We start from the raw sequence: 461373 nt of genomic DNA on the forward strand, positions 1-461373 counted from the left end.
TCGAATCGCGGCGAAGGCACCACTCCTTTTCATCCCATCTTATCAATATTTCACACTCAAGCGAATTTGAATATTTTTTCTTTAGTTGACTATTTCCTACCGGATTTAATAAAATTAGATTGAAGGATATGTTATAAGCTGGATGAATTGATTTATGAACAAGGAAGAAAAAGTTATAGCATAGAATGAATAATTGGTGAACTCGGAATAATAAGACAGTTAATTGACTAAATAAGTGATTTCCCGTAATTTAGGATGGATATATTGGAGTTTTTCATCTTGGACCAATGAGATTTTTTTTAAAGAAGGAATATTGAGGAGAGAATCAGGGATATGAGTAATAGCAGTGTATTCGAGCTCTATTTCTTCCAAAGTGTGCAATTGATCAATATTATCAGGGAGTTGGGAGAACTTGGGGGATAATTTGATACCGAGATATGTGAGGGAGGGTAAGTACATGAGATCTTGGGGAAGATGAGTAATATTACTTGAACTAATACAAAATTTCTGTAAATTTCTTGAGTTTAATCCTAATCCAATTGGTAACTGAGATAAACGCTTACCTCCAATACAAAGAATTCGTAAATTTGGTAAATTTGATAAATCTAAGGGAATTTTATTAAGAAAATCATATTCAATTTCAAGAATTTCTAATTTTGGGAACAGATTAGTTATTTTTTGAATTTCATCTTCAATTCCAGGAATGGGAGAAGAATGATTTCCAAATAAAAATATTTTAGTAATATTATCAAAACTATCTATAGAGAATTCAAAATCATATTCTTGTTTATTAGCTTCCCACATATCAAATAAATTTTTGAGAAAAATCTGAATTTCGGATGGAAATCCGGAAAAGGGATAGATTTCTTTTGATTCACGGTCATTTTTTTGCAATGTCATATTTTCACCATCAATATTATACTTATTACTAAGATAAAGGGGATTCAGTCATCTATCTTATATTGTTCTATATTTTTAAACATCGTGCTTTTTGTTATATTCTTCTAACCAATTTTTGAAATGCAAATGAATCCATGCAAGGTTTAGTTTTTTATTAATGAATTTTTTATTCATTCTAAGAAAATTAATCCACCAGGTCAACATTTTAGAATTAATAGCTTTTGGATTAATTTTACCATCTGAAGTTATTATTTCTTCAACATATGAATTGTTGACAATTAATCCCAATCTTACTTGAATTTCTTTTGCTCCTTTTTTGCTGTTAAACTTCCATTTTTCATAATAAGATGTATCGGATAAATGTCTCAAAGTATCAATTAATGACATCTGTGAAAGACTTAGAGCAACCAATAATTTTTTAAACTGATATCGACTGAGTAAAGGGGCTTTAATTCCAATATATCGCACATTCTGAACAAATTTCTCATCCTTGGTCTGATTGAAATAAAAACGGCGAGTCGTAGAATCATCATAGGGAATATAAAGCGGGGCAAACCCACAAGCGAGATAGGCCAGCAATTGCAGTTCCTTTTTCAACGCATAAAGTTTGCCCTTGAATTTAGCCTTAAATCCAAGACATTCTAAAAGAAGCCCCCACAACTGCTTTTTGATTTTAAAGGTGGCCCCAATATCCAAGATCGCTTTGCGCGTGGTTTTTCCCTTGCCATCACCTTGATCCATCTGATACTTCACATTAATGGAATCATGGCGGAGGATTTTATTGAAGGTTTCCCGGGCTTGAATGGACCGAAGCGAAGGTTCAATGATCTTGAGATCATCAAGAATATCGCGTTCAAAGAAGGAGTCAGCGATGACTTTGGTCAATTTTCCTTCAATGGTAAAGTATCGAGTAAGGAGAGTGCGGCGATCCAGCTGAGCACTAAGTAGTTCCAATAACTGCGAATAAGTGAGAAAATTACCAGAAAAGGGTTCAATCCCACCTTGATAAAACTGCCGGGTAGCATACCGATGCCAAGTATTGAAGATGGTCCAGTTGCCGCGAAAGAACAGGTGACAAAAAAACTGCAAAAAGACATCCAATGCCAAGGTTTGTTGCGGAACAGGGCATGAAAAATAACGCGGAGAACGGGTTGGTTTGACAAAGAGAGATTGAGTATCCTTCACAGAAAAGAGAGGAGTCGACAAGGAGAGATAGATTTTGAAAAAATCATTAATAATTCCAGTGACAACTGTGGTGGGGCGGTTGGATGTTAAAGATGCAGTTGATGCAGGAAGGAGAGGAAAGAGGGCAGTAGCGGAATTTTTTTTAGTGGTAGTATTTTTGATCAAACTTCCAAAGGCTTCTGGGGTGCCTAGGCGGAATATTTTACGTAAGAGTTCGAAAAACAACAGGAAGGGTTTCCAAAAGGGCAGATGCAAAGGATGACGTAGGTTAGCATATACAGCGGTGGTAATATCGGAGCTCCCATCACCAAGAGTGGTTTGAATGAGGGATTTTTCAGGAGGGGAAAGAACTCGCCATTGGGGACTAAGGGCAACCAGAGTTTCTAAATTAGCAGAAAGCCAATCTTGACGAGTATCTGAACGACCAGGCAGCAAATCGTGAAGGGCAGACGATGTGAAAATTTGTTCAAGGATTTGGGTTCGGGTGACAAAACCATAGTGTTCGAGCAGGAGTCCAGCATGCAGAATGTGATTCACAGCAATCCATAAATCGTGAAGGGGCGGTTTAGTTCGCAATTTAGTGACATAGTTCTGAATGGATTTCACAAGATTCCAACGGGCAAGGGTTTTTAGAGATTTGGTACACCATGCGGTACAGGCAACGTAGGCAATATTCCGAACCATGGTATAGACATCTTGGAACCACCCCATCTGTTGAATTTTATTATGGCGCGACTCCAAGAAGGATTTAAAGGTGAAGCGCGCATCCAGGAGTTCTTTAAGGTATTCAAGATGAGGGAGAGCATTACTTTTAAAAATGGGAGGGTGAGATCCTTGAGATCCGATAGTGACAGATTGGAATGCAACAGTCCCTGCAATGGAAAGAGGAACGGCAAAATCGGGAAGAGGTCCATAAGGAGTGGAACTTGAGAGCCTTATTTTCCCAGTTTTCCATTCGTGTAATAAACGGCAAGCTTCATCATAAGGGAGATGGAGGGATTCCATAAAATAAGTTAAAATGAGAGCTTCATTGGCAGGATAGGATGTTTCATAGAGAATAACAGGTTGACGACTTGATTTCGCTTGTTGAGAAAGATATATATATGGGTGGGAATGACAATAGTGCTGGAAGGCTTTTTGCTTCATGGCTTCAAAATATGCCGAGGGGGAGGTATGAGATTGGGAGCGAAGAGTCTTTTCCATTAAGGAATGAAGAAAAGTGGAAAGATCAAAGGTTTGAACATCTTCCAAGGTGGACACTCTGGCAAAGGGAGATATCAAAGGTCCTTCGAGGGATTCGAGGAGAGTTAGGAGTTCAGGATCAGCGGAGGAAGAATCCAGGCAAGGTTCAGCAGGCAGAGAATCATCGGAGGGTTGGGATGGAGAAGACGCGGAGGTTTTTGAAGGGGAAGGATCGGAAGGGGGAGAAGAGGTGCCAGCGGCAGTGAAATATAAAGATCGAGAAAGAGAAGGAGAACGGGATAACGCAAATGACATCTGGGGTTGGAAGGTCATATAAGGCATAAAGGGGAGATAGGGAGAATAGAAGGCGATTGCTGTGCTTTCCGATGATTCCTGTAATTCTTCCCATTCATCTTCTGGGATGGGAGGTTGATAAGTAATGAAACGCATTTTTTGACGTTGTCGTCGTTTATGGGATTGAAAAATGTGTTTTTGACGGATTTTGTGTAAAAAATGTCGGTAATCGCGCAAAAGGTCCATGAATACTCGAAAGGTGACATGAGTAAGGGTTAATTGGAGGGTGTTAAGAAAAGAAAGTAACTCCTGCGCGGACAAATCTAAGAAGGAGTTGTGAGATGGGAATAGGGTATGTAAAAGAGCATATAATGTGTCAAGGAGTTGTTTGCGGGGGAGATTCAATGAATTGAAAGTCCGAAGATACATTTGAAGACCATGTTGGTCAGAAGGTAATGGGTCAGATGGGGGATGATCAGATGTAGAAACAGGAGGGTCGCAGGTTTCCGCGTTTGATTCGTGGTTCACAGTATTTTCTGTGTATTCTTCTCCATTTCCTTCATTAGTTTTTTTTTCAGATACTTCTTCTGTCTCTTCCTCACACTCTGACGAAGTGAGGACAGGAGATGAGGGTGAAATGTTAGGTTTGGAAGTTTCAGAACACTTATCCCCAAAGAATTCAGTATAGGATTGAGTGGGTGCAGTTGTAGAAGCTTCACTGTCATACAAAGCGGAAAATTGATCGATATCTTCAGAATTTGGAGGATTCAGCAGATGATCCTCTTCCAAGGGAGAATCAATGTCTTCAAATGGTGGCTCTATATCCCGAAGGGATGTTTCATCAATTTCAGGGGAAGTGATTTGCAAATCAGAATCAAGTTCGGAATAAATTTCTTCGGATTGAGTAACGGATGGTGATTCTAAAGAAAGGAAATCTTCATATCCATCACTCGGTCCGTATGTATTCTCAGAAACCCGCTGTTGTCTGCTATCATCTTCAGATTCAACGAATGCATCTGAATCAGAATCCATGTTCGATTCCAATGTGGAAATATCATCTATTTCGAATTCCTCCGGTTCGATAATGACTTCATCATCATGAAGGTCTGAAATAGGGGAAGAGGTAGAATCCTCACAATCTTGCTTATCTCCTTCGTGAAGAGCACTAAGAAAATGGGTTTCGTCTACTGCATTTTCTTTGGGATCAACGAGTTCTGGGATGGAGGATATATCATCGGTCGATAAATTTTCGATTGTGAAGTCTTCTAGAACATCAGACTGATCCTTATCCGTTGTATTTGGGAAAAAAATTTCATCAGAATTAATTTCAATGGGAATTAATGATTCTGAATCGATTTCGGGATTCAGAGGAGGTGGATCAACTAAAATGGGATGCTCATTCAGGGTGGAAGGATCTTCGAGAAATTCGTTGGGGGCAAAATTTTCGTCATTTTTGATCATAGGCTCATCCAATTGAGTTTCATCAAAGGGAAATTCGAAATACTGTTCCAATTCGGGATCAATGATCAAATCATAGGAGTCTACTTCAAGAGGGAGAGACATAGGAGCAAGCGGATCTTCAAGAGCAGAAATTTCTGTGGGGAGATTAGGATCAAGTATCTCCTCTTGTAGGAGATCTTCAAGGGAGACATCACCATGATTTACATTAGGTTCAAGATCATAGAGAATATCGGAGATTTCAGGGAATTCTGGAAAAATATCTTCTTCAATTAAAATTTCAGGAAGGTCACTTGAAGAAGTCATATCCTCAAGGGTTGCTTCCACATCTTCCCATGACATTTGCATTTCTTCTTCCAAGGGATCGAAGGAGGCTTCAGATAATTCACCTTGTAACAAAAGTTCTCCTTCTGGATTATCCGGATCGTCTCCGAAAGAGATCGGAATCCAATCTCCCGATGTGGTGGTGGAATCGGATTCGGAGAGGTTTTCCAAATCTTCGAGAGAAAGGGAATCTAATTCCGGTGGAAGCTGAATCATAACCATACCTTCCTCAGAGTCGAGCAATAGATCTTCACCGGGGAAGAGTTCAGATGAAGGATCATCAGTATCTGCTTCGTGTGGGAAATCATCACCAGCCATCCCCAGGTCTTCAGCAGGGAGAAAATCATTCCATGAATCAGATTCTGCTGAAGTTTCAATGTCGGAAGTGAGTTCAGGATCGTTTGCGGGTAAATATTCTAAGTCAGATGAATCCTCAGGAACAAGAAGGTTTTCATTGTCAGTATTGTCCACACTGTTCTCGACGGAGTCGTCATGGGAAGTCGAATCTTCGAATTCAGCTGGGATCTCCTCGGATTCGGGAATTGATTCTTCCGAAGAATTGAATTGAGAATCGGAATTATCTTCAATTTCATCAGAATCTGATGCAATTGTTTCGTCGGGAAGTAAATTTTCTTCATCCTCAGATTCATTATCTCCATTAGTCACATTTTCAGAATCGCTAATGAGAGAACCTGGTTCAGTAGTGTCTTGAAAATCGTTACCATCTGCAATCTCACTATCGTCCTCGGAAGAAACATCTTCTTGCGCTTCTGATGGATCTGAAGGTTCCGAAGGTTCTAAAAGTTCCAAAGGGCCTTCATTCTTTTCCCCTTCATCATCGGAGGTCTCCTGCGAATCTTCAGAAGAATCAGGAGTTTCGTTAATCTTCTCATCATTGTCTTCTTCGTTATTTTGATCATTTCCTTCTTCAGTGTTTTCATCCCTCTCTTCTTCTACCTTTTCATCCCTTTCTTCTTCTACCTTTTCATCCCTTTCTTCTTCTACCTTTTCATCACTCTCTTCTTCTTCCTTTTCTTCTTCCTTTTCATCGTTTTCTTCTTCGATTTCGTTTTCGATGTCTTGTGTCATGAAAGATTTCCTTCCTCAAGGGGAATGTTCTAGTTGTTGTCCAACCGGTTTCATAAATAAAATAATTGTGATGATTTTTTTCGCGAGGATGTATAATTGATAAACTAATTTGGGGGTGAGTTTGGGATGTCTGTTAGAACAATGGGACCAAAGGCGATTAAACAATGATACATAGCGATCAAATTGTTCCTTTAAAGCAATTTTAGCACCCCATAGGATTGTTATGTTGGGAATCATGTGATTTAAACAAGTGGCACTAATTTTTTGTCCTGAAGATTTCTTTTGAAGATAGAAATGAAGTCGGGTTCCCCATATGGATTGCACTAAGGAAAAAGCTTGAAAAAGGTAATGGTGCTGTAAACAATAGGCAAAGGAATTTTTCAAATGTTTCATAGTATTTTCTTGGAGAAAGCATGGATGATAATAGGGTTGTTGATAAAGGAGCTTTTGATAGTGCCAGAGCCAGAGAGTTCGAGGATGCAGGATTGGAGGAGGATTGGTGATTGAAACACCTTGGTCCGTAATTTTTTTTGTGAACCCAAGAAATCGATCTGCCGCATTGATCAATAGGAAATGACGTTTGGGTAATGTTTGTAGAATTCGAATTTCTTTGGGATCAGTGCTAAAAAGAGTGGGGGATTGTGAGTCATTTAAGTTGAAGAGAATTCTAATTCCGGGAATCATTTGCACATTTGGAATTAACGACGAAGGATTTTGATCTGCAAAAATCATAGCCAAACCTCGGCTGCGATACTCGGTTAGGATTTCGTGCATTAATTGACTCATTTTTTGAGTGGCATTGTTTTCATCCGATTCATGGATCCCTTGGGAATAAGATTTAGAGAAGACACGGTGACATTCATCAATCAGAAGGACATAATGGAGATGGCCTTTTTGTTCAGGAAGATAGGATTGAATCATATTGAGGATGAGAAATACCAAGAATTTTTTAATAGCTTCACTGCAGGGAGTAAGGTCTAAGAATATGGATTTTCCTTGGATCCAGTAATTGAACCAGGCGGGGACAAATGTACGATATGCGGTAGTGCGGATAAATTCTTTAGTAAGTAAGCTATCAATTCGATTTTCGAGCACTCGCAAAATGTTTTTCTGGACATTCGCACCATATTGATGTTTAGCTTCTGTATGATCGGTCACCACCGCATTAAAAAAGAGCCGGAGCGTAGAAGGAATTTGGCGTTTAGCAACAACGCGTTTTAGAACAGTATGAAAGATCGAATTGTAAGGATCACCCCGCCCAACTCCAGCCACTAGCATGTCTGCAGCACTTCGAAGGAGTTGTTCCCTATTTGCAACGGGGGAACGATAATTTTCAATATTAAACTCCCGTTTCTCTATGCCCAGAGTTAAATAAGGGATCAATAACATTTCATCCCCATAGGTAAACACTTGATCTACTACTCCTTGATATTCATTTACCTGCGTAGATTTTCCAATACCAAGAATTAATTTTCCAACGTGGGGTTGTTTCGTCGCGAGTTCATCCATTAAAATACGTAGAAAACTACTTTTTCCAAATCCAGGTTTTCCAGCTACAATCATATGGCGTGGGAGATCATCGATGGGAATTGTAACCGGATTGGAGGTAATTTGGCTATTAGAAACAAAAGTTCCTAGATTTAAACGAGAGGGGATATCTATATGTTCTTCGAGAAAGATATTTTCGAGGGGATATGCGTAACTGGAGCGAATTTTGAGGTTGGAGGGAAAAGAGAAATCAAAATTTCGTTTAGTAACTTCTAAGGATGATTCCAATGATGTCAGATCCTTTAATCCATTGATCAGGTCCCAGTAATAATAGCTGACTGAAGTATCCAAAGTGCTGATAGTAGCAAGATTAGTTTTGGGTGAATTATGTCTACTTTTCAAGCAAGAATTAAATGAATTTCTTAAGGAATTTAGATTTTGAAGGATTTCATCATAGTGATCTTTTGGGGGAGGATGAGCGAGAAAATCACACCAAAAAAAGATGCGAATGGAATATTTCTCATCATAGGGATGACTAGTTGTACCAGTTTTTTGAAACAATAAGGCGCAATGAAAATCCGATGTAGTATTGATGGCCATAGCGACAAAATTTGGAATTAGGGTTAGAGATGTATGAAGAAATAAATGACCTGTAAACTTAAGTTCCCAGATTCGAATGAATTCGTTAAGGGGTTGAATAGGAATTATGGTGACTTCTCCATCGAGGCCAAGAAGGCTTGTTTTGAGCCGATTGAGGATTATTTTAGAATTTTGTTCTTGGAACGCTTGGTTGGAAGTATTTGGAACGAAGAGTTTCATGCTTTTTTTGGTGATATCCACGATATATACTTGGCCATCTCCCAAGTAATCTAGTATCCATGGTGAATCAGTGGAAGATTGGTTGATAGATTTTGCAGAATGGAATTTTTCTTCTGATTCAGAGGCAGATAATGGTTTGGTAACAATATTAATTACAAAATGAGTTGGAAGAGCAGAGGAATCCTGAGAATTGGGACAGGAAGAACCTGATAGAGTTTTTATCACCATGTTTATCGCCAAATGGGTGCTGAGAAGGACAAAAGAAGATCCCTGAGTCCGAATCACCCTCTACAAGTATATAATTTAGATCTTTATAAAATCAAAAAGATGCAGAAGGAAGAAGATAAATGTTATTTGGAGGAAAAAAGGCACCCAGCAACAAGTAAAATTATGATGAGAAGGTCATAAGGTCCAAAAAAGGGGATTGATCGAGTAATCCAAACAAATTTAGAATTAAAATATAAAATACCTATAATAATAACAAAGATAGTGACAATTTTTCCAAGATCAAGTCCCCTTCTCATAAAATCTATTCCATCATATATATTTAAAATCGAAGAATGAATGATGGATTCTGATTTAAGAAATATCTGGAAAAAAAACAAAAGGCAATATAAAAAAAGGCATTGGAAATAATTTTGTAATATTTGTTAATACTACAATATAAGATATTATAATGTTATTAAGTATAATGCAAGGAGAAGAGTATAATAATAATGAAAAAAAAACAAATTACAATCAGCTTGGATGAGGATGTCATAAAAAAAATGGAAGAAGTGAGAAAGATAACCGGACTCCCAATCAGTACCCAAATAGAACTCAAATTGAAAGGATATATTGTGAAGAAAGAAATAGATGAATAAATTAATAGCCAAATAATTTCCTTGAAATAAAATTTCGTTTTTGATATATTTCAAAATTGTGAATAATTTCATCCATTTCTTTTTCAATTCGTTTTACCCAACCTTCATTGGATTCTAACTTCTTTTTTTTGGGGATATGAGTTAGTTTTTTGAGATTGGAATCGAAATTTCCTTTATTTCGGAAATTTATCGCATCATTTTTTACCAGTAAATCTAAAAGATATTGTACACTTGACATCATATCCTCACAGAAATTAAAATCAGGAATTATGGAAGCTTTCATTAGGACATATTCTCGATGTTTCCAAACGTTGATTATTATTTTCAATTGTCCAAAAATATCTTGAATATTTTCATTGTTTGCTTCTTGTTTTTTGAAAACCCGATCAATTACTTTTTTGATTATATACGGGATTATAATAGTGATTAATCCCAAAATATAAGAAAGCAAGTCCATTTGATCTAGTAAGAAAACTTATAGTATATAAACTTTTAAGATAAAACATTTTATTATAATTTAATCTCTTATGTTGCCTTAGAAACTATTATAATATAGGTAATTATAAGGATTTTTAAATACACACACGTATAGTATATTGGAGAAAACAATTTGATCTTTTCTTCAATTAGATAATGTGATGGCAATGACAAAAAAACAAGTCACTATAACTCTAGATCATTCTATTGTACACGAAATGGAGCAGATTCGGGAGGATACAGGTCTCCCAATTAGTACACAAATAGAATTGAAGATGAAAGGATATATTGTCAGAAAAGAACATGAACCAATTGCAAACTAAATTTTAGGAGGTTTTTTTTTACCAAGCTGTTTTTTTTTCTATATTTTGTTGAGATTACTCAAAAAACTTGGAAGTAATAATATTTAAATTGTTTGTGGGAATATGATGGGAATCGAAATCATTTTTTCATTAATGCAGATAAGAATTATAATTTGACCCTACTTGATTGCTAATTCAAATTTCAAGATATTCTAGATTTCCTAGGAATACTGATGGCGAATCTATTTTGAAAAAGATAGTGACAATTTTACCAAAATCAAGTCTCCTTCCCATGAAATATCTTTTTTCCAGATTATTTAAAACCGAAAGAGGATGGATTGAGTAAAAAGCAAAAAAAACTAGAACTAAAATTTTTTGCGAACGAAAAGAAAAAATGTAAGAAGATAATCCTAAACATTAGATACGGAACTTTTCTCGAAGTAGATTTGATGGTTTAGCATATTGATAGGGTCCACAAATTTTTTTGGTGGAGATGGCCGTTGTGGGGCAATGATTGTAACAGAACCAACACCCGAAACATTTTTCCTCATCAAATTGGGGGTTTGGGGATAAAGTAATTGCTCCATAGGGACAACCTTTTTCACAGATACCACATTTGGTGCATTTTTCAAGATCAACATATTTTTCACCCATATCTTTCTTTGCGGTTTCGGTCGACAACCGGAGAATTTTGCTGAGAATGGTAGTTATTAAATTTGTTCTAACTTTCGCTGCTGGAAAATTTTCCATTGTTGGATGGGTGGATAATATTAACTTCAATTCGGAAATAAAGGCGTCAAATTTGGTTAATTCCTGCGAATTTGGAGAATTTTCATAACTTTGACCTCGTTTTATCATTGGAGGGTAATTTTCAGGGAGGTGTAAGGCAAAACTGGCAATCGTACGGAACCCTCGCTTTTTTATGGCTTTTGCCAGTGATTTCAAAGTATTTCCTGAAGTGAATCCATGAGTGCTAAGAATGAAAGCAGGTTTATTTGATTGTTCAGCAATATTTTCCACAAATTGCATGACTAAATGCGAGGGGAGCCAAAAATTAGTAAAAGTTGCAAATCCAATTATTTTGAAATTATCAAGATCAGGAATAGTATCATATTTTGCCATGTTAAAAAGTTCGAAGTCAATTTTTGAATTTAATTTGTGGACAAGATAGTTACAAGCAAGTTTAGTGTTACCAGATCCCGAATAATAGAAGATTATCCCTCTCATTTTTTATCCTAATAACCACATTTGCATAATATCATTAAAAATTTTTGCTTAGGGGTATAATGGACTATTGAACCTCGAGTGCTACTGGAAAATAGGTAGTAAAAAAAGCATCAATGGTCGGATTATTGATATCGCGATTGGCTGATAACATTGACCGTGCGAATAAATTTCTCAGATAACTCGTCGTTTCCGATAATGGTCAAAAGAGAATCAACGATATTACGATCTTCACAGAGAACGGGAATGGCACCGTAGGTTAAGGGAAAAAGTGAAACGAAAGAGATCGGTATTACTATTTCGCTACCAGTATCAGAATCCGCAAATTTCAACTTTCCACTCGGATTACATAAGATACCAAAGAAATTATCTGGATCAAGACCAGAAACGCAAAGATATGACACGATTCCGCCAATATTTAATGTATCAGCTTCTTCAACCATTTTTTGAAATCCAACATTAGCGTTTGCACTGAACGCTTCAACTGTGATGCTAAAATTCGCAGTGCTAACGGCCCGTGCATCAATATTTAATCCACTGGAGTTGACCAAACCATAATAATAGAAAACTGGATTTTGAATAGAATCTAGAATAGTGCTGATATTCTGAACAAGTTCCAATTCTTGATAATTTTCTGAAAAATAAGCACCTTTAGCGATATCAGACCCCATTCCACATAGATAGATAGCACTTCGGACATTATTGCTAAAGAGTTCAACTTCTTGATCTGTGATTTTACCAGAACCAAAATTATCATCAATTTCCTTCCGGAGATGATAAATACTCGATCCAATATTATCAGCATTCAAGGGCCACTCCTGGTTATGATCGTGAACAATAGTCAAAAGCGTTTGTTGGATTCGAATGGTGATTAAACAAATCTTTTCAAAAAATGAAAAAGCAATTATTTGGTCTCGAATTCCTAAATCATTCCAATTTTCTTCACTCGAAGAGAACGCAGCAGATGATATACTTGTAATTGCATTACTATCGAGTTTAAGGTCAGTGTTTCTTCCTGTTTTAGCAATGGATAGTCCATTTTCATCACTTAAAAGAGCCATAATTGTTGCTTTAGATGACCGTAAAATTGAAGAGAGATGTTTTACCAGATTTTCCCGAACGCTCATGATTTTCAACTAATCTATAGATAATTAATATTGTATTGCGCGACCTTATTATTATTTCTATTGGCAGAAGTGAATTTCTTTCAACAAAAAAAAAAGGGAAATGAAGCGAGGGGAGGGGTTTCTGTTTATGATGAAAAAAGAGAACAAGAAAATAATAAGAATCTAGGAAAAAAGTGCGGGGAGAGGGCTTCGAACCCTCGCGCCTCTACAGGACTGGATCCTAAGTCCAGCATCGTGGACCAGACTTGATTATCCCCGCAATCATGAAATTACAAAAAAACCAAATTTCTAAATAAATGGAGTTTTACAAATAATATAAAAATTCTGATAGGATTCATTTCAATGACTGAGAACCAAATAAAACTATATGGAGTGCATTTAAACCAAGATGATCCAAAAAAAAATACGGTATTGAAATTAGCAAAATATAAATTAGTTACTATAAGGAAGAAGATTTATCATTGTCCTCGAAAGGCAATAATTTTAGATCCTTTTTCTCCGATTCAATTTTCATTAAAAGACCGAGATATGGTGGCGAAATATGGAATAATTGTTATAGATTGTTCGTGGGAACAGACGGAATCGATTTTCAAACAAAATTTTCAATTTGGAAGAAGTTTGCCTCATTTATTGGCAGCAAATACGGTCAATTATGGAAAATGGGATCGTCTTAGCTCTGCTGAAGCATTAGCTGCGGCGATGTATCTTTCAGGGTTTCAAGATCAGGCAAAATTCACATTATCAAAATTTTCTTGGGGGAGCGAATTTTTCAAAATAAATAATTTTCAATAAACAAAAACAAAAAACGGAAATAAAAAAAGGAACTACTTTTTACCTGAAGATCGTATGTAATCATCAATACGAATAAATATTATTGCTAATTCCGTTGCAAGAGAAAAAATCTGCTTTTTTATTATCATCGGTTCAATAATGCCGTGATCGACTGCATTAATTATTTCTCCTGTATAAGCATCATAACCCATATATTGATTTTTGCCGTAATTAGTTTGAGATCTAAGTGTAGTAATAATATCCAAGGGATCTTTTCCAGAATTTTCCACAATTATCTTGGGAATAATCTCTAAGGAATCGGCAAATTGTTCAATAGCAATTTGTTCTTTTCCTCCAATTTTTTCACCATAAATAAGAATTCGTTTTCGTAACTCAATTTCTATTGATCCTGCACCACCAACTATTTTGGGTGTTTCGATTAAACTCTTCAATACAGAAAGACCATTTTTGATTGCACGTTCTGCATCATCAACAATAAGTTCAGTTCCCCCGCGAATTAAAAGAGTAACCGACTTGGCTTTATTACATCCTTCAATAAAGATCATATTATCCTGCCCGATTTTCTGCTCTGAAATCATCTGAGCATCCCCTAAATCATCCATGGTGATATTTTTAATTTGTGTAATTATCTTAGCTCCGGATGCACGGGCAATTTTTTTCATATCAGACTGTTTTATCCTTCGAACCGCAATAATACCACTTTTTGCAAGATAATGTTGAGCCATTTCATCTATTCCTTTTTGACAAAAAACAGCGGTTGCACCAGCATCTGAAATAGAATCGACGAGGTCTTTTAGCATAGATTCTTCTTTTTTTAGATATCCATCAATTTCTTCAGGAGAAGTAATCTGAATTTCGGAACTGAAATCGGTTTTAACAATCTCTAAAGCACCATCAATCAAGGCAATTTTAGCATTTTTTACGAGTTTAGGCATCATAGGGTTCACAATTTCTTTATCTACGATGATCCCTTCTATCATTTGGGAATTTATCAATCCTTCTCCTTCTTTTTTCACGATTTGAATATTATCCAAATCAATATAGGATTGATCGCCCCGAGTTTCTCGAATGTGGTCAATAGCATCAGCAATCATATTTGCAAATTCTATTTTTGAATCTTCCATAGATTTACTATTTAATGCTGTTATAGCTGCTTTTTGGAGGATGTTCTTATCAGATGTATTAACTGTAATTGAAATTTGGTCTAAAATATTCTTAGTTTCGTTGATAGCGTGAATGAAACCTTCATATATCAATGTTGGGGAAAGCTCCATTTCGATCATTTCTTGAACTCTAGCCATGAGATCACCAATAAATATTACCGCTGAACTGGCTCCATCCCCTGTATTTTTGTGTATGGTTTTAGATAAATCTACAATCATTTTGGCCGCTGGATTTTCTACACCCAATTCTTCCAAAATCTTAGCACCATCACCTGTCACAGTGACATCTCCGAGAGTATCGACCAACATTTTGTTTAATCCTTTTGGACCAAGAGTAGTCCTAATTGATTCCGCAATGGCTTTAATTGCTTCGATATTTGTAATTAATGCACTTTTTCCCTTAATTTGTTGTGAACCCTCACGTAATATCATTACTGGATTTCCTGATAAATTTGACATTTGAATCACTTTTTTTTTTAATTAGGAAGTCTAAGTCACTAAAAATTTTAAAATTTTTCAATAATTGTGAAAACAAAAATCGGTTTTTTTATAAATTGTTCTAGAGAGAAGAATAGTGTTCATATTGGAGATTATACAATGAATCTTTTCGTAATATTTTCTTCTTTCGAAATGATGCTTTCTTATACAAATATAGTAATAGGAATCATTCTTTTGATTAAACAAATTCATGATATAAGAAGAAATGTAATTTCTCGAATTCTTACATTTACAAAAACATACTTTCTTTTTATTTTGATAAATTGTTGTTTATCGATTTTTGATTCACTAATTTATCCAGAAAGGACGTTATATTATGTTTATATTTTGATATTTCTAGGTATTGGAAATATAATCTTTTATTTTAAGTTAAGACCAAAAAATATTCCAAATTTGCTTTTAAAAAAACCTGAATTGAAATCTTATCCAAGGGGAAAAGTGAGAATTGGAACAATTTTCCATGAACAAAAAATATTGAAGAAATTTAAACTTAACATTGAAGATATAAAGAGACATATTATTATCTATGGTCAAACAGGAACAGGAAAAACATGGTTTTTAAAAAATTTTCTATATCAATTTTCAAAAAATTTTCCAGAAATACCTTTTATGTTATTTGAATTTAAGGGAGAATATTCAGATTTATCAAGCACTATTTCGAATGTAGATATTATTCGTCCTGGAGAAAACTTTAAAATTAATTTATTTGATTGTGATATATTTCAGAAAGAGATATATGTTGAAATATTGTTTGATAGCTTAAAATCTTGTCAAATAATTGAAGGAAATGCGGATTTTTCCCCCCAAATGGAAAAAGTATTAGTCGATGTATTAAAAAAAGTATGTTTCGATTCAAAAAATCAATCATGGAATACATTATTTACTATTATGGACGAATATGCAGTTCAAAATGTACGAAACATCCCAATGTTAAATCAAACAATCATAAGTATAAAGAATAGATTACGTCGATATGCCTCAGGCACACTTTCATCTCTTTTCAATTTCAGTGAAGATTCTGATCATATATCTGATTTATTATCAAAGAATTGCGTTATTGATCTTGGCCATATACTTAAATTGGGAGGATCTAAAGAGGATGTAATTTTTTTTGCAAATCTAATTCTTAAATGGATTTGGGAATTTAATATGAAAAAAAATCCATCAGATAGCCTGAACCACATCACCATTTTTGAAGATGCTTCTTATATTGCTTCAAGAAAGCTTTTAGAAACCTCACACTTATCAACTTATTTAGAGGATATTGCACTACTTTTACGAGGTAAAGGAGAAGCGCTTATAACACTAACAACTACTTTGGATATTAGCAAAAACATCATTTTAAATTCTGGAACGAAATTTTTTTTTAAATTTAATGAAAATCCTGAAGATATTAATTATTTTATTGGATTAAAAAGTCAAGATCATATTGATATTAATGCCCTTAATATTGGTTTTTGTTTAGCAAAAATCGATTCTATTTCAGAGGTTTTTCTATTAAAAGGAGAAACTCTTAGAAATGATAAGAAGAGAATTAAAAGAAAGGAAAAAATAGTGACCCAAAGGAAGAACAATATTTCATGTAAAAAAAATAAAAAAAAAAAAGATTTCTCACAATTGGATGCAAATAACAAAGTTTTGAAATCTAAATCAAGAATTATAAATGAAGAATCTAATCATGAGGGGTGTGCAAATGAAATGCAAATAAATAAGGATGAAACTCACTTTTCACTAACTAAATTGATACAGCAGGCAGAAGAATTGTATTTGATTGAGAATTATAGGCAATCAACAGAAATACTTTCCATTGTACTCCATGATCTAAAAAAAAATTCAAAAAATTTCATAAATATAGACCATAATCCCGATATTATTAACGAAATAAATGATATCATTGATAAGAAAATTGAAAAAACATTGGAAAATGAAGTCCTTAGTTCCAATGAAATTTTAAACGTGTTAAATATAACAAAAAGGATAAATCAGAAATATTTTTTGAATAAAATAGAAGTTTCAAAGCCTTTGGAACAAAATCATCTCCCCTTATTAAACCAAAACCCCATGTTGAAAAAAAAAGTGGACATAATTCAAACAGAAAAGAAAATTAATAACCAGAGTTCTTCAGCTCCAGGAATCATGTTGTTTTATTTCAATATGATCACAGGACCAGAAAAATATTATGAGATCAATAAACTTAAACTGCCAGATCATATAGAACAAAAAATTGCAAAAAGTATGGACACGAATTCAGGAGAATTTTGCTTGGAAATTGAAGGTTACTTTTTTTATATAAATATTTTCAGCATAGAATCAATATGGGCGCGTGGAAAAGAAGAAATAATTCAATTAGTCATTTTTTATAATTTAACTGAATTTAATAAGAATTTTATGTTATCTCGACTAAAAAAAAAAACTCATTCTCTAATTAAAGCCCTAAAACAAAGAAAGACATTATTCTATGCATTTTATTTACTGGATCCCACCAAAATGCTTATTAAAGGTGAGGAAATTAAGAAAGAAAGCATTTTCATTAAGATGGAAGTAAAAAAAATATATAATCATTTCGTGTATCAGAATAATTCGAAACACAAAATTGAAGCCATTTTCAACAAAGAATATAGATTGGACAACATAGATTTCGAGTATTTTAATTCTATCATAGAAGAATTATTATTAATTGAAAAAAGCAACCCATCCTTCAATTCAAAATAATTTTAATCTAAATAATATATATATAACTTATGTTAATTGGAATTGTAGGAAAACCTTCTTCAGGGAAAAGTACCTTCTTAAATGCAGCATGTCTAACCAATGCGAAAACTGCGAATTATCCATTCACTACGATAAAACCTAATGTGGGTAAATCCGCTATTCGTGTGAAATGTGTTTGCAAAGAGTTTTCAGTTGATGATAATCCCAAAAATTCCCAATGCATCAATGGAGAACGTTTTATTCCAATTAAATTATTAGATGTTGCGGGATTGGTTCCAGATGCTCATTTAAATAAAGGAAGAGGAAATCAATTTCTATCCGATCTCTCGAGAGCAGATGTATTGATTCATGTAATTGATATATCTGGAAGTTTAAATGCTGAAGGACAAGATGTCAAAAAAGGAAGCCACAATCCAATGGATGATGTTTTATTTTTAGAAAAAGAAATCAATTATTGGTTTCGGGAGATCATTACTCGAAAAGATTGGGGAAAATTTGTTCGAAAAATCGAGCAAGAAAAATTATCGTTCCTTGAAATGTTATTAGAGAGATTATCAGGAATTTCTATCAAAAAAGAACATATTATCAAAGCTATGCAAGAACTAAACTTGGATTTTGAACATTTAACTATGTGGTCCGACGAAGATATCTTGAATTTTGCATCAAAACTACGGCAAGTATCAAAACCAATTTTGATCGTTGCCAACAAGATAGACACACCATATAGCGCAAAAATTTACGATAATTTAAAAACTCAGTTGAAACAAAGGATAATTCCATGCAGTGCATTGGCAGAATATTGGTTGAGGCAATTCGAACAACGTAATGTAATTGAATATTTGCCAGGAGACAATTCTTTTAAAATAACTAATCCTGATTTAATAACACCCACTGAGATAAAATCTTTGGAAGAAATTCAAAAAAAAATCCTTGACAAGTATGAGGGAACGGGAGTTCAGAAAGTTCTTAATTCTGCAGTTTTAGAAGTGCTAGATAATATTGTTGCTTATCCTGTTTATGATCTTCATAATTTTTCAGACAAAGACGGAAATGTTTTTCCAGATGCATATATTGTGCAAAACGGAACCAAACTAAAAGAGTTTGTGAATGATAAAATCCATTCAGATTTAGCCAAAAATTTTATTTATGGAATAAATGGGCGCACAAAAATGAGATTGGGGGAAAATTATGAATTACAAAATAATGACGTCATTAAAATAGTATCCGCAGCAAAATCAAAATGAAAAAAAATTAGTTGTTTTCTTTGGATGAAAGTCCGACATATACCAGTAAAAGAATGATTAATCCAGCACTGAATAATTGTAATATCAATTTATAATTATCCATAGACCAATTAGATAATTGCATAGGTAAAAAGACCATGAATTAAAAGAAAGATCGAATAAATAAAAAAAAATTGGTACAAAATTAAGCTAACATTCTGTAGAGCTAAAAAACTCGCAATAATAGCCAATAGAAATTTTATTACAAAAAGTTTATTACTAATTTAAAAAAAGAAATTTGAAAAATGCTAAAAGTGGACCTAGGGGAATTTGAATCCCCGACCCCCTGAGTGCAAGTCAGGTGCTCTACCAACTGAGCCATAGGCCCTATTGAAAATAAAATTAAAAATACAAAAATTATTACAGTTCTCTAAAGAGAAAAGTAGGGTCGTTATGACCCTACTTAATGGTGTGGAGGTGATCCAGCCGCAGGTTCCCCTACGGCTACCTTGTTACGACTTCTCCCTCCTCACGCAGCACAATTTTAAATCGACCCTGAGGACCAACTTTCAACTATACTGCACTCGGATGGAGCGACGGGCGGTGTGTGCAAGGAGCAGAGACGTATTCACCGTGCGATGATGACACACGATTACTAGGGATTCCACGTTCATGTCGGCGGGTTACAGCCGACAATCCCAACTGAGATATGGTTTCGAGATTGGCTTCTCTTTTCAGAGTCGCAACCCATTGTCCATACCATTGCAGCCCGCGTGTGGCCCGGGGGATTAGGGGCATACTGACCTGCCGTGGCCCACTCCTTCCTCCACCTATATGATGGCAGTCTGCTTAGTGTTCCCAACAAACCCGTAGGCTCTTGGTGGTAACTAAGCATGTGGGTCTCGTTCGTTGCCTGACTTAACAGGATACCTCACGGCACGAACTGGCGACGGCCATGCACCTCCGCTCAGCTTGTCTGGTAAGGTCGTCAACCTGACCTTCATTCTGCTGTCGCCCCCGGTAAGTTTCCCGGCGTTGAGTCCAATTGAACCGCAGGCTTCACCCCTTGTGGTGCTCCCCCGCCAATTCCTTTAAGTTTCACTCTTGCGAGCGTACTTCCCAGGCGGCGCGCTTAACAGTTTCCCTACGGCACTGAAACGGCTCATAGCCCTTCCAACACCCAGCACGCATCGTTTACGGCCAGGACTACCGGGGTATCTAATCCCGTTCGCTCCCCTGGCTTTCGTCCCTCACCGTCAGGCGTGTTCCAGCTTGGCGCCTTCGCCACTGGTGGTCCCCCGAGGATTATCGCATTTCACCGCTACCCCCGGAGTACCCCAAGCCTTTCCCACCCTCTAGTAAGATAGTATTCCTAGCTGACTGATAGTTAAGCTACCAGATTTAACCAGGAACTGTTCAAACCGGCTACGGACACTTTAAGCCCAATAAAATTCCCGACCACTTGAAGAGCTGGTTTTACCGCGGCGGCTGGCACCAGCCTTGCCCTCTCCTTTCTCATAGGGTTATTTACACACCTATAACAGCTAAAAGTTGTTCTCTTAGCACTCCGGGTAACCTTATCACACTGACGTGCATTGTAAAGGTTTCGCGCCTGCTGCGCCTCGTAAGGCCTGGATCATTGTCTCAGTATCCATCTCAGGGCTACCGCTCTCACGGCCCTTATCGATCATAGGCTTGGTGAGCCATTACCTCACCAACTACCATAATCGAAAGCGATCCTATCCTTCAGCGAACATCCCGCAATTGGGAATATCTTTCGATGGAAAACCCTCTCAGGCAGTTCCAACTATGGAGAATTAGCCTCAGTTTCCCGAGGTTATGCTCCACTGAAGGGTAAGTTGATCACTTGTTACTGAGCAGTTCGCCATGGAACAAGCTGTTCCATTCGACTTGCATGGCTTAGTCTTACCCGGATAGCAGTCGGATCTGGCAGGATCAACCAGAGTTATTAATTCGTTCTCGATCCTTCCAAATGTTAAATTATCTCGCTATCGTTATAAACTTAAGTTTAAGAATTGGCAGGTTAACTCAGAGAGTTTACCTGCCCGTTGCTTCGTTGTAACTACATCGGTCCCCCTACTGTGTAAAAGGACTTCATATGTTTTCCCAAGTCGATGGAAAGGAGTGTTTCATATCAATGGCTATGCCGTGATCCACACTCACGCCGATAAAGACATGGGTTAGGTATAATCAATTAAATCGATTACAAAATATACAATGAAGATGATAATTTAAACATATCGAAACTTCATTCTAAAAATCTGAATTTGAATCTTCCCTAATAAATTTTAACATTTCGAGAAAAAAGGGGATCTCTTCCAGCCTCCACTATTTTATTTAAATTTTTCTGATTGTTATTTTTTTTGGGAAGAGAAAATCAAATATAAATTTAATTCTACTATTTTAATTGAATTGCAATTAACTTTCGATTTTTGTTTTAAAAATTTTTGAAGTATTTTAAAAATAAAAAAGGGGAGTAATAATAAACCAGTATCGGTGATATAAAATAAAGCTCCTTGAACAAGTAAAACTTAACTTAGATAAAATCAAAAACACTAAGGGGGTAGAGAATGTTGTACTAACCCAACGAGATGGCAATCCTATCCAACATTCTGGAATTTGGCTCTCCAAAGATGAAATCTTCAGCATTTCTGCAGCCACTTCAGCAATATTTAATTGTGGAATTCATCTTCATGACGACAATCTGAAATATATTTTAATAGAGGGAAAGAAAGCTAAGGTACTGCTTTCTCCTTTGATGAATTATGGAGGTGAAACATTAAGGAAAATTATTGAAGCTCAAGGACTTCAGGGAAATAATAATGAATTTTTTCTCGCAATTACGACACAACAGATGATAAACCTAGGAAGTATATTTCTAAAAACTCGGAACAACATTATAGACATAAAAAAGTCATTGATTTTATCCGGAGAATCTTTTATCCCCCCTCTTAGACATTTTTCTGAAAAGAAAATTAATGATATGTTTGATTCAATTGATGTTAAGGAAAATTTATCATACAATGATTCAATTGCTTATTTTTCATTCAATATTTCTAAAGAATTGAATCAAAACTTGACTAATGTCTTAAAAGAATTTTCAAATCATACATTGGATCTAATTGATGCATTTATTACTTATGAAGGAGGATTTGTAATTGCTGAAAAAATCAATCCAAATATTATGGAATTGATGGATATTGATGCAAAAGCCACAATGAGTTATTCTTTATTTTCGACGGCAGACAAATGTGCATGGCTTTTGAAAAAAATGCATATAGAATCGATTTTGTTAGAATGCAAGGAATGTTTTCAATTTATAAATAAAGTTGGCAATGGGATCTTTTCTACAACTATTGCTAAAGGTCGACAAAAATTGGGATTACTAAGATTAATCATACCGAGATATTGTAAAAAAATTGTGGGGATTCTCCAAAATATTAATCTCGAAAGTAATTCAGCTAAAATTCCATCATTTCAAGATCTTTTTTCAGAATTAATTATTTAAAAGGAGAGAATATTGATTGAACATAATTGAAATATTGTCATCTTCAAACATTGAAGAGGTGTCCTTAATTTTTCAAAGCTTATTAAATCGCACTCCAATTTTAATAATAGGTTCAGATGAGTTTATCGTAGAAGAACTGATTAATTCCCTAACTAGTTTCATGCCTTTTAGAAATATATTGATATTTTTTGATGATTTTATTCATAATGACGATTATCAGGCACTGATTGAAAATGAAGAAGTTGATATTGAAACAGAAAGAAATCTTTTTATTTCCTTTCCCAATTCTGTTAACAAGGTCATTAATCTCACTGAAATCTTTTTTTCATGGATAGTTGGATGCACTGATAATGAAAGAAATCGAAAAGTAAATGAAATAATATGGAATAAATTCTATATCAATCATGATTTTTTTTTAAAAATAGATATCACAGACAATAAAATAAAGGCAGAAGTGATAGGTAGGAAATTTCACCCATTAGATTTAACATTTGAAAGATGGTTATTTCAGAATGCAATAAATCGAACTGAAATTTCCATAGAAAAAATGAAAAGAGTGATTGCAAAAAGCTATAAAAAAAGCAAGATTTCAGAAGCTGATTTAGAAGAACTTATGGATTTTTCGTTTGAAGAATTAGAGTTAAAAGAAAATATCTTAAAAAAAGAGATCATTAATTTTTTCCAGGCATGTAAAAGAACTTTTAGTGTGCTAAATAGATTAAAAAATATAGAATCTTTCGGTTTCTCTACTAAAATTTCAACAAGGACAATTTATTCAACAATAGCCTATAAGTTTTCTTCTATTGGGAGAATTTTAGAATTTATTGAAAAAAATTGGAAAATAAATTTTTTTACACTTCTTGATGCGAAAAAGACATCAAATTTTACTGATACATTTGAAAGTTTATGGGGATAAAAATGATTGTTAACTATAATGAAAAAAAAATTCAAATCAAAATCGTTTATTATGGCTGTGCCCTCTCAGGAAAAACAACCAGTCTAAAAAGTTTATTTTCAGGCTATGGTAGAAATGATTTGTTAACTTCGATTGAAACTACAACTGGACGTACACTTTTCTTCGATTTTGGAACACTTCAAATTAAAGGAGGAGAATGGACAGTAAAAATTTCACTCTACTCAGCCACAGGTCAAGATTTTTATGCTTCAACTAGACCCGCCACATTATCTGGAGCAGATGGAATAGTATTTATCATAGATTCACAAAAGAAATATCTATCGGATAATATTTCTTCATGGAATGAATTGAACAGATATTATCAAAACAGTCTAAATAATATGCCCTTAATTGTTTGTTTAAATAAGCAGGATCTCCCAGAATTATTGGATACGGATGTAATAATTAAAAATCTTAACCTAAATAGCTACAATAAAGTAGAAATAATTAAAACGATTGCATCAAGGGCAGAAGATGTGCTTCAAGCTTTTAAAAGGATGTTAGCTCAAATATTTCCGAAAATAACTATCAAGAGTTGAACTTCTATTAAAATCCTCACTGATTTTTTTGATTTTTATTCGTTCTCAATTATTTTCTATAATATTGAGATTTCATTTCAAAAAATAATTGTTTATACAATAATTCTTATCCTTTTGTCCTTTCTAATATCAATTACAGAGGGATTTACTGGAAAAGTCGTTATTTTTCTAATTTTTATGGTGTTGGGCAGTTATTTTTTTTTGGAAATCGAAAAAATTAAAAATTTTAGAATTTTCCTAAGGATTTTAACTGAAAATAGCTTCTTTTTTAGTTTTCAAGATTTTTTTTTAATGAGAATGACTATTATTGATTTTTATCTACAATTCACAAAATTTATTGTTCTTTTCTTGTCAATTTTGAATGTCTCTCTCATTTTTTTAGAAATTATTTGAGAATAAGTGATCAACTCCTCAAAACTAATCCCTTAATAAATCAAATTTTCTTGGGTCTTAACACCCATCCAATTGTGCATGAATTAGTGATCTTACGGCTGCTCCATCCCTGGCCTGACCGATTTTGATCTCTAAGCAGATTTCTCTTTCCCTACAGAAAAAGATTCAACCTAATCCATCTCAAAAAGCAAGTGCATCATTGACAAGTAAGATAATCTTTTTTATTAAAGTTATAATTCTTTAAAGTTTTCTAAGTCCGCTATAGGCACGGCTCCACTCAATATAGAGTTTCAAGGAATTGCCTAGATTCCCACGATCTAGTAACAGAATTTATGGATATTAAAAAAATTTTCCAAAAAATTTTTGATTTATCTAATTTTATCCTATTAAGGCGATTTGACTTTGGTAAAATTTCTGAATTAATTTTGTTTCTAATTCAGATTTTGATAATAGTACCATTTTTTTTAACTTAAATAGAACAGTTTTGGTATTCAATTTTTGTATATCACAATTTTTTTCAAGAATGACGATTAGTATCCTCATACGGGAATAAAATTTTATTAAAAAATTTGAAAAATCCTTTAAATTTAGTTTTTCTTGAATTAAAATTACACTTTGAAGGGAAGGAATACAGATTTCTCCATCTCCCTCTTGATTAAATTGAATTTCTTTAGATATCAATATCTTTTTTGTTTTCTCGAGTAATGATTCGTTAATTCTGGAAAGTATTGAACCATCAGTCTGATTTGGGATATATTCAGAATTTATGAAAGAATTCTCGAAATATGATAGAGATTGAAGCATTAAATCACAATTTTCTATTTTTCTAATATGATTGGTTGTATTTTTTATAAGATTTAGGAATGTGCGTATACTCAAGTTCTTTTTTTTTAATTGTATATCAATTTCATGAGATTGAACCATTTGGGTAAATTTTTGAATAGATTCAGGATCAGATGTTTTTAATATCAATATTGGATTAATTTTCGTTTTAATGGTAAATTTGAAAGTTAGAAAAGCATCTATATTTAATGATTCTAGAAGATCCAAGAAAAAAACTAAATTCGAGTTGGAAAAATTTAGTTTAGTAAATTGAAATATTGCAAAAGATATTTTTTTTGAATTTTCTTGATTAAATAATATAAAGGTAGAATCACCGTATGCAATTTTACAATTTCTACTTAATTTCTGAAAATTTTCAATTTGCAAGAAAAAATTCTTTTCCAGTTCCTTATTTTCAAGAATACATAAATCTTTATTTTCAAAGTCGCACTTTAAAAGAGTTTTAATATTTCTATGGGTTTCAAACACTTCTTTTTTATTTTTACCATCAATATGGAAAAATAATACAATTCTTGATGGATTTAAATATAATTTTACCGAGAGAGATGTTTTAACTTGAAATTTCTGAAATGTTTTAAAGATCACTTTCAATCCAGATAAATTTTTAATTATAACCCCTCGATATGAACTTACTCTTTTTGAATATTCATAGTATAAAATATCATTATTAATAAGAAAACTATCAATTGCGATTTTCTCCTTCCTTAATAACACATACTTTAATTTCGAGTTTATTTTTAAATGACTTCAAATTTCTCAATTTTCTTAAAATTTACTTTCACTTTACTCTCAAGCTTCTAGAACCAATCATTCAATCAATAGAATAGTATTATCATTCAAGAAGTTTGAAACTTAGGACAATCCATTAAAAATTACAGAATAATTCATCATTTGAGGATTATTTATGAACAATACATATAAAATTGAGAATTATAAAATCTGTCCTGAATGTCATGGAAGTGTTATTAAAAATCTCCACGAGAATGTTTGTGTCGAATGTGGGTTAATAATAAACGATTTACAATTGATGGATAGTTACCAATATAACGAAATAAAGAATACTGATTTATCTGCAGGAGATCAATTCGTTTCAATAGGAAAGACGATCGACAATGTTTGCACTTTAGGTAGCCATATAGGATATTACTCAAGTAATTCTTTTTTTGATCACAGAAATATGATATTACCTTCTGCTCAACAAAAAAAGTTTCGTAAATTAAAAAAACAATATTCTTTACCGATTAAAATAAAAAATCATGAAACAGATTATAGAATACTTGGCATTTTAAACAGAATAACTCAGTATATGAATTTATCAGATAATGTTAAAAATCGTAGTGCCTATTTTTATCAATCCATAAAAAAAAAAGCAACCAACATTAGAAATCATGTATCATTAATCGCATTTTGTATATATTATTCATCTCGAGAATTTTCACAGAATGCTCCAATCAGTATTAAAGAAATTTGTAAGGTTTTTACAATTATGGGCCATAGAATCAATCCAAAATTAATTATTAGAGATAGCATCACCTATAAATGCTTTATTATGAAAAATGAAAAAATAAATCGACCTCATAAAAGTGAAGACTATATTAATAGGTTTGTAAATTCAATAGTTAATTCTTCTGAAATATGTGTTCGGATGAAGAAAAAAGGGATTTCATGGACAAAGGAAGAATATAAAAGAAAATTAGAAACAAAATGCAACTCAACACTTAAATTACTCGATCTGAATGTTCGAAGAGCAAGAAATCCATTTATTTTAGCGGGAGCAGTAATATATTGTGCTGATAAATTGATTGCAAAAGAAAATAATACAAAAACAATTTTAACCCAAAAATCAGCGTCAAATGCAATGGAAATAGCAGAATATTCAATTAGAGATCATTACGTGAAGATTCTAAAGCCCATTTTTTTCCCTTAACACCCTATCAATGAGTGATTTATAAAATCTATAATTTTTAGAGATTTTTTTTGTCCCAGTTTCGCCTCTTTGCAAAGAACAGGTACGTAATACAGATTTCTTCCCATATATGGATATTTTTGGTCTTTTTTGAATTCATTAACAAAAACTTCACCTTTCCAGTTCAGCCAACTATGATTTTTCTTTTTTGAGTAATTTAAATAAACTTTAGATAAATCTTGAGAGCGTTTTTTTATTATTTGACTAGGTAGCTGCTTTAATTTTTTTGCATCAGTATTAGGTCTAACCGTATATTTTGAAATATTTAAAACTTGAGGTTGCCACTCAGAAATGAATTCTTTTGTTTTTTGATAATCATTTTCTTGTTCAGTAGGATAACCGACAATAATATCTGTTCCGAAAGAAAAGAGTGGATCAAATTTTTGAAATTCTTTAATAATCGAATCTACTTGTTCGATTGAATAATGCCGACGCATATTTGATAAAACCATATTACTTGCAGATTGGATAGGGATATGAAGAAACCGATAAAACCTAGGATCATTAAAAATTTCTTTAAATTCAGTTAAGTTATTTATTAGATAATCAGGATTCAACATACCCAAACGTATCAGAAATTCTCCTTCGATTTTAGTTATGGCATTCAATAAATCATGCAACTTCTTTCCTTCAAACTTGTAATTACCCAAATCTTGACTTGTAAAGAAAAACTCTTTTACTCCAGAAAAAGCTAACTTGGAAACTTGAGCAACAATATTGTCAAAATTGAATGAAACTAAATTGCCTCTTGCGTTGGTTGTGCAACAATAAGTACAATGGTTATTGCATCCTTCAGAAATTTGAATAATTGCGGATTTTTTACCGTAGGATGAAAAATCGATATCGAGACATGATTTATCTCGCATGGGAGTAAATTTTTGGTCGATTTTTTCTGAATTTCCACCATTCTTAATAATATCAACAATATTTCCTATTTTATGCGGATGCAATATGAATCCTTTTGGTTTAATTAATTCAGTTATTAGATTTTCAACTTTTAAATCAATCAAAGGTAAACATCCTGTTATAATAAAACTCTTATCTGGATAAGTAGATACTAATTTTCTTATTTCAGAGATAATTTTTATTTCAGTAGAATGCTTTACGGCGCAAGTATTAATTATCACATAATCAGAATTTTCGAGAGTTTCTTTATAAAAATGATGATCATTCATAATTTGTGCAATTTTTAATGAATCTCCAGCATTAAAAGTACAACCATAAGTATGGATACAATAAGAACTAGTTTGTGTAGAGCTCAAAAGTTTCACTTTCATTTGTAAATTCAATTCAAAATAGATGATAATTTAAAAAACCATTATTAGATAATTAGTGGTGCTTCGACCGGGATTCGAACCCAGGTCTCAAGGGTGAGGGCCTTAAATGCTTGACCAAACTACACTATCGAAGCTTATATATAGTGACTCTAATTTTGGATAATTTAAATCATTTATGTTTCAGAAATCCCTTTTTAAATTTTTAAGGTTTTTTAATTTAGATATTATCTCCAGCGAACTATTAATATTCTTCAGAATTTGGGCGATAGACACATTATCATCTAAATTATCCAGTTTTTTTGATAACTTTAGTATTAAATTTGAAAAAATGTTATTTAAATCATAAAAATAACCTGAATCCTTTGAATTTTCATTTTCTTTACTATGAATTGCAACAGAATTTCGTTCAATATTTGTTGATGATTTAATTGTATCTGAACAATTTGGACAAAAAATTGTACCAGTTTTGAGCCTAAACAAAATTTTACCACATTTCGGGCATTCTTTATCTAGCATCGTTGCTCCATTCCGAAGCAATTTTGCCATATCTTTTACAATTCTATCACTATTCATTTTAATCGAATTTCAATTACTCTTCATTAGCTTTTTGATTTTTCATCAAATGTGAAATATATCCGGCAATTCGGTTTCTTACTAATTTTGATTGAATAACGGTATAACGTGGTAGTAGTTTTTTATTTTCTTCAAAATCTTTCTTAAAAACTTCTGGATATTTTTCAATTAATTCTTTAGAGACTTTTTTAATAAAAACGGGTCTTACTTTCCCCATTTACATCACCTAGTTATTCTAAAATCATAAAAAAATTTGAACTTTGTGATTCACATATTAAAAAGAAGAAAAATAATATTATTAAAAAAACAGTTGCGTTGATGCGCAGCATGAAAAATAAAGAAATATTCCAAAATAAGAAATTCAATGAAATTTTGCACAGTATGATTGAGAGCTTACTTTTTAGAGTTAAAATCAAGTCAAAATTCCCACTTATCCCTCCAAAAAAAAAGGTGTTGTTTTAATAATTACTTTGAAAAAATTTTTGATGAAAAAAAAAATTTTTTTCTACATCTTATTACTCACAATATTAATCAAAAATTTTGAAATGGTAGATGCATGGATATTCCCAGCTCCTCCTGCAATTATGACAGATAAGCCATGTTACTTTCCAGATGAAAATATCAATATCACAGCTGAATGGAATCTTTATTGTGATAATAATTCAATTTTTGAGATAAAAATTTTATTTTTAGAGAACCAGCCAAATAGTTATAGTTCATTAAATACCATGTTTTCAAGTAGCTTGACAACCATACCAATTCCAACCAATGATTCATCGCTACACGATTTTGAACAAGTTTCTTATTTCACAACAGTTCTAAATTCATCAGAATTATTCAATCTTTCATTTGAGAATACAAAAGAAATTTGGGTCACATTAATCTTCTATTTATGGATTGGAGGAGAAATAAATGCTGCTTCATTAATAAAAACATTTTGCGAAATTAGTTTACAAAAATATGAACCATCCTTTCAAAATTCATTGTCCAATTATAGCTTCGAGATAGGGGATAACTATCTATTAAATAATACGATTTTAGCATCTGAAAATAGCAAAAAAATGTATCCTACTAAGGAAGTATTGTGTATTATTACCAATGAAATCACATGTTTATCAAAAAATATGAGTTCATTAATCCAAGATGGCCAATTAACGCTTAATATCTCAAAATTTGGACAATTATCGGTTGGAACTTATAATATTACATTTATTCTAGACTTTACCAAATTCTTTTGTAATTCAAATTTAACATTAATTATGAATATCAAGGCAAAATATGTTGAGATATCTTCCTTAAACAGTACCAATATCCCGATGTCGTATGATATAAAATTTTTCTTTGATTTTCAACTATTAGATCAATGGGGAAAATCGTTTATAATTGAGAATTTCACTTGGTTATTCAATAGTGATTTAAATTGGAGCGAGTGTGAAATATTAGAAGATTTTTATCGTATTTATTTTGAATTTCCAAAAATCGAAGGTGAATATTATATTAATCTAAGTTTAGATAATTTCGAATATAACGTCCAATCTTACAGTAAATATTTCCATTTCTATAAAGAGGAAGTTGATTTAAATTTGTACTTAAGAAATATCACTTTAAATCAAGAAATATCATTTTTAGTTGAGGAAAATTTGGGTTTTTCCTTGGAAAGCATAGAAAAATCCAATTTAAACTTGGAATTCTTTGATGGGGATATTTGGATATCTATCGACTATAATATTATTGAAAAATATCCATCTATTATGAAAATTGTAACTTCATGGTCTATTTTTGAAAATTTTCCTCAGTTTTTACAAAATTCGTATTTTTATTCCCGAATAACGTTTCTTGGTAATGAAGTACTGCTTTCTGCAACTTCTAATATACTTACGATTAACCTCCCAATAATTAATTTTACTGTCAACTCAACATCAATCATTCTGGGACAAAAAATTCAGTTTCTTTTTGAGAATTATAGCATTTACCATCCAGAATCATATTTTTGGGATTTTGGGGATGGAATAGGATATTCCACAGAAATAAATCCTGTTTATCAATATTTATTCCCTGGAAATTACTCAATTACTTTGACAACATTGAATTTTGAGGGTTATAATAATACATTTAATAGAGTTGGTTATATATTGGTAGATGAGGATAGAATACCTTTAGCAAAATTTGAAATCAGTCAAAATTTAACTATTCAAAATGAAACCATTGATTTCATATTTACTGGTGATGAAGGAAATGGACCTTGTACGTATTTATGGGATTTTGGAGATGGTTTTTCTTCAAATGAAAAAAATCCAACGCATAGGTACAATACACAGGGCAATTATTCTATTTCCTTAACTATAATTGACTGTAATCACGATTCAAGCCAAATTATTAAAAATGATCTAGTTGGAATATTATTCGACGAACTGCCAATTGCAAATTTTTGGTTCAAAAATGAAATTTTAATAATTAACCAAGAAATCCTGTTTTTTTATAATGGGACGATTGGTAATGGAAATGAAACATATCTATGGAATTTTGGGGATGGAACATTTTCAATGGAAAAAAATCCAGTTAAAACTTATAATAATACGGGAAGTTATTCAATTAGTGTTGAAGTTACAGATTGTGATGGAGATACAGATCTAATTATTCAAAATGAGATAATTAATATTGAAACAGACATATTTCCTATTGCAGATTTTAATAGTTCAAACCAATCATTTTTGACAAATGAAGAAATCTTCTTTTTTTTTAATGGAACAGAAGGAAATGGTGTGAATTTATTTGAATGGAATATCGGGAATTTAATTTTTCATGAAAGAAATCCGATAGTCGTTTTCAATGCCTCTGGATCTTATTCAATCAGATTAAGTATCATTGATTCCAACGGAGATAAAGATTCTATACAAAAAGACAACTTTATTATTATTTTAGAAGACTTGGTTCCAGAAGTTGATTTTTTTTGTCCAATAAAACAAATAGTTGCAAATGAGGATGTTCAATTTTTTTACAATGGAACAATTGGTAATGGAAATGAAACTTATATGTGGAATTTTGGGGATGGAACATTTTCTACGGAAAAAAATCCTGTAAAATGCTATAATAATATTGGAATTTTTTCAATTAGGGTTGAAATTACAGATTCTGATGGAGATACAATGTTTTTACAAAAAGATGACTTTATAATTATTTTAGAAGACTTTCTTCCAGTAGCGGATTTCTATTGTTTACAAAATAAAATTATAGGTGGAGAAGAAGTTCAATTCTTTTATAATGGGACAATGGGAAATGAAAAAATGACTTACTCTTGGGAATTTGGAGATAATACATCCAGTAATGAAGAAAATCCAAAAAAAAGGTATTCAATTCCTGGAAACTACACAATTAAACTTAAAGTGACTGATTTCGATGGGGATATAAATTTCAAACTATTATCAAATTATATTGAAGTTTTACCAGACTATTTTCCAGAAGCAGAATTTAATTATTCACAAAATACAAGTATCGCTGGAGAAAGTATTCAATTCATGTTTACTGGAAGTTTAGGAAATGGGAATCTTACTTACTATTGGAAATTTGGAGAGCATCTTAGTTCATCCTTATCAAATCCGATTATTTCGTTTGAATATCCAGGGATTTATTCTGTTTTTTTACAAATCATGGATGAAGATGGAGATATTGGAACATTGACAAAAGAAAACGTGGTGAACATTATTCCTGATATTCATCCTAAATCGAATTTTACTTGTTCACAAAATACAAGTATCGCTGGGGAAAGTATTCAATTCACATTTACTGGAAGCTTAGGTAATGGAAATCTTTCCTATTATTGGAAATTTGGAGAACATCTTAATTCGTCCTTACCAAATCCGATTGTTTCTTTTGAATATCCAGGGATTTATTCTGTTTTTTTACAAATCATGGATGAAGATGGAGATATTGGAACATTGACAAAAGAAAACGTGGTGAACATTATTCCTGATATTCATCCTAAATCGAATTTTACTTGTTCACAAAATACAAGTATCGCTGGAGAAAGTATTCAATTCACATTTACTGGAAGCTTAGGTAATGGAAATCTTTCCTATTATTGGAAATTTGGAGAACACCTTAATTCGTCCTTACAAAATCCGATTGTTTCTTTTGAACATCCGGGAGAGTATTCCATATCATTGTTTATTTCTGATATCGATGGAGATATAGATTATTTAACTAAAAAGAATTCTATAAATATTTATCCCGATCTAAAACCTATTGCACACTTCTATTTTAATAGTTCATCATTTGTCACTGGGAAGGGCATCCAGTTTTATTTTAATGGAACAAATGGTAATGGAAATATAACTTGGACCTGGAATTTTGGGGATGGGAGCATTTCTAAAGAAATTAATCCTATTAAACAATATGAAAAACCAGGAAATTATGTTGTTTCTATTATTGTTGTAGATGATGATGGAGACAAAGATATTTTTAGTTTAAATATAGATATCAAAAGAGATAATTGGATTGAAATCTTTCCGTTTTCGATAATAACGAGCGTTATTGGAACAATTTCAATTCTTACCAGAAAATATTGGAAGAAAAAAATTAAATTGGTTGCTCTAAATTCAATTAAGATTTAATTTAGAAAAAAAGAACGTTTATGGACTTTTTACCCGCTTTTTTGTATCATATAGATTGAGATATCCGACTTTTCGGGAGTCTCTTGCAGTTTCTCGACAAACTAAATGCAAATTTTTCCCTTTCTTCAAGGATCTTAGTCGTTTCAATTCAAGGAAAACAAAATCTCAGGAAAATGCACCTTCATCGTTTTGATTACCAAATCCGTTTCTATTCTAAGATTCTGATTTTCATCAATTTCTTACCTTGTTCGAGATTAAGAAGCGAAGTTTCTCATTGTTAAGTAACAATGTAAATCTCAAAATCCTAAACGTAAGTCTAATAATAGATGATGTTTAAAAAATTTCGACATTTTAATATAAAAAAAGATAAAAACAATAATGAAAATTTTGAGAAAAATAAAAAATAAGATTCATTTACTTCTAAAAGATGAAAAAGGAGGGTCAATGCTCGAATCAGGTTTACTGATTGCATTAAGTTTGATTCTATTTCTTATGTTAATAGGAATTGTAGGGAATGTTTATGATTGGATTGAGATTAAATTTTCTGAAGTGCTGAATTTTTTTGACTCTCCAATATGATGATAAATCGAAAAATCATCAGACACATGTTATTTTTGTTGGCTGCCGACAAATTTCATATCAATTACTTTGAGCAATTGGGGAACAACTTTGAACAAAAATTACCTAGAACAACAATTTTATTGCAAGGATTTATTTATTAATGAAGAATATCTCGATATAAATTATCTTCCAGAAGACATCTTGCACAGAGAACAAGAATTAATAATTTTATCAAAAATTTTCATTAAATTAATAGAAAATCCTTTTAAAATAACAAGAAAATTGTTAATTCAAGGGGATGTGGGAATTGGAAAAACAGCGATAGCGCGTACTTTTGGAATAATGTTGAAAAGAAGTGCGAAAAAACGAAATATAAAAATTGAAGTTGTACATATTAATTGCAGAAAAGAAAGAACACATTTTAAAATACTTCAACAAATTTTATTGACACTATCGTATCCAGTTCCTAAAAGAGGTTTCTCTCCTCAAGAATTAATGACTATACTACAAGAATATCTTGAAAAGAATAAAATATATTTATTCTTAGTATTGGATGAAATGAATCATATACAGAGCTCAGATTATGATTTGATATACGCTTTAACTAGATTAAATGATACTACAGGAAAAGATTCTTCGTTTCTCTCTTTATTATATATTGTTCGGGATATCACCCTTTTAAGAAATTTAGACGAATCAACCATCAGCACATTACAAGGAAATATTCTTTCTCTAAAAAAATATAATAAAATGCAAATAAATGATATTTTAGAAGAGAGAATTAATAAATCAATTCAAAAAGGAGTATTTCCATCTAAATTGACTATGATAATATCTGAAAAAATCGAAGATTCAGGAGATATTAGAAAGGGATTAAACATAGTGAGAAATGCAGTTAAAATAGCAGAAATCAAAGATAAAACAATAGTATCTTATGACGAAATTCACCAAGCGATCAAAAATCTAATCCCAAGTCTACAGGATGATGCTTTGGGAATATTAAATATGCATCAAACAATTATACTTTTTTCAATTACTACATACTTCATAGAAAATAAGGAAAAAAGAATTACACTAAATCAACTTAATCCTTATTATTTGAATACTTGTAAAAAATATGACCAATTGCCCAGAAAAAGCACTCAAATATGGCAAAATTTACAACAATTACGAAATTTGAATCTCATCAAAATTGTAACTATTTCTAAAAATATGAAAGGAAGGAAATCTTTTTGTTCAATTAATGATATACCCCTGAACATTTTAAATGAAGAATTGAATCAAAAACTGAAAAATTTTTACTGTGGTAGGTGAAATATGCTGATTGTAAAAAAAATGGTAAATACAGGTTTGTTTGAAGAAATTTTTTCCTCGAAAGGAAGAGCGAAGATAGTTAAGATCTTGGCATTAAGAAATGAAATGAATATTTCAAAAATTATTTCCTTAGCAGGCACAAGCCATTCAAGTGCTGAATACCATCTGAATTTCTTAAAAACAATAGAATTTGTTAGAGAAAAAAAATTTGGAAGAATTCGGATTTTTGAATATCAAAATGATAATTTAGACGCTAGAGCTCTAAAAAATTTAATTCTATTTTGGGAACAAAAAAATGTGGAGTTATGAGAGCGAACAAATTTTATTGTTATCATATTTTCTATTATTAGTAATAATTTCCATAGAAGATTGTGTTTTTGGAAAAATATTTAACTTTACAATTATATGGGGAATTCTCCTTCGAATTTTCTTTTTTTTTTCTTATAATGAAAAAATCACACCTTCAATTGGAAAAATGTTTCAAAATTTTATTATTGTTATTATTTTTTTCATATTGTGGAATAAAAACATAATCGGTGGTGGAGATTTAAAGACGATTTTACTTTTCTTATTTTATATCTCTGCACATTCTAACAAACATACGATAATATTCCCATATCAACTATTTGATAGAGTTCAATTTTTCATTTCTTTTTTTATGATAATATTTTTCTCAAAATTAATTCAAAAAAAAAAAAAACACTCTCCAATTTTCAAATTGGGGCCAATTTTTTTAATTTCAATGTCTATTGCAATTTTATTTTAATCGTTTTTTTTAAAGAATTTTAGAATGTAAGAGTGATGAAAAAATGCAAGAATAATTTAAATTCTTCCTTAAAGAATGAAATGGATCAAAGAATTTTAAGCCTGAATTGCTCTTCTTTTCCCAGTGACGATAAAAAATTGTGTTTAACTTGCATAGTTGATAAGTTACTGGAATTATCTAAAAAATCTTATGATGATATTCAAATAAATTGGAGAGTATTGGATAATTCCGAAACAAAGGTCTTGGTATACTTAAGTAACTTTCTAATTGATCTTCGTAAAAGAGATCTTAGTTCAAATTGTAAAATCGCACTTTTACAATGTCAATACAATAGCAAACTAATTAATCCTTTAGAAAAAATAACAATTCAATCCATTTTCAGATGTTTAAAAAATGAAAACGTGCCAAATTCAAAAGATTTGCATGAAGAAGGATATAATCTTGACAAAATATGTGAATCTTGCATAAAAAAACAATACAAAAAAAACAAATTAATTAATAAAATATATTGCAAATCAAAATTTGCCTCATTACTTGAAAAAAAATATGGATTATTTCATCCTTCCTTAGGAGATATAGTGAGAATATTACCTTCATTTTCTCTTATTAGTGTCGAAAATAACCTTAAGTCAAATTCTCACATTTACAGTGAGATTGAACAATATAGTTTACACAAAAATATATTTTTAGTTAAAATTTTTAAAATTGAAAATGAAATAGAAAACTTATATCAAGTTACAAATTTGATATCACCCTCACTTAGTCAAAAATTAGATTTTTTCAAAAAATTCTTCAAAACGAAGTTATCAAGCCTTAAATTCCAGTATTTCTCGAATTTAGCCGAAAAAATTGATCATATTGAGATCCAATTAAAATCTTCATTCAAGAATTTTTTTCCTGAAATTAGAGTAGATGAAATTACAAAATTAAGTCTGATCCTAGCGTTAAAATACTTGAAAGTTGAAAAATTATTTCCTCTTTTAGTCGACCCGTTTATCGAAGAAATATTTCTTGATTCCGCTGAAGCATTTATTTATTTAAACCATCAAAAATTTGGGAGATGTATTACCAAATTATGTATAAATGAAATTGAGATAGAAGCTTTAAAAACCCATCTTAGGTTTGAAAGTGAAAAAAGATTGGATGAAAAATCCCCCAGCTTAATCCATTCTATAAATAATAAATACTTCCACTGTAGATTTTCAATTGATATATTTCCATCACATTGGAAAAATTTTTCATTTGACATTAGAAAAATGAATAAAAATATTTATTCAATAATCGATCTTATAAGTTTGAACACCTTAAGCGTAAGAATGGCTAGTTTTTTAATTTTTTGTATCATAAATAGAATAAATATCACAATTGCGGGTGAAGTTAACTCAGGGAAGACAACATTACTTAATTCTATTGATCTAATGATTCCGAAAAATTTCCGTAAAATATATGTTGAAGAAACATTGGAGAGCTTAGAAATACCAATAAGTCAAAATCACCAATTAAAATATGTAGTTGAGTCCGATTTAGACGGAATAAACAGAGGAAAAGAAAAAGAAATATATAAATTGCTCCACCGTTCAGGAGATATAATTATTTTGGGAGAGATTCTTAACAAATCAGAATCTGATGCATTATTTCATTGTTTGAGTGCAGGATTGAAAGGTATTCAGACAACTCATGCTTCATCAATTCAAGGATTAATTAATCGATGGATAGTTCATTTTAATATTGATAAAAGTTGTTTTAATGATCTTGGAATAATTGTTTTGATGAAGAAAATAGGACAACAGAGAAAAATCCTGTCCATTTGTGAAACTATATATAACAGAAGAGAAGATTCGCTACACATAAATGACTTCTTTAAATATTTCCCTAATTCTAATAAATGGAAACAAATTATTCCATTCACAGATTCAAATCTTTTCAAGAAATTGAATAGTTATTTAAATCTCACAGATTATAAATACCAGAATATTATCAATACTATCGAAGATGCTCTATATCAATTAATCCAGAAATCTAAAGAAACGAAAAAATCTAAATTTAACTTAGCACAAGGAATTTTAAAATCTTTGAATGAAATTGAACCTATGATTGGAGGTAATTAAGATCAATCAAATTTTGGATAAGATGCTATTAATGGTATTTGGTTTAATTTCCATCCTAGTTTTTGCACCAATATTATTTTTTTTTTTGGAAAATAATTTTTCTACAATATCAGTTGAAAATACAGTAGAATTAGAACAGATTGATTCTGATATATTAAATTTGGCAGAAAATTTTAAAATTTTTCAGGAAGACAATAACGAATCTCAGATATTTTATTTTGAATTCCAAGGAGTGATTACTGTCTTTTACGAAAATTTGAATAATTTAACTACGTTATATTTGAATTTTTATTACAACGAAACAAAATCTCCGATCTTTAGGCATTTAATTTTCAACAACGAACTAAATATTACAATTAATTCATACCAGATTAACCAATATTTCTTCCTTAAAGAAAAAAATGTGATTTCACTAATTTTTTCTTAAGGAGGTGCTAAATCATGAATTTTTCGAAAATAATCAATGACACATATTTTCACTTATGTTCCAAACTCCCAAAAAAAAACAATTTTGAAAGCAAGCAAGAAATAGTTTATGAGGATATTATTAGAGTTGAATATAATTTAACAAAAAGTCAACAGATGCAAGGAGCTTATCTATTATCAATGGGATTTTTTATTGTTTTATGTATAGCACATTATATTTGGCAATTTGACATGATTTATTTAATATTTTTGATATGTATCGGTTTTTTAATCTTCACTTACTTGAAAAACTATTTCAAGAATCAAATAAAGGTGAAGGAATATAGTTTAATAAATCATTTACAATTTTTGGTGGTCCAAATTAAGATATTTTTAAAAAATGTTTCAAAAACTAAAGATAGGGAAATATTAATTTTAGAAATGTTGACTTACGGTCCAAAATTATCCCCAAATATAGATCAAGTTTATTATTCTCTTAGTTTAGGTAAAAATTCAAAAAAAAGTCTGGAAAAATTAATCTTTTACTCTCCTGCTTTTACCAAATTTTTCCAAACGATGATCAAATTCAATTTTGATGAAAAAATTGTATCAAAATTAGATGAATTTAATTCATCTTATGAAAAAAAAATAGAAATGTTTATACAATCTCTCGAGACAAGATTAAGTCTTTTCTTCTTTTTCTCGATTTTTTATCCAATTGGTGTCTTTTATTTTGCAGCAACATACCCAATTTCTTTTAAAACTATGTTAATGCTGGTTTTAATATATTATTTGGCACAAGAAATTATTTTAAAATATGTGCTGGATAATCGAATACATTTGCTAGGCGATGTATCTAATTTGAAAAAAAAAAAAAAAAATGAATTTGAAACATTTTTAGACTTTTTCTTGATTTTAGGAAGAAATTTAATCAATAGTTCTCCTGAAATTGCAATATTTGAAGCTTTTAAAAGCATAGGTCCGAAATCTCAAGAAATTTTAAAATTATCTAATTTTAATTTCTCTCTTGAATTTTTATCTCTTGAACATTTTTTAAATAAAATGTCTCAAACCTTGCAGAACAGTGAAATAAGTCAATTTTTAAATTTCTTGTTAAAACTTTTTAAAAATGATTCTTCACAAGGATATAATTTTTTAATTGATACTTTAATTCAAATTAATTCTCATAAAGTTCAAGTAAACAAGCAAGAAGTTGCTTTCAAAAATGCCTATTCTAAGTCAAATTTATTCAAAATGCTTCTTGCTTTAATACTTGGCATATTAACTCCATTTATCATCAAATTTCAAGCAACGATAGTTGAATTTCAAAAAGTAGTAAACAGCTCACAAGATTTCTATTTTGAATACTCGACTTTAGCAATCAATCAATCGATATCTCTTGTATTAAGAGTAATTTCATTACTATTTCTTATTATAAATATTACTTCTTTTAATCGTTTTTATATTAAACGATCTTTCAAAAAAATAGATTTTCTCGTAATTATTTTATACATTATTTTTAATCTAATTTCGAATATTTTGCTCCAAAATACAATCCTTTGAAAACATTGTCTTTGGAAAAAGATTTTTTGATAGAAAAAATGAAATAAAGTCCACCTTCAGACATCCAATATGATTGAATAGTAGTAAATTACTCATTTATCTGAATAACAATTATGGGTAGGATGCTATACTTGCACAGAATTACACACGTGAGAATTTAATGAACAAATTAAAATAAAAATAAAATAAAAAAAGAAATTTAGAAGATACCTAACTTAATTGCAAGATCTGCTGCCGAATTATTCGGATGAAGTTTTACAAAGGCTTTTTTATTTCCATTTGAATGAATTAAAGTGTTAATTTTTACAACTTTAACATCATATAATTTTTCAATAGCCTCTTTAATTTGGAATTTATTCGCTTTTCGTTCAACTATAAACACCAATTTATTATGATCTTCAATTAAATCGAATGTATTTTCTGTGACTAAAGGTTTCAAAATTATAGAATAATAATTCACTGACATTTTATTAGTTCACCTCATATTTATTCAAAGATTTGAATGCTGATTGAGTCCAAATGACTAAACGTCCAGAATGGGTTCCTGGAGCTAACAGATTGCAATTCAAATTATCAATTTTGACAACTTCAACTCCAGGAATATTCCGTGCAGCTTTATAGATACCAAAATTTTCCTTGATTACAACCAAAGGACCACGTCTTCGTTTATACTTCCGACCACGTCGTTTTCCTTTTCCTGCTCGAATTGTAACACTATTCTTCACTCTTGCCATTTCATCAATTAATCCGATTTTTTCAAAAACATCAATAACTTGAGATGTTTTTTTAAGAGTTTGAAGTTTATCATCAATAACTATCGGTAAAGAAGATATTTTTTCAATAGCATGTCCTCGTTTCTGAACAAGATTCCGTTTCTCGGTGGCAGAAATAGCAGATAATAATGCTAATTGCTTTTCTTTACGATTAATTCGTTTAATTGTTACTTTTTCTGCTCGAGGTGGATGAGCTACACGCCCACCGACAACACCAGGTGCAAAAGCAGCACTCCGCGCACCAGGATACCCAGAACCACGTAATCGAGGAACTCTTGCAGATGCAAAACCAGTCCCCCAACTTAATGCAGTATTTCGCTTTCCAGCTAATGGATTTCGCCCTTGTGGTTGCTTTTGAGCAGCTTCTGTTGAAATAACTGCTCTTTCGATAAGATCTAAACGAGGTGTAATGGAAAATACATCTGGAAGATCAATCGATTCTTTTTCCTTTCCATCTAATCCAAGGATATTAATTTTTTCTTTTTGATTTGCCATATTTTACACCTACTTTCCTTGTTGACTGAGTTTACTAATATAAGTTATCTCAGGTACAGATACTGCATGATGTGCTTTGGGTCTCATAGTTTCTCTTAATCGAATTAATCTTTTCTTTGAACCGGGTACAGAACCGAGTAAAAGTAAATAATCACTTTTAATTAACCCATATCTGATAATTCCACCTTTAGGATTTACTTCATCTCCATCTTCAGATATTTTAACTACACGCTTATGATATTCCACCCGCTGGTGATAACCCATCTGTCCTGAACGCGCAATGGTGTATAAAAGCTTTGGAGGCTTCCATGGTCCAATACATCCGACTCTACGTTTGCCTTTTCGATTCTTTCTTGACATTAATTTAATTCCAAATTTCTTAACAGCACCTTGAAAACCTTTTCCTTTGGAAACGGAAATGGAATCAATTAAAGAGCCTTCTTCGATACAATCTCGAACTCGAAGTTCTTGTCCAAGTAAATCTCTCACATATTCAAATTGTTCTTTAGATTTACCACCAGAAACTTTAATTTCAATTATATCCGGTTTAATTCTTGGAACTGAAGTATTGTATGGCTGTGTATGGAATAAGCCCCGAATTTCAACACCATCAACTATTTTTCCTTCCAATTCTTTTAACTTCTCTTCGAAATTATAGGTCTCAGGATTTGGTAATTGAATTTTTCGACCCAATTCTGGTTTCAACGTTGGTGATAATATTTCCCCAACAGGATTCATACCATATTCATCTCGGAGATATACTTTCATTCCAAATAATACTAATGCGGGTGCTTCAACAATAGTTACTGCTTTCACAAGTTCTTTTCCAAAGAATGGACTAGTCTCTTGATCTTCAATATAGGCAATGTGTGTCATGCCTGCTTTAAATCCTGCAAATCCCAAAAATTTTGGTTTTCCTTCGTAATCTAACCAATTTCTAACACGGCCTTTACCATATCTTGCTCTTTTTCGAGGAAGATAGGCCAGCGAGCCATGCCGGGGTGCAGATTGTCTTCGATGTCCCATGTTTATCACATATTGATTTGTGAGCAAAAATTGCATCACGACTTCTCATGAGATCTTGGGAAACTTTTTTTTCATTTCACCTTGAATGAGAAGTTATTTTAAATAATATGTGATTATTGTTAAATTTTTCGATTTATGTCGATATTAACATGGGATATTTTATGAGAAATCATTAGAATTCATCTGAATGTGAATTTAAATAAAAAAAATAGGTCAGTTTAAAGAAAAACATTAAATTTTTGAGGAAAACTTGAAAATACTTGATTTACTTCAATCTTCATCTTTTGTTGGGATATAGTAATATTCTCCAATTTTTCTTTGATATTTATCCAAGTTCGAATTTATTTTATTAACTCTGGGTCTACCAGTAGATAAATCTCTTCTAAAGGTAATATTCATCATTTTCAAAAACTCATTCATTCCAGATCTCAAATCTTGAGGAACGCTGGAAAAACCCATTACACCAGGAGTACCTTTAAATACGATTAATGAATCAGATATGAAATCTTGCGTTATAATATCATGTTCAACAATAAAAGCAGCTTTTTTTATGCTTTCAATGGATCTTCGTATAATTAATGCCATGGAAAGCCGCATTTCAACGTCAAGAAACGCAGATGGTTCATCGATTAGATATACATCAGCTTCATTAGTTAAACAATCAGCAATTGCAATTCTTTGAAGTTCTCCGCCACTTAACTCTTTAATGGTCCTATTCTCAATATCTTCCAACTTAAATCCTTGAATAATACGCTTTTTATATTGTGAATCGAAATGAGGAGAACCTTTAATCTTTTGGAGAATTCCATAAACAGTTATTTCCGGTTCATAATCAATATATTGAGTTTTTACAGACAATTTCAAATCTTTTTGATCGATAACACCTTTATCGGGATTAATTTTACCAGAAATCAGATTAATGAAGGTAGTTTTTCCACTACCATTTGGACCTAAGATCCCAATAACTTCTCCAGCGTGAATTTCTCCTCCTGGTATTTTCAAATGGAAATCTCCTAGAGTGGTTTCCATATCTCCATACTCAAACAAAATTTTTGAATTTTCATATAGGGATGAAGCGGGAGGTCTTTCATGAAATTGAATTGCTTCTTCACGAAATCGCATATTTTCGTCTTTGATATAACCATTTAAATATATATTAATACCCACTCTAACACCTTGTACATTTGAAATGATTCCATACGCTCCAGGAACCCCATAGAGCAAGCAAATTTGATCACTTAAAAAATCTAATATTGCCAAATCGTGTTCGATCACGATAACTCTTTTTTCAGTATCGGATAACTCCCGAATTAGCTTGGCCATCTTTAACCTTTGACTGACGTCTAAATACGAAGAAGGTTCATCAAATAGGTAACATTCACCTTCTCGAAGCAATGCAGCAGCAATCGAGACGCGTTGTAATTCACCTCCACTCAAAACAGACAAATCTCGATGTAAAATTTTATCCAATGATAGTTCTGATACAATATAGTCCATTTTTTCGGTGGTGTCAATTTTTTTTAGAAGAGATTCTACGGTTCCCTTTACAAATTTTGGAATAGCGGTGATTTCTTGTGGTTTATGAATTAATTTCAACTTCTTTTCTTTCAAACCTTCCAAATATCCTTGCAATATGGATCCTTTAAAGTGATCTATAATTTCAGGCCAATCAGGGCTATCTTCATTAAATAATCCCAAATTCATTTTAAGATGTCCCGATAGAATATTCATTGCTGTTGATTTGCCAATTCCATTTTGTCCAATTACACCTAAAACTCTCCCTTTACTTGGTAACAACATTCTAAATAGGGTAAAACCATCTAAAGCATATTTATGTGTTATTTGGGAATCTAGTTTTTCAGGTACGTTCACAATTTTGTAGCAATTAAATGGACATTTCTTAACACAAATCCCGCAACCTGAACATAGCGATGGTGTTAAATATGGGAATCCATTTTTACCCAGTGTTATTGTTTCCAATCCGGTTCTTACTCCCGGACAATATTTGATGCATGGTTTATTTGAAGATACAGAACAATCCGTTGGCTTGCATGTATCTCTATCAAGGACAGCTATCCGCATTTTTTTTCCCAATTTAAATAAAAATTTATAATTCTTATCTTTTCCGATTCATAAAGTCCTTCATATTAACAAAAAATTCAAAATTTATTCATTCCTACTTACATTTGAACATATATGGAAAATGATAATGATCAAAAATCTCAAGATGAATTTCCAATTCATTGGTTAGAAGGATTAATTCAAAAAATTAATGGACGAAATCTTTCTGAGATTGCTTTATCTACGGGAAAAACACCAAGTGGACATATTCACTTAGGTATCATGAGAGAATTGTTGATATGTGACGCGATTAAGAGAATTTTTGAAGAAAAGGGAAAAATTGTCCATTTCAGATTATTTATAGACAGTTTAGATGCAGCTAAAAGATTTCCTGGATACATCAAAGAGGATTATGCAAAAAAAAATATAGGAAAACCATTTGCTTTAATTCCAAATCCAATAAATCAAAATGATAAAAATTATGCACAATATTTTGGTGAAGAGTTAGAAAGTATCTTTCCTTTATTTGGAATTGGGGCAAAAATCGTCTGGACTCATGAGTTATATAAAACTAAAGAAATGAAAGATATGATTCGGATAGGTTTAAAAAAAAATGAAGAAGTTAAAAGAATTGTTGCAAAATATCTAACAGCCTCTATGTCCGAAGAACAAAAAGACATTTATTTAGAACAACAGAAAACTTGGATGGGGGCCATGGTTATATGTGAAAAATGTCAATGTACTCAGAAAAAACAGAAGGATGGGACAATTTCCCCTAATAGAGTTCTTGAATATGATCAAAAATCCGATTCTTGCTATTATCAATGTCCTGCGTGTGGTTATAAAGGTTCAGTAGGTATAGAGAGCGGACTAGTAAAATTAAATTGGAGACTGGATTGGCCAGCAAAATGGACAATATTCAAAACAACTTGTGAACCGGCAGGAAAAGATCATTGCACTCCAGGTGGATCCTACGATACGGGATTAGATTTATGTAAAAACATCTATGGATATGAGGGCCCAATAAAATTATCCTATGAATGGTTGCGACTCGGAGATCGGGACATGAAAACATCAAAGGGAATCGTTTTCACCCCCGCAAAATTTTTAGAAATGGTTGATCCAAAAATATTAAGGATGTTGATTTTCCAAACTAATCCAAATAAACATATTTCTATTAGAATAGAAGAACTTGAGCAATATTATAATGAATATCAAAGAATTGAAAGAATTTTCTTTGGAAAAGAAGAATCAACTGAAACTGAAAAAAAAGAAGTAGAATTCATCTATCCGTTAATTCAAGTTGATAAAGTTCCCAAAGAATTTCCCGCCCAAATTCCTCTAAAACTTGTGACAGTTTTAGCTCAATTGAAATCAGTTTTAAAAGAGGAGATTATATTTTCAAAAGCAAAAGAATATCTCATTTCAAATGGAAATACTTCAAATCTTTCAATTGAAGAATTTCGGATCATTATAAAGCGAGCTTTAAACTGGATTGATGAAATGCAAAGAATCATTAATACAGAAAAAGATCCAGGAAAAGTTAAAAAATTAAAACAAAAAACAGAAATCTTCACATTTGTGCCCGAGATAACACAAAATATTCGAAAAAATCTTGATCAATCTCAAGTTGATGCTTTAAAAAGCTTTTTAGATCATACTAAAGAAATGGCAGCATTCACAGAGGAAAATGTCAAAAATGTAATGATGAGCATAAGAGAAAAATTAAATATTAAACCGATGAAGATATTTCAAGCATTTTATCGTATATTCTTGGATGCAAAAAAAGGACCTCGTTTAGGACCTTTAATGACGATGTTAGATAAATCTTGGATTGAAAATCGAATAAAAGAAGCAATTCAAGAATAAACTATTTTGAACTTGTAATTGCAATGATAATGAAAACAATGATCATGATAGCGTATGAACCGACCATTATTATCGTTCTTTTTCTTTTACTTTTTTTTTGACCCTGAATTTGTCCAGAACATTCCATTGAACAATATTCATCAAATTCATTCCCTTCTTCTGGAATCATTTTTTTACATACAGAACAATGCTTATGAGGAAAAACTGATTCTAAGTCCTTGTATTGATTATATTTAGATGAAAATTTTGACATAAACTCACAATTCTAAAAGATTGATAAAAAAAAAAGGTAGCTAAAATTTCATGGTTTGGTTCTTTTTGAAAATGTGACTTTTATAATTGATAATTATTATGGACACACCAAGAAGAGCCAAAACAATAATAATTGGCAAAAAGTTGTTTAAGTTTGGAATATCGTAGTAAAGATAAAATAGAAGAAATTCACTGGATGATCCTCCATCCGAATCCCGAACGGTTATCCACAATAAGGTAAAATAATTGATCATATCTGTTTGTAATGATTGATCTCTTATATTACCTGCACGAGAATAATTCAAGCTTTCTGGGAATGAAAAAACACTACGGTGAGAATTATCTTCCGAATTATATTCAAAATTCAATGTTGGAAATTCTTGAGGATTTAATAAATTAATAAAACCATTATAAACCAAGATTGGAACTATTGACGCGACCACTGTCAAATCCTCATTCGAATCTTCAAAAGACACTTTTTCTTCAGTAAATACAGTTAAACTGTAGGGAGTTCCCAACTTTGCTGAAATAGGATAGATTGATCCACCAGATTGTGTTGTAGAAAATTTTACATTGGAAAAAAGAGATTTTCCAAAATCTATTTCAGGAATATAATTTTGAACACTGAAAAGAAATCTATCCGGAGAAAAATCAATACATTGAGTAGAAGAATTATCTTGAGTGAAACAATAAGCATATCCCTCACCGCCCGTAGTGATTTCGGATGAATTTATTTGAATCTTGTAGAAAAAATCAGAGAGATTATGGATACTTACTCTACCTTTCAGTTCGGATAGTCTATTTGATGCCAAATATGAATCTGAATAGATTGAAATATATGATTCCAATTGATTGTTTGACGGGCTATTCACATATAAGGCAGGTTTTGATTCAATAGAGCGATTTATTTCTACATTATCATCTGTAATATTAGAATACCCCTGAATTTGATAAGGATAATAATAGAACTCAAATGAATCTTGGATTATTTCGGAATTTTTTGCAATTTTCGTTACAATCCTAAGTGCTTCTTGACTGGTTGCTTCGTTCTCTAAGAAAAGATTCAGATTAAAATGATTATCAATTTTTTCGATTTGATTTGAAAGAGGACTTTCTGTACCATTTCCATAAATGATTGTGGTGTTAATGCTTTCTCCAGGGATAAATTCATCTTCAAATTTATTAATATAATTATTAAACACGTTGATTGATATATTCAGATAATTTTCTGTTGTATTTTGTCGTTCAAAATCATGAGATATCTCAATTGGATCAAGTGGCATTAAATAATCAACCAAATTTAATAATAATTTAGAATGATTTGAGTAATAAGTTGGATCATTATAATATGAATTACCAAAAGTATGGTAATCTCCAAAAGCAACTATTTTTCCCTTTCCATTTTCAGTCGAATCATAACATGAAACAACACACTTACCATCTATTGAGGCAAGTGCCTCTGCATTTCCAGATGTTTCAAAAGAATTTCCGAACAGAAATTTGAAACTATCAATATTTGAAAAGATTGAATGCTGTTGATCTAAGTTCGATACAACGTAAGGTTGAACACTAGCTCCAATTGAATAATCTCTAAAATTGAAAATATTTTTTTCTGTTATACTTATCCCCGAGTTAAGAGCAGAAAAAAGAGAGTTGATTGAATCAATACACATTTTATTCGATTTTGTACCTAAAAATAAAATTGATCCCCCTCTATTAAAGAAGTTTACAATTGTTGTACGTTCAAATTCAGAGTAAGCTAAGATTGGGGTTTGTAAAACGAGCAGATCAATATCAGCTAACGAGCGAGGTGATAGAATTTCTGCATCCGAACTTGAAAAATATCCTGAAGTCCAATTTTGCATCTTATAAGAAATACTATAGTTTTGATGCGATAAATCATACATCATATTATAGAGTTGGATCTGAGAATAGATCGGAGATTCTGAAGGATAAAGGTCATTAAGACCATGAAAACTTTCAAAATAGATCTTCTGTTTAGGAATTGCAATAGAGATATTAATTAAAACGCTATCTAATATTCTATTTGAAATTCTATCAGTTATATTTACAGTACCAAGTCTATTACCTGCAATGGCAGAATTTTTTATATGTATTTCCAATGGAAAAGATATAATTCCATGATAATCTAGAGAAAATTCATTTTCGGGAGTATTAAATTCAATTCCGACTAAGTTAGGTAATTCTATGGAAATATGACATTCAGAGCCAGAATAGATGGAAAAATTCATTCCTTGATAATCTCCAGGAAATCGTAATAAATCAAATGGAGCATAAGGAATTTGTCTTGGAAAAAGAAGAACTTGATTATTTACACTATCTGCCTGTTTTTTTATATTGCCTAGATAATCCAAAGATTTACTGACATTAATCAACCCAGCACCTTGAGCAGCACCATATCCTTCAGGAGAGGGTCTTTCTATCACTGAAGAGCCCTTGATGAGTGCATTACGAATGGATTCAGGCGTAGATTCTGGAAAAGCTTCAAGAAGGATTGCAACGGCCCCAGCTACCATAGGACATGCCATGCTTGTACCAGAAAGAGGTATATAACCAAATTGATTTTTAGAATTAATTAGTGGGTTAGCATAAGTATAATCCAAGGAAAGAATTGAATCTAAAGAATCGGTGGAAATGATATTTACCCCCGGTGCACAAATATCTGGTCCGATTTGATTTGAAAAGGAAGGACCAACACTACTAAATGAAGCAACATGATTGTTTATATCAGTTGCACCGACAGATATCGAGTATAACCCCGTTCCAGGAGTTCCTGCAGTATAAAAATTTGGGCCGCTATTTCCCGCGGAAGTAACGACAACAATACCCGATTCAACTGCTTTCTGAATGGCCAATGTTTCAACATTCCAAACCTCAGGAATATTCAAGCCAAAACTCATACTAATAATTTGAACTCCTATTTCCATGCACCATTCAATCGCTGCAACTACATCTGATTCTTCTATAGTTCCACTCGAATTTGAGATTTTCGCATTTATAAATTCAACTTCTGGTGCAACTCCACGAAATTTTCCATTTGATGTTATGCCATTACCTCCAGCTATTCCAGCACAATGAGTTCCATGACCATAGCAATCGTAGGTATAATCTTCAATGGAAACGGCTCTTTCGTAGGTAAAATTCTTGCTCGCAAATATTCGAGATTGTGAAGGATTTCCATCTTCAAAAAAATCGGGGTGAACAGATATACCAGTATCCATAATTGCCAATTTAATGCCTTTACCAGTATAATTTACATTTGACATGCCTATGGCATCCAACCACCAGTTTTCGTCACTAAAGGGAGCATTCCACTTAGAATTATCTGAAAAAAGGTTTTGAAATCTTGACGAGGCTAAATTAGTTCGATGATCCTGCGATAAAAAACGAATTGATCTAAAATTTTCAATATTATCAATAACATGGGCTAAATATTGGTTTTCAACTTCAATTGAAGTACAAGGGAGAATATCATAATTATAACCAATCTTAACTTTTGGAAACCAGGTTTTTAATAGTTCTATTCGATTATTTTTTGAAATATGGTCCTGAAAATACACTATAATTTTAACTTCAGTACTTAATGGTAAATTGTTTGAAATTTCAATCAGTTTTGAATCAATTTTATTGCTTAAACTAAAGAAAGAAGATAATTTTGATTTCGGCTCCATGAAAGATGAATCAACATCCTGATTGAATGATTGGAAAATAATATCCTGATTTTTTTTGAATGTATCTAATTCTCTAATTGATATTGCTTTAGAATTTCGAAAATTCAATGTGGAAATAGTAGATATGGGTAATAAAAAGAGAATTATGAATGTTACCAATTTTTGTCTTATTCTTCTTGGAATTTGCATTTTCTTCACATTATTATTTATATTGTAAGATCAATAGAAATGAAAAAATTTTAAATTTATGTCGAACAACTCTCTTTATATCAAAATATATGTGATAATTATGGGATTATATACATTAGTTGAACAATTATTGCCAGAATCATTTTCACTTTATCAATTTATGGCAGTGTTAGATATGGAACAAGATGATGCACGTGAAGCTCGAAATATTTTAAAGCAATTCTATTTACGAGGTTTAGTTAAAAGAAATTCAAAAAATATGTACATTAAGGTAAAGTAAATTTCAAACAATCTTTTTTCTAATTCTCTACTACAACCAATAACACGAAGCTAGATCGTACTTAAAAAGTGATTTAAATTTTTACCCAAAATTCAATAAATTTAATGACTTCATATATAATTATATAAATGAAAATTTGTAAAACATGTGGAATTTGTTGTCAATCAACTGAAATGGAACTAAGCATAAAAGACATTAATAGGATTGAAGAATCAAATAAAACTAAACATACAAAAGACGATTTTTGCTCTTTTGAAAATGGTTATTATTTATTAAAAAACGTCAATAATAGTTGCATTTTTTATGATTTAAAACTAAAACAATGCCAAATTTATTCTGTTCGCCCCGAAGGATGCAGATTTTATCCAATGATCTATAATATAGACCAAGATAAATGTGAGCTAGATTCTGATTGTCCGTATAGGAATCAATTTTACCAACATCCTCCAGTTTTTAAAACCAAATGTAAAGCTTTAAGAAAATGGGTAAATGCAAATCTACTGAAAGATTAGGAACAAATAAATAAATTTTAAAATAAAATCATATTCAATAGTATGGAGCATAAAATGTCAGATATCCCCTTAGAAAAAGAAACAAAAAGACTGTATGTTGAAAGAATTTGTAATGGCACAGTGATTGATCACATCAGAGCAGGTTTTGCGTTTTCTGTACTAAAAATTCTTGGTTTAGAAGGTAGAGACGGCAAGCTAATTACAGTTGGAATTAATGTTAAATCCAATTCATCACAAAGTGGTAAAAAAGATATTGTGAAAGTTGAAAATATTTTATTAGATGAAAAACAAATCCACCAAATAGCCCTTATCTCCCCAATGTGCAAAGTTTCTTTCATTGAAGATTATAAAGTTGTGGAAAAATTAGTAGTCAAAATACCAGAGATGATATTAGGAATAATTAAGTGTCCTAATGAGAAATGCATAACAAATGTAGAACGGGAACCTGTAGCAACAGAATTTAAAGTACTTAAAGAAGAACCTTTGAAAGTAGCGTGTAACTATTGTGAACGAATTGTTTATAAAGAAGAAATGTTACGCACAAGTTTTTCTTGAGAAAAAGTAAAAAACCAAAATTTTTTTGATTACTTTTAATTTTGATCATGTAGTTTTAACAACCAATATAATTATAATGTGAAAAGAAGTGGCTAAGAAAAAAAAGAAAAAAATAATGTACAAGGTAAAAACGAAGGAAAAAGTCGCAGATATTGAGAAAAAAAAAGAGATAACCAAAGAAGAAAAATTCTATTGGGTTAGAGTTGCTGTTGCTGCTGTTTCCGCACTTTTAGGAGTACTGGTCTTTAAACTTGTCGGTTGGTGGATGTTTTTGTATATGATGCTGCTACTTTTGGGATGGCCGTTCATTCAAAGTTTCTTAATATTTAAATTACCCTATCAAAAAGATAAGTGGGATTGGAAACAGATATTAAAAACTGGGATCGGAGGTCATTTCTTTACATTCATGTTCATCTCTACAATTTGTTTTACTCTTGTATCTTATCCTGCTTGGGATGATCAATTAAGTAATCCCGCTGATACCTACGATATCCAAATCGAAGGAAATATGGTGTATATTGCAGATGGTACAAATGGATTTGTTATTTTGGATATCACCAATCCGAATCACAGAGAATTGATGAGTTCTTATAAAATAGATGGGCTTAATGCACAAAAAATTTTTGTTGCCGATGATATTGGCTATTTAGCAGATTCAAATAATTCAATTCTCCTTTTTGATTTAAGCGATGAAACTAATCCAATATTGTTATCTAAATACCAATATTCTAATAGCATTGCAAGTATTTCTGTACAAGGTAATTTAGCATATGTAGCAATAGGAAATGAAGGTTTATCTATTTTAGACGTATCAACTCCATCGAACCCATCTCAAGTAGGAAAAATTGATGGAAGCATAAGTGATGTTGTAGTAATTAATAATACAGCATATTTGACAGATTTTAATGAGGGTTTGAAAATAGTGAATGTATCAGATGCTACCCATCCTATTATTATGTCAACACTCAATTTAGAAGGCCAAATGATGGATTTGGAAATTTCGGATTCCATAATTTTCATTGCTGCTGGTGAAAAAGGAATGCATATTGTTAATTCAAGTGTATTAGACAGCCCCCAATTACTTGGAAGTTATAATTCAACAGCAAATGCAAGTTCTATCGTTGTTAATGGAGAATCAGCATATTTATCAAATGGAGAACAAGGAATTTCATTTATTGATATTTCAGATTTATCGAATCCTGTAAATATAACGGATGATAAACTCTACAATACAATCGGTCCAGCTTATGATTTAGCAATTTACAATGATTATTTGGTTGTAGCTGATGGGACAAAAGGATTAACATTGATCTATCTCCCAGAACCAGCAGCTGAACCAGATGAAATTGTTGCTACTGCAAATAAAACTATCCCCTTTGGATGGACATGGGGAATTATATCGCTGATAACTGTAACAAGTTTAGTTTCCGCAATTAAAAAGAGAGAAAACTAAACAATTTTAATTCTATTTTTTTAAATATTAATTTTAACAATATTCTAAAAGGATTGCAATCAAAATGGCAACCAATATAAATAATCTCAAACTAATCAAGAAATCCATCAGCAATATCGATATTTTTGTCCTTTCTCATGAATTAAATGCAGTTTTGGAAGATGGTTTTATTCAAAACATTTACGAAGTACCAAGTAAAGAAGGGAAAATACTTCTAATCAAATGTAGATCAAAGGATGGAAAAAAAAACATCATCATTGATCCAAAACGAAGAATCAATTTCACTGAATTTACTTATCCTGTTCCCCCTTTTCCATCACAATTTATTACTTCGCTTAGAAAATATATGAAAGGGAGGAGGATTGAACGGGTTTATCAGTATAAACTCGATCGAATACTAATATTTCAATTAAAATCTTCAGAAGGAAAACCATGGAAATTCATAGTCGAGTTTTTTGGAGGGGGAAATTATATTCTGGTAGATGGAGATGATATGACGTACATGGCTAAAAGTTATAAAAAAATGCGAGATCGAGCCATTCTTGCAAAAAAACCTTATTTATATCCCCCTTCAAGGGGTGTGGATTTGTGGGATATTAATGACGATTTATTCATTGATCATTTAAAAGAGTCCACAGGTGAGCTGGTAAGAATTATTGCCCGTTCTTTTAATGTTGGAGGGGCTTTTTCCGAAGAAATTTGTAAAAGGGCAAATATTGATAAAAAATCGGAAGTTACTAACCTATCTAATGATCAAATGTGTCTCATTTATAATACAACGAAAAATATGATAGAATCTCTTCAAAAATCGAAATTTTCTCCTAGACTAATTCTAAATAAAGAAAATATTCCAGTTGGATTTGAACCTATTGAGATGCAATTATATTCGAACTTCGATTCAAAAAAATTAGAAAGTTTTAATCAAGTTGTTGATGAATTTTTCTCTAGATTTGATTCGGATGAAATTTTTGATGGAGAAGTAAAAGAATCTCAAGGAAAATTATCGAAAAACGAGAAAATATTAAAAAAGCAATTAGAAAAAATTGATGAATCAAAAAAAATTCGCGAAAGATCGATAACACAAGGACATTTAATTTATCAATATATACCTCAGATAGACACGTTAATTAATACAATAATGACTCAAAAACGAGAAAAAAAGAGATCTTGGAAAGAAATTACAAATATATTAAAAATGGGAAAAGAAAAACAAATTCCAGAATGTTTAATTTTTGATAAAATTTTTGAAAAAGAAGTGGCTGTTCAAATAAAACTGGAAGAGAATTTGTTTAAACTTGATCTAAAGAAAAGTGCCATTGATAATGCTCAAATAATTTACGATAGAGCAAAAAAAGCGAAGAAAAAGATAATTGGGGCTAAAAAAGCATCAATCGATACAAAAAAGAAAATAGAAAGACAAAAGGAAGTCCATGAAGATGTTGAAGCAAGAAAAGCTATACTCTTAAAACGTCCAAAAATGAAATGGTACGAAAAATTTAGATGGTTCATTTCAAGCGATAATTTTTTAATAGTAGGGGGAAGAGATGCCTCATCAAATGAAGCAATTGTAAAAAAACATATGAGCAAAAACGATCTTTTCTTTCATACTGACGTTAGAGGTGCTTCAGTGTGTATAATAAAGAATGATGATAATCTAAATATTCCAGAACAAACTATTAAAGAGACTGCGAATTTTGCATCTTGTTATTCATCAGCATGGAAACAAGGATGGGGAAACGCCGACATATTTTACGTTCATCCCGAGCAAATATCGAAATCTCCCAAATCAGGGGAATATCTAAAAAAGGGCTCTTTTATTGTAAACGGAACGAAAAATTTCTTAACCAAACCATTTCTTGAAATTGGAATAGGAGTTAAATTAATTTCTGCAAATGATCAAAATGAGGAAGAGGCAGATTCCACAAATGAAAACTCTTCTTTAAATGAAGAGGGAGAGGAAAAACAATTCTATCCAATGGTGTTGGCTGGTCCAATTTCTGCATTAAAATTACAAACTAACAATTTCGTTCGAATAAAACCATCTAAAAGTGGGTTAAAAACGAGTAAACTTGCGAAGAAAATTCTTGGAAAATTTATTTTCAAAGCGAGACCTTCAGAAAAAAAATGGGTCCGATTAACCTCTATCGATGATCTCATCCGTATAATTCCAACCGGTTCAGCTGAAATAGCTCAAAAATAAAATTAATAACTAAGATTCTTTTTTTCTTTCGGTTTCTTCAATTCTTTTTTCCAGATTATGTAATTTCCCTTCTAATCGTTCCACAGTAGATGATAAGGACTGAATTATTTTCTGAAGATTTCCAGCAACAGCTCCAAAGTGATCTAGGCTTTCTGCTAATTGATCTTCTTCAAATACATCCTCTATTGTATTTTCTTCACTGATATTATTAGTTTTGCTTGTTATGGAAGTTTTATTTGAAACCTTTTTTTGCATAAACACCATTTCCGGTATCATCACGATATTGTTCAGGAATAAATAAAAATTTATTTATATATTCTTTGATGAAATTAATTACATTAAATCTTCCGGAACCATATCTTGAGGGACTTGAAAAATTGGTTCAAGAAGAACTCTATCCAAATCGATCTGAAGCAATCAGGCACGCAGTTCGCGATTTAATAAGAAAGGAAAAAGCATTTACTCCATTATAATATTTAAAGAAAAACAAAAAGTGCAAAAAAAGGATGGATATTTGACTTATTCAATATCTAATTCGTTGTTAACTTTCCCTTGAATAAAATACATATATGTTAGGACAATCGCAACTCCGCAAGCACAAATCACAAAAATTAACCCACTTGTAGTTGCTTGAATTAACGTAATTATTAATAGTACCAATAATTCTTTCCAAGACATTAAATATCCAGATAATTCTCGATAATTAGCAACTGAAATTAAAGTAAAGAAGAAGAATGCAATGATTGAAATTGTTTTGATAAGGATATCTGCAATATAAATAAAGGGCATTCCTTCATTATTCTCAACTTTAAGTGCTGCTTCATTAACCAAATCAACCCACCCATTAATAGCTAATCCATTGAATAAAAATGAAATGATCAAAAATATAGCAGCAATGAGATATGTTATGAAAGATGACTTAAACATAGATTGTTTCAATATTGCTTTTTGATTTTCTAAATCACGTAATTTTTCTTGTCGAGTTTTTTTCTTTTTTTCAATTTTTGGCATTTTACTTTCCCCCCTCACGAATTTCTCCAACTTTTGATTTGGAAGACATTAAGACAAGGCCATACACAACAAAAATGCTTGAAACAGAAATCATAACGATTATTATATATTTTTCGACATTTATATCTACCTCTATAACTGTATCATCTGTTGCACTAGATTCTCGTCCAATTTGAATTAATAATGGGTCAGATTCATATATCACTTCATTTGTAAAATTTAATCCAACTTTGATGGCATAAGTACCTCTTCCTACAATTATAGCATCTTGACTTGAATTTGTTGAATTCGATTTAACTTTAAATTCATAATATCTAGTCTCAGGGTTTGTAGTATTGCTATATCTTGCTTTTCCTTCAAATGAGACAGTAGAACTTGCATCAGAATCTGTTACATATTCCCCATCAGATAAAAATAAGTCTTGACTGGTAGAAGTCTCATTCCCCTTTTCATCAGCATTCAACATCGTAATTTGCTTCTTATCATAGAAATTTTCAGATGAATTATCAGAAGAAATTTGAATTGAGAATGTTTCAGAAGATGAGGTACAAATAAAATCTGTTTCAATCAGAAAATATAGATTGTTCTCATCATGTTGTACAAAAAGTTTAAATTGTAAATCTAAATAACATACTGAAGAATTGATACCTTCAGCCAACCATGAATCATCTATATTACCATTAATCTCGGGAGAATTACTAAGATTGTTTGAAATAATCTCCGTACGACTCCAATTACCCGATTGAGCAGAACCCATTAAGATGGATGAAGAGATTATTGAAACGGAGAAAAGTAATAAGATAGATATTGAAATACTTTTTCGCGACATCATTTACACTATATTCTCCAAATTATGAAAATTTTTTAAACTTGTTGTTCAATTATTTTGTCATAATGAAATTGAAAGGTTAATTTTTCAAAATTCAGTTTTAAGACTTAAAATACAAAGATTTGAGTTTTCAATTTATATTCGTTACTTCGATGCAGACAAAATTCGATAAAATATATATCTCTACATAATATGCAATATTAATTAGCTTTATTTCTCCATATTATTTAGATATTATTCACGTATATCGAATAGGATTTGATTTAAAATGAGATTAATAACAGTTCACTTGCCGGAAGCTTATCTTGCTGGAATTGACAAATTAGTTACAAATGAAGCCTACCCCAACCGATCTGAAACCATCAGAGTAGCCGTTCGTGATTTGCTCAAAGCTGAATTAGGTGGATTTATAAGATATGAAACGAAAGAAGTTCCAGATCTTCTGAATTAAGCGTTTTTTTTTCTTTGTTTATTTCTAGATTTAATATGTCTATTACTTGGCAATCTTTATATTTATCTAGAACATTATACAAACCAGAAAGAAGTGAGAAATATCTATGAAGCAATGGCAGATAACAGTAAAAATTGCAGATGAACCCAAAGAGGATCTTATATTAGCAGATATTAATGAATTTTTAGAAGGATATCTTACTGTCCATCGGAATTTCTTTGATGAATTACTTAATATCGTGAAGATGATCAAAAAATATGTAATTGGCAAAGGAATTGAAAAAATTTTGGGCCCTGATAAAAAGGATTGGACACATAATTCTTGGGTTTTAGTAATGTTTAAAGATAACGAAAAAAATATCCCGTTTTGGTTATTATTAAAACGCGAAAAAGATTTAAACGGAAATTTAGTCGCTATTGGGCCTGAAAAATTTGTCGATTATTGTAAAAAATCAACGGATCCAGATGATGAAATTAAGAAATTAATGGAATATATTGTTGCTTATCCTCAAAAGTTCAAGGTTTCCATAATAATTCCTAATTTTGTTGAATAATTTTTTATCTTCTATATTCTCTTTCATAAAATCCTCGAGATTTGTGTTTTCCAAAAGACAATAAACCTTCGGATTCTAACCGGGTTCGAAACTCCAGCGCTTGATCATAAGATATTTCACCATTATTCTCTAAATAATCAATAATCTCAATAGCTTGTTCATTTGTTGAACATCTTCTAATGAAATCAATTGCAGTTGGATCTTTTGGTTTTTGGGGGTTTTGTCGAATACCAGAAATTGGTACTGTCGCTTTTTTATTACTTTCCAACATTTCAGATGCCAAATTGGGTAACGAAGTAACAAATTCCTCTTTTTCATATTCTACTGTCAACTTATCATCAGAAAGCGTAGCTCTCGATTTATTTTTATTCATAATATCTCACTAAAAATAAAAGAAAACCCAAATTTTATTTTTTTGGGAAAACTCAATCATTTTTTTTTTTTAGGTAATCTAATGAAATAGAATCACCCATTAATGTGCGAATCTTATCCTTAAACTCGATTTTTTCTAACTCAGCTAACGATGGTGTTTTATTTTTATCAAAATATTCTGATACTTTTTCATTTATGTCAATATTTGCTTCGGACAATATTTTTTTGAGAACATTCAATTCAGGAAAAGAAAAATGCAAAGAGTTTTTCATATAATCCCGCCATGCTTGAATCGTTATCGGAAAAAATTTTTCAGCCATTTCTACCATTGCTTCTGCATACTCGCGGATCTCAAATTGCGCGTGAGAATCGGTTCGAAGTGTTAAGAAATTGAGCAAATTTCTAAGGTCTGATTTATAGCAAAAGGTAGTATATAAAGAAAGAGGTAAATTAATTCGTGCAATTTCTCTCGCCACACCTCTTTCTAAATAATTATTATACTTTTTTAATAAATCGTTAGCATCAGAATTAAATTCATCTCGTATTAACTCAGAATCGTTGAGAACAGTTCCAGTTCTCGCTTGTCTATTCCTTCTATCTTGAGTAGTAATCCATTCAGATTTTGGAACATAATACTCATCAGTTGCCTCAGAGTATCGCAAACTAACTTCATTATAGGACCCTGTTCTATGTCTAAACCATTGTCGCGCCACAAAAAGTGGACAACGAATTCTAAAAACCAGCTCTCCAAATTCTAATGGACCAGAATGTTGATGTCTCATTAAATATCTGATTAGCTGTTTGGTTGAAGATACTTTTTTTGTCCCTTTATCATAGGATGTGCGCGCAGCATTTACAATAGCTTGATCAGAACCAAGTACATCTACGAGTTCAACAAATCCATGGTCAAGAATGTTTTTTACTTGTAATAATTCTCCTTTTTTTTCCATCGAGATCAACTTATTCATTCAATGTTTATTAGTAATTTATGAATTCTTATTAGATGATTAATACTGGTTCAGCTGTCTCGATAAAATAAAAATTATCTCTGGGGAACTCTAAAGATAGTATTTTCTGCAGATTTTCCATCCCATGTTTTTCACTTGAATAGTGCGATGCTGCAATTAGATTCAAGTCCATTTTTTTTGCTATTTGGGCTTCTTGATAAGTAAATTCACCAGAAATAATGGTGTTACAACCTGCTCGAATTATATCGATGAAATGACGGCTTTCAATTCCAGTGCCTCCTTTCACTAAAACCTTCTTAACAGTCTTCTTTGGGTTCCCAGCAATTTGTATAAAAGATAATCTTAAATTTCTTTTCAATGTGGTACATATTGATTCCACAGATGTATTCTCTTGGTATGGAAAACCGAATCTACCTAGAGAGTATGTTCTTTCATTTTTAGAAATTCGAAAAGTTCCTTCAATATTGATGCCCGCTTGTTTTGCTAAATTATCTGAAATTCCTCCCTTCGCATTGTGCCATGGTCGATGGATAACAAATAATTTAATATCGCTCAGTGAGAGTAATTTTATCTCATTGTAAATACCATCATTAAAATATGTCATTGACTGATCAGTTAGACCATGATGCGAAATAATTATATGTGATTTAAGTTTTCGGGCTTTCATAATCACTTCTTTATCACACTCGAGTGATATTGCAATATTATGCAAATTTTGATCTTTCATTAGGGAACCGAATTGTAATCCATAAGTTTCATCACTAAATTCAAGATTTTTTGGTGCTAATTTTTCTAATTTTTCCTTCAACATTGAAAAAAGCATAGTTACTTCTGATAGCGGATGTATTAATAAACCCCCACCAAGTAATTTTTTTAATTTTAAAATTAATAATCAAAAAACAAAATGGTTATAACAAGTTAAAAAGTACTTAGACTTGATACATATGAACGATCCCGAATGTTTATTTTGTAAAATTCTTGCTGGTGAGATCCCTAGTTACAAGGTTTTTGAATCAGAATTTACCCTTGCTTTTTTAGATATTGCACCTGTAAGTGAAGGCCACACAGTTGTGATTCCTAAAAATCATTATTACAATCTTCTTGATATCCCAGAAAATGAGATTCTACCATTTTTTAATGATTTAAAAACAGTTGCAAATCTTATCAAGACAAAACTTGGTTGTGAAGGATTTAATATTGTTCAAAATAATTTCCCTGCGGCGGGGCAGGTGATTCCTCACTTTCATTTTCACATTTGGCCTCGTATTTCAAGTGATAAACTCTCTCATTTTCAGCGAAATCCTGAAATTGCAAATAAGGAAGAGATTGAATCAGTTTTTAAGAAATTTACCAATGATTATTAAAAACCAATAATCTTATTCTTTCGTAAAAACCAATTTGGAAGTTGAATCACCTGAGTTTCATCTAAAATTAACGAAAGATCATTTTTTACAATATATTTTGGCACAATTATTCTTCGTTTGAGAGTATCGACATAAATATGAAAAAATTTTGTATCAATTTCTTTAATTTTACCATTAATTTGTGAATATTCTTCTCCGTACAATATCATAGTCAATAGCTTATCTTGAACATCCGACAATAAAAAAAGGGAGAGGGTGATGACTTTTTAAAATAAAAGGATGACCCTTTCATCCCAGATTTCTTCAATTTAGATATTTCCGAGTGGAATTTGAATAGATTTCAGCGTAACTATAAAAAGTCATAAATTAAACTTAAACTTAATTTCCAATTTTTTTTCTATCGTCATCAATCTATCCACTGATCGGTATCAGAACCACAAATCGTGTTCTTAAATATGGAAAGTAATAGGACTTTTTATATTTACTCTAAAAGATTTACATTCTGAGATTTAGAAAATCAGAGAAAATTTTTGATTGAAAGTTGTTTAGGAAGACTTTGCCCGATAAATGGAAGATTACATTGTAATAACTGCATTTTTATCTCATTGGACAAGACAAATGGAACCATATTAACAAAAGCTCGCAATAAAAGTTCTTTATACTTCCCAATATCATAATTCTTACCGCGTTCACGATAAATTTGAACAGGTAAAACTCGATCCATTTTATTAGGGGCACAATCATCTACAATAATAAACGAGATTTTTTGTCCTGCTCCTAGCGGTAAACCCGCCATTTGTAAATGCTTGGCTGCTATTGCTTGATAGTTCAACACACTATATTGTTCTGGTCGACGAGTCAAACGAATATTTACTGCCAGATCATCAATACTAACGGTACCCGATTCTAAATATGCAACATATTTTTTAAACACAGGAATAATAGTCTGTTTCAACAGCTGATCAAAGTTATGCCTGTAAGAGGAAGAGCCAATAACACGCATTAATTCTTCTTGAAATTTTTTAATTAAAATAGGTGAATCATGCCTTCTAAGCTCTAAGCCTCGAACTTTTGCTTTTCCTGAAGGTTTTATCCCCCAATAACGATTAAGAGCACCAATTAATGGATCTGCTTTTGTTGGTAAAAAAGAAATAAACTGGAAGTAATCTTTCGTAGAATCATAAGAAATGGGAATATTTGTTCTTTGTGTGATTTCTTGAGTAATTTTTTGACATTCTGCATGAAAATTCTCCATACTCATTGATTGAGGGGATTGGACGTAGAGTGAATCAACAATTCCATGTAAGTAGTGAATTCCATGTTTTTCAACTATCTCCATACCATCTATCAGAAATTCTCGAGCATAAGCACAAACTGCTTGATGAGCCTCAATACGGCCAAATCGAGCATTTCGAAATCCAAGATATCCAAAGCAAACAACTAATATCCATTTCAGCGCAGTTTGCATTTGATCATATTTCTTTTTTATTCTTCCGTGGCTGGAAATTGCCAATTTTTTGTAATGCATGCGCTTAGTTAACGGGAGACGCAAGGAAAGAGGCACAACCCCAGTTCGTTTTTTACACGTATAATAAGATAATCCTGGAACTTTGATACCATCTTGCTTACAGCAAGGGCAATTTAAGGTTTCAGGAGAAACATTATAAAAAACCATCAAGCTAGGATACATTGACGTGAAATCGAGTTCAGCAACCCGATCAAACATCCCAACTTGAGGGTTTAAAATGTGTCCCCCTCGATCTGAAAGCAAAAGATTCCATCCATTTCGGAAGATTTCTGCATTCTTTTTTTCCTCTGGAATTAAAATTCCTTGCTTAAAAGCGTGATAAAACTGAATTGACTGAAGAGCTCCCCCAATAGTTATACGTGTAAGTCTCTGGAGAGTGATATATGAAATACGCGCGATCTCAACGATTCCATTAATATTTCCATCATCGAAATGCAAAGATCCCATGATGCTAGAATTAATGTGAAGCCTTCCATTCAAATAGAACTGATTTTTGCTTCGATGGATGATTTGTCCGTAAGAAAAATAGCTATCAGCACCATTCATCCTGAACCGGGTTGATTTTAAAGGAGTCGAATCCCGAGAAAGTGTGAATGAATTGATAAGATCCAAAAAAGAACAACGAGATAACAAGTAAGGAAAAATAGTTTCATCACCCTTATGTGTAAAAATGACATCTGGATCGATACGCTTTATTGCAACTTGCAAGAATTCAAGAGTTTCATATTCTGAAGATTCTTGAATAATTATTTGTTGAGCACCATGTTCATCCTGGAAAATCATATCACGCGAAAATCTTAGAGAAAGATCGATAGGTGAACTATCGGGATCTAATGTTAATTTTATACTATGGAGAGAATCAGAAGTGCTAGTCACAAAATTATGTGATTTCGATTGAATTTCCATCCAAATAATTCGTAATGGAGGAAGATCATAGTCAATAGCTTCATTTGAATCAGCTAATTGTATAGAAGAAATAAACAATTGTGAGTTTTTTTTCTTGAAACCAACCCTGACTTTTCCAAATGGAAACAAATCTGTTGAATAAAAGAAGATCTGTACAAGAGGCAAATCTACATTGAACAGTTCAAAAATGTTCAACCTTCGAATCGTTTCTACTGTTTTTTTAAACTTAAAAGGAGATTGAACAACTATTTTTAGACAAGGGGAGGGAATAATTGCTTCAGCTCTAATTCTGCGATCACATATATTAACTTCACAAATATCAGGATGTGATCTGATCTGAGCTATTTTTTCTTGATATTTTTGTTCAGAAGATGGAGAAATACTAAAAGGAAAAGAAGCATAGAAAAAAGGATGAAAGGAACGAATTCCTGCAATTACATCACCTGAAGGAAGTTTAAGCCAAATCTTAATTCCTTCTTTGTGGATTTGGGCATCCAAAATCCATGCATCATATAATTTTGAAGATTTCATAATGTCACTTCATCTCAAATCATTTTACTTCTTCAAGTAAACAGTAACTTTCTAGTTTTGTTTTTCTTGCTTTATCGCATCAATTTTTTTGTAAAAAATGAATCCAAAGTAGTTGTTTGAGATTTAACACCACCCCGTGATGAATTTAACCTCCCCTTTTTTATTTCAGCAGGTTTCCAAGATCTTTGCACATTATATGAATAAAAAGGATGTTGATCTAAAGAATATTCAATAAAACGTGGAAATTCTCGAACTCCAATTATAATATTGCTGAAATGTGAAAGTAATTTTCCTCCAGCAGGCCGATAATTTGACTTAGAATGACGAGGTCCTGTTAAAACGATGATTGGATTAGAATGCTGGGTAATACGTTTCAATCCCAAAAAAATCCGATTTAAATCGTTATATGTTTTGATATTCAACAAATTTATCTGTGAGGATGAAACATTTTGAGAGAGATTTTCTTCGAACATCGATGTTAATCCAGCAACTAAGATTAAATCAATCTTTTCGTCAGTCTGAAGTATCAACTTCTCCTCCATCAATTCAACCATTTGATTCCAAGTAAAAGCCCGAGCAACGAGGATTTGCTGGAGAACAAATTCAGGATTAAGACCATTTGATATGGCCATCTTTGAAATCCAATATGGATTGAAACGGTTTTCTCCATCAACATATAATACACGATTCGAAGCTAATCCACCATCAACAGAAGATTTGAATGAATTCACAGCCGTTTTCATCAATATTACAGAAAGGTGTTGTTTGGCCCCATGTAGAAAATGAACCAGCCCTGGAAGAAATCCTCCTCCTAACAGTTTATTCAAAAAAATATCACCGCTGGACAATGAATGTTGTTTATTAATTTGGCTTAAATATTCAGATGCAGAAATCATATTGAGGAAACACTATCCAACTATAATCTATGTTATATCATCAAGAAGGGTCTGTGAAATATTAAATATGGTGAGCCGACAGAATTTTTTATTTACTTAAAATCCGTCAATTTCTCCCCATCAATTTGAAATAGCCTAAAAAACAAATTATTTAGCTACAAACATTCATAGGGGTTCGTTAAATGCAAGAGAGAGATAACAATGGAAGTAGAAAAAAATATATGCGATTTCAAAAGAATAAATGTCCGACAAAAAATAGACAAGCCATTTGAGAATTAAAAATTCAATATATTCCAAATAGATTAACAAAAAATTATTGTCCATTTTTTTTTTTCCATCAAGTGTTCACAAATCTAAATTTTGAAATCCGAAAGTGCATTGTTCATTCATATGAAATCAAATTTTGCGTTTATTGGTTTTATGGGGACAGGAAAATCGACCGTAGCAAAATTATTCTCTCAACAATTTAACCTAAAATTTGTGGAAATTGATGCAGTGATTGAAAAAAAGGCAAAAAGAACAATTCCTGAAATTTTTCATGAAGGAGAAGAGATATTTCGGAAATATGAATCAGAAGTTATTATTGAAAGCACAAGTTTAAGCAATACTTGTATATCTTGCGGCGGTGGAGCCATATTAGATAAAATCAATAGAGAGTATTTATCAAAATCATCCATAATCATATTGTTAGAAGCGACACCCTCCACAATTTTTCAACGAATAAAAGAAGAAGGGATTAAAAAGAGACCCCTTCTTAATAAAGAAGATCCGATTAAAGAAATTACAAATTTACTCATTTCACGACAAGAATTATATCATGAAGTGGCAGATATAATAATTAGTACAGATGACAAGACTTTAGAACAAATTATCAATGAAATTGTCGAAAATCTTGAAAAAAATGATGATGAAAACTTGGTTGATGTGGATTTGGAAGTAGCATTTAATCAAATTAAAGAAGAAATCTCTCAAAAAAAAGAGACTAATAAAAAAACGATCAATTATTATTGCAAAATCTGTGGAAAAAAGCAGGAAATGAAGAAAACTAAATTTTGTAAGGTTTGCAAAATTCCTGTATGCAAAAAATGTCGGAATGGTCAATTTTGTATTAATTGTTGGGTAAATTTCAAAGAAGATCCTCGAAAAACAATCAAATTAACTCAAACTTTGGCATTATTTATTCCCTTTATTACTGTTTTTATTTTGTTAAGTGATGTAATTCGATATTTTATTACAAATATAGTAATTATTTCTATTTTACTCCTGATTTCCTTTGTTGCAAGGTTTCAGATAATTAAAAATCCAACAAAGTTCATTGAACTGAGCTGGTGGCAAAATACTCAAACTGAAAAATATCAAGAAATTTTGAATCCTTTGACACCTGAACGTTATATAAATAAAGAATTGATCCAAAATTATCAAGATCAAAAACAAAAAAAAATCAAGAAACTAAAAAATTGGATTGAAATGGGTGATCAATTAGCAAATATTCCAATCCCAGCCCATTATGAAGATAAAAAACTGCATAAGGGAGATATTTCAGAATATTCAGAAGCTGAATTAGTTTCGACAATTGAAAATCTTGACAAAAATGCAGATAGAAAGAAATGGGAATATTTGTTAATTGACAAACCTTGTCCAAAGTGCCAATCTATTATTAAATTTGCAGATTTTTGTATTGAGTGTAATGAGAGATATTGCCCTAAATGTGGAGAAAATTCCGATTCGTATTCTTTGAAATGTATTTGTGGATATAATTTCGAACCACTCCCTAGCGAGTTCATGAAATGGACTAATACAAATGAAGTTTTATTCCAAAAAAAAAAAGATTGATATGATAATAATAAAAAATGGAATATTAGAGAATTTGAATTATAAAATTTCAGTTGAGGAAAAAATTAAAACCTCAAAAAAACCTATGTAATTAATGGGTGAAGAATTTGTCAGAAATACAACTTGATAAAGATTTGCAAATAGATTTACATCGAATGTTGGAGTTACTTGAAAGTTCGACGGATTTAGAGGGAACGGCTTTAGTAACAAAAACAGGCCTTAGAATAGCGAGTTCTACTCACGCTTCTACAGATGTTGATCAACACAGTGCAAGTCCAGCAACTTTAGTCTCTTTGGCAAATAAAGTATCTCAAGGATTGGATTTTGGAAATTTAAAACAGTTAGTAGTAACGGGCGAAAATGGCTACACAATAATTACAACTACTGAAGAAAGCAAATTTATGTTACTTTCCCATAGCAAACGCGCATCTACATTGGGATATTACTTTCATCGCTTGTCAAAAGCTTTTGGAAAATTAGTTGCCCTCTTGGTTGATATCCAAATCGGGGAAGCGACTTATTAAAGATGCTCAAAAAACTCTTATTATTGAGGAATTATTTTTTCGTAGGATTTTGAATAATCCAGTTTGATATCTTTAAATAATTGTAATTCTACTTCATTTTGACCGGATGAAAGCAAATTTAGTTGAGTTTTATTTACTCTAACTTCAACATTACCTTTTTGACCAAATGAAGAGACAATTTTATCATATGGAGGTTCAGCATTCAAATTGAGAATGCTTTGAGCACCTTTCAAAGATGCAGCTAATCCTTCAACGATTACTGTATTTGGAGAGTAATTTAGTTTAGTTACAATTCCATGCTTCATTTTAATCTTATTCAATAGAGGGGGATTAAAATGCACTTTTTTGATTTTTGCTGATCCCATAATTCTCAGAGCTTTAGGTGATAAATCTAATCTACTCAGAAGAAAAACATCAGAGTCTCGAATATATTCTTCAGTAGCCAACCATAAAATGGCACGATACTTCTTTTTTGATCGCGGAGGGTGGAAAGCCACGGGATAGCGTTGTCCTGATTTTTGAAGTGTATAAAAAGGAAAAATTCGAGCATTCAATGCCATCATGCCATGATTTACATTTATGGATTGACCAAATTTGCACCCCAATTGAAATAATGCTAATTCTTCAACTTGAATCTCAAAAATTTGAGCTTTCTTATATTTATCACCTTCATTTGTAGCAAAACATCCTCGATATATTCGATTTGAATCAATTTGAGTAACAGCAATTCCACATCGATCTCCCGCAACAACAAATTGGGCATTTTCTTTCCATTTTTGAATGGATTTGATGCGTGTAGATATTTTTGGAGGTAAAATTAGTAATTCATCACCAATCTTAACTTGACCACTAATTGCAGTTCCAGTTAAAATGGTTCCGAATCCTTTTTTGTTAAAATGATGATCAAATAGAAAATGCAGAGGAGTTTCCGAAACACGCTTAATTTTCATGCTTTTAATTGTTGTTAATAAATAATCTTTAACTACACCAAATCCCCTATTTTGTTTGGCCGAAACATTAAATGTCTTATATTGTGTTTTATATCGAGTTGCTTGCATAATTTGCTTCATTTGACCTTCCAAGATAGAAATCTGCTCAGGATTAACCATTTCAATTTTATTAAATAGAACGACAACTTCCTTAATTTCGAGAATATCCAAAATTAATAAATGTTCACCAGTTTGAACTTGAGGTCCTTGAACTGCATCCACGACAAGAATTGCAAGATCAATGATATTTGCACAACTAACTACACTACGAATTAAATCTGCATGACCTGGAGCATCCACCAAAGTAATCATATACTCATCAAGAGGAAAAAAAGTGAAACCCAAATCAATGGTGATTCCGCGTTTTTTAGATTGAGGATGTTTATCCAAACCCGCGGTTGAGACAACTTCACTTAAGCATCTGGCGATCGCAGTTTTTCCGGCATCTATATGTCCTAGAAGACCGATGTGTATAGGAGTGTACTCATTTCTTGTCATACAAAAAACCCAAGTTTACTAATCATTGGCTCCTAAAAATATTTTAAATCAATTCCCCTAATTAAGCATATAGCAATTTAGTATCGAAAAAAAAAACAGTGAAATCTAATGGCAAAATTTAAAGAAGTCCAATGTAACTTTTGTGGTCGAATGATAAGAGATTCGGACAAATTCTGCATTTTTTGTGGATCAAAAGTAGGTCAGACACCCCAAAAACCATCAATATCAAAAGAAGAGAGAGACGAAATTGATAAGGAGCTAGGAACTGGAATGATCCAAGGATTGGACAAGAATGATGGAGACTCTAATCATGAAAATGCACCCTTCTTAGTTACTGAAGGTTCTCAAGATCAATTGGATGATAGAATTCTTTCAGCGGATGAAATTGATGAGAAAAAGAAGACAAAGAAAAAAGATAAGGAGGAAGTTAGTTCTACGGTTGATCTTCCTGAAGAAATTCGAGATCAGCTCAAAACAAAAATGAAACTTGCAATTGTCGAAAATAAGAAAAAATTGCTTAAGAAAAAGTTAAAAAATCTCACCGATGGATTGGATTCAGAGCGTTATGAATATGATATCGAATATGCTCAAGGTATGAATGCAAAATTAAATGCATTTAAAAGTGTAAAAGAAGAGTTAAAACAAGAAGAAGATGATTTACGTGATGAATTAGGACCATCTGGCCAATTTAGAGTTGATGAATTGGATTCAGAGATGGATGTGTTAAGAGGACAATTGGTTGAGTTAAAAAGATCATTCAAACATCACAAAATTAAACGTGATATTTATGAACAATTGAAAATGGAATATTCTACCGCCTTTAGAAAATATGAAGATGAAGTCCAAGGGTTGCGAGTTAATATTATTCGATGGCTCTCCCAAGAAAAAACAGAAAAAAACAAACTAGAAGGCCGTATCAGATTACTCCAGGCACGATTTAAAACCCATGAAATTGATCAGGACGATTTTGATTCACAAAAATCCGATTTATCCAAGGAAATTGAACAAATCACTCAGAAAATTAAGATTCTTGAACTTTATTCTAGACCCAAAAGATCAAAATGGTTTTAACAAAAAAATTGAAATCAAGGGATCGTCACGAAATTTTTTAAAATTTTTTTTGCTTATCAAACTTGTTATGCGCAAAGTAATGATCTCAATTATAGCTTTATTGGCAGTTTTGACCCTTGTTGCTGTAGGTTTAAATTTAAATCAACATGAATCGATCTCATCTTTCTTTTCACAAATGTCTTATTCATCATAATCGAACTATTTGAGATTTAAGGATTTTTAAAAACTGTATAAAAAAAGATTTTTTATTTATTCTAAGAAATTATGTGATTTTTCTCGTTTGGGTGCACTTTTATTTCCGAAATCTCGAAACTTCGTGTATTTTTCATCTTTATTTTTCAATTTCTTATATTCTTTATAATGTTTTTTACACAAAGCTGCACGTTTTGACTTTTTTTTATCAATGTCTAAGGTCCATTTTAGTTTTGTCATATAACCATCTAGATTAGATGCTGCTAAATGATGGGACCCTTCTAGTGAACATCCACTAACTGAACACGAATCGTTAGTTTTTTTTATTCCCATGTCTCTCGATTGAGTAATTTTTTTTCGATGTTTAGGATTCGAACTTGGCATTTATAATCAATTACAATAAATCAAATAAGGTAAAATATTTTTTGTTGCTATATATGAAAGAAAGAAAAAATGTTCTAAATAAAAAAGTAATTATTAAAAAAATAACTCAGAATTTGAAAATTGATCCCCCTGATGAATTTGAAAGTCCTTATCTTAAAAAATCCGCCATTCTAATTTTATTGGTTGAGAAAGATTCTCAGCTTAAGATAATCATGACTTCACGATCATCCAAATTAAACAATCATACGGGTGAAATGAGTTTTCCAGGTGGAAAATTTGATGTTTATCTTGATTACGACTTGAAGCATACTGCAATACGTGAAACTGTCGAGGAAATTGGAATAGAAAAAAATAAAATTTCTATTTTGGGAAGGTTAAACGATCTACCTACAATAACAGGATATTTAATAAGACCCTTTATTGGAATATTGGACTGGAATGATTCAGATAATTTCGCGATTAATCATCAAGAAGTGGCCCATTTGGTAGAAATTCCATTAAACTATCTGTTAAGAAAAAACTTATTCACTGAAACTCCAATGAAAATTTTTGAAGGGACAACAATTCCATTATTAAGCTTCGATTTTAAAGATCCTAATATTAACAAAATATTCCATATTTGGGGTGCTTCAGCTCACATACTTGCAGAATTCTTAAAAAAAATTTTTGAAATTGATAATATTAGCAATAAGTATAAACGCCCAAACATTTCTGAAATAAATGACTATTTTAAAAAAAAATTAAAGGGTAAAAACTTGCCCCATTAATGGAGTCTCAGTAGTGTAACCTAACTCTTGAATTTCTTTGGCAAAAGCCAATAGAACCTCGGATTCTCCATGAACACAAAATACTTTTTTCTCACCAGTAAATTTCAACTGATTTAAATAGGCTATCAAATCTGATTTTCCAGAATGAGAACTAAAATCAAAATGATTCACTTTGGCTTGCACATCTATTGCATCTTCGGGTGAATTTTTGATAAATTTACCATGATCTAATAGATATCTTCCAGGAGTATCTTCAGCTTGATATGATACAAGATTGAAAGAATTTTTTGGATCCTCGATAATATTTTCCGCATAATAACGGGCAGTTCCACCTTTTAACATTCCGGAAGGAGCTACAATCACACCAGGAGAAGTTGCTGCTTTTTTCCTTTCAAAATCTCTTCTTCGTTGATTAATCATATGAGATGCTCGAATAGCTTGATCTAAAGCAGTTCCATCACGGAACATTTTTTGATGACGCTGATAAATCGTGGCGATTTTTCTTGCCATTCCATCAACAGTGACATGGAATGAAGAAGAACCATCTCTATTTAACACCATTAACATTTCTTGAGATCTAGATACCCCAAAAGCTGGAACAAGAGCAATACCTTTAATTTCCATCACCCGATGAATTTCTTCCATAAATTTATCTTCAATTTCAGCTCTGGAAGAATGATCCGTAGTTCCATAAGTCGTTTCAGTAATAATTGCATCAAGAGGTGGAATTTCTTCGGGATTCGCTGGATTCAATAATTGAGTTTTTATTGTGTTAATATCTCCAGTATACAAGATTTTCTTTCCATCCATCTCTATCAAAATCAAAGCACTTCCAGGAATATGACCAGCATTAAAAAGAGTGATAAATGACTTCTTCCCAACTCGACGACGTTTTCCATAATCCAAATAATTTACATATTTGCGCATTTTATACAATTCATTTCTTCCGAAAGGAAGATAATCTTGACTGATTTTAAACATATCTTGCAAGAGAATTTCCGATACTTGATAAGTTAGCTCGGTGCAAAATAGAGGAACTGAGCCAGAAATATAAAATAGTGGAATACCACCACAATGATCTATGTGAGAATGCGTTAATACAATTGCAGACAAATCTTTTCCACTTACATGTTCGGGGAAAAGTTGAGTATAATCAGTTTTGGTCCCATAATCACAGAGAATAGAATCGCCGGTTTCTTCAGATTCAATTAAGACACCACTCCGCCCGACTTCTTGACAAGCCCCTAAAAATCTTATTTTTACCATTTATTGTTCGACCAGATTTATATATACAATAAATCAATCTCACAAAATTTAAGATTTTTTTGAATTATTGAAGTATACAAAATTTTTTTTGGGAACAAAAGTAAAAATAAAACGTTGTTGAAATAAATTCAAACATTTAGCTTTAGTGGGAAAGAATGAAATATGACATATGAGAAAAAAGATGTAGAAATTGGAATAATTGGAGGTACTGGCGCAGATATAGCCTTAGAAAATGTTGAATCATATAAAATATATACACCTTATGGAGCACCTTCAGATGAGGTAAAGATCGGAACATTTAATGGAAAAAAAGTGGCATTTTTAGAACGACATGGTCCAGGGCATTCACAGCCACCTCATGCATTAAACTATCGAGCAAATATATGGGCTATGAAAGAAATTGGAGTAAAAAGGATCTTTTCACCATGTGCTGTTGGCGGATTAACTCCTAAGACGGGTAAAGGAGTATTTGTAATTGTTGATCAATATATCGACCGCACGAAGGGGCGAAAAGAAACATTTTATGATGGAGGGCAAGTGTGTCACTTGGCTCAAGCTGATCCTTTCTGCCCTGAAATGAATAAGGTCTTCTATGAAACTGGAAAAGAATTAGGATTGAACATTATTAAAGGTGGAACTTATGTTTGTATCAATGGACCACGCTTTTCAACACGTGCTGAATCTCGTATGTATGCAAATTGGGGGGGAGATGTGATAGGAATGACCGTTTATCCTGAAATTGTGCTTGCCGGTGAATTGAATATGTGCTATAGCTCTATTGCCACGGTCACGGATCTGGACGCTTGGGCGTGTGAATGTAAGAAATGTGGAATCGTGATGTATGGAGAAAAATGCCCTTCTTGTGGAGGAAAAATTATACCTTTGTCAGTGTCTGTTGAAGAAATACTGGAAACTATGGCAAAAAATACTGATAACTTAAGAAAATTATTAGAAACCGCTATTCCTAAAATCCCATCTGATCAGGAATGTCCATGCCCACACGCTCGTGATGGTGCAGTTATGTAAAATGATCTTTTTTTTTATGAACTCAGAAGTGAAAAATAAAATGGTAGACCTATTAAAACTTATAAGAAATGTGCCAGATTTTCCAATCCCTGGAATACAATTTAAAGATATTACAACTTTAGTCCATGATAAAGAGGGTTTCAAAGAATCTTGTGATAAACTTGCAGAAATATATAAAAATCGGGGAATCACAAAAGTAGTTGGAATCGAAGCCCGAGGTTATATATTTGGATCCGTCGTGGCATACTTGATTGGAGCGGGATTTGTATTAATTCGCAAACCGGGCAAATTACCAGCAGAGACGTATGAAATGGAATATTCTTTAGAATACGGCACGAATAAAATTGAAATTCATAAAGATTCTATAGCAAAAGGAGAAAAGGTACTCATCGTGGACGATCTTTTAGCTACAGGTGGAACTGCTATCGCTTCAGCACGCTTAATTGAAAAAGCAGGGGGGATTGTTGAAGAAATGGCCTTTGTTATTGAATTATCTGGATCTCTTAAAGGTCGAGAAGCGATTACTAAAGCAGGGTATAAATTCTCAAGTTTGCTTGAAATTCCTGTCGATGAATAATTGTAATTATAAATTCTTAAAATGAATCGGAGAGAAAACAATGAGCAAAGATGAAAAAAAACCATCAAGTATAAGTGATTCTGAAGAAATTTTCTTAAGAAAATTAGCACGAAGGACAGTATTACGACGAACTGGTATTCAAATACATGGAACAGCATATGTTTTCGTCAATGTAATTCTACTGATAATAAATTATTTGACACCCCCAACATATTTATGGAGTTTATGGGCAATTGTAGGTTGGGGCGCAGGATTAGCATTTCACGGCTTTGCATATTTCAATCCTAAAGGTAGTGGAATGTCATGGCATGCATTTTCATTTGTAGTTGTTAATTGTTTGCTCTTTTTCATCTTCGTTTTCACTAAAGCTACGACTTACCCATGGTTTCTATGGCCTTTCGGAGCATGGTCGGTTGGATTATTGAGTCACTTTATTGTATGGAAAGTACGAAAACCACGAGATGGAGAAGATCCTTCTAAATCTTGGATCGAACGGAAAATCGATAAAGAACTAAGAAAAGTATCACACACGGATGAAATTCATGGTCGAAAGTGTTCAAAATGTGGAACTGAAGATTTAGAAGGAGCGTCTTTTTGTGCTCGTTGCGGAAATCAACTTTAAGTTTCATATATCATCCTTTTTTTTGCTTAAATTTTAAAGATCTATCATATTTTATTAAAGTATGTTTGAAAATATTGAGCATGTAGCAGATACGATTACTGAAAAAGAGCTTAAAAACCTTCTTCTACACAGAAATCGACAGTGGATATATAAAAAAGATGGATCTTCTTCGGTGAATGGTTCACTAAAAACTGTGGTACTCTCTTGTATAGATTCGCGAGTTCCAGTGGAAAAAATATTTCAGGCTAAGCCAGGAGAATTATTGGTTTTAAAAAATGCAGGAAATTTGATGACTGATGACATGTTTCGATCCGCCCTTGTTGCTTCGGTTGAATTAGGTGCAAAATTTTTCATTGTATTGGGCCATACTCGATGTGGAATGGCCATTAAAAATAATCCTGCAAAAATCGATCACATAGCAACCAAAATAAGTCAAGAGTCGCTTAACAAACTCGCTTCGCGGTCAAAAAAGGATGTAATAGAGTGGTTTGGATTCTTCAACCAAAATGAATGGAATGAAAATGCAACAACTCAAGCCGAAAAACTTCAAAAGCTGCTAGACGAAACAGTTTCAAAAGATTTACAGCCCACAATTCTAAAAGCTATTTATGATTTGGACTCTGGAGAAGTAACTTTCATATAGAATTGAAACTTGTTTTGGTTTTTTTTTTCTAAATTTTAAAACTCTTTTGATAAGTATAACAGCTTTACCTTATGGCAGTACTTGTGACGATTAATCATGCAGATGGTTATATTGGATTTACTATAATTGAATTGTTGTATTATTGTAAATTATTGAAGAAGTGAATGAAATGAATGAAAAAACCAGAAATAAAGTAATAATCACCACCATTTTTGTGTTGAGTTTTGCAGTTGGGTTGCTTTTTGCATTCGCTAACGGCCACATCCGATCAATAACTGGTTAAGGAAGTTTTAAGAAATGACTCAAAAAAAAGGTTCTAAAAACTATTTAAAACAAAAAATCAGTGCTACCATTTTTTTAGCATGGATTTTATTCGGATTTTTTAGTGGATCCGCTCTTGGATACTTAATATTTCAAAATTCTGATGATGATGTAATAAAACTTTCAATGGTTTATTCCAGCGAAAAATCAACTTGGATTTCGGAAACTGCAATACTTTTTCAAGAATTTTGGGAAGAAAAACGCGTGCAGGACAGTTCTTTAAAGAAAATTTCTTTGGATTTTCAGCCATATGGCTCGGGTGATTCATTAATTGCTTTATTGAATGGAGAAACAAAACCCACGATCTGGTCCCCTGCATCTAACATATGGGTTCCATTACTGAACACCAAATGGAGCCAATATACATTAACTGATGATTTAATAGTACCAAATTTCACCCGTTTAATATATTCTCCTGTTGTAATTGCGACATGGGAAGATTTTTATGCAGAGCATTCATTTAATGGCCTAAATGATTTACACGATTTGATTGTGGATAACCCCGGTCTTATAAACATGGCTCATACTGATCCTCGATCATCAAATAGTGGTTTTATGGCAACCACCATGATGGTTAGTAGCTTTTTAAATATGGATCCTGAGCTAATGTCTGTTAATAACTTAACTCAAGAACCTTTACAAACTTGGATGTCAGAATTAGAGAGCGCCGCCATTTTTTATGGAAAATCTACAGGATTTTTAGGGAAATATATGCGAGATCAAGGGCCTGAAGCTCTTCAGGTTGCAATTCTTTATGAAAATCTTGTTCAAGATTATGGTCAGGAAGCCGAAGAACGATATGGACAAAAAATTGTAGCGGTTTATCCTGAAGAAGGGGCTTTATTTAGCGATCATCCTTTTTGCATTCTGAATGCTGAATGGGTCTCGGAAGATCAAAGAATGGTTGCAGAAGAATATCTAAAGTTCATTAGTCAAAAAGAAATAATCACGAAAGCAATTGCCACTGGATTTCGTCCAATTAACACTGAATTTTTGAATGATCCAATCGTTCAAGAAGTATATAGCCAGTCTTTTAATGCAAACCATGGGGTAACCGCAGATCCAAGTATTATTATTGAATTACAACCCCCTGCTGATGGAACCGTAATTGGAAGAATTCCAGATTTATGGCTTTTAACTCGGAATTCAGTGTGATTATTATGGGAGAAAGAGAAAAAATGGAGAAAATTTTAATTAAACCAGAAAAATCTAATTCCTTATTATTGAAAACAGAAACAGAACTTTCGAAAAAGAAGTATAAAATTTTGTTAGAAGTTCTGGTTATCGGCTTTTTTATGATGATCATTGCGGCCCCCATCATCAATATCATCAGCAATGTCATTGATAATATTGGTGAGATTCGGATCCGTTTATTTACCGACGAGTTACTCGGAGATTCTCAATGGCAAATGATGAAATCAGCACTATGGGAATCGTTTTCAATAGCTTTTATCGCAGTCGGAATTGATCTTATAATAGGTTTCCCCATAGCAGTAATATTAACCAGAGGAGAATTCAAAGGGAAAAAAATAGTTGATTTTCTCGTCGATTTACCAATGGCGGTTCCGACCTCAGCTCTTGGATTCTCAGTGATGCTTTTTTGGACTATTTTTAATATCTTACCCGGAAGGACCCTAATTATTTTTGTTCATGTTGCCTTTACATATCCCTATATTGTTCGTAATCTAAAAATTGCAATTGAAAAAGTAAATCCTCTATTAGAAAAGGCAGCCATGACATTATCGGCTTCAAAATTAACCGTGCTGCGTACAATTTCGTTTCCGCTCATTCGAGAAGGGCTTATTGCTGGCTCGATTCTTGCATTTACCCGTTCTTTAGGTGAAACGGGAGCGACCATGATTTGTGCAGGATTAGTTGAAACAGCCCCTATTTTGGTGGTAGGATTACGCAAGCAATTGCAATTACCAACGGCATCCTTTTTATCTTTAGTACTTATTATAATTTCGTTGAGTTTGCTCTTAATTGTGAAATTGATTGCTCGTCGAGATACCACTACCAGAAAATTCTGGCAAATTCATTTTGATTGGGAAAAATATCTTTCCAAACCGGTTTTTTCACGAGGGGTCAAAATATTAGCAGTTATTCTCATGATCATATTTGTATTAGTCCCTTCCTTCTATATCGTGTCCCAAATCAATCTAGCTAAAGTTCACGAAGAGTTATTTGATGTAGATAATAAATGGGCCTATCTTTGGGAATCGGTGGTAAATTCATTTCAAGTTGGATTTATAGTCATTGCGATTGATGTAGTCTTTGCAATTGCTTTTGCTTTCATTTTAACGCGCGAAAAATGGGGAAAAGCGAATGAAATCCTTGATGCAATTTTAGATATTCCATTAACCATACCAAGTGCAGCCTTAGGATTTGCAGTATTTATGTTTTGGGGTCCCGCAGGTATTAATATCGCAGAACCGGGACTTGGAATGATAATCTTTACACATCTTACATTTACTTTCCCTTATGTTGTTCGACCAATTGCGGCTCAGATTAAAAATGTAGATGTAGGACACGAAGAAGCCAGTGCAACTCTTGGAGCGGCCCCTTTGACAACTTTTAGAAGAATAACATTTCCAGCCATTAAAAATGGAGTTATTGCGGGTATGATTGCGGCCTTTACCCGTTCTCTTGGTGAAACAGGTGCCACCCTCATTGTAATGGGAGCTGATCGGACAGTACCGGTCTTGATTGTTGATTGGGTTGAAGAGAATGCGTTTATTTCAGCCGCTTTCGCAAGTGTATTGGTAATCATTATCAGTGCCTTCTTACTTGCTCTCGTTCGGATGTTCACTCCCACCATAAAACAACGATTATAATTAAAATAAAAATGATATAACATGCCAGATATAGTATTAGAAAAAGTCAGAAAAACCTTTGATCACGGGAAAGTAGTAGCCGTATCGGATGTGGATTTAGTGATTCATGAAGGGGATTTTGTATTCTTATTGGGTCCTAGCGGTTGTGGTAAAACAACCTTACTCCGGACGATATCAGGACTAATTCAACCTACCATTGGAAATGTCCTAATAGATGGACAAGATGTAACCTTAGCCCCTCCTCAAACGCGAGGAATTGCATTTGTTTTTCAAAATTTCAACATTTTCCCCATTTCAGTCTTTGATAATTGTACTTATGCTTTAAATGTTCAAGGTTTTTCTAGAGAGTATATTATTCAACAAGGAGAAAAAGCATTACGTGTAGTTGGTTTAGAAGAACGTGGTGATGAAATCCCCATTGGATGGGGAAATGGAGATTTACAAAGATTAGGCATTGCTCGGGCAATTTGTAGCGGCGCAAAAATTTTAATTATGGATGAGCCATTGGGATCGTTAGATCCCAAAATAGGGGCAGAATTTCGCTGGGAACTTCGAAATATTATTAAAGATCAACACTTAACTGCGATTCAAGTTACACACAATCAAGAAGAAGCCATGGCTATAGGTGATAATATTATTATTATGCGTGATGGTAAACTATTACAACAGGATACCCCCGAACGTCTGTATAAATTTCCATCATCGATCTTTGTTGGCAACTTTTTGGGTGGACTTAATATTTTGGAAGGATATGTATCCCATATAGAGGGGAATAACTACTCAGTGAAAGTTCGATTAGGGGGTCCAAAATACATAGTATTTTCAAAAAACACGCAATTTCGATTGGATGAAAATGTGGTAATAGCAAGCCGTCCTGAAGATATTTACCTTTTTTCAGAAGACTATGACTATAAGGCATCCCAAGCCAATTGGGAGGGTATTTTTCTGGCGGATGCTGTCATAATAGAAAAATACTTGACTGGAAAGGAACGCCGATTTATCGTAGAATTAGATAATAGCGACACTTTGGATGTTGCTAAACCAGAAGTATTCAAATATGATTTTGAAATCGGTGATGAAGTTAAAGTTGGAATTTTTGGTGAAGATCTTCGTATTTTCAAGTATCCTAAAAATCTCCAAAAAGAAATGGATTTACAATAGGCTGATGAGAAAATCATGGTAAAAATACGACTCGAAAATTTAAATTTCAAGAAGGATGGTGTCCAGATCCTTTCTAATGTAAATCTTACAATTGAAGATAAAGAATATGCAATTTTAGTTGGTCCCACAGGCGCAGGAAAAACGAGTTTGATTGGGCTTATCAGTGGTCTTTATACTCCAACATCGGGAAAGATTTATTTTGATGAAAAAGATGTGACTAAATTACCATCGAGTGAACGTCATTGCGGAGTAATGTTTGAATCATACGCGTTATTTCCTCATCTTCATATTTTGGATAATGTGAGCTATGCTCGCCATATGCACGAATCGAATCACCAAGAGACTTATTCAATTTCCCAGGCAGTGTTGAACTTGGTTAGGTTATCAGACCGCGATTTTGCTTTGCCGAAGGAATGTTCGGGAGGTATGCAACAGAGAGTGGCACTAGCTCGAGCTATAATGGCATTGGAAGAAGGAGGAGTACTCATTTTGGATGAACCCTTCAAAGCTTTGGACGCGGGACTTCGTCTAAACCTTCGAAGAGAAGTAAAATCTATTGCAAAAAGCACTCAACTCAATCTTACCACGATCCATGTCACCAACGACATGCAAGAAGCGATGTTAGCAGATAAAATTATAGTTCTTGATCACGGTAAGATTCGCCAAATTGGGGCTCCAATGGAAATTATGTATTCTCCCATTGACCTCTTCGTTACCAATTTCTTTAGCACGGAATTAAATCACTTCTCAGGTAAAATTATCCAGAAAGAACCTGTACTTGAAAAAGGTTTTAAAAATGTTTCTCTGGAGAAGATCATTATCCAATCCGAAGAGGGGTATTTTCTCTATGCTAAAACAGAAAAAAATTTCGAGGTGGGAGATGAAGTCACTTTTCTTATCCGATCTCAATATTTCAAATCGCGCCATAAAAGGCGAGATGACAAAGCGAATAAAATTGTCGGTAAAGTCAAACGAGCCAAATTTATGGGTGCTTGGCTTCGATTGGAGATCGAAGCAAAATTTAAATATGAAAATTTCCCAGAATATGAAAAATCTTCTTCCCAAGCAGTTGTTTCAGCCAAAATAAAACTTGAAGCACCCAAGAAATTGATCAAAGTTGAAGTACCCACAACTCGGGTCGCCATACATAATTTTAAGGTAAATGAAACAGTCACGATTTACTTCCCAAGCGAGTATGTGATAGTATTCCCCCGAATTGCTTCGACCATTCTTGACTCCACACTCCGAATAAATTAACCCAAGATGTCAACTTTTTTAAAATTTAATTATATTATAAAATAAACTACCAGGTGATATGAATTTCACTCAAAAATTTCCTACAAGACCGAAATAATGCAAATACTTTAGAAATGGCTATTGCCCATATGCAAAAAACCCTTGAAACCGTGGTTGAATTTGAACGTGGATTTACCATTTATGTCGAAGAAAAAAACCCGACACTTGCCTTAGAGATTTTTCAACGAGTAGACCAATTAGAAAATGAAGCAGACACTTTGCGTCGGGATATTTTAATGCATATTGCACAAAGTGAACTTTCTCCTCAAATGCGAGAGGATTTATCTCATTTAGTAAAACGTATTGATCGAATTGCAAATACAACGGATGGAGCGGCACGAAGAATATCTGGAATAAATCATGAACACTTTGCAGCTCTTGGAGATAATATATTAGCTAAGATGGTTGAAATCATCCGCTTATCGGTTGAAGCCACAAAAATTCTGTTCAATCTAATTAAGAAAATGGATGATATGTTGAATCGCGAAACCTTTCGTGTGTGCGAAAAAATTCAACACATCGAACATAAATGCGATCAGTTGCATTCCACTATCTATGAAATGTTAAATAAACTTGAACTCGCGCCATTCAATCACTTTGTAGCGATTCAAATTTCCAATTTCGTCGATATGATCGAAACAATTTCCGACAAAGTAGAAGATGTCTCCGATTATATTGAAGTTTTAAAAACAGCTAAACGGTAACAAAGGTTAGTTCATCAATGGTCAAGCGCAGCAACAAGATTTTTTCTTTTTTCCTTATATTCATTTTTGTTCTATCAACAACAGGTTTGGGTTATTATTACTTCATCTATGAAGCGGAACCAAATACAATATCGAAGCCTAAGCAATATTTTGGATTGGGTGGATGGAGCTATGAGTTTGATGAAAATACGTCGCAAGAAATCATTAGTTCCTGCTTGGCGAAGAATTGGACATTTCTACTAATATCTATCAATACTCATGAATTAAACCAATCTCACTCCCAATATTCCTCGCAATCAGAAACTAAAGCGCTTGATCTTATTAAACAAGCTCATGAGGAAAATATTTCCATTCATATCATGACTTTAGAAGACCCGGTCTTTTGTGAACGCGCTTTTCATGATAATGCCCTTCAACGTATTAGTGAAATTTTGGCCTTCAACACAAAATATCCGCGCACGCCCTTTGATGGGATCCATCTTGATGTGGAACCCCATGGTCATCCAAACTGGAATAGTACCGCGTCTTGGACTGAAAAAAATTTAATTTTTGAGCACTGGTTGGAATTACTTTCAAAAATTCGAGTTTTACTAGATGATTATAAAGCGGATTATGAATGTGTGCCAGTATTGTCTGCTGCTGTCGCCTATTGGTACAATGAACGAACTATAAATAATTCCCTTGAACGAGGAGACCCCACAACATTGCACTCTTACTTAGACGTTATTATCCCAATGGTCTACGGAGGAATTGGAAAGACTGCTGAAGATATTTATGCCAAGATTGAGGATGAACTTCCTTATTCACCCATGGTCATTGGTATTGGGTATGAGGAATTTTCTTCGCACTCCGCTATGTTGGAGACCATTGCAGCATTTTCGTTGAAATGCGAAAATTCCACGAATTTTATAGGAATTTCAATCTATCACGCATCTTTGATTGAATAGTCGTTAAAATGAAATTATCAGATGAAAATGCCTCCTTAATAGATTTAATTCCCTAAAACCGTCAATAAAACCATCTGTAAAATATGCAGTCAAAATAAATGAAAGAGACCATTTCCGACAAGGCTGAAGATGTCTCAGATAATGGTGAAGATTTTTAAACTGCTATAAGGTAATAACAGAGAATAATAAGAATGCAACAAAAAACTGAATCTGATCTAGTGAATCCTTATTATCAAAGCTCATCTAATGTATTCATATTTTTCATTATTTTTTTCCATTCAAAATTTTCCAGAGATTTTTATAATCTTCTCCTTTCATTTTACTTTTTTTCTTGGGATCTATCCACTTAGAAGATTCTAGATCACTTAACCAATTTACTACCTCGTATGAATTAACATCATATATTTTTTTATTGCTCTTACAATATATTTTACCTATTCTATTTGCAATAGTTCGCGGTACATTATTAATTCTCATCAGTATTCCTTCGTCAGTATTCACACCATAGTATATCATTGCTGGTAAATTGCTAAGTTTTCTTTGCTCATCGATAGACATCAACTGCCTATCTTTATCATTATAGGTTAACTTTTGAATTGAGGATAAACCCCAAGTTGATAAATTAATAATCTTACTATATATTACAGAAATACATTTTGTTATTGAATTTATATCTATACCACTGAAATGTAAATTAGAAATCTCATCAATTTTTTTACCACCTACCCAATCATTTATTATACTTGCAATATATGAGCCTTGTCGAAACTCATCAGCTTTTATAGAGTTCAAATCTTGACTAATTTCAGGAATTTTATCAATCATTATACCAACCATATCTGCTAAAACTCCACTCTCACTTGAAAAAATATGACTACTTGTCCAGTCTATCTCCTTTAGGTTTTTATCTTTTACTGATTTTAATGTCTTCTTAATTGTTTCTGGACAAAAACCTGTTAAATCCGATAATTTTGCTATTCCTTTGTTTTTATCTAATTTCATTACATATTTTTCAACTGCTTCTAATAATACTTCTTTTTTCTCTTCCTCAAGTTGTCTATATCCATACGTAGAATTTAAAGTAATTTCAAGATTTGAAAGAAAATTGCTTAAAGAATCAGCTTGATTATACATATGGGAAATATATTGAGCAAATGTTGACCATTCCGGAAGGTAAGTAAAATCTTGTAATTCTTTGTTTTCGCCTAAAGCAATGAATTCATTTACCATTTTTACCAAAATGGATATTATTGCTTTGATGGATTCATGAATAAATTTTGATGCTTTAATTTTCTCCTTATCATTTGTTACTATTATACCGACTGTACCTATAATACTTTGATATATTCGACCAACTCTACCAGTTAAATTCATGAAATCTGACGCAGGCATTGTTTTATATGGGTAAGAATAAGATGCCATGATTATGGATGAAACAGGAAAATTTATTCCTGCTACTATTGTCGTGGTTGATATGAGTATACTCAAATCATTATTTTTCATTAACCATTCCATTAAATATCTTATTTCATCTGGAAGACCAGCATGATGAATCCCAATCCCTTTTTCAAGAAGTTTTATTAATGGAAATTTTTCACTTATCTCATCACTTATATAGTTCATTACAAGAGATGTGTTCGCGGAATTTTTTTTCTTTTTAGGTAAAACTTGATAAAGCTCTTCAGCAAGCTTCCATGTACTATCTTTAGTTTTTACCGTAATTATAATATTCTCATTGTTTTTCTTCTTCTCTATGACTTTCTGAGCGATATATGAACTCAAAATATATTTTGTATTTTTATATTTTGAAAAAGGGTATTTTGAATGAGTTTCTTCACTTAATTTTATTTTACTCTTTATTTTTATCTTTTTATCGCTAGTTATTTTTGGTTCAAAATAGCTACTTACATTACGTTTTGATCCTTCAATACTATATAAACCAATTATACTCTGATTTGGTTGCCAATCCATTTGAATTTTTATTGAACGAGGGTTTTGTGGATCAAGCCATTCGGCAATCTGATGATTATTTGGGATAAAAGGTGTTAGAAGTAGAAATCTATTTTTTGGGCAATCCCTCATTATCACAGATAAGAGTAACTCCAAGTTCAGCCCCCTTGTTTCATCTCCAATATTATGAGCTTCATCGATAATAGTTAATACAAGATTTCTCTGTAGATTTTTCTCAATATCCTGTCTTACCAACAAACTAAATTTTTCTGGGGTTGTCACTAAAATATCAAAGAAATTTCTTTGATTGATTAAATTATCTTCAAAAGAATCAATTTCCAAAGCCCCACTCATCTTTTCAACCTTTATTGAGAGTGGTTCAATACTTAAATCTCGTCTTAAATCATTTGTTACTTGATTAACGAGAGTTCTTGTAGGTACAATATATGCAATCCAGCCCTTTTCTTCCGCAAATTGATTTAAAGCTTGGAGAATTCTAAACTTCGCAATTAAAGTTTTTCCACTCGAAGTTGGCAGATTAACAACAATTGCTTTGCTAACTGGGTTTAATAGTCCTTGTTCTAATAATGCAATTCTCTGAGGATACATGAATTCATAAATTGGTTTAGAGGATTCTGGATTTGTTAGGATATTCGCATATTTTGAAAAACGTGAATTAATTCTATTTGCTGTATACCAAATTGAATTGAAAATCATTTTTTTATATGTTAAATGGATTAACCTTTGAAGATAATTAAGATCTTGAAGTTGTCCTTTTTCACTATGAATTAGAGAATTTTTTTTATGAAACTCTAGTGTTTCGATAATATTTGGAGGTTTACCATGTGTCAAATATAAGGAAATTAATTCCGTTGATTTAGCAAGATGATATAGTGATGCTAGCTCATGCGCAGATTGGAATTTTTGATTTTCTGGCTTGTTATCAAGATAATTTCTTTCAAACTCGTGTTGATTTTTTCTGAGTTCAACTATCATATCAATTGATTTGCTTAAATCTTCCCATGTGTTTTTTTTAATTAAATAAAAAAAAGAATGAAAAATAGTATAAAATAATTTTTTATCCCATTTCTCCTCTTCATCTAAGTTAAAAATAATTTTTGATTCATTTTTTGTTAGGTATCTTTGAATATCTTCCCATTTTTCCCCTAAATATGCGTATGAGGCAAGTTTAATAATAAATTTAATCTTTCTTAATGGTTTTTCTGGTATTGGCAATGTTTCCATTAATTTAAATTGATCAAAACATAATTTGGAGAATTTCTCTTTTTCAACATTTCTCTCATCTTTAGTTTCAAAAGCAAAATTCCAATTTTCTATAATGGCAAATTCATTTATAAAGATTAAGTTCTCAATTGATTTCAATTCTGATATGGAAAGTTGTTTTTGTTCATTAAAATTATTGTAAATTTGCTTTTCTTTAATTATCTGGAACATTTTTATTTCTTCAGACTCATTTTTCAAATTTAAAATTTTAAAATTTTCAGCTTCCATCTGGATTTTCTCCATCATCCATTATTATTTGTTCTAGGCTTTTAATACTAAAAGGCAAGTAACAACCAATTAATTCAAGAACCATTTTTTTTTTTATAATGCTATTTAATTTTTTAAATCGTTTTTCCAAATCCATTTTATTTGGATTGACATCTCTTATTAAAATTCCGACTATTTTATATCCACATTTGTCTGTTTCTAAGAAATATTTTAAAGCTCGAAAATAATTTTTTTTTAACTCATTATTAATGTTCAAATTAGTTGTTTTTATCGCTATGGTTCTAATTAAGTTATTTACAACTTCTTTTTCCTCTATCAAATCTGTAAGCTGACCTTCCAATCCAGATTTTCCATAAACTACATTAGGAGGATATTTATCTGAAGAAGATGTTTTAACTTCACCAAATAGAAACATAATAGATGATTTACCATGATTATGAAAGCCTACAATATCTGCACCTTGAATATTTGCATTTATATTCCTTGCATCATCTATATTGTCATAATAGAACTTGGCATTTCTTTCCTCTTCTAAAAAGCATTTTGCCAATGTTTCACCAATTTTCCAGTCTTTAGGTTTAAGATTGCTTGTAAATATATCGGAAAGATTATTAACAGAAAAACCTGTTGAATCTAGCCCAAATTCAATCCAATTTTCTTCATGATCTTGTATAATTTCATTAGTACTTTCCACCGAAAAATATTTTTCTTTTACGGTTGTTTTAACATAATCTAAAATATCATTCTCTTCAAATTCTACTCCAAAATATAATGAATCATTATTCTTTTCTTGATATACAATCTTATAATTATTTAATCCATTAGTTACCATAATAATTCCACATTTTTCTGCCTTTTCTAATAAATAATCTTAGAGTTATCTTTAATTAAAAGAACTTTTTCGTTTTTAGTAAAAAGATATTTATCTAAACTTTGAGTCAATTTAATATATATTCATATCTTGATACTTATAAACATACATGTAAGTATGAGAATTCAACTTTTTTCTTGAAATACTGTATAATCATTTTTTATTCGGATGATTATCGATTGATTTAAGGATTCTATCTTATGAATTGTAATTGATCTGAAATTCCTGTTTTATTTTTAAAATTTGATACTAACTTAATTTAAATTTTCTATAAGATGGTAAGGCTCAATTTTGGTTTATTTTAATAAATGAAAAAAAAATAAGATTTATAGTTTCCTAAATGCTCAATTTAAGAGTTTTAGCGAAGAAAAAACCTATTTGGAACAATTTAAAAAAATATTAGCAATTTCAAATAAGATCTCTCAAACACAAATAGCAGATATGATGAATATATCTGAAAAACAATTGTTGTCTCTGCTAATGAACTGGAGTGATACCATTTCGTTCAAAAGTAAGTGAAAGAAAATTTTTTCAATATATTTTGAAAGGAAGGATGGCAAGATGAATTTCAACTCTCACTTCGAAAATTATTTATAGGTATTCATTAGATACTCTCCCATGAAACCCATTAAAAAAATATGGGGAATTGCATTTCTCGTACTGGGGATTGCTTCTGGAATCCCATTGGGAGAGTGCGAGGTAACCGAAGTTCCTTTGATTGCTGACACATTTATTTCCATATCTAGCTCCTCTGGAACGGATGTTATTGCCAACTATGGCCTTTCCGAATATTTATACATAGGAGATGGATTTAACGGAGTGAGTATCACTGCCTTACGCTTTGGTTTTTCAGGCATTAGCACCCAAGATTTGAAGTTCTCTTTTTCTGCGAAGTGCACTGTTTATGGGGATCATACTCGGAAAGTGAAGGTGTTTCAAATCCAAGATGTGTCTTGGGATGAAATTAATGTTACAGGAATCGAGAACCCTTGGGATCTTGTGGATTTATGGACAGCTAATGAAACTCAAGCAAATTTGACCTCACTTGTGGTGGGGGGAAGTACGGATTCTTTAGAATTTAATTTCACCACTGCTTTTCGCGGGGAATTAACTTTGATCCTCTGCACAGATCCATTAGATACGAGCTGGATCACATTGAATGCTAAGGAGAATGAATATTCTTGGATGTCCCCTGCAAGCATCACCTATGAAGCATCGGCATCTACATCAACAACTTCAAGTAGTTCCCCAAATGGTTCTTCAGATGATGATTTCTCCTGGAGTGTTTTATTAGTCCCTGCTGTGATTATAGGAGGGGTGGTTCTGATTGTAAAGCTAGGAAAGAAAAAAACTGTTTCTGCCCCGAAGGCGCGCAATTTTCCCTCAAGCCCAACAGCTGCAACCTATTCAAGTAAGACGTGTATCCATTGCGGGAAATTTCTCGAAGGGACCAGTAGATTTTGTAAATATTGCGGGAAAGAATCTTAAACCCCTTTTTTATCAAAAGAAAAACTTAATCAATTTGCCCAAAAATATCAAAACAAGTACTCAGATAAAAATGCAAATTTAGAGAGTGATAACCTATGAACATCTTCGAACAATATATTCAGTTTTATACCATGCATCAAACTTGTGAACCCTTGGGATTGAACATTTGTCGCCAGTTCAGTAAATTCAGACCAGAAACCATATATCCGTTTCTAGAAGACAGTATCAAATTGTTCATCCAAATGACTCGAGATTCTAAAGAAAATTTGGTCCGATTCCGCAAATTATACAACACGTTTACTAAAAAAAATAAAATTAATGATTTAATCTATAATAATGACTTATTACGGGCGATCTCCGAAGACATCAAATATCACCACACTCAAGTGGGCAAGATTCTTAACGCAGATATTGATTTATCCAAAGAAATGAAATATGTCGGTGTTTCAGATGATGAAATATCGATCAAAGTTAAAAAAATGCAATCCTTAGTAGAAAAAACCATACAAATGGGGAAACAAGGAGATCAAATCCCTGCAGAACAGAATAAAAAATTCAAGGAATTAGTTTTCGAGGCCCGAGAAGATCCCCTTCATATTGAGAGAGATGTGGATCAGGTTATGCAAGACATTAAGAATCGCTATGAAAGTTTTCGGTATATTATTGGTTTTTATTTGGCTGTGTTTGATACCATCGATTCCAAATTCAAAAAAAATATTAATAAATGCTATTTCAACCCCAAACTTTCGGGATTTAGTAATATGTATCGGTATCCTGATAAATACAAATATAGTAAGTATAATCCGAGACGTGAATTACCGTGTTTAAGAACATATTTAAGAAATCCGCATAATCCCTATCCAAATATTGAACAAATTTTCAATTGGGTGTATCACAAGCAAAAAGTCAAGATGTTTCGTTTAACTGAAGCCCATAATATGCGAGATGTCAAGCAAGATCGATTGGATGAAAAGTTGTATGCAATCTATACTGGAAAAACTTTCAAGTATATTCATTTTGAGGAGATCTATACCATTCAAAATGATCTGAGCGTGCTTTCTCAACTCATAAATTGGAATATCTTGATGGTGGGGTTGAAAATGAATTTGAGAGCGTTACATAAAGCTATTTTTGGGGTTGATGTTTTGAAGAAAGAAAAAAAGGACTAAATTCTCTTTGCTATAGTTCATCGGAACCACAATCAATAGTTTATTTGATATTCTTAATGAACGATGAAGAGAAGTCTAAGATTATTCCTATGAGTGCTCCGATAATAAAAACGATGACTTCCAACCAGATTTTCTCCCATAATGATCGTATTTTTCCTGAGGGATTCACCTTTCGATGAGGCGGGAATTGATCAAAAAAAGGATCTCGGGAATATTTTTTTGGTAAATCATAATCATGGAGAACTTGATTTCCGAGTGTTTTATCCATGTCAAAACTAAACACACGAGACCGTCTACGGATTCCATGGGCCCCAATATAGATATCCTTCCATTTATCATCTGGTTGCTTCTCTTCTTTACCCTCTGGTTCAATTTGAACCTGAAGTAAATGCGCAGTTTTTGATATCAGGAACCCTATTTGCTTGAGGTAACCGGAGGGAATTTTAATATATGGCGCCCATTTACGATTATTAACATATGGATTTATATCAGCGGCATCGAATCGTGCTTGAATAGTTTTTGGGAGATAGTTGGCTATAAAGAGATCATGCCCAAATTTTTGCTTCAACCTCCACTCTTTCTTCTTTTTTCGTGGAAACTTTGAAACCATATTCCCTTTTACTTTGGTGCTATCAGCATTAGTGTCAATCAATAAAATACGTTTATCAGGCGAATCTGTTGGAAAAAGTGTTTGATCCGATTTGTCGTCCAATTTTATTTGGATATTTGATTTCATATCTTGAATTTCAAACTCAGAAAACGATTTAGATTCCTCTTCTGTAATTTGCAGTTTTGATGATTGGGGTATAGTAAATTTTAGTTGGTTATTTTTATCACAAATCTTTAAATCCCACTTTGAAAAATTGAAGATCCAAAAATGAGAGGCATTCGTTTTATTTTCGTTTTTTCTTAACATCAGAAAGTCTCCTTGCAGTATAAATTTGGATATTTAGTTATTTTTGAGATATAGTATTTAAACTTTTATTATTAGGGAGATAAGAAAAGAACTCGGGAGAGGGACCAATATCATTTCTGGCTATAATTTAATAGACAAGACACAATGCAAAATGAAATCATGATAGGTTTTAAGGGGTATTACCCCCGTAACATCTGTATTTGCCCTTCATGAGGGCAAACCATATAGACATAAACTTTAACCAGCGATATGAGTAAATTTATCATTATACTAAAATTAACATGAGAATTATTCCTATATCTTCATACTCTCTCTAATAATATTTTATCAAAAACTCCGAATTTTTTACTGCTGAATATATCCAATATCATTTTCATTAATTTCTTTATTATACTTGTATTTGGAGTGAACATACCATGATAGTCCCGTTTGAGCGAGATCCCAAAAAAAAATCTCGCATTAGGCGATACTAAGGCCCAGTATCCCTCATCTGGCCAATTGGCATATATTTTAGCTTCAGTATCAGCATCATTTTTTTTTCCAAATATTCATTATTCACCTAGAAGAATAGGGCTGTTTACACTTTAAAACGGGAAAGGCTAAAATTTTTTATGGGAAGTAGAAGATAACTTCAAAAGGAGTTAACCGAGCAAATAGGAAAAATGACAATGGAAAAAAAATTCGGAGAAGTATTCGGGAAATATAGAATTACAGACAAAGAATTTTGGTTTAAAACCAATGAGAAGGAATATCGATTTCCCGTAAAGGATGTGAGGATTGAAATTCAAAGACCCAAATATTCAGGACCCTTCTATTTTGTTCAATATAACGACAAATCCATTGATTTGGAGGATCTGAGGACTTATTGCTCAGAAATAAACAAAAGTCTTTTGAAATATCATGTATTCATGAAAAAAAAGAAGTATATCCGGATCATCAAAGAATTAGTCTCTGAATTAAAAGAAGGGGATGAAGTAAAACTCGAGGAAGCCCTTAGTGTGGTTAAGGAAGAATATAAAATTTTACATGCAAAGGAGATTCGGGGAGTGTCCAAAAAAGTTTGGTCTAAACATCCTCAACGAACAATCTTAATTCCCGATTCCTTTCTTGAAAATTTCTTTCGTTTAATAGGGGAACATATTTCAGGGTTTGAATTCGTGAGGTTGAAAAAAACTATTCGCATGAAGTCTGATATCTCCACTTCCCTCGATCAGATCGATGTGTTATTTGCAGACTGGGATTCGAATCCCCAAAAATATAAAAAAAGAACACTGGTTGATTGAAACGGAAGAAGAAAAAACCTATTTGGAACAATTTAAAAAAATATTAATCTCTTTCTGTTTTTCCCACAATCTCTCTTCTAATTCTTCATATATATCTTTACTCAGTTTTAAGTTCAACTTCTCCGACACATTCTTGTTGTGCCGAAGGGTTTAAAAAAAATAAGTAAGTCCCATTATTTATTTTTGATGTAAATAGAAAAGTTCAATATCTAAAGATTAAAGTGAAATTAAGTGAATTAACTTAGCTGAAAAGTAAACATTAAAATAGGGAGGTTTCCTTATTATTGTTTCGGGTAATTTTAGCATAGTTTTAAATAGGCGTCGTGTTTTTAGTAACTTGTAAAAATGATTTCTATAGATTATGTCCAAATCACGTAAATTCTGGAAGAGATGTGCCTCATGGGTGAAGGAGAACATCTTTGATTTGATATTTTTATCTCTTGTAATCTACGAACTCTTCATTAAGTAGGTTTTCTAAGAGATTAGTCACCCACCATTTTTTTTCTCTTTAGACTAATTTATTGGTCCACCAACATCATTGCTTTTAAATAATTATTCTCTCTGGAAGTGTACGATGACTCCTAAAAGAGTGAAAGCTGGTGCTGGTCCTTTTTCCTTTGAATGGGAAAATTGGATGAAAGATGATAATGCAGATATCAAACGAATTAAAAGAATCGTTGATTCGTGGATTATCGCAATTGATATGGGTGGAGCAAGTATAACTGATGCAGAAATGACAAGTTTTTTTAAAATAATGCGTAGTTATGGACATCTTGTGAAATTGAAGGATGATAAGGATTACTTAGAAAAATACAAAAAACTAAATGATTACTATAAAGAAAATTTCGAGTTCGGTGCGATTACCGTACGTAGAAGGCGGTAGTTATTTAAGATATTGTTTGTTTCGCCTTCCAGCAATTACTATACCATTTTTACAGTAATTACAAATACACTGCTTATGGTATTCATGTCCCACTGTAGTATAACATCCACAGGCATCACATATTACAGGGTCATCATAGTGTTTTTCTTCAATCATATTTCCATAGGCAAAGGGGAAAACATATGCAAGGAAATGACAGCGTTTACAGAGGCGTTCAAAATAAATGGAGATTTCATTGTTGTATCAGATATTGAAGAATTTACAAAAAATTTAGACTCGATTGAGGAAATTGTTCGATTGGTTTCGAATTGATTCTAAAAGTACTAAAAAAGAAAATGAACATCCAAATGTTGCCAAGATCTTTCAAACTCCTTCAATCGATCTAAATGTAATTCTTTTCAAGTGGTTCTATTACATGACTCAACATGATTGGAAAAATGTGATTAAATTTTGTAGAAATTTGACATACAAAAATATTATTCTAAATTTCTTTGAGGGAAATTCACACAATCCAGGGATTGCTACTGGTGCTGATAGAGTTCGGTTTTATTCTGGAACTTTCAATTTTATTTGTAACATGAAAAATTCCACAACTTTGCTACCAAATTCTATGGGGAGAGAGATTGACGAGGTGAGAGATATCAAAAGCTTCAATATTGTACTACAAGAAAAATTAAGTTAATTTAAGGAAATTTATTCTCCTTTGCATCTTGTCGATCTAATTAAAGAAATTGAAGAATTTCGGGACAATTTGATTCTAAATAACTATCACTATGCTTTTATACCCGAAAATCGTTCTAAATTAGAAACAATTTGCAAATTAATCGATTTTACATGCGTAATAAAAAAAAATAGAATAAATATTGATCAAGGAAGAAGTCATATACATATCTCTAGAAATGAATTGAATGAATTTGATCTTCATTTAATTTTCTTTTCAAGAGAAATAAACGTTGTATGTGTGAGAAAATTAAATTTAGACACTGGAAACTATTTGATCATAATGCAGCTTCTGCTCCTTCTCAAAAAATAATCGCTTCCTTTTGTAATTTGATGATAAATAAAATCAAGGAACTTTTTTTTTCTGATTAAGGAAATACAAAATAATAAAGAGCAAAATTATTAATTTAAAATGTCTGTAGATAAAAAACGTGATAATTTATGAACATCTTTGAACAATAAATTCAGTTCTATACTATATTTAACTATGATCATAAGTCTGAATTCATAAACTAGGACATTTTTGGGAGAATTACAAAAAAATTAGCTGAAATAATCTAAACAAGACAGAACAAGATGAAAAAAGAATTTTTTAAAAAGTATTATTATTGACTATCATAAAAAAAATGAAAATGACAATTATTATCACACAAATGCTAGTGTATGTCGACTTAATTCCAGGCGAGGATGAATCGTCACTATCTTCATCTGGGCCATGTTCCCAAAAATCAAAAAGATCACCGTCATCATGATCAACGTCATTATCAAAACTATCTGGGATACCATCCCCATCTCTGTCCCAACTTGTCATTACTTCTTTCCCTTGTGGTATTTTGATTTAATTAAAATATAAATTAGTATTACATTTCAGTATATACTAGGTGGACTAAATGGCCATCGATCAAATCGCTTATTGTGATTTAGATACTTAATATTCCAATTCCTTTTTTTTAGTCATTATGTTTATTCCAAGGAAAAGACCAATGTGGTAGGATGATGAGCCAAAGGTTCCAGTATGGAACAATGCTCAAGGTAGAAGGGGAAATAGGAGGGATTGGGCATGAATCACCACTTTATTTTAAAGGATTATAAAAAGATCACCATTGTGACAGTTATTCTTCCATTTTGAGATCCTTAAATGAGCAACAGTTATTCTTCCATTTTGAGCATCATTATATTGAGAGTCAGTTGACTCGTACCATCCCACCTTCGGCTATTTTATCGATCACTTCGCAAGGGATTGAGTTTTTGCAAATTCATGAAATTAATTTTGATCGAATTAGGGACTTTTTTATCCTAATTGATAAAGAAAAATCTGACTGTCGATTATTAATTCACAACTTTTATTTTCTTCTTCAACAGAGTTAATTTTCATGGGAAAAAATGCACTCTTTGATGCTCTTCACACCTACTGGAAAACAGAAAGTAAAAAATATAACGGAAATGTACAAAGTAGGCAAAGTTTTGAAGATTATCAAAAAGAAACTTTTTCTCGAATTTTAGGAGTTAACATGTTGCAAGAAAACATTTTTACGTCCGATGGAGTAAATCTTGCATGGGAAAAACGGAGTTCTAAAGAGTTGATGGAATATCAGTATCGATATCAGCCCATCCAAATTAAGAAAGGGCCAAATGTTAAAATATGGCAAGACCAACTGACTTTTTCTGGAGAAAGAGGAACTCATACCCATCCTTTACTGGGTTTAAATAAAATCCCCGAGATAATTCAGAATGGTGCATTTGATCGTATTCCAGATCATTATATGAAGAAAATTCAAAACTTTCTAACACCCAAATTATTAGCTGCTGAAAAACAAAAACTAATCAAGTTAATAAGTGAATTATTTGGAGAACTCATGCCGGGCGATGAAATTCCGCTCGTTCAAGCTGAAAAAATCATAAGACAAGAATTTTCATTCAATACTCTGACATCCAAGGATATTCTTGGATTTTTAAAAGAAATCGGAACAAAACTCAATGGATTTCAGTATATACGATTGAAAGAATCTATTCGGTATAGCAAAGAAATCCTTCCATTATCAGCCAATCTTGCTCAATTGGATAATTTGTTCATTGAATGGGATCAAGCAATACAAACTAACAATCACAATAAGAAGAAGAAATAGTTGAATTGGAAACATTCACCCCAAGTTGGGAAAATTATTACTATCGATTTTTCGATGGCTTAGGATATGATGTTGTTCATGTATATACAGGATATACTCGAAATCAGTTTTATAATGAACTTTATCAATGGACACCTCTCATTCAATGGGATGATGAATTGTTTATTATGATCCAAGGGCACGGGCTTGTGATGGATGATGAAGAAGAGACACCTTTACCGTATTTTACTCTCTATGATGGAGATACTTTATATAATGGAGATAATGGTGAAATTTCAGGACAAGACTTCATAAATCGATTGATGTTATTTAGTGCTTTGAGGAAATGTGTATTTTTTGATACTTGCTATGCTGGAAAAGTGTTAGAAAGTTTTAATTCCGAAATTACCAAAGTTTTTCAAACTACTGATGCTACTCATGCAGCTGTGATGACATGCACTTATTATGATGAAGCAATCGAAAATGCAAAATGGGAGAAAAGAAATACTCGGTTGGCAATTTTTTTTTTCCAAACTTTGAGTGCAACAACTTTAAGTGAGGATGGAATCTTCAATTATTTTCAGTTAGAACTAGCTTTAGAATCGTTATTACCATGGAATGATTTTTGTTACCAAGGAGGCACAATTCTGAATCCAGGTTGGAATTTTTTGACTAAATATGGAATGTTATCATAATATTTGGGATATTAAACAATATTTCCCTCTATTTTTTTTTTTTAATAGCATTTTTTAATTCCCCAAAGGAGGTTTCTTTTCGCTTGTTATCATACCAACGTAAACTCCCAGTAAATCTTGACCCATGGTACCAAGTATCTAATAACTTTTTTCCTCCCAGTAAGTGGTCCCATGATTTTAGTATTTTTAATTCTTTTACGGTTCTTTTAGCAATGCATGAGTTACAGAAATAGATAGGAAGCGAAAAATAAGGGGTGTTTTCCGATGTTTGTTCGTTTACCGTGATAAATGGGTCCATATCAGTATACCATCTATGGCAAAAGTAGCATAGATTTTTGGAAGGTTCCTCATTTTTGACCATCAATACTAATAAGATGGGTTGACAATTGAATTTTTTGGAGAATTTAGGATGCTCAAATAGGCATGAACCTAAAAGATGTTGTTCATGAAACACCCGTAGTGTTGTTCATCGAGAGCAAACTTCGCCGACGGGACCGAAAGGGTAAAAAGTTCCTGGAATGTGGATGGGAGGACATTCAATCCATGAAGAAAATCCACGGTGGTCGGATGGTGATCTAAGGATTCCAGCATGTGACAATTCTCGCTGTCCGTTAAATGTTCTGTGGGGCAGGAGCCACCGTGATCTACCTGTGGCAAGCCGATTTCTTCATGTAGTGGTATCCGACGATGCCGATCTTGATCGAAAGAAATCGTTTCCCTATCATCGCATCAAGAGTCCTTCTTCTCTTCAAGCGAGAAATACTATGAAAGCGGTTTCATTACCCCGATCGACCCTTATTGGTTTTTTTGAATCCGTCCACAATCGATCAATCAAACTTCCGTTTCCCTTATCGGTAAGCTATCTTCCGTGATTGCAATAATGCCATCATGGGAGCAGTTTTTTTTATTTTATAATTCAATGTATTTTTTATACAGAAAATTCTGGTTAATTGTATTTTTGATTCAGTTAATTTAAATATTTAGTGTATAATATAGTCATAAGAAAGGGGTTGAAGGGAATCTCCCCCTTTTTTTGAAGGTATACAAAATGAACGAAAACCGATTGAAAACTAAAAATACAATAACGCCTTTGCTAGGCTTTGTATTTTTATTTCTCCTGCTTGCAGGACAATTTTCCGAAGGAAATGCCGCCTATCAACCTCCGGTGGAACCTCCTGAAGTAAATTTGAATGCGCCGTCTACCGTCATCGCGGGAACCTCCTTTACTGCCTCTATCTATATCCAAAATTATCCCGGAAGCAGTTATGGGTATGTTCAATGTTATGAAAATGGTGTATGGCAAAATGTCAAACGAGTTACGATCTCCTCGTCCCATGTGAGTGTGAGTCTTCCGACGAGCCCATACTATGAAAGATCAGTTTTATATCGCGTAAGGTATCGGGCTCCTTCTCGTTGGATTTACAGTAATACGGATAGCGTCAAAATTAATTTTGGTAGAACAATGTATCTTGAAGGACGAACTTGGGAAAAACAAATTCGTGATCAAAGCGGATTAAATGATTATTATGCGAGTGAATCCCATCACTACACTTGGGCTGCAAATACCAATGAAATTTCGGTGAGTACTACTGGGATAAATTATAACAGGTTTATTGGAATGTCCACAACTTTTGTCGCTCAAAGCACGAGTATTCGAATTGACTTCGATTCCAAAGAATCGACGAACAAATATAGCGGAGTAGGCCAATATTCAATTATTTATGATCTCGATTGGGAAGTTGTTGGTTGGCTCTACTTTAGCGATTCCACTTCCTATACTCATCACACTCACTTGTTTACAGAATTAGATGTAGGACAATCCTACTACTATTTTCATGCAAGTCGCGATAATTCCGTTTATCAAGGGTTCACAATTACTTCCAAGAATTTTGTGTTGGATTTAACCCCTTAAATAATTGGAGGAACAAACAATGACAAAAACAAATTTAAGCAAATCAAAAACGATGATTCGTGTCCTAGGAACTTTAGTGGTGTTCATGACTCTATTTGGGGAAATGTCGGGGGTTTTAGCTGCCTACCAACCTCCCGAAGAACCTCCGGAAGTGAATTTTAATGCTGCATCCTCCGTCGAAGCGGGAAAGACTTTTTCCGCAACCGTAGCAATTCAGAATTATCCTGGAAGTAGTTATGGAAATGTTCAACGATATGAGAGTGGGACCTGGCGAAATGTAAAAAGTGTGAGTTTTTCATCCTCCTACATGACTATCAGTGGAATCCCAAGTCATACTTTTCAAGGATCCGCTTCCTATCGATTAAAATATCGTCATAATGGACGATGGATTTATAGTAATTCTGACAGTGTGAATGCCTATTTCGGAAGAATTATGTATGTGGATGGAATTGCTTGGACCAAAGAAGTACGGGATCTTTGGGGTTGTTTTGATTATTATGCGACTGATGCTTCCAAGGTAGATTGGACCGTGTCGGGGAATGAAATACGAGTCGAACAAGTCTCCTATTCTGGTAGAACTTTTGGAATGTCCACGAATTTTGTTGCCCAAAGTACAAGTGTCAAAATCAGCGTTGATGAGCGAAGTACCTGCTATCCAGGGTATGCATTGACCCCGGCGGTTCGTGTATATAAATCAAATTGGGGCTATCCCATCGTTAACAATGAACATCCTATTATCGATAAAGAATATTTCACCCAGTCAAGTAATTACGTCTACTCAGAAAAAATCCTTTCAGGTTTAACAGTAGGTGAAACATACAATATCTATCTTTGTTATCAAGATACTCATGGGTACGTGGATTTTACCATGTATTTCAAGAACATAGTGATTGACACTACGCCCTAAGAGAAATTCTTACTTTCCCTTTTTTTAATAATTTTCGACCATGCGTTCCCACTTCGTTTTCCTAGGATATTTGGATTGTATTAGAGTCTTTTGGCGCGCTTTTCGTTTCCGACGTGCCTTTCCACTTTCAAAACGACCAAAATCTTCCACAAACACGGCGATGTCCGTTTCCTTTACCTGATAGGAAGGAGTTTTAAGCGAGGACGGAAGAGCCGATCGATCAAATTTCCGATGATAGACCCGCCCCATCTCCTCTAAAATATTCGCTGAGAGAATGAAGGTCACACTCGGATTGGATGTAAACATCTGTCGAATCCGCTCCCGTTGTGATCGCTGGTGATCACAAAAATGCAGCAGGATATTGGAATCGATCAAAACCATTGCATCCGCGGGTAAGTTGGCAATGTCTTCGGGCCAATAGGCTTCATAGTCCAAAAATTCCCGGAGGTTGATCAACAGATGATGATCCAAAGACGCCACCCCCCATTGGTTTTCGGCGGCCAGATAGGCCACGATCCAATCATCCACCCCAAAGGCCAAGGGACGATAAGGATGTTGTTCTTGAATAACCCCGTAATGTTGCTCATAGAGGGCTAACTTTGCGGCAGGCACCGAGAGCGTATAGAGGTCAGGAAGAATTCGTGGAGGTACATTTAAACCTCGGAGAAAATCTACAACCTTCGGATGATGGGGGAGAGGCTCCAACACATGACAATTTTCGAGACAGAAGGGAAACTCGGCAAAGGGGGGCATGAATCATCTTTTGGTTTCTAAGAAACTATAAAAAGATCACGATTGTGACAGAATTGAGATTTGCGAGTGGTTTTTATAGATCAAAAGCAGTAGTATGGATGTAACCATTTGAATACAAAAGGATGAAATGACAAAAGTGGCATTCAAACTTTAGTCCACATCTCTTTAAGACCTAAGGATAATTTTCAGAAAATGTATTCGAAACTGGAAACATGAAATTACTAATAACGCAAAACCAAAAAGTGAAAAAAATATGAAACCAAAAAAATTAATCTTCATCTTTTTTGTAGGAATCCTCATGGTCCCCATCTTCCCCCAAGCGCAACTTTCCTTCGCAAGTGCAACGGTGGGTCAAAGTAATGGAGTCTGGGAAATAACCTATAATACTGATGATAGTGCAAATGTTGGTCCACTCTATGATGCCAACGGATATACTGCAATTTCCGAGTTAGATCCTGCAAGTTCAACCAATACATGGTACGATTATTCCCCATTAGAAGCAGGACATCAAGAATTAGACTTTGAATGCAATATCAAATTTGAAAATGGAGGTCGGAAACACATTTATCTGTATTTGGATAACGATCCCTCCCAATATTTCCTACTGCAATATGAAAATGGGGATGTGTTTTCATACACTACAGATAATTGGGTAAAACAAAGCCAAAATATGGATTATAGTTATAATACTTGGCTGTCGTTTCAGTTAGAACTGATTCAAACCAGCTCCACCACAAAATTATTAACCGTAACTTTAGGAACCGATTCTTTTTCGATCGAACTGGATAGTGACAGTACTGTTGACGCACTCAAAATGCGCACAATGACGGCCGGAAGTTCCGTCTTCTTTTCTGACGTCGAAGTGTCTTATTTGGAGGAATCCTGGCAAAGAATTTATCCTGCGGAAAGCTCTGCATCTGCAATACCCCTTAATGATGAAACGGACGATGGACAGCTGTATTCAGATATTTATGAATTGGAGATGGACGTGGGACTGAATACGTGGTATGAATATACCAAATCGGGAATTGAATACAATTTCTTGCATTTTGATTGCAATTTGAAATTTCTGGATGGAGGAGCTAGAAAATGGTATTTTTATTTTGATGATGGGGCTTATTTCATTATCAACTTCGAAAATCAATGGATCAGATCATATGTTTCGAATGCTGACGTGCCAAACTGGGTTTCTCAGAGGTCTTACGGCTATGGGGATTGGAATCATATCGAATTTGATATCGTTCAAAAGAATTCTGTAACGAAAGAATTAAAAATGAGCATAAATGGGCTCCCATTTACTTATCCTGTCCTTATGTCTAGTGGATTCAATGTGAAAATTGAATACTTAAGAGTGCGTCTTCAAACTAGCGGAAGTCTTTTGATTTCCGATATGGCAGTCGATAATGATCAGGATGGATTGGATGAGGTTGAGGAAGCTATGCTAGGGTCTGATCCTCTCCTTAAAGATACTGATGGCGATTTTGCTTATGATGGGGAAGAAGCCTCTATCTATGGAACGGATCCAACGGTTCCCGATGAGGCAAATGGTTTTACACTGATCTATCCAGAAGGTGGTCCAGGCAGAGTTGATATTTCCACAGATTCATCTACCGGTTCAAAGATATATCAGCTAAATTCGGAAGGTTCATCTAATACTTGGTTTCAACATCGATTGAATGGCCTAAGAGCTCAATCTGTCGGATTTCATTGTAAAATAAAAGTGCATGATTCTCAAGAAAAATACTTGTACTTCTATTTTGACGATGGTGATTATTTCATAGTTCGATTTATTAATCTACATCTCTATACCACCTATATTCATAATGGGGTTGGCAACGGGTGGAGGGATCAGTATATTTATTATGGGGACCAGGATTGGTTGGATTTATCAATCACTATTACTGGAGGACCCAATATCAAAACATTAGATGGATCTTTAGATGGAAATCCCTTTGATGATTCCGAATTCATGTATTCGAAAGGTGTTTTTGACAAGCTTAAAACCCGCCAAACTGGAACGGATAATTTGTGGAGTTTCACGGAGTTTATGATTGATTCGGATTTGGATGAGTTATCTGATGTAGAGGAACTTGATTTAGGCACCGACCCGACGGATGCGGATTCGGATGGGGATGGGTTAACCGATGGAGAAGAAGTCAATAATCATGGCACTAACCCTCTAGTGGCGGATTCGGATGGTGATAAATTTTCTGATCTCCTCGAAATTCGTGGGAAATTAAATCCTATGGATCCCAGCGATGTATTTACAGATGAATGCACCCTTGGAGGTTATGTTCCAAGCGAATGGGTGATTCCAAGCTCAGATGTGGGCATCCAAGCAATACCAAATGATTGGGATGATACTAGTTATTTAAGCGACAATTTTATGCTCTCTATCAGTCCCACATATCGGCACGATTCTCGCAGTATAGAAATTCCATTACAACAACTAGATGTCATGGAAAATTTTGCATTTTCATGTTATGTTGGGCAAAATTGGTTAGGAGGTGAAGAATCATGGCAAATTTATATTAAAGATACTTCAGGAAAAGGTTTTGCTTTGAACTATAAAGGTGATCAATTCTACATTAGTGATACTACACTTCTTTCTTTCAGCTCGGATATTATTCAAGTACCTAATCCAAATAAAATTATGCATGAAATGAGGATAACCTTAAAATTTGTTGGCGATCATACCGATATTTTCCTATATTTTGCAGATACTTCAATGGGTAACTACTCCATCGAGATGGGAAAAATGTTATCCAAAATCATTGTTACTCGAACAACGACTTTTAATACTCCTGAGATACCCTCCTTTGGATTTGATAATTTTAAAATAATCCAATGGAAATGGCCTTATTATAAATTGATGGAAACTTATCCTTCTAATGAAGGGAGAGATGGGCATTTAACCATTAATAACGTCCAAAAAGGCGTTGGTAAAGGACCTGGGTTCTATGAAATAATGTCCTCTGTCGATTTTGATCGGAATTGGAATGATGATGGTTTGGAAGGGATGCACTTGGATGGTTCTTTTTGTGATACAGGTTCCTTCAATTTTGTTTCTCATGCAAAATTATTTGATATATTCGGGACTGGAATTACCCAACCTCAATCAAGTATAACTAAAATGGAACTTGATTTAAAGATCAATGGTCCTGATGGTCCTATCGATTTATCTACAGCAAATGGAATCAGTAATCTAATAGATCCATACTTAATTAACATGATTGAAAATTTGGACACTATTACAGATTTAAATGAGGTTACTGAAATTCTTGAAGGAGTTGGGACACTCTACCAAGTAACAGAACAATTATTAGATATGTATGATACCGTACCTGAATCACTTCAAGATGTTTTGGGACCAATTTCCCTGGTTATGGATCTTGTGGGTTTTTATTCTGAGGAAAATACACCACATCCCGAGTGGACTTGTGATACATTAGATAATGATCCTTATACCTATCAAGTCAAATATGACTTTGATTTCGTATCTGGAGTTTCTTGGGGTAGTACAAATTTTGCTATGGGATTTAATTTAAATTTTTACGAAGTAATTGAACATCTTGAAGAAACAATGGATATTGGTGACAGATACACTTTTACGATAACTCAAAGAACATTCTTGACTGGGATTTCCTATAATTGGATCTTTGGAAGATGGGAAGAATCCACAGAAATTATGGTTGAAGATACTTTTAAATTTGAACTCACATCCACCGATTCTTTTTAGATTTTTATTGCTTTTTTTTTCTCAGGCTATAAGTATATTTTTTTTCTCATTTTTGATAATATTTTCTTGATTTAAACGGAGAAAATATGAGTTATGAAATTTTGATGAAAATCAAGAAATTCTTTTCATTATGAAAACCCGAAAAATAAGAAGAAAAACATCTTTCCGAAACATCCATTGATATCTCATCAAGCACCTATAAAAAGATCACGATTGTGATAGTTGTGCAAATTGCGAGTGGTTTTTATAGATCAAAAGCAGTATTATGGATGTAACCATTTGAATACAAAAGGATAAATGGACAAAAGTGAGAAACCGATTTTTGTTCCACATCTCCTTAATAGTAATTTTTCAATATCCTTTTTGTATTCTACTTGAACAATATTTAAAAGAAAAAAGGTAAACATAATGAATCAAAAAAAAAGACTGCTATCGTTATATGCGTTGCTTCTTTTGACCTGTTCCGCCTTAATATATACTAATATGGGAACTGGGGTCGCAGAAATCAATATTTCAGAATGGACAAATGTGCCAAATTATGGTCCTTCGGAATTATCCAATTTCATGGATGAAGATCGAGGGGAGGTAATGAAAATATATGATGCCGGATGGGGATTAGTCCAAAAGGATATAATTCCGCAATATATTGCAGGAAACAAAATTTGGTATTCCTATTGCGTGAAAGTAACTGGTGGGGAATCGAATGATTATGGGGGGGTGAATTTAAGCCCATCTACCATCAACACTGGGGCCGTAGGAATGCGAATTCATGCGGGAACGAGTTTAAAATATTGGCTTGGAGATGGACAAGAGCATGATACATTCATTGACGTAGAAACAGATCAATGGTACCACATAGGATGTTCATATGAGTCTGATGGTCAATTCGAAGCATATTTGGATGGGGAGATGATCCTTTCAGAACAAGCCAAGCCTATCAGCAATTTAAATTATGTTTATGCTGCAACATGCTCCCAATCAACTTTTCTGGATGATATCTATGTTGGAGTTTCTAAGGATGAAGCATTTAATAGTTTCCAAGATGAAGTAACTACCATACTAATTGATGATTTTTCGGAAGATTCGATTGGGTTTTTACCCTTAGATTGGGAACTAACTGCAGGCGGATATTCATCTTTTAGAACTGTAGAACTAGCCGAATCTCCATATGATCAGGTTTTAAGAATCTATGATTATGGACAAATTCCCACCGTATACTCAAAAGTGGAAAAAAAAATTCCCGCTGGTTTTGGATCTATTGAATGGGATTTAAAAACAGATTCACCAGGAAATAATAATGGTTATTTCGGATTGATGGAAGGGGATAATTGGTTGATATCGATTGGGATAATAAATAATCAATTCAGAGTTTATTACCACAATGATCATGCTTCGTATAGTGTCTACGACACAAACGTTGTTGCTTCAAATCAATGGACCCACCTTAAAATGGAGTATGATGGCGAGCAAGATGATTGTCGAATATTTGTTAATGGGGTTGAGGTAAGAAGTACACCATTCAATACAAAATATGCCTCTTTTGTTGATGGTCTATATTTACACTCAGGAGAAACTGGATCTGGAAAAAGTTATTATGACAACATTCAAGTGAACTGGGTAAAACAGCGTGTGGATTCTTTTATGGAATATGCTGGCATTATCAATTTTGATGATAGTTACAATCAAGATCCTCTAGCAAGCTGTCAAGAATGGTCTTCCGATGTTAATTCGGGCTATCAAATCCTAGATGCAGTGACCACACACTCAAGTGTATTGGCAATAACCGATTTAGTTTCTTCTTCGAGCTGCTTTACAAAACTAAACATTAATACTCCTTTAGGGGTTGGAGGCTGTGTAGAAGGATGGATATCTGGATCGAGTATCATAAATAATGCGTATATGGGCATTAATTTTGGGGATAATTACTGGTTATTGTCCGTGGGGATCAATAATGGTCATTTTAAAGTTTATCATCGAACGAGCTATTCAACATATAGTACCGCTGTTTCTACCATAGAAGCAAATCCAAATCAATGGTATTTTGTTTGTTTATATTATGATGGTATGTCTGATATTTGTACTGTATCGATAAATGGTGTTACTATTGGACAATATAGTCTTTATGACGTTGCTGGAATTACATCAATATATCTCCATTCGGGAGAAAATGGGGGGGGTACAAGTTACTATGACTCAATTTCGTATGATTGGGCAAATGAATATGATGCAGGAGATGCAAGAATAATAGACTTCGATAGGGACCATTTAAGCCACAAGTATGAAGAGACCCATATTTATGAATCTGGATTAAAAACTTCTCCTTGGAAATGTGATTCTGATAATGATAGGGTAAATGATTGGGATGAAATCTGTGGTATCTACGGATATATTACTGATCCAACTCGGATTGACTCTGAACCGATTGGATCTGAAGATGGGCTGAATGATTATTTAGAATTATTTAGATATCATACCGATCCAACTCACTATGATTCTGACCGTGATGGGCTGACTGATGGAGATGAAGTCAACTTATATGGCACCGACCCGACCACGGCGGATTCGGATGGGGATGGGTTGACCGATGGGGAAGAAATAAATGGGTATGATATGATGTATCTAGACGAGCTTTATCATGAACATAAATATGCAACATATTATACAAATCCGCTTCTTGTTGATTCAGATAATGATAATTGGAGTGATAAGCAAGAACTTGATTTGATACAAGCTGATTTAGATCAAATTCATGAACCTAATCCTGCGGTAGATAACTATCGGTATTTAGATCCAATGTGCCGAGATAGTGATTTAGATTTTCTTCCCGATGGATGGGAAGAATATTATGGACTCGATCCTTGTGAATATAATTCAGAGCTGGAATTAATCGAAAACAATGTTCCTGATATATATTATTTCTTTGCGCCAATTCAAGAACCAGATCAAGAACGGGTCTCGGGATTGCGAATTGCCTTGATATTCATTAATCCAGACATAGTTTCGCCAAGTTGGGCAAATTATTACTCTCGAGTCTTCGATAAGCTAAATTATGATGTAGTGCATGTTTATACAGGTTACACCCGAAATCAGTTTTATAATGAATTGTATCAGTGGACACCCCTTATTCAAGCGGATGATGAATTATTTATAATGATCCAAGGACATGGGCTGGTGGAGGACAATGAAGAAGAAACTCCGTTGGCGTATTTCACTCTTTATGATGACGATGAGGTGTTTGACCAGGATGTTGGTGAAATTTCGGGACAAGAGTTTTTAAATCGATTGAAGTTATTTAGTGCCTACAGGAAATGTGTGTTTTTTGATACCTGTTTCGCTGGAAAAGTGCTTGAAAATTTCGATTCGGAAATAACTAAAGTCTTTCAAACTACTGATGCCACCCACGCACAGTATAGAACAGTCAGCAAATTTGATAAGATTATGCAGAATGCTAAGTGGGAGAAAAGAAATACTTATGTTGCATCATTTTTCTGGGATACTTTAGGTGCAACCACTCTAAGTGAAGATCCAATTTTCAAATATATTCAGGCGGATTTGGCATTTGGTTCTCTTTTACCGTGGAGTCGAACGGGTTATCAAGGAGGAACTATTTTGAATCCGGGCTGGAATTATTTGGAACGTTATAATATATTTGTCTAAATTTCGGGATAGTGAGTAGTTTTGCTCTCACTTTTTTTTTATTTCTTCTGCATTTAATGAATCCCCAAAAATGATTTCCTTACGCTTTCTATCAACCAACCGCAAATTTCCCGTAAATAAGGGCATATGAAGCCACGTATTTAATAATTTTTCCCCTCCCAGTACATGATCCCATGATTTTAATATTGTTCTTTCGTTTTTCGATATTTTCGCAAGGCACGAGCTACAAAAAAAAATAGGTAATGGATATGGAATGGAATTATTGGGTCTTTTTTCGGTTACCGTAATAAATGGGGACATATCAGCACGCCACTGTTGACATATGTAACATAAGTTTTTGGAAGGTACTTTGTTTTTGGCCATCAATGTTAGCTATGAAGGGCAGACTATTGAAATTTTTGGCGAACTTCTACTCCTTGGTCTTTCTGAAATTCACTTAGTTTATATTGATGATGAGCCGTAAATTCCAATTCTCGAGATCGAAGGGGACCTCGGAGGGGAGGGGCATGAATCGCCCTATGTTTTTGGGATGCTATAAAAAAAACTCGCTTGTGACAGAAGTGTAAATTTCGTGTGGTTTTTATAGATCAAAGTCAATATTAAGCATGTAGCCATTTGAATGCAAAAGGATGAAATGACAAAACTGGAATTCAAGCTATCGTCTTTGCCTCTTCCATTCCTCACCTTGATTTTCTGCCAAAAGTTCTTCAATGGGATACAGTGTGATAAAAAATGTTGGATAAAAATAAAAAAGGCAAGAAGAAATTGTCCTTGGGATCTAAAATCGGAATGTGCCTCTTCATTGTTGCGATGATCTCTACCAATAGCCCAAATCTGATAAAAAGCGCTTCAGCAATTTCCGTGAATGATTGGGAATTAAATCCTGAATGGGAAGGGTGGGAAGAGGATTCTACTCTTGGAAATCAATATACACGCGTCGCTGAATATTCAGATTTAGGCTCACGAGATCCGGTGTTGGGACTCCGCGATGGTTCCTATTATGGAGAAGCGAAAATAAAGAATGAATTTCCCAACCAACCTGCGGGGGCTTTTTCCACCGAATTGAAAATCGTTGAAACCTCTTATGGAAATGAGGATTGTTCTTTTATTCGATTTTATTCAGGAACAACAATTGCTGCTGCTTTAATTATTGATAATAATTTTAGATATGCTCCTGACCAAGGAGTATCCGATGCCCCTATAAGATCGATCAATGTGGAATTGGAGACGTGGTACCACTTTGCTGCTGAATGGAATAGTCAAGCAACTGGAACTAATGAGTGGACATTTTACATTAACGGTCAAATTATTGCTCAGTTCGATTCGACCAATCCGTTTTCAGGAATTAATAATATCACAATTAGTACATATCTTGGCGATATAACTCATAATCTGACCTTACATAACCTACGACATATGGATGATTCTTCCACAATTAACCAAATTTGGGAAGAAGATAAATTTTTTGAATGGACTAGCGGTGGGACGAATCAATGGTGTCATATTTCGACTAACATTTTTGAAGATCGAAACGTGTTAAAACTAAACGATGGTTCATGGGTCGGGGAAGCAATCGCAACAGCGAACTTTGATTTATCCGAAAAGGGATCGTTTTCTACAAATATTCGAATTGTTGATTCTGGTTATGGAGAAACAGATTGTTTCCTAATTAGATTTCTCTCAGGATCGACTGTGAGCAGCTATATGACCATGTGGGAAGATCAAGGTGTAAATACGATCAGATTTTGTGGATCTGACGGCAATTCTTACCCCACAGGATCAACATACTCTACTAATGTGTGGAATGATGATTTCAAAGCCGAATGGGATTGCTCAGGAAGTGGTAAAGACCAATGGGTTTTTTCTCTGGGAGGCACAGTAATAAAGACATTTGAATCTGAAAAATACACTTCAGGAATTAATCAAATTTCGATTCGCTCTTTATATAGCAAACCAACCAATTATGTCTATTTTAATGATATTCAAATCGATTCGGATGATGATGGTCTATCACGTAAAGAAGAATTGCTCTTTGGCACCGACCCGACCACGGCGGATTCGGATGGGGATGGGCGCGAGGACGGGGTGGAGATTAGATATATGACAAATCCTATAATAAATGAAGTCTTTTGGGAAGATTTTGAAGAAATTTCTTTACCAAGTGGATATATTGATAATGGAGATACTATCGGAGAGTGGCAAGTGGCTAAAGATAATGATGATTTTTGTGATCTATATGTCGATCAGAGTCCAAGCTATTGGGGAGAATCTTCTCAAGTTTTATGGCTTCATACTACTGATGAAAGTCTCATTGATATTTATAAAAATGATATCGCTTCATCTGGAGATAATTTGGTTTATTTTCGCTCCTCTATTAGTATAGGACAGCTTCAGTATCAACAGTTTTATGTTGATTTTACCTATGGAACTTCTTCACGCTTGCATTTTCTGTTTTCTAGTGGAGAATTATTTTTCTGGGATTCCTATTATATATATGGGAAACACCTTACTGCTTATAAACCTGTATATGATGCAGCGAGCAATGTTGTTGTTTATAGTGAAGATCAAAAAATTGATTTCGAAGTATTCATTGATAAGGACCAATCCACTTGGACTCTGAAATGGAATGGACAAGCAATAATGAAGCAATATGATCTTGATTTTGGTAATACTTTTAATCGAGTGATTTTAGGCACACCATCAACATCTTCTGGACGAGTTTTTCTTGATGATCTCGTTTTTGAACATGGGAAAATCACTAAAGATGATTCGAAGACCTTATACAATAAAATAGTTCCGAATATAGTCGCCTGTTTACCTGGGTTCAATGAGGAATTCTCTGAAGATTCTATTGGCGATACTAGCCTTGTAGGATTAGAAATATCATCAATCGTTTCTCGAGATACTGAGTATTCCTTCAATTTTCCTTTTGTTTCAGTTAGTTATGATGATGAAATTGAAACGGGTCCACATCATGATGAGGTTCGAACAATTGGTCAAGAACATTGGTATTGGTACTATAAAATTTATGGAGATATTGAATTTTACTCAATCGACTTAACAGAGTATTCATATTCTGCTTCCTTTTTGGCATTTTATTCATTTGACCCATATTCAACTCAAAACACCGTACTTACCAATCATCCCTATTCAGATCTCCGCGATGATTGCTCGTATTTAAATCAGGAAACATTTGATTATTGGGTCCAGCCATCATATACTTCTGAATACTCTTGTCCTCAACAATACACGGATTCTGGGAGTCAAACTCAAAAAGGATGGGATTACACCATTAGTAAACAAACCACATTAGGATTGAATTTTGAGTTATCCTTTGCCACACCAGTCCAATCAATTTCTCTTCCCCTTGGCATATCTTTTGCATTCAATGTTGAACGAGATTTAGATTTCTGGTACTATCTGATATTGAAAGATACCCATACTTCTACTAAATCAGTAACTTATAATATGAATGCCAATGTAGCTAAAGGTTTTTATACTTTTTTTATTAGTGATTTTAAGATTCACTAATATTTTTTTTTAACCTAGCCAAATTTTTAGTATATTTTGAAGCCCTAGAGAAAAAGAATAGTCCTGAATTTCTTAACTCGAAAAAAAACTTTATAGGAAAAACTTGCCAAAGGGGTTAAAAAAAGATTTTGATCCCAAAGGGGAAGAAAACTGACAGGTGTGGAATTGGAAGCGATTTTGTGACTGTTTCATCGGTTTTGATCAAATGATAAAAGATCAGTTATTAGGAAGGGATGAATGACTATCTGAAAAATCACTTTTGGGACTGAATTAAGCGGAGTATTAGATAATATAGAAAGTGTATAGAGGTTGAAAAAGATTCGAGGAAGCATAGCGAACCAACAGGATTTGCAAAAGAAAGGACCGCCAACATGAGAAATCAAGGTTATGAGACTACCACCATCCAAAATGACTACATGAAATTCATATCGCGTCTATAATTGAAGATATTTTTTGGTGTGAATCTTTATCCTAAGAAAAGTCAAACCTAGCAAAATAAAGCGGTTTTTTTTAATACTTCTACTTTACATTTCAATCCGATAGGAAAAGTAGTGGATGGATGCTTTACTCGTTCTCTGGTATTAAAGCAGCCTTCAATTTCCGAACCGCTTCCTTGATCACTTCTGCCCGTGAACTATACCCAAATTTGGGATTCTCGAGGATTTTATCAATATATTCTTCCACAAAAGGTTCAGGCAACGAAATCGAAGCAAATTTTCCCATATTTGCTCTAGAGATGCCCTACTATTTATGTTTGTTGCTTGGTTTAAGTTCAATTATGTATCCATGATATATAAGTGAAGTATGATAGATCGATAAATTATATTTATAAGGATGCGTTTCATACAATTATGTATCAAACACAGATCAAGCACGAGTAATGCTGATTCTTTTTGAACATGTCTTCCGAGTTTATAAGTTTCAAAAAGTAATTACAGTATCATAAATCTGGAAAAACAGATCTGTTTGGTAACCTATAGATTAGCGACAAACGTCCCAAGAGGTCTCATTATGTCTCAAAAACCTAGAATATCAATAACAACAGGGCAAAGGTCAACATCCTGTGTCAATCCTACCAAGTCTCCGTCAGAACCGCACGGATCTCCCATATCTGCCATCAATCCATTGGCAGATCAATCGCTTTCTCCTTCTGGATCTAAATTTTATTATCAGTATTTTAACGATCAAAATCATATTGAATGTTTTTGAACGTGAGCGATTATTATGGGAAAGCACTCATGAGGAACTCAGCTACTTACTTTTACATGTATCCAATAAAAATGACCTTATATCATCTCTATCAACAAAAAAGAGCTTCAAAATTAAAGGATCAGATAATCTTACCTTATGCTAGATTTCAATAAAAAATCATGATCAGATTTAATTTTGGAATATTAGAAAAAGATTGGTGGGAAAGGTGGGCTTCGGACCCACGACCTCTGCCTTATCAGGGCAGCGCTCGATTGCCTTCATATGAAGAGATACATACAATCCAGGCTAAGCTACTCTCCCGTTTCTGTTTTTACAAAACTGTCTGATATTTAACAATTTTATAATAGTCGGGATAAACAGACTATAATTGTCACTCATGATGGAACAATTAAAAAATTTCCGATTTTCATTCCATAAAAAGTTCTCTGTTTCAATCCGAACAGTGGTTTGACAGTTTTAGGGGATTCAATTTACATGGGTGGCATTTGCTTCGTGGGGGGGAATTGTCGAAAGTATATAAGAATCTAGGATCTAAAAAAAAAGTCGAGTTGTGCGAAAAAAACCAAGAAATCGCAATGTGAGAAGGACAATTTTTTACAACAACTGAGCAAAGAAAAACCATAGAATACTAGGAATTATAAAATGGATTTCAGAGATTTGAGTGAAGAAGGGGTAAAGTTTTAAAAAAAATTGAAAGAAATAGTTTTTTGAAAGAAAGTGGGAAGATTCCACATAATTCTTCAAGTAATTTATTATTTACAAGCGTCTCAAGTTCTACATCGGTGGAGGATTTTAAAATCAAAGAGATTTTTTCATTTGTCATGGATCTTTTTTGATCGAATCTTTTTTAATTATTTATGACTAAATATAAATTAAGATAAAAATGAAAGACAAACAAAATGTAGGAAATTCTGGAGAATATTATATTGCAGCTTTCCTTTCTGCACGAAATTTTATAGTAACCATCACCCTAGGAAGAGCTATTGGCTATGATTTATTAGCGGTCAATCCAAGCGGAAAGTTAATCAAAATATCTGTAAAAACTCGCGATTCAAACTCAACTCATAGATTTGTGTTATCAGAAAAATCTGAGTCATTAAAATCCGAGGATCTGTTCTATGCATTTGTTAGAACGAATAAATTTGAATCTCTACCCGATTTTTGGATGATTCCATCAAAAATTGTTGCTGAGCAAACATATAATAGCCATAAGAAATGGCTTCAAGAAGATAGCAATCACAAGGATAATACAATGCGAACATTTTGGGTGAAAAATCATGATCTTTTCCCAAAGAATTGGGGAGAAACAATGGAGCAATATCATAATAGTTATTCTAGTTTGCTATAGTTTTTTTTTAAGAATATTATCTCAGATAATGTTTTTTCATATTGATCATTCATAGAATGCAAGAAGAAATTGGATTTTTCCAAAGATAAAGAGGTCTGGAAAAAAAGTTGGACTTCTTTTTTAGAATTTTTTCTCATTTTGAGGAAAAATTTCTTTCAGGGAAAATCTCAGTTCATCCTTTTGCATTCAATATTTGAACACTATTCATAGGGTGATATTTCTATTTAAACACCGTGGTAATAGCAAAATAATCACTCATGTGATCTTTTTATATTTATCCATTGTTTCAAATCGAGCATATCTTCCTCGTATTTTTCAACGAGAGTCCGATATTTCTTTTGATAGATGCGTTCGGGAAGCAAGCCAACACTCCGGAACAACAACATCATATTCAAAAATTCCAGTTTCATTTCAAACGGCCAACTATCGATGGGGTCATCCTTATAAACGGAGACTCGAGAGATCCCCGCCGATCCCAAGTTGATTTCAAAATGGCACTTTTTATGCGGTTTGTTCACTTTTTTCCCTCTTGCCCATCCAAAATGTTCTTATAGTATTTATTAGATCCCCACCTTTTAAAATAGATTTTGAAAAGAAAATAAGGAAAAAAAAATCCAGCAAAAAGATAGAAAGATATAAATAAATTATCGGTAACTTGCTACGGTAGTATAAACATAGTGAAATGTTGCCCCAGCATTGATACATTTGGGGTAGATTTCTTTAGGAATTGTATTAATCGAAGATATTATTTCCGTTAACGCTAAAACGAAACTTTTATACCGTCAAACTCCCGTATGAGAGTAAAAGTGCAGCCAAACCAGATAGGAATAAAATGGAGTTGAATGATGTAATAAAAAAAAATTTGTAATAAAAGGGGTTTTGGGAAATTGAAAGGGAGTTTTATTTCTTCATTTTATTCCCAGAGGGTTTGTTGTTCTTTAAACGACGATTCTCAATAGAATTTGCTTGAGCTCGAGTTTTTGTAGTCTTCACAGATACTTTTGAAAAGTGTTTACTTGGATCCTGATGATGTTCTTTGATCCTTCTGTTAAGATTATTCGTCATCCCAGTATAAGCGGTTTTTCCTGATTTAGACTTTAAATTATATACACCAGGGGATTTTGGAATTTTAGAACGACTTTTTTTTGTGTTAGAATATGTTTTCGATGTCATATTAATTATTTCCTATTTTTTTTTACATTTATTGTGAGTGTCAAGGGGCATTAGCCGATTCCTCGCCTCAAATAAAGATTCAATTTAAATTTCTGCGAGATAAGGAATGTCAAATCACTTGTATTCATAAGATTTTTTTGCATCCTTTCTCTTCTTACGCCATGAACCATCTTTGTTTCGGGTTCGGGGTTCCATTCCACCTTTTGAAGGTACATGAGGTCCAGAACGTTTTCCAGCGCGTCTATCTACCAAATTTTAATTCACCTGAAAGTTGTGGTAACAATAAGTTGATGTATTGAAAGCTTTTCGCTGTAATCAATCTCAAACATTATTGATGTTATTTTGTGAATATTATACTTCACCAGAGATCTAGGGGAGATGTTCCAAGTAATTTCGGTGAGGTTTCAATGTAACCGAAGTCCGAACTTCCTTGAATTGAGTTTTCCTTCCAATCTCTAAATATATTATAACGTACCTCTTTTTAAAACTAAGTAAGATTTTGTCAAATATTTTTGTCAGTTATTGTCGATTTTGAATTTAATTAAGTTCTTTCATTGTGTTCAATAGAAAAATCATAATTTATATATACATATAAAAACAATAAACACGCTAGAGTGTTTATATGAATAATATAATTCCTCAAGAACGAAATATTTTAATTGTACCAATTGGATTAGAAATAGACCGCGTAATTGCAGGATGCAAACTATATCCAATTAATGTTATATATCTCTTACATAATCCGCTTGTGGATTCAACCAAATTTGCAGTAGAACGATATTCAAGTTATTTTGCAAAAGAAGTTAAGAATAGGATAGGGAGTTCTTTCAATAAAATAGAAGAAGAAATTACAAATTTAGGTTCTTTTCATGATTCATTAACATGTTTGAACAGAATAATGAAATTGGAAGAAAAAATAGAAAGATTGGGACATATCTACATAAATATATCGACAGCATCAAAAACCTTCGCAATGGCAGCTTATTTATTTGCAAGTAGAAAACCAGAACTTTTCACCTTATTCTATTTACAATCAAACAAATACATCCTACTAGAGCATTTTAATAAAGAAAATTCTTCTTTGGATAAACTGGAAGAAGAATTTAGAAAATCTGGTTTAACTCAAGGCGATTTTGAAGTAGAAGAAATTCCAATTTTGAAAACAGAATGGTTCAATAAAGAGGAAGCAGAAATTTTACGTATTTTCGATGGAAATAGATCTTTTGATTCATTATTGGAGTTGATAGCTAATCTGAAACAGGAAAATAATCCAAAAAACAGAATGAAGATCAGAAGAATACTTAACAAATTTGAAGATCTTGGAATCATTCAGATGAAAAAACGTGGAAAAAATTTAATTATAACTCCTACAAAAAAACACAGCAGTATTTCAAATATGACTGGAGTTTTTTACTAATCCTCACATTTTTAGATAGAAAAAAACCCCCCTTGATGTTATTTGTGCTGATGCAGTCTCAACAGCATAAGGTTTCAAAAGGTGTGCATTAGCTAGTATTAGATTTTTAATGCATTACACTCAATGAATTAGCCCATTAATCGAATCTCAAATTTCATAATTATTTTGGAGTAAAAATGCAATATCACGAGCTCGAGTAGAGATTGAGTAAAATAAATTGCCTTCCAACTGAAAATATAAAAGAATAAATTTCAAATTAAATATGTCCATTTTTTGATTGATCGTATATTGAATGCCTACTCATAAAAAATAAAACCATAAATACTTCCTCAGCGAAGTAATCACATACTTTTTTGATGGAATAGATACTTAAGTATGACCCCATGGACCAATTTTCTCTCATTTCAAATTTCGAATTAGGATCTTTGCTCCTTTAAATATTTTTCATAGATACTGGAAAGAAAGAAAAAAGAAAAGAAAAAAGAATAATTAGCCTCGTATTGTTGAAATAGTCATGAAATTTGAAGTAAATCTTCCATCTAATGGTTGGTTCGTACCATCAATGCTCATATAGAAACCTGTAGTTATTTCGAAATTAACAATATAGGAAATTGCACTAGATTCAGAAACTAGATCAGTAAAGAAATGCTTCATTGTTATTTCTCCATTAAAATATTTCGCTGGATTCATTGTCAAATATCGTGAACCTAAATCAAAATCCCAAGAAAAATAGTTCCCTTGAATTGATTTTGTTAGAAAATTTGGTTGAAAAGCAGAAACCATCCCACCTCCAACATTTAATGCGCCAACTAACTCGTCTAATGGCCCTAAGGGACCATCTGCTATATTACTACCGAATAGTAATAATAATTCAAAAATTGCATAGGCCTCTGTTCCGACGCTTGCATCATATTCATCACCAAGATTGATACCATCGGTCTCATAATTGATTTCAGCATCCCCTGAACTGGTCCTGGACACATCAAGGTCCAATGGATGTACTGGAACACCATCAATAAGAATTCCCATTGATATGGTTAATCCTTGAAGATATGCCCACACATCGAAACCATTATAGTCTGGATGATTGATCTTCGTAGATTCAACACCAGTTTGGAACCTTAAATCAACTTCTCCATTTGTAGCACTAAAATCATGAAAACCTCCATCTTCTTCAAGCAAACCCCAATCATATTGGAGACCAAAATGACCTCCCAAATATCCAGAGCGAGGATCTGAACTGGAAAATTCGTGTTTGGGTCCAGCCGTCATATCATCATGTAAATTATAATAATTATTATCAAGAAATTGATAGGTTGTTGGATTAGAATAGCAATTTTCATAATAATTAGAGATTTTTCCAAATTTGATGTTATCTACAAGAATATCTTGGGTTCCTTTAAAATAGAAACTTAAATAACTATACGAACTATCAGGAAGAACAGCTATCATAGGATAAGACACACGGCTTACCCCATCAATTCGAAAATCATAAGTATTGGTGTATCCATTCATTTCGACTTGAATGTTGTATAATGAATTCGGAGACAACTCTATTTGCTGAATTTTCTCACCTGTAGGAGTGAAAAAACCGATACTGTATCCATAAAACTTTATAAATAGATTATAGTTCGTCTGAGGAATCATATTTGACCAGCCTAATTGTAACCACATTTCATCTATTCGAGTGCTTGTAAATAAATCAAAGCTAATTACATTATTCTCAAAATTCTTTGAAGGATACACTTTTTTATTGAATCCCATAAATCCTTCAGACACATGGACCTTTAAGGCTTTTGAAGATTCTGTACCAAAGCCAACAGAATCTGCAACTACTTCAGTATATTGGTTTGAATTTTCTGAGAAACTAATTTCCCATCCATCTGGATTTGATCCGATGCTATCATATTCAAAATGTCCAATATTCCAGCTTAAATCACCTCTGTCGTACCCATTTTTAGGATCTGTTTTAAAAATTTTCACTTCTAATCCATCATTGAACCCATCCTCATCCGAATCAGCATCCATCGGGTCGGTACCCAAGGCAATTTCTTCCCCATCTAAAAGTCCGTCATCATCCGAATCAGAATCTAAAGGATCCAATCTATTTGATGAAATAATCACATTATCTAGGTAAGTACTATATCCAGAATAACTGTTATAAGTTTCAAAAACAACACGTGAAATATAGGAAGCAGGTGAATAAAAAGCAAGATTTGAACCTATAGAGGAGGAACCTAGGAAAACCGAAAATGTATCCGTTGCAGTATCCCAACTGATTTTGAGATCTTTTTTCCATTCATTACTCGCAATATTTTCCAACAAATGCCAAGAAGATCCGTCGTGATACTGCAGCCCATTATGGCCTCCATAACTTACAATTGCCATTAGAATTGCATTTGAACTACCTTGCCGTAAGAGTATATAAGTTATTTTCGCAGTATCAGTGGACATAATATCAAAAATCATTGATCCTTTTGTAGTATATTCAAAATTTTCATAAATACCTGCAGAACCTGTTCCATGATCATACAATATAGCAGTATCATCATTCGGCCATGCTCCTGATCCAACGATGCATCCAGACCCTTGAATTTTCGTCCATCCTCCAAAAGGATTTTCATTCGCAGGGAATTCCCAAGAATTTAACTCGCGATTTCCATTTATATATGAAAATTCCACACAATCGCTTAATCCATCGTTGTCAGAATCAGAATTTGTTGGATCAGTATGTTCTCTAATTATAACATCGTCCACGTAGGCAGAATAACCGGTTTGGCTACTATAGGTTTGGAACTGCATTCGAGAAATGGAGCTGACAGGATTATAGAAATCAAGGTTTTCAAATTTTTCTCCCGAATCTGGAAAATATATATTACAGGTGTCTGATAAGGTGTTCCATGATATCTTGATAGATAACCAATCAGTATAGCTACATTCTTTCAACAAATTCCATTGGGTACCATCATGATATTGTATGCCATCTCCTTCTGCTGTACGATAATTTGCCATTAATATCGCATTTGTGCTTCCTTGCTTCAAGAGAATATAGGTTAATTTAAAATTCGCATCAGTCCTGAATTCGAACTCCGCTGAACCAGAAATTAAGGAAGAATCAAAATTAGCATAAATTCCAGCGGTTCCCGTGCCATAATCATAAAGGCGAACGGCATTTGGATACGGCGTATTAACGCTATCTACCACTGCACAACCGGATCCTGTAACGATGTTCCAATCCATCCCTAAGTCATCATCTACGCCATTATCTGTAAAATCCCAATCATAGAGTAAATTACTTCCTCCGATTCCACACATCTCATCAAAATCGGTCAATCCATCCCCGTCAGTATCGAAATCCTGTTCATAAAGAATTTCCATTTCCTCTTCAGAGAATGCTCTATTAAACAAACCAATTTCATCAATTTTTCCATCAAACCATCGATTATCAGCTGATCGATAGGTTCCGATATTCATGCTAGTAATCGGTTCTAAAGATCCACCTGTGGAGACTTGTCCTTCCAATTGACCGTTTAAATATAATTTAAATCCATTGGTAGTATCTTTCTGATAAGTTGCCGCTAATTGATACCACTGGTTTGGAACAATTATTGTGGTTCCTGAAGCGACTCGCGTACTTGAATCTCTAAGATATCCTTTTGCAATGGGTGTTGGACCTTTTTCGATGCATATCGAAATGGACCACAATGGGGTTGTTTCTAATATAAAGCGCCTACCTTCTAATCCCCCTCCTCCTCCATCCCATTTAAACCATGCGGAGATTGTATATTCTGTAGAACCATCGGGAAGAGTCTTATGTGGCACCGAAACATAATCATTGGAACCATCAAAATTATAACAAGAACTTGATCTTCCCAACCGATCGGTGGCAGGGGTTGCACCATGAAAAACACCATTAAAATCGTTTACAGGCTCATTAGCATTTCCATCCAAATCCCACCGCGCATATAGATCATCAGCATAAGATAGAAGAGCGGAACTTGGTTGTAGAAATTGTTGAATAGTTAAGGGTAAGCACAAACATATCAACAAAGTGGCAGTAATTTTTGTTTTATATTTCATTTTTCTCATTTTTGAGTTGTTTTCTATTCTTATCAAAATGTAGTCAACATATTTTTCTAAGATTCTTGCAAATTTTGAGAAAAAATATACTTCTTTTAATCATGTAGGCTTCAAAAATTAGTGACTACTTTGCATTTTGGTTTTGAACATATATATTATAGAAAAAAATCTATTTAAACTCGGTGGTGTTAGCAAAACTGACACAATCATGATCTTTTTATAGATTCCTAGAACACAAAATACGCAAGAAGTTATATTACAAGATGAAAAAAATAGAAAATTTCATAGATATAATGGATGGAGAATGGAAAAATCGGTTTTAACGATTTTTTTTGAAATATTGAATGCCTACTCATAAAAAATAAAACCATAAATACTTCCTTATCGAAGTAATCACATACATTTTTGATGGAAAAGTTACTTAAGTATGACACCGTATGGTGGGTTGACCAATGAAAATAAATCGATTCATAGATAGAAACGTTTCACGCATTAGCATCTTTGAAGAAATGGTGCGAAACATCAGTAAAGAGACAAATCTAAGCCGGGATTCTATCAGTTCGGTGGGAGAGGAGGCTTTAAGATCATGGGAAGAAGCGACAAATCGAGATCCTCAACGATTATTTTTTCAAAGCAAAGAAGTAATTTTGGTAGAGATTGATAAGATGATTCAGGAATTTAGAGAGAAAATTACTCCGATGATAGATTCTGATGTTTCTATCAAAAAAAGTGTAGATCTTTTCCAAGATTCGTTGGGTAAAATGTTTGAAATCTAATTTTTTAATTTCTTCAATTAATTTTACCCTTAGTATCTTTATCGTTTGAATAAAACGCTGGTATAATAAAACCCAATCCAATTATGATAAGAGTTCCGAATTCTATAAGTTCTCCAATCCATGTAAGACCCCATACTCCAGATCCAAGGTCTTGCCAAAAATTGCGAAGAAACTGTGAAACAGCAAATAAAAACCACCCAATCGACAGAAGGAGTGAATTAATCTGCGGAAATCGCTTATTATAATTTATTATTGCGAAAGATATGATTGAAAGAATAATCACAGGAAACGCAACAATTTGATTTATCAGAAGCATATGTGCATAAGTTTTTGCAACCATTACTGATGTGATACTCACAATGAACCAAAGAGAACTCAAAATTACCCTGAGCCTAGGTTTTTCATTTAACCAAATAATTGTCATTAGTATAAGATAAGGAAGAACAACTAAAATTGGGCTAACGATGAACCGAATCCTAAAAAGTATCTCAATATAAATATCTTGAGTATAAATTTCATTAAGATTACTTACATTTTGGTACTTAACATAAACATACATGTCAATCCCTTTTCCGATTGCGTAAATAATAAATGTAATTGCATTGAGGAAAGGAAAGTCTGAATAATAACGTTTTTCTTGGTGCAACCAGTTAAAAAATAAATATCCAGAGATACAAAGAAGGGTTATTATTTTTAACCCGGTACAAAATAATAAAATGAAGAGATTAGATTCCATATAATATTTCACCAATCACTTTCTCTACCAGAATATATAATCTTCTTGGATCTTGCTTTTTTCTAGACAGAAAATATTAAACATAAAATGAATTAAGATAAATATATTAAAAGCGCTTGATTCAAAAGCAAAAAAATGAGGGAAAACTATGGCAATACTAGGCTTAATGGGAGCAATGAACGTAGGAAAAACCGCCGTCTTGAAAATGTTTGTCGATTATGTGGAAAAAAATAAAATTGGCAAAATAAAGGGTGGAATGGATTGTCAAATTGAGAAACAAGATTTTAAAGGAGAATCTGAGATTGAAGTTGATGGTGATGATGGATATTCTAAAACGATAACCCCTAATAAAGTCGTATTTACCGAAAATAAATCGGGAGCATCTCATACTTTGTTCGCACCAGGTGGTGACCGGGATCGAGCAGTCATTCGAATGGGAATTATTACAATTTCGCGAATAGCACGCCAAATTGTGGGATTATTTGCCTTAGATCAGCCATTAAAAGAGCAATTTAAGTTATATGATTTAATCCGTTATATGCCCAAAACAATCTATGTGTGTTTAAATAAATATGATTTGTTAGAAGGATCTGAAGATGACAAAGTGAAAAAAGTGGAAAGTATTAAATCAGAAATTGAAGCTTATTTCAAGAAACGAAGAATCACTGTCAAAGGCTTTTTCCAAACCTGTGCTATTGATAAACCCGATTTTATCGATTATAATGATAATACTGCCCGAATGATTTTAGATTTAGCTCTAGGTCGAATTTAATTTTTTCATTCTTTATTGTTTTTTTCAAATTACCTATTAATGATTCTGGTTGAAATCCAATGTCAGAAGAGATATCTCCACGTATAAATGAATTAAATAGTCTAAATGAGCAATTTTTCTTCTTAGGAACAATGCACATCGCTCAATCCAGTTCTGAAGCAGTCCAAAAAACCATTGAAGAATTGGATCTTGATTGTGTAATGATTGAACTAGATCAAATGCGATACCAAAGCCTAATCGATGCATCTCAAAATGTAGAAAGCAATCCTTCTATATTAGAAGGAAAAAACATTTCAGATTCGAACAATTCTCATAAAAAAAAGGATTTTATGGAAAGTCTAAAAGAAATTCAAGAAAGTATTGGTAAGTTACTTGGAATTACACCGGGAATAGAAATGATCTCAGCGATTGAGACAGTGAAAAAACTTCAAATTCCCCTCCGTTTTATTGATCGCCCAATTCTAGATACTTTTCAAAGGATGCAAGATATTCACGAGGATGTGCAAAAGGAACAAGAAGATTTGCTTGAAAGTTTAGAAGAAAATTCAATTGATTCTAATTCATCTGAAATACAAGACTTGATGGAAGAAATGCAAAAACCAGGATTTTTGGCCGAACTGATCGAAGATTTTAAGAAAAATTATCCCAATATTGCAACTGTCTTATTGACCGAGCGAAATGAATATATGGTGGATCAAATAATGGAATATTATCAAAACCACCCAAATCATCGCATTTTAATTGTGACAGGAGCAGGACACACCCAAGAAATGTTTTTGATGGTTCAAAAAAATCTTCCTGTCAAACCTTGATAAACACGTAAAATTTTATTTCCTATCCCATCACATTAAATTAATTAAGTGACGAAAAATGGGAAAATTAAGTTTTAATATTGTAGGGTTACAAGAATTTATCATTTCTTTTGAAGATTATTGTGTGACTTGTGAATATCAAGCAAAATGCAAGTATGGAAAAGCAGCCCCCTTTCAAGTAAGTATCGATTGTAAAGAAATAACAACTGCTTTAGATTTCAAGAAAGCGGAAGCGATGGAAAAGCTGGGGAAAAAGCATCCAGAATGGGATTGGGATAAACGCGAACAAAAAGCAAAAGTATCTAAAGCGCAAATCTTCTCGAAATTGTGGAACGATAAAGTAAAAAATTTAAAAGACGATATTTTATGCATGGATAGCCGAAAATTGGATAGTATGCTTACAAGTCAAAGGGGAGAAGAATGGTGGAGTGACTTTCGAGAAGTTATGACAGAAATCGATCAAGAATGTTCTAAAATCTGTTAGGAGAAAGAGAATCTATCATGTGTGATACAATCGTAGCAACTCCAAAAGCCACAAAAGAAGGTGTAATGTTATTCGGAAAGAATTCTGATAGAGAAGCCGATGAAGCACAGAATATAGATATACGGGAACGTCAGAAATATGAATTAAATTCAACAGTAAAATGCACTTACATTGAGATCCCACAAGTAAAGGAAACTAATCGCATCTTATTATCTAAACCATACTGGATGTTTGGTGCAGAAATTGGCATGAATGAACATGGCGTCACTATTGGAAATGAAGCGTTAATGACTCGAGTGAAGCCCGCCAAAACAGGATTAACTGGAATGGATCTACTGCGATTAGCATTGGAACGGAGCAGTAACGCGATTGAAGCTCGAGATGTAATAATAAATTTATTGGAAACTTATGGTCAAGGAGGCAATTGTGGATATCGGGATAAACTCTATTATATGAACGGATTTATTATCGCCGATTATCAACAAGCAATTGTTTTAGAAACCGTTGAAAAAAATTGGGCTTGGAAAGAAATTAAAGGAGTGTGGAGCATTTCCAATAAAATCTCTTTGGAACATGATTATGACGCCAGATCTGAAGGATTAATTACGCACGCCATTAATAACGGATGGTGTAAATCAGAGGATGACTTTAACTTTACAAAAAACTATTCCAACAAACTCATAACTTGGGGAGCTGCGGGAAAAAAGCGAGAACAGACAAATCGGTGTCATTTACAAGAAAAGAAGGGCCGTCTAACAATTCAGGATTTGATGCAAATGTTACGTTTCCATACCAATGACTCTAATTGGAGACCTTATCAAGGATTGCGTATGACCGTCTGTGCTCATGCAGCGAATAATCTTACCAAACACACTCAAACAACAAATAGTTTGGTTTCACAGATGAGCAGTACAAATTTCAGCGGTTTCACCACAGGATCTGCAAATCCTTGCATGAGTCCATTCTTTCCCATTTTTGCACCAGGTACAACACTTCCTTCGGGATACAAACCAAGTGGAGAATTTTATAATCAAGAACATTTCTGGTGGTTTGCTGAAAAAATTCATCGACAAGTAGTCCTTAATTATCTCCCAATGATGAATCTTTTATACAACCCGATGGCAAAATATGAAAGGGAAATGATTTCTGAGATCGAATCTGAGAATTTTATTTTAGATCAAAAGGAAATTAATAACTATTTTGAAAAAGCAAGAATATTAATTAAGAACTGGGGGGAAAACATCCCCACTAACCCTGTATTGAAAACTCCTATATTATTTCGTAGATTTTGGAGAAAATATAATAAATTAAATAAAATAGATTAATTTTTTTACAGTGTAATGGACTTTGAATGTGAAAGTTCAGAAAAAGATAAAAAATAACACGAAAAACATCCTATTCATTCATTTTTTCCAAAGCTTTATTCCGTTCTTTTGAGAAACTTCGGATTTTGCCTTTATCTTCCGCGATTTCAGCCAATTCGACACTTCTATCGTATAATTTATAAGCTTCTTCATAATTTTTGGCTTTATAAAGTTCATCCCCTTCAGCATTAATATTTTTTGCAAGATTGAGACAGGCTTTATGGTATTCTGCTGTGAAATTTTTAATTTTTCCAGCATTTCCAGAACGGGTGACGATATTGACAGATCTCTTGTATTTATCCATAGCTTTTTCAAATTCTTTGGCTTTCATAAATTGGTCTCCAAGTTTATTTTCTTCTACGGCATATTTTTCAAGGCATTTCTCGTATTCCTTTTGGAAATTTTTAATCAGTCCTTTATTTTTTGATTCTTTTGCCACTTCCACGCTATTCTCATAAATTTTCGCAGCTTCTTCATAATTTTTGGCTTTATAAAGTTCATCCCCTTTATCATTTATCATCTGAGCAAATTTTTCAAACGCTTTATTCATTTCTTTAGTATAATTATCAATTAACTTTTGATTCCCCGCTTCGGTGGCAATATTGACACTTTGAGCGTATAATTCGGAAGCTTTCATATACTCTTTTTCCTTCATCAATTTATCACCCAATGCGTTAATTTCCTCGGCGTGTTCCGTGAAAGCTTTTGAAAGCTCCTTTTTAAAAGATTTCTTCTTCTTTTCATTATCCGATTTTTCAATTAACCGGACTGCTTCAGAATAAAGCTGAATAGCATCCTCGAAATTTTTCTCCTTATAGAGGGCATCCCCTTTATCGTTGACCTCTTGAGCCCATCGTTCATAAACCGTCATTTGATCATGAACCATAGATTTATTCATTTTTTCATCCACTTCGGGAGTAACGATTGATAATACATTTCGATAAATTTTGTTTGCCTCTTCCCAATTATGATTTTTCACATGATCTTCGGCTGTTTCTTGGACCTGTTTAGCAAAAGCTACTTTTGATTTATTTAACTCTTTTAAAAACTCTTTTCCACGCTTTTTGATCCATTTATCACCCGCTTTTTGCAGAAAATCATAAGCATGCTGATATTTGGCGATGGCTTCTTCATAAAGCTTTTGTTTATACAAATCATCGGCTTCATTATTCAAGATTTCACTTTGTTTTCCCACTGCAGCATCTAATTCTTCTTGATATTTACTGGCTTTCTTTTCTTCCCCTGCCATTTGCATGAGTTTGACTGATTCAACATATAATTTTATTGCTTCAGTATATTGCTTGTTTTTATAGAATTTATCGCCTTGCTTATTGACAGCTTTTGCTTCTTTAATCATTTCATTTCCCATTGTTCTCACCTATTTTATTCTTGTTACTTGTTAAACGTATGAATTTTTATTTTTTCCCTTTACTAAAAATTTTTGAAACTGGGGAATATATTAATATTAAATCATGGAACAAAATTCGAATACTCAACCAGATGGAACAAATGAAGATTACACAACAACAGATCCTCAAAAAGAAGAAAAAAAAAAAATTAAGAAATCCTACGTTGAAAGAGCTCTTTATAATTTTGTAGAAAATCAATTACTGGGGGGGTATAAAGTCTTATCAACCAAAAAATATCTCCCTTATTTCATTTATGTTATTGCATTAACTTGTTCTTCAATTGGTTTTGTAGTTTTAGAATTTTTTAAAGTTCCAATACCAACCGAAATTTTACAATTATTGCTTATTTTGGGACTTTTTAGCGGACTATCCCTTATTTTAGGCGGGATTTTTGGAGGATTGTCAACAAACGGAAAAACAGTTGATATATTAACTTTGATTCTTCTTGTTGGATCAATTGTATCAGCTATATTTGTTTCCAATTATGATGATTTAATATTACAATGGCTAAAATTAGGATTTTTTGTTGCATATGTTTTGATCGGGTCAATTACAATGTTTTTCATTATTTTAAATTTCCATACTTCGATTGAATATAAGCTAGTCACATTAGGGAATTCTCAAAACCGAATGTTTTTCCAGGAAATCATCCGTTTTGGTGCTTGGATCACCCTTCCCATGTATGTTTATTTATTTTTCCAAAATACCCTTGATGCAAAAATTTTGGCAGTAATTGGCTTTATTTTCGCAACAATCATAATCTATTCTTTTAATAATCTTCCATTTATTGAGAAAAAAGAGAACTTTGAAGTAAAAGAAACAAAAAAAGCGAGAATGAATTTTTATCAGTCAATTGGATATTATAATTTCTTCCTTATTTATCATATCTCCCAATCTTATAATACTGGTGGTCAGATTTCAAATTTCATTATTGATTTTGTGCTGCTAATGTTCAACTCATTTTATTTAATCAATTGCTATAGCAGAAAAGTAGATGAAATTGAAGATTATAATGAAGTTCAACGCCGTACATTTAATTTCCAAAGGCCAAACTCAACAACAATGCGATTTAAGAGAAGAATTGGGGAAAAAGGAATGATTTTTATTGCTTTAGGAATAGCAGTGGGATATAATACGGTTATGTTGGATTCTTATCTTGGTTCTCCAATTGTTCTACTTCAAAATATAGGAAATGCCCCTCTAAATGTAATTTATCACCGGATGTGGACATACGCAGCATTAATCTTAATGATTAGTGCATCTATTATTTTCAATTCTTCCAGGGATTTCCAACAAAAGGTGATTAATCGATATTCGTTTAGACATGCTTGGAAAATGTTTGGAGACATGTTTCGAGTGTCTGACGAGGGAAATGTTGGAGTTGTTCTTGAAAAATATGAAGAATCTAAACAAAAAATTGTAAATGTCGGGAATCAAGTTAAAGATAGAGTGAAGAAAAAATGGAACCAATTTTTTTCACTTGGGGATTCAGATCCAGATCCACAGAATTAAAACTATGAAGGACGATGAAATGAAAACTTTTCTAATATCTGGAATACCTGGGACAGGAAAGACTTCAGTTGCAAAAAAAATAAATGAGAAATATGGGTATCCATTCTTATCGTTGGGAGAGGTTGTGGTCAAAAACAAATTACATTGTGGTGAAGATCCTTCCAGAGATACCAAAATAGTTGATACAGAAAAATTTAATGCCTTTTTTCGCACCTTTTTCTTAAATCAAAAAGAAGATATCATTTTGGAAGGACATTATGCGGATTTAATTGAACATCCTTCAGTAAATATTGCAATCATACTCCGTGCTCACCCAAATGTAATTGAAACGCGATTAAAACCTCGGGGTTATTCCAAAAAAAAAATTATGGAAAATATTCAAGCAGAATTAGTCGGTGATTCAACTTCATTTATGTTGGAGAAAACAGAATTAGTAAAAAAGGAACATGTATTTGAGATAGATACCACTAACTTGACAATTGAAGAAATTGCGGATAAAATACATCTGATATTTAAATACCCGGAGAAATATCCGGAAGACGTAGCGGGGAAACTATCTTGGCTTTCAGACAATTCAGTCCACATTGAAAAATATCTTTAATTAATCCATTTTTTAAATATTTTTTCCACACAAAATATTAAGGGTTAGAATAAGTAAGGATCACTATAGATATTGAGACCAATTTAAATAAAAAAGTGGAAATTATGAGTAGCAAGATTCCTTATGTGAATATCCTTCAATCAGCCATCTGTATTCCCGCGGCGGAAGAGATACCAATCGCTTTAGATATCAAAATTTTACCAGATAAAAATATCCCCCCAGAAGCATTCTTTGGAGTATGGTTATTGGATATTTCTGGGAGTATGGCTGGAGATCGCTTAGACAACGCAAAAGAATCATTAATAGAACAGGTTAAAATTCTTCCGGAGAATACTATATTCAATCTAATAACTTTTGAGAGTGAAATCCACGAAATCTTAACAAATGTTAAAATCACGAATAGTTCTCGAAGCGATATAATAAAGCGCATCGATAAAATTCAAGATCGGGGCACAACTTCATTATTTGAGGCATTGGAAAAGGGAGTTGGATTAATAAGGGAATATGTTCGAAATGGTGGCAATCTCAGCGTAAAAAAAATAATTCTGATTAGCGATGGAGATCCAACTGATGTTCAAGTAAAGTCAGGAGATGAATCAGATCCAAATTATCAAAAGTATTTCCAGCTAGCGAAGGAAGCTCTGGAATATAAATCATCCATTGACACGGTTGGGGCGCTGGGTGAACATAACGTTTATCTAATGTATGAAATTGCAAAACAATCAGCAGGAAAATACATTTTTGCAGAAAATGAAGACGAGCTAAAAACAAAAATGATCATTGCGACTGAACAAACGGCAAAGATTGCATTTTCTCAACCAACAATGCAGTTAACAGGCATTTTGGGCAAAATAGATTTGGAAGATGCTGCACAATATAAACCTACAGTAATCAGAATGCCATTTAATAAAGTGAACGATCAATTAGCCAACGCAACTTTCAGAAGTTTTGAAGCGGGAGATACATATCAAATTTTAGTCAAGGGTAAGCTATATTTGGACAAAAGCAAAATCAATATGGAAGTTCCCAATAAGATTTTAGGTTTAGAAATTGATTTTGGAAAACCTGAAATGAAAATTCAACAAGATATTACGATTAAATTTTCCACCGATCCTTCAAAATTCAAACTAAATCAAGATATTAATAAAAAATACGCAAATGTCTTTTCACAAGCCGAAGAAATCGCGGATTGTACCATCCGGGGAGATGCACAAGCAACTCAAAGAATTCAAGGCGATGAAACTAAAAAAATTGGTTAGAAAAGTTTTTTTTTGTAAAATAATACGAGGTAAAAAATCATGGCATATCACTGTCCAGAATGTGGAAATGAAATTGGATTTGGAGAATCTATTTGTCCAAATTGTAAAGCAGATGTTACAGGCGTATGGGAACAAGCGTCTTCCCCTAAAAATTCGGGACCAAAAGTAGCACCAGGAATGGGAGGAATTGATCAAAATGACTCATCACCCTTCCCACCACCAGCAGGAGGATCTTTGAATTCCCCTTTCCCTCCAGCTGCAGGGAATTCACCGTTTCCTCCAGCAGCAAATATGAGTTCACCATTTGCATCACCTAAAGAGAAGGTAGAAAAAAATACTTCAGACATAGGCTCCCCCTTCCCAGGATCAAATAATATGAATCCATTCGCCCCATCTAGCGAAATAACTTCTCCTTTCCCTCCAACACCCCAAGAAAGCACACCATTTCCACCAACTGCACCAGCATCATCACCTTTTCAACAAATTCAAGGTCCATTTCTTGAAATTGCTCGAATTGGAGGAAAAATAGACATTCCAGAAGGAGAATTACGATTAGGAAGAGACGAAATACAAGGAGTTGCAACTATTGCCCTACCTGATTTAAATGCTTACAAAAACATCTCTCGTAAACGAGCAAATAGTGAACATTTCATACTAAGAAAAAAGGGAAATGTTGTAACAATAGAAGACAGAGGAAGTACCAATGGAACCTACATGGGAACAGAAAAGATAACTGGAACAAATCCTCGAACTTTGAAAAATGGAGATAAAATAGTCCTTCCAATTGAAGAACATGGAAAAATGGTACAGCTAGAAATGATTTTCAAAATAAAGTAAAATTTTTTTAATTTAATAAAATAAGGCAGAATAGATTAATGATGGGACAAAGTAAGATTGAATTCATATTGACTTGTGCTTTTTGTGGTGAAATGAATGAATTTACTAAAGAAGAATTATACGAAAGTGAAAAAGAAACAGATACGTTTAAGGAAAAATACTGCTTAGAGTGCAATGAACCCCTCACAATGATATGCCCTTCTTGTTTAAATATTTTTGAAGTTGAGGATAATTTTAGAACAAATAATTTCTTTCAAGTTTTACCCACATTTTGGAACCCAACCCCGTCTCCTTTAGACGAATTAATTCCTAACATTTTAAAATCATGGAATATATATGAAGAACAAGCAAAATATCTGACAAGTGAGACATTCCGATTAAGTCAAAAAGAATTTTTAGAAGCAATCCCCAATTTACTTTCAGACATCAAGGTTCTTAAGCAGGAACTTATTTCATTAGCAAAAATTTCAGAAGTTTCTCCTTTAGAGAAGGATTTCAAAAAACTAGAGAAGGGAATTCAAAAATGTACAGAAGAATGCGCGTCAATTCTAGCGAGCATTGAGGATGTATCCAAAGCAGTTAATGAAAAGAAAGAAAAGCAGTTAAAAAAACATGTCCCATTTATGGACATTCTACCAAATTTCCAAGAGTATATCGAGCAAGTGAAAAAGATTAGAGAAAAGGAAATTGAAGACGAAATTAACTCACTAAAACCTGGATATGAAAAGGTTAAAAATAATATTAAACAAGATCCAACATTTTATAGAAATATTTGCCCGATTTGCCAGAAAATGATTTTCACAATTAATCATCAGGTCTACACAATGGGAAAATCTGATGAAAAATTAAGCCATATTAGAAATTTAGCTGAATACTACCAACAATCTCAACCAAAAAGTACATTTACACGCACATTAATGTTAAATATCAAAATTCATATTGAAAAAGACCAGCTATATGAATTTCATGGGGACTTAGCGTTAGTACTTCATGAGAATGAAAACCAAGTAATTGGACGAGATCTTCTGAGGGAAATTGAATATATTGAACCTGAAAGTGAAGAAATATTGTTTGATGAAAATGATCCTCTAGCCAGAGTTTCAAATAGTCAATTTTCTATTCAAAAAAAAGGGGATCAAATTATTTTAACTGGAATGAAATTTGATGATAGAAGAGTAGGAGTATTCTTTAATTCTATGAAACATGATATTCGCAAAGAAAATCCAGACGGAATTCAAATCAATTCCGGAGATCAAATCTTTATTCCATTAATACAAGAAAAGGATAACCCCAATTATATAGAAATATCAATACTATAGGGATGAAATGTGAAATTTTATGCAAGTAATAAAGAATCAGCTATTTTATTGTACAGAATGCTATCATGTGTTTTACGATTTACCGTCAGAAAAAAAATGTGCAATTTGTCATAATGAAATATTGGAACAAGATACAATATCTGACCTAGATATTTTAACATGCGAAACGTGCCATAGTTTGTACACTCTCCAAAAATCGGGTGAAATTATACTCAATAAGGAAGGAAATATTAATCATTTATGTTCATGTAAAAATCAATGTCCAACAAATTCAATTCTTAGTATCGGACAACAGGAATCTTATTTGGGGAATATTGTACTAGCGGATATATTTAAATGTTCAAATTGTGGAGCAATTTCCTTTAGAAATTTAGAAAATTCACAGAAAAATTGTAGCGAATGCAATTCTCGATTTGTATCTCCATTACATTGGGATCCAAAAACCCAAAAAACTTTTTTTCGATGTGCTAATCCAGATCACAAAATTCGATTAAAATTACGAGATTTGATAATAAATAACAACAAAATTATCAGTAGTGAGATTAATAAAATAAAACAAAAAGAAATCGGATTGCAGAAGGAATACATTCGTTTAAAACACGAATTACAGGTTAAATATGAGAATAAAAATTTACTCAAAAAAATCAAGTCTTTTCAGAAAGGAAAACTAAATTTTGAAAATGATCAGAACAACTTGAATATATGGGCAAAGATAGAGAGATTAAAGCTTTATAGTTATTTACGACCTATTGGTTTAAGATGTTCAGTTTATCGCATGAAAAATGATAATGACAAAATAAGTTTTGAAAGAACATCTGATGGATGTGGAGCCATTGCTCATTTGAAGATCCGAAAAATAATAATTGCTCCAGATGGGACCGTGATAGAACGAAAATCAGAGCCAAAACAGGGATCTCCAGGACAGATTGAAAAAGACTTGCTACTAAGCAGCTCAACATTAAATGTTGAAGGTTTGAAAATAAATCATCCAATACCAAAATGGATTAATGAATCTGAGATTTCACTTGTCAATGATCAATCTGAATCAATATTCACCCAAATCTTGCGGAATCAACCAATAACTGAAAATCCAATTCAAGTTGAAAATCAAGTAGTGATGACTGAAGAAGTAATTAGAAATGCTTATGACTCTCTACCAGATTTAAAAGAAAATCAATTATATATTTTCTTCCAGATTAAATTCAAAAAAATGGATTCTGAAAATTATACCCTGGATGCATTCGGAGTGATTCCAATTGAATTTGAAAAAAATAATTTCAGATTTCAATTAGGACGGAAACATCTTCTCCAAGCATTCTGGAAGGAACAATCAAGAATAGAAAAAAACCCCCTTTATTTTAATGGAATAACTGAATCTACCGAAGAATCATACCAGTTTGGTATCACACAAAGAGAAAATGAAATGTTTTTACTTCCAGGAAAGAATAACTTGTCAAAAAATCTGATATCTGCAGAAGAAAATGCAAAATCGGAATTAATTAAAGAGATTTCTATTCAAAAAATCAATAAATTGACCATTAATGGTAAATACGCATATAATAAACCACATGAAAGAACCTTTTCGAATATTCAATTTGTTTTTTCATTTAAACAAGGAGGAATAAGTAATTGAGTTCAGATTCAGAACAATTTAAAATTTGTCGCCAATGTCACGTAGTTTATAAGAAATTATCTCAAAAATTTTGCGGAAATGGGTGTCAAAATAAACCCCCTTTTTTTATAGAAGGAAAAAAACGCAATTCCATAGAACAACGTGAGATAATTCTTAATAAAAATGAGGAAAATATAATCCGATGGGTGTGTATTAGTTGTAAAAAAGAATATACAGAAAAAGAATTGCAAGAAATCGAATATATTTGTGAATGTAATGCAAAAAATGATTTTTACCCATTTACATTTAAGTCTTGCGCTAATGTGGAGTGTAAATCTTCTGATAACTTCCATTCTCTTCCACTTGAAGCAAAAGCTTGTGATTTATGTGGAAAAACCAACTTTATAATTAATAAGAGTAAATCTATGCAAGATTTAATTCCAAATCTCCCCAATCGGACAGATCATTCAGAAGAATGGGATCTCGAAAAATTTGATTTCTTTGAAGATTTGGCAGAAGAACGAAAAAACCGAAACCTTCCGTCTATTACCTTTACTATCCTCAATAATAATTTAAAATATATTCTTTTTGGTGAAGGAAAAGTGATTTCCATGTATGATATCATAAGAGATGCAAATGGATTCACTCCAGATTCGATTTATGAACATTTACTTGAAAAATATCCTAAAGAAACAACGATGTTTGATATTAAATATAATAGCGTTACAGAAGAATATACTTTCAAATCAATCATAAGTATGAAAGAATTTGAGTTAGATCCAAGATTTAATCCGAAATCTAAAGCAATCATCCGAGAAGCAGGAATAGAATTTAATCTTCCAGAAGGAAAATTACTAGAATTTCGTGGTGGAATATTCAAAATCCACATTTGGGTTTATTAGTTTTTTGATAAATTAAAGGGAAAAAATAAAAATGGCAAATCAAGGAATCTTAAAAAAAGGAGAAAAAATCCAGATCAATAAAAATCGATATACTATCGTAAAACAAATTGGTGATGGAGGTTTTGGTGAGGTTTATGAGGGTAAAAATGTTAAAACAGGCCAAAAAGTAGCTATAAAATTGTTTAAATCGGCAGCTTTCACGAATCCAGCGGAATCAAAAATGTATTGGGAACGAGAGAGAGATATTACTGCGGCAACTGGAGGATATCCAAAAAAACATATGGAGTATATTGAATCTTACGAAGATAAAAGCGATCGGAGTAATCCAAAATTTTACATCGTCCTAGGGTTTGTTGAAAATGCAACCACATTGAAAGCTTGGTTCAATGATAATTTAAGATCGGCCAAACCTCTTAGCGTGGAAGATATGATTCAAAAAATATTTTTGCCTCTTTGTGATTTTATGTATTATGCTCAAACGAAAGGGGCAATTCATCGAGATTTTACTTTCAATAATATCATGATTGTTCAAGAAAAAAAAGATCCTCTACCAATTGTGATCGATTGGGGAGGAGGAAAAATGTTTGATCCGGTAACTTTGACAGATGAACCCCCGTTGATTGATGATATGGAAGGATCTGGGACGGTAATAATTACACCTGGCTTTTTTGCTCCAGAAATAATAATGCAAAAACCCCCTTTACCCCAAACAGATATTTATATGTTTGGAGCAGTATTGTTTTATGCTTTAACCAATGGTTATACACGTGTAAAACCTACAATTTCATCAGATTATATTCTTCATCCTCAAGATTATAATATGAATGTATCAGACACCCTAAATGATGTTGTAGAGAAATGCACTCAATATGAACCTAAAGATCGATTTAGAACTTTTAATGAAATAAAGGAGGCATTACAACAACATTTGGATGGAAATATTAGTGGATTAAATCAATTACCATCAATTGAATCGGGTAATTCCTTTATTTTGCGTATTAAAAATAATAATGCAATAGTTCAACTCAACCCTCTGAATATGGCTTTGGAAGATGGGAAGAACATTAGAATTGGCCGAGAATTAATGATAGAATCAGCCGCTTGGAAAGAAGCATATAAAGGAGTATTCAGAGGTATAACACGGTGTAAAGCTAACGGAGTAGATCGCCCTAGAGAACAATTCTTCTTAGGATATAGTAAAGCAAAAAATATTTTTTACATCCATGAAGGGAGAAATTCAAATCCTACCTATCTTAACGGACAACAGTTACCAGCAGGTGAATGGATACCGATTCAAGTTAATAATGAAATTTCAATTAAAAGTACCACAGTCAAAGGAATTTTCGAATTAATTTCAGTTTTAGATCTTAAATAACTATTCAAGGTGAGAAAAAATTTCAAAAAACTATGGAATAATATGTGATGTTGGAGGAAAGGGAAAGGGTAATCAAGATAGTGCATTTTTTACTGAGTTTGATCTAATAATTGCCCCTGGAGATCAAGAATCAAAACAATTTTCATATAAGTGCATTCTCTCGCTGGTTTGTGATGGTGTTTCAGCATCTTCTCATGGTGAAAAAGGGTCAACATTTGTGATTCGGCATCTTTCTTCAAAAATAATGAATTATCTATACACGAATAATTTTCAATTACAAAACGTTCATGAGAGATTACTGAAATATATCAATGAGACTAATTTGGAATTATTACAAGAGTTTAAACAAGAAATTGAAAAGGAAAAAGTACCAAAAACAACTTTAGTTGGAGTATTAGTAATTGGACAGTGGTTATGGACTTTCAATATCGGAGATAGTAGATCTTTTGTAATTAAAGATCTTTTAATCAGTCAAATCTCAGTCGATGATATTGGTACAGGGGCCACACATGAAATAACTCAAGCTTTAGGTCAAGTGCCATTATCTCCACATGTTTCTGTTTTTAATTGGGCATTTGAAGGAGATTATACTGCAGAAAATATAGCATTTGATCACAATTATTATTTTCTTATTTGTTCAGATGGTTTAACTGATAAGGTGAGTAGTGAAGAAATTTTAAAAATTCTAACCGATCCTAATAACGATGGTTCTGTTCAGGAAAAAGTGGAATCATTGTATATTTTAACGATGGAACGAAAGATAGACGATAATGTAAGCATCATTGCAGTAGATCTAGCACAATACTTCAAGAATCTTTCTCCAATCCAAATAATTAAACTATCATACCCCAAGAGGAAGCCAGATAATGAGTGAAAATGAAGAAAAAAAAACCCCCCAAAAATTGATTAATTCCGGATGGAATTTTATTGATTTTCCAAATTCTACTGGTTTTTCTCTTTTGAATGATGAATTAAGAAACGAGATAAATGAAAATAGTCTCAACACATATTATGTTATCATAGATATTTTTGAAAAACTAATAGAACAATGTGGTAATAATTTTGATTTTTCAAATAATAGCATCAACTTTGAGCAATATTTGGATTTTTTTCAAAAAGTAAATTTGATGATACCTAAGTTATCTCATAAAATAATAATTGAAGATATTCACGAAATGGTTTATTTCATTGGTGATACTCACGGAGCAATTAAGGAAACTTATCAATTGATACAATTCTTTGTTAGAAAAATAAGAATTTTCCCAAAGTTAAAAATTATTTTTGTTGGTGATTATGTTGACAGAAATCCAAATGATTTAGAAAACTTAGCATTAATTCTTTCATTTTCTTTACTTTATCCTGAAAATGTAATATTAATTCGCGGAAATCATGAAGACCGCTTAATAAACCAACATTATGGATTTATGGACAATTTACTTAGGACTTTTTATAATCAAGCCGAATACTTGTATGATGAGATTATTCAAATTTTTATGAAATTTCCTATCGCCCACATTAGCCAAATTCATTCGAAAGATGGAAAAACAGCAAGAGTTCTAACAGTACACGGAGGAATACCAATTGATCATGCAAATTTTCTTGAACCAGTAATTTTGGATGAGATCAAGGATTCATTAATATGTGAAGTGGAAGAATCTAAGGATATGGATCCATACACAACCTCGATGTTATGGTCAGATCCTGATGAGATGATCAGAGGAATTTTAACTGGAGATCACCTCCAAGGAAGAACAAGATTTGGAGCACCAGTATTTGACGCATTCATGCAGGGAAATCATTTGGATCTGCTCGTTCGTGGCCATCAGAAATGGTCTGAAGGGTTTAAAATATTGTTTGGTGGGAGACTGTATAGTCTATTTTCAACTGCATCTTATGATGGAAAACCAAGATTTCAACCAAAAATTTTGAAACTCATATATGGGAAAGCACCTAAGTTAATCTCAATTGAGAAAAATTCTTTAGATAGTGAATTGGAGGAAAAATAATGAATAATAAGGACGAATTCGGTGAAATTGATGAGTATAATGATAGAACTAGAAAAATAGGCCATGAATCTTATAAATCACTACAACCTACATTTATCAAGATCGAAGAAACCCAAACTCAGATGATTCTTGATGGAAAAACTCAAAAACTAGGTGAATCGACAGAATCTACAATTGTGGAAGAATTTTGGGAGTATTATTTACAATTTTCTCCATCTAATCTCCCAAATTTTGCATCATATTATGGAAATGAAAGTGCAGAATTGAAAATGACTATTTTGATTCGAGTTTTTCAAGATTTTTGCTTGGAACGAGTGTATCCTCCAAGTTTTCCAGTTCCAATTATTCAAAAAGCATTTAAAAATTCAAAAAACAATTCTTCACATGCAGCAAAATTCTTTTTCGTAGGAGATACTCATGGTTCTATGATCGATACAATGAGATTAGTTCCATTTTTTGTTAAAGAAATCGAAAAAGGAATTTTAAATGACTATAAAGTAAAAATCGTCTTCATTGGAGATTTTATCGACAGGAACGACCTCGATATTCACAACATTCTTTATTTAATGACATTTAATTTACGATACCCCAATAATGTGTTATTATTGCGCGGTAATCATGAAGAAATATCTGTTTGCGCACACTATGGATTTGGAAAGAAAGTGGTAGATAGGTTTTCACAAATGTTATTTGCCTCATTTTGCAATCTTTTTAAGGATTTACCTTTAATGGCAATTTATCACTGTCAACAAGGGAGTGTATTATGTCTCCATGGAGGAATCCCAATATATGTTGATGAAGAGACCGGGAAGTACAAAATACTTAACATTACAACATATCAATATGACAACAGACATGTTTGGTTAGATGATATGGATAAAATATCGCAACAAATTCTTTGGAATGATCCAATTATAAATTATGATCCAGAAAATATGCCACCGTTTTTTACCAGTAAACGAGGAATGGGATATTGGTTCGGAGAAGAAGTTTTCGACGAATTCTGCGAGAAAAATAAGATTAGTTTAATATTTCGAGGGCATCAAGTCTTTTTAGATGGGATTCATAAGGAGTTTCGTCAACGATTTATCACTATTTTTTCAGCAAGCGATTATGCTAAAAAAAAAATTAAAGCACGCTTCATTGAAATGAATTCAGATGATATTTTCAATTACAAAGTCCATGTTATCCAAGATCTACCGTAATTCTTTTTTTTTTTGAGCTTATTGCAAAAGAGAAAACCTCAATTATTTTCAAATCTTTATGTGGTTTATGGGATATTATTCATACGATATTAAAGATTATGATGCTGGTGGGAGAATTGGGCAATTAAAGTTGGGAGATAAAATTCTAGATACTCCAAATTTGTTTCCAGTTGTGAATCCCTTTCGGAATTCAATCTCCCCCCGCCGACTCTATGATCATTTTGGCGCTCAGTGCTTGTTTACTAATGCATATATAATCTATAAAAATCGAGAAAATAATCCTGATATTATTAGTAAAAAACTCCATGAGCACCTAGATTTTCCCGGAATTATCGCAACAGATTCAGGAGGATTTCAAGATTATATGTATGCGGGAGATATAAAACTTACGCCAGAAGAAATTGAACCTTTTCAAGAAAATTTGGGAAGTGATTGTCCTGTTATCCTAGATATACCTGTTCAAACAACTGATTCATATGAAGAAGCGAAATGGAAAGTAGATGTTACTTTGAAAAGAGCAGAAGAGAATATCCAACGAAGAACTAGGACAGATACTGCGTGGTTTGGTCCAATACATGGTTCAATTTATCCTGATTTACTAAAACGAAGTGCACTAGGTATGTCAAAATATGATTATGGCATATATGCAATTGGGGGAATAGTGAAAACTTTTATTGACTATCGTTTTGACCTGGATGTTGCAATATTATTAGAAGTTCGTAAATGGTTAAGAGCTGATCGTCCGTTACACATGTTTGGTTTGGGACTTCCAGCCTTCTTTTCTTTAGCTGTAGCATGTGGAGCAGACACTTTTGATTCGGCAGCATATATTTTATATGCTAAAGATGATCGATACTTTACGTTGACGGGTACACGCAATATAAATGATTTGATTGAATTACCTTGCCATTGCCCTATTTGCACATCTTTTTCAGCAAACGAATTAAAAAAACTACCAAAACAAGAAAGAATTACAGCAGTAGCAGAACACAATTTATATCACTCTTATTCAGAATTAAAAGCAATAAAGCAAGCAATTCATGAGGGGTCTTTGTGGGATTTGGTAGAACATCGAGTCCATGCGCATCCAAAATTGATAAAAGCATTGAAAAAAACACAAGAATATCCCGATTATTTTGATGGCATGATTAACCTAAATAAGACTAGAGGACAAAAATATTTAACTTCGTTTTCGTTCCATAGGGCACATATTAGAAGATATAGAAATAAAGTATCCCATTTTAAAATTCCAAAAGATAGAAACACTGTAATTATTTTACCTGAATTAGATTTGCCAAGTTCAAATGGTATTTCTGTAATAGAATGGATAAAGGAATTAAAAAACATGGAATCTTATGAGAAGAAACAAATAGCTATCATGAGCAACCTCATGGGTTTTATTCCATTAGAATTAAGTGAGATGTTTCCAGCAGGTCAACATGAAGGCTCTGGCGATATTTCTGAAAATAACTCCCATAAAAAAATTATTCTTGAAGACTTGATCAAGATGCTTTCGATAAATGTGAAAACCGTAGATAGCATACAAATACTAATTCCAAAGGAATTCATTTCAGAATATAATGAAGTAGAGCCTTTTGATCCATTTTCCCATATTATTTCATATATAGAACCAGCAATTCAAGAAAGATTTTCTGGTATAAATGTTGCTATTTTTAATTCAATTGAGGAGCTAATAAATGGGTGAAAATAACGAAAAAGCAATTTTAGATGAAATTTATGCCTTTGGACACAAAAATGTTCTAGGAACCCATAGAAGTACTATAGAAATAACAACTGAGAAATTTCTCACACCTAGGGGTAATTGTATTATTGCAACACGAAGTACCAAAGCAGTTGGGAATTTTTCTCCAGAATTAAAAAAAGCGATACAAAAAGGAGCCAAAATCAAGGTTTCTCTCTCAGCTGGCCCATATCAAGATTTTTTCTTTGGTTTTGGAAACAAATTTTTAAATATGACTTCTGAAATATCCATTGTTTTTCGTTTAAGTGAATTTATTTCAGATCGAACTGCATTGATCAATTGTTCGAAAAATGCAGCGGAAATAAACCGAAATTTAATTTCATATCTTCAAAATCCGCATAATCAATTGCATGTTCGATTTTATGAAGAAAAAAAATGTCAAAATGATGAATTATGTCTGAAATTCCCCGAAAATCTTTAATTCTGAGTGTAGACCAGAAGTTTGGAAATATAATAATTCCTTGGTTAAAGGAACAAAATTTAATTAAAACTGAATTCAAAATCATAACTCACCAGTTAAAACTTTATATACCAATCAAAAACCTCCCAGAAAACTTTTCTAAAAAAAAGGAAAAATATTCACTTGAAACTTATTCCATTGATTCAAAAGAAAGCCAACATTTTTTACAGAAAAAGGAGAAAAAGAAAAAAAACTCCTTAAAGGATCTAATTAAGCTTGTAGTTCCTTCTGAATTAAATGCCCTTATTCCAAGATCATTCGATATTTTAGGAAGCATTGCAATCATTGAATTAAATCGAGAAGAACACTTAAAATTAAGACCCTTTATTTTCAAAATTGGAGAATTACTATTGAAAAATAATCCACATTTGGATTCAGTTTATGAAAAAGCCGGAAATATTGATGGGATTTATAGAACACGACATTTTAAATACATTGTAGGAAAAAAATCAACAATCACAGAATACAGAGAAAATCAATGTAGATTTTTAATCGATATAGAACGCACTTTTTTCACACCACGCCTAGCATTTGAGCGCAATCGTATCTCAAATATTGAAATAAATCTCAATAGTAATGGAATAATTTGGGATATGTTTTGTGGGGTTGGACCTTACTTAATTCAAATTGCACGTAAATATCCAAAAAATGAATATATCGGTACCGATATCAACCCTGATGCAATTAGACTCGCAAAGCAAAATGTTGATCTAAATAAAATGAATAAATATAACATTGATTTCGTTAACTTAAATGTTGCAAATATAGGAGAAAATGCCTATCATTATAAATTGAAGGGTAAGGTGGTAAGAATTATCATGAATTTACCAGAAAAAAATATTGAATTTATCAAAATACTCCCAGAATATATTCATCCAAATGGATGTCTGTTGCATATTTATCAGTTTAATGAAAAACGAGAAGATCCCTTGGAAGAGGCGAGAAAAAAACTTGAAATAAATTTGACAAAAGTTAATTTAAAAATAGTTCAAATACTTAGTTCTAGAATTGTGAAGCCATTTTCTCCCGCATTAGAAACGACTGTAATAGACGCAATAATATCAAAATAGGGATTAGAATTAGAATAGAAAAAAAGTAAAATTAAAGCTTTTGACCTTTAATAAATGGATGCATCAAAGCTTGTTTGAATATTGTTACTAAATCTGCAATATTTGAATAAAATCCAGATACCATCCCTTGAGTAATAAAAGCAATACTCACATTTGACCCATTTGAACTAGCCATAAGAAAATTCTTATCTTGATAATTATTGACGTACCATCCTCGATTTTTCCATGTTTCAATTATTGATGAATGTTCTGCGATATCTAATGAAGTTGCTATATTTACAACACAACTTTCAGGTAATTCATTTACTGCCGCAAGAAGACCAGTTTGCTCCATGAATTCAATTGTCGGCACAACAATTCTTAATGAACGGTTTGCTTCTTTAATTCTTTCCATTATGTATTCAATACTACTACTGACATCATACAGTATTCCAGTAGAACCTGTAGCAACGGATGCAATTTTTTCTTCAATTTCTTGTAAGGATTTATCTTTCTCTTCAACTTCTTTTTTAAGTCGGTCTTGTTCAAATGAACTCCCAATTAAACCATCTTGAGCCGCTCTGGATTTTTCCTTGAGTTTTTTCAGTTTTTGATCCTTTTGCAACAAATCCTGCTGCAAATTTGCTAGTTGGGAATGCATTTGCTCACGTTCAGCAGTTATTTGTTTCATTAAATCAATTTTTGCCCAAAGAGCATCATCTTTTTCTTTCGAAACAAGAGTTAGTTTATCAGTAAGTTCCGTAATTCTAACATCTTTCTGTTTGATCGTTTCATCACGTTCATTTACTTTAGTCAGAGTCGAAGTGAATAAAGTATCCATTTTATCGATCTTCCGCGAAATATCATTTAACTGTTCTTCCATATTTTTTACCTTCGTATGTTATTTTTATTCTTTTTTTTGTTATTAAATTTGTAGATTTGGTTTTTTTAATTCAACTTAACTCCCTTGATAAATGGGTTCATAATCGCTTGAGAAAGTAATCTTACCAATTCTTCATTGTTAGAAAAAATTCCCGTAATGTTGTCTTCTTTTTCATCATAAACAGCTAAAGCAGCCGTAATATTGTCTATCGATAAAGCAAATAGCTTTGTTCCTTGATAATTTGTCACTCTAAAATTATTTTCTTGTAAAAGATTTAACATTTGTTTATCATGCTTATGATCCACATTACATGCTAAATTCTTCAAAATATTTTTGGGTAAATCATTAAATACATCAGTTAATCCGAACCTCTCAATAACAGAGAGTTCAGGTAATATAATGCGAATTGTTCTACGAACATTTGTCAATTTAAATTTAAAATGGGCAATTAATGCAGAAATACTTTTATATGTCCCAGTTCCCATAGAAAAGACCTCATCTTCAAGTACTTCTTTTTGTTCTTCACTGGCTTTATCATTTTGTAGCTTTTCTAAACTGAGTTCCAAACTAGCAATTCGTTCTTTATATTTATTTATTTCTGAAGTTTGAATAACTACTTTATCAAGAGAATCATTTTCTTCACTTTGTTTTAAGTCTGCAGAGCTAATACCAAATTTAGTTTCCAACTCGTTCTTTTCTTTTTTTACTTGTTCAAGTTCTGCGATAGTCTCTTGTAATGTAAGATTGATTTTCGATGCTTCTTCCCTAACTTTTTCCATTTCCATGGAAGCTCCTAACAATCCATCTTGAGCAGCTCGAGATTTTTCTTTAGTGGTTTTAATCTTTTGAACATAATCTGCAATTTTTTTTTCTAGATTTGCTACTTGCTCTACTAAAGATACTTTTTCATTTGACATTTTTTCCATAAATGCAGACAATTCCTCAAATTTCTTCACTTTCTCTTCAGATTGTAGCTCAAATTGCTTTCGATACTCTTCTAACTTTTGATCTTTTTCATTGATAAGCAGATCTTTATTTTGCAGTTGTTTTTCTTTAGATAATAAAGATTCTTCCTTAGCCTGCAAAGTTTGATTGGTTGTTTCAACGATACTAGAAAATTGTTTTATTTGTGAATTTAGAGTATCAATTTCTTTAAGTAACCGATTTCTTTCCCGTTCCAAATTTTTCTTTTCATCTTCAAGAACTGAAACCATACTTCGGAAATGTCGTGTATCCGAAGAGGCTTTTGCAGTCTCGTTCATGATTTGATTCATCTTTTCACTCAGATTAAGCAATTTCTCATCTTTATGATCAATTGCACTTTCCTTTTCTTTCAATTTCTTTTCTAGTTTCGATACTTTCTCTTGTAACTCTAAAAATTCTTCCATCATGCTCATAGATTTTTCTCCCCTTATTGATAATATATATTTTTTACAGTAAAAAAATTAATATCATTGAAAGTTTTATTTTAGAAAGTAAAGGTGACTTTTCATCCATAGAAATATTTTTCTTCAGTTGGAATGATTTAGTACCTATAGGATTGCACACAAGACATGACACAATTTGGCGGAGACATTGGATTAGAACCGAGTGATATTATGAAATTGGAACCAGAAATCACTTATATTACTGGAAATACAAATATTGAAGCAATTGCACTGGTTACTGACACAGGATACCAGATCGCTTATGCTAGTCTACCAACATATACCGTAGACTCCGATGCTCTTTCAGGTATTGCTTCTGCACTTATGATGACAGGAAAAATGGCTATGACCAGTGTGTTTAATGAATCTCTTTCGGAAGCAATCATCCGAGCTGATAACGGTTATATTGTTGTTACGAATGCGGGTCGGTTTGTATTAGTAGGTGCAGGAAGAGATATTAAAAATTTGATGAATACAGTGAAAGTTTTCCGTATTGCTGCCCAACGTATTGAAACAAATTTTCCTTCAATTTCCGATTAATTCTACAAAGAAAGAACTCGAAATGAAAATAGCGGGCCCGGCAGGATTCGAACCTGCGACAGCTGGATTAGAAGTCCAGTGCCCTATTGACCATTTTATCGGAATGATTGCATTTTTTTTATCCGAAAAAAAGCCTGGCTAGGCCACGAGCCCTAATTTTCTCTAGTAAGATTAAAGATTTATTTAATTTTGAATTTTTTGGTTTTAATATTGTTAAAAATTCAAATTTTTTAAAAATGAAAGATTCTAGTAATTTATGTCCGATTTAATTCAATTGGCACTTAATTTTGCACAAAAAAAACACTTGGGGCAAAATAGAAAATTTGATGGAACACCATATATCAATCATCCAATAGGGGTTGTAAAGATTTTAAAAGAATATACATCCGATGAAGAGATCATTTGTGCAGCCTATTTACACGACACTGTGGAGGATACAAATACAACCCTTGAAGAAATTCAATCAATCTTCCATCAAAAGATTACATTATTAGTTAAGGAACTAACTACAAATCGAGATATTGAAAAGAAAATGGGAAAACCACAGTATTTAACTCAAAAAATAAATATGATGAGTGAGAAAGCAAAATTGATAAAACTGGCAGATCGATTACATAATGTCTCAGATATTGAAAAAAATCCAATAGAATTTGGAAATAGATATGCCAAAGAGACTGAATTTATTCTAAATAATATCACATTCAACCCAACACATATCTCAGCACTTTTGATTGAGAAAATTTGGGAAAAAATAAATCCAATTTTAGCAAAATGATAAAAATCATTTTATCCAAGATATTAATATAAAAAAAAAGGGAACAATGTTGAAGCTAGAAAAATCTAAAGAAACGGTTTGGTCAATTAAAAGAAAAGATATTGCCGGAAAATTTGTATTAAGATCGACGGAGAGTAGTGGAAAGTTAGTAAAAGTCTCCATATCTTTAGTCAATGAACAAAATACCGAAGTTTCTTTTCAAATGAACTATCTTGAATTTAAAAATTTCTTTGGAATTTTATCGAGTTTTAAGGAGTTAATCGAATCTCCTGAGCACTTGGCTCAAAACCAAAATATATTAGAAGAGGTCCCCATTCTGGAAAAATCTATTAAGTCAGAAAGAATATCTGATGATTTAGATCTTAAAGCCATTTCTGAAACCCTAGATAACTTAGATTTAGGGCTCGCAGCGGTAAAATCTTTAGGCGAAAACAAATTAAAAAGAGATTTAAATATGCCAAATATACCAATCAACCTTAGACAGGCGGAAAAAAAAAAAAATATTCAACAACCGGTAGAACCAAAACCCCAAAAAAGAAAAATGTTGAAGGAAACAGATTGGGATCCTTGGTAAATTGCAATTTTTACTCTCTTTCTTTAATAGTGATTAATTCTCGTAGTAAAGCATTTTCTGTAATCGCATAGGGTTGAAGATTGGGTAATTTTCGCCGCATACGAATGAACATTTCGGTGTAATGTTCAGCACGTTCTTTTTGTTTTAATAAATCATTTCTGGATTGCTCTCGAATAACTGATGCAGGATTTCCTTTCATTATTGCTCTTTCTGCAACAATCATTCCCGACGCTATCGTTGATTCAGCGATAATTACTGCCCCTTCACCAATGGAAGATCTCTCATTAACTAAAACATTTTCCCCAATGGTAATATAATCAGTCATAAAAGTTCCAAAAATACATGTCCCAGTTTCAATTATCGTGTAATTCCCAATATCAATTGGACTTTTATCAGATCTTGTGAACATCATTACTCCATCAAAAATAGTTACATATTGACCAATTGAAATTGGAGCATATTCAGCTCTCATGAAAACTCCAGGCCAAATTACGGAATTAGGACCAATTTTAATATCTCCAACTAAAGTTGCATTTGGAGAAACCCAAGCAGAAGGATCGATTTGTGGTTTTTTATTTTTATATTCTAATAATGGCAATTCCTAGCATCATCTCATTTTTTCTATATTACTAATAATTAAGTTCTTTATCGTTAAAAGATCATTATAATATATTCAAAAAAAAAAAAAATTAGAAAATTCAATCACATTTTTATATATTCAATAATGCACCAATTTGATTTCTTTGATATCAATCTTTTTTTTTGATTTCTATTTTATTTGATGAATTTTCTAGAGGTAAATTATCTGCGGAGAATTTTTTCAGTTAGTTTAAATATATGACCACGATAGTTTTATTAACAATAATTAAAAATTTTAATAAAATAATTAGAGGGTTTTATACCAAAAATATTAACAAAAGGAATAAAAAAAATGAATGAAGTTGCCTTTATCAAAGAAAAAAACATGTTAAATCAAGAAATGGAGTTAAATTATTGCCCTGAGTGTGAATCCAACAATATTATTGTTGATCAAGCTCGGGGAGAAAGTGTTTGTATCAATTGTGGATTAGTAATTTCTCATCATATCATTGATCATGGAAGAGAAGGAAGAAGATCCTTTTCAATGGATGAAAAATCAAAGCGAGATCAAACAGGGAGCCCTGTTTCGGCATTATTGCCTGATTTAGGTTTAGCTACAGTTATCGACACAAATACTGCCCTATCTCAAAGAATGAAGAGAATAATTAAATGGAACACCCGAATGAGTTGGTCCAATCGAAATATGCTTATTGCGGCCACAGAAATTAAAAGAATCGGAAGTTTACTGAACCTTCCTTTAAGAGTTAAGGAATTTGCTGCAAAAATATATCGACAAGCGTTCAAATTAAAATTGCTTAGGGGGAGATCAATTAAAGCTATGGTTGCAGCAAGTTTGTATTATTCTTGCAGAGCAGAACGAATACCTCGAACTTTGCAAGAAATTTTAAAATTTACAGATAGCGATCCTCGGGATGTTAGACGTTGTTATCGTACTCTTATTCGAGAGTTGAAATTGAGTGTCCCAACATTAGATCCTATAATATTAGTACCAAAATATATTACAGCCCTACAATTAGATAATGAAGTTGAAAAAACTGCAATTAAAATAATTAAACTATATTCAAAAAAATATAACATTGCGGGAAGAGATCCTAAAGGAATATTAGCTGCAGCGATTTATGTATCTTGTTTACACCATCATCAAAATCGGTCACAAAGTATTATTGCAAAGACAATACAAGTTACCGAAGTCACTTTACGGTCAAGATTTAAAGAAATCTCAAAAATTATTAGAGTTCAGTTGTAATACATTTTTTTTTTGTTTTCATTATGTTGAAATATTTAATATATTAGATATTTGGGATGCTAATATTGGCAAATAATTTTGACTCAATTGATAGGTCCTTGTATTTTTTGCCAACGTTACTATATTCAATACTTCTCCTTCAGGTATATCAAAAGATTGCATGAAAAGAATTGCAGAATGCTTATTGACAGAGCTATTTTTTTCAATAATATCATAATTTACGTTCAAAATTAAGTTCTGTGAAGAAAATTTCAACTCTTCAATTTCGGACATTGTATAAAGAAATCTAGGCCCAATTTTTTCACAAATTTGTAACAAATGATTATGGTTCGAGTGATTTCCAATTGTTAACATATCATTTGAAAGTATCAATACTGCTAAAGAAGAAGTTATTTTTGTGTATGCTTTTAATTGAGCGGATATCATTTGTGAAACAGGAGATGATTTCATAACGCCTTCAGAAAATAATTTGTATATTGTAGATATATCGTGAATACTCGTTTGGTTTATACTACATGAAAACTTTTTTGAAATTGCAGTAATTTTTGTTGATAAGAATACTATATTTTCTAAGATATTAGGATCCTCCTTGATATCAGGATCATTTTTATGAAAACAGACAACTATCTGGGGATTTTCATCTAATAAAATAAAATTATCCAAGATCTTGAGATAATAATCTAAAGATTCTTTAAATCTATTGGAATCTGTGATATCAATGATATAAAATAAGACAGAAGTATTTGTGAACATATGATACTTTTTTTCAAGGTACCTCTTTCGAAATCTTCCTTGTCCTCCCATGTCCCAAGCGACAAATTTTAGTCCTAATAATGAGGATGTTGTTATATTAGAGCGTTCCAATCCCATCGTAGGAGTACTATTCATGAAAGAAAATTTTTTTTGGAACGAAAGGATTATAGAAGATTTTCCACTATTATCTAAACCTGCAAATAATATTTTTTTTTGAATAACCATGAAGCTTAACCCTCCAAAAGAGATAACTTTTGAAATTGATATTGTTATGACTTTATAAGTGGTTAAAAAATACGAAAAAAATTACTTGGTTCGTTTGATAATGTGATATCCAAATTGAGATTTAACTGGTTCCGAAATTTGTCCAACGCTTAATTTTGTGCACGCATTCCAAAATTCAGAAACCATTTTTTCTTTTCCAAAAACTCCAAGATTTCCTCCTTTATTCTTACTCGAACAAGTTGAGTATTTCACAGCCATATCCCGAAAATCGGCTCCAGCAGCTATATCATCCCTAATTCGCTGAGCTTCAGATAGTTTTTTAACCAGTATATGACTCGCACCGATTTTTCCGCCTTTTATTGCAGAACCACCTTTAGAGGGTGAACCTCCTTTATTTGTATTTTTATTCTTTCCCATTTTGCTCACTTTTTTTATTTTCAACCTTAATTACAGTTGACAAATCATAAAGATTGTTAACATGGTAATCCGGTTTTATTTTATATTTTTGTTTGGTAATATTTGGATCATATTTCGTTCCCCTGTGAATCAAAATCGTAATCATTCCCACAGTTTTCGCAGGTGTAATATCTTTATCTACTCGATCTCCGATATATATTACTTCCTCAGGTTTTAAATTATGTTTTTCTAAAAACAATTCAAACAAGAATGGATTCGGTTTTCGGGCTGCAACTTCATCTGAAATAATAATTTCATCAAGTAAATCTTCAATTTTCATTCTCAATATTTTTTCATATTGTTTTTTGGGGGATCCATCCGTTATTATTGCACTTTTAATACCATTATTTCGCAACTTCTCCAGAGTCTTAATTACATCTTTAAAAGGCTTGAAATGTTTAACTTTTTCCCGATGATATCCCATTATACCAGCAGCAGCATATTTATTGATATTATAGGATTCACTTAACTTTACTTTAGGATCATTTTGCAAACGAATCATTAAATTATCTAAATGAGACTCGCTATTAGAGCCAAATTCTAAAACAACTTCATTTAGAATTTTAATAGCATATTCTTCCTCTACAGGTAAACCATATTTTATCATCATCTGTACTGAGGCTTTCCGTGCTTTTTCAACTAATAAAGTTCCATTAAATAATGTATCATCAAGATCAAATACTACAAATTTAATCATTTTTTATTCCGTATAATTTTTTCAATAACCTATTATTAACCATTAAATTTTAACCATTAAATTTTTTAGCTTATTTTAATCATTTTTTTTTTTAGTTTGAAAATAAGATAATTTTTTAGATTTAAAAACCAATTGATGAATCAGACATGAAAGCTGCAGTTGCAATTAGTTATTTTCATAGAAAAATTGGACCCATGGTTTTTTATTCTTATCCCGAAGATATATTATTAAAAGAAGAAAAAGCACGATTAGCAGATGGAATGGATCAAGCCTATGAAGAAGGGTTTTTTACCCATAAATTCAATGAACTCGCTTCCATGAACTATTATTTCGAGATTGAAAGTCAATTTGCACGTGGAAAAAAAGAGATGTTAATGATTAGTTTTATTATGGATTCTAATCCAAATTCAATTGTTGAAGGGTTAATCATTGATTTTTGCAATGCTTTCGCTGATCGTTTAAAATTGAACAAGGAAATTTATAAAGCCTTTTATAATGCTGATGATGCACAAGTATCTGATGGTGACGAAAAAGATATAAAAAAATACAAAGAAGATTTGCAATTTTGGGTACGCGAATTATATTGGATGGGTATTGAGGAATTAAGGGAAAGAACAGAAGAAGAAAAATGGGCAACGGTCATGGCTAAACCAGAAATTTTTAAGGTGATAAAAAAGATTTCTAAGGGTCCAATATCTTTAGAGGATCTCAAAAAATGGTTTGATACAGTTTTTCCAGCGTTTAGCCTTGAAAAAATATTAGAAGAACTTGAAGAAGAAAAATTCATTTTTGTCAATCAAATAGGGCTAGATAACTATGTATTACTGGTCAAAGAAGTTTTTATTCAGAGAGTGCCTCCCAATTGTATCATTGATTTAGAAGAAGGATCTCCAGGAAATGCGGAATTGACTGTAATTTATATAAATGAAGTTAGGGATTTTTTTGAGTATTATCAGCCTACTCCTCTAGATTCGTTAGAATTGTTTAAATTAATCGCCAATCCCAAAATATATAATGTGATTTCTCAATTGCGAGAAGGTCCCTTGCCTAGGGAAAAGATTATTTCCATGGTTTCAGAATCTTCTTCAAAAGCTTTATTGAAATCTCTTGATTTATTGCAAGAAAATAGTGTGATTCAAGCATTTTCATATAATAACGTCCTTCGGTATATGTTGAAAACAGATATTGTCCTTACAGCAAGCTTCCCAGAGTATTTAAAACGTTTGTTGCCAAAAGAAACTAAAGGCTACATTGCTAGACCATATTCACATCGCACCAATTCACTTACTACTGAAAATGAAAAAAAACAACCCATAAATAAATTAAATTCTATGGATTTTAATCATGAACTGATTTCATCTCATAGTTTAGATGACCAACTTATTGATAATGAACAAGATTTTTTCGATAATGAAATGGGATCAGAATATAAAAAACAAAAAATCGCTGAACTCCAAAAAGATCTTCTTAAAAAATTGATGAATGACGAATAAAAAAAAAAAATTAATTTTTACGTTTACCCTCAATAAATTCTTTTACCCACTCTTTTGCCAAAACATCTGAAGGAGGTTGGATATGAGGATGTTTAAAACTGAAAGAACTGATGGATTCTAGCCTACCCGCAATTTTTCGATTTAATGCTAATTTCATTACTCGTATTATATCACATACTACTCCGGCACTATTGGGAGAATCTTCAACTCTAAGTTTTAAATCAGCCACCAAAGGCAATCCTCCAAATGTAATACCGTTTATTCTTATGTAACAGATTTTTTTATCTTCTAAGAAGGGAACATAGTCTGAAGGACCAATTCTGCAATCAATATCATAAGGTAAACAGCTGGTTACAGCAGATGTTTTTGATTTCCGCTTAGTTGTCAATCTATTTTCCATTTTCATATTTTCAAAATCAGTATTACCACCAATGTTCAATTGATATGTATCTTTTACTACAACTCCACGATCTAAAAATAATTTTGCTAGTACTCGATGGGAGATTGTAGCGCCCACTTGACTTTTAATATCGTCTCCAGCACATGGTAATCCTTTATTCTCAAATTCAGCAACCCAATCTTTATCACCGTCGATATGCTCACTCACAATGAATTCTGGTATGGCATTAATAAATCCACAACTTGCATCAAGAGCCGCTTGAGCATAGGCTCTTGAAGCTTCAAATGACCCAACAGGAAGGAAATTGACCAAGATTTCTGCATTCGATTCTTTTAACACCTTGGCAACATCACATGTTGGAATTTCTTCAGGTTTATAACAATGAAATGAATCTATCATATGAGGTGCACAACCATCTAAAATAGGCCCTGCGCTAACTTTTACTCCGGTGACAGGCATATCTTCATGAGATACAATCGGTTGAACTACGTTTGGGGCTTCATAAATTGCATCACGAATGTCTTTACCAATTTTTAATGAATTAATATCAAAAGCTGCCACAATCTTTATATCTTTGTATAAATATCCCCCCACACTTGGATTCATTAATCCATTGATATAGGAATCTTCTGGTGAAATATTTTTATAGAATTCTATTCCCATTACTAAGGCAGCAGCACAGTTACCTAATCCCGCTATAGCAACGCGAATCTCGTGTTTTCCACTTGTTTGATCATCCGGATTTGCCACGGTACCTAATGACATATCTGAATTAGTGGAAACTTTATCATACACTTTTTCAGGCATTTTTATTCTTTGTAAACTAGTTAAAGCCTGTTTTTAAAGAGATATTTAAAAATTAGTCCTTTTTTAGGGGACAAATAGGATCATTTATATATTTTTGTAGTATATTTTATTTTATACATTATGGTTGAAAAACGAAGGGGAAAAGCACGACTTAAAATTTATATCCCATTTCACAAATGGGAAGAATGGAAAACTCATTTAGAAGAAAACCAACCTTATTCTGTTTTTCACATTAATTTTAGTCAATGGTTAAGATCTTGTTTTCAAAAAGTTCCAAATTCTCAAACAATCCCTCAATATCCAATTCGCCCAAATACTACTTCAAATCTTTGTGCATTTAATACCAAGAAGATTGAAAAAACAATATGGATACCAATAGAAATGAAACATGCTCTTAAAATTAAGAAGGGAGGGCTCAGTCTAAATGCTTTCATTCTTCTTATAATCGATTTACATATATATGGAGGGACAACAGAAAATCAACGAATATTTCAAATTCTTAACCTTCAAGAACGAATTGATGAACTGGATTTAAAACTTCATCAGCTTTCTGATAAAACTTACATCCAATCTCAAGTAATTGATAATAATTTTTAACAATTTCAATTTTTCCTTCATAAAGAGGGATATATATAACAAAAACAACTTAGATAAACATGAGTGGCTCAGCGTGGGGCGACAACATCATCGTTGGTAAACTCCGCTTGTCATAGGATCATCATTGCCTAAGGGTATCATCGATTAACATCGATGAGTACGGCTTGTTTCTCGCGTTGCACCGAAATGCAACAAGTAAAATAAGAATTAATGGAAAAAAGAGTTTATGTTTTGTGATCTTTGCTAAAAAAAATTATACATTTTCATCAATACATTTCAGAAATTTGCGCCCACATTCAGTTATTAAATATTCCATTTTAGGTGTTGCTTCGATTAATTTTAAGTTCAAGAGGACTGGCATTCTTCCAGTTATACAAGCGGGTGGAACTCCCGATAACATTCTAATAGATTCACAATTCTGTGCTCCTCTCGCGATCGCTACTAACATGGCGATTCCATAGTCCCCAAGCAAAAATTTATAGCTTTTTAGTTCTTCAATCTCTTGTTTAGTACAATCAAGATTGTCATCGGATAATTGCGCTGGAGCCATATATTAAAAACTCAAATTTTGTTTATATACATTTCATGAAAGCTTCATTAATGAAAAGTTTTGTGATTGAAAAAACTTTTTCGACATTTTTTTTAGTTACTAAGATTTCTTTTATATCAGGGAATAGTTAATATTTTTCAGTTATTCAATAATTTCTATAGAACATTTTTCAACTTCTGCTATTTTATTAATCTCGAGTGATAAATCAATTGCTTGCTCCCAACTATTCTTCCCAGTTATGTAATTCTCTACTATATACTTTTCATTTTGTGCACTTATACCAGTTGTATGAATAATTTCGTACATTTTTAAAAAAGAAGCAATTCGGGATACTATTTTAGCATTTGAAGAAGTTAATACAATTTTTAATTTCCAAATCAAGGTCGATTTTATCGGATAACAAGTAATTCGTGATAATTTTGGATAAATTGCATAGATTATTAAAAATTTAGTTTTTAGAGAATATAATTGAGGAAGTTTATCTGAAAGCAATAAACTGTCATAAACAGCCTTGCTTCTAATGAAACCTTCAGTTATTGAAGTAATGTCAACATCCACAGGATATTTAGTTTTCAAATTATTTATCATCACGTTTGGGAGGTGCTGTTTTAAAATATTGACGCCATAACTTAAGTGTTTTTTTTATAGTTCCACTAGTTTTTCTCGAATGACAGATAACTGGAATGGAGTTAATTTGTTTGATTAAACTCAAGACAGCAATTACTTCTGATTTAGTTATATTATCACAGCGTAATATCCCGATTCTATGCTCAGAATCCCATCGAATCATCCATAATCCCACATGATAAGTTGTAAATTCTCCATATAAACGAATTAATTTTTTCCAAATCTTCCGAATTACGGCATCTTTTCCGATTTCTGTTGGAATTTCTGTCAATATCTCAAAAAGAATGTATCGTTGTCTAATATACTTCATTTTTTTTCACCTTCTTTAATAATATCAACAATTTCCACCCCTGGTTCAATAAATAGCGATAAATAACGTTTAATGTATCTTAAAAATAATTTTTCTAAATTCTTACTAACCATTTCCTTTGCGAAATATTCCGGAATATGCAAAATTGAAGTGAGTATAGCTACGGTCTCTCTTGGACCTCGAATCAACATTGAATTATTTTTAATATTTTCATGACTCCCCAGAATATAGATATTTGAAATGGGCTTAGCACTTTTAAATAGCCTATATAAAACCCGCAATATTTGGGTCCTTTTAAAATGCTCAACTTCCAATAAAGGTGTTATACTTAAGTCAAACATAATTTGATTTTGGCGCGCTAAAGATATAATTCCCTTTGTTAACGCTTGTTGAAAACGCATACTTGGTATAGATATGATATCAACTCGTCCATCTCTGGCTGCGACTTCTAATGTTTCTTTATGAATCGATTCTACAGCAATTAAAATACGTTTTGAAACCCAAAATGATAGTTTCTGTTTCAGATCATTTGGATTTTTAATAGTTAAAGTAATTCTTGGGATTAGTGCTATAGGTTGATTTAAAGGTTTAATTTGGGGAATTTTTGAAACTGTTATTGGAAAATCTAATTTTAAATTTTCGGAATGATAAAATGAGGATTTTTTATACTCATTATACTCCTTTTCACTCCGTAAATCAATAATTCCTGCTTGATACCCTAATCTAAATGATAAATTTACAACTTTCTGAAGTTCTGTCTGATCTTTCATCCATGGAATACAACTATTAATATACATGCTTTCTTTTTGCCCCTTTATTCTATAAGATGCAATTGTTTGTAATAATCCCTTGCAGCTTCAACTGAAATTGGAATATTAGGTGTTTTATTCTGGATCATTATAATTACTTGAATCGTTTCCGATTTGTTTCCTAGACAAATATGACCCATGGCCGAATTTTGCTTATCTAAACGGAAATAAAATTTGAATTTTTCATCTAACCTTGAATGAAATTCCGAAGCAAGCTTTTCTTTTTCAATTATTGATAAATGATGAGCAAGGTCTTCAAGAGCTTGTTTTATTAATTTCTGAATTTTCAATCGGACTAATAAGGAAGAGATTCGTTGACCATATTGACCGGAACAATGCTCAATAATGAATTCGTTTTCGGTTAAATCAAATGAAAAGAGATTTTGAACTAATTTTTTCACTTTATCAATAGATTCAGTAGCATGAGCATGAGTTCGAATATCTATTTGTCGAATTTTAAATTTTGGAATTCCAGATTGCTCATTTGCTGGCATTAAAAAAGTCCCCTTTCATTGTAGAAATCGAAAAAAAGCGTAAAAGAAAAAAAATTATCGTAAATTGCGATTGGCGCGTAATGATGGTCGAATCTTTTCTGCACCATGGCCTTTATTGCGTAAACCACGAGTTTTTTTACCTGCAGATGTCAATCCGCGATATACACGTCGAGTATTATTTGGTTTACAAATCCAATTAATTTTTGAATCAGAAGCAATAACAGGATGGGAAGGATCTACCATTATCACCTCAATAAAGTGACTTTGTCCATCAGAACCAATTTTATAGGAATTTAAAACTTCTAAGTTTGGGTATTTTTTGGCAGTTCGTTCCTCAGCAATCCATCGAAGACTCTTCTTTGGAGTGATTTTTGAAACGGCTAAATTACCCGCTTTACGACCCATTTTTGGTCGAATTTTGTGCATAGTTCCACGTCTAACTTTTGTAACTGCAACAACATACCCTTGTTTAGCTTTATAACCCACTTCTCTAGCTCGAGGTAAGTTTGTGGGTTTTTCCACCCGAACAGTAGTTGGACCATGTCGAAATTTGATCAACCGTTTCCAAGATTCAGAATTGTGGGAGGTATCATGTTGTTGAAATGTTTCTTTAATATAAGCGTATCCAGATTTAACCATAGTAATAATCATCTATCACTTGCTAATGATAAAATTGAAGTCGACATAATTAAATAAATTTTCGAATTTCCCATCCTCCGATTTAAACTTTGCTTTCAGAAAGAAGAACCAGTATTTTTGATAAAGCGAAAAAAATTTAGAAACCCAAAAATGGAAACACAACGTTTATTATAAATCTGGAACATGAGATGGTAGATTTGGTTTTTTAGTCATATCAGGTGCTTTTCCATTCCCTAAAGCCTGATAAAGTGCTGTTCTTCTTGCTAATTCAGCAAAAATTTGATAAACATTTTGCGCATTTGAATATAGAGCAATCGTTTCATAAACAATTGGATTCCAAGCATGTAATTTTTCCCTAGGAGCAAAGAAGAGATTCTCTTGTGCTAAAATTTGTTCAACTTCTGCTTTTTTCATCGTATTTGGGAGATCTTGTTTGTTGACCATAATTAAAAGTGGTAATTCAGAGATCAGCCGTTGGTTTGAAACATTTTTCAACTCTTTCAAAGATTGAATATTGTCTGCCAATCGAGAACGTTGTGCATCAAAAACAAATATAATTCCATCAGTTCCTGTAAAAATTTTCTTTCTTAAGGGTGAAAAACGTGCCTGGCCAGCCACTGTATAAATATGATAAAATATTTTGGACTGTTTTTTTGATTGAAAAATGCCTCTATCGAAATACAAAGTAGAACCACTTGCCATTGCTATTTTTGTAAGATTTCCAGTTGGTTCAACGGTATCGCTATATTGTTCTTTGGTTAAACGGTATAAAGTATCAATAGCTGTAGTTTTACCGCCACCAGCTGGACCCCAGTAAAGAAGTTTTACAAATACTTCCCCATTTTTATTGATTCTTACCATTTGATGATTTCCTCAGAGAGATTCATTTCCCAAAATTGGCTTTCATATACAAAAACTTAAGTTTGTTAAACAATCTTATTTTGTAAAGATGATCCTATTAAGTTTTTTTGTAATTTGTAGCCTTTAAATTTACTTACTTACAATTTAAATATAAAAAAATTACACTTTTATTGGAGACTTTAATTTGATTAAAAAATATGGGTTTTGTATTCGTTGTAGAGAAAAAATACCATTTAATATTGAAAATCCTTTGTGTGCAGTTTGTGGAGGATCATGTAGCGCTCTAAACCGATTTTCTTCAACAGAAATGAACGATATATTTTGCCATATTTGTGGTGAAAACGATTATGTGTCTTTCAAAAATCCTTTATGTTTTGATTGCAAAAAAAAAAGGAAAGTAAGCTGAGTGAATCGTACTTTTTGTAATTTTCACTTTTTTTAGTAATTTATCACCCATTGGCTTTGAATCCCCCATTTTATACCACATTTAATTTTGTCGAGCAAAAGTGGACACGTTTTTTAGCATTCACAAAATTTCCCGTTTGCTAGGCCAAATTAGTGGATCTTAAATGATCTGATGATGAGCATAAAATCATGCCCAATTTCAAGATTTTAGATAATATAAAAACCAAAACAATTTTATTCTTGTTTTCCTTACACTAATATATTCAATATCTGGGGTGCATCAGCTATTCTAATATTCAAATATCGACGACGGCCTTCAATATATCAAATGCAGTTACATGATTATATCGGTCTGAAATCAACTCAAATACTTGAAATGTGGATTCCAAAGACATATCGCTATGTATATAAAAAATTTAAATGGTTTCCATTCAAGCGTCACGCCCGGAAAGCCCCTTCATTGATAGTTTCTAAATCCCAAACACGATTAGAGCATTATATATACGGAAATATTGCACATATTCTTCCCAAACGGAAGTACTTCATGCGATTTCGCAATCTTGGGCAAACAACTTATGATGATTATGCAAAAGGCATACTTCCGCAGTCAGAGTGGGATATGCTCCACACGCTACCAAAATTTTCAGGATATTTCAATCATATCTTTGAAATGAATGATCTTAGTTACTTTGATAAAATTCAAGATGAATTGGAGATACAGGGAGTTCATTTCAAAGGAATGTTCCTTCATGATATTATCGCATTTGAACTACTTCGTCGCCAGCTTGGATTCAAAGATTATTCAGGTTTAGAAAAAATGTCATATTTTATTGGTGATAATCCTTTGAAGGGGATTTTACATGATTCTTACTACTTTCCCTCCGCGGATGATATCAGTTATATTATGAATCGTATCCCTCTTTCCCGAGTCATGGATTATTTTCATAACTTAGTTCGTGAAGCTATTGATCTTAGGATAATCATTCCTAGAATCATGATTTTTGATGGTCAATTTGTCAGAACGAACTGTAACAACAATAAAAATTCAAAAACAACAAAGTATAATGATAGTGATGCTGGATATTATCGTCATTCAGGGAAGAAGCTTGGTGTTGGATTTGTTCATTGGACACTTTATGCGTATTGTGGGAGCTGGAAACGGGCACTTCCAATACATTTTGAGACTTTTCCAGGCAATATGAACGATAAACCAGCATCCCGCAAAACCTTTACCGCTTTTAATAATCTTAAAATTGGAGAGTGGAAGATGGTGATGGGTGATACAGGTACGTATTGTAAGAAAAGTCTGGAATTTTATCAAGATCGGGGCATTTTTCCTTTGCTTCGTGCACCAAAACACCTTAAAACTCATCCAACTCGGGAATTAAAAAAAGGATTTTGGTTTAATTCCGATTATTTTCCACCTGGATGGACAGAGCAAGACATATTATTAATGTATGCTCAACGACCTTTAGTTGAAGCAGGTCAATCTGCAAACCCTACATTTTATAATCAAAAACGATTAAATACTCGTGGATTGAATATGGCCCACCTTCATCGTACCTTAACATATATACTGGATTTAATGCGAGCAATTACAGCATATAAATTAGGTAGAACTGACTTATTGACGAAATTAAGTGCATTTTCAACTGGAAGGGAGTTTAAAACAAACTCTATGTGGATTAAACTAGCACGAGATTCAGGTTTTTGTCAACTTCAAGAGATTGCTTTAAATCCACGACAAAAAGCATTTTGGGATAAACGTCGGAAGTGGGAAGCAGAATTAAGAAAAAAACGAAAAAACGGTAAATTTTAAGTTTTTAAAATTCACTCAGCTAATTTATTAAAATTTTATTCTTCTCTTATTTTTCCCAAATATGTTTTGCCATTCATATATGGAACCAAAACATCTGGAATTTTAACTGTTCCATCTGCTTGCTGGAAATTTTCCAAAATACAACAAATAGTTCTTTCAGTTGCAATGGCAGTACTATTTAGAGTGTTGGCTGTTCTGTAACTCGTTTTATCTCCTAAAGTACCACAACGGACGTCCAATTTTCTAGCTTGGAAGTCAGTACAATTACTACAAGATACTAATTCGCGATACACACCGCTGGCTGGAAAATATCCTTCTAAATCATATTTTTTAGCTGCATTATCATTTAGTTCTCCACTTGCTATTGAAACTACTCTGTAGGGAATTCCAAAAGATTTGAAAATCATTTCTGCATTTTCCAATAAGATTTCATGTATTTCCTCAGCTTGTTCAGGGGTGCAAAAGACAAATTGCTCAATTTTTTCAAATTGATGTACTCGAAATATACCCAAAGTATCTTTACCATGAGAACCCGCTTCTTTCCGAAAACATGTGGAAATACCACAATACTTACGGGGAAGGGTTTTTTCATCCAATACTTCTTTTCGATGTAAAGCAGCTAATGTTTGTTCACTAGTTGCAATTAAATAAAGATCTTCACCCTCAATCTTGTATAACTGTTCAGTAAAATCATTCAATTCCGCTGCTTCAGCCATAACCTCATGTTTTGCAAAGAAAGGTGTCCAAAATGGGGTAAAATCCCTCGAAACCAATAAATCAGTTGCATATCGCAATAAAGCAAGATTTAATAAAACCAAATCACCTTTCAAGTAATAGAACCTTGATCCAGCAATTGCAGAAGCCTTCTTGATCTCAGCTCCATCAATTTGCTCAACTAAGTCCACATGGTTTTTGATTTCGAAATCGAAATTGGGAATATTTCCACTCTTTCTTACAACTTCATCTCCTTCTTCATCTTTCGCAATTGGGACACCATCTATTAATATATTCCCGACTTTATATCGATAAGCTTCACGTTTTTTTAAGTATTCTTCTTGAGCTGGTTCTAATTCAAGGATTTGGTTTTTAATTTGAGTGGATTTCTCCTTAAGCTCTTTAATTTTCTCTTTTCCATCCTTTGCGGCAGATTTAAAGGATTTAGATATTGAATTTCGTTCAGCGCGTAATTCTTGGAGTTTTTGAATAGTTTCTCTCCATTTTGTATCGTATTCTATTACTTTATCTACATTCTCGGTCTCTCGGAATCTTTTTTTTTCAGATTCACGAATTATTTCCGGATTCTCACGAAACAATTTAATATCTAACATATCGGTTTCTCTCCAAAAAATAAAAACCGACATTTCTTTTCAAATTTCCTTGATTGAAAAACAAAAACAAAAAAAATTAATTTATTTTGCCTAAAACTAATTTATCACTTAATACCTGAATAATAGTAATATCTTGAAAAGTACCCACCAAATGAACAGAATTTATAACTGAAACTTTAGGACCACCTTCTAATATCCAACCTATGGCATCTTTTGGGTGAGTTGTATTCTCTTCTGAAAGAAAAACTCTAACTTTTTTACCCAATAACTTCATTTTTTGTTGGCCGTTATAGTGAATTACAAATTTTTTAATTTTGTTGAAAACTTTCAGTGTTTTTTTATCAAATTGCTTATAATGTCTTGGAATATTATGAAATGGAGATCCGGGTAATTCTTGATACTTATAAAGTGTTATCTTATCAACACCGATTTGTCCGAACTTTTTCATTAAAGCTAAAGTTTCATTAGCATAGAAAACATTATCCCCTGGAAGAGAATGAATGAAATAAACGTGCACTCGTATTTTCCGATTTAAGGCGCGTTTAACCGCTTCCAGTGTTGTTTGGGGCATTCCAGGACGACCTAATATATTTGCGAATTCATTTGAGCCAGTTTCACAACCAATTGAAAAAACAGCATTTGGAAGTTTAGCAATGATATCTAATGCGCGATCTGAACATAACCCAGCTTTAATATTTTCAATAAACACTTGGACAGTCCGATCATGAATTTCAGGAATATTGATCAATTTATCGATAAGTTCATTTAAAGCCCTATAATTTGGTTCGGGAAAAGTCGGATTAATCAATTTTCCTTCTACCAAATTTTCACGCTGAAAATCTAAAAAGCCAGGACCACCTAATACTATTCGGCAAGCCCCAATATTTATTAAATATTGAATTTCTTCAATAATCCCATTGATTGATCTAGATTTTGGTGCCCCAAATTCATTAATCGTGGAGCAAAATCCACATCCTGCAGGGATATTTGCAGGGCAGGACAATTGGGTAATAAAATTATCTTCACGACATTGATTGCATTGAGAATCATCACAACAATCCCCAGAACTAAGTGTTAATGCAGTTCTACGAAAATTGGAACATCCTCGCAAACACTCAACGAAGATCCTAGCATATTTAAAATCTTGATAAGCTTGAATTTTTTGAGGATAACCCGTGGTATTTTGAAACCATGAATTCTTTAAATTCGGTGGAATGGGATTTTGATGAAATACATTGGCTTGTTTGAGATACAAAATCCCAGGAATTTTGTCAAAAAATTTTTGTTTCCATTCTAAATTATTGCCATTTAAATTTGAAATCAAATTTGATAATTCATTTTTAAATAGCATATTTAGTGCAATTTCCCCCTCTTTCTGGATAGAAATATCACAATTTACTTTGTAAAGAATATTTTTATCACTTGAAATAGGTCCCCCAATGAGTGATAAGGTTTTATGATGACTTGGATGAGTAAAGTGCCATTTGTTCATGATTTTCTTTACAATTCCTAAATCCATGGTCATTGCTGAAATGCAAATTATATTAAAGATCTTAAGCATATCTGTTTCTAAGGATAGAAAATCTTCTCCACGCATTAAAGATGTTTCGATTTGATAATCTGAAATCTCTTCAATAAATCCTGCAACATATCTAGGCCCCGAACCAATAAAATCTCGCGTAAAAACTCGTTCTCCGTCTCCCGCTGTTAAACAATCCACAACAAGTAATTTCATTATTATCAAATCAAATATTCTTCCTTTTGATAAACTAATCTAAAATTGAAACTTTACTATTTCAAAAAATAAGAAATTCTTGCATATTTGGAAAAGCTTTTTTTTTAAACAAAAATATATCCACACAATCTTTAATAAAAAAAGAATTTTATAATAGGAAGACCAAGAATGAGCTTTTGGGAAGATTGGAGTAAGGATCTGGCAATAATAGGGATAACGGGAATTGTTGTGGTAACATCAATTTTAGTTCCTAAATTTTTAAGAGAAAAAGGAATCATTTCACAACTTTTTGCCCGGAAAATTATTCACAGTTTTTCGGGACTAGCTGTATTCATTACACCTTATTTGGATCATCCTATTGTTGCTGGATTTCTGGCTTTGGTCATGACAGTGGTTACACGAACTAGTGGGAAAAAAAGTCATATTAAGGTGCAAAGAGATCTTTATAACGCAATTAACGAAGATGAAGAAGAAGAAGTAGGATATCTTCAAGGTCCATTTGCTTATTGTCTCGCTATTACTATCTTAGTCTTTATTTTTATTCCTATGGCCGATAAGTACTACTATCCAATAGCTGCAATCCTAATTATGATGTTTGCTGACACATTTGCTTCAATAATTGGAAGGAAATATGGAAAACATCACATTAATATTCCTTGGGTGGGTAGTAAACGAACTTTGGAAGGATCTCTGGCTTTTATTGCCATGGCAATTGTATGTAGTTTATTTACTTTCTTTTTCTTCGGACAAATACTTCCTGGAAATTCCATGATACTATCTACATCCCAAGCTTTATTGTTGACTTTAATTTTAAGCATTGGATCCGCATTACTTGAATTAATCAGTCCCTCAAAATATGATGATTTAATTGTCCCATTAGGATCCACTTTGTTCATTTCGATCATTGCCTTCTTCTTACATATTTGGTAAGAAGGAAGAATTAGTTTTATTATTAAAAACTTTTAAAATTTTGGTGACTTAGACTTCCATAATTACTCCTAATTTTTATTATAATTAGTTGGAGATGAAGAAAATGACTGAAGAAAAACCTAAACAAAAATTTACTTTTAATTGCACAAAATGTGGAAAATGTTGTGCTGAACGGGGACCTGTCCCTTTAGTAATGGACGATCTAACTTTGTGGGCTCGAAGTAATGTGGTGGCAAACATGATGCCTCACTTAAAATTTATTAAAACACCTTTTGGCACCATCGATTTAGTTTTGGGAAGGCAGGATAAAGATCCAATGGCTTTTATGAAACCAAAAAGTGAGAATGAAGCTGAAGAACCAGTTGATCTTTCTTGTCCTATGTATAATCAAACTGAGAAAACTTGTTTAGTATACGAAAATCGCCCTATGAGTTGCCGAACCTATCCTCTTGAATATGATGGGGAAAAATTTATGGTGGTTGATGCTGAAAACTGTGAAGGTATTGGGAATGGAGAAACCTCAAAAGAAGATCGAAAAGCGATGCGAGACCTTGCTAAAGAAATGAATATAAAATTAACCGAAATGCGTGTTGCTATGCCTGTTCTTGCCCAAGCAATGCAACCTTTTGTAATTTCACAGCTGATGGAAGCCCAACAAGAATATATGAAACAAATGGAAAAAATGTCTCCAGAAGAAAGGGCTAAATACGAAGAACAAATGAAAGCTCAAATGGAAGGAAAATAGTTTGATTATAGTATTTTAAATGCTGCTTTCTGTAATCGATTCATTACAGCAAGTCCTTCTTTTTTTTCCGAAATAGCTTCAACAATTATTACATCTACATTTTCCATATCCATTTCACGTAATTTGGCAAACAGACCCTGCTGTATTAAAGCTGCGTTGAAATCTTGAGAGTCTATCAATTCATTTTTATTAATTCCTAAAGAATGTACATAAGTATCTTGATCTTGGGAAATAAGAATAGGTAATTCTATGGTTTTGTGTGTATGGATAATTCCAATTTTTGATTGATTCTCTTTATATTGTAAATATGTTTTTTGAAGCTTAGCTTGAATTTCTTCATTAGTTCCAGTTAGTAAAATCACAGGAGCATTTGGTGAATAATGGGTATATTTTAATCCCGGAGTACTAGGTTTTTCTTCTAAAGCTTTATCCTTTTGATTTTTACCATATACTTGTATGTTGGGAAGAACTTCTTGCAATTCTTCTAAAGTTATTCCGCCCGGTCGCAAAATTAAAGGTGGATTAGAATGAACATCAATTACAGTTGATTCTACACCATAATCACAAGAACCTCCATCCAAGATTAAAGGAATTATTCCTTTAAGATCATTGAAAACATGCATAGCATTTGTAGGGCTAGGTTTTCCCGAACTATTTGCGCTTGGAGCTGCAATTGGTTCACCTAATTCCCTAATTAAAGCACGAGCAATCTCATTTGCTGGCATTCTAATAGCTACTGTTGATAAGCCTGCAGTTACGAGATCAGATACTAATTCCGATTTCTCAAATAATATAGTCAATGGCCCAGGCCAATAACGATCACATAGTATTGAAATTCTTTCCGGAATTTGTTTAACTAAAGCAGGTAACATGTCCATATGTGAAATATGAACAATTAAAGGATTATCCATGGGTCTTCCTTTCGCTAAATAAATTTTTTTTAAAGATTCAGGATTGAGTATAGATGCTCCTAATCCATAAACTGTTTCAGTAGGAAACCCTATAATTTCACCATTTTGCATTAAATAAACAGCTTCTTCCAAATCTAGTCTGGTAAACCCAGTTGGATCTAAAGAAATTATTTTTGTTTCCATAATTGCTTAATAAAAAGTGTTATCGAATTAATTTTTATTTTATTTTATGGATCATGCCATCGTCAAATCAATATTTAGTAAATTCATGACCAACCAAAGGAAGTAGAAAAGAGCAAAACTAACGAAAAGACGAGAGATTAATTCTCCGGTCTTAATATTCTTATTTACTCGTAAAAAAAAGCCCCAAAAAATACTAAAAACTCCTAAAAATAACAATCCCCAAATTACATACATAATATAGCTGTCTGTATTTAAAGTAAAATCTATTAAGAAATCAGACACATTTGAGAAAAAATCATCTCCAAAATCCATATAATCCTTTTTTTTGAAATTTTAAAAATATCGAAAATTTTCTAAAAAAATATAGGTTGCTAATTGGCAACTTAAACAAATCATATAGTTTCTAGAAGGGAATCTAATTCAGAAGTTTCTTGCTCTTTTTTCTCCAGAACTTTATTATAAATTTTATCAATTCCATCTGGATCTTGAACTAATTTCATGCGTTTCCATATAGATTGTAGTTTTGAAAATTCAGGATAATTATCAATATATACTTCAATAAACTGTACTTTTTCTTCGATAGAACGTTCAAGTTTTTTGGCTGCTCGCTTTCTTACACTGATTATTTTCTCCCATTTTCCATCATCTGTCAATTCTTTCTCATGTTTTTCTAAATATTCATCAACCATTTTTTCAACAGTGACAGATTTACGATTAGAACGAGTTTTCCCTGGTGTATCATCAGCAAGAATATCCAAAATATCTGCATATTTTGTAGGTAGTGTGATCCATATTTTTTTACTTTCTTTTTCTTCATTTGAAGAATCAGTATGCGAGGATTTGCTTGGACTACCCATTTTATACACCATTTCGATTTTCGTGATTATTAATCCGATAATAACCGACCAAATTCATGTCAATCCGATAATAACCGACATATTTATATAGGAGACTCTCCTATATAAATATAGTGATTATGTTGCTTAGTAGCAACTCATAGCTACTAATAAGCTTCAAATCAAAAATAATGACTAAAAAGTTGTTATTTCTGAGTTACAAAAATAAAAAGTGTGTGTGTGAAAAAAATGGTTGACTTAACAAAATTTGAAGATGGACTTATGTTTAGCCCATTACAACGTGAATTACTTAATATGCTTGAAAAACAAGGACCTATGACAAGATCAGATCTTGTGAAAAGTGTGAATCATCCCAGAACAACAGTATATGATAACTTAACCAGGTTACAAAACCATCAGTTAATTAGAAAATACTCGCGTCCAACCAATTCCCGAGGTAGACCTTTAGTATTCTTCAAATTATTAGATGAATAATCCATTTTTTACAAGTCAATATAATCGAAAAAACTTTTTTTCGATTTTTTATTTATAAAGGAATATCCAAATAATACGGTGATGAAACGATGGGCTACCAAACTCAATTTACACTCCAAACAAGAAAAAACTATAATAAAATTTTCAAACCCTTAAAGCGAATAGTTCAAAGCGAACCTTCAAAATTTCCAGAAAATATCCAATTTCCTGATCAAAAAATGAATCTTTCAAATTATAATCAATTGAGAAAATGCCTAAAGCATCATTATCGTTAATATTGTAATTTAACTTACATTAAGGGTATTTTTTCTATTTCTACTCCAGATGTTATTTAGCTAGTTGATATATCTTAACCTACCAATACTTCATAAGAGAGAGGACTATTTCCATTGGAGCTTGTAGAAATAAATAAATAAAAAAAAGATATTAATTTTAAAAAGAAAAAATATCTACATTTACAGCTTATTTCTTTTATATTTATATTCTTTTATTATATAATTACTATTAATACACTCTTAGGTCAATATTTCTCGCGTGTTTGGTAAATTTTTTTGTCGAGTCTTTTCCATCATAAAACTATATTTTTGGGTCTTAAACTTAATCATAAAAGAATTGTATCCATTAACCACCAGTCTAATAATTAACGGACAACATAATTTAGTAACTCATTAATAATTTCAGAAAATCATAAAAAATCTAAATTCCGTGAAAAAATAAAAAATTAGGGATCCTAGTTTCCAATGGAAATGAACCTATAGGTATTTTTTTAAATCAATTAATCTTTGAGAATATTTTTCTACATCTGATTTAGAACGATTTTTTTTTGCCTTGATTAATTGCTCCTCAGTTTTATCAAATATTTCCTGATAATCTCCATTATTCTTTTTCTTTTTCTTGTCTAATTGGCTAGATTTAATCATTTTGATCTTTTCATCGTAGTATTTTTCATAATTAATGGCTTGAATTTTATAAATTTGTGTCTTAATTTTTAAGAATTGGGGTTTTAATTTCAAGATTTTTGGTTTATTTTGATCTTTTTGATAGATTTTGATTAGAGTCTCATATTTTAATTGCAAATTAGTATAATATTGTTCAGCTAGCTCAAAATTTTTGTTGGACATACTTGTATCAGCCATTTTTTCTATCTTTTGAATGTTTTCCAAAAGTTTTTCCGGGTTCTCAGATTTAAAATCAAGCAAATCGCGATTTTTCACAACTTTTCCAATTATTTTTGATTCCTCCTTAATTCGTTTCAGGAAAACCATCAAGCTGAAAACTAAAATACTATCAGCGAGGATAAAAATTGAAAAACCAAGAGTAAAAAATGCACCAAATATAATTGTGATTATTACGTAGCCTATGATATTGATTATTAAAATAACGATAAATTCCTTGAAATCATTCATAATTGATGATTCTTTTTCATTAAATGCTAAGTGACTTTTTTGATTGAACATCATTATGAATACTACTACAATATCAGTCACAGCATAGGCTGTAATTATATATAGTAGAGAGATTCCACCAATTATAATATATAATAAAATCGAAACAGCAGGAATAGTGATCACAATAAAGAAATGTTTTACATTATCTTTTTGATCTGATAAGTTGTCAATTTCTTTTTCTTTTTTGAGTTTAGGAATTAAATATGGTAGAATTGCATCAAAAATTCCATATAATAGTACAAATATAAAGTTAATTCCCCAATAAATTGCTAAAACGATTTTGATCAGTTTTTTATTCATATCATTAGTTGTAATGAATGCGTTTTAAAAATCCTTATCCCTTTAAACCATCTAAAATTCATTTATTTGTGGAAAAAGTTGTTAAAAAAAAAACTACAAATCAATCAATCAATTATGGAAGTCTAAGAACTAGGGCAATTATTGGACTATACATAGCTGTTTTTATTTGCAGTTTTGCAGGAATGATCAACGATGTAATTATGGCCCGTTTTCTACCTGTCGAATTCTCAAGCGATTCAGCTGTATTTGGGATGACTTTTACCATGTTTAGTCTTGGAAAGCTTATTATGATGGTTCCATTAGCAAAAATCAGTGATAAATTTGGAAGAAAGTCATTATTAATATTTGCTTTTGGAATTTATTCAGTAGGTACCTTTTTAGCTGGAGTAGCTCAATCAATTGAGCAGTTCTTATTTTTTAGATTTTTAAAAGGAATGAGTTCTTTTGAGGGAATTGCCTTAGCTTTAATTAATGATTATTTTAAGGAAGGTGAACGCGGTAAACCAATAGCGTTCCTCTTCACCTCATTGGGTATTGGTTCGTTACTTGGAACGTTAACTGGAGGCTTCTTCTTGAATTGGTTTGAGTTTCGCTATGCTTTTTATATTCTAGGTTTGATTACATTTGTTTCAGTTCTATCTGTACTAGTTTTAATTAAAAATCCAAAAAAAATTAATGGACGAAATCGTAATTCCACAAAAACTCAAAGAAATTTCAACAAATCTAAGTTAAAATTGCTTCTTCAAAACAAGAATTTTATTTTAGGTATTTTGATTGGGACAATCATTACCTTCATTTATTCAGGACTTTCATCATATACTCTATTTATTTTATTAATTTATTTTGCAGTCGAAAATCAGCAATCAGGAATATTTTTATTACCTGCAACCGGAGCATATATCCTATTTTCATTAACTTGGGGTCATAATGAAAAGACCATTAAGATACTAAAACGAGGATTACCAATTTTAGCAATATTTTTCTCATTTTTTATTGTATTAAGAATTTTCATTCAAGTTTATATCTTCATTTTACTTTTGGTTTTATGTTTTGCTTCATTGGGAGTTTTAATGCCAGCAATTGATAATTTTGAATCTAATCTGGTCCCTCATAGTATCAAAGGAGAAGCATTGGGTCTATATCGCAGCATTACATTGATAGGATCTGTCATAGGATCTACTATTATCGGATATATCGGGAGTATATTTTGGGAATTTGCCCCTTTTCTCCTTATGGGAATATTCTCTTTGCTTGGGTTTATTATTACTATTTTAATCAAAACATCAGCACCTTCACCAGTTTCTAATTCCTAAAAGGAAAATTTTTTTTACCTTTAGAAAGACATTTACCTATAAAAAACAAACAAACATAGCGAAAAATTGTATCACTAAACAAAAAACATGATTATTAAATTAACCGGGATTAGTAAATAGAATGGCATTAACAACAAGCGATGAACTTCAGAAACAATTGGCAGTTATATTCGGTTTTAAAGGACAACTTGAGTTGGAAGTTGGAGAAATCGTAGGGATTGGAAGTTTATCAAAAAAAACAACAGAGTATTTGATTAAAAATGTTTTAAACTATCTAAATGCCTATAATTCAATGTTACGAGATTACGCTAATTGTCAATTGCATTCAATCGAATTTTCGCTTGACAATCTTGGTGATCCCAATGATATTCAACTAATGCCAAAATCAATGCTTTTTATTCCTGGAGAATACAAAGATTGTAACACTCTATTACTATTATTGGCACCTGAAGCGAGTTTATTGAACCCTAAAACAGCGAAAAGTGCAGTGGATAATTTAGGAAAATTATATTTTGAAGTTGAAGAAGCTTTAAGTAGGAATGAAATCACCAAAGAACAAAAACAAGAGGTTTTAACTAAATTTGCGAGGCGATTCGCTTTAAAGCTTCAAGGTAATGTAATTGAAGGAAAATGGAATCGAAAACTTGTAGGACTTAAAACTAATTCAGATGATGTTTCATATCTTTCAGTAAATATACAAAAGGAATACCTTTGGGAAAATAAAGAGATAATTCCTAAAAATCATCGTTTTAGAATAATACGTACACCTTTAGATGAAAATGATCAATTTGACTTCTTAAAATACAAACTAAGTCAAAGTACCGTTTTTGTAATAACGAAAAACACCTTTCATCTTACTTCTAATTTGTTGCACATTGCAAATACAGGAACCATCAATGATCTACATCGAGCTTTATTAATTCTTCTCCTGAAAAATTTTATAGTCTTCTTTCCAGGCCAAGAAGATTACATTTCCTTTGACCAATTTAAAGATAGCTTGCTGAATTTTATAGCTTTTATCGATTCAATTAAAAAAGATTTCTTTATCCTCTCAGATAATGTTGTTAAAAGCGGAATTCAAATGGAATTCAAAAATTTGCCTCAAACTATAATTAGTGAATTTCAAATTGAACAAGATGGTTCCTTGAGAAATCAATTTTACACCGATTTACAGGATTGTTTTATCAATTATATTATAGAAAATAGACAAGATTATCAAAACTCAAAAAATTTCCGAGCTTTTGAACTAAAAACACCTTTTCTTTTTATGCAAGAAAGCTTAGATCTAGTTTTAAACAAAATCAAAATTGCTTTACCTGGCTATTTTACCCATGAATTATTAACAAATCATGCTCAAACATTCATAGAATTATTACAAAAGGAGTTCGATTCAATAGGAAAGAAGCCTATTATCGCTTTAGGCCTGAAGTATCTTGAAAAGTATTCAAAATATATTCAGAATCAAATTGATAACAAATATTTAGAGTCAATTGTCCGAAATGAAAGTCAAGTTCAAAGTTTTTTTAATAAAATAGCTAAAGAATCAATTGAACCATTTATATCCGGTGTTTCTATTGAAACTGAAGACTTACTTAGTCTTTGTGGTTTTATTCTAGCAGATATTCCTGTAGCAATTCATCACATTGAAATATTGATGAAATACCGAGTTGAGATTGAGTTTCTATGGGGATTAGTACTTCGTGCTTCCACCTTGCAGAGATTTATTAAAGAATATCCAACGGAGCTTACGTTTGATCCCCAAACTTTTTGCACTCAATTTATCGAATTCTTACAAAGAAAACGTCTTGGAGGCTTTCAGCTAGTTTGGAAAAACGAAATTTTTGCTTATATTCAAGAATTTGCAAATCAATATCAATCGAAGTATTTGCTTGAAAGAGAACAGAAAATTTATTGGTCTAAACAGAAAATTGTCTCCCTGTTTATAGACTATCTTGGAAAAAAAGTGGATGAAAGCACTACATTAGAAGGGTTTTTAGTTCCTTTGAAGAAATATTTGGACAATATTGCAATGAAAAACGTCAACAATCGTATCGTATTAAAAATTGTTGATCTGTATTCTGAAGGATTGGAAGTATTTTCTCAATTTCCAGATTATATGCGTCAAGTCTTTTATAAAACTCTTGAAAACTATGAAGACATTAAAATCCACCTCCAAGCATCTACTTTTATAGGTCCATTAAAATCGATTGATGATGCTTTTACAGAAGATATTGAGTTCAGTTCATCATTATCTTATAAAAAATCGTTTTTCAACTATATAATTGAACATGAAATGAAATATTTTAGTAAATTATTTGCAGAACCAAAGAATATAATATTAAAATCACTTGAGAATGAAACATTTGATGGAAAAGTACTTTATCATCACATAAACTTCCAGTCTCTTGGAGATAATTTTTCGAAGCTAATGATAAGTTCAAATTATCAATCAGTAAAGCCACGATTCAAACGGATGTGAAACTATGAGTGAAATATCAGCAATAAAACGAAGTAGAGTCGCACAAGAAGGTGCGCGACGCTTTTTCCAGACTACAGAATTAATTGCAAGTCATTTAAAACGGAGTTCGGATAAAAATCTCGTTTTTGCCCTTTCCTCAAAGAAAAATAATCTTTCGAATTTATTAGCAGCATCTTGCGCAATTCATTGTTTTAACTATTTAGGGATTCGGACAAAAACGGATGAGCAAATGGTCTCTCAAGTTACCAGTATGGAAGCTTTTGAAACGGTTGAAAAACGAGAAATCTATAAAGAATTTCTAGATCTAATTGGTTCCTCAATACAACATGAAATTTCATTATCTTTATTAGAGTTAAATTACGAAGAACAAATTCTCACTGCAATGATTGAAAAAAAAAATGTATATGAAGAAAGGTTTATTCAAAATCTGACCGATCAGCTCGAAGAACATTTAATCAAGTCTTTAAACCAATATCCAACCGTATTTTGGATTGATCATGTTGGAGAATTAACTGGTTTCATCCCCTTTGTAAAATCACAAATACTGGAAGAAACTGCCGGATTAAAAGCAACTGCCATTGATCTTGAAAAAAATTTAAAAGGGGAAGAGAAAGGCGATCGTTATATAGAACTTTCAACAATTTTCCATTTAATAAACAAAATGCAGAAGAGTTTTGAATTTTCATCTACACGAGATTTAAAGTTAGAAACTTTTCCAATTAAAAAAATCTTAAACCAAATTATTGCTTATCGTCTAAATTTTTATCCTATCTCAAAAGTCGGGCTGTTCTGTTTCCAAGATGCCACCAAATTAAAAAAAATAATTTACAAGAAATTGTTGGATGCTGATACCACTCCTATTGATTATGAAAGCTTAGAGTTAGATCTAACTGTTCTTATTAGAGAAAATATTATTGAACAAGCCCAAAAAGGACCAAATAAGTTTGTCTATTTTCTCCAAAATCTCCTAGAATTGACTTTTGAGGAGACTTTCTCAGTACTCTCCAGATTTGGAGTGTCCAATGTCTCATTATTTTGTCATATTCTTTCTTTTGATTATAATCAATTTAAAAATGATATTTCATTAAATCAATTATCCAAAATGGATTTCCTTACTGCTGATTCGCAGAAATCACTGATTTGGAATGTAGAACAAAAGTTAAATGAATTAAAATTAATTTCCTTATCTCGTTCAGAACGTTCAGTTGAAGAAATCTTGAATAATTTTGAGGAGTCTGAAATCCTTGTTTTAAAAAATATTTGTAGGACTTTAAAGATTGAATTTGATGATTTGAGGCAAGTTTTTCAAAAGAAGATGATCATTGAAAAAATTATTCGAAAAAAATATCCTCTAAAGGGACCAACGTCCTGCTATTCTATGGTATTCGATATTCCTGAGATTCTCGCTAATCTTTGTAAAACCATTTATTTCACATTTTTCCGCAAAATCAGCTGCCAATTCGCGAGGGTTCTTGAGACTTATGTGAAGATTAAAGAGGATAAAGGATTGTATCTATTGGGATTAAAACGAATCTTTGAATCTACAGCGAACGAAGAATGGGTTGTCATCAAAATTGAAGAGCTGATTATTCAAAGATTAATGCGACGCCAAGAAGAATTAGCAATGATTTTTAATGCAGAAAATGATGCCTTTTTGGTTAACTCCTTTATATATGCCCGTTTATTTGACTGTAATTTATCGGATGCGAATGAAATTCTGCACAACGAACCTAGTTTCTTCTATGGAGATTCAATTGGCTTGGGATTACCTAAGGATATGATCTCTCCTGTTTCATATATTTTTGCGTATGACTTGCTTTATCGCTTTAAGGATAATCAGGAATTTCTTAAAATTCAAAAAGAACAACTTAAAGAAATGAGAAACCAAAAATCCACGGAAAAAAGGGATGAAATTAAGAAAGTTCAAAAATTAAATACTTTAAATTGGATTGATAAAAAAATTACCAGCAGTCTCATGTCTGTTTCAGCTGTTTCAGTCAACCCCACCACATTATATTGGAATGAGAAAGACACACAAATTGTAATCGATAATTTGATGATTCATAGTAAATTAAAAGATCGAAAAATTTGTTCTGAATGTAATTGTGATGTGTCAAGTTCTAGTTGTGAACACCCTAATTCTCATAGGAAAGCTAATGCTATCGATTTAATGGCACAATATTATCATTTTGCCTTGACTCGGATCAAACAGAATTGGGAAAAAACAAAAGTTCCCACGATTCAAGAATTAACTGATAATATTCATATCTGGTTAAATGAGATAATGTTTCCACGACTTAACCGAAATATCACTGAAAATGATATTGATCAAATGATTGAAGGTGAACGTCGGGGACTATCCCAAAAAATCGCAATAGCCATTGGTCAAAAATTAGATAAAGCCATTTATAAAAAGTTCAAAGCAAATTTAAAAAAAAAACGAGGAACCTAACCTCATAAACCGAACTATAAATTTTTTTAAATAAAATCGATTTTTTAGCTTTAGTAAAAATGGTATCGATTAACAAAGAATTTTTAATTAAAGGTATAGTTTATGCTCTAATCTTGTGCGTTGGTAGTTTTATTGGTGTTATTATGCGTAATGCAGGCAGCAATGGCTATGCTATTTTTGCCGTTGTGGGGATTATTAATACCATTGCAATAATTGGTGTTTTTCGCTTAATTAGAAATGAATTATTTCAAACAGAAGAAGAAGATCAACCTGAGTCAAAGAAAACTGGCAAGGATGAAGAGTCTTCCAAAAAATCAAACCTCACTGAAAGCGACAAGGTTTAATTTAGAATACATATTTTTTGGTTAATTTTATTTTATGTCTCCAATTTTAGCTTTCACTAGTTTTAGAGAAGGTGGACAATCTTCCGCCAATTTAATTTAGGGTTTCCATGAAGCAATATGCATTCCTCGATTTGTTCTTGTAGAATGAGGGGATCATATAACCAAGCTTCATCTTTACTAAAAGAAAGGCACTTTATATTTGGTATATTTAAAATACGTTTCATTAAAAGTCCATAGGTTGCAACTTGGGGGAGGGATCTGAGAAAATGGCCTTCTGGCTTATAATCTGCAATAATTAAGTTATTATTTGCAAAATCATATAAAATTAAATCAATATGGCCAGTTAATGATCGTCTGTAAGAAAAATTGAACGAGTTTTTATCTTGAGGAAGAAAATCAGTAATTCTCTGCTGTTTGCGAGTCCAAACTGGTGTTTCTATTGACAAGGCTTCTTCAATGGTAAGTAATATATTAGTGAGAATTTCATCATGACCTGGTTTAAAATTCAATATATCAGTCTCTGCATATTCTGAAAAGAGATTTTGAGCACTTGCAAGGATCTTGTGAACATAGCTATCTAAGCTATTTTTCATTTCTGAAGTCCACTTATAATGGCGGATTAATTTTTTTTCGATGAATTCTTTTGAGATTTGAGGTTGAACCCCCCGCTTTAAACCTTTAATACGAAAAGAAGAACAGCGGGTTATTTTATTGTCATTGAATAAATCGTGGGGTATTTTATTCTGATAGATCATTTGGAAAAAATCATCCAATCGAGTTCCAATCTCAGAAGGCATCTTCGAAATCACATCTTGTCGTTTAGCCCATTTAAACTCATAAACAATGCCATTGTGTTGGAATCTTCGATTAATCATTTTCTTCTCAACTCATTAAATATTTTTAGGTTAATAATCCTTTCAACCTTTTCGAATTAGTGGATTGTAAGGTATCAAAGTAATTAAAAATATAGATTTAACTGAATTAAATGCTCGGAAGAACTGATCTCCAAGATAGATTCGGATTTCCATATTGTAAAAGATATTGCGGAATACTTGTTCTAACAATTTCAGGATCATAAACCCAAGCTTTTTCTTTACTGAAAGAAACACATTTTACATTTCTGATCTTTAAAACCCGTTTCATCACTAAGCCATAGGTTGCCACTTGTGGAAGACTACGTAATAAATAATTTTCGGGTTTATAATCAGCAATAACCAAGCTTCCATCCGTTTCATCAAAAAGAAGAAGGTCTATATGTCCGGTGAAAATTTCATTACTCATGCATGTATATGGAGTGAGTTGTAAATCTTGATTAATAAGTGCACGGTCTGTTGTGGTCCAGATCGGAACTTCAACTGCTAGTGCATTTTTATTCAGCTGTAAAATTTTGTCCAATACAGGACCATGTCCTGGATTCTTATCCATTGTGCTAGAAAAAATGTCAAACCATATTTTGGCCATTTTGGGAAGTTTTTGGATTTCTGGAGAGATGTAAGATAATTGGTTTTTCTCATCAACTAAATGAATCTGCTTGCTATTTATGAGCTTTATTCCAATTTTCTTTCGTGCATCTTTCTGCAATCCTTTCAATCGAAAACTGGAACAACGAAGATATTCAGAACCATTAAATATATGGTCAGGATATTCCTTTGTACAAACATAGTTATAATATGTGAGTAATCGAGAGCCAAATCTATGTGAAATAAGTGGATGTTTGTGTCGTGCAGTAATCCATTCCATTAGATATTCAATACGATTATGTATGAATTGGCGTTTTTCGACTGATACCATTTAGAAAATATCCTCCAAAAGCTAAAGCAATATATTTCATTTAAGGATTCGGATTAATCGCTTAATGTAAATTGCTGATAAAAGAAGGGGAAAAAAAAATAAACCGGTGTGTGAGGTTTAAGGTTTATTCAGCTGCAATAATGTCTGCGGCGGTTAAGCGTTTACGCTTGTCTGCTTTGACCATTTTTACTGCTTCTTTAGTTACTTCAGTAGCAACTTTGGTTAATTGTTCAATTAACAATTCAACTGCATTTTCTGCAACTAATGAAGCACCTTCGTTCTTCATTAAACGTCTTATTGGAGCTTTGGCAATGTAAGCACTTCGGGTAGCTGGTTTAGCTGCCTTTTTAGGTGCTGCTTTCTTTTTTGCTGGTGTTTTTTTTTTAGCCATAATAATCACTTAAATTTTTTATATCCTCCGCTAGGATATAAATTAAATATCACTCACCCCATATTTAAATATTATGCAAAAGTGAGGTGAATCGGGCGAAAATTTCACCACAACCAAAGCATATCTTCAAAAATTTTCCCACGAAAATCAATTAGCCATGATCAAAAAAAAAATCTGTAATTAAAAGTGTGAGAATTCTCGATGTTAAAATGAAGAACGGGATCGAGAACTCTGGATTTTTTTCCCACAAGTTTTTTTTTTTTACTCTGATCACTAAGATTTCTGATCAATATATTTTTCCTCTTTAAGAAATTGAAAAGTTTCTAACATGTTTTCTAAATTAAGAATAAAAATCAAGCATTGAGAAAATTTGATCGAAATTTTCTCCTAAAAATAAAGTTGATTTTGCGACGACAAAATACTTTACAAAAAAAAAAGAAATTTCATAAAGATAATTTCTTGAATCACATAAATTTAGATTCGTCAATGGAAGGTAAATCACCTAATGCTGATTGAATCAGTTTGCTAGGATATTCATAATCAACTAATTTATTTTCTTGTAAGGCTTTATATGCATGAGTATCAAAGAAACCATGACCGGAAAAATTGAAGAGGATTGTTTTTTTTTTACCATTTTCTTTTGCCTCTAAGGCTTCGTCAATTACTGCTGCAACTGCATGGCATGTTTCGACAGCAGGTAAAATTCCTTCTGTACGTGAAAATAACATACCGGCTTGAATTGCCTTTGTTTGATGCAACATCACTGATTCCATCTGTTTGTGATTAGCCAACATAGATAAAAGAGGTGCAGCTCCATGATATCTTAGCCCACCTGCATGAACTGCTGGAGGGATAAAAGTGTGGCCCAACGTGTACATTTTTGCGATAGGGGCCATTTTGGCTGTATCACCATAATCCCAAGTATATTTTCCTTTTGTTATGGAAGGACATGCTGCTGGTTCTGCTCCAATAAACCTCGTTTCTGGAGTATTTCCAAGTAATTTTTCCTTCATAAATGGAAAAGCAATACCTGCAAAGTTACTACCTCCTCCAATACATCCAATAACTACATCTGGATAATCTCCTGCAATGTCCATCTGGATTTTTGCTTCTTGGCCAATGACAGTTTGATGGAGACACACAAAATCTAAAACAGATCCAAGAGAATATTTGTAGTTCGGACTTTTCATTGCTAACTCCACTGCTTCACTAATTGCGATTCCTAAGCTTCCAGGATGATTGGGATCCTTGGAATAAAACTGCTTTCCAGATTCTGTTTCATTGGAAGGTGAAGGAACAACCTCTCCGCCATAGTTATGCATCATAACCCGCCGTCCCGGTTTATCGTAGTAGGAAGCTCGGACTTGAAATACTTTGACTTTCAATCCCATCATGGTACCAGCCATTGATAATGCAGTTCCCCATTGTCCTGCTCCAGTTTCCGTTGTTAAACCTGTAATCCCATCTTGTTTAGCATAATAAGCTTGAGCTAAGGCTGTATTACCTTTATGACTTCCCATTGGAGAGACATATTCCATTTTTCCATAAATTTTTACTCGATCAGAATCAAGACCAAGTGCTTTTTCCAAGCGAAAAGCACGTAAAAGAGGGGTTGGACGATTACACAGTGCTAATCCTTCACGAATTCCCTTGGGAATATCAATAAATTCCTCTGAAGATCCCGCTTGTTTGACACATTCTGTTGGGAAAATTTTTGTCATAGTTTCAAAATCTGCAGGCATACCATTGGGTAAAAGTGCAGGATACGGCTTTTCTGGTAGAAATGAAGCAATATTTAACCATTGTTTTGGGATTAAATTAAGTGGAAGAATAATTTTGTTATTCTCATTGCTCATTACTTGGTTCGGTAGTTGGTAGCTATTTTTAGGTTTGCTGTTTGCGATTACCATATTTTTGTCACATTGAATATAGTTTGTTCAAATTCTTGGAAAATTATCCCTATTAGACTAATTTCTCCCGATTTTCACTAAAATTTGTCCCTTAAAGTTTCCTCCTTTTTATGGTGATCTTTTAATTCGTTTCTGAAAAATCCTAAAATCTACTTCAATAGCTATATAAATATCGCTGAAATACTTGATTCCAATAATTATCCTCATTGAATTTAGGAAATTGAGTCGAATATCATCACTCACAAAAATCAGAACGCTCTAACTAGCAAATCTTTTCTCGAGATTTTAGTGCTAATTAGAGCTAATGCCAAGGCCAAGCCTTGTTATCTAAAGATAAGCTATGATCCGTGTTTTTATCCAAATTAAAGAATATTGTGCACATAGTTATCTTAGCCAAAAAATTGATTAATTTATTAATATTTTCTTCCTTTTTAAAAGTAAGCAGTCCCCCAAAGAATAAACTAGGATGATTGATGCACTTCACATAAAAATATTTAATCATGAGGATCAACATCAATCACTGGAGAAAAAAAATGATTGGGTGGGCAATATATTTCTTATCAGCTTCTATGATTCTGGTAACTATGTTATTTTACTATTTGTACCGCTATAGGAATTATATTGGCATTTCAATTTCAAAAAAAATGGCATTCGGAGCATTGTTTCCTTTTGTATTTCTCCATTCTCTTTGGTACTTGATTGAAAGTATTTACATTTTATTGAATTCCACTTCACTTGCTCCAATTTGGTTAGTTACTCTATCTTCATCAATAGTTCTTGGATTCGTTTTTGCATTAAAAGTTGTACTTAACTCAACCTATAGAATTAAGAGCAATATCTCAGAAAAATATCGAAATAACCCTTTCTTTGGCCCATATATCGCTTATGGAAACGATCCATCAAATTCAATGATTATTAGCTGGGGAATCTCAAATTATTTTAGAGAAAAGCATTCTTCAGATATCCAAGAATTTCTCTATGGAAGTTCCATTGAACATCTAAAAGGTGCTTCTTCAAAAATTCAGACAAAAAAAGTAGTCCAAACCATTAAACTTCAAAATTTACAAGAAAATACTCGCTATTATTATAAGATTCCTACCAAATCCGAAATATTTAATTTTAAAACAGCCCCAAAGTATGCTTCAGCAGCTACTGCTTCATTTGATTTTATTGCCATCAGTGATTCTCATGCAAATGAAGCTGATTTGCAGCCCTTAATTGAAGTTATTCAAAAATTTGCCCCCAATTCTAAATTTATACTAAGTTCTGGAGATAACATTTCAATTGCCAACAAAGTGAACAATTGGAGGACATTTTTCGGACAAATGCATTCTCTCTTTCCAAATCTTCCTTTTCACACATGTACCGGAAATCATGATGCCGAATTACGGAAATATGCTCCAATATGGAAAGAAATGCTTCCCTATTTTTACGACAATCCAGAAGAAGGCTTTTACTACTCGTTTAATTATCTTAATTGTGCTTTTTTCTTCTTAGATCTATACAATGCCGGTAAAAAACATCGCATTCCAAAAAAAGAGCAGATTGAGTGGTTAGAATCTCACTTGGAAAATTTGCCTTCACATATCCAACACCGAATTTTATTGCTTCACAATTCCATCTATTCTACTGGTGAATTTGGTTGCGATCCTGATTTAGAAGAAATATTTCTTCCGATTATTGAAAAAAATCATATACAATTAGTCCTAAGTGGTCATACCCATGTGTTTGAGGCATTTCATAGAACCGATATTAATTCACCTGAAGGAACCTTGTTCATCGTAAATGGTGGAGGGGGGGGAAAATTAGATGAACTCGTCTTGGGAAATAGAAATTATCCTAGTACGCCTTATAAGTGGGATAATCGTATTCACATTGCTAAAAAAGACCCATATCTTAGGGGTAATATTAAAAATCGATTTAGAAATGATAAAATTGTTTTGAATTTTCAAGAAATTGGAAAATTGACCCATGAATTCTTAAAAATTTCAATTCGTGGAAATGAACTGAAAGTCCAAGCAATCGAGTGCGATGGAAATATACTTTATGAAAAAAAAGTACTTGGCTCTATAATTAATTAAGAAAATTTGTTAAATGTCCCATAAATCTGTGGATAAATAACGTTCCCCCGTATCTGGAAGGATTACTACTATTTTCTCCATTTTATGACTGGAAATTGCATATTTGAGAGCTGCAGCGGTAGCAGCTCCTGCTGAAATACCCACAAATATACCTTCTTTCTTAGCCAAATCCCGTGCAGTTGAAAATGCTTCATTTGTTGTTATCTGAATTATTTCATCATATATATTTGTGTTTAATATTTCAGGAACAAAACCTGCCCCTATACCTTGAATTTTATGAGGTCCTGCAGTCTTTCCAGATAAAATAGCAGAATCTATGGGTTCAACAGCAATCACCCGCAATAAAGGATTGAGTTGTTTTAGAACTTCTCCATTTCCGGTAATAGTTCCTCCTGTCCCCACTCCTGCAACAAACACATCTATTTCATGTTTCATATCCTCCCAAATTTCTAAAGCAGTTGTTTTACGATGGGCTTCTGGATTTGCTTGATTTTTGAATTGTTGAGGGATAAAAATATTATCAGACTTTTCCGCTACTTCCATAGCTTTCTTAATAGATCCTTTCATCCCTTCTGCTGCGGGAGTTAATATTAATTTTGCTCCTAAACCACGAAGTATTTTTTTCCGTTCTTCACTCAAACTTTCTGGCATTGTTAAAGTTAATTGGTATCCTTTTACAGCACAAACTATCGCTAAGCCAATACCTGTATTACCAGAAGTTGGTTCTATGATTTTGGAATGGTCATTTAGAATTCCTTCTTTTTCAGCATTTTCAATCATATTCAACGCAATGCGATCTTTTACGCTGGATCCTGGGTTAAACGTTTCTACTTTCACATAAATTTCAGCTTCCACGTTTTCAGCAATTTTATTAAGCTTTACAAGTGGTGTAGAACCAATTGTGTCTAATATTGAATTATATCGTGTCATAATTATCACTTTATGAAAAAAATTTACTTTTTGATAGAAATTTGGGATTCTAAATCCTTAATTCGCGATTCCAAGGATTTAATAAGGTTTAGAACCGGATCTGGCAAAATGTCATGGGATAAGGTTTCAATTTGATGTGGGATATTACTTCCATTTTTAATAATTCTCCCAGGGACTCCAACAACAATGCTATTCGGGGGAATATCTTTTGTCACTACGCTGTTCGCCCCCACTTTCACATTATCCCCAAGAATAATTGGTCCTAAAAGTTTTGCCCCTGCTCCTACAATAATATTGTTTCTCAAAGTGGGATGGCGTTTTTCATTCTCCAAATGAATTCCCCCCAAAGTCACTCCTTGGTATAATATTACATTATCTCCAATTTCTGCGGTTTCTCCAATTACAACTCCTGTTCCATGGTCAATGAAAAGATTTTTTCCAATTTTTGCTCCTGGATGGATATCAATACCCGTGATTTGACGTGCAATGTTAGAGATATATCGAGGTACAAAAGGAAGTCCCAAGCGAAAAAAGAAATGTGCGATCCGATGAAGTAATACTGCTTGAATTCCGGGATAGGAAGTTAATACTTCCACCAAATTTTTAGCCGCAGGGTCTTTTTTGAATGCACTGGTTACATCAGAGGCAAAGTAATGAAGAATATCCTCTAAATCATGGAAAACAGATTCTTTTTGTGATTCTGGGATATCTAAAGTTAATCCCATCAAGTTCATAAAATCACCTTTTTCACTTAGTTTATGTCCGCAATTTATGCAAATATCTGAATTTGATTTAATCATTTATAGTTCACGCTTGTAAGTGCCAATTTTTATATAAAAAAAGGATTTCAATAGTTTTCACAAGAATATTATCTTTGATGTATTGTGCAGAACATCATTTTTCGATAAAAATTTCTGAAAAATAATGCAAATCAAACGCCTTAAGCCAGCTTTCATAATAACGCGAAATTGCTTGCTTAAGGCTAATTACAACAACAAAATTGAAATTCTTGAGATACTTGGACACATGCGCATTTAACAGAAGAAGAAAAGGATTTAAACATGGTTAATCATCAAGGGTTGTAAACAAAGGAAATAAGGTTTCTTCTCATAAAAAATCATTTCTTTTATTTGAAAAGTATATAAAAAGATAAGGGAAAAGATTTGAAAAAAGAAAATATATCTCCTTCTATCTAAAACCTATGTGATATCTTCAACTTTAGCCCCTACTGAATGTAGACGTTTTTCTAAGGTGATTTTATCATTTTTTCGTTTAGGATATGACTCTAAAAATTTTTCTGGAGATTTTTTAATAATCGCCAAACATCTTAATAGAAGGTCATAGGCTTTGAATGGTCGTCGGGCTTCACTTGTGTTCGCCTCACGAAGGAATTCTAAGTAATTTTTTACGTCTAGCTCTTCTTCCTTAAATGTAGAAATATCAATATCATCAAATTCTTTGGGCCTACTTTTATATTGCGTTTTGACTTCTTGCTTCCATTCTTCCTCTTTGATTTCAAGTTTTTGCAGCTTTTCGACGAATTTAATATGCTGATCTTCTAGCTCTAGTTGTTTTAGCAAGATAACTAATTTTTTACACTCAGCAATAGCAAAAGGCCATTCTCCCGCTTTTTCATGGGCTCGCAGCTTTTTCTTTATTTCTTTAAGTTGCTTCTCGCGTTCTTCCAGCGCTTTCTGTTCGGCTTCTTCCCGCGCTTTTTGTTCCGCTTCTTCTCGCACTTTCTGTTCGGCTTCTTCCCGCGCTTTTTGTTCCGCTTCTTCTCGCACTTTCTGTTCGGCTTCTTCTCGCGCTTTTTGTTCGGCTTCTTCCCGCGCTTTTTGTTCCGCTTCTTCTCGCACTTTCTGTTCGGCTTCTTCTCGCACTTTCTGTTCGGCTTCTTCTCGCGCTTTTTGTTCGGCTTCTTCTCGCGCTTTTTGTTCGGCTTCTTCCCGCGCTTTTTGTTCGGCTTCTTCTCGCACTTTCTGTTCGGCTTCTTCTCGCGCTTTTTGTTCGGCTTCTTCTCGCACTTTCTGTTCGGCTTCTTCTCGCGCTTTTTGTTCGGCTTCTTCTCGCGCTTTCTGTTCCGCTTCTTCCCGCACTTTCTGTTCGGCTTCTTCTCGCGCTTTTTGTTCGGCTTCTTCTCGCGCTTTCTGTTCCGCTTCTTCCCGCGCTTTTTGTTCCGCTTCTTCCCGCGCTTTCTGTTCGGCTTCTTCCCGCGCTTTTTGTTCGGCTTCTTCTCGCGCTTTCTGTTCGGCTTCTTCCCGCGCTTTCTGTTCGGCTTCTTCTCGCGCTTTTTGTTCGGCTTCTTCTCGCGCTTTCTGTTCCGCTTCTTCCCGCGCTTTTTGTTCCGCTTCTTCCCGCGCTTTCTGTTCGGCTTCTTCTCGCGCTTTCTGTTCGGCTTCTTCCCGCGCTTTTTGTTCGGCTTCTTCTCGCGCTTTCTGTTCGGCTTCTTCCCGCGCTTTCTGTTCGGCTTCTTCTCGCGCTTTTTGTTCGGCTTCTTCTCGCGCTTTTTGTTCGGCTTCTTCCCGCGCTTTTTGTTCCGCTTCTTCCCGCGCTTTCTGTTCGGCTTCTTCTCGCGCTTTCTGTTCGGCTTCTTCCCGCGCTTTTTGTTCGGCTTCTTCTCGCGCTTTCTGTTCGGCTTCTTCTCGCGCTTTTTGTTCGGCTTCTTCTCGCGCTTTCTGTTCCGCTTCTTCCCGCGCTTTTTGTTCCGCTTCTTCCCGCGCTTTCTGTTCGGCTTCTTCCCGCGCTTTTTGTTCGGCTTCTTCTCGCGCTTTCTGTTCGGCTTCTTCCCGCGCTTTCTGTTCGGCTTCTTCCCGCGCTTTTTTCTCGCTCTCAATTATATTTTCTTTCTTCTTACTTATATTATCTTCAAATTGACTTATTTTTTGATTCCAAGTCTTTATTTCTTCAAATTTTTCTAATTTTTTAACAATTTTAAGAATCTCTTTCGCACTAGTTATTCCTGATCCCCAGTCCTCATCAAGTTCGTTTTTCTTAATTAATTCTACTAATTGTTCATAATCTGCATTTAATTTATTTTCTGCGACCTGTTTTTGCCGTTTTGCCTCTTGGGCGTTAAAAATTTCTTCTTGTTGTTTCAATTTGACTTGTGAATTTTTCCAAAACCGGATTAAGCTGGAGTCATCCGATTCTTCTAGTATTCTTAAAATCTCTTCTAACACATGCTTTGCTTCTAAAAACGCATTTTCTTGATAAAATTTTTCATAGGATGTTTGGATTTGTGAACATTTTTCTGAGATGTTCTTTTCTTTCTCCGAAATATTTGTTCTGTTTATATTTTTGACAATTTCCTCATATTCTTCAATTAAAGCTACATTTTTAATCTTATCTGCATATTCAATTATTTTTCGAGTTTCTATCAATGCTTCATCAAATTGCTTTTTAGCTAAATACTGAGATACTTCAATTTTATGTTTCTCAATGTTTTCTAATATTTCTGCTTCAAATTGATCCCATTCATCGATATGGGATTGGAATTCATCTTGTGAAATTTTTAGAATTTGTAAGAAATCCATTGTCTCAAGACGTAGACCTTCAACGGTAAAATGACGCAGAATTGTAATATCTGGATTTCGTTCTAAAATTTGCCCCTCGATCATTGGAACTTTATTTTGAAGATCACGCGAAACTCGTTCACCAATCCAAATGTAAAGCCGTTTTTGATGGTAAAAGTAAACTGCTATGATATTTATATTAATAAAAGAATTTTTCAATTTTTCTGCAGGAATAGACACGATAGTTCCATCTGTATGCAGTTTATAAGCAATATAAGGGGGGTTCATTCGTTACTAAATAATTATCCACATTTTATTTAAAACGGATCACAAGTTTTCTTAGGTTTTTGGAGATTTGAATTAATAAACTAAAATTAAAATTGAAAAAATACTCTCTCCTGTTTTTAATCCATAAATTAGGTGTACACAGAAGTTATTTTTTATTCCAAATATAAATTGACCCCGTCAGTTTGGGAATTGCAAAGTCTATCGCATCTTTACAGTCATTTACGGTCTTAACTTCCATAAATCCTTCCTCACTGTTTAAAATTTTTGAGCATTTTAAGTTTTTCCTGAGAGGATTGAAGTTTAATATAGGTAGAGAAGAAATTATATCATAATCTGCAAAATTACATAGTACCAAAATGATTTTTGAAGGGAAATTCCAGTAATAAGCTATTATAGGATATAATTCCATTTGGTTGGACAGTAGATCGGTGGAAATTTGGCGCCAGGATCCCTCAGAGGATGAATCAAAAAGATTCAAATCAATCAGTGTGCCATAATATTCATCCAACCAAGTTTGATTAATTTCATTCGGAATTCTCCCTAACTGCACAGGAATTTTAATTTTTCTTCCTTGCCTTTGTCCTTGATGGAGTAATCTCGCTCCTGGAAGCGTATAAAGGAATGTAGCTAATAATTTAGATTTTTTAGGCCCGAATATTTCAAAAGCTCGGGATTCATCATGATTTTCAATAAATCGAACAAGTTTGGTTTGGTAATTCAAGTCAGCTTTTAAATGTCCCTTGATAGAATCAATATTTCCTTGGCGTAAGCGATCATATAAGAGTTTGTCGTAGCAGAAATCGAATCCCAATTGTTGTAATTCCCATTCCAAATCCCAATAGACTTCGGCGATAAAAATGAAATTGGGATATTTTTGCTTGACATCCGTCACAATTTCTTTCCAGTATTCTTGAACTAGAGGATATTTTGCTTTAATATTCCATGTTCGTTGAAAAATATTGGTATTGAGTAACATAGCCATATCACACCTAACTCCATCGGCAAAAGTGGCGATCCATTTTAATAATTTTTTAACTTCATTCCGCATTTCTTGAGAGAATGCATTGAATTGGAGTGTGTCTGTCCAAGCATCGAAATATGGATCTTTTCCATGAGCAAATATACCATTTTCACTTTTGAAGAATGTTTTTGGCTCCTCTTTTAAATCAAATTCAGTGCCTTGAATAAAATATTCGGGGTGATTTTGTTGCCATTTATGATCGCAAGCTAGATGATTCGGCACAAAATCGACTATAATTTTAATTCCGTGTTCATGAAGTCGTTTGGCTAGTGATTGAAGACCGGCATCAGTTCCAATCTGCGGATCAACATGATAATTATAGATGGCGTAGGGCGAGCCAACAATATCTTCATCTTTTAAATCCTTCAAAACTCTTTGATATTCTTTTTGCAAGCCAGGATGAGTTTGGGCAATTTTTCGTCCCTGTGGACTTCGTTCCCATATTCCCATAAGCCAAATTGCATCATAACTGGCTAATTCTTGGATGATGATCTCCTCTGGTAAGTTATCTAAAAAGATCTGAACCCCATACTGATTACTCAAATCTTTCAACCATGGCCATGTGTTTATTTCATAAATCAAAGGGTGAATATTGTACATGAATATATGGAGTTACTATAGTTTTAAACTAAAAAAATGTATTTTTCAAAGAAAATTAAACTAAATTAAAGATGGGCGAGCATAGCTAAGATATAATTTATTGTTTCATTGTGTTGTTCATTTCGGGAAATAGTTGCAACTCCATCTCCTTTCTGTTCTCCATAGTATCCAAAATAAGCATGATTACCACTAGCAATCATGTGAATGGTATGATTCGAGGGTAATAATGATGCTGTAGAGGGAATATCTTTCGAAAGTACAGTGTCGAATTCTCCATACAACGACACACAAGGAATTTCTAATTTGGATAAATTATTAAAGTCAGTTGGATAGGAAGCAAGTAATATTAATCCTTGAACATCTTCAGGATGGTCAAAAGTATATTTTGCTGCCATAGATCCTCCCAACGAATGTCCAGCCATCACCCAATTAGAAATAGATGAAAATTCTGTCATGATATCCTCCGCTCTATTTGCTCCAAGAACTGCTAAATTCAATGGCATCGAAACAATCACAACAAGATAACCTTGACTCGCTATAGATTTAGCTAAGACCGAGTACGCTTCGGGTTCCACTTTTCCCCCAGGATAGAATATAATGCCTGTTGTAGGGGTTGAATTAACAGGCGTAAAAGCAATATTTTTATCTGCTTGCACAGAAACATCCGCATCTGATTTGATGACGTTCAACGCTTCTTCCATGGGATCTGATGAATCAGTAACCCAATATGCTGCAAAACCCGCAAATCCGATAAAAATTATCAGAAATACAACTCCAATCGCTTTTTTCTTTTGCATATAAATACTTTATATCGAACACTTTTTTCTTTTGTGCTTATTTTTTTGCATAAAAATACTTCATTTTCCTCTATCTTATAACTAATTTTTCATTTTAATTTCACGTATATGAAAAAAAAATTCCATTACATAATTGCATTATTTGCTTTTGTATTATGGGGTTTGACCTTTCCTTTCGGAAAAATGGTTCTTCCCCCCCTTTCCTCATATTCCTTTGTTTTCCTTCGATCTTTGATGGGATTTTCCCTCTTATTTGTTATTCTTGCGATTCAAAAAGAGATCAAACCATGGCTCCAATCCTTGAAAGAAAATTTCTGGCCCCTTTTTCTTTTTTCGCTGGGTCCCTTTGCTCTTTCTTATACAATACAGTTTTATGCAATACAATATACTACAGCGATTAATCAATCAATTATTGCCCAAACTTCAGTAATTTGGGTGGTACTCATAAATTTTCTCGTGTTTAAACAAAAACCGCAATTAAAATTCGTATTGGGTGTCCTTACCGGAATTTTTGGGGTCGTCTTAATTATCACCAGTTCAAGTGCGTCATCTTCAACAAATACGCTTAAAGGTGATTTATTATCCATTATTGCTTTCATTTGTTGGGGTAGCTATACCGCATTTTCGAAACCTTTAGCTGTCAAAATTAAACCAAAATATCTCACAACGTCAGTTCTTATGTTTGGGGGGATATTCTTGTCTGGAATTTCAATTGGAACAGGATTATTTGATCAAGTTAATCAATTAACAACCCTCCAATGGGTTGTTTTGCTTTATCTCGGATTTATCTGCACAGGATTAGCTTATTTACTTCACATGATTGGACTTAGCGGTCCAGAAGTCAAATCAGAATATATTGCGTATTTTACCCTGATTATGCCCATTATTTCAGCTTCTTTCAGTATTTTATTCCTGGATGAACAATTTAGTTGGCGTATCGGGTTGGGAACGTTTTTCGTATTTTTATCCGTTATCATAATCCAATATAAAAGAAGAAAACCTTTATCTCAGGATGATAATGCATCAGAATTTCAACTATAAAAAAAATAAAAGATTTCTTTCTTAGTTCTTATTTTTTATTTCAATTGTAATGTTTTTTGTGGAGAGATCTACCATTTTCACCAAAAGGGCGACTCTGGTCTCAGGATTTAATGCATTCCAAAAAGTATCAATGTTTTGTGTAATGTCGTCGAATATCTCTACGACAAAAGGTTCGCCATAAAATGATGGAAGAGGATTCCCATTCGATTTATAGGTCGTGATTGCATGCCCCAGACCTGGAATTGACTTTTTATAATTATAATAATGTCGCAATGCATATTCAGGTTTATTTTGAAATGACTTCAAAATTGACAAGGTGTAACCAACATGTTTTGAACTTGAATATCCAATACCTGAAATTCGGGGGGTAAAATTTGGAGGATCCGGTTCATATTTCCTCATATTTAAAGCATCCTCGAAAGATTTTCCATTTTGTAAGGCTTCATAAATTGTTTCCGTTTGATCTCCATTCGAAATAATGTGCCAATCTTGGAGATGTTTGATCGGAAAATAAATTATTAATGAAGGATCAGTTAATTTTGATTCGTCAAAGGCTTTAGTCCGTACAAAATTTTGCTCATCTTGATAGAAGACACGATTTTGACTATTAACTGATCTTCCGCCAATCCAGTAGATTTGAATGAGGGATTGCCCATTCGGAGATCTTCCAATAATCAATCCTCGACCAGAATAGGCATTGGCTTTAAGAGATTTGAGGTTAGTAATTGGATTTTCATTAAAGATATGTTGTTCTGGAAAACTCATGAGAATTTAAAGTAAATATCAATATGTATTAGACTTTATTATGATGGAAAAAAAAGATCGTTGTAAATAGTTTTCTAAAACAGAATTATAATTTACCCAAAACAGCCAGTTTGAGGATTTTTTTGTAGCGTTCGCTTTCAATTAAATAGAGGATCGAGGGAGAAATAAAATCAACCGCTTGGAATACACGGCGGATTTCTTGAGCAAATCGAATTTTCTCGGGATCGATGACAAAGTCCGAAGCCCGCGCTGATTGAACTGTTTCAATCCACTTCACGGGATTTTTTTGTTCCATAATCCCATCCAAAGCATAAATTCCTAAATCTGTTAATCCTGCAGCTAATAATGCACTAGCCTCCATTTTATACAATTTAGGATCCGTTTGAACTGCTCGAACATCTGCGACTCCCAGATTTGTTATGCCTAATGTAATGGAAGCTTTTTCTGCTCCATATTTTTCCACAAATTCTTTGGCATAGACATGTATCAAATGCCGATAATCCTCATGAGATACAATCCCTTTCGATGCAGAAACATAATCTGTGTTAAAGATCATATAGTTGATTTGATCCCAATCCACTGTTGAAACCGGCACTGTCATAAAATCTTGAATCCGGAAATCACCATCAACATGGTCCTCATAAGCTAAGGGTAATGCAACCGCAATTGCCTTCGTACCGTATTCATGCATCATTTCTTGCATCGCGGTAAATTTTGCAAAGGAAGCTTCAAATCGTTCTTTATTCATGTTCGTTTTGACCGTTTTTATAAAGCCATTGATACCCGCCAGCTTGTCCAATCCCGTTTTTTCTTTTATTTTTTTCCAAATTTTCTTCTTTTTCCGTTTTGATTTCACTTTATCTGTTTCCTTGCGGATTTTCTCGGCGATTTTTGCTTCTTTTGGATCGGTAGGGGGTTCTAAATCTACTAATACTCCTTCGGGGATCGCGAAACCATGATCTTTATACCATTCCAAAAGATTTTGGACTAAAGCATGGAATAATTCGACCGTGATTTCATTGGCATAATAGCCATCTTCCACATCCAGTAAAGGCCATGGAATCATATGTCCCTCAATTCCTAGGTCGCGGAATTTTTCCATCATTTGTAGAAAATCTTCCCCTTCCAGATCCTTTGGAAGAATTCTCATTGCGCAATAGGTCCCTGTTTTTGCCAGTACGTCAATTGCACCCTTCTCTATCATTTGGTGTGGGGTTAAAAATTCCACAGGAAAAATTATTCGATTAAATTGTTCAACCATGTTAAATTAAGCCTATATTTATTTTGTGAAGTTAGTTTTGCAACCAAAAAAGGATCCGAGCCATGAGAGGGGCTTGATTTCCAGCGAATTCATGACCTCCTTGATCAAAAACCATACAATTAACATCAGGTAATCGCATTTGAAACTTATTATGCTCAAAATTTTCTTTGAACAACACAACATTATCGTTTTTTGAATGGGCAAGAAAAATACGATTTCCATATGAGACTTCCTCCTTGATTTGACACACTGGGGATTCTTCATGAAATGCGGTTAAGAATGCTTCTTCGTCAGGAATGTGACGTACAACTGATTTGTAAAGCATGCGTTTAAAAAAAGACCCTTGCTTGAAGTGTTGTTCAAACATGACTCGCGAATCATGGGGGGCACATAGGGCAATAATTTTCCCGACCCGTTCTTCATGAAGAAGTTGCGATAAAACCATAGAACCTCCAAAGGAAGCTCCGATAGCGAAAATATGTTGTTGATCCACTCCGATGTGATTATATACCCATTCAAAGGCGAAAGGAACATCTTGGTAAACCCGATGAACGAACGATTCACTCAAAGTTTTCAAAATATGTGGTTCTCCTGCTATTCGAGAATTTCCAGAAGCACGAAAATCATACGCAAAAACTCGATACCCTGCAAGGCATAAAGAACTTAAAAATACTTCAAAATTATAATCTTGGGCAAATCCTCCGAGTCCATGAAAGAAAATGATACTGGGAGCGGTTTCGGGAGTCACATCAGAAGAATATATGTAACCTTGCAATTCGCGACCATCATCCATCAAGATTTTCTCTTGTTTACGCGTAATTTGTTGGGATTGCACCCAATGTTGCTTATTTTTTTCTATTCTTCGGATTCGCATTCCATGAAATACAGATTTTTGTAACTTTTCTATCAATATTCCACTGAGTATCCCCCCCAAAAATGAAATCAATGCCATATTCTTACTTTTTTACTTATCTTTATTTCCTAATAAGCTCATTCATAATATTATAAGAAAAATTATTAATGGGAAATGTAAATGATAATAGAAACAAAACTAGGAAAAAAAACAATCTCAGAAATTTGGCAAGTTCCAATGGCTATACAAAAATCTGTTTTCCAAAAGCAAAATCGCGCCCTTATACGTGAGATTTCCCGAGGAATAATTAGTAGTGGATGTGTATCTATCTATATCTTTGGTTCTGGTACGAGTTATCACGCGGGATTGGTGTCAACCTATTGGTTTTCTCAACTTGCAAAGTTTCCTACCCATTGTGAATTAGCGCCTGAATTTCCTTATCTTATTGAACCCATCATAGCTCCAAAGCATGTTGCGATATGTATCAGTCAATCTGGAGAATCCGAATTAACTGTATATTCTGCTCAAAAATCAAAGGACAAGGGGGCCCATGTTATCGCTATCACTAATAATGAGTCCAGTACAATTACAAAGATTGCAGGCCATCGGACTTTGGTTACCCAAGCAGGTCCAGAAGAAAGTATTTTAGCCACCAAAACTTACATCTCTGAATTGGCTGTGTTAGCGGCTTTAGCTATTGATTTGGCTTTCTTGCGAAAAAAAATCTCAGATGATGAATACAATTCTATCTGGGATGAGTTTAAAACAGTCCCCAAATTAATTGAACTAACTTTGCCTCTTTTTCATAAAGAAATTCGCACAATTGCCCCATTTTTCAAGTTTTCTCGAAATTGTTTTGTTATTGGAGCGGGTCCTGATTATGCTAATTGCATGGAAGCCGCTTTAAAATTAAAGGAAGGTGCTCGAATTTTTTCTCAAGCTTTTTCTACTGCTGAAACACCTCATGGTCCTATTACTCTTCTTTCAGATCCTCGGGATGCGTTTGTATTATGTATCATTCCGCGACCTGAAGCGGAATCCCGACATAAAGATATTGTAAAATTGATTTCTCGATTAAAAAAACGTGGTGTAACTATTTTAGGCATAAAAAATCCTATCGATGACACACTTGACTTGGATATTGCAATAGATATTCCAAAATGCAGCGAAATTTTTCACCCTCTCTTTTCCATTATTCCTGTACAGCTTCTCGTAGTAGAAATTGCCACTATCCAAAATATTGATTGCGATCGCCCAAAAGATCTTTCTAAAATATCGTCTCTATAGTTTTTTCGTTTTGATTTTCAATGGATTTGACTGTGATCGCCCTAAAGATCTTTCTGAAATATCTTCTTTATAGCTATTTCATGATAATTTTCTAAATGAGCTTAAAAAAATAAATTAAAAAAGTTATTCCCTGGACTGATCCCAGCCCCCATTTGCTCGAATCTCTCGTATTTTTTGATTCGCCATATTCTTCAAAGATACATAGTCTACTTTCTCCGAACGATTGAGGGGCATATCATTGTACTCTAAAATAATAATGAGGGATGGCCGTTTATAAGCGGCTAATCCCTTGGAAACCGTCTCAACTTCTTCGATTGTAATAGATTTGCCCTTGCGTTTCTCGACAAAGGCAATGATCCCCTCCCCGAAGACTTCATGGGGATAGCCAATTAAACCAACTGTCTCGACCTGCTCTTTAAGATTGTCCATCAGAAAACTTTCCACTTCTGGAGGGTAAACATTGAATCCTTTTGGTTTAATCATTAATTTCGCCCGACCCACAAAATGTAGACCCTTATCATCATAAAACCCTACATCCCCCGTATAACACCATCCATCCGTTGAAATCGTCTTTCGTGTATTTTCTTCATCATTTACATAACCCAAAAAGACTTGAGGTCCTGAAAAACAAATTTCTCCGACTTCCCCCTTTGAAAGTTCGCTACCCGAGGTGCCATCCGGTTCCATTTTTTTACGAATCGTTATTGGAGTAATCGGCATGGCGTAGCCGATTCCTTCAACAATATCATCCACACTGCTGTCAATGGGGGTGTATGTTGCCATACCTGATAATTCTGTTAATCCTAGCCCCGATCCCATTTTGGGTGACATAAGATTTAATTTTTCTAAAAAGGGACGCGACACAGATTGGCCTCCATAAATGGCGAATTTTAGAGAAGAAAGATTATAAGTATTATAATTGGGTAATCTCCATTCTAAATTGAAGAGCGCTGGAATTTGACCCAGTGCTGTGACCTTATATTTTTGAATAGCTTCTAGGCTTAAATCGGGTTTGAATAAATCCAGAACAATTGCTTTGCCACCGAAGAAGAAGGTCGTGATCAATTGTTCTGCTTGTCCCCCGACATGGCTCGGAGGCAAGTTAACGAGCATAATCAAATCTTCATAGTGCATATCGAAACCCCAACCCATGCATAAATTTTGGGCTGTGATCCCTTGATGCGATAGTAAGGCTGGTTTAGGATATCCGGTGGATCCTGTCGTATAAATTACTTGGCATCCATCTGTTTCCTGCACATTACTATGATATTGGTTATATTTTGCTGTTAATTCCGTCATTTCAGCTATTTGAGATTTCTTAAATAGATCTTGAGCAGATTTAGCAAATTCCCAAGCCGAAATAATTTTTTCTTCTCCAAATTCTTCTATCAGTTGATCTGGCTTGCTGAATTGTACAAAGTATTTGACAAAATCCACGTTATCCCGAATAATTTCTGTCATTGCGGCGAAATCTGCTACATCTGTTTCTCCTAAATGAAAGTACATTTTCGCTTTAACCAATGTCAAACATCGTACAACTTCAGTTGGTTTTAATCGAACATCTAAGGGAACATGGATCGCCCCTATTTTGAAACACGCATATTCTAAAAAGATATGTTCGGGGAGAAAAGGCAGAGATGTTGCGATGAAGTCACCCTTCATAATCCCTAGATCGATTAGCTTCAATGCTAGCGCGGTGGAGTGATCGTCAAATTCCTTCCATGAAAATTCTTGTCCCGTGTTGACAGAAACAAATGCAATTTCCTTTGGTTTTTCTTTAGCCCATTTTTCTACTGCTTCATGCACTAAATGGCGGTCAAAATAATCATCTTCATATATTTTCCATGAAATCATGGGTACCCCGTGTTCATATTGTGGTTTAATCAATGTCATATCCTCCTTTATTTAAGAAACTCCTTTAGAACTCGTTTTGGTGGAATATATGCTCCGGGAAATAATTCCTTTAATTCTTGAGCTGAAGGTTGGCGACCATACTCGCATAACTCAAAAGCTTCTGCTTTTTTGATTTTTTTATTTGGAAACCCTTTCTTCCATAGTTTTCTGTAATCTGAAATAATACGGGAAAACACTGAAATAATCAACATTTCCAAGACTTCTAAACGGTTTTGAACATCATAATCCTCGGGAATTTGATCCTCAATATTCATGGTCCAAGGTAACCAATCCATCATCTGACTTTCATGATTAATTAAGGCGGCACCTTTCCGCTCATACTCGTCAGTAATGTCGAGCATCACATTCGGTATGAAAGGGTAGGGTTTTTGAAAATCATCATAAGCATAGCAAATCACGGGCATCTTCCGAGTTTTTGAAATTGGAGTACCGGGACAATAATGAGGAACTATCAACATATAACTCGCATCCATAACTAATTGACTGGTATAGCGATGATCGCGGTGATAATCGTTCGGTCGGTGAGTGATAACCAAATCAGGATCAAATTCACGAATGATTCTGACTACCTTTTCGGTTTGTTCCCGATTGACATACACATGACCATCATCAATATTTAAGGAAGAATACTCCGCTCCAAGGATTTTTGCTGAAACTAAGGCTTCTTTTTGGCGAATTGCTGCTAATTCAATTTGATCTTTTTCATAATGTCCTAAATTTCCGTTTGTAACAGAAATATACTTGACTTTATGGCCTCGGGATGTGAGCTTATACGCTAAACCTCCGGTTAGAAGGTCTGCATCATCAGGATGGGCACAAATGACCATCACCTTCAAAATTGTTTTTGTATTTCCCTCACGAGGATAAATCCAAGAGCAATTTAATGGCCAAATTTGGTCATCATACTCATATTCACTCATAGATAACATTTCGTGAGATCAGAAAATAAATCCTTATATGAACCAACTTCGAGATTCAATTATGGAAGAACATAAAATTGATGAAAATTCAGATGACGTTCCAAATTTAATTTCTAAAAATCAATGGAATTCTCCTCGATTACGATGGATTGATCAAGTTCGAGGAGCAATAATGCTTGGATTAGTTCTTACGGTAGCTATTGATGTTGAAATCGAAAGCGGTTCTGTACTAGAATTCTTCCTTGCTCATGCAGGACGCGAAGCCACCTATATGACTCTGTATGATGTGGGGGCGGCGGCTTTTATTTTTATTATAGGATTATCCATGGGTATTGCCTTTAAAAAACGCCAAAAAAGTGTTGGAATTCAAAAATCATTAGTTCATATAGGGATCCGCTTTCTGGCTTTATTCGCGGTTGGATTTTTAATTGTCATGGCGGATGGAGGGCTAATGCAAGAACGTGATGACCTTATTGTGATTCGATGGGACGTTGTCATTAGCATCGCAGTTACGTATTTGCTAACAACTCCGTTTTTGTTCATTAAGAAAGTACACCTCAGGTTTCTAGTTGGATTATGCTGGGCAAGTTTATATCAAGTATTGCTCCTTACGACTGGATTACGGGCGTATGCAATTGCATCCAATCATGGAGGCATATTTGGAACGCTTTTTGGATATATCGCGATAAGTGTTATGGCATCTGCCATCGGGGAATATCTGTATTTTGACTCCACTATTGAAGAAGACAAGAAATATCAGCATGTGCTCATCTTAGGAATATTTTTCCTTGTTTTGGGTGTTCTCATCGCGTTTATTCCGGGGATGGAAGCGGCCAAACGACAAGTATCATTAACTTACGTTATTATTTCTTGTGGGGTGACTATATTGGGGATGAATATCTTTATATTTTTTGATCGGAAGAAGAATTTGGAATTATCCTATTTGCGTGCTTATGGGGTTAATCCTTTTCTGATGTACTTTTTGGCCGAGATTCCCAGTTTTCTGATTGAACAGTTTATTGGCACAGATCTGGGGATCACTCCGGAAATTATTGGAAATTTAATTTTGACAGTGATTTTACTGGGGGTTACTTCATTTATTGCAATTTTCACTTATAAAAAGAAAAAAATTATTCCAACCGAGAAAATCGCAGGTCTCGGATTTGTGTTTTTGGTAATCCTTGTAATTATTTTGCTATTGACGGGAAATCTATAGAATTTTTTTTAAGTAATCTAACAAAATTGATAAAATCTTAGGATAAACATGAAAAATCTTACTTTAAAAAAAAAAAAGAGCCGAGTTTATATAAGCATGGCGCTTTCCTTTCTATTTCTAGCTTTAATCCTTCTAGCTATTTTGATTCCAGTGATTTTTTTTGAATATGTTCGAAACAATGTTCTCACGTATTTTTTCTTTGGCTTAGAATGGAGAATTTCAACGATTCTGTTATTTCTCTTTCTTTTTTGCCTTGGAATTGGACTTGTCGGCTTCAAAACTTCAATAAAAGGAATCAATTCTCCGAAATTCGAAACAAAGATGAAAATCCCTTCCACTCCATTTGTGTGTGTGGGATTACTCTTGATCCTAGGAATTGCAAGTACATCATATTATGTTCCATCATTGGGTGCAAATTCGGGACTTTCTCAAAAATATGGGCCATATCTCGGATTTCATGGGGATAATGAAATGATAATTGCCTGGGATTCATCCTTATCCGAACCTGCTTTGCTTGTGTATGGAACGGAACCTGAACATCTGGATTTGGATCAAGAAAGTACTGTAGAACCATGGTCTTTGAATGACAAAAATTTCCATCACTATGTGATTTTAACCAATCTTACTCCCAATTCCGAGTACTTGTACAAAATCCCCCTCTTTAACAAAGAAATCTATCATTTCAAGACTGCTCCTCTCCCTGATTCGGGCGAACCGACAGTATTTACTATCGTGGGTGATATTCAAGGAGGATTTGCTGGGGAACGAGAGATGGTTTCTCAGATGGTCCAAGATCCCGATGGAATGGATTTTACTTGCATTGCGGGTGATTTAGTTAATGGAGATGATGTTCCTGCTCATTGGGCAACTATATTCCATAGTAAGGGCTATGGGCGCATCTCGGCTTCCGTACCATGGATGAATGTTCCTGGGAATCATGAACAATCTTGTGAAAATGAAAACTGCGGATTTCGTGAAAATTACAAATTGTTTTTTCAATATAAATATCCCAGCAATAAAGTAAGTTTGCCCAATACACCTGATTATGGGTTATATTACTCATATAACTATTCCAATGTCCATATGGTTGCATTGGATAATTTTGATAATAATTCTTATTCTCAAGTGAATAACTATCCTCAAGGTTCATTTCTGACCACCGCCCAATTGGAATGGCTGGATCAAGATTTGACACGAAATACGGATATGTGGAAATTTGTTTATATGCATGTTCCCATGTATTCCACTGGTGATTATGGCTCGAATCGCATACTTATTGATCAACTCGAACCTATTTTTGAAAAACACCATGTTGATGCTGTATTTTATGGGCATGATCATCATTTTGAATCATTCTATGTCAATCGGAGTTCTACAAATGGAACTTATCATTTTGTTGTTGGAACGGGGGGGGCAGGAACGGATGATTTAACTGATAGAACAGAATTAGGTGATCGTGCATGGACCGGAAAATTTCTTAATGTCAGTGAAGGTGAATATGATACAACTCAAATGTATGGGTCCGAATATCAGTTATTTGGAGAAATGACTTATTGCTATATGAAAGTAAAAGTCGTTGGCACCATTGCTACTTTTTCCGCAATTCGAAGTTCCGATGGTTCTTCCATTGTGGAGTTTGTTATATCCAAATAGTTTTTTATTGTGAAAAAATCAACCCTTAATAAAAAAACCGTAATGAAAAACCATGCGTGTAAGAAATCGAACATCAATCAAAATAAAAACAATTTTCACCATTTTGTTAATCTTTTCGCCTTTTACCTTCTTCACAGCTCTTGGAATCCGGGTTGCAAGTATTTATGATGACATGTTATCATTCCAATATGAAGTAGGCCAACCAAATCCCGATGAAGATTTTCTCTATCCAACCGCCAATTATACGCGCATGAATGCAATGGCGCGTGTATATGATTATTTATATCAAAAAAATCATCTGCCCTTAAATTTTACCGCGACCTGTGACTATGTTGATGAAAATTATACCGAAGTAGCGAGTTATCAGTTTTCTGATAATGGGGCACTTTGGACGGGCATTCCCATGGCCGGATGGGTGTTTCATTATGTCGCAGCTCAAAATGAAGGGAACGTAACAGATATTGCCTACGCTCTTGAGGTGATTCAACGTATGGTAAATGGATTTTCCATGCTGATGATCGTACCTAATGGAGGATTGGGACCGGAATATTCTGGAATTCTGGCTCGAGGTTGGGCAGGTCCCGAACATAAAGATATTCATCCCTCTCTTTTTCAAGATCATATTCGGCATTTTAACGGTACGGGAGATTATAGCAATTATCGATGGCGGGGGCATACTTCAAATGATGAATATGCAGGATTCTACCTCGGATTAGCTGTATGTCTGAAATATGTTGAAGATCCTTATGTGCAAACGACTGTGGGATTAATTGTTGAACAACTCGCCAACTATATGCGACAAACTAACTTTTTAGGGATCAATGGACCCGGCGGACCAAGTGGTGTAGAGCAAAAGGCACGGGTTTATACGGGAGGTTATTGGGTCTCCCTTTTATTAAAAATGGCTGCGATGGTAAATCCTGAAGAATATGAAGAAGACTATTATCATTATGTGGCCGCAGAAATGGGGTCTTTGGCTGCTGCCGAATCGGCAGATACCGAATCCATGGCGAACTATTATGCTTACAATTTCGCTCATTGTGTTGTATTTGCATTTTTGTTATTGGAAGGAACCGAAACCAAAATTGGACAACATTACTACAATCACTATTTCGATTCTTTGCGTACTTATACTCAATATCATCGGAATCCATGGTTCAATGTCATTTTTCTAGCCCTATCTGCAAAACCGGGAGATTATCCTATTATCGAACGAGATATCGAAGATCAGTTGTTGCGGATGCAGATCAATCATTTTCCAGATCGCCATTATCCAACCTTGCCTGTTCCAGATTCCTATGAACGGAATATGGAAATCCCTGCTATTGAAGAAGACTTGAAGGATCACAATTGGTGGACCCTTTACAAACTTTTATTTATTGAAACAGACTGGCAAGAAACCTACTATACGAAACCCTTAACAGTAGAATATATGCGTTCTTCCCACTTCATTTGGGAGAAAAATCCTTGGGAATTGGGGAGTAGTAGTAATAATACCTTACATGAAGAACCAGGTGCGACGTTTTTCACGCCTTATTGGATTGGAAGGGCTTTTGGGTTTATTCAACCAACAGGAATACGGGTGATTTAATCATGGTGATAATAGATGCGAAAATTCTATCGAAGGAGGAAATTGAGACACTAAATGCTCCTAATTCCTCAAAATTAAAACTCAAATGGGTATTTTTATCTATCGGGATTATTTTATTCATCCTTGCCATCTTATTCTATGTATTTGCCTGGAATATTGCCTTCCTTGCAATCGATATTACATATAATCGGGAGACCTTTAGCCTCAATCTCTCTATTCTTTTTGCTTCCGTTCTTCTGACTGCAAGTTTGCTTGTTATCTCTCAAGTCTGGATGAATACCAGTAATTATAGCGAAAATTCACTTCATCTGGAAAGATTCTCGGAAAACATTGAAACTCCTCTTTACAATGGTAAAGTTGATCGAAAGATGGAGGAAGTGGATCAAATCCAGTTCCGCCACTATGTAACCAGTCGGTTTATCGCAGCCATTATAATTCTATTATTAGCAGCCATCAATATGTCTGTATTTGGCACTGCCATTGATGATGAAAATCATCTGGGGAGTTGGTTTTTTCTGGGGGGACCCTCAATGTTCTTTCCTATGAGTGCTTTCATGTTCTTAGTCGCTCTTGGTTTATTGGGTTATACCTTATTTTCGACAGCTATCTTTACTTTTACGAAAACGAAACATTTCTATTTGATTGAAGAACGACGAATTTTTATTCCTTTGATGACCGAGATTCCTCGTGAAAATATCCGAGGCATCCGTATAACCAATGCAAAAACGGGGCCAAAGTACTTTTGGATCATACTCGCAGGGTTTAATTTGATCCTTTGTTTTACAGATGGCTTATATTTTCTAACTAATGAATTTGCTTTTGGATCGGGATTAATTGTGGGAAAATTTTATATCCTTACGGGAATTGGACACTTAATTGCGATTGGGATTTTAGTGTTCAAACATCAAAACATGTTGGAAATAGTAACAAACGATAAAATCTATGAACTTTACTTCTCCACCCCCGCAGCTCCCATGGTAAAAGATGGAATTTTAGCTTTGTTTAACTTATACCCTCCAATTAACTCTACATCGATGCTTCCAAAAAAATTCTTACGGGATGGTCGCAATTTGGTTACAGGGCTATTCTTTTTACTATGTGCTATTCTTAGTGCTGCATTGTATCGTGGAGCAGGTGTTCCAGTAAGAATTCCTCTCTATATTTTTGGGGCCGTTTTAGTGGTTCGGGGAATTAAAGAGGATTTTACAAACAAAAATGGGCTTCAAATTGAAAAAAACGAGGAAAAACAAACACTATATCTGAAAAAACGATTTGGATGGTTCCAATCGAACTATAAGTTTTCAAATTTTGCTTCTAAATCCTTACAAGTAGAGTACCAGATGAAAAAACTAAATACTTTTGATGTGCTAATGGGAATTTCCTTCGGATTTGTTTTGGGGTTAAATCTTTGTTCCTTTTTCTATATCGTACCCAGTAATTCACTTGCAAGCGGGATGAAAGTGTTTCACATCATTGGATCTATTATTTTGTTCTTCATTGTTATTGCAGTGATGATAATGCCAACCAATTCTTTGATAATTGAGAACAAATTTTTATCGTACTCCTATCCAATTCCAGGAATACTATCAGAAGCCCAACAAAAAACCATGGAAGGGAAAAATATCTTTGAACGATTGTTCCTCAGGTGGAAAAATGTATACATTTATCATTCGGAAGGATTCTGGTATCGCATTGCATTGATTGTAATGAGTTTCTTCTTTGGTATGATCTTTTATGGACAATATGTTGCCTCTTTTGGAATTTGGTTTGTTCCATTGATCTTATTAATTGTGTTGATTGGATATTTTATTACTCGAGAAATAGTCCAACGAAGAAAACAAAACCCTTCCATACAAAAATTACAGGAAAACTAACAACATGGAAAATAATTCCCCAAATCCTAGAATTTTGAATGAAAAAGAGTCAGATTCAAAAGGTTGGAAAACGATCCTCAAGGATTTTAAGCCCATTTTGTATTTTATCCCCCTAATTCTTCTAATTAGCTCTGATGAAGCGACTCTTCTAGTAAATGAGGTGATTATTGTAGTCTATTTTAACTTAGAAAGTAACCTTACCATGTTTGGTGCTTTACTTGGTTCTTCTCAAATTGTTAAAGCAGTCTCCCTTCTGATCTTTGGTTATCTTGCTGATAAATTTCAACGAAAAAAACTTTTATTATTTTCCTCTCTCGGTTGGGCGATAACGGATATTTTAATTGGGTTTTCGCGCTCCTTTGCGGGATTATTCATATTTCGGTTATTAAGCTCTGCATGTTCTGGCGCAGCAGCATCAGTAATTCTAAGCCTACTCGCTGATTCGTTCTCCAGTGATGATCGTGGATTGTCCTTCGCGATATGGACCATGATCAGCACAATTGGGGTAGCAATTGGAGGAATACTTTGTACCGCTTTCAATAAAGTGAAAGTAGATTTTGACGCAGATGCGGATGATTTCATCTCTCGAATTCAAAATATTCGTGGTACAAATTCCCTCGAAATAATCCGACAATCTTGGCAGACTCCCTTTCTTGTATTTGGTTTAATTGGAATTGCATTCATTATTCTCGCGATGTTTTTCAAAGAACCGAAACGTGCTGCGAAAGAAAAAATGCTCGCTACAGTATTGGCTCATGAAAATGTTGATTATAACAAGTTTTATTCCATTAAATTTTCAGATTTAAACCATATTTGGAAACGAAAAACCAATTTCTTTCTCATTATCAATTTTGTTGATACAATTTTAGCTGGAATGATTGTTGGATTTCTTATTATGTGGATATCCGTAGATATGGGCTTTGATGTAAATAATGCTTCTTCAATCGGATATTTATTGCTATTTCTGGTTCCAATTATCGCAGGTCTCGTATGGGGGAATTTTTATTGGCCTAGAAGAGCGGATAAGGCTGTGAAAGCTGGAAATTCTACAGCCCGTGTAAGAATGGCCACATTTCTAGGGTGGGTTCATCTACCCTTCTTATTCGCCGGATTTGCTATTATCCCAAATTATCAAAACTTAACGCTGTTTAAAGGGGCACTGCAAGCCAATCCTATCACCTTTGGCATCGGACTGGTCGTTATGGGATTATTGATCGGGATTGGAATGTCTTTTGAAATGGCTGTGGGGCCGCTTCATTACTCTGCAATGGTAGATGTGAATCTTCCTGAGCACCGTTCTACTATGATCGCCGCAGCATCTTTCATGGATGCCATCGGTAGAGCTCTTGGAACTACATTGGGTGCAGTGATCATGGATTATTTCCTAAATGTTCGCCAGAGTCCCAGTCCAATTTCAGAAACCCTCCTATTTTCCTTACTCACCTTTGGTATTGGATCAGGATTACTTTGGCTCCCAATTTATAAATATGCAAAAGGAGATTTTGCAGAAATCGCAGCGATTTTAAAAGAACGAAAAATCCAAATTGAAATAAACTATAGGATGAATAGAAAGGAAACTGATACTTCATGAAAGTCTCATTTGGAAAAACGATTATTACACCACAAAATGGTGGCCATGGTGTGCCGATGGCCGGTTATACTCGACTATTTTTTGCTCAAGGGAAACTAGATGATATTTTCGCTCGAGGTATGTTGATAGAAGAAAATACAAAAGAAAGCGATCCGAAACGACTTCTCGTGATCAGTCTGGATCTGTTAAAAGTCCCTTTGGCAATTAGTGAATATATTAAAATAAAAATTCAAGAACAAACAAATTTTGGGGACAATTCAGAGCAAATTTTAATTCATGCGACCCATACTCATTCTGCACCTGATTTAACGGGAGAATTTTATTGGCCAGGGTCTTCCTTAAATGTATTTCGTGGCATCATGTTTGGGGCTAATAGAAATGATAGATATATTGTATTTTTCACCCACCGGATCATTACCATGGTTCGTCAATTAATTCTTGATCTCACACCCTCGAAAATCGCGCAAGCGACTCACCTAATAGAAGAAAATATTGTGATCAATCGTCGAAATCCGCTTAGAAAATCCAAAATTCCCCTCTGGTTGCTTGTATTTAAAAGAATTGATAATGATCAAATTTTTGGCATCCTTGGTAATTATGGGATGCATCCGACATCCTTATCCAATCGGAATGATAAATTGTCTGCAGATTATCCAGGAAGGTTTTGTTATCATATCGAATCGGAAACAGAGAATAAAATTCATGCAATTTTCATTACGGGGGCTGCCGGGGATCTTAATCCGATTACTACCTGCGGTACCGATTTTGAAACCCTTGAAAATGATCCAAAGGCTCGAAAAACCGTATATGATCAGCTCGGAACTTACACGCATACAAAGAAGCTAGGCTTTTTCTTGGGAAATACAGCTTTGCAGGTGGCACGTGCCGTCAATAAAGATGATTATTTTGATATAATTAGGATTCGCGGTTTTACCAAAGCAATTTCCATAATCATTGAAGATAAGCAGCCTTATGTCTATAAATGGGGGACATGGTTGACAAATAAGCTGGTTTTTTATCTCAAACGACTTTTTTTGTTTCCAATGGCCCTTAAACATGCAAGTGGGCAAGACCCCAATTTTCCAGCAATGTATTTAACCTACGATTCTAAGAAAAAAAAGGTCAAGGATCGCATGAAAGTGAATACATTGCTTCAATTATTGCATTTAAAACTATATAAGTCTATTAATCCTTCTGATGTTTTAAAAATAAATCTCATTGGAGTTCCAGGGGAGGTTTTCGAAGATTTAGCTGAAAAACTTATTCATATACAACCTGAGATGACCTCAAATAATCATATATTCCAGAATTCCAATGATTGGGTGGCATATTTATTTGAACTAAAAGATTATATTGGACAAGGCGGATATGAACCGATTGCTTCTGCTTCACCCCATTGTGGACAAGAAATCTTGAAAAAATTCAAAATGTTTTTTAATGAAATTCAAGTCGAAATCGAAAAGATATCATTTGATATATAATATTTTTTTCATTCTTTTCCAAGCAAAAATCGCCATCATCGGAGAACAGATCAAAATAATGGGTTGGTACCAGAGAAAATGAAGGAACATATACCTTATGCTAATTAATCCTGCAATAAGGGCAGTGAAACAAATAGCAAATAATATACCCCACTGGAATTCTTCAAATTTTGCATAAGTGGGAACATTATCCGCTTCCTGTTCTGGTATATTCAAAACTCCATAGTAGATCCAGGCCGCTATCAAAATCCCAATTATAATGGACCAAAATCCATCACTTAAAAAGTGATCGCCTTCAAAAACTCTTCCTAACGCCATTAAGATGGCATATCCTATGGTTAAGATAAAAACGGGAACTATTATTCCTTTTCTTTTGGTTCCAAGTGAGATAAATGCGATAACAACTAGAAAAATGGCCACATTAGTATGTCCGGATGTAAAAGATCCGTGACTTAAAGCCTCAGTAAAACTTAATTTACCAAAAATCCACATATGGGAATACATTGAAGGATCATCCGCTACTACTCCAGGGCGAGCCCGTGCAAAAAGGACTTTGAAGCCTCGGTTGATTATTGCTAGTACCAAAATTACCGCCAGCATAAATCCAGAATATTTTCGACTTGAAATGAGTTTGTCTTGCATTTTTGGGATATAGGAAACTAAATAGACGCCTAATGATAAGAGGATCAGAATATATGAGAAATCTTGCCCCCCAAAACGATCCCCATCAAAAAGTGTCCTATCAAAGAAATTGGCATACGCCGATAGAAATGGGCTAGAAGCCGTCATTGACACAAACGATTCAGATATTCTCAGATCATAAATTCCAAGAAAAATTGATCCGAGTATTGCAATCCCTGTTAAAATAGGAAGAAAAACCCTTACCATAGTTTTTTTTTCACTCATTAATATAATGGAGATTTTATTTGGTTATAAAATTAATATTAAATATGCAAATAATTACAGAATCGGGGTATCAAGAGGCTGCAAGTTCGTACGCTCATTTGTTTGAAATCAGCACCCCCTCTGCTATGATGATTGAAAAAGATCTTTCCTGGCTAGTACGGGATGCAGTACCTCAAGGAGGAACTTTAATGTTAGGAGATTTATTAGTCGTTAAACATGCATCTAAAGTGGTTGAAACGCATCCGTTTCCAGAATGGGTGATTCAGCTCCACCGTATTGGGAAAAAATCTGGAAAAGTGTATGCCATTATACCTAAATTAACTCCAAAACAAATCAAGCGCTTCAACCGGAAGGATTCTTTCCGAAGGAAAGAAAAAACTATTGAATCTTTAACCGCTCTTTCCCCTGAAGATTTTCTTGCGATTGAATATCAAGAAGGAATATGCATTAAAATTCCAGCAAACGTTCCCCATGAATTCATAAGTGTGGTTGGCGAAGGGGAAGATGTTCCCTATTGCCAAGTATTTGAGCCGAATTTTGCCCCCATGGCAGATTTAATGAAGTTTGATGTAACCAAATTCTATGATCTCGATTTTGAGTTGCATTTCTAATTATTTTTTTCTTTGTTGAGAATCTTCTTTTCATAACGAGGAATTCGGAAGATAATATAATAAAACAAAGCATTGATGATATAAACCATTCCGAAAGCCCATAGTACATCACTTGCATGGTGAGCTCCCACTACAATTCTTCCAACACCAGTTAAAATTCCCAAGATGATACTAATTGTTAATCCCGCCCATTTAAACACCGAAAAAAGTTGAATTTTTGTTTCTTTCTTTCCTTTTTGAACAATTCTTGCCCAGAATTTCGGATGCATAAAAATGAAGAAGAAAATGACAAACACTGCAACAACAGATACGTGACCTGAAGGGAAGGATTTTCCAGCATCAATTAACGAGGGATCCTTGAGGAATGCGGGTTCCCATACTGAATAAAAATCCCACATCTCTGGATCTGTGCTATTTGGCCACAACATGGTTTGTCGAGGACGGGGCCGCCCGTAGAGATCTTTAAATATGACATTAACAAAGATCACCACACCTGTAAACGCGGAGAAGAACGCATAGCTCCCATAAATCAGCAGGTAACCTAATTTTTTGTAGTTAATCGCTCCAATAATAATCATTGGGATCAAAGTAACATAAAGGAAGTATTCAAAGATATCATTATACTCATTCAGAAAATACCATGGTTGTACATTTTCTAAGTAAAAGCGTTCCCCTACCGGTAAACTCTCATCATAGAAAAGGTCGGTTATAGCTTTATCAATTTGTCCATCATTAAATTTTAAAATAATAGTGCCCACCAGAAGAATGATCCCAAAAAGTATAAAAAACCGATATTTTCTCATCCAATTCTTTATGTTCTTCTTAATTGGTTCAGTTTCCAATTTTGCGTTTTCTGATTTTTCTGTTATTGCTCTCACCAAGGATTTAATTTCTATAATTAAAAAATAGCAGTTATTAGTGTTAGTAAAACAATTATTGCAAACCCAAAAATTCGAAAAATACTTTCCTTTTTCAACGATGGAAGGAACAAGCTCTTTTTCAACGTGTGAAAATCCCCTACTGAAATGAATTTTGTAGTAGGGGGATATATTTGATATGAATCTTGAGAATTTCCATAATTAAAAACAAGGTAATTTAGTGGAATTAACAGATAGATGAAACACCCACAAATAATTACACCCCACATAATCGTCGTAAGTATCAAATCCACCAGGATTAATCCATTGAATATATTGAGAAATCGCCAACTCCAAAGAAATTCAAGCGTTGACAAATAAACCAATAATCCCATTCCAAGGATATCAGTAAAGTTTACACTTCGGAATTGAGTTTTTCTCCATAGACCATTTTTTAGATCAATATCACAAAATCGGATGGATGTCCAATATCGACCATTTTTTACTCTATATTTAGATTTTTTCTGATGCTGATCAATTGTCACTAGGGTTTCTTCGGAAAGATCGTTTTGGAAGGCTTGTAATAGAACGTAAGCTCCAAAAGTCAATCCAACCATGGAAAGATCGGTTCCCCATAAAAATTCCGCGGAAGTACCTATGATCGATGCGATTAAAACAATCATACTAAAAATGATTCGAAAATAATTTCGTTGCTTCCCTTGTTTGCCCCCTTTTGAATCATTTTGATTGCGAAACACTTCCCACAAATTCTCTTCAGTTTCTGATGGATCAATATAGAGATCCAAAAGTTTGCAAACTTCTTCGGAGATTTCTTGATTTTTTTTCATGGGGAAAAAATTTAAAATATATTTCTTCCATTCCGAATCGAAGGTTAACTGATGGTTTGGGTATAATAAGATGAAAATTGCCACCAGTATATCTATAAGTGCAGTAATTACCATCATGGTGGGGAGGATTTCATCTTGGGCGAGGGGTTCTCCGAACAGTGGAATTCCAAATTGCAAAATTCTTACTGCCATCGGAATGAACAGAAGAATCCAGGTATGTTTAAACTTTAAACCAGTGTTAGTATATTTAATTTGGTTAATATCGGGGAGATTTATCTCAGAAAAAGTGGGAAACACGAGTTTTCTCTCTTGTATCTTGCATAAAGAACCGTTGTTGGCGATCTCAATTTTCTTCATAGAAAATAGGCAATATATAAGCATAAATATCCCCACAATAAGCGGAATTAATCCAACTGTATAGAAGAAAGAAACCCCTCCCAGAAAGACGGCAATTCCTTGCCCAATATATTCGCCTGTTGTAGGATGTTCAGGATGCCCAATTAAATTTCCAAGTAGGTTGTAATCTAATATTCCAACTATAAAAAGAGCAAGTCCTGCAAGCAAATAACTCCATGGAAGAGAGACAAAATGAACTGTTTCTCCTTTCATCTCTTGCTTTTCATACGTAATGTGATTTTCCTTTAATTGAGGTATTGAAGGTTCGCGTTGCATGGTTTAATATCCCTCCAAGTATCCGTAATATTTCAGCATGTAATACGGGAGTGTATATGCCGCACCCGCATATTGTCTGATTGTGCTCGTAGTATTGAAAATGTTGACTCCATCTTCTTGGTATGGATTGCGATTCCATGAAGACGTAGTAGGATTCATCATTTCGATCGTGGCTGGTTTTAAATACCTCTCGCGAAATATTGCATCTTGTAACCCATACGTAAGCCACTGATACGTCGACCCAAAGGCGGTATTATCCACAAAATCCTTCCATTTTGCAATATTGGGATCAATGGTTGTCCAATCCCCCCCTAATTCACTTCGGGCAATTGTTTGATTTCTTCCTCCGCATGTGGTATCTAAAGGAACCAAATTGAATTCATTGAATCGCCACAGTTGATCTAAGATATCCCATCGAATATCATCTACTTTAAAAGATGCTTGTTTTTGAGATAAACTCGCTGCAGTAAGATAAACTGCATTTAAAAAGCCATTCCGATGTCCTCGATAGCTCGAATAGGTTTTAGCTTGGAAATTTTGAAAATAGAGATCCACTAATCTTGGATCGTCTTCAACTAAAAATAAGCCCAAAACGACCATATTCTCGAAATATTGACTGTAATAATTGTCTATGTTGTCCATTTTATTTACAAACGGTGTCCGATTTACTTTTCGTTCTTTCACCAAGAAATATTGAAACAACTGCTCATATCTGACATTTTCGGGATCTACTCGCATAGCCATCTTCGTGAGAAGCAATTTCCATTGAGAATAGCATGGAACCTGGAGATGAACTCCATTTGGTTTCCCATCGCCAGTCATTTCTTGCCAAAAACTACTTAAAAACCCTTCCATGGCTTGTAAAATGATCAATCTGGTTATTTCTTGCACTTCGGGCACATCCTGAACCAGCATCAAAGTGGCTGCAAGTCCCAAGAAATAGCCTCCTAATTCATCCTTACTCGTATAGAGACGAATTCTCCAGTCTGAATATTTCCCGGTGCCATTGAAGTGGCGAAATCCCTCATCAAAAATCCAAGTATAATTTCCATCAAAGCGTTGATCTGGGGAAGCATAAAAACGACCTATCGAAGTTCCCGGAAAATTTGGTCCCAAACCTCCATTCGGAATTTCTATTAACAATCGTAGACCATAAAGCATTTTTTGCACTAATAAAAGCGCCTGGGCTTTTTCTTTCCCTTCAGGCAAAGAAGCATAATCATAACACGCCGCCACCAGATTTTCAGAAGTGTGTAAAGCTCCATTATCGGTTCCATCATAGCTGATTATTTCCCCGGTAGATACATTTTTCACAAATGATTGACTCAAATTCATCTTAAGGTGTTGTTCTTGGAATAATTCAAATTCGCGTCCAATATCTTCTAAGCGACTGAGATTGATAACACTTAATGGGTAAAAATCTACAGTTTCGGGAGGTGTTTCCATATAATCTGTTAAATCCGGTACTAATATACCCAAATAAAATGCAAAGTAAAATCCCCCAAAAATCAATGGGATTAAAATCAGGGTGCTTTTCATAATTTTCCGCAGTTTATTCCACTTTTTATTTTGGATTTTCATTATCTTCACTTTGATTTTTCAACGGTTAAAGAGCAAGAACTCGTAGATCAAACTATGCACTTGAAAGATATAAATCTTCGATTTACCTAGGCTGAAAGCTCAGATATAAGTGAAAAATGGATAAACCCATCCTTTATGAGTATGAACAAACCCAAACCATTTGAAATACAATTAGTAATATATTACGCTTTTAAATTGTGTGCACGAAAAGAATCAATTGAACCTAATGGATAAATCTTATTTCGGTGACACAACTGAAGGAAAAACAAGAAGAAATCTAGAAATCTTTCCCAATTAAAATACCTTGAATTTGTCCATCCAGAATCTCGATTTTTGTATCCATCATCCCTACGTTTGGCCAATCGTTTGTAAGTAAGTAATCAATCTCAAAATTGTCTAATATTGCGGGAATGCATTGGGTTAGAATCCCTCCATGACTCACTACAACAACCGTTTGATGGGATGTGGTTAATACTGATCGTAACCCGGATTTCATACGATCTAGAAGAGTGTAATAGTTTTCGCCATCCAGAAATGATAAATCTTTTTGACCTTGATTCCAACCATTCCACACTTCCATAAAAGAAGAATAAATCTCTTCAGAAGGGGGATGTTTTTCCAAATCTCCTACGTTTAGTTCACGAAATGATTCAACAACTTCAATCTGAGCATGAGTTGTATTACTGATCCAAGTTGCCGTCTCCCAAGCACGTTTTAAAGGAGAAGAAAAAATGAAATCGATCTGCTTATCTTTCAACTTTTCCGCGATTTTTTTAGCTTGGAAAATTCCTTGTGGAGTTAACGATTTATCCACGATTTTGTATGAAAATTCGCCAGTAAGATTTACGTATGATTCTCCATGACGAACAAAAATAATTCTCATCATAATTTCATTTTCACCATTACATTCCTCATTTTTCATTGAGCAAGTTTTAATTATTAAGAATTAACCAGTGAATTCGTTACCATGAATTCCGATGAATGTGATTATCTAATTGTAATTCATGTTGAGAAGGAAGCTTTATCCCTTTTTTTGGATAACCTAAAGCAAGAATACATGGAATTTCATACTCCTTTGGAACTCCTAATATTTCTTTTAGGACCGCGGAAGAATTAGGAATCCTCGTGACACCTTGAATTCCTTCAGATGCAGCAGCTAATAGAATATTCTCGATGCATAGCCAAATTGATGCAAATTCATTTAGATCTGATAATTCTTTTGGCTCTAATAAATTGTGATCTTGAAAAAAACACGGAATAATTAATGCTCCGGCCGTTAAAATCATTTTTGCTTGAAGCGGAATGGCATGAAGAAACATTTCTACTTGAAATTCATCGATTAATCCCCAATCATCCACAAGTGCCCTTGCATTTTGCGATTTCAAAAGATTTTCTCCCCTTTCCCCCACAAGTCCTTTGCGAACTTCTTGATCAGAAACAACAATAAAATGCCAATTGCGTAAGTGATCATTGGAAGGTGCTTTCATACCTGCTGAGATAATTTTCGTTATTATTTCATTACTTACATTCTTTTCCTCAAATTGCCTTACAGTTCTTCTCGAGTCAATTATAGAATAGATATCTGATTTCCTCATTATGGTTCTATATAGAACTATTTCATATAAAAATTTTTTCATTGGAGTTAAAAATCCATAATTATGGAAATAATTAAACCTCAAAAATATGTTCTTCCCTATTCTTTATAATCACATAAGCAACTCCAGGAAATTAACTTGATAAAATATGCTTTCTAATTTCCTCAAAATGAAAAAGTAAAAAAAAATCATTAAATGTGTGCCATTTAATATGGGGACAAATCCGAATTCATGATTTGATACCCGGAACTACGTACAATCGCCGATTTCAAGAATTGATGCCCAATGTTCACTGTGGATCCATCTCCACCGAAATGAATGATGTAAGGCACGGTTTGCTTGATCCCTTTGTTCTTCATGATCCGATACGCGGTTGAAGCGGCATCGGCACAGGTAGCTCCACTCTCGAAGAGTTGGTGCATCCAGGATGCTTGCCACGAAGAGACATCATCTTTGCTGGTTGCGACTTCTAAACAACACGTATTGTTGAAATAGAGAATGTCTTTTCCTGCCACCATATCGGCCGCTGATCCGACTTGATTAATGACCATCCCTGCACCGCAGCCCGGGCAAAGACCGTGGCCTGGATTTATATGATGTTGGTCTTTCACTTTCACCATTTGGACTGCATACCGCAAGACTTTGTCATCTCCGCCGAAAGCTTGCAAGAGCTTGTTCAGGTTGGTATTGCGAGCCTTGACTTGAGTCATGATTTCGTCAATATTTTTCTCTAAAAATTCGGGTTTCAAGAGATGGCGGAATTTACCTTGGGATTTGATGAGATCTAAGACCTTGTCTTCATCCGTGGCGATATATTCGCCGTTGGCTTCATCACCCTTGGCCATGCCAGGAGCCTTATTGTAATAGTAGGTAGGCGTGCCGTCCTTCACCTTCATAGTGATTAGAGGCCAGTAGCCCGATTCAGTGGCGAGTTTGGCCACCTTTAGGGTGTCTTTTCCAGCATGTCGCCATCCTCGAGGACATGGGGCGTAAATTTGGATAAAGGCTCCCCCCTCTGTTTTCATAGCATCCATTACTTTGCCCATTAAGTCCATCGGATAAGCAATGTTAGCTGTTGCGAAATAAGCACTTTTATGACCTAACATAGAAAAACCGGGAATGAAGTCTTCTTTAATACCTATCTTACCTTTGACTTTTTCGCCACCAGGACCTGTGGTAGTGCTTGCTCCGAATGGTGTGGTGCCCGATTCTTGAATTCCGGTATTCATAAAGGCTTCATTGTCGTACGAAATGTATAGGACGGAATGACGTTCTTTCCGTGCTAAAATATCTTCCATTTTAATTGTTGTTGTCATGATAATCACCTGCTTAAAAGCGAACCTCCCACATTTTGTCCTTAGTTTCGCGGACACCGAGATAATCGTAGAGGCGTCCTTTGTTATCAGAGACCTTTTCCATTTTCTTGGCGGCATATTCGATTTCATCCTTGGTTACATCACGTCCACCGAGTCCTACAATAAGAGAGCGAAGAACGACAGGAAGGCCAAAGAGGGCACTGGCAACGGATTTGCCTACTGGAGGTAAGATACCAGAGAGGTCATCGTCTTTTTCAAGAATAACAATTTTTTCAATGCCATGATCTTCCACGAGTTTACGGAGTTGGGCGGCAGGGAACGGTCGCCATGATCGGAGTTTGATCATACCAATACCGTGCTTTTCGAGACCCCAGCTCAAGATGTTACCACACATGGAACCCATAGTGAGAATAACGGTCTTGGAAGGGTTATCGAGGTTGTATTCTTCAATCAGATGATAAGAGCGTCCGGTCATCTTTTCAAAATCACGGAAAGCAGTTTCCATATGACCAAAGACTTCTTCCTTGGCTAAATCTTGACCTAATCGTCCTTCAGCAAAGTAATCAGGGGTGACAATGCCACCCCAAGTACCGGTGTTTTCAGGATTCAAGTGATGGCGTGGTTTTTTCGGAGTGTATTTTAACACATCGGCATCAGGAATGGCCATAAACTTTTGGGCGCTGTGGGAAATAATAAATCCATCGTGCACAAATTGGGTTGGGAAGAGGGAATCTTCACTAATACGGGAAGCAATAATGGAAGAGTCATAGGTTTCCTGCACGTTTTCGGACACAATAACATTCCAGCCCATATCAATAAGGGTGAATTCCCATGAGTTCCAAATGGACAAGTTGGGAGAGTTAAAAGCACGAGCTGAGATTAACATAGTTAAGGGTACTCGCCATCCAACAGCCATGGGTAGACATTCGGTCATTAATAATAATCCTTGGGATGCAGTGGCCGAAAAAGTTCTAGCCCCTGCAGCACAAGCAGCAGTGCTGAATGCACATGCGGCTAATTCAGATTCAACGTTAACGAAAGCAGCTTTTAATTTTCCATGGTTAACAACATCGGAAAGACCTTCAACGGATTGAGTTTGGGGTGTAATGGGGAAGGCGCAAAGCACGTCTGGGTCTGTTTGAGCAACACCACCCGCAACGGCATAATTTCCTGTCATAGTTAATTGAACAGGTTCTTTAATTTCCTTAAAGAAAGGATTCATTGGTTGTACTGACATTATATCCTACCTCTTAGCATTTCATTTTCATCGTGAGTGCTTTATGCACTTCGCCGGTTTCTTTATCTTTTTTGCCTGGACAAACAGTCACACAGGATTCACATCCTTTGCAATGGAATTCATCCACTCCAATGACATACATCTTACCATCACGTTCTTCACGGGTGATGGCTAAATCAGGGCAAATAAAGACACAATTTTGACAATTAATACAATATTCTGGGTGAAATTGGGCAACGGCCACTCCCCATGCACCTGTGTTAACACGGGCAGATCCACCATCAATAGCGCTGGTGTACCATACTCCGGCTTTGTCTAATTCTTTGGTCCCTAATAATCCTAAGGCAATATGGCTCCAATCTTTTTTATAGTCTGTTTCCAAACTAAGTTTAACACTTTCATCACATGGATAAACAGTTGTAGCGTCTGGGACGGTTTTAATTGCATCCATGTTTTTTTGAGCGATTTTTGGATTAAATTGTTCCGCAACCGCATCAGCCAATTGATCAATACCAAAGATTTCAGGAGCCACTTTAACTAAAGCGCCTAAAATTAAGGTATTGGTAATATTTCGTCCGAGAAATTCCAAGGCGATATTGGTGGCATCAATTAAGGCAATGTTAATCGCTGGTGGATTATTTTTTCCGATGATTTCACGAATTTCTTCAATAGGGCGGCAGGTATTAATGATTAAATAGCCCCCAGGAACAATTCCTGCAGTGCAATCTACATCGAATAATAAGCTATCATCTAATACTGCGACGTATTGAGGACTATAAACTTGTTCATTCGTTCTTACTTTTTCATAGTCTTTCGACATTTTTGCGAATGACAAAACGGGTGCACCCATCCTTTCGGCTCCGAAGTTAGGCATACATGTACCTAATCCGTCAAAAGCCATCATACAAAGTTGGGCTGCTGTGACTGCGCCTTGTCCTCCTCGTCCGTGGAAACGGACAAGGTATCGGGGGGCGTCTTTTACATTTTCGGTCATTATAAATCAACACTCTTTTAATGAAAAAAGAAATTGAATGTCGCGTTTTGAAAATTTTTGAATCCTTAAGTATTTTCTTAAAGTCGGTGAAAAAGATAAAAAATACTTTTTTAAAGTCGGGAAAAGGAAAAAAAAGGACGAAAAAATTACCAAAGACTTACAGCTAAAATCTAATGTTTTGGATTTTAAATGAATTAGGATGGTTTTTTGTCGCAATTGAAATATCTTAATGGAAAAAAATTTAAAGTATTTGAAGTTTAACCGAAATTTTACCGCAATTTTGATTTCCAATAATCCGGATCATAGCCGTTGGAGATGAAATCGTCCCCATCTAATCGAAAAATGACGAATGGGGAAGCCATACGAGTATTTAACTTATATTTACTTTGAATATATGTTTTAATGGCTTTTTTTTGAACGAGATCTAGTTTATCCAAGTACATTAAATTGAAATTAAACTTATTATCTTGAAGAAAACTAATTCCCTTTTTACAATAAACGCACGTTGTTAAGGAAAAATAAAATATTTCTACCCTTTGCTGTGTTTTTTGCTCATTTTTTTTTTTTTCCCATGGCAACTCAGGGAGAATATCTCGTGTAAGATCATATTCCATACAAAGATTTTAGTAGATTTCCCAAAAAAACTTAAGGTTTCGAAAAAAAGGAAATTTCACAAATCTCCCTATAATCTCCAAGCAATGTCATGTCTCCACTAATCGTAAAAATATCTTCTTCTTCTTACTCTTTCCGACGGTCTTATTGGAAAATGGGGATGTTAAAAATCTGCCACATGGGTTTTTGTTCCTTATTGACTTTGTCAATAGCACGTTTAACAGGGGGATAAAGTTTGATTAAATCTGAAATTTCTCCAATGACACTTTTTCCATCAGTGACTTTATGAATTAAAGAAGAGCAGAGTTCAGTTGGGGCATTCAAATAAATCGCTTCGGTTAAAATAAGTTTTTGATATAATTCAAAGGTTTGCCGTCGATAAGCTGAAAACAGGTTTTCAATGGTATCTCCAAATTCACAGTATCTATCAGCATCAGTCACTCCATAGCCAATGTCTTTTGGAAGAATATCTCCATAGATTTCTTCAAACTTCTGTCCCAATTCATTTGCTAAATCAATTAGGATTTGTTCAACCAAGTAACTCAATTTCATTTCAACATGCGTCAGTACTGCCACGATTATTTGTTGTCCTTTACTAAATCGTAACTCGCTGCTTCCTGATCGAATAAGATTCAATCCTTTTTTCCATCCCATATTTTCGGCGAACGAATTGATTGCACTCAGTAACCCTGATACCAAATTTTGGTTGACTGGACATTCTTTAATTTCGCCGTATAATTCAAAATGAAAGAGACAAAGCCCATTTTGAGCAATAATATAGACTTCTGGGATCTCTTCCTTGTGGGGTGTCTGAAGCGAAAAATTTTGGGATAGTTCCGAAGGCTTTAATTTGATTTTGTGATTTACGGGTTTGTTCAGACCGTTGTGTGAGATAGTTGGTAAATTGTATCGTTCCTGTAGACTTTCCATGATTTGACCGAGATAATTATAATATTCTAAAAATTCGGTATAACTCATTTCAGAATTAGATTGGTTGAAAATCAAGTTTTGAAGTGCTAAATCTTGTTCAGTGGATATAATCGAAAACGATTCAAGATCTTTGTTTTTAATCGCCCATTTTATTCGATTAGTTTTTTCCAAATCTAATTCCATTCTAACTATATCATAAAATTCACCCTAATATTTCTTCTGTCGCGTATTTCTGAGGAAAAAAGTACCTAAAAGTGATCTCATATGTGTCTTAGGATTAGAGGTGTAATCGTAGTAAATCTTGATGGAATTCTTCGACCTTTAAAAAAGTAATTTGAATAAATTCTTGTATGTCTTCCATAGCACCATGTAAAATAGTTATCGCAGGAGATGGGGGTACAGGAAAATCGACATTGATAACCTCCAAAAATACAGGAAAATTTAAATTGGGGTCGAATATTACCATAGGTGTTGATTTTGCTTGTATGGATATTGCATTTCGGGAATCAAAATATCCCTTTTTAATTTATGACCTTGGAGGTCAACAGCGATTTCAGTTTTTACATGATTCATATATTACCGGTACCAAAGGGGCCATAGTTTTATACGACTTGACACGTGAAAAAACCTTTGATAATATATCGACCTGGTTGGCTTTACTTCATAAAGAAAATCCTGCCATGCCCATTTTATTAGCTGGATCAAAATGTGATTTAGTTCAACCGGAAGACATTTCTGATTTTAAAAAGCGATGGAACACACTATTTCGATCTCAAGCCCCTAAATCGAATGTTATTGGTCATCATTTTATTTCTTCTAAATCGTTTGAGGGAATTGAGGATTTGTTTACTAAAATTGCAAATGAAGTCCTCCCCTCTTTCCTTCCAGTCACTTGTGCTTAACGGAAATAAGATAAGTTAACAATAATTCAGAACTTGAATGTTTTAGGTTCAATTTATTTCTCATTCTTTAGAAAATCTACTCTACCTTTGATCCAACTTTTAATGTGAACCTAGAAATAACTCATTTTAGTTCTTTGGAAAAATTTTTCATATAATTGAAACAACATAATCTGGCTAAAAACCCAAAAAATCAAAAAATCATTTTCTTCCTTGAGTTTTAGATTCTTGGATATATTCTCTAGAAAAAACATAACATTTTTCTGATAATATTCTAAAAAAACTTGAAAAAGGTTATTCGAGAACAAATGCTTTTTAATCTAAAAGACATTTCATAGATTTAAACCTTAACTAATCTTTATAGTTATATCACAAAGGTGAAAATAAAATCATGGCATTAGTAGAATTGGTACCAAATTTCTCTGAAGGGAGAAGACAAGATGTTATAGATAAAATACTTGCAGCTATGAAAGAAGCAAGTACAGCCAAAATAATTGATTCGCGAGCAGATCCAGATCATAATCGATTAGTTGTCACAATTGTTGGAGAACCTGAAGAAACGTTTAAAGCGGGGTTTGCAGGAATTAAAACAGCCGCAGAATTAATAGACATGGATGAACATCAAGGTGAACATCCTCGGGTAGGTGCTACCGATGTAGTTCCTTTTGTTCCTGTTACAGGAATTACTATTGAAGAATGTACGGAATTAGCAAAACGCTTAGCCAAAAAAGTTTCTGATGAATTAGGGATTCCTACTTATTTATATGAAGCAGCTGCAACTCGGCCGGATAGAGAAAATCTTGCAAATATACGTAAAGGGCAGTATGAAGGATTAAAAGAAGCAATTAAAACTGATCCTGATCGAAAACCCGATTTTGGACCTAGCGAATTACCCAAAGCAGGAGCAACTGTTATTGGTGCTCGAGAATTCTTAATTGCTTATAATATTTATTTAAATACCGATGATGTTGAAATTGCAAAAACAATTGGCAGAAATATTCGGCATAAAAATGGAGGTTTTGCATACTGTAAATCCATGGGATTCGCAACAAAGCCATATGTTCAAGTATCGATGAATTTAACCAATTATAAAGAAACTCCTATGGCGATGGTAGTAGAGACTGTACGAAATGAAGCACGACGATATGGTGTTGCAATTACAGAAACAGAAGTCTATGGGATGATTCCCGTTGATGCGCTCTTAGATGCTGCAGAATATTATTTACAGCTCAATGGAAAGTGGAATCGTTCTCAAATCATAGAAAAGAAATTAACGGAAATGGAATAAGGTGAATAGTTTGTTAAAAGATTTGACAGTAGAAGGATTTATTCAAGAACTCGCATCTGATAGTGCTGCACCTGGAGGAGGTTCTGCAGCTTGTTTGGCGGGGGCTTTGGGTGCCGGATTGGGGGCGATGGTTTCCCGTTTAACAATAGGAAAAAAAGGGTATGAAGCATTAGAACCTTTTTTTAAAGAGAAAATTGTTGAACTTGACGAACTCCATAAAGAATTAACTGACTTGATTGATAAGGATGCAAACGCGTTTAATGGTGTAATGGCTGCTTTTAAGTTACCCAAAAATACTGATGAAGAGAAAGCGGCTCGATCAGCGAAAATTCAAGAAGAGTACAAAGTTGCTGCTTTAGTTCCTATGACGACAGTCCGTGCGTGTAAAAAAGTGTTAGATATTTTACTCGAAATTGGAACCAAGGGAAATAAAAATGCCCTCTCTGATGTAGCCGTAGGTGCATTAAATGCTTTAACTGGATTGAAAGGAGCTGCGCTTAATGTAGAAATTAATCTTCCTTCAATTAAAGATGAAGCATTTAAATCAGAAATGACGCGAGAATTAGCTGAAATTATGTCCAATTTGGATTATAAGATTTCTAATCTTGTGATAGAAATTCGTGATCTCTTTTAATAAAAAAAAGTTCTGATCCGTCTTTTTTTTTATCTTACTTATGAACCCTATTCGTAAAGGAATTAAAGGATGTTGAATTTGGTTTAGCTATAGTTATCTGTAATTTGTTGTGATTAAAATGAGCAAAAAATTCGAAAATTTCGATTCCTTTTCCGAAATTCGGTTACCAAAATCACTACAAAACGTCCCTCGGTGTGATTTTTGTGAAAAGCCTCTTCCAAAACGTCATGTTGTTCATGTAAACCAATGTCAAGATACTGCAACTCACAAATTTTGTGGAAAAGTTTGCAAAGAAAATTGGTGTCATGCTCAACGTAATGCAAAATGATTTTTTTCGACAAAAAATCTCTTATTTGGAACAAACTTCTTTTATGGAGGGTTGTATTTTTAACAGTCGGTCAATTATTTCAGGAAAATTTTCATTCCATTCAGAAAATGTTTTCGGTTGAATTGATTTAATGCTTATTGCTCGTTTTTTGCCAATTCCGTCAATACTCTCCAGTTCTTTTTGTGAGAGTTCGATTAGATTGACTGGAGATTGTAAACATGTAATTGATCGCTGTCCGTGATTTACGATTAGTAAATTATAATACTGCTTTAAGGGAAGTTTAGTGTGGACAAAACATATTATCGGATAAGTTCCTGGTTGTCGCAGTAAAGTTGCATTTCCTTCATGTTTTTCAGCATAGCAATTACTTAATTCACGCCCAATTGGGTATATTTTTTTTAACATTGGATTATCTATTTGTTCTCGGATTAACTCTTTCCAATGGTAGTATTTTGAAGCAAATTTAGTGAGATGTTTGGAAATTTTCCTTGCATTTTTTTGAGGAATTGAAGTTGGAACCATAAATTTTCGGAGATTAATGCGTCGAAGCAATAAATTTTGTTCTATAACCGAAGATAGAAATTCAAAGCATTCATCTAGTGAAGTTTTCGTTTCACCTGGGAGGCCCATAATAAAGTTTAATCCTGGAAGAAATTTTGGAGATCCATTTTCACCAATATCGCTCCCATAGAGATTGATTATTTTAATTGTTTCTAAAATTTCGGGAGCTGTTGCTTTTAAATTATTTTTTATAATAACATCATTATCAACAGATTCCACCCCAATGGCTGCAATATTTCCAGCGGTACAATACTTTACTATTGCTTTGGTTATCTGAGTTGCTTCGTCAGGATAAAGAACAAAATTAAGGGCATTTACATTGTCAATATGCAATGTTTTTAAGTCTGGACATGCATTCCGGATGGAAGAGAGTAAAAATTCAATCACCTCGGGATTGGGTCGCGGATATTTAGGATGATCAAATGCTTTATGTTGAAATGCATAAAAATCAGTTTGGCTTCCTAGGCGAAAATGTCTTACACCTTGAGAATATAAGGCTACTATTTCCGCAATTACTGAATCAGGCGATCTATGCAATGTTTTTCCTTTAAGGGGTTCAATGCAAAATGCACATCCTCCAGAATGATATCGCGGGCAACCTCTAAAGGTTTCAATTTCACATATTAGATTACCACCATTTCCTTCACTGTAATTGGGATGGGAAGGAATTAGTTTAGCTCCTTCTATTGCAAAATCTCTTATTTCTTCCATTGATTTTCGTTCAAAACGAGAAATTTCCTCAATATTTTCGGGTAATTGAAACGTAGATAGAAATTCTCCTGATAGAAGTTTATTTAATACAATTTCTGGATCACCATAAATTATTAAATTGAAAATTTCCTTCAATTTTTCGGCAGAGATAGAGGTTTTTCCTCCTTCCTCTCCAATACCGTATTTTGTGGCAGGACCGCATAGAATTGTAAAGGAATTTGTTAGTAAATGACCATATCTTCGCAGTTCTGAAAACCGAATAGGCTGACTTGTCAAATACTTACCTGGAACAGAAACACCCGTGATGAAAATGGTTATATCATATATTCCAGATATGAAATTTTGTATGGATTCACCTTGGTTTGTTTCAAAACGCTCTTGTTGCGTTTTTTTTTCTTGGGATTTACGGAATTGATCTATGGTGACATAATTAATTTGTGAGTTAACTGGTAGATTTTTTTTAACAGATCCAAAAATGTAACGAGCTAATGGGCTTAAATAAGGTGGGACGCCTAAGCATCCAGGTGTATCGATATATCCATCAATTATCAGTAATTTCATCTCATTCACTCGTTAGTTATAACATTTCAGATGGCTATTGTTTGATAGTTATTTTTAGTCTGTATGTCGAGAGATTAATATTTTGCCCTTATTGCGTTGATTTTATATTTATATAAAAATGGGAAATATCGTGATGTTATTTCTTAAATATTTTATTCCCAAAATTCGGAAATCAATCGATTTTTGTCGACAGACGTTTCAAGAATTTTAATAAACCAACATAGCTAGGACGCATAAATGAGACTTCTTTAATAATAGATTAATATGATTAGTACGATCGCCGTTTCAAAATTAGAAATTCAAAATTCCTCAATCCAAGATTTAATTCATTTTCAATTCTTGTTTCATTCCAAAACTCTCAACAAAGCGGAAATCATTATAACTTATCAATTACCTCGAATAACAAATTCTCTGCTCAATCAACTTCCCCATATTGTACGTACTAAGCGTATTTTGGATGAGATCAATGTTTGTTCATATTTACATAAAACTGTTGAAGAAGAAATCGGTCATAGCCGCTTTTATTCCATATTTAGGGATCATTATAGATTTGAAATAGATTAAAAATAATTTTAGGATTAAAGGGGGTAATTTTTGATGTTTTTTCAACCATAAATTTAATCTTACCTTTATCTTAATCACAAGATGTTTTGCCAACATTTTATTTGTTTTGGATTCATTAAGTAAAACATGAAGAATAGAGTGAAGCGTGCAATTATTGTAGGTATTGGAGGACATGCCCATGCTTGGAAAAAAGCGTTAGCTATCCATGAAGATTGGTGCTTAGCGGCTATCGTGGACACAAACACTGATAAATTAGAAAATGCTCCCAGTACTTGGGGTGTGCCAGAAACACATGCCTATACAACTATGGAAGAAGCAATTCACTTTAGTGAAGAACCATATGATCTTGCAATTATCGAAACTCCGACCTTTTCTCATCATGTTTTGGCCATGGAAGCCATAGATCTAGGGTTGAATGTTATTTGTGAAAAAAACATGGCATGTAGCGTAGATCAAGGGCGTCAAATGGTGAAAGCAGCTCATGCACACCCAGAATTATGCACGGCGATAGGCACTCAAACTCGATATTTCGCTCAGAATTGGACTTTAAAGAAGTATCTTTTGGAAAATAAAGACAAACTTGAAGAAATAACTTCCCTGAATTTAACCTATTTATATAATTGGGGAAAAACTCGTCAAGGTTGGCGACGATGGCTGAAAGATCTATTTTTAGAAGATATGGCCCCCCATCATTTAGATTTGATCCGATATTTAACTGATATGGATGTTGTGCAAGTCAAGGCTGTTAATTTCAAACCCTCGTTTTCCTATTTTAAAGGTTCATCTACCACTTACGCCATTCTTGCTTTAGCTAAGCCTGAAAACTATGATAATCCTGATAACTGGATTTATGCCACCTATCGTGGTGATTGGCAAAAAAAAGGAGAACTATATCACCGTGTAGATATGAATTGCGTGGGTGGCGAAATCAACCTATTGGAGAAAGCGGGTAAAAAAACTGTATCTGCTACTCTCTTTGAGGACCCTGAAGGATTCAAGTATCAAACAACAGAAGTGCAAAATACAAACGATGTGGAATTCAATATAAAGGGATACACTTCGGAATTATATTTATTAGAAGAAATGTCAAAAGGGATAAATTCGAAGGGGAAAACTCAACCTAGCACAAATTTTAAAGATGCATTCAAATCCTTTGCTATAACACAAGGAATAATTGAGAGTTATGAGACAAATAAGGCGGTTTTTCTCCCAAAGTATTGGAAAAATTTACCAATATAGTTCTGATTAAAAATTATTTAGAAATTAGGTGATAATTAAAAAAAACCCTGATAAATTGCCCCATTAGTTATCTTTCTTTGAATCGTTGATTCCTAATTGGGTAACCATTTGTTTTTTCAAAGTTTGAATATCTCTGGATAAGCCAAAAGTATCAGCAAATTGATCTGTCGTAATAATTTCATGAGAACGACCTTTTTTATAGGTTTCAATAAACCCTCGATCGAGGAGAAACTTAACGTGATCATAAGCTCCCGAACCTCGAATTTTTACAAGAGTTGACTTTAAAATCGGTTGTTTCAATGCAATGATTGTCAATGTTTTTAAATGCTTATCGGGGATCAATCCTCCGCTTGCAAATTTCTTCACATTGGGAGTGTATTCGGGCTTGATTTGTAGGCTATATTTATCTTGGATTTGAACAATTTCCAATGCTGTAGAACGCATTAAATAGTCCATCGCTAATTCATTAAGAATTTCTTCCAATTCTCGTTTTTTTATCTCAGTTTTGATATTCAATTCTTCGACTGAAATGGGTCTTCCTGCAACAAACAATGCACCTTCAACAATATTTTTTTTCTTGGATTGTTCATCCTCAGCATCGGACTTCAATTCATCGGATGAAATTGGTGATTCTTGTTCACTTTCCTCTTCTGATTCTCCTACTTCATCCAAATCTTCTATTAAATCTTCTGATTCTCCTTCTTCAGCAGGAATATCACTTTCTGGCTCATTTATTTCTTGATCGTTTGATTTGATTCCATCTTCTTCAATTTCTTCTTCTTGATCTGAAGGTTCGCTAGGCTCATCGTCTGAATCTGATAGTTCATTTGTGTCTTCTTCATGAATTGCATCATCCAATTCATTATCCAAATCTTCCAAATCTGCCATGATTTCTGCTTCAATATCATCATTTTCTTCGTTCTTTTCTTCTTTTTCCGACATATTAATCAAACCTCATTTTTAAAAACTAATTCCTGTTTTATCGGTTAATAAAATATCTATATCACTTCGCATCGTTTCTTGATGTAATTTTACTTTGTTTAATGACGCTAAAAATAACATCTCTTCAAATCGCTGAATATATGCGACTTTTTTCTCAAAAATTGTTTGTTCAGTGTTTTTATAGATGAGTTCCTTGAAATACTTCATTGGGATTATTTCATCTTTAAAATCTTCTAATTGGATTATCTCTTTCACACGAATATGAGTTTTTTTTAACCGATCTTCGATAGTTTCAGATTTTCCAGTAATATGTTTTAATATTTCGGCTGGAAGTTTCCCTTTTCCGCGTTTTTTTACTTTTACTTGCTTCTTTGCTTCCTTTGTTTCTCTCCGGATTCTCAATTTTTCGCGTTTTTGCATCGTTTCAATAATTGCTCTCCGCATTGCTCCAAATAGTTCATCTGACGTCGCAATTTTTCGACTTTCACGAATTGGTTGTGATATTGCTTTGGGTACTTCCCTTCTCATCCGTTCCCGAACAATTTCTTTCTGAATTTTTTCTTCTTCATGGATTACTCCAGTAATCTTTTGATGATAAAATTTCGCAGAAGAGTAGATTGCTAACCCAGAAATTCGAAAATCAATGAGATCTTCCTGCAACATTCTATCAGTAAAATCCTCAATCAGTTTGCTCAAATCAAATTGGGAAAATTCTACATTCTTAGCAAGATCAGGATCCAATAAGCTACGCCATGGTTCGCTTAACCACCATTTTCCAGATTTAATTAAAGCATCTTCATCTTCTGCACTGATTTCTTCTTCTTCAATCTCTTCTCCAATAGTTATGACTTCTACCTCTTTAATTTCAGGTTCAACTTTTACTTTTGAGGTTTTCTTCCTTTTCTTAACTGGTTTTGATGATTCTTTCGAGGCTGATTTTTTGGGGGATTTCCCCCCTATCTTCAGTGTTGTTTTTTTTTTTGTAGTTTTCCGAGAGGTTTTTTTCGTTGTCTTCTTTTTTGCGACCATTTTATCTCCTCCTAATCATCATCTTCATCATTATCTACTACTATCGGTTTATCAAGATCTTCTTCATCGGTACCTTCAATTGCGGCACCAAAATCATCACGATCTTTTTCTTCTTCGAGATCAACAGTAAAAATATCGGTTATACCATCATTCATAGCAACCCCATAAATCCTGTCGCTGTTGGTTATATTTTCTTCCCTGTGGCTAATGACTAAAAATTGTGCTTGGGCAGCATATTCTTTGATAACCATTGAAACACGATATACATTTGGTCCATCCAACGCAGCATCAATTTCGTCCATAATATAAAATGGAGCGGGATAAAAATTCTGGACAGCAAAAATAAAGGAAAGTGCAACTAAAGTTTTTTCTCCTCCACTTAATATCGTTAAGGAAGAGATTTTTTTACCTCTCGGTCGGGCTTCAATATTAATCCCTGCTTCAAAAGGATGAGCGGGATTCTCTAAAATCATTTTTGCAGATCCTCCAGGGCTTAATTGTTGGAAAACATTGGAAAATACGCGATTGATTTCATGATAAGCTTTCATAAAATTCCTAGTTTTCTCCAATTCGATACGATCAATTGAATCTAAGATTGCCTTACGTTCCCTTTGCAATGTTTGCCGGCGCATATCAATTTCATCCCATCGTTCCCGAACTACTTCATATTCTTCAATAGACTTCAAGTTTACAGGTTCTAATGCCGTTTTTTCGTTCGTTGCTTTTGCTATAGCTTGATTTAAAGATGCTTCTGCAAGATCATCGGTTACTGGTGGAAGAGTTCCATAATCCTTCGATTTTTCAAATAATTCATCTATACGTTCTTCTAATACTATTTTTCGCGTTTCTAAATTATTAAATTTCGCACTATTTCTGGAGAGATCGGAATTAAGATCACTTAATTCTTCTTGCATTCCCTTTTGTTTTTGCCATGAATCAGATTTCTGAGATTGTAATTCGGATAATTGATCTAACTTCTCTGAACGTTCAAGCTCCAATTTTCCAATGTTCTCTATAATTTCCTTGATTTTTTCTTCCAAATCTGCAATTGCATCTCCAAGCTCACCCATTTCATTTTTTAAGTCATCAATTTCTTCTGCCCGGTTTTGCATTTGTTTCTGTTTATCACGCGTTTTTTCCAAATTATTCTTTTCATTACTAAGTTGCTTAATTGTATTGCGCAAAATCTTTTCTTTTTCTTCTAATTCTTTCCGTTCTGCTTGAATTTTTTCAATTTCAGCATCTTCTGCTACGATTTTTTCTTCTTGAGTGGTTATTTCTCCTTCAAGAACTTCTATTTGTTTTGAATTATCTTCAATTTTCGTTTGAGCTTCTTCATTTTCATGGTTTAAAGTTTCAATATCTGAAATTAACTTTTGAACGTTTTCCAAATCCTTCAATCGTGCTGTTACTTCTTTAAGTTTCTCATTTTCCTCGTCTATTTGAATTTGAAGCTCATTTCGTTTTTCATCAGCAATATCACGTTCTCCTTTGACAGTTTTTGTATTCTCTACCACTGCTTGAACATCTGCTTTTGCAGTATCGCTACTTTTCTCTAAATCATTTATAGTTTTCTTTTTAGCTTCAATATCCTCTGAAAGACTGACCTGATCTTGAGTGGCATTTTCAATATCATCTAAGATTCTTTTCACACTGCCTAAATCATTGAGATCTGCTTGAACTTGGGCTAATTCAGAAGTATGCTTATCAATAGTTTCTTGTAATTCTTTTGTAATTTTCCAGTAATTTTCAGAAAATTTCTTAATTCCATCGAGATCTTGGGTGAGTTTCTTAATTTCGTTCTCATTGAGCTCAATTTGCTCTGATTTTTCTTGATTTTCTTTATTTCCCTTCTCAACCCGTTTGGAATTTTCTTCAATTGATTTTGTAAGATTTCCGATTAGTATTTTAAGTTCGCTTTGATCTTTGTTCTTTTGCTCTAATTGGGTCTCAATCTTTGTCAAATTATTCTTTAGTTCTGCAAGTTTGTTCTGATCTCGTTGTATTCCTTCATTTAATCCATCTAGTGCTTTGTATACTTCCGATGTATCAGAAATAGCGATCGCTTGGAGAGCTAATCGGATTGAATCAAATTTGTTTACAAAATCTGCAATGAATCCATCAAAATTCGATGTGGATTCAAGTAAGGCTTCTTCACTTGCCTCTTTTACTACTTCATTTAATTGCTGAATGGGTTGATCTGAGTTTTCAATCAAGAAATTTAAAGTCGTGACAACTTGTTCTAACTCTTCTTTGATTTCTTGAGCCTGTTTTCCTGCTATCTCATTTATTGTACCCAACATGTCTGTTATATCCATGACAAAACTACGTAGCACGCTTTCAGATTCGTCAATTGCAACTTGACTGGCATTTTGTATATCAGATTTAACATTTCCAGCGGATCGATCGATATTTTCCATTAAACTTTGAAGCGTTCCTAACACACTTTGCAATTCACTGGAATTTTGTTCTTGCTCAGTTTCTTTTTTATCAATTTGTTCTTGCAATATTTTCCTTTCTTCTTGAAGTTGGGTCAGTTTATTTTGAATGTTCTGAGCTTGCTTGTCAAATTTCGATTTTTCTGAAGTCAGTGCCTCAATTTCCTTTTGGACATTTGCCATTTTGAGATCATTAGCACTTTTCTCACGTTCAGCAGTTTTTAATTCATTTTGAGCATTTTTTAATTCAACTTTTAGCCCAGATAATCTCTTTTCGAAATCTGCTAATTCACTTTCTAAAGTTCTACGTTTATGCTCCAATCCTTCCTTTTTGTTTTCTGATCGCTTCTGATCATCATTAGCTTTTTTCAAGCTTTCTTTCGCATTTTTTAAGTTTTCCAAAATTTCTTTTTCAGATTTCTTCAATTCGTTGATCTGATCTTCAACTTTCTTTCCCTTGGTTAATCGATCGTATTCTTTTTGCATTTTATTCTTCCGTGTCTCGAGATCTTCAATCTGTTTTTCGATCATCTTGATTTCTGCACCTGTGGAAGAAATTGCCGCTTGAATATCTGCCAATTTTTGATTTGCTTTATCACGAGATTTTTCTAGTTTAAGTAATTCTTTATCAATCTCTTTTTGACGTTTTTTCTGCTCTTCAATTTTACTTTTTAAATCATTAATGGTTTTAGAAATTTCATTAGCTTCTTCTGAAGTAGTTTTAATTGCTTCTTCAACACTTTCGCCTTCTTTCTTTAATTTGGCCAAATCACTCTCTAATTTTTCTAACTTCTTTGTATTCTTTTTTATTGACTTTTCCAATAACTTGATTTCTGTCGATAAAGCTTTTATTTCTTGATGAACCTTTGAAATTTCTTTATTAATTTCTGTCTTTATCTTATTTATTTCCGCAATTGATGCTTCTTTTCCCTTTTGCTGAGCAGTATTTTCTTCAATCAATTCACTTGTCTCATCAATTTCTTTTTCTTTAACATCAATTTCTTGGTTGGTTAAAGTAACTAAATCTGTATAGGTCTGTCCTTCTTCCAATTTATCTTGCAATTCTTCAAGTTTGATAATATTTTGCTCTAAACGCTTCAGGTTATCTTTGCTTGCTTGTAATGTAGCTTCTTTTGCCGATAAATCTGATTTCTGGGAGGTTAAAGTCTCATCAAGCTTTGATTTTTCCTCTTCCATGCCAGCAATATCCTCTTCGATCCCTTTTAGAAGCAAGGATTCAGATTCTATCCGATCTTTTTGGCGTTTAATTTTTCCTTCTAATTCTTCAATAACGAGTTGAGTTGATTCAATATCTGCTTCAACTTCTTCTTCCTCTTGGCGTAAATTGTGAATTTTAAGGGCAATTAGTTGAGCATTATGGAGTTTTACTAGATTATCTAATTCTTTCCATCGAAGAGCATCATTTTTTTCTTTTTCAACTTTTTTTAATTGGGCGCTAACTTCTTTGAAAATTGCTTCAAACTGACCTAAATCCTTATCTGCTTTCTCCAATTCCTTTAAAGTTTGTTCTTTCATCCGATCATACTTAGAAAGACCAATCAGTTCTTCAATAAATTCACGTCGTTTATTGGTGTTCATGTGAGTCAATTCAACAATACGACCTTGAAGAATAAATTGATTAGAGCCATCGGGATCAATGTTTGCTTGTGCTAAGGCATTTAAAATTGTCTCTCGTGTTGCCTTTTTTCCTTGAATTTTATATCCACTGGTTCCTTTTTTCCGAATCCATCGGGATATCGAATATTCACTCGCATCACTTGGAAAAACTTTATCCCGATTGTCAAAAGTAATCTCAACTTCTGCTTTTGTTGCGGGTTTTTTAGTTTTTGATCCGGCAAAAATCAAATCGGTTAAACTCTTCGCACGCATTGTTTTTTTTGACATTCGGCCAAGTGCGAAGCATAATGCATCAATAACATTGGATTTACCATTTCCATTTGGTCCAATAATGCATGTAAAGCCCTTAGCTAAAGAAACACTGACGGTTCGGTTTCCAAAACTCTTGAAACCACTCATTGTAACACGTTTTATATAGGTCAAAGTTGTAACTTTCTCCTCTTTCTTAGGCAAATGAATTATTTGCTATATATACATAATGTTTTCCTTACTACCTATTTTACTTTATCCCTATTTTAGTCAAAAATGGTCTATTTCAATTTATGAAAACGAATTTTTTCTAAAAATTTCATCAATTTGATGAAACATTAATAGGGTTAGTCGATCATCATAATTGTAAGTTCGATGGTTGTTAGTTAAGAACAAATTAATTGAGGAAAAATTAAGATGAAACAAATTAAAACATCTCTCTATTCTTTAATCATTCTTGGGTTGATATTTTTCCCAAGTTACAGTTCTCCTTACAATTTAACTACATATTCTAATTCAAACGAAATTGGTGCTACCAATGAGAATATTCCTTTATCTTCTCAAACAGAAAAAAAATGGACGGTTATGGTGTATCTTGATGGCGATAATAATCTGGAAGAAGCAGCAATTAATGATCTAAATGAAATGGAGATGATTGGGAGTTCTTCAGAAGTAGATATTGTTGTTCAATTTGATCGTATTAATGGATATGACGATTCAAATGGTGATTTGAAAGAAACTTATCGTTATTATGTCGAAAAAGATACCAGTCAAACTGAAATTGGTAATCCGGTAGATGCTCTTGGAGAAGTGACTATGGGTTCAAGTCTTACGCTGGAAAGTTTTATTATTTGGAGTCAAACTAATTACCCTTCAGAAAATTATGCTTTAATTTTATGGGATCATGGATCGGGACCAATGTGGGGCCCTTATTTAGGGGGAATTTGTTGGGATGATACAAATGATCAAGATTTTCTTACTCAAGATGAAATAGCCTCAGCAATATCAGGAAAAAATATTGATTTACTGGGAATGGATGCATGTTTAATGGGATCTACGGAAGTTATATTTGGATTGCATGAATATGTTGATGTATTTGTAGCAAGTCAAGAAAATGAACCCGGTGATGGGTGGGCTTATGACATGTTTCTGCAAGAGTTGATTGGCAATCCATCCATGTCTGCGGAAACTTTGGGTCAAGTTATTGTCCAAGGTTATTATGATTTTTATCTACCCTATGTTCCCTACGGATGGGAAGTTACTCAAAGTGCAATTAAAACGGATCAAATTGCGAACGTGGTGCAATCTCTTTCAAGCTTAGCTGGTGATTTAATTGATCAGATTAGTGGATTTAGATCTTCAATTGAAGCAATTCGTTCTTCTTTACACAATTATGGTGATTCTCCTTACATTGATTTATATGAATTCTTGGTTAAATTAGATGATGAAGACATTTTGCCGGCAGAAATTGCAACAGTTAAAAACAATATTGACACTTTAATTTTGTTATCAAAATATACTGGTTCATTGTCAGAAAGTCATGGAATGACCATCTATTTTCCAGAAACAGCAGAAGATTTTTCTAACATATACATCACGAGTCTTTTTGGACAAAATTCATTATGGGATGAATTTTTACTTTCCTACTATTCCGCTCCAATTGGGGATGATCAATTTGAAGAGAACGATTTTCTTATTGATGCAAAACGTATTCGTTTCAAGGAATATATAGGCTTAATTTGTAATGATACTGATTACTATAAATTTAATGTAAGTACTGGGGATGAACTTTCTGTAAGTCTTGAATATAGTTATGTATTTGATGTAAGCGATTTGAATTTATTTTTATACGCTGAAAATGAGTCTTTGATCGAATTTTCATCAACGCCAACTAATTCTGAATGGATTTCATGGGTAGTTGATTCTAATCAAACTGTATCTATAAAAATCAACAATACTTACGGGGATGGTTATATGTCCATGTACTCTCTTTCTGCTTCAATTCCAATTGATGACGATATTTTTGATGCAGGTGATGGTAATAACAATTTCACAACAGCCACTGAAATAAACGATGATTTATTGGATGGAAATGAAACGTATTCTGAACTCGTTTGCATCAATCCAGATTACTATAATTTTTCATTGTATGAAATTCCAGCAGATGATAGGGATGCTTATGTCACCGTCAAACTTGAATATATTGCCACAGAAGGTTTTTTGGGCTTAGATATAATACTCATTCGATCGTCTACTAAAACATTGATACAGTCTATTAATACACCAGATGATAACGCAATTGCAGAGTTTACTGCCGAAAATTACATTGGGTTTGACTATTATATTATTATATCAAATTATGAAAACAATTCCAATTATAATTTGTCAGTGTTTCTTGAATACAAATTGGATGATCAGTTTGATAATACGACCTTCGATAATGATTTTCTATCACTAAGTGCTGATATTCCTAGAATTAATCAAATTTATACTGATTTAGTTTGCATCGACGATGATTTTTACAATATTAGCTTAGTTGAGAACGAATGGCTAAATGTTTCAATATTCTTTCAACATTCAATGGGGGATCTTGATTTATATTTATATGGACCTCATTCAAACTTGAGTTCAAAAAATGCTTACCTTTCCTCTTCATATTATTGGGAAAACAATGAGATGATCACTTTTCTCTGTCCAGAAAATGGAACGTATGCAATCCAAGTCTATCCAAGGGAGATGAATTTAAATTATAACATGTCAATAATCGTTAATGAAACTGGGATCAGTAATGATGCCTATGATACCTCTAATAATCATTGGGATCAACACGAAAATTTTCCTGAAATTAGTGTAAACTCTGTGGTGCCAGATTTAGCCGCTTGGGATGACGATTATTACAATATTACACTTGATCAAAATGAAAAAATTGTCATCTCTGTAATATATGAAGGTTCTGAGGGTACACTCGCTATTTCGTTGCATGATAGTTTAGGTAATGAAATATTAACTCAATTCAATCACCTTTATTATTCAACAATTGATGCAGAAACCTATATTATTAAAATTATTCCTTTACAAAGGATTTCTGAATATATTTTAATGGTTGTTGATGAACCAGACCTCTCAGTTGATTTTAGCTCTACACTAACAAGTAGTTTAGAATTGGAGTTAACTGAATTGGTGGATTTAACTGGAACGGTGGATCTCAACTTTTACGTAGATTATTTCATATGGGAATTCGGTGATGGAAGTCACTATTTAGGAACCAATGCGAACTTAACCCATTTATATGATGAACCGGGACATTATCCCGTATCTTTAACTGTTTGGACAAAATATGGGAAGGGTATGAAATATACAGAGTATGTTGATGTATTTTCTACTCCTGAGGATGGCTTCTTAATCTACTTAAATGGGACAAATCCATTATCAAACTCAACTTTTACTATCTATTGGGAGCCTATTACTAATGCTCAAACTCTTTCGATATATTATACGGTATCCAATTCTACTCCTGTCGAAGATTGGGCATTACTTCAAGAAGATTCTTCAGGAAATGGCATTTCAATTACATTAACGATGCCTCAAAGTGGAAAATATTATTTTGTTGTGAAATATTCCAACCCATTCGGAACCGCTGTCTCTGAAGTGCTTCTTGTTGAAATTCAACTTGATTCCGGAATAGATACTGGTGGTGGTGATATAGGACTCTTAGATTTTATTCCTGGCTTTAATTCTCTAATTATGGTCTCAAGTTGTTTTGCGGTATGCTTATACTTGATCTTGAATCAGAAAAAAAGGGAATAAAACCTCATTCCATCATTTTTTTTAAATCTTTTATCGAATTTATCGTCAAGTAAGGGATTATATCACTCGCTAATTTATTATAATCTCTCCCTTTCCCTGTTCTGACCAAAATACTGCGAATTTTTGAATTTAATCCTCCGGGATTGTCTGATTCGAGATCATCTCCAACAATAATTACTTCATCTGGACTTAATCCAATTTTAGAGAGAGCAAAATGGAAATAATCTTCACTCGGTTTTCCCATGATTTTAAAATCTTTTTGAGTTGCATTTGCAATCATACGGACAAAAGCTCCAGTATCAATGCAAGGTTCCCCGGCTTTATTTAAGAAATACCTATTACCTTGTGTTCCTATTAACATTGCACCATTATAGACATATTTAAAGACTTGATCCAATTTCTCTACTCTCCAATCATCCGAAAAATCACCCATGACAACAATATCTGGTTGTTCTCCATCAGAAACTTCATTTGCTTCTGAAAATTCTTTTTTAACTTCTTTTGTTGTTAAAAAAAATACTTTTTTCTCTGGACAACTCTTCAAATATTCCTTAATTGCAACAATTGGGGTAAATATATCTTCTTTCTTCACTCCAAAGCCGTAATTTTTCAAGAGATCATACATTGCCCGTGGAGTTCGACTATCTGTGTTTGTTAAGAAAACAATCCTAATTCCCTTATCTTTTAGGAATTGAATTGTATCGATTGCTCCCTCAATTGGTTTTTTTTTGAATTCAACAGTTCCTGCAATATCACACAAAATACCTTTTACAAATTCTAACTTATTTTTCATATTTTTTCCCCGCTAGTCTTGTTTAAAAAAAATACGTTAAAAAAGTGGTGTTTCGCTTGAATTCTCGGGATCTTTAAAGTTTGTAGAGAATCTCGTTTATTAAGATTTAAAGGATGATTTAACTTTTCCCAAGTGTTCGCGCCACTCATTGATATTTTTTGAGATTTCATCAAATAAGATGATTTCTTCGGATGTTAAAACCTTTTTTGATTGAACATTTTGAGGTTGTGTAGCAAGACGATTAATTTTCGCTAATCTAACACGGATCAAATCATTCAAATCACTATAAAATTGCTTGAAATCTTGTCTAGGGGCTTTTCCTTGTTCGTACATTTCATTTATTATTTTTAATTGCTCATGGGCTTGAGTATAAACATAACTATGATCCTCGATTTTTCCTAATTCAGGATTTGTGGATTCCTGAAAATTTATTTTTTGGATGCTCTTTCGATTCAATAGTTTTTCATCATCAAAACGTAGATACCCTTTTTTCACCAGAATTTTAGCAACATAATGATCTAAAGGATATGGATGTCCTACTTTAAAAGGTCCGATGCGTTTTCCCAAATGGTTTATCGAATGTGGAAAATCTTTCATGCACAGGGTATCCACTTTTTCATGACTAAATTCATTTTCTTCGCGAAGAAGCTGAGCACAAATGGAATTTGATGCAAAATTGGAAGATATTCCCATGATTTAATTATTCGAAAAATCATTATAAATTTCTCTAATAGCAGATTGACATTTAAAAACAAAATTTCTAAAGGCAGTTCAGCTAAGTTTAATGTGAAATGGGTCTCAAAGAGTTTTTTCAAGTTTTTAGTGTAAAAAATAGTCAAGGTATTGAAGTATCATATTCATTGCTTATATTCTTAACAATTGTATATATCGGAACAATTGTTGCTGGTTATTTCTTAATGTCCTCACAGGTTAAAATTGTCAAAAAAGAAATTTGGTCATATAAAGATACTCTAAAATGCATTGTTTTTGCTTTCTTTTTCGGAAGTGGCATTACTATAATAATTACTATGATGGCCACATTTGTCCTTAATAATACAGTAAATGGGCCTAATCAAGGACAAGCTTTTTTCATTTTCATCCCGATGTTCTTTTGCCTAATTTTTATTACACTTTACCCTCTTTTAGAATTTCTATTCATGGCACATTCTGCGAATGATTTGTCCGTAACACCTACCCAAAAATTATTTGAAAACCTGATTAAAAAATTCAAGAAACCCACATCATATATAATAGCTTTACTGCTGTACATATTTTGTATCCCAACTCCAATTTTAATAATGGTTCTTAGCGGCGTTGAGTTAGTAGTAGCTTGGATCAGTTGGGCATTATTATTTCCGATGTCGATGATTGTATATTATGCCTCATTGGGATTTTCTGTAGGTCATGCTCTGTATTATTCACATATTGCTCATTTAGAACGATCAACCTTTCTACATTTTGATAACAGTAATCGAGCTCTCAAAGAATTTTGGAGAAATCCATTTTTTTACATTATTTTTTTTGTCTTAAACTATATCTACGTCTATGAGCTATACAAAAGCTACAGCACACTAAGTCATTTTAGTATAAATTACATTGAAAAAGCACCACTAATTAATTTTGATTGGTCCATTCCCATAGCACTTGTATTCGCTATTTCTGCGTATTTCACTAGGTACTGGAAACGAAAAGTCAAAGTTTCGGCTCAATCGATTTTCTTTTCTGGGTTTTTAATTGCTGCAATAGGCATAAATGTATTAATTAATATTTTTATCACATATAATGGAACAAGAGTTTTTGAGAGTATGTTTAAGCAGTGGGAATTCACATCCGTCTTATATGAAGCTAGAATTCCTGGTAGGGCTATCCTCAATCATTCAAAGTTAAATTTAATTGGATCCATTGAAGAAGTAGGGTTATTCGTTATTATTTCATTTTTCTTCTTTATTCAGAAAGACCATAAACTCTATAATGATGCCTTGGAAGGTGTAGTCACCGCTGCAGCCGATAAGTTTAATCCTATCCCTCCATTTAACATGTGTCGATATAAGAATTCTGAACAACGAAAATATGCCAATCAAATCTTATTGACTATGTATGATAGAATTCCAATAAAATATGGCTATAATCTGACCCAAGATATTTTTAAAGATCCTTTACTGGATGCCATGTGTGATCCCAGTAATATTTACGCCCAACAAACCGGTAAGTTGATTTTTAACCAATTACTTCAAAATCACCCCAAAAAAACGCTTCCAATTATTTATGAAAATATTGAATCCTCAAATTTTGATAAAGTTCAAATTATTCTTGAAAGTTTAATTTCTCATGGAGAAAATATTATTCCCTTCATAAAGATCAATAAATTTTATACATTGTTAACACACCCGAATTATAAATTGAGGAAAGCGGCCTTATCTTTCGTAAATGTATATTATCGAAGTTCTTATGCTGATATAAAAGAAATCTTTCCAAGTTCTGATCAAATTTCACAAATAATTCCTCTCTTAGAAGATGCAGATTATGAAATTGAAGCTGAATCTTTAGAATTTTTGAGTCACTATTCTAAAGACCTTGATGCCTCCATCTTTGCTAGTCGTTTAGAACATCCTGTTCCAAAAATACGAAGTATTGCCGCCAGTATATCGAGTCAAATAACTGGAGATGATTTGTCTTCAGCAACTATTCCAAAATTAATAGAAATGCTTGAAAGTCCTAATAATGATGTAAAAATTGCTGCTATGAATGCTCTAGGCAAAATAGGTGATTTTGATTCGAATAAAATTCCGCTTCAACCCTTTAAAACTTCCTTGGTAGATAACAATGAAAAAATAAGGAAAGCAGCCGTTGCAGGTATAGTTTCATATCTGAAAGAGAAGCCCCTTGGGATAAAACCTGAATATATTTTGCGCATCCTATCTGATTCTCCTTCAGATATTCAGGAATCCTTGCTAACAATCTTAGGTTATATATGGAAACAAGCCCCAGCGAAAGTCTTTCCTGTTTTAATTACATTTCTAAGAAACGAAGATACAAAAATCAAAAAAATCTCTCAACAAACTCTTGTTGCAATGGGGTATCAAGATCCAAAGACGGTTACTTTGAAATTGATTGTAGAGCAAGAAACAGAAAGTTACATTCGTAGAGGAAAAATCTCAGATACTATAATTCGAATTTCAGCTAAATATTGGAAAAGAGTTATTCCTATTATAATGACCAAGTTAGAATCCCCGGAAGAACATATAAGACTTAATTGTGCAACTGTACTTAACGCAATATCTGAATTACATCCTGAAGATATCCCTGCTGATAAATTTATTTCATTGTGGATAAATGAATCTTCCTCAAAAATGAAAAAAGAGATGAGTCCTTGTATTGGAAATATCTCCTCAACTGCTTTCGAAGTTATTAAAGCAAATTTCTCACAAATAAAAAATACTTTTGTTAAGTCAAATTCAACTGTAAAACTTGCCATTGTCAAAATGTATATAACTCTTGCACAAAAATCACCATCGCTCATAAAATTTGATTTGATCAAAGATTTGACTAAGGATAAAGATCCAAATATCCGTGAATTGTCAATGGAACTTATTGAAATTATGGGATCAGTCGATCCCCAAAAATCTATCAAATTTCTGATGAAAGGTTTGAATGACCCAGAATGGCCTGTAAAAAATGCTGCAGCGGATTCAATAGCACATTTTGGAGAAAAAGTTGAAAATGAAACTGTGATTAATGAAATTAAAAAGATGCTTTATGAAAAAGAAAAGTGGACAAGATTAAAAGGATTGGAAGTAATCACCTCAATCACAGAAAAACGTAATACCGTTTTGACGATCGATGAAATTTTAGCTTTAAATTCAAGTTCTGATGATGTTAATTTTCGAAAAGGCTTTGCAAAGTTACTTGGTCTTACCGCGGTCCAAGATTTTGACAAATTTTTCCCTGAAATTTTAAAACTCCTGCAAGATACAGATGAATCCGTTAGGAAAGGAATGATTTCTGGAGTTGTCTCTCTTTCGAGCAAAATTGAAGTAAATCTACTTGTTCCAAAACTTCTCTTCTATTTAACAGAAGAAACTCCTCTTGTTTTGCAACAAAGTATCGCTCTTGCTCTAAAACGTATAGTAAAATATGAAAAAAAGGAATTGAAAGATCGAGTTATTGCTTTACTTAAAAAACGAGCCCTTGTGAGTCAAGACGAAATAATATCTTCCGTATTATCAGACTTGAAATACTAATATCATTAGGTCAAATTTAATAAAAATTGAAGATAGTGTTCTTTTTTTGAGGAATTTAAAGTTCCTTTTTTTTCCAACATATCAAAACCTTTTTTGATCTCATTTTTATAAACAGGAGCTCGCTCACAACAAAATTCAAAATTGCTTCTTAATTGCATATTAATGTCTAATATCTTCGAAACTTCTTTTTCAAAGGCAATATACTCGGGAGTGAGGGGGATTCGTTCTAAATTAGAAAAAGTGTATTCAGATGGGAAGATTATTTCTATACGTTCATCTTCCTCCTCGTCTTCAAATATAGCTATACCGATTGGAACATAAATATTCATTGTGGGATTGGTTAAATGTGTAATATTATCATCTATTTGCCAATTACGCAATTTTATTTCATCAAATTTGCATCTTTTTATTTTGTCATCAATAATATTAGTAATTTCAAGAAAAATATTTGAGAGATTATCTAATGTTGTTTGAATTTCCTCTATTTTTTGATTCCGTTCATTTTTCAACACTTGTAATTTATTTTTCTGGTTTTGTTGGCGATCTATTAGTTCAGAGTTCAATAAGTGAATTCGTTCTTCCGCGGATAAGTTTGTGTTCTCCAAATCTTTCCTAATCTTGTTAATTTTCGATGATATGTTATCTAGTTGGGTTTCTGATTCTTCTAGAGCTGTCCGAATATGGGCAACATTCTGATATGCTTTAACTACTACGGTTCCAACTGAATTTTTTGCTTTAAGTATATCGGTTTGCAGAAAATAACTATTTCGCTTATGAATATCCTCAAAGACCAGATCGATACCTTTAAACATTTTCCCAATTTTTTCAATAATATTTTTTTGTTCTTGGAGAATCCAGACATCCACATTATCTTTCGCTTTATCTAATGTTTTTTGAATATCAGTTTCATCAATTTGGTGAGCTTTATCTAATTTACTTTGATAAATTTCTTGAATATCCTTTTTTTGAACTAAAAGATCAACTTTCCATCGAGACATTGGTTTTTCAATCATATCCTTTAAAGATTTCCACCTATCTCTAATTCCACGGACCATTCGCAAAGTTTCTATCCATTCTTGTCCAAAATTTATTGAATCATCAAAAGTATAAATATTTTCTAAACATGAAAAATCATTTGAATTAAAATTAGTCAACTTTGGAACTATTTTACCAATACCTTTCAAAAGATCTGGATCAAATAATCCATTAATCTCTTGAGAGAGAATTTCTTCTGAATGGTTATTATCACTTTCAGTATCGAGTTCATTTTCAAGAAAAATCCTCTCTTTGAATTCAATAATATTTTTAACAGTTTCTAGTTTTGCAAAATTATCCATTTTTGAATTTCGAAGAACATGACCAATTTGGGCTGTTTTTGGAGCATTATTTATGTTCATATTCAATTTACTAACTCCCACTTTATCAATCATCAACTTAAAATTTGGTTCTGCTTGGATGAATATAACTGGCCAAAGAATTTGAGTCATTTTCATTAAAGTCTCATCAGGATTCATTCGATCAATAAGTTGAGCAAAATTTAATGCAATTGATTCTTCAAATGATATTTCTTGATGAGATCGATGTTCAATATTGAAGGGTAAACGGATCGACATATTCGCATGTACAAATAGTAGTTTAGATCTTTAGAGGCTTTTGCCTTGAAATATCAAAAGTGGAACTTCACCAAAATCTTTTAATAGTGTAAAAATGGATCAAATTGTGTAAATGACTGCTCCAAGTCAAGAATTTGAAGTTGAAGTTACTTGCCCCATACCCGAGTGCAAAAAAACAAAAATTGTAAAAATCCCTTCATATCTTTTTGAAAACAAGAAAATGGGAACAATTAAAGTACAAATTCACGCAGATATATGTTGTGAACATGAATTTATTATTTTTGTTGGAAAAATGAAAGGAAAGCCTCCTAGGGTCAGAGCGTATGAAATGGTGGATTTAGCAATAGATCTATCAAAGATAATAAAAACTGGCAAAAATGATCAAGTGTTCTTGAAAGATCTATTAAAAAAATATGGTGATTATGCAGTTAGCTCATGTCTTCATGCTTTGATGTTAAATTGTCACATTATTTTTCTTCGAACTGAACATGATACCAATCAATCAAATCAAATTACAAATCTTCTGAATAGTTTTATCCCATCTCAACATCCAAGTGATAATATTACAATATCACATATTTTAGAATCCGAATATAAAAAGGCTAAGATTTCCAATGCCTTGGTTGTTAACCCTCAAGGAGTTATTGCTAACACTCCATGGTCAGATATTTCTTTAGATATTGAAAAACATCTTATCCAAGAATCTTTAGAAATCCTAGATGATTCGCTACAAGCAATGATCCTAAAACAGGAATTGGAACTTTTATTTAACAAGTCCCAATTTATTGTCAACATAATCAAGAAAGATGAAATTTTTGAAGAAGATTTAAATCAGAAAATTTCACAAGAGTATGGAAATACGATATCCAAGTCTGAAATGAAATTACTTAAGCAAATCGTCGAATTTCGATTTAAAGGTAATCTCAAAAAAATCAAAATTCGATCCTTTAGTAAATTGAAGGAAGGTCTCTGGTAATAAAACCAAAATTTTTTTGATTTAATTAACTAGTACTTTTGTTAAATATGGAAAAGAAATCAGAGATCGATATTCAAAAAGCAATACGAGAAGGAATTATAGAACTTAAAAAAACCTACGAAAAGCAAGAAAATATCAAAGTTATTGAAGAAAGAGCCACTATTGCTTCCAGTCTGGGTGTTCTTTTATGGAAAGATAATCAATCACAAGATGCTAAGAAATATTTTCTTCTCGCTCTTGGGGAATATGAAAAATTAAACGATGATTTTAAAATTGCGACTACTCAAGGAACTTTGGGTTCCTTATTTTTAGAATTGGGTGAATATGCTCTATCGCAAAAGTATAATGAAGATGCATATGAATATTGGAAAGGCACCAATTTTCTAAATGAGCGGATTGCATGCCTTCAAAATTTAGGAATAATTTTATTACGAAATCAAGACGAGTTGAAAGCTTCTGAATATATACTAGAAGGGCTTAGGATGGCTATATCTTTGCAAGATGAAAATCAATTTGCAATTACTATTCAAATTTTGTTAGAACATTACGAAAAACTCAAAAGATTTGATATGTTACTTGAGCTGAAAAAGAAAGCTCTCGAATTTTGGACACAAATGGATTTGCCACAAAGGAAATTTAAAACTTTAATCGATTTAGGTGTAATTTCTCAACTAATGGAAGATTTTTCTGCAGCAATAACATTTTTCAAACCGGCATTCAATATTGGCTATCATGCTGGAGATCTGGAAAAAATGTTTCTAGCCGAAGGATTTTTAGCAGAAACATATCTGAAACTTAGGGAAATTGAGAAAGCAAAAAACACATACTTACAAGCCTTTAAATTGGCTGTGTACATCAATGTTGAGAAAGATTATAAGCAACATGTTGAAGCCATGCGGTTGGCTTTACTCTCGCTTGGATATACTATCGAAGAATTAGTAAAAGAGGGTCAAAAAGCTTTGGAAGAAGCTCAATTTGACCAAAACCAATAAACAAAACAGTTATATTGGTTATTTTTCTTTCATTATTCGGGGGAGTCAAATATTAAAAAAATTGCTGAGTTGTGGGAATCAGTTGGAGATCTGAAAGACAAGAAAGTTAGATGTAAAGTTTGTTCTCATTATTGTGTGATTTCTCCTGGAAAAAGAGGTTTTTGCAATACTCGCGAAAATATTGAAGGAAAATTATACACTTTAATTTATGGGTCATGCATTTCCACCGGAAGTATTGATCCTGTAGAAAAGAAACCTCTCTATCATTTTTGGCCTGGTTCAGATGCCTACTCTATCGCAACAATAGGTTGCAGTTTTCGCTGTCAACATTGCCAAAATTGGGAAATATCGCAATCTCATCCAGACTCCAACGGAGAATTTGCTCAATTTAAGCAAAAAGATCAAACAAATTTTGGGGCGAGATCTTTCCCCCTCACAAAGATGACACCAGAACAAGTTGTATCTAACGTAAAACGATCCAAATCGAGATCGATTGCTTATACCTATAACGAGCCAACTATTTGGTATGAATTCATCAAGGACACATCCATTTTAGCAAAAAGGGAAGGGATCAAAAACATACTAGTAACCAACGGTTATAGTAGTTCCGAAGCCAACCGAGATTATATTAAATTCATCGATGGGGCAAATATTGACATAAAGGCATTTTCTGATAAATTTTATAAAGAAATTGTAGGTATACCCTCGATTAAGCCAGTATTAGAAACTGCAGAATTTTTTTATAAAAATGGGGTGCATGTTGAACTAACTACTCTAATCATTCCTAATCAGAATGATAAGGAATCAGAAATACGAGAATTAATTCAATGGGTCATTAACAAACTTGGATCTGAAGTACCCATGCACTTTTCAGCCTATCGACCAATGTATAGAATGAATGAACCCTCGACTTCCTCGAATATTTTGGAGCAATATTACGAGATCGCAAAAAAAGAAGGACTCCAAAATGTTTTTTTAGGGAACATTAATTCAAAACGTGGAAATCATTCCATTTGTCCTTCTTGTGGGGAAATAATTATTCATAGACATGGATATTCCATCAGTAATAAGAATTTAACGGAAAATAATACTTGTAAAAAATGTGGGTCAAAAATTGCAATACAAGGAGAAATTACATCATCCAAAGCAAGATTTTTTTGAGTTTCATGGTGTTTTTATTCAATTGTTCAACTTTTCGCTCTAGAAATTTTTTATTAATTTCTTGCTTGAATGTATCAGATATATAGTTTGAAATTAATGTAGGTATGAAATTAGAATGAGTATTACGTCGTTGCGCAATAACTTAAAATTCGGAATTTTAGGAATCTTTCTTGGAATTCTCATTTTTCAATCGGTACTTCTGGTTCAGTCACCAATAAATTTCGACAAAAACCAAAATGAAGCATCCTTTCTGGAAGAAACAACTATTCCCCTCGATCAAGGGGGTTACGATCTCACAAAGTTACCCTTTTTGGAGAACACCTCCCCAATAGTAAATTGGTTAGAAAATGACCTTATCGATAATGCTACTCTCCGTGAATCCCCCAATGATCCAAATTATCCCTTATATTATGGAGAATCAAATGAAGCTGGTTCAAACATAGATGATACTAATCACTATTTAGAAGATTTTGCTGTTTTTCTTGATAGTCTCTTTGGATTCGTTGCAGAAGATGGTGAAAACATTATCGATTATTATAATCGCTTAGGTGATTATGGATTTCAAAATTCCACCGAAGATGGATATTATTCTTTTGTGACTGATGGCTATTCTGAAAATTCCACAGTCAAAGATTTCATGGGAAACGCTCAATTAATTCTCTCTCTTATAACCGCGATTGAGAATGGCGATATTGAATCCGCACAAGTTGAAAGTATTATTTCTGATCAATGGGATGCATTGAATTCTGTGTTTTATGATGAGACCGATTCCGTCAATCTATTTAACCACAGTACTTCTGATAGCCAAAAGTATTACAAAGATCAATTTTTAGCCGCTCTAATTGGGATGAAATTAGATCAGTTGAACATTTATGATTCTGCTTCAATAAAAGCACAGGATATTATGTATCGATCAACTTCCACTGCAACTGGTTTCAAAGAACAAAATGAATATGATATTGCTCTAGATGAAGATGGAACAAATTTAAATGCTGATCGAGACTTAACCACCCAAGCTTATGCAATTATGGCATTAATTGAGTATGATTTAATTAATACATCCACTGATGCTAGAGCAAAAGGTATTGAAATGGCTGAAGAAATTTATCAAAAAATTAACTCAACCATGACTAATTCATCTACAAATTCATTATTCTTGAATACATGGGAAACCGTAGGTATTAATGATGTCGCTGAAACTGATGTAGTCATTGATTTGAAAGCAAACGCTATAATGATGATGGCAATCCAACGCTTATTTGAAGTAACTGGAAACATGACCTATTATAACCATTTACTGAGCATGTATAATGCAGTTCAAGATTTATTCTTAGATGGAACGAATGGGAACTATTATAAATCGGCTCGTCCTTGGGATGCAACTACAATTAAAGTGAAAAATCTGGGGACTCATGCATATTTATATCGTTCTTTGAACGCTCTTGATTCCTTGGCAAGTCAATCCGTCCTGTCCTTACAACTAAATTCTAGTGATCTAGAAGATGGTGCCCAATTGCTCAAAGCTGAAAATGTAGGTCTTAACATTACGGGTCAATTCTATTTTGATTTACCTGATTACGATGGATTAGCATTTATTTTGAACTCCACTTTCTATTATTCCGTACGTGGAGATGATAACACCTTGCTTTACAATGTTACTTTCAACGAAAATATTACAGGTGAAACTTCATTAATCTATGATATTTCAAGTTTAAACACTGGAATTTACACTGTGTCTGTCATGGCTAATTTTTCTGGTATTGAAACTCAATTTGCAGATATTAAATTTGAAATAATCTCCGGATTAGAAACTGACTCCCTCGTTTTAGAATCGGATTCTCTTTATGCAGGAGAACAAACAGAATTGAATTTAACTATTGAGAGTACTCGAGTAGATCCTATGGATCTTACGGTTCAAATAAATGGAACGACTATACAAAATCAAACCCTCATAAATCAAGAAGTCCTAAATGAAACTTCTACCTCTTTGGTTTTTGATGTTCAAACATTAACAAACGCAGAAGTAGGTGCTTCTTCTTTAACAATCGAAGCTTTTGATGGGGATGATAAGATTTTATCTAAAGATGTTGCTTTCACAATCTCTGCTCCAATCGTGATTCAAGAAATTAGTACAAGTTCAAAAGCGTTCAAGGGTGAAGACTTAGAAATTGAAATTCGTTTCCAGAATCTCGTTGATCCATCAATTGATGTAAAAATTTCTGTTACTGGAGATTATGTTAGTTTCACAACAATTACACATACTGTCGGTGCAGGTGTTTCATCAATGAAAATCAATGTCTCCATTAGTGAAGACGCTCCTTATGGCACCATTGATTTCGAATTGGAAATAAATCGTGCTTCTGTTGGGGATCTAGTCAAATCTGAAGAACTCACTGTCTCAGTTAAAAATATGGTTGAATTTATTTCCTTCAATGCTCCAGAAAACTCTTATCAAGGAAGAGAAAGTGTGGCTACCTTGGAAGTTATCAATCATCTTTCTTCTGCCACAGATATAATAATCTCTGTTGATGGAGAAGAGTACAATGAAAGTTTGATTTCCGGTGAAAATACCATTGATATCGCATTTGGTAATAAATTTTTGAATCCTTACAAAATGGGTACTCAAGGTTTCACGATTAAAATTGTAGATTCTGATGGAAATCTCATTTATGAAGAATATGTAGAAACCCAAGTGAAATTGTCAATGGGCAGTATTCTTCTTGGATACGTCTTGCCAGTGTTGATTCCTGCCTTAGGAATCGTGATTTTGAAACACTTAGCAATGGAAAATAAAAAACGATTAAGTTAAATGGTGATTTAAATGACAAAAATTAATACAAAAACAATATTAGTATTTAGTTTGATGTTAGCAGGATTTTTTATGGTGGATTTAACTTCTACCAACAATTTATCTAATCTTGGTTTAACTCAATCAATTTACTCTGCTGATGGTAATCTATCAAACTGGAATGTTTCTATTGATAAGGATGAAGTAAATCGGGCAATTGAAACTGTTTCAATTTCGTTTACTGATGAAGATCATAATTCCTCTCTTCCAATTACTTTCAAGTATTATGCCAATATTACATTATCCAATGGATCAGAATTGAACGTAACCTTGAATAACGCATCTAACATATGGAGCGGAACTTATACACCTGCAGTAACCACTCCAGTTGGTCAAGCAAATATTACAATTCTCAAAGTAAACATAGCCGATGAAACAGTTCTTAATGCAGCCACTTTAACTTTGGATGCTTTCTTTGAAATTAAAAACAATCATCCAAATATTGGTGTACAATTAAACGCTACTGAAGTGTTTCGTGGTGATGAAATCAATATGCTTTTGACTCCTTTTGATGTTGAAGATTCAATGGGCGATTTAGAGTGGGCAGTTGGATTTTATGATTCTACAAATGCTCTTGTGGACCCAATTCGAGCGAAAGGTGATGAACCAAAATTAGATTATGATTATACCATCCCATCCGACATTAATACTGGTGCCTACTACATCAATGCAACCTGCTGGGATTCAGAAGATAATGTAACCACCGTAGAATATCCAATAACTGTGTTAGATAATACTCCAGTTATTGATGCTTATCTCTTTGAAATCGATGGCGTTGAACAAACTGGTGCAATTTCAGTTTTACGAGATTCCGTAATGTTATTGAAAGTTAATGTCAGTGATGCTGATTATGATAGCGGAAGTGAAGATTTGCTTCTATCCATTTCTGCCAAGGATGCTTTTACTGGAGAATCAATTTTCCCTGGACTCTATACTACCATAGCCTTAAATGAAGCTGGATGGAATTTTACCAAAAATATCACTTTTAACGCCGATATCTCTACTGGATATACTTTATTAACAATGAGAGTTTACCAAGAAGGAGATACTTCTGTTTACTCCGAATTCACACAAGCAGTAACCGTATTAAATAATGCTCCTGAAATTTCTGAGTATCAAATTAATGAAAAAACTCCATCTGAACAAAAGACTTTCACTGAAGGAGATATCATTACTTTCACTTTCAATGTTACTGATGTTGAAGATGGAATTGACTATATTAAAGTGGATATTATTTATGTCGATACCACTACAAATGCGGAAGAAACTATAAGTTATATTGTCCCATACGAAGGTTCGACTACAAGTTTATCCATCCGGACAGTTGATTTGTCCTTAGGAACTTTCACAGCATGGGTTTATGTTTATGATGATTTAGGTGCTTTCGATAAATTTGATGAAGGTAATACATTTGAAATCGTAGAAGGTGAAACGATTCAACCTATTACTTGGTTAATCTCTGTTGCAGCTTTTATTCTCGGGGGTGCTATTGCTTTAGGTATTAGTTATTCTATTATCAAACCTAGTGTTGCAAAGAAAACCTCAAGTGATGATAATTCCACAACAGATGATGACGTAATGACAACCTCAGATGAAGTTGAAGAAGAAGTGCAAGAAGACGCTCCAAAATCAGATCAAAAAACAAAGAAGAAAAAATTAATCCGTAAGTTGTAACCCTTTTTCTTCTAACAACCTTTTTTCTTTACTTATTCTCTTCTAACGATGTTTTATCATTTCCTCTAATTCTTTCAACTTATCAGATACCACTTGTGAAGATCCAAAAAGTGTCGGAAATATATTATTGTTTTTATCTGGACTTATGACAATTAGCATCCCATAATCATTGATTTCTTTGAGAATAATAAATCGAGTTTCTGTGGTAAAAATATAGGAATCCAAATACATATGTTCCTGCTTAGATTGCTGGAAGGCTTCTTGAATTGATTCAAAGATCGAATCAATATTTGATTCCATCAGTGCGATATCCAATGGGATGTATTTTAAAGGATCTGCAGGAATATCCCCTAATGTTGATGTAGTGATTAATCCATCTGGACGGTTTAACAAGATCAATTCACAATTAATGTCCGCTTTTATGGATTCTAACATTTCCCGAATATTTTTCCTTTTCTGGAGTTCAAGAACAGAATTTTCCAAAGCATTATCAAGAATTTCAATCAATCGATGTTGAGCCGTGCCATGTTTCACAGAAACGGGGGTGAATTCTAATAAGTGGAGATATTTTGGGTCAATTTCCAACCGCAATAATTCAAACAGCTTGTTCGGATCTGCTCCTTCAACATCAGTTTTATTCATCAAAACATAAATCCGTTTAACTTGGGGAGATAATTCGACAATATTTTCTACAAATTGTTTGAAGAGCTTTGCTTGTTCTGGGTGCAATTCTGAACAATCCTCCATGAATATGGGAATTGATACTTCAGAAAATAAACTTTCTCGTTGGTTTTCAGAAAAATATCGTTTAAGATATTTATCTTGCCCGCCAGAATCCCATGCATTGATTTCAAGCAATCCCCGAAAGAGATAGTTTTCTCTGCTAATTCCTCTAGTAGGTGGGATGTTTATCAGTTGCAAAAATGTATAGCCTTCACAGGTTGATTTCAGTAATGAAGTTTTCCCAACAGCAGCATTTCCGAATACAAGCGTCTTCACTATTAAAAATCGGATTTAATCCTTATAAAAAGTTCGCAGAGATAAAAATAATGGAGAAAAAGTTTTTATTGGGCTATTGGCTTAAAAACATGGTCTATGATGATGTTACCCCCGAAGATATATGCTTTAGCATGTAAATGATTCACTTTTATAATTCTGAGACCAAAAATGCTTGAATTGCCGTTGAATTAGAATTAAATGCTAGTATTAGATTAAGTGGCGCATGAAGTAGTCAATTTGCTTCTTCGAGTTTTCATAGGCCTTTTCAATATTTTTCCCAAAAAGCTTTGGCATTACTTCCTCGATGGAATAGTCAATTATTTTTGACAATTTATCAAAATTCTTGAGATTAGAACCTATATTTTGAATAATTTTGGAATAATCTACTTTGGTTTTTTTGTTTATTTCTTCGATTTCATTTGATCCTTCAGTCATTGATGCAACCTCTCTATCGAATTAAAAAACAGCCCATTTTCCACACCGATCTCCCCAACGGGCTACTACTTCTTTTCGTTCTTTACCATTCTCATCTGTATCTCCTGTTTTCATAAGAACAGATACAACTTCACAACGATTAGGACAACCCTGACACCGAAATGCTTTAGTTTGAAATTCAATATCCAAAACATCAAAGCCTCGGAATTTTGTTTGCCATTTACCCGCTATTTTTTCTGTCCGGTGAGCTTCTTCCATTACTAAAATTGCTGCCCCAATTGCTCCCATTAAGATATTATTTTCTGGGACGATAACTTTTGCGTTCAAAGCTTTTTCAAAAGATTTCACAAGACCCTTATTAAAACTAACTCCTCCTTGGAATACAATGGGCCCTTCAATAACTTTTCCTTTACCAACGTTATTAAGATAATTTCTTACTAAAGCGTCACAGAGTCCTTTAATGATGTCCTCCTTAGAATATCCCATTTGGGCTTTATGAATCATATCTGATTCCGCAAAAACACCACATCGTCCTGCAATATTGACTTCCGTTTCAGATCGAAGTGCATATTCCCCAAATTTTTCAATCGGAATTCCTAGGCGAGTTGCTTGATGATCTAAGAAACTTCCGGTTCCCGCAGCGCATACTGAATTCATTGCAAAATCAGCTACAATTCCATTGCGCAAAATTATTATTTTAGAGTCTTGACCCCCAATTTCAAGTATTGTCTTGACATCCGGATAGAAAGTTGAAGAAGCTACTGCATGGGAAATGATTTCAGTTTTTGCAATATCCCCTCCTACCACACTTTTAATCAAGTACCGGGCTGAACCTGTAGTTCCAACTCCACAAATATTAATTTTATCTAGAATTCCATTAGATTCTAACTTATCTTTAAGTTCTTGTAATCCTTTTTTTGAAGATTCAATAGGACTCCCTTGATTACGAAGCCAAAGTTTTTCGACAATATTCTTTTCTTCATCTAATAAGACTATCTTAAGAGAAACTGATCCAATGTCAATTCCCATGTATACATCGATCTTTTCATTCTTAAGTAGATGTTGGATATTTTGCATTTGTTGAATGGAAGTCACTTGAGTGTTTGCTGCTTTTTGCTGGGTCATTTTTTCACTGATTTCCTAATTATTTTATAACGTGCCATTACTCGTTTTTATTTTTTGGGGTTTTTTTCAATAATTGAGGTTTTTTAATCATAGAGAGCATATCGCAAAAGGGATTGAAGACATGTTCTACAAAATTATTGAATTTATAATATTTATTTGATTTTCCATACATTTCTTGGATTTCCGATGGCTCAACATATACTCCTTGAAATTTTGGGTTATTTTCACGATTGGCTTTCATCAAATCTATGAAGGCTTCTAATCGTGTTCGCATCCCTTCATATCCGGTATGTTCATCGAAAGCAAAAAACTGAACCGGTAAATAGAATGGATCAGGGCTTTGCCCTTCGATTATTCCTCGGGCGGTGACTTCTGGCATGCATGTAAATGGATATATATGGACAAAACCATCAAATCCTTCTTCTTGACTTTGAATATAATGGCCTATCACCCAGATTGCTTCACCTCCAATATCAATTGGTATATATGGTTTAGAAATTCGTTCAAGATTCTTCCGTTTATAATTTAAGTGAAGTTTATGCAAAACCCATCCATATAAACTGTTCCCCAAATGGACTTCAATCCCTTCTTCTCCAAATTTCTTGATTAAATCCATATTGATGAAATTTTCCAGCACCACATGGTTTTCACCTGCTAACATGATTCTTAAAGGTTGGAAATCACGCTTAATTGGTATTTTTTGAAATTCGGTGCGAATCACTTGATCAAAAGAATGTAATTTAAACATATCATTTTCATTATCTAATCTCTTTAATAAGCGGGACACGATCTTGGTTGTATCGCCTCTATGGATTTCTCGACATCGAATTAATCCTTCCAAACGGACAATGTCCTCAATATAACTTCCTTTTACAAATGAATAGCGAATTGCAGGAATTAGATCAAAAAGCCGCATTACTTTTCCTTTCACTCGTGTTAATTTGAGTAGTGGATCCAACCACTGAAAATCAAGCAAATCATCTTGTTGAATGGGAATAATGATGACATCGTATCCAAGATCTTTTAAGATTCGTTCCTGAATCGGGGCATAAAAACCAAGACGGCAGGGTCCGCAGTCTATAGACATGATGAACACATTCACATTGTGGTTTTCAATCATATTAATGAATTCACCAAGAGTGACTTTGAAGGGTAAACACACAAACTCGGGAGAATGCTTGGATCCTAATTTTACAATATCTTGGGTGACATCTGGAGGAACAACAACTTCTACACCAGGTAAATGTTCAAATAAAGATTTGAACGGGATCCTACTATATCCCATTGAAGGGAAGCTTACTCTTATTGTCATAATGTATCATTTCTTGATTTCTTTACTTATATTTTTCTCGACGGATCATGTCTACAAAAGATTCAATGCGGGTTGTCAATCCTGATTCCCCTGAATGTTCATCTAAAATCAAATCCAAATATGGAATTTTGCGACGTTTCATATCTCGCATAACTAATTCTTGAATTAAACTATCAGGACCACATGCAAAAGAGATCAAAAAAATCACCCCATCAACCTGATCACGACCTTCCGTAAGGTAATATCGAGCAGTTTTGAGAATCTCATCTTCGCTTTGCCAATATTGGTGGTATTGCTTGTTAATTGTGACTGGTTTTTTGAAAATTTCTTTTGGGTGCTTTTCTATGGTCATTATATGGCAATCCATGGCTTTTAATCGCGCGATTAAATCGATGTTGATATAAGCCTCATAGACATTGTATGGATGTCCTAGGATCACGATATTTAAGGGAAATTTGCCTTTCATTTCTTTCGACATTCGATGGCGAAAATGTTTTTCAGTCTGTTTATGGGCAGAATTTGAATCTAATTGATTTAAAAGTTCAATATAATCTCCCTTACGAGCTTGCGATTGGAATTTTTGAAATTTTTGCATCGCAAAATACCATGCTTCCCCCGATTTTTCTTGATCAAATCCTAACTCTTTCCCCATTTTGATCGCACCCTCAATTCCTTTCATTTTTTTTGCATTTACTTCCAAGGTTAAGATTGGTACAGGAATATTCATTCCATGTTTAACGGCTTCTGGTAGAATGAGGAATTTTGGGCAGAAATATTGTTCTTTATGATTAGAAATATATCGGGGGATGAAAATATAATCTAAATTTGAATATTCATCGATAAGTGCTTTTATATGACCAAAATATATCTTCATTGGAACACACAATTCCGAATTTGCGATTTTCGAGCCATTCTCAACTATGTTTGTAGTGGTTGCTGGGCTAAAAACTACTTCGCAGTTCAAGTTCTCAAGAAATGCTTTCCATAAAGGACCATATTTGTAAAAATATAGGGCTCGGGGAATACCAACTCTTTTCTTTCCATTAGTTGAAAGAAGGGTAATTGATGGATCAGCTATATTATTATTCGTTTTTTTCCCCTCGCATAAATTATCAATATCTTCTCTTCTTTTTCTTTTTTATGGCGCCTTTTTTTGTTCTTCCTCAGTGATCCAAACATCTGTCCAAAGTTTTTTAACTTTTCTATGGATTTTTCGAGTTAATTTATCAACTTGCTTGAAATTCAGATCCTTGAAATCAGAAGCTTGAGTTATATTAGAAATTGGAATCAAATCCCCAAATTTGACTCGAATTTTACCCTGAGGATTAATAATAGATGCTTTTTTTCCATAAATACGATCAGTGCCATAGATTGCTATTGGTAAAATTGGTGCCTGGGTACTTATTGCCAGCCGTAAAAAATCTGATTTAAATTGTAAGAGTTTTCCATTTCCAGAACCCAACTCGCCTTCTGGAAACATAACTAACAGTTTCCCATCAAAAAGTGTTTGTTCACATCGTTCAAAGGCTTCCATGTCTTCTTCTTGGGGGCGGACAAAAATTGCTTGATTTACTCGAAAAAAGTTTTGCAGCATGGAATCAGTTCCTAATTTCGTATCCAATACCTGAATAGGAATACGTTGACTTTTATGATTAATGACAATTGAAGAGATAATTGGATCTAAAGTAGATTGAGAGTTACAAATAATGATTGCTGGACCTTCTAATGGAATAGCTTTTGAATTGAAGATTTGTAAATCATAAATCTTCTTTAAGACATTGAAAAGAATAGGATCTTCGATTCCCTTTATAAATAGTTCATCTAAAGGTTCTAAATACCCAATTTTTTTAATTACTTGCCGAAATCCGTAGATAGAGTTATTAATAGAATCAATAATAAAACGTTTTAGAAAATTCTCTTCTTTGGGCATTTTTAACTACTATTTTTAATGAATTGTTGAAAAAAAACTTAAAGATTTTGAAGAGATAAAAATTAAGAAATAGATAAATCTTCGGCAGGGTTAAAGCCTGGATCCATAATCGATTTAGGAATTTTTGCGCGTTTTTTGGTTTTTTGTTGGGTAGATATTGCAAGAGAAGCAGGAACTTTTTCTCTTTTTGAAATGGTTCGGGATTCATTCATTTCTCCACTTTGCAATTTTAAAATATCATTTCGCATTGCATTTTTAATCAATTGTGCATTCTCGTAATTTGCTTCCAAGCTGGGATCGGCATATACCGGTTTGCCGATTACAATGGATATCTCATATCCACCTTTCCATTTGATAGAAGAAGGTCCTTTATGCTTAGGGAAGACTTTATATGCTCCAATTACTGCGCACGGAACGTAAGGTACTCCAGACTCCAATACTAATCGAGCTGCTCCACTTCGAAATTCTCCAAGTGAACCATCTGAAGATCGTGTTCCTTCGGGAAACATGCCAACACATCCGCCATTTTCAAGAACATTTCTGACATTTTGCATCGCTTCTTCATCTCGCTGTCCACGTTTCAATGGAATTGTGCCAAATGGTTTGATAAATGATTTAAAGATTGGGATTTGGAAATTTTCTGCTTTGGATAACCATTGTACTTTGCGATGAACGGCACTTCCCACTAGAAATGGATCTAATTCACTTTGATGATTAGCAATTACTAAGGCTCCACCGTATTCTGGAAAATTTTCTTTCCCTCGAATAGGATATTTCCAATAGGTTTTAAATAACTTTATAAAATTAGTTCTTCCTACATTCCAGTAGATAAAATCGTCAAAAATGTCGAGAACTCCAAATCTTTTCATAACTTTTCTTGAAATATTAGATAGTGGGTCAATGGGATTGCATTTAATTAAGTATTTTCCAAAACTCATTTTCTTCCCAGTAGTTCTTCTTTTAATAGAATTATTTGCTTTTTCCATATCACTAAGCACCCCAATACTGATAGAAATTGCTTGTAGTTTAGTCAAACAACCGTCTATACAAACGAATTAATCTTATTTATCTTGCTTCCAATAAAAAAGTAACCCAATATTCTGTCTTCGGAAAAGTATTACATATTTTTAAAAATGGATGATTTTTATAAATATTTGGATATGCGGAGAAATTTTCTATTTGTCTCAGTTTTTGGCCCAATAGGACAGAAAATTTGCCAAAAGAATTTTAAACCAGTAATCGGAAGTTATTTGTAGAAAGAAAAGAAATTTATTGAGGTTTTCTGCACATCATGTTTCCTACCAAAAATGTATCTAATCCGACAAAAGATGCGTCTAATCGTTCCGAATCTCCCCTTTTGGTAAAATTTACCAATTTCGTTACCAATTTTATCTTTTTCTTGTTTTTTATGGTAGGGGTGCCCTTTTTACTTGGATGGGCGATATCAACTGTTACAACATCCTTAATTTCTAATCCAGCATTATTTGACGAGATTAGGTTGGGTGTATGGCTTCTCTTTTCCGCCATTATGGTCCCAGTTGGATACATTTTCTTCTTGAAAAGTCGAAAACTTCCCATTTTTCATAAAATTACAATTTCAACCCAAGAAAAACCGTTATTCCAATCTTTAGGTCTTTTAATCCTGCCTGAACTGATTGTAGTCTCTTCATTTTATGTTTTAAATGGTGTTTTAGGCTATTCCACTTTTTTAAAAGAATTTCAATTTGCAATTATTCCAATTTTCTCTGTTGCTAGCCTTCTTCTCCTTTCTACTTATAGCATTTTAATTGATCCCACACATTTACATCTTGAAACAATAAACAGAGGTGATCAACAAGGTTATGTGGTAGCTTTTCATCAAAAATCGATGGCTAAAATCTTTCAGGATACCCTAATCTTGAAGATGATTTTGATTTTAGGTGCTTTATTTTTAGATATGCATGTGGTATTAGTTATAATAGTAGATGGATTCTTGTTAATTTTGCTGAGTGTTTTTTCAGCATTAAGTAGCAAAATCAGCCCTGAAAAACAAGATTATCGGTTCGCTTTAAAAATAATTATTTATAAAACGGGGCTCTTAGTTGCAGGGCTCCTAATTTTTGCAATATCTCTTAATTCCTCCGAATTTAATCAAATATTATTCATTCTAACTACAATTCTCCTGATATTTAAGGTCGCTTTAACATCATTTATGGGTCAAATTCGGAACTTAAACTACAATGAGGCGATGTGGCAACGAAGTAAGAAAATAAATGATATTTTGACTCTCATTCTTTATTTATGTTCTATTCCCCTAATTTTTCTTAGATTTGGGGAATTAGGAGGAATTTTTGCATTCATCACAGTTCTTCTATTCGTTCCCCTAATTTTTATAGAAAATCATTACGAGATTACCAATAAGGAATTTGCGCGCATTTTCTACATGGCCAATTTACTGATTTGCGATGCTATATTGTCTTTCTTTGTTATTCCAACTAGTTTATTTGGTTCTTCTGTAATGGTGAATATAGTCATTTTTACCCTCTTGTTGACAGTATTTTCTTCTGTTTTGGACTACCAGAAGCTCATTAGTAAAAAGGCTTATGTGATTTTGCAGAATATTTTATTGACAACCCTCTTCTTTGAGATTGCCATCCAATTAGCGATGTTTAATTTTCTTCCTATCTCCAATTCGGTAGTTTTCAACTACATTTGGTTTTTATCAATTGGATTTCTTAGCTCTTTTTATCGTCTCTATGTTGTTCAGTTCAAAAAACAAACGAATCGGTATCTTTCTGTCATTATTATTGGGTGTTTCTACATTATTTTCAGTGGAATATTTCTTCTTCTCACTAAAAATCTTGTAGGAATTAATGATCGGCTAATTTCCCCTATCCAAGAGGGAACGGGTCTTCCTATTATTTTTCGCCCTTCTGGTTTTATTTCTTTTATTGAAAATTCTTTAGAGAACTTTTTCTCGTGGATTGGCACTCTGAATGCAAATTTCAGCGCTATGATACCTTCATCAAACGGATTGATCAGTTTATGGAACTTATTTCTATGTCTAGGACTCACTCTTGGAATGCTATTTTTTGTGTTGAACATTCATAAACAACTAAAAATCCTTAATTCTAATGTATATCTTAAAAATACTTTAATTCTTCAGTTATTTGGCAATATTGTGCTCTTTTTTGGAACATTATTGGTATTTCAATCTTTTTTTGGACTGTTTTTAGCTATTTCCATTGCTATTCTTGGAGTATCTCGTATTATTAGAAAGATGTTTCAACTCAAATTGAAGATTGATGATCAAGCAAAATATGATCAAATAACTCAAAAATTAATTCTATTTAATTTGGGATTGTCTCTTTTCTGTTTTCTCTTCTTTAGTTGGGAAATAATGCAGCTAAATGTATTTTTATCATTAGTAATTGCGATGTTTGTACTGAAAGTATATGTTAATCTTGTGCCTATCGTTAAAAATGCTTTAAATCACGTTGTTAATGGAAAAATGACTCTCCATTTAATTAATGGGGTGATTACATGTTTAATATCCGGCTTATTAATACCTTCAGTTATTCTCAATCTTGAATCTATTTTTGCAATTCAGCCTTCTATTCATCTCGGCATCTTAGCTAGCAGTTCCATTCTTATTCTTACTCTGTTTTACCGGCTTGCTTTGCCTCAATTTTTAAAAGGAAATTATTTAACCCAACTGCAATATTCAAAAATGGTTTTCCTGAATTCAATCGTATTTCTTGGTTCAGTGTATGCAGTAGTCGAGATAATTGGGTTGCATTATATTTCATGGATAAATCTACAACATCAATCATTATCAATCAATCTCTGGGTTATTTTTGTTCCCCTTTATGCCATTTGGTTCATTTCAAATAGACAAAAGACATCTTCTCTCAGGAAAGATGACGAATTTGTAAAATTAGGATGGCAAATCGCTACCCTTGTACTCTGGATTATATCGACAAGTGGATTCGCTTTTTCTTTAATGTACTCTTTAGCTTTTAGCTTGTTTTTTGTCTCCCTTGGAGTGATAATTTTGGGCACATGCACAATTACCACTTTAAATTACTTAACTCAACTAAAACCTGCCTTAGAACCGAAATTAAGTGAATTGAAAACTCGAATTTCTTATATCACCATTTTATTGATCATCTTAGCGGTGTTTTCTGCTAGCTATAAAACACCCGATGATGGTCTTTCGGCTTCTCTCTCCTTGGTGTTTGCTCTCCTATCTGCCATTATTTTATTCAATTCCGTTCCTCTCCTTCGAAAAAGCTTATCGACTAAGGCTTTATTCATTTTAAATGCATCATTCTTAGTTTCTTTATCAATCGTGATTGATACATCCATTCTTATTCCTTTAAATGAGATACAATCTATATCACTTTCGGTCTTTTCAGCGAGTTTTTTAATTCCATTAGTAATGATCCAATATTCTATCTACCTTTTAGGTAAAAGTGTAATTGCTCATGAACTCTCTCGAAAGATTCATCAAATCGTTGCATTTATAGGATTAATTACCATAGCCAGCATTCCATTTGAATCGATTCTAAATTCTTCTGGTGGAGTATTTTTAGCGCTCTTTGTGTCTTCATTAATTATCACAGCACTTTTAGTAGTCGATATGGTCACTTTCAAATGGATAACTACCGATCGCTTAATCCTTTTGGTGTTTCTCATAGCATTTGCTACTAATGCAACTTCGTTAGGATTATTTGTAAGCAATAATCTTGATTTAAATTTAGATTATAAGATAGTGATTTTCATTCTTTTCATGCTCCCCTGTGTTTTTAGTTTGCTAAAATTTGTAGATTGGGGAAACAATAAGTTGTTACAAAAAAGGTCACAGGCAACTCCTGTGCAAAATATTTCAACGCAAAGTATTCAAACTAAATCTCAAAGTGAAGTCCCCTATCCCCCTTCAAATACTGCTGTAAATATTCATAATGTTCCCAATGTTCCTTCGATGCAACAACCTATTATTTCTGATCCAATTCAGTATTCTGGTGATTTGCCCTTAACTCATAATCTTCAACAGCAAATTTTAAGTCACTATGATTCCATTGTTCCTATTTTTGATATTTTATGTTTATTGATTTCTTCTTATTTAGGCCTTCGAATGATTTTCAGTGATGCTCTATCATTTCCATTGGCGATATTAATAATGGGAACTTCCATTCTATCTGCCTTGACAACTTTTGATAATAAAACTAAAATGACTTCCTTTTTCATTGAATATTTCCAAGCCTTAATTTCAATTGCTCTTTATTTCTTATTCACTATAGATGTTGAAGGTTCCTTCATTATCAACATTCTACCTAATGTTTCTGAAAATGTCATTATTTGGCTTATTTTCGCTCTTCAACTTCTTTTTATTGGGTTTTCTGCTTTTATTTCCACCCATCACACTCCTGTTAATAAAATTGTTAAAAATTCACAATCACTATTCTTGTTCGCCTTAATTGGATACCCTTTCATTGCAACTCCTTTTATCGCAGAAAAAATACCAATAACTCTCGCATTAACATTTATAGCACTAATTTTTACCATTAGTATAGATTTTCGCTTTAAAAATCTCCTTTTCCGTTCTATATTACCCTGGAGTTTAGCCACTTTGGTAGGACATCTCCTGTGGAATTACTCTGATCGACCTTTACATTTAGACATACTTATTCCAATTACTGTCGGAATGGTTTTACAATGGGTGCTTCTTCAATATTATTATCTTGGAAATTCCAAAATTAGTAAATTTAAAAGCATCATAGGATATTCTGCCATTTTATTGAGTTTAACTACCTATATTACTTTATATCTTGAATTTAAATTTGTGATGGGACTACTTTCTCCAGTTGTTTTCAGTTTATTAATTATTACCCTTCTTCAATTGAAGAAAATACCCTCCCTCTCCCATCGAATCTCCATTTATAATCAAATCATAATTCTATCTACTTTTGTGGTTTTCTTTTTCGCAGGAGCTCACTATTTCTTTTTTACTTTTGAATATAAATGGTATCTTGCCATTTCCCTCGCTAGTACCGCATCTGGGTTTGTAAACTTAAAACTTTTTGACAAATTAAATGTTCAAGCTTCAAAATTTATAATTGGAAATTTAGGATTATCAACCATTTCGTCTGGACTATTATTCGGTCTTTTTCTTAATGATCCAACCCTTATTGATATGAAATTAAAGTTTGTTGTCCCTATTGCCATTGATTTAGCAGTACTCATGTTTTTCTTGGCAATTCGAGCCTATCAAGGATCTTTCAAACAAGTGTGGGATTATGGATGGTATATATGGAATATCATGCCTATTGTTAATTTGTTCCTCATTTTTCCACTTGTATCAGGATTAGATCAATTATCAAGTGGTATTCCGCTCATAAATGATCTTTCTCTCAATGGTTCCATTATTCTTACCTTAATCTTAGTTTCTTTTCTTGAATTACCGGTATTCATCTCCAAGTTAAAGAAGAATTTCAATCGCATAATTTATGGATTTTGGCTGGAGTTTGTTGTTTTAAGTATTTGGGGAGCAGAAAATCTTTTTCCAGAATTGCTAACAGTAAAACTTGCTTTCATTGGACTTGCAGCATTTTTGCTTTTGGTCCCAATTTTCACTTATTACAAGCAATGGAATTATCTAACTATCCTTTGGCCTTTTTTAGCTGCTGCAAACATTCTTTTCTTTTCTTTTCTGTTTGAAATAGATCCTAGTTGGATGATCCCTGTGGATTCTTTGGTTGGAGGACTTTATGTTCTAGTGTGGGGTTATTTTCCCAATATCAAAGAAAAATTTACAAAAACTCGTTTAGCTCTTATTCTTATTGGTTATTTTTCAATGTATGTAAGTATTTTTGCTTTAGTTTTCAATTTTGTACAATTGATAGGTGTCCCCTCGAATATTGCTTTAAGCCTTACATTTATTATTATGTCATTTGGGCTACTTTCTGGAAAATGGGTCGATCTTAGTGAAAAAGGGTTGAAAGTTGTTCTTTCCGTTACCTCTGTTGTGAACATGGGTATAATTACTGCTCAATCTATGGCTTTAATTCCTGGATACGATTTAAAATTATTTGGCATTTTTCTAGGGCTTTCATTTTCCTTTGGCTCTCTATTCATCTTCCAATCAAGAAATTTCCTCCCCCCTGTTTTCAAAGAAATTATTTGGTTTGGTATGGCTTTATCCATGGGATTAGCAATCGCATCATTGTTGCTATTTTTGTGGCATGCAGGCATTTGGGCCGTTATTGGTGTCTTAATCCTAGTAACATGTCTTATCTGCCTTCCCTTGTCCTTCTTCCGACAAAATCTCTTTATTATCAATTCGTTCATGGTGCTAAGTATTTCCTTATTAAGTATGCAACCTTTGGTCCATATTTCCAAATTTGTGGAATTTCATCAACCGTTGGTGTTCATTGATATCTTTTTAGGATTAGAACTCGTTTACTTGTGGATTTCTGCTAAAAAACCACGCTATTCGTTATTTCAGAACTTAAAGAAAAATTTGGAAATGTTTGTCATTTTATGGATGGTCTTTTCAACCCTAATCTCATTCACTTTTATTCGTTTTGTAATGGATTTGATGCATTTTGATTTTGATTTAATTATTGTTTTTGGGACGATATTAGGTTTCAGTCTTCTTGCCTTATTGGGTATGAAACCAATTCGAGATTACGCTCTTTTTAATCAATTTTCAGTTATTGATAAGATCATAACGCATTTACGAACGAGTTTAAGTATTATTTCCTATGGGAGTGCAGCAATTCTGATTGGTATTATTTTGCCTTCCACTTCCATTTCTACTGCAAATCCGATTCTATTTAATATTTGTTATCGATTGGCTGTAATTTCTCTAGTTTTGCTCGTGGAGTTTTCTGTTCTTGATAGTTATCAAGTGAAATTAATTCCGCCTGAGTTACGGAGTCAACTGACTTGGATATTCTTTTTCATATTCACTCTTTGTGGATTTGGGTTAGTTCAGCTAAGTGTTGAATATTGGGCACTTTCCCTATTCTTACTTTGTCTTTTCACTTTTGCCACAATCCGATTGATAGTCAATGCCAATACAAAAATAAACCCTAAAAATTTGAATTTAGGAAACGCATTAGTACTGATTGGGACTTTGTTTAGTGTACTATGGGGAGTTTTAAAAATCGAAGAGCATGTGATTGATAAAAATTTCCATACATTATCGTTGAATTTGTTGATCGCCAGCCTTCTTGTGTATGGATTTGCAAAAATTAAGATTATACCTGCCAAAATTCTCCAATTTATTCCCTATATTATCAGTTTCTTTATGGCAATACTACTGGAAGAACTTAGTCGCGTCTATTTACCGTTATCTCCTTTATTCCATTGTTGCGTCTTTATTCTGTTCTTTTCAATTCTAAATTTAAAACGTATAACTCATTCTTTTCTTGTCTATTTCTTCTGGCTTGGTTTAGCCCTTTCTCTTTCCGGTTTTATTATGGAGCCGATCTCAATTCTTGCTGGGGACTCTCTTTCTCTTTATAGTAAAGTGATGATGTTCCTATTTGGACTTTCTACGCTATTTTCGTTCTTTACACATCGAATCGCCTCAATTATTCACCATCAAACTCCAAATTCACATTATGCGCTTGATGTTGCAAAACCTGCATTCAAACCTATGAAAATCAATTATGGATATAATAACATCAAAACTAACCAGAAGATCTTCGTTGGTAGTACAATTTTTTCAGGACTTATAACTACTATAGGGGGCACATCATTATGGGCTAGTTTGATTTCATCCAAATTGACTTCAAGTGAACTTATCACATCCTTACAGCAATCGTTCTTACTCATTTCTCTTCCTCCCTTAATCTTATCTATTTTTGCTGCCTCGATCTTTAACTATATCTGGGCTAACGAGTTATGGTTTGATCATGAAAATGTAAAAAATCGCTTGATAAAATGGCAAAAGATATCTGGAGTCCTCATTTATTTATTCATTCCGATTTTTATTACCTCAAATCTCCATTTTCTCTTGCTTCCTGTCTTAGAAAATCTGTGGTGGAGATTTACAATCGATTATTTTGCAATTTCTGGTTTAAGTTTCATCTGTGTGTCATTATTTGATCGAAAATTTGTTCATTATCTTGATGATCAATTATCCTTGAAAATTTCTATGGTTGCTTTAGTAGGAATAGGAATTTCATTGTTCGGATTCTGGTATCTTGCTACTGGAAATATCATGGGAGGTTTAATTATATTTTCTCTCTTTTCTTTTAGTTTGAAACCTTACGTTCGGATTTATGATAAAATATACTTGAAATTCATCTTTGGTTTGAATCTAAGCCTTTATTTATGGATTTTAATACAAATTGGGGTGCTTCTATATTCGATTCCATCATTTTGGATCCTAGCAACAATAATTCTTCTTGTCTGCATTCACATAGCTATCGAAATCGAGTCTCATTTTACCTTCTTAAGGCCTTTTACTCAGTGGATTCAGGCATTACGATTAATTTCTTGGGTAGTTACCTCCGTAGGCACAACTGCATTGATGGTTGTGCAACAAATATCTCAATTCTCTCTTGGATACCTCTTTTTAGATATGATTATTTTAACTGTGGAAGGATTTTATTTGAATTATCTTCTTTATCATCAAAAAGATGCCGATAAATATTTCAAAAACAATCAAACTCTCGGTTTAATTGTGTATGGAGAAATTATTGGATTGATTACCTCCTTTCTAATCCCAATTATATTAGCGATCAATACAGATTCAAAAATTTTAGACTTATTGGAAAGTTTCGCGTTAGCCAGCGTTATCTGCTTCGCGATTTATGGGTTGATTTATTTAGACGATAAAATTATTCATTTGATTCAACCTCAATCTCGAAAAATTTTACGTTTGGGCACCTATTTATTATTTATTGGAATATTTGCTATAGATTGCAGCCTTTTGGTAATGTTTATTTTCGATTTATCTCCTATTGGGGGATCATTACCTTTCAATCAGCAGATTTTTCTTTCGTCAACCATTGGATCTGGCATTCTGGCTTTGGCATTTCTGTATCGGTTCCACAACAAAAAAATTAATCAAATCTTTTATTGGATTGTTTCCATCCAGATTTCCATCCTTTGTTATATTTCTGATAGTCCAATCTTACTAGTTGTGGTGGCTTCTCTTTCCTTTGTCATGTACTTCTTCATTTTCTTCATGGAAGCTATATTAAAGGCCCTTCGGATCATTATTGAAAAAATTTCTCTCTTTTTCAAGAACATATGGGGATATATTCGCCAATTTCTTACTTGGATACTTCAAACACTTGTTGGATTCTATCGCAAATTTAAAAAAGCAATTTACCTTTCTTCAGCTCTAGTATTGAGTGGATTTCTATTCTATTTCTTAGGGGGGACTAATTTTGAATTAATTCCTAGAATTTCTTCCTCTATACTTGCTTTTCTCTTAGTTATTATCCCTATTTCTCCAGAAGTTCAGAAAAAAACGACAGAAAGAACATTTCTTGCAAAAATATTTTATCGATTCGGAATTTTATTCTCCGCTCTCGGAATAAGTAATCAATTTGCTCCCGATTTTCCTTGGTGGAATCCCTTCATAATTTTCATTTTCTTTGCAGCTTTTATTTGGGGTGTGAAAATATCAGAAGATGAATATAAATTGTCAATATATTGGCGTTTTAGTGCGGTTATATTAACGATCATAGATTTAATCTATCTTGTTTACGTATTCGTGTTCGGGTCGTAGTTGTTATTTTTTTTTAATTCTTTTCAAGGTATCAATTCGAGAAATTTGGCCTTGTAAAAGCATCTTGCAAATTTCTAGTTGTTCAATAGATTTTTCAATTTCTCCCTTAAGTTGGTCTAGTTCGTCATTAGTACGTTTATTGGGGATTTGATTGGCAACTTGGCTATCAAAATCAATGAGAAATGGACCTAAATAGTTCTCAGCAAATTTCTTATCAGGAAATTTTGTTCCTTTGAGATCGATTTTCGAATGCCCTGTCGTATTGCTCTCATTGGAACTTAAAGCAGCATCTAAGGCATCATCATTTAGATTTTTAATCACTCGAGTTAGTTTCTTTCCTTTAGGTGTCAATTTATAAAAAATCATCTGTCGTTTACTATTATTATCTGTTCGATCTTGAGCAACCCCCTTTTTGATAAGAAATTCCCTGTCTAATTTCTTCAAAATTGGATATACTGTCCCAGATTTAACATTCCAACTGTAGGATTCTCGCAAGTGTGTCATTATCTGGTATCCGTACACGACATTTGAATCATTGATCGGATCCTCAATAATTTCATCAATCGCCATTAGAACTAGGGCAGTTGCTACTGATACTGTTTTACCTTTATTATCTAAACGAATTTTTTTTGAAAACATCTTTTTAATCTTCTTTATCGATATTTTTTTCTTTCCGCTCTTTTTTAGCTTCTAGCTTTCCTTGTTTCAATTTTTCTTCCATTTTCATTTTTTCAATCTCAATACCAATACGTCTTTCCATTTTGGAAGTATCATCATTTTCAAAAACAATGTAGGCATAAGCTGCTGCAATTAATATTCCTCCAACTGTGACCCATGGCCACCAAATCATAGAACTTTCGGTAATGTGATTTACATAATAATTAACATATACTAAAAATCCTAAAATATATCCCCCAATTGAGATTGTTATTGAAAAGATTCGCTGTTCCAAGTTCATTATATTAATAGTCAACACAATTGCAGCATGTGCCCACAATATCAATCCCCAACCCAAAATCGCCCAAATACACCATAAATCATAAAAACCAAAATTCGCTGGAGTAGAAACTGCAAAGAGATTAATTATTGCGATGAACACATTAATGAAAAGATAAATTATTGCATGCACTTTTAGAGAACCTTTTAAAAGTACGCGGGTTTTTGCTAATTCTTTTAATTCATAATATTCTAAGGGTAAATTTTCCTCATCCTCAGGATCATCATGATCGATTTCATCAACTAAACGTTTTATTAGCTTTCTTTTCGCCATAGACTTAAATTTACTAATCCTTTGAGGATATATATTTTTTTGTACGGAAGATAGTCAGACCTATATATAGATATCCTTTTCGAGATTTTACACCATATCTGAATGAACTAAAATTCTCATCCAAAAATTTTTAACAGTAAAGCATGTGATAGTGACTATAAAACCCTTGAACTCTATTAAAAAACAAAAATCTCAATGTGTTTATCATGGAACAAAAAATCGGATGGATTGGAACTGGCTCTCATGGAAAGCCTATGTGTAGCCATTTAATTAAAGCGGGTCATGAAGTAAGAATATATAGTCGTACTAAAGAAAAATGTAATGATTTAATTGAAATTGGAGCTCAAGCTTGTACTTCTCCTGAAGAAGTTGCCAAAGAAAGTGATATTATTTTCACAATGCTAGGTTTTCCTCAAGATGTACATGATGTCTATTTTGGATCCAATGGATTGCTCTCTGGAGTTAAAAAAGGTGCAATTTTAGTTGACATGACGACTTCAGAACCACTTCTTGCAAAAAAAATATATGAAACCGCAAAATTGAAAGGAGCTCATGTTCTAGATGCGCCAATTAATGGGGATGATTTAGCTGCAAGAAATAGAAATTTATCTTTTATGGTGGGGGGAGAAAAAGAGATTTTTGAAGAAATCGAGCCTCTTTTTATGAGAATGGGAAAAAGTGCTACTTATATGGGACCCTCCGGATCTGGTCAATCCACTAAAATAACCAATCAGATTTTAATTGCCTCAACCATGGTTGGAGTTGTGGAGTCACTACAATTTGCCTATAAAAAAGGTCTTGATTTAACAGAGGTTATTAAAGTTATTGGGCAAGGAACTGCCGCGTCATGGTCTATCAATAATCTTGGGACTAGGATTATTAATGGAAAATTTGACACTGGTTTCTTTATTAAACATTTGGTTAAAGATATGCGAATTGCACTAAAAGAAGCTTCAGATATGAATTTATCTTTACCTGGACTAGCTATGGTTCACCAGTTCTACTTAGTGGCCATGAATATGAATTTGGCCGATAAAGGGACTCATGCTCTTCACAAAGTCTATGCTCGGATGAATGAAAACGAATTTTCGAAATAATATCTCTTTTTTCTCATATTATATTTTTTTGAATTAAAACCATTTTTCAAAACTAATTCAATCAAAGTTTTCTATTATTGCAAAAAATGTTAAGCTTCCAAATGAGAAAAGTTATAATTTCAATTTTCTCTGGCTTTGAATATGTTTCCCCATCTTTTAAAAAAAAATTTTTTTTGAATTTTCCAACATTTTTATTAGCTGAATAATAAAAAATCATTTAGAGATAAAATTTCTTAAAATTCTTAGGTTTTCGAGCGCGAAAATCGCATTATTCGTTGATTTAATCTTCCTTGGGTGTTGAAATCTAAATCACGAAGAACTATATCTCCATTGGGTTGTTCATGGATAGTAAACGCCATTTTAATCTTGCCAAAATAAGGTTCGGACGAGAAAATATGATAGAGTATATTAGGGAAGACCTCTTGATATCCCCCCCGAGGATCTTCATGAGATCGGTAAATACGTAACATTTTATTCCGTTCTAGAAAAAGATGGGTGTCTGTAAGAGTGTAATAATAGTATCCATGATAAGACCGCTCATCTAAATTATTGAGAATTTTACTGGCTGGGTCATTCCATCGTATTTGGAGAAAGGCTTCTTCGAGTTGCGCTTTAAGTTCTCCATCCTGGATATTTCGATAATTTTTATGTGGTTTAGGTATTTGTTCCACAATTTCTAAACGTGGTGTACTTTTTGGTATTCCTGCATGCATGCAAATGGATCGTTGAGGTGTTATTGCAACCAAAGACATTAAATTATAAATATCATCCAAAATCGCAAGAACCGCTTGACATTCTTGTCTATTAGGATAATACTTATTGACCTCATCATAGAAGCCAAATTTCAAATTCAATTCCAAATCTTCATGATTTCCTCGTAAAAGTATAATTCTTTCAGGCCATGCTATGGACATGCTGATAAGATAGAGCAGATTTAGCAGACTAAAGTCTCCTCTATCCACATAATCCCCCAAAAATACCATAGAATCCACTTTTTCTTCCAAAAATGGCCGTATTATCCTCAAGGTAGAATTTAAATCACCATGCGTATCTCCAACTATCAGTAAATTGTTGAATTGGGGACCAATTTTATCTAAAATTATAAGATTTGAGTATTTGGCATATATTTTTGTAAATTCTGTCCAAATAAAACCAATTTGTCGTACTGAGAAGGGCGCTTTTTCCGTTGACATTAAAAATGCCATAGGATCTACAAGAAACTTGTGAATATTTGGGGGGATCGATGGATTATCATAAGTTCGCATTTTTTATTCCTTCTCTAAAATATTTTCGTTAATTTATTTTCTCTTTGAAGAAATTTAAACCTCTCTCTTTGGTATTGGAAATCTAAAGGGAAAGTTAGCAAATTTTAAATTTACTATGAAAGATAAAGATATAACGACAAAAAATTGATGCCTTATGACACACGATTTACTACGTTCAACATCTTTACGCGATTTAATAAAACTATCTAGTTTTAAACGAAAAAGAATTTCTTCATATGATAAATCTGGCGGTAATTTGGATATGGTCTTCATCAAACCGGGTGAGAAGACCACAATTTTCAATGTAGATGGACCAGGATGTATTAATCACATCTGGACAACGCAAATGGTGAATAATGCAAAATTTTGGCCCCGGCATATTATTATACGAATGTGGTGGGATGATGAGGAAACTCCCAGTGTTGAATGTCCCTTAGGTGATTTTTTTGGCTTAGGACATGGGGATAAGCAAAATTTTGTATCAGAACCATTACAAATGTCCCCCCAAAATGGGAAGGCTTTCAATTCGTGGTGGGTAATGCCCTTCAAAAACCATGCTCGTATCGAGATTGAAAATGATAATCCTACATCCTTAATTCCTGATTCCAATTTCCTTCTTAAAAAAAAACCTGGAATTATGTTCTATTATTATGTAGATTATGAACTCTTTGAATCTTGGCCAAAGGATGAGACTCCAATTGGATACTTTCATGCTCAATTTCATCGGGTTGATTATAAAAACGACATGCAAACCAATCCTGATTCTGGGGAAAAGTATAGTTTATTAGAATGGCAAATGTTGGCAGGGAAAAATACTCGCGAAAATGGAGGATATGATCGGAATCATTTTATTCTAAAGGCTAAAGGAAAAGGCCATTATGTTGGTTGTAATATAAATATTGATAATTTCCCATTTCCTTTAAAACGCCGATTATATAATTGGCCTGGAGAAGGGGATGATATGATCTTCATTGATGACGATATTGGAGGAGAACCAACATTATATGGAACAGGAACTGAAGATTATGTAAATACTGCTTTTTGTCCTCAAGAAAAATATAGTGCACCATATCACGGGGTCATAAAGGGAGGAGGTTTCAACTGGGAAGGAAAAATAACTTATTATCGTTATCATATACAAGATCCAATTCCTTTCGAAAAAGCAATAGAGGTCACGATAGAACATGGTCATAACAATCATCGTGGAGATGATTGGGCAACTACTGCTTATTGGTACCAATTAGAGCCTCATGCTCCATTTCCTCCTTTTCCATCTCGAGAAGACCGAAATCCACGAAAAGATCTGAATTGGTTGCATGGGTTATTGAAGGTAGGTGTAATTCTTCTTAAATGCTTGGGTTTTACAGCAGCCGTATTTGCTGCAATAAAAATACTCACTTGGATAAAAATTGTATAAAAAAAACTGGAATTCATCATTTAAGTGTTATTAATCGTCAGAAGGAAGTATTTTCCGGGCTACCGTGTTAAAATCGCCCATTTCTTTTTTATAGGGACTAATTCGGAAGCTGTAAATAAGAGGTAACTCCTTTTGGATTCGATAACGTTCTTCAGGTTTAGCTCCCCACGAATCATTGCCTCCCACACCTCGTTGTTTAAGATCAACATTTAGAGTAATGTTTTCTCGTCTGGGTAGTTCATGGATGTGCGTAGCATGTTCTAAATCCTCTTGACTATAAGGCCATGCACTGAAATAGAATACAGGCATTCCTGAAAAGATGATCCCATTTCCTTCTGCATTGGTTAGCGCGACCCATCTAACATCACATCGATTAGAATTCTCTTGAGGTCTGACATAGTTATGGATATATTTTTCTAAGTACATTGAATATATGCTGACAGCAGCCCCAGTTTTTCGATCCCAATAGTTTTCATGGGGTCCAGCCCCATACCATGTAATGTAATCAAAATCTTTTGGTATCGACATCTGCATTCCAAATTTATATAATTCCTTCTTTGGAATCATGCTGTTATCTACAATGATATCTCCGTTTCCGTAGACTGTATAAATTGTCTGATGGTTCGTTTGACCTAGAGGAACTTTGAATTGAAGCGAGACTTTTATCATTTGAGGGTTAATTTTCTGAGCAAAAATATTTGATAATTTCCGTTTTTGAAATTTTTTCTTCTTAGGTTGAACCAACTTCATAATTCCGACGAGATTTGCTAATCCTTTATCATTATCGGTCAAGGCACGCCAATAGTTTGGAAGAAGTGGGGTTTTTATTAATTCATTTCCCTCATAAATGTAGGATGTTAAACCTCCTGCAGATTTATCAATTTTGATCAAGAAATTTTGGCCTTTAATATCAATAGATGTGGCATATTCTTCCAGAATAATTTCGGGCATTGAACTTAACGGGATTTCCGTTGGTTTAGGTATGCTGCACGGAATTAAAAATTGATCCCAGGCCACCTCATGTCCTTTTTTTGCCCAAATTGTATCTTCTTTCAAGCGTAAACTTACTTTTAACAAATATTCTGTATTCTCGGTTAATTTTGGTTCTGTAAACGGGATGTTCATATTCAATTCTGCACCTGGTGCAATATCCAAGTCATTAATTTCCCCAGTTTGGATTATTTTCCCATTTGCAGTCATTTCCCAATAGCAAAATAAATCAGTTAAACGGCTGAAAGTGCTTTTATTCACAATGACAATTTTTCCTGAAGGAATATGAACTGGATATACCTTGATATTTTGATAGACTTTTTTAACTTCAAATACTCCAGGATTGGGTTTCCGATCAGGCATCACAATTCCATTAATGCAGAAATTAGCGGTGTTAGGTTCATCGCCATAATCCCCTCCATATGCCCAAAATTCTTTCCCTTCTAAGGATTTTTTTCTCAACCCTTGATCTATCCAGTCCCAAATAAATCCACCCGCACAAATCTGAGATTCTTCAATAATATCCCAATATTCTTGCAGATTTCCCGTACTATTACCCATGCTGTGAGCATATTCACATAACATGACGGGTTTATTTTGCCAATATTCTGGTTTCACTGTGAATGGTAAGACATCGAGAACCCCCGCATATTTTTCATTTCGAGCACATTTTGCTAGATTGGTGGGGGAGGTATACATTGTGCTATAGACATCAACCACTTCACCCTTGTGATCCCCTTCATAGTGAATGAATCGCGTTGAATCTAATTCACGAGCCTTCGCGGCCATGTACTTGTGATTTTCTCCAAAACCTGCTTCATTACCTAAACTCCAACAAATTATTGAAGGATGGTTTTTATCTCGTTCTATCATACTTTCAATTCGATCAATACATGCAGCTTTCCATTCTGGGCGATCATTTGGAACTTTTTTGCGTAATCCGTGACTTTCTAAGTTCGTCTCATCAAATACATACAGACCATATTCATCACAGAGTTCATACCAACGAGTATCATTTGGATAGTGACTTGTACGGACAGCATTAATATTGTATTGCTTCATTAAACGAATGTCTTCCACCATAGATTCATACGGTACGGCTCTCCCATGATCGGGATCATGCTCATGGCGGTTTACTCCCTTGAGATAGATTCGTTTGTTATTTACTAAGATTTGACTTCTTTTGATTTCCACCTGTCGAAAACCAAATTTAAATCGAATTACTTCTATGATATTACTATTTTTATCTTTAAGAGTAATGAAAATTGTGTAAAGATAGGGAATTTCCGCAGACCATTGGAAAGGGCTTTGAATTAGGCTTTTCAATGTTATTTCTTCTTCTTGGTTTCCATCAACTTTAACATAACTTTGAAGAAGAGGATCCGTGCCGATTAATTTATTATCCGCATCGAAAAGTGTTAAGCTTAATGAATGCACTTCCGCGTCTTTTTTAAGGTAATTTCTCACTCTCGCAGTCAATTGAAGTGTAGCATCTTGGAAATTTTCATCAAAAACACTTTTTACAAAATAATCGCGAATGTGAATTGGTGCAGTAGAAAAAAGATAAACTCCCCTATAAATTCCACTAAACCGCCACATATCTTGATCTTCTAAATAACTCCCATCAGACCAACGATAAACTTCGACTGCAAGTTGGTTTTCTCCTTTTTGAATAAAAGATGTAATGTTGAACTCTGCTGGCGTCATACTTCCTTGACTGTACCCTACTTTTTCCCCATTTATCCAAACATAAAATGCAGATTTAACTCCTTCAAAATGTAGAAATATGTTTCGACCATCCCATTCTTCCGGAATATTAAAAATTGTTTTATAGGACCCCACCGGATTATATTCATAGTCAATACTGGGAATAGGGGATTTTTTCACGCTATATGGATATTTAACATTAGTGTAAATCGGAATACCGTAGCCTTGAAGCTGCCAATTACTAGGGACTGGGATTTCTGCCCAATCAGATACGTCAAAATCTGTTTGGAAAAATTTTTGAGGTCGGATTAAAGGACGATCCACCCAATGGAATTTCCAATTCCCATTGAGCGATTTATAAAAGGATGAATCTGTTGGATTTCCAGATTGTGCAGATTCAATAGAATTATATGGTATTAGCGTAGCATGAGCCGGTTCTTTATTTTCCCCGAACATTTCGGCATTTTCCCAATCGAATTTCCCAGTCATTTTTTATTTTCACTTATTGTTATACCTCGTTTAGTTAAAAAAAAACTTTTTGCAAAGAAACCAAACTTTTTTTGAAAAAGATTAATTATAATAACTTGACTTCGAAAATGAGCGTTACAGCCAAATTTGTCGCAAATTTATTCGGACCCTTCTACTCTCGAACAAATTCTAAATCGGTGGAATATCAACTCGCATCAGAATCTGCCACGATTAAAGATTTGATCGAAAAAATTATCGAGCAATTTCCCTCCATTAAAGAATTTATTTATGATGGTGAAGAATTAGCAGAAAACACCATGATTGTCATGAATGGCGATATTGTTGGCGGAGAGAACTGGTTTGAAACAAAAATTACCCCCGAAGATCGAATTTCCTTTTTTCAAGGACAGCATGGTGGGTAAACCTAATTAACTAATTAATTATTAAAAGAAAACTATTTTAGATGATCACAATGGCAAAAAAATCACCTGCTGAACAACAGCTAAAAAAATATGTCAAAGCCCGTACCAAAGGAAAGGAAGAACCGATTTGCGTGTTTATAAAAATTCGAGAAGCAAAAGACGTAGTTGATCTTAAAATCAAAGACACAGAAAATGGTATTGTGGAACTACGCGTTTCTAGTACAAACGAGCATTATCCTAAATGGTACACGCATGGATATTTAATCGATTTAAAAAATTTACGTCTAAATTATAAGGAAATTAAAAATTCTCTTGAAGTTCAAGATGTTTTACTTAACCCTGCAAAACTAGTACATGCCGCTACCAAACAATTGTTAACCAAATTGGATAAAGATTATGGGGGTATTCTTCCCGATGGGAAAAAACTCTTTTGGAAAACTGAAAAATTTAAGAAATCAAAAGATCCTTACAAAGTCAAAATGAAAGCGATGTGAAACTGGTTTAGAGGATTTTTGATACTTTTTTTTCCCCCTTCTGATATGCTTGTTCAATTATCAATCTACCTCCCAAAAATTAAAATTCGAGAACAATAACTTATTGGTAAGGTAGAAAAAAAAATGTCCAAGACTTCCTCGAAAGCTATAGCGAAGATAAATAGATGGAAGAGTAACTTTCTTGATCTGAGTAATAGGAATACCCAACTTAATTTCAATCCTAGTAGTAAAAGTTATATCGAAATCCTTCATCCTGATTGCGCAACTTTATTTAAAATTCTCGTGGTTCTTGACCAAACGGGAACTTTTCCTTCCGTCTTTAAGCATAAAGTTCGGAAATCTCGAGCTAAAAAATCCTCCAAAACTGCATTTGAAACGACTCCGGAACCTAACGTATCCAAAGAAACGCAAGATAAACATCTTGAAGCTTTAGAAATCGTCAAAAAAAAAGCCCGACTCACTGAAGTAATTACAAAACTAACTGATAATGTATTAGAGACCCGAATAAAGCGTATTATTCGAAAGAATCAAGACGCGTTGGATGAACGCGGAATTAATATTCTCTACATTACCTTTGGTTTGTTAAAATGGAAGGAAAAAGGGGAAAGCACTTTTAGTACAAGCCCTTTATTATTTATTCCTGCAAAATTGTCCTTGAAACCTTTATCCGTTGATTTATTGGATGATGAAGTCATTGTAAACCCTGCATTGCGGGAAAAATTGTTAGGTGAACAAATCCGCTTACCAAAATTTGGATACGAGTTTGATTCTCGGGCATTTGAGCACTACTTTAGCTCCGTTGAGGAAGCTATTAACATTGAACCATCTTGGGAATTGCAACATCGATCTTTCATAGGCACTTTCAGTTTCACTAAGGCCCCCCTTTTTGAAGATCTCGACGATCACCAAACAAATCTACTTAATCATCCAATTGTACGGGCAATAGCAGAAGAACAGGGGTTCGCAGAAAAGAAAGAAAATTTACCCGATCGTAATTTCTTAGGAGACAAACTAGCTCCTACAGATTCCTATGCGATTTTAGATTGTGATTCAAGCCAGATGGAAGCAGTGTTGTATGCCAAATCTGGTAGTTCTCTTGTTATTCAAGGACCTCCAGGCACCGGGAAAAGCCAGTGCATTGCAAATATTATTGCCGAATCCCTTGCGGTGGGCAAAAAAGTATTATTTGTGGCTCAAAAACGGGCTGCTCTTGATGTAGTTAAAAAGCGGTTAGAAAAATGCGGTGTGGGTGACTTCTGCTTACAAGTTCATTCTCAAAATTCAAATAAAAAAGAAATACTTCAACAAATTGAACACAGCATGAATTTAAACCAAGCAGATTTTCAAGTGCGAGAAGGAAAGTTTAAAGAATTGGGACTAATTCGAGATAAGTTGAATGAGTATGTGGAGACTATCAATCAATCCTTCGGAAAAATGGATCTCTCTTTGTATGAGATTATTGGTCATCTCCTCAAGTTGGAAGAAGTACCCCTTATTGAAGCCGATATCCGTGATCCCAAAAGTATTACAGAACCTGATTTTGTTGCTATCAAGGATCTTTTTAATCAATTAGAATTATTTCGGAAAACCATGGAAAATTATGATGATAATCCCTGGCGCTATTCTCGTATTGTAAGTCCTCTTATTTTATCCCCAGAACTTCACTTGGTTTTGCGTAAATTATTGGTTTCTTTCAAGAAAGGAAATACTCACCTCCAAGAAGCTCTTCGACAGATCCATTTGAAATTTTCTCCCGATTTTATTAATAAATTGAATGGATTGAATCATTGGCAAAAAACTCTTCAAATAGGAAAATATTGGGGGGACATTTTACGAAATATTTATGAACTCTGGGAAACGATGGATTCCGATTTTTATAAGTTATCAGAATATTTTGACTTGGATTCTGTAGTTGAATTTGAAGATCTCGATTTTCACTCATTGAAACAAATTCGATTGGCCTATGAAGATTTAGTTCCTGAAAATAAATCTTTGAATAAGTGGTTACATCATCATTTGGCAGAATATTTACAAAAAATTGAGGGTTTTAATGATCGGGTTACGGTTTGGAATCTAAAATCAAAATTAAAACCAATACAAGGAGAAAAGGATTTAGTTAGACTGGAAAAATTTTTCAATTCATACAATGATAACGCGTTATTGCTTGATGTTGATAGTTTAGTGGCTCGTTTTACCATTGACTATACATCATGGTTTAAACGTAAAGGACAAAATTATAAAACAGATAAAGAGAGTATCCTTGCTTGTTTGCGTATCCCCAATCCAAAAGCAAATGTGATGGGGCATTTGAATATTATCAAAGCTTTTCAAGATGAATTTGGTAAACCATTTTCATCTTCTCCAGAATTTCTCGCTGATCTTCTTGAAGAATTTGATGGATTGTTTGAACAATGGAAGTCTTTTCGAGAACTTGATGACTTATTGCATCCTCTCCTTTCAGTTTCTTTCCTTACATCAGAATTTCAACAAAACCTGTGGGATAAAAACCATATCTTTGCAACTCAGTGGTATGATAATTTACCATATTTGAATGATTGGTTTGAAGTCCAAGTTCGGAAGCATCATTTACGGGATTTGGGAATGGGAGATTTATTTGATGGATTGATCAATAAAAAGTTGGTGGAAGTGGGACCCGATAAGAAATTAATTCCTTATGAAAAAATCTTTGAAAAAACTTTCTATTCCATATATTTTACCGATATTAAAGACAGCTTGCCACCGATTGCAAATTTTGATCGGAAATTCCATGAAAAGGAATTGGATAAATTTATTAAAATAGATTCGGAATCTTTGCTCCTAAATCAAGGTAGGTTGCAAGCTAAATTATTTGGTCAGCGGCCCAAATCCGATTTAGATATTTCAGATACTCTATTGGCTCAAACGGGCTATATTAAACGAGAACTGAAGAAAAAACGTAACGTTAAACCACTACGCCAAACTTTCATGGAAGCTCAAGAGTATATCACCTTGCTCAAACCTTGTTTCTTGATGAGTCCATTATCTATCGCCAATTATCTCGCAGTAGAAAAGTATGAACAATTCTTTGACATTGTTATTTTTGATGAAGCATCCCAAGTGACCCCTGAAGATGCAATTGGGGCGATTTTGCGGGGAAAAAGTCTGATTGTTGTGGGTGATAGTGAACAACTTCCTCCAACCAATTTTTTCTCTGCTCAAAGCAATGCTGACGAAGATTTCGATGATCCCGAATTGGATGTAGAAATTCAATCCATGGAAAGTCTCTTGGATGAATGTACGGGAATCGGTTTTCGAGAAAAATTATTGAAATTTCATTATCGTTCCAAGAAAGAAGGTCTTATCGCGTTTTCAAATATTAATTATTATAATGGGCGATTGTTTAGCTTTCCTGATATTGGAACTGGGAAAACTAAAAAACTCATAACAAAAAACCAAGATTCGGATGAAAGAACTACTTCACAAGCAAATTTGGAAGCTGAATTGGATGCAGAAATAAATGGGGATCTTGATAATATACATCCTGAATTGGAAAATTATCAAGATATTGTAGCGTTACCCGCGATCGATTTTCATTATGTTTCTAAAGGAAGAAAATTGAAAGGAACCAATAAAATTGAAGCAGACGCCTTAGCTCATGCTATCATAAACCATTATAAAAGTAATCAAAAGTATCAAACCAAATATTCTTTAGGGATAGTGGCATTTTCGCAAGCTCAACAAGATACTATTCAAAAAGCTTTAGATCACCTAGTGAAATTAGAACCTTCCGTAGAATCCATAATCTATAACGATCCGGAAGAACCTCTCTTCATAAAAAATCTGGAATCTGTCCAAGGGGATGAACGGGATTTCATCTTCTTCAGCATCGGCTATGGGAAGGATATGAAGGGAAAAATGAGTCTGAATTTTGGCCCCTTGAATCGAACAGGCGGTTATCGACGATTAAATGTAGCCATTACCCGAGCACGGTATCACATCAAGCTTTTTGCTTCCTTTTTACCAGGTGATATTCCGATAGATCGTGTAAAAGCTCGTGGATTGCGTGATTTAGTGGCTTACATGAAATTTGCACGGTTAAGTATTCTCCCTGGTAAAAAAGATGTATTTTCTTTAAAGGAAGCAGATCGGGCTGAATCTTTTGAAGCTGATGTCGAGCGCACTTTGGAAAAACTTGGCTATGAGGTAGAATTAAAGGTCGGTTCTAGTGATTTTAAGATTGATTTGGCCGTGATCGATCCAGATAATCCTTCCAAATATATCTTAGGCATCGAATTGGATGGGGGATCTTATAAAGATGCTGATAATGCTCGCGATCGTGACCGGATTCGTACCAGCGTATTACACATGCTCGGTTGGAATATGATCCACATTTGGTCCATGAACTGGTATACCGACAAAGCGAAAGAAATACGACGCATCAAGCGAAACATTAAAAAGGCAATATAACGATTTCAAGGATACTGAGAAAATTATGAGTGTGTTATTAAATCCCCTTGTTCAACTATTACCAAAAAATAAACTTAGTTATCGGATTTATTGTTGTATTTTTGTAATCATAGCAATATTTGCTTATTTCTTCTTTCCTACCCAAACTCTCCCAGGAGCAAATTTTGTGGTAATGGGATTCGCAATCTTATTTGCCCTAACTTTTTATTATTTGAGTTTTTCAGTTGATCGAGAAGCAAAACCTCATGATAGTATGCAATACGATGGAAATACCGAAACTCCAGCGAAGTAAAAAGTGGATTTGATATGAAAAAAGCACATGTTTTATTTTTTCTTTTCCTAATAATTAATACATCTTTTGCCCACAGTTTGAACTTTGTTTCCTTGAATCCTGAAATCTCCTTGAAATATCCCCCAAAAGTAAATTCATTTCTATATTCTTCATCAACATCCGAAGTTGATTATTTAATTATTACAACCACAGAATTTGTTTCCGCTTTAACCGATTTTCAAAACTGGAAACAGCAAAAAGGATTGCACACTCAAATTGTAACTATTGATGAAATTCAAACAAATCATTCCGGAATCGATTTACAAGCTAAGATCAAAAATTGTATCCAAGCTTTTTATGAAAATAATGGAACCCGATGGGTATTATTAGCTGGAGATGATGAACAAGTTCCCTCGCGATCTCTTAAAACCGCTGAAGAACATCCTGGACATGATGAAGGTAATGTTTCTTGTGATTCATATTATGCTGACTTAGATCACAATTGGGATTCCAATAATGACGGGCTTTGGGCCACAAATTTGGATGATTTTGATTTAATTCCCGAAGTGTATGTTGGAAGATTAACAGCAAATAATATCGAAGAGATGCAGAAGTTAGTAAGTAATATTTTAGGATATGAAAAAATCCCACCTTTGGGTGATTGGATGACTCGAGCCCTTCTCGCTGGGGCTATGCTGGTCTTCAATGAAGATTGGGACAATGATAATCAAATTGATTTTGGTGAATGTGATGCAAATCGTCATTATAATTTTCTGAGTCAACAATTTCCTACCAATTGGAGTTATATTTTACAAGCCGAAGCGGAAGGCTTGAGTCCGTCTCAATATGCATACAATGAAAGTCTAACCATAACCCATTTAGAGAACCAAATTAATGATGGAAATGGGATCGTTTTTATTACTGGGCATGGAAATCAAAAGGGGATGTATCGTACAATATTTACTGAAGATGTTGATGATGATGGCTTATTTGATCAAAATGGGGATCCTCTCTTTGGGGGAGCTGCAATTGACACCCAAATAACTTCACCCCTCATCTCTACTTCGATTACTACTATCAACCCTTCGCGGACCTTGGGAATGTACTATTTAGGAGGGTGCAGTACTGGCACTTTTGATGAAGATTATGATAGTCTAGCTGAGTATGTTTTAAAAACTAGTGCTATTGGTTGCATTGCAGGTAGTCATGTTGTATGGGGTGAAGATCAATGGACGGAACGTGACCATGGAGGTTGGTATTCCGAAGGACTTCAATCCCGATTTTTGGAAAACTTAGTGATGTTTTCTCAACCAGGAAAAGCCTTAGGGTTAGCTAAGCAAGACTACATAGCAGATCTTCAAGAGCTAAATATAACACTCGACTATCCTGGGTGGTCGGATCGGGTTCTAAAGCAATTCAATTTGTTAGGTGATCCCGAACTGAATATTTGGATGGAGATTCCCTCGACTTTAAATGCTACTCGAATCTCAACTACCAATTCTTCTCCTCAAATATATTCCCTCACATCAGAAGGGATACCCGTACCGAACGTAACTTTTACCGTTTTTCAAAATGAGACATTGATATGGACAGGATATAGTTCCGAGGATGGATTTGTGGAAATTCCATTTCCTTCCGAGGATCTTGCTACATCTATTTTAACTGGAACCAAGTCTGGTTATCTCCCATGTCAGAATCCATTTATTTATCCGAAAAACATCTCCATTACTGATTATGATCCAAATCCTCCCAACAACAATGATAATAGTTCGGATGATGGATTACCAGAAATTCCACGTAAAATAAATGGTTATCAAACTATCTATCTCGCCATCTCCTTTGCAGGGATAACAGGAGTAATTTATATAATAAAGAGTAAAAAATTTGGTAGAAATTAGTCCTTTTTCATTACCATTCTTGGGTCTTAATGACATTTTTTAATTTAATCCAAGCTTGATTAATACGGACCATAGCATGTTGGACAAATCCATCGCGATGCTTCCGATCATCATAATATTTCATAACTTCTCGTTTTTGTTTATTTACTGCTTTTTCGAGTTTATCTAGCTTTTGGCCAGAAGTCATTTGAGATCCTTGGGCCTTGGATAATTCCGCAGCCGAATCATGCCAATCTTTTTGCTTTTTATTTAGTTTTTCAAAAGACTTGGCTAGATCCTTCAAAGTTTTATGATATTCTTTATAAGAATCACCCATCTCTTGGAAGCTATTATAGATTTCGTGTTGAACTGAAACGGTCTTTTCCATTCGCTTAACGTGTTCTTTAATCTTCATTAAATCTTGATTATTGATAATATCTGATTTACGATTTACCAATTGAATATAAAGGCGAACCGTTTCATTTTGAAGGCTTAAATAATTGGTCATCTCATGATTTGATTTTTTCATCCGATTGGCCAAGTCTTTGATACCTTTCATCACATTTTCCTCATTGCTTTCCAAGCTAAAGAGACTGTTGGTCAATTTTTTGGTCAGTTGAATATCGTTTATTTCTTCATCCATTGGAAGATCTTCTTTTATACCCATAATAAGAAGTTCGTATACGCGTTATTAAAAATTCCGCTTTTTTCTCATTCTCTAAGTAAGCTTTTAGGTTGAAGTTGGCTACAGAACATAATACGATTTGAAAAAAATCACGAGAGAAAAACACCATGGAACGAGTTAGATTAATCGAACACAAAGGTCGTAAAATTTTATTAATTGATTATTCGCATCTAAAGAAATCTGAAGAAGTATTACCCGTAATAAATCAATTGGAAACATTTGTAAGGACCGTTAAAACAAAACAACTTTTCTTAACTGATGCTACAGATGGAGTTGCTAATAAAGAAATCATGGATTCTCTAAAACGAGTGGCAAAGGTATGCAAAGATTTAGATGTTGTTGAGAAGGAGTGCATAGTTGGTATCACTGGTTTAAAAAAAGTCCTATTAAAAGCAGTAAATGCCTTTGCCAAATCAAATGTGGTCATGAAGAACTCTTTAGAAGAAGCCAAAGATTGGTTGGTCGAATGAAAGGGAGAAAAAGTTAGATTAATCCATTCTTTTTTTTTTTAAAGTTTGGACCATCGCCTGAAACAAAGTAGGATGGTGTTCTAACCCAAAATTCGGAATATTTTCTTCTTTTTCATCTTTGAAATAAGTTGTTATATCATAATAAACCATTGCTGTAGCATCATCACCCGCTGTGAACACCTTAGCGAGATCTGTTTCGGTGATAATAACTTCTTTAGTATCAATTAATAATGCATAAGCTGAGGTTTGATAAACGCGCTTTAATCCATCAGGATTACGTTCTTGTTCTGTGGTAGGAATCGTTGTGCTATAATAAATTGTTGATCGAATATCTGTTAAGCTCGGGTCAATGCACTCAAATCCTTTCACTATTACTGGAATATCGGTGATCATGTAATCTTCCCGCAAATCTTCTACTGCTCCATCATAAGAAATGATCAAATTCCCTTCTTCACGCGATTCTTTGAGCATGGTATAGATCCCCGAATCCAAGACCTTACCAGCGTTCATGATCCCCCCAATTATGGCTGGTTTTCCTTTTCCAGGAGAATTTCCTCGAATAATACACACAAAATAGAAGCGTTCTTGACTTTTAATGAAAATGCCTAAATCTGAAGCTAGTGTTGGTTTTACCCATGCCGCTGCTCCTATAATATCCAAGTTTAAATACTTGGTTTTTTCAGGCCCAACCACTAATTGTGTGCATTTGATCCAGTCTCCATATCTTCCTGGATAGTAAACTTTCGCGTTCACTAAATCACTATAGTAAGAAAGTAGTAGCTCCTCCGTTTTTGCTTTCGTCTGATTGGTTATTTTCCAAGACATTGAGGTTGGATAAGTAAATTTAGTTTCTAATATTGGAGTTATTTTCTTTTTATAATTCCGTAATGGTGCTAAACCTATCGGATTCATTTTGCCATTCGTTATTTGAAGCCAAAGTGCGCGAGTTCCAACTTTCTCATCCAATGTGAATTCATCATCAGGTTCTGCCCTTGATTGAGCTTTATCTCCCCATGCTGCATGACCGAGAATATCTAAGTTTAAATAACGCTCATCTCCAATTTCAAAGAGACTACACTTTATCCAATCCCCATGAATTCCCGGATAATAGAGTTTAGCATTTATTAAATCTTGATAATAATTCTGAATAATATCTTGGGATCTTTCAATTGAATATCCAGTTACCTTCCAAAGCATTGAAATGGGATATGTAAAACCCGTTTCTAGCAAGGGATGGAAAAATTCATGATAATCTTTTAAAGGTGCTAATCCAATAGGGTGGGCCACACCTTCATTGATAAACAACCAGAGAGATGTTGGAGATTCTCTCCGCTTTCCATTGATCCGCTTTCGAATTTTATCTATATTCATGTTGGTCACGAACGATATTTGTAAATAACTAAAAAAAGATTATGCAATAGGAATGCCAGGTTTCATTTTTCCTTGGAACTTGTCATCAACTTTCAATAACACCGCTGTCTCATCGACATCAGCAGCGAGTAGCATTCCTTGTGATTCGATTCCCATCATTTTTCGGGGTTTTAGATTTATCAAGACTACGATAAATTTATTCACCATTTCTTCTGGTTTATACCAATTTTTAATTCCCGAAACAATGGTGCGGGGATTTTCCTCCCCAACATCGACACTTAATTTTAACAAACTTCGTGATTTAGGAACTTCTTCACATTCTAATACCTTTCCAATCCGAATATCCATCTTAGCAAAATCATCATATGAAATCAATCTGATCACCAATATGAGATCATGGATAGGGGAACACATAAAAATTTGCAATTTTGAAAAACTATCATCATCAAAAGGAACCTTTCCTTGCTCAATAAGGGGGTATCAAGCAAGGAAAGGGGGTTTGGTTGGGTGATTAATGAAATGTTTGTTATTAGTCGAAAGGTTAACCCCCTTAAGGGGTATGTGTGTTCTTCGGTTGGGGTTGGTTGAGTTATGAAATGAATTTGTGAGAGGGTTTTCCCCCAAAAGGGGTATGGGTCCTCTTGGGGGGTGGGTTGGTTTGTGGTTGAATGAACGCAAGGTTCCAATTCTATCCAATTAGATTAATTGGACTCGAATTGGGATTGAATTTGTGTGATCTTGTAATTTTCGCATATATTTCACCGATAATTTTTTTCACTGTTTCTATGTTACCTAAGGAAGTACTACTTCTTAACTGAGATTTAAAACTTAAAACGTCCCATGGGGGGAAATCTTTCACACATCCAAGCATCATTTAAATAAGATCCAACGACATTTTTGGATTCCTTCTATTTAAAGTTGAGGAAAACATTTATTTTAAAATCAATCATGAACAGAACTCTATTTTTTACCAAGTTTAAACGGAAATATGTTAGTAATCTCTCAATTTTCAACCAGAATCAGAACAGAAATTAAATAAAAAAATAGAATTATAGGTTTAATTCTTTTGTGGTTTTTTGTAGATTACCATGAGTACAACAGTAATCGCTAATCCAATTGCTGAAACAATAAATGCCCAGTTTTGAAGTCCGGCATCTGAAAAGACTGCTCCTAGCATAGGGATTAAGATTCCACCAACACCATAGGATAAAAAGACCCATCCATAGTTTTGACTGATGTATTTTGATCCAAAAGCTTCTCTGGTCGCTTGTGGGAATAAGGAAAAGTTCCCTCCGTAATTGAAAGCCATAACTGCCATTCCGATGATTAAACCAACTGGTGATTTAACTAAGAACATAATAAGGATGAAGAAAACCGTTTGAACGGAATTCATGATTAGTAGTGCTTTTTTCCATGACAATTTTTCAGCTAAAATTCCCCAGATAATTCTTCCTAAACCATTAAATAAAGGATAAATTAAAGCGGCTGCCAATTGAGTTACTGTATTAACCAATGTTGGATCTAAACCTTGATCAGTTAATACTGTTGCAGGCCATTTCTTTGCAATGCCAATAACCATAAGACCTGCCCCAACACCAAACATGTAAGAAACAAAGATCATCCAAAACTGAGGTGTTTTTAGCATATCTTTACTTTCCATATTGAATTCTTCAATTGCTTCTCCATCTGCAGTTTTTGCAACAGGGGGTGTATATCCAGGAACTGTGTAATCCTTTGGAGGTTCATATAAGAAGAAATAAGAGAACATTACAAAGACTGCATAACAGATACCAAAAACAATGAATCCGATTTGTAATCCGTTTGTCATATCCTTAAAAATTCCATCAAATAGGTAATACCAAATTAAAGCACCTGCACCAAATCCTGCCATTCCTAAACCAGTTACTAATCCTTTTTTATCTGGGAACCAAGCTACTCCAGTAGAGATTGGTAATGCGTATGAGAATCCAATACCTGCACCTCCAACTATACCAATGGTGATTACTAACATTACAGGAGATAATGGTAAAATACCTGCTAAAAGATATCCTCCACCTAAACAAGCGGCACTTATAATAATTAAAATTCTTGGACCTATTTTTTCTTTCAATTTCCCAGCAAACACAGTGGTTACTGCAAAGCTGGCCAAACTAATGCTATATGGGATTTGGATCTGAGTATCTGTCCAACCAAGAGCTACCATACTGGATCCATAAATGCCCCAAGCATAAATTGCACCTAATGCCAATTCCAAAACCACCGCGGCGATCACGACTAACCATCGATTTTGTAAAGGTTTTTCGGTTTTTTGTAAATTTTCAGCCATATTTATTAACTCGAAATAATATTTTAGAGATAATTGTATGAAAATCTAGCTACTTTCAGTCAAAATTTTCATATAACCATCAATGATTAACATCTTAACTGGAATTTTTAAAAAGTTTTTTGTCACTTTAATTTAGAAGGAAAAGAATAGTCATTTCGTGTAAAAATGCAACTTTTTTTTTGGAATTCTGAAAATTTTGATGAAATCTTTGCATATAATGTATTAAATTCGAAAATCAAAAAAAAGGAAAGGGAAAATTTAATGTATTGATTTCTCACTCATGAATATATCCCAAGTTTCATATTGGATTGTTTTCAATATTTTATATTTCAAGAGAATTCCGAGGAAATTAGAAAATGCTAGACTCCGCAGCTCAATTTCGATGTTTTGAAACAATAAATCCAAAGTATTTGTATGAAAGGGAGTCTCAGTGGGGATATAAAACTCATTTCCTTTTCGAAATAATGCGGAATAGGATCCTTTTGAAAAATCATGGATGATATCGACATGAATATTATAAATATCGCGACTATACTTTACGAATGCTGGATTAAAGGAAATAGTTGTCTGATTGTTAGGTGTTACTATGGAAAAGCGCGTATTTCTGTGAGAATGAGTAAGAAACCGTTTAATTTTAAGATCTGATGACATGATGGTCCCTGATTTGATGTTAATAGTATTTTAGAAAATTTATCGAACAATAAGAAAATTATGACAGCCATTTCTTATCACTTTTCCGACAAAATCAAATACTTATCGATCGATTATTAATATCCATAGGCCTTCGATTTTTTAGAAAAATTAAAAAAAAATATTCTTTAATCCGCTTGAGAAGTCATCCTCTAAAGATATTTATCTAGAAAACATATCATTTGATTCCAGAGCATCTCTTGAAAACTTTGGAAGCTCTCTGCTGATGCGTGTCCCATATCATCTTGCGTCAAAAATTTATGAGGGTGATTTTTTATCAATAAATGGTCCACAAAATGTTGAATCGGTTCAAAAGGGCATCGAGAATCTCCTATAGCCGCACCTATTAGCACGGGTGCTTGAATATGATCAACATGAGTAATTGGAGAACGATCTAAGTATAATTCCCGTTTTTCTTCTAAAGAACCTCCCAATAACATTTGGGCAAACCCGCGGTATGCAGGATCCGCTTTTTCATGTAAGAATTCAAGATCTGTTAAGGGAACAAAAGAAATACCGGTTTTAAATAAGGTTGGTTTTTTGGTAAGGGCCATTAGAGTTAAATATCCTCCGTAACTTGGGCCAAAACAAGCAATTCGATTTTTATCAATTTCCTGTTGCTTTTTTAACCACTTTACCGCATACTCGATATCATCCAAATCCCCACCCCCGATATCACCCTTATTGAGATCTTGGAACTTTTTCCCGTACCCTGTAGATCCTCGAATATTCGGTGCAAAAACAGCATAACCTGCCAAGGCTAAAGTAAGCATCGATTGCCCTGTTTCAAAACTATTGAAATGCTGCCAGTAAGGCCCTCCATGTATTGATACAACAACAGGCGCTTTTTCTGCTGCATTCAAAGGAGGATAATACCACGCATGTATCTTTTGTCCATCAAAAGAGTCATACCATATTGATTTGGCTCTTGGAAAGGTACTGAAATCATATTTATGTCCTAAACTAGTTATTCTTTCATGTGTATTGGAGTCTAAATCTACTCGAAAAATATCCTTTGGTGAATTAATGGCGGAATGTAAGGCATAAATGTATTGACTCCCAAAGGATATTCGGGGTTCTAGGATATATCCTTCTGGAAATGATGTTTTTATTCGTTTTGATGCATCATGTAAATACCGAAAAATGGAAGTTTGACTATGTTTTGACACTTGAGTAATGATATCTTCTCCTAAAAACACACAACCTTCGCAATCAGGATCAATTTCTTCATCGGTCTCTAATTTTAATAGTGAATATTCAATCGTTTCTTTAGGTGGGAAAGAAGAAACTGCATATTGGCGAGATCCCGATATATCCGTAATAAATGCAATTTTATTTGCCTTTGGAGACCAACTGACTGCGGTTTCATTCGAGTTTTCATCTAAATGAATGACATACTTCGTTTTAGGGTGTTCAATATTTAGGATTTCAATTGTCTTTGTATGCTGTTCGGTGAGATGAGTGGTGCTTATCCACATCCCATCAGGCGAAAATGAAATTCCAATATAGGGTAAAGACGAAGAAGTGAGCACAGTTTTTTCTTTGGTCGGTAAGGAAATTATCTCGATTTGGCAATCCATCTGACCTACTACAGCGCGAGCAACCTTTGTTTGATCTGGCGACCAACAGAAACCCATCACTCGAGTGGGATTGGTAGTAATTTGTTCAATTTTCATTGATTTTAAATTCAAAACATAAAGATCATCCATTTCTGTCCCTCCTAGGTCTTTCCGGAAGAGAATCGAATCATTATTTGGGGAAATTTTCCCATTTGTAGTTGGAGCATCCCCAAAAGTAAGTTGAGTTATATTCGAAGGATCAGTTATTGGTTGTAAGTATAATTGGGCTATTCCGTTGTGATTTGATGCGAAAATAAGAAATTCTCCAGATGGAGCCAGATCATAACTCAAAAGTGTAGGTATTAATTTAAGATCTTCAATTGTTGGTTTAGGATTTTTAGTGATCATTTTTTTTTCTCCGATTTATCGTAACTATTTGACCAATTAAAGTCACGTTATTCAAAACTCAATGAGTAATCCATAAATATAAATTTATCGTTACCATCTTTATATATGATGAGTTCAAAAAATAATCTGAATGATGCAACACACACATTTTTCCAGGCTTTCCAAAATGATATCAACATAAGTATCTTAGCTATCCTCCAGATGTACCATTCAATGAACATTACTCAGATTTCGAATCTCTCTGGCTATAGTAAAACAACAATTCGACGCCATCTTCAAGAATTAGATGAATTAGGTGTTCTGACTTCTGAAGAAAGACCGGTGAATATTCAAGGTAGATATACACCAATTTATTATTCTATTGCATCAAAATCGTTCAGTGGCGAAAATGAATCCTTCAATTATCAAACTGCTTCCATTTCATCCATCAAGCAAATGATTAATGTTAATAAAGTAGCGATACGTAATTTCACAAAATATCTTGAGATGTTTTTTCCTTTATTCGATCATTTGGATACTATTGATTCAGTTTCTGAACTGAAAAGTAACATTCTAACCCATTTACCAAATTCTAACCCTGATTGTCGAATGCTTTTTTTCAATGAAAAAGAGATGGAAGAATTATGCAAAATTCGAATGGAATTTATGGAAAAAATCAATCAACTTCTTGAGAAACAACAACAGCACTCATCTACCACAGGTCGAGAATTTTTGTACTTTGATGGATATATGAATTTAAAAGATCTTTTTGAATTCAAAGCTGAGCAAGTAAAACTTAAGAAAAAAAAGAAACCCGAAAACCTTAATTTTTCATAGTTTTCCATCAACGAAGGTTGAGTCAATTAAATGAAAATAAAAAACATTTGAATTGAAACATGTTCATTCATCGTAATTTTTCATAAAAGATGGAACAAATTCTTTTCTCCCTTTTTGTTTCACTGTTCGCTTTATGGGAATTGTTTTGGACAAATCGACTATCTTTTGTTTTTCAAGCCATTCATTTTTAGCATTTTTCTCTTGGATTACAAAATCATCCATCCATGCCTCTTTATCTTGTAGATTTCGATTAATTTTTCCAATTAATGGTTCCAATGATTTCATTGGTGAAATTTCAAGTAAATCTTTTACAATATCAATCATTACGTCTCGATTCTCTTGCTTATTTGCAATCATTGGATACACTGGAACCCCACGAAGGAAATATTTGATTTTTTCGGGTGAAAGAGAATCGGGAAGATCTTGCTTATTGGCAATAGCCCCAACATACGCAAAGGGTGTTTCACGTTTTATTAATCCAACAAAAGTTCGACTCTTAATCACATTTACCATTGTGGAATCTGTTATAATGAGAACTGCATCGCTACCTCGTAGAAATTTATCCCATAGAAATTCAAATTCTTCCTGACCAGCAAAATCCCAAAGTGAAAGGTTGATCTTGTCATCACTAACATATTGAACTTCTCCAGAAATTGTTGGAAGATGAGTAAGGGGTACTGTAGCATTTTGAAGGAGTCGAGTAATTGTGGTTTTTCCAACCCCACTATGACCAACTATTGAAATTTTCGGTGATAGTTTATCATAACAATCAACTAAATCATGGGAAAATTCTAAAATTTCAATGGGATCGTATGATTTATCAAAAATATCCTCAAATTTGTCTAAAAATCGATTTCGACATTCAGTAATTGCATCTTTAATTAATTCCCCTGAATTTGTCATGTCTGTAATAAAAATGATGATCAACCGATGTTTTACCGTTAATATCTCGATTCGGTACTTCCAATAGAAGCGAGTCATGATTTCTTCATCAAAGAAGTATTCAAAATTGATATCTTTAATTGCCATATGCCATAGATTATTAAATTCTGAAGGGTCTAATCCAATTGCGAATTTTTGTTGAAAAATCGGTATTCCATCCAGTAACAAATTTACTTGTCGAAGCATTTTTTTACCTAACAGCATTAATCGTTAGAACCCTTAAAACCTCTGGACAAAAAAAAAATCAAATAATTAAAAGAAAAATATGAAATTTTAATATGTCAAAAATTCCACCATGTGGGACATGATAACATACAAAAAGGGTGCGTATTAGGTGTTAATAAGTTATTAGGATTAATGGTGTGAGCGAATAATTCTTATTTTTTATTCTTTTTCTTTTAACTCACGCCATTTTAAAAAAAAGGGATCAAATCTGTTTTTTTTTTTCATGTTGAATAATCAAAACAGTTCCGAGTAGGGTCATAATTAAAAATAATGGAAAATTGAAAGATGGAATTGATTTTTGGCCAAATTCTAACTCAATCCCTTCAAAAGTAGTGATTGAATTATCACCTAATACGTTCGCTCGATGAATATCAAAAATATTTCCCATCAGGTTATTAGTTACGATGTTTTCATATACCTCAGTCTCCCAAGGATAGTTCATATTGATCCCATATTTCATATTGCTAGAAAAGTTATTATGACAGATAATGTTCTTTATCGAGCCTCTTATTTCAAATCCACTTTCTGAATTGAAGCTTGCTACATTTTCGTATGTTTTAACTTCATTAGATACTTCAGTGTAGATGCCATTACCTGAAAAAATGCCTGTGCCATTGTTGTAATTTGCAGTATTATGGAACAATACTGACCAATCAGAATGTTCAACAACAATCCCATTTCCAGAATAGCGTTCCCCCATCCCATGATTATAGTTGGCGGTATTATTAATTATTTGAGCAGAATCACAAAAATGAACAAGTATAACTCCATTTCCAGAGAAAGATTGGTTTCCATAATTATAATTTAATATATTGTTTTCAATGATGCAGTCCGCTGATCGTTTCAAATAAATTCCATTCCCATGATTATAGTTGGCGATATTATTTTGAATTTCTATGTTGTTGCAATAGAGGAGATAAATACCATCCCCTAGGATGGTAGAATCTCCAGATTGATGTGTGATTATATTATTGTGAAGAATACTGTTGTTAGTATATTCCATATGAATTCCCACTACATTATCATGTATATGATTTCTGATTATTTCAATCGAATCAGAATCCATTATTTCTACGGCTTTATACCCTGCAATAAATTCAGAATTTTTAATCCGAACATTGCAACAATTCAAAATTTTAATATTGCTTATAACACTATTTTGAATAATTAAATGGAGGTTTGTATTTTGAAGGGTAAGATTACCTTCAAATTCCAAAAGGAAGCTTGAGCGCCAATTTTTACCTGAAGAAGAAGATTCTGTAAAAAATTCTTTGAGTGCCTCATCTCCATTGATATCCAATTGTTGAGTGATTTTTATCGCGGGAAATCCACAAAATGGGGTATCAAATTTTGATTCATCATTAAAATTGTGAGCAAGAATGGCTGAATAGATAATAGATGTACAAAGAAAGGCTATTAAGGATGTCATTAAATAGTTTTTGTTTTTAAAACTCATATCGATCTCACCTATTTATGTATATTAATTATTGATTTTTAAATTTTCACATAATTTGGGAATTAAAAAATTAAGCAAAAAGTCAACATTGTTATTCAGTAAAAAATACACTTGTGATTGGGAGACATATAATGGATGTTATTAATATTTTAAAAATCGTGGGTGCTTCATCTACTTTGGTTGTTGCTGCCTTATGCGGAGTTATCGAGTTAAAAAAGAATTCAAAATCTTGGATAAATCGATTTTTCGCTATGTTTTACATTGCTCTGGCCTCGGGTTTCTTCCTTTACACCATATATCACTTCATTTTTAATCATGAAGCATTTGTAATACCAATCATGATAACGGGTCATATCTTCTTCAATTTTGGTTTTATTTGCTTACTAGTTTCAGCATTAATGATTTCCGCTTCACAACGGACTATCTTGAATAAAAAATATTTGATACCTATCAGTATTTTGTATATCATAAGCTTCATTGGTTATTTCATCTGGATACCGGTACTCGATATGGAGGATTATGCTCAAGGAATTGTAAATACAGAAACACCAGACGCTTGGTTCCTATTCGTAAATCTATATAGGGTATTAATATTAATCTTCGTAATTATTCGTTTTTCTTTACTGATTTCCCGTGCAACTGGTGTTTTCCTTAAGCAATTACGTTTTTTTACAATTGGAATTACACTCATTTTGATCGCATTATTTGTGAATGCTTTTGGAGGTTCGATTGATTCAATTGAACTTCTTTTAGAAGTATTAATGTTTGTTTTTATGGATGCGGGAATGATTATTTCCCTCCGGGGATTCACCATTCATACTGATTTAGGAGATTCACAAGCCCCAGAAATTGCTGTTTAGGCAAAAATAGACAAAAAAAAATAAAATAGAAGTTTTACTTTAGTAGAACCTTTTTTCCCTTCCTTTCTAATTCCGAAATCCATACTTTTATGTTTTCCGGCAAGATTCCTAAATTAGTTTCTTCAAGATTTAAGATCTCGATGTTCTTGAGTTGTGTTATCGAAAGGGGAAGAGCATTTATGCCCGTATTTTTCAAGTTCAAAATTCTTAATCCTTCAACTTGAGCGATAGATTCTGGAAGATTGTCAATTTTTTTATTTGCCATTCCTATCTCCACAATTTTTCCTTCCTTTATTACAAACCCAAAAGAATTATCTTCTACTTTAGTGATGGATGGAATGCTTTCACCCACAATTACTTCGAACTCTTTCAAAACATTCGATTCTTCTACAACATGACAACTATCTCCATCACAATAGACTGTCCCTGCACCTTTTTCGGCAGTAGTCCACGTTTTTATTGGTTTCAATTGTTTTTTACGTTTTTCAAATTCTTCTTGGGTGATTTCTTCATAGGGTGCCTGTTGATAACCATGCTCTGAAAGGGGAAGAAGTGAAATACCTTTAATCTTATCTTCGGCGAAAGATAAAGCAAAGGGGATATCTTTGACTTCATCCTTTCTAAATGTCACTGTAATACTTACTTGGTTGTCGCTCCAATAATGTTGATAATCGATTGCATTAGAGATCTGCTCCCAGAGGGATGTATGTTCTTTCCCTCTAAGGAAATTTTCCTCTTTAACTGGAAATTCAATGACCATTGAATTTTCTGAATATGCGTCTTGCTCAATTGGATAATTTGCCTCCCGTAAAATATCAATTAATGTTGATTCCTTGGAGATACGAATGCGTCGGATATAATGTTCTGCATGCGGATAATGAATACCTGGAGAAACACCCGGAAGAAGGCTCACGGTGCCACTAGGTTTTACCGTTGTAATTTTAATTGATTGAGGAACACAGAAAAAGTCCGAATATTTTTCATCTTGAGCTCGCAAATACTTATAGCCTTTATCACACCAGTTTAACACTTCATGACGACCATGACGTGCAAAGGCATCAATAATACCAGTTTGACTGGTACCAATTCGTCGATTTTTACCCATGACTGCGTTAGTTTCATTCCAATGTGTATTCACTAATGTAACACTTTTTGCATATAAATATGCATATTTGAGTGTTTCTTCAAATTCTTCATAGGAATCGTGGCGGGATGGAAATGTTTCAACCAGACAACACAATTCAAAACTTTCCAAGGTTTGTTCCCCGCAGGGATTTACACCAACTGCTTTTTTATCCTTGAAATCTGGTTCATAGCCCATACGGCTGTAAGCTTGAGCATTTTCTAAATAAATTATTCCAGGTTCTCCATTTTTAGCAATACTCTCAACTATTTTAGAATAATCCATTCCTCGTTTCCCAATAATACTATTATTAGAAGCCCATCGATGATGATATAAGGCTGTTTGATCCTGTTTACATGTGACGTATGCTTCGTCATCAACATCTCCCAAAGCAATTTCTGCACTGCGACGAACATTTCCAGCTACAACACATTTCCCAATGAGATTCATCATATCAACAATATCGACCGATGTAAGCGTTTTTCCAATTCGGGCATCCAAAATTTCTTTTTGACTATCAAGCATTTCCTGCAATGGTTCTGGTCCAGATGCTACACCCCCAAATCCACGAATAGGGGTTCCTTTTTTCCGTATCTTTGTAAAATCATAGATTGGCATAACATCCCCGTCAAAATAGGCAGTTATTAAATGACGTAAAGCTTGAACCCAGCCCTCCCGACTATCGGGAATTTCAAAAACAAAGTGCTCATCTTTTGGTTTCTGAATGGTAATTTTTCCAGCTCCTTTGGTATCAAAGCCAACACCGACTCCTAACATCAAGGCATCCATCAACCATTCAAAAGCCTTGGATTTTTTTGTAGCAATATCTGCCGTTGAAGCAAAACCACAGTTATTCAGCGCCATACTTCCGTGTTTGTCAATGAATTCAGTTCCCATCATCCATAATCCCCGTCCTGGAGGAAGAAACTTGAAGTCCCACATTTTTTCAAACATGCGTTGGGCAGATTTTTGTGCTTTCTCAGGGTTCCAAGGTAGACTTAATTTAAAGCAATGTTCTTTTTGGATTGAAAAAACACCTTCAACAACTCTTCGAGCCGTTTCGAAAAATTCTTCGGTACGGGTTTCGGAATCAGTCAACCGAGCATATGTTCTCTTATATGTAATATAACCTAATGGCCCCCAATTTGGTTGAGTTCCCCGATATTTATCAATAAAGTTATCATCAAGTCTAAACTTGATAACAGTAGAATTGATTAGTTTTGCATAGATATTACGTTCTTTATGATATCCTTTTGCAGTTAACTCTAGACACATTATCTCTCGGAGCATAGATGTCTGAATTGTGTCTAATCCTAAGAGTGTAATTCGCTTCAACGAATCGCGAATCACTTTGATGCATTCTTCCCAATCTAATCCGGTTTCTTTATTGAGGCTAGCGATCATTTTGTCAGGATCAAAAGGTTTAATATCTCCCCGTGAGTTTACCATGTGTTTTGGAAAAATATTTGAAATAGAGAATGAAAATTCGTTTTTATCTGGAATATATGATTGTACCATTTGCAAATCCCTTCTTTGGTGGTTTATCCGAGTTTTGTCGGTAATAAGGTTTTGTTCGGATTATTTTTACGTATTTTTAAAATAGGGGAATTAATTATTTATTGCTTACTATTTACGCAATAACACCCCACTTTTTATATCCTAGATCACCCGACAAAATTAGTAGATTCTAAAGAAGAACTTTAGGATTAATTACGCTATCGACAAAAAATGCATGAAATGCAATTTCATCTTTTAGATTAAGTGATGGAAATAAAATTTATTTTTTTATTAAATATCAAACAAGGAAATCTGTTCCCATCCAATTTTGCTATTTTTCTATGAGGATGAAGAATTTTAATGGAATTACTTATACTAATGAAAGCGAGTTTTTTTTTTGAATGCAATCCTTAAAATACCGTTAGATATGTCTTGGCTTCGAATTGAAAAATTAAATGTGACCGTTGGAAATACGCCAATACTCAATGATTTCTCCTTAACGATAAATAAAGGTGAAGTTCATGTGTTGTTGGGGCCCAATGGTGCTGGAAAAACAACCTTGATTAAAACACTCTTAGGATTTAAAAAATATACAGTCACAAGCGGGAAAATTTTCTTTAAAGGGATAGATATCACTGAAATGCCTACTGATGAACGGGTGAAATTAGGCATTGGTGTGCTTTTTCAACATCCTCCTGAGATAAATGGGGTAAAATTATCGAAATTATTAACAGTTTGCGATCAAAAACGAGAAGAAGTGTCTCAATCTCTGGAAAATCAATGCGATGATGACCTATCTCCAGATATTGAAAAGCTCGCTGATCGGTTAAATTTCAAAAATGGCTATCTCAATCGTGATGTTAATGTTGGATTTAGCGGTGGAGAAGTAAAACGCTCTGAAATTCTCCAAATGATGGTTCTCCAGCCCGAATTACTGCTTTTTGATGAACCAGATTCGGGGGTAGATGTTGAAAATGTGGAATTGATTGCCAGTATCATGCGTGAATTATTGGATCGAGATAAAATTCCGTCGAAACAAGAGAAATCTGGGCTAATTATTACCCATTTAGGCTATATTTTAAAATTTTTAGGTCATATTACTCGTGCTCATATTATGATCAACGGACAAATCAATTGTAGCGGGGATCCAACTCAAATTATTGAAGCAGTTATGAAAAATGGCTTTGAAGGATGTCGCCATTGTTTATCCTGTACCGATGGAGCAACCCATATTGTTGAGGTGAATTTATAAAATGGGAGAAGATGTCAAACAGCGAGCTCAAAAGCTTCTCGACGCGGTAAAGGATGATGGGACCATCAATTTAGATGATTACAATCTTGGTAATGGGAATGATACCACCTATTCTAATGAAAAGGAAATTCCACAAGAGTTACGGGATTCGATGGATAAGGTAGGTATTGATCTCGACCAAGAAAAAGATGGTATTTATCTTCAATCGGGCAATTCTCATGATTTATGTGTTAGTAAAGTAGAAGGGGTCGAACTTCTTCCCATCAAGGATGCAATTAAGAAATATGATGGAACTGATGGTAAGTTGGACCTTAAAGACTATCTCTGGAAAGCAGTAGCTCCAGATAAGGATAAATACACGGCCGAAGCTGCTATTCAAGAAATAACTCAAGGTTACTTTATCTACGCCCGAAAAGGTCAAAAAACCGTTTTTCCTCTCCAATCATGTCTATTTATCGATCTTCCGGGATTGAAGCAAGTTGTGCATAATATCATCATTGCTGAAGAAGGTTCCGAATTAGATATTATTACTGGATGTACTGTACATAAAACTGCGAAAAAAGCATTACATTTGGGTGTATCAGAATTTTATGTGCAAAAAGATGCTCGTGTATCTTTTACTATGGTGCATAATTGGTCTGATTCTACCAATGTTCGCCCTCGTACGGGAATTGTCTTGGAAGAAAATGCGAAATTTTCCAATTTTTATGTGGTGATGTCCGCCGTTAAGGATCTTCAAACCAATCCGTTTATTCAACTCAAAGGGAAAAATTCCTCTTATTATGGACAAACTCTGATTTATGCAAAAGGTGATAGCCTATTTGATACTGGGGCTACAGCCCACCTTATTGGTGAAGGGAGCAAAGCCGAAATCATCTCTCGGGTACTTGCGGTAGATCATTCTCATGTAATCGCTCGGGGTAAAATAATAGGCGACGGTCCAGATGTTACTGGTCATATTGATTGTTCTGCTCTTATTCTATCCTCCAACTCGCGAGTGGATTCGATTCCAGAAATTCAGGCTCACAATCCAAATGTAACCCTCACCCATGAAGCTTCGGTTGGGAAAATTAGTCAAGAGCATATAGAATACTTAATGAGTCGTGGTCTCGCTGAAGAAGAAGCGGTCAATTTAATTGTTAGTGGTTTTCTTGATGTGGATACAAGCCCCTTACCGCCCTCATTGGCGAAAGAAACCGAAAAAATTATTGATTTGGTATCTAAATCAGAAATGGGTTAATTCTCAAACACTTTTTTTCCTATCTCATCTAAATCATCCAATAACTGGTGAGATTTTCTAAGAAATCGATAATTGGGGACTTGTTGGACTTTTGCAGAATCCTTCGCTAATTTTCTCACTAGCAAAAAAACTCCAAAACCAATAAGGATAATCACAAACATATCATTTAATTCTCCAAAGCCATAAGTTTCTATATAATTGTTGAATAATGAAATTCCATATAAACCATTAAACATACTGTCGTATTTTCGATCTTTTTCATCATAACTCTCTTCTACAATTGTTTTTCCAAAATCCCATAACACTAGTAATGTCAATATTATGAAACGAACTAAATTAAAAATATTAAAATTGGCTATTTCAATTTCTTCTTGGCTTGTTAGTGCCTTATATAAGTTATAAGCTAGCGGGATCGCCATGATTTTCACAACTATGAATACCCAGAGTAACATCGCTTTCAAATTATGATGGAGTGGATCTTTCCGTTTTCTGAAAATTAGGTAGAATATGATAATCGTGGCTGTTGCTAGGAAATCTGCTAGTTCCCAGAATACTATTGCTGTGTCTAAATCTTCATTGATGTCATAAAATACAAAGATGCTGAGATATTGTTGTCCAAGCGTAAATAAGATTAAGAGAATAATAAAAATTATTCCAGGCTTTTTGATTTTATACGTTCTCAATCTTTGATTCAAGGATTTAATTATCGGGGCTGCTTCCTGGAATGTTAGTAATTCATGGCCAATTAAATAGCCATAACCTACAATGACTATAATCCCAAAAATTCCCCCAAACCAAAAAAGCAGGAAAGATAAGATTAGATTTACCAATAATCCTAGAATATTATCCCATTTTGGGCCTATAAGAAATGTTGTTATTGAGGTTAAAAAGAAGAAATACAACCCAATTTCAAAAGTTACTCCAATAGGTGAAGTTGATTCAATAAAGGGAGTTGAAACGATGGTAAATATCCAAATGAGAAAACCGAAAGTTTTAGGGAAAGACCCGAAAACTTGGTATTTCAAGATTTTTCGAGTATTTCGTCTCCGTTCACGCCTTTGGTGAATATTTTCTTTAATTTTTGTAGTCATTTCTGTCTATAATACATTTCCCAAAAGAGTAAAAAAATGTTCGTTTTTGTCTGAAGATACCAAAAACACACGCCTAATTAATCTATTTTTTCTGCTTGATCGAAAGCCTCTTTAAATACTTCTTGAGTGATTTGTTCCGCTTTGACTCGGGTAATCATTTTCAATGTGTCATCTCGTGTTTTTACCGCGGTACAAGGGTATTTTTTGAGAGCAACCGATATTCGCTTTTCTAATGGGTCCACATTCCACGTGTTTAGCTGTTCATTGCGTAGATACTGTGCAATGAAATACGTCGCTCCACAGGGAGAACTCTGGATTACTTGTGTCTTGATTATTTTGCCGTTTTGGGTGCTAAATTGAACGATAGGTTTTCCAATATGAAATTGTTGGATAAATCGATTAATAATTGATTTTTCCGGAGAATTTGATTCCGAGAGATTACAAAAGGGTCGTGGAAACGCATATTGGATCCCGCTTATTTTCAATTGACTTTGGAGAACCATTTGATCATGAGCTGAAAGCCATTCTCCATTTTCAACTGGAAAAATCACCGCCCTAATGGAATATTTTTTTAGTAATGCAGGTAATACCTCAATAAATTCAGAAGGAAGGGCAATGCAGATTAAGACATCCAAAGAGGATAATTTTTCTTCCACCGCGGGTAAACAATCTTCAACGCATTCACAATCTTCCCACTCCAATTTATGAGCATATTTAATTTTTCCAGCAAACCAAGGATAGAGGATTCGACAATTGATGCATAATGGACCACATTGTTGGCAAAAGCCCGATTTATTAATCAGGTTATTTATCACCCGAACTCCAAAGGGATCATTGTAGAGAAATCCTATCTGTAGAAGATCGTTGGTCGAAGAGTTCATGATTGAAGAAAAACGGTTTTTAGTTAAAACTCTTTTGCTTTGATTCGATTTCCGGCACAAATCTTTTTAGGGTGATTTGTTCTCTATTTCTCTATGATTCTCCAAGAATGGAAGCCGACTGTAATCATAATCGCAGTGAGTTTCTTCGGTCTTTTTTTTTTGGGGATACTTTATTGGTTCATTAAAAAAAAGCGATTACAGAATCTCACATCTCAAATTGATGAAACTCAAATCTCAACTTTACCCTCCTCAACAAAACAAGATCAACCAGAAGATCGAAAAGAGAGACAAAAACTACAAGACAAGCTGTGGAGAGCTCTTGAAGATATCTCTAAATTGATTCGGAGTCGTCAATTTAGTCAAGCTCAGAATAAATTGGAAGATATAAACAAAATTGCCCTACAAAATCAGTTTTTCGGAATTCTGACGGAAATTAAATTAAAGTTAAACATCTGTAATCGAAATCTCCAGCTCCAAGCGCGCCAAGATGAGCTATGGGAGAAATTTGAGGATGGTAACATTGCAGAATCTTATATTGAATTATTTGAACTCAGTGAAACCACTCAAGCAGAAGGGAAAAAACAATGGATCCATCCATATATATCTAGTCAACTCCTAGCCAAGGTAAAACGCATCGGTGAAGAATTCAAAAAAGATAAGGACCATACTCGCCAGTTGATCGAGCGTTTCTCAGAAATGATCTTAGAAGAAAAGTTTTATGTGACTCAAAACCGCCTGAATATCACAAAAGAGATATGCATCAATTTAAAATTTCGTGAATTTATCCCCGAAATTGAGCTTCTTTTGAAAAAATCCAAAATTAATATTAACTTTTTAGAAGAGTATAACAAGAATAAAGAGGTTTATCATGCTGGAAAACTCCGGTTATCTTATAATGGAATGGATATTTTGGAACGCAAGTCAAAATTTGCCAAATTTAAACCGTTATTGGTGGAATCACTGGCGTTAAAAGTTTTTATACTATTTCAACAAATTAGACAGGAATTAAAGGTTCATAAGACCGCTTTAGAACAAACCCTCAAAGAAGTGTATCGAATGATCAACAGACAAGAATTTGAGAAAGCAAAGATCACTTTAGCTGAAGCAACAATCGAAGCACGACAATATGATTTTTACGGTATTATTCGGGATATTGAGTATCAATTAAGAGAAATAAAGAAATTTGAATCTCAAATTAAAGATCGGTAGTAGAAATACGTATTTCGGTTCCCTTATTATTAATGATTTCAAGTTTTCCATTTATTTGCCTTACTAAATTTTTAACCAATGGTAATCCAAGAGATTCTGTACTATTAGAATTAGATTGATCTGGTAAACCAATCCCATCATCCTTCACAAGTAATATTCTGGAATTATTTTCTTCTTGGAAAAAAGAAATTGTGATATTTCCCTGCTTATCCGGAAAAGCATGCTTTAACGCATTTGTAATCAATTCATTCAAGATCATTCCATACACTTGCGCTTCTTTTACATTAAGAAATAATTCTGCCGCATCAATGCGAATTTGAACCCCATTGTATTGGTGTTCATATGTTTTTAATATATTTTCGCACAATTTATTTGTGTATTTTTTAAAATCAATTTTTCCCAAATGCTCTGAACTAAACAAATAATCATGGTTTAAAGAGATGGATTTTATGCGATTTAGTAAATCCTTAAACTTTTCCCTCAAAATCGCATCTTTGATTGAATGATTTTGTAATATAATTAGAGAGGAAATGACTTGCAGATTGTTTTTTACTCGATGATGAATTTCTTTCATTAAAAGATCTTTCTCTTCCACACGTTCTTGCAAACGTTCCAGAAAATCAGATTTTTCAAGTTCTCCAAGTCGACGGTTGGTTATATTTTGTACATACAATGCGTAATTCGAAGGTATTAATTTATCCTTTGAAAAGAATAGTGGTTTTATCAAAACTTCGACATAAATTATCCCTGATTTAATTGTATTATACAAATTTTGTTTTTTTACTAACTCAAAATCAAATGTGCTTGTATATTTTACCGTTTTGCCTCTAATAAGCTTAGATTTTGTTCCTTTAGGTAAATTCGGATCCTTAAAAAGATTGAATCCCTTTATTTCTTCTATCGTTTTAACTCCAAATAACTCCAAACACGCTGTATTGACTGTTTGCAATTTTCCCAGTCCATCATAAATTTCGATAGGAATGGGGGAATACTCAAATAAATTCTGGAACCATTCATCACCCAAAGAATGTGGCATAAATACTTAGTAAAATACTCTTTAACGTTAAAGGTTTAAGGTTCTCGCTTTCCATGATAAAGTATGATATCTTCAAAGAACACATGTTTTTTTAGAGTTTCTACAATTTTGATGTTCAATTTTTCAAAATAGGATAATATCGGGATTTGATCGACACTTCCAGATGAGATGATCATTATCTCCCCTTTAGGACTTAGAAATGGAGACATGATTTTAAAGAATTCTAAGGTGATTTCATTCCCTTCTGGTCCTCCTTCCCAGGCTAAATCTATCAATTTTCGATTCTCACGGGTAATTGTCTTGGCTTCGCTTGCTAAATATGGTGGATTAAAAATAATAATATCATAACTTCGCTTTTCTTCGGGAGTCCCTAGCGGTTCAAAAAAACTCCCACATTTAAACCGTACATTGTTAGAGAATCCGTTAAGTTTTGAGGTATATTTGCAAGCTTTGATAGCCATCGGATTAATATCAATTCCCATGTGATAAAAAGGAATTTTAAGTTGTTCCAAACGGGAAACCACATAAAAGGAGAGTGCTCCAGATCCACAACCCATTTCCATAACTCGTAGTGGATTTTCTTGAGAGTAGATCGGGTTTTGTTGATTATTTTTAGCCAATGTTTGCAACCATGAGCGTAAGAATCGGATAGATAGATCAGTATCTTCCATAGGACCATAGATTTGTTTGGGGACAACAATTTCAGTTCCAAAATATTCGATCCGTTCGGCTATGTCTAAATCTTCCTCCTCATATTTTTGAACGGTTTGAAATTCTTTTAAATCCACATGTTAATTCAGATAGGATTCCCAATGAATTTTATTCTTTTATTGAAAACTGTTTGGCTAATTGGGCCAATTCTTGAGAATCGTTGGTTAAACCATACAAGAGAAAGGAAAAGAGTTGAGGTGGGGAAAATGATCGCAATTTATGAGATAAAAAGGGATAATCTGCTGGACTTGAAATAAGTTGAACTAAAGGACTCAACTTTTCTTTGACATGAGGATCCCGCTTTAAACAATGAGTGAGGGCATTTCGGATTGATTTGTTCTTATAAGGAAAAATGCCCCGTAAGAATGCTAAATAATCACTTCTATATTGAAAAGCTGCCTTTTCCTTCGAAAGTGTCGGTTTTGCGGTAATTTCAATCAACATGGATTCCACACGAGGGGCAGGATAAAAACACGTGGCAGGAACTTGGCGAACTTTTTTAATGTTCAAAAATAATCCTGTCGCCGCAGAAATGCGAGAATAGTTCTTTGAATTCACTGGGGCCAATAATCGTTCGGCAAATTCTCTTTGCACCATAAGATTAACGGTTGAATAAGACCAAGATTCAATTATTCGGAAGATCAACGGAGCCGAAATTTGGTATGGGATATTAGACACGATTTTGTTAGCTGGAAAGAATGGGACTTTTAAAGCATCTCCGTGAATTAAAATTATTTTTTCCTTCCTCTCGATAACATTCCAATCTTTAGCAGTGGGATTTTCAAGAAATGCCACGGAATATTTGTTTTCGTAATATTCTCTAAGATAACATGCAATTTTGTTATCAAACTCAATCAAAATCACTTGTTTACACTGCTGTATGAGATAATCTGAGAGAGTTCCCAATCCTGGACCAATTTCTATTACAACATCATTCTCGGGATCTAATTGGGCATGCGAAACAATAAATTCTACCACATTTTGGTCAATCAAATAGCATTGACCTCTGGATTTATCAAGTCGGATGCCTAATGTGGTCAAAGTTCCTAGTAATGCAGATTTAGAAAGAAAAGGCATAAAAAAACCTGAAATGGTTAGTATCGTTTTCGTAACGAATCATTTCTAGAAGTTCGACGACCTCCATCTCGACTTCCGTCACGAGGCCGGGGTGTTCCTCCACTGGAGCGATCTTCAGGCCGTCTGCGCTTGACAAACAGATAATGTTTTAATTCTTCATCTTCCAGTTCTTCTATGATTCGCTTGACAAATACTTCTTTGGGCTTAAAACCAGGCACTCTGGTATGGAGTTCTTCAAAATTTTCAAACAGCTTCCGGTGCCGATTTTCTAATATTTCGTTCATCAATTTTTTACCTACTCCAGGTAAAACCTCCAAGTAATGGCGTTTTATAGTAATTGGACCTACATTGTTTATGAACTTAATAAAACGTTCTTCATTTTCCAAAACATATTGTTCCAAAACTAACCCTATTGTTTGTAGTGAAGCATGCGTCAGTTGATCATATTTCAATTTTTTATTGGGACGACCCAAAGGGGAATCTTCTCTACCAGTTACTTGAATTTTCTGTTGGAGTTTTAACTCTTGAATTTTTTGCTTATTTAATGAGACTTCATAGAGATTAAAGGATGGAACTTCCATCACTTGGCATATTGGATTCCAAGAATGGCCCGCTTTATCTACTCCTCCATGTTGGAGAATATCCAATAAATAAACAATGGTCCCATTTCGGAGAAATACCCGAGGGTGACCTCGTCCTCCTCCTCCACGACTTCGGGAAGGTCCACTACGGGATCTGCGAGGATCTCCTCGTTGGGATGTACTTCGGGGTCCTCGATTACTATATCTTCGATCACGATCGCTCATATTTTTGTTCTCCAATTGGTGTATATGTTTCGCTCTTGAGTGAATTATTTATAGAGTAAGTTGAATGTGTGACTTAATACCTCGCCTTGTTCAACTGTAAATTAAAAATTACAGATGTTTACGATGATTTGTGCGGCAAGGGGGAGTTGAGTGCATTGTTCTATCACAAAAACGAAATATAAGGATATATACCATTTTCGGCTTTTAAAACTTTTGAACTCTGCAAAGAAGAAATATCGCTTTATATTGAAGAAAGGATGGAAAAAAAATGTAGTGAACTTATGAGTTTTTTTAAAATGCTTAACCCTGTAAATCTCGGATGTTTTGAATCAAAACCGCCAATTCATCATCATTTAAATCCCGTAAAATTGGATCTTTTTCCAAAATTACTTTAACCTCTTGAGGATAGTTGGGATCAATATTTACAATTTGAATTGCATAGGATTCATCCATATCATATTCCTTCATAAGCATATTAATAACTTTACGAGCAACATCGGCATCCATCTTTGAAAAATTGTGCACATACTCATAAGTTGCTTCTGTAAAAGGATCTGGGATCATGGTTCCCCCGAGTTTTTCCATTCTCTCATAGACACGATCTAAAATGTCTTTTACTTCAGGAACACTAATTTTTTTTTCATTAAGAATTTTTTTTACCATTGTGGATAATTCCGTTGCCTATAGATAAATACTTGCTTTGAGAGCTAAAAAAGGTTTGATTTAAGAAAAATTTGATTATTATTCTTTTTGTTCTTGGCGCTTTTGCCAGTCTTTATTAATCCGAATGTGTTCGCAACCAATAAAGATAGTTTTCATTTTATCGAGATCCTTAACAGCAACTTCAAAGCATCGTCCACGTTGAGCTACAACTGTACCGGTCTTTCCCCAGAAATGTCGGTGAGGTAATCCTCGTTTTTGGAAGGATGAATCTCCAACAATATCAACAACATTCCCTGGTTGGTAATCTACTAAGAATTTGCTTAGTCCAGGTAGGCCTCGATCTCGCACATTTTTGCGATGTAAGCTCCTGCATTTTGTAAAATAACCGTGATGTTTTACCATAATACTGATTCTCCTCAAATTAAATTTGAGTTAAATTTTCAATAATATCTTCAAGGTAGGATTTAAAAAAAATTTTATGATTTTGTCGCTCAATTGGGGAATTTTCTCGATTTGAAAAGGATTAATTTTGAAAAAAGACAAAATCTTTTGGTCTAAAAACCAAAAATAAAAGGAATGATGGAAATTAATAGAATTCCTAATAACATTAAAATACTAAAATCGCGGATATTTCTAATTTTAACTGGTATACCATAGTGATTAGATATATATTTAGAAATTTGTTTGAGTTTGGAACGTGGAATAGGTGCCCCTTCTTCTCTATATAAACAATATATCATTTGAGGGGATTGATCTTTTAAATACATCAAAGCATGTATCATTACGATCGTTTTTTTATCCATTTCATCTCCCCAGCGCACTTTCGTCAAGAGTTCTATTTTAGCAATTTGAGCTGGTGTAAACATTTTCCGCTCTGATTCTACTGGAACATCCAGTAGGATTCCCTCGGGGGTAAACTTAACCGAATCCCATTCGGCAAGCTTTATATATCGGGACAACATTACATCTCGAACTATTTCATAAATTATCGCTGCAATAAAAACGCACGCCAATCCTATCGTAAAAATGAATAGGAGATATTGGTGTGGAAACCAAGAAGTCAAAATAAATTTCGAAGAGATGAGATAAATTATAGAGATAGTAATTACAACAATCTTAGTAATCGTAGTTAGAATATTATGTGTGATGAATTCTCCTTGATCATAAAAAATCAAATCATCCTCGGGCATTTCATCAATCGGTTTAGTTTTAATTTTATCAGTCATTAATTGCACATCCTGTATTGTATAGGGGAGATATTCTATATAAATTGAGTTTCACTAGATTAAAAAGATCAATGCAAGAATAATCCCAAAGATCAAAATAATCATTCCATATTCTCGTTGAAATTTGGTTTTTGGTTGAATCGAATATGTGTGCTTGCAAAATTTTGATATTTCATGGATTTTATCTTTTGGTATCAAAAAACCCTCGGATTGATATACATTGTACAAAACAACCGGACGTTTAGTTTTAAAAAACAAAATAATATGCATGTTTCGATTGATCTCATCCAATTCTAGAGCAATCCAATTTAATTTAGCCAATATGTGAATTTTTGAGATTTCATTAAGATCTAATTCGACAGAATCCAATAGTATGCGATTCTGGAAGAATTTGATAGTTCGCCATTTTGCATACTTTGGTAGTAGGGAAATATAAATGTCACGGCCGATCTCAAATAAGAATAGTCCCAATAAAGCATAAATGATAACTAAGAATAAGACATGATATTGAGGTGATAGGGATTGATCTTCAATCATTGAAATTAGAAGTTGTTTTCGAATGATCCCGAAAATTAGAATGATAATTGCAAAAATTACCTTGAGTACTATCCGGATGTAATTTCCTGCTGAGTATTTTTCATCTTGTTTGAAAAAAGTTAGAGTTTCTGGTATTGGTAGTTTTAATTCTGGTATTTCATTATTGTTTGTCATTAGAAATTGCTCTCATATATATTATGGCAGTAATCCATTTGATTTCTTGCCATTGGAATCACGATATTGAATTCAATTCCATATGGACCTTATTGTTTTTATTGTTATTTTGCTAAAAACCATCTTATCCTAACCACATTTTTATCTTTAAACTGTCATTTATTACCTTATTGTTTTTTTGCAAATCCTTTTACCTTTACTTTTTAAATTATATTTTAATGGATTTTGAGCTTCGACAATTGTTTAATATTCCTAAGTTACAATCTTTAGCAGATAAAATGTACATGGCTACAGGAATTCCTTTTGCTCTAATTGATGTAAATGGAGAATTACTTGTTGGATCAGGGTGGCAACCAATTTGTGTCAACTTTCACAGGCAAAACCTCCAAACAGAGCAACAATGTCTAAACAGTGATCGGAGTATCAAATCTCGCTTAGCTTCCAAAGAAAAATATGTAATATTTGAATGTCCCATGGGTTTAATTGATTGCGCTACTCCATTGATAATTGAGGGACAACATTTAGCCAATGTTTTCACCGGACAATTATTATTTAAAAAACCTGATGAATCGTTTTTTATGAAACAAGCTCAGAAATATGGTTATAACCTTGAAAGATATATGGAAGCTTTACATAATGTCCCAATTTTTACAAAAGATCAAGTTATTCGAAACTTAGAATATTTGGTTGACTTTACTAAACAAATCGCACAAATGGGTATACAAAACTGGCAAATTTCCTTAAGTCAAAAAAAATTTCAGGATTTAGTTGAAATTCTCCCATATGCAATATGGATTGCTACTCCCCAAAATGATATTGAGTATATCAATCCTGCCTTTACAAATTTATTTGGATATACACTAGAAGATATTTCGACAATAGATAAGTGGTTTACCCTGGCTTATCCCGATCCTATTTTTCGACAGCAAGTTCGCCCCTATTATGATCGAGATTTGCAAGCAGGTTTGCCCATTGTGGAGAATCCTCGGATATTTCAGGTAAATACCAAAGACCATCAAAAAAAAACCATTGCCTTTCGGTTAGTTTTGCTTGAAGATGGGAAATTTTTCTCCCTTTTTGAAGATATTACTGATCGGGAGCGTCAAGAAACTGAAAAAATACGGGCCCAGAAGATTGAATCACTATCGTTTCTTGCTGGAGGAATAGCTCATGATTTTAATAATTTACTCACTGGGATCATGGGAAATATCAATTTATTACAAATTGATGACACAAATCCATCGAATCTAGATATTTTGAATGATTTGAAGCAAGCCACAGAACGAGCAAGTGACCTTACTAAACAAATACTCACCTTTTCAAAGGGGGGGGCTCCCATCCAAAAAATTCAACAAATTGTACCTCTTCTCCATAATTCAATTAATTTAATCACTCGGGGTGGAGAAGCAAAAGTAATCGTGGATATAGAGCCCGATCTTCCTAATGTGAATGTTGATGCAGGTCAAATTGGGCAGGTATTTGATAATATTTTAATCAATGCTATACAAGCAATGCCTTCAGGGGGTGAAATTTCAATCAAAACTGAACTCCTCCATCATGATGAATTTTATGAATACCCAATTCCGGCAGAGAAGTATATAAAAATAACAATATCTGATACTGGAGAAGGGATTCCAGAACAATTACAGCAGAACATTTTTCAGCCCTATTTTAGTACAAAATCGAAAGGTAACGGATTAGGGTTGGCTACAGCATACTCTATTATTCGGAAACATAATGGTTTTTTAACTTTTAATTCTTTTCCCAGACAAGGAACCCAGTTTTTAATATTTATTCCAACCATTTCTTCAGAACTCTCCTTAATTACTTCTGAAGCATCAGAACTCTCATTTCATGAATGTAAAGTTCTGATTATGGACGATGAGCATCTCGTGCGCAAAACCTTAAAAAAAATGCTTAACAAATTGGGGTGTACTGTAGAAATGGCCAAAGATGGGGAAGAAGCTCTCCAGAAATTTCAAGATCATGAAAATCAGTCTTCTCCTTTTGATGTTGTCTTTCTTGATCTAATTGTTCCTGAAGGAATGGGAGGTGAATTAACAGTAAAATTATTAAAAAAACAAAAACCATCTGTTAAAGTGGTTGTTTCCAGCGGATTTTCTCAGGATCCTATTTTAGCAAACTATAAAGAATATGGTTTTGATGGAAGATTGAATAAACCATATCATATTGAAGATTTACAAAAGATTATTCAAGAAATGAATTCGAAAAAGTAGATATAATTAGAGAGGTTTCCTCAATCTCACAATTAAATTGTCCGGTACGGATATTGTATGAACTAAATGTTCGCATTTTTGTAGAATTTCTGAATTTGCAAAGGGTTCATCCAAAAACTCTAAAATAAATCCTGCATTTATCCCGTACATCATCCAAGTTGTCAGCATCTTATGATTGTGAAATGTTTGAGTTCCTTTTAAAGATCCATTATTCCAATTAACTACAACTTTTCCTTCCGATGTGTAATTTCCAATTTCAATGGCCTTCGATACTCCATTTGCGTCCCGTACATGTTTTCGATGTGAGGAACTTGCAAAACACGGATGCACTATAGAAAATTGAAAGAATCCGCCTGGTTTGAGCACCCGATAAGCCTCTTGTATCGCCTTTTCTGGATGATCCATATCCATCAAGCACATGAAAGCCAGAATAAAATCATAGCTATTCTCTGGAAAACTGAGATGCTCGGCATTTTCAACAAAATATGTGATATGGTGAGATTCTTGTGATTCTTTTTTCCGTGCATGGTTTATCATCACCGGTGAAATATCGCAAGCATCCAAATTAATTCCATCGGTCAATATCTTACGTGCAAGCATTCCTTCCCCACAACCAACTTCCAATCCTTTCATCCCAATTTCCAAAGAGGGAAGTGCTTCCACAAATCGAGGAAGATTTAGAAAATCACGATGAATATTTTTCCCGGATTCATTGAAGGAGATCCATTCAGCTGCGATCTCTTCCCACTTGCTTGGTTCTTGCCAGTTTGATTCCTTTGGGTTCATAGCATACATGTAAGGGATAAATGATTTAAAAATATTCTCTAGAGTATAAGAAAAATTACTAAAAAAGACGTTATTCAATAAATTTGATACTATAAGAATCAATTCTTAACACAATTTCTAATTCTTTCAGTTTTTGATGTTTTTTTTAGTATATGGAGTTTTATGCTAATGGAAAAAAAGACTATTAAATCATAGAAAATAAATAATAAAACTGAATTGTATGTTAATGGAAACCACATTGCATTAGCAATATATCAGGATTTCTAACTTCTTCATAATTTGGAATTAATCTTGCAATAAATAAATAGTAAAAATGATGGAAAAAGGGAAAAAATGTAGATTAAAGCCTTTTAATGTGATCAATTTATTTTTTTGAAGGTCATATTATCATAAATCACATTTATCAACATCATTCCAACAACTGCGATACCCAAGAGTGCCACTGCCCAATAGGAACTGATAGTAATCCCGAAGAGAGAAAGAAGGTCGTGATCCAGAAATGATGTCGCAAGTAATGGGGTAAAAATTTCCCCTAAGGATTGAATTGATGTGCTCCATCCGGATACTTGCCCTTGTTGATCTTCAGCAACCGCCTTCGTTAAATTTGTGTTAATGATTGGGCGTAAAAGTGCAGATCCCAAAGTAAAGGGGATGACAAATAAGATATATAATATCCAAGGAGCGGTTGCTAAACCATAAATGACCATTCCAATCCCCAACAAAATGACACCAGTCACCATTAGTTGCTGATTGGAGAATTTTTTAGTTAACATAGGCAAGATTTTCGTGATGCAAATGATATTAATAATTGCAAATTCAGCATTTAACCATCCAATGGCTGCAGGATTGGCACCAAAACGATAATTCATGATGATCGCATTCGTTGAAATAAATACTTGGAAGATTACAGTAAAAAGGAACGTTTCAAGTAATCGAATAACAACTGCTTTATTAAAAATACTATCCTGTTGTCCATTATTTAAAGTCTTTAATTTGGTTCGTTGAAGTTGTAAATCGAATCGTCTTTGTTGGGGCATTGTTTCACGTAATAGTTTTACTGTTAGGATTATAGAGATAACACTTAATGCTGCCGTGAGGTAGGCAGGAATTCGCCAGTTGGAGTTTCCTAAAACGCCTCCTAAAACAGGTCCAATAATTAAGCCCAGCATTGAAACTCCCATTATAGTTCCCATGTCTTTTGTACGGGTTTCTGGCGTGGTAACATCGGAAATGATCGATCTAATTACCGGAAATTGGCCTCCGAAAATTCCATCAATAATTCGGGAAAGGATTATAACCTCTACACTTTGGGCCGTGGCGAGCACGATAAAAGCACTTAAAGTACCAATCTGGTTTATAATTAAAATTGGTTTTCGCCCATATTTATCAGATAAAGAACCCCAAATTGGACCACAGATTAACGCGGTCAACGAATTCGCGGCAGTTATGATCCCAATCATAAAAGCTGTAGCCCCAAAATCAGAAGCAATGGAAGGTAAAATGGGAAGGATCAAAGAAAAACCAAACATATCTATTAATATTGCTAGGGAAAGAAAAGAGAGAAGGGATTTCTTATTAATATTATAACGGTTTAGTTTTTCTTCTTGTAAATCTAATGAAATTTCAGCGGAAGGGATGAATTTTTGGGTATTTGTTTCTGTTTGAATCTCTGCCATAAGGATCACATTCTTAATATTACTGACACAATGTGTCACATATTTTTTAAGGTAACATTTACATATAAATATTGTGTCGCAATGTATCACATTATGAAACTTTGTAGTCACAAAGCTTTAACTTCATTAACATTTGTTTTAAAATAAAAAAGGTTGGGAAAAATGGTCACAGATAAAGAATCACATTCTATGGGATTACGTTTGGATTCAGAAACTTACCAAGAGATTGAAACACTCTCGAAAAAGTTTGAGGTAAATAAAAGTCAAATTATCAAAATGGCAATTCACCGATTTCATGCATCGGAAATGAACGATTTTTCTTCACAACAAGTATTATTTGACAAAACTACATTTCGGAGAGTTTTTGAATTTCTGGAACCGGCTCAAATTGAATCATTGGGGATTCAAAATGCACAGAATCATATAATCAAAATTCGTAAAAGATTGATGCAGAAAATTCAGAAAAGTGGTTCCGATGGGGGATTGGAAATATTTCTCTCCAAATTCAATTTGATTCTCTCCAAAAAGCATTTGAAGTGGATTGAATCAATAAAATGGCAATTTCTTACCACTCATGAATTATTACTTTTTATCAACCATGATATCAATACCAATTTTTCTCTTTTCATGAAGGTGCTTTTCAAACACATTCTCCACCAAGTTTTTAGTTCCGAGATCATGGAAGATAAATCAATCATGGCAGAAAATCAGCTTGAATTGCATTTTAAGCTTTCAGAAAAAAAAGATAATAAGTAGAATGAGTTTTCTAGTAACATAGTTTTAAACAATTTGTTTTTATTCCTTATTCTTTTTATATTGATAAAATGGGATTAAGATATTAAACCGTAGATACGTTGATGATAATAATTATCGTGCATGGAAATTGGATCTAATGATTGATTTTTATCAATAGATACGCTTGAAATTTCCCCTACTTTATCAATACAGGGTTTTTGGGCTAAATCAACTTCGCCATCTAACAAACTAACAATTGGTTTTTTGTATGGAGATGCATAAATTTCTTTCAAACGATAAGGTTCTTGATGAAAGATTAAACGCGCTTCTTCATGAAGAATTGGAAATTGTTTGATTCTAAGATCCCGTCGGATCATCTCCTGCATGATTTCTTCCACTATTTCGAGATCATGATTGTTTAGCAATGATTTAACTTCAAAATCATATGAGAATTTATTTTTTCGGTCAACGTCACATTTAACGATACGTGCGCTTGGATAGATTTTCTTTACTGCTGCCATTAATAGTACAGCCCCGCTTTGTTCAATAGGAAGGTTATTTTTCATGAGTTTCACTTTGAATTTTGTTTTTTTTTAAAAAAAGGATAAAATAGGTACACGGTGAATGAAGAAAACCCCGAAAATCAAAAGATCATATCATTACAAAAATCCTCATTTAAGTTAAAAGTAGATTTATCATGATTCTCCTCAAGTCACCTGATCTAGCAAGTACCTACGGATGTGTAATGGTCAGAAGACCATGCCCGGTAGTTAACATCAGAGGTGGAGTTTGAATCATGAGTATCACAATAATGATAATTGGAATTAATAGTAAACCATTCCAATCTATGTTAAGTAACATATATTAATTCTAATATTTAAATATGATGAATAATTTCTCCGGAAATATGATATTGGCTGATCTAATTTGCATTAGAATATGTTAAAATTAGAAAACAACTTACAATGCCACAAATTCTCCTAATGAGAAAAATCAGTATTGCTCACTACTACGCAAAATTTGGTTTAGAATAAGAAGCACATCAAGAAAAAAGACTATTTTTTCAAAAAATCTCCTGTTATTCTATCCGAACTCACTACGGGGCAATTTCCCGACGTAGTGAGCTAACAAGTAACTCCGAATCGAAAACGAGCTTGAAACATATAATATCAGCATTGATCTAGAGCAAAGATTGCAATATAAAGTTGGTGACTTCCATTGATGCTCATTATTGGAAAAAGCGAGAATCGAATAAAAAAAAATTTTAATTCCTGAAATCTTTCCCGAGTAGACGAGATGAATGAAAAATCTTTATAACTCAAAAAAATTATAATTTCATACTTAAAAAATAGTTTCCAATCTGCTCAGGGAGCGTAGTCTAGCTTGGTATGATACCACGTTCGGATTCATAGATAGATTTATCTGTTTCGAAACACGTGGTGGTCGAGGATTCAAATTCCCCCGCTCCCACTATTTTTTATAATAATCAAAATTGTTATAAAATGGGTTTAAAAAAAAGGTTTAAGTGAACCGATAACCCGCTTATTTAAGGATGAAGGCAATATTCTGGTTTAAGCCTCGATGCTTTAGTAATTCAGCATTATTCATTAATTTGGGATGAATGAAGTATCCTTTGTAATCTTCTTGATTACGGCAACCGACAATTTCACAATCGCATCCACATCATTTAAATTGACAACTTCCGACATAGAATGCATATAACGGTTTGGAATTCCAATTAATGAGGTGGCTACTCCAGATCGAGAAAGATTTATGAAATTTGCATCAGTTCCAGTTCCCCGAGGTTCGGCAATGATTTGCACGGGCATCTCCATTTCTTGTGCTATTTTGATTACGAGATCATAGAGTTTTGGAGCCATATTGGGACCTCGGGCAATGATTGGACCGCCGCTTAATTTGGAAATGCCTTGATCCTTTTCAGAAATTGAAGGAGTATCTGTCGCGAAATCTACATCATACACGAAACTGATGTCAGGATCTACACCATAAGCACTAACTTTGGCTCCCCGCAATCCTACTTCTTCTTGGGTGGTAGAGACACCATAAACAGCGGCATCGAATTGTTCCCCTTTCAAATGTCGCAAAATTTCGGCGACAATAAAAGCTCCAATTTTATCATCGAAACATCGTGATACAACATCCCCCTTGTTTCCCAATTTTTCATAGTAGAAGTCAAAAATGATTGGATCCCCAATGCGAATTCCAAGATCTTCAACTTCTTCTCGAGATCGAGCTCCAATATCAATGTATTGATCCTTGAGTTTTATTACTTTCTTACGTTCTTCAGGTTCTTGCAAATGGATGGCTTTTTTTCCCATGATTCCAATGATATCACCTTTGTTAGTTAAAATTTTCACGCGACATGCAGGGAGTAGATGGGCGTCTAACCCGCCAATCTGATGGACATAAATATATCCTTTTTCTGTGATATACCTTACTTGTAGGCCAACTTCGTCGACATGCCCTGCAAGCATAATTTTGGGTGATCCAGTAGGATTCACAATTCCAATTGCGTTTCCCAAGATGTCAGTACGAATTTCGTCTACATATTCTTTAATATATGCTCGGAACAAACGTTGAGCAGGTTCTTCTGAGCCTGATGGGCTAGGAGCATTTACGAATTCTTCTAGGAATTGTTCATTAATTGTAAGTTTGTTTTCAGTCATTGACAAAATCACTTCTTGGTAATAAAAAAAAGGAAGAATTTCCCTACATAGGGATGAAAGAGGTGTCTTTCTTAATTTTCTTAATCACACCAACCACTAATTTGACTGTTGCTTCAACATCATCTAAATTGACAACTTCGTTCATGGTGTGCATATAACGATTTGGAATGCCAATTAATCCTGTAGCGACACCAGCTTGTGCCATTTGGATGGATCGAGCATCAGTTCCCGTTGGACGTGGTGCTGCATCGATTTTATATGGTATTTCAAGTTCTTTTGCCGTTTCAACCATCAAGTCAAATAATTTCGGATTTATGTTTGGACCGCGAACAATGACTGGACCCCCTCCAAGAGGCTTTATCCCAATATCTAATTCTTTAACGTCTGGTGAATCGCTAGCATGGGTGACATCAAACGCAATTCCCACCTTTGGATTGATACTATAAGCAGAAACAATCGCTCCTCGCGTACCAACTTCTTCTTGGGTTGTGGAGACTCCGTGAATCTCTCCATCAAATTCCGTACCCTTCAATCGACGCATGACTTCAGCAATTACAAAACCTCCAATTTTATCATCAAAACATCGGGCTACGACATCACCATTATTTCCTAGCTTGGTATAATTACTAATGAAAACCATAGGATCTCCAATTTTAACTCCTAGTTCTTCCACTTCTTCTCGTGTTCGAGCTCCGATATCAATGTATTGATCCTTGAGTTTGATTATTTTTGTACGCTCATCAGGTTGCTGCAAGTGAATAGCCTTTTTACCAATAATCCCCAAAATTTCTCCTTTATCAGTTAAAATTTTAATACGATTTCCAGGAGTAATGTGAGCGTCAATTCCTCCTAATTGATTGAAGTAAATATAACCTTTCTCAGTAATGTAGCGAACTTGCAAACCCACTTCATCGACATGTCCTGCAAGCATAATCTTTGGTCCTTCACCAATGTTCATTATTGCATCTACATTTCCAAGGACATCCGTTGTAAATTTTTCAGCGATATCGGCAAGGTATTCCCGATATACTTTTTGGGCGGGTTCTTCTACTCCTGTTGGACTTGGAGTGTTAATAAATCGTTCTAAAAATTCTTCATTAATTGTTCTTTGTGTTGTCATAGTAATCACTTAATATAACTATCGTGTTTGGTGAATGCAAAGTCAGTTTAAAAAATTTGGAATTTTCGAATATTTTAAAAATCCTTTCCATTTAGGATATAAAATAAATGACACCCTGAGTCGCAAGATGGATTAATAGCTGAAATAAACATCGTTTTAATTCTGATTTTTAGAACCGGATTTTTTAAGTAATCCATTCATCATTAATGAAATAATTTTTAGGTAGTTATATATCCCCTCGAAAGATAAAAATCGAATAACCAAGTCGTGTTCTGTATTTTCAACAAATTCAATTTGATTTTCGAGATTTATTGAATAAAACCGTTGAATGTAATTTTTTACTTCAGAATGTTGTTCTTGATCGAAAATAAAATCAAATTGAAAATCAATTCCTTCTTGAGGGAACCTGTTTGAAGAAAGAACCCCCTCCAATAATTTATTGGGATCTAAGATAATTCCAGCTGATTGTTCAAATTCTCGTAATTCTTCACGAGAGAAATGTGAATGCATCAAGATAAATATTTCAAAACTATCATAGATGTACAACAATCCATTTGAAAATGTTTCTAAATAAAAACCTGATTGAGACTCTCTTCCAAGGTGGTTATTAATGTAAGATGTAAACTTTGGAATATTTTGAAAGATCTTAGGATAATTTGAAGTGAATTTCAATATTATTTGTTCTCTTTTTACCATTTAAATATCCCGACCTCTACAATTTTTATTTATTCATGACTCCGTAAAAACAATGCGATATATATTTAAACTCAATTTTCCCACCAACTGCATTGTTCTTAAAAACTTGTTTTAATTCTTTCTTTAACGGAATCGAATCGGGATTTCCTGGCTTAGGAGTGTAGGAAGAAGAGAATAATCTCCCTTCCAAACTCTTGTAATCAAAGTGTTGAGTGAAGGATGATATAAAATGAATTGGATCTTTGATGAATAAGCTAATTTCCATAGAGCCTCGATTGCGATGATTTGATTGGGGGTATTCTGGACAATATTGATTGAGCATTGCATCATATTCTTGGTGGAATTTACTGCCCTCAATATCTCGTTCATTCCAAATATACGCGAGATGTCCGTTCGGTTTTAAAATTCGGTTGAGTTCTGGTTTAGTTTTTTCAAGATCAAACCAATGGAATGCTTGAGCTGCAGTGATCAAATCGATGGAATGATCTGAAAGGGTTGTTGCTTCTGCTTGTCCAGCTATGCTGCTGAAATTTGGATAATCATGTAAATATTTTTCTCCTGCCTCTCGCATTTCCCGATTAGGTTCTACTCCATAGACCTTGTAGCCTTTTTCAACTAGTAATTGGGTAAATTTTCCTGTACCTGATCCAATATCTGCAATAACTGACTCTTTAGATAGTTCCAATTTATCATGTAATTCATCAATGATTTCCTGTGGATAATCTGGACGATACTTAACATAATTTTCTACTCGGTTAGAAAATCGTTTTGTTGGATTGCGACTCATTTTTTTTCTCTTCTATGACAAATTTTCTTTTCTGCCTTAAAATTAACAATTATATTTATTTTTGATCAACGGTAAAAACACCTATGAACGATTGGTTGGAAGCGCTTCCATTTTTCAAAACTGAACAATATTCACAATTGGATCAATTTGTGCGGTCTGAAAGGTCTCAAGGAAAATCGATTCTCCCTGCTGAGGAAGATGTATTCAATGCTCTCAAATTTACACCTCTTGAACAAGTAAAAGTTGTGATTTTAGGTCAAGATCCTTATCCCAATAAACGCCATGCCCATGGATTATCATTTTCAATTCCCGAAACAACCCCTGATATTCCTAAATCTTTAAAGAATATCTTCAAAGAGTTAGAAAGTGATGTTGGAGTAAAAAAGACAACTGGGAGTTTAATAGGATGGGCCAAACAAGGTGTAATGCTATTAAATACTGTCTTGACAGTCGAGGAAGGACTTTCTAATTCCCATAAAAGCAAAGGATGGGAAAAACTGACCAAAGAAATAATCACTACCATCAGCTCACAGCGTGATCATGTAGTTTTTATCTTATGGGGAGGAAAAGCTCAAAAAATGAAGAAATGGATTGCCACTGAGAAACATTTGATTTTAGAATCTCCCCATCCCTCACCCCTTTCATCCTATCGAGGATTCTTTGGTTCTCACCCCTTTTCACAAGTCAATGAGTACTTATCAAAAAATAAGAGAAAACCAATTGATTGGTCTCTCTAAAAAGGATTTTTCATTTTTTTTTTTCTTGAAGTTTTTTCTTCAATGTTTGACGATTAATTCGACCTTTTTTTTTGGTTTTTGTTTCCTCCAATGTTTCTACTTCCATTATTTTTACCTTAATCATTTTATCACCCTCTTTGAATTTATCTAGAAGATTCATGCCGCGAACAACTTGACCAAATACTGTGTGCTTCCCATCTAAATGAGCTGTTTGTTCACGCGAAAGACAAATGAAGAATTGGCTTCCTCCCGTATCTTTACCAGAATGGGCCATACTTAGTGCACCACGATCGTGTTTGAGAGGATTTCCTTCAGTTTCACATTTAATTGTCCATCCTGGACCGCCGGTGCCATCTCCTTTTGGGCATCCTCCTTGAATCACAAAATCTTCAATAACACGATGGAATGTGAGTCCATCATAGAATTTTCTCTTAACTAGCTTCTGGAAATTTTCAACGGTTCCAGGCGCATGTTCTGGATACAATTCAATTGTCAAGGTCCCTTTATTGGTCTGCATTTTAATTTGTGGAAGAATTGTCATAAATTTTGAAATGAAAAATCAGCAAAAAATCATTTCAATCAATATCTTAAGACAAAGTTTATTTAGCTAGATAATCTGCATTATTTGCTAAACATTCCGATATTGAAGATATTAACTCATCTATGGTATAAGGTTTATTTAAAAGGCTTGAAAAACCATATTCTTTATAGGATGTTAGATCTTGTTCTTGAAAATACCCACTCGAAATTATTGCCTTAACATCAGGATTGATTTCTTTCAACCCTACCATGGTTTGTAAACCTCCCATACCGTTAGGGACGATTAAATCTAGTATAACCAAATCATAGGGTTTTGAAGATTTAAAAGATTTCCTATATTTCTCTAACGCCTCTTCACCCGCATCGGCACAATCAACCTCACAATCCATTCTCCTTAATACTTTTGAGAGAATATTTTGGATATTATGATCATCATCCATTACCAGCACGCGTTGAGATGAGATTGTATTCTTCTTTTCACACATATAAGATCGAGTCTTGCACTGGATGCTCCAAAATTTCCACAGAAGTTCCATCCATGCGATTTGTATTTACTATATCTGTTCTACTTCGATTTATAGAGCTAGGTTTATATATGATGTGGAAAACTTTCCAAGTGACACCTTTGTATTTTAGAATTTTTCCAATTTTATAAAGTCAAAAGGATAAGTTTTCAATTTCCTTTTTTTCAATATATAATCCTGTATAAATTTTCAAAATTAGTTTTGGAACGCGCAAAAGTAGTGATAAAACGTAATGTTAATAGGTAAAATACATTGTTGTCATTAGTACAGTTTGATCTAAACCTTAGATTAAACTGCTCCAGATTTTATCTTTGGTGCAAAACAAAATGAGTTTACTTGAAACCGCAGTCTTCTTTCAAGGGGAAACCCTTTTAGAAAAGCAATTTTATGCAAAAACGGAACAAGAAATGATTCCTGGTCGAACTAACTTGATCAAAGCAATTACAACTATGGCAGAAAGTGCTTTTGATGATGAAATTAAACATTTTGTCGTCGGTGACCATGAAATTATGCTCAAATCGCATGATATTGATCCTATTGATGAAGATATGGCTAAAATGCCTCTTTATATGTATGCAATTGCGGAAAAAAATATTAATAAAAAAGCTGTCGAAGACTCTATGGATGAGGCCCTTTTCCAATTTACCAATCGTTTTTCAACTCATGATATCATGGAAAAGAAAAAATCTCTATTTCAAGAATTCGTCGATCGCTTCGATAAAATTTTCAAGGGATTAATTTACACTCCTGATGCTAAAAAAACTGCGAAAGCTTTAAAAAAAATGGAAGAAGCCCAACGATATGCTGAACGACAGGCTCAACGTTCGCAGAATTATACCAATTCAATAAATCGGTTTTAATTTTTTTGCTCCTTGTTTCTTCACAATTATTTTAATATAAGTAGAATTAAGTATTTGTTATGATTGAACCTAGCATTAAGGATGTTCAAAAACTTCCAATTCCAAGTTCGATTTCTGTTTCAAATGATGGAAGTAAGATTGCCTATACCTTGATTAAGCCAAATTTCAAAGATAACTATTACGAAACTCATTGTTATGTTTATTCAACTGACTCAAAAAAAACGATACAGCTTACTTATGAAGGGAGCATATCCAATATTGAATGGATGGACTGTGATTCTTTAGCTTTTGTTTATTCAAATCCTTCAATTAAGGATGAAAAACCCCAAGTCTATCTTTTTAAGGATCTTGCAGGTCAACCCCTTCAACTTACGGATCATAAAAGTGGAATTACTTCCTTCAAGTTTTTTGAAGGAGGTTTGCTATATCTCGCAGATGATCCAGATTATTTTGAAGAAAGAGAGAATATTTATGGAGATTTGATTCATTCAGAACGAGATAATTCTGCTTCCAATATCTATTATTTGAATATCCCTAAAGTTCTCCGATACAGGGATGAGTTGAAACTTGTTGATGATAAACAAGGGAAGAAAATCCCAAAACCCATCCTAGATCTGAAAAAATACATGAATATTAATCGGAAAATTGAAGGAATTGTTATTCCCAATTCTCGTTCTGGTAAATTTATTGTCAATACTCGGGAACGGGACGATCTTGTCTTCCTACAGAAAAAGAAGTCTTATTTAATGAATATTGATATAGACAATATACTCGCTGAATTTCTTATCTATCAAGAAAATGATGATAAAGATAAGGAAGAGAAAGAAATATTTGGTGAATTTGATTTCAAAGCTTTAAATTTATTTGAGGAATCCAGCGTACTAGCTTTTTCTCCGGATGATTCTAAAATATTAATTGATTTGAAAATAGAGGGGAAGCTTTTTTATCACCAAACAGAACTCTCTGTGCTTTTCCTAGATCAACTAAACTCCGAAAATCTCGAAAATATTATTCTTAAACAATGTATTACAAACTCTTTTGATCATGAGCCGTTTAGCGTGAAATGGGTTAAATCAGGTATATATCTTGCACATGCAGCTTATTCAACTATCAATATTCAAAAATTCGATTTGAATGGAACTTTTGAAAGAATCCATTTTGGGATATACTCTCCCAGTTTTGAATTTTCTGTCAGTAATGACGGTTTGGTCTCCAGTTATATTTCCAATACTGAGAAATATCAAGAAGTTGCCTTCATAAAAGAAGGAAAACTGGAAATTATCACAAATTTGAATAAATTAATTGAAAACTGGAATTTGGGCAGCTCAGAATCAGTCAAATGGAAAGCTTCTGATAATCTTGAGATTGAAGGAGTTCTTAGAAAACCATCGAATTTTGATCCCAGCAAAAAATATCCTCTGGTATTTATTGTGCATGGGGGACCCACATCGTACTCTGACAATTCAATACTCACATATTACTTGATGCGATATTATCCCGCCGTACAATTTCTTAATCGGGGTATTATTGTTGTGGAACCTAACTATCGTGGATCAATTGGTAGAGGGAAGGCATTCATGAAAAAATATGCTGAAAACATAGGTTTTGGAGATATGGATGATCTTGAAAGTGCAATTGATCACCTTGTCAAACAAGGTTTTGTAGATGAGAATAAAATTGGGTGTATGGGATGGAGTCAAGGGGGGTATATCTCTGCATTTGTGACAACTCATTCAAATCGGTTTGTTGCAACCAGTGTAGGTGCAGGAGTGTCTTCATGGAAAACCTACTACAATTCAAATGATATACGACAATGGGCCGTACACTATTTAGGGGGCACTCCTCTGACAAACCCTGAATATTACAAAAAGACGGCTCCCATGAACAATATATTAAATGCAAAAACGCCTACACTTTTCCAACATGGTGAATTAGATCAACGATGCCCTCTCCCCAATGCAACAGCCCTCAACCGTGCTTTAATGGAGCTTGGAGTTGAGACAGACCTTTTTATTATTAAAGGAATGCCCCATGGTATTACAAAACCTCGTGAAAATATGGCAGTTCTCCACCAAAATCTGAAATGGTTTTCTCATTACTTACTAGGGGAAGCCCTTGATTGGACTGAGTGAATCAAAAAGTATGGATAAAGGGTCATACCAGGTTTAATTTCTTCTCTATTCATTGATTGCTGGATCGGGGCTCGCGATTAATGATCTTCTTTTTATTACAAATTCATCTCGTTCTAGATAAAAAGGTCGATACCGATCATCTTATTCTTCAAATGGTTCTTGAAAAAAATTGTAAAAGAAAGATATTTAATTCCAAGAAATAATTTAGCTTTAATGAATCCTACTGAAACACGTTCTCGCCAACCTCAGAAAATGGTCCTTATGGGGATGGGAAATGCGGGAAAATCATCGATCCTCAAGACAATACTGAACGAATTTGATTCGTTTGCTTCCCTTCTGCCAACAACTGGAGTAGAAAGAACTCGAATGGAGTTTTTTGGAAGAGAATTATCTATATGGGATTTCGGAGGGCAAATAGATTACCGAAAAATGTATTTATCTCGCCCAATAATGTATTTTCAAGGAATAAAGTATCTGTATTATGTTATAGACGCTCAAGATGATGCGAAAATTCCAGAAAGTATCGAATACTTCCTGAAGGTTTTTGAAAATACCATAGAATTTTCGGATGATGTGAAAGTCTATCTATTCTTCCATAAGATTGATCCAAAAACCCCAAAAAATGTCGCTGTCAAATATACAGGCATTGAAGAGAATTTCTTGGTTGCTACTTTACCCGAAATGAAACGTCATAAAATTGAACCGGTGATTTTTCATACATCTATTTTTAATCCCATGACGGTTATCTCTGCGTTTTCCAGACCATTGTTAGGAAATCAAACGATTTATGAAACTTTGTGCGAAGCGGTCGATTCTTTCTGTTGGGAACGAGAGTTACCTTTTGGAATTATTTTTCTCGATACATTGGAAATCGGAAGTTATTACGCTAATTCTAAAGTTTTTGATTATGTAAATACTAAAATTGCGAAGTATTTGGATTGGTTAGATGATGTTGAAGAACCCCCAGAATATAAAATGGGCAAATTTGATGTGACAACCAAACAATTTACTATTCTAATTGGAGAAAATGAATTTACGTTTAATTTGATGGTGGGGGTCGATCCTTTAAATGCTCCTGATGAAATTGACGAATTATTTACATCCATGGGTGAATTTTCTGATGGGTTGGAAAAAATTTTATTGAATGCCGAAATAATACGATCTGGAGAGCTTCGAACAGAAAATCTATTTAATTCCATTGATCCTGAAGAACGAAGGCGCCAATTGGATGAATTGGATGAATTGGCAGAATTGGAAGAAGAAGATCGATTTAAACTGGCTGAAAAAGAGCGAGAACTTGAAATTCTCGATGAACAGTATGTGAAAATGAAGGAAAAAATGCCCGAAGAATCTGAAGATAGCGAAGATGACGACGAAGTCGATTTTGACGATCTTGACGAATAATTGAATGATCTCTAAACTCTTTTTTATTTTGCATTTTATTATTAATCAATGGCCCATGTGATGTATTTTGATCAAAAAAAACACCCAAAATCTGCTATTAATGCTGGAACAAATTGGGCCGAATCTGTAGGGTATGTGTTTTGGTTCTTAAAAAGATGGATTCGGTATCGGATGTACTTATTAATTCGGTGGATACCGCTTACCATTCAAGAAGGAATCGCGGGGGTTTTAGGGCAATTATTTTTAGGTTTTTCGCGAAAAAATCAAATAAAAGTGCAGCAATCTTTTAATGCCTTATATAAACACAGACTCTCTACCAAGCGACTTAAACATTTATATAGAGCACATTGTAGTTATATGGGCAAACTAGTCATTGATTTTATGAATGGGCTCCCTCTAAGAATTGATCAAGATGTCTCAGAGTTCATCACTTTCAAGCACTTGGATCGATTAGATTCTGCCCTAAAACAGGGGAAGGGTGCGATTATTCCCTGTCTTCACTTGGGACAACTCGTACATTTGCTCTATGCTCTTGCAAAACATCCAACCGGATATACTATTGCGACCATATTTTTTGCTCCGAATATTGTTACTTATGAATTTACCAACCGAACTTGGGCTACAAACACTTATTTGTATGCAAGTACTAAATACTCCCGCGTAGCACCCTATTTGCAAGCCCATCTGGCACAAAACCATCTTGTAATTTTATTTCACGATTATGGGACTCGACATCAAATGCGTGTACCTTTTTGCCAGGGCGTTTATCCCTATTTAATTCATACTCCCCAAAGTGTAGTAAAGTTGCACAAGGATACTGGAGCCCCTATTATTCCATGTATCAATACACCCGCAGGAGTTGTTGGAAAAACCTCGCTCAATTTCCTCGATAATTCTTCTTTAGTGAACATATCCCAAAAATATCAAAACAAATCAAAAAAGGAATTTCATGGGAGAATGAGCACAGAACTGAATCGCTTGATGAATCCATCTCTCAGGAAATTTTCACATGTTTGGGAAGAAATCACTGATTTTGCCACCACACGTATTGCTGATCAGTTAATAGTTCCACCAATGATCAATCTACAAGAGTTAATTCTGTTGGTTGCAAAAAAATCTCATCAGATATTAGAAAAAAGTTATGAGCCGGGTCGTGATGATGCTTCTATTCATGAACTCCTTCAAGAGATGTTTCTGAAAATTCGATCGTCATTAACAGTGCCAGAAACCATCTTGGTTCAGGCTTCTGAAACTATTGATTTATCTCAAATGAATGCATTATCTGAAATTCAAACCCTTTGCTCCTATGTGAAAAATCTATTGCAAAAAGCATCTCACTTCGATGAAGATGTATCAATCAATTTAATAACTCAACTAAAGGAAGAGTTAAAAAAATTAAAATATTAGATAAAAGATCAGATAAAAGGCTCCAGATAACATAGCTGCAAATGGAAACGTGACGATCCACGCAATAACCATCTTTTTCAGTGCCTGCCAATTCGGTTTTTCTCCCTTAACTAATCCGCTCCCAACAATAGCAAAAATTAAGACATGTGATCCAGAGATTGGTAAACCGAGCATTGTGCAAGTAAAAACTACCAATGCATTAGAACTTTCAATCGCTAAAGCATCACTTGGACGCATTTCGATCAAAGATCCACCAACATTTTTAATGACATTTCTCCCGACTAATATTAGACCAACTGCAATCATTATTCCTGTCGCAACCTTAAGTAGACTCGCGATGTTTTGAGGAATATCGCCATTTTCCACCAATCCATAATATATTCCAACTGCATTGGCCGAATCGTTTCCCCCTCGACTGAGTTGAGTAATTGATATGAATATTAGAAGAAAATATTGGAAAGTTTTTTCACTCCGTTCAATTTCTGAAAATCCAATTTTACCATCTTTTTGCCATTTTCGATTAATTAATTTTAGAATTAACGTTTGCATTAAAAAGGCTGTAACCATTCCTAAAACTGGTGATATTACCCAACCCAAAGCAACTTTTCCGAGTTTTAACCAGTTTAATGAATCTACAAAATCATTTCCGGGAATAAATGACCAAACAAAGGCAACTCCAATGACACTTCCAACAACTGAATGAGTGGTTGAGATAGGAGCTCCTGTTTTTGAAGCAAAAACTAACCAGATACTCGTACTTAAAATGATGGCCAACATCATCCACATATCATATTGACCTTGGAGTGTATCTCCGAGTAAACTTGATCCAATGTTTTTTCCTACACCTTCTGATAAGAAAATACAACCGATACAAGCCAGAAAGCCTCCCCAAATAACTGCTCTATTTAAACTGAGGGTTCCGCTTCCAACCACAGAACTCATGGTTTCGTCATTGCTGCCGATGCCAAATGCCAAGTATAGCGTGACTATCAATATTACAACGATTAAGATATCCATTTCGATTTCCTACAGATGCTTTTAACTCTAATTTAAAATGTAGAATACTTGGCGATTAATCCATAGATATAATCCGCAAAATGTTCCATTCGATTGGTAACTTCCGCTAAATTATTCATTAATTCTGCGTAGAAGCGAAATTCTCGATAATCTGGTTTAATATAATAGAGTGCTTTGAAAAATTCAAGTTTTCTTTCTCGTACAGAATGTCGAGCTTCGTTAATTGTGACACATGTTTCCATAGCCTCATCAAAATTATCAAAAAATTGAGACACTAATCCATTGACCATTTTTCCAATTTGAGCTGTTTTTTTACCTACAGCCTCAATATGGACATTTAACTCGCGAATAGGGTTTTCAGGAGTAAAAACTTCGAGGTCAAACATAACTTTTTTGGCCTGTCCTACAATCCGATCCATCGCCGTAACCATACGCATTCTATCAGGTCGAGAAAAAACCATAGATTCGGAACCGAAAATCCGTGAAATAATCTCATCACGACATTGATCCTGTTCATCTTCTAAATCAATGCATTTATTTGAGTATCTTTTTTTCCTTTCCATATCAAAAGCACAAAATGCTGTAAGGGCAAATTGCATTGCCTCTAAAGCGTCTTCTAAAAGACATGCATCATTGATGAAAAGATCCTGTAATTTTCCTTTAAGTTCCTTATTACTTCTCTTATAATTTTTTAGTTTACCCATAAAAATCCCATTCAGTGATAAATTCGAATTATGGTTTTGTTTTCATGGGAATAGGTATAAATTTTTTTATCTGTTCATTGAATCATCAATTTAACTCTAAGACATTCCATATAATAAGAATAAAATCTGCGCAAAATTATGTTGATTGATTAAAAAACGGTTGAAAATATGGTATGCTTTCATCAAATGGAATGGATTTGATTTAAAATTAAACTCTTAATTCCTTGGTTGAATTTTTGAAAATTGATCTTGCAACCGATGCTTGGTTTTGCAAAAAGAACATATTTTTAGATAGGTCGTCATGCCACATTCGGTGCATTCTGCTTCAACCTTCTTCACTTCGGGAATCGTTTCGAAAAGAATGTGTTTTAGCTTTTGTTGGAACTTCTTAACCATATTCATCATATTTCCCCTTCTAAATTTCTCAATTTCAATTAAAGAACCCTTCACATTCATCATCGGTGAATCGACAGCATAGGCACATTGGGTTCCTAGATGCTCCACCTTGGCATAATAGGAGTACATAATTAACTCTTGTTCGTAAATATAATAAAGAGGTTTTATTCGGGGAACTAATCCCTTCACATCAGTTATCGTCGTAGGACCGGCTCGACTCATCATTTCCATATCTACACTAAAAAAATTAGATACCAATTGAGTCGCTTCATCAGTTAAATTATGACCTGTGGCGACTTTAGTAAATCCATTTTCATAGGCAAACTTATTAATATAATATCGCTTGACCAATCCACAATAGGAACATTCTCCCCGAAAACGTCCTTTTTTAGATCTTCTACCCCTTTTTCGGCTTCGTTCTCCAATTTGGTGAATATCATCAATATCTAACCCCATATCATCCTTTATGGTTAGAGTATGAAATGGAATATTTAATTTTTCACAGAGGGAACGGGCAACTATCCCCGAATCTCGACTATAATTTTTGGGGGTTATTCCCACTTCGACATATAAGGCTTCCATTTGAACTTTTTTTTGGAATACTTGATCCAAAATAGTCAGCAGAGTCTGAGAATCTTTCCCTCCGCTTAAGCCAACTAATATTTTTTCTTGAGGGTTTTCAAAATCTATCAATGCATGGTCTTTGATGGTCTTTTGGACTCGATCTTGAATATAAGTGAGAAAATGGTGCTTGCAGACTGGCATTTTCGAATATGGAACAACCGTCACTGCATTAGACTTACAATCGTGATAGAATTTACAACGTGGAAGCATCTTGGTCATTTTATGTAATTTATGATTGTCAAAAAATTTTGCTACGTCTCAAAGGGTCAATTTTTAAGGGGGACGATCATTTTACTTATTTGAGGTTAGCATTTTATTGAAGAAAAACTATAAATCCTATTTTGAGGCAAATCAAAAACGATGGGACGAGCTTGTCTCCCACCATATCAAGAGTCGGTATTATGATCTTGAAGGATTTAAACATGGAAAAACCTCACTTTTGCCCACAGAATTGAAAGAATTAACAAATCTTGAAGGAAAATCTTTACTCCACCTGCAATGTCATTTTGGGATGGATACTCTGTCATGGGCTCGGGATCATGGTGCCATTGTGACTGGTTTGGACTTTTCAGAGAATGCTATAGAAATGGCACGAGAATTAAGTGATGTACTTGAAATTCCTGCCACATTTATTCAAGCAAATGTGTACGATATACCGACGGTAATTCACGAGCAATTTGATGTGGTTTTCACATCCTATGGTGTTCTTTGCTGGCTACCCGATCTCACTGGTTGGGCGAAAGCAGTAAGTCATTGCATGAAATCTGGTGGTCGCTTTTATATTGTGGATACACATCCCTATGGCGAAATGTTGGATGAACGGTATTCTGATCGAGTGTCCTTAGGTTATCCCTATACAAGCAAAAATGGAGTTCCTCATGAATGGGAAGAAGATGGCACTTATGCTGATCCCGAGGGAGTCACTACTATTCTTAAAAACAAGACTGAATATGGGTGGTATCATTCGATGAGCGAAATTATAAACGCTTTACTCCAAGCGGGGTTACATCTTGAGTTTTTACACGAATCCACCAAAGGATTTTTTAAATATCATCCCGATATGGTGAAACGAGCCGATGGATTATGGGAGTTTAAAAATATGCGCCCTGAAATTCCATTGACTTTCTCATTACTGGCTCGAAAACCTTAGGGGATTGAAATGTCGAAGGGTATTCTTCTTCTTTTTGATGAAAATTCATCTAGTATCCTAAAAAAAATTTATTTGACATATCAAGAACACAATTTATGCGACTTTATGGCAAAGGAAAATATCCCTGCCCACATTACCTTAGCAGCAAATGATGAAATTGATTTCGATCTGGTGTCTGCTTCAATTCCTCAAGCATTGAGCCTTTTTAATCCCTTTAAAATTCGCTTCGCCAGCATTGGATATTTTCCAGCAACCAAAATAATGTTTTTGAATCCTAAGGAATCCGAAGATCTCCGCTTAATTCAATCCTTAATTCAAGATATCATCACTGATTCTCTCCCAGATTCCATCTCCGAAGGTCTGTATTCTTCAACGGTTTGGATTCCCCATTGTACTTTGGCGAATCAAATCAAATCCCAAAAGGTTTCTCAAATTATTGATATTACTCAAGAAATGTTAGATTTACAACCTGATAAACCTTTCATTGCCACCGTTAGTGCAATTGCTCTATTCAAATATCCCGATTTTGAAATAATAAAAAAATGGTCGCTTGGCGGTTAATTTTATTCCAATCCTGTGAAATTTGCCTTCCGTTTTTCTAAAAAGGCACTCATCCCTTCTCGTTGATCATTGGTGGCATAACATCGCGTAAATTGATCATTTTCAATCTTAAGACCATTATCCAAAGTTGTATTCATACCTTGATCAATCGCGCGCTTAGCACAACGAACCGCAATTGGACCTTGTCGCAAAATTTTCTGGGCCAGCGCGATAGCAGTTTCCATTAATTTTTCCGCTGATACCAAGTTGTTTACCAAACCAATCTGAAGTGCTTTTTCTGCGTTTACCATCGCTCCCGTGAATATCATTTCCTTTGCTAATCCTTCTCCAATTAAACGAGGGAGTCGTTGAGTCCCGCCATATCCTGGAATAATACCTAATCCCACTTCGGGAAGTCCAAATTGTGCTTTTAGACTTGCTATACGTATATCACAGCTTAAAGCTAATTCTAAACCTCCACCAAGGGCAAACCCATTCACTGCTGCAATCACTGGGAGGTTTAAGAGTTCAATTCTTCGAAATATTGTTGATCCTTTATTGGCTATTCGGCGTCCTTCCTCTTTGGGGAGTTCTTTTATTTCACTAACATCTGCTCCTGCAACAAAAGCTTTTCCTTCCCCGGTGATAATCAAAGCTCTAATTCTGTTTTCAGCTTGAATTTTCTCTATAAGCATTGATAATTCATCGAGAACTGCCATGTTTAATGCATTCATTGCTTTGGGGCGATTTATTGACAAGAAACCGATAAAGTCTTCTTCCTTATAAATAATATTTTTTAAATCCATTTTTTTCACCTTTAGTTCAATATATATCCTTCCGAAATCGTAGTTTTAAATAGCTATTTTATATCTTTGCGTGAAAAAAATGGAGCCTTCCGAATATTTTTAGCAATAATTAGGAATGTGATCATTGATCATAATGTCTTGGATCAATTACAAAAATAAAAAGCTGCTCTTTATCGATTTACGTAATAAGAAGGAAGAAGAAGTTATCAAACTCGCTGGGGATGCAAAGGACATCTTAATTAATTCAGGAAAAACCGACAATCTTCGGATTATTAATGTTGAAGGTGCTTTTGGAAATAAAGCCATCATGAATGAATTAAAACGCATTGGGAAGATAACTAAGCCATATTATACAAAAACTGCCATCATAGGGGTGACAGGCATGAAATCAATTCTTCTAAAAGCGTATAATTCTGTTGTTAAGAGCAATACTAAAAGTTTTGAGACTGAAGAAAAAGCGAAGAAATGGTTAGTAAGTGAAAAATAAAAAAGGAAATTCGTGATTTTACTTATTTGTGAAAGTAGCTTTGCGCTTTTCAAGAAATGCGCCCATTCCCTCTTCCTGATCATTGGTACTGAAGCATTTACCAAAGTAATCATTTTCAATTTTCACAGCATGGTCAATATCAGTTTGTAATCCTTCATTGATGGCTTTTTTCGCATATTTGACTGCAAAAGGAGCCATTTTTGCAAAAGATCTCGCCATACTTTTAGCCGTTTCCATTAATTCTTCTGGAGGAACAACTTTATTTATCAAACCAATTTTTTCTGCTTCGGCCGCTCCAAATACCCGACCACTATAAATAAGTTCCTTAGCAACACGCGGACCCACAATTCGTGGAAGACGTTGTGTGCCTGCAAAACCTGGGGTAATACCCAGACCCACTTCTGGTTGACCAAATTTGGCTTTTTCACTTGCTATTGCGACATCACAGCTAAGCATTAATTCATTCCCTCCACCTAAGGCAAATCCATTAACTGCAGCAATTACAGGAATATCCAAATCTTCTATTTTTTGGAATAGGGCACATCCTTTAATACCATAGGCTTTTCCCTGTTCATAATCCATAGGCTTCATCGTCGCAATATCCGCTCCCGCCATGAATCCCTTTCCTACTCCAGTAATAATTAATGCATAAATTTCAGCGTCAGCAGCAATATTATCCAGGGTGGCATCAAGCTCATCCATCAATTGAATATTGAGTGCATTTAAGGCTTTTGGACGATTAATGGTTAAAATCCCCACATTCTCATCTTTTTCAAATTGAACAAATTCACAATCCATGGTGAGATTATGGATGAGATGGATTATTAGGGTTTCGATTGATGTATAAAAAATTGTAAAAAAAAATTTTAGATAAAGAGATCAGTTTCGTGAAATCAGATCTAAATTAAAGGAGTTTTTCTAAATCTTCGGTAAAGCGGGCGTATTGCTGCAACCCTAATTCCCAAAATTCTGGTTTAGAAATATCAAAACCGATAATTTCACCAATCTTTTTTGGTGAAAGGCTACTTCCTGCACTTAGCATTTTTTTAAACTTAGGCACAAATGATGCACCTTCTTGTTTATAAATTTGATATAATGCGTAAACAAAACAGTTTGCGAAGACATAGGGGTAGTTATAGAATCTAAAATTGGGAATATAATAATGTGCTTTCATGGCCCACTCCCAATTCATTTCATCAAACCAATCCACAGCATTTCCGAAAATTTTATCTCGTCCTGCACACCAAAGTTCCGAGATTTTTTCTCCACTTAGGAACTCTTCTTGTCGGATACTATCATATAAGCTTTGTTCAAAGAAAAATCGTGCACTCACTTGGAAGGTTGCCATTCCAGCATCATCCAAAACATGAGCTAGAACCTTTATTTTTTCTACTTTCGTTTCGGCTTTTTCCAACAGAAGATCGGTCATTAATAATTCTCCGAAAATGGATGCGATTTCTGCGACTACCATAGCTGTATTGGTATTGTGGAGAGTTTGTTCTTGAGAACTTAAATACGCATGACACGCGTGTCCTAATTCGTGAGCGAGGGTGTATATGTTTCCCATAGAACCAGTAAATGACTGTAACATGAACGCGGATTTTCCTTTGTACCAACTTTCACAGAATGCGCCATTCGTTTTTCCAAAGCGGGGACTGGCATCAATATGATTGCGGGTAATCATATCTTGTACCATGGCGGCCATTGTAGGATCAAATCCATTATAAGCTTCTAAGACTAATTTAGTGGCTTCTTCCCATTCAAACTTCTTATTTTCTCCCAAGAGTAATGGAGCTACCAGATCTTGATTTCCTAACTTCGGTAAATCCATGATCTTTGCTTTCAATGTCAAATATTTTTGATAAACCCCCACATTTGAAACGATTGCTTTCATTAGATTATCGATTGTATTTTGATCTACATCATTGGAAATTAAAGATTGGTGCATAGGACTATCATAATGGCGTCGTTTGGTGACATTCATCCAATCTCCACAAATATTTCGCAGTGCTGAAGAGAATATTTCATTTTCCTTTCCTAGCAATCCATAAATTGCTTTGTTTGCAGAAGTTCGGGTTGCTCGATCAGGGTGGGACAATAAGCCATTGGCTTCGGCATATGACAGATTTTTAATTTTTCCTTCCACTTCTACATCCATCATACGGGTATTTAACCACTTTGATTGAAGTTCACTCCATTTATTTACTCCGAATTCATCCTTCTCTAGCATGATTTGTTCTTCCACTTCACTTAGCTTATGGGCATGATTACGGTGAATTCGTTCCATATGGTGCTGATAATTCGAAAGTAGAGGATCTTTAATTAAATCGGGAGTCATCAACAATAATGTTCCAACTTCAAGAGATAAAAAAGCTAATTGTTTGTTTATATTCGTTTGAAATGCATTCACACGATTAAAAAGAGATTGAACCTCTTCACTTGTCATTTCTGCGTAGAAAGATAATGAAGCGTAGGCTACTAATTCCGAAAGAGTTTCTAAAAAGCTTTCTTCCTTCTCAAATAGTTCTTTTACTCGGTTTGCGGAAAATTCTGATCCTGCAATTTTTCCTTTATAGGTTTCAACTAATAAATTGGCTTCATTCTGAAGTGCCGTTATTGTCTCATCAATTTGAGGAGATTTGATGTTTGGAAAGATTTCACTAAAATCCCATGCGATTTCTTCTTGATTTTTAGATGTCGTCAATTTTATCACTAATAAAGAATGTAATTCATTAAAAAAATGTATCGCTGAAAATGTAAATTTTAAACAAATGTTGTATGAGAAAAAAAACGATTTAAACTTGTAATTCTTCGATTTGTACTACATCTAATTCGGCACAAACCATTGGAATATTGAAAATGGTTGCAATGGATGGGCTGGTGCGAAAATTATCGCCGGAAATTAATTCCTTGATATATGTCCCACCTTGAGCTAAGACTTTCAAGTAAATGTGCAAAGGATCCACATACTTGCATTCAATGGAATAAATTATCTTAGTTCGTGTTTTATCAGGTCTGCGATGAACCACTCGTAAGGGTGTTCGTTGTTTAATTTTTTTTTCGCATAATTGTTCCGAAACCATTGCAAATTTGACATTTGCCTCTTCTAAACTGATAGGTTGGGCTAATTCTACTAACGCATGATATTTTTTTTTGTTAAATTCTGAGTTTTTCTTAAATTTGATCACATCTTTCTTTGATGCAACAGTAAAATTGGTAACATGAATGGATTTACCGTGTTGTTTATTAATGGTTTGAGTTAGTTCAAGATAATTTAAATGACGACTTCTTGGTTCTTTAATTTCCATTATGAACTCTCTCCCTGCTCCTAAACATCGGGCATCCAGATCTTCTCTTCCTGCACCATGTAGAATTGCCTTTTCTCCACCAGTTGCGGGTAGCAATGTTTCAGCGATAAGATCTTCCACAGAACTTGGGAACATGTCTCCTGATCCATGGCATTCAGGACATATTTCACCGGTAAATTTGTGTGTTCCTCGCCCGCGGCAAAAATGACAATGCCAGTGTGTTTGGGGAAGATCTCGAACAAATTTAAGATAACGGGCGCGTAAATATAAGGGTGAAGAAGTAATTTCAATTTTAGGGATATTTGATTCTCGTAAATTCACCATAATCGTAAGATCTGGTTTTTCAAATTTCGTCGGCTTCTGAAGTGTTTTTTGCAATCGAACTCCTAACAAACGGTTCAAATTTGCTTTAAAAGATTCACCATTGGTTACCCCAAACTTACTCCGAAATTCGTCTTCTTTGTCCCCTTGAGCGGGATTGACGTAAGTTCCGACTAAGAAGTTATTGTAATCATATTTCCGTATCAAAATTTGAATTTTCTGAACAAGAGTTTGAAGGGTGGTGTCAGTGAGTAGATCTGTACATAAATCACATGGAGATCTTATAGAATTAATGGTTAAATGATCTTGAACTTCATCGGGATGAGCTCGATACCATTTTTCTAACATTTTTTTCGCTTGGATTAAGCCGGTCCGATTTGCAATAAGATGCAAAATTTCAAGGGGATTCTGATCAAATAAGGTAAATTTTTCTAAAACCAAGTTTTTGATCAGGAGTTGATGGCACTCCATAGTTAAACCTAAGAGAATTGCTTTAGCACGATCTGTATTGTTGGTAGCTGTCCCCAAAAATGAGAATTGGCGCCCGAAACATTCAAAACAAAGATTATGGTAACGGAGAATTGAAACAGTCTGTTTGTAAAGAGAAGGTTCCATATTTATAATTTTAATTTCCTCTTTCTCTTCTTTGATTTCTTCTTCCTCAAAATTTTCAGGCGAATCGGGCATCATCAAATGAAATGAAACAAGAGCAAAAACTTTTGTGATAGGAAAAAATAAAAAATATCGCTTTGGAAGTGATTTTAATTCGGTACTAACTGAGTGATAACTTCTTCCATCATAGGTACGTCAAATATCACAGGGACGGGATATTCTGGATTTCCTTCAGTAATAGCACGCTGAGCGAGTAGGGGAATATCTTCTTCTTTTAATTTATCAATAAAGGTTGGAATTCCCATATTTTGATTGAAAAATTTAATTTTCTCAATAAATTTTGTTGCTAAATCCTTTGGAGATTCTGAGTTTGTTCCCAATCCAACAAGTACAGCTAAATTAGCGAGTTTCTGGTGGATTTTTTCCCCAAATTTTTCTAACATATAGGGTAGTATGACTGCATTAGCTAATCCGTGTGCAACTCCGTACATACCTCCCAAATTATGAGCAACTGCGTGAATATATCCAACTGATGCCCGAGTAAATGCAATTCCAGCATAAAAGGATGCTAACGCCATATTATTTCGAGCATCTAAGTTAGAACCATCTTTGAAAACAATTTCTATGTTTTCAAAAATCATTTTCGTCGCTTTTTCTGCATTGTGTTTGATAAATTTCGTATCATGAATCCCTATATACGATTCTACTGCATGGGTTAAAGCATCCATCCCTGTTGTGGCTGTGATAAAAGGAGGAAGGCCTTGCATTAAGCGAGGATCGAGCACTGCGACCTTTGGAATAATATTTAAGTCAATGATCGCAAATTTTTCATGGGTATCTGGATTGGTCACTACCGCTGCCGCTGTGGTTTCTGAACCTGTCCCTGCTGTAGTAGGTACAGCATAAAATGGAGGCAATTTTTTCATAACCTTGAACATTCCCCGCATTTTGAGTACGGATTGATTCGGTTTCACAACTCGACATGCAGCAACCTTTGCACAATCCATAGGTGATCCTCCCCCAAATGCGATAAATCCTTGACAATTTTCATGTTTATACATCGAATACGTGTTTTCAATATTGTCAATTGTTGGATTGGGTTGAACTTCATCGAATATGGCATATTCGATACCTTTTTCTGAAAGTTGCTTGAATAAATTGTCTAATAATCCCAATTTTCGTAAATTAGCATCGGTTACAATTAGTATTTTTTGTAACCTTTCGTTCTTAATTCGATCTACCATTTCTTCAATACTCTGATCCCCAGTGATTAAGTCTGGATTTGGAAATGGTATGATCCGAATCGCTCCCTTAAAAATGAGTTGGCGGAAGCGATATAAACCTTTGGTTAGTAATTTCATCATAGATTCCTTCTAATATTTTTAGTTAACCATGGGGCTATCTAAAGGTTTAATCACCAAAAAACGTGAAAAATGTGAAACTTTTTCTCACTAATTGTGTCTATAATCCGTGAAAATGAAAAAATGTTTTTATTGATGTAAGAAATGTTATCCTAAAAATGGCCTTAATTGAGAAAAATGGAGGAAGTATAATCCTAGGATAATTTTTCGAGTAATTTGGCTGCTTCTTCATTTTTTTGCTTAATATAATCTCCTTCAAGATCTTTCCCTATTTTGAGGGCTTCTACCAACATAGATCGCGCTTGAAATGGTTTATGTTCTTCAAATAACTTTTTTCCAACAGTGCATAAATTTATGAAATGCATCTTTTTCTCATTTTCTTTAAAATCATCCCAATGTGTTTTTAGATCCATAAATTTTTGAATATAGTCTAAATTGGCGTTTAATAACTTCGAAGAAGTCTGAATTTCACCATGTCCTGGAATTAATTGCTTCCATTCGATTTTTTTATAGTTTTTCAGTGTTTTAATATACTGACTTGTATCCGTTTCATTGATATAAGGCATTGGGTCCTCGATATTATCCCCAATGATCAAAACTTTGTCGATATTATCATAAACCGATAATTGATCAGGAGTATGTCCTGGTGCATGGAATATTTCAATTCCTTCTGCAGGAAAACTTATCTTTTCCTCAAAAACAAGAGTAGGTAACATTATCGTAACTTCTCCTTGAGCCTTTTCTTGCATCCTTTCCAAATCGGCTTGAGCTGATTGTTCCATTCCACTCCGGCAAATAGTGTGACTAATTATTTCACTTTCAGGAAAAGCACAATTTCCCCAAAAATGATCCCAGTGGCCATGAGTAATGACGATGATTAGTGGAAACTGTTCTAATTTCTGTTCTTGGATATATTTTTTTATAAAACTCATAGAATCCGGTCCGCAGAAAGTATCGAAAAGGAACAGATGATTATTCCCTTTAATTAAGTAACTGAAGGTCGTATCCCCCATGAAATCCTCATAAAAAGAGAATGCTACCCCACGGGAGCCTACTTCGATGATTTTTACTTTTTCTTCTTGATGCACCATATTGTAATGTAATAAAAATTCTAATAAAAAGACTGCATTAATTAAACAAGGGGTAAGAAATGGATAAAATGGAATCAAAAAAGCGGCGTAAATTTGGACAACATTTTACAACCGTGAGTATTTGTGAAGAATTTATCTTACCCTATATTAAGGATTCTCTCTATGATTATATCTGGGTCGATCTTTTTGCTGGGGAGGGAAATCTTATTTTTCCTATTTTAAACCTCATCCCTGAACAGGAACGGATTTCATTTTTTGAATCTCATATCTATTTATTTGATATTCAACCCGAATGGACTGAAAAATCTATTCAAAATGCTCAGAAATATGGAATTCCGGAAAAGTTAGCTCGCCAAAAAATTCAAACGCGGGATTGTTTAAGCAACTATCCTCAATTTTTAAGAAATCTTGAATATCCTGTATATCATGTGACAAACCCTCCTTATCTGTATTTGGGATATATTGTAAAAACCGCAGAAACTCAAAAATATCTTCCCCTTTTCACCAATGAAAATAGAGGGTTACAAGATTTGTATCAAATTGCTCTTATAAATGACTTACGAAATGCTATAGATCAAATGATTTACATCATACCTTCGAATTTCATTTTTGGTAATTCGGTTTCCAATAAAATTAGGGATGAATTTTTACCTTATTATTCGATTAGTCGTTCTTTCATTTTCGAAAAACAAATCTTCAAACATACTGGGACCAATGTGATGATCAATTTTTTCCAACGTAATTTAAATCCTCAGTATTCCACTGTTGAATTTCAAGGCATTAAAATTGGTAAGGAACAAAAAGAAAATAGATATCTCTTAGAACCACAATATCATTATAAAGCAGGGTCAGAGTTTGAAACATTTATCACTAATTTTAAGGTGAAAAATCCCGTAATTATGAAATATTACCTTAAACAGCATGACGTGGATGAACATCCAGGCAAAAATGAGATAAAAGTAATTGATGCAAACAATTTTGAAAAAAGTGAATATGTTCTTTTAACCATTTTCGTAGATTCAAAATTCGCAAACGAAATTCAATCCAATCTTCTCTGGATACGTACGGTAGACACTGGAACACTAGATGGTCGTGCAGGACTTTATTCTATTAAAGGTTCATTCAATGCATCTGGAATTTTGGTGACCAAAGCGACATATCGAACCCATCCAATTCAAATTTTCTTTTCTCCCCCACTATCAAAAGCAGAACAAAGATTATTGCAAAACTATTTCAACTTAACTCTTGAATATCTTAGATCGATTACCGATAGTGAATTTATGACGACTTACAAGTATTCCTCGGGGCCCTATACTCGAAAATATTTTGGACTCTCTCAAGCCAAGAAAATAATTGCTACTTTCCCCTTGAATCATTTGGATGATTCTGAGAAGAATTATTTCTCCAAACTTATTTATAATAAGGACGTTACTCAACTTCTCGAATTTTTAAAAACCGTTAAAAATAAATGGAAATCGAGTTAATGAGAACATGTATGTTGTCAGAAGAAGAAAAAGAACGGTATCAGCGCCAAATCTTGATTATTGGGGATAAAAAACAAGAATCTCTCAAAAATAAGAAGATTCTACAAGTAGGGGCTGGCGGATTAGGAGGCCCCCTAATTCTCGCTCTGGTTGCAGCGGGAGTTGGTGAAATTATTCTTTTCGAAAATGATGTAGTATCTCTTTCCAATTTAGGAAGACAAATTTTGTATAAAACACAAGATTTAGGACTTTCAAAAGGTGTATTGGCTCAAAAAAGATTGCAAGAATTGAACCCTCATGTCAAAATCACTGTGATTGAAGAATGGCTATCCGCAAAATCTGCCCCAAAATATTTAGATCCAGGAGATGTTGATTACTTAGTTGATGCTTCTGATAATTTTGAAACCAAATTCCTTGTTAATGATCTTGGGTTAAAATATAATATTCCTTTTACAATAGCGGGGATCCAAGGGTTTGAAGGGCAACTTATTTCTGTAGATCCCCATCGTACGGCATGTTATCGATGCTTGTTTGGTGATGTACCCAAAAAGAAAGATACTTCGCCTATTCCAGTGATGAGTTCCACTTGCGGTGTGGTAGGTTCCCTCCAAGCAAATGAAATATTGAAAGGACTTTTAAACCATGGAACTCGCATTTTGAATGCATTGTTGATGATTGGGCTAGAAACTGGAGATTTCACCAAAATTCCAATTAATCCAAATCCAAATTGCATCTGCCAAAAATAGTTAAAATATATATATTTAATAGGTCAAAGTTTTCTAATATTTTTGGTGGACTCAAATGAGTGAACGAACAAAATTTTGTTCCTTTGCCAGCGATCCCGAAAAATGTCATCAATTTGAAAAAATGATGTCCAACATTGGCAACAAAATGAATTTACCCGTACAAATGCTCCAATCCATTGGGCAAAGCTCATTTCAAAAAATTGAGAACAACAAAAATATCACTCTCTCCAATTACTTCACAGCATCTCCGACAAAAAAATCACACATAATCCAAGAAATTCTTGATATTCTTTGTGGAGAACTAAAAAACACTGGACATTCACGTAAAATGGTTAATAATTTTCGAGATATCGCTGAAATACAGCTGGATATTTTTTTTAATGAGAAAAAATCGTTATTTAGTTAATAGAAGGTTAACTTATTGGTCTTTTTTTTCTTGTTCGTCCTTTGAAGATTTATCCACGAGGATATTTTGCAAATTTTCTTTGGAAATGTCTAAATCCGTATCTGGATCTAAATCATCGGGAAATTCTTGTTTCAATTTCTCCAAATCTGCAAAATTGGCTGCATCTTCTTCAGGATCAACTTCCAAATAAAAAGCCCCTTCATAATCACATTCACGGCATCGAAAGTGCTCAGTGGCGACCCAACTTCCGGTAGTTACTCGATAGATTGAGGCTTGCTTACATTGAGGGCAGATTTTAACTGATTTTGTATTTTTCTTTCGTCTTAGACTTTTTAAAATTTCTTTTAAAGCTCCCATAACAAATATCAAAAAACACCGATATCTCAAAAACCCTTTTATTTAAAAAAAAAGAAAGGTATAAATGAATCAAAGTAAAAAATTTGGGAATTTTTCAAATGTCTATGTCCACTACGGTATTACTTCAACAAATTAATGATGTCGATACGGAAGCTCGGCTTCTCGCCATCAAACGTCTAGGTATGATCTATGATGATGAAAAAATTATCGATCCTCTCCTAAAATTGCTCTTGGATAACGATGCCCGGATAAGAGAAGCAGTTATTTTATCTTTAAGCGTTCAATCCTCTTCACCCAAAATAATTAAGCCCATTATTAATGCGTTATCTGATGAAGTGGTTGATGTTCAACTCGCGGCTATTAAAGCCTTGTCAGAATTTAGGTCAATTCTTGCGACGAAACCATTAATCAAAATCTTATCGGATCCTGAAGATGAAGTAAGAGCAGGGACTGTCTTAGCTCTGGGATTAATTGAAGATAAAAATGCTTTATTTCCTCTTATAGATTGTTTGGAAGATCAAAATTCTCAAGTGCGAATTAATGCACTCGTAGCATTATCACAACTCGGGGATCCCCGATCAATTGATCCGATTATCGATTTAATTCAGAATGAAACGGATGATATAGTCAAACAGATGGCTATTCTTTCTTTGGGACCATTAGGCAAAGGGGATAAACGAATAGTTGAACCCTTAATTCAACATTTATCATCTCCCAATCCTCGCTTTCGTCAATATGCAATTGTCTCGCTAGGACAAACAAAAAATCCCGAAATCATAAAGCCTCTTCTCAAACTGTTAAATGATGAAGATGCTTATGTAAGAAGAGCATGTGCAACTGCATTAAGTGATGTGAAAGATCCTGCAACTGTTAAAGAATTCATCGCACGACTTGATGATGAAAACGCAGAAATTCGGGAAACCGCAGCCCGAGCTTTAGGAAAATTGGGTGATATTGATGCTATTTTAGGATTAATCCACGCATTATATGATACATCAAATGCTGTTAGGGAAGAAGCGGCTAAAAGTTTAGGTGATTTGGAAGATTCCGCCGCAAGTAAATCGTTAATTTCTGTTTTCAAAAAAGAACAAGATCCTAGTGTTAAAATTGCTATGGCAATTGCTTTGGGGAGAATAGAAGGTAATTCTCCTCCATCCACTTCATTTGTTCTGGCAAATCCCGCGATGCGAGTTCTGTCTAAAGCACTTTCCCATAAAGAATTAGGTGTAAGGGCTGCTTCTGCAGAATCTCTTGCAAAAATCTGCATAAACAATAAAAAATATGGTAAAGCCAAAAATTATTATCGACGGGCCAGTGATGAATCGCTGACTTGGGAGTTTAAACAACCTTTCAATTTAGCCTCATCCTTAGGATGCGAGGTAATGGATCGCCTATCAAAGAAACATTATGGTGGGATGGCGAGTATTTTCGAGGCTATTTATGACAATTTAGCAACGGCTGCTAAAATGATAGGAAATCACACATTTATTTCCAAAAACTATTGGAAGATCTTGGAAGTTTATGATCAGATTTTTCAAAGTAAAAATAAAGGCCAATTTGTGCAACATTTTCGAGATTTGGGTTTAAAGATATTATTACTTGCAAAAAAATTACCTGAAGATAAACAAAATCTATTAAATACCTCGCAAGACCGTTTGAATGAAAAATTTCAAGTTATTGATAAACGAGGATTAGCATTATCAGAATCACTCGTGGAAATGGAAAATTTAAAACCTGATTTATTTGATATCGGAAATAAAATACTTCAAATCGAGCCTTTGGAATTGCGTATGGATGAAGATCAAGAAAATACGATTAATGTGATTGAAGATCTGTCTGAAATTCCTTCAATGGGTGCCTTAGCAACTATGGATACCACAGATCTCCTCCGTGAAGAAGAAAATATAATCCAACGTCATGTCACGCGGGAAGTAGATCGGAAATTTTTATTGGAAGACATTCCTCTAACCATGGATACGCACCTCTTTGCAGGAAAAGATCTTTCCGTTGGATTAATTCAATTTTTACAAGGAGCAAAACGTGAAAGTTTTATTGAGGATGATAGAGATTTGTGGGAAAAATTTGTCAGAAGATATTATGATGAGGAAGTCTATCGACAAACCCGCATTTTACAATTTACTCAAGAATCCATTCAATTTCGAGCTAAACCAAAAATAATTGGTTATTTGGATGATGCAATTTATGAAGGGTGTAAATTAATAATATTTCCAGAATGCTCGATGCCAGAATCATATCTCCCGAAATTACAACAATTTGCGGATCGATTCAATATTTTCATTATTGCTGGAGTTGAATGTATTTCCGATCAAGGACATTTTTATAATCGAGCCTATTTTATCTCCCCAATGAATGAGAATATGCCATACCAACAAAAAAATACACGCACCGTAATGCCCAGTTCTGAAAAGAATATGCTGGAATGGGTTGAAAACATTGAAACTACGAGCCCACCTAAATTCAGTATCTTTGAGTCTCCCTTCGGGAAATTTATCATATTGATTGGAAATGATATTAAAGAATATTCTCAGTTTATTCCATTTATCACTCGAGAACGGGGATTGGATTTCGCATTGTTCTTGAATAATGGAATTGAAAATACCGCTCTAAGTCATAAATATCAGGAATTAGCAACTGAAATTTCCAAACCGATCTTATATCTCAATACTGGTCAATTTGGAGGTACTAATGTCTACTTGGCGAAAGACACTCAGCAATCGCCCCTCCAATCAGAATATTCTGAAGGCATTTTCCATTGGAAATATGCGGTACCAGAAGATGATATGCCCGAGTTTGAGTTGTAAAAAATCATTTTTTTTTTTCCGTCCTTGTTTTAATAGCCAGTGATTTTATTTAATAAGATATATTTGAGAATTTATAGATATTCATGCGGGTGCCTCAATGGTTAATCTCTCTTCAGCAGCTCTTCCCTCGGAAGAAGAACTTGAATTTAAAAGGACCAACTTACCCCTTAAACCGGGTGTTTATATTTATAAAGACAAAGATCGCAAGATTATCTATGTTGGGAAGGCCAAATCTCTTCGGAATCGGGTAAATTCATATTGGAAGGAAAGAAGTAAAAGTGAAGATCCGATATATGCTCAAAAAATCACCCGCTTAGTTGCACATATTCGGGATTTAGAAGTATTTGTAGTTGATAATGAAACTGAAGCACTCTTGTTAGAAAACGAGCTTATCAAGAAGAATCAGCCGATTTATAATGTCATGCTTAAAGATGATAAAAGCTACCCTTGGGTTCAGATTACCAACGAAGCTTTCCCACGAATCAGAATAATTCGAGGACCTGAACGATATGGGTTGCAACATAAATATATCGGACCTTTTGTCGATGGGTATGATCTTAAGAAAACAATCCGTTTCATTCGAAAAATTTTTCCTTTCTGTACGTGCAAGAAAACGACATCCCGAAAAAAGCGAACACGCCCCTGTGTGTACTACCAAATTAAACTATGTCCTGGTCCTTGTTTTGGTTATATCACGAAAGAAAAATATAATCAAAACATACGAAATATAGAATTACTTTTAACTGGAGAAATCAAACCGATTCAATCCATGATGAAAACTAAGATGGAAAAAGCGTCATCGGAGTTAGCTTTTGAGGAAGCTGTAGTCTGGAGAGATCGACTTCAAGCATTGGAGCAATTCACAATTGAACAATCGATCCTATCCTATGATTTAGCAGATCCAGAAGAAAATTCTTCTCAAGAATTGGAAAACGCTGACGATTCTAATCAAGAAAGGCTGGAGGGACGAACTTATAAAAAACCGTTACAAAATCTCCGAAATTTGGATGTTATTGCCGGTCATTATTCTAAAAAACGGGCGGGAATTGTAATTATTCATGTTCGGTATGGACGCGTCTTGGGAAAAACTCCCTATGTATTTGATGTGAAAGAAAAGCTCACCTCAAAAACGGACTATATTCTCTCACTTTTGAAACAACACTATCTTCGACCTGATATTCCCCTTCCTGATGAAATCGTTTTGGAAACTCAACTTCCTTCAGATATAGAAACAGGGTTGCTTACTTACTTTTCCACCCGCGAAACCCATCCATCTAAGCTCAAAATCTCTCCCCAAAAACGAAAACATGTTAAATTTCGGTTACCTTCAGAAGTTGATAAGACCGCGGGGTTAATTCGAATTGCCAAAAAAAATATCGAGCTTCTCATCAGTCAAAAGGATGAATATGAACAGCATCAGAAGGAAAAAGAAATCCAATTGGTAGAACAAAGTAAAATAAATCAAGGTTTGCGAGATTTGCAGACTGTTCTAGAATTGGATGATGTCCCGCTTATTATTGAAGGATTTGATATGGCTCATCTGCAAGGGACAGATTATACAGGATCAATGGTCTGCTTAGTAGAAGGAAGGCCAAGTAAGAAACATTACCGTCGTTATAAAGTGCGTACGGTTGATAAACCGGATGATATTGCTGCGATGAAAGAAGTTATGACGCGTCGTTACACACGCGCTATAAAAGAAAGCACGTTACCAGATCTGGTAGTTGTTGACGGGGGCAAAGGTCAATTGAATATGACCCATAAACTCTTTGTAAATCTTGGTATTGATTATGTTCCTCATATTGGTCTGGTAAAACCCGAAGGAAGAAGTGAAATTTACAAAACTCCCAGGATAGTCATCCCCGATGAGGAAGAGACACTTCAACTTCCAAAAAATTCACCTGCTTTACATCTGATTCAACATCTGCGAGATGAATCTCATCGATTTGCGAATGCATATCATCGGAAATTACGAAATAAACGCCAAACTAAATCTGAACTAGATGAAATTCCTGGAATTGGCCCAGCCCGAAAAAAGAAGTTACTGCAATTATTGGGTAGTGTTGCCGAAATTAAAAGAGCATCCGAAGAAGCTTTGGAAGGGGTGATAGGTCCTGTCTTGGCGAAAACGGTGTTCGAATACTTTCAACAAAAAGCTCTTGAAGCCCAGAAAAAGCCAAAAAAGAAAAAATATAAGTTAACAAAAAAAAAGAAATGAAAGCAAGGTGGGTATTCTAATCATCACCATATTGATCTTGTAAATCAGCAAGTTCTTGCTGGGAAAACTTTTTCGTTTCTCCCCGTTTCACCCGACTGAGCCAAATCATTGCGATTAGTTCAAATAATATCACATATGGGAAGAGTGCAAAGTATTGCTGGCCACTTGCCAGATTTCCAAGACTTCCATAAATATCAAATAATAATCCTGCAAAAACGGGACTAAGGGTTGCCGATAATTGGCTGAAAAGATAATAGGCACCGGTATATGCGCCTATTTTTCCTTCTGGCGCCATTCCCCATACGATTACTATCGTATTGATATTTATCATTCCATAAAAGATCCCAACGATCCCCATCAAAATAGTCACGGAGATCTGGGATGTTAAGAACATCATTACAAATACACAACACGAGAGTCCTACCAAACCAATAAAAATCATGCGTTTTCTACCCATTCTATCTCCAAGTCTGCCTGCGAATACGGCTGTGATTATCATTGTAATTGGTGCCACCATTAATGTGGTTGATGCCCCTGAATCGCTCCACCCTAAAAATTGGGTTGCGTATAAACTATAAAACGTATCAATTGCATTATACCCAAAGAACCATGTGAAAACCACTAAAAGCATAAAAAATGCACTTTTTTCTTTTTCTTTGAAAATCATTTTTAACGCTTCGAGCTGGCTCTCCTTCTTTTCTATTTCTTGCTCCCCCAAATATTCAAAAGTGACCGGATCTATGGCAATGCTATGGGAAGAAATTTCCATGAATTTATCTCCTGTGGGTGTTTCTTTGATTGTTACAAGTAAAATTACCAAAGCAATCGTTGTTGCAAAACTAACAAAATAAAATCCCCATGCGCGTGAAGATGCGAGGCCATCGGCTGTGTCAACATCAAACATCATCTCTGTTATCATTGGAATCGCTAATCCTATCACCATGGAAAGAGCTCCCATCAAGTTGATAATTGCATTTCCCTCACTTCGTACTTCTGGGTCGGTTAAATCTGGCATCAAAGAAACAGCGCTACTTCGATAAAATGCCATGCTTAAATTGAAGAAAGTGATCACAGCTAGAAGCGCAATAAAGACACCTAACCCCTGTGAAGGTGCTATCATTCCAATAGCAGAAAACCCAATAATTGCACCAACGCATCCAATCATAATATAAGGTGTTCTTTTCCCGAATTTTGATTTGGTTCGATCAGATAATGCTCCAAAATAGGGTAACATTAAAATCGCGACAATGTTATCTAATACCATTATTGCACCTGTGATGGTGTCTAATCCTGTGGTAACTCCAAGATCTTGCAAAAACCCATTTAGCAAAAGGGGCATTGCAAAATTATAATATGTCCAAGCGATACTGCTTGTCATGAAGGCGAGTCCAATAAGAAAAGTTCGTCCATACTTCAATTTTCCGGGAGTATTAGGAGACATCCGAGGAGAATACTTTCCTTTTTCATCTAAATTTATTTTAGGGTCTGACATAAAATCACTAATTCAAATGTGCGCTCAATGAAATTAAAGGTTCTTTTTGATTTTTCACAACCATGATTAAATGTCAAGGATACTCCACAAATGTCATTTCTATGTGAAATCATCAATTTCTAGATATTTAATTTCAATGAGCCATTAATTAACACATAATGAATCTCTTTCAAAGAGCTAAAGAAACACTTGCCGAAATTGGTGCAGATGCATGGTTGATTTCCTGCGTGGAAGGAAATGACATTCATTCCAAATTCATTTTGAATGTTAATATTCACATAAGACATTACATCTTCATTTCACAAAAAGGAAAGGATGTTGTAATCACTTGTCCAATGGAAAAACCCATGGCAGAAAAAGCATTAAAGCGACTGGGTGTGGATGCTGAAGTTAAAGACTTCACAAGAGCAGCAGATATTCCAGTTATGCTAAAGGATTTAATAAAGGATCAGACTGTGGCCTTAAATTTCGGAGAAAATATTTTTACTCCACAAACTACTGCTTATGCCGAATTTCTTCCTGTTGGAGAATTACGAGAATTACAAAAAATCGCCCCTAAAGCTAAGTTTATATCAGCCGCCAAAATTATCTATGCTCTCCGAAGTATCAAATCTCCTTCTGATATTAAGGATTTAGAAGAAGCCGCCAAGATTAATATCGAAATTTTAGAAGATATTCCCAATTGGGTCAAGCTTGGTATGACCGAAAATGATGTGAAGCGAAAACTCGAATCTAAATATATGCAATATGGAGAGGTTGGTTTTCCTGCTATTATCGCAAATAATGCAAATGCTGCAGATCCTCATCATGGAGGTTCTGACAAAAAAATCGAAAAAGGGGTTCTACTTATCGATTCCGGCATGAAAAAAGATCGAATGACAACCGATATTACCTGGACGTATTGGATTGGAGGAGAACCTACTGAAAAGTTTTTGGAAATTTATCATTTGATTTATGATGCAAAGCAAGCCTCATTTAAAACTATTAAACCTGGTGTTAAAGCTAATATACCCGACCAAATAATTCGTAAAATGTTTGCGGATCAAGGGATCGATCATATGAAACATTACAACCATGGGTTGGGTCATCCTCTAGGTTATGTGGTGCATGATATTGGAATTGGGCTAAGTGCACGAATGCCTGATGAAGCCGTTTTAACAGAAGGTATGGTGATTACTCATGAACCGGGTCTTTATTGGCAGGGTGAATGGGGTGTTCGGTTAGAAGATGATTTTGTTGTGACCAAGGATTCCATGAAACTGTTGACTTACTGCCCTAAGGATCCATTCCTTATTTAATCCTTTTTTTTCCCATTCTTCTACGTTTAGCGATACAGAGATACAAATTTTCCCTTCGGATGAGATTTCCTTCTGGAAATTCTGATTTTAAGCAAGATCGAACTTCATTTTCGAAGTTCTTTATCTCTTTACCGAATAACTCTTGATTAGCAAAGGATGTAGAAAATAATAATCCCATATATTCATTTATTGATTGAGTATAAGAACTAGGAATTGAATATTCTTTAAACTGGTTAAATTGAGATTCTGATAAATAGTCAGTAAAACTCTTCTGGTCTTGTGAATATAATTTTTCTTTCCCTGCTTTTCGTTTTTCCCCTAGATATCTCTGAATAATCCGTTTGATTTTAATATCAATAGGTTCTAAGGAATTCCAAAGTCCAGTAACACCTCCAATGCTTGAAAAAATTGCAATTCCCCCGCTAGGTTCTATCAATCTCTCAAGTTTTCCTAAAACCTTGGTTTTGTCCATCCAATGAAAACTAGATCCACAAATTGTTAATTGAAATAATCCTAGGGATTCATCTATTTCTTCAGCTGCTGAATTGTGATATTTCATGTTTTTAATATCTAATTCAGCAAGTTTCTTTTTTCCTTCCGCCATCATTTCTGGATTAACTTCTACCGCAATTATTTCACGAAATAATTTAATATAAGGGATAGAAGATTGCCCTGATCCTGCCCCTAAATCTAATAATCGACCTGTTCCATCTAATTGAAATTCGGATTTCAAAATATTAACTATTTTTCCATGACATTTATGCCGATATCGAGCGTAAAATGAAGCAGTCCCACCAAAAACAGATCTATATGTCATATTATTATTTGATAATACTCAGTCTTTAAAAATTTTAATTAATTCTACTTTGATTATCGTTTTTTTAGATTTGATCTAGGGGAGATAAAAAGTGGTCTAATGAAACCATAATAGCAAAAGAGGCCTATGAGAACATAAGTTATTCTTGGTGAAAAAAATGAGTGAAAAAAAAATACATTCCTTAAAACCAAAGGCCCCTTTTGAACGTATAATTTTCATAATTGTTCTTATCCTATCCATAGGATTTTGGTACATGGTTTTATATTCCCCCATAAATGAAGACGGAGATACTTATACAATTCTTTCTAGTGATCCAACCTATGCTAATATCACAAAAATCGAGCTGAACTACAATGCTCAAGTAGCATCTGTTGATATTTATTTAAATGATCAAATTGATTCTGGAGTTCTTTTTACTAGCACCTGGCATCATGCATGGGTGGATTGGGGTGATGATGTCGGCTCCATTGAAATATCATATACTCCAGAGTTATCCAGTGACAATACAACGTTGATAATCACTGTGGATGATAGCTATGAATCTGGTTTCAGCTATTTTGATACTTCAGTAATAAACGAATTCACTTTTGATATTTATATCAATCCTAATTATCTAATTGATTTAAACGCAGATACTTCTTCCGCTCCAATTGACGTGTACGCAGATAATGTTCAATTTGATTCCATTACCATGGATCAAGAATATTCTTCATTAGATTTGATGTTTTCCTCTGTTTCTGTAAATCATGACATTTTATTGACTGGTAGTAGTGGATTTGTTGATCTAGACTTTGATAAAGTTAACATTTCCGGGGATTTATCTATTTCGAGGGAATATTCTTCCATTAGCCTGGAATATACAGATTTGTCTGTTGAAAATATTACCTTTTCTTCCGATAGTGGATATATTGACGTTGAAGGAACTAATCTCATCTCAGAATCCTTCAATACGCGCCAAGAATCTGCTTCTACTCGATTGAACATGGATACAGTCCAAATATCTGATGAATTTAATCTATGGGGTGAAAGTGGATATGCCGATGTTTATTTACAATCCGCTGTTATTCAAAGCGATATCACAATTGTGAGATCTAGCAGTTCAATTTCAATGGATTTAAGAGATTCATCTTTTGGTAATGTGTCTTTGCTTACTTTTTCTGGATATATTGATGTTGATGCTGAAAATAGTATCTTTGAATCCATTTATACGGAACAAGATACAGCGAGCACCTCGATGGTTTTAGATAATGTAACCATTCAAAATGGATTTGATTTAGTTGGAAATTCTGGTTATGCAGATCTAAATGTTATGAATTCCGTTATTGGTTGTGATATGAACATCTATCGAACAAGTGCTTCAATTAGCTTAGAATTTGAATCTCTTACTTTCTCGAAAGATGTGAACATCACTGCAACAACCATTTCATCTTATATTGATATAAATTGGAACCAACATTTTGATGCGATGGGTGCAAATGTCACTACTTCCTTAGAATCCACTTCTGGTTCAATCGATGTCGAACTTAGTATTCCAACTTCTCTAATTCGTTATGATTTTTCAGGAACTTCTGATTCAGGAAACATTTATTTTGATTCTGACACTGAAAACTATCAAGAACTCTCCGAAAATCATTTTCAATCCGATAATTATTCGAATCATGCTTTAGATTTGATCACATTTATTGCAGAAACTGCTCATTCTTCGATTGACTATAACGTATATGAAAATTTGGCTGATTAAACTTGAAGTCAAAAGTGTTTTTTTATTTTTCCGAATTTTTTCCTTGACCCAACCTTTTTACCTATGACTGAGAATATTATTTTGAGAACTTTGCCACAGAACGATTTTAATTCTTCCATTTCTCGAGATGCTCACACCTTTCTGGAAACAAAATACAAAGTTCTCTTTGAAAATACTTCGGATGCTATCATTATATATGAAAATTCAAAACTTTCGGATTGTAATGAAGCGGCCTTCAAATTACTCCGGTATTCATCAAAAGAAAAATTCCTCTCATGTAGTTTTTTAGATTTTACTCCTGAGTTCCAACTTAATGGTCTTTCATCACTTGAAATGGCTCAAAATGTCATAAAAATTGCTTTTTTGAATGGTTCTCATCATTTTGATGCTCTTCTTAAACGAAATGATGGTTCTATTTTTCCTGCTGAAATTTTATTAACTGCCAGAATTTTTGAAAGTAGTAAACTGTTATTTATAGTCGTAAGAGACATATCTCAAAGAAAACAATTCTTAGAAGAGTTAAAAATCAGTGAGAAACGCTTTCGGTTGCTCTTTGAAGAAAGTCCTCTCGGAATTGCTTATCATCAGATGATTTATGATGAAAATCAAAATCCAATTGACTATATATTTCTCGATTATAATAAAAGGTTTGCTGAAATGACAGGTCTCGGTGATGATATTGCAGGAAAAACGATAATGGAACTCATACCCGATTTTCAAAACCGAAAACCCTTAGTTTTTGAAAACTATAAGGTTGTTGTTAAAACGGGGAAAACCTTACAATTTGAATCATTTCATGAAGAATCTCAGACATGGTTTGATGTAACAGCCTATAGTCCGCGAAAAGGCTTTTTTGTGTCCCTACTGAAAGATATTACAGATCGGAAAGAAGTAGAAATTGCCCTTAATGTCAGTGAAGCTAAACATCGCGCCATTTATGATAGCTCCCATGATGCGATTATGATTTTAGTTCCTAATAAGGGTTTCATCGAAGCAAATATCGGTACTTTAAAGTTATTTGGAATTCAACAACAATCAGAGTTTGTTGGAAAAACTCCCGCAGATTTTTCTCCTAAATTTCAACCAGATGGACAATTAAGTTCTGTAAAAGCAGATCAAATGATTCAAATTGCTTTGGATACTGGTTCTCACTTTTTTGAATGGGTTCATCAAAGAACTACTGGGGAAAATTTTCAAGCGACTGTCTTACTCAATCGGATGGAGATTCAAGGAAACGTCTATGTACAAGCACGAGTCCATGATATCTCTTTCATTAAAAATTCTGAAGCTGAACGGGAGCGTTTAAATGCTATTATTGAATCAACCACTGATCTCATTTCTACTTCTGATGCAATGCAAAATTTAACTTTTATGAATAGTGCAGGTCTTGCCTTGCTTGGAATAGAAAAAAAATCTGATTTAAGCAAGATGAAGATCGAAAATATTCACCCAAAATGGGCTTTTGAGAAGATTTCCCGCGAAGGAATTCCTAAAGCCATTAAAAATGGTGTTTGGAGAGGTGAGACTGCTTTAATCTCCCAAAATTTAATAGAAATTCCAGTTTCGCAAGTAATAATGACTCATTGCGATGATTCAGGCAAGGTTAATTTCTTTTCTACCATCATGCGAGACATATCCGAACGAAAAAGAATTGAGGAAAAAAATAAGCAAATGGAAGAAGAGTTGTGGAAGAATCAAAAAATGGAATCTATTGGGTTTCTTGCTGCAGGAATTGCCCATGACTTTAATAATTTTTTAACTACCATCCTAGGTAATATTTCATTAGCTCGATCGGAAGATTCAGCCTTAACTCCTGAACTACGTGAGATATTAGAAGAAGTTGAAAATGCATCTCAACGGGCCAAAGAACTAACTAACCAATTATTGCTTTTTGCCAAGGGAGACGCTCCAACAAAAAAACTAACAACAATTCAGGATTTGATTATAGAAACCTGCAATTTTACTTTACGAGGATTAAGTGTAAAACCCACCTATGATATTGCTCCCGATTTATGGAAAATAAATGTTGATGCGGGCCAAATTAGTCAAGTTATAAACAATCTGGTATTAAATGCTTATCAATCATTTGAAATTAGTAATAATATGGAAAATGCTGTAATTTTAATTAAAGCCTGTAATATTACTGATGCATCTAAATTAAATAGTTCATTGAACTTTCAGAAATCGATCCAAATAACAGTCCAAGATAATGGACGTGGGATTTCTCCCGATGTGGTGCCACGAATTTTTGATCCATATTTTACTACCAAAGAAACAGGTTCTGGGCTTGGACTTTCGGTGTGTTATTCTATAGTTAAGAAGCATGGTGGGCATATTGAAGTAGAATCTAAGATTGATGAAGGAAGTAGTTTTACCATATATCTTCCTGTGCATTAAAATTGCCGTGGTCAATAAAAAAATTATTATGGTTCTTTTCACTCAATTGTTTGGCAGATACTCAAATAATGTATCGATTGATGGAGTAGGAATTGAAGATTCTTGTTTGATTTTTTTGAATTCATTCGCAATCTGTAACATTTCATCCGGAGCTGCCATCGCATGATCTCGCATGGCTAATTTTCCATTTTCAGAACCCATTAATTTTTTTAGCATCATTCGAAGGACGAAACGAGGCATGTGGTACAACTTTTTAAGATAATTTGGGGTAATGGGATGTCCTAAATCTTGAAGGACTCTGAATCCTTCCTTTATAGCGGTTATCATGAGTTTCATTGCATGTTTATTTTTTGCTAAGGCAAAATTATCTCCCTTTGCTAAATATATTCCATTGGCTAATGGACTAACTAAAGCTATATGGTATTTCAACCAAGCATCAATGTTTTCTGCGATTTTTACTTGAATTCCTGCCGTTTCTAAAATCGTTTTCAATGTTTTAATTCGACGAGTTGTCTCTCCTGAGATTTCCCCAATCGTTAGAGGTGAATCCTCTCGATAGATTGATTTGATTAGTTGATCTTCCCGCTGTCCTCCTGCTGAGGGAAAACCTAGCAAAATCCGTTTAGGATCTATTTCATCTTTGAAATCTTCGATACATGTTCCATTATTTCCCATAAAAACAATATTAGGTGAAATATTTTGATTTAGTTTCGGTAAAATTTCTTTTATCTGATTTTTCCGCATAATAACAATGATAAAATCAAAATAATCGCTAGGGGACAATTTTTCAATTACTGGCACATATTCGCGGGTACGTCGTTGTTGGAGATAGTGCTCTATTACAACTCCTTCCTTTTTTATTGAAGAATATCTTGCCCCTCGAGCAAGTAAAGTAATTTGGAAAGAGGAAGTTCCTTGATCTATTTGATCAGTTTGAAGCTGTGATAGAATTTTTTCAATATTTGCCCTATTTTCATATAATCGTGTGGCATAAAGACTGCCTATCACACCTGCACCATAGATGAGAATTTTCATGATGATCACTTGAGTTAATAACTTGGGATGGAAGAAATCCTAATTAATATTAGGCATGTCTAATTTAAAAAATTTTGGGATAATGTAAATTGATTTATTTAGTGCAAATCCAAATAATGATCATGGTTTCTGAATTACACAAAATAAAAATAAACACAAAAGTTGATGAAATCGTGGATATAACAGATCAGATTCAATCCCTAGCCAATCAAAGCTCAATAAAAAATGGAATTCTGAATATCTCTTGTCCTGGTAGTACAGGAGGAATCAGCTGTGTAGAATACGAACCAGGGTTAATCAATCATGATATTCCTGCACTCCTTCATCAAATTGCGCCTGAAGGTCCAGATTATGCTCATCATCAAACATGGGGAGATCACAATGGACATTCCCATTTGCGGAGTTTTCTCATAAAACCAACTTATACTGTGCCTGTTATTGATGGAAGCATTATGTTGGGTACTTGGCAACAGATTATTTTTTGTGAATTCGATGAAAAACCCCGTTCTCGAACGATTTACTGTCAATTTGTAGGGTAACTTCAAAGTTACTACATTCCCCCTATAGAGTAAAAAAAGTGTTTTTATTGACCTTATCTTAACTAAAATTGTAGCAATGGAAATTTCCCAAAAAATCGGTCTATGCTGTGAAGGCGGAGGTCAAAGAGTAGTTCATACTTGCGGAATACTCGATTATTTTCTTGAAAAAGATCTTCATTTTCCTTATGTGATAGGTGTTTCTGCCGGAGCGTCTAATACACTTTCGTATGTCTCCCAGCAAATTGGCCGAAATTGGAAAGTGGATATTCAATACATTAAAGACTCTCGTTTTCTTAGTCTTAAAAATTTCGTTAAAATGAGAAGTATTTTCGGATGGGATTTCATTTTCCGAGAACTTCCAAATAATTTGATACCGTTCGATTATGATCAATACTTCAATTCCTCTTCAGAACATGTCATCGGGGTCACAAATGCTAAAACCGCTTCGATCGAGTATTTCTACAAAAGTAACCATTCTTCAGAAGAAATTATGAATATCACGGCTGCTTCCTGCAGTCTACCTTTAATTACTCCTTTTCGATATATCAATGATACTCCGTATTTGGATGGAGGAGTTTCAGATCCGATTCCAGTCCAAAAAGCATTTGAGGATGGATGTACAAAATGTGTAGTTATTTTAACACAACCTCAAGGATATCGTAAGGAACCCTTTAAACATCTTAAATTAATCAAAAAGATGTTCAAAGGCTATGATCAACTGCAGAACTTAATGATTTCTAGGCATAAAATGTATAATGATACTTTAGATCTACTTGACACAATGGAAAGCGAAGGAAAAGTCTTCATTTTGCGTCCAGAGATGTTATTAGATGTTGGAAGAACGACAAAAAATACCGAAAAATTGGTCAAATTATTCAACCAAGGATACTCTCTCGCAAAAGATATATACAACGATTTAGTTAAATGGGTCAATGAAGACTAGGATTTCCGAAAAAGAACATTGTTTCCAAGTAATTAATCGTTGTTGACTCATTACTTTGATTTAAAAGAGAAAAAAGGCATCGTCCAATATTTTATGGGAAATTGTAAATCCAGGAACATTTTCCAGTGAATTTTGTTAAAAATAATGCCAAATTAGTAAAGAAAAGTAAAAGTAAAGTAAAAAAAGAGAAAAAATCACTGTTTAAATATTTTTTTGAGTAACCAGGGGACAGCTAGACCTGCTATAATCATCATTAGTCCATATTTAATGAATCTAGTTATAAAATAGATGCTGGGGAAGAGATCGAACAAAAATCCCGCTCCTAAAAATATCCCAAAGGTTAATGCAAATCCGATTGCAATGGCAATTAGTTTTTTCCACCAAATTAAAGGACGTGGGTCGTATTTAATATGATTTACCTCTAATGGAAATGCAATTGCTCCACCACACATTAAGGCACAAGAAACGGAGAGTTGTTGAAAAGCATCTTTAAGATAATCTATTCCATCTGCGAAATTAACTAAATAAAGGAGTAAAGAGCTTAAAATCCATAAACCTACACTTACTGTGACTCCAATTCCAATCTGTTTTTTCATTGACCAAGATTTTGTAACTTCTCTCACTCTCGGCGCGTAGAACATATAGAGAGTGATAACAATAAATCCTACAACAATTCCCCCAATGACATCTTGTAGATCGTGGACCCCAATTATTAATCGTGATATCGGAACGGCTATAATCAAAAAGATCGCTAAAGATTGCCATGGAATTCCTTTTTTCTTTTCTTCTCCCTTGAAATTGAAAAATGTATAGCCCCAAAAACTCAAGGTTCCGCTAGAATGTCCACTTGGAAATCCATATCCTGTCGCTGCATCTTCTCCTCGAAGATCATTGGATAAAGGTCTCGGATCTTTGAACAACGTTTTTCCAAAATCGGTGAGATGAAGGGATATAAGAAAACCGATCAGCAGTCGTTTAGCAAATTTTTTGTCAATTCCAAAATAAAAGACAGCAAAAAATACAATATAAAGTTCTTCATCTCCAAATAATGTGATGATTTCAAAAATCTGAACAAGAGCCTCATTACTTGAATCAAAGCTCTCATTTAAATTGAGTGCGAGGAGAATAATTCCCGTGATAAGTACCAATGCTGCAATTGCCAGATTGATTATAAATTCAGTTCGTGATAGTTTATGATAGGGTTCATATGTTAATTCAGTCAAAACAAATTCCTCCATTTTCTAAATTTTCTTTACTTGCTTATAAATGTATCAAGTGGTTGGAAATTTCTCGGCTTTTTAAAAGAGATAGATAAAATAAAACTATGGGTCGACCGTCTCAAGGATGGTATTGTGGATTATGTGGGGCAGAATCCGATTGGGATGATAATGAAATTGATCGTTGTTCCTGAGGAACTTTTTATGGAGAATGTTGTGCACTAATCTGTGAATCTTGCGGCAATTCCTTTTGCTCAGAATGCAGTGAAGGTTTTAAACTTGAATGTTTTAACGTGTTTGTATGTGAATCTTGTACTAATTCTACCAAGAATGGAGGATGCTGTCAAAATTGCCAGGAAATGATGGTGAAATGTCCTTCTTGGGCTGACTCCATTTGTTTAAACTGTCAATAAGTATTAATCTATTTCCTTTTTTTTGTTTTATTTCTTTCTTTTCAGTCTTTATTTTCTGACAATTCGCAAGACGAAGATCTTTCTTTTTTCCTTTAAATTAATAAAGAACAATTTTGTAATAATCTATAATAGGTTGTGATTATATGGTATCAACAGCAATTCTTCAGACATTTCTCATCAACGGCTCTATCATGATGATGTTTTTGTTTTGGGGCTATAAAATTATCGCCCGTAAAAGAACACGAATTTCTTTAACTTTAGCAGGAGTTTTCATCATTCCCGCAATAGGATTATTTATCAATATTTTATATCGAGGATTTGACAATCTTCAATTCAATATAATCGGAAATATTCTCACCATTTCCTTAACAATCATAGGAATATTGCAGTTATTTTTCTTCAATCAGATCCTTTTCAAATCTCAAAAAGCCTTTACCTTAAGTAAACAATTCCAATATATTGGTTTATTCCTTGTTTTATTATTAGGATTATTTTTAATTGGAATATTCGGTGGAGTTCAATGGCAATATGATTCTGGTTTAAACGATATAGGATATTCAACCCGTTTACAAGATCCATTAGATGTGGGTGTTCCTGTTTGGTCCCTTGCCTTTTGTATTTATGGGTTAGTAATTTCTCAGAGTATCGCAATCGCCGTAATATTTTCAGGTTTTAGATTATTCAAACAGATGGGGGGAAAATCCTCTAAATACAGTCGGAAATTTATCTATAGTATTATTGGAATATTATTGATGGATCTCATCGTTATTGGGAATTTCATTTTCAATACTCTCAATAATCCAACAGGAAGAACAATTCTTCTCATCGTAAGCATAACTATTATACCTGCAGGTTTCCTTCTATATGCTGGATTGAAAGAAGAAAAACAGAAAATTTAAGGTGTCCTTAAAGATTATTCTAAGGAAATTACCACATATTCTAAATTTAATCAAACAAGTATGGACAAAAATGAATAATATCATTTTATAGGGTCAGATGTCCTGAATAGTCAAGAATCAAAATTTATTCAATATGAGGAAAGGATTTTTGCAGAAAAAAAAATAAAAAAAAAAAAGTCTTTTTGGGTTGGGTTGTGTCTTTTTGGATGCAGAGGGGTTTTTTTCAGTGAGGTCTGTCTTCGGTTAGTTATCAATGTCAATGATGAGTTTTTTATTAAAATCGGTCAGAATTTTTTCATGTTCTTCCAACATTTCTTTTTCTTCAAGCTGGATTACTTCATATTTGTAAAGTTTTGTTCCACAATAACGGCAGAAACTTTTCCCTTGGTCAATTAATTCTGAAACATTGACTTTTTGGAAAGGTGTGGAACAATACTTACATATTTTAGTATTAGATACTTTTCCTCCTGCTGTAAAATCATCTTTTTCAACTGGATAATAACGAAGTTGTGTGAAATGGGCATAGAAGGCTATTATCCCACTAAAAGAATTTAATAATAAAATTAAATCTATAATATTTTCCCAAACAATTCTGATTTCTCCCATATAATAACAGTAGGATATTAAAAATCCCATAATACTTCCAGAAATGCAACAAAAGAAAATCAAACGGATGTAATTTGTGAAATCTTGTGTAGTAGGTTTATATTTTTGATGATATCGATAGAAATTAATCACTCCTAAAAACGCGAAAATGAAGCTACCTCCTTCTAAACTTAAAAAAACTGCCATTTCAACTAAAAGAACTTGTAATATAATAAATATGAGTTTTTCTTTTCCTTTCGCTTCATTTCTATAATGAAATTGTATATTGATCCATTTCCTGCCCTCTTCTTCATAATGAGCAGATATTAATAATAATATTGGTATATCTGCAATTATTGCGGTAAATGTACTCCACGATGCACCAATATTGTTACTCCAAGCAGGTATAATTGAAATTTTTATAAAATTCATAATAACCCAGCCTAGTATCATTAAGATCTCATAATTCTTCATATTAAAAGAGACCGGTCGATAAACAGAGATCAATGTATATAAATAAAATCCCGAAAGAATTGTAAAAATGATAATAAACCATTCGGAAATTTTCCAATCATTACTCACAACTTCAGAATTTTGTGCAAACGGATAAGAAACAAGAGAAAATATGATCCAAAGAAAAATTATTGAAATTTTTTTTGCTAGATTTGGGTTTTTCATTGTATACATCACCACCATATTATAAAAAAAATTGAATTGAAGTTTCTGTGAACTTTTGGGTTAAATTATCAAGGTCAATTATGAGTTTTTTGTTAAAATCGGTTAGAATTTTTTCATGTTCTTCTAACATTTCTTTTTCTTCAAGTTGAACGACTTCATATTTGTAAAGTTTCGTTCCACAAAAACGGCAGGTACTTTTCCCTTGATCAATTAATTCTGTTATATTGACTTCTTGGAATGGGGTAGAGCAATAGTTACATTTCTTTGTATGAGAATTTTCTCCAGTGGCTATATATTCATATTTTTCAATAGGATAGTAATGAATCTGTGCAAAATGAGCATAAAACGCTACTATTCCAGTTAATGATATTAGCAATAATATTATATCAATTAAAATTGACATTCCAGCGAATATCTCTCCTAAATAATAGATATAAACGACATAAATTCCCATAGTGCTTCCAGAGATTCCACTAAAAAAAACTAATCGCACATATTTTGTTAAATCTTGTGTGGATGGATTGTGTTTTTGGTGATAAATACAAAAAATAATTGCTCCAATAAATGCAAAACTAAAACAACCAAATAGTAAAACAAATACCGTAAAAATTGCTAATTCTAACAAAATCATCTGAATTGTAATGAAAAATATTATTTCCTTTCCCTTTGCCTCATTTCTAGAAAAAATTTCCAATTTGATCCATTTATTAAACTTCTCCTCATAATCTAATGAAATTCTGATTAGTATGAAGATATCTATGATAATAAAAATAATAGTAATCCCAAATATCCCAAAAGTGCTATTGAATGATAAGATAGTTCCATCAAGATCAAAAGACAACCCAATTTTGATTAGATTTATGAAACTCCAGCCCAATATCATTATAATCTCATAATTCTTCATACTGAAAGAGATTGGCCTATAAATGGATATCCAAATATATAGATAAAATCCGGAAAGAATTGGAAAAATCAGAAGCAACCATTTGATTACATCTCCATCAAGACTAGAAACACTTGGTACAAAATGATAGACAACCAGAGATAACATAATCCAAAGGATGACCATTGTTTTTTTTTTTATGAGATTAGAGTTTTTCATCGCGTTTATCACCAATATAAAAAAAGGGGTCACAGTTTCTTTTTTACTGCTTCTAATAATTCGAAATATAATTTCTTATATAGGTTTCGTTCTTCTTGGCATCGATCTAACTGCTCACGAAGAGATTTGGCTTCTTCCATCTTTTCTTGCATTTTTTTGAGAGTGGTGTTCGACATCCCACTTCCAAATTTGGATTTCAAAGTAGCTTGAATTTCTCGATAGGGCACACCTAATTGAAGAAGTTGTCTTGCTAAGTTAACTTTTTCATCACTAGATTTACCCAATATCTTATCTCCTGTAAATGTGATCTGCTATGCTGAGATTACATTTTTGAACTACTTTATCTATATTATGGTTTTTTTATATTTAAGGGTTATGGTAGATGTTATCATTATACTCCCTATAATGATGAAAATGCTGTTTTAGTGATTTTACATGATAACTCAATGATAAGATGGTATCATGAATAACTGCACATCCATCAAAGTTATTTCAAATAAAATCAGTTAATCAAGAGATCAAATGAAATTAATTATCCTTTTGAATCAATTTTGCATTTAAGCGAAATTTATTATTTTGATTATGTATTTCTATCGAATTATTGAAATGCGCTTGATAACTAGTATAAATCAAAAAAAAAAATTAATCCGCTTCCAGGTGCACAGTATCTTGTTGGGTTTGCATTTCTTTCAAAAATATCCTGCTATTTTTAGAATAGAGAGTGAAAGCAACAATTATTATGTTTAAAATTCCACACCAAACATACAATTCTCGAATCGAACCCAATGCATCAGCAATAGGGCCAGCAAGGATCATACCAATGGGAGAGGCTAAAGTAGCTAAACTTACCACAACGGATATAACTCTTCCCATTTTTTCAGGAGGGACACTCCTCTGAAGAGTTGTTTGAAAAAGTGCATTTACAATTGGATTGAGTAGTAACATGAAAAATGCTACTGTATACAGCAAAATGAAATTACTTTGCCCTATCACACCTAGCAATAACAATCCGATTCCAGTTGAAAATAATCCCACAGACATAATTGCTATAACATTCTTCCACCGTTTCTTGAGGGCAGAAATTAATCCTCCTAATAACATGCCTGCTTGTAAGAATGCCATGAAGTACCCTAAGTGCTGTTTCTCACCTAAATGTTCATATTTAATAAAATTCGGAAGAAGCACATCTAAGGGTTGCATAATGAAGTTTGCAAAAATTGCTAAAATCATGATACCTGTAAATCCCTTAATTTCTTTGATTGCATGGATCCCTTCTTTAAATTGCGTGAAAAAGGATGGTTCTGGAGGGTGTTCATAGGCATCTCCCATTTCTTGTTTTTGTTGCTCGATTTGTTTCTCTTTAAGCGATTTCGGAATTTTAATTTGGATTATCGTCAGTAGAGCAAGAAGAAATGTAATAATATCTATCCAAAGAATCAACTCTACCGCAAGGAATACCATTAACCAAGCTCCAATGACGGGCCCAATTATTCGGATGATACTAGAAAGGAAGAAGTTGATACCATTAACACGAGATAATTTTGAGGGGGGGACCAATTGAGGAATCAATGAAAAAGTGACCGGTTCATGGAATGCTTGACAAACACTCCGCAATGAGTTCAAAGTGAGAATGTGCCATACTTTCACCTCAGAGAAGTAGAAAATTAGGATGATACCTAAGGTTAAAAATGCTTGAGCTGAATCGGCAATTATAATAATCTTCTTTTTGTCATGTTTGTCGGCAAACACACCTGCAATGGGGGATAAAATGACAATAGGAATTAGCCCTAAAAAGAATGCCAAGGAGAGAATTGTATTGTTTTCTCCCACCATATCCGTTAAATGCCAAATTAATACAAACATTATAATTGACGAGCCAAAAATTGAGGTCATTTGGCCAGATAAGAACAATAAATATGAACGATATTTTGCTTTTGATTCTAATGAGTTGATCTGATCAAATTTGTTTTCTTCAACCATAGAAGAGCTATAAAATATTATTTGCTTTATTTATTTTCAAAATTTTTTCTTCCAAAATTTGTAGGCCCGTAAGTAGTCTTTCACTTGGATTACTTTGGGATTACGGCGAAAACTGCTTGGAATCGTCCCATCACAACGAGAACATAGACTAGAAGTGCGTACCCAATTTTTGAATTCATCCACGTGGGCGGGATAATTACAATTTGGACAGAGAACAATCCCCCGATGCCCGTCAGAAGTACTCGGAAGTTCAAAACAGAATATACACTTGAAATCATCGGGGGTTAACACTCCAGTCTTTGGTTTCATACGTAAAAGTTCTTTTTTGCTTACTGAGGAAGAAGAGGTGGTCCTAGAAACTTTTGGTTTAGAAGACGATTTGGACTTTGAACGTTGTAGGCGTTCTTGTTCCCTTTGTTGTTTTCTCCGGGCTTTCTCTTCCTGCTCACGACGACGAGATTGTTTTCTCTCCAAATCTCTTTGTCTTCTTCTCTGGTCACGCTTCTGTTGTTCTTGGGCTTGGGCTTTTTTCTCTCTCTGGCGAGCTGCATCGGCAAAACGATCTGCGTCCTCTATTTGACGATCGATATTGTTCAACCTATTAGAAACACCTCGCATTGAAAATCCTGAGATTCTGGGCCTACGTTTGGTGATCGCAAAGAGAAAATAGATTACTAATACACACAAATTCAGAAGAATTATCAAATTGATTCCAGAAGTTTCAGGCGCAATATTTTGAAACACGTTTCCTCCCAGAACAAGATAAATAAAATCAAAAGAAATGAGAATCAAACTTGTAATGATCATAAATGGACGAGCATCAATTGATTTGGTTCCAATGAAAACGGTAAAATATTTTGAAATGCAAAACGACAATAAGATCATACTAAAAAATAAATAGGGGACAGCAAGAATTAGAGTCCAAATATTGAAGGATACATTGATAGGCAGTACCACATCCTGCAAAATTGTTGTAAAATCTCCCCAAATCCCATAAAATGTTCCTACTAATAAACCCCCAAATATAATTACAAAATTATTCAGCGAAGCACTATATTCGCGGACTCGTTTTATCTTGGAAACATATTCGAATAAAATACAAAGCCATAATCCAAGTAATATATGTGAAAAGAAACCATTCAAAGAATCACTTGGTGCATTTCCGGTAAAAACTGCAATGAGTAAGCTAACTACAAGAACTACAAAATATAAAATGATCTTTGAAACTTTCATTGTTTTTACCTAAGTTCCCAAAATTAAAAATCCCTAAAAAAAGGATGGAAAAAAAATTATTTATTTTTATTCGTCATATTCCAAAAACAAATCTTGACCATCTACAATAGGATTAGCAAAATCCAACAGTTCGGGAAGGACATTTGGAGAGATATTTCCTTTGATTTTAAACGGAACTTCATACCACTTGGCAGTCTTTAAATTAGCACGGAAAATATTAAATCCATATGAACTTCCATCAATTTGGTAAGGATCGATAACTAATGCTACCGATTTTTTCCATAATTTCTGATAACGAGCTTGAGTCCCCATATCCTCAGAGCTTAAAAATAGTCCATAGGATGGATGGGAGTGATACCATCCGCAAATAAAGAGGCCTTTTTTTTGCAAGTCGGTGTATGCTTTAACATAGTTGTTATAATCTTTAATTTCTGCATGAATGGCATTTCCATGCCCCATTGGGTAGACATCTTCAATATAAAGTACTTCATTGGGCTCATCCCACTTTCCCGCCAATAAACCAATAACTTCTACCCATTTAGATCTTTCTATTTTGTCATTTGCATATTTTTTTGCATGAGTTGCAATTTTTAAAATGGCTTTTGCTGAAATTAGAGTTTTTTCTTCTTCTTTTACTGGTGCCATTTGGGAGCCAATTAACTTTTCACTATTCGCTTGGGCATTATTTTTCTTCACTATTTTTTTAAAACTTGTACTCAGAGTTTCATCGGAAAGCATTTCTTGTTCGCTAAATTTTTCCTCATTACTCTCTTCATTTTTGAGTTCCTGATAGATTTCTTGAAGAACTTCTTTTTTTATCTCGTTTTTTAATTGCTTTAGCATTTCTGCTTTTAATTTTACTTTTAATTCCTTGATTTCAGGAGAATCGTTTTCATTTTCCATAATAATTACCTGATCACCATTTTTTGTTGGCGTATTTCTTGACTAAATTTTTGACTTTTTTATCAAATTTTTTCGGCTCTTTCATCATTTCCAGCGCTGCTTTTTTATTAAATACGTCTGTTGGATTAATATACGATCCAGCAGTGTTCAACATTGCTGTAATTGCTTGAATCACTGTAACTGCCGTTTTTGAAGGACTCCAACCTCCCTTCTTTCCTATGTAGTTTGGATCCACTAACGCTAAGCAAATATTTCGTTGTCCTACATATTCGGTAGGTTTGGGCCAAAAATTCGGATGCCATATTGGTGTGTGTAAACGAACGAATGGTGGTTGGCTTGGATACTCTGCTGGGAATTTCATCTCAAGCCTAAATAATCCCTTTGCATAGGCTGTTCCTTTTGGTCCTACTAACAGTATTTTCAAGTGATCAATACTTTTTTTACTGGAATCAAAAGCTTTCAATTGTTTAATTGTCCCATCTTTGTACAATTTCTTTAATCTAGCGTAATCTTGTGTAATTCTTTTTTGTCTGAGACTCATATTTCTAAACTCTTTTTATTTATTGCTAATACTATGTTTTTATAGCTATTTGTATTTTTCAATTGTATGTTTAAAAAAAAATGAAGTTGGTCTATTTAAATAACCGTATAGTGACATATATTTCCCCTTCTTGAAACCCAGAAAGAGTAATTAAAGACAGTGACCGTATTTTGTTCTCCTTAGCATTTTTTTCTAAATCCAACTCTCTTAGTGAATCAAAATCTGGTACCGTCAAAATAGGTTCCATCTCTTCATCTAGATGATATCCCTTCATCTTCAAGGCATTTATGATACATTCTAGGTTTTGGTCCTTTCGCAGATAGAATTCTTCACGCAACACATTTTTGCCACATTGAAAGCATTCGGGGTTTCGCGGCTTTTCTAAATGATAAAATCGTTCAGTCATACCATTATAAATAATATATTCTTTGCTTGGAATTCCTAATGCCGTATTTCCCTTAAGATAGTTGAGAATTTTCAATATTTCTTGAGATTGAATGCTCGCAATTACTGCATTAATCGTAATAATACCTGGTTCATGGTGATCTATGATATTTATAACTTCTTTTACAGTAAAATCTGGTTTAAATCCATATTTATCGACTAACTTATTCGCAAAGGATTTTAGGAATTTAATATCTTCATAATTTTGTGGATCTGGATCCTTTGCAAATTTCTCTTCATAGGCCATCGTTGCTTTGAAAAGACAATGAACTCGTTTACGGGGTATTCCAACAACAGTACAGGCGGCCATTTCATCACTTTCAGTCGACGATGTTGGATGGCATTCATAACATGCGTTTTCAAAAGGAAAGATCGTATAAATATGACCATGATACCCATTAACTCCACCGTCTACCAAAGGTTTATTAAATCGAATTGCTTGTAGGTTTAAATTAACCCTCGCATTCATGGAATCTAATCCGCCTACAATGACATCTGCTTTCTTGAATAGAATAGGGGGCAAATTTTCAAGGGATGTATGGTATCCTTTCAATGTAATATTAGGATTAATTTTTTGTAACATTTCCGCTGCGGCGATAGCTTTAGGCTTCGCTATATCTGCATTAATGAATAACATTTGGCGATTTAAATTTGAATGCTCAATTACATCCAAATCAACTAGATCAATATGACCAACTCCAAGCATAGTAAGATTTTTTGCTATTTCACAACCGAGACCGCCTACACCTGCAATCAAAACTCGAGCATTCTTCAATATTCGCTGATCCCAACCTTTTAACCGGAATTGTCTGTCATAAAGCTGGCGCTCTGATTCAGTAAGATCTTTAGAAAAGAAATTTGATTCTTCCAAAACATAATCCCTCAATAATTTTTAAAAAAAAATAGTAATTGAAAAAAAAGGAAACTATGTTTTATATTCCCGCAGTACTTGCGGGAATAAGTAAAACTGTATCTCCGTCCTTGACGGGATAATCCATTATGAATTTTCCTTCATCCATGGTAACTCCACCATGGGACAAGTGAAAATCGGATGGATTAACTCCAAATATATTTCCAACAGTTGTTTTAATATCTCCAACTTGATTTCCAGTGTTCACGAGTAATTTCTGCTTTTTCTCACCAGGACCAATTGTAGACATGAAGAAAACTGAAATATCTTTACCTCCTGGTGCTTGTGCCGCATTTGGTGTTTTTGAGGCAATAGCAGGGGTTTTATCTTCGATATCTTCATCCAAATCTTCATCTAAGTCATCAAAATCTTCTGACATATGTTTTCACTTTTTTTATTTACATTTCCTTTTTTCAGAGAAAAAAAGAAATTTGATCCTTATCATCGTTTCCAGCTTTTTATGTGTTTAGTTTTTTCTAACCTTAACCGAACATAAATAAGGGAAGTTGGTGCAATTTATATAAGAGTAAGAATAACTCAATCTCCAAAATTTATTTTGTGATCAAAGTGGTAAAGCAAAAAACTCCCGATTCTACTATTCGCGTGAAAACACCTGTTATTTCATCGAAAACTCCCTCGGATCTTGATTCAAATCAACTAAAATCTGAACGCAAAAAACTTGAAGCGGAACGTCAAAAACTAGAAGAAGAACGAAATCAATGGCAAAAAATACTTAACAAAATGCAACAATATTCCGATTCCCTTGATGAACTTGAACAAAAACGAAAAGACAAGATTGATGATATCAAAATTCTTGAGCGTGATCGGAAAAATATTGTTGAAGACATCGATCGTTTGAATAAATCATTCGATGAAGGAAAGAAACGACTTGACAATGTAATTTATGATCTTGAAGACAAAAATGGAGTTCTTAGACGTAAAGAACTAGAGTTGGAAGATCGAGAGAAAGATCTTGAAGATCGCCATCATCAGATTAAAAAAACCCGCATAAAAGTTCAGGATAAAATCAATGACGCAAAAGAACAACTTGAAGATTTTGACTCGAAAAAAGATCGTCTTGATCGGGATGTCCAAAATCTTGAGCGTAAGAAACAAAATTTAATTGACGATCTCCAGAACGAAAAAGAACGTCTCAATAAAACAAATAGGGATCGAAAAGCACTAGAAAAAGAACGAAATCAATTGCAAAATGAAGTAGATCGCTTGAATCGTGAAAAAGATAGGATAAGGGATGAACGTAAGCGATTAAATCAAGAGAAAGATGATTTAAACAAAGTCCGTGATCGGATTCAAGATGAAAAAGATGCTTTAAGAAAGAAACGGAAGCAAGAAGAAGATCGTATGAACAAAATCCAACGAAATGCTGCTGATGATCTCAAAAAAACACAACAAAAACGAAAACAAGCAGAAAATGAATGGAATAATTATCGTAAAAAAATTCCTGAAGCCGAACGGAAACTGCGTTCAATGGAGAAAAAGGTTGATGACGCTAAAGGAGATTGGAATCGTATCAAACGTGATAATGATCAATTGAAAAATGAAAATAAACACCTTCAAAATGATAATCGACGAATCAATGATGAAAAGAAACGTCTAAGAAAAGAACGAAATGACATTGAAAATGAAAAGTCTAAAATCAAGCGATTGGAGAAAGACCTCGAGGGAAGGATGCGCAAAGTTCAAAATTTACAAAAAGATTTAGAGAATCAAATTCAAAAGGCGAAAATAAAATCTAAAACCCCTGGAATTCGGTCTAAAACTCCAGGTTGGTAACTTTTTTTTTCCTTTTTCTCTAACACGTTTTAATCCAAAAAGAGATGGAACAGATCCTTAATAACATCCAAATGGGCTAAAAAGTCCCAATTCTTGAATAAAAAAGGTTTAATTTGCTCTTTAAACATTTGAGCCCAATCATGGTCACCCAATGCTTTTGAAATAATCGTGATATAATGTTTTAGGGATGTATTGAACAAATCAATCATAATTTCTATGTCTACATCTTCAACCTTCATCTCAAATAATTTATTTCGATTTGCTTCCACAAAGATGATCTTTTCTTTTTTCATATCTACACGAGGGATAAAGATATGCAATATTTCAAAAGTTTTTTCGAATCCTTCCTTTCTAGACCATGTTTCAAGAATTAACGGCAACTTCTTCAAATTTAGTAAAATATATTTTAGACGCATCCCACTAAATTTATTTTCTACTATTCTAATGAGTTTAATAAAGAGATTTTGATAAATTCCCAGTAGATCAAACATCTCACCTAAATTTGTTGATTGATAGGCTCGCTTCCATTGAAAATGGATCTTTTCGATTCTGGTATGAAATCCATCGAATTGAGTTGTTTCCTTATCCCAGAAGTCCCAAAAAATACCTTTCACTTTGTATTCATTGATAAATACCCGATCTAAGACTTTTAATTGGGAAAGAACTAAATGATAATGACTCGGTTGGTCCGTAGCGGCCACATATAACAAGTTTGCCTCAGAATTAATGTAATAAACCCAACTTAAATTTCCCATGTTCACCGATTCAATACCTTGGTTTCCCATTTTCATCTCACTGAATTGATTTAGGGCTGATAGCAATCCGGAAATCATTATTCCGTCTAATTCGCCATCTTGGGAAAAATCATGGTAGAAAATGTTCAATGATGAGTTTTTCTCAATGATCCAGAAATGTTTGATTTGAAATGATTTGATCACTTTAACCTCATTTCTCAACTTTTTATCTGATTTTTGATGAAACGCCTCATCATATTCCATAGGTTATTTAAAATATTCATATATTAAAAATACCACTTTTTTGTCATCTGGACCAATTTTGGTTTTGAAGAAAGGTTTTTAATGAAAAGATAATTTAATGGGGTTAATTTGCAGTGATTAAATTTTCATTATTATAAATAAGAAGGAATATCCTATGAATCGCACAAAATCGATAAATTCTCATTCTCACACTTTATCGTTACGTGGATTTTCTCTTCTTGGTTTATTACACTTGCAATTGTTAGTTCTTCTTCTCTTATTATAGTGGCCTCTTAGATTCTTGGCTATTATAATCCATCTTTCTTTTGAATCTAAGGGGCCGCTGTTGAAACATTAGAATTCAAAAGGAGATTTTAGACAAATTATGACCCAAAATAAAAATATTTCAGTTTCCCAAATGATGGAAAAGATGCAAAATCAAATGAATTTGCCTCCCCACGCCTACTACTTTGACACTACTCTACGAGATGGTGAGCAAACCCATGGAATTGTATTTAATATGAATGAAAAACTCGAAATTGCCCGGAGTCTAGATAATTTGGGCATCGATGTGATTGAAGCAGGATTTCCCGTCGTCTCTGATGGCGACTTTCAAGCCTGCAAAGAAATTGTGAAACTTGGCTTAAAGGCAGAAATTGCTGGATTGGCTCGATTAAATCAACAAGACATTGATTGCGCTGTAGATGCCGATCTGGATGCCATCCACGTATTTATCGCTACGTCAGATCTGCATTTGAAGAATAAATTAAAAATGACTCAAGATCAAGTCCTATCGAAAATTGAAAGCTATGTTTCCAAGGCGAAAGAAAATTTTACCAATGTAGTCTTCTCGGCCGAAGATGCTACTCGAACAAACTTGGATTTTCTGATTAAATGCAATGAACTCGCTGTAAATTCTGGGGCAACTCGAATCAATATTCCAGATACAGTTGGGACTATTACCCCGATGGCGTATGGATACATAATAAAAGAACATTACAATAAGTTGCCTAAAAATATCCGAATTTCGGCACATTGCCATAATGATTTTGGTTTAGGTGTTGCTAATACCATTGCAGCTTTTGAAAATGGGGCTTCCGAAGCACAAACAACAATCTTAGGTTTAGGTGAACGAGCAGGAAATGCGGCATTTGAAGAAACTGCCATGTCTTTGTATGCTCTCTATGGATTGAAATCCAATATTATCTATAACAAAATTTATCCCACTGCAAAACTAGTAGAAAGATATTGCGGTGGAAAAATTTCGATTGGAAGACTGACTCCTTTGATTGGGAAAAACGCCTTTTCCCATGAGTCTGGTATTCATGCTCATGCAATGATTCAAAATGCTCGAACCTATGAACCAATTTCTCCTTCATTATTAGGAATTCCGCGCTCTGATTCCAAATCAGCAATAGTTGCCCAATCTATAAAACTCGGAAAACACACAGGTAATCATGCCTTGAGGGCTAAAATTAATGAAATAGGTATTATTCCTACGGATGAGCAGTTTTCAACGATTCGGAATAACATTAAAAGGATTGGCGACAAAGGACATGAAATTCGAGAGGAAGATTTTCTCGCTATCGTTAAAGATGTGATGGGGGAGATTCCAGAACAAGAAAAATTCGTAATATTAGAAGAATTGACAGTATTGACCGGATCAGTTACCCCGACTGCAACGGTTCGGTTGAAAATTCGAAACAATGGAGATTTCATTGAAAGAATTGCCTCCTCCATTGGTAATGGTCCTGTGGATGCCAGCATCAATGCTATTGTAAAATGTTTTTCCAAAATGTCGAAAATTCTATTGCTCTCATTTGATATTGAAGCCATCACCGGAGGTACTGATGCTTTAGGGCATGTATCCATAGAAGTGGAAGATATTGAAACCAATAATATCGTCTCTTCCAATGCGACCCACGAGGATGTGGTCATGAGTGCCGTATTAGCCATGATTAAAGCCTTGAACAAACTTGTACGGGAAAAAAATTCCTCCCAAGCATAATCCTCCCCATTAAATTTATATTGATAGTTATTCTTTTTTTCATATTCTCTTTAGGAGAAACTCAAATAATGTCACAACTAACCTGTCCTCAAAATACCTCCATTGTTAATCTTTCTAAGGTAGGGTTAGGTTTACGCATTATTACCATTATTTCTTTGATTATTCTTATTATTATCTGCTAAGATATTAAACTCTTTGCCGATAATAATCTCGTTTTTACGTTTAAATTTTTGGTGAAGGGTGCAGATTTAATTAGGATATTTTGGAAATCTTGGAAATCACCAAAAACTCACAGGAAATCAAAATGAATACTACACTTGTTCAACTTTACGATACTACTTTACGCGATGGCTTACAAATGGCCGGAATAGCGCTATCACAGCGAGACAAATACTTACTAGTTCAGATGCTACACAACCAGTTGAATATTAATCATATTGAGATTTACCCGTTTTCCAACCCGAAAGATCGTGAATTGATTTCCATGGTAAAACAAAACACACCTGAACTTTTGGATGCGTTGGTGGCTTTTGGGTCTACCAGAAATGTGAAAAATATCCCTCAAAATGATCCTAATCTACTATCTCTTTCCACTTGTGGGCTGAAAAAAGCCACAATATTTGGGAAATCTTGGATTTTACATTTAGAAGCTATTCACGCTTCACCAGAGGAAAATTTGGCAATGATTGCTGATTCCGTAACATATCTCAAAGAAGCTGGGTTAACAGTTATCTATGATGCGGAACACTTCTTCGATGGATACAACGAAAATCCAAAATATGCTTTAAAAACTTTGTTAGCTGCCGAAAATGCTGGAGCAGATTATCTGATCCTATGTGATACCAATGGAGGATGCCTTCCCTCTGATATAAAACAAATTGGACAAGAAATATTGAAACATACCAATGTTCCTTTAGGAATCCATACTCACAACGATTCTGGTTTAGCCGTTGCTAATTCCATAGTCTTTACACAACTGTGTTTAGATGCGGGGCGACGTTGTCAAGTTCAAGGAACCTTAAATGGGATTGGAGAACGATGTGGCAATGCGAACCTTATCACCTTAATCCCAATTTTGAATCTTAAATTAAATCAAAAAATCATCCAGAAGGATAATTTTGCGAATTTAACTTCCTTAGCAAATGTAACGCTTGAAATTATGAACTTAAATCCCTCTGCAAATTCTCCTTTTGTGGGATCCAATGCTTTTTCCCATAAAGGTGGAATGCATATAGCCGCTGTTCGGAAAAATAATTCTCTCTACGAACATATTAATCCAAAATGTTTAGGAAACAAACGCAAATATTTAATAAGTGAAATGGCCGGACGAAGTGCTCTTTTACAAAAAATGTCTCAATTCGAGATTCCTGTTGATAAGGATAATCCTCTCCTTGCTGAAATCTTGAAAAAAATTAAGACAAAGGAGTCGAAGGGATATACATACGAAGGTGCGGATGCTTCCCTCGAGATTTTGATCCGGAGTTTAATCGCAGATTCAAATCGGGATATTAATTTTTATCGCCAAAAGTTCTTTGAAGTGGATTATTTTAGGGTTGTTATAGATGCCCGCAATCTATTTAACAAGAATGCTATTTCAGTTTTTACTGATGCAAATGTGAAAACTTCTTTCTTTCAAGGGGATGTTAAACGCGATTTTCATACAGCGGATTCTGGAAATGGGCCGGTAAGTGCTTTAGATAATGCGCTCCGAAAAGCCTTGATAAATTTCTATCCTGCGTTAAACGAAATCGAGTTATCTGATTTCAAAGTACGCATCAGCAATGTCTATGATAGTGATCATGGTACTGCCTCCCGTGTTCGAGTTTTAGTAGAAACTAAAGATCTAGATGGGCAGATATGGAATACAGTTGGAGTGCATTCAAACATTATATTGGCCTCATTTATTGCCTTAGTCGATTCATTTATTTATAAATTACTTAAGAATAATGTCAATCCAGTGGAACATCAGAGTTCAGTGGAAGTACCTGAGGTGAAATCAGCGATAAAAATGTAGGAATTGATCAAAACTTTCTGGTTTCAATAGCAAAGTACCAGAGATAAAAATGACATTTAAAGATTTTTTAACGAAATTCATTCTAATTGCTCAATATTAGAATAAAATATTTTTAGTGAATTTTGAGATTTAATACTTGTAATATAGTATTTCAATTTTGATAATTGGGGCATTTTCAAAAAGTTTAATTACTTTTCTTACTTTTAGTAAAACAATATCTTTGGAGCCAATCTTAATGTCTAAAATATTTCACGCTCGAAAAATTCCATTCTTTCTTTTAAAAATTCGCGTGATTTTAGTCATTTTACTTGTACTTATTATTATTTGCTAGATTGGCTCCTTATCGATTATACTTTATTAGTTGGTAAGGAGTTGAACAATTATCAAAGGCACGAAAATTATAAAGAAAATCCTAAAAGAAACAGGAAACACCACCCTCTTTGGGTATCCTGGAGGTGCAATTATGCCCTTCTATGACGAAATCTATGAAGATCCGGATATTCGAAGTATTTTGATGCGACATGAGCAAGCTGCAGGCCATGCGGCTGAAGGATTTGCAGTCGCTTCTGGGAAATTGGGAGTTGTTATGACCACTAGCGGACCTGGAGCGACCAACGTAATCACTGCTCTCGCCAATGCCTATTACGATAGCTCTCCTCTCTTGGCATTTTCAGGGCAAGTTCCAACTCATTTAATTGGAAATGATGCTTTTCAAGAAGCCGATTTAATAGGTTCTACTATGGCTATCACAAAACACAATTATCTAATCAAGAATGTTAATGATGTGGGTCGAATTTTTAAAGAAGCAATTCATATCGCTACAACGGGAAGACCTGGTCCAGTTTTTATTGATTTACCTAAGGATGTACAAAAGGCCGAAAGTACGGCAAAATTACCTATTCCTATGGATATCTCCTTAGTTGGTTATAATCCAATCACATTCACCAATGCAGTAAAACGGCAAGTAAAAACGGCTTTGCAAATAATCTCTGAAGCCCAATATCCTGTAATCATTGCTGGAGGTGGAACTTTACTAGCCAATGCCTCCGATGCTCTTCAACAGTTCGTCGACACTCTTAGGATCCCAGTGGTCTATACATTAAAAGGTAAAGGAGTTTTGAGTGATGATCATCCCTATGTGCTTGGATTGATTGGAATGCATGGTCGGAAACGTGCCAATTTTGCTGTTTCTGAAGCGGATGTTGTGATTGCTCTTGGTTGTCGGTTTAGTGATCGCATTACAGGTGATTTACAGAAATTTCCTGGCCAGTCCAATGCAAAAATAATTCATGTAGATATCGATGCTGCAGAAATTGGAAAAAATGTATCGGTCGATCTCCCAATCGTTGCCGATGCAAGATGTGCTTTGGATGAATTTAATCATCAAATTCAAAAATCTTTGGTAAGAAATGAGTCTTATCCCATGAAATCATGGTGGTATAAATTCATAGATGGATTAAAAGCCTCTTCTGGTATCCCCAATGTAACTACTCCTGGAAAAACTGGTCTAATCTTACCCGAAAAAGTGATGTATGAAATTAATCAAATATTGGAACCAGATGATATTGTTGTGAGTGAAGTAGGACAAAATCAAATGTACTGTGGTCATTATTTGAATATTCGAAAGCCTCGGACATGGATCACTTCAGGAGGCCTTGGTACTATGGGTTTTGGTTTTCCAGCCTCTATTGGAGCGAAGGTGGCAAAACCAGATTCTGAAGTCTGGTTGATAGCGGGTGATGGATCCTTTCAAATGAATATGGCTGAATTAGCAACCCTCAAGCAACATAACATCAAAGTCAATATCGTGATCTTGAATAACCAATATCTTGGGATGGTGAGACAATGGCAAGAATTATTCCATGAAAAACGATATGCTGGAACATGTCTGCAATGCGATAATGGGGAGTATTGGCCTGATTTTGTGAAATTAGCGGAGGCATATGGATTCAAAGGTCTACGAGTAACTGATCCCGCCGAAGTACGCATGGCTCTTGAAATATGTCGTTCATCAAAGGAATCCTTTATCGTTGAATTAATGATAGAACCAGAATCCAATATTCTACCAATGTTACCTCCTGGGGGGGCACTCAATACATTCTTCAGCCGAAAAAGGGAAAAACGATCAATCTATGATTGGTATCGACGACTTCCTCGAATTGAAAGCGAAGTAGTTGGCTATAAAGTACAAAACACCAATGAAGATGCATTTTCGGTGTATTATGAACAGGAGATGTCACGATAATGTTAGCTACAACTAGTTCAGAGTATATTATTGTACTTTTAGTCGAAGATCATCCTGGGGTAACAATGAAAATTGCGGGTATGTTTGGTAGACGCGGGCATAATATGATCAGTTTTACCGGGGCACCTAGTGATAAAAAAGGAATGTCGCGGATTGTAATAAAAACGGATGGAACCAAAGAACAAATCGAACAAATTCAGAAACAAATGAATAAGCTGATTGAGGTCGTAAAAGTCCAAATTTTACAACCTGATAATTGCATCATTCGAGAACTCGCTTTGATTAAACTGGTCATTACGGATGAGCTCACTCATCAAAAAATACTATCTATGGTAGAGATATATCATGGTAAGGTTGTTGATGCAAACTTGAAACAAGTTACTTTAGAAATGGTGGGAAGCTCGGAAAAAATTGATGCATTTTTAACTACTATGAACAATATGAATGTTTTACGTGAAGCATCCCGCTCAGGAAATGTTGCACTATTTCGCGGGAACGATTCAATTTTTTTACATTAAATTTTTTTTTTTTTACAATGGAGAAGAACTAAAATGAAAATCTACAGAGAAAACGATAGTACTTATGAAAAAATTCAAAATAAGGTTATAGCAGTGATCGGTTATGGCTCCCAAGGGGACGCTCAAGCAAATATGATGAAAGATTCTGGATTAAATGTGATTATAGGATTACGTAAAGGTGGCAGATCTTGGCAAAAGGCGATGGATGATGCCTTTGAGGTCTATGAAGTGTCGGAAGCGACTAAGAAAGCTGATGTAATCCAAGTATTAATCCCTGATGAAATCCAGCAAGTAGTATATGAAAAATCTATCTTACCTAATTTAGCCGAAGGGAAAGTCTTGTGCTTTTCCCACGGTTTTAATATCAGCTATAAACGGATAGTCCCTCCAAAAAATGTAGATGTTATCATGATTGCTCCTAAATCACCCGGTCCATCGGAAAGGAAAGTATACTTAGAAGGTTTTGGTGTTCCTGCCTTACTTGCCGTTCATCAAGATTATTCTGGAAATGCGAAGAATATTGGCTTAGGGATGGCTAAAGCAATGCACTTTACTCGAGCTGGAGTGATTGATCTCAATTCCTTAGAAGGAAGTAAAAAAGATATTGCACCCTTCGATAAAGAGACTTTTACCGATCTGTTTGGCGAGCAATCTGTGTTATGCGGTGGGGTTGCAGAATTAATCCAATCTGGATTTGAAGTAATGGTGGAAGCGGGATATCCTCCAGAAATGGCTTATTTTGAAGTGTCTCATGAATTGAAGTTAATCACTGATCTTATATACAAAGGTGGTATTGAGCAAATGTATGAAAAAGTGTCGAATACTGCAGAATTCGGTGGAAGAACTCGAGGTAAGAAAGTGATTGATCGATCCGTAGTTAAACCCGTGATGCATCAAATGATGAAGGATATTGAAGCTGGAGATTTTGCGAAAGAATGGATGGATGAAGCAAATAGTGGAATGCCTAAATTGAAAGAAATGCGAAAAAATGAAGGTGGCAATCAATTGCAAACTGTTGGGGATGAACTCCGAAAGTTATTTGTTAAGTAAATTAAGCGATTAAAATGAAATCTACTCGATTAAAATCCGGTGTTGAAACAACTCCCCATCGCTCCCTTCTCCGGGCTACCGGATTGTCGGATGATGACTTCGGGGATAAACCTTGGATCGGGGTTGCCAATTCCTACAACAATATCATTCCAGGTCATATGCATTTGGATAAAATCACAGAACAAGTCATGCAGGGGATTCGTGATGCTGGGGGTGTTCCTTTTGTATGGGGCGTTCCGGGTATATGCGATGGCATTGCGATGGGAAAGGGTCATGGAATGCGTTATTCCCTTCCATCGCGAAATCATATTGCAGACAATGTCGAATTCATGGTCGGGGCTCATTCCCTTGATGGCTGGGTAGGAGTGACCAATTGTGATAAAATTACTCCTGGTATGCTTATGGCCTCGGGTCGGTTAAATCTTCCAGCTATACTCATCACAGGTGGTCCTATGAAGGCGGGAGTGTACCATGGAGAAAAAGCCGATGTAATCAGTTGCTTTGAAGTCGTGGGAGAATATAATGCTAAGAAAGCTACTCAAAATGATCTTTTGACTTGTGAGCAATCCGCTTGCCCCGGTCCTGGATCCTGCTCCGGGCTATTTACCGCTAATAGTATGGCGTGTATGACCGAAATTTTGGGATTATCCTTATCCAATTGTGCTGCTATGTTGGCCATAGATCCTGAAAAGATGAAGTTAGCTTATGAGACAGGGAAACAAATAGTGACTTTAGTCCGGCAAAATGTATGTCCTCGAGATATAGTTACAAAGAAATCCTTTGAAAATGCTATCAAGGTTGATATGTGCATTGGTGGATCAACTAATACGGTTTTGCATTTACCCGCCATCGCCAAGGAATATGGATTTGACCTACCCTTGGATCTTTTCCAGAAATGTGCAGAAACTACTCCAAACTTAATAAAAATCCGACCCTCTGGGAAATTTTCAATGGAAGACTTATATAATGTGGGAGGAATTCCAGCAGTAATGAAGCGATTGGAGAAATTGCTGGATCTTTCCCAGAAAACGGTCAATCTGAATTCAATTGGGGAAATCATCACAATGATAGAAGCTTCAGAAATTGATGATCAAGTCCTCCGAAAGTTCGATGATCCTCACTCAGTTCAAGGTGGATTGCGGATAATTTATGGAAATTTATGTCCCAGAGGCTCAGTAGTTAAAATCGCGGCGGTAAGTGAAAAAATGCTTGTACATGAAGGTCCAGCTCGAGTATTTGATTCAGAAGATGCTACGATGGATGCAATTTTGGGAAATAAAATTCATCCTGGGGATGTAGTTGTGATTCGATATATGGGTCCAAAAGGCGCTCCTGGAATGCCTGAAATGCTCTCCCCAACCAGTGCGATAGTGGGAATGGGTTTAATTGATTCTGTGGCTCTAATCACAGATGGGCGATTTTCTGGAGGGACTCGTGGTCCTTGTATTGGGCATATGGAACCCGAAGCTTTGGAAAAAGGGCCAATAGCTGCTGTTCATGAAGGAGAAAGAATTAAAATCGATTTAATTGCTCGTTCCATTGATTTGCAAATTCCTCAAGATGTGATAGATCAACGTTTGTCTGCTCTAACGCTTCCAAAAAGAGAATTAAACGGCTTTTTGCAAACTTATGTAAGGTCATTGGATTAAATTTTTTTAAGACATTCATTACAGGGTAATAATAATGGGAAAAACTATTGCGCAAAAAATTTTCGATGCTCATCTCATAGATGATCGTTTCGGGGAAACTGCTATAATAAAGTTAGATCGCGTCTTTGCACATGAAATAACAACGCCACCGGCGATCAAAGATTTAGAACAAAGAGGGTTGGATAAAGTTTTTGATCCAACTAAAATCAAAGCTGTAATTGATCATGTTACTCCATCCAAGGATTCACTTTCCGCTATTCAAGCTCAAGTGATGCGGGATTGGGCTCGTCGCCAAAATATCGAAGATTTCTTTGATGTGGGACGAAATGGGGTTTGTCATGCTCTCTTTCCAGAAAAAGGATTTGTACGGCCAGGATTTACAATCATCATGGGTGATAGTCATACTTGTACCTATGGTGCTTTTGGAGCCTTCGCCTGTGGTACGGGTACCACTGCCTTGGAAGTTGGAATATTGAAAGGAATTGCTGCTCTTCAATATCCAAAATCCATGAAGGTAGAACTAAATGGAGAATTAAAAACTGGTGTATATGCCAAGGATGTGATTTTATCACTTATCAAAAAATTAACCGTTAATGGTGCCACAGATCAAGTTATTGAGTTTGGAGGGGATGCAATTTCTGCATTTTCGATGGAAGAACGCATGACTATTAGTAACATGGCAGTTGAAGCGGGGGCAACTTCTGGTATCTTCGCTCCAGACATTCAAACAGTGGATTACTTGTGGGATTTTATTAAAGAAGATTTCAATAATGATAAAAATGCCGCTTTACAAGATTATTCCCAATGGGCTTCTGATCCTGATGCTGAGTATACACAAGTAATCTCCCTTGATATTTCGACACTTCTTCCACAAATAACTATTCAATATCGCCCTGATCAAGTCATTAATGCAATGGAGGCTAAGATAAATGTGGATCAAGTTTACATTGGGTCTTGCACCAACGGAAGACTTTCTGATTTACGCATAGCCGCCAAAATTTTAAAGAATCAAAAAATTGCCTCTCATGTGCGAGGGATCATTGCTCCGGCTACAACTGAGATTTATAGACAAGCCATGAAGGAAGGATTGATTGAGATATTCATGGATGCTGGTTTTGTTGTCACTGCGACCACCTGTGGTGCTTGTTTAGGAATGAGTAATGGGATACTTGCACCCGGTGAAGTGGCTATTGCAACAACAAACCGTAACTTTAATGGACGCATGGGAAAAGGAGGGATGGTTCATCTTGCAAGTCCTGCAACAGCTGCTGCATCCGCTATTGAGGGAGTGATTACAGATCCTCGAAAGTATTTGGAGGGAACATTATTATGAATCCAAAGTTTAGTGGACTAGTATTACTCTTAGATCGGAGTAATATCAATACGGATGAGATCATTCCAGCCAAATATCTGACATATATTGAAAAAGAGCCTCTTAAATCCCATCTCTTAGAAGATTTGATCCTCGATGGATTTGAGCCACCAAGCATTCTTTGGCCACAATATAATGTAATTCTAACCCGATCGAATTTTGGGTGTGGATCATCTCGGGAAATGGCCGTTTGGGCATTTGAAGTAAATGGGATCTCAACGATTATTGCAAGTAATTTTGCCCGAATATTTCGCGAAAATGCAGTTAATTCTGGGATTTTGCCCATAGAACTTGGGGAAGACTCTATAAATCAAGTATTTTCTACATTTGCAGGGTCTCTGACATTGGAAGTGGAGATAAACTTTGAATTACAAGTTCTCAATTTCAAAACCTCAACTAAAAATCTGGAACTCTCATTTAATCTTAGCTCTTTTGACAAAGCGGTAGTAGCTCATGGTGGTTTAGTAAATTTCGCTGTGGAGAATTACTAATTTTTTTTATATTGAAGGTGAAAAATGATGAAAAAACAAATTGCTCTTGTAAAAGGAGACGGCATCGGTCCCGAAGTCGTGAATGAAGGAATAAAAGTGCTCAAAACCATTGAAAAGTATACTGACTATTCTTTTGAGTTCAAGGATGCTCCCATGGGAGGAGAAGTTTGGAAAAACTGTGGTGAAAGTCTACCTCAAACATCCTTAAATATTATGGCCCAAAGTGATACCATTTTATTTGGGGCGGTTGGTCTTCCCGATATTCCCCAAGGTGTAGCAGAAAAAGCTATCCTCAAAGTACGGCAGGATTTGGATTTGTATGTTAATCTTCGCCCCGTAAAGTTATATCCCTCTCTTCATGATATGTGTCCGTTGAAACCAGAAATAGTAGAAAATGGAATAGATATCGCTGTTTTTCGGGAGAATACTGAAAGTGTCTATGCTCAGATCGGAGGTATAGTTAATCAAGAAACCGCTGTTAATTCCATGGTTTATACCCGGAAGGGTGTCTCACGAATTATTGAATATGCATTTGAGTATGTTTCTCGAAACAAATTTGATGAATTGATTTCAGTTGATAAAGCCAATGTCCTTACGGTGAGTCAATTTTGGAGACAAATCTATCAATCCATTGGAAAAAAATATCCATCAATAAAGCAAACAAGTTATTATGTCGATGCTTTTTGTCAATGGTTGATCCGAGCTCCCTCTTCAATTCATACTGTGGTGACAGAGAATATGTTTGGGGATATTGTGAGTGATGAAGCAGCATATTTGGTTGGTTCGCTTGGTATGGGGGCCAGTGGTAATATAAATCCTAATGGTGTTTCAATGTATGAGCCAATTCATGGCTCTGCTCCCGATATTGCTGGACAAGGTATTGCCAATCCGATTGGAACCATTTTGTCGGTGAAAATGATGTTTGAAGAATCTTTTCAAGATGCCTATCTTGGAGAAATGATTGATAAATCAGTGGAAATAGCCCTCGAAAAAATTCGAACTATTGATATTTATTCGAAATATGCTCAAAATAATTCACAGATAAATCGTGTAAATTGTACTGAAATGGGGGATGCCGTGTGCATCCAAATAAAATCCGTTCTAAAAAAGTAATAGGAAGTAGTCATTTTTTTTCTTTATTCTATTCATGTTTATGGTCGGGATCTTTATTACATTCGGTACAATATTTTCCTTCGCTTTTGTCACTCGTTTTTAAACAAGCAGAGCAAAATTGGCTCCCACAATTTGTACACATTGTTTGGCATTCCTCACATATCCGTTCCCCACATTCTTCACATTGAAGTGAGCATTCTGGGCATAAATATGCATCACATTCAACACAATATGGTTGACATCCCATACAAAAGTATGTACCACAATCTAAACAATGTAAGATTCGATCTTCAGGTTCTCGCCAATCTCCACTTGCTCCACATATTCCGCAATAACGACCACCAAAAGTTATGTTCGCCATTGTTACGTTTTCCTTTTGTTTGATTTTAAACTCCGATTCTATTATCTATTTCTATGTATTATTTTCGAAAATTTAATTGGAAGTAATTTCACCAAATAATTTTCATCTATTTATTGATATACAGTAGATGATTTTAGTGATAGAATTTCGAAATAATTTATGACAACATTAAGTTCACAAAGTTTAAATATGAGAATTGCTTCTATTCTTTTGAAGAAATAAAAAAATATAGGAGAAAAGAAAAATGGAATTAAATAGATTTACCGTTAAGTTACAAGAAGCTATCCAAAAAGCACGCAATATTGCTAAAGAGCATAGTCATCAACAAATCGAAGTCGAGCATCTTTTATCCGCATTACTTGCTTCCTCCGAGAATGTGGCTTTTACCGTCATATCCAAGGCTGGAGCTAATCCTCAAAAAGTAAAATCAGAAGTTGATAAAGAAATTGATCGCTATCCTTCCGTAACTGGGAGTTCCATTGGGGATTTATACATTTCACGATCTTTGAACAATGTGATCAATATCGCCATGACCGCGATGGAAGAAATGAAAGATCAATTTTTATCCTCGGAACACATTCTACTCGCAATAATTCAAGATGACTCAAATCATGCTGGTGGAATTCTTAAGAACAATGGATTGACCCGGGATAGTATTTTTCGTGCAATTTCGGAAATTCGCGGAAATACGTCCATCGATAACCAAAACCCAGAGGCTCAATATCAACCTCTTCAAAAATATACTAAAAATTTGAATGATATGGCTCGTCAAGGCAAGTTAGATCCCGTAATAGGTCGGGATGATGAAATTCGGCGAGTTATTACTATTTTATCCCGGAGAACTAAAAATAATCCCATCCTCATTGGTGATGCAGGAGTTGGAAAAACCGCAATTGTGGAGGGTATTGCTCAACGGATACAGAATGGTGATGTACCTGAATCTTTAAAAGAAAAAATAGTCCTCAGTTTAGATCTCGGGGCTTTAATTGCTGGAGCCAAATATCGAGGAGAATTTGAAGAACGCTTGAAAAGTGTTTTAAAAGAAATTACAAAAAGTGATGGTACGTATATTCTCTTCATCGATGAATTGCATACTTTAGTCGGGGCAGGTGCAGCCGAAGGTGCAATGGATGCAAGTAATATGCTAAAACCAGCTTTAGCTCGTGGAGAACTTCGGAGTATTGGAGCCACTACTATCAAAGAATATCGAAAATATATTGAAAAGGACACTGCTTTAACTCGAAGATTTCAACCTGTGCTTGTCTCAGAACCGACCGTTGAACAAACGATAACAATACTGCGGGGTTTGAAAGAAAAATATGAAGTTCATCATGGGATCCATATTAAAGATAGCGCCTTAATTGCAGCTGCAACTCTGTCTCATCGTTATATCACCGATAGGTTTCTACCCGATAAAGCGATTGATTTAATCGATGAAGCCAGCTCTCGGTTACGAATCGAACTTGATTCTATGCCTTTAGAAATGGATGAAATTCATCGAAAAATAATTCAATTGCAAATTGAACAAGAAGCTTTAAAGAAAGAATCCGATTCTGCTGCTAAAGATCAATTATCTCAATGTACTGATAAAATCGAATTATTGCAAAAGAGCTATGATCGATTCAAAGAGCAATGGGACCAAGAAAAAAACTTAATTACCTCGCTTTCCCGTTTAAATCAGCGGATTGAAGAAACAAAAGCTGAAGAAGAGCGCGCAACACGATCTGGTGATCTTGGAAAAGCTGCAGAATTACGATATGGGGTAAGAAATGATCTCCAACAAGAGCATAAACGCATGCAACAAAAGCTAAATGAATTATCACAAGAAAAGCGAATGTTACGCGAAGAAGTATCTTCTGAAGATATTGCGAAGATTGTTGGTCAATGGACAAATATTCCTGTCTCCAGATTGCTAGAAGGAGAAAAATCTAAATTACTTGAAATGGAATCCCGTCTTAAAAATCGTGTTGTGGGACAAGATTCCGCCTTAATTGTTCTCTCAAATGCTATTCGGCGTGCCCGTTCTGGTATTCAGAGCCCCAATCGCCCAATCGGATCATTTATCTTTTTAGGTCCTACGGGTGTAGGAAAAACTGAAACTGCCAAAGCCCTCGCCGAATTTCTATTTGATAGTGAAGAGGCAATGATTCGCATTGACATGTCTGAATATATGGAAAAACACAGTGTAGCACGGTTAATTGGAGCTCCACCGGGTTATGTAGGATATGATGAGGGAGGTCAATTGACTGAAGCCGTTCGTCGCCGCCCTTACTCGGTCATTTTATTTGATGAAATCGAAAAAGCTCACCCCAATATTTTCAATGTCCTTTTGCAGGTCCTTGATGATGGGAGATTAACTGATGGAAAGGGGCGAACTATAGATTTCAAAAATACTGTACTAATCATGACCAGCAATATCGGAAGTTCTCTCATGGCCACAAAGCATGAAGAAAATACAGTATTATCCGAGAAAGATCTAAAAGAACTGTTAAAGCAATACTTCCAGCCAGAATTTCTCAATCGAGTGGATGATGTAATAACTTTTAACTTTTTGGAAAAAGAACAGATAGAATCAATTGTGGATATTCAAATACAACGTATGAATACGGTCCTAAAACCCAAGAATCTGACAGTATCCCTCACCAAAGAAGCCCGTCAATTTTTAGCGGATGTTGGATTTGATCCCGAATATGGAGCGCGACCTTTAAAACGAGCAATTCAGCGACATCTCCAAGATAAACTCGCGTTGGCAATCTTAAAAGGAGAAATTACAGAAAATCAATCACTTAGAGTTATATTAGTTAAGAACAACGAGCTTGTATTTGAAACAATAGATTAGGCTAAATAAACATTCTATAAATTTTACAATTAAACTCTTTTTTTTTTATCATTTCTTAACCCACTTTATTCTTGAATAAAACTTGCATTAAGCTCCTATAAAAAACAGAAAAAAGATTTAAAAAGATTTTTTATTGCTTATCTAAAATTTGTTTGGCTATCGGGATGAATTTTTCTTTGCGTGCGTTATGATCCTTGATATAATCCATGATTGTTTTGATGGCTTCTTTCTTACATATCCCACACAGCATTCCCCCGCGGCAGCGGAGGTAACGATCTTGCAGTTTCTCATCGTCTGGTTGGAAGTGAATTTGCAAGAGTTTGAAAATCATACATTTTTCTGGAACCCCCCCGAGTTTTTCTTGCTCTTCTCGGTTATTTCTTCCTCCCGTATAAGCATTTCGGAGTTTCTTTTCAATCGCTTTGGGTTCATCATCCATATTGAAGTAACTATTGGGGCGAGATTTGCTCATTTTCTTATTAACATCATCTAATCCAGGGAGAAGCTTATGATAAGTTGCAGCAGGTTTAAAGAAGGGGATTTCCACTTTCTTTTTCGTTTTTTCGTCAATTTCAGTAGCTTTAAAATGCTTGGTTAAATCCCGAACGAGTCGCAAATGAGGATCTTGATCAATTCCCACTGGAACGACCGTAGGCATTCGTTCATCTTTCAATTGTGGCATTAAAATATCTCCAACTTGAACTAAGGCTGCTAAATATAAGGCAAAATCACGATCTCCGTAGATTGCTTTCATCATATTATTGGTAACATATCGTCCCGCTGTAAAAGGCATGTCTTTCACTATGGGTTCTTGAGATTGACGCCATATGTAAGCACGATCAGGATCCAAACCTAAGGTTAAAATATCCGCGAGATTGTCAATCGCATTATGATAGGACTCGTCATAGGTCATCCCATTATCTGCAAAAGATTCTATGTCTGCAATCGCATAATACACAAATCCTCCCATTTTTTGAAATTCTACTATTTCTGAGGCGGTCGTCATGGTTCCTAAGTGAAAATGTCCGCTAGGTTTAATGCCACTCATTACGGCCCACGGCTTTTGGTCCTGAATCGCTCGCAAAATCAACTGAAAATCTCGATGACCATAGATTATCTTTCTTCGTAAGAAGCGATTTTTTTCATAAAGAGAGTAAGGAATTTCCATCTCTTGTATCATTTTGATTCCAAACTCTTCACAGAGCCGAACATAGTCCTCATCGGAAACCAAATCATCTCCCCAAGGGTTAAACGCCGGTTCTTGGGGAGTCTCCGAAGGAGGTAATTCATTTTCTTCTTTCGACATTACTTCCAAATAATGTTCGCTTTGATTTTATTTTTTCGTCTTTGGGCGACAAAACTAGCATTTAAATTGAATTGAAAAAAACAGCGATTTTTCAGTTTTTGAATCACAAAAATTATAATAAATCCCCTATTTTTTCTACTAACTCATGTGAGAATTCTTGGATTGGTATCGTATTACCAACACTCACAAATGAGACTTAAATTAAAAGGTTAAAAGCATGGCCGGTAAATTTCTAAATCTATTCTCTCCGTTTGTTCGAATTACTCCCGAAATTAAACAACCCGATCGGGAGATTTCGTTTAAAGATAAATTAATTTACACCCTTGTTGTTTTGGTACTCTATATAATTATGTCTAATACTCCATTATATGGATTGCCTAATACTGAACAAGGTGTAGATTACTACTTTTGGCTCCGTACGATTCTAGCTTCCCAACGAGGAACATTAACTGAAATGGGTATTGGACCTATAGTAACGGCCGGATTGATCATGCAACTTCTCCAAGGATCAAAAATGATCAATGTAAATATGGCTGATCCAAGTGATCGAGCTTTATTCACTGGAGCCCAAAAAGTAATTGCAGTTTTCCTCACAATCTTTCAAATTGTCGCATATCTCGCAGGAGGTGCTTTTGGAAACATTGGCACTGCAGATGGAGAATTATCCATTCCTTTAGCGATTGCTATCTTTCTGCAATTGATGTCTGCAGGCATTCTTATTATGATGATGGATGAAATTTTGCAGAAAGGTTATGGTTTAGGATCTGGTGTTTCCTTGTTTATAGCTTCTGGGGTTGCAGGACAAATTTTCTGGAATGCTCTTAGTCCCACCGGTATGTCGGGTGATGGCTCCGATGGCTTAATGCGGGGTATCATTTTAGCTTTCTTCCAAGTTTTATTTACCGATCAAGAAATACCTGGTCCTGGTCCCAATACCACGGATCCAGAAAATCCTCTTCTAGGGCATAGATTATTTGGTACTCGAGATGACAATCTGTTCCGTATACGAGATCTTTGGATTCGAGAAGCGGGTGCTCCCGGTCTTTTAGGATTAATCTTAACGATAGTCATTTTTGGTATTGTAATCTATGTAGAAACAATGCGAGTGGAAATTCCCTTAACCTACGCTGGTTACAAAGGTTATCGTGGAAAATATCCCATGAAATTACTATATGTGTCTAACATTCCCGTTATTTTAGCCCAAGCTCTCTATGCCAACTTTCTCTTCTTCGGTCAGCTGATATGGAAGAAGGCTGAGGGTTCGAGTTGGGAAACATTTGGAAAATTAATCGGATCTTTTGAACAGGCTTCAGCGCAAAGTGGAGGGGCATCGCATATGACACCAACCGGAGGGTTGATTTATTTTCTCACTCCGCCTCAAGGATTGTCTGCACTTATTACGAAGATAAGAGACTATGGGGATAACGAAACTACTGAACAACTTTGGGAGATTATTGCACATCCTATCATTTATTTATTTCTTTTCATCACCATTTGTGTCTTCTTTGGAAAGATTTGGGTCGAAGTCAGTGGATTGGCTCCTCGTGATATTGCTGGACAGATTATCAATTCCAAGATGCAAATCCCGGGTTTCCGACGCAGTGAAAAAGTTATCGAAAAGATTCTTAAACGATATATTCCGACGCTAACGATATTGTGTGGTTTTATAGTAGGGATCCTAAGCTTTACAGCAGATTTTCTGGGGTGTTTAAGTTCAGGAACAGGTTTGCTATTATCGGTCGGTATTGTTCAAAATTATGCGGAAACTATTTCTAAAGAAGCTGCTTCCGAACAATACCCTGGCATGCGTGGCTTGTTAGGAAATTAAAAATCGTTTTTTTTAAACCCATTTTTTCTCATAATTCTTTTTCTTCCTTTCTGTTTTATGTATTCTTCAGATTGCAAAATTTTTTTTAATTTGGTACCCTTTACCTTCCTATCAGTGGAAAATTATGTTCGCAATTATATTCGCTTGGGCTGATTTCATAGCCCTTGTTTCCAAACCTCCCAATTCATTGTGGTTTATTTTTGTCATTTGTTTGCTCGTTTCAGGAATATCTACCTTTTTAAATCGAAAATTGGTGGATTTAGATCAAGCTAATCGTATTCAAGCAGTGGTATCGGAACACAATAAAAAGAAAAAAGCGTTACTGAAACTCTCTGAAGAAAATCCGAAGAAATATGCAAAGGAATATGCAAAATGGCAAAGAAGAGATGCAAGCGTAAAGAAAATGCAGCAATCTATGTCTCTGAATCGATTGAAACCAACGTGTATTACTTTTGTTCCTATGATTGTCTTCTTTTATTTAATTCGATCTATATATACTCCTGAGGGTTCTGCCATCCAAATTCCTGTTGCTCGGCCTGTGATGAATCCTATGGATGATTTTCCTGCTTTTATTGTAACAATGATGCGTTCCCAGTTGTTTTCTGTGCTTGGAAATATTCAAATCGTCTCGGGATGGCTTGGGTTTACTGGCTATTACATGTTATGTTCTTTTACAACTTCAACCTTTATGCAAAAAATCTTTAAAACCTCACCACAAGGAGCTCAAGGTGGAGGTTCTTCCCTTTTCGATACAACTGCACAGATGGAATTACCAAAACCGGGTAAATTCTAGCAAAACCCGATTTCTTTTTTTTTCGAATTTTTATAAAACCTTACTTTTTTAGCGAGTAAAACAAACATTTTATTGATGCCCGAAAAAAAAATTCTTATCGGTGAAACCTTCAATGAAAAAGAAACAGAGATTATAGATGTATCCAATTTCTTTAATTATCAGAAAGCTATCAATTCTTTAATTGATTATCTCAATATTGCAATCGATGATACAATTGGAGGATTTACACGCTCCGATCAACTACTTTTTACTCATGTAAATAAGAAACTTATATTAAATGCGATTTTAGAAGCGGGATTCTATGATTTTTGTAAATTTCGTTTAGCGAAAGTCGCTGAAAGTGATGCCTTAGAGGATGAGGGAAAATTCATGGAGATGATGGAGATTGTGCAAGGAGAAATTGATTTATTGGCATATCTTCTAGTTAATACACGTTTAGCTCATCGAAATCTGAATTTTGATTTGTTTCTTAGTTTGTTAAAGGGCGGATTGTTTGTGGATACTATGGAAACCCATGACAAGATTGTAAAAGACATGGAAAATCAAGCAAAAACGGTGAATAGAAAAAATATTAAAGATAATGTCAAGATTGACGGAGATAATTTATATATATAGTTTGAATTTTCACTTATTTTGCCTAAACTAATTTCTTTTTCTTGTTGTTTTTTTCTCTCGCTTCGTTTTAGGTTTGGTTTCTAAGGTCACGGCTGTTTGGTACATTTTTTTAGTAATTCCTAAATACAGATCCCGTAATATAAGTTGGAAAGAATCTGGTTGTTCCAAATTGGGAGCAATTCCAATGTTATCCAAGGTTTCTATGACATTTTTAGGTGGACTGAATTTAAAGCCAATCTGCATCGATTTATCAGATTTCGAAAAAGGAATTTCTTGAATATCTTCCGCGGTTATTGAGGGATAATCAAAGGAATCTTCAGAAAAGTCTATCATTTGATGTAATTTCTTAATCGACTTTGCAATTGGTTGTTGAGAACAAGATCTAACGGTTTGTAATTGTTGTAGAATTTCATCTTTATCCATTCCTCGTAGTTTTAAGATAAGAAAAGGATCAAAATCCATCACTCGAGCAACATACAATGTCGTTGCTGCAATATGTTTGCAGGGAACTGCTTTGTCGGGGCAAGAACAAGTCGCATTTAAAGTACGATTTGGTGAGGGATACAAAGGAAATCCTTTTTCATTGAAGATTTCTTCCACATCTTGAGGCATTTGATTTTCGAGTAATTTTATAATATAACGAGCTTTCTCCGCAATTAAACCGATAATACCTTCCCATCCACGTTTTGGAATTGGATCAAAATGAATTTTGACTCGATAAGGCATAGGTGCCGTTCCTTGAACAGAAGCAAAGATCAAACCAGGAGTAATTGTCAAATTCGAGATTCGTTCTTCCTGTGCATATCGTAACCCTCTTTGCATCCGAAATGGTCGCCCGTATTCCAAGATGGAGTTCACCCACCTTCGTCCCCATTCCGTTCGGGCAAAACTCCGCAATTGATTTTTAATGTCTTCGATTTCCGACTGTTTTCGTCTTCGATCTTGGGGTGTTTTTGATCGATATGACGCTGGATCCTTGCGATGTGCGTTTTTGGTCAATTTTCGAAATGATGTCGGGGAGTTATTTTCTTTTTTTGCCATATTAAATCCCCCCTTCCATAGAATTTAAGGAGAATAAATCTCTTAGTTCTTCATTGGAAAGGCTCGTTATCCACGTTTCTCCTGAAGAAGTTAAAATTCGATCCGCCAAATCTCGCTTCTCTTCAAGCATTTGATCAATTTTCTCTTCAATAGTGCCTGTAGAAACAAATTTGTACACATTTACACGGTTCTGTTGCCCTATACGATAAGCTCGATCAGTTGCTTGATCCTCAACCGCTGGATTCCACCACCGATCAAAATGAAAAACTGTTGATGCTTGAGTGAGATTTAATCCTGTTCCACCAGCGCGAAGAGACAAAATCATGACAGGAGGGCTTTGAAGATCTGTGGATTGAAAATCATCCACCATTTCACCACGTTTGTTTTGTGGAATTCCTCCATGGAAGAAGAGGATCGGAAGTTTATATTTCAGTTCCAAAGCTTTTTGCAGCAAGGTTCCCATTTGTTTGAATTGGGTGAAAATCAAAATTTTTTCTCCATCCTCCAAAATTTCATCGATCATTTCTATTAATCGACCCATTTTTACAGATTCCTTAAAGAAATCATCTAAGCTGATGGATTTAAGATGTGAAGATGTGGCCTCCACGAGATTATCATTGTCGAGGGCTTCTTCATTGGTACTGTCAACGACTTCAGGAGTTAATTCAAAATAATCGGATCCCAAATGTAAATATTGAAAGGGATGATTGCAGATTTGTTTGGTGTGTGTTAATAAGCGTAAAATCAAGCCACGTCGTTTTTGTTGGTTTTGTTCTAAGTTTTCCAATTCTTGCATAGTTGAATTTACCACTTGAGCATAAAGTTTTGCCTGCTCCGGAGCCAGTTGTAAATAAACTTTTATTTCATTCTTTTCGGGAAGATCTTTGATGATGTTTTTATCCGATTTTAACCGCCGGAGAATAAAAGGTGAAATGAATCGTTGAAGTTTAGCGGAAATTTGTTCACTATGAAATCGCTCAATGGGATAGACAAATTTCTTCTGAAATTCTGCCCGTTTGCCCAATAATCCTGGATTTAAAAACTGAAACAAAGTCCAAAGTTCCAATAAACGGTTTTCAATGGGAGTTCCGCTGAGAGCAATTCGATATTGACTTTTCAAGCGCAAAATCGCCTGAGTTTGTTGCGTTTTGTAATTTTTAATGTTCTGGGATTCATCTAAAATGACACCGGTAAAAGGAATCGTTTCAAAGAAATCAATATCATTGCGAACGGTTCCATATGTTGTAAGAATAATTCGATGAGGTTGCATAAATTCTTGCAAGTATTTTGCTTCTTTCTTTCGTTCTGGACCGTGATGAGTGTAAATATCAAAATTCGGCGCAAATTTTTGGATCTCCCGTTTCCAATTAAACAGAACAGAAGTGGGGCAAATGATCAGGATACTATTTTCCATTTGAGCATATTTTTCTTTTCGATATTCTAAAAAGGAGATCACTTCTACCGTTTTCCCGAGTCCCATATCATCGGCTAGACAGACACCAAAATTGAATTCCGCCATATTACCTAACCATGTAAGAGCCGTTTCTTGGTAGGCTCTTAAATTTCCGTGGAACGTTTCTGGAACTTGTAAAGTTGAAAAAGATTCAATGTCACTTAATTGATTAACAATTTGTTGGAATTCTCCTTCTAACTCCACGACATATTGAGAACCTTGGGATCCCACTTGGATTTGACCTGCCATTCCCAATTTCAAAGCTTCCAGATAGGGAATTTCTCCTTTAATACTCTTCTGATTTTTAAAAATTGGACTTAAATTTTCCATGTCTTGAGGATCTACCAAAATCCATTGGTCGCGCCAGAAAATTAAAGGTTCTCGACTATTAGCTAGTTCGAGGAATTCTTTTTCCGTGAGTAGTTTTCCTTCCAATTGAGCTTCCCAATGGTATTCCATCATAGAATTAATATCAAATAATGAATCAGGTTTTCCTAGTCCACTGTGAGATCGAGTTGTTGTAGTTGAAGATTCCTTTTGTTTTACCACCATTCGAGCCGAAAGCCGTTGTTGACCTTGAAGGCGAAATTGTTCTGGTAAGACAACCTCAAATCCTGCTTGAATAAGTAAATACATGGATGTTCGTAAAAATTCCATAACCTCTGCAGATTTTAATTTTAGCTGTTGTGGATTCTTGCTATCTAATGATCTGGAAATAGGGGGAAAATATTTCCTCGCAGTACCCAATGCCCGCAATACTTCTTCTTGTAATTTATTTTCTTCATCACAGACATTTGCATATTCTAAACTATGGGTAATTATTCCATCCCATAAATCATCTAATGGAATAAAATTATCTGGTTCATGAAAGGGTTGAAGGTAATACCCCAACACCCAATCGGCATTCGGTGTTTTGGGATAATCTAAACGGAAAGAAAATGAAAATCCTAAGGAAAAAGAAAACCCTTGGCTATTTTGCACCCAATTTCGTAAAATCCCCGGAATGGGAGTGTCACAAAACCGATTAATTTGAAATTTGTTATTTTTTCCAATACAAGCTGTTAAGAATCGGAGGTCCCAAGGGCTTGTTTCATCATCAGCACACGCGTTTTCAAATTCTTCTGAAGTATTGAATTCATAATTATAACGTAAAGCCGTCTTCTCTAGAAATTTGTCATCAATTGAAGACCGAATTAACATATCAGCACTTGTATCGATGTATTGCGCAAACAGAAATGAAGGATGCCATAACCCACTAGTATAATATTGATCTTTTATGGTTTGAGAAGGTATAAAATCAATAGGGAGAGGATAACTGGCCCAAACAGAATTCCGAATTAGATTATTAATTCGATTATGGTCCTGCTGGGTTTTTAGAATGATTTTCCATTGACCCTTATATTCGTGCTCAGTCAATTGGTCTAAATACGGGATGAAATTTCCTCGTGAAAGAAGTTCCATGGTAAATTTAGTTAAATAAGCCCAAGTTTTAATTGAATCCGAATATGAAATAATCTTTCGACTTCGATCTATAGTTTCAGTGATATTTAAGGAGAACAAAATCTTAATTGCCGGAAGCAGAGGCATAATTTTCCCTTGAACCTGGCTTAATTTAAGGAATTTTGATGAGTCTTTTGGATTTATTTTTCCATTCTTTTTTGCTATTCGTAAAGAGCAAGATAAAAGTTTTGCAACTGGTACTTTTGGAAAAATTGTTGCCACTTCTTTCTCAATTTCTTCCAAAGAATCTGTTTGGGAATCCCACAAAAAAAAAAACCCGCTATCTGCTGGGAGTTTTTTTCCTTTTGTCAATAAGTGAAAATTACTACTTTTTCGGTTCCAGAAGTTCGGAGGAATGAACGTTAAATCTAATGGCATAAAGTAAAAATCTCCTAGTAGAGTGAATTTACTACGTCAAAAAAACTTTGGGCAAGGTTTATCAATAAAAGATCTGGACTTTTTAGAATTGGATTTGATGGTTAGATATCAACTTTTTTCGACATATATACATTTTCAAGATTCTTTGGAAATATTCCGAAATGTTTTCAATCCAGAGTTTAAATATTCAAATGGAATTGATTGTTTGGTGCATTTTTGCAAAAAAAAAAAACTGCTTGAAAAACTGGAATTTTGTCGGGAACTATTGAATATCAATTCAATAGCGAATTCCGCTTAAAATTGAAAATAATTTCATTTTAAACATTTATTTGAATCTCTAAATTAACATTTGCTTGGTTAATTTTAGCTTAAATTCTCCCCAATGTAGAAAAATTAGTTCCTCCACAAAAGATAAATTTCTATCAGAAGATACTATTTTTAGATTGCATTTCCACCAAATTAACAAAATCGGAAAGTTTTATCCATATTTTTATTAAATTTTTGGAATTTTTTTAATGACTTAAATAAAATATCCCAAGGCATCTCATCATGCTTACAACAAATATCTCACTCAGTAGATTTTTTGAAAACTATTGAAAAAAAGAGGTTGTAAACTATTATGAAATTTAAAAATGGGTTTATGAAAACTGCATCTATTTTTGCAATTCTGTTCGTTTCTTTACCAGCATTCCAATTTTTCCTTCCATCTGCTAGTGCAGCGGGTGAATTTGATGATGCTTATGAAGAAAATGATGGTATTGCAGAAGCATGGGGATTTTCATATAATGAGGGATATATTTCCGGGTTGAATCAATCAGATGATGATTGGTATTATTATGATGTTAATCCACATGATAAAATCACCGTAAATATATATTATACTGAATCTGAAGCTATTATGAATGTATCTTTGTACAATAGTAGCGAAATTCTGTTGGCCACTGAAGTTGATATTGCATATGGCCACAAACGCGTTGAATTTACTAATACACATGATCAAAATGAATTTGTGTATTTGAGAGTTTTTGGTAATAATAGTATGAAACTTTATGATTTACAAGCTAGTTTTGACTATGTTTTTGATCTAGAGCCTAATAACATCCTAGAAGATGCCTCAAAACTCCATTTCCCTGGCTTTTTCTCAGGTGGAATCCAAGAAAATGATGATTGGTTTGAAATTTGGGTAGAGGCAAATAAATCTCTTCACGTTTTCTTGAGAGACTGGTCTTATTCAAATAAAATTAATATCACTCTGTTTGATGGTACACATTCAATTATTGCAATTCCCTATGAATCTTCTAGTGAAAATAATAAGCTCCAGTGGATAAATCCATTTAACTATGATACATCTGTATACTTACTTGTTAATGGTACAAATGAAAGTACTAATTATGAATTGGACTTGGACTTAATCATTGATATCGAACCTAATAACATCCCATCAGAAGCAGTGGAATTACCCCATCCTGGGAATTATGATAATGGGATGGTTCAAGAAGGATATGATTATTACAAAATTTTCTTAGAAAATGGTGATTTTGTCAAATTTTATTTGAACAATCCAAATTATGGTTCTTATAATATCAATATGACCTTATTGAATAGTTCCTTAGCACACGTATCTACTGGGTTTGATGAGTATTCTGATGGAAATGTATATCTTAACTATACTCATTATGGAGATGGTCAGTGGTACTATATTCTTATTGATGGAGATAATATGGGCGGATCCTATTCCCTCGAATTTTACTATTTAATTGATATTGAACCAAATAATGATTTTGGTAGTGCTAGTTTGATTTATTCTACTGGATTTTATGATCACAATTGGTTAGGGGAAGAAGATTGGTTCTGCTTCAACGTATCTTCAGGAGAAGAGATTGAAGTTCGTCTAAATGATTTGGGAAGTTCAGAACCGATGAGCTTTGAAATTTACAACTCAACTAATGATCTCTATATGACAAGTTGGGATAAAGATGGTGAGCAATATGTTTCTTTAACAAACAATGATATTGGCCAGTTCTATTACATTCGGGTATATAGCTCGGGCATGTATATGGCGTATGGATATCAGTTGGAAATTCGATACCCATTTCATGAGGCTGATGATGATTGGTTAGAAGAAAATGATGATCTTTCTTCAGCAACTTGGATCGGCCCATCTCATTATGATTTAATTCAAAAAGATGCTGATTGGTTCAATACAACAATACCAGGTGGTGATATGTTGGAAGTATCACTGAGTTTTAATGGGGCGAGTAATGATATTGATCTCTTCTTGTACGATCAATATAACGCACTCCTAAACAGTTCTACTGGAATTGGAGATTGGGAACATGTGTCCTATTTTGCAGAATATACTATGAACGTAAGTTTCTTAGTCTCTGGAAATGGAAATGGAGAACCTTATTGTATGGATGTCAATTCGTATTACGTTGGGACAGGTCCAAGTGATGATTGGTTAGAAGAAAACGATGATCCTTATTCTGCCTCATGGATCGGACCATCCCACTATGATTTGATACAAATGGATAACGATTGGTTCAACACTACAATACCTGGAGGAGATATGTTAGAAATTTCCTTAAATTTCAACGGATCGATAAATGATATGGATCTATATCTGTATGATCAATATGGGACTCTTCTAAACATGTCCACTGGAGCCGAAGACTGGGAAAAGGTGACCTACTATGCTGAAAACTCTCTGAATGTAAGTTTCCTTGTCGTGGGAGATAATAATGGAGAACCTTACAGTATGGATGTTTATTCTTACTATATTCCAATGGGATCCTCTGATGATACACTTGAAGAGAACGATAACCAAGAACAAGCTGCTTGGATCACTAGTGGATATTACTCCGATCTTTATCAAGGAGATGAAGATTGGTATAACATATCTGTTTCTCTTGGCAGTGTATTAGAGGTAGAATTGTGGTTTAATGGGTCTTCTAATGATGTTGATTTCGAATTGTTCAATTCTTTCGGAGATACTGTCGGAGGTTCGTACTCTGCTTCAGATTATGAGTCATTTATCTTTCGTAATATGCAAGAATCGCAAATCATTTCAATCAAAGTTTATGGTTATAACAATTTCGAGCCATACACTATGAATATTGACATCTATCCAGATTCGGATGATTGGATGGAAGACAACGATTTTAATAATCAAGCTCACTTCCTTTATTTGCCATTTGAAGGAGAGAATTTACGTAACTTCGATGATGATTGGTATGAATTTCATTTAGAAACCAATGATGTTGCAGATATTTATTTTGATCTAATTGATGCATCTTATCCACTTCAGGTTGAGATCTGGACACAGAGTTGGGAATTGATCTTCAATGTAACTGTTACTGGACCTCATACAATTTCTGTTGAAGCTAATTACAATCCATCCGATTACTTCATGAGAGTATCCGGATATAATCTGGGAGAAATTTATAATTTAGAAATTTTTCTGAATGGACTAAGTGTAAACAGTGATGATTGGTTTGAACCAAATGACTATCCAGTTGAATCTACAGATCTTCTGTTACCTTTCGAAGATTGGGGTTTAAGAAGCTTCAACGAAGATTGGTACGATATCGATCTTGCTGGTGGGGATTACATTGATATCTTTATATGGAATTCTAATCCCACTGATAATCTCCGACTTGTTGTATTTGATCCATCTTGGACTGAAATTAAAAATCAAACAATCTATGCCGATTCAAACGGTCCTATCTATATTAATCCCGCCGAATCTGGTACGTATTATATTTTGATAACCAGTGATTCTAATGATTTCTTCGGGAATCATTATGATCTTCGAATTGATTTAAACGGTGAACGATTCAATGATGATGATTGGGCAGAAGAAAATGATGTGCAGACTAATTCCCATCAACTTTCTAACAATAATTACTACTCAGATTTAGTTTGCATGGATGATGATTGGTTTTACTTTGGGCCTATCTTAAGTCAAGAAACTCTTAGTGTGGAATTACGCTACGATACAGTCAATAATCTTGTCATCGAATTATTTGATGGCACTGGGGCATATCATGGATTTCAAGTAGATGATCAAACTTGGGGAAAACTGCTCACTTGGACTGCAGGAGGATACTTCTCTACCGCGTATTTATTGATCAGTGGAGACTTTAATACACCTTACTCCCTTGATTTGAGAGTTAGCACTACTATTAGTGATGATTGGGCGGAAGAAAACGATGATATTTCATCGGCAAAAGATCTCTCAATCAATCGTCATAATGGTCTCATTCAAAACGATATGGATTGGTATAAAATATGGTTAGAGCCAAATGATCTGCTCGATATTATATTAGAATATGATAACGCCCTCCCTGGTTTATGGATGGATTTAGATTTATATGAATGGAGTTCAACAGCAGAATCTTTGCTGGTCTCGGGAACAAATGATAATGGGAAAAATATATTATCTTATACAAATGAGAATCTTGCAAAATATGTCTATATTCGAGTAAATGGTCCAAATAATGGAGATTGGTATGATTTAGATCTTACTTTGAATCCAAGTACTTCACCTGAAGAACCTTCTCTGGATTGGGTTGCTTATACATCTGGGGATTTTGCTGAATGGGATGCTACCGTTGAAATTTTTAATGAAGGTGGAAATTCAACTCTATTTGAAGGTTCCCTCCGGGGTGATATTACTGATGTTCAATTAGGTGAACACTCTGTGATAGTGAGTTCTAATATGCAATGGTCCAATATTCCTACGGAGTATTTACAAGGATGGATCACTGGGGCTTATAACTTTGATATTGAAGGTGATGGATTTGCTTATCCCGCATATTTTGGATTCGCATCCGTTTTTGTTGGCGATGGGTTCCATTATAGCGATACCCAAAAAATTTTCACTAACATCTTTGACACTAGTTATGATATTCTGGATGACGGGCGGACCTTAGAAGTGGAATATAATCCAAGTGAGGGACCTTACTATAAGATGCGAGTAACTTATACGGAAGACGGTTTCTTGAAGGAAATATCTATCGAAGGGGATTTTGTTGATGCTGTGGGAAATATTTTTGCCTATGGAAAAATTCACTTACTTTTAAGCAGTTCCTCAGTTGTTGAAGAAATAAAAACCGACGATACAATGACGAACTCTACAGATGATGGGAATGGAACGGGTGCGGATAGCAATCCATTTAGTGGATTTGATCTTAGCAGTATCCCAGGTTTTCCAGCTGAAATCATTGGAGGCGTTCTTGGTCTTACCATCATTGCAATGATTGTGGCAGTAAAAAAGAAATCGAAAAAAGTGTTTTAAATTTTTTTACCTCAATTTTTTAAATTATTTCTATATTTTCATCACTTAAGTTTGTAAATTGTTGATGTCTAACACATTAATTTGCACCAGAGTTTCAGGATCTACTTCTTCCTCTTCCTCTTCATATTCAATTCCTTCTTCACTCTCATTTTCTCCTCCCTCTGATTCCTCTTCTTCTTCATATTCTTCTTCCGCCTCTCCTTCTTCTTCATCTTCATATTCGTATTCGGGATATTCTGGATCTGCAGGAAAAGTTATTTCGAGAATTTTTGCCTTAGCTACTTTATCATCCTTTTCACTGGTGGTACATATGGAAATAGATTGATTCTCCCAAAGTAAAGTATGGCCCTCTTTGCTAAAATCATTGCTGGAAACCATCATTCCGTTTACTTCTTCCGTGATCAATTCATTCGCCTTCATAAAAGCAGAAAAAATGGTTTCATTGAAGCTATACCCTTTCTTCTTTGCGATCTTTTTAATGGGATTTTTCTTCAAACGGGCATTAGGTTGATTTAGAATAAATTGAAGGGCATAAGAGTCCATTTTTTTGGCTGAAATATGCGGAGAATGCTTTATTTCTGATAGCAGAACTGGAGTTTCCGGATTGTTAATGTTAGCTGGAATGCCCCCGTGGGATGCAATAATGTTTTGATATGTGGATTTGACAACATGGGCGATTGGGAGTTTAACAAAAAATTCTTTGAATTCTTCTAAAATCTCATCATCAAAATGATCTAAAACATTTTGAGCAAATCCATTCTTTTCCATTCGTGAAAGTTCTTCTTCTTCACCTCGACACATAATCACTTCTGCTGGATAAGCTAAGTTGAAACACATAATGTACAGTAAATTATGCAGATCCATACTATTATTACCAATAAAATTTCCTAAAAATAAAATGCGTAATGGAGTTTCGTTCGCTTGACTTTCAAATATTTTGGGTTGGAAAAATCGTGAGAGCAATTTATCATTATCATCAAACGTAGAATCACCCACATAATACAATTTACTACTCCCAGGCAAAGTTTCAATAAGTGGTTTTGAAGAATCATATTGATCATAGATATCCTGAATTTGATGCAACATTTGTTGTATATATTGCTTCGCATTATCTCCTCCATAAAATTCATCAGGAGTAGGATGATTATATCGATGGAGGAAATAAAATTCCCAGATTTGATCTATTTCATTTGATTTTAGAGCTGCCATTCGGGGTTTTTCTTTACTTGCTTTTGCATCCAACTCGGCTTGAAGTTCCTCATTGCGGCGAATTTCTTCCAAATCCTCGAGTTCTTCGTCAGTTGAGGGGACATCTGCCCCAGTACCGGCTGTTAAAATTCTAACTTCTTCTTCTGAATGCCAATTTGCCAGATCCAATACTTTTTGAGTTCGTTCAGATTTGGTTAGCTCCTTGTCGTTTTTGATTGCCTGCATTTTCTCTTGATATTCTTGTTTATGAGATTCTAAGGCTGCTTGGCGTTCTTTTTCCTCTTTTTCTTGTAATTCTTTTAGCGTTCGTTCTTCTTCATCTTGAATTTCTTTTAACCGTTTTGCTTCTTCCTTTTCTTTTTTAATACGTTCAAGTCGAATTTTTTCTTCTTTATCATCTATACGAGCTTTCTCCGCTCTTTCCTTTTCAATTTGTTGAAGTCGTAGTTTTTCCTTTTCTTTTTCTAGACGAGTTTTCTCTTCCTTTTCCAATCTTAGAGCTTCTTGTTCTTCTTTCTGTTTTTTTTCCAATTTTTGCTGTTTTTTTAGCTCTTCTTCTTTTAGTTTTCGTTCTTGTTCCTTGGCTTTTCTCTTTTTTTCCTTTTCAAGTTCTTTTTCACGGGCTCTACGCGCTTTTTCCTCAGTAATTTCTTTAGCCCTAATTTCCCGTTCTAATTGCTTCTTCTTTATTTCCTGCTGAGTTTCTTGTTTTTGAAGTTCTTTTTCAAAACCCTTATCCTTAGAAGCTAAAATTTTCAAGATTCTTCGATCTTCTTGGGCTTTGATATAACTGTCACGAGTAGGGTGATATTGGTTTGTGATAAATTCAATGTTTTTCTGTTTTACTTCTGGTTCATTAGGATTGATATTACGCTTAATTTCATATTTAACATCTACTCGCGCTAGCCATTCATCAATAAATTTGAAATTTTTCCGTAATTCACCACGTAATGCATTACGGATGTTATAATCAATGGTTTCTGAAGATAATTCTTTGCCAAGTGTTTCAAGAGTTAATAACCATTGTTTTCCGCTTTGTTTTACATGATTATAGTATCCTAATTTTTCAAACGCTTGGATTTGATTGTCAAATTCGTTGATTGTTTGCTTTAATATTTGAACTTCCTCTTTTACAGAAAGGGGTTTTTGAATTTTTTTTTGTTGATCCACTGTGATCTTTTTTCGAAAAAGTCGAATCGCTTCAATATTCTCGGGAATTTCTTCGGGATGGGTTTTATCACGAATATATTCTCGAGCTTTTAGCTGAATTGGTGCTTTTTCTCCAAATTTTTCATAATCTGCAACTTTTAATTGAATATCCTTCTTATTTTTCATACCATTCTGGTTGTTGGATGCTTCTTGGTTTTGAATATTCGACCGTTCTTCTTCTCGCTGTTTTATGGACAAATCAATTTCTGCTTGTTCTTGGATGAAGCCATCTTGAATAGACCTTAGAGTTTGTAAAATTCCCTTAACATATTCTGCTGAACGTTTTCCTTCCACCCGAAATTTGTCAGGATCAGAATAATCGAACCTTTTTTTCATGCTACGAATAATTTGCTCAATTTCTCTATCATTTTGGCGAACGACATTAATAAATTTAAATAACCCCTGATATTGGTCGCGATCCTCTCCGATTTTGTCACATACTTGGCGGTATGCCTCGGCTAAGGTTATAGCATTTAATAATTGTGGTGATTGGTTTAAAGTAATAAGATCTTCCTTAATGCCTTTGGTAAAATCTTGAAATGCCCGAATAAGTTCCTTTTCTAGTCTTTTCTTGAATTTAATTCCCCGTTGCAAATCCCTTTTTTGTTTAAATTTCTTCAGCATTTCTCCCCGACTCCAAAGCTCTTCTTTGGTACTACTTAATTTCTGAGGCTTTAATTTTTTTCTTCTTTCTAATTTTGACAAAAAGTGGGCTCATAAAAAAATATATGCAACAAATCGATAAATAGTATATGGCAACTCATAATAAATCTACTAAATCTCCCCTCCTAACTTCCTCATTGCTTGAACAAATTCGAACCATTATTTTACAATCCAATTCATAAGTTTTTCTTCATTTTTCATTGATTTTCCATTGGTATTTTTGAGTTAATAAATTACAATTTCTTTGATATCCCATTATTTATTTTACTTTAAATTTTTTAAAACATAGGGATGAAACATGAAAGTTGTAGAAGAAAATAAGGAAATCCATTTATCCATTAAGGATGTGATATTCGCCAGTAGTGATAGGCGGTTCTATACTTCTTCCATCCCTCTTCGAATTCGTGCTTCTAAAGGTACCGAAGTCCATGTCGCCTTTCAAGATAAACGAAGTCAATCTGAAAAAAAATTCCAAAAAGAAGCCGCTGTAAAAATCAAACTTGAGGTAATGGATTGGAAATTCATAATTTCTGGGCGAGCAGATGTTATTTTTGAAAAACAAGGGAAATTAATCATCGAAGAAATCAAATCGGTGACGAATTTGGAAAAGTTCGATTTCTCCTCCCGAATTGCGGAAGAATATCGGCAACAACTACTTATGTATGGTCACTATTACAAGCAATTAGGAAGAGATATTGTGTGTCGATTAGTGCTGGTGGATATTTATTCAGAAGATACCGAGATTATTGAAATTGAACCCCAAGATTTAACCAATTATATCCAGCAACAATGCCAAGTTATACTTACCTCATGGAAACAAAACCTAAAACAACGAGATTTATTAAAAAAACGTGCTAAAACAATTCAATTTCCTTTTTCAGACCATCGTCCCAATCAGAAAGAAATTATTGAAAAAACATCTGAAATTTTAAGCAATCAAGGTCGTCTCATGCTTTTAGCACCTTCGGGACTTGGTAAAACCATCGGAACACTTTATCCTGCCTTGAAATATTCACTACGTCACAATAAGCGTCTTTTCATTGTGACATCAAAAACGACCCAACAAAACATCTATCGAGAAACACTCCAGATCTTCGCTAAAAAGAAAGGTCAATTTTCTTCCATTATTCTTACAGCCAAGGAAAAGATGTGTGTAAATGACGCTTTCATTTGTGAAAAATCTTTTTGTCCCTTCATAGAAAATTATGAAAACGCACCACTTGATGAGATCACTTCAGAAGTATCAAAAAAACAAGTTGTTGATGCACGCATTATTCGAAAGATTGCCAAGAAACATACTGTATGCCCATTTGAACTTTCCTTGGATTATTCGTTAGAATGTGATGTCATAGTTGGTGACTATAACTACGTGTTTCATCCCTTTATTAAATTGAAACGTTATTTCGATCAACCCTATGATGATATGGTTCTCATTGTAGATGAAGCTCATAATTTACCTTCACGGGCTATGACTTATTATTCGCCTGAAATTACTCTAAAAAGTATTGCTGACACAATCGAGTCCTTGCGTGCGTTAAATCTTCCCAAGAAAGTGGAACGTAAAGGTCTAGATCTTTATCAGAAAGTCAACAAATATCTCCTTGCCCTAATTAAAGAATACCCTGATATTCCAAACCGTAAAATTGTGCTCGCTAAATTTGATAAGAAATTCTTTCGTACGGTAGTGAAGGATAGTGATCGATTTGTAATGTGGTATGTTCAAGCTTATATTGATCGAATGGGATATCAACCAGGAGGTAAAGATAGAAATCTTGAGTTTACTATGAATTTACGTAATTTTTATTTAATCTTGAAGGAAAGCGATTTACCTGAATATAGCGAGTTGTTATATCTTAAAGAAGGGAAAATGAAAATCCTATGCAAATCAGCAGCCCATAAATTAGAATACCAACTTCAAGGGTTTAATTCGGTTATTATGCAATCAGCCACTCTCTTTCCAATGGAATATTTTCAAAAAATGCTTGGGTTTCCTGAATCTGCAATTCGGCTTCAATTTAATTCCCCTTATGCTCAGCAAAACCGGTTATATCTATTAATGCCGAACATTTCAACCAAATATGAATATCGTCGGGATTCTTATGAACCAATTGCTGCATTGATCTGTGATTCAGTAGCCTTAAAATATGGGAATTATCTTGCTTTTTTCCCCTCCTTTAAATATTTAAAAGCCGTGGAACAAGAAATTGAGAGAAAATCTCTCTCAGTTGAGTTGTTAGTGCAAGATAGAAATATGAGTGAACGAAAAAGGAGAGAATATCTGAAAAAATTGCAATCCCCAGATAAAAAATATCTCCTCTTAGGAGTTCATGGTGGCATTTTTAGTGAAGGTGTAGATTTCACAGGTGATATGGCTATTGGAGCATTCATCATCGGTCCTGGATTACCAGCTTATTCATTGGAGCAAGAAATGATGAAAAATTACTTTGATTTCAAATGGCAAAAAGGATTTGAGTATGCCTACCGCAATCCAGGGATCACAAAGGTAATTCAATCTGCAGGTCGGGTTTTCCGAACTTTTACAGATAGAGGATTTGTTATTTTAATTGGACAGCGATTCATAACTCCTTTTTATAAAGATATTCTCCCCCAAGATTGGTTGATTGAGCGACCTGATGATATTATTGGAAGAATTTCTTCTTTTTGGAATGATAAATCTCCAAAAATTATTACAAAGTCAAATGAAACGGAAGAAAAATATGAGAAACCGAACAAAAAAAAGAGCTCTAAAAAGAAATATCCAAAAACAGTTGACCTCTTTGATTTGATGGAAAAGCTTTAATTGGAATCTAAGAAATTCAGTACAATTTGATTAAATTCTTCAGGTTTTTCTATGGGTACCGCATGGTGAGCATTTTGGATTATCTTTAATTCTCCTAGTGGAATTTTCTCTGCAATAGCTTGTTTTATTGATATTGACGTATAATCTTGGTCTGCTGTAAGTATTAATGCAGGACATTGCATTTGTTGGAGTGAATTTTCCACACTCCAGTTTTTCAACGCATCCATGCTTTGCAAGTATGCGCCTTTTTCGTTTTCAGCCCAGCGGTCCGCTACAATAGATTGAAGATCTTGTTGACTTTCTAAGGGAAAAAGATTTCTGCCAATTATTTCTCCAATTTTTTTCATCCCAAGTATTTTTACAACAAAAGTCCGCTTCCAATAAGCAAATCTGGTTTTGATTGAGTTTATTTTTAGAGACGCTGCCATATTTACAGCAATTATTTTTGAGACTTGATTTGGGTAATCAATAGCAAGCTGATATGTAATTGCTGCACCCATCGAGATTCCAAGCACTGAAAAATTATCAATTTGCTCTGAATTTAATAATTGGATGATATCCTCGGCAAATCCTTTAATTGAATATCTCGCCTTTGGTTTACCACTTTGACCATGACCTCGTAGATCGATTGCAATGGTCCGATATTTCTGAGCAAATACTGGAATTTGATATTCCCAATCCCTTAGGCTGGACCCTAATCCATGGATTAAGACTAAATTTGGACCCTGTCCTTTAATCTCAAAATTTATCATAATCCCATTAATCCTTTTTTGGGGCATAATTTTATTCTAAAAATAATCCTTATAAGTCTTCTAAAAATGAACTATATACGTTTTGTTTGAAAATATAATTTATGGGAGAAAAAATCACGCTTCCAAATTTTAAAGCTGAAGAAAATGTGCCAAAGAAGCGTCAAGTGAGTATTCTTTCAAAATACCAGAGCTATCCTAGAATCATAATTAAATCGATTATTACTCTAATAAAAAAGATAGATCAGAAAACTGGTGAAGACACCAAATATAAATCAAATTACTTTTTCAACACACCTGATGGACCCATTACTGTCAATGTAATGATAGAGTCTTCTGGGGGAGAAAAAATTGGGTTGATGATCCCCTTTATGAAAGATTTAGGAAATATTTCTAAAGCTCAAGCGATATTCCACTTACTTCAGATGCAGACCGGTTTAGATCTGGCTAAATTAGATAAAGCAATTCTAATATATCCTATGGGATTGATAGGACCTCATGGTAAAATTGGACAAATACTCGAAAATTACTCTGATAATCTTATCATTGTGAATCTTTCTGATGAAAAATCTCAAAAAATATTAGATTTGGCAACAAATCCATTTACCGTTGAGGAATGGCTGGAAACCGATTTCTTTATTTATATCCTAAATCAATGTTTTCCAGGTCAATCTATTGAGTTTCTTAAAAAATATTTATTGAATATGCCGGATCATCCATTTTAAAATCGAATATATTTCATATATCATGCAAATCTTGCATTTTTTAGCATAAGATTATCAATTTAATCATAGAATATAAGTTTTCAACATCTATGAATGTGTTTTTAAACATCTATGAATGTATTTTAAGCATCTATGAATGAATTTTTAGAAGAAATTTTGTCGCAAGGGTTAGCATTACAAAGAACTCTAGATTTTATTACAGATAATATGAATGTCATTTTTGGGGCTATTAAAAATCTCGTGCAGAAGAAGTCGATTTCAAGGTTTGTATTTACTGGGATGGGGTCTAGCTATTTCAGTTGCTATGTTCCCTACTATATGTTAAAACAAAAGGGTATAAATGTGGAAATGCTCGATTCTGGAGAGTTCTTACTTCATGGCTTTCCAGAGAATCCAGACGTGATTTTTCAAAATACATGTATCATTATGATCTCACAATCTGGGGAATCTGGCGAGATTGTTGAATTACTTAAAAAATTTCAATCTTTAAAAATAAAACCTCTGATAATTGGAGTTACTAATATGCCTGAAAGTTATTTAGCTACATTTTCTGATAAACAGCTTTATTTGAACGCGGGTAGCGAAAAAACGGTAACATCAAAAACATATGTGTGCTCCCTTTTAATCCTTTATTTCTTTGCAAAAACAATTATATTTGAAAATTTTTCCGATGAAATTTATTTGAAGGAAATTGCTGCTGTGATTAACAATGTTTCTCAATTGTTACCCTCAACCCATTCTTCTCAACTTTCTCATTCTTTAAAAAATAAAAGTCCAATCATTCAAGAATTCGAAAAAAAATTCGGAAATGATTATAAATTCATTCAAATAATGGCAAGAGGCCCTTCTTTATCAACTGCATATCAAGCTGCTTTGAATTTCAAAGAAATTGTGAAAATCAAGTCTGAAGCTTCATCATTGTCCACTTTTCGACATGGTGGAATTGAATGTTTGACTGAAGACTCGAAGTTAATTATTATTTCATCTTCTACCATCAATCATAAGTTAGACAATCATTTTATACGAAACCTGATAGATAAGTGGTGTTTTGGGAGTATATTCTACATAACCACACAAGAATTAAATTTGATAGATGAAGAAATTCGTACTCATCCTAAAATTATGGTATATTCGAATAAAACGCAAGGCACTTTTTTGGCTCCCATAGTAGAAATAATAACTTTACAGCTAATTGTGTATAACACAGCAGTACAAAGAGAATTAATCCCCGGTATTTTTCGATTTACCCAGAAAATAACGCGAGGATTATAATTTCTAATGGTGAATTCAATGGTTCAGAAGAAAATAGTATGTATCGGAGATGTTGTTCTGGATATTCTTCCCTCAATCCTTCCAATAGCAAAAAATGAAATCCTATTGGATGGAGAAACTTTTGTAGATTCTGTTTCTTACCAAAAAGGCGGGTGTGCTGGTAATTTTTCATGTGTGTTAAAGTCAATTATGCCGATGGCAGAAGTTTCTTTAGTTTCACGTGTTGGGAGAATACCATATAGTGATTTTTTAATTAAAGAAATCGAAAAATTTGGTGTTATCCCCGTTTTTCAAATCGATAATGTTGAAAGAACTCAAGTCACTATGGCTCTCTCTTATCAAGATGGACAAAGGCATTTTCTAACCTTTCTAGGCGGATTAAAGAATTTTGTTATTGAAGATATTCCCGAAGATATCTTCAAAGATGTACATCATCTTGCTTTTCGGGGAATCTGGTTTGCAGAAAAACTATTATTAAAATCTGAAGAATTCATTAAAAAAGCGATTGCATTGGGTGTGGATGTTTCCATAGATTTAGGCTTTGATCCCTATTGGAATTTGCAGAAGCAAAATGAAAAATTTCAAGTAAATGTAGGTAAAAGACGTTCGGCTGTAATGAAGACATTAAAATATGTGAAATATCTCTTTGGGAACGAAGAAGAAATCACCCAATTAATACATTCTGAGTCTTTAGATGCTGCTATACATGAAATCCTAGATATGGGAGTGAAAAACATCATCATCCACCGTGGAGATAAAGGGTGTCGGATAATTCAATCTTCAAAATTGAAGCCAATGAAAGACTTTTCATCCATAAATATCCCTGCATTACAAGTAGAAGTAAAAAATCCTGTTGGTTCCGGAGATACTTTTGATAGCATATTTTTAGCAGAAATATTGGAAGGAAAACCAATAATTCCAGCTGCTGCATTAGCTACAGCAGGTGCTGCCTATTCATTGATGAATTCTGCTGGAAATATACTCTCTATGGATGTGATTGTTGAGTTTAGTTCTCGATTTCCCGAATTGACCCCATTTTTAAATTACTCTTAAACTTGAATAGATTTTTTTTTTGAAATCAGTGTTCTTTGACAAATTACAGTTTTGGAAGTTTTTCGTGATATTAGGATAAATTTCTTAGTTAAATCTTGCCCACTTATGATTCCTTCATGTTGATCGGTTTTTGAAATCTCTAAAGTTTTTTAAATTGAAAGAAGAAAGTGTTTTACATTGATTGTTATGATAGGTGAAAACAAAATTCTTGATTGCCATATCCATTACTCTTTACCTATTAAACCACAAGATTTGATTGAGACGATGGAACTAGCCAATACCGATTTTGCAAATTTGGTTATCGTTCCGGATAAAAATCGCATCTCATCTGTTCCAGATGCTTTGATGCTAAAATATCAATATCCCACAAAGTTCTTCGTATTTGGATGCCTGGATGTTTCACAATATTTCATGCACAATAAGTCTGTTGGGAAACAATTTGTCAAATATGTTAAAAGAATACAACTTTGCGGATGTGATGGGATCAAGATGATTGAAGGCAAACCTGATTTGAGGCGCACGGTGCCAATTCCTGATTTTGATAAACGCGTTTGGGAACCTTTTTGGACTTTTGCTGAAGAAATTGGTCTACCAATCCTATGGCATGTTAATGATCCAGAAGAATTTTGGGATGAATCCAAAATACCTTCCTGGGCTAAAAATCAAGGATGGTTGTATGGGGAAGATACAATCAATAACGAAGTACAATATACGCAAGTCTTAAACGTGTTGAAGAAACACCCTAAGTTAAAAATAATTTTTGCTCATTTCTTCTTTATGTCCGCGCAGCTTGAACGATTATCTGAGATTTTCGATAAGTTTTCAAATATTTATGTTGATTTAACTCCTGGAATCGAAATGTATATCAATTTCTCCAAAAACCAAGAATCTGCAGTTCAATTCTTTAAAAAATATCAAAATCGGATTCTTTATGGAACAGATATTGGCGCGAGGTGTGTGATATCAAATGACTTTGAGTTAAATAATAAAGAAAGTACACATCGATCTACGCTTGTTCAATCATTTTTATCAAAGCAAGGGCAATTCACTGTGAAATCAGATGGAGATTTTTTAATTGGAATTGAAGATTTTCAATTACGTGCTCTCAATTTACCTCCACATATCACCAAGAAAATATTCTATGATAATTTTTCACGGATTGTAGGTAAAAAACCTCGTACAGTCAATCCAAAGATGGTAATTAAAGAATGCAAAAGAATCAAAACTATGATTAGAGTCATGTCACTCATAAAAAGAATTAAGATTGCTGATTACTCATATGCTAACCAAGTAATCGGTTTTTTTAAAAAAAATAATTCTAATAAAAAAAAATGGAGATTCCAATGAAAAAGATAACTAAGAAAAAGCTTCCCTTGTATGCACTGGCAGGTTTCGGACCCAGTTTGTTAGGAACCGTACTCGGGGTTTATTTAATTAATGCCCTAATTGTTGAAGGTTTTGGGGTCGATGTAGAAAACTGGACGTATGCAAATAAAACATTAGTGGTCACAGCCGTGTTCAGTGCCCTTGTTTTATTTGCTAAAATTATTGATGGGGTTGCTGATATTCCTTTAGCTGCTTGGACTGATTCTTTAAAATCGAAATGGGGAAAAAGACGCCCTGCTATAGTGATAGGTTTTATTCCCATGGTTCTTACCTACACGTTGTTTTGTTTTCCGCTTTCAAATGACGAACATAGTATGCTAAATACCATTTACTTTGGGATTTTGCTTGCATTATATTTCACCGCATACACTTTAACCTTCGTGACTTATTATGGTACCTATTCAGAAGTCACTGCCTCATCGGATGATCGGATATCATTATCAAATTGGAAAGCCTTTTTTGATACTGTTTCATATAGTGTTGGATATGCACTAATTCCTGTTTTTATTGGTTTTGATATCAATATTCGCATCATAGGTTTAGCTGGAATACCATTAATGTTTACAATGCTAATCGCATTATTCATGTTAAAGGAAAAATCAACGTTACCTGAAGATGTTGTCAAAACAAAACAAGATCTTGAGCATACTGAAACTTCTGCTCTTGTTGAAGAAGAAGTTGGGTTTATGGAAAGTGTCAGACTCACAACCAAGAATAAAGGGTTTATGATTTGGTTGTTTGTAATGGCTGCGTTCTTTTTTGGTCTACAATTATTTTTGGCAGGTCAAAATGTAATGGCATCAGGTGCCATGGGATTGAATGGCTGGCAAATCGCTGTCCTCAATACAGCTGCTTTTGCACCTGTTCCCTTGATGATTATTGTTTATCGGAAAGTTATGAAGAAGAAAGGGTTTCGGTTTGCTTTTCAGTCGGCGCTCCTTTCTTTTGCTTTAGCTATGCTTACTTTCTCCATTGCATATGTTGAATGGATTCCCAGTTTGACAGCCAGGTTAATAATTGGAATTGCGGGAGGAACAATTGGTAGTTATGGGATTTGTGCATTTTTCTCTGCTCCCTATTTTATTCCTTCACAGATGGCAGCAGAAGAATTAGCTGCAACTGGAAGGAGTCATCCATCGATGTATTTTGCAATGCAAGGCTTATTTACAGCTGTCGTGGCGGCAATCAGTACGAGCGTCGTTTGGCTGAACATTCGAGGGTTGATCGTTGATGGTGAAGAATTCTTTGGGGTTCATCTCATGCCTTTCGTTGTTGCAGGTGCTTGTGTTGTCGCAATAATTATTGCCTTTTTCTTACCTAAATCTTTCAGTCAACTTGGACGCATGGAAAAAGTGCAGCTAAATGAATAGTGCATAGCACGACAAAATACCCATAACCTTCGGATTTGCTTTCTTTTCTTTTTTTCATCTTTTTTCATTTGTGTTAATACAAATGCTTAACAATTTATACCCCATCGGGAATTTTATTACTTATATGCAAAGGATTTAATTTTATCCATCTATTTCTTTATTAAATCGCAAGATGCGTAATTTGGAAGCAATTTAAATGACACAATCTGATCTAATACGAACAACCACTTCGATTTGTCCCGAATGTATGCAACCTATCACCGCGAAAATAGTCGTGGATTCTTCTAAAGGAGAAAATGGATGGGTTATGATGATAAAAGAGTGCGCTCAGCATGGAGAATTTCAAGATATTATTTCAAAAGATCCAGCACTCTACAAATGGAAAAACACATACGCTGATGATTTAGATTGTAAATTTTCAACTAAACCCATTAATGGAAATCAATTTTCCGTACAAAAAGGCTGTCCCTATGATTGTGGACTATGTACAGAACACCAATCTCAAGCCAATCTTATGATAATCGATGTTACTAATCGTTGTAATTTGAGCTGTCCAATCTGTTTTGCAAATTCAAATGCTTTAGGACGTATCGTTGAATATTCTTATGAAGAAGTTGTTCGGATTATGGAGCATTTTATTGCTCAGAAGCCTTATCCTGCCGCGATCGCTCAATTTTCTGGAGGAGAGCCTACATTGCATCCTCGAATTATTGATATTTTAAAAAAAGCCAAAGATCTCGGTTTCCAACACCGAATGATTAATACTAACGCTATAAAAATGGCACGATCCGTTGATTTTTGTCGCGAACTCAAAGAAGCGGAATGTGGTGCGATATATTTTTCCTTTGATGCTGCCAGTGCTAATTCTCCCGAAGTATATAAGAAAATCCGAGGGATGGATCTCACAAATATTAAACGAAAAGCGGTTGAAAATTGTCGCGAAGTTGGCTTAGATGGAATTATGTTAGTGGTGACAGTAGCAAAGGAGTGCAATGATGGTGAAATTGGTGCAATCATGGAATTTGCGAAAGAAAATAACGATGTTGTTGCTGGTGTCATTTTTCAACCTGTTTCCCTTTGTGGACGTATTACTCTTGAAGATTTAATGAATCTTCGTTATACAAGCAGTGATTTGGCTAAAGAACTGTCTAAAGTCACCAATGGTGCCTTAGATAAATTCTATCCGTTAGCAATGTCGAGTAAATTAACTCAATTGTTAATTTGGTTCTCTGATCTGCCTGGTTGGTCTATTTCTGCTCATGAAGATTGTGGGTGGGCTACTTTTCTACCGATCCAAAAAGGTGAATTTGTGCATATAAGTGAATATGTTGAAGTGGAAGGACTTATTGAATGGGCCAATGAATGTTGGGATATGGTGTCAAAACGTCAAATTCCTCAACCCTCTTCAGGATTAAGAGGTTTAAGACCTTTTGCAGATAAACTCGGTCTTGGGCGTGTTTTTGATGCGTTAAGCGAATTCACTGATACTATGACCGATATTGCCTATCGCAATGCCATGAAAGCTTATTTTGTAGCTGGCACTATGAAACATCTGAAGAATTTTGAAGCGAAAAAATTGTTTGAAGATCCTATTTACAAATATATGTTGAATTTCATTAATGATGTGCGCATTGAGAAATCCAAACAACTTCTTGAACACGGATTGCTTATGGTAGGTTGTATGCATTTTCAAGATGCCTACGATTTGGATGTGGAACGAGTGAAACGATGTGTTGTGCATTACGGTACTCTGGATCCCGAAGATCCGCAGAAAGTCTTGCAGATCCCATTCTGTACATTCAACACAATCCATCGAGAAGGCATTGAGAAGGCATGGGCAGCGAAGTATTCTAAGCCCATTGATAAATCTGCTGACGAGCATGCGAAAGAAGTACAAGCGCTCGAGAAATCAATTTAGTTACTTACTCCTTTCCCTTTTTTTAAAAAAAATTTGTTGGTTAAATTTTATGTCCAAACCTATAGAATTGAATAATTTGTATGATTTTTATGTTATTCGGTTGAATGGATTGCCCATTTTTGCCGGGTGTTCAGGAACCGATTATTGTCAAGGTCATGTTGCCCAACATCAATTACATGCTGGTTTTTTTTCAGCATTATATGCTTTTGCAAATGAAGCATTTCAAGATGTTAGATTAGAGACAATTTATTTTGATAAGATTCAAATGAACCTGTTGATATCGGAATCTGATAATATAATGATTATTTTCGTTCATCATCGTTCCAAATCCTTGCAGAAAATTCGTGAATTAATGAATCAAACTTGGGAAATCTTCAAACAAGACTACATCCCGAAGTTAAAAGAAAATCAGTTCCAAAAGGATCTCTATAAAGCTTTTCTTGAAGATTTGAAAAAACTCAAGGTCATTTTACCTGATAAAGATCCCTTTGACATTCGAGAAATGTTATTAGAAGGCTTAAAAAACCGTAAGATTCCTGCTCAATAAGAATATGCACTTATTTTTTTCTTCGATTTTTAACTGAAGTTGAGATTCCTATAGATTTTAATGATGTGAATTAATACTAAAACCTATGGGGTTTAATATTGGTCGCGCGCTGATTGTTGGATTTCTGTATTATATCTTCTCAATTATTATCATATTCCCATTAACACCAATTTTTCCCGATTTTATAATACTCGTTTGGTGGATGACTGAGATGTTCTTTGTCTTTCTACTAAGCAACTATATATATTTTCGAAAAAGTAGTAATACTAAGGGCATAGATGGCATATACTTGGGCCTATTTTTAATCGTTCTGACCTTTATATTTGATATTCTATTTTATATATTTGTGATGGGAGAAGGATGGCTGTATCTTTTACATTGGGCTCATGGAATTCGATACATAATCTTAATTATAGTTCCGTTTTTAACCGCACTTCTTAATAACCAAAGCTATTATTATTAATTTGATGAATAAATTAAAAAATACATCCATTATGCTATTCAGTTAAGATTGAATGGTAAAAAACTTTTTTTCCTTTGTCCTAATTAAATCTTTATAGATTTAATAATAAAACTCCTGAAGGGTTCTAATATTTGGGAAAGGGGTAAATCATCAAAAATATCCACCCTTCCCTTCAAATCTAATTCTAAAATTTTGACAGTTTCCTCATAAAAGCTCAATTTACGAATAATCTCCTTGATATTGGTAGGCAATCCTCGCATCACTAAATCTAAAGGATCTTCAACCTGATAATCTGCGAATTCTTGAAAAAGCTGCAAGAGAAAAAGATCGAAGGTTATTCGATGAAGATCTGCACTGCTGTAATAATGATCTTTGAATTCATCCTTGATTATTTCTATTGCATAAGCAAGGTCTTTGATAGATTTGTCTGCTTGCTCTCTTACTTTGTCTTCATCTTTAAGATGGCGATAACACATAGTTTTAATCAAGTTGTATTCGGATAACATATGCAACAAGCGTGCATTTACATTATTCTTTAAATTACGAAATGATTCGCTATATTCGGGGGTATCCTCTAATTCTTTTTCCAGATTTCTAAAGAATAACGCTACTTCACGCAAGTGATCGATAGCAGGTTGATATTTTTTTTTTTGGATGAAATCGTGCAGTTCTTTTATATGACCTTGATAATCAAAAATTGTGGTATCAAATTTTTGAATCGCATCAAGGATTAGTCTCTCTGCTCGTTCGATTCTCCCAATCTTTTCAAAACATTCTCCCGCTCGAAGCAAAAACATTCCACTCGCTTGTCGGTATTCTTCTGGGTCCACCTCTGAAAATAATTCCGCTACTTCAATAAAAAGGTTGCCAGCGCTTAAAAAGTCCGAATTTTTGTAGTGGAGATCTGCTAAGGCTTGTTTTAGCTTCGCCAACTCTTCGGGGATATCTAAATATTCAATTTCTGAAATGGTATTCCGAATTTGTTCCATGATGAGTAAAATCTGAGATTCGCTAGTGACAAAAGAAATTAATTTGTTAAACACTTCAGAAATTCTAAGATATCGGCCAGTATTTAAGAAGATCTCTAAAGCTTTTACATAAAGGTGAATAGAGCCTCGAATATTGCCCTCTTTACCTTGAATTTCCCCTTTAGCCATTAAATCTTGGGCTCGAATTAGTTCCGCTTGATCATCTTCATCAAAGGAATCGTACATGATTATTTTAGTTAAAATAGTCTATTTTATTTAGTTTATTTTTTTACAACTTTTATCTCAATTGCCCAAAATTTTTTAGAAGAGTTTGATTTATAACTCTATAAGATATCTAAGAAAATATCAATTAGGACTGACTAAAAAAAATGATGCGACGCGGCGACGATGCAGGTTATGACCGATCTTTGACAATGTTTTCCCCCGAAGGTCGATTATACCAAGTGGAATATGCTTTAGAGGCAGTAAGACGAGGAACCTTAGTGATAGCTCTTAAATCAAAATACGGAGCGACCTTAGTTACACGAAAGAAATTTACAAAATTGATGGATTCTTCAACCATTGAAAAAATATTCCAAATGGATGAACATATGGGATGTGCAATTGCTGGGTTACACGCAGATTCACGGATTTTGGTGGATTATGCTCGAGTTCAATGTCAGGTACACCGACTTACATATAGTGAACCAGTCAGAATTCAAACAATTACCCGAAAGTTGGCTGATATCAAACAACAATATTCCCAACACGGTGGAGTACGACCTTTTGGTTCTTCTCTTCTAATTGTGGGAGTAGATCCTGATGGAATGCCCCGAATCACAACCACAAGCCCAAGTGGGACTTATTGGAGCTGGCGTGGAACCGCTATGGGACGCAATTCTGATGCAGCTCGGGAAACTTTAAACAAAGAACTCAATGATGAAATGTCTTTGGAAGAGCTAGTCAAATTAGGAATCAAAATTTTGAAGGAATCGACCGATGAGGAATTTGAAGATGAAAATCTTTCAATTGCGACAATATCGGCAGAAGAACGCAAATTTGAACTCTTGAAATACGACCGAATTAAAGCCTATCTTTAATATTTTTCTTTTTCTCTCTCTATTTTTCTTTTCTTACGTTGTTTCTTAATTCGAGGACGCTAACTTTAAATTCCTTGGAATTGATGAATCCAGAATAACTGCTTCATCATATCACAAGAATTTTTTTTGTTTTCATTGCTTGCAGTTTTTAATAGGATTAATAGGATTGAAAAATAAGTAATAGTTAAATAAAGAAATATAACAGAAAATAAGCGAAAATTATGCTCTTTGACCGATTAAATCAAGCTAATTACAAATTAAGAGATAGTAGTGGAAAAAAGCACTCTGATATGAAATTATCTACAGAATCTCTTTTAAAACAATTTTATCAAGGTAAATTTGAAGAGATACTTATTTGGATTAAATCGATCAAGATGAAGGATATATCAATTAATGAAAAGATAGATTTATTTCTTCTTCAAGCCCAATGCCTTAACAAAACTGGTCAATATGAAGATAACTTAAATTTTCCCTCCTCATTTAAAAAGCAATTTGGAGAAATTTCAGTACCAAATGAGATCGAAGTTGAAATTTTAGTAATTCAAGCCGAAGCTCTTCGCTTTTCTGGAGACATTGAACAAAGTTTGAACATAATATCTCAATGTTTAAAAATCATTGAAAATAATTCTTTTAACGAAGATGCGGAACAATATTATCTCGGATGCCTTTTCAATCTTCGAGGAGTTCTTTTCTATCGCCAAGGAAAATATCAGTTGGGGCATGATAGCCTTACAAATTCGTATGAAATCAGGAAAAAGAGAGAATTTGCTCCAGATATCGCTGCCACTTTAAATAACTTGGGAAATATTTATGCTTTGAAAGGTCAATATTCGAAAGCGATGGATTGTTACAAAAAAAGTTTAAAGATTAGCATAGAATGGGGAAATAGAAGGGATATTGCTCAGTCTCTCAATAATATTGGAACAATTTATCATGAAAAAGGGGAATTAGATAATTCTTTAAGTTATTATTTTCAAAGTCTGAAATTTAGTGAACAAATTGGAAATAAAGCAGATTTAGCCATTGATTATCAAAATATTGGTGAAATTTATGAACTTAAAGGAAAACTTATTCAAGCAATATCTTGTTATAATAAATCTCTAAATGCCAGTAAAGAAAGTAAGTTCAAATTTGGCATAGCAATGTCCCTTCAAAATATTGGATACATCCATTATATGAAAGGAAATTCCATTGAAGCCAGTAAATATTACCAAGAAAGCTTATTACTGCATGAAAAAATGGGAAATAGTATTGAAACAGGTCTAGTTTTGTTCAGACTTGTTAGAATTTTTCTTGAAATGGATCACATTGAAAAAGCAAGAAAATTCTTTCAGAAACTCGAAAAATTGAAGGAATATGAAGAAAATAATTTCATTGTTTTATTTCATAATGTAGCTCATGCCTTACTATTGAAACAAAGTAGTAGGTTCAGGGATCTAGCAAGTGCCATGAATATTTTTGAAGATGTTATTAGAAATGATATAATTTCTCACGAGATAACTGTGAATTGTCTTTTAGGTCTATGTGAAATATTATTAGTGGAATTAAAAGCCACGGTTAATGAAAAAATCATTGAGGAAATTGAAGATTACATCCAGCTATTGCTGAAAATTGCAAAACAACAGAATTCTTCACTTCTTTATGCAAAAACGTATTGGTTGCAAGCCCAAATCTCATTAGTTAAACTTGATCTAGATGTAGCACGGCAAAAACTCACCAAAGCACAAAAAATTGCCCAGCAATATGGATTAAGTAATCTTGCCCAAAAAATCTCCAATGATCACGATCGATTGATAGAGCAACTAGATCTTTGGAACGATTATAAAACAGAACAAGTTTCGATTGGTGAACGAATAAAATTTGCCTCTTTAGATAAAAAATTGGCCGAATTAGGCAAAGATCGAAAAGATTTAGAAGAAAAAATTGCCTTGGAAGCTCCAATTTTCTTTATTATTATGCGAAAAGCAGGAACTTCTGTATTTTCCATGAGTTTTTCCACCCAGTGGGATCTGAAGGGGGGCTTATTTGGATCATTTTTAAGCGCATTTAACACGTTTAGTAAAGAAGTTTTTGAGGAAAAGCTGGATCGAGCCAAATTTGGCGATTTTCTGATTCTTATGAAATCTTTAGAATCCTTTGTGGTATGCTATGTTATAAAAAACAATTCCTATGCAGCCCAACAGAAATTTCAAAATGTGTTAGAATTAATTCGAACCAATACAGATATTTGGGCAGTACTAAAGAAGGCGGAATTGTCAGGGCGCAATCTTTCAAAATCGGATATCCCTGAATTAGTGGCTCTTATTAATGAGAATATGATTGAATGAGGCGTTTCTAAATTTAGCATAATTGCCAAAATTGGTTTATAAGTAGAATATTATGGTAAAATAAAAAAAAGGCTCATATTGCAGTTTTGTGTGCAAATTTCTTTAAAGTAATATAGATGTAGATCATCCAGCCAATTAACCCTACATGCAGAATGTCATTGGCATTAAACCATATACCACTTTCCCACAATATTTCTGGTATACCTGAGAAGAGATAACCGAAATATACAATCATAACGATGGCGAGCAAAATCCAGATTTTGATGAGCTTAAACTCGATTTTCTCTTTTGAATTCCTATACACAATTATATTTGAGATCATCATCAAAATGAAACTTGAAAGTTGAAATACTACCATCATTTCAAAGGAGAGCATAAATTCATTTATTAGAAGCATTCCGAATATCAGTATTAGCTGATATATCAGGAGATTAATCGAAGCATAAATATTCATGGCAATGCTGGATTTCGGATTAGATCGTAACCACGATTGAGCTACTACCATCGTATTCACACTAATGACCGTCAAAATAAGATATCCAATTTCCCACCATGTTGTCCACAAACAATACGGTTGGTTTCGACACTTCAATTCATAATAGAAGGCTTGATAACTTGTGCCTGCCAACATGGTTCCAAGTCCCCAAATGATCAAAGATATCCCCCAAATTTTTTGAAAATTTCTTTTCCTCAATGATGGATCGTTCTCATCTTGCAAATTGTTTGGAACTGCTTTTCCTTTTTTTAAAAGGGTAAAACCGATGCCAATCGTTAAAATTCCTAACAGGTACACTAAAACTGTGGATGATGGTTCTGACCAAATGAAATTTCCAATAGATATATATGGATGCGAATCCAGATATTGCTGGGGTGTTAATAATGGTTCTAAAAGAAACTGATCCAAGTTATTAAAACCAATTAATACAGTCAAAAATACTACAAATATAATGATGTTTGCTAACACCAATATCTTAACTAGATTTTTCTGTTTTTTCATATCTACCATAGATCCACTTAAATGTTTGTCTATAAAGGGGTTTCTTTTTTTCCTTCAACTGAAAAATGTGAATACTAGTGAAATTATTGTAGCGAACAAAAGTGAACTTTTTTCTTTTTCTAAGTCAAGAAAGTATCAATGGTTGACAAAGTTAAAATCGGTATCATAGGTTTGGGAAGAATTAGCTCTTTACATCTTCCTGCATATAAGGAAAATGGTCTTGACGCAGAATTGGTAGCAGTTTGTGATTCCAATAAGAAGCGAATCAAAGAAGTCTCGCAAGAATACAACGTGGAGAAGACTTATACTGACTATGAAGAGTTATTACAAGATCCCAATATTGATGCGGTAGAGATCCTTACCCCCCATCAACTTCATCTCCCCATGGTATTAAAGGCAGCACAAGCTAAGAAACATATTTCCCTTCAAAAAGTTCCCGCCATGTCTTTATCGGAAATGGATCAAATGATTGCGGCGACTAAAAAACATGGGGTGAAATTTCGGGTATTTGAAAATTTTCGCTTCTATCCTCCCTATCAAAAAGCAATGGAACTAATTAATCAAGGAGTTATTGGAAAGACCATCCGGGTCGATTATCAAATGTGGAGTGGATTGGAGACGTTATCGCAATGGGATGTCCCGTTAAAATCATGGGCATGGCGGATTTCTGAAAAAGGCAACTATAAATCTCCAACTCTGTTCGATGATGGTTATCACAAACATAGTGTGATTTCTCAATTTCTTAATCAGCCCATAAAATCTGTTATCGTGTGGCAAGGCGAAAAACGGATAAAAGGCACGGTAAAATGGGATCTCCCCTCATCGATGATCTATGTTTGCAAGAATAAAGCGAATTTTGCTACTTGGAATACAAGCCTCCATGATTTTATTCCAATGCATAGTAAATATTATGGATGTGACGAATATGTCTCTATTTTTGGAGAAAAAGGGGCGATTTATATCCCAGGATGTACCGGTAGTTGGTTTAAGGATTGTGGGGCTTATGCTCCTGGACAAGCGGGAATCCATTGGCAAGATGAAAATGGGCATCGGTTTAAAGATACTGATATTGATACGGATTGGCAAACCTCTTTTACAAATTGTTCACGAGAATTCATAAATGCTATCCACGAAGATCGCCAACCTGAAGTGAATCCACAAGAAGCGCGATATATTCTTCAGATTGGGCTTGCTGGTATTCGATCGGTTCGGAATAATTTTCAAGAAATAAATCTAAAAGACATCAAAGATAAACCATAAGTGATATGGAAATGAGTTTTAACGAAATTAAAGTCAGAGAAATTGAAGATAACACATTTTCTTTAATTAGTGATGATTGGGCATTAATTACGGCGGGATCTCAAGATAATTATAATATGATGACCGCTTCTTGGGCAGGTTTAGGTAATTTGTGGAATAAAAAAGTGTGCTTCACATTTATACGCCCTTCGCGCTACACTTATGAATTTACTGAAGAATCAGATTACTTCTCAGTTAGCTTTTTTACAAAGGACTATCGAAAAATGTTGAACCTTTGTGGAACCAAATCTGGACGCGATATCAATAAGATGAAGGATTCAGGATTAACTGCTGTTGAAAACCATGGAACTGTTTATTTTAAAGAAGCACGTTTGGTGTTTCTCTGTAAAAAGGTATATTATCAAGATTTAATCCCTGAACAATTCCTCGATGAGCACATTCATACACATTATGATGGAAACGACTATCATAGGATGTATGTCGGCGAAATAATTGCGTGTTATAGAAAATAATTTATTTTCTTAATCCTGAAGTGGAAATTGGGTCATATTTTTTTCCATGATTTTCAGTCCTGCTTGAACTAATTCTGAACGATTATTATCCATACCCCATTCTATGTAAGATAAACAAGTCCGTGAATAGAGAAATTTCATACGATTTCGGAATGGTTGATCGACTTTATAGGCGGTATAATGATTGATAATTTCTTCTAAAAAATCACTTCCTTCATCAAAAAAGAGTAAATCTACTGCAGGATCATATAATTTACAATCTTCAAAATCTATAATACCTGTAAGATTTGCAAATATTGGGTCAACTAGGATGTTTGATGTATCAAAATCTCCATGAATTAAGCAAGGTTCAAATTGAAAATTTGATGGTTCAGAAAGAAATTCTGTGAAGATCTGTTCTATCCAAATTTTTTGATCTTTAGTAAAGAGTGAATACATGCATTCTTGAGTTTTTTGGAAAAGCTGAGTCCATTGATCTTTGTAAATTTGGGGAAATTCTTCATAACTCTTAAAAATAGTCCTTTTTATGTCGAATTTAGTTCGTAACGAGGAAGAATGTAATTGGGAAAGGAAATTTCCAATCTGAGATGCTATTGTTACTTGAATTTGGGGAGAGAAGTTCATTAAACATCGGGATAGAGAGACACCAGGAATCATTTCATACCCCACATAGGGTAGCTCTGGCTTTTCTCCAAAAAATTGGGGTTTTGGAATTGATTGATTAACTTGTGAACGTATCTTATCTAACTTTTTTTTTTCATCATGTATCATTGCTATTCCTTTATTGTTCCGAAAAGCTCTATCAGGAAATCGAAAAATGTATCGGTCATCAACAATGAAGACATTGAATGATCCATGATAATGAAATCTAATTTGGTCCAGACTTATGTTGGGGAGGTGTTGTTGGATGTGGGGTAGTATTATCTCAATGGAAATATCTGCCGGATTTTTTTCTTCAAAGGTTGACATTTTCTTCTCCCATATTTTTTTTTATTCAAGCTACTTTTAATGAATAAGAATCATTCCCGGTTAATATTCACTACTTTCAAGCTAATTATGACAATTTTTCCTGCTAATGGTGGATTCAAATCGATAATTATATTAGATGTTGTAAAAGCTTTGATAATTCCTACAACTTCTTCCTCTTCATCTCCCATTTTGTGTTCTAATACTATTTGTTTGCCTATTTCTGGTCTAAAATCTGGAGGTACATGATCACGGGAAAGTTTAACGATTTTTTGATCCGAATATTCTCCAAAAGCATCTTGGGGGTTCAATTTAATTGAAAATTCTTCACCAATTTCTCGATCCAAAACAGCATTCTCAAAAACTTCCAAAGTTTCATGAGATCCAACTGTGAATTCTAGGTATTGATTCGTTTCTTCACTAGAATCGATAATGGTCCCATCTTCCAAACAACTCGTAAAAGAAAGCTGGATAAAATCTCCGGTCTGGATTTTCATGACTGGGTAATATAAATCGAATCTAAAATTTAGTTTTAACTATTCTATAAAAATGTATCATGCACAGTCCTATTGATAACAATAATTGATAGCAAACATTTTTCACTTGCCAAATATTTCATTAAACTAGTGGCCATTTCCCAATCGAAGGCATTTTCAGAAATCGTTTTATTCCTTTTGGGTTTACATTCTTTATAGTAGCAGGTTTGATTCCCATAAGGGATAATCGTTGATAAATGGCAGTTAGCCGAGTCATAAAGGATTGAAAGTTTTTATTTTCTTTTTGTGTCCAAGCCGTTTCTGCTACAGCTATGATTCGGGGGAAGACTTGCCACTCAAACCGAGTATTATTGGGAACCCATTCTGTCCATAATGGTGCTTCGACGCCTAAAATGTTTGAGTGATATTTTGATTCTAATCCGGAAGGAATTGGTTCTAAAGCGTATGTTTTTCGAAGGGGAGTCATCACATAGTTGTAATCTAAATAGACTTGAGTCAATTTGGAAACAATTATTTTTCGCCCTTGCCTAAGATGGGAAATAATCTTCTTCTTTCCTCCTATCCACCATTGTCCAACGGCTTCAGGATTCAAGTTTGGATGTAGTATTTCATTCCAGCCAATTACTTTTTTGCCTTTGGATGTTAAATAGTTGAACATTCGATTCACAAAGTAGGTTTGGAGATCCTTTTCATCGTCAAGATTTTTTTCCACAATTCTTTGTTGACAATGGGGACAAGATTTCCATCGTTTCTTGGGGGTTTCATCTCCTCCAATATGAACATAGGTGTAAGGAAACAAGTTTAAAAGTTCATCAAAAACATTCTGTAAAAATGAAAAGGTTTCCTCTTTCCCCGCACAATATATATCGTGGAAAATTCCAAATTTCGAAGGTACTTCCATTTGTGTGCCTAAACATCCGAGATGTGGATAAGCAGCTAATGCGGCACGAGAATGACCGGGTAATTCTATTTCAGGGATGACTTCAATAAATCTTTCCTTTGCATATCCTACAATTTCTTGAATTTCATCTTGAGTATAAAACCCTTCATGAGGTTGTCCACGGTATTGCTTGCTGAGCCATCCTCCTATTTTTGTGTCGTTTCGCTTCGAGCCAATTTCTGTCAATTTTGGGTATTTATTTATCTGGATTCGCCATCCCTGATCTTCGGTTAGATGAAAATGGAAACGATTCATTTTAAAGAGCGCCATTTGATCGAGCATTTTCTTAATCTGAGCTATGGGTTGAAAATGGCGCCCAACATCCAACATAAATCCACGCCATGAAAAACGAGGTGAATCTTCAATTAAAACACACGGAATTTTCCATTTAATATCATTTTTTGGCTCATTCTGTTCAATTTCTTTAGGGAGTAATTGGCGGAGCGTTTGAAATCCGTAGAATAATCCTGCTAAATCTATCGCTTGGATAAGAATCCTAGAAGGTTCTATTCGAAGTTTGTATCCTTCGGGTTTTATATTTGCAGAATTGCTTACCAATAAAAATGTAATGTAATTTTCTTCAGAATCCTCTTTGACAGTGTTTTCTATCGGTAAGGGAAATCCTGATGATTTTTGTAGAAATTTCTGAGCCCAGAGGGCAATGGATTTAGCTTCTGGGTTTGATGAAATGGCGATTTGGTCAGTGAAGTGAAATTTTCCCTCATTTTCAGTGAGGATCGCTGGCATTGGTATTATGTTCATTTTGATACTTCCGATATTACTAAGTTAAAGACGAAAAATTGCTCCATATTTTGCACTTGATACAATCTTGGGATATAATGCGAGAATTCCTCGAAAAAATTTGGATGGAGGGGCTTGCCATTCTTTCCTCCGCAAGTTGAGTTTCTCTTGAGAAACCATAAGATTTAATTTTCGGTTAGGGATGTCGATTTCAATTAAATCTCCATTTTGTACTAATCCAATTGGTCCCCCAACTTGGGCTTCAGGACAAACATGGCCAATACAAGGACCACGACTGGCTCCACTGTATCTACCATCAGTGATCATCGCGACCGAATCACCCAATCCCATCCCTATCAAAATAGCTGCTGGAAGTGATAATTCTCGCATTCCTGGAGATCCTTTAGGACCTTCGTATTGAATAACTAAAACATCTCCAGGTTGAACTTGGTTTGAGAGTAAAGCGTCTTTAACCGCTTCTTCAGATTGGAATACTTTGGCAGGACCTGTATGGACCATCATGTTGGGATGAACTGCCGATTGTTTCACTATGGCTCCTTCTGGAGCTAATGAACCTTTTAAAACCGCTAGTCCACCTTCAGAATTCAAAGGATGATCAATCGAATGGATAATCGATGGATTTAAATTTTTTACTTTGGTGATATTTTCTTTCAAATATTTTCCTGTGACAGTAATACAATCCCCATCTAAAATTTCTTCCAATTCCTTTAAAGTTGCAGGAATTCCTCCTGCGAGATAATAATCTGACAAGTTCCAATTTGAAGCGGGTTTAAATTTACATAGTAGGGGGGTAGTTCTAGAAAGTTCGTCGAAAATTTCATGAGAAAAATCGAATCCTAATTCATATGCGAAGGCACAACAATGTAGCACCATGTTGCTTGATCCACCGATGGCCAACCCTAGCTTAATTCCATTGAGTAAGGCCGATTTTGATAAAATGTCCGTTATTTTCAAAGACTTTTTCAGCAGTTGCATAACTTGTCGACCAGTCTCAATGGCCAATTTTGTTCGTTCCTTAGAAATGGCGGGAGTCATAGCGCAATTTGGTAAGGAAAGTCCCATTCCTTCCACAATGGATGCCATTGTATTTGCTGTACCCATCATATTGCATGCTCCAGGGGAGCTACATGTATGGGTTTCTATTTTTGCGAATGTCTCATCATCAATTTTTCCAGCGTTCCATTCCCCAATAGCTTCTTTAATGTCAGAAGTTACTTTGATTCCTATTCCAGGAATCTCGGTTGGAGCCATAACTCCGCCTGTTAGAAAAATGGTTGGGAGATTGCATCGGATCGCTCCCATGACCATTCCAGGAATTATTTTATCACAAGAACAAATGCAAATTAAAGCGTCAAAATTATGGGCTTGGACTTGACACTCAATACTCGCTGCAATTATATCACGTGATGGAAGTACATATTTACTATTGGAACCACTGTTTGCAATTCCATCACATATTGCAATCGTATTGAACTCAATCGGAGTACCTCCTCCTTTTTGAACACCTTGCTTAACGAGTTCAGCTAATTCACGAAGATGAACATGTCCGGGATTTGCTTCAGTAAATGAGTTTGCAATTCCAATATGGGGTTTCTTAATTTCTTCTGTCGAATATCCACATCCGCGATATAAAGCTCGCTTGTATGCTAATCTAGGATCAATCTTGCCCAATCCATAAGAAGATGTGGAATTCTTTTCCATTAATATAGCTTAAATATAAAATGATTTAAGTTTTTTTAACCCAATTAAGAAATAAGGAAAAAAAATAGTAATCAAATGTGTTAATAGAAAATGAACGATCATACAGGAAAACCCCGATCAGGGGGAGAATATATTGTAGATTATTTGATCCAAGAAAAAATCCCATACGTTTTTGGAATCCCCGGCCATGGTGCTTTGGGTCTTACCGATGCATTTCTTCGCAGGAAGAATCAGATTAAAGTTATTCAACCAAAACAAGAAATGGCTGGGGTACATATGGCTGTGGGGTATTATCGGGTAACGGGCCAACCTTTGGCAGTCTTTACAAGTATTGGGCCAGGTGCGATAAATACAACCATTGGGCTTGCTGATGCATTTGTTGACTCTATGCCTGTACTTGTTATTACTGGAGATACGCATGTACATATGCGAGGAGTAGGAGTATTACAAGAAATTGAAAGAAAACATGACAGCGCTATGCCCCGAATTGTAGAACCCGTAGTTAAACGTTCCTTTGATCTGGCTCATGTCAATCAACTCCCTAAAACATTACAGCGAGCCTTCAATCTTATGTTAACTGGAAGAAGGGGGCCAATTCACATAGATCTCCCTATGGATGTGCAATGTGCCCCAATTTCGAAATTATTACCTAACTCAGAGAAACGTCGGACAATGAAACGACCACGAGGTGAAAAATCACAAGTAGTTGCTGCAGTTGAAATGCTTGTTAAAGCGAAACGTCCCTTAATTTGGTTAGGTGGTGGTGTTGTCACTTCTGAAGCATTTACAGAAGTTAAAGCCCTTGCTGAATTTTTAGGCATTCCTGTTTTAGCTTCAATGATGGCAAAAGATGCTTTCCCAAATGATCACCCTCTTTTTGGATGGGCTACTGGGTCTAAGGGTACAAAATGCGGGATTAGCCTTAGTCGAAAAGCCGATGTTGTTCTTGCCTTAGGAACCCGTTTTGCTGATGAATCGACTTGTTCTTATAAAAAAGGTGCAGCATGGAATTTTGGACCCAGTCGCAACGACACTCGGTTAATTCAAGTGGATATCGATCCCCATGAAATTGGGAAGAATTATGACACCGATATTGGCATTATTGGCGATATTAAATCTGTCTTAACTGATATGCTTCAAGAACTCAAACAGAATTTCCAACCAAAGAACTATGTTGGTTCAGAGTATTATAAGGAAATTCAACAGCTTCGGGCTGAGTGGCTCACCTTTATTGATCAATGGCAAAAACCAGCCTTATCTCCTGTCATGATATCCAGTGTTATCAAGCAAGTTCGCACTTTCTTAGATCGAGATGCTATTATAGTCACCAGTTCTGGCAATGTGCAAGCTCAATTAATTCAAGAGCTTGAATTTTATGAACCGCATACGTGTATTACAGCCGGAGGATTTTCTACCATGGGTTACACCTTACCTGCTGCAATCGGAGCAAAACTAGGAAAACCAAAAACTCAAGTGATTGGATTGGTTGGAGATGGGGATTTTATGATGACCATGCAAGAACTATCCACGGCTAAACAATTGAATTTAAATGTGGTCCTAATTGTTCTCAATAATGCGGGATGGATGGCAATAACTGATTTACAGAGAGATGTTTATGGAAAAAACCATAGTTACGCAACTGAATTTACTGATCACAATGGAAACTCCTATACCCCAAATTTCGCCGATATTGCCAAAGGGTTTGGATGCTGGGCGACACGTATTTCTAAAATCTCCGAAATTATCCCCAATCTTAAACAAGCATTTTCCCAAGAAGGACCCGCTGTGATAGAAATAATGACTTCTCGAGATCCCAAATATTCTGGATCTCCTGCTTGGGGATGGTGGGATGTTCCAATTCCTTCATATATGGAAGAGAAAAGAAAGGTATATTTGTCGGAAATTCAAGATGAAGATATTTCTTAGTTTTTTTTTAAACATTTTCTTTTTCAATCTGATAAGCTATTAATTTTGAACCACTGCTGGAAGGAAGAAACTTATATATGTTCCTACTCCGACTTCCGATTGTAGCTTTATATTTCCATTGTGCTTTTTTATAATTGAATACGTTGTCGGTAGTCCAATTCCCTTATGATCGGGTTTAGTCGTAAAATAGGGATCAAATACCTTCATGATGTTTTCTGGCTGAATTCCAATTCCTGTGTCAGTAATACTAATTTGTACATAATTGTCCGAAACCAATCCAAAATCGGAATTATTAGGAATTGCAATATTATCAAAAATTATTGTTAATAATCCACTATTCGGCATGGATTCAAGTGCATTTATAATTAAATTGCTGATTGCGAGCTCCATTTGTTCTTTATCAAATTTTACTGGCCAAATCTCAGTCTTAACTTGCACGTCATAGGAGATATTAGAGTTATGAAGCAATTCATCAATCATATTTTTAACCAATTTCACAGGATCCCCTAGTTTTTTGATTGGATTTCCCCCTTCTGCAAATGTTAGATATTGATTTGCTAATTTTTTAGCTCGATACGCGGCGGACTCAATATCATTAACAATTTCTTCTTTTTCTGGACCTAAATCGTCTTCCTCTTTAATAATTGAGATATTTCCGATGATGGATGTTAGTATATTATTAAAATCATGTGCAATGCCCCCTGCTAAAGTACTTATGGAATTCAGATTTCTTGATATTACACTTTCCTCCTCAAAATAGGATAATTTTGTGATGTCTCGGAATAAAATGATAAATCCTGTCAATTCACCACGAAAATTGAGTGTAGGTCTAACGCTTTCTGAGACTATCCGTTTTTGCTTATCTTTCGAAATTAAATAACACTCTCGAGAAGGTTTTGACGTGGGATCTTTGAGTATTTCATCAAAATATGTTGGATGTGTGTCTTTGTCATTCAGATTTCGTGTTATATAGACATCTTCCAATAAATGTGCTTTAGCTTCTGAATATCGAATTCCTGTCATAATCTCCGCTTTCTGATTCATTAATGCAATTTGGTGATCTAAATTTAGAATGAGGAGTCCATCGGTCAGGTGATTTATTGTCATAATGAGACGGCTTGATTCCTTCAATAATTCTTCATTTCTTCTGTGGGAATGCATTAAAATGAAGGAAAGTCCTTGAAAAAGAATAAAAACTACATTAACTGAATCAAAAATTACCCCCTTCTCTTTGTAGATATCAATTAGTGGAAAACAGAGATAATTAATGGCCCATAAAATGGTTACGACAAAATTAAATCGCAATTCAAACCCATTAGAATAAAATTTTTGCAGAATGTAGAGTCCTATAAATAAGGAAATATCAAGTGAAATAAAAATAGGGACAGATATCAAATTTAAATTCGGTATGTAAACTACACCAACACAAAGCCATATTGCAGCTAGTCCAAGATTAATAAAATGAGATATTGATGGTGTTCTCCCAACAAATTTTTGTACTCCTGCATTCATAAGAAAAGTTGCCAAGATCAACATCAACATTCGTAGTAAATACAAATAAGGTGATGGAGATTCGGAATCGAAGAAAAATTGGGTGAAAATGAATATCAAATATGAAATCAACGCAAAATTCCACAATTTGAAACTAGAATCTTTGAAACTTATGTACATATAAGTATCTATAAGCAGCAAAATAAAGATGGAGATAAAATTAAAAAAAATCATCATGGTTAGTTCGATCATTGAAACACCTATTTGATTGAATCAAATAGCCGTTATGAAATTTTATTTTAGAAAAAATTTGGAACACTTTGTCATTTTTTTTTTCCAAGATTTCAGCTTAGTATCCATTGGTGATATCAACTACGTTTTTATAATTAGAACCACCAGAAGCTAAAATTTTTATATTTTCAATAATGTCAGACCAACGTTCTAGATCATCAAAAGGTGAGTCAGCCCGATGGGGTGAAATTAAAACATTTGATAATTCATGGAATGGATATGTATATGGATATTTTTTACCTTTTTCATTCGGTTCTGGTCGATATCGATACCACACATCAAGAGCTGCTCGTGCAATGGTTCCATTTTGTAAGGATTTAAAGAGATCTTCTTCAACTATAATATCTGCCCTTCCAACATTTACAATAATTCCCTTTTTCCCCAACAATTTCAACTCTCTACTTGTGATCATTTGATGAGTGAGTTTTGTTAGGGGTGCTGCAATGATCAGTATGTCGATGGCTTGGAAAAATTCATCACGTTCTTCAAAATTATAAAATTTAACTTTCTTTTGACTTTTCTTAGCCTTTTCTGTCCATGAACGCTTCAGAATATGTATATTTTCATTGATACCACATAACATATGATGCACTTTTTGGTTAATTTGTCCGTATCCAAGTAAGCCTATCTTTCGTGCGGTAAGCTTTATTGAAGGGGCGGGTTCTTCCACTCCTTCTCCTCCTGGAATCCAATTTCCTTTAGCCATATCATTGTGATGGTAAACTATATGATTACAAATGGCAAATAGCATTGCAATTGTCTGTTGAGCGATAAGTCCAGATGCCCCATGCGCATTACACAGCGTAAATTTAGGTAAATTTTGGATATTCAAGAGTTTTCGTGAAAGATGTTCAACCCCCGTATAAGGACTAATATAAAGTCTTAATTTCTTCGCTGCCCGTAAAATTTTTTCAGAAGTATCCCAATAAATCAAGACATCCGCTTCCGGAATTAAGGTAAGTAAGTGTTCTTCGGATGTATCATCTGGAATTATAAATTTAACATGAGAAAAATCTTTAAAATGTGATAGAAGATGTTGTTTTACCCGTTCAAATGGTTTATAAAGAAATAAAACCGTGATTGGATTTACTTTCATTATAATTAGAAACGAAAAATTATTGAAAAATGTTGATAAAAATAATCGATCATAACAAAGAGATCGATTGATGGGAATGAGAATGCAAGCTTACTGGAATAATCGAGTCATTTTAGAACCGCATGATTTGCATGTGTGATTGGATAATTTATCAAAGCAATGAGAATGATAGATGGCGTTACAATCTGGATTCCCACATTTTAAAACTTCATCCTTCTCTTCGAAGATCCCATCACAAACTGGACAGGCAGAATACATGGCTTCTTCTCCAAACGAACTTGCTATCGCTGTTGACACTGGATATGATTGAGGTGATTTCTTATCTGATTGAGATCCCTTCATTGTTTTCATCATTGATTGGTGCATTCTAACTGCTGTTTGAACAGAAGCGGGGATTTGTAAAAGATAAAGGCAATGAACACAACGAAAAATGGTTCCATCTCCTTCCTTATCTTGGTTTTTTGCCCACATACTGGCACAAGTTGTGTGCATTGGGGTTCCACAGTTAGGACAAAACCGTCCCGAAATGGAAAAGCTTGTTTTTGAATATGGGTCGTTCGGTTGAAAACAAATCGAACAACGTTCATAAGATTTGGTTCCTCTAAGTCGCTCTATTAACCCTTTTTGATCTTCGGTTCCTCGATTCATTTCATTTTCATCTAAAAGGGGGGCCGCTATCTTTTTTAATACTTTCGCAGATACTTTTTCTTTACTTTTCCGTGGGGTTGAGCTAGGAAGCTCCATATTTGATGTCGCTAGTTCGGCCACATAATTTAGAATTATTGCAGCGTTATTTGCATAACTATATTTTCCCCCCGTCGTATCTGCCAGTTGTTTTAATATACTGAAGTGTTCTACATCGCCCACTCGTATAGTATCCATTTTAATACCCAATTGCTGTGAAAGGTTTGCCATTTTAATTGGATCTACCTTTGAATTGGTATATTTTCCATCGGAAAAAATTATAATCTTCGGAGATCTCGCACCATTAGTTCTGATGTCTTCAATTAGTATTTTTATTGCCATACCCACACCTTCTCCCAAAGCGCTTCGACCATGGCAGGTAAGATCTGCAAAGTAGGATGCGATTTGGTCATAAGATGCACTATCCGTAAAATCAAATACCTTTTTTGCAGCATCACTTATGACTACAACACTATAGGCTGATGAACTCCCAACTACGCTGTCATGGGTCATTCTTGACTGAATAAAATGAAGTATGGCGGATTTACAAGCTTCTAACCGATTTGGGCTGTAATCAGTACGGAACATGGATCGGGAGGCATCTAACACAAATACTATTGCTTCGGAGGCGTAATCGGGAATTTTTTCATCAGCTCAAAGATTTATATATAAAAATATGTTTTTCTTTCTTAAAGATTTACTCTTGCAATAAAAAATGATCATTTTTTGGAAATTTACATAATTTTTTTTTTAATGTCGAATTAATAGAACTGATCATAAATGTCTGAACAAAACTTTCTTGAAAAAATCACGGGATTCTTTAAAGATGGACTTGATTTTTCTTCTATTAAAAAACCTTCTGATGTATTAGATTTACCTTTCGTTGAACTTAAAGCATTTGATGCGCAATGGGCCCCTTTCTTTGAAGATTTTGAAGTAAAAACCATAAAAGAACTCGCTCAATTTTCGGAACCAATTATCATTGAAGGCTTAGATCCTGAAGATGTTAACAAACTCGCCATGATCGCGGAAATGTTATTCTGGAGAATGACACAATTATCCGAATTTGGAGAGCAAAAGAAAAAGGTTGTCTTTTTAGGTCTTGGTAATGCTGGAAAAACTTCCGCATTGACTGCGTTATCCGAAAAATACTCTTCTATCAAAGAATTACTTCCGACCCGGGGATTGGCACGTCAAAATACAAAGATTCTGGGGTACGATCTAATGGCTTATGATTTCGGTGGACAGAGTGAATATCGAGAACAATATTTCACTAAAGCTGATATGTATTTCTCAGAAGCTGATATGATGGTCTTTTGCATTGATATTCAAGATAAAGATCGTTATAATGAATCCCTTGACTATTTAAAACAAATTCTTGAGACATATACCAAATTTGAACTTTTCTTACCCGTTTTAATTGTATTTACAAAAATGGATCCTGATATAGCCAACGAAGAAAGTATTAATTCAAGCCGAATTAAAATAATCGACGATATTGAGAAGTTTATTGATCCTAAATTTGATATTGGCTATGCAAATAGTTCTATCTTCGAAAGAAATTCAATCGAAAACTTATTCAGCTTGGCTTTAAAACGGATCTCTACCTCTGGTGGAGTAATTCAAGAATTGTTGAAAACCTTCGTGAAAGACATTAACGCCCGAGCATGCACTCTTATTTCCTCAACTGGATTAGTATTTGGTTCTTATGGGGAAACTCATCAAGAAGAAGAAATGTTGAATAATTCTGCAGCCTACTTGCAAAACTTATATCTTTTCCATTTAACCACGGGTCTTCAAAAAGAAGATTTCTATTCATTAACCTATGCGCGTAATAATATGCACTTTATTAGTGAATATATTACAACCTCCGATAGTGGAATGGTGTATTTATGGATTTTAACTCAAGATATGCGCCAAGAGGTCTTGGGAATTCCAAAATTCCGAGAAGAATTAATGCCTTTGATCGGGCTCTTCTTGTAATTCTCCTTTTTTTTATTCTGATTCTTTTTCATACTTTTTCAAACCCTTTCCATATTCTTTCATAATCTTAATATATAAATTGTTATCTTCTAAAAAAAGGGATGATCACCACAATCGAAGCTGGTGTCTACTTAGAAGGTAAATTTGGAGCCCGTCTTGAAAACTTTTTGGCCATAACCCATCTTTAGAGACCATTTTTGAAGGATTTTACAGATTTGAAACTTTTATTCTCTGTCCTTTTGATTTAGAATTAATTGAACCTTCTTTGTTAGATTTTGAAGAGAAAAAATTGTTGAATGGTTATCATAAATTGGTCTGTAAATCTTTGAAGCATTTCTTTCTCCCCCTAAGCAAAAATGGTTAATTCCTAAAACCCATGAAATTCAATAAATGGGTTTTTTTCAAATTTTTTTAACAATTCTTCCAAAACTCAAAAATTTAGGTTGATTATGAATTATACAAATTACTTTGACCTTAGCAAAAACGAATTTTCATTTACCTCAACATAATCAACGCTGCACAATTTCAAAATTGACTAATAAAATCGAAAATACTGAATCTGCTGCTGAAAACTTGATTGATATTATCGAAGATATATCCAAAAGTGTTGTTAATCAAATGGGTGCCATAGAAAAGGTGATCAAAGAAATTGAAAATTATTCCGTGGTCAATAAAGAAGTCAACGCACAGACTGAAAATTCAAAAATAATTGCTAACAATACTATGGGTGTGGCAAAAAGCGGTCATGGGGCAACAGATCGCTCCATCAAGGCAATTGAGGCCATTGAAACTTCCGTTGGAAGTGTTAAATCAGAGGTTTTGAGTTTAAGTAAACAAACTCTGGAAATTTCAAAAATGCTTAAAATTATTAAAGATATTTCTCAAAAAACAAATATTTTATCCCTTAATGCTCAAATTGAGGCTGCCAGAGCGGGAGATGCTGGACGAGGATTTGCGGTTGTTGCTGATGAAGTGGGAAAACTCGCAAAAAGTAGTGATAATGCTGCAGAGGAAATTAATAATATTTTATCAAAAATCGAAACCGGTATCAAAACCACATTGGAAGCCATGAAAGACAGTAATAATAAAGTCAAAGAAGGTGTACAAATTACTAAAGATACTAATGCCGTTTTTGATAATATTATACAGTCTGTAGATGAAACTTCTGGAGTTATTAACGAAATCAATCTTTCTCTCCATCGTCAAAGTGATAGTTTGGGCCAAATCATGGACTCCACTCAAATTATGGATGGAGAGTCTAAGAAAGTTATGAGTTTATCTGAAGTCGCCCTAATTGATGTTGAGAATACAAAGGCAGCCATTAACCAGTTATCTAATGTAGGGGATATTTTGACTACTTTATCTAATCAAGTCGAAAAACTCCAAAACAAATTGAATTCTTCCCAGGAAAATATAATTCTCACCACATATATGGCTGGAGAATTACGAACGAGAGATCCTGCAGTATCCACTGAAGCTGCGACCAATCATGTCCTTCAAAACATGCATCTTGGATTACTTACCATGGGCAATAATTTAAATGCATTAGCAGGAATTGCCAAATCATGGTATGTAAAAGAAGATAATCTCACTTGGGTTTTTAATTTACGTCGGAATGTCAAATTCCATAATGGGAGAACAGTTAATGCTAATGATGTGAAATATTCCTTCAATCGTTTATTAAGTCCTCAGTTGAATTCCCCCGCAGCATGGTTTCTATTTCCATTAGAAGGGGCTGAAGAATTTTATAATAGAAAAACATCCCTTTTTAAAGGGATTAAAGTAGTCAATACCTATCAAATTGAATTAAAACTGAAAGCACCATACCCCGGATTTATTTTGAATTTAACACAACCATCTACTGCAATCTTAGCTAAAGAGGATATTCCACGAGGCAAATTCACCGGATGTGGAAGTTATTATTTGTCTTCAGAGACAGAATCCCAATATATATTAGCTGCCTTTAAAGATTTTTATGGAGGTTTGCCATATGTTGATGAAGTTCATATTACTTACCAAGATGAAGATCTCGAAAAAAATGTTATTCAAGGCAAGTATCATTTCTTGGAGATTAAAGATATGAATCAAGTCAAAAAAATCCGTTCAACTAATTCGTCAATGACAATCGAAACCATGGATATAATATCTTCCAATTTTGCTGCCTTTAATTTCAGATCGAATTCTATTTTTGTTCAAGATGTCGAGATACGTGAAGCAATCAACTATGCTGTGAATAAAAAACGTATCATATCCGATGTTATGCTTGACTTAGTTGATGAATGTAAAGGTATTTTTCCACCCAGCATGTTAAATGATCGATCTATAAGTGGGTATCCATTTAATCCACAAAAAGCTAAGATGATCCTTAGGAAAAAAAATTTTAACAAATCTACCAACAAACTCAAAATTCTTATAAGAGAATCAGATGTAAATTCAGACACCCAAAATCGAAAGATAATTGAATACATTGAAGAAGATTTAAAAACTGTCGGGATTGAGTGTTCATTAGTACCGGTACCTGCAGCCCAGTATTATAAACCAGAAAGCATGGCAAAAGCAGATATTGCCATTATTGGGTGGATCGCTGATACAGGAGATATGGATAATTTTTTGGAGCCTATTTTTAATGTTGCAAATTATACCAATTTCGGGAAATATGACAATCCCAAAGTGTTGGAATTAATGAAAGAAGCTAAGATGATCATCATTCCTGCAAAACGTATCGAAAAATATAAAGAAATTCAAAAAATTTTGCTCGCAGATGTGCCTTGGCTTCATCTATATCATTCAAAAACCATTGTAGCAAAGAAAAAAACAGGGATTGAAAATGTTCAATATTCCCCCGTAGGAAAAATCATGTTCGAAAATGTGATGATAACTGAAGAATAAAGTTAGGATTTATGCTCGAATTTATATAACTCTTTGATTAAACGTTCCAATTTGGATTCTTTAGCTATATTTTTTTTATTTGAATTTGCTTTTAGATTTTCTTGTGAAAATTTCTCCAATTCTTTCGTTACTTTTATAATTTCTTGAATAACACTCAAATTTTCTTGAGTGGGAATCATTATGGGTATTTTTTGTAAATCTTTGATGTAAAATTGTAAGTAATCGCCTCGAACATGGGAATGGGAAAATAATGCGCGATAATACGTGCTAATAAATGTCGAATTCAAAATTCCAAGAAGATAGTAATATTCATCACAATGCGATTGAAAGAGGGATAGAAATGGATATCGCATTTCTTCAGCATCGTTTTTTCTTACTAATAGAATGATAGAATTGTTGGCATAATATTGATCTCGATCTAGCGCTGCTTGGATTTGAGTTCCAAACAGTTTTATCATTATTTTTGGTTTAGCTTCAAAGATCCACTGATCCCTCAAGGAACCATAATCGCCTTGTGAACGATCGATCAAATCTGAATTATAATGAACCCACAATCCATTCCACTTGATTTTAAACTTCTCCACCTTATCTCTTGAAGTTATTAGCTTTTTGAAGAGGTTAGAATCAGAAGATTGCTTTTTAAAAATCAATTTATCCTTCACATTTCCAGTATGAATCCCCTTTCGTAAAATATAGGGACTTGATTTAGAACCTATGTAAAAATAATTTTCTTTTGGCAGTTTCATTAAATATTCGATTAGTTTTATATTTGAAGAGTTTAAATCAGTTGATATTATAAAATCATGAGCAAGCAAGAAATATGATTGATCAATGAAAAAATTCTTAGAAAGAGGGGAGGTTTCATTCGAAATAATTGTTTTAAGGTCCGAAATCGTTTCAGTTTTAGCAATATGTATCTTATGTTGTGAGATTGACTCAGAAGTGCATTCTTTTTTTTGTAAAATAATTATTACTGGGTATGTTGCGACATTATGAAAGATAGGGAGCTGGGACACATCAATAATATAATGAATCTTGGTTTGAGTTAGCAATAATTCCCTAATTTTCATACCATAGGATGATACCATCCATTTGTTGGTCAATATTAACCCTGCAAAACCACTTGGTTTGAGTAATGTCACGATTTTCTCTAAGAACACTACGGAAATATCAAATTTTTTGTAAGCGCACTTGTATTTCTTTCTTAAAGATGCCCATGTTTTATCTGGTATTGCCCTTGATTCAATATAGGGGGGATTTCCCAATATAACATTGAATTGATGAGGTGTGTCGAGTTCTGGGTCGAACAATGCATCAGTTTCCTTCCATACTGCATTTGGGATGAGGGAATGTTTTGACAAACTGATTGCGGTACCATCAATATCATAGCCATAATAGTTTTCCACATTAAAATGATATTCTGATGATAATTGTGATTCTTGATCTTGAATCCACCATTGTGTCAGAAAACGCCCTGTTCCACATGCAATATCTGCTACTTTAATCGATTCGTCATGATTGGAGTCTTCAGAGTTTTGCTTCTTAGTTAAAAGCTGAATAATGTAATAAATTATTTCTTCTGGAGTATATACTCGACCTGATTCTCTCAATCGGGGTGTTTTTTCAATAATCCGAAGTTGAGTACCATCCCATTTTAGATAATGTTGAAAGAAAAAATGATAAATGGCCCCCAAAGGATCTGCTATCTCATCGTAAATTGTCCCATTTTTTATCAGATTGATCGTTTCCTGCAAGTTCATCTGCATTAACACATTCCAATAATGTGTTCGGGATGATTCTTGGTCCCACGGCAAGTTTTTTTTTTTTAAAGTGCTTAATTCAAGCCTTATTTGCTGATACAATTTTTGTTTTAAGTTAGTGGGGGAAAACATCTAATGGGTACAAATTGTCCCATGAAAATTTATATTTTATTAATATTCCAGTAATTGTTATTCCAGTAAGTCATTCCAAAAAATATAAAAAAAAGAAATTATGCTGTTTTTTCAACAGACTTTACCTTCTCAACGGGCATAAAGGGTTGAGTTCCAAAGAGTTTTTGCATGGTTTTATCTAAATCGTGTAATAATTTCTTGACAAGATCAAACACCATTTTGACCATATCTTGAGTGAAGGTAAAGGCAAGGGTAATCATATTATATATAAAGGCGAAGCTCATCACGGCCAAAAACACAGTAATGGCAACAATAGCGATTTGGTAGAGGATGTGCATTCCGGCAAATTGGCTGAACAGTTCTTCGGCCATGTTTTCAAAGGTATAAGTGTTCATTTTAGGATTCTCCAAGTAATTTATAAAAAAAAAATTAAGCCTTCATTTCGGAAACAGGTTGGGCTGAATAAGCTCTAGGTTGATCGACAGGTCTAAGAATTATTCTCAAAATTGCATATGGGATTAATAAAGACAATACAACGGAATAATAGCTGACATAAATTGATAGTTTAACTGCATAGTAGGTCAAATAAAGGGATCCTTTGACTGCCCAATAGGTGAGGGTCAAAGCTGAGATTGTAATGGCAACGGCCAATGCAAAAAAGATGATTTGGTCCCGGAGGGACATGGCGATAAATTGAGCGTGAGCGGTTTCACTCCAATTAATAAACGATTCTACGGACATTTTTTAGTGGTCTCCAATTAAGGTAATCTAATTATATTATAGATGGAGTGATACCTAAACCCTTCAGAGGCCGAAATTTATCATGGGGGCCACTTATTATCATTTTTTTCTCATTCATGAGAGGTGATGGTTTGTAAAAAAAAATAGACTTGCTATATAAAGGTTAAAAAAAAAAGCAAATATGTACGGGCATTTCTAAATTCTTAACTATTTTTCATATTGATGTTATTTTTTTCTATCTATGTCCTAGATCTAACAATTATGATTTCGTATGACACTTTAGAACCGTACCTTTAAATAGATCAGCTCTATTTAAAAATTACTAAAATAGAAGGCGACAAAAATCCTCTCCCAAACTTATATTACCAGAAACACTTCCCAAATTGCGTTATCATTTCATCTTCCTGTTGAAGATAATCCCAAATTTCCAAAAAAAACAATTGGAATTATGCTCAATGAGGGATTAAGTCATTTGGGTATTGAAATTGTTCAAACACGGGAAGATTTTTTCTATACAATGACCTTTCCAGATTATAAATCCTTCAATCTTCTATTTAGGAATTTTTTTCTACACTACCCTATCGTGTCCACCAAAACCTCCAAAAATAATTCTCCTTTTGTTTTAACTTTTGCATTCGATGAAATCCCTCAAGAGCTTTGTGATGAGGAGTTGATTGAATTAATGACTTTGAGTTTAGAGATGATGGGTCTAAAATTGGTTTCTCTGGCAGAAGTTGGGTTACACCACATTCCTTTCATTGATATGGATTCTTTTCTGGTCTTGCTTTATGGATTGATTCAAAATCTAAATAAATCGCTAATAATATGAAATGTAATGTATTTAGATTAAGAATATTGAATTAAAAATTAGAATTAAAAAAGTGTTATATTTAATTATTTTTTAGCAGTTAATCCACCAATGATTCCTACAATTCCACCCACTGCGGTAGTTATCATTCCATAACCTAATTGCCACCGAACACCTGTAAAAGAATTAAATAGTGTTACTCCAAATTCATCCCACAAAATATTTGTATCTAAATTATTGGCTAAATTCGCTGCATCAGAATCTCCTAATAGTATAAGGTAAAATCCAATTCCTCCAATGACAAGCACTCCTCCAATAATAGATAAAGCTTTATTTTGAGTCAAACAGAGTATTCCTCCCAATGATGCAAGTATTCCTGGAATTAAGTAAGTCAAATCCTCATTTAGTAATTCATCTGTATCTCCAAAAAATGCATTCATAAAGTAGGAATCTGTAACATCGTCGGCAAAGATGGTATAGAAATTCCACCATCCAAAAATATCAACAAAGAAACTTAAGACAATCCCCAAAAGAACGATTATCCCACCGATTAAAGCAATGACCGATTTCGCCATAAATAATCATTTCTCTTATTCCTTAATAAAAATTTTGGGATGTTTCCTCCAAAATTCATACAAAATACCATAATAAATCATTATTTGGAACATTTTTGTTCACAATTCGACTTTTATTATGGATATTCATCCGATTTATATGAAAAATTCTAAATAACTCAAACTCTTCTTTTTTTACATGCAATTAGTTTATCTCGCAGGTCCTTGTGGTTTTTCAGAAATTGGAAGGTATGGTCTCAAACCCTTAGAACAAATCTTATGCACCAGTTTTTCAGTTCTCAATCCATTTCAAGAGGGAGAATTCTTCGGAAAAGAAATCGTTAATCTTCAGCAAAATCTCCATGATCCTTCCTCCAAAATGTCTTTTCTTGAGATTAAAACCCGTCTTCAACAAATTAACCAAACCTTAGGGCAAAACAATGCTGAATTGATCAAGAAATCAGACTTGATCTTGGCGGTATTAGATGGTTCGGATGTAGATTCCGGGACGGCTGCTGAGATTGGGTATGCATATGGCTTAGGAAAAAAAATCTATGGCTACCGCGGAGATTTCCGCAATTGTGGGGATAACTTAGGGTCGGTCATTAATTTACAGGTCGAATATTTTATCAATGCGAGTGGGGGGCGGATTTTTTATTCTCTGGAGGAATTAAAATTATTTTTTAGTTCACACTAATATTTTCCCTTTTTCTTTCTTTGGAATTTTGATAAAATTTGTCCCTCGGAAAACATATATGGGTGATTTCGTGATAATGATCATAGGTTTGGAGAACACATGGAAGAACTTCTAATAAAAAAGCAAAAATATGTACAAATCCCCCTAGAGATCAGCAAACTTGAAAAATCACCCCAGACTGTAAAAAAGCTCAGTTTACATTTATGTTCTAACTCAAATATCCAAATTACCGATGAATGGTCCAGTCTAGAGTATATAGAAATTATTGGCTGTCGATATCTTGAACTCAGCTTTGCTTTCAAACAACCTTCGCAGCTTAAGCAAATCTTCTTTGCTTCGACCGATTATGTAGATATATTGGATTTTTCCGGATCCTTTCCATTTTTTTCCAAGTGGCGATTTGAAAGCTGTCGCTATGTGAAATTTAAAGGCACATTTACAGGCGATAATCATCTGCAATCTCTTGAATTTAACGATTCCCCTAATTGTGAAGTGTTCAAAAACCCGACAAACTTACCGTATCTAAATTCCATTGAGTATCTTGATGGTTGTAACTTTACCAAGTTAGATCTCAATTTGTTAACCGCTCCAAAACTCCATCGCCTATGGTTCAGAAATTCCAACTATGTCAACATTGTTTCCTTGGGAAAAATTGAAGAGCAATTGCAATCCTTCAAATTTGAGAACTGTGCTTATCCCAAACTAAATCTTGATTTTTCTCGGTTGGCTCGTTTGACCCATGAAAACCAACCAACAGAACTAGATTCAAAGGTATCCGCTGATTCTCCCGAAGAAGAAAGTAGTCCCTTTCGGAAATTTAAACGACAACCACGTCCCAAAAGAACTACCACTAAACGGAATATTCGCAATGATCCAGACATGGTTTTAATGCGAGAAACTCTTTCCAGTGAAGATCCCACCCTATCTGCCCAGAATTTTCTTAATTCACCTTCTTCTGTTCTCAATGATAATAATAATGACAAAGAAAATCTCCCGGCGTATGATCCAACTCAATTTATGAACTCTCTTAAACAATTAAATGATTCTCCGAGTAAAACCTCCCCAACCGTTCCTGAAAGTCCGAAATTTAAGTTTTGTCCAGAATGTGGATCTCAAAATCCCCTGGGGGCTGGTTTTTGTTCTTCTTGTGGATTCAAGCTTCAAAACCGGTGAGAAGGGAAAGGAAAAAAACTTGAATTAATATTGGTGAAAATATTCAATGGGAATGGTTTGTAATTCAATAAGCCCAACAAATATCATCACTACTGTTAACACAATAAAGAAGGCAAAAGGAACGAGAGTTTTCACTTTTGGGTTTTTTATGCGCTTGATGATTGCTTTTGTTCCAAAATTGATGAAATAAAGAATGGCAATAACCAAGATATACTCAAAACCATACAAAAAGAAAGGCATATTGTTAATTTGATTCGTACTTATGAGTCCAATTCTATTTTCTGGGGCCCAAAAAGGCCATTTTTGCAATGTCAATCGAGTTATAAAAAATAAAAGCCAAGTAAACAAAATCGTAGGGGTTATTTTTTTTATATCAATTTCTTCTCCTTTTTTACAAGCAGTATAGAAAATATAAACTCCCATGAATGCCCCGCATATATGCGTTAAATCATACATAATCTGAATGATAAACGAATGATATCGGAAAATATCCAGCGTAAAAATATTGCTTGCTTCAATTGGATTAATAGTACTGAACAAGCTCATTACAGGAAATGCCATTGTTCCGATGGCTCCTTGCTTTAACCAAGAATTTCCGGTTATCAAGGCCAAATAGGCAATCGTGGCTGTCCAATAACAAGTGTAAACCAAGTTATGAAGGTTATTAGTGGAATCATACTCAGCGTGATCTCCAACAATCTCCCATTGCATGTCACCGAAAACATTGAAATCCCAATGCTGATTTGCTCCTCCATATCCTAACTCAATCCATTCATAAAGCCACCCATCGTAAAATAAATAAACTATTAGTATTCCAAGAAATATCGTCATGAAGAAAAATCCTAAGCGACGTTCTTTCAAATTTGGGTTTAGCTGAAATAATTTTTGTTTTGGAAGCGAATTTGAATCAGGTTCTGCTGTTAGTGTATCCATTTTGTCTAGCTCCAATGATTATTTAATATACTAAATATTCGAAACCTCTTATTTATATAAATTGCTATTTGATCAATAAAACGCTTTACCTAATTAGTAAAATTTGTGATATCCCATCAGACAAGGCTTGTATATTCAAAAGTAAAGAAAAGGAAAGATGCGATTTGATTTAATTAATATCATTCTGAAATTTACCAGAACCCTTACAAATGTCATAAATAAAAGAAAGAAAGGAAAAAAACACGATTTGTCAATTCAAAATTTTTTAGAAAGCTGAATCTCGTGAGCTCAAATCTACACTAATATTGGTTGAATCGACTAAGGAATCGATCTTCTTTTCAATGTCATCTAATCTTTTTAAAATTTTAATTATTGTTTCTCCTAATGTCGGCATGCTGTTTGTTCTCCGTTTATTTTGAGGTATTTCTGGTTATTAAAAAAAAAGCACTAATCACGTGCCGTTAAATCTACTTTTATTTCAGTCGAAGCAAGTACCTTATCAACTTTCTTTTCAATTTGATCTAATCGATCAAGTATTTTTACTACGAATTCTCCAATTGAAGGCATTTTTGTATTCTCCAGATATTTTCTTAATGCAATATTCTCATTTTTTTTATGAAATTTTGAGAATTATTAAGAATTCACCTTTGTTTTCTGAGTTAAATATCTAATTTTGAAAAATAAATTGGAAAAATTTTCAAGAAAAGTTCTGATTTTTTTGCTTTAAGTGTCAGTAAACAAATTGGAATCATTTAAAACGACACAAAATTTATTCTCTAAAGTAGGGTTAATAACACGTTTTTTTGTCCAGAATTAGGTTAGAGAGATTATATCATGGACATTTCAACTGTTAATAAATAAGAGAAAAAGAGAAGTGTTTTATAACTTCTTTTCGTGTATTTGATAATAGGTTTTTCAACTAAAGGATGATTGCCGCATTCATTTGATTTTGTTGCAGGTAAAACGTATTTTGTGTCGCAAAAACCATCGACAATTTGAGCATTAGGATAAAAAAGAAGGTCTTTTCTAATAATAAATTAAAATTAAGAGAATACAAGTTGATTTACATACGATTCTGGTTACAAATGCAAACCGAATTATGCGCATATAGCAAATATTTACAGAAATGTGTTTTAACGACCTTAGTAAGTAACTACTTAGGTTTTTTAGACCATAATAGCTTCACAACCTAATATAGTATAATAAATTCGAAGTATAAAAAAAATGAAAACCTTCATAGAGATAAAACAAAATTTTTTGGAATTAATCACCAATCAAAATTCAGATCAAACAGTTCAACTCGAGGATCTCCAAGCCCAATTGCTTTCAATTCCGATTGACTCCTTCAATTACGTTCAATTCTGCGATTTAATAAAAAATTTGTGGAATTATGATTATTATGAATTAGTTTTAAAGTTTTCCCAAAGAATGGAATCCTTTTTTGAATCAAAAGAAGAAGATAAGTTGCATTCCAACCAAATTGAAAATTATCTCTATGAAGCTAGTGCTTTAGCTTGTTTATCTCAGATGGATTTAGCCCGTTCTATTTTTTCAAATTTATTGCGTGATGATTCACTTAGTGAGGATCATCGAGGAATCTGTTATTCAAATTTAGGGATAATTACTTTGATTGAAGGAAATACTGAAGAATCATTAGATTTTTTTCAAAAAAGTTGTGATTGCTTTGAAAAATCTCAAAATAAAAAAAACTATGCAATAGGCTCAAATTATTTGGGGGTTCATTTTTCCACAATTGGAAAATTGGACAATGCCATGCAGATGTATAAGAAAGGTTTGGAAATAAAAACGGCTGAGCACTATTTCATCTTACTTCCTCCAACTTATAATAATTTGGGTGAAATTTATTACAATTGGGGCGAGTTCGATCAAGCATCTCAGTATTATGAATTAGGTCTCAAATTCTCTGAAGATAACTCGAAAAACCCAGAAAAAATTTTTAAGATATTGGAAGATTGCCCGTGGTTTTTAACTCGATGGGGGGCAGCACCTGTAAGTTTTATTAGTGCGTTACAGCACGATTCTTCCTTCTTTTTAAATAATCTCGCTCTTGTTTATCGATCAATGGGTGAAAATCAGAAATCCCTCGATTTCTTTAAAATGTCTTTGGAAACTGAAGAAAATTTTAGTAAAGATCATAATATCGCTGGAATTCTTTTTGAAATCATATATTTATTAACTGAATACCCCGATTTAGAAGATATATCAATCTATACAAAGAAATTTGAAGACTTGTATTTAAAAGTAGGACAAAAATCTTCCTTAATTCGCCAATATTTTATTTTAATGAAAGGTGTTCTTCATAGAAATAAAACGGACATCCGAAGTATCGGAAAAGCAATGGATATATTTGAAATGTTGGTTAATGAAAATCTTCACAATGCAGACTTAATTAAATATTCACATTTATTTTTATTAGAATCCTATTTAAAGGAACTGGAGTTGTTTGAAAATCTTGATACTTTAGCCAACGCGATTAAAATCAGCGAAAAACTCGAAATTGTTTCTAAAGATCTTTCAAATCCCGGATTATTCATCCAAATTTTGATAATTCAGAGTAAATTTGCCCAAATTCAATCCAACTTTAAATTAGCTAAAGAGAAGATTAGAATGGCTTTGGATATTGCAGAGAAAAAGGATATGTACCGGTTGGCTGCAAATATTTATAAAGAATTGCAAAACCTCTCTAAAATTCAAAAAGTCTGGAAAGATATCGGTCATATTAAATCTTCAATGGCAGAACGGATTAAGATGATTAAAATCAGTCCCTTAATATCCGCTATTAGTAAAAATCAATCTGAAGATATTGCTTCCATACCTGAATTTGCGTTAGAAAATATTAAGGTCGCCTTTTTTATGATGGCTGATATCGGTCCTGAGTTAATGTCCTATGAATCGATGCCTTTTATCGAAAATGAATCAATTGTTCTCGAAAAAATCGCAATGTATTATTCGGTTATGTTAGGCCAAGGAAATTCTACAAATCAAGGACTTTATGGACCATTACCAATCCCAAATTCACCGAATCATGTTTCCATAGTGTACACTTTTTATCTACCGAATAAAAATGCTCAAGATCCCCGTCTACAAGCAAATACTTATGGCATCATAAGTTTTCTCATGCCTGAGCCCTTTGCAAAATTTTTTGCTGATAGAGAAAAGATTAATGAAAAAATAACCCATGAAATCAGCCAAATCAAAGATATTTCCGAAATCACTCGAACCACCATTTCCAACATCAAACTTGCATTAGTTCAGTTGTAAAGATTCATTTAATTCTTCTTTTCTTTGATTTTGTTAGATGCGACGTTTTTTTATATATTTATGAGCAATTTCTCGGGTATGTTTTCCTGCTAGTACATGCAAATTTCGAAGTGCTCGTAAACTAATGGGATTAAAACGATCTAGAGGAAGATATAGGATGGAAATATCTAATAAACGGGCAATTTGATAGAAGATCGGTTTGGGTTTTTGAGTGGCTACATATGTAAGGATTTTTTTTTGGGCAAAAAGAATGGCGGCCATCAAGAGACGATCGGCTTTCGCTTTGGCCATAGGGTATTTCTTGACAAATTTTGCCGTCCAAATATTGGGGACCCCTCGAGGGGGAAAAAAAGAGGTAACTCCCCCTAATTCAATTCGAGAGATACCTGGACCCACTAATTCAATTCCAGGAAACGTACTATAGAAGGCCAAATCACTCTCTTGTTCATGTTCTGCATACCACATCATTTCATGGGGATAGCGTTCCATTTCGTCATCATCCCGATCAAAAATAATTACAACTGAATCAACTTCACCACGGATGGGTCGTTCTTCGCGCACATAAATTTTATGTTCTAATGGCCAATTGCGAATGGTTTCACGAAAATCAATTCCATCCATTAATGTTGAGGTAAATTCATGTATTTTTACATTATGATCCTTGAGTAAATTCATCGATCGTTGTCGTACGTGGCGAAAATAATCTTCTTCAAAAATATCTTCTGGAATATGGGAAGCTAAATCCCAGCGATCTTGATTCCATGCCGCACGCCAATCGCCTTTTTGGTCTTCCTTGGGTCGAGGTTTGAGTGGTAATCGAATTTTTTGAATTTTAAGCGGGATATTTCTTCTTAACTTAAAATATTTTCCATGAAGTAAAATTCCTTTATTAGTAAACGGTAAGGATTCTAATTTTGGATCTTCCACTGCATAAGGATAGTATTTACATTCCTCCCAGACTATCCAAGCGAAATCATCATTTACAATGCTTTTTGCAGCTAGAACTATTTCAAATAAATGAGGGGTGATTTTCGATTCGATCATCGGAAGATTCCGTATATATTGGAAAAGGGATTTCAATTTGTGTAAATTAATTTCTTCGTTATATTCCCGATGATATTGGGCTACACTCCGGTGGATGATTGTTTTAATCGCTTTGAAAAGGTCGAATTTAATCAATTCAAATTCAGAATTAGAAAAATTGGATATTTTGTCCATAGCCTTTTTCTGCCTTTTCCGAAATATCTCGAATTGTAAGACCGTATTGGGAGTTTCCAACATCACTTTTGGTAAATCATCTTGTAGAATATTGTAGATTTCCGCTTGGATTTCTGGTCCAAAGGCTGTTAGATCAGAATTTCCTTTATTATTCTCTAATAAGATTTTAATGGCTTCCCAATGAGCCATTCCTAACACGATTAAGATCTTTTCTTCCGGATATTTTTGAATTAGCTCACTCAATCGAGAAGCCATATAAGTATTACGCAAATCATCAATTTCTCGGGGATTTGACATCCAATTCTGAGCTTCTTTTCCGGTGGGGATTTGAGTCGAACTTTCTGATTCTAATACATTTTTTTCCGCTGTATCTATATCCTTTTGTGTTTGAATTGTTTTCTCGGTCTCATTAAATTGCTTTTTGGCTAAATCCTCAAAATGCAACTCTTTTTGAACTATTTCGTAGAATTCTTTGAGGGAAAGGAAATTTAACGCGTATGAATCAGGTAAGGGAGTCAAAACAGGATCATAATTCTTTACAAATAAATCAATGAATTCAATGGGCAATCCATATTCCCTTCCCAACCGGATCGCCTCAATCAGGGAATCGGAAGGTATGATTGGAATATACAATTGCTGACCAAGTAATTCATCAAAATAAATAATAATGGAAATGCTTGGTAATCGTCGCACTCCTAGTAAAATTTTTTTTTCTAAATTCTCTGGAAATTCGACTGCGATGCGATCTGGAGGTGAATTATAAAAACAAGTCCGGATCTCATGGACAAAATCGAGATTAGAATGATAAGTTGGGATGATTGTTAAATTTTTATACCGAATCATTCGTTTTCCTCAAATTTTTTCTAAGTTTTATTATCGTTCTTTTTTTTTTTTTCCTTTTTTTTTGAAGCTTTAGATGATTGTTTTTGACGTTCTTTACGTTCCAAAAATTCGCGGATCATATCATTAGGATCACTTTCCGGGTCAATCTGTTCAAAAGATTCATCAAATGCGGGATTATTATGCGAAGAGTCGGAGTCATCTTTGTCAATTAAGTGAATAACATCATCTTCATTATCATCTAAAAATTCATCATCTTCTCTCTCCAGCCGATCTGATTCAATATAATAGCCTTCTTCTTCATCATCTTCATCAAGAAGTTCCTCTTCTAAGAGATCCTCATCAACATAATCATCTTCTGGATCGTCGTGGTCTGTGCTCGAATCCATAAAAACATCATTTAATTTATCAAACATTGATTTGAAATGTGAATTCATTCGATGATCTTCTTGATAATTTGGTGATTCTGAAAGAAAATTGAACGCTTCAGGACCTAAAATTTGACGGATTGACTGGCGAAAAAGACTCAAATCAAGATCAGGAGTATTTGGGTTTTCCCTTTCTAGAGGTTTTGTCTCTGGTTCTTTGTTCTTTTCTGTAAATTGTTCAATTTTTAAATAATACCGACAAATATTGATCCCATCTCGGATAGAAAATTCTTTATTATGAAGATGGGCTCGTTGCAAAAAATTAACCGTGTATAATAATATATCTTTCTTAGCATAAGGGAGATTAAATTTTAGAATTTGAAATTCTTCATTCCGATCGGGAAAATCAATCAAAATTTGGGGTTGAAGTCGACTGTGAATATATTCAGGAACTTCAAAAGTACTGGAATCATCATTCATCGTCACACAGACTCGAAAATTAGGATGCGCTTTTATCTTAATACCAGCAATGATTGATTCGATATAACGTCGTTGATCAAGGAGTGGAGCAAGTGATGCCCAAGATTTTTCAGACATACGATTAGCCTCATCTAAAATACAGACACCTCCCTTTATCATGGCAGTAACCAATGCGCTCGCGTGATATTTAATGGTATTTTCATTGCTTATAACCGGGGTAACTAGCAAATCTTCTGGACGAGTATCAACTGTACATTGATAAATGTAAACTGGTAGGTTTATGGATTTGGCAGCACTATAAGCTAAAGTTGTTTTTCCAACTCCGGGTTTGCCTAAAATCTGAGGATTCATAGGAATATCTTTTTTTTCATCAACCATCATCCACGCGGCTAGAAGTTGAGTCATATACGTTTCTCCTCCGATCCAATGCATATTGTCGATTTCATCGGGATTATTTAAAATTAAATCCACGCCATCAATATTTACTGTTTTTCCCATTCCTTCTTGACTCATATGATATTTTGATCTTAATTAGTAAATCTATTGCTAAATGTTTTTAGAAACGGAGATAAAACTGAAAATCTACCATGGGCAAGTTAAACTTAAGATTGAAAATTTTATTTTGAGTGAAAAACAAATTTATATGATATGTCAAAATTCCCAATTCATCCTGGGTCGATTTCTTATTATGAGTTGATAAATGGTGAAGAAATACTTCAAAATAAACGATCTTCGCATGATATTCCGAAATCCATGCTATTTAAAGAAATCAACGCCAAATGGATTCCCGTTGTGAAAGTAGTAATGATACAGAATGAAAAAATGCGGGAAATCCATGAATATGGACCAAATGGGCAATTATTACAATCAACACTTCAACTGCAAGATGATTAAATGATGAACAAGATCACAATTTTGCATAATGAGTATCCCTCCTTTAAGGAAGAATCCGCTGGATTTAGTGCATTAATTCAAATTGATTCTTCCAAGATTCTATTCGATACTTCCCTAAAAAATGATGTGAAATTTAACGCTCAGCAAGCTTCGATTTCATTAACGGAATTAGATTATGTCATCCTTAGTCATAGTCACTACGATCATACGGACGGATTAAAATTCCTGGATTTTGATCAAATTTCCCATCTTCTTGCTCATCCCGATTGTTTCACCCCAAAATTTGCAACACATGATGGTAAAGAAATTTACATCGGATGTCCATTTTACTTACCGTATCTTCAACGAGAAATGGACGTGATCTTAACAACAGAACCCTTTTGGGTTATTCCCGAAAAAATGGTCTTCCTAGGGGAAATACCCCGATTAAATGAGTTTGAAGCTCAAAACCCCCTTGGTTATGATGAACATCACAAGCAGGATTTTGTGATGGAAGATTCAGCGGTAGTCATCAAAACTTCCCAAGGTTTGGCAATTATATCTGGATGTTCCCATGCGGGAATTTGTAACATTGTGGAATATGCAAAACAAATTTGCCAAGAAAATCGAATTTATATGATCCTAGGCGGATTTCATCTGTTTGAAGATCATTTAATCCCTCCAACAGTCGCTTATTTTCAAGCTCAATCCATCAAACATCTATACCCTGCCCATTGCTTGAGTGATAAAGCATTTGTTGCACTGCAAAATATCGGAGGAAAAAGAATCTCCACTTTAGAAACATTACAATTACCATGAGATATGATGAGGTATAGCCATGAATCAGAAAAAATTCATACATAGCAAAAGCCCTTTCAACAAAATTCTATCCATTGCTCAGAAACCAGAAATTTCCCTTTCTCTCCGACAACTCCGTCAAATCGGATTGGAGTCCATAGTTTGTGCTTTGGAAGCCGTACTTCCTCAAAACTTGATCGAATCCTATGTATCTATATCCGATGATTATCTTCAAATTGGTTCTGAAAAAATTTTTGTTACATCCTTTAAGAAAATTCTGATTTTGGGAGGGGGAAAAGCCTCTGGAGGTATGTGTCAAGCCTTACTTGCTATTCTCCAAGATCGTTTTGAAATTTCTGGACTGATAAATATACCATATGGACAAAATATTCCTGATCTGCTTGTGTCTCCCCAAAAAAAAGCAAAAGTTAATATCAATTTTTGTGCCCATCCTATTCCCGATGAATCAGGCTTAAATGGTGTGCAAGAAATGCTCTCTAAATTACGTAATTCGTCTCATGATACTCTTGTAATTACTTTAATTTCCGGGGGCGGGAGTGCACTTATGCCTTATCCTGCCCAAGGCATCTCGTTAGATGAAATTAAAAGTGTAAATCGTTTGTTACTCAAATGTGGGGCTTCAATTCAAGAAATTAATTGTATTCGAAAACATATATCGAATTTCAAAGGTGGACAACTTGCTCGCGTAGCTGCCCCTCGTAGGATATATAGTTTAATTATTTCTGATGTAGTTGGGAATGACTTACAAACCATTGCTTCGGGACCCACAGTACCTGATCAAAGTACATTTCATATGGCTAAACAAATCAGTGAAAAATATCAGATTTTCTCTAAATTTCCTCTTTCTGTTCAACAGAGAATCGATCATGGTACAGAGGGATGTATTCCAGAAACTCCTAAGCCTGGAGCGGATATCTTCTCGTCTGCAAAATCTTTTATTATTGGGAGTGCTGAGACCTCGGCTAATCGAGTGTGTCGATATTTAATAGACCATCAAATTATTCCTCATATATTTTCTCATAATTTGCAAGGAGAAGCACAATTGTATGGTCAGAATTTGATTTCACTCATTGAAAGTTATAAAAATGAAGAAAGAACAACGGCATTAATTGGAACTGGAGAATTTACAGTCAAAATTCATGGAAATGGGGTGGGAGGACGTAACCAAGAAATGTTATTGGGATTTTTATCCTATGTTTCCAAAAATTCTGATAATGTTCTCGGTGATATTGAGTTTGTTATCATAGCCGGTGCCTTTGATGGAATTGAAGGCAATTCTTCTGCGATGGGTGCAATCATCGATTCAGAATCACTCCAACGAATGAATGCTCTTGGATTAGATCCCAAGTTATATCTGCAAAACAATGATTCTTATCACTTTTTCCAACATTTGGGAGATAATCTGATTACTGGGCAGACAGGCACAAATGTCAATGATATGGTTCTTATCTTAATTAAAAGAAAAGAGCTTAAAACTTCTGCCTTAACCCAATTAGTTCAAAATAAGGCTCCAGACCATCCTACGACACAAGTTTGATATTCAAGAAGATTTTTTTCTGATCCAAATCTATTCTTTAAGAAACCATTTTTTCCTTCAATCCAATTCCAATTTTTTGTGAAAACTAATCTCTTTTTTATTAAATCTAAAATTATATATAGTATGCACCTAAACGTATACAATGCAAAAGTGGATGAAAATCAATCATTCTTGATTAATCTTCACACTTATTTCACCGATCGCATGAATCATACCGATAGATTCTTGCATATCCTATCTGATTATAAATCTTCCCTTCTTCCAACCTTTATAGAGAAGTTTCAAATCAACTTGAAATCGTTGATCAATCCAGATTATCTCCCAAAATCTATCGAAAATATTGATCTTTCGTTTAATGCCAATTCTATTTTAGAACATCAAGAAGAATTAATTTATACTCTGGAGAAAGCGATGTTTTCCTTCATGCATTTTCGCGAATATGAAGGAAGCTTTACTGATGCTACTTCTGTTTCTCTCAAATTCGATCACCATTATCGCGGAATCTTCTTAGGCGAATATTACATGGCTCAAACATTATGTGAACTAATTCCCCGTCCCGAAGCGCTTGAATTGATAAAACGATATACTCGGGGATACTATGTGGAACCTGATTTCTCTCCAAAGCATGAGGCATCGCTAGAAGACCATGCTCAAAATAGTATTCGGGGATCTGCTTTAACTCACCAAGCTCTGTATCATTGTGATAATAAACGGCTGTTTTTCAAAGTAGAACGCTGTCTATATGGTGAAGTGATCCAAGATCTCCCTGATAATGAATTAAAATATTATCTAGAGTGTTACGGTGATTATTTCAATCATGTGCAAAAAAATGAAAATTTCGTGCTAACCCGGACGAAAACGATCATGAAAGGAGATGATTGTTGCGATTTCTGCTATCATGATAAGCGTTATATTGAAGAAATATTTCACCCTTCGGACTCGGAATGGCAGCAGAAAGAACGAGAAGTAAAACATATTTCGAAAGACTAACTCCATTGTTCACAGAAAAAGTTAACTACCACTATTTCAGAGAATAAAAGGACTCACTATTGCAAGATTAAATTATTGAAAAGATAAATTGAAAAATAAAAAAAAATCTCGGTTGAAGATTTGGAATCTTTAGAATTATTCTAAAGAAGTTCCACAGGAAGCACAGAATTTGCTGCTTTCATCATGAGCAACCCCACACATTGGACAGAACGTTCCAGTAGTAGGTGATTGAACATGTGAACTGATATGAATTGGCTGAGATGGTGTCATTTCAATGTTATATCTAGAGGATTTCTTAAAATTGCTGTATTCAATAGTGCATCTGATTGCTTGAATAAATAACACAATTTTTGGAATGACTGCCCAGAATGGGTCATATGGAAAGATGATACTTAGAACAATGGAGACAATTAAGAAACTGACCCATGCATCTAACATCTTTTTTCGTTCACGGTCGAGAGTTCGGGGTTGGTCGGCGGTTGGTTGAGACATTTGAGTTGGAGTTTGAGACATTATTTTATGTTCCTAAGTATATTAGGGAAGGTGAGGTATCTCAACTTTCTAGAGACCATTTTTTATCGAAATTTATTTAAATATAAAAATAGAGAAAAAAGAGATTTCAAGATTTTCACCTAGTAATTGAAGATTTTTTGATATTTTTCATCCAAATAATCAATGAAATACTTCGCATTGGGTTTTTCACCGGTGACATGTTCCACTAAATCAGCTGGATAATAGAGCGATCCCATTTTTTGGACTTTGGTATCTAACCATGTGAGAATTTCTTTAGTATTTCCGACTTTCAATTGGGATTCCCATTCGGGCACATCTTTCTTCATTTGATTATAGAAAGAACCATCATATACATTTCCCAAGGCATAATCTGGGAAATATCCGAACATTCCGCCGTACCAATGCGTATCTTGCATAACTCCTTCAGCATCACTATCTACCTTCAATCCGAAGAATTCTTCAATCTTATTATTCCACACTTGGGGAAGTTCTGCGATGGTACATTGATCATTAAACAACATTTTTTCAATTTCAAACCGCATGATCACATGTAAACTATAAGTAACTTCATCGGCATAAATACGAACTTTAGTGGCTTGCACACCGTTCACTGCTTTAACAAAATTACTAAGGGAAATATCCTTGAATACAGGAGCGATTTCTTGGATCTTGGGTAATAAATATCCTAAAAATTCCGGATTTCGCCCAATGATGTTTTCTGCAAATCGACTTTGGGATTCATGTACCCCCAATCCAACAGAACGCCCAATTGCGGTATAGCGATGTTCGTCAGGTAAATTTAATTCATAAAGAGCATGACCACCCTCATGAATGACTGAATACATGCAACCGATTGGATCACCCTCAAGATAGTGTGTGGTGATTCGGACATCATCATATGCACCTATAGTAAATGGGTGAGCAACTTTATCTAGACGCGATTTATCTGGGGTTAAGCCGAGAAGATCCATTAAAAGTTTTGATATTTGTTCTTGTTGAGGGATAGGTGTTTTTAATCTTATAATAGCGGGATCCGGAATATCTGCAGCGCTAAGACATTTTTTCATGACCCGAATGGAACCTTCCTTTAATACTGAAAAGTATTCACTCACCATTGCTTCCGTCATATTGGGTTCGTACATATCCAAAAGGTTATTGTAAGGACTCTTCGATTCATCTAACTTTGCCCCATATTCTTTTCTGAGTTCAAACAATTTCTCTAAATCTGGTTGCACCAGTTTAAAATCATTTTTTTCTCGGGCTGTTCGCCAGAGGTGCTCTGTTTTGGCCGATTGTTCGGTAACTTTTTGCACTAAATTCGTTGGAATTTTAGTTTCGCGATCATATTCTTTTTGCCACAAAGCTAAATTTCTTTGTTGAATGGGGGTAATATCTGCCATTTGGCTGCTATCTTTTAGTAGTTGACCAACCACAGGATCAGTGGACCATTGATGGATCAATTTAGAAAGCAACGCTAGCTGTTGTGATCGTTGATCTATACCTTTTTCGGGCATATAACAATAATTATCCCAGGCTAAAATACCTTGAGCTTGACCCAAAAGGGTTGCTTCTTTCATTTTGAGACAAAGGGTTTCATAAGGTGTTTTTGTCATTGTATTTATGTTAAAGATAGAAAAATTAAAAAAGTCGAGGATTTCAAATTAACATTTTCCATTTACTAGGGGGTAACACGATGACGAGGTTTATTCAGCATGATCATTCCCACGTTGATTTGAAATCATGGTCTATCAACTTTAAAGCCAGTTTGTGTATATTTTCTGATAAATTTGATAGATTGGATCCTCATCCCCGAAAAGTTCCTTCATCCCTTGGATGAATTCTGTGGGAGTCAGTTTTTCGGCAATGGCATCTCATCAGCACATTGGATCGGGTGTTAAGATCAGATTTGCATTATTGGGAAGACTAAATCTCCAATCTGTATCCACTGGGAGTGCTTTTAAGTCAGGAAAAGGTGTTCGTGCCTCAATTCCAACATCACTATAGAATTGCTTCTTTATTGGATTCCAAAGCATTTGGAGCAATGATTTGACTTTTTTGTCTTGAAAATCCATGGTGTGGGGTTTTCCATCATCCTTCGTTTTTTCATGGAATTCCTGATCTAATGTGGCGATGATGTCTATTATGTGGGCTTCATTTCGCAAAGACATTACTCTAGGCATTTTAACCACCCTTCGGAATGTGTGCAAGCTGATTGTAACATTGACATCTTTCATGGCTATCATATTTATTAGCCTCGATTTGAATTTATGATTTGTGAAAAATTAGCATCTTTCCATTATTCCATCCACTAATCTATAAAAGAAACTTTTTTTATGTAGAAAAAAAGCATGCAAATTTATTTTGTTAAAGGAATTTATTTATTTCTATGGCAAAGAAATCTCCTGATAACTTGATGTTTAAAGAAATTACAAAAAAAAATCTCTGGGCAGTCTTGAAACTGAATGTCGCTGAAGAACAAAAGAAAAATGTGGCGCCCAATTCAGTCTCAATCGCCGAAGCTCATTTTTCAGATTATGCCTGGATGCGCGCTATTTATGTCGGTGAAACTCCGGTGGGGTTTGTTATGTTAGCAGACCCCGTTTCAGGGGAAGAAGGGGAAGATGAAAAATATAATGGTCGTTACTTTCTATGGAGATATATGATTGCAAAAGAACATCAAGGAAAAGGATATGGGAAAAAAGGGTTAGATCTGTTATGTAATTATGTTCGTTCCCGACCAAATGCCGAGTATTTATATTCCAGTTATGAACCAGGAGAACATGGTCCAAAAATGTTCTATTTAAAATATGGGTTTGAAGAAACGGGTGAAAAAATTGATCATGAAATTGAAATTCGTATGAAATTATAATCTTTTGTTGAAATACTAATCACATTGAGAATACTTTCTATCGCTCAGATTTCAATTCTCAACAATTTTTTCTTACATTGGCTGTAAATCTATACAATAATGTTTTGTGTTTAATGATCGTGGCTTAAATCGTTTAATAAAAGTTAATTATCTCGTTTTCACTAAGATTTCTTTTTTGTCGTATGACAAAACCTATTTAAATAAACTTTTAATATTACAAGTACTTAAGTTAATTATGGCAGATTCGCGGATTGAAAACAATAAAAAAGATTATGCGAGAAAAGAAATTACAATTTCAGTTCGCTTCGAAGGTCAAGATGCAGATGTAATTAATGAATGCACTGAACTGTTTGGAATAAGTCGATCTGAACTTATAAGGAAAGCTGCCTCATCTTATATCGATTTACGTGTTTCGAATCCAAAATATCCTAATCCAAAATTATTCTTCTCTCATAATATGATGCTTATTCTTATGGAAACCGCTCCAGATGAAACACTTAAAAAACTTGCTAAACAATCCTATGAAAATGGTATCAGAGATTATGAATTCTTCCAATTATTGGGTCGAAATCACTCTCTTGAAGTTTTACCAGAACCAGATCCTGAGGATGAAGTGCGTTCTCTAGTTCAAAATGTCTTCTCAGAAAGGGGTCAAAATTGGTTTCAGAAAGTTCATTTTTCCCAGAAAAAAGATACAATCATCATTGCTGGAAGACATATCATGGGAGAACGTTTCTCCGTTTTTATTCGATTTCTACTCGAGTATTACATGGAAGATATTAATTATCATTATGAATCAGGAATGATTCGTAATTCTAAATCTAATAGAAAGACCTCTACATTACGCTTTATATATAAACGGAATGAGGTTTAAAAATTTGGATTCTTTTCTCTTTCTTTTTTGAAAATTTGGGTCGTCAATATTTTTAGCCCAATTGAGCTAGTGTTATATGAGAAAATATGATTCTTGAGCAAATACATTTAGGCACTTTTGAAGGGATTACTCAATTAATCGCCGTTATTCCGTTAATTTTTATTCTTGGATTTTTCAGTTACTTTACCTATCAAGCGATTAAGACCCGTTTTCGTATGTATTATCATCTGATGTTATTATTTTTCTTTTCGACTACAAATCTTGTTTTTAGCTTCCTTCTCCTGGGAAGAACTTTTGGATTTATTCCTGAGAATGAATTAATCTTTTCGGATTCAATTGTCATAATTATTTCCCAAATTTTTGATCTTTTCGCCCTATTGGATGTCCTTGTATTATTATTGATTTTTGAACAATCGAAAAATACTTTAAAGACGCTTCTTCCCCTTGTTATCATACTTGCCATGATTTTAGGTGCTTTGTTCAGCAATCATGAGTCATTTTCTACTGGATCTGGAATAATTTTGCAAGGTTTTACATTAATTTCAATATTGATCCTAATTTTTTCAGTTTTAGCTTCCATGGTTATAGGAAAAATATTTTTATCTTCCTTTCGTATGATCGAAAGTGGAAAACAGCGCCATTTATTTTTAAATATGATCATAGGAATTAGCCTTTCTCAATTGTTTGGAGGTGTTCTTCCTTTTACTTTGGAAGTCTTCAGCGAAGATTCAGTCGGTAGAGTGTCGGGGATTTTCTCTTTCATAAAAATTTTTGGATTAATGTCAGTGGGATATGCTTTTCTTCGAGTTTCAAAAAATCCATGGTTGATGGAACGTCAAAAGAATCATTTCTTGCTAATATAT

At 34.0% G+C, this 461373-nt stretch carries 374 protein-coding genes, 7 tRNA genes, 1 rRNA gene and 3 pseudogenes (2 of these 385 cut by a window edge); 194 read left to right on the forward strand and 191 right to left on the reverse strand.

Going from position 1 to position 461373, the window contains the following annotated elements:
* Positions 1-22: transfer RNA gene (locus tag NEF87_RS13465), tRNA-Glu, on the forward strand (it extends 86 nt beyond the left edge of the window).
* A gap of 197 nt (positions 23-219) precedes the next feature.
* Here NEF87_RS13465 and NEF87_RS13470 read toward each other — a convergent pair.
* From NEF87_RS13470 to NEF87_RS13480, 3 genes are all read right to left on the reverse strand, one after another.
* Positions 220-900, reverse strand: a complete 681-nt coding sequence (locus NEF87_RS13470; protein WP_457916213.1) for a hypothetical protein — start codon at positions 898-900, stop codon at positions 220-222.
* Between the two features lie 75 nt (positions 901-975).
* Positions 976-6432, reverse strand: a complete 5457-nt coding sequence (locus NEF87_RS13475) for a hypothetical protein (RefSeq protein ID WP_457916214.1) — start codon at positions 6430-6432, stop codon at positions 976-978.
* 15 nt (positions 6433-6447) lie between these two features.
* Positions 6448-8967: an ATP-binding protein gene (locus tag NEF87_RS13480; protein ID WP_457916215.1), complete on the reverse strand. Its 2520-nt coding sequence runs from the start codon at positions 8965-8967 to the stop codon at positions 6448-6450.
* A gap of 488 nt (positions 8968-9455) precedes the next feature.
* Between NEF87_RS13480 and NEF87_RS13485 the strand changes: the two genes are divergently transcribed.
* Positions 9456-9602, forward strand: coding sequence for a hypothetical protein (locus NEF87_RS13485; protein ID WP_457916216.1), 147 nt, complete (start codon positions 9456-9458; stop codon positions 9600-9602).
* 1 nt (position 9603) lies between these two features.
* On the opposite strand, the gene NEF87_RS13490 is transcribed toward NEF87_RS13485, so the two are convergent.
* Entirely contained in the window at positions 9604-10059 is a 456-nt protein-coding gene (locus NEF87_RS13490) for a hypothetical protein (RefSeq protein ID WP_457916217.1), read from the reverse strand.
* Between the two features lie 187 nt (positions 10060-10246).
* Between NEF87_RS13490 and NEF87_RS13495 the strand changes: the two genes are divergently transcribed.
* On the forward strand, positions 10247-10402 hold the full coding sequence (locus NEF87_RS13495; RefSeq protein WP_457916218.1) for a hypothetical protein: 156 nt from the start codon (positions 10247-10249) through the stop codon (positions 10400-10402).
* 396 nt (positions 10403-10798) lie between these two features.
* Here the strand turns inward: NEF87_RS13495 and NEF87_RS13500 are convergent, their stop codons facing one another.
* From NEF87_RS13500 to NEF87_RS13510, 3 genes are all read right to left on the reverse strand, one after another.
* On the reverse strand, positions 10799-11608 hold the full coding sequence (locus tag NEF87_RS13500) for an EFR1 family ferrodoxin (protein ID WP_457916219.1): 810 nt from the start codon (positions 11606-11608) through the stop codon (positions 10799-10801).
* A gap of 122 nt (positions 11609-11730) precedes the next feature.
* Positions 11731-12732, reverse strand: a complete 1002-nt coding sequence (locus NEF87_RS13505; RefSeq protein WP_371801953.1) for a hypothetical protein — start codon at positions 12730-12732, stop codon at positions 11731-11733.
* A 174-nt stretch (positions 12733-12906) separates the two neighbouring features.
* A tRNA-Leu gene (locus NEF87_RS13510) sits at positions 12907-12991 on the reverse strand.
* Between the two features lie 83 nt (positions 12992-13074).
* Here NEF87_RS13510 and NEF87_RS13515 point away from each other — a divergent pair.
* Positions 13075-13524 carry a DUF367 family protein gene (locus NEF87_RS13515; RefSeq protein ID WP_371801954.1) on the forward strand — a complete coding sequence of 150 codons (450 nt, stop codon included), beginning with the start codon at positions 13075-13077 and terminating at the stop codon, positions 13522-13524.
* A gap of 32 nt (positions 13525-13556) precedes the next feature.
* Here the strand turns inward: NEF87_RS13515 and thsB are convergent, their stop codons facing one another.
* Entirely contained in the window at positions 13557-15146 is a 1590-nt protein-coding gene (thsB, locus tag NEF87_RS13520) for a thermosome subunit beta (protein ID WP_457916220.1), read from the reverse strand.
* Positions 15147-15623: 477 nt separating this feature from the next.
* Here thsB and NEF87_RS13525 point away from each other — a divergent pair, with 477 nt between their 5' ends.
* Positions 15624-17897, forward strand: coding sequence for an ATP-binding protein (locus NEF87_RS13525; RefSeq protein WP_457916221.1), 2274 nt, complete (start codon positions 15624-15626; stop codon positions 17895-17897).
* 29 nt (positions 17898-17926) lie between these two features.
* Positions 17927-19141, forward strand: coding sequence for a redox-regulated ATPase YchF (locus NEF87_RS13530; RefSeq protein WP_457916222.1), 1215 nt, complete (start codon positions 17927-17929; stop codon positions 19139-19141).
* Positions 19142-19148: 7 nt separating this feature from the next.
* Here the strand turns inward: NEF87_RS13530 and NEF87_RS13535 are convergent, their stop codons facing one another.
* The 3 genes from NEF87_RS13535 to NEF87_RS13545 all read right to left on the reverse strand — a co-directional run bounded on the left by NEF87_RS13535 (position 19149) and on the right by NEF87_RS13545 (position 21087).
* Positions 19149-19280 carry a hypothetical protein gene (locus tag NEF87_RS13535; protein WP_457916223.1) on the reverse strand — a complete coding sequence of 44 codons (132 nt, stop codon included), beginning with the start codon at positions 19278-19280 and terminating at the stop codon, positions 19149-19151.
* A 155-nt stretch (positions 19281-19435) separates the two neighbouring features.
* Positions 19436-19508, reverse strand: a tRNA-Ala gene (locus NEF87_RS13540).
* Positions 19509-19592: 84 nt separating this feature from the next.
* Positions 19593-21087: ribosomal RNA gene (locus NEF87_RS13545) — 16S ribosomal RNA — on the reverse strand.
* A gap of 560 nt (positions 21088-21647) precedes the next feature.
* Here NEF87_RS13545 and NEF87_RS13550 point away from each other — a divergent pair.
* From NEF87_RS13550 to NEF87_RS13565, 4 genes and pseudogenes are all read left to right on the forward strand, one after another.
* Positions 21648-21890: pseudogene (locus NEF87_RS13550) on the forward strand (roadblock/LC7 domain-containing protein); the annotation flags it as partial.
* Positions 21891-21899: 9 nt separating this feature from the next.
* The gene (locus NEF87_RS13555) at positions 21900-22649 is read left to right on the forward strand and encodes a hypothetical protein (protein WP_457916224.1); all 750 of its coding nucleotides are present in this window, start codon (positions 21900-21902) and stop codon (positions 22647-22649) included.
* Between the two features lie 16 nt (positions 22650-22665).
* On the forward strand, positions 22666-23565 hold the full coding sequence (locus NEF87_RS13560) for a hypothetical protein (protein WP_457916225.1): 900 nt from the start codon (positions 22666-22668) through the stop codon (positions 23563-23565).
* Positions 23566-23567: 2 nt separating this feature from the next.
* Positions 23568-24143, forward strand: coding sequence for a GTP-binding protein (locus NEF87_RS13565; protein WP_371801961.1), 576 nt, complete (start codon positions 23568-23570; stop codon positions 24141-24143).
* A 771-nt stretch (positions 24144-24914) separates the two neighbouring features.
* On the opposite strand, the gene NEF87_RS13570 is transcribed toward NEF87_RS13565, so the two are convergent.
* Positions 24915-25340 (reverse strand): hypothetical protein, encoded by a 426-nt coding sequence (locus tag NEF87_RS13570; RefSeq protein ID WP_457916226.1) that lies wholly within the window; start codon positions 25338-25340, stop codon positions 24915-24917.
* A gap of 943 nt (positions 25341-26283) precedes the next feature.
* Here NEF87_RS13570 and NEF87_RS13575 point away from each other — a divergent pair.
* The gene (locus NEF87_RS13575; RefSeq protein WP_457916227.1) at positions 26284-27306 is read left to right on the forward strand and encodes a hypothetical protein; all 1023 of its coding nucleotides are present in this window, start codon (positions 26284-26286) and stop codon (positions 27304-27306) included.
* Here the strand turns inward: NEF87_RS13575 and NEF87_RS13580 are convergent.
* The 4 genes from NEF87_RS13580 to NEF87_RS13595 all read right to left on the reverse strand — a co-directional run bounded on the left by NEF87_RS13580 (position 27303) and on the right by NEF87_RS13595 (position 29412).
* Complete coding sequence (locus NEF87_RS13580) at positions 27303-28607, reverse strand: MiaB/RimO family radical SAM methylthiotransferase (protein WP_457916228.1); 1305 nt, start codon at positions 28605-28607, stop codon at positions 27303-27305. The two genes, NEF87_RS13575 and NEF87_RS13580, sit on opposite strands and share 4 nt — an antisense overlap.
* A 71-nt stretch (positions 28608-28678) precedes the next feature.
* A tRNA-Glu gene (locus NEF87_RS13585) sits at positions 28679-28756 on the reverse strand.
* A gap of 46 nt (positions 28757-28802) precedes the next feature.
* Positions 28803-29195 (reverse strand): Sjogren's syndrome/scleroderma autoantigen 1 family protein, encoded by a 393-nt coding sequence (locus tag NEF87_RS13590; protein WP_457916229.1) that lies wholly within the window; start codon positions 29193-29195, stop codon positions 28803-28805.
* Positions 29196-29211: 16 nt separating this feature from the next.
* Positions 29212-29412: a 30S ribosomal protein S17e gene (locus NEF87_RS13595; protein WP_371801966.1), complete on the reverse strand. Its 201-nt coding sequence runs from the start codon at positions 29410-29412 to the stop codon at positions 29212-29214.
* A gap of 268 nt (positions 29413-29680) precedes the next feature.
* Here NEF87_RS13595 and NEF87_RS13600 point away from each other — a divergent pair, with 268 nt between their 5' ends.
* From NEF87_RS13600 to NEF87_RS13620, 5 genes are all read left to right on the forward strand, one after another.
* The gene (locus tag NEF87_RS13600) at positions 29681-33805 is read left to right on the forward strand and encodes a PKD domain-containing protein (protein WP_457916230.1); all 4125 of its coding nucleotides are present in this window, start codon (positions 29681-29683) and stop codon (positions 33803-33805) included.
* Positions 33806-34474: 669 nt separating this feature from the next.
* Positions 34475-35680 carry a Cdc6/Cdc18 family protein gene (locus NEF87_RS13605; protein WP_457916231.1) on the forward strand — a complete coding sequence of 402 codons (1206 nt, stop codon included), beginning with the start codon at positions 34475-34477 and terminating at the stop codon, positions 35678-35680.
* Between the two features lie 3 nt (positions 35681-35683).
* A complete protein-coding gene (locus NEF87_RS13610) occupies positions 35684-35989 on the forward strand; it encodes an ArsR/SmtB family transcription factor (protein ID WP_371801969.1) in 306 nt (101 codons plus the stop codon).
* A gap of 537 nt (positions 35990-36526) precedes the next feature.
* A complete protein-coding gene (locus NEF87_RS13615; RefSeq protein ID WP_457916232.1) occupies positions 36527-38554 on the forward strand; it encodes an ATPase, T2SS/T4P/T4SS family in 2028 nt (675 codons plus the stop codon).
* 441 nt (positions 38555-38995) lie between these two features.
* Positions 38996-40522, forward strand: coding sequence for a hypothetical protein (locus NEF87_RS13620; RefSeq protein WP_457916233.1), 1527 nt, complete (start codon positions 38996-38998; stop codon positions 40520-40522).
* Positions 40523-40721: 199 nt separating this feature from the next.
* Here NEF87_RS13620 and NEF87_RS13625 read toward each other — a convergent pair whose 3' ends face one another.
* From NEF87_RS13625 to NEF87_RS13640, 4 genes are all read right to left on the reverse strand, one after another.
* Positions 40722-40988, reverse strand: coding sequence for a 50S ribosomal protein L23 (locus NEF87_RS13625; protein WP_371801972.1), 267 nt, complete (start codon positions 40986-40988; stop codon positions 40722-40724).
* A 4-nt stretch (positions 40989-40992) separates the two neighbouring features.
* The gene (gene rpl4p / locus NEF87_RS13630; protein WP_457916234.1) at positions 40993-41790 is read right to left on the reverse strand and encodes a 50S ribosomal protein L4; all 798 of its coding nucleotides are present in this window, start codon (positions 41788-41790) and stop codon (positions 40993-40995) included.
* 9 nt (positions 41791-41799) lie between these two features.
* Positions 41800-42816, reverse strand: a complete 1017-nt coding sequence (locus NEF87_RS13635) for a 50S ribosomal protein L3 (protein WP_371801974.1) — start codon at positions 42814-42816, stop codon at positions 41800-41802.
* A gap of 270 nt (positions 42817-43086) precedes the next feature.
* Positions 43087-44898, reverse strand: coding sequence for a ribosome biogenesis/translation initiation ATPase RLI (locus NEF87_RS13640; protein WP_371801975.1), 1812 nt, complete (start codon positions 44896-44898; stop codon positions 43087-43089).
* Positions 44899-45012: 114 nt separating this feature from the next.
* Here NEF87_RS13640 and lysS point away from each other — a divergent pair, with 114 nt between their 5' ends.
* Positions 45013-46746 (forward strand): lysine--tRNA ligase, encoded by a 1734-nt coding sequence (gene lysS / locus NEF87_RS13645; protein WP_457916235.1) that lies wholly within the window; start codon positions 45013-45015, stop codon positions 46744-46746.
* 1 nt (position 46747) lies between these two features.
* On the opposite strand, the gene NEF87_RS13650 is transcribed toward lysS, so the two are convergent.
* Positions 46748-46999 carry a DUF2116 family Zn-ribbon domain-containing protein gene (locus NEF87_RS13650; protein WP_371801977.1) on the reverse strand — a complete coding sequence of 84 codons (252 nt, stop codon included), beginning with the start codon at positions 46997-46999 and terminating at the stop codon, positions 46748-46750.
* Positions 47000-47039: 40 nt separating this feature from the next.
* On the reverse strand, positions 47040-50879 hold the full coding sequence (locus NEF87_RS13655; protein ID WP_457916236.1) for a S8 family peptidase: 3840 nt from the start codon (positions 50877-50879) through the stop codon (positions 47040-47042).
* A gap of 100 nt (positions 50880-50979) precedes the next feature.
* Between NEF87_RS13655 and NEF87_RS13660 the strand changes: the two genes are divergently transcribed.
* From NEF87_RS13660 to rqcH, 5 genes are all read left to right on the forward strand, one after another.
* Positions 50980-51159, forward strand: a complete 180-nt coding sequence (locus NEF87_RS13660; RefSeq protein WP_371801979.1) for a hypothetical protein — start codon at positions 50980-50982, stop codon at positions 51157-51159.
* Between the two features lie 128 nt (positions 51160-51287).
* Complete coding sequence (locus NEF87_RS13665) at positions 51288-51671, forward strand: YkgJ family cysteine cluster protein (RefSeq protein ID WP_457916237.1); 384 nt, start codon at positions 51288-51290, stop codon at positions 51669-51671.
* Positions 51672-51725: 54 nt separating this feature from the next.
* Positions 51726-52226 carry an aspartate carbamoyltransferase regulatory subunit gene (gene pyrI / locus NEF87_RS13670; RefSeq protein ID WP_371801981.1) on the forward strand — a complete coding sequence of 167 codons (501 nt, stop codon included), beginning with the start codon at positions 51726-51728 and terminating at the stop codon, positions 52224-52226.
* A gap of 88 nt (positions 52227-52314) precedes the next feature.
* Positions 52315-53679: an LVIVD repeat-containing protein gene (locus NEF87_RS13675; RefSeq protein WP_457916238.1), complete on the forward strand. Its 1365-nt coding sequence runs from the start codon at positions 52315-52317 to the stop codon at positions 53677-53679.
* Positions 53680-53743: 64 nt separating this feature from the next.
* A complete protein-coding gene (gene rqcH / locus NEF87_RS13680) occupies positions 53744-55879 on the forward strand; it encodes a ribosome rescue protein RqcH (protein WP_457916239.1) in 2136 nt (711 codons plus the stop codon).
* Positions 55880-55888: 9 nt separating this feature from the next.
* On the opposite strand, the gene NEF87_RS13685 is transcribed toward rqcH, so the two are convergent.
* On the reverse strand, positions 55889-56134 hold the full coding sequence (locus NEF87_RS13685; RefSeq protein WP_457916240.1) for a hypothetical protein: 246 nt from the start codon (positions 56132-56134) through the stop codon (positions 55889-55891).
* A 68-nt stretch (positions 56135-56202) separates the two neighbouring features.
* Here NEF87_RS13685 and NEF87_RS13690 point away from each other — a divergent pair, with 68 nt between their 5' ends.
* Positions 56203-56352, forward strand: coding sequence for a ribbon-helix-helix domain-containing protein (locus tag NEF87_RS13690; RefSeq protein WP_371801985.1), 150 nt, complete (start codon positions 56203-56205; stop codon positions 56350-56352).
* Positions 56353-56398: 46 nt separating this feature from the next.
* Here the strand turns inward: NEF87_RS13690 and NEF87_RS13695 are convergent, their stop codons facing one another.
* Positions 56399-56890, reverse strand: coding sequence for a hypothetical protein (locus NEF87_RS13695; RefSeq protein ID WP_457916241.1), 492 nt, complete (start codon positions 56888-56890; stop codon positions 56399-56401).
* A 1-nt stretch (position 56891) separates the two neighbouring features.
* Positions 56892-57722, reverse strand: coding sequence for a hypothetical protein (locus NEF87_RS13700; RefSeq protein WP_457916242.1), 831 nt, complete (start codon positions 57720-57722; stop codon positions 56892-56894).
* A 265-nt stretch (positions 57723-57987) separates the two neighbouring features.
* Between NEF87_RS13700 and NEF87_RS13705 the strand changes: the two genes are divergently transcribed.
* The gene (locus NEF87_RS13705; protein ID WP_371801988.1) at positions 57988-58170 is read left to right on the forward strand and encodes a ribbon-helix-helix domain-containing protein; all 183 of its coding nucleotides are present in this window, start codon (positions 57988-57990) and stop codon (positions 58168-58170) included.
* 106 nt (positions 58171-58276) lie between these two features.
* A complete protein-coding gene (locus NEF87_RS13710; protein ID WP_457916243.1) occupies positions 58277-58723 on the forward strand; it encodes a hypothetical protein in 447 nt (148 codons plus the stop codon).
* A gap of 4 nt (positions 58724-58727) precedes the next feature.
* Here NEF87_RS13710 and NEF87_RS13715 read toward each other — a convergent pair whose 3' ends face one another.
* The 3 genes from NEF87_RS13715 to NEF87_RS13725 are packed head-to-tail and all read right to left on the reverse strand — an operon-like array spanning position 58728 to position 60886.
* A complete protein-coding gene (locus NEF87_RS13715) occupies positions 58728-59096 on the reverse strand; it encodes a DUF2095 family protein (RefSeq protein ID WP_457916244.1) in 369 nt (122 codons plus the stop codon).
* Positions 59097-59148: 52 nt separating this feature from the next.
* Positions 59149-60045 carry an FAD-dependent thymidylate synthase gene (gene thyX, locus NEF87_RS13720; protein WP_457916245.1) on the reverse strand — a complete coding sequence of 299 codons (897 nt, stop codon included), beginning with the start codon at positions 60043-60045 and terminating at the stop codon, positions 59149-59151.
* Positions 60046-60094: 49 nt separating this feature from the next.
* Positions 60095-60886, reverse strand: coding sequence for a Nif3-like dinuclear metal center hexameric protein (locus NEF87_RS13725; RefSeq protein ID WP_457916246.1), 792 nt, complete (start codon positions 60884-60886; stop codon positions 60095-60097).
* A 121-nt stretch (positions 60887-61007) separates the two neighbouring features.
* Between NEF87_RS13725 and NEF87_RS13730 the strand changes: the two genes are divergently transcribed.
* The gene (locus NEF87_RS13730; RefSeq protein WP_457916247.1) at positions 61008-61427 is read left to right on the forward strand and encodes an HIT family protein; all 420 of its coding nucleotides are present in this window, start codon (positions 61008-61010) and stop codon (positions 61425-61427) included.
* On the opposite strand, the gene NEF87_RS13735 is transcribed toward NEF87_RS13730, so the two are convergent.
* The 3 genes from NEF87_RS13735 to NEF87_RS13745 all read right to left on the reverse strand — a co-directional run bounded on the left by NEF87_RS13735 (position 61424) and on the right by NEF87_RS13745 (position 65288).
* Positions 61424-61636: a hypothetical protein gene (locus NEF87_RS13735; RefSeq protein ID WP_457916248.1), complete on the reverse strand. Its 213-nt coding sequence runs from the start codon at positions 61634-61636 to the stop codon at positions 61424-61426. The two genes, NEF87_RS13730 and NEF87_RS13735, sit on opposite strands and share 4 nt — an antisense overlap.
* 308 nt (positions 61637-61944) lie before the next feature.
* On the reverse strand, positions 61945-64392 hold the full coding sequence (locus NEF87_RS13740; protein ID WP_457916249.1) for a DNA polymerase domain-containing protein: 2448 nt from the start codon (positions 64390-64392) through the stop codon (positions 61945-61947).
* Between the two features lie 71 nt (positions 64393-64463).
* Positions 64464-65288 (reverse strand): hypothetical protein, encoded by an 825-nt coding sequence (locus NEF87_RS13745; RefSeq protein ID WP_457916250.1) that lies wholly within the window; start codon positions 65286-65288, stop codon positions 64464-64466.
* A 390-nt stretch (positions 65289-65678) separates the two neighbouring features.
* Here NEF87_RS13745 and NEF87_RS13750 point away from each other — a divergent pair, with 390 nt between their 5' ends.
* Together NEF87_RS13750 and NEF87_RS13755 are read left to right on the forward strand one after the other, a co-directional pair.
* Positions 65679-67121 (forward strand): shikimate kinase, encoded by a 1443-nt coding sequence (locus NEF87_RS13750; protein WP_457916251.1) that lies wholly within the window; start codon positions 65679-65681, stop codon positions 67119-67121.
* Positions 67122-67228: 107 nt separating this feature from the next.
* Positions 67229-67645 (forward strand): roadblock/LC7 domain-containing protein, encoded by a 417-nt coding sequence (locus tag NEF87_RS13755; protein ID WP_371801998.1) that lies wholly within the window; start codon positions 67229-67231, stop codon positions 67643-67645.
* Positions 67646-67665: 20 nt separating this feature from the next.
* On the opposite strand, the gene selB is transcribed toward NEF87_RS13755, so the two are convergent.
* Positions 67666-69132 (reverse strand): selenocysteine-specific translation elongation factor, encoded by a 1467-nt coding sequence (selB, locus tag NEF87_RS13760; RefSeq protein ID WP_457916252.1) that lies wholly within the window; start codon positions 69130-69132, stop codon positions 67666-67668.
* Between the two features lie 108 nt (positions 69133-69240).
* On the opposite strand from selB, the gene NEF87_RS13765 reads away from it, so the two are divergent.
* Positions 69241-70203, forward strand: a complete 963-nt coding sequence (locus NEF87_RS13765) for a hypothetical protein (RefSeq protein ID WP_457916253.1) — start codon at positions 69241-69243, stop codon at positions 70201-70203.
* A 249-nt stretch (positions 70204-70452) separates the two neighbouring features.
* On the opposite strand, the gene NEF87_RS13770 is transcribed toward NEF87_RS13765, so the two are convergent.
* The gene (locus NEF87_RS13770) at positions 70453-70779 is read right to left on the reverse strand and encodes a hypothetical protein (protein WP_371802001.1); all 327 of its coding nucleotides are present in this window, start codon (positions 70777-70779) and stop codon (positions 70453-70455) included.
* A gap of 53 nt (positions 70780-70832) precedes the next feature.
* Here NEF87_RS13770 and NEF87_RS13775 point away from each other — a divergent pair, with 53 nt between their 5' ends.
* Positions 70833-71546: an NUDIX hydrolase gene (locus tag NEF87_RS13775; RefSeq protein WP_457916254.1), complete on the forward strand. Its 714-nt coding sequence runs from the start codon at positions 70833-70835 to the stop codon at positions 71544-71546.
* Here NEF87_RS13775 and NEF87_RS13780 read toward each other — a convergent pair.
* A complete protein-coding gene (locus NEF87_RS13780) occupies positions 71520-72812 on the reverse strand; it encodes an MBL fold metallo-hydrolase (RefSeq protein WP_371802003.1) in 1293 nt (430 codons plus the stop codon). The two genes, NEF87_RS13775 and NEF87_RS13780, sit on opposite strands and share 27 nt — an antisense overlap.
* Positions 72813-72974: 162 nt before the next feature.
* Here NEF87_RS13780 and mtnP point away from each other — a divergent pair, with 162 nt between their 5' ends.
* The 10 genes from mtnP to NEF87_RS13830 all read left to right on the forward strand — a co-directional run bounded on the left by mtnP (position 72975) and on the right by NEF87_RS13830 (position 82943).
* Positions 72975-73838: an S-methyl-5'-thioadenosine phosphorylase gene (mtnP, locus tag NEF87_RS13785; protein WP_457916255.1), complete on the forward strand. Its 864-nt coding sequence runs from the start codon at positions 72975-72977 to the stop codon at positions 73836-73838.
* Positions 73839-73878: 40 nt separating this feature from the next.
* A complete protein-coding gene (locus NEF87_RS13790) occupies positions 73879-74415 on the forward strand; it encodes an adenine phosphoribosyltransferase (RefSeq protein ID WP_457916256.1) in 537 nt (178 codons plus the stop codon).
* Positions 74416-74455: 40 nt separating this feature from the next.
* On the forward strand, positions 74456-75037 hold the full coding sequence (locus tag NEF87_RS13795) for a 2TM domain-containing protein (RefSeq protein WP_457916257.1): 582 nt from the start codon (positions 74456-74458) through the stop codon (positions 75035-75037).
* Positions 75038-75098: 61 nt separating this feature from the next.
* Positions 75099-75680, forward strand: a complete 582-nt coding sequence (locus tag NEF87_RS13800; RefSeq protein WP_457916258.1) for a carbonic anhydrase — start codon at positions 75099-75101, stop codon at positions 75678-75680.
* A gap of 297 nt (positions 75681-75977) precedes the next feature.
* Complete coding sequence (locus tag NEF87_RS13805; RefSeq protein ID WP_457916259.1) at positions 75978-77156, forward strand: substrate-binding domain-containing protein; 1179 nt, start codon at positions 75978-75980, stop codon at positions 77154-77156.
* A gap of 5 nt (positions 77157-77161) precedes the next feature.
* Positions 77162-78835, forward strand: a complete 1674-nt coding sequence (locus NEF87_RS13810) for an ABC transporter permease (protein WP_457916260.1) — start codon at positions 77162-77164, stop codon at positions 78833-78835.
* Positions 78836-78856: 21 nt separating this feature from the next.
* A complete protein-coding gene (locus NEF87_RS13815; RefSeq protein WP_457916261.1) occupies positions 78857-79996 on the forward strand; it encodes an ABC transporter ATP-binding protein in 1140 nt (379 codons plus the stop codon).
* Positions 79997-80011: 15 nt separating this feature from the next.
* Positions 80012-81253, forward strand: a complete 1242-nt coding sequence (locus tag NEF87_RS13820) for an ABC transporter ATP-binding protein (protein ID WP_457916262.1) — start codon at positions 80012-80014, stop codon at positions 81251-81253.
* A gap of 113 nt (positions 81254-81366) precedes the next feature.
* Positions 81367-81996, forward strand: a complete 630-nt coding sequence (locus tag NEF87_RS13825; RefSeq protein WP_457916263.1) for a DUF47 domain-containing protein — start codon at positions 81367-81369, stop codon at positions 81994-81996.
* 17 nt (positions 81997-82013) lie between these two features.
* On the forward strand, positions 82014-82943 hold the full coding sequence (locus NEF87_RS13830; protein ID WP_457916264.1) for a hypothetical protein: 930 nt from the start codon (positions 82014-82016) through the stop codon (positions 82941-82943).
* 264 nt (positions 82944-83207) lie between these two features.
* Here the strand turns inward: NEF87_RS13830 and NEF87_RS13835 are convergent, their stop codons facing one another.
* Entirely contained in the window at positions 83208-86276 is a 3069-nt protein-coding gene (locus tag NEF87_RS13835; RefSeq protein WP_457916265.1) for a DEAD/DEAH box helicase, read from the reverse strand.
* Between the two features lie 118 nt (positions 86277-86394).
* Positions 86395-87237, reverse strand: coding sequence for a hypothetical protein (locus tag NEF87_RS13840; RefSeq protein ID WP_457916266.1), 843 nt, complete (start codon positions 87235-87237; stop codon positions 86395-86397).
* A gap of 657 nt (positions 87238-87894) precedes the next feature.
* On the opposite strand from NEF87_RS13840, the gene NEF87_RS13845 reads away from it, so the two are divergent.
* Together NEF87_RS13845 and NEF87_RS13850 are read left to right on the forward strand one after the other, a co-directional pair.
* The gene (locus NEF87_RS13845; protein ID WP_457916267.1) at positions 87895-88764 is read left to right on the forward strand and encodes a hypothetical protein; all 870 of its coding nucleotides are present in this window, start codon (positions 87895-87897) and stop codon (positions 88762-88764) included.
* Positions 88765-88859: 95 nt separating this feature from the next.
* Positions 88860-89933: a hypothetical protein gene (locus tag NEF87_RS13850; RefSeq protein WP_457916268.1), complete on the forward strand. Its 1074-nt coding sequence runs from the start codon at positions 88860-88862 to the stop codon at positions 89931-89933.
* A gap of 40 nt (positions 89934-89973) precedes the next feature.
* Here the strand turns inward: NEF87_RS13850 and NEF87_RS13855 are convergent, their stop codons facing one another.
* Positions 89974-90849, reverse strand: a complete 876-nt coding sequence (locus NEF87_RS13855; RefSeq protein WP_457916269.1) for a hypothetical protein — start codon at positions 90847-90849, stop codon at positions 89974-89976.
* A gap of 668 nt (positions 90850-91517) precedes the next feature.
* Between NEF87_RS13855 and NEF87_RS13860 the strand changes: the two genes are divergently transcribed.
* The 4 genes from NEF87_RS13860 to NEF87_RS13875 all read left to right on the forward strand — a co-directional run bounded on the left by NEF87_RS13860 (position 91518) and on the right by NEF87_RS13875 (position 93697).
* Positions 91518-92132: a hypothetical protein gene (locus tag NEF87_RS13860; RefSeq protein ID WP_457916270.1), complete on the forward strand. Its 615-nt coding sequence runs from the start codon at positions 91518-91520 to the stop codon at positions 92130-92132.
* A gap of 574 nt (positions 92133-92706) precedes the next feature.
* Positions 92707-93015: a hypothetical protein gene (locus tag NEF87_RS13865; protein ID WP_457916271.1), complete on the forward strand. Its 309-nt coding sequence runs from the start codon at positions 92707-92709 to the stop codon at positions 93013-93015.
* A gap of 84 nt (positions 93016-93099) precedes the next feature.
* The gene (locus NEF87_RS13870; RefSeq protein WP_457916272.1) at positions 93100-93327 is read left to right on the forward strand and encodes a hypothetical protein; all 228 of its coding nucleotides are present in this window, start codon (positions 93100-93102) and stop codon (positions 93325-93327) included.
* Positions 93328-93430: 103 nt separating this feature from the next.
* The gene (locus NEF87_RS13875) at positions 93431-93697 is read left to right on the forward strand and encodes a hypothetical protein (RefSeq protein ID WP_457916273.1); all 267 of its coding nucleotides are present in this window, start codon (positions 93431-93433) and stop codon (positions 93695-93697) included.
* Positions 93698-94327: 630 nt separating this feature from the next.
* On the opposite strand, the gene NEF87_RS13880 is transcribed toward NEF87_RS13875, so the two are convergent.
* Positions 94328-94546 carry a hypothetical protein gene (locus NEF87_RS13880; RefSeq protein ID WP_457916274.1) on the reverse strand — a complete coding sequence of 73 codons (219 nt, stop codon included), beginning with the start codon at positions 94544-94546 and terminating at the stop codon, positions 94328-94330.
* 562 nt (positions 94547-95108) lie between these two features.
* On the opposite strand from NEF87_RS13880, the gene NEF87_RS13885 reads away from it, so the two are divergent.
* Complete coding sequence (locus NEF87_RS13885; protein ID WP_457916275.1) at positions 95109-95861, forward strand: hypothetical protein; 753 nt, start codon at positions 95109-95111, stop codon at positions 95859-95861.
* Positions 95862-95866: 5 nt separating this feature from the next.
* A complete protein-coding gene (locus NEF87_RS13890; RefSeq protein WP_457916276.1) occupies positions 95867-96535 on the forward strand; it encodes a hypothetical protein in 669 nt (222 codons plus the stop codon).
* A 28-nt stretch (positions 96536-96563) separates the two neighbouring features.
* Here the strand turns inward: NEF87_RS13890 and NEF87_RS13895 are convergent, their stop codons facing one another.
* Entirely contained in the window at positions 96564-96896 is a 333-nt protein-coding gene (locus NEF87_RS13895; RefSeq protein WP_457916277.1) for a hypothetical protein, read from the reverse strand.
* Between the two features lie 163 nt (positions 96897-97059).
* On the opposite strand from NEF87_RS13895, the gene NEF87_RS13900 reads away from it, so the two are divergent.
* From NEF87_RS13900 to NEF87_RS13910, 3 genes are all read left to right on the forward strand, one after another.
* On the forward strand, positions 97060-97407 hold the full coding sequence (locus tag NEF87_RS13900) for a hypothetical protein (RefSeq protein ID WP_457916278.1): 348 nt from the start codon (positions 97060-97062) through the stop codon (positions 97405-97407).
* Positions 97408-97583: 176 nt separating this feature from the next.
* A complete protein-coding gene (locus NEF87_RS13905) occupies positions 97584-98447 on the forward strand; it encodes a hypothetical protein (RefSeq protein WP_457916279.1) in 864 nt (287 codons plus the stop codon).
* Between the two features lie 19 nt (positions 98448-98466).
* Positions 98467-99354: a hypothetical protein gene (locus NEF87_RS13910; protein ID WP_457916280.1), complete on the forward strand. Its 888-nt coding sequence runs from the start codon at positions 98467-98469 to the stop codon at positions 99352-99354.
* Between the two features lie 24 nt (positions 99355-99378).
* Here NEF87_RS13910 and NEF87_RS13915 read toward each other — a convergent pair whose 3' ends face one another.
* Positions 99379-99825 carry a hypothetical protein gene (locus NEF87_RS13915; RefSeq protein ID WP_457916281.1) on the reverse strand — a complete coding sequence of 149 codons (447 nt, stop codon included), beginning with the start codon at positions 99823-99825 and terminating at the stop codon, positions 99379-99381.
* A gap of 535 nt (positions 99826-100360) precedes the next feature.
* Between NEF87_RS13915 and NEF87_RS13920 the strand changes: the two genes are divergently transcribed.
* Complete coding sequence (locus NEF87_RS13920) at positions 100361-103846, forward strand: hypothetical protein (RefSeq protein WP_457916282.1); 3486 nt, start codon at positions 100361-100363, stop codon at positions 103844-103846.
* Positions 103847-104254: 408 nt separating this feature from the next.
* Positions 104255-107503: a LamG-like jellyroll fold domain-containing protein gene (locus NEF87_RS13925; protein ID WP_457916283.1), complete on the forward strand. Its 3249-nt coding sequence runs from the start codon at positions 104255-104257 to the stop codon at positions 107501-107503.
* Between the two features lie 27 nt (positions 107504-107530).
* Here the strand turns inward: NEF87_RS13925 and NEF87_RS13930 are convergent, their stop codons facing one another.
* Entirely contained in the window at positions 107531-107866 is a 336-nt protein-coding gene (locus NEF87_RS13930) for a hypothetical protein (protein ID WP_457916284.1), read from the reverse strand.
* A 369-nt stretch (positions 107867-108235) separates the two neighbouring features.
* Between NEF87_RS13930 and NEF87_RS13935 the strand changes: the two genes are divergently transcribed.
* Positions 108236-111034, forward strand: a complete 2799-nt coding sequence (locus NEF87_RS13935) for a hypothetical protein (protein ID WP_457916285.1) — start codon at positions 108236-108238, stop codon at positions 111032-111034.
* Positions 111035-111598: 564 nt separating this feature from the next.
* Here NEF87_RS13935 and NEF87_RS13940 read toward each other — a convergent pair.
* A complete protein-coding gene (locus NEF87_RS13940) occupies positions 111599-111757 on the reverse strand; it encodes a ribbon-helix-helix domain-containing protein (RefSeq protein WP_457916286.1) in 159 nt (52 codons plus the stop codon).
* Between the two features lie 288 nt (positions 111758-112045).
* Between NEF87_RS13940 and NEF87_RS13945 the strand changes: the two genes are divergently transcribed.
* On the forward strand, positions 112046-112243 hold the full coding sequence (locus NEF87_RS13945; protein ID WP_457916287.1) for a hypothetical protein: 198 nt from the start codon (positions 112046-112048) through the stop codon (positions 112241-112243).
* A 197-nt stretch (positions 112244-112440) separates the two neighbouring features.
* Here the strand turns inward: NEF87_RS13945 and NEF87_RS13950 are convergent.
* Positions 112441-112546, reverse strand: a tRNA-Ile gene (locus NEF87_RS13950).
* A gap of 583 nt (positions 112547-113129) precedes the next feature.
* Here NEF87_RS13950 and NEF87_RS13955 point away from each other — a divergent pair.
* Positions 113130-113594: a hypothetical protein gene (locus NEF87_RS13955; RefSeq protein WP_457916288.1), complete on the forward strand. Its 465-nt coding sequence runs from the start codon at positions 113130-113132 to the stop codon at positions 113592-113594.
* Between the two features lie 251 nt (positions 113595-113845).
* On the opposite strand, the gene NEF87_RS13960 is transcribed toward NEF87_RS13955, so the two are convergent.
* The 3 genes from NEF87_RS13960 to NEF87_RS13970 form a co-directional block, all read right to left on the reverse strand.
* Positions 113846-114112, reverse strand: a complete 267-nt coding sequence (locus tag NEF87_RS13960; RefSeq protein WP_457916289.1) for a hypothetical protein — start codon at positions 114110-114112, stop codon at positions 113846-113848.
* A 382-nt stretch (positions 114113-114494) separates the two neighbouring features.
* Complete coding sequence (locus tag NEF87_RS13965; protein ID WP_457916290.1) at positions 114495-114767, reverse strand: GIY-YIG nuclease family protein; 273 nt, start codon at positions 114765-114767, stop codon at positions 114495-114497.
* Positions 114768-114881: 114 nt separating this feature from the next.
* A complete protein-coding gene (locus NEF87_RS13970) occupies positions 114882-115019 on the reverse strand; it encodes a hypothetical protein (protein WP_457916291.1) in 138 nt (45 codons plus the stop codon).
* 370 nt (positions 115020-115389) lie between these two features.
* On the opposite strand from NEF87_RS13970, the gene NEF87_RS13975 reads away from it, so the two are divergent.
* Complete coding sequence (locus tag NEF87_RS13975) at positions 115390-116184, forward strand: HFX_2341 family transcriptional regulator domain-containing protein (protein ID WP_457916292.1); 795 nt, start codon at positions 115390-115392, stop codon at positions 116182-116184.
* A gap of 489 nt (positions 116185-116673) precedes the next feature.
* On the opposite strand, the gene NEF87_RS13980 is transcribed toward NEF87_RS13975, so the two are convergent.
* Positions 116674-120264: a LamG domain-containing protein gene (locus NEF87_RS13980; RefSeq protein ID WP_457916293.1), complete on the reverse strand. Its 3591-nt coding sequence runs from the start codon at positions 120262-120264 to the stop codon at positions 116674-116676.
* 452 nt (positions 120265-120716) lie between these two features.
* Here NEF87_RS13980 and NEF87_RS13985 point away from each other — a divergent pair, with 452 nt between their 5' ends.
* The gene (locus NEF87_RS13985; protein WP_457916294.1) at positions 120717-121040 is read left to right on the forward strand and encodes a hypothetical protein; all 324 of its coding nucleotides are present in this window, start codon (positions 120717-120719) and stop codon (positions 121038-121040) included.
* A gap of 13 nt (positions 121041-121053) precedes the next feature.
* Here NEF87_RS13985 and NEF87_RS13990 read toward each other — a convergent pair whose 3' ends face one another.
* Entirely contained in the window at positions 121054-121776 is a 723-nt protein-coding gene (locus NEF87_RS13990) for a hypothetical protein (protein ID WP_457916295.1), read from the reverse strand.
* Positions 121777-121924: 148 nt separating this feature from the next.
* Here NEF87_RS13990 and NEF87_RS13995 point away from each other — a divergent pair, with 148 nt between their 5' ends.
* From NEF87_RS13995 to NEF87_RS14010, 4 genes are read left to right on the forward strand one after another with little or no spacing between them, the layout of a single operon-like run.
* The gene (locus tag NEF87_RS13995) at positions 121925-122548 is read left to right on the forward strand and encodes a hypothetical protein (protein ID WP_371802017.1); all 624 of its coding nucleotides are present in this window, start codon (positions 121925-121927) and stop codon (positions 122546-122548) included.
* A 59-nt stretch (positions 122549-122607) separates the two neighbouring features.
* Positions 122608-123360: a TraB domain-containing protein gene (locus NEF87_RS14000; protein ID WP_457916296.1), complete on the forward strand. Its 753-nt coding sequence runs from the start codon at positions 122608-122610 to the stop codon at positions 123358-123360.
* 58 nt (positions 123361-123418) lie between these two features.
* Positions 123419-123844, forward strand: a complete 426-nt coding sequence (locus NEF87_RS14005) for a hypothetical protein (RefSeq protein WP_371802019.1) — start codon at positions 123419-123421, stop codon at positions 123842-123844.
* A 17-nt stretch (positions 123845-123861) separates the two neighbouring features.
* The gene (locus NEF87_RS14010) at positions 123862-125169 is read left to right on the forward strand and encodes a C69 family dipeptidase (protein WP_457916297.1); all 1308 of its coding nucleotides are present in this window, start codon (positions 123862-123864) and stop codon (positions 125167-125169) included.
* Between the two features lie 70 nt (positions 125170-125239).
* Here the strand turns inward: NEF87_RS14010 and NEF87_RS14015 are convergent, their stop codons facing one another.
* Positions 125240-126577 (reverse strand): hypothetical protein, encoded by a 1338-nt coding sequence (locus tag NEF87_RS14015; RefSeq protein ID WP_457916298.1) that lies wholly within the window; start codon positions 126575-126577, stop codon positions 125240-125242.
* Between the two features lie 103 nt (positions 126578-126680).
* Between NEF87_RS14015 and NEF87_RS14020 the strand changes: the two genes are divergently transcribed.
* From NEF87_RS14020 to NEF87_RS14085, 14 genes are all read left to right on the forward strand, one after another.
* The gene (locus tag NEF87_RS14020; protein ID WP_457916299.1) at positions 126681-128129 is read left to right on the forward strand and encodes a hypothetical protein; all 1449 of its coding nucleotides are present in this window, start codon (positions 126681-126683) and stop codon (positions 128127-128129) included.
* Between the two features lie 19 nt (positions 128130-128148).
* Positions 128149-128730, forward strand: coding sequence for an adenylate kinase family protein (locus tag NEF87_RS14025; protein WP_457916300.1), 582 nt, complete (start codon positions 128149-128151; stop codon positions 128728-128730).
* Between the two features lie 104 nt (positions 128731-128834).
* Entirely contained in the window at positions 128835-129989 is a 1155-nt protein-coding gene (locus NEF87_RS14030; protein WP_457916301.1) for a vWA domain-containing protein, read from the forward strand.
* A gap of 39 nt (positions 129990-130028) precedes the next feature.
* Positions 130029-130826 carry an FHA domain-containing protein gene (locus NEF87_RS14035; protein ID WP_457916302.1) on the forward strand — a complete coding sequence of 266 codons (798 nt, stop codon included), beginning with the start codon at positions 130029-130031 and terminating at the stop codon, positions 130824-130826.
* A 38-nt stretch (positions 130827-130864) separates the two neighbouring features.
* The gene (locus tag NEF87_RS14040) at positions 130865-132145 is read left to right on the forward strand and encodes a hypothetical protein (RefSeq protein WP_457916303.1); all 1281 of its coding nucleotides are present in this window, start codon (positions 130865-130867) and stop codon (positions 132143-132145) included.
* Between the two features lie 19 nt (positions 132146-132164).
* Entirely contained in the window at positions 132165-133778 is a 1614-nt protein-coding gene (locus tag NEF87_RS14045) for a hypothetical protein (protein ID WP_457916304.1), read from the forward strand.
* On the forward strand, positions 133775-134659 hold the full coding sequence (locus tag NEF87_RS14050; protein WP_457916305.1) for a hypothetical protein: 885 nt from the start codon (positions 133775-133777) through the stop codon (positions 134657-134659). The genes NEF87_RS14045 and NEF87_RS14050 overlap by 4 nt, the downstream gene beginning before the upstream one ends.
* A gap of 31 nt (positions 134660-134690) precedes the next feature.
* On the forward strand, positions 134691-136034 hold the full coding sequence (locus NEF87_RS14055) for a serine/threonine-protein kinase (protein WP_457916306.1): 1344 nt from the start codon (positions 134691-134693) through the stop codon (positions 136032-136034).
* Positions 136035-136197: 163 nt separating this feature from the next.
* Positions 136198-136908, forward strand: a complete 711-nt coding sequence (locus tag NEF87_RS14060; protein ID WP_457920128.1) for a PP2C family protein-serine/threonine phosphatase — start codon at positions 136198-136200, stop codon at positions 136906-136908.
* Positions 136901-138040 carry a metallophosphoesterase family protein gene (locus NEF87_RS14065; protein WP_371802030.1) on the forward strand — a complete coding sequence of 380 codons (1140 nt, stop codon included), beginning with the start codon at positions 136901-136903 and terminating at the stop codon, positions 138038-138040. The genes NEF87_RS14060 and NEF87_RS14065 overlap by 8 nt, the downstream gene beginning before the upstream one ends.
* On the forward strand, positions 138040-139245 hold the full coding sequence (locus NEF87_RS14070; protein ID WP_457916307.1) for a metallophosphoesterase: 1206 nt from the start codon (positions 138040-138042) through the stop codon (positions 139243-139245). Before NEF87_RS14065 ends, NEF87_RS14070 begins: the two co-directional genes overlap by 1 nt.
* A 67-nt stretch (positions 139246-139312) precedes the next feature.
* The gene (gene tgtA / locus NEF87_RS14075) at positions 139313-140950 is read left to right on the forward strand and encodes a tRNA guanosine(15) transglycosylase TgtA (protein WP_457916308.1); all 1638 of its coding nucleotides are present in this window, start codon (positions 139313-139315) and stop codon (positions 140948-140950) included.
* Positions 140943-141428, forward strand: coding sequence for a DUF371 domain-containing protein (locus NEF87_RS14080; protein WP_457916309.1), 486 nt, complete (start codon positions 140943-140945; stop codon positions 141426-141428). Before tgtA ends, NEF87_RS14080 begins: the two co-directional genes overlap by 8 nt.
* A complete protein-coding gene (locus NEF87_RS14085) occupies positions 141401-142537 on the forward strand; it encodes a class I SAM-dependent methyltransferase (RefSeq protein WP_457916310.1) in 1137 nt (378 codons plus the stop codon). The genes NEF87_RS14080 and NEF87_RS14085 overlap by 28 nt, the downstream gene beginning before the upstream one ends.
* 31 nt (positions 142538-142568) lie before the next feature.
* On the opposite strand, the gene NEF87_RS14090 is transcribed toward NEF87_RS14085, so the two are convergent.
* Both NEF87_RS14090 and NEF87_RS14095 read right to left on the reverse strand, forming a co-directional pair.
* Positions 142569-143399 carry a hypothetical protein gene (locus NEF87_RS14090; protein ID WP_371802035.1) on the reverse strand — a complete coding sequence of 277 codons (831 nt, stop codon included), beginning with the start codon at positions 143397-143399 and terminating at the stop codon, positions 142569-142571.
* A gap of 65 nt (positions 143400-143464) precedes the next feature.
* Positions 143465-144613, reverse strand: coding sequence for a hypothetical protein (locus tag NEF87_RS14095; RefSeq protein WP_457916311.1), 1149 nt, complete (start codon positions 144611-144613; stop codon positions 143465-143467).
* Between the two features lie 339 nt (positions 144614-144952).
* Here NEF87_RS14095 and NEF87_RS14100 point away from each other — a divergent pair, with 339 nt between their 5' ends.
* On the forward strand, positions 144953-145366 hold the full coding sequence (locus NEF87_RS14100; RefSeq protein ID WP_371802037.1) for a roadblock/LC7 domain-containing protein: 414 nt from the start codon (positions 144953-144955) through the stop codon (positions 145364-145366).
* A gap of 32 nt (positions 145367-145398) precedes the next feature.
* On the opposite strand, the gene NEF87_RS14105 is transcribed toward NEF87_RS14100, so the two are convergent.
* Positions 145399-145519, reverse strand: a tRNA-Arg gene (locus NEF87_RS14105).
* Between the two features lie 103 nt (positions 145520-145622).
* On the opposite strand from NEF87_RS14105, the gene NEF87_RS14110 reads away from it, so the two are divergent.
* Positions 145623-146141, forward strand: coding sequence for an HD domain-containing protein (locus NEF87_RS14110; protein ID WP_457916312.1), 519 nt, complete (start codon positions 145623-145625; stop codon positions 146139-146141).
* A gap of 46 nt (positions 146142-146187) precedes the next feature.
* Positions 146188-146715 (forward strand): hypothetical protein, encoded by a 528-nt coding sequence (locus NEF87_RS14115; protein ID WP_457916313.1) that lies wholly within the window; start codon positions 146188-146190, stop codon positions 146713-146715.
* Between the two features lie 10 nt (positions 146716-146725).
* On the opposite strand, the gene NEF87_RS14120 is transcribed toward NEF87_RS14115, so the two are convergent.
* Positions 146726-147313 carry a gamma carbonic anhydrase family protein gene (locus tag NEF87_RS14120; protein ID WP_457916314.1) on the reverse strand — a complete coding sequence of 196 codons (588 nt, stop codon included), beginning with the start codon at positions 147311-147313 and terminating at the stop codon, positions 146726-146728.
* 333 nt (positions 147314-147646) lie between these two features.
* On the opposite strand from NEF87_RS14120, the gene NEF87_RS14125 reads away from it, so the two are divergent.
* Complete coding sequence (locus NEF87_RS14125) at positions 147647-148561, forward strand: transcription initiation factor IIB (protein WP_371802041.1); 915 nt, start codon at positions 147647-147649, stop codon at positions 148559-148561.
* Positions 148562-148582: 21 nt separating this feature from the next.
* On the opposite strand, the gene NEF87_RS14130 is transcribed toward NEF87_RS14125, so the two are convergent.
* The 3 genes from NEF87_RS14130 to NEF87_RS14140 form a co-directional block, all read right to left on the reverse strand.
* The gene (locus NEF87_RS14130; protein WP_457916315.1) at positions 148583-149539 is read right to left on the reverse strand and encodes an ADP-ribosylation factor-like protein; all 957 of its coding nucleotides are present in this window, start codon (positions 149537-149539) and stop codon (positions 148583-148585) included.
* A gap of 81 nt (positions 149540-149620) precedes the next feature.
* Positions 149621-149956 carry a peptidylprolyl isomerase gene (locus NEF87_RS14135; protein WP_371802043.1) on the reverse strand — a complete coding sequence of 112 codons (336 nt, stop codon included), beginning with the start codon at positions 149954-149956 and terminating at the stop codon, positions 149621-149623.
* On the reverse strand, positions 149943-150692 hold the full coding sequence (locus tag NEF87_RS14140) for a TIGR02253 family HAD-type hydrolase (protein ID WP_457916316.1): 750 nt from the start codon (positions 150690-150692) through the stop codon (positions 149943-149945). The genes NEF87_RS14135 and NEF87_RS14140 overlap by 14 nt, the downstream gene beginning before the upstream one ends.
* Positions 150693-150838: 146 nt before the next feature.
* On the opposite strand from NEF87_RS14140, the gene NEF87_RS14145 reads away from it, so the two are divergent.
* Complete coding sequence (locus NEF87_RS14145) at positions 150839-152185, forward strand: hypothetical protein (RefSeq protein ID WP_457916317.1); 1347 nt, start codon at positions 150839-150841, stop codon at positions 152183-152185.
* Positions 152186-152195: 10 nt separating this feature from the next.
* Here the strand turns inward: NEF87_RS14145 and NEF87_RS14150 are convergent, their stop codons facing one another.
* A complete protein-coding gene (locus NEF87_RS14150) occupies positions 152196-153392 on the reverse strand; it encodes an inositol-3-phosphate synthase (RefSeq protein WP_457916318.1) in 1197 nt (398 codons plus the stop codon).
* Between the two features lie 120 nt (positions 153393-153512).
* On the opposite strand from NEF87_RS14150, the gene NEF87_RS14155 reads away from it, so the two are divergent.
* Entirely contained in the window at positions 153513-153989 is a 477-nt protein-coding gene (locus NEF87_RS14155) for a hypothetical protein (RefSeq protein WP_457916319.1), read from the forward strand.
* 253 nt (positions 153990-154242) lie between these two features.
* On the opposite strand, the gene NEF87_RS14160 is transcribed toward NEF87_RS14155, so the two are convergent.
* From NEF87_RS14160 to NEF87_RS14190, 7 genes are all read right to left on the reverse strand, one after another.
* Complete coding sequence (locus NEF87_RS14160) at positions 154243-154539, reverse strand: hypothetical protein (protein WP_371802048.1); 297 nt, start codon at positions 154537-154539, stop codon at positions 154243-154245.
* Between the two features lie 141 nt (positions 154540-154680).
* A complete protein-coding gene (locus NEF87_RS14165) occupies positions 154681-155115 on the reverse strand; it encodes a hypothetical protein (protein ID WP_457916320.1) in 435 nt (144 codons plus the stop codon).
* A gap of 1 nt (position 155116) precedes the next feature.
* On the reverse strand, positions 155117-155476 hold the full coding sequence (locus NEF87_RS14170; RefSeq protein WP_371802050.1) for an Rpp14/Pop5 family protein: 360 nt from the start codon (positions 155474-155476) through the stop codon (positions 155117-155119).
* Positions 155473-156273: an RNase P subunit p30 family protein gene (locus tag NEF87_RS14175; RefSeq protein ID WP_457916321.1), complete on the reverse strand. Its 801-nt coding sequence runs from the start codon at positions 156271-156273 to the stop codon at positions 155473-155475. Before NEF87_RS14175 ends, NEF87_RS14170 begins: the two co-directional genes overlap by 4 nt.
* 17 nt (positions 156274-156290) lie before the next feature.
* Entirely contained in the window at positions 156291-156779 is a 489-nt protein-coding gene (locus NEF87_RS14180) for an RNA-binding domain-containing protein (RefSeq protein WP_457916322.1), read from the reverse strand.
* Positions 156780-156833: 54 nt separating this feature from the next.
* Entirely contained in the window at positions 156834-157418 is a 585-nt protein-coding gene (locus NEF87_RS14185; protein ID WP_371802053.1) for a 50S ribosomal protein L15e, read from the reverse strand.
* Positions 157419-157586: 168 nt separating this feature from the next.
* Positions 157587-158279, reverse strand: coding sequence for an ADP-ribosylation factor-like protein (locus NEF87_RS14190; protein WP_371802054.1), 693 nt, complete (start codon positions 158277-158279; stop codon positions 157587-157589).
* A gap of 733 nt (positions 158280-159012) precedes the next feature.
* Between NEF87_RS14190 and NEF87_RS14195 the strand changes: the two genes are divergently transcribed.
* Positions 159013-160503: a hypothetical protein gene (locus NEF87_RS14195; protein WP_457916323.1), complete on the forward strand. Its 1491-nt coding sequence runs from the start codon at positions 159013-159015 to the stop codon at positions 160501-160503.
* A 35-nt stretch (positions 160504-160538) separates the two neighbouring features.
* On the opposite strand, the gene serS is transcribed toward NEF87_RS14195, so the two are convergent.
* Together serS and NEF87_RS14205 are read right to left on the reverse strand one after the other, a co-directional pair.
* Entirely contained in the window at positions 160539-161831 is a 1293-nt protein-coding gene (gene serS, locus NEF87_RS14200; protein WP_457916324.1) for a serine--tRNA ligase, read from the reverse strand.
* A gap of 76 nt (positions 161832-161907) precedes the next feature.
* The gene (locus NEF87_RS14205) at positions 161908-163566 is read right to left on the reverse strand and encodes a B12-binding domain-containing radical SAM protein (protein ID WP_457916325.1); all 1659 of its coding nucleotides are present in this window, start codon (positions 163564-163566) and stop codon (positions 161908-161910) included.
* A gap of 168 nt (positions 163567-163734) precedes the next feature.
* Between NEF87_RS14205 and NEF87_RS14210 the strand changes: the two genes are divergently transcribed.
* The gene (locus tag NEF87_RS14210) at positions 163735-164496 is read left to right on the forward strand and encodes a diacylglycerol/polyprenol kinase family protein (protein ID WP_371802057.1); all 762 of its coding nucleotides are present in this window, start codon (positions 163735-163737) and stop codon (positions 164494-164496) included.
* A 103-nt stretch (positions 164497-164599) separates the two neighbouring features.
* Positions 164600-165241, forward strand: a complete 642-nt coding sequence (locus tag NEF87_RS14215; RefSeq protein ID WP_457916326.1) for a YkgJ family cysteine cluster protein — start codon at positions 164600-164602, stop codon at positions 165239-165241.
* Positions 165242-165246: 5 nt separating this feature from the next.
* Here the strand turns inward: NEF87_RS14215 and NEF87_RS14220 are convergent, their stop codons facing one another.
* From NEF87_RS14220 to NEF87_RS14230, 3 genes are all read right to left on the reverse strand, one after another.
* Complete coding sequence (locus NEF87_RS14220) at positions 165247-166335, reverse strand: L-threonylcarbamoyladenylate synthase (RefSeq protein ID WP_457916327.1); 1089 nt, start codon at positions 166333-166335, stop codon at positions 165247-165249.
* 51 nt (positions 166336-166386) lie between these two features.
* A complete protein-coding gene (locus NEF87_RS14225; protein ID WP_457916328.1) occupies positions 166387-166647 on the reverse strand; it encodes a hypothetical protein in 261 nt (86 codons plus the stop codon).
* Between the two features lie 80 nt (positions 166648-166727).
* On the reverse strand, positions 166728-167192 hold the full coding sequence (locus tag NEF87_RS14230) for a hypothetical protein (RefSeq protein ID WP_371802061.1): 465 nt from the start codon (positions 167190-167192) through the stop codon (positions 166728-166730).
* Positions 167193-167420: 228 nt separating this feature from the next.
* Between NEF87_RS14230 and NEF87_RS14235 the strand changes: the two genes are divergently transcribed.
* Both NEF87_RS14235 and NEF87_RS14240 read left to right on the forward strand, forming a co-directional pair.
* A complete protein-coding gene (locus NEF87_RS14235; RefSeq protein WP_371802062.1) occupies positions 167421-167666 on the forward strand; it encodes a MarR family transcriptional regulator in 246 nt (81 codons plus the stop codon).
* Positions 167667-167755: 89 nt separating this feature from the next.
* Complete coding sequence (locus NEF87_RS14240) at positions 167756-167941, forward strand: hypothetical protein (protein WP_457916329.1); 186 nt, start codon at positions 167756-167758, stop codon at positions 167939-167941.
* A 477-nt stretch (positions 167942-168418) separates the two neighbouring features.
* Here the strand turns inward: NEF87_RS14240 and NEF87_RS14245 are convergent, their stop codons facing one another.
* The gene (locus NEF87_RS14245; RefSeq protein ID WP_457916330.1) at positions 168419-169414 is read right to left on the reverse strand and encodes a hypothetical protein; all 996 of its coding nucleotides are present in this window, start codon (positions 169412-169414) and stop codon (positions 168419-168421) included.
* 17 nt (positions 169415-169431) lie between these two features.
* Here NEF87_RS14245 and NEF87_RS14250 point away from each other — a divergent pair, with 17 nt between their 5' ends.
* From NEF87_RS14250 to NEF87_RS14265, 4 genes are all read left to right on the forward strand, one after another.
* On the forward strand, positions 169432-170727 hold the full coding sequence (locus NEF87_RS14250) for an MFS transporter (RefSeq protein ID WP_457916331.1): 1296 nt from the start codon (positions 169432-169434) through the stop codon (positions 170725-170727).
* 121 nt (positions 170728-170848) lie between these two features.
* On the forward strand, positions 170849-173206 hold the full coding sequence (locus NEF87_RS14255) for a hypothetical protein (protein ID WP_371802066.1): 2358 nt from the start codon (positions 170849-170851) through the stop codon (positions 173204-173206).
* A gap of 4 nt (positions 173207-173210) precedes the next feature.
* Positions 173211-175658 carry a hypothetical protein gene (locus tag NEF87_RS14260; protein ID WP_457916332.1) on the forward strand — a complete coding sequence of 816 codons (2448 nt, stop codon included), beginning with the start codon at positions 173211-173213 and terminating at the stop codon, positions 175656-175658.
* Between the two features lie 59 nt (positions 175659-175717).
* Entirely contained in the window at positions 175718-176002 is a 285-nt protein-coding gene (locus NEF87_RS14265; RefSeq protein ID WP_371802068.1) for a hypothetical protein, read from the forward strand.
* Positions 176003-176064: 62 nt separating this feature from the next.
* Here NEF87_RS14265 and NEF87_RS14270 read toward each other — a convergent pair whose 3' ends face one another.
* From NEF87_RS14270 to NEF87_RS14285, 4 genes are all read right to left on the reverse strand, one after another.
* On the reverse strand, positions 176065-176877 hold the full coding sequence (locus NEF87_RS14270; RefSeq protein ID WP_457916333.1) for a hypothetical protein: 813 nt from the start codon (positions 176875-176877) through the stop codon (positions 176065-176067).
* 106 nt (positions 176878-176983) lie between these two features.
* Complete coding sequence (locus tag NEF87_RS14275; RefSeq protein WP_457916334.1) at positions 176984-177793, reverse strand: hypothetical protein; 810 nt, start codon at positions 177791-177793, stop codon at positions 176984-176986.
* 124 nt (positions 177794-177917) lie between these two features.
* On the reverse strand, positions 177918-178184 hold the full coding sequence (locus tag NEF87_RS14280) for a histone-like protein (RefSeq protein ID WP_371802071.1): 267 nt from the start codon (positions 178182-178184) through the stop codon (positions 177918-177920).
* Positions 178185-178648: 464 nt separating this feature from the next.
* Positions 178649-180094, reverse strand: coding sequence for a TrpB-like pyridoxal phosphate-dependent enzyme (locus NEF87_RS14285; protein WP_371802072.1), 1446 nt, complete (start codon positions 180092-180094; stop codon positions 178649-178651).
* Between the two features lie 533 nt (positions 180095-180627).
* Here NEF87_RS14285 and NEF87_RS14290 point away from each other — a divergent pair.
* Positions 180628-182175, forward strand: a complete 1548-nt coding sequence (locus NEF87_RS14290) for a metallophosphoesterase (RefSeq protein WP_457916335.1) — start codon at positions 180628-180630, stop codon at positions 182173-182175.
* 9 nt (positions 182176-182184) lie between these two features.
* On the opposite strand, the gene cysK is transcribed toward NEF87_RS14290, so the two are convergent.
* The 5 genes from cysK to NEF87_RS14315 all read right to left on the reverse strand — a co-directional run bounded on the left by cysK (position 182185) and on the right by NEF87_RS14315 (position 189326).
* The gene (gene cysK / locus NEF87_RS14295) at positions 182185-183105 is read right to left on the reverse strand and encodes a cysteine synthase A (protein ID WP_457916336.1); all 921 of its coding nucleotides are present in this window, start codon (positions 183103-183105) and stop codon (positions 182185-182187) included.
* 23 nt (positions 183106-183128) lie between these two features.
* On the reverse strand, positions 183129-183905 hold the full coding sequence (cysE, locus tag NEF87_RS14300; RefSeq protein WP_457916337.1) for a serine O-acetyltransferase: 777 nt from the start codon (positions 183903-183905) through the stop codon (positions 183129-183131).
* Positions 183906-184304: 399 nt separating this feature from the next.
* Positions 184305-186908, reverse strand: a complete 2604-nt coding sequence (locus NEF87_RS14305) for a hypothetical protein (protein ID WP_457916338.1) — start codon at positions 186906-186908, stop codon at positions 184305-184307.
* A gap of 145 nt (positions 186909-187053) precedes the next feature.
* Entirely contained in the window at positions 187054-188529 is a 1476-nt protein-coding gene (locus NEF87_RS14310) for an alpha-amylase family glycosyl hydrolase (RefSeq protein ID WP_457916339.1), read from the reverse strand.
* A 65-nt stretch (positions 188530-188594) separates the two neighbouring features.
* Positions 188595-189326: an alpha/beta fold hydrolase gene (locus NEF87_RS14315; protein ID WP_457916340.1), complete on the reverse strand. Its 732-nt coding sequence runs from the start codon at positions 189324-189326 to the stop codon at positions 188595-188597.
* Between the two features lie 108 nt (positions 189327-189434).
* Here NEF87_RS14315 and NEF87_RS14320 point away from each other — a divergent pair, with 108 nt between their 5' ends.
* Complete coding sequence (locus tag NEF87_RS14320) at positions 189435-190367, forward strand: DMT family transporter (protein WP_457916341.1); 933 nt, start codon at positions 189435-189437, stop codon at positions 190365-190367.
* Between the two features lie 21 nt (positions 190368-190388).
* On the opposite strand, the gene NEF87_RS14325 is transcribed toward NEF87_RS14320, so the two are convergent.
* The 3 genes from NEF87_RS14325 to NEF87_RS14335 all read right to left on the reverse strand — a co-directional run bounded on the left by NEF87_RS14325 (position 190389) and on the right by NEF87_RS14335 (position 193345).
* Positions 190389-191132 (reverse strand): IMP cyclohydrolase, encoded by a 744-nt coding sequence (locus NEF87_RS14325; protein ID WP_457916342.1) that lies wholly within the window; start codon positions 191130-191132, stop codon positions 190389-190391.
* A gap of 85 nt (positions 191133-191217) precedes the next feature.
* Positions 191218-192393, reverse strand: coding sequence for a hypothetical protein (locus tag NEF87_RS14330; RefSeq protein WP_457916343.1), 1176 nt, complete (start codon positions 192391-192393; stop codon positions 191218-191220).
* A gap of 31 nt (positions 192394-192424) precedes the next feature.
* Positions 192425-193345, reverse strand: coding sequence for an alpha/beta hydrolase family protein (locus tag NEF87_RS14335; RefSeq protein WP_457916344.1), 921 nt, complete (start codon positions 193343-193345; stop codon positions 192425-192427).
* Positions 193346-193426: 81 nt separating this feature from the next.
* On the opposite strand from NEF87_RS14335, the gene NEF87_RS14340 reads away from it, so the two are divergent.
* A complete protein-coding gene (locus NEF87_RS14340; RefSeq protein ID WP_457916345.1) occupies positions 193427-194533 on the forward strand; it encodes an SIS domain-containing protein in 1107 nt (368 codons plus the stop codon).
* Between the two features lie 123 nt (positions 194534-194656).
* Here the strand turns inward: NEF87_RS14340 and NEF87_RS14345 are convergent, their stop codons facing one another.
* A complete protein-coding gene (locus NEF87_RS14345) occupies positions 194657-196426 on the reverse strand; it encodes a class I adenylate-forming enzyme family protein (RefSeq protein WP_457916346.1) in 1770 nt (589 codons plus the stop codon).
* 8 nt (positions 196427-196434) lie between these two features.
* Positions 196435-197367 (reverse strand): PIG-L deacetylase family protein, encoded by a 933-nt coding sequence (locus NEF87_RS14350; RefSeq protein ID WP_457916347.1) that lies wholly within the window; start codon positions 197365-197367, stop codon positions 196435-196437.
* Between the two features lie 61 nt (positions 197368-197428).
* Here NEF87_RS14350 and NEF87_RS14355 point away from each other — a divergent pair, with 61 nt between their 5' ends.
* From NEF87_RS14355 to NEF87_RS14380, 6 genes are all read left to right on the forward strand, one after another.
* Entirely contained in the window at positions 197429-198583 is a 1155-nt protein-coding gene (locus NEF87_RS14355; protein WP_457916348.1) for a hypothetical protein, read from the forward strand.
* Positions 198584-198679: 96 nt separating this feature from the next.
* Positions 198680-200236: a purple acid phosphatase family protein gene (locus NEF87_RS14360; protein ID WP_457916349.1), complete on the forward strand. Its 1557-nt coding sequence runs from the start codon at positions 198680-198682 to the stop codon at positions 200234-200236.
* Between the two features lie 52 nt (positions 200237-200288).
* Positions 200289-201827, forward strand: a complete 1539-nt coding sequence (locus NEF87_RS14365) for a hypothetical protein (RefSeq protein ID WP_457916350.1) — start codon at positions 200289-200291, stop codon at positions 201825-201827.
* 2 nt (positions 201828-201829) lie between these two features.
* A complete protein-coding gene (locus NEF87_RS14370; protein ID WP_457916351.1) occupies positions 201830-203701 on the forward strand; it encodes a hypothetical protein in 1872 nt (623 codons plus the stop codon).
* Positions 203702-203705: 4 nt separating this feature from the next.
* On the forward strand, positions 203706-205292 hold the full coding sequence (locus NEF87_RS14375; protein WP_457916352.1) for an MFS transporter: 1587 nt from the start codon (positions 203706-203708) through the stop codon (positions 205290-205292).
* Positions 205289-206773 carry a hypothetical protein gene (locus NEF87_RS14380; RefSeq protein WP_457916353.1) on the forward strand — a complete coding sequence of 495 codons (1485 nt, stop codon included), beginning with the start codon at positions 205289-205291 and terminating at the stop codon, positions 206771-206773. The genes NEF87_RS14375 and NEF87_RS14380 overlap by 4 nt, the downstream gene beginning before the upstream one ends.
* On the opposite strand, the gene NEF87_RS14385 is transcribed toward NEF87_RS14380, so the two are convergent.
* Positions 206759-207679 carry a phosphatase PAP2 family protein gene (locus NEF87_RS14385; RefSeq protein ID WP_457916354.1) on the reverse strand — a complete coding sequence of 307 codons (921 nt, stop codon included), beginning with the start codon at positions 207677-207679 and terminating at the stop codon, positions 206759-206761. The two genes, NEF87_RS14380 and NEF87_RS14385, sit on opposite strands and share 15 nt — an antisense overlap.
* Before the next feature lie 44 nt (positions 207680-207723).
* On the opposite strand from NEF87_RS14385, the gene NEF87_RS14390 reads away from it, so the two are divergent.
* Entirely contained in the window at positions 207724-208290 is a 567-nt protein-coding gene (locus tag NEF87_RS14390; protein WP_457916355.1) for a hypothetical protein, read from the forward strand.
* Here NEF87_RS14390 and NEF87_RS14395 read toward each other — a convergent pair.
* The 10 genes from NEF87_RS14395 to NEF87_RS14440 form a co-directional block, all read right to left on the reverse strand.
* A complete protein-coding gene (locus NEF87_RS14395; protein WP_457916356.1) occupies positions 208287-209168 on the reverse strand; it encodes a phosphatase PAP2 family protein in 882 nt (293 codons plus the stop codon). The two genes, NEF87_RS14390 and NEF87_RS14395, sit on opposite strands and share 4 nt — an antisense overlap.
* 20 nt (positions 209169-209188) lie before the next feature.
* Positions 209189-210667, reverse strand: a complete 1479-nt coding sequence (locus NEF87_RS14400) for a hypothetical protein (protein WP_457916357.1) — start codon at positions 210665-210667, stop codon at positions 209189-209191.
* Between the two features lie 3 nt (positions 210668-210670).
* Entirely contained in the window at positions 210671-212248 is a 1578-nt protein-coding gene (locus NEF87_RS14405) for a hypothetical protein (protein WP_457916358.1), read from the reverse strand.
* Between the two features lie 277 nt (positions 212249-212525).
* A complete protein-coding gene (locus tag NEF87_RS14410) occupies positions 212526-213134 on the reverse strand; it encodes a histidine phosphatase family protein (RefSeq protein WP_457916359.1) in 609 nt (202 codons plus the stop codon).
* Between the two features lie 76 nt (positions 213135-213210).
* Positions 213211-213843 carry a nitroreductase family protein gene (locus NEF87_RS14415; protein ID WP_457916360.1) on the reverse strand — a complete coding sequence of 211 codons (633 nt, stop codon included), beginning with the start codon at positions 213841-213843 and terminating at the stop codon, positions 213211-213213.
* A 206-nt stretch (positions 213844-214049) separates the two neighbouring features.
* Positions 214050-215159, reverse strand: coding sequence for a hypothetical protein (locus tag NEF87_RS14420; RefSeq protein WP_457916361.1), 1110 nt, complete (start codon positions 215157-215159; stop codon positions 214050-214052).
* Between the two features lie 13 nt (positions 215160-215172).
* Entirely contained in the window at positions 215173-216396 is a 1224-nt protein-coding gene (locus NEF87_RS14425) for a hypothetical protein (RefSeq protein ID WP_371802099.1), read from the reverse strand.
* A 13-nt stretch (positions 216397-216409) separates the two neighbouring features.
* A complete protein-coding gene (locus tag NEF87_RS14430; RefSeq protein ID WP_371802100.1) occupies positions 216410-217390 on the reverse strand; it encodes a 2-oxoacid:acceptor oxidoreductase family protein in 981 nt (326 codons plus the stop codon).
* Between the two features lie 269 nt (positions 217391-217659).
* Positions 217660-218004, reverse strand: coding sequence for a hypothetical protein (locus NEF87_RS14435; protein ID WP_457916362.1), 345 nt, complete (start codon positions 218002-218004; stop codon positions 217660-217662).
* Positions 218005-218146: 142 nt separating this feature from the next.
* Positions 218147-219115 carry a hypothetical protein gene (locus tag NEF87_RS14440; RefSeq protein WP_457916363.1) on the reverse strand — a complete coding sequence of 323 codons (969 nt, stop codon included), beginning with the start codon at positions 219113-219115 and terminating at the stop codon, positions 218147-218149.
* Between the two features lie 167 nt (positions 219116-219282).
* Between NEF87_RS14440 and NEF87_RS14445 the strand changes: the two genes are divergently transcribed.
* The 4 genes from NEF87_RS14445 (at position 219283) to NEF87_RS14460 (ending at position 222081) form a co-directional block, all read left to right on the forward strand.
* Positions 219283-219834 (forward strand): Rab family GTPase, encoded by a 552-nt coding sequence (locus tag NEF87_RS14445; protein WP_457916364.1) that lies wholly within the window; start codon positions 219283-219285, stop codon positions 219832-219834.
* A gap of 388 nt (positions 219835-220222) precedes the next feature.
* Entirely contained in the window at positions 220223-221119 is an 897-nt protein-coding gene (gene ftcD / locus NEF87_RS14450; RefSeq protein WP_457916365.1) for a glutamate formimidoyltransferase, read from the forward strand.
* A 10-nt stretch (positions 221120-221129) separates the two neighbouring features.
* Entirely contained in the window at positions 221130-221753 is a 624-nt protein-coding gene (locus NEF87_RS14455; protein WP_457916366.1) for a cyclodeaminase/cyclohydrolase family protein, read from the forward strand.
* Between the two features lie 118 nt (positions 221754-221871).
* Entirely contained in the window at positions 221872-222081 is a 210-nt protein-coding gene (locus NEF87_RS14460) for a hypothetical protein (protein ID WP_371802106.1), read from the forward strand.
* 21 nt (positions 222082-222102) lie between these two features.
* Here NEF87_RS14460 and NEF87_RS14465 read toward each other — a convergent pair whose 3' ends face one another.
* Entirely contained in the window at positions 222103-223914 is a 1812-nt protein-coding gene (locus tag NEF87_RS14465; RefSeq protein WP_457916367.1) for a radical SAM protein, read from the reverse strand.
* 264 nt (positions 223915-224178) lie between these two features.
* Between NEF87_RS14465 and NEF87_RS14470 the strand changes: the two genes are divergently transcribed.
* Together NEF87_RS14470 and NEF87_RS14475 are read left to right on the forward strand one after the other, a co-directional pair.
* The gene (locus tag NEF87_RS14470; protein ID WP_457916368.1) at positions 224179-224478 is read left to right on the forward strand and encodes a hypothetical protein; all 300 of its coding nucleotides are present in this window, start codon (positions 224179-224181) and stop codon (positions 224476-224478) included.
* A 126-nt stretch (positions 224479-224604) separates the two neighbouring features.
* Positions 224605-225717: a Gfo/Idh/MocA family protein gene (locus tag NEF87_RS14475; RefSeq protein WP_457916369.1), complete on the forward strand. Its 1113-nt coding sequence runs from the start codon at positions 224605-224607 to the stop codon at positions 225715-225717.
* 63 nt (positions 225718-225780) lie between these two features.
* Here the strand turns inward: NEF87_RS14475 and scpB are convergent, their stop codons facing one another.
* Genes scpB through NEF87_RS14490 form a run of 3 tightly spaced genes read right to left on the reverse strand, consistent with a single transcriptional unit; the run spans position 225781 to position 232187 of the window.
* Positions 225781-226659: an SMC-Scp complex subunit ScpB gene (gene scpB / locus NEF87_RS14480; RefSeq protein WP_457916370.1), complete on the reverse strand. Its 879-nt coding sequence runs from the start codon at positions 226657-226659 to the stop codon at positions 225781-225783.
* A gap of 18 nt (positions 226660-226677) precedes the next feature.
* Positions 226678-227688, reverse strand: coding sequence for a hypothetical protein (locus NEF87_RS14485; RefSeq protein WP_371802111.1), 1011 nt, complete (start codon positions 227686-227688; stop codon positions 226678-226680).
* A gap of 11 nt (positions 227689-227699) precedes the next feature.
* Positions 227700-232187 (reverse strand): AAA family ATPase, encoded by a 4488-nt coding sequence (locus NEF87_RS14490; RefSeq protein WP_457916371.1) that lies wholly within the window; start codon positions 232185-232187, stop codon positions 227700-227702.
* Positions 232188-232430: 243 nt separating this feature from the next.
* Here NEF87_RS14490 and NEF87_RS14495 point away from each other — a divergent pair, with 243 nt between their 5' ends.
* Positions 232431-235820: a clostripain-related cysteine peptidase gene (locus tag NEF87_RS14495; RefSeq protein ID WP_457916372.1), complete on the forward strand. Its 3390-nt coding sequence runs from the start codon at positions 232431-232433 to the stop codon at positions 235818-235820.
* 4 nt (positions 235821-235824) lie between these two features.
* Here the strand turns inward: NEF87_RS14495 and NEF87_RS14500 are convergent, their stop codons facing one another.
* Both NEF87_RS14500 and NEF87_RS14505 read right to left on the reverse strand, forming a co-directional pair.
* Entirely contained in the window at positions 235825-236613 is a 789-nt protein-coding gene (locus tag NEF87_RS14500) for an HAD-IIA family hydrolase (protein WP_457916373.1), read from the reverse strand.
* Between the two features lie 99 nt (positions 236614-236712).
* Positions 236713-237306, reverse strand: a complete 594-nt coding sequence (locus NEF87_RS14505; RefSeq protein ID WP_371802115.1) for a DNA replication complex GINS family protein — start codon at positions 237304-237306, stop codon at positions 236713-236715.
* 98 nt (positions 237307-237404) lie between these two features.
* On the opposite strand from NEF87_RS14505, the gene NEF87_RS14510 reads away from it, so the two are divergent.
* Positions 237405-240854: a hypothetical protein gene (locus NEF87_RS14510; RefSeq protein ID WP_457916374.1), complete on the forward strand. Its 3450-nt coding sequence runs from the start codon at positions 237405-237407 to the stop codon at positions 240852-240854.
* Positions 240855-240859: 5 nt separating this feature from the next.
* On the opposite strand, the gene NEF87_RS14515 is transcribed toward NEF87_RS14510, so the two are convergent.
* Entirely contained in the window at positions 240860-242467 is a 1608-nt protein-coding gene (locus tag NEF87_RS14515) for a hypothetical protein (protein WP_457916375.1), read from the reverse strand.
* A 112-nt stretch (positions 242468-242579) separates the two neighbouring features.
* Here NEF87_RS14515 and NEF87_RS14520 point away from each other — a divergent pair, with 112 nt between their 5' ends.
* The 5 genes from NEF87_RS14520 (at position 242580) to NEF87_RS14540 (ending at position 250118) form a co-directional block, all read left to right on the forward strand.
* On the forward strand, positions 242580-243443 hold the full coding sequence (locus NEF87_RS14520) for a hypothetical protein (RefSeq protein WP_457916376.1): 864 nt from the start codon (positions 242580-242582) through the stop codon (positions 243441-243443).
* A 47-nt stretch (positions 243444-243490) separates the two neighbouring features.
* Complete coding sequence (locus NEF87_RS14525; RefSeq protein ID WP_457916377.1) at positions 243491-244435, forward strand: tetratricopeptide repeat protein; 945 nt, start codon at positions 243491-243493, stop codon at positions 244433-244435.
* Positions 244436-244504: 69 nt separating this feature from the next.
* The gene (gene amrS / locus NEF87_RS14530) at positions 244505-245596 is read left to right on the forward strand and encodes an AmmeMemoRadiSam system radical SAM enzyme (protein WP_457916378.1); all 1092 of its coding nucleotides are present in this window, start codon (positions 244505-244507) and stop codon (positions 245594-245596) included.
* A gap of 115 nt (positions 245597-245711) precedes the next feature.
* On the forward strand, positions 245712-248405 hold the full coding sequence (locus tag NEF87_RS14535) for a hypothetical protein (RefSeq protein WP_457916379.1): 2694 nt from the start codon (positions 245712-245714) through the stop codon (positions 248403-248405).
* Positions 248406-248417: 12 nt separating this feature from the next.
* On the forward strand, positions 248418-250118 hold the full coding sequence (locus NEF87_RS14540; RefSeq protein WP_457916380.1) for a hypothetical protein: 1701 nt from the start codon (positions 248418-248420) through the stop codon (positions 250116-250118).
* Between the two features lie 42 nt (positions 250119-250160).
* Here the strand turns inward: NEF87_RS14540 and NEF87_RS14545 are convergent, their stop codons facing one another.
* The 7 genes from NEF87_RS14545 to NEF87_RS14575 form a co-directional block, all read right to left on the reverse strand.
* The gene (locus tag NEF87_RS14545) at positions 250161-251117 is read right to left on the reverse strand and encodes an ADP-ribosylation factor-like protein (protein WP_457916381.1); all 957 of its coding nucleotides are present in this window, start codon (positions 251115-251117) and stop codon (positions 250161-250163) included.
* A 207-nt stretch (positions 251118-251324) separates the two neighbouring features.
* Positions 251325-251552, reverse strand: coding sequence for a hypothetical protein (locus tag NEF87_RS14550; protein WP_371802124.1), 228 nt, complete (start codon positions 251550-251552; stop codon positions 251325-251327).
* 21 nt (positions 251553-251573) lie between these two features.
* Positions 251574-252593, reverse strand: coding sequence for an acyl-CoA dehydratase activase (locus tag NEF87_RS14555; protein ID WP_371806854.1), 1020 nt, complete (start codon positions 252591-252593; stop codon positions 251574-251576).
* Between the two features lie 121 nt (positions 252594-252714).
* Complete coding sequence (locus NEF87_RS14560; protein ID WP_371802125.1) at positions 252715-253989, reverse strand: hypothetical protein; 1275 nt, start codon at positions 253987-253989, stop codon at positions 252715-252717.
* 22 nt (positions 253990-254011) lie between these two features.
* Complete coding sequence (locus NEF87_RS14565) at positions 254012-255106, reverse strand: acyl-CoA dehydratase activase-related protein (RefSeq protein WP_371806855.1); 1095 nt, start codon at positions 255104-255106, stop codon at positions 254012-254014.
* 21 nt (positions 255107-255127) lie between these two features.
* On the reverse strand, positions 255128-255919 hold the full coding sequence (locus NEF87_RS14570; protein ID WP_457916382.1) for a lysophospholipid acyltransferase family protein: 792 nt from the start codon (positions 255917-255919) through the stop codon (positions 255128-255130).
* Positions 255920-255981: 62 nt separating this feature from the next.
* A complete protein-coding gene (locus NEF87_RS14575) occupies positions 255982-256905 on the reverse strand; it encodes a lysophospholipid acyltransferase family protein (RefSeq protein ID WP_457916383.1) in 924 nt (307 codons plus the stop codon).
* Positions 256906-257210: 305 nt separating this feature from the next.
* Here NEF87_RS14575 and NEF87_RS14580 point away from each other — a divergent pair, with 305 nt between their 5' ends.
* On the forward strand, positions 257211-266651 hold the full coding sequence (locus tag NEF87_RS14580; RefSeq protein ID WP_457916384.1) for a hypothetical protein: 9441 nt from the start codon (positions 257211-257213) through the stop codon (positions 266649-266651).
* A gap of 3 nt (positions 266652-266654) precedes the next feature.
* Here NEF87_RS14580 and NEF87_RS14585 read toward each other — a convergent pair whose 3' ends face one another.
* Both NEF87_RS14585 and NEF87_RS14590 read right to left on the reverse strand, forming a co-directional pair.
* Positions 266655-267290 (reverse strand): PadR family transcriptional regulator, encoded by a 636-nt coding sequence (locus tag NEF87_RS14585; RefSeq protein ID WP_457916385.1) that lies wholly within the window; start codon positions 267288-267290, stop codon positions 266655-266657.
* A 4-nt stretch (positions 267291-267294) separates the two neighbouring features.
* Positions 267295-267921: a 2TM domain-containing protein gene (locus tag NEF87_RS14590; RefSeq protein WP_371802131.1), complete on the reverse strand. Its 627-nt coding sequence runs from the start codon at positions 267919-267921 to the stop codon at positions 267295-267297.
* A gap of 206 nt (positions 267922-268127) precedes the next feature.
* Here NEF87_RS14590 and NEF87_RS14595 point away from each other — a divergent pair, with 206 nt between their 5' ends.
* Positions 268128-269018 (forward strand): NAD(P)-dependent oxidoreductase, encoded by an 891-nt coding sequence (locus NEF87_RS14595; protein WP_457916386.1) that lies wholly within the window; start codon positions 268128-268130, stop codon positions 269016-269018.
* 242 nt (positions 269019-269260) lie between these two features.
* Here NEF87_RS14595 and NEF87_RS14600 read toward each other — a convergent pair whose 3' ends face one another.
* Positions 269261-270283 carry a metallophosphoesterase gene (locus NEF87_RS14600; RefSeq protein WP_457916387.1) on the reverse strand — a complete coding sequence of 341 codons (1023 nt, stop codon included), beginning with the start codon at positions 270281-270283 and terminating at the stop codon, positions 269261-269263.
* Between the two features lie 154 nt (positions 270284-270437).
* Here NEF87_RS14600 and NEF87_RS14605 point away from each other — a divergent pair, with 154 nt between their 5' ends.
* Complete coding sequence (locus NEF87_RS14605) at positions 270438-271700, forward strand: glycoside hydrolase family 172 protein (RefSeq protein WP_457916388.1); 1263 nt, start codon at positions 270438-270440, stop codon at positions 271698-271700.
* 30 nt (positions 271701-271730) lie between these two features.
* Here NEF87_RS14605 and NEF87_RS14610 read toward each other — a convergent pair whose 3' ends face one another.
* Positions 271731-274886 (reverse strand): glycoside hydrolase family 2 TIM barrel-domain containing protein, encoded by a 3156-nt coding sequence (locus NEF87_RS14610; RefSeq protein WP_457916389.1) that lies wholly within the window; start codon positions 274884-274886, stop codon positions 271731-271733.
* A gap of 95 nt (positions 274887-274981) precedes the next feature.
* On the opposite strand from NEF87_RS14610, the gene NEF87_RS14615 reads away from it, so the two are divergent.
* From NEF87_RS14615 to NEF87_RS14635, 5 genes are all read left to right on the forward strand, one after another.
* Positions 274982-275287 carry a MoaD/ThiS family protein gene (locus NEF87_RS14615; protein ID WP_371802136.1) on the forward strand — a complete coding sequence of 102 codons (306 nt, stop codon included), beginning with the start codon at positions 274982-274984 and terminating at the stop codon, positions 275285-275287.
* A gap of 50 nt (positions 275288-275337) precedes the next feature.
* On the forward strand, positions 275338-275781 hold the full coding sequence (locus NEF87_RS14620; RefSeq protein WP_371802137.1) for a hypothetical protein: 444 nt from the start codon (positions 275338-275340) through the stop codon (positions 275779-275781).
* A 123-nt stretch (positions 275782-275904) separates the two neighbouring features.
* A complete protein-coding gene (locus tag NEF87_RS14625) occupies positions 275905-280227 on the forward strand; it encodes a DUF4011 domain-containing protein (RefSeq protein WP_457916390.1) in 4323 nt (1440 codons plus the stop codon).
* A gap of 25 nt (positions 280228-280252) precedes the next feature.
* Positions 280253-280519 carry a hypothetical protein gene (locus tag NEF87_RS14630; RefSeq protein ID WP_457916391.1) on the forward strand — a complete coding sequence of 89 codons (267 nt, stop codon included), beginning with the start codon at positions 280253-280255 and terminating at the stop codon, positions 280517-280519.
* A gap of 14 nt (positions 280520-280533) precedes the next feature.
* Positions 280534-282396, forward strand: coding sequence for a C25 family cysteine peptidase (locus NEF87_RS14635; protein ID WP_457916392.1), 1863 nt, complete (start codon positions 280534-280536; stop codon positions 282394-282396).
* Positions 282397-282406: 10 nt separating this feature from the next.
* Here NEF87_RS14635 and NEF87_RS14640 read toward each other — a convergent pair whose 3' ends face one another.
* Complete coding sequence (locus tag NEF87_RS14640; RefSeq protein WP_457916393.1) at positions 282407-283042, reverse strand: hypothetical protein; 636 nt, start codon at positions 283040-283042, stop codon at positions 282407-282409.
* 125 nt (positions 283043-283167) lie between these two features.
* On the opposite strand from NEF87_RS14640, the gene NEF87_RS14645 reads away from it, so the two are divergent.
* A complete protein-coding gene (locus tag NEF87_RS14645; protein ID WP_371802142.1) occupies positions 283168-283530 on the forward strand; it encodes a hypothetical protein in 363 nt (120 codons plus the stop codon).
* Positions 283531-283548: 18 nt separating this feature from the next.
* Here NEF87_RS14645 and NEF87_RS14650 read toward each other — a convergent pair whose 3' ends face one another.
* From NEF87_RS14650 to NEF87_RS14670, 5 genes are all read right to left on the reverse strand, one after another.
* On the reverse strand, positions 283549-284901 hold the full coding sequence (locus NEF87_RS14650) for a hypothetical protein (protein WP_457916394.1): 1353 nt from the start codon (positions 284899-284901) through the stop codon (positions 283549-283551).
* 39 nt (positions 284902-284940) lie between these two features.
* Positions 284941-285285, reverse strand: a complete 345-nt coding sequence (metG, locus tag NEF87_RS14655) for a methionine--tRNA ligase subunit beta (RefSeq protein WP_457916395.1) — start codon at positions 285283-285285, stop codon at positions 284941-284943.
* A 673-nt stretch (positions 285286-285958) separates the two neighbouring features.
* Entirely contained in the window at positions 285959-287227 is a 1269-nt protein-coding gene (locus tag NEF87_RS14660) for an L-lactate MFS transporter (RefSeq protein WP_457916396.1), read from the reverse strand.
* Between the two features lie 258 nt (positions 287228-287485).
* Positions 287486-287878 (reverse strand): hypothetical protein, encoded by a 393-nt coding sequence (locus tag NEF87_RS14665; RefSeq protein WP_457916397.1) that lies wholly within the window; start codon positions 287876-287878, stop codon positions 287486-287488.
* 191 nt (positions 287879-288069) lie between these two features.
* Positions 288070-289884, reverse strand: coding sequence for an alpha/beta fold hydrolase (locus NEF87_RS14670; protein WP_457916398.1), 1815 nt, complete (start codon positions 289882-289884; stop codon positions 288070-288072).
* 108 nt (positions 289885-289992) lie between these two features.
* Between NEF87_RS14670 and NEF87_RS14675 the strand changes: the two genes are divergently transcribed.
* On the forward strand, positions 289993-290700 hold the full coding sequence (locus NEF87_RS14675) for a winged helix-turn-helix domain-containing protein (RefSeq protein WP_457916399.1): 708 nt from the start codon (positions 289993-289995) through the stop codon (positions 290698-290700).
* 63 nt (positions 290701-290763) lie between these two features.
* Here NEF87_RS14675 and NEF87_RS14680 read toward each other — a convergent pair whose 3' ends face one another.
* Both NEF87_RS14680 and NEF87_RS14685 read right to left on the reverse strand, forming a co-directional pair.
* Positions 290764-291846 carry an ADP-ribosylation factor-like protein gene (locus tag NEF87_RS14680; protein WP_457916400.1) on the reverse strand — a complete coding sequence of 361 codons (1083 nt, stop codon included), beginning with the start codon at positions 291844-291846 and terminating at the stop codon, positions 290764-290766.
* A gap of 223 nt (positions 291847-292069) precedes the next feature.
* Entirely contained in the window at positions 292070-293323 is a 1254-nt protein-coding gene (locus NEF87_RS14685) for a right-handed parallel beta-helix repeat-containing protein (RefSeq protein ID WP_457916401.1), read from the reverse strand.
* A gap of 131 nt (positions 293324-293454) precedes the next feature.
* On the opposite strand from NEF87_RS14685, the gene NEF87_RS14690 reads away from it, so the two are divergent.
* Positions 293455-294183 carry a hypothetical protein gene (locus NEF87_RS14690; RefSeq protein ID WP_457916402.1) on the forward strand — a complete coding sequence of 243 codons (729 nt, stop codon included), beginning with the start codon at positions 293455-293457 and terminating at the stop codon, positions 294181-294183.
* A 34-nt stretch (positions 294184-294217) separates the two neighbouring features.
* Here NEF87_RS14690 and NEF87_RS14695 read toward each other — a convergent pair whose 3' ends face one another.
* Complete coding sequence (locus tag NEF87_RS14695; RefSeq protein WP_371802153.1) at positions 294218-296824, reverse strand: glycyl radical enzyme family protein; 2607 nt, start codon at positions 296822-296824, stop codon at positions 294218-294220.
* 406 nt (positions 296825-297230) lie between these two features.
* Between NEF87_RS14695 and sufC the strand changes: the two genes are divergently transcribed.
* Positions 297231-298055: a Fe-S cluster assembly ATPase SufC gene (sufC, locus tag NEF87_RS14700; RefSeq protein ID WP_457916403.1), complete on the forward strand. Its 825-nt coding sequence runs from the start codon at positions 297231-297233 to the stop codon at positions 298053-298055.
* Between the two features lies 1 nt (position 298056).
* Positions 298057-299295 (forward strand): SufB/SufD family protein, encoded by a 1239-nt coding sequence (locus NEF87_RS14705; RefSeq protein ID WP_457916404.1) that lies wholly within the window; start codon positions 298057-298059, stop codon positions 299293-299295.
* Here NEF87_RS14705 and NEF87_RS14710 read toward each other — a convergent pair.
* On the reverse strand, positions 299292-300386 hold the full coding sequence (locus tag NEF87_RS14710) for a hypothetical protein (RefSeq protein ID WP_457916405.1): 1095 nt from the start codon (positions 300384-300386) through the stop codon (positions 299292-299294). The two genes, NEF87_RS14705 and NEF87_RS14710, sit on opposite strands and share 4 nt — an antisense overlap.
* 77 nt (positions 300387-300463) lie before the next feature.
* Positions 300464-301267 (reverse strand): DUF166 family protein, encoded by an 804-nt coding sequence (locus NEF87_RS14715; RefSeq protein ID WP_457916406.1) that lies wholly within the window; start codon positions 301265-301267, stop codon positions 300464-300466.
* Between the two features lie 93 nt (positions 301268-301360).
* Here NEF87_RS14715 and NEF87_RS14720 point away from each other — a divergent pair, with 93 nt between their 5' ends.
* Positions 301361-302476, forward strand: coding sequence for a hypothetical protein (locus tag NEF87_RS14720; protein WP_457916407.1), 1116 nt, complete (start codon positions 301361-301363; stop codon positions 302474-302476).
* Here the strand turns inward: NEF87_RS14720 and NEF87_RS14725 are convergent.
* The 8 genes from NEF87_RS14725 to NEF87_RS14760 form a co-directional block, all read right to left on the reverse strand.
* On the reverse strand, positions 302463-303512 hold the full coding sequence (locus tag NEF87_RS14725) for a histidine kinase dimerization/phosphoacceptor domain -containing protein (protein ID WP_457916408.1): 1050 nt from the start codon (positions 303510-303512) through the stop codon (positions 302463-302465). The genes NEF87_RS14720 and NEF87_RS14725 overlap by 14 nt on opposite strands.
* A gap of 35 nt (positions 303513-303547) precedes the next feature.
* Positions 303548-304300, reverse strand: a complete 753-nt coding sequence (locus NEF87_RS14730) for a methyltransferase domain-containing protein (RefSeq protein WP_457916409.1) — start codon at positions 304298-304300, stop codon at positions 303548-303550.
* Between the two features lie 31 nt (positions 304301-304331).
* Positions 304332-305300 (reverse strand): 16S rRNA (adenine(1518)-N(6)/adenine(1519)-N(6))-dimethyltransferase RsmA, encoded by a 969-nt coding sequence (gene rsmA / locus NEF87_RS14735; protein ID WP_457916410.1) that lies wholly within the window; start codon positions 305298-305300, stop codon positions 304332-304334.
* 17 nt (positions 305301-305317) lie between these two features.
* On the reverse strand, positions 305318-306106 hold the full coding sequence (locus tag NEF87_RS14740) for a DUF655 domain-containing protein (RefSeq protein WP_457916411.1): 789 nt from the start codon (positions 306104-306106) through the stop codon (positions 305318-305320).
* Between the two features lie 300 nt (positions 306107-306406).
* Positions 306407-306769: a hypothetical protein gene (locus NEF87_RS14745; protein ID WP_371802163.1), complete on the reverse strand. Its 363-nt coding sequence runs from the start codon at positions 306767-306769 to the stop codon at positions 306407-306409.
* A 78-nt stretch (positions 306770-306847) separates the two neighbouring features.
* A complete protein-coding gene (locus tag NEF87_RS14750; protein WP_371802164.1) occupies positions 306848-307171 on the reverse strand; it encodes a 50S ribosomal protein L21e in 324 nt (107 codons plus the stop codon).
* 152 nt (positions 307172-307323) lie between these two features.
* Positions 307324-307995: a hypothetical protein gene (locus tag NEF87_RS14755; protein WP_371802165.1), complete on the reverse strand. Its 672-nt coding sequence runs from the start codon at positions 307993-307995 to the stop codon at positions 307324-307326.
* Between the two features lie 54 nt (positions 307996-308049).
* Positions 308050-308706, reverse strand: a complete 657-nt coding sequence (locus NEF87_RS14760; protein WP_371802166.1) for a hypothetical protein — start codon at positions 308704-308706, stop codon at positions 308050-308052.
* A 218-nt stretch (positions 308707-308924) separates the two neighbouring features.
* On the opposite strand from NEF87_RS14760, the gene NEF87_RS14765 reads away from it, so the two are divergent.
* Entirely contained in the window at positions 308925-310943 is a 2019-nt protein-coding gene (locus NEF87_RS14765) for a PocR ligand-binding domain-containing protein (RefSeq protein WP_457916412.1), read from the forward strand.
* 6 nt (positions 310944-310949) lie between these two features.
* Here NEF87_RS14765 and NEF87_RS14770 read toward each other — a convergent pair whose 3' ends face one another.
* Both NEF87_RS14770 and NEF87_RS14775 read right to left on the reverse strand, forming a co-directional pair.
* Complete coding sequence (locus tag NEF87_RS14770) at positions 310950-311729, reverse strand: class I SAM-dependent methyltransferase (protein ID WP_371802168.1); 780 nt, start codon at positions 311727-311729, stop codon at positions 310950-310952.
* 359 nt (positions 311730-312088) lie between these two features.
* The gene (locus tag NEF87_RS14775; RefSeq protein ID WP_371802169.1) at positions 312089-313405 is read right to left on the reverse strand and encodes an MFS transporter; all 1317 of its coding nucleotides are present in this window, start codon (positions 313403-313405) and stop codon (positions 312089-312091) included.
* Positions 313406-313567: 162 nt separating this feature from the next.
* Here NEF87_RS14775 and NEF87_RS14780 point away from each other — a divergent pair, with 162 nt between their 5' ends.
* A complete protein-coding gene (locus NEF87_RS14780; RefSeq protein ID WP_371802170.1) occupies positions 313568-314161 on the forward strand; it encodes a hypothetical protein in 594 nt (197 codons plus the stop codon).
* Between the two features lie 74 nt (positions 314162-314235).
* Here NEF87_RS14780 and NEF87_RS14785 read toward each other — a convergent pair whose 3' ends face one another.
* Entirely contained in the window at positions 314236-314706 is a 471-nt protein-coding gene (locus NEF87_RS14785) for a hypothetical protein (protein WP_371802171.1), read from the reverse strand.
* Between the two features lie 801 nt (positions 314707-315507).
* On the opposite strand from NEF87_RS14785, the gene NEF87_RS14790 reads away from it, so the two are divergent.
* Positions 315508-315610 (forward strand) — tRNA-Pro (locus tag NEF87_RS14790).
* A gap of 137 nt (positions 315611-315747) precedes the next feature.
* Here NEF87_RS14790 and NEF87_RS14795 read toward each other — a convergent pair.
* The 4 genes from NEF87_RS14795 to NEF87_RS14810 form a co-directional block, all read right to left on the reverse strand.
* Positions 315748-316827, reverse strand: coding sequence for a M42 family metallopeptidase (locus NEF87_RS14795; protein WP_371802172.1), 1080 nt, complete (start codon positions 316825-316827; stop codon positions 315748-315750).
* 43 nt (positions 316828-316870) lie between these two features.
* Positions 316871-317947: a M42 family metallopeptidase gene (locus NEF87_RS14800; RefSeq protein WP_371802173.1), complete on the reverse strand. Its 1077-nt coding sequence runs from the start codon at positions 317945-317947 to the stop codon at positions 316871-316873.
* 156 nt (positions 317948-318103) lie between these two features.
* Positions 318104-318643 carry a hypothetical protein gene (locus NEF87_RS14805; protein WP_371802174.1) on the reverse strand — a complete coding sequence of 180 codons (540 nt, stop codon included), beginning with the start codon at positions 318641-318643 and terminating at the stop codon, positions 318104-318106.
* 25 nt (positions 318644-318668) lie between these two features.
* On the reverse strand, positions 318669-319430 hold the full coding sequence (locus NEF87_RS14810; protein ID WP_457916413.1) for a class I SAM-dependent methyltransferase: 762 nt from the start codon (positions 319428-319430) through the stop codon (positions 318669-318671).
* Positions 319431-319513: 83 nt separating this feature from the next.
* On the opposite strand from NEF87_RS14810, the gene NEF87_RS14815 reads away from it, so the two are divergent.
* Positions 319514-320167 carry a uracil-DNA glycosylase gene (locus tag NEF87_RS14815; RefSeq protein WP_371802176.1) on the forward strand — a complete coding sequence of 218 codons (654 nt, stop codon included), beginning with the start codon at positions 319514-319516 and terminating at the stop codon, positions 320165-320167.
* A 100-nt stretch (positions 320168-320267) separates the two neighbouring features.
* Here the strand turns inward: NEF87_RS14815 and NEF87_RS14820 are convergent.
* Together NEF87_RS14820 and NEF87_RS14825 are read right to left on the reverse strand one after the other, a co-directional pair.
* Positions 320268-320708, reverse strand: a pseudogene (locus tag NEF87_RS14820) (peptidylprolyl isomerase); the annotation flags it as partial.
* Between the two features lie 58 nt (positions 320709-320766).
* Positions 320767-321192 (reverse strand): response regulator, encoded by a 426-nt coding sequence (locus NEF87_RS14825; protein WP_457916414.1) that lies wholly within the window; start codon positions 321190-321192, stop codon positions 320767-320769.
* Between the two features lie 365 nt (positions 321193-321557).
* On the opposite strand from NEF87_RS14825, the gene NEF87_RS14830 reads away from it, so the two are divergent.
* The 4 genes from NEF87_RS14830 to NEF87_RS14845 all read left to right on the forward strand — a co-directional run bounded on the left by NEF87_RS14830 (position 321558) and on the right by NEF87_RS14845 (position 327034).
* Positions 321558-322091, forward strand: a complete 534-nt coding sequence (locus tag NEF87_RS14830) for a hypothetical protein (RefSeq protein WP_457916415.1) — start codon at positions 321558-321560, stop codon at positions 322089-322091.
* 59 nt (positions 322092-322150) lie between these two features.
* A complete protein-coding gene (locus NEF87_RS14835) occupies positions 322151-324223 on the forward strand; it encodes a prolyl oligopeptidase family serine peptidase (protein WP_457916416.1) in 2073 nt (690 codons plus the stop codon).
* A gap of 213 nt (positions 324224-324436) precedes the next feature.
* Entirely contained in the window at positions 324437-325627 is a 1191-nt protein-coding gene (locus NEF87_RS14840) for an ADP-ribosylation factor-like protein (RefSeq protein ID WP_371802181.1), read from the forward strand.
* A gap of 48 nt (positions 325628-325675) precedes the next feature.
* Positions 325676-327034 carry a lysophospholipid acyltransferase family protein gene (locus NEF87_RS14845; RefSeq protein ID WP_371802182.1) on the forward strand — a complete coding sequence of 453 codons (1359 nt, stop codon included), beginning with the start codon at positions 325676-325678 and terminating at the stop codon, positions 327032-327034.
* Here the strand turns inward: NEF87_RS14845 and NEF87_RS14850 are convergent.
* The 3 genes from NEF87_RS14850 to NEF87_RS14860 all read right to left on the reverse strand — a co-directional run bounded on the left by NEF87_RS14850 (position 327023) and on the right by NEF87_RS14860 (position 329994).
* A complete protein-coding gene (locus NEF87_RS14850) occupies positions 327023-328051 on the reverse strand; it encodes an inorganic phosphate transporter (RefSeq protein ID WP_371802183.1) in 1029 nt (342 codons plus the stop codon). The genes NEF87_RS14845 and NEF87_RS14850 overlap by 12 nt on opposite strands.
* 32 nt (positions 328052-328083) lie before the next feature.
* On the reverse strand, positions 328084-328755 hold the full coding sequence (locus NEF87_RS14855) for a DUF47 domain-containing protein (RefSeq protein ID WP_371802184.1): 672 nt from the start codon (positions 328753-328755) through the stop codon (positions 328084-328086).
* Between the two features lie 216 nt (positions 328756-328971).
* Entirely contained in the window at positions 328972-329994 is a 1023-nt protein-coding gene (locus NEF87_RS14860) for an ATP-binding protein (RefSeq protein WP_371802185.1), read from the reverse strand.
* Positions 329995-330091: 97 nt separating this feature from the next.
* Between NEF87_RS14860 and NEF87_RS14865 the strand changes: the two genes are divergently transcribed.
* On the forward strand, positions 330092-330925 hold the full coding sequence (locus NEF87_RS14865) for a class I SAM-dependent methyltransferase (protein WP_457916417.1): 834 nt from the start codon (positions 330092-330094) through the stop codon (positions 330923-330925).
* Between the two features lie 9 nt (positions 330926-330934).
* The gene (locus tag NEF87_RS14870) at positions 330935-331486 is read left to right on the forward strand and encodes a 2'-5' RNA ligase family protein (RefSeq protein WP_457916418.1); all 552 of its coding nucleotides are present in this window, start codon (positions 330935-330937) and stop codon (positions 331484-331486) included.
* A gap of 2 nt (positions 331487-331488) precedes the next feature.
* On the opposite strand, the gene NEF87_RS14875 is transcribed toward NEF87_RS14870, so the two are convergent.
* On the reverse strand, positions 331489-332271 hold the full coding sequence (locus NEF87_RS14875; protein ID WP_457916419.1) for an enoyl-CoA hydratase-related protein: 783 nt from the start codon (positions 332269-332271) through the stop codon (positions 331489-331491).
* Between the two features lie 133 nt (positions 332272-332404).
* On the opposite strand from NEF87_RS14875, the gene NEF87_RS14880 reads away from it, so the two are divergent.
* Positions 332405-332758 carry a hypothetical protein gene (locus NEF87_RS14880; RefSeq protein ID WP_457916420.1) on the forward strand — a complete coding sequence of 118 codons (354 nt, stop codon included), beginning with the start codon at positions 332405-332407 and terminating at the stop codon, positions 332756-332758.
* A gap of 18 nt (positions 332759-332776) precedes the next feature.
* Here NEF87_RS14880 and NEF87_RS14885 read toward each other — a convergent pair whose 3' ends face one another.
* The 5 genes from NEF87_RS14885 to NEF87_RS14905 all read right to left on the reverse strand — a co-directional run bounded on the left by NEF87_RS14885 (position 332777) and on the right by NEF87_RS14905 (position 339451).
* Positions 332777-333556 (reverse strand): enoyl-CoA hydratase-related protein, encoded by a 780-nt coding sequence (locus tag NEF87_RS14885; protein WP_457916421.1) that lies wholly within the window; start codon positions 333554-333556, stop codon positions 332777-332779.
* Between the two features lie 106 nt (positions 333557-333662).
* Complete coding sequence (locus NEF87_RS14890) at positions 333663-335462, reverse strand: M3 family oligoendopeptidase (protein WP_457916422.1); 1800 nt, start codon at positions 335460-335462, stop codon at positions 333663-333665.
* A 91-nt stretch (positions 335463-335553) separates the two neighbouring features.
* The gene (locus NEF87_RS14895; RefSeq protein WP_457916423.1) at positions 335554-337074 is read right to left on the reverse strand and encodes a tRNA pseudouridine(54/55) synthase Pus10; all 1521 of its coding nucleotides are present in this window, start codon (positions 337072-337074) and stop codon (positions 335554-335556) included.
* Between the two features lie 74 nt (positions 337075-337148).
* A complete protein-coding gene (locus NEF87_RS14900; RefSeq protein WP_457916424.1) occupies positions 337149-338363 on the reverse strand; it encodes an iron-containing alcohol dehydrogenase in 1215 nt (404 codons plus the stop codon).
* A gap of 191 nt (positions 338364-338554) precedes the next feature.
* Positions 338555-339451, reverse strand: coding sequence for an MBL fold metallo-hydrolase (locus NEF87_RS14905; protein WP_457916425.1), 897 nt, complete (start codon positions 339449-339451; stop codon positions 338555-338557).
* Positions 339452-339510: 59 nt separating this feature from the next.
* Here NEF87_RS14905 and NEF87_RS14910 point away from each other — a divergent pair, with 59 nt between their 5' ends.
* Genes NEF87_RS14910 through NEF87_RS14920 form a run of 3 tightly spaced genes read left to right on the forward strand, consistent with a single transcriptional unit; the run spans position 339511 to position 342087 of the window.
* Positions 339511-340935: an N-6 DNA methylase gene (locus NEF87_RS14910; protein WP_457916426.1), complete on the forward strand. Its 1425-nt coding sequence runs from the start codon at positions 339511-339513 to the stop codon at positions 340933-340935.
* An 11-nt stretch (positions 340936-340946) separates the two neighbouring features.
* The gene (locus NEF87_RS14915) at positions 340947-341681 is read left to right on the forward strand and encodes a HesA/MoeB/ThiF family protein (protein WP_457916427.1); all 735 of its coding nucleotides are present in this window, start codon (positions 340947-340949) and stop codon (positions 341679-341681) included.
* 55 nt (positions 341682-341736) lie between these two features.
* A complete protein-coding gene (locus tag NEF87_RS14920) occupies positions 341737-342087 on the forward strand; it encodes a hypothetical protein (RefSeq protein ID WP_457916428.1) in 351 nt (116 codons plus the stop codon).
* 12 nt (positions 342088-342099) lie between these two features.
* On the opposite strand, the gene NEF87_RS14925 is transcribed toward NEF87_RS14920, so the two are convergent.
* On the reverse strand, positions 342100-342444 hold the full coding sequence (locus NEF87_RS14925) for a hypothetical protein (RefSeq protein WP_457916429.1): 345 nt from the start codon (positions 342442-342444) through the stop codon (positions 342100-342102).
* Positions 342445-342542: 98 nt separating this feature from the next.
* Here NEF87_RS14925 and NEF87_RS14930 point away from each other — a divergent pair, with 98 nt between their 5' ends.
* Together NEF87_RS14930 and NEF87_RS14935 are read left to right on the forward strand one after the other, a co-directional pair.
* On the forward strand, positions 342543-345266 hold the full coding sequence (locus tag NEF87_RS14930; protein WP_457916430.1) for a HEAT repeat domain-containing protein: 2724 nt from the start codon (positions 342543-342545) through the stop codon (positions 345264-345266).
* Between the two features lie 97 nt (positions 345267-345363).
* Positions 345364-347484, forward strand: a complete 2121-nt coding sequence (locus NEF87_RS14935; protein ID WP_457916431.1) for an excinuclease ABC subunit UvrC — start codon at positions 345364-345366, stop codon at positions 347482-347484.
* A gap of 16 nt (positions 347485-347500) precedes the next feature.
* Here NEF87_RS14935 and NEF87_RS14940 read toward each other — a convergent pair whose 3' ends face one another.
* Positions 347501-348976, reverse strand: a complete 1476-nt coding sequence (locus tag NEF87_RS14940) for an MFS transporter (protein ID WP_457916432.1) — start codon at positions 348974-348976, stop codon at positions 347501-347503.
* Positions 348977-349134: 158 nt separating this feature from the next.
* Here NEF87_RS14940 and NEF87_RS14945 point away from each other — a divergent pair, with 158 nt between their 5' ends.
* On the forward strand, positions 349135-350274 hold the full coding sequence (locus tag NEF87_RS14945; RefSeq protein WP_457916433.1) for a M24 family metallopeptidase: 1140 nt from the start codon (positions 349135-349137) through the stop codon (positions 350272-350274).
* On the opposite strand, the gene NEF87_RS14950 is transcribed toward NEF87_RS14945, so the two are convergent.
* A complete protein-coding gene (locus NEF87_RS14950) occupies positions 350267-351091 on the reverse strand; it encodes a class I SAM-dependent methyltransferase (RefSeq protein WP_457916434.1) in 825 nt (274 codons plus the stop codon). The two genes, NEF87_RS14945 and NEF87_RS14950, sit on opposite strands and share 8 nt — an antisense overlap.
* A gap of 157 nt (positions 351092-351248) precedes the next feature.
* On the opposite strand from NEF87_RS14950, the gene NEF87_RS14955 reads away from it, so the two are divergent.
* Positions 351249-352832, forward strand: coding sequence for a hypothetical protein (locus NEF87_RS14955; RefSeq protein ID WP_457916435.1), 1584 nt, complete (start codon positions 351249-351251; stop codon positions 352830-352832).
* Between the two features lie 90 nt (positions 352833-352922).
* On the forward strand, positions 352923-355229 hold the full coding sequence (locus NEF87_RS14960; protein ID WP_457916436.1) for a PAS domain S-box protein: 2307 nt from the start codon (positions 352923-352925) through the stop codon (positions 355227-355229).
* Between the two features lie 42 nt (positions 355230-355271).
* Here NEF87_RS14960 and NEF87_RS14965 read toward each other — a convergent pair whose 3' ends face one another.
* Complete coding sequence (locus NEF87_RS14965; RefSeq protein WP_457916437.1) at positions 355272-356264, reverse strand: ketopantoate reductase family protein; 993 nt, start codon at positions 356262-356264, stop codon at positions 355272-355274.
* Positions 356265-356386: 122 nt separating this feature from the next.
* Here NEF87_RS14965 and NEF87_RS14970 point away from each other — a divergent pair, with 122 nt between their 5' ends.
* Together NEF87_RS14970 and NEF87_RS14975 are read left to right on the forward strand one after the other, a co-directional pair.
* A complete protein-coding gene (locus NEF87_RS14970) occupies positions 356387-356803 on the forward strand; it encodes a secondary thiamine-phosphate synthase enzyme YjbQ (RefSeq protein WP_371802207.1) in 417 nt (138 codons plus the stop codon).
* Between the two features lie 76 nt (positions 356804-356879).
* A complete protein-coding gene (locus NEF87_RS14975; RefSeq protein ID WP_457916438.1) occupies positions 356880-357746 on the forward strand; it encodes a patatin-like phospholipase family protein in 867 nt (288 codons plus the stop codon).
* Between the two features lie 194 nt (positions 357747-357940).
* Here NEF87_RS14975 and NEF87_RS14980 read toward each other — a convergent pair whose 3' ends face one another.
* Positions 357941-358969: a phosphatase PAP2 family protein gene (locus NEF87_RS14980; RefSeq protein WP_457916439.1), complete on the reverse strand. Its 1029-nt coding sequence runs from the start codon at positions 358967-358969 to the stop codon at positions 357941-357943.
* A gap of 550 nt (positions 358970-359519) precedes the next feature.
* Between NEF87_RS14980 and NEF87_RS14985 the strand changes: the two genes are divergently transcribed.
* Positions 359520-360275: a hypothetical protein gene (locus NEF87_RS14985; protein ID WP_457916440.1), complete on the forward strand. Its 756-nt coding sequence runs from the start codon at positions 359520-359522 to the stop codon at positions 360273-360275.
* Positions 360276-360518: 243 nt separating this feature from the next.
* On the opposite strand, the gene NEF87_RS14990 is transcribed toward NEF87_RS14985, so the two are convergent.
* From NEF87_RS14990 to NEF87_RS15030, 9 genes are all read right to left on the reverse strand, one after another.
* Positions 360519-361538 (reverse strand): hypothetical protein, encoded by a 1020-nt coding sequence (locus NEF87_RS14990; protein WP_457916441.1) that lies wholly within the window; start codon positions 361536-361538, stop codon positions 360519-360521.
* A 19-nt stretch (positions 361539-361557) separates the two neighbouring features.
* Positions 361558-362640, reverse strand: a complete 1083-nt coding sequence (locus tag NEF87_RS14995; protein WP_457916442.1) for a hypothetical protein — start codon at positions 362638-362640, stop codon at positions 361558-361560.
* A gap of 29 nt (positions 362641-362669) precedes the next feature.
* Entirely contained in the window at positions 362670-362924 is a 255-nt protein-coding gene (locus NEF87_RS15000; RefSeq protein ID WP_457916443.1) for a hypothetical protein, read from the reverse strand.
* Between the two features lie 358 nt (positions 362925-363282).
* Positions 363283-364620: an MFS transporter gene (locus NEF87_RS15005; RefSeq protein ID WP_457916444.1), complete on the reverse strand. Its 1338-nt coding sequence runs from the start codon at positions 364618-364620 to the stop codon at positions 363283-363285.
* A 36-nt stretch (positions 364621-364656) separates the two neighbouring features.
* On the reverse strand, positions 364657-365853 hold the full coding sequence (locus NEF87_RS15010; protein WP_457916445.1) for a hypothetical protein: 1197 nt from the start codon (positions 365851-365853) through the stop codon (positions 364657-364659).
* 66 nt (positions 365854-365919) lie between these two features.
* Positions 365920-366756, reverse strand: coding sequence for a hypothetical protein (locus NEF87_RS15015; protein WP_457916446.1), 837 nt, complete (start codon positions 366754-366756; stop codon positions 365920-365922).
* A gap of 13 nt (positions 366757-366769) precedes the next feature.
* Complete coding sequence (locus NEF87_RS15020) at positions 366770-367297, reverse strand: ubiquitin-conjugating enzyme E2 (protein WP_371802214.1); 528 nt, start codon at positions 367295-367297, stop codon at positions 366770-366772.
* Positions 367298-367388: 91 nt separating this feature from the next.
* Positions 367389-368612 carry a HesA/MoeB/ThiF family protein gene (locus NEF87_RS15025; RefSeq protein WP_371802215.1) on the reverse strand — a complete coding sequence of 408 codons (1224 nt, stop codon included), beginning with the start codon at positions 368610-368612 and terminating at the stop codon, positions 367389-367391.
* A 61-nt stretch (positions 368613-368673) separates the two neighbouring features.
* Entirely contained in the window at positions 368674-369030 is a 357-nt protein-coding gene (locus tag NEF87_RS15030; RefSeq protein WP_371802216.1) for a ubiquitin-like domain-containing protein, read from the reverse strand.
* A gap of 188 nt (positions 369031-369218) precedes the next feature.
* Between NEF87_RS15030 and NEF87_RS15035 the strand changes: the two genes are divergently transcribed.
* Complete coding sequence (locus NEF87_RS15035; protein WP_457916447.1) at positions 369219-370445, forward strand: hypothetical protein; 1227 nt, start codon at positions 369219-369221, stop codon at positions 370443-370445.
* Between the two features lie 29 nt (positions 370446-370474).
* On the opposite strand, the gene NEF87_RS15040 is transcribed toward NEF87_RS15035, so the two are convergent.
* Positions 370475-371443, reverse strand: coding sequence for a hypothetical protein (locus NEF87_RS15040; protein ID WP_371802218.1), 969 nt, complete (start codon positions 371441-371443; stop codon positions 370475-370477).
* 364 nt (positions 371444-371807) lie between these two features.
* Here NEF87_RS15040 and NEF87_RS15045 point away from each other — a divergent pair, with 364 nt between their 5' ends.
* The 9 genes from NEF87_RS15045 to NEF87_RS15085 all read left to right on the forward strand — a co-directional run bounded on the left by NEF87_RS15045 (position 371808) and on the right by NEF87_RS15085 (position 383882).
* Positions 371808-373430: a 2-isopropylmalate synthase gene (locus NEF87_RS15045; RefSeq protein ID WP_457916448.1), complete on the forward strand. Its 1623-nt coding sequence runs from the start codon at positions 371808-371810 to the stop codon at positions 373428-373430.
* Between the two features lie 304 nt (positions 373431-373734).
* The gene (cimA, locus tag NEF87_RS15050) at positions 373735-375444 is read left to right on the forward strand and encodes a citramalate synthase (RefSeq protein ID WP_457916449.1); all 1710 of its coding nucleotides are present in this window, start codon (positions 373735-373737) and stop codon (positions 375442-375444) included.
* A 397-nt stretch (positions 375445-375841) separates the two neighbouring features.
* Positions 375842-377689, forward strand: coding sequence for a biosynthetic-type acetolactate synthase large subunit (gene ilvB / locus NEF87_RS15055; protein WP_457920129.1), 1848 nt, complete (start codon positions 375842-375844; stop codon positions 377687-377689).
* A complete protein-coding gene (gene ilvN, locus NEF87_RS15060; protein ID WP_371802221.1) occupies positions 377689-378207 on the forward strand; it encodes an acetolactate synthase small subunit in 519 nt (172 codons plus the stop codon). Before ilvB ends, ilvN begins: the two co-directional genes overlap by 1 nt.
* A gap of 33 nt (positions 378208-378240) precedes the next feature.
* A complete protein-coding gene (gene ilvC, locus NEF87_RS15065; RefSeq protein ID WP_457916450.1) occupies positions 378241-379257 on the forward strand; it encodes a ketol-acid reductoisomerase in 1017 nt (338 codons plus the stop codon).
* Positions 379258-379271: 14 nt separating this feature from the next.
* Entirely contained in the window at positions 379272-380906 is a 1635-nt protein-coding gene (ilvD, locus tag NEF87_RS15070) for a dihydroxy-acid dehydratase (RefSeq protein ID WP_457916451.1), read from the forward strand.
* A gap of 34 nt (positions 380907-380940) precedes the next feature.
* Entirely contained in the window at positions 380941-382239 is a 1299-nt protein-coding gene (locus NEF87_RS15075) for a 3-isopropylmalate dehydratase large subunit (RefSeq protein ID WP_457916452.1), read from the forward strand.
* Positions 382236-382769 carry a 3-isopropylmalate dehydratase small subunit gene (locus tag NEF87_RS15080; RefSeq protein ID WP_457916453.1) on the forward strand — a complete coding sequence of 178 codons (534 nt, stop codon included), beginning with the start codon at positions 382236-382238 and terminating at the stop codon, positions 382767-382769. Before NEF87_RS15075 ends, NEF87_RS15080 begins: the two co-directional genes overlap by 4 nt.
* Before the next feature lie 27 nt (positions 382770-382796).
* Positions 382797-383882, forward strand: a complete 1086-nt coding sequence (locus NEF87_RS15085; protein ID WP_457916454.1) for an isocitrate/isopropylmalate dehydrogenase family protein — start codon at positions 382797-382799, stop codon at positions 383880-383882.
* A gap of 28 nt (positions 383883-383910) precedes the next feature.
* Here NEF87_RS15085 and NEF87_RS15090 read toward each other — a convergent pair whose 3' ends face one another.
* A complete protein-coding gene (locus tag NEF87_RS15090) occupies positions 383911-384243 on the reverse strand; it encodes a hypothetical protein (protein WP_457916455.1) in 333 nt (110 codons plus the stop codon).
* A 244-nt stretch (positions 384244-384487) separates the two neighbouring features.
* On the opposite strand from NEF87_RS15090, the gene clpB reads away from it, so the two are divergent.
* Positions 384488-387082: an ATP-dependent chaperone ClpB gene (gene clpB, locus NEF87_RS15095; protein ID WP_457916456.1), complete on the forward strand. Its 2595-nt coding sequence runs from the start codon at positions 384488-384490 to the stop codon at positions 387080-387082.
* A gap of 130 nt (positions 387083-387212) precedes the next feature.
* Here clpB and trpS read toward each other — a convergent pair whose 3' ends face one another.
* Positions 387213-388388, reverse strand: coding sequence for a tryptophan--tRNA ligase (gene trpS / locus NEF87_RS15100; protein WP_457916457.1), 1176 nt, complete (start codon positions 388386-388388; stop codon positions 387213-387215).
* A 217-nt stretch (positions 388389-388605) separates the two neighbouring features.
* Between trpS and secY the strand changes: the two genes are divergently transcribed.
* The 3 genes from secY to NEF87_RS15115 all read left to right on the forward strand — a co-directional run bounded on the left by secY (position 388606) and on the right by NEF87_RS15115 (position 391624).
* Positions 388606-390216, forward strand: a complete 1611-nt coding sequence (gene secY / locus NEF87_RS15105) for a preprotein translocase subunit SecY (protein ID WP_457916458.1) — start codon at positions 388606-388608, stop codon at positions 390214-390216.
* Between the two features lie 124 nt (positions 390217-390340).
* Positions 390341-391009 carry an EMC3/TMCO1 family protein gene (locus NEF87_RS15110; protein WP_371802230.1) on the forward strand — a complete coding sequence of 223 codons (669 nt, stop codon included), beginning with the start codon at positions 390341-390343 and terminating at the stop codon, positions 391007-391009.
* A 75-nt stretch (positions 391010-391084) separates the two neighbouring features.
* Positions 391085-391624 (forward strand): hypothetical protein, encoded by a 540-nt coding sequence (locus NEF87_RS15115; protein ID WP_371802231.1) that lies wholly within the window; start codon positions 391085-391087, stop codon positions 391622-391624.
* 27 nt (positions 391625-391651) lie between these two features.
* Here NEF87_RS15115 and NEF87_RS15120 read toward each other — a convergent pair whose 3' ends face one another.
* On the reverse strand, positions 391652-392665 hold the full coding sequence (locus NEF87_RS15120; RefSeq protein WP_371802232.1) for an SWIM zinc finger family protein: 1014 nt from the start codon (positions 392663-392665) through the stop codon (positions 391652-391654).
* A gap of 1 nt (position 392666) precedes the next feature.
* A complete protein-coding gene (locus NEF87_RS15125) occupies positions 392667-395996 on the reverse strand; it encodes a DEAD/DEAH box helicase (RefSeq protein WP_457916459.1) in 3330 nt (1109 codons plus the stop codon).
* Between the two features lie 619 nt (positions 395997-396615).
* Here NEF87_RS15125 and NEF87_RS15130 point away from each other — a divergent pair.
* Positions 396616-401295, forward strand: coding sequence for a hypothetical protein (locus NEF87_RS15130; protein WP_457916460.1), 4680 nt, complete (start codon positions 396616-396618; stop codon positions 401293-401295).
* 45 nt (positions 401296-401340) lie between these two features.
* Here the strand turns inward: NEF87_RS15130 and NEF87_RS15135 are convergent, their stop codons facing one another.
* Positions 401341-404337, reverse strand: a complete 2997-nt coding sequence (locus tag NEF87_RS15135) for a hypothetical protein (protein WP_457916461.1) — start codon at positions 404335-404337, stop codon at positions 401341-401343.
* 337 nt (positions 404338-404674) lie between these two features.
* On the opposite strand from NEF87_RS15135, the gene NEF87_RS15140 reads away from it, so the two are divergent.
* Positions 404675-407176 (forward strand): ATP-dependent DNA helicase, encoded by a 2502-nt coding sequence (locus tag NEF87_RS15140; RefSeq protein ID WP_457916462.1) that lies wholly within the window; start codon positions 404675-404677, stop codon positions 407174-407176.
* Here the strand turns inward: NEF87_RS15140 and NEF87_RS15145 are convergent.
* Positions 407173-407955: an alpha/beta fold hydrolase gene (locus NEF87_RS15145; protein WP_457916463.1), complete on the reverse strand. Its 783-nt coding sequence runs from the start codon at positions 407953-407955 to the stop codon at positions 407173-407175. The genes NEF87_RS15140 and NEF87_RS15145 overlap by 4 nt on opposite strands.
* A 74-nt stretch (positions 407956-408029) precedes the next feature.
* On the opposite strand from NEF87_RS15145, the gene NEF87_RS15150 reads away from it, so the two are divergent.
* The 8 genes from NEF87_RS15150 to NEF87_RS15185 all read left to right on the forward strand — a co-directional run bounded on the left by NEF87_RS15150 (position 408030) and on the right by NEF87_RS15185 (position 416659).
* Positions 408030-408650, forward strand: coding sequence for a hypothetical protein (locus tag NEF87_RS15150; RefSeq protein WP_457916464.1), 621 nt, complete (start codon positions 408030-408032; stop codon positions 408648-408650).
* A gap of 132 nt (positions 408651-408782) precedes the next feature.
* Positions 408783-409922 carry an SIS domain-containing protein gene (locus tag NEF87_RS15155; RefSeq protein WP_457916465.1) on the forward strand — a complete coding sequence of 380 codons (1140 nt, stop codon included), beginning with the start codon at positions 408783-408785 and terminating at the stop codon, positions 409920-409922.
* An 18-nt stretch (positions 409923-409940) separates the two neighbouring features.
* Positions 409941-410975: a carbohydrate kinase family protein gene (locus NEF87_RS15160; protein WP_457916466.1), complete on the forward strand. Its 1035-nt coding sequence runs from the start codon at positions 409941-409943 to the stop codon at positions 410973-410975.
* 186 nt (positions 410976-411161) lie between these two features.
* Positions 411162-412322, forward strand: a complete 1161-nt coding sequence (locus NEF87_RS15165) for an amidohydrolase family protein (RefSeq protein WP_457916467.1) — start codon at positions 411162-411164, stop codon at positions 412320-412322.
* Positions 412319-413731, forward strand: coding sequence for an MFS transporter (locus NEF87_RS15170; protein ID WP_457916468.1), 1413 nt, complete (start codon positions 412319-412321; stop codon positions 413729-413731). Before NEF87_RS15165 ends, NEF87_RS15170 begins: the two co-directional genes overlap by 4 nt.
* Before the next feature lie 196 nt (positions 413732-413927).
* Positions 413928-415649 (forward strand): radical SAM protein, encoded by a 1722-nt coding sequence (locus NEF87_RS15175; RefSeq protein WP_457916469.1) that lies wholly within the window; start codon positions 413928-413930, stop codon positions 415647-415649.
* A gap of 49 nt (positions 415650-415698) precedes the next feature.
* Positions 415699-416196: a hypothetical protein gene (locus tag NEF87_RS15180; protein WP_457916470.1), complete on the forward strand. Its 498-nt coding sequence runs from the start codon at positions 415699-415701 to the stop codon at positions 416194-416196.
* 85 nt (positions 416197-416281) lie between these two features.
* Complete coding sequence (locus tag NEF87_RS15185) at positions 416282-416659, forward strand: hypothetical protein (protein WP_457916471.1); 378 nt, start codon at positions 416282-416284, stop codon at positions 416657-416659.
* A gap of 83 nt (positions 416660-416742) precedes the next feature.
* Here NEF87_RS15185 and NEF87_RS15190 read toward each other — a convergent pair whose 3' ends face one another.
* Positions 416743-417873 carry a hypothetical protein gene (locus NEF87_RS15190; RefSeq protein WP_371802243.1) on the reverse strand — a complete coding sequence of 377 codons (1131 nt, stop codon included), beginning with the start codon at positions 417871-417873 and terminating at the stop codon, positions 416743-416745.
* Positions 417874-418016: 143 nt separating this feature from the next.
* Here NEF87_RS15190 and NEF87_RS15195 point away from each other — a divergent pair, with 143 nt between their 5' ends.
* Both NEF87_RS15195 and NEF87_RS15200 read left to right on the forward strand, forming a co-directional pair.
* Positions 418017-418727, forward strand: coding sequence for an archaeal proteasome endopeptidase complex subunit alpha (locus tag NEF87_RS15195; RefSeq protein WP_371802244.1), 711 nt, complete (start codon positions 418017-418019; stop codon positions 418725-418727).
* Between the two features lie 221 nt (positions 418728-418948).
* Complete coding sequence (locus tag NEF87_RS15200; protein WP_457916472.1) at positions 418949-421054, forward strand: tetratricopeptide repeat protein; 2106 nt, start codon at positions 418949-418951, stop codon at positions 421052-421054.
* A gap of 73 nt (positions 421055-421127) precedes the next feature.
* Here the strand turns inward: NEF87_RS15200 and NEF87_RS15205 are convergent, their stop codons facing one another.
* A complete protein-coding gene (locus NEF87_RS15205) occupies positions 421128-422060 on the reverse strand; it encodes a DUF6962 family protein (protein ID WP_457916473.1) in 933 nt (310 codons plus the stop codon).
* 129 nt (positions 422061-422189) lie between these two features.
* Here NEF87_RS15205 and NEF87_RS15210 point away from each other — a divergent pair, with 129 nt between their 5' ends.
* Both NEF87_RS15210 and NEF87_RS15215 read left to right on the forward strand, forming a co-directional pair.
* Positions 422190-423311, forward strand: a complete 1122-nt coding sequence (locus NEF87_RS15210; RefSeq protein ID WP_457916474.1) for a Gfo/Idh/MocA family protein — start codon at positions 422190-422192, stop codon at positions 423309-423311.
* An 11-nt stretch (positions 423312-423322) separates the two neighbouring features.
* The gene (locus tag NEF87_RS15215; protein WP_457916475.1) at positions 423323-423823 is read left to right on the forward strand and encodes a flavin reductase family protein; all 501 of its coding nucleotides are present in this window, start codon (positions 423323-423325) and stop codon (positions 423821-423823) included.
* Positions 423824-423832: 9 nt separating this feature from the next.
* Here the strand turns inward: NEF87_RS15215 and NEF87_RS15220 are convergent, their stop codons facing one another.
* The 4 genes from NEF87_RS15220 to ilvD (NEF87_RS15235) form a co-directional block, all read right to left on the reverse strand.
* The gene (locus NEF87_RS15220; protein ID WP_457916476.1) at positions 423833-424792 is read right to left on the reverse strand and encodes a phosphotransferase family protein; all 960 of its coding nucleotides are present in this window, start codon (positions 424790-424792) and stop codon (positions 423833-423835) included.
* A gap of 50 nt (positions 424793-424842) precedes the next feature.
* The gene (locus NEF87_RS15225) at positions 424843-425286 is read right to left on the reverse strand and encodes an FKBP-type peptidyl-prolyl cis-trans isomerase (protein ID WP_457916477.1); all 444 of its coding nucleotides are present in this window, start codon (positions 425284-425286) and stop codon (positions 424843-424845) included.
* Between the two features lie 121 nt (positions 425287-425407).
* Entirely contained in the window at positions 425408-426988 is a 1581-nt protein-coding gene (locus tag NEF87_RS15230; RefSeq protein WP_457916478.1) for a beta-N-acetylhexosaminidase, read from the reverse strand.
* A 24-nt stretch (positions 426989-427012) separates the two neighbouring features.
* Entirely contained in the window at positions 427013-428689 is a 1677-nt protein-coding gene (ilvD, locus tag NEF87_RS15235) for a dihydroxy-acid dehydratase (protein WP_457916479.1), read from the reverse strand.
* A gap of 90 nt (positions 428690-428779) precedes the next feature.
* On the opposite strand from ilvD (NEF87_RS15235), the gene NEF87_RS15240 reads away from it, so the two are divergent.
* Positions 428780-430615, forward strand: a complete 1836-nt coding sequence (locus tag NEF87_RS15240; protein ID WP_457916480.1) for a thiamine pyrophosphate-binding protein — start codon at positions 428780-428782, stop codon at positions 430613-430615.
* Between the two features lie 39 nt (positions 430616-430654).
* Here the strand turns inward: NEF87_RS15240 and NEF87_RS15245 are convergent, their stop codons facing one another.
* From NEF87_RS15245 to NEF87_RS15255, 3 genes are all read right to left on the reverse strand, one after another.
* A complete protein-coding gene (locus NEF87_RS15245; protein ID WP_457916481.1) occupies positions 430655-432142 on the reverse strand; it encodes a two-component system sensor histidine kinase NtrB in 1488 nt (495 codons plus the stop codon).
* Positions 432143-432455: 313 nt separating this feature from the next.
* Entirely contained in the window at positions 432456-433493 is a 1038-nt protein-coding gene (locus NEF87_RS15250; protein WP_457916482.1) for an NAD(P)-dependent oxidoreductase, read from the reverse strand.
* 90 nt (positions 433494-433583) lie between these two features.
* The gene (locus NEF87_RS15255; protein WP_457916483.1) at positions 433584-434786 is read right to left on the reverse strand and encodes a VWA domain-containing protein; all 1203 of its coding nucleotides are present in this window, start codon (positions 434784-434786) and stop codon (positions 433584-433586) included.
* A gap of 171 nt (positions 434787-434957) precedes the next feature.
* Between NEF87_RS15255 and NEF87_RS15260 the strand changes: the two genes are divergently transcribed.
* From NEF87_RS15260 to NEF87_RS15275, 4 genes are all read left to right on the forward strand, one after another.
* Positions 434958-436160 carry a Rab family GTPase gene (locus tag NEF87_RS15260; RefSeq protein WP_371802257.1) on the forward strand — a complete coding sequence of 401 codons (1203 nt, stop codon included), beginning with the start codon at positions 434958-434960 and terminating at the stop codon, positions 436158-436160.
* A gap of 74 nt (positions 436161-436234) precedes the next feature.
* Positions 436235-436348 carry a M24 family metallopeptidase gene (locus NEF87_RS15265; protein WP_457920130.1) on the forward strand — a complete coding sequence of 38 codons (114 nt, stop codon included), beginning with the start codon at positions 436235-436237 and terminating at the stop codon, positions 436346-436348.
* Between the two features lie 5 nt (positions 436349-436353).
* On the forward strand, positions 436354-436524 hold the full coding sequence (locus tag NEF87_RS15270) for a M24 family metallopeptidase C-terminal domain-containing protein (RefSeq protein ID WP_457920131.1): 171 nt from the start codon (positions 436354-436356) through the stop codon (positions 436522-436524).
* A gap of 104 nt (positions 436525-436628) precedes the next feature.
* The gene (locus NEF87_RS15275) at positions 436629-439049 is read left to right on the forward strand and encodes an ABC transporter substrate-binding protein (RefSeq protein ID WP_457916484.1); all 2421 of its coding nucleotides are present in this window, start codon (positions 436629-436631) and stop codon (positions 439047-439049) included.
* Positions 439050-439051: 2 nt separating this feature from the next.
* Here NEF87_RS15275 and NEF87_RS15280 read toward each other — a convergent pair whose 3' ends face one another.
* The 3 genes from NEF87_RS15280 to NEF87_RS15290 form a co-directional block, all read right to left on the reverse strand.
* Positions 439052-440941 (reverse strand): Eco57I restriction-modification methylase domain-containing protein, encoded by a 1890-nt coding sequence (locus NEF87_RS15280; RefSeq protein WP_457916485.1) that lies wholly within the window; start codon positions 440939-440941, stop codon positions 439052-439054.
* Between the two features lie 98 nt (positions 440942-441039).
* Positions 441040-441336, reverse strand: coding sequence for a hypothetical protein (locus tag NEF87_RS15285; protein ID WP_457916486.1), 297 nt, complete (start codon positions 441334-441336; stop codon positions 441040-441042).
* A 34-nt stretch (positions 441337-441370) separates the two neighbouring features.
* Positions 441371-441682: a hypothetical protein gene (locus NEF87_RS15290; RefSeq protein ID WP_457916487.1), complete on the reverse strand. Its 312-nt coding sequence runs from the start codon at positions 441680-441682 to the stop codon at positions 441371-441373.
* 472 nt (positions 441683-442154) lie between these two features.
* Here NEF87_RS15290 and NEF87_RS15295 point away from each other — a divergent pair, with 472 nt between their 5' ends.
* Positions 442155-442511 carry a hypothetical protein gene (locus NEF87_RS15295; protein ID WP_457916488.1) on the forward strand — a complete coding sequence of 119 codons (357 nt, stop codon included), beginning with the start codon at positions 442155-442157 and terminating at the stop codon, positions 442509-442511.
* A 65-nt stretch (positions 442512-442576) separates the two neighbouring features.
* Here the strand turns inward: NEF87_RS15295 and NEF87_RS15300 are convergent, their stop codons facing one another.
* Positions 442577-443065: a hypothetical protein gene (locus NEF87_RS15300; RefSeq protein ID WP_457916489.1), complete on the reverse strand. Its 489-nt coding sequence runs from the start codon at positions 443063-443065 to the stop codon at positions 442577-442579.
* Positions 443066-443243: 178 nt separating this feature from the next.
* On the opposite strand from NEF87_RS15300, the gene NEF87_RS15305 reads away from it, so the two are divergent.
* Entirely contained in the window at positions 443244-443741 is a 498-nt protein-coding gene (locus NEF87_RS15305) for a nucleoside 2-deoxyribosyltransferase (RefSeq protein ID WP_457916490.1), read from the forward strand.
* Positions 443742-443840: 99 nt separating this feature from the next.
* Positions 443841-444914 carry a zinc ribbon domain-containing protein gene (locus NEF87_RS15310; protein WP_457916491.1) on the forward strand — a complete coding sequence of 358 codons (1074 nt, stop codon included), beginning with the start codon at positions 443841-443843 and terminating at the stop codon, positions 444912-444914.
* A 24-nt stretch (positions 444915-444938) separates the two neighbouring features.
* Here NEF87_RS15310 and NEF87_RS15315 read toward each other — a convergent pair whose 3' ends face one another.
* Together NEF87_RS15315 and NEF87_RS15320 are read right to left on the reverse strand one after the other, a co-directional pair.
* The gene (locus NEF87_RS15315; RefSeq protein ID WP_457916492.1) at positions 444939-445847 is read right to left on the reverse strand and encodes a hypothetical protein; all 909 of its coding nucleotides are present in this window, start codon (positions 445845-445847) and stop codon (positions 444939-444941) included.
* 265 nt (positions 445848-446112) lie between these two features.
* Positions 446113-446241, reverse strand: a complete 129-nt coding sequence (locus NEF87_RS15320; protein ID WP_371802270.1) for a hypothetical protein — start codon at positions 446239-446241, stop codon at positions 446113-446115.
* A gap of 830 nt (positions 446242-447071) precedes the next feature.
* Between NEF87_RS15320 and NEF87_RS15325 the strand changes: the two genes are divergently transcribed.
* Positions 447072-449129, forward strand: coding sequence for a tetratricopeptide repeat protein (locus tag NEF87_RS15325; RefSeq protein ID WP_457916493.1), 2058 nt, complete (start codon positions 447072-447074; stop codon positions 449127-449129).
* Between the two features lie 33 nt (positions 449130-449162).
* Here the strand turns inward: NEF87_RS15325 and NEF87_RS15330 are convergent, their stop codons facing one another.
* Together NEF87_RS15330 and NEF87_RS15335 are read right to left on the reverse strand one after the other, a co-directional pair.
* Complete coding sequence (locus tag NEF87_RS15330) at positions 449163-451190, reverse strand: hypothetical protein (RefSeq protein WP_457916494.1); 2028 nt, start codon at positions 451188-451190, stop codon at positions 449163-449165.
* Positions 451191-451657: 467 nt separating this feature from the next.
* Positions 451658-452548 (reverse strand): annotated as a pseudogene (locus NEF87_RS15335) (AAA family ATPase); the annotation flags it as partial.
* Positions 452549-452683: 135 nt separating this feature from the next.
* Between NEF87_RS15335 and NEF87_RS15340 the strand changes: the two are divergent.
* The 4 genes from NEF87_RS15340 (at position 452684) to NEF87_RS15355 (ending at position 456254) form a co-directional block, all read left to right on the forward strand.
* A complete protein-coding gene (locus NEF87_RS15340) occupies positions 452684-452929 on the forward strand; it encodes a hypothetical protein (protein ID WP_457916495.1) in 246 nt (81 codons plus the stop codon).
* Positions 452930-453727 (forward strand): MBL fold metallo-hydrolase, encoded by a 798-nt coding sequence (locus NEF87_RS15345; RefSeq protein WP_457916496.1) that lies wholly within the window; start codon positions 452930-452932, stop codon positions 453725-453727.
* Between the two features lie 19 nt (positions 453728-453746).
* Positions 453747-455264: a glycerate kinase type-2 family protein gene (locus NEF87_RS15350; protein ID WP_457916497.1), complete on the forward strand. Its 1518-nt coding sequence runs from the start codon at positions 453747-453749 to the stop codon at positions 455262-455264.
* A 123-nt stretch (positions 455265-455387) separates the two neighbouring features.
* Positions 455388-456254 (forward strand): L-2-amino-thiazoline-4-carboxylic acid hydrolase, encoded by an 867-nt coding sequence (locus tag NEF87_RS15355; protein ID WP_457916498.1) that lies wholly within the window; start codon positions 455388-455390, stop codon positions 456252-456254.
* 135 nt (positions 456255-456389) lie between these two features.
* Here the strand turns inward: NEF87_RS15355 and NEF87_RS15360 are convergent, their stop codons facing one another.
* The 3 genes from NEF87_RS15360 to NEF87_RS15370 form a co-directional block, all read right to left on the reverse strand.
* On the reverse strand, positions 456390-456767 hold the full coding sequence (locus NEF87_RS15360) for a zinc ribbon domain-containing protein (RefSeq protein ID WP_457916499.1): 378 nt from the start codon (positions 456765-456767) through the stop codon (positions 456390-456392).
* Between the two features lie 119 nt (positions 456768-456886).
* Entirely contained in the window at positions 456887-458380 is a 1494-nt protein-coding gene (locus NEF87_RS15365) for a carboxypeptidase M32 (RefSeq protein WP_457916500.1), read from the reverse strand.
* 261 nt (positions 458381-458641) lie between these two features.
* On the reverse strand, positions 458642-458947 hold the full coding sequence (locus tag NEF87_RS15370) for a hypothetical protein (protein ID WP_457916501.1): 306 nt from the start codon (positions 458945-458947) through the stop codon (positions 458642-458644).
* A 206-nt stretch (positions 458948-459153) separates the two neighbouring features.
* Between NEF87_RS15370 and NEF87_RS15375 the strand changes: the two genes are divergently transcribed.
* From NEF87_RS15375 to NEF87_RS15385, 3 genes are all read left to right on the forward strand, one after another.
* Entirely contained in the window at positions 459154-459636 is a 483-nt protein-coding gene (locus tag NEF87_RS15375; RefSeq protein ID WP_457916502.1) for a GNAT family N-acetyltransferase, read from the forward strand.
* 235 nt (positions 459637-459871) lie between these two features.
* A complete protein-coding gene (locus NEF87_RS15380) occupies positions 459872-460510 on the forward strand; it encodes a hypothetical protein (RefSeq protein ID WP_371802283.1) in 639 nt (212 codons plus the stop codon).
* A gap of 86 nt (positions 460511-460596) precedes the next feature.
* On the forward strand, positions 460597-461373 hold the 5' portion of the coding sequence (locus NEF87_RS15385; RefSeq protein ID WP_457916503.1) for a hypothetical protein. The gene runs 357 nt beyond the window's last position; the window shows 777 of its 1134 coding nt (coding positions 1-777); it begins with the start codon at positions 460597-460599; the stop codon falls past the right edge of the window.

Origin of the sequence: Candidatus Lokiarchaeum ossiferum, from assembly GCA_025839675.1 — an archaeon.
Classification (GTDB): Archaea; Asgardarchaeota; Lokiarchaeia; order Sigyniarchaeales; family Promethearchaeaceae; genus Lokiarchaeum; species Lokiarchaeum ossiferum.

What these genes read in the sequence shown, in the direction of transcription:
- NEF87_RS13470 (WP_457916213.1), bottom strand. Translation starts at nt 900, where the DNA reads ATGACATTGCAAAAAAATGACCGTGAATCAAAAGAAATCTATCCCTTT.
- NEF87_RS13475 (WP_457916214.1), bottom strand. Translation starts at nt 6,432, where the DNA reads ATGACACAAGACATCGAAAACGAAATCGAAGAAGAAAACGATGAAAAG.
- NEF87_RS13480 (WP_457916215.1), bottom strand. Translation starts at nt 8,967, where the DNA reads ATGGTGATAAAAACTCTATCAGGTTCTTCCTGTCCCAATTCTCAGGAT.
- NEF87_RS13485 (WP_457916216.1), top strand. Translation starts at nt 9,456, where the DNA reads ATGAAAAAAAAACAAATTACAATCAGCTTGGATGAGGATGTCATAAAA.
- NEF87_RS13490 (WP_457916217.1), bottom strand. Translation starts at nt 10,059, where the DNA reads ATGGACTTGCTTTCTTATATTTTGGGATTAATCACTATTATAATCCCG.
- NEF87_RS13495 (WP_457916218.1), top strand. Translation starts at nt 10,247, where the DNA reads ATGACAAAAAAACAAGTCACTATAACTCTAGATCATTCTATTGTACAC.
- NEF87_RS13500 (WP_457916219.1), bottom strand. Translation starts at nt 11,608, where the DNA reads ATGAGAGGGATAATCTTCTATTATTCGGGATCTGGTAACACTAAACTT.
- NEF87_RS13505 (WP_371801953.1), bottom strand. Translation starts at nt 12,732, where the DNA reads ATGAGCGTTCGGGAAAATCTGGTAAAACATCTCTCTTCAATTTTACGG.
- NEF87_RS13515 (WP_371801954.1), top strand. Translation starts at nt 13,075, where the DNA reads ATGACTGAGAACCAAATAAAACTATATGGAGTGCATTTAAACCAAGAT.
- thsB (WP_457916220.1), bottom strand. Translation starts at nt 15,146, where the DNA reads ATGTCAAATTTATCAGGAAATCCAGTAATGATATTACGTGAGGGTTCA.
- NEF87_RS13530 (WP_457916222.1), top strand. Translation starts at nt 17,927, where the DNA reads ATGTTAATTGGAATTGTAGGAAAACCTTCTTCAGGGAAAAGTACCTTC.
- NEF87_RS13535 (WP_457916223.1), bottom strand. Translation starts at nt 19,280, where the DNA reads ATGGTCTTTTTACCTATGCAATTATCTAATTGGTCTATGGATAATTAT.
- NEF87_RS13555 (WP_457916224.1), top strand. Translation starts at nt 21,900, where the DNA reads ATGAATTATGGAGGTGAAACATTAAGGAAAATTATTGAAGCTCAAGGA.
- NEF87_RS13565 (WP_371801961.1), top strand. Translation starts at nt 23,568, where the DNA reads ATGATTGTTAACTATAATGAAAAAAAAATTCAAATCAAAATCGTTTAT.
- NEF87_RS13570 (WP_457916226.1), bottom strand. Translation starts at nt 25,340, where the DNA reads ATGCTTCAATCTCTATCATATTTCGAGAATTCTTTCATAAATTCTGAA.
- NEF87_RS13575 (WP_457916227.1), top strand. Translation starts at nt 26,284, where the DNA reads ATGAACAATACATATAAAATTGAGAATTATAAAATCTGTCCTGAATGT.
- NEF87_RS13590 (WP_457916229.1), bottom strand. Translation starts at nt 29,195, where the DNA reads ATGAATAGTGATAGAATTGTAAAAGATATGGCAAAATTGCTTCGGAAT.
- NEF87_RS13595 (WP_371801966.1), bottom strand. Translation starts at nt 29,412, where the DNA reads ATGGGGAAAGTAAGACCCGTTTTTATTAAAAAAGTCTCTAAAGAATTA.
- NEF87_RS13600 (WP_457916230.1), top strand. Translation starts at nt 29,681, where the DNA reads ATGAAAAAAAAAATTTTTTTCTACATCTTATTACTCACAATATTAATC.
- NEF87_RS13610 (WP_371801969.1), top strand. Translation starts at nt 35,684, where the DNA reads ATGCTGATTGTAAAAAAAATGGTAAATACAGGTTTGTTTGAAGAAATT.
- NEF87_RS13615 (WP_457916232.1), top strand. Translation starts at nt 36,527, where the DNA reads ATGGATCAAAGAATTTTAAGCCTGAATTGCTCTTCTTTTCCCAGTGAC.
- NEF87_RS13620 (WP_457916233.1), top strand. Translation starts at nt 38,996, where the DNA reads ATGAATTTTTCGAAAATAATCAATGACACATATTTTCACTTATGTTCC.
- NEF87_RS13625 (WP_371801972.1), bottom strand. Translation starts at nt 40,988, where the DNA reads ATGTCAGTGAATTATTATTCTATAATTTTGAAACCTTTAGTCACAGAA.
- rpl4p (WP_457916234.1), bottom strand. Translation starts at nt 41,790, where the DNA reads ATGGCAAATCAAAAAGAAAAAATTAATATCCTTGGATTAGATGGAAAG.
- NEF87_RS13635 (WP_371801974.1), bottom strand. Translation starts at nt 42,816, where the DNA reads ATGGGACATCGAAGACAATCTGCACCCCGGCATGGCTCGCTGGCCTAT.
- NEF87_RS13640 (WP_371801975.1), bottom strand. Translation starts at nt 44,898, where the DNA reads ATGCGGATAGCTGTCCTTGATAGAGATACATGCAAGCCAACGGATTGT.
- lysS (WP_457916235.1), top strand. Translation starts at nt 45,013, where the DNA reads ATGGAAAATGATAATGATCAAAAATCTCAAGATGAATTTCCAATTCAT.
- NEF87_RS13650 (WP_371801977.1), bottom strand. Translation starts at nt 46,999, where the DNA reads ATGTCAAAATTTTCATCTAAATATAATCAATACAAGGACTTAGAATCA.
- NEF87_RS13655 (WP_457916236.1), bottom strand. Translation starts at nt 50,879, where the DNA reads ATGCAAATTCCAAGAAGAATAAGACAAAAATTGGTAACATTCATAATT.
- NEF87_RS13660 (WP_371801979.1), top strand. Translation starts at nt 50,980, where the DNA reads ATGGGATTATATACATTAGTTGAACAATTATTGCCAGAATCATTTTCA.
- NEF87_RS13665 (WP_457916237.1), top strand. Translation starts at nt 51,288, where the DNA reads ATGAAAATTTGTAAAACATGTGGAATTTGTTGTCAATCAACTGAAATG.
- pyrI (WP_371801981.1), top strand. Translation starts at nt 51,726, where the DNA reads ATGTCAGATATCCCCTTAGAAAAAGAAACAAAAAGACTGTATGTTGAA.
- rqcH (WP_457916239.1), top strand. Translation starts at nt 53,744, where the DNA reads ATGGCAACCAATATAAATAATCTCAAACTAATCAAGAAATCCATCAGC.
- NEF87_RS13685 (WP_457916240.1), bottom strand. Translation starts at nt 56,134, where the DNA reads ATGCAAAAAAAGGTTTCAAATAAAACTTCCATAACAAGCAAAACTAAT.
- NEF87_RS13690 (WP_371801985.1), top strand. Translation starts at nt 56,203, where the DNA reads ATGAAATTAATTACATTAAATCTTCCGGAACCATATCTTGAGGGACTT.
- NEF87_RS13695 (WP_457916241.1), bottom strand. Translation starts at nt 56,890, where the DNA reads ATGCCAAAAATTGAAAAAAAGAAAAAAACTCGACAAGAAAAATTACGT.
- NEF87_RS13700 (WP_457916242.1), bottom strand. Translation starts at nt 57,722, where the DNA reads ATGATGTCGCGAAAAAGTATTTCAATATCTATCTTATTACTTTTCTCC.
- NEF87_RS13705 (WP_371801988.1), top strand. Translation starts at nt 57,988, where the DNA reads ATGAGATTAATAACAGTTCACTTGCCGGAAGCTTATCTTGCTGGAATT.
- NEF87_RS13710 (WP_457916243.1), top strand. Translation starts at nt 58,277, where the DNA reads ATGAAGCAATGGCAGATAACAGTAAAAATTGCAGATGAACCCAAAGAG.
- NEF87_RS13715 (WP_457916244.1), bottom strand. Translation starts at nt 59,096, where the DNA reads ATGAATAAAAATAAATCGAGAGCTACGCTTTCTGATGATAAGTTGACA.
- thyX (WP_457916245.1), bottom strand. Translation starts at nt 60,045, where the DNA reads ATGGAAAAAAAAGGAGAATTATTACAAGTAAAAAACATTCTTGACCAT.
- NEF87_RS13725 (WP_457916246.1), bottom strand. Translation starts at nt 60,886, where the DNA reads ATGCTTTTTTCAATGTTGAAGGAAAAATTAGAAAAATTAGCACCAAAA.
- NEF87_RS13730 (WP_457916247.1), top strand. Translation starts at nt 61,008, where the DNA reads ATGAACGATCCCGAATGTTTATTTTGTAAAATTCTTGCTGGTGAGATC.
- NEF87_RS13735 (WP_457916248.1), bottom strand. Translation starts at nt 61,636, where the DNA reads ATGATATTGTACGGAGAAGAATATTCACAAATTAATGGTAAAATTAAA.
- NEF87_RS13740 (WP_457916249.1), bottom strand. Translation starts at nt 64,392, where the DNA reads ATGAAATCTTCAAAATTATATGATGCATGGATTTTGGATGCCCAAATC.
- NEF87_RS13745 (WP_457916250.1), bottom strand. Translation starts at nt 65,288, where the DNA reads ATGATTTCTGCATCTGAATATTTAAGCCAAATTAATAAACAACATTCA.
- NEF87_RS13750 (WP_457916251.1), top strand. Translation starts at nt 65,679, where the DNA reads ATGAAATCAAATTTTGCGTTTATTGGTTTTATGGGGACAGGAAAATCG.
- selB (WP_457916252.1), bottom strand. Translation starts at nt 69,132, where the DNA reads ATGACAAGAAATGAGTACACTCCTATACACATCGGTCTTCTAGGACAT.
- NEF87_RS13765 (WP_457916253.1), top strand. Translation starts at nt 69,241, where the DNA reads ATGGCAAAATTTAAAGAAGTCCAATGTAACTTTTGTGGTCGAATGATA.
- NEF87_RS13770 (WP_371802001.1), bottom strand. Translation starts at nt 70,779, where the DNA reads ATGCCAAGTTCGAATCCTAAACATCGAAAAAAAATTACTCAATCGAGA.
- NEF87_RS13775 (WP_457916254.1), top strand. Translation starts at nt 70,833, where the DNA reads ATGAAAGAAAGAAAAAATGTTCTAAATAAAAAAGTAATTATTAAAAAA.
- NEF87_RS13780 (WP_371802003.1), bottom strand. Translation starts at nt 72,812, where the DNA reads ATGGTAAAAATAAGATTTTTAGGGGCTTGTCAAGAAGTCGGGCGGAGT.
- mtnP (WP_457916255.1), top strand. Translation starts at nt 72,975, where the DNA reads ATGACATATGAGAAAAAAGATGTAGAAATTGGAATAATTGGAGGTACT.
- NEF87_RS13790 (WP_457916256.1), top strand. Translation starts at nt 73,879, where the DNA reads ATGGTAGACCTATTAAAACTTATAAGAAATGTGCCAGATTTTCCAATC.
- NEF87_RS13795 (WP_457916257.1), top strand. Translation starts at nt 74,456, where the DNA reads ATGAGCAAAGATGAAAAAAAACCATCAAGTATAAGTGATTCTGAAGAA.
- NEF87_RS13800 (WP_457916258.1), top strand. Translation starts at nt 75,099, where the DNA reads ATGTTTGAAAATATTGAGCATGTAGCAGATACGATTACTGAAAAAGAG.
- NEF87_RS13805 (WP_457916259.1), top strand. Translation starts at nt 75,978, where the DNA reads ATGACTCAAAAAAAAGGTTCTAAAAACTATTTAAAACAAAAAATCAGT.
- NEF87_RS13810 (WP_457916260.1), top strand. Translation starts at nt 77,162, where the DNA reads ATGGGAGAAAGAGAAAAAATGGAGAAAATTTTAATTAAACCAGAAAAA.
- NEF87_RS13815 (WP_457916261.1), top strand. Translation starts at nt 78,857, where the DNA reads ATGCCAGATATAGTATTAGAAAAAGTCAGAAAAACCTTTGATCACGGG.
- NEF87_RS13820 (WP_457916262.1), top strand. Translation starts at nt 80,012, where the DNA reads ATGGTAAAAATACGACTCGAAAATTTAAATTTCAAGAAGGATGGTGTC.
- NEF87_RS13825 (WP_457916263.1), top strand. Translation starts at nt 81,367, where the DNA reads ATGGCTATTGCCCATATGCAAAAAACCCTTGAAACCGTGGTTGAATTT.
- NEF87_RS13830 (WP_457916264.1), top strand. Translation starts at nt 82,014, where the DNA reads ATGGTCAAGCGCAGCAACAAGATTTTTTCTTTTTTCCTTATATTCATT.
- NEF87_RS13840 (WP_457916266.1), bottom strand. Translation starts at nt 87,237, where the DNA reads ATGGTAACTAATGGATTAAATAATTATAAGATTGTATATCAAGAAAAG.
- NEF87_RS13845 (WP_457916267.1), top strand. Translation starts at nt 87,895, where the DNA reads ATGAAACCCATTAAAAAAATATGGGGAATTGCATTTCTCGTACTGGGG.
- NEF87_RS13850 (WP_457916268.1), top strand. Translation starts at nt 88,860, where the DNA reads ATGAACATCTTCGAACAATATATTCAGTTTTATACCATGCATCAAACT.
- NEF87_RS13855 (WP_457916269.1), bottom strand. Translation starts at nt 90,849, where the DNA reads ATGTTAAGAAAAAACGAAAATAAAACGAATGCCTCTCATTTTTGGATC.
- NEF87_RS13860 (WP_457916270.1), top strand. Translation starts at nt 91,518, where the DNA reads ATGGAAAAAAAATTCGGAGAAGTATTCGGGAAATATAGAATTACAGAC.
- NEF87_RS13865 (WP_457916271.1), top strand. Translation starts at nt 92,707, where the DNA reads ATGACTCCTAAAAGAGTGAAAGCTGGTGCTGGTCCTTTTTCCTTTGAA.
- NEF87_RS13870 (WP_457916272.1), top strand. Translation starts at nt 93,100, where the DNA reads ATGTCCCACTGTAGTATAACATCCACAGGCATCACATATTACAGGGTC.
- NEF87_RS13875 (WP_457916273.1), top strand. Translation starts at nt 93,431, where the DNA reads ATGACTCAACATGATTGGAAAAATGTGATTAAATTTTGTAGAAATTTG.
- NEF87_RS13880 (WP_457916274.1), bottom strand. Translation starts at nt 94,546, where the DNA reads ATGACAAGTTGGGACAGAGATGGGGATGGTATCCCAGATAGTTTTGAT.
- NEF87_RS13885 (WP_457916275.1), top strand. Translation starts at nt 95,109, where the DNA reads ATGGGAAAAAATGCACTCTTTGATGCTCTTCACACCTACTGGAAAACA.
- NEF87_RS13895 (WP_457916277.1), bottom strand. Translation starts at nt 96,896, where the DNA reads ATGGTCAAAAATGAGGAACCTTCCAAAAATCTATGCTACTTTTGCCAT.
- NEF87_RS13900 (WP_457916278.1), top strand. Translation starts at nt 97,060, where the DNA reads ATGGGAGGACATTCAATCCATGAAGAAAATCCACGGTGGTCGGATGGT.
- NEF87_RS13905 (WP_457916279.1), top strand. Translation starts at nt 97,584, where the DNA reads ATGAACGAAAACCGATTGAAAACTAAAAATACAATAACGCCTTTGCTA.
- NEF87_RS13910 (WP_457916280.1), top strand. Translation starts at nt 98,467, where the DNA reads ATGACAAAAACAAATTTAAGCAAATCAAAAACGATGATTCGTGTCCTA.
- NEF87_RS13920 (WP_457916282.1), top strand. Translation starts at nt 100,361, where the DNA reads ATGAAACCAAAAAAATTAATCTTCATCTTTTTTGTAGGAATCCTCATG.
- NEF87_RS13925 (WP_457916283.1), top strand. Translation starts at nt 104,255, where the DNA reads ATGAATCAAAAAAAAAGACTGCTATCGTTATATGCGTTGCTTCTTTTG.
- NEF87_RS13930 (WP_457916284.1), bottom strand. Translation starts at nt 107,866, where the DNA reads ATGGCCAAAAACAAAGTACCTTCCAAAAACTTATGTTACATATGTCAA.
- NEF87_RS13935 (WP_457916285.1), top strand. Translation starts at nt 108,236, where the DNA reads ATGTTGGATAAAAATAAAAAAGGCAAGAAGAAATTGTCCTTGGGATCT.
- NEF87_RS13940 (WP_457916286.1), bottom strand. Translation starts at nt 111,757, where the DNA reads ATGGGAAAATTTGCTTCGATTTCGTTGCCTGAACCTTTTGTGGAAGAA.
- NEF87_RS13945 (WP_457916287.1), top strand. Translation starts at nt 112,046, where the DNA reads ATGTCTCAAAAACCTAGAATATCAATAACAACAGGGCAAAGGTCAACA.
- NEF87_RS13955 (WP_457916288.1), top strand. Translation starts at nt 113,130, where the DNA reads ATGAAAGACAAACAAAATGTAGGAAATTCTGGAGAATATTATATTGCA.
- NEF87_RS13965 (WP_457916290.1), bottom strand. Translation starts at nt 114,767, where the DNA reads ATGACATCGAAAACATATTCTAACACAAAAAAAAGTCGTTCTAAAATT.
- NEF87_RS13975 (WP_457916292.1), top strand. Translation starts at nt 115,390, where the DNA reads ATGAATAATATAATTCCTCAAGAACGAAATATTTTAATTGTACCAATT.
- NEF87_RS13980 (WP_457916293.1), bottom strand. Translation starts at nt 120,264, where the DNA reads ATGAAATATAAAACAAAAATTACTGCCACTTTGTTGATATGTTTGTGC.
- NEF87_RS13985 (WP_457916294.1), top strand. Translation starts at nt 120,717, where the DNA reads ATGAAAATAAATCGATTCATAGATAGAAACGTTTCACGCATTAGCATC.
- NEF87_RS13990 (WP_457916295.1), bottom strand. Translation starts at nt 121,776, where the DNA reads ATGGAATCTAATCTCTTCATTTTATTATTTTGTACCGGGTTAAAAATA.
- NEF87_RS13995 (WP_371802017.1), top strand. Translation starts at nt 121,925, where the DNA reads ATGGCAATACTAGGCTTAATGGGAGCAATGAACGTAGGAAAAACCGCC.
- NEF87_RS14000 (WP_457916296.1), top strand. Translation starts at nt 122,608, where the DNA reads ATGTCAGAAGAGATATCTCCACGTATAAATGAATTAAATAGTCTAAAT.
- NEF87_RS14005 (WP_371802019.1), top strand. Translation starts at nt 123,419, where the DNA reads ATGGGAAAATTAAGTTTTAATATTGTAGGGTTACAAGAATTTATCATT.
- NEF87_RS14010 (WP_457916297.1), top strand. Translation starts at nt 123,862, where the DNA reads ATGTGTGATACAATCGTAGCAACTCCAAAAGCCACAAAAGAAGGTGTA.
- NEF87_RS14015 (WP_457916298.1), bottom strand. Translation starts at nt 126,577, where the DNA reads ATGGGAAATGAAATGATTAAAGAAGCAAAAGCTGTCAATAAGCAAGGC.
- NEF87_RS14020 (WP_457916299.1), top strand. Translation starts at nt 126,681, where the DNA reads ATGGAACAAAATTCGAATACTCAACCAGATGGAACAAATGAAGATTAC.
- NEF87_RS14025 (WP_457916300.1), top strand. Translation starts at nt 128,149, where the DNA reads ATGAAAACTTTTCTAATATCTGGAATACCTGGGACAGGAAAGACTTCA.
- NEF87_RS14030 (WP_457916301.1), top strand. Translation starts at nt 128,835, where the DNA reads ATGAGTAGCAAGATTCCTTATGTGAATATCCTTCAATCAGCCATCTGT.
- NEF87_RS14035 (WP_457916302.1), top strand. Translation starts at nt 130,029, where the DNA reads ATGGCATATCACTGTCCAGAATGTGGAAATGAAATTGGATTTGGAGAA.
- NEF87_RS14040 (WP_457916303.1), top strand. Translation starts at nt 130,865, where the DNA reads ATGATGGGACAAAGTAAGATTGAATTCATATTGACTTGTGCTTTTTGT.
- NEF87_RS14045 (WP_457916304.1), top strand. Translation starts at nt 132,165, where the DNA reads ATGCAAGTAATAAAGAATCAGCTATTTTATTGTACAGAATGCTATCAT.
- NEF87_RS14055 (WP_457916306.1), top strand. Translation starts at nt 134,691, where the DNA reads ATGGCAAATCAAGGAATCTTAAAAAAAGGAGAAAAAATCCAGATCAAT.
- NEF87_RS14065 (WP_371802030.1), top strand. Translation starts at nt 136,901, where the DNA reads ATGAGTGAAAATGAAGAAAAAAAAACCCCCCAAAAATTGATTAATTCC.
- NEF87_RS14070 (WP_457916307.1), top strand. Translation starts at nt 138,040, where the DNA reads ATGAATAATAAGGACGAATTCGGTGAAATTGATGAGTATAATGATAGA.
- tgtA (WP_457916308.1), top strand. Translation starts at nt 139,313, where the DNA reads ATGGGATATTATTCATACGATATTAAAGATTATGATGCTGGTGGGAGA.
- NEF87_RS14080 (WP_457916309.1), top strand. Translation starts at nt 140,943, where the DNA reads ATGGGTGAAAATAACGAAAAAGCAATTTTAGATGAAATTTATGCCTTT.
- NEF87_RS14085 (WP_457916310.1), top strand. Translation starts at nt 141,401, where the DNA reads ATGTCTGAAATTCCCCGAAAATCTTTAATTCTGAGTGTAGACCAGAAG.
- NEF87_RS14090 (WP_371802035.1), bottom strand. Translation starts at nt 143,399, where the DNA reads ATGGAAGAACAGTTAAATGATATTTCGCGGAAGATCGATAAAATGGAT.
- NEF87_RS14095 (WP_457916311.1), bottom strand. Translation starts at nt 144,613, where the DNA reads ATGGTTTCAGTTCTTGAAGATGAAAAGAAAAATTTGGAACGGGAAAGA.
- NEF87_RS14100 (WP_371802037.1), top strand. Translation starts at nt 144,953, where the DNA reads ATGACACAATTTGGCGGAGACATTGGATTAGAACCGAGTGATATTATG.
- NEF87_RS14110 (WP_457916312.1), top strand. Translation starts at nt 145,623, where the DNA reads ATGTCCGATTTAATTCAATTGGCACTTAATTTTGCACAAAAAAAACAC.
- NEF87_RS14115 (WP_457916313.1), top strand. Translation starts at nt 146,188, where the DNA reads ATGTTGAAGCTAGAAAAATCTAAAGAAACGGTTTGGTCAATTAAAAGA.
- NEF87_RS14125 (WP_371802041.1), top strand. Translation starts at nt 147,647, where the DNA reads ATGAATGAAGTTGCCTTTATCAAAGAAAAAAACATGTTAAATCAAGAA.
- NEF87_RS14130 (WP_457916315.1), bottom strand. Translation starts at nt 149,539, where the DNA reads ATGGTTATTCAAAAAAAAATATTATTTGCAGGTTTAGATAATAGTGGA.
- NEF87_RS14135 (WP_371802043.1), bottom strand. Translation starts at nt 149,956, where the DNA reads ATGGGAAAGAATAAAAATACAAATAAAGGAGGTTCACCCTCTAAAGGT.
- NEF87_RS14140 (WP_457916316.1), bottom strand. Translation starts at nt 150,692, where the DNA reads ATGATTAAATTTGTAGTATTTGATCTTGATGATACATTATTTAATGGA.
- NEF87_RS14145 (WP_457916317.1), top strand. Translation starts at nt 150,839, where the DNA reads ATGAAAGCTGCAGTTGCAATTAGTTATTTTCATAGAAAAATTGGACCC.
- NEF87_RS14150 (WP_457916318.1), bottom strand. Translation starts at nt 153,392, where the DNA reads ATGCCTGAAAAAGTGTATGATAAAGTTTCCACTAATTCAGATATGTCA.
- NEF87_RS14155 (WP_457916319.1), top strand. Translation starts at nt 153,513, where the DNA reads ATGGTTGAAAAACGAAGGGGAAAAGCACGACTTAAAATTTATATCCCA.
- NEF87_RS14160 (WP_371802048.1), bottom strand. Translation starts at nt 154,539, where the DNA reads ATGGCTCCAGCGCAATTATCCGATGACAATCTTGATTGTACTAAACAA.
- NEF87_RS14170 (WP_371802050.1), bottom strand. Translation starts at nt 155,476, where the DNA reads ATGAAGTATATTAGACAACGATACATTCTTTTTGAGATATTGACAGAA.
- NEF87_RS14175 (WP_457916321.1), bottom strand. Translation starts at nt 156,273, where the DNA reads ATGTATATTAATAGTTGTATTCCATGGATGAAAGATCAGACAGAACTT.
- NEF87_RS14180 (WP_457916322.1), bottom strand. Translation starts at nt 156,779, where the DNA reads ATGCCAGCAAATGAGCAATCTGGAATTCCAAAATTTAAAATTCGACAA.
- NEF87_RS14185 (WP_371802053.1), bottom strand. Translation starts at nt 157,418, where the DNA reads ATGGTTAAATCTGGATACGCTTATATTAAAGAAACATTTCAACAACAT.
- NEF87_RS14190 (WP_371802054.1), bottom strand. Translation starts at nt 158,279, where the DNA reads ATGGTAAGAATCAATAAAAATGGGGAAGTATTTGTAAAACTTCTTTAC.
- NEF87_RS14195 (WP_457916323.1), top strand. Translation starts at nt 159,013, where the DNA reads ATGCAGTTACATGATTATATCGGTCTGAAATCAACTCAAATACTTGAA.
- serS (WP_457916324.1), bottom strand. Translation starts at nt 161,831, where the DNA reads ATGTTAGATATTAAATTGTTTCGTGAGAATCCGGAAATAATTCGTGAA.
- NEF87_RS14205 (WP_457916325.1), bottom strand. Translation starts at nt 163,566, where the DNA reads ATGAAATTACTTGTTGTGGATTGTTTAACAGCGGGAGACGGAGAACGA.
- NEF87_RS14210 (WP_371802057.1), top strand. Translation starts at nt 163,735, where the DNA reads ATGAGCTTTTGGGAAGATTGGAGTAAGGATCTGGCAATAATAGGGATA.
- NEF87_RS14215 (WP_457916326.1), top strand. Translation starts at nt 164,600, where the DNA reads ATGACTGAAGAAAAACCTAAACAAAAATTTACTTTTAATTGCACAAAA.
- NEF87_RS14220 (WP_457916327.1), bottom strand. Translation starts at nt 166,335, where the DNA reads ATGGAAACAAAAATAATTTCTTTAGATCCAACTGGGTTTACCAGACTA.
- NEF87_RS14225 (WP_457916328.1), bottom strand. Translation starts at nt 166,647, where the DNA reads ATGGATTTTGGAGATGATTTTTTCTCAAATGTGTCTGATTTCTTAATA.
- NEF87_RS14230 (WP_371802061.1), bottom strand. Translation starts at nt 167,192, where the DNA reads ATGGGTAGTCCAAGCAAATCCTCGCATACTGATTCTTCAAATGAAGAA.
- NEF87_RS14235 (WP_371802062.1), top strand. Translation starts at nt 167,421, where the DNA reads ATGGTTGACTTAACAAAATTTGAAGATGGACTTATGTTTAGCCCATTA.
- NEF87_RS14240 (WP_457916329.1), top strand. Translation starts at nt 167,756, where the DNA reads ATGGGCTACCAAACTCAATTTACACTCCAAACAAGAAAAAACTATAAT.
- NEF87_RS14245 (WP_457916330.1), bottom strand. Translation starts at nt 169,414, where the DNA reads ATGAATAAAAAACTGATCAAAATCGTTTTAGCAATTTATTGGGGAATT.
- NEF87_RS14250 (WP_457916331.1), top strand. Translation starts at nt 169,432, where the DNA reads ATGCGTTTTAAAAATCCTTATCCCTTTAAACCATCTAAAATTCATTTA.
- NEF87_RS14255 (WP_371802066.1), top strand. Translation starts at nt 170,849, where the DNA reads ATGGCATTAACAACAAGCGATGAACTTCAGAAACAATTGGCAGTTATA.
- NEF87_RS14260 (WP_457916332.1), top strand. Translation starts at nt 173,211, where the DNA reads ATGAGTGAAATATCAGCAATAAAACGAAGTAGAGTCGCACAAGAAGGT.
- NEF87_RS14265 (WP_371802068.1), top strand. Translation starts at nt 175,718, where the DNA reads ATGGTATCGATTAACAAAGAATTTTTAATTAAAGGTATAGTTTATGCT.
- NEF87_RS14270 (WP_457916333.1), bottom strand. Translation starts at nt 176,877, where the DNA reads ATGATTAATCGAAGATTCCAACACAATGGCATTGTTTATGAGTTTAAA.
- NEF87_RS14275 (WP_457916334.1), bottom strand. Translation starts at nt 177,793, where the DNA reads ATGGTATCAGTCGAAAAACGCCAATTCATACATAATCGTATTGAATAT.
- NEF87_RS14280 (WP_371802071.1), bottom strand. Translation starts at nt 178,184, where the DNA reads ATGGCTAAAAAAAAAACACCAGCAAAAAAGAAAGCAGCACCTAAAAAG.
- NEF87_RS14285 (WP_371802072.1), bottom strand. Translation starts at nt 180,094, where the DNA reads ATGGTAATCGCAAACAGCAAACCTAAAAATAGCTACCAACTACCGAAC.
- NEF87_RS14290 (WP_457916335.1), top strand. Translation starts at nt 180,628, where the DNA reads ATGATTGGGTGGGCAATATATTTCTTATCAGCTTCTATGATTCTGGTA.
- cysK (WP_457916336.1), bottom strand. Translation starts at nt 183,105, where the DNA reads ATGACACGATATAATTCAATATTAGACACAATTGGTTCTACACCACTT.
- cysE (WP_457916337.1), bottom strand. Translation starts at nt 183,905, where the DNA reads ATGATTAAATCAAATTCAGATATTTGCATAAATTGCGGACATAAACTA.
- NEF87_RS14305 (WP_457916338.1), bottom strand. Translation starts at nt 186,908, where the DNA reads ATGAACCCCCCTTATATTGCTTATAAACTGCATACAGATGGAACTATC.
- NEF87_RS14310 (WP_457916339.1), bottom strand. Translation starts at nt 188,529, where the DNA reads ATGTACAATATTCACCCTTTGATTTATGAAATAAACACATGGCCATGG.
- NEF87_RS14315 (WP_457916340.1), bottom strand. Translation starts at nt 189,326, where the DNA reads ATGCAAAAGAAAAAAGCGATTGGAGTTGTATTTCTGATAATTTTTATC.
- NEF87_RS14320 (WP_457916341.1), top strand. Translation starts at nt 189,435, where the DNA reads ATGAAAAAAAAATTCCATTACATAATTGCATTATTTGCTTTTGTATTA.
- NEF87_RS14325 (WP_457916342.1), bottom strand. Translation starts at nt 191,132, where the DNA reads ATGAGTTTTCCAGAACAACATATCTTTAATGAAAATCCAATTACTAAC.
- NEF87_RS14330 (WP_457916343.1), bottom strand. Translation starts at nt 192,393, where the DNA reads ATGGTTGAACAATTTAATCGAATAATTTTTCCTGTGGAATTTTTAACC.
- NEF87_RS14335 (WP_457916344.1), bottom strand. Translation starts at nt 193,345, where the DNA reads ATGGCATTGATTTCATTTTTGGGGGGGATACTCAGTGGAATATTGATA.
- NEF87_RS14340 (WP_457916345.1), top strand. Translation starts at nt 193,427, where the DNA reads ATGATAATAGAAACAAAACTAGGAAAAAAAACAATCTCAGAAATTTGG.
- NEF87_RS14345 (WP_457916346.1), bottom strand. Translation starts at nt 196,426, where the DNA reads ATGACATTGATTAAACCACAATATGAACACGGGGTACCCATGATTTCA.
- NEF87_RS14350 (WP_457916347.1), bottom strand. Translation starts at nt 197,367, where the DNA reads ATGAGTGAATATGAGTATGATGACCAAATTTGGCCATTAAATTGCTCT.
- NEF87_RS14355 (WP_457916348.1), top strand. Translation starts at nt 197,429, where the DNA reads ATGGAAGAACATAAAATTGATGAAAATTCAGATGACGTTCCAAATTTA.
- NEF87_RS14360 (WP_457916349.1), top strand. Translation starts at nt 198,680, where the DNA reads ATGGCGCTTTCCTTTCTATTTCTAGCTTTAATCCTTCTAGCTATTTTG.
- NEF87_RS14365 (WP_457916350.1), top strand. Translation starts at nt 200,289, where the DNA reads ATGCGTGTAAGAAATCGAACATCAATCAAAATAAAAACAATTTTCACC.
- NEF87_RS14370 (WP_457916351.1), top strand. Translation starts at nt 201,830, where the DNA reads ATGGTGATAATAGATGCGAAAATTCTATCGAAGGAGGAAATTGAGACA.
- NEF87_RS14375 (WP_457916352.1), top strand. Translation starts at nt 203,706, where the DNA reads ATGGAAAATAATTCCCCAAATCCTAGAATTTTGAATGAAAAAGAGTCA.
- NEF87_RS14380 (WP_457916353.1), top strand. Translation starts at nt 205,289, where the DNA reads ATGAAAGTCTCATTTGGAAAAACGATTATTACACCACAAAATGGTGGC.
- NEF87_RS14385 (WP_457916354.1), bottom strand. Translation starts at nt 207,679, where the DNA reads ATGAGTGAAAAAAAAACTATGGTAAGGGTTTTTCTTCCTATTTTAACA.
- NEF87_RS14390 (WP_457916355.1), top strand. Translation starts at nt 207,724, where the DNA reads ATGCAAATAATTACAGAATCGGGGTATCAAGAGGCTGCAAGTTCGTAC.
- NEF87_RS14400 (WP_457916357.1), bottom strand. Translation starts at nt 210,667, where the DNA reads ATGCAACGCGAACCTTCAATACCTCAATTAAAGGAAAATCACATTACG.
- NEF87_RS14405 (WP_457916358.1), bottom strand. Translation starts at nt 212,248, where the DNA reads ATGAAAATCCAAAATAAAAAGTGGAATAAACTGCGGAAAATTATGAAA.
- NEF87_RS14410 (WP_457916359.1), bottom strand. Translation starts at nt 213,134, where the DNA reads ATGATGAGAATTATTTTTGTTCGTCATGGAGAATCATACGTAAATCTT.
- NEF87_RS14415 (WP_457916360.1), bottom strand. Translation starts at nt 213,843, where the DNA reads ATGAGGAAATCAGATATCTATTCTATAATTGACTCGAGAAGAACTGTA.
- NEF87_RS14420 (WP_457916361.1), bottom strand. Translation starts at nt 215,159, where the DNA reads ATGACAACAACAATTAAAATGGAAGATATTTTAGCACGGAAAGAACGT.
- NEF87_RS14425 (WP_371802099.1), bottom strand. Translation starts at nt 216,396, where the DNA reads ATGTCAGTACAACCAATGAATCCTTTCTTTAAGGAAATTAAAGAACCT.
- NEF87_RS14430 (WP_371802100.1), bottom strand. Translation starts at nt 217,390, where the DNA reads ATGACCGAAAATGTAAAAGACGCCCCCCGATACCTTGTCCGTTTCCAC.
- NEF87_RS14435 (WP_457916362.1), bottom strand. Translation starts at nt 218,004, where the DNA reads ATGGAATATGATCTTACACGAGATATTCTCCCTGAGTTGCCATGGGAA.
- NEF87_RS14440 (WP_457916363.1), bottom strand. Translation starts at nt 219,115, where the DNA reads ATGGAATTAGATTTGGAAAAAACTAATCGAATAAAATGGGCGATTAAA.
- NEF87_RS14445 (WP_457916364.1), top strand. Translation starts at nt 219,283, where the DNA reads ATGTCTTCCATAGCACCATGTAAAATAGTTATCGCAGGAGATGGGGGT.
- ftcD (WP_457916365.1), top strand. Translation starts at nt 220,223, where the DNA reads ATGGCATTAGTAGAATTGGTACCAAATTTCTCTGAAGGGAGAAGACAA.
- NEF87_RS14460 (WP_371802106.1), top strand. Translation starts at nt 221,872, where the DNA reads ATGAGCAAAAAATTCGAAAATTTCGATTCCTTTTCCGAAATTCGGTTA.
- NEF87_RS14465 (WP_457916367.1), bottom strand. Translation starts at nt 223,914, where the DNA reads ATGAAATTACTGATAATTGATGGATATATCGATACACCTGGATGCTTA.
- NEF87_RS14470 (WP_457916368.1), top strand. Translation starts at nt 224,179, where the DNA reads ATGATTAGTACGATCGCCGTTTCAAAATTAGAAATTCAAAATTCCTCA.
- NEF87_RS14475 (WP_457916369.1), top strand. Translation starts at nt 224,605, where the DNA reads ATGAAGAATAGAGTGAAGCGTGCAATTATTGTAGGTATTGGAGGACAT.
- scpB (WP_457916370.1), bottom strand. Translation starts at nt 226,659, where the DNA reads ATGTCGGAAAAAGAAGAAAAGAACGAAGAAAATGATGATATTGAAGCA.
- NEF87_RS14485 (WP_371802111.1), bottom strand. Translation starts at nt 227,688, where the DNA reads ATGGTCGCAAAAAAGAAGACAACGAAAAAAACCTCTCGGAAAACTACA.
- NEF87_RS14495 (WP_457916372.1), top strand. Translation starts at nt 232,431, where the DNA reads ATGAAACAAATTAAAACATCTCTCTATTCTTTAATCATTCTTGGGTTG.
- NEF87_RS14500 (WP_457916373.1), bottom strand. Translation starts at nt 236,613, where the DNA reads ATGAAAAATAAGTTAGAATTTGTAAAAGGTATTTTGTGTGATATTGCA.
- NEF87_RS14505 (WP_371802115.1), bottom strand. Translation starts at nt 237,306, where the DNA reads ATGGGAATATCTTCCAATTTTGCATCAAATTCCATTTGTGCTCAGCTT.
- NEF87_RS14510 (WP_457916374.1), top strand. Translation starts at nt 237,405, where the DNA reads ATGGGTCTCAAAGAGTTTTTTCAAGTTTTTAGTGTAAAAAATAGTCAA.
- NEF87_RS14515 (WP_457916375.1), bottom strand. Translation starts at nt 242,467, where the DNA reads ATGTCGATCCGTTTACCCTTCAATATTGAACATCGATCTCATCAAGAA.
- NEF87_RS14520 (WP_457916376.1), top strand. Translation starts at nt 242,580, where the DNA reads ATGACTGCTCCAAGTCAAGAATTTGAAGTTGAAGTTACTTGCCCCATA.
- NEF87_RS14525 (WP_457916377.1), top strand. Translation starts at nt 243,491, where the DNA reads ATGGAAAAGAAATCAGAGATCGATATTCAAAAAGCAATACGAGAAGGA.
- NEF87_RS14535 (WP_457916379.1), top strand. Translation starts at nt 245,712, where the DNA reads ATGAGTATTACGTCGTTGCGCAATAACTTAAAATTCGGAATTTTAGGA.
- NEF87_RS14540 (WP_457916380.1), top strand. Translation starts at nt 248,418, where the DNA reads ATGACAAAAATTAATACAAAAACAATATTAGTATTTAGTTTGATGTTA.
- NEF87_RS14550 (WP_371802124.1), bottom strand. Translation starts at nt 251,552, where the DNA reads ATGACTGAAGGATCAAATGAAATCGAAGAAATAAACAAAAAAACCAAA.
- NEF87_RS14560 (WP_371802125.1), bottom strand. Translation starts at nt 253,989, where the DNA reads ATGACAATAAGAGTAAGCTTCCCTTCAATGGGATATAGTAGGATCCCG.
- NEF87_RS14570 (WP_457916382.1), bottom strand. Translation starts at nt 255,919, where the DNA reads ATGCCCAAAGAAGAGAATTTTCTAAAACGTTTTATTATTGATTCTATT.
- NEF87_RS14575 (WP_457916383.1), bottom strand. Translation starts at nt 256,905, where the DNA reads ATGGAAAAAGCAAATAATTCTATTAAAAGAAGAACTACTGGGAAGAAA.
- NEF87_RS14580 (WP_457916384.1), top strand. Translation starts at nt 257,211, where the DNA reads ATGTTTCCTACCAAAAATGTATCTAATCCGACAAAAGATGCGTCTAAT.
- NEF87_RS14585 (WP_457916385.1), bottom strand. Translation starts at nt 267,290, where the DNA reads ATGTTTTCAAAAAAAATTCGTTTAGATAATAAAGGTAAAACAGTATCA.
- NEF87_RS14590 (WP_371802131.1), bottom strand. Translation starts at nt 267,921, where the DNA reads ATGGCGAAAAGAAAGCTAATAAAACGTTTAGTTGATGAAATCGATCAT.
- NEF87_RS14595 (WP_457916386.1), top strand. Translation starts at nt 268,128, where the DNA reads ATGGAACAAAAAATCGGATGGATTGGAACTGGCTCTCATGGAAAGCCT.
- NEF87_RS14600 (WP_457916387.1), bottom strand. Translation starts at nt 270,283, where the DNA reads ATGCGAACTTATGATAATCCATCGATCCCCCCAAATATTCACAAGTTT.
- NEF87_RS14605 (WP_457916388.1), top strand. Translation starts at nt 270,438, where the DNA reads ATGACACACGATTTACTACGTTCAACATCTTTACGCGATTTAATAAAA.
- NEF87_RS14610 (WP_457916389.1), bottom strand. Translation starts at nt 274,886, where the DNA reads ATGACTGGGAAATTCGATTGGGAAAATGCCGAAATGTTCGGGGAAAAT.
- NEF87_RS14620 (WP_371802137.1), top strand. Translation starts at nt 275,338, where the DNA reads ATGGCAAAAAAATCACCTGCTGAACAACAGCTAAAAAAATATGTCAAA.
- NEF87_RS14625 (WP_457916390.1), top strand. Translation starts at nt 275,905, where the DNA reads ATGTCCAAGACTTCCTCGAAAGCTATAGCGAAGATAAATAGATGGAAG.
- NEF87_RS14630 (WP_457916391.1), top strand. Translation starts at nt 280,253, where the DNA reads ATGAGTGTGTTATTAAATCCCCTTGTTCAACTATTACCAAAAAATAAA.
- NEF87_RS14635 (WP_457916392.1), top strand. Translation starts at nt 280,534, where the DNA reads ATGAAAAAAGCACATGTTTTATTTTTTCTTTTCCTAATAATTAATACA.
- NEF87_RS14640 (WP_457916393.1), bottom strand. Translation starts at nt 283,042, where the DNA reads ATGGGTATAAAAGAAGATCTTCCAATGGATGAAGAAATAAACGATATT.
- NEF87_RS14645 (WP_371802142.1), top strand. Translation starts at nt 283,168, where the DNA reads ATGGAACGAGTTAGATTAATCGAACACAAAGGTCGTAAAATTTTATTA.
- NEF87_RS14650 (WP_457916394.1), bottom strand. Translation starts at nt 284,901, where the DNA reads ATGAATATAGATAAAATTCGAAAGCGGATCAATGGAAAGCGGAGAGAA.
- NEF87_RS14660 (WP_457916396.1), bottom strand. Translation starts at nt 287,227, where the DNA reads ATGGCTGAAAATTTACAAAAAACCGAAAAACCTTTACAAAATCGATGG.
- NEF87_RS14665 (WP_457916397.1), bottom strand. Translation starts at nt 287,878, where the DNA reads ATGTCATCAGATCTTAAAATTAAACGGTTTCTTACTCATTCTCACAGA.
- NEF87_RS14670 (WP_457916398.1), bottom strand. Translation starts at nt 289,884, where the DNA reads ATGATCACTAAAAATCCTAAACCAACAATTGAAGATCTTAAATTAATA.
- NEF87_RS14675 (WP_457916399.1), top strand. Translation starts at nt 289,993, where the DNA reads ATGAGTTCAAAAAATAATCTGAATGATGCAACACACACATTTTTCCAG.
- NEF87_RS14680 (WP_457916400.1), bottom strand. Translation starts at nt 291,846, where the DNA reads ATGCTGTTAGGTAAAAAAATGCTTCGACAAGTAAATTTGTTACTGGAT.
- NEF87_RS14685 (WP_457916401.1), bottom strand. Translation starts at nt 293,323, where the DNA reads ATGAGTTTTAAAAACAAAAACTATTTAATGACATCCTTAATAGCCTTT.
- NEF87_RS14690 (WP_457916402.1), top strand. Translation starts at nt 293,455, where the DNA reads ATGGATGTTATTAATATTTTAAAAATCGTGGGTGCTTCATCTACTTTG.
- NEF87_RS14695 (WP_371802153.1), bottom strand. Translation starts at nt 296,824, where the DNA reads ATGGTACAATCATATATTCCAGATAAAAACGAATTTTCATTCTCTATT.
- sufC (WP_457916403.1), top strand. Translation starts at nt 297,231, where the DNA reads ATGTCTTGGCTTCGAATTGAAAAATTAAATGTGACCGTTGGAAATACG.
- NEF87_RS14705 (WP_457916404.1), top strand. Translation starts at nt 298,057, where the DNA reads ATGGGAGAAGATGTCAAACAGCGAGCTCAAAAGCTTCTCGACGCGGTA.
- NEF87_RS14710 (WP_457916405.1), bottom strand. Translation starts at nt 300,386, where the DNA reads ATGACTACAAAAATTAAAGAAAATATTCACCAAAGGCGTGAACGGAGA.
- NEF87_RS14715 (WP_457916406.1), bottom strand. Translation starts at nt 301,267, where the DNA reads ATGAACTCTTCGACCAACGATCTTCTACAGATAGGATTTCTCTACAAT.
- NEF87_RS14720 (WP_457916407.1), top strand. Translation starts at nt 301,361, where the DNA reads ATGATTCTCCAAGAATGGAAGCCGACTGTAATCATAATCGCAGTGAGT.
- NEF87_RS14725 (WP_457916408.1), bottom strand. Translation starts at nt 303,512, where the DNA reads ATGCCACATTCTTTGGGTGATGAATGGTTCCAGAATTTATTTGAGTAT.
- rsmA (WP_457916410.1), bottom strand. Translation starts at nt 305,300, where the DNA reads ATGCCTTTTCTTTCTAAATCTGCATTACTAGGAACTTTGACCACATTA.
- NEF87_RS14740 (WP_457916411.1), bottom strand. Translation starts at nt 306,106, where the DNA reads ATGAGCGATCGTGATCGAAGATATAGTAATCGAGGACCCCGAAGTACA.
- NEF87_RS14745 (WP_371802163.1), bottom strand. Translation starts at nt 306,769, where the DNA reads ATGGTAAAAAAAATTCTTAATGAAAAAAAAATTAGTGTTCCTGAAGTA.
- NEF87_RS14750 (WP_371802164.1), bottom strand. Translation starts at nt 307,171, where the DNA reads ATGGTAAAACATCACGGTTATTTTACAAAATGCAGGAGCTTACATCGC.
- NEF87_RS14755 (WP_371802165.1), bottom strand. Translation starts at nt 307,995, where the DNA reads ATGACTGATAAAATTAAAACTAAACCGATTGATGAAATGCCCGAGGAT.
- NEF87_RS14760 (WP_371802166.1), bottom strand. Translation starts at nt 308,706, where the DNA reads ATGACAAACAATAATGAAATACCAGAATTAAAACTACCAATACCAGAA.
- NEF87_RS14765 (WP_457916412.1), top strand. Translation starts at nt 308,925, where the DNA reads ATGGATTTTGAGCTTCGACAATTGTTTAATATTCCTAAGTTACAATCT.
- NEF87_RS14770 (WP_371802168.1), bottom strand. Translation starts at nt 311,729, where the DNA reads ATGAACCCAAAGGAATCAAACTGGCAAGAACCAAGCAAGTGGGAAGAG.
- NEF87_RS14775 (WP_371802169.1), bottom strand. Translation starts at nt 313,405, where the DNA reads ATGGCAGAGATTCAAACAGAAACAAATACCCAAAAATTCATCCCTTCC.
- NEF87_RS14780 (WP_371802170.1), top strand. Translation starts at nt 313,568, where the DNA reads ATGGTCACAGATAAAGAATCACATTCTATGGGATTACGTTTGGATTCA.
- NEF87_RS14785 (WP_371802171.1), bottom strand. Translation starts at nt 314,706, where the DNA reads ATGAAAAATAACCTTCCTATTGAACAAAGCGGGGCTGTACTATTAATG.
- NEF87_RS14795 (WP_371802172.1), bottom strand. Translation starts at nt 316,827, where the DNA reads ATGACTGAAAACAAACTTACAATTAATGAACAATTCCTAGAAGAATTC.
- NEF87_RS14800 (WP_371802173.1), bottom strand. Translation starts at nt 317,947, where the DNA reads ATGACAACACAAAGAACAATTAATGAAGAATTTTTAGAACGATTTATT.
- NEF87_RS14805 (WP_371802174.1), bottom strand. Translation starts at nt 318,643, where the DNA reads ATGGTAAAAAGAGAACAAATAATATTGAAATTCACTTCAAATTATCCT.
- NEF87_RS14810 (WP_457916413.1), bottom strand. Translation starts at nt 319,430, where the DNA reads ATGAGTCGCAATCCAACAAAACGATTTTCTAACCGAGTAGAAAATTAT.
- NEF87_RS14815 (WP_371802176.1), top strand. Translation starts at nt 319,514, where the DNA reads ATGAACGATTGGTTGGAAGCGCTTCCATTTTTCAAAACTGAACAATAT.
- NEF87_RS14825 (WP_457916414.1), bottom strand. Translation starts at nt 321,192, where the DNA reads ATGTGTGAAAAGAAGAATACAATCTCATCTCAACGCGTGCTGGTAATG.
- NEF87_RS14830 (WP_457916415.1), top strand. Translation starts at nt 321,558, where the DNA reads ATGAGTTTACTTGAAACCGCAGTCTTCTTTCAAGGGGAAACCCTTTTA.
- NEF87_RS14835 (WP_457916416.1), top strand. Translation starts at nt 322,151, where the DNA reads ATGATTGAACCTAGCATTAAGGATGTTCAAAAACTTCCAATTCCAAGT.
- NEF87_RS14840 (WP_371802181.1), top strand. Translation starts at nt 324,437, where the DNA reads ATGAATCCTACTGAAACACGTTCTCGCCAACCTCAGAAAATGGTCCTT.
- NEF87_RS14845 (WP_371802182.1), top strand. Translation starts at nt 325,676, where the DNA reads ATGGCCCATGTGATGTATTTTGATCAAAAAAAACACCCAAAATCTGCT.
- NEF87_RS14850 (WP_371802183.1), bottom strand. Translation starts at nt 328,051, where the DNA reads ATGGATATCTTAATCGTTGTAATATTGATAGTCACGCTATACTTGGCA.
- NEF87_RS14855 (WP_371802184.1), bottom strand. Translation starts at nt 328,755, where the DNA reads ATGGGTAAACTAAAAAATTATAAGAGAAGTAATAAGGAACTTAAAGGA.
- NEF87_RS14860 (WP_371802185.1), bottom strand. Translation starts at nt 329,994, where the DNA reads ATGACCAAGATGCTTCCACGTTGTAAATTCTATCACGATTGTAAGTCT.
- NEF87_RS14870 (WP_457916418.1), top strand. Translation starts at nt 330,935, where the DNA reads ATGTCGAAGGGTATTCTTCTTCTTTTTGATGAAAATTCATCTAGTATC.
- NEF87_RS14875 (WP_457916419.1), bottom strand. Translation starts at nt 332,271, where the DNA reads ATGGATTTAAAAAATATTATTTATAAGGAAGAAGACTTTATCGGTTTC.
- NEF87_RS14880 (WP_457916420.1), top strand. Translation starts at nt 332,405, where the DNA reads ATGTCTTGGATCAATTACAAAAATAAAAAGCTGCTCTTTATCGATTTA.
- NEF87_RS14885 (WP_457916421.1), bottom strand. Translation starts at nt 333,556, where the DNA reads ATGGATTGTGAATTTGTTCAATTTGAAAAAGATGAGAATGTGGGGATT.
- NEF87_RS14895 (WP_457916423.1), bottom strand. Translation starts at nt 337,074, where the DNA reads ATGCCCGATTCGCCTGAAAATTTTGAGGAAGAAGAAATCAAAGAAGAG.
- NEF87_RS14900 (WP_457916424.1), bottom strand. Translation starts at nt 338,363, where the DNA reads ATGATGAAATTACTAACCAAAGGTTTATATCGCTTCCGCCAACTCATT.
- NEF87_RS14905 (WP_457916425.1), bottom strand. Translation starts at nt 339,451, where the DNA reads ATGGTGCATCAAGAAGAAAAAGTAAAAATCATCGAAGTAGGCTCCCGT.
- NEF87_RS14910 (WP_457916426.1), top strand. Translation starts at nt 339,511, where the DNA reads ATGGATAAAATGGAATCAAAAAAGCGGCGTAAATTTGGACAACATTTT.
- NEF87_RS14915 (WP_457916427.1), top strand. Translation starts at nt 340,947, where the DNA reads ATGTTGTCAGAAGAAGAAAAAGAACGGTATCAGCGCCAAATCTTGATT.
- NEF87_RS14920 (WP_457916428.1), top strand. Translation starts at nt 341,737, where the DNA reads ATGAGTGAACGAACAAAATTTTGTTCCTTTGCCAGCGATCCCGAAAAA.
- NEF87_RS14925 (WP_457916429.1), bottom strand. Translation starts at nt 342,444, where the DNA reads ATGGGAGCTTTAAAAGAAATTTTAAAAAGTCTAAGACGAAAGAAAAAT.
- NEF87_RS14930 (WP_457916430.1), top strand. Translation starts at nt 342,543, where the DNA reads ATGTCTATGTCCACTACGGTATTACTTCAACAAATTAATGATGTCGAT.
- NEF87_RS14935 (WP_457916431.1), top strand. Translation starts at nt 345,364, where the DNA reads ATGGTTAATCTCTCTTCAGCAGCTCTTCCCTCGGAAGAAGAACTTGAA.
- NEF87_RS14940 (WP_457916432.1), bottom strand. Translation starts at nt 348,976, where the DNA reads ATGTCAGACCCTAAAATAAATTTAGATGAAAAAGGAAAGTATTCTCCT.
- NEF87_RS14945 (WP_457916433.1), top strand. Translation starts at nt 349,135, where the DNA reads ATGAATCTCTTTCAAAGAGCTAAAGAAACACTTGCCGAAATTGGTGCA.
- NEF87_RS14950 (WP_457916434.1), bottom strand. Translation starts at nt 351,091, where the DNA reads ATGACATATAGATCTGTTTTTGGTGGGACTGCTTCATTTTACGCTCGA.
- NEF87_RS14955 (WP_457916435.1), top strand. Translation starts at nt 351,249, where the DNA reads ATGAGTGAAAAAAAAATACATTCCTTAAAACCAAAGGCCCCTTTTGAA.
- NEF87_RS14965 (WP_457916437.1), bottom strand. Translation starts at nt 356,264, where the DNA reads ATGAAAATTCTCATCTATGGTGCAGGTGTGATAGGCAGTCTTTATGCC.
- NEF87_RS14970 (WP_371802207.1), top strand. Translation starts at nt 356,387, where the DNA reads ATGGTTTCTGAATTACACAAAATAAAAATAAACACAAAAGTTGATGAA.
- NEF87_RS14975 (WP_457916438.1), top strand. Translation starts at nt 356,880, where the DNA reads ATGGAAATTTCCCAAAAAATCGGTCTATGCTGTGAAGGCGGAGGTCAA.
- NEF87_RS14985 (WP_457916440.1), top strand. Translation starts at nt 359,520, where the DNA reads ATGGTATCAACAGCAATTCTTCAGACATTTCTCATCAACGGCTCTATC.
- NEF87_RS14990 (WP_457916441.1), bottom strand. Translation starts at nt 361,538, where the DNA reads ATGAAAAACCCAAATCTAGCAAAAAAAATTTCAATAATTTTTCTTTGG.
- NEF87_RS14995 (WP_457916442.1), bottom strand. Translation starts at nt 362,640, where the DNA reads ATGAAAAACTCTAATCTCATAAAAAAAAAAACAATGGTCATCCTTTGG.
- NEF87_RS15005 (WP_457916444.1), bottom strand. Translation starts at nt 364,620, where the DNA reads ATGGTTGAAGAAAACAAATTTGATCAGATCAACTCATTAGAATCAAAA.
- NEF87_RS15010 (WP_457916445.1), bottom strand. Translation starts at nt 365,853, where the DNA reads ATGAAAGTTTCAAAGATCATTTTATATTTTGTAGTTCTTGTAGTTAGC.
- NEF87_RS15015 (WP_457916446.1), bottom strand. Translation starts at nt 366,756, where the DNA reads ATGGAAAATGAAAACGATTCTCCTGAAATCAAGGAATTAAAAGTAAAA.
- NEF87_RS15020 (WP_371802214.1), bottom strand. Translation starts at nt 367,297, where the DNA reads ATGAGTCTCAGACAAAAAAGAATTACACAAGATTACGCTAGATTAAAG.
- NEF87_RS15030 (WP_371802216.1), bottom strand. Translation starts at nt 369,030, where the DNA reads ATGTCAGAAGATTTTGATGACTTAGATGAAGATTTGGATGAAGATATC.
- NEF87_RS15040 (WP_371802218.1), bottom strand. Translation starts at nt 371,443, where the DNA reads ATGGAATATGATGAGGCGTTTCATCAAAAATCAGATAAAAAGTTGAGA.
- NEF87_RS15045 (WP_457916448.1), top strand. Translation starts at nt 371,808, where the DNA reads ATGACCCAAAATAAAAATATTTCAGTTTCCCAAATGATGGAAAAGATG.
- cimA (WP_457916449.1), top strand. Translation starts at nt 373,735, where the DNA reads ATGAATACTACACTTGTTCAACTTTACGATACTACTTTACGCGATGGC.
- ilvN (WP_371802221.1), top strand. Translation starts at nt 377,689, where the DNA reads ATGTTAGCTACAACTAGTTCAGAGTATATTATTGTACTTTTAGTCGAA.
- ilvC (WP_457916450.1), top strand. Translation starts at nt 378,241, where the DNA reads ATGAAAATCTACAGAGAAAACGATAGTACTTATGAAAAAATTCAAAAT.
- ilvD (WP_457916451.1), top strand. Translation starts at nt 379,272, where the DNA reads ATGAAATCTACTCGATTAAAATCCGGTGTTGAAACAACTCCCCATCGC.
- NEF87_RS15075 (WP_457916452.1), top strand. Translation starts at nt 380,941, where the DNA reads ATGGGAAAAACTATTGCGCAAAAAATTTTCGATGCTCATCTCATAGAT.
- NEF87_RS15080 (WP_457916453.1), top strand. Translation starts at nt 382,236, where the DNA reads ATGAATCCAAAGTTTAGTGGACTAGTATTACTCTTAGATCGGAGTAAT.
- NEF87_RS15085 (WP_457916454.1), top strand. Translation starts at nt 382,797, where the DNA reads ATGAAAAAACAAATTGCTCTTGTAAAAGGAGACGGCATCGGTCCCGAA.
- NEF87_RS15090 (WP_457916455.1), bottom strand. Translation starts at nt 384,243, where the DNA reads ATGGCGAACATAACTTTTGGTGGTCGTTATTGCGGAATATGTGGAGCA.
- clpB (WP_457916456.1), top strand. Translation starts at nt 384,488, where the DNA reads ATGGAATTAAATAGATTTACCGTTAAGTTACAAGAAGCTATCCAAAAA.
- trpS (WP_457916457.1), bottom strand. Translation starts at nt 388,388, where the DNA reads ATGTCGAAAGAAGAAAATGAATTACCTCCTTCGGAGACTCCCCAAGAA.
- secY (WP_457916458.1), top strand. Translation starts at nt 388,606, where the DNA reads ATGGCCGGTAAATTTCTAAATCTATTCTCTCCGTTTGTTCGAATTACT.
- NEF87_RS15110 (WP_371802230.1), top strand. Translation starts at nt 390,341, where the DNA reads ATGTTCGCAATTATATTCGCTTGGGCTGATTTCATAGCCCTTGTTTCC.
- NEF87_RS15115 (WP_371802231.1), top strand. Translation starts at nt 391,085, where the DNA reads ATGCCCGAAAAAAAAATTCTTATCGGTGAAACCTTCAATGAAAAAGAA.
- NEF87_RS15120 (WP_371802232.1), bottom strand. Translation starts at nt 392,665, where the DNA reads ATGGCAAAAAAAGAAAATAACTCCCCGACATCATTTCGAAAATTGACC.
- NEF87_RS15125 (WP_457916459.1), bottom strand. Translation starts at nt 395,996, where the DNA reads ATGCCATTAGATTTAACGTTCATTCCTCCGAACTTCTGGAACCGAAAA.
- NEF87_RS15130 (WP_457916460.1), top strand. Translation starts at nt 396,616, where the DNA reads ATGAAATTTAAAAATGGGTTTATGAAAACTGCATCTATTTTTGCAATT.
- NEF87_RS15135 (WP_457916461.1), bottom strand. Translation starts at nt 404,337, where the DNA reads ATGCTGAAGAAATTTAAACAAAAAAGGGATTTGCAACGGGGAATTAAA.
- NEF87_RS15140 (WP_457916462.1), top strand. Translation starts at nt 404,675, where the DNA reads ATGAAAGTTGTAGAAGAAAATAAGGAAATCCATTTATCCATTAAGGAT.
- NEF87_RS15145 (WP_457916463.1), bottom strand. Translation starts at nt 407,955, where the DNA reads ATGCCCCAAAAAAGGATTAATGGGATTATGATAAATTTTGAGATTAAA.
- NEF87_RS15150 (WP_457916464.1), top strand. Translation starts at nt 408,030, where the DNA reads ATGGGAGAAAAAATCACGCTTCCAAATTTTAAAGCTGAAGAAAATGTG.
- NEF87_RS15155 (WP_457916465.1), top strand. Translation starts at nt 408,783, where the DNA reads ATGAATGAATTTTTAGAAGAAATTTTGTCGCAAGGGTTAGCATTACAA.
- NEF87_RS15160 (WP_457916466.1), top strand. Translation starts at nt 409,941, where the DNA reads ATGGTTCAGAAGAAAATAGTATGTATCGGAGATGTTGTTCTGGATATT.
- NEF87_RS15165 (WP_457916467.1), top strand. Translation starts at nt 411,162, where the DNA reads ATGATAGGTGAAAACAAAATTCTTGATTGCCATATCCATTACTCTTTA.
- NEF87_RS15170 (WP_457916468.1), top strand. Translation starts at nt 412,319, where the DNA reads ATGAAAAAGATAACTAAGAAAAAGCTTCCCTTGTATGCACTGGCAGGT.
- NEF87_RS15175 (WP_457916469.1), top strand. Translation starts at nt 413,928, where the DNA reads ATGACACAATCTGATCTAATACGAACAACCACTTCGATTTGTCCCGAA.
- NEF87_RS15180 (WP_457916470.1), top strand. Translation starts at nt 415,699, where the DNA reads ATGTCCAAACCTATAGAATTGAATAATTTGTATGATTTTTATGTTATT.
- NEF87_RS15185 (WP_457916471.1), top strand. Translation starts at nt 416,282, where the DNA reads ATGGGGTTTAATATTGGTCGCGCGCTGATTGTTGGATTTCTGTATTAT.
- NEF87_RS15190 (WP_371802243.1), bottom strand. Translation starts at nt 417,873, where the DNA reads ATGTACGATTCCTTTGATGAAGATGATCAAGCGGAACTAATTCGAGCC.
- NEF87_RS15195 (WP_371802244.1), top strand. Translation starts at nt 418,017, where the DNA reads ATGATGCGACGCGGCGACGATGCAGGTTATGACCGATCTTTGACAATG.
- NEF87_RS15200 (WP_457916472.1), top strand. Translation starts at nt 418,949, where the DNA reads ATGCTCTTTGACCGATTAAATCAAGCTAATTACAAATTAAGAGATAGT.
- NEF87_RS15205 (WP_457916473.1), bottom strand. Translation starts at nt 422,060, where the DNA reads ATGGTAGATATGAAAAAACAGAAAAATCTAGTTAAGATATTGGTGTTA.
- NEF87_RS15210 (WP_457916474.1), top strand. Translation starts at nt 422,190, where the DNA reads ATGGTTGACAAAGTTAAAATCGGTATCATAGGTTTGGGAAGAATTAGC.
- NEF87_RS15215 (WP_457916475.1), top strand. Translation starts at nt 423,323, where the DNA reads ATGAGTTTTAACGAAATTAAAGTCAGAGAAATTGAAGATAACACATTT.
- NEF87_RS15220 (WP_457916476.1), bottom strand. Translation starts at nt 424,792, where the DNA reads ATGTCAACCTTTGAAGAAAAAAATCCGGCAGATATTTCCATTGAGATA.
- NEF87_RS15225 (WP_457916477.1), bottom strand. Translation starts at nt 425,286, where the DNA reads ATGAAAATCCAGACCGGAGATTTTATCCAGCTTTCTTTTACGAGTTGT.
- NEF87_RS15230 (WP_457916478.1), bottom strand. Translation starts at nt 426,988, where the DNA reads ATGAACATAATACCAATGCCAGCGATCCTCACTGAAAATGAGGGAAAA.
- ilvD (WP_457916479.1), bottom strand. Translation starts at nt 428,689, where the DNA reads ATGGAAAAGAATTCCACATCTTCTTATGGATTGGGCAAGATTGATCCT.
- NEF87_RS15240 (WP_457916480.1), top strand. Translation starts at nt 428,780, where the DNA reads ATGAACGATCATACAGGAAAACCCCGATCAGGGGGAGAATATATTGTA.
- NEF87_RS15250 (WP_457916482.1), bottom strand. Translation starts at nt 433,493, where the DNA reads ATGAAAGTAAATCCAATCACGGTTTTATTTCTTTATAAACCATTTGAA.
- NEF87_RS15260 (WP_371802257.1), top strand. Translation starts at nt 434,958, where the DNA reads ATGTCTGAACAAAACTTTCTTGAAAAAATCACGGGATTCTTTAAAGAT.
- NEF87_RS15280 (WP_457916485.1), bottom strand. Translation starts at nt 440,941, where the DNA reads ATGTTTTCCCCCACTAACTTAAAACAAAAATTGTATCAGCAAATAAGG.
- NEF87_RS15285 (WP_457916486.1), bottom strand. Translation starts at nt 441,336, where the DNA reads ATGAACACTTATACCTTTGAAAACATGGCCGAAGAACTGTTCAGCCAA.
- NEF87_RS15290 (WP_457916487.1), bottom strand. Translation starts at nt 441,682, where the DNA reads ATGTCCGTAGAATCGTTTATTAATTGGAGTGAAACCGCTCACGCTCAA.
- NEF87_RS15300 (WP_457916489.1), bottom strand. Translation starts at nt 443,065, where the DNA reads ATGGCGAAATCGGTCATTGCTTTAATCGGTGGGATAATCGTTCTTTTG.
- NEF87_RS15305 (WP_457916490.1), top strand. Translation starts at nt 443,244, where the DNA reads ATGCAATTAGTTTATCTCGCAGGTCCTTGTGGTTTTTCAGAAATTGGA.
- NEF87_RS15310 (WP_457916491.1), top strand. Translation starts at nt 443,841, where the DNA reads ATGGAAGAACTTCTAATAAAAAAGCAAAAATATGTACAAATCCCCCTA.
- NEF87_RS15315 (WP_457916492.1), bottom strand. Translation starts at nt 445,847, where the DNA reads ATGGATACACTAACAGCAGAACCTGATTCAAATTCGCTTCCAAAACAA.
- NEF87_RS15320 (WP_371802270.1), bottom strand. Translation starts at nt 446,241, where the DNA reads ATGCCGACATTAGGAGAAACAATAATTAAAATTTTAAAAAGATTAGAT.
- NEF87_RS15325 (WP_457916493.1), top strand. Translation starts at nt 447,072, where the DNA reads ATGAAAACCTTCATAGAGATAAAACAAAATTTTTTGGAATTAATCACC.
- NEF87_RS15330 (WP_457916494.1), bottom strand. Translation starts at nt 451,190, where the DNA reads ATGATTCGGTATAAAAATTTAACAATCATCCCAACTTATCATTCTAAT.
- NEF87_RS15340 (WP_457916495.1), top strand. Translation starts at nt 452,684, where the DNA reads ATGTCAAAATTCCCAATTCATCCTGGGTCGATTTCTTATTATGAGTTG.
- NEF87_RS15345 (WP_457916496.1), top strand. Translation starts at nt 452,930, where the DNA reads ATGATGAACAAGATCACAATTTTGCATAATGAGTATCCCTCCTTTAAG.
- NEF87_RS15350 (WP_457916497.1), top strand. Translation starts at nt 453,747, where the DNA reads ATGAATCAGAAAAAATTCATACATAGCAAAAGCCCTTTCAACAAAATT.
- NEF87_RS15355 (WP_457916498.1), top strand. Translation starts at nt 455,388, where the DNA reads ATGCACCTAAACGTATACAATGCAAAAGTGGATGAAAATCAATCATTC.
- NEF87_RS15360 (WP_457916499.1), bottom strand. Translation starts at nt 456,767, where the DNA reads ATGTCTCAAACTCCAACTCAAATGTCTCAACCAACCGCCGACCAACCC.
- NEF87_RS15365 (WP_457916500.1), bottom strand. Translation starts at nt 458,380, where the DNA reads ATGACAAAAACACCTTATGAAACCCTTTGTCTCAAAATGAAAGAAGCA.
- NEF87_RS15370 (WP_457916501.1), bottom strand. Translation starts at nt 458,947, where the DNA reads ATGCCTAGAGTAATGTCTTTGCGAAATGAAGCCCACATAATAGACATC.
- NEF87_RS15375 (WP_457916502.1), top strand. Translation starts at nt 459,154, where the DNA reads ATGGCAAAGAAATCTCCTGATAACTTGATGTTTAAAGAAATTACAAAA.
- NEF87_RS15380 (WP_371802283.1), top strand. Translation starts at nt 459,872, where the DNA reads ATGGCAGATTCGCGGATTGAAAACAATAAAAAAGATTATGCGAGAAAA.